At 53.2% G+C, this 450,731-nt stretch carries 457 protein-coding genes, 8 tRNA genes, 1 rRNA gene and 1 pseudogene (2 of these 467 running past the window's edge); 239 read left to right on the plus strand and 228 right to left on the minus strand.

Features of this window, described 5'->3' with window-relative positions:
* Positions 1-1,035, minus strand: partial view of an arginine--tRNA ligase gene (locus tag A3L09_RS07735; RefSeq protein ID WP_088858399.1) — the 5' portion only. Its footprint begins 894 nt before the window's first position; only the first 1,035 of its 1,929 coding nucleotides appear in the window; the start codon lies at positions 1,033-1,035; its stop codon lies beyond the left edge, outside the window.
* A 72-nt stretch (positions 1,036-1,107) separates the two neighbouring features.
* Between A3L09_RS07735 and A3L09_RS07740 the strand changes: the two genes are divergently transcribed.
* On the plus strand, positions 1,108-1,386 hold the full coding sequence (locus A3L09_RS07740; protein ID WP_088858400.1) for a lipoate protein ligase C-terminal domain-containing protein: 279 nt from the start codon (positions 1,108-1,110) through the stop codon (positions 1,384-1,386).
* 5 nt (positions 1,387-1,391) lie between these two features.
* The gene (locus A3L09_RS07745) at positions 1,392-1,958 is read left to right on the plus strand and encodes a stage II sporulation protein M (RefSeq protein ID WP_088858401.1); all 567 of its coding nucleotides are present in this window, start codon (positions 1,392-1,394) and stop codon (positions 1,956-1,958) included.
* An 8-nt stretch (positions 1,959-1,966) separates the two neighbouring features.
* On the opposite strand, the gene A3L09_RS07750 is transcribed toward A3L09_RS07745, so the two are convergent.
* The gene (locus A3L09_RS07750; RefSeq protein ID WP_088858402.1) at positions 1,967-3,226 is read right to left on the minus strand and encodes a radical SAM protein; all 1,260 of its coding nucleotides are present in this window, start codon (positions 3,224-3,226) and stop codon (positions 1,967-1,969) included.
* Positions 3,227-3,385: 159 nt separating this feature from the next.
* Here A3L09_RS07750 and A3L09_RS07755 point away from each other — a divergent pair, with 159 nt between their 5' ends.
* From A3L09_RS07755 to nuoI, 14 genes are all read left to right on the plus strand, one after another.
* Positions 3,386-3,886 carry an ACT domain-containing protein gene (locus A3L09_RS07755; RefSeq protein WP_088858403.1) on the plus strand — a complete coding sequence of 167 codons (501 nt, stop codon included), beginning with the start codon at positions 3,386-3,388 and terminating at the stop codon, positions 3,884-3,886.
* A 290-nt stretch (positions 3,887-4,176) separates the two neighbouring features.
* Complete coding sequence (locus A3L09_RS07760) at positions 4,177-4,707, plus strand: Na+/H+ antiporter subunit E (RefSeq protein ID WP_088858404.1); 531 nt, start codon at positions 4,177-4,179, stop codon at positions 4,705-4,707.
* The gene (locus A3L09_RS07765) at positions 4,704-4,958 is read left to right on the plus strand and encodes a monovalent cation/H+ antiporter complex subunit F (protein ID WP_088858405.1); all 255 of its coding nucleotides are present in this window, start codon (positions 4,704-4,706) and stop codon (positions 4,956-4,958) included. Before A3L09_RS07760 ends, A3L09_RS07765 begins: the two co-directional genes overlap by 4 nt.
* Positions 4,955-5,371: a monovalent cation/H(+) antiporter subunit G gene (gene mnhG, locus A3L09_RS07770; RefSeq protein ID WP_088858406.1), complete on the plus strand. Its 417-nt coding sequence runs from the start codon at positions 4,955-4,957 to the stop codon at positions 5,369-5,371. The genes A3L09_RS07765 and mnhG overlap by 4 nt, the downstream gene beginning before the upstream one ends.
* On the plus strand, positions 5,368-5,652 hold the full coding sequence (locus A3L09_RS07775) for a DUF4040 domain-containing protein (protein WP_088858407.1): 285 nt from the start codon (positions 5,368-5,370) through the stop codon (positions 5,650-5,652). Before mnhG ends, A3L09_RS07775 begins: the two co-directional genes overlap by 4 nt.
* 2 nt (positions 5,653-5,654) lie before the next feature.
* Positions 5,655-6,362, plus strand: a complete 708-nt coding sequence (locus A3L09_RS07780) for a Na(+)/H(+) antiporter subunit B (protein WP_088858408.1) — start codon at positions 5,655-5,657, stop codon at positions 6,360-6,362.
* Positions 6,359-6,715 carry an NADH-quinone oxidoreductase subunit K gene (locus A3L09_RS07785; RefSeq protein ID WP_088858409.1) on the plus strand — a complete coding sequence of 119 codons (357 nt, stop codon included), beginning with the start codon at positions 6,359-6,361 and terminating at the stop codon, positions 6,713-6,715. Before A3L09_RS07780 ends, A3L09_RS07785 begins: the two co-directional genes overlap by 4 nt.
* The gene (locus A3L09_RS07790; RefSeq protein ID WP_088858410.1) at positions 6,712-8,199 is read left to right on the plus strand and encodes a proton-conducting transporter transmembrane domain-containing protein; all 1,488 of its coding nucleotides are present in this window, start codon (positions 6,712-6,714) and stop codon (positions 8,197-8,199) included. Before A3L09_RS07785 ends, A3L09_RS07790 begins: the two co-directional genes overlap by 4 nt.
* Positions 8,196-10,058, plus strand: coding sequence for a proton-conducting transporter transmembrane domain-containing protein (locus A3L09_RS07795; protein WP_088858411.1), 1,863 nt, complete (start codon positions 8,196-8,198; stop codon positions 10,056-10,058). Before A3L09_RS07790 ends, A3L09_RS07795 begins: the two co-directional genes overlap by 4 nt.
* Positions 10,059-10,952: a respiratory chain complex I subunit 1 family protein gene (locus tag A3L09_RS07800; RefSeq protein ID WP_088858412.1), complete on the plus strand. Its 894-nt coding sequence runs from the start codon at positions 10,059-10,061 to the stop codon at positions 10,950-10,952.
* A 19-nt stretch (positions 10,953-10,971) separates the two neighbouring features.
* Entirely contained in the window at positions 10,972-11,553 is a 582-nt protein-coding gene (locus tag A3L09_RS07805; protein WP_394335193.1) for a NuoB/complex I 20 kDa subunit family protein, read from the plus strand.
* Positions 11,544-12,131 carry an NADH-quinone oxidoreductase subunit C gene (locus A3L09_RS07810; protein ID WP_198362265.1) on the plus strand — a complete coding sequence of 196 codons (588 nt, stop codon included), beginning with the start codon at positions 11,544-11,546 and terminating at the stop codon, positions 12,129-12,131. Before A3L09_RS07805 ends, A3L09_RS07810 begins: the two co-directional genes overlap by 10 nt.
* 10 nt (positions 12,132-12,141) lie before the next feature.
* Positions 12,142-13,326 carry an NADH-quinone oxidoreductase subunit D gene (locus A3L09_RS07815; protein WP_088858413.1) on the plus strand — a complete coding sequence of 395 codons (1,185 nt, stop codon included), beginning with the start codon at positions 12,142-12,144 and terminating at the stop codon, positions 13,324-13,326.
* Between the two features lie 5 nt (positions 13,327-13,331).
* The gene (gene nuoI, locus A3L09_RS07820; RefSeq protein ID WP_088858414.1) at positions 13,332-14,009 is read left to right on the plus strand and encodes an NADH-quinone oxidoreductase subunit NuoI; all 678 of its coding nucleotides are present in this window, start codon (positions 13,332-13,334) and stop codon (positions 14,007-14,009) included.
* A 115-nt stretch (positions 14,010-14,124) separates the two neighbouring features.
* On the opposite strand, the gene A3L09_RS07825 is transcribed toward nuoI, so the two are convergent.
* Both A3L09_RS07825 and A3L09_RS07830 read right to left on the minus strand, forming a co-directional pair.
* Entirely contained in the window at positions 14,125-15,426 is a 1,302-nt protein-coding gene (locus A3L09_RS07825; RefSeq protein ID WP_088858415.1) for a uracil-xanthine permease family protein, read from the minus strand.
* Positions 15,427-15,520: 94 nt separating this feature from the next.
* Positions 15,521-16,864, minus strand: a complete 1,344-nt coding sequence (locus A3L09_RS07830) for a leucine/methionine racemase (protein WP_088858416.1) — start codon at positions 16,862-16,864, stop codon at positions 15,521-15,523.
* A gap of 117 nt (positions 16,865-16,981) precedes the next feature.
* Here A3L09_RS07830 and A3L09_RS07835 point away from each other — a divergent pair, with 117 nt between their 5' ends.
* Positions 16,982-17,443, plus strand: coding sequence for an Lrp/AsnC family transcriptional regulator (locus A3L09_RS07835; protein WP_088858417.1), 462 nt, complete (start codon positions 16,982-16,984; stop codon positions 17,441-17,443).
* Between the two features lie 13 nt (positions 17,444-17,456).
* Here A3L09_RS07835 and A3L09_RS07840 read toward each other — a convergent pair whose 3' ends face one another.
* Together A3L09_RS07840 and hjc are read right to left on the minus strand one after the other, a co-directional pair.
* Positions 17,457-19,235, minus strand: coding sequence for an Ig-like domain-containing protein (locus tag A3L09_RS07840; protein ID WP_088858418.1), 1,779 nt, complete (start codon positions 19,233-19,235; stop codon positions 17,457-17,459).
* Positions 19,222-19,623, minus strand: a complete 402-nt coding sequence (hjc, locus tag A3L09_RS07845) for a Holliday junction resolvase Hjc (protein ID WP_088858419.1) — start codon at positions 19,621-19,623, stop codon at positions 19,222-19,224. Before hjc ends, A3L09_RS07840 begins: the two co-directional genes overlap by 14 nt.
* Positions 19,624-19,720: 97 nt before the next feature.
* On the opposite strand from hjc, the gene A3L09_RS07850 reads away from it, so the two are divergent.
* From A3L09_RS07850 to A3L09_RS07860, 3 genes are read left to right on the plus strand one after another with little or no spacing between them, the layout of a single operon-like run.
* Complete coding sequence (locus A3L09_RS07850) at positions 19,721-20,242, plus strand: gamma carbonic anhydrase family protein (protein ID WP_088858420.1); 522 nt, start codon at positions 19,721-19,723, stop codon at positions 20,240-20,242.
* Between the two features lie 10 nt (positions 20,243-20,252).
* Positions 20,253-21,047 carry a polyprenyl diphosphate synthase gene (gene uppS, locus A3L09_RS07855; RefSeq protein WP_088858421.1) on the plus strand — a complete coding sequence of 265 codons (795 nt, stop codon included), beginning with the start codon at positions 20,253-20,255 and terminating at the stop codon, positions 21,045-21,047.
* Between the two features lie 60 nt (positions 21,048-21,107).
* A complete protein-coding gene (locus tag A3L09_RS07860) occupies positions 21,108-21,839 on the plus strand; it encodes a hypothetical protein (protein WP_088858422.1) in 732 nt (243 codons plus the stop codon).
* On the opposite strand, the gene tgtA is transcribed toward A3L09_RS07860, so the two are convergent.
* Both tgtA and A3L09_RS07870 read right to left on the minus strand, forming a co-directional pair.
* Positions 21,840-23,582, minus strand: a complete 1,743-nt coding sequence (gene tgtA, locus A3L09_RS07865) for a tRNA guanosine(15) transglycosylase TgtA (RefSeq protein WP_088858423.1) — start codon at positions 23,580-23,582, stop codon at positions 21,840-21,842.
* 41 nt (positions 23,583-23,623) lie between these two features.
* Positions 23,624-24,538, minus strand: a complete 915-nt coding sequence (locus A3L09_RS07870; protein ID WP_232473624.1) for an inorganic phosphate transporter — start codon at positions 24,536-24,538, stop codon at positions 23,624-23,626.
* A 243-nt stretch (positions 24,539-24,781) separates the two neighbouring features.
* Here A3L09_RS07870 and A3L09_RS07875 point away from each other — a divergent pair, with 243 nt between their 5' ends.
* Together A3L09_RS07875 and A3L09_RS07880 are read left to right on the plus strand one after the other, a co-directional pair.
* A complete protein-coding gene (locus A3L09_RS07875) occupies positions 24,782-26,989 on the plus strand; it encodes a PQQ-binding-like beta-propeller repeat protein (protein ID WP_088858424.1) in 2,208 nt (735 codons plus the stop codon).
* A gap of 9 nt (positions 26,990-26,998) precedes the next feature.
* Positions 26,999-28,870, plus strand: a complete 1,872-nt coding sequence (locus tag A3L09_RS07880; RefSeq protein ID WP_088858425.1) for a hypothetical protein — start codon at positions 26,999-27,001, stop codon at positions 28,868-28,870.
* A 19-nt stretch (positions 28,871-28,889) separates the two neighbouring features.
* Here the strand turns inward: A3L09_RS07880 and hmgA are convergent, their stop codons facing one another.
* The 3 genes from hmgA to A3L09_RS07895 form a co-directional block, all read right to left on the minus strand.
* Positions 28,890-30,116, minus strand: a complete 1,227-nt coding sequence (hmgA, locus tag A3L09_RS07885) for a hydroxymethylglutaryl-CoA reductase (NADPH) (RefSeq protein WP_088859034.1) — start codon at positions 30,114-30,116, stop codon at positions 28,890-28,892.
* 22 nt (positions 30,117-30,138) lie between these two features.
* Positions 30,139-30,882, minus strand: a complete 744-nt coding sequence (locus A3L09_RS07890) for a MinD/ParA family ATP-binding protein (RefSeq protein ID WP_088858426.1) — start codon at positions 30,880-30,882, stop codon at positions 30,139-30,141.
* A 126-nt stretch (positions 30,883-31,008) separates the two neighbouring features.
* Positions 31,009-31,221: a TRAM domain-containing protein gene (locus A3L09_RS07895; protein WP_088858427.1), complete on the minus strand. Its 213-nt coding sequence runs from the start codon at positions 31,219-31,221 to the stop codon at positions 31,009-31,011.
* Positions 31,222-31,445: 224 nt separating this feature from the next.
* Here A3L09_RS07895 and tdh point away from each other — a divergent pair, with 224 nt between their 5' ends.
* The 9 genes from tdh to pheT all read left to right on the plus strand — a co-directional run bounded on the left by tdh (position 31,446) and on the right by pheT (position 38,755).
* The gene (tdh, locus tag A3L09_RS07900) at positions 31,446-32,498 is read left to right on the plus strand and encodes an L-threonine 3-dehydrogenase (RefSeq protein ID WP_088858428.1); all 1,053 of its coding nucleotides are present in this window, start codon (positions 31,446-31,448) and stop codon (positions 32,496-32,498) included.
* 89 nt (positions 32,499-32,587) lie between these two features.
* The gene (locus A3L09_RS07905; protein WP_088858429.1) at positions 32,588-32,839 is read left to right on the plus strand and encodes a UPF0175 family protein; all 252 of its coding nucleotides are present in this window, start codon (positions 32,588-32,590) and stop codon (positions 32,837-32,839) included.
* Positions 32,836-33,321 (plus strand): DUF3368 domain-containing protein, encoded by a 486-nt coding sequence (locus tag A3L09_RS07910; RefSeq protein WP_088858430.1) that lies wholly within the window; start codon positions 32,836-32,838, stop codon positions 33,319-33,321. The genes A3L09_RS07905 and A3L09_RS07910 overlap by 4 nt, the downstream gene beginning before the upstream one ends.
* A gap of 583 nt (positions 33,322-33,904) precedes the next feature.
* On the plus strand, positions 33,905-34,570 hold the full coding sequence (locus A3L09_RS07915; RefSeq protein ID WP_157727221.1) for a hypothetical protein: 666 nt from the start codon (positions 33,905-33,907) through the stop codon (positions 34,568-34,570).
* Between the two features lie 92 nt (positions 34,571-34,662).
* Complete coding sequence (gene pheS, locus A3L09_RS07920; protein ID WP_088858432.1) at positions 34,663-36,168, plus strand: phenylalanine--tRNA ligase subunit alpha; 1,506 nt, start codon at positions 34,663-34,665, stop codon at positions 36,166-36,168.
* Between the two features lie 13 nt (positions 36,169-36,181).
* The gene (locus A3L09_RS07925) at positions 36,182-36,418 is read left to right on the plus strand and encodes a DUF2283 domain-containing protein (RefSeq protein WP_088858433.1); all 237 of its coding nucleotides are present in this window, start codon (positions 36,182-36,184) and stop codon (positions 36,416-36,418) included.
* Entirely contained in the window at positions 36,418-36,636 is a 219-nt protein-coding gene (locus A3L09_RS07930) for a hypothetical protein (protein ID WP_088858434.1), read from the plus strand. Before A3L09_RS07925 ends, A3L09_RS07930 begins: the two co-directional genes overlap by 1 nt.
* Positions 36,633-37,043 (plus strand): PIN domain-containing protein, encoded by a 411-nt coding sequence (locus A3L09_RS07935; RefSeq protein WP_232473507.1) that lies wholly within the window; start codon positions 36,633-36,635, stop codon positions 37,041-37,043. The genes A3L09_RS07930 and A3L09_RS07935 overlap by 4 nt, the downstream gene beginning before the upstream one ends.
* Positions 37,044-37,048: 5 nt before the next feature.
* Positions 37,049-38,755 carry a phenylalanine--tRNA ligase subunit beta gene (gene pheT, locus A3L09_RS07940; protein ID WP_088858436.1) on the plus strand — a complete coding sequence of 569 codons (1,707 nt, stop codon included), beginning with the start codon at positions 37,049-37,051 and terminating at the stop codon, positions 38,753-38,755.
* Positions 38,756-39,123: 368 nt separating this feature from the next.
* On the opposite strand, the gene thyX is transcribed toward pheT, so the two are convergent.
* Together thyX and A3L09_RS07950 are read right to left on the minus strand one after the other, a co-directional pair.
* Positions 39,124-39,870 (minus strand): FAD-dependent thymidylate synthase, encoded by a 747-nt coding sequence (gene thyX, locus A3L09_RS07945; RefSeq protein ID WP_088858437.1) that lies wholly within the window; start codon positions 39,868-39,870, stop codon positions 39,124-39,126.
* 92 nt (positions 39,871-39,962) lie between these two features.
* Positions 39,963-40,463 carry a DUF996 domain-containing protein gene (locus A3L09_RS07950; protein WP_088858438.1) on the minus strand — a complete coding sequence of 167 codons (501 nt, stop codon included), beginning with the start codon at positions 40,461-40,463 and terminating at the stop codon, positions 39,963-39,965.
* 232 nt (positions 40,464-40,695) lie between these two features.
* Between A3L09_RS07950 and argF the strand changes: the two genes are divergently transcribed.
* Positions 40,696-41,643, plus strand: coding sequence for an ornithine carbamoyltransferase (gene argF / locus A3L09_RS07955; protein ID WP_088858439.1), 948 nt, complete (start codon positions 40,696-40,698; stop codon positions 41,641-41,643).
* A gap of 99 nt (positions 41,644-41,742) precedes the next feature.
* Here argF and A3L09_RS11150 read toward each other — a convergent pair whose 3' ends face one another.
* On the minus strand, positions 41,743-41,955 hold the full coding sequence (locus A3L09_RS11150) for a Kelch repeat-containing protein (protein WP_394335194.1): 213 nt from the start codon (positions 41,953-41,955) through the stop codon (positions 41,743-41,745).
* Positions 41,874-42,716 carry a Kelch repeat-containing protein gene (locus tag A3L09_RS07960; protein ID WP_232473508.1) on the minus strand — a complete coding sequence of 281 codons (843 nt, stop codon included), beginning with the start codon at positions 42,714-42,716 and terminating at the stop codon, positions 41,874-41,876. The genes A3L09_RS11150 and A3L09_RS07960 overlap by 82 nt, the downstream gene beginning before the upstream one ends.
* 147 nt (positions 42,717-42,863) lie before the next feature.
* On the opposite strand from A3L09_RS07960, the gene A3L09_RS07965 reads away from it, so the two are divergent.
* Entirely contained in the window at positions 42,864-43,793 is a 930-nt protein-coding gene (locus tag A3L09_RS07965; RefSeq protein ID WP_088858440.1) for an NOL1/NOP2/sun family putative RNA methylase, read from the plus strand.
* Here A3L09_RS07965 and A3L09_RS07970 read toward each other — a convergent pair.
* Positions 43,790-44,764 (minus strand): hypothetical protein, encoded by a 975-nt coding sequence (locus A3L09_RS07970; protein ID WP_088858441.1) that lies wholly within the window; start codon positions 44,762-44,764, stop codon positions 43,790-43,792. The genes A3L09_RS07965 and A3L09_RS07970 overlap by 4 nt on opposite strands.
* Positions 44,764-45,351, minus strand: a complete 588-nt coding sequence (locus tag A3L09_RS07975) for a metallophosphoesterase family protein (RefSeq protein ID WP_088858442.1) — start codon at positions 45,349-45,351, stop codon at positions 44,764-44,766. Before A3L09_RS07975 ends, A3L09_RS07970 begins: the two co-directional genes overlap by 1 nt.
* 93 nt (positions 45,352-45,444) lie before the next feature.
* Here A3L09_RS07975 and A3L09_RS07980 point away from each other — a divergent pair, with 93 nt between their 5' ends.
* From A3L09_RS07980 to A3L09_RS07990, 3 genes are read left to right on the plus strand one after another with little or no spacing between them, the layout of a single operon-like run.
* Positions 45,445-45,705 (plus strand): 50S ribosomal protein L35ae, encoded by a 261-nt coding sequence (locus tag A3L09_RS07980; protein WP_088858443.1) that lies wholly within the window; start codon positions 45,445-45,447, stop codon positions 45,703-45,705.
* A 34-nt stretch (positions 45,706-45,739) separates the two neighbouring features.
* A complete protein-coding gene (locus tag A3L09_RS07985; protein WP_088858444.1) occupies positions 45,740-46,882 on the plus strand; it encodes a tRNA (guanine(10)-N(2))-dimethyltransferase in 1,143 nt (380 codons plus the stop codon).
* 48 nt (positions 46,883-46,930) lie between these two features.
* A complete protein-coding gene (locus A3L09_RS07990) occupies positions 46,931-47,563 on the plus strand; it encodes a hypothetical protein (protein ID WP_088858445.1) in 633 nt (210 codons plus the stop codon).
* Here A3L09_RS07990 and A3L09_RS07995 read toward each other — a convergent pair.
* Entirely contained in the window at positions 47,558-48,157 is a 600-nt protein-coding gene (locus A3L09_RS07995; RefSeq protein WP_088858446.1) for a glycosyltransferase family protein, read from the minus strand. The genes A3L09_RS07990 and A3L09_RS07995 overlap by 6 nt on opposite strands.
* 65 nt (positions 48,158-48,222) lie before the next feature.
* On the minus strand, positions 48,223-51,165 hold the full coding sequence (locus tag A3L09_RS08000; RefSeq protein ID WP_232473509.1) for a PEGA domain-containing protein: 2,943 nt from the start codon (positions 51,163-51,165) through the stop codon (positions 48,223-48,225).
* Positions 51,166-51,443: 278 nt separating this feature from the next.
* On the opposite strand from A3L09_RS08000, the gene A3L09_RS08005 reads away from it, so the two are divergent.
* Positions 51,444-52,637, plus strand: a complete 1,194-nt coding sequence (locus tag A3L09_RS08005; RefSeq protein ID WP_088858448.1) for a redox-regulated ATPase YchF — start codon at positions 51,444-51,446, stop codon at positions 52,635-52,637.
* Between the two features lie 12 nt (positions 52,638-52,649).
* Here A3L09_RS08005 and cyaB (A3L09_RS08010) read toward each other — a convergent pair whose 3' ends face one another.
* The 3 genes from cyaB (A3L09_RS08010) to A3L09_RS08020 are packed head-to-tail and all read right to left on the minus strand — an operon-like array spanning position 52,650 to position 54,208.
* Positions 52,650-53,153 (minus strand): class IV adenylate cyclase, encoded by a 504-nt coding sequence (cyaB, locus tag A3L09_RS08010; RefSeq protein WP_088858449.1) that lies wholly within the window; start codon positions 53,151-53,153, stop codon positions 52,650-52,652.
* 40 nt (positions 53,154-53,193) lie between these two features.
* Positions 53,194-53,676 carry an Lrp/AsnC family transcriptional regulator gene (locus A3L09_RS08015; protein ID WP_088858450.1) on the minus strand — a complete coding sequence of 161 codons (483 nt, stop codon included), beginning with the start codon at positions 53,674-53,676 and terminating at the stop codon, positions 53,194-53,196.
* Position 53,677: 1 nt separating this feature from the next.
* Positions 53,678-54,208, minus strand: coding sequence for a UbiX family flavin prenyltransferase (locus A3L09_RS08020; RefSeq protein ID WP_088858451.1), 531 nt, complete (start codon positions 54,206-54,208; stop codon positions 53,678-53,680).
* 126 nt (positions 54,209-54,334) lie between these two features.
* Between A3L09_RS08020 and A3L09_RS08025 the strand changes: the two genes are divergently transcribed.
* Positions 54,335-55,144, plus strand: a complete 810-nt coding sequence (locus A3L09_RS08025; protein WP_088858452.1) for a DNA integrity scanning protein DisA nucleotide-binding domain protein — start codon at positions 54,335-54,337, stop codon at positions 55,142-55,144.
* 75 nt (positions 55,145-55,219) lie between these two features.
* Here A3L09_RS08025 and A3L09_RS08030 read toward each other — a convergent pair whose 3' ends face one another.
* The 4 genes from A3L09_RS08030 to A3L09_RS08045 all read right to left on the minus strand — a co-directional run bounded on the left by A3L09_RS08030 (position 55,220) and on the right by A3L09_RS08045 (position 59,118).
* Complete coding sequence (locus A3L09_RS08030) at positions 55,220-56,461, minus strand: sugar phosphate nucleotidyltransferase (protein WP_088858453.1); 1,242 nt, start codon at positions 56,459-56,461, stop codon at positions 55,220-55,222.
* A gap of 81 nt (positions 56,462-56,542) precedes the next feature.
* The gene (locus A3L09_RS08035) at positions 56,543-56,809 is read right to left on the minus strand and encodes a helix-turn-helix domain-containing protein (RefSeq protein ID WP_088858454.1); all 267 of its coding nucleotides are present in this window, start codon (positions 56,807-56,809) and stop codon (positions 56,543-56,545) included.
* Between the two features lie 71 nt (positions 56,810-56,880).
* A complete protein-coding gene (gene feoB / locus A3L09_RS08040) occupies positions 56,881-58,881 on the minus strand; it encodes a ferrous iron transport protein B (RefSeq protein WP_088858455.1) in 2,001 nt (666 codons plus the stop codon).
* A 9-nt stretch (positions 58,882-58,890) separates the two neighbouring features.
* Positions 58,891-59,118 carry a FeoA family protein gene (locus tag A3L09_RS08045; protein WP_088858456.1) on the minus strand — a complete coding sequence of 76 codons (228 nt, stop codon included), beginning with the start codon at positions 59,116-59,118 and terminating at the stop codon, positions 58,891-58,893.
* Between the two features lie 225 nt (positions 59,119-59,343).
* Between A3L09_RS08045 and A3L09_RS08050 the strand changes: the two genes are divergently transcribed.
* From A3L09_RS08050 to A3L09_RS08065, 4 genes are all read left to right on the plus strand, one after another.
* Positions 59,344-59,691, plus strand: coding sequence for a DUF4870 domain-containing protein (locus A3L09_RS08050; RefSeq protein WP_088858457.1), 348 nt, complete (start codon positions 59,344-59,346; stop codon positions 59,689-59,691).
* A gap of 36 nt (positions 59,692-59,727) precedes the next feature.
* The gene (locus A3L09_RS08055) at positions 59,728-60,552 is read left to right on the plus strand and encodes a 7-cyano-7-deazaguanine synthase (protein WP_088859035.1); all 825 of its coding nucleotides are present in this window, start codon (positions 59,728-59,730) and stop codon (positions 60,550-60,552) included.
* A complete protein-coding gene (locus A3L09_RS08060; RefSeq protein ID WP_088858458.1) occupies positions 60,524-61,519 on the plus strand; it encodes an AIR synthase family protein in 996 nt (331 codons plus the stop codon). The genes A3L09_RS08055 and A3L09_RS08060 overlap by 29 nt, the downstream gene beginning before the upstream one ends.
* Positions 61,520-61,658: 139 nt before the next feature.
* A complete protein-coding gene (locus tag A3L09_RS08065; protein WP_088858459.1) occupies positions 61,659-62,546 on the plus strand; it encodes a hypothetical protein in 888 nt (295 codons plus the stop codon).
* 59 nt (positions 62,547-62,605) lie between these two features.
* On the opposite strand, the gene A3L09_RS08070 is transcribed toward A3L09_RS08065, so the two are convergent.
* From A3L09_RS08070 to A3L09_RS08085, 4 genes are all read right to left on the minus strand, one after another.
* Positions 62,606-63,679 carry an mRNA surveillance protein pelota gene (locus tag A3L09_RS08070; RefSeq protein WP_088858460.1) on the minus strand — a complete coding sequence of 358 codons (1,074 nt, stop codon included), beginning with the start codon at positions 63,677-63,679 and terminating at the stop codon, positions 62,606-62,608.
* A gap of 49 nt (positions 63,680-63,728) precedes the next feature.
* Positions 63,729-64,136 (minus strand): hypothetical protein, encoded by a 408-nt coding sequence (locus tag A3L09_RS08075; protein WP_088858461.1) that lies wholly within the window; start codon positions 64,134-64,136, stop codon positions 63,729-63,731.
* Positions 64,137-64,146: 10 nt separating this feature from the next.
* A complete protein-coding gene (locus A3L09_RS08080) occupies positions 64,147-64,356 on the minus strand; it encodes a hypothetical protein (protein ID WP_088858462.1) in 210 nt (69 codons plus the stop codon).
* 86 nt (positions 64,357-64,442) lie between these two features.
* On the minus strand, positions 64,443-65,489 hold the full coding sequence (locus A3L09_RS08085; protein ID WP_088858463.1) for a M24 family metallopeptidase: 1,047 nt from the start codon (positions 65,487-65,489) through the stop codon (positions 64,443-64,445).
* Positions 65,490-65,591: 102 nt separating this feature from the next.
* Here A3L09_RS08085 and A3L09_RS08090 point away from each other — a divergent pair, with 102 nt between their 5' ends.
* Entirely contained in the window at positions 65,592-65,783 is a 192-nt protein-coding gene (locus A3L09_RS08090) for a PCNA-inhibitor (protein ID WP_088858464.1), read from the plus strand.
* Here the strand turns inward: A3L09_RS08090 and A3L09_RS08095 are convergent.
* Positions 65,778-66,935, minus strand: a complete 1,158-nt coding sequence (locus A3L09_RS08095; protein WP_088858465.1) for a methyltransferase domain-containing protein — start codon at positions 66,933-66,935, stop codon at positions 65,778-65,780. The genes A3L09_RS08090 and A3L09_RS08095 overlap by 6 nt on opposite strands.
* Positions 66,936-67,020: 85 nt before the next feature.
* Here A3L09_RS08095 and A3L09_RS08100 point away from each other — a divergent pair, with 85 nt between their 5' ends.
* Entirely contained in the window at positions 67,021-68,835 is a 1,815-nt protein-coding gene (locus A3L09_RS08100) for a dolichyl-phosphate-mannose--protein mannosyltransferase (RefSeq protein ID WP_088858466.1), read from the plus strand.
* Here the strand turns inward: A3L09_RS08100 and rnhB are convergent, their stop codons facing one another.
* The 5 genes from rnhB to A3L09_RS11095 all read right to left on the minus strand — a co-directional run bounded on the left by rnhB (position 68,836) and on the right by A3L09_RS11095 (position 75,218).
* The gene (gene rnhB / locus A3L09_RS08105) at positions 68,836-69,516 is read right to left on the minus strand and encodes a ribonuclease HII (RefSeq protein ID WP_088858467.1); all 681 of its coding nucleotides are present in this window, start codon (positions 69,514-69,516) and stop codon (positions 68,836-68,838) included.
* A 5-nt stretch (positions 69,517-69,521) separates the two neighbouring features.
* On the minus strand, positions 69,522-70,343 hold the full coding sequence (locus A3L09_RS08110; protein WP_088858468.1) for a metal ABC transporter permease: 822 nt from the start codon (positions 70,341-70,343) through the stop codon (positions 69,522-69,524).
* The gene (locus tag A3L09_RS08115) at positions 70,340-71,134 is read right to left on the minus strand and encodes a metal ABC transporter ATP-binding protein (protein WP_088858469.1); all 795 of its coding nucleotides are present in this window, start codon (positions 71,132-71,134) and stop codon (positions 70,340-70,342) included. Before A3L09_RS08115 ends, A3L09_RS08110 begins: the two co-directional genes overlap by 4 nt.
* A gap of 59 nt (positions 71,135-71,193) precedes the next feature.
* Positions 71,194-72,159, minus strand: coding sequence for a tetratricopeptide repeat protein (locus A3L09_RS08120; RefSeq protein ID WP_088858470.1), 966 nt, complete (start codon positions 72,157-72,159; stop codon positions 71,194-71,196).
* A 71-nt stretch (positions 72,160-72,230) separates the two neighbouring features.
* Positions 72,231-75,218 (minus strand): PKD domain-containing protein, encoded by a 2,988-nt coding sequence (locus A3L09_RS11095; protein WP_088858471.1) that lies wholly within the window; start codon positions 75,216-75,218, stop codon positions 72,231-72,233.
* 207 nt (positions 75,219-75,425) lie between these two features.
* On the opposite strand from A3L09_RS11095, the gene A3L09_RS08130 reads away from it, so the two are divergent.
* The 5 genes from A3L09_RS08130 (at position 75,426) to pgiA (ending at position 78,493) form a co-directional block, all read left to right on the plus strand.
* Positions 75,426-76,370, plus strand: a complete 945-nt coding sequence (locus A3L09_RS08130; RefSeq protein WP_088858472.1) for a ribonuclease Z — start codon at positions 75,426-75,428, stop codon at positions 76,368-76,370.
* Positions 76,367-77,095, plus strand: coding sequence for a TraB/GumN family protein (locus tag A3L09_RS08135; protein WP_088858473.1), 729 nt, complete (start codon positions 76,367-76,369; stop codon positions 77,093-77,095). The genes A3L09_RS08130 and A3L09_RS08135 overlap by 4 nt, the downstream gene beginning before the upstream one ends.
* Before the next feature lie 13 nt (positions 77,096-77,108).
* On the plus strand, positions 77,109-77,297 hold the full coding sequence (locus tag A3L09_RS08140) for a KH domain-containing protein (protein ID WP_088858474.1): 189 nt from the start codon (positions 77,109-77,111) through the stop codon (positions 77,295-77,297).
* The gene (locus A3L09_RS08145) at positions 77,294-77,857 is read left to right on the plus strand and encodes a site-2 protease family protein (RefSeq protein WP_088858475.1); all 564 of its coding nucleotides are present in this window, start codon (positions 77,294-77,296) and stop codon (positions 77,855-77,857) included. The genes A3L09_RS08140 and A3L09_RS08145 overlap by 4 nt, the downstream gene beginning before the upstream one ends.
* Before the next feature lie 66 nt (positions 77,858-77,923).
* The gene (gene pgiA, locus A3L09_RS08150; RefSeq protein ID WP_088858476.1) at positions 77,924-78,493 is read left to right on the plus strand and encodes a glucose-6-phosphate isomerase; all 570 of its coding nucleotides are present in this window, start codon (positions 77,924-77,926) and stop codon (positions 78,491-78,493) included.
* A gap of 41 nt (positions 78,494-78,534) precedes the next feature.
* On the opposite strand, the gene A3L09_RS08155 is transcribed toward pgiA, so the two are convergent.
* The gene (locus A3L09_RS08155; RefSeq protein ID WP_232473510.1) at positions 78,535-79,116 is read right to left on the minus strand and encodes a lysine exporter LysO family protein; all 582 of its coding nucleotides are present in this window, start codon (positions 79,114-79,116) and stop codon (positions 78,535-78,537) included.
* The gene (locus A3L09_RS08160; protein WP_088858478.1) at positions 79,113-79,376 is read right to left on the minus strand and encodes a hypothetical protein; all 264 of its coding nucleotides are present in this window, start codon (positions 79,374-79,376) and stop codon (positions 79,113-79,115) included. Before A3L09_RS08160 ends, A3L09_RS08155 begins: the two co-directional genes overlap by 4 nt.
* 88 nt (positions 79,377-79,464) lie before the next feature.
* Here A3L09_RS08160 and A3L09_RS08165 point away from each other — a divergent pair, with 88 nt between their 5' ends.
* Positions 79,465-80,664, plus strand: coding sequence for a pyridoxal phosphate-dependent aminotransferase (locus A3L09_RS08165; RefSeq protein ID WP_088858479.1), 1,200 nt, complete (start codon positions 79,465-79,467; stop codon positions 80,662-80,664).
* Between the two features lie 697 nt (positions 80,665-81,361).
* On the opposite strand, the gene A3L09_RS08170 is transcribed toward A3L09_RS08165, so the two are convergent.
* Positions 81,362-81,439: transfer RNA gene (locus tag A3L09_RS08170), tRNA-Val, on the minus strand.
* Between the two features lie 110 nt (positions 81,440-81,549).
* On the opposite strand from A3L09_RS08170, the gene A3L09_RS08175 reads away from it, so the two are divergent.
* Both A3L09_RS08175 and A3L09_RS08180 read left to right on the plus strand, forming a co-directional pair.
* Positions 81,550-84,171, plus strand: coding sequence for a hypothetical protein (locus tag A3L09_RS08175; RefSeq protein ID WP_157727222.1), 2,622 nt, complete (start codon positions 81,550-81,552; stop codon positions 84,169-84,171).
* A 48-nt stretch (positions 84,172-84,219) separates the two neighbouring features.
* Positions 84,220-84,714, plus strand: coding sequence for an HIT family protein (locus A3L09_RS08180; RefSeq protein ID WP_088858481.1), 495 nt, complete (start codon positions 84,220-84,222; stop codon positions 84,712-84,714).
* 40 nt (positions 84,715-84,754) lie between these two features.
* Here the strand turns inward: A3L09_RS08180 and A3L09_RS08185 are convergent, their stop codons facing one another.
* The 5 genes from A3L09_RS08185 to gatD all read right to left on the minus strand — a co-directional run bounded on the left by A3L09_RS08185 (position 84,755) and on the right by gatD (position 90,359).
* The gene (locus A3L09_RS08185) at positions 84,755-85,819 is read right to left on the minus strand and encodes a glycosyltransferase family 2 protein (RefSeq protein WP_088858482.1); all 1,065 of its coding nucleotides are present in this window, start codon (positions 85,817-85,819) and stop codon (positions 84,755-84,757) included.
* 32 nt (positions 85,820-85,851) lie between these two features.
* Positions 85,852-86,511, minus strand: coding sequence for a hypothetical protein (locus A3L09_RS08190; RefSeq protein ID WP_157727223.1), 660 nt, complete (start codon positions 86,509-86,511; stop codon positions 85,852-85,854).
* Positions 86,512-86,605: 94 nt separating this feature from the next.
* On the minus strand, positions 86,606-87,109 hold the full coding sequence (locus A3L09_RS08195) for a hypothetical protein (protein WP_157727224.1): 504 nt from the start codon (positions 87,107-87,109) through the stop codon (positions 86,606-86,608).
* A 38-nt stretch (positions 87,110-87,147) separates the two neighbouring features.
* The gene (gene gatE, locus A3L09_RS08200; RefSeq protein ID WP_088858485.1) at positions 87,148-89,037 is read right to left on the minus strand and encodes a Glu-tRNA(Gln) amidotransferase subunit GatE; all 1,890 of its coding nucleotides are present in this window, start codon (positions 89,035-89,037) and stop codon (positions 87,148-87,150) included.
* 5 nt (positions 89,038-89,042) lie between these two features.
* Complete coding sequence (gatD, locus tag A3L09_RS08205; protein ID WP_088858486.1) at positions 89,043-90,359, minus strand: Glu-tRNA(Gln) amidotransferase subunit GatD; 1,317 nt, start codon at positions 90,357-90,359, stop codon at positions 89,043-89,045.
* Between the two features lie 91 nt (positions 90,360-90,450).
* Here gatD and A3L09_RS08210 point away from each other — a divergent pair, with 91 nt between their 5' ends.
* The 5 genes from A3L09_RS08210 to A3L09_RS08230 are packed head-to-tail and all read left to right on the plus strand — an operon-like array spanning position 90,451 to position 93,056.
* Positions 90,451-91,083 carry a translin family protein gene (locus A3L09_RS08210; protein ID WP_088858487.1) on the plus strand — a complete coding sequence of 211 codons (633 nt, stop codon included), beginning with the start codon at positions 90,451-90,453 and terminating at the stop codon, positions 91,081-91,083.
* Complete coding sequence (locus A3L09_RS08215) at positions 91,064-91,666, plus strand: endonuclease V (protein WP_088858488.1); 603 nt, start codon at positions 91,064-91,066, stop codon at positions 91,664-91,666. The genes A3L09_RS08210 and A3L09_RS08215 overlap by 20 nt, the downstream gene beginning before the upstream one ends.
* A complete protein-coding gene (locus tag A3L09_RS08220) occupies positions 91,635-92,288 on the plus strand; it encodes a DUF120 domain-containing protein (protein ID WP_088858489.1) in 654 nt (217 codons plus the stop codon). Before A3L09_RS08215 ends, A3L09_RS08220 begins: the two co-directional genes overlap by 32 nt.
* The gene (locus A3L09_RS08225) at positions 92,285-92,812 is read left to right on the plus strand and encodes a hypothetical protein (protein WP_088858490.1); all 528 of its coding nucleotides are present in this window, start codon (positions 92,285-92,287) and stop codon (positions 92,810-92,812) included. Before A3L09_RS08220 ends, A3L09_RS08225 begins: the two co-directional genes overlap by 4 nt.
* A 34-nt stretch (positions 92,813-92,846) precedes the next feature.
* Positions 92,847-93,056 carry a PRC-barrel domain-containing protein gene (locus A3L09_RS08230; protein ID WP_088858491.1) on the plus strand — a complete coding sequence of 70 codons (210 nt, stop codon included), beginning with the start codon at positions 92,847-92,849 and terminating at the stop codon, positions 93,054-93,056.
* On the opposite strand, the gene A3L09_RS08235 is transcribed toward A3L09_RS08230, so the two are convergent.
* A complete protein-coding gene (locus A3L09_RS08235) occupies positions 93,053-93,349 on the minus strand; it encodes a transcriptional regulator (RefSeq protein ID WP_088858492.1) in 297 nt (98 codons plus the stop codon). The genes A3L09_RS08230 and A3L09_RS08235 overlap by 4 nt on opposite strands.
* A 46-nt stretch (positions 93,350-93,395) precedes the next feature.
* On the opposite strand from A3L09_RS08235, the gene A3L09_RS08240 reads away from it, so the two are divergent.
* The 7 genes from A3L09_RS08240 to A3L09_RS08270 all read left to right on the plus strand — a co-directional run bounded on the left by A3L09_RS08240 (position 93,396) and on the right by A3L09_RS08270 (position 97,808).
* Positions 93,396-94,553: a tRNA pseudouridine(54/55) synthase Pus10 gene (locus A3L09_RS08240; protein WP_088858493.1), complete on the plus strand. Its 1,158-nt coding sequence runs from the start codon at positions 93,396-93,398 to the stop codon at positions 94,551-94,553.
* A gap of 151 nt (positions 94,554-94,704) precedes the next feature.
* Complete coding sequence (locus A3L09_RS08245; protein ID WP_088858494.1) at positions 94,705-95,001, plus strand: 50S ribosomal protein L21e; 297 nt, start codon at positions 94,705-94,707, stop codon at positions 94,999-95,001.
* Positions 95,002-95,003: 2 nt separating this feature from the next.
* The gene (locus tag A3L09_RS08250; RefSeq protein ID WP_088858495.1) at positions 95,004-95,372 is read left to right on the plus strand and encodes an RNA polymerase Rpb4 family protein; all 369 of its coding nucleotides are present in this window, start codon (positions 95,004-95,006) and stop codon (positions 95,370-95,372) included.
* A gap of 70 nt (positions 95,373-95,442) precedes the next feature.
* The gene (locus A3L09_RS08255) at positions 95,443-96,063 is read left to right on the plus strand and encodes a DUF655 domain-containing protein (protein WP_088858496.1); all 621 of its coding nucleotides are present in this window, start codon (positions 95,443-95,445) and stop codon (positions 96,061-96,063) included.
* Complete coding sequence (gene rsmA / locus A3L09_RS08260; protein ID WP_088858497.1) at positions 96,060-96,890, plus strand: 16S rRNA (adenine(1518)-N(6)/adenine(1519)-N(6))-dimethyltransferase RsmA; 831 nt, start codon at positions 96,060-96,062, stop codon at positions 96,888-96,890. The genes A3L09_RS08255 and rsmA overlap by 4 nt, the downstream gene beginning before the upstream one ends.
* Before the next feature lie 104 nt (positions 96,891-96,994).
* Positions 96,995-97,399, plus strand: a complete 405-nt coding sequence (gene gcvH, locus A3L09_RS08265; RefSeq protein WP_088858498.1) for a glycine cleavage system protein GcvH — start codon at positions 96,995-96,997, stop codon at positions 97,397-97,399.
* A 70-nt stretch (positions 97,400-97,469) separates the two neighbouring features.
* Positions 97,470-97,808 (plus strand): DUF7132 family protein, encoded by a 339-nt coding sequence (locus A3L09_RS08270; protein WP_088858499.1) that lies wholly within the window; start codon positions 97,470-97,472, stop codon positions 97,806-97,808.
* 268 nt (positions 97,809-98,076) lie between these two features.
* Here A3L09_RS08270 and A3L09_RS08275 read toward each other — a convergent pair whose 3' ends face one another.
* From A3L09_RS08275 to A3L09_RS08285, 3 genes are read right to left on the minus strand one after another with little or no spacing between them, the layout of a single operon-like run.
* Positions 98,077-99,231, minus strand: a complete 1,155-nt coding sequence (locus A3L09_RS08275; RefSeq protein WP_088858500.1) for a glycosyltransferase family 4 protein — start codon at positions 99,229-99,231, stop codon at positions 98,077-98,079.
* Positions 99,228-100,154 (minus strand): lysylphosphatidylglycerol synthase transmembrane domain-containing protein, encoded by a 927-nt coding sequence (locus A3L09_RS08280; RefSeq protein WP_232473511.1) that lies wholly within the window; start codon positions 100,152-100,154, stop codon positions 99,228-99,230. The genes A3L09_RS08275 and A3L09_RS08280 overlap by 4 nt, the downstream gene beginning before the upstream one ends.
* On the minus strand, positions 100,147-100,941 hold the full coding sequence (locus tag A3L09_RS08285) for a UbiA prenyltransferase family protein (RefSeq protein ID WP_088858501.1): 795 nt from the start codon (positions 100,939-100,941) through the stop codon (positions 100,147-100,149). The genes A3L09_RS08280 and A3L09_RS08285 overlap by 8 nt, the downstream gene beginning before the upstream one ends.
* Positions 100,942-101,032: 91 nt before the next feature.
* Here A3L09_RS08285 and A3L09_RS08290 point away from each other — a divergent pair, with 91 nt between their 5' ends.
* Positions 101,033-101,362, plus strand: a complete 330-nt coding sequence (locus A3L09_RS08290) for a helix-turn-helix domain-containing protein (protein ID WP_088858502.1) — start codon at positions 101,033-101,035, stop codon at positions 101,360-101,362.
* A gap of 22 nt (positions 101,363-101,384) precedes the next feature.
* Here the strand turns inward: A3L09_RS08290 and gltA are convergent, their stop codons facing one another.
* Entirely contained in the window at positions 101,385-102,830 is a 1,446-nt protein-coding gene (gene gltA, locus A3L09_RS08295) for an NADPH-dependent glutamate synthase (protein WP_088858503.1), read from the minus strand.
* On the minus strand, positions 102,830-103,705 hold the full coding sequence (locus tag A3L09_RS08300) for a sulfide/dihydroorotate dehydrogenase-like FAD/NAD-binding protein (RefSeq protein ID WP_088858504.1): 876 nt from the start codon (positions 103,703-103,705) through the stop codon (positions 102,830-102,832). The genes gltA and A3L09_RS08300 overlap by 1 nt, the downstream gene beginning before the upstream one ends.
* A 166-nt stretch (positions 103,706-103,871) precedes the next feature.
* Here A3L09_RS08300 and A3L09_RS08305 point away from each other — a divergent pair, with 166 nt between their 5' ends.
* Positions 103,872-104,078: a hypothetical protein gene (locus A3L09_RS08305; protein ID WP_088859037.1), complete on the plus strand. Its 207-nt coding sequence runs from the start codon at positions 103,872-103,874 to the stop codon at positions 104,076-104,078.
* Here the strand turns inward: A3L09_RS08305 and A3L09_RS08310 are convergent.
* A complete protein-coding gene (locus A3L09_RS08310; protein WP_394335195.1) occupies positions 104,065-104,823 on the minus strand; it encodes a tRNA (adenine-N1)-methyltransferase in 759 nt (252 codons plus the stop codon). The two genes, A3L09_RS08305 and A3L09_RS08310, sit on opposite strands and share 14 nt — an antisense overlap.
* Positions 104,792-105,448, minus strand: a complete 657-nt coding sequence (locus tag A3L09_RS08315; protein WP_088858506.1) for a hypothetical protein — start codon at positions 105,446-105,448, stop codon at positions 104,792-104,794. The genes A3L09_RS08310 and A3L09_RS08315 overlap by 32 nt, the downstream gene beginning before the upstream one ends.
* Positions 105,449-105,504: 56 nt before the next feature.
* On the opposite strand from A3L09_RS08315, the gene A3L09_RS08320 reads away from it, so the two are divergent.
* A complete protein-coding gene (locus tag A3L09_RS08320) occupies positions 105,505-105,834 on the plus strand; it encodes a signal recognition particle protein Srp19 (RefSeq protein ID WP_088858507.1) in 330 nt (109 codons plus the stop codon).
* A 1-nt stretch (position 105,835) separates the two neighbouring features.
* Here A3L09_RS08320 and A3L09_RS08325 read toward each other — a convergent pair whose 3' ends face one another.
* A complete protein-coding gene (locus A3L09_RS08325; protein WP_088858508.1) occupies positions 105,836-106,078 on the minus strand; it encodes an Lrp/AsnC ligand binding domain-containing protein in 243 nt (80 codons plus the stop codon).
* A gap of 342 nt (positions 106,079-106,420) precedes the next feature.
* Between A3L09_RS08325 and A3L09_RS08330 the strand changes: the two genes are divergently transcribed.
* The 5 genes from A3L09_RS08330 (at position 106,421) to A3L09_RS08350 (ending at position 112,857) form a co-directional block, all read left to right on the plus strand.
* Positions 106,421-108,631, plus strand: a complete 2,211-nt coding sequence (locus A3L09_RS08330; protein WP_088858509.1) for an ABC transporter substrate-binding protein — start codon at positions 106,421-106,423, stop codon at positions 108,629-108,631.
* An 88-nt stretch (positions 108,632-108,719) separates the two neighbouring features.
* On the plus strand, positions 108,720-109,721 hold the full coding sequence (locus tag A3L09_RS08335) for an ABC transporter permease (RefSeq protein ID WP_088858510.1): 1,002 nt from the start codon (positions 108,720-108,722) through the stop codon (positions 109,719-109,721).
* 10 nt (positions 109,722-109,731) lie between these two features.
* On the plus strand, positions 109,732-110,895 hold the full coding sequence (locus A3L09_RS08340; protein ID WP_088858511.1) for an ABC transporter permease: 1,164 nt from the start codon (positions 109,732-109,734) through the stop codon (positions 110,893-110,895).
* A complete protein-coding gene (locus tag A3L09_RS08345; protein ID WP_088858512.1) occupies positions 110,888-111,868 on the plus strand; it encodes an ABC transporter ATP-binding protein in 981 nt (326 codons plus the stop codon). The genes A3L09_RS08340 and A3L09_RS08345 overlap by 8 nt, the downstream gene beginning before the upstream one ends.
* 11 nt (positions 111,869-111,879) lie before the next feature.
* A complete protein-coding gene (locus A3L09_RS08350; RefSeq protein WP_088858513.1) occupies positions 111,880-112,857 on the plus strand; it encodes an ABC transporter ATP-binding protein in 978 nt (325 codons plus the stop codon).
* A gap of 3 nt (positions 112,858-112,860) precedes the next feature.
* On the opposite strand, the gene A3L09_RS08355 is transcribed toward A3L09_RS08350, so the two are convergent.
* Positions 112,861-113,421 (minus strand): hypothetical protein, encoded by a 561-nt coding sequence (locus A3L09_RS08355; RefSeq protein WP_088858514.1) that lies wholly within the window; start codon positions 113,419-113,421, stop codon positions 112,861-112,863.
* A 73-nt stretch (positions 113,422-113,494) separates the two neighbouring features.
* Here A3L09_RS08355 and A3L09_RS08360 point away from each other — a divergent pair, with 73 nt between their 5' ends.
* Positions 113,495-115,678: an ATP-dependent DNA helicase gene (locus A3L09_RS08360; RefSeq protein ID WP_088859038.1), complete on the plus strand. Its 2,184-nt coding sequence runs from the start codon at positions 113,495-113,497 to the stop codon at positions 115,676-115,678.
* Here the strand turns inward: A3L09_RS08360 and A3L09_RS08365 are convergent, their stop codons facing one another.
* Complete coding sequence (locus A3L09_RS08365; protein WP_088858515.1) at positions 115,679-116,020, minus strand: hypothetical protein; 342 nt, start codon at positions 116,018-116,020, stop codon at positions 115,679-115,681.
* A 103-nt stretch (positions 116,021-116,123) separates the two neighbouring features.
* On the opposite strand from A3L09_RS08365, the gene A3L09_RS08370 reads away from it, so the two are divergent.
* The 11 genes from A3L09_RS08370 (at position 116,124) to A3L09_RS08420 (ending at position 123,582) form a co-directional block, all read left to right on the plus strand.
* Positions 116,124-116,681, plus strand: coding sequence for a dephospho-CoA kinase (locus A3L09_RS08370; protein WP_088858516.1), 558 nt, complete (start codon positions 116,124-116,126; stop codon positions 116,679-116,681).
* 44 nt (positions 116,682-116,725) lie between these two features.
* The gene (locus A3L09_RS08375; RefSeq protein WP_088858517.1) at positions 116,726-117,142 is read left to right on the plus strand and encodes an RNA-binding domain-containing protein; all 417 of its coding nucleotides are present in this window, start codon (positions 116,726-116,728) and stop codon (positions 117,140-117,142) included.
* A gap of 84 nt (positions 117,143-117,226) precedes the next feature.
* A complete protein-coding gene (locus tag A3L09_RS08380; RefSeq protein ID WP_088858518.1) occupies positions 117,227-117,682 on the plus strand; it encodes a 30S ribosomal protein S15 in 456 nt (151 codons plus the stop codon).
* A gap of 36 nt (positions 117,683-117,718) precedes the next feature.
* Entirely contained in the window at positions 117,719-119,146 is a 1,428-nt protein-coding gene (locus A3L09_RS08385) for a single-stranded-DNA-specific exonuclease RecJ (protein WP_088858519.1), read from the plus strand.
* A complete protein-coding gene (locus tag A3L09_RS08390; protein ID WP_088858520.1) occupies positions 119,136-119,396 on the plus strand; it encodes a KEOPS complex subunit Pcc1 in 261 nt (86 codons plus the stop codon). Before A3L09_RS08385 ends, A3L09_RS08390 begins: the two co-directional genes overlap by 11 nt.
* 15 nt (positions 119,397-119,411) lie before the next feature.
* A complete protein-coding gene (locus tag A3L09_RS08395) occupies positions 119,412-120,014 on the plus strand; it encodes a 30S ribosomal protein S3ae (protein WP_088858521.1) in 603 nt (200 codons plus the stop codon).
* A gap of 156 nt (positions 120,015-120,170) precedes the next feature.
* On the plus strand, positions 120,171-121,208 hold the full coding sequence (locus tag A3L09_RS08400; protein WP_088858522.1) for a lysyl aminopeptidase: 1,038 nt from the start codon (positions 120,171-120,173) through the stop codon (positions 121,206-121,208).
* Between the two features lie 59 nt (positions 121,209-121,267).
* Positions 121,268-121,657 (plus strand): DUF86 domain-containing protein, encoded by a 390-nt coding sequence (locus tag A3L09_RS08405; protein ID WP_088858523.1) that lies wholly within the window; start codon positions 121,268-121,270, stop codon positions 121,655-121,657.
* On the plus strand, positions 121,654-122,208 hold the full coding sequence (locus A3L09_RS08410; protein ID WP_088858524.1) for an archaemetzincin family Zn-dependent metalloprotease: 555 nt from the start codon (positions 121,654-121,656) through the stop codon (positions 122,206-122,208). The genes A3L09_RS08405 and A3L09_RS08410 overlap by 4 nt, the downstream gene beginning before the upstream one ends.
* Positions 122,205-122,774: a class IV adenylate cyclase gene (cyaB, locus tag A3L09_RS08415; protein ID WP_088858525.1), complete on the plus strand. Its 570-nt coding sequence runs from the start codon at positions 122,205-122,207 to the stop codon at positions 122,772-122,774. The genes A3L09_RS08410 and cyaB (A3L09_RS08415) overlap by 4 nt, the downstream gene beginning before the upstream one ends.
* Complete coding sequence (locus A3L09_RS08420; protein ID WP_088858526.1) at positions 122,740-123,582, plus strand: tetratricopeptide repeat protein; 843 nt, start codon at positions 122,740-122,742, stop codon at positions 123,580-123,582. Before cyaB (A3L09_RS08415) ends, A3L09_RS08420 begins: the two co-directional genes overlap by 35 nt.
* On the opposite strand, the gene A3L09_RS08425 is transcribed toward A3L09_RS08420, so the two are convergent.
* Positions 123,529-125,001 carry a TrkH family potassium uptake protein gene (locus tag A3L09_RS08425; RefSeq protein ID WP_088858527.1) on the minus strand — a complete coding sequence of 491 codons (1,473 nt, stop codon included), beginning with the start codon at positions 124,999-125,001 and terminating at the stop codon, positions 123,529-123,531. The genes A3L09_RS08420 and A3L09_RS08425 overlap by 54 nt on opposite strands.
* 136 nt (positions 125,002-125,137) lie before the next feature.
* Between A3L09_RS08425 and map the strand changes: the two genes are divergently transcribed.
* Positions 125,138-126,025, plus strand: a complete 888-nt coding sequence (gene map, locus A3L09_RS08430) for a type II methionyl aminopeptidase (RefSeq protein ID WP_088858528.1) — start codon at positions 125,138-125,140, stop codon at positions 126,023-126,025.
* A 118-nt stretch (positions 126,026-126,143) separates the two neighbouring features.
* Here the strand turns inward: map and A3L09_RS08435 are convergent.
* Positions 126,144-126,230, minus strand: a tRNA-Ser gene (locus A3L09_RS08435).
* A gap of 134 nt (positions 126,231-126,364) precedes the next feature.
* On the opposite strand from A3L09_RS08435, the gene A3L09_RS08440 reads away from it, so the two are divergent.
* Positions 126,365-127,537: a CBS domain-containing protein gene (locus A3L09_RS08440; RefSeq protein WP_088858529.1), complete on the plus strand. Its 1,173-nt coding sequence runs from the start codon at positions 126,365-126,367 to the stop codon at positions 127,535-127,537.
* A gap of 57 nt (positions 127,538-127,594) precedes the next feature.
* Here A3L09_RS08440 and A3L09_RS08445 read toward each other — a convergent pair whose 3' ends face one another.
* On the minus strand, positions 127,595-128,530 hold the full coding sequence (locus A3L09_RS08445) for a calcium/sodium antiporter (RefSeq protein WP_088858530.1): 936 nt from the start codon (positions 128,528-128,530) through the stop codon (positions 127,595-127,597).
* 95 nt (positions 128,531-128,625) lie between these two features.
* On the opposite strand from A3L09_RS08445, the gene A3L09_RS08450 reads away from it, so the two are divergent.
* From A3L09_RS08450 to A3L09_RS08460, 3 genes are all read left to right on the plus strand, one after another.
* Positions 128,626-129,861, plus strand: a complete 1,236-nt coding sequence (locus A3L09_RS08450) for a 2,3-bisphosphoglycerate-independent phosphoglycerate mutase (RefSeq protein WP_088858531.1) — start codon at positions 128,626-128,628, stop codon at positions 129,859-129,861.
* Positions 129,862-130,046: 185 nt separating this feature from the next.
* The gene (locus A3L09_RS08455) at positions 130,047-130,883 is read left to right on the plus strand and encodes an aldo/keto reductase (protein WP_088858532.1); all 837 of its coding nucleotides are present in this window, start codon (positions 130,047-130,049) and stop codon (positions 130,881-130,883) included.
* The gene (locus A3L09_RS08460) at positions 130,883-132,739 is read left to right on the plus strand and encodes an aldehyde ferredoxin oxidoreductase family protein (RefSeq protein ID WP_088858533.1); all 1,857 of its coding nucleotides are present in this window, start codon (positions 130,883-130,885) and stop codon (positions 132,737-132,739) included. Before A3L09_RS08455 ends, A3L09_RS08460 begins: the two co-directional genes overlap by 1 nt.
* A gap of 29 nt (positions 132,740-132,768) precedes the next feature.
* Here A3L09_RS08460 and A3L09_RS08465 read toward each other — a convergent pair whose 3' ends face one another.
* Together A3L09_RS08465 and A3L09_RS08470 are read right to left on the minus strand one after the other, a co-directional pair.
* On the minus strand, positions 132,769-133,344 hold the full coding sequence (locus A3L09_RS08465; RefSeq protein ID WP_088858534.1) for a potassium channel family protein: 576 nt from the start codon (positions 133,342-133,344) through the stop codon (positions 132,769-132,771).
* The gene (locus tag A3L09_RS08470; protein WP_088858535.1) at positions 133,337-133,942 is read right to left on the minus strand and encodes a potassium channel family protein; all 606 of its coding nucleotides are present in this window, start codon (positions 133,940-133,942) and stop codon (positions 133,337-133,339) included. Before A3L09_RS08470 ends, A3L09_RS08465 begins: the two co-directional genes overlap by 8 nt.
* A 108-nt stretch (positions 133,943-134,050) precedes the next feature.
* Here A3L09_RS08470 and A3L09_RS08475 point away from each other — a divergent pair, with 108 nt between their 5' ends.
* From A3L09_RS08475 to A3L09_RS08490, 4 genes are all read left to right on the plus strand, one after another.
* Positions 134,051-135,244 (plus strand): magnesium transporter, encoded by a 1,194-nt coding sequence (locus tag A3L09_RS08475; protein WP_088858536.1) that lies wholly within the window; start codon positions 134,051-134,053, stop codon positions 135,242-135,244.
* On the plus strand, positions 135,245-136,012 hold the full coding sequence (locus tag A3L09_RS08480; protein WP_088858537.1) for a sugar phosphate isomerase/epimerase family protein: 768 nt from the start codon (positions 135,245-135,247) through the stop codon (positions 136,010-136,012).
* A gap of 103 nt (positions 136,013-136,115) precedes the next feature.
* The gene (locus A3L09_RS08485; RefSeq protein WP_088858538.1) at positions 136,116-137,534 is read left to right on the plus strand and encodes an acetate--CoA ligase family protein; all 1,419 of its coding nucleotides are present in this window, start codon (positions 136,116-136,118) and stop codon (positions 137,532-137,534) included.
* 25 nt (positions 137,535-137,559) lie between these two features.
* Complete coding sequence (locus tag A3L09_RS08490) at positions 137,560-138,321, plus strand: acetate--CoA ligase family protein (RefSeq protein WP_088858539.1); 762 nt, start codon at positions 137,560-137,562, stop codon at positions 138,319-138,321.
* A gap of 79 nt (positions 138,322-138,400) precedes the next feature.
* Here the strand turns inward: A3L09_RS08490 and A3L09_RS08495 are convergent, their stop codons facing one another.
* The 7 genes from A3L09_RS08495 to A3L09_RS08525 form a co-directional block, all read right to left on the minus strand.
* Positions 138,401-139,402: an SPFH domain-containing protein gene (locus tag A3L09_RS08495; RefSeq protein ID WP_088858540.1), complete on the minus strand. Its 1,002-nt coding sequence runs from the start codon at positions 139,400-139,402 to the stop codon at positions 138,401-138,403.
* A 1-nt stretch (position 139,403) separates the two neighbouring features.
* The gene (locus A3L09_RS08500) at positions 139,404-139,898 is read right to left on the minus strand and encodes a hypothetical protein (RefSeq protein WP_088858541.1); all 495 of its coding nucleotides are present in this window, start codon (positions 139,896-139,898) and stop codon (positions 139,404-139,406) included.
* A 9-nt stretch (positions 139,899-139,907) separates the two neighbouring features.
* Entirely contained in the window at positions 139,908-140,804 is an 897-nt protein-coding gene (locus tag A3L09_RS08505) for a zinc ribbon domain-containing protein (RefSeq protein ID WP_088858542.1), read from the minus strand.
* A gap of 4 nt (positions 140,805-140,808) precedes the next feature.
* Positions 140,809-141,798, minus strand: a complete 990-nt coding sequence (locus A3L09_RS08510) for a hypothetical protein (protein ID WP_088858543.1) — start codon at positions 141,796-141,798, stop codon at positions 140,809-140,811.
* A 66-nt stretch (positions 141,799-141,864) separates the two neighbouring features.
* Positions 141,865-142,296: a 5-(carboxyamino)imidazole ribonucleotide mutase gene (gene purE / locus A3L09_RS08515; protein ID WP_088858544.1), complete on the minus strand. Its 432-nt coding sequence runs from the start codon at positions 142,294-142,296 to the stop codon at positions 141,865-141,867.
* A 67-nt stretch (positions 142,297-142,363) separates the two neighbouring features.
* Positions 142,364-143,119 carry a hypothetical protein gene (locus A3L09_RS08520; protein ID WP_088858545.1) on the minus strand — a complete coding sequence of 252 codons (756 nt, stop codon included), beginning with the start codon at positions 143,117-143,119 and terminating at the stop codon, positions 142,364-142,366.
* Positions 143,112-143,783 carry a hypothetical protein gene (locus A3L09_RS08525; protein ID WP_232473513.1) on the minus strand — a complete coding sequence of 224 codons (672 nt, stop codon included), beginning with the start codon at positions 143,781-143,783 and terminating at the stop codon, positions 143,112-143,114. The genes A3L09_RS08520 and A3L09_RS08525 overlap by 8 nt, the downstream gene beginning before the upstream one ends.
* Positions 143,784-143,890: 107 nt before the next feature.
* Between A3L09_RS08525 and purD the strand changes: the two genes are divergently transcribed.
* The 8 genes from purD (at position 143,891) to A3L09_RS08565 (ending at position 153,571) form a co-directional block, all read left to right on the plus strand.
* The gene (purD, locus tag A3L09_RS08530; RefSeq protein WP_088858547.1) at positions 143,891-145,207 is read left to right on the plus strand and encodes a phosphoribosylamine--glycine ligase; all 1,317 of its coding nucleotides are present in this window, start codon (positions 143,891-143,893) and stop codon (positions 145,205-145,207) included.
* Positions 145,208-145,217: 10 nt separating this feature from the next.
* Complete coding sequence (locus A3L09_RS08535; protein ID WP_088858548.1) at positions 145,218-146,360, plus strand: formate--phosphoribosylaminoimidazolecarboxamide ligase family protein; 1,143 nt, start codon at positions 145,218-145,220, stop codon at positions 146,358-146,360.
* Between the two features lie 181 nt (positions 146,361-146,541).
* Positions 146,542-147,747: an MFS transporter gene (locus A3L09_RS08540; protein ID WP_088858549.1), complete on the plus strand. Its 1,206-nt coding sequence runs from the start codon at positions 146,542-146,544 to the stop codon at positions 147,745-147,747.
* A gap of 125 nt (positions 147,748-147,872) precedes the next feature.
* Complete coding sequence (gene purS / locus A3L09_RS08545) at positions 147,873-148,115, plus strand: phosphoribosylformylglycinamidine synthase subunit PurS (RefSeq protein WP_088858550.1); 243 nt, start codon at positions 147,873-147,875, stop codon at positions 148,113-148,115.
* 1 nt (position 148,116) lies between these two features.
* Positions 148,117-148,788, plus strand: a complete 672-nt coding sequence (gene purQ / locus A3L09_RS08550) for a phosphoribosylformylglycinamidine synthase I (protein ID WP_088858551.1) — start codon at positions 148,117-148,119, stop codon at positions 148,786-148,788.
* Between the two features lie 75 nt (positions 148,789-148,863).
* Complete coding sequence (locus tag A3L09_RS08555) at positions 148,864-150,360, plus strand: PEP/pyruvate-binding domain-containing protein (protein ID WP_088858552.1); 1,497 nt, start codon at positions 148,864-148,866, stop codon at positions 150,358-150,360.
* A gap of 77 nt (positions 150,361-150,437) precedes the next feature.
* Positions 150,438-152,579, plus strand: coding sequence for a phosphoribosylformylglycinamidine synthase subunit PurL (gene purL / locus A3L09_RS08560; RefSeq protein WP_088858553.1), 2,142 nt, complete (start codon positions 150,438-150,440; stop codon positions 152,577-152,579).
* Positions 152,576-153,571 carry a formate--phosphoribosylaminoimidazolecarboxamide ligase gene (locus tag A3L09_RS08565; protein WP_088858554.1) on the plus strand — a complete coding sequence of 332 codons (996 nt, stop codon included), beginning with the start codon at positions 152,576-152,578 and terminating at the stop codon, positions 153,569-153,571. Before purL ends, A3L09_RS08565 begins: the two co-directional genes overlap by 4 nt.
* On the opposite strand, the gene A3L09_RS08570 is transcribed toward A3L09_RS08565, so the two are convergent.
* Positions 153,564-154,616, minus strand: a complete 1,053-nt coding sequence (locus tag A3L09_RS08570) for a DUF835 domain-containing protein (RefSeq protein ID WP_088858555.1) — start codon at positions 154,614-154,616, stop codon at positions 153,564-153,566. The genes A3L09_RS08565 and A3L09_RS08570 overlap by 8 nt on opposite strands.
* Before the next feature lie 106 nt (positions 154,617-154,722).
* Here A3L09_RS08570 and guaB point away from each other — a divergent pair, with 106 nt between their 5' ends.
* The 5 genes from guaB (at position 154,723) to A3L09_RS08595 (ending at position 158,457) form a co-directional block, all read left to right on the plus strand.
* Positions 154,723-156,183 (plus strand): IMP dehydrogenase, encoded by a 1,461-nt coding sequence (gene guaB, locus A3L09_RS08575; RefSeq protein ID WP_088858556.1) that lies wholly within the window; start codon positions 154,723-154,725, stop codon positions 156,181-156,183.
* Between the two features lie 81 nt (positions 156,184-156,264).
* Positions 156,265-157,188 (plus strand): glutamine-hydrolyzing GMP synthase, encoded by a 924-nt coding sequence (gene guaA / locus A3L09_RS08580; protein WP_088858557.1) that lies wholly within the window; start codon positions 156,265-156,267, stop codon positions 157,186-157,188.
* 42 nt (positions 157,189-157,230) lie between these two features.
* Complete coding sequence (locus A3L09_RS08585) at positions 157,231-157,464, plus strand: antitoxin AF2212-like protein (RefSeq protein WP_088858558.1); 234 nt, start codon at positions 157,231-157,233, stop codon at positions 157,462-157,464.
* Positions 157,448-157,894 carry a type II toxin-antitoxin system VapC family toxin gene (locus A3L09_RS08590; RefSeq protein ID WP_088858559.1) on the plus strand — a complete coding sequence of 149 codons (447 nt, stop codon included), beginning with the start codon at positions 157,448-157,450 and terminating at the stop codon, positions 157,892-157,894. Before A3L09_RS08585 ends, A3L09_RS08590 begins: the two co-directional genes overlap by 17 nt.
* On the plus strand, positions 157,891-158,457 hold the full coding sequence (locus A3L09_RS08595) for a GMP synthase subunit A (RefSeq protein ID WP_088858560.1): 567 nt from the start codon (positions 157,891-157,893) through the stop codon (positions 158,455-158,457). Before A3L09_RS08590 ends, A3L09_RS08595 begins: the two co-directional genes overlap by 4 nt.
* Before the next feature lie 129 nt (positions 158,458-158,586).
* On the opposite strand, the gene A3L09_RS10905 is transcribed toward A3L09_RS08595, so the two are convergent.
* The 12 genes from A3L09_RS10905 to twy1 all read right to left on the minus strand — a co-directional run bounded on the left by A3L09_RS10905 (position 158,587) and on the right by twy1 (position 172,338).
* Complete coding sequence (locus tag A3L09_RS10905; protein ID WP_157727225.1) at positions 158,587-158,811, minus strand: hypothetical protein; 225 nt, start codon at positions 158,809-158,811, stop codon at positions 158,587-158,589.
* Positions 158,812-158,831: 20 nt separating this feature from the next.
* Positions 158,832-159,590: a DUF2101 family protein gene (locus tag A3L09_RS08605; protein ID WP_088858562.1), complete on the minus strand. Its 759-nt coding sequence runs from the start codon at positions 159,588-159,590 to the stop codon at positions 158,832-158,834.
* A gap of 9 nt (positions 159,591-159,599) precedes the next feature.
* A complete protein-coding gene (locus tag A3L09_RS08610; protein WP_088858563.1) occupies positions 159,600-162,083 on the minus strand; it encodes a DUF2341 domain-containing protein in 2,484 nt (827 codons plus the stop codon).
* Positions 162,083-164,188, minus strand: a complete 2,106-nt coding sequence (locus tag A3L09_RS08615; protein WP_088858564.1) for a hydrolase — start codon at positions 164,186-164,188, stop codon at positions 162,083-162,085. Before A3L09_RS08615 ends, A3L09_RS08610 begins: the two co-directional genes overlap by 1 nt.
* Positions 164,185-165,627, minus strand: a complete 1,443-nt coding sequence (locus tag A3L09_RS08620) for a hypothetical protein (RefSeq protein WP_088858565.1) — start codon at positions 165,625-165,627, stop codon at positions 164,185-164,187. Before A3L09_RS08620 ends, A3L09_RS08615 begins: the two co-directional genes overlap by 4 nt.
* On the minus strand, positions 165,624-166,106 hold the full coding sequence (locus A3L09_RS08625; protein WP_088858566.1) for a hypothetical protein: 483 nt from the start codon (positions 166,104-166,106) through the stop codon (positions 165,624-165,626). The genes A3L09_RS08620 and A3L09_RS08625 overlap by 4 nt, the downstream gene beginning before the upstream one ends.
* Entirely contained in the window at positions 166,087-166,524 is a 438-nt protein-coding gene (locus A3L09_RS08630) for a hypothetical protein (RefSeq protein ID WP_088858567.1), read from the minus strand. Before A3L09_RS08630 ends, A3L09_RS08625 begins: the two co-directional genes overlap by 20 nt.
* A 1-nt stretch (position 166,525) precedes the next feature.
* Entirely contained in the window at positions 166,526-167,203 is a 678-nt protein-coding gene (locus tag A3L09_RS08635) for a class III signal peptide-containing protein (RefSeq protein WP_232473514.1), read from the minus strand.
* Between the two features lie 42 nt (positions 167,204-167,245).
* Positions 167,246-167,872 (minus strand): hypothetical protein, encoded by a 627-nt coding sequence (locus A3L09_RS08640; RefSeq protein WP_088858569.1) that lies wholly within the window; start codon positions 167,870-167,872, stop codon positions 167,246-167,248.
* Positions 167,865-168,959 (minus strand): FtsZ/tubulin family protein, encoded by a 1,095-nt coding sequence (locus A3L09_RS08645; protein WP_088858570.1) that lies wholly within the window; start codon positions 168,957-168,959, stop codon positions 167,865-167,867. Before A3L09_RS08645 ends, A3L09_RS08640 begins: the two co-directional genes overlap by 8 nt.
* A gap of 13 nt (positions 168,960-168,972) precedes the next feature.
* Positions 168,973-171,237 (minus strand): prenyltransferase/squalene oxidase repeat-containing protein, encoded by a 2,265-nt coding sequence (locus A3L09_RS08650; protein ID WP_088858571.1) that lies wholly within the window; start codon positions 171,235-171,237, stop codon positions 168,973-168,975.
* Between the two features lie 99 nt (positions 171,238-171,336).
* On the minus strand, positions 171,337-172,338 hold the full coding sequence (gene twy1, locus A3L09_RS08655) for a 4-demethylwyosine synthase TYW1 (protein WP_088858572.1): 1,002 nt from the start codon (positions 172,336-172,338) through the stop codon (positions 171,337-171,339).
* Between the two features lie 127 nt (positions 172,339-172,465).
* Between twy1 and A3L09_RS08660 the strand changes: the two genes are divergently transcribed.
* The 5 genes from A3L09_RS08660 (at position 172,466) to A3L09_RS08680 (ending at position 176,467) form a co-directional block, all read left to right on the plus strand.
* On the plus strand, positions 172,466-173,134 hold the full coding sequence (locus tag A3L09_RS08660; RefSeq protein ID WP_088858573.1) for a TIGR00703 family protein: 669 nt from the start codon (positions 172,466-172,468) through the stop codon (positions 173,132-173,134).
* A gap of 129 nt (positions 173,135-173,263) precedes the next feature.
* Positions 173,264-174,553 carry a glycerate kinase type-2 family protein gene (locus A3L09_RS08665; protein WP_088859039.1) on the plus strand — a complete coding sequence of 430 codons (1,290 nt, stop codon included), beginning with the start codon at positions 173,264-173,266 and terminating at the stop codon, positions 174,551-174,553.
* A gap of 31 nt (positions 174,554-174,584) precedes the next feature.
* Complete coding sequence (locus A3L09_RS08670; protein ID WP_088858574.1) at positions 174,585-175,217, plus strand: diacylglycerol/polyprenol kinase family protein; 633 nt, start codon at positions 174,585-174,587, stop codon at positions 175,215-175,217.
* Positions 175,218-175,433: 216 nt separating this feature from the next.
* Entirely contained in the window at positions 175,434-176,081 is a 648-nt protein-coding gene (locus A3L09_RS08675; RefSeq protein ID WP_088858575.1) for a M48 family metallopeptidase, read from the plus strand.
* On the plus strand, positions 176,078-176,467 hold the full coding sequence (locus A3L09_RS08680; protein ID WP_088858576.1) for an NfeD family protein: 390 nt from the start codon (positions 176,078-176,080) through the stop codon (positions 176,465-176,467). Before A3L09_RS08675 ends, A3L09_RS08680 begins: the two co-directional genes overlap by 4 nt.
* Here the strand turns inward: A3L09_RS08680 and A3L09_RS08685 are convergent.
* Positions 176,427-176,873, minus strand: coding sequence for a hypothetical protein (locus tag A3L09_RS08685; RefSeq protein ID WP_232473516.1), 447 nt, complete (start codon positions 176,871-176,873; stop codon positions 176,427-176,429). The two genes, A3L09_RS08680 and A3L09_RS08685, sit on opposite strands and share 41 nt — an antisense overlap.
* A gap of 59 nt (positions 176,874-176,932) precedes the next feature.
* Here A3L09_RS08685 and A3L09_RS08690 point away from each other — a divergent pair, with 59 nt between their 5' ends.
* Entirely contained in the window at positions 176,933-177,361 is a 429-nt protein-coding gene (locus tag A3L09_RS08690) for a CoA-binding protein (RefSeq protein WP_088858577.1), read from the plus strand.
* Here A3L09_RS08690 and A3L09_RS08695 read toward each other — a convergent pair.
* From A3L09_RS08695 to A3L09_RS08705, 3 genes are read right to left on the minus strand one after another with little or no spacing between them, the layout of a single operon-like run.
* Positions 177,351-177,776, minus strand: coding sequence for a PIN domain-containing protein (locus tag A3L09_RS08695; protein WP_088858578.1), 426 nt, complete (start codon positions 177,774-177,776; stop codon positions 177,351-177,353). The genes A3L09_RS08690 and A3L09_RS08695 overlap by 11 nt on opposite strands.
* A complete protein-coding gene (locus tag A3L09_RS08700; RefSeq protein ID WP_088858579.1) occupies positions 177,748-177,963 on the minus strand; it encodes a hypothetical protein in 216 nt (71 codons plus the stop codon). Before A3L09_RS08700 ends, A3L09_RS08695 begins: the two co-directional genes overlap by 29 nt.
* Positions 177,964-178,003: 40 nt before the next feature.
* The gene (locus tag A3L09_RS08705) at positions 178,004-179,104 is read right to left on the minus strand and encodes a TRM11 family SAM-dependent methyltransferase (protein WP_088858580.1); all 1,101 of its coding nucleotides are present in this window, start codon (positions 179,102-179,104) and stop codon (positions 178,004-178,006) included.
* Between the two features lie 80 nt (positions 179,105-179,184).
* Here A3L09_RS08705 and A3L09_RS08710 point away from each other — a divergent pair, with 80 nt between their 5' ends.
* Genes A3L09_RS08710 through A3L09_RS08725 form a run of 4 tightly spaced genes read left to right on the plus strand, consistent with a single transcriptional unit; the run spans position 179,185 to position 181,616 of the window.
* A complete protein-coding gene (locus A3L09_RS08710) occupies positions 179,185-180,480 on the plus strand; it encodes a prenyltransferase (protein ID WP_232473517.1) in 1,296 nt (431 codons plus the stop codon).
* Positions 180,455-180,748: a hypothetical protein gene (locus A3L09_RS08715; protein WP_088858582.1), complete on the plus strand. Its 294-nt coding sequence runs from the start codon at positions 180,455-180,457 to the stop codon at positions 180,746-180,748. The genes A3L09_RS08710 and A3L09_RS08715 overlap by 26 nt, the downstream gene beginning before the upstream one ends.
* 39 nt (positions 180,749-180,787) lie before the next feature.
* A complete protein-coding gene (locus A3L09_RS08720; RefSeq protein WP_088858583.1) occupies positions 180,788-181,213 on the plus strand; it encodes a secondary thiamine-phosphate synthase enzyme YjbQ in 426 nt (141 codons plus the stop codon).
* A gap of 40 nt (positions 181,214-181,253) precedes the next feature.
* The gene (locus A3L09_RS08725) at positions 181,254-181,616 is read left to right on the plus strand and encodes an immunoglobulin-like domain-containing protein (protein WP_088858584.1); all 363 of its coding nucleotides are present in this window, start codon (positions 181,254-181,256) and stop codon (positions 181,614-181,616) included.
* On the opposite strand, the gene A3L09_RS08730 is transcribed toward A3L09_RS08725, so the two are convergent.
* The gene (locus A3L09_RS08730) at positions 181,606-183,522 is read right to left on the minus strand and encodes a helicase C-terminal domain-containing protein (RefSeq protein ID WP_088858585.1); all 1,917 of its coding nucleotides are present in this window, start codon (positions 183,520-183,522) and stop codon (positions 181,606-181,608) included. The genes A3L09_RS08725 and A3L09_RS08730 overlap by 11 nt on opposite strands.
* 88 nt (positions 183,523-183,610) lie before the next feature.
* Here A3L09_RS08730 and A3L09_RS08735 point away from each other — a divergent pair, with 88 nt between their 5' ends.
* On the plus strand, positions 183,611-183,913 hold the full coding sequence (locus A3L09_RS08735; protein WP_088858586.1) for a hypothetical protein: 303 nt from the start codon (positions 183,611-183,613) through the stop codon (positions 183,911-183,913).
* A gap of 47 nt (positions 183,914-183,960) precedes the next feature.
* Here the strand turns inward: A3L09_RS08735 and A3L09_RS08740 are convergent, their stop codons facing one another.
* Together A3L09_RS08740 and A3L09_RS08745 are read right to left on the minus strand one after the other, a co-directional pair.
* Positions 183,961-185,007 carry a M42 family metallopeptidase gene (locus A3L09_RS08740; protein WP_088859041.1) on the minus strand — a complete coding sequence of 349 codons (1,047 nt, stop codon included), beginning with the start codon at positions 185,005-185,007 and terminating at the stop codon, positions 183,961-183,963.
* Between the two features lie 223 nt (positions 185,008-185,230).
* Positions 185,231-185,827, minus strand: coding sequence for a hypothetical protein (locus tag A3L09_RS08745; protein ID WP_088858587.1), 597 nt, complete (start codon positions 185,825-185,827; stop codon positions 185,231-185,233).
* 59 nt (positions 185,828-185,886) lie between these two features.
* On the opposite strand from A3L09_RS08745, the gene sfsA reads away from it, so the two are divergent.
* On the plus strand, positions 185,887-186,600 hold the full coding sequence (gene sfsA / locus A3L09_RS08750) for a DNA/RNA nuclease SfsA (protein ID WP_088858588.1): 714 nt from the start codon (positions 185,887-185,889) through the stop codon (positions 186,598-186,600).
* A 4-nt stretch (positions 186,601-186,604) separates the two neighbouring features.
* Here sfsA and A3L09_RS08755 read toward each other — a convergent pair whose 3' ends face one another.
* Together A3L09_RS08755 and A3L09_RS08760 are read right to left on the minus strand one after the other, a co-directional pair.
* On the minus strand, positions 186,605-186,754 hold the full coding sequence (locus A3L09_RS08755; RefSeq protein WP_014788082.1) for a DNA-directed RNA polymerase subunit P: 150 nt from the start codon (positions 186,752-186,754) through the stop codon (positions 186,605-186,607).
* Positions 186,755-186,779: 25 nt separating this feature from the next.
* A complete protein-coding gene (locus A3L09_RS08760) occupies positions 186,780-187,040 on the minus strand; it encodes a 50S ribosomal protein L37ae (protein WP_088858589.1) in 261 nt (86 codons plus the stop codon).
* A gap of 134 nt (positions 187,041-187,174) precedes the next feature.
* On the opposite strand from A3L09_RS08760, the gene A3L09_RS08765 reads away from it, so the two are divergent.
* From A3L09_RS08765 to A3L09_RS08785, 5 genes are all read left to right on the plus strand, one after another.
* Entirely contained in the window at positions 187,175-187,378 is a 204-nt protein-coding gene (locus A3L09_RS08765) for a MoaD/ThiS family protein (RefSeq protein ID WP_088858590.1), read from the plus strand.
* An 82-nt stretch (positions 187,379-187,460) separates the two neighbouring features.
* Entirely contained in the window at positions 187,461-187,676 is a 216-nt protein-coding gene (locus A3L09_RS08770) for a hypothetical protein (RefSeq protein ID WP_088858591.1), read from the plus strand.
* A gap of 94 nt (positions 187,677-187,770) precedes the next feature.
* A complete protein-coding gene (locus A3L09_RS08775; protein WP_088858592.1) occupies positions 187,771-188,598 on the plus strand; it encodes a translation initiation factor IF-2 subunit alpha in 828 nt (275 codons plus the stop codon).
* Entirely contained in the window at positions 188,598-188,777 is a 180-nt protein-coding gene (locus A3L09_RS08780; RefSeq protein ID WP_088858593.1) for an RNA-protein complex protein Nop10, read from the plus strand. Before A3L09_RS08775 ends, A3L09_RS08780 begins: the two co-directional genes overlap by 1 nt.
* Position 188,778: 1 nt before the next feature.
* Positions 188,779-189,582 carry a proteasome assembly chaperone family protein gene (locus A3L09_RS08785; RefSeq protein WP_088858594.1) on the plus strand — a complete coding sequence of 268 codons (804 nt, stop codon included), beginning with the start codon at positions 188,779-188,781 and terminating at the stop codon, positions 189,580-189,582.
* A 106-nt stretch (positions 189,583-189,688) separates the two neighbouring features.
* On the opposite strand, the gene glmM (A3L09_RS08790) is transcribed toward A3L09_RS08785, so the two are convergent.
* The 5 genes from glmM (A3L09_RS08790) to A3L09_RS08810 all read right to left on the minus strand — a co-directional run bounded on the left by glmM (A3L09_RS08790) (position 189,689) and on the right by A3L09_RS08810 (position 195,401).
* Positions 189,689-191,059 (minus strand): phosphoglucosamine mutase, encoded by a 1,371-nt coding sequence (gene glmM / locus A3L09_RS08790; protein WP_088858595.1) that lies wholly within the window; start codon positions 191,057-191,059, stop codon positions 189,689-189,691.
* A 1-nt stretch (position 191,060) separates the two neighbouring features.
* On the minus strand, positions 191,061-192,455 hold the full coding sequence (locus A3L09_RS08795) for a mannose-1-phosphate guanylyltransferase/mannose-6-phosphate isomerase (protein ID WP_088858596.1): 1,395 nt from the start codon (positions 192,453-192,455) through the stop codon (positions 191,061-191,063).
* Between the two features lie 77 nt (positions 192,456-192,532).
* Complete coding sequence (locus A3L09_RS08800) at positions 192,533-193,894, minus strand: ADP-specific glucokinase (protein WP_088858597.1); 1,362 nt, start codon at positions 193,892-193,894, stop codon at positions 192,533-192,535.
* Between the two features lie 32 nt (positions 193,895-193,926).
* On the minus strand, positions 193,927-195,096 hold the full coding sequence (locus tag A3L09_RS08805; protein ID WP_088858598.1) for a 60S ribosomal export protein NMD3: 1,170 nt from the start codon (positions 195,094-195,096) through the stop codon (positions 193,927-193,929).
* A gap of 5 nt (positions 195,097-195,101) precedes the next feature.
* Complete coding sequence (locus A3L09_RS08810; RefSeq protein ID WP_088858599.1) at positions 195,102-195,401, minus strand: DUF424 domain-containing protein; 300 nt, start codon at positions 195,399-195,401, stop codon at positions 195,102-195,104.
* A 114-nt stretch (positions 195,402-195,515) separates the two neighbouring features.
* Between A3L09_RS08810 and A3L09_RS08815 the strand changes: the two genes are divergently transcribed.
* Positions 195,516-196,106, plus strand: coding sequence for an ArsR/SmtB family transcription factor (locus A3L09_RS08815; protein WP_088858600.1), 591 nt, complete (start codon positions 195,516-195,518; stop codon positions 196,104-196,106).
* Positions 196,107-196,144: 38 nt separating this feature from the next.
* On the opposite strand, the gene A3L09_RS08820 is transcribed toward A3L09_RS08815, so the two are convergent.
* Together A3L09_RS08820 and A3L09_RS08825 are read right to left on the minus strand one after the other, a co-directional pair.
* Complete coding sequence (locus tag A3L09_RS08820; RefSeq protein ID WP_088858601.1) at positions 196,145-196,348, minus strand: 30S ribosomal protein S17e; 204 nt, start codon at positions 196,346-196,348, stop codon at positions 196,145-196,147.
* Between the two features lie 54 nt (positions 196,349-196,402).
* A complete protein-coding gene (locus A3L09_RS08825; protein ID WP_088858602.1) occupies positions 196,403-197,650 on the minus strand; it encodes an amidohydrolase family protein in 1,248 nt (415 codons plus the stop codon).
* A 234-nt stretch (positions 197,651-197,884) separates the two neighbouring features.
* Here A3L09_RS08825 and asnS point away from each other — a divergent pair, with 234 nt between their 5' ends.
* Positions 197,885-199,180, plus strand: coding sequence for an asparagine--tRNA ligase (gene asnS, locus A3L09_RS08830; RefSeq protein ID WP_088858603.1), 1,296 nt, complete (start codon positions 197,885-197,887; stop codon positions 199,178-199,180).
* 1,016 nt (positions 199,181-200,196) lie between these two features.
* Here the strand turns inward: asnS and A3L09_RS08835 are convergent.
* The 4 genes from A3L09_RS08835 to A3L09_RS08850 form a co-directional block, all read right to left on the minus strand.
* A tRNA-Arg gene (locus A3L09_RS08835) sits at positions 200,197-200,273 on the minus strand.
* A 631-nt stretch (positions 200,274-200,904) separates the two neighbouring features.
* A tRNA-Asp gene (locus tag A3L09_RS08840) sits at positions 200,905-200,982 on the minus strand.
* Positions 200,983-200,992: 10 nt separating this feature from the next.
* A 5S ribosomal RNA gene (gene rrf, locus A3L09_RS08845) occupies positions 200,993-201,114 on the minus strand.
* A gap of 52 nt (positions 201,115-201,166) precedes the next feature.
* Positions 201,167-201,832 (minus strand): DUF996 domain-containing protein, encoded by a 666-nt coding sequence (locus tag A3L09_RS08850; protein WP_088858604.1) that lies wholly within the window; start codon positions 201,830-201,832, stop codon positions 201,167-201,169.
* Between the two features lie 170 nt (positions 201,833-202,002).
* On the opposite strand from A3L09_RS08850, the gene A3L09_RS08855 reads away from it, so the two are divergent.
* The 8 genes from A3L09_RS08855 to A3L09_RS08890 all read left to right on the plus strand — a co-directional run bounded on the left by A3L09_RS08855 (position 202,003) and on the right by A3L09_RS08890 (position 213,340).
* Complete coding sequence (locus tag A3L09_RS08855; protein ID WP_088858605.1) at positions 202,003-202,791, plus strand: DUF63 family protein; 789 nt, start codon at positions 202,003-202,005, stop codon at positions 202,789-202,791.
* Between the two features lie 135 nt (positions 202,792-202,926).
* Positions 202,927-204,015 (plus strand): CGP-CTERM sorting domain-containing protein, encoded by a 1,089-nt coding sequence (locus tag A3L09_RS08860; protein ID WP_088858606.1) that lies wholly within the window; start codon positions 202,927-202,929, stop codon positions 204,013-204,015.
* A 73-nt stretch (positions 204,016-204,088) separates the two neighbouring features.
* Positions 204,089-205,537 (plus strand): ABC transporter substrate-binding protein, encoded by a 1,449-nt coding sequence (locus tag A3L09_RS08865; protein WP_088858607.1) that lies wholly within the window; start codon positions 204,089-204,091, stop codon positions 205,535-205,537.
* Between the two features lie 200 nt (positions 205,538-205,737).
* Positions 205,738-207,585, plus strand: coding sequence for an ABC transporter permease (locus tag A3L09_RS08870; RefSeq protein ID WP_088858608.1), 1,848 nt, complete (start codon positions 205,738-205,740; stop codon positions 207,583-207,585).
* 10 nt (positions 207,586-207,595) lie between these two features.
* Complete coding sequence (locus A3L09_RS08875) at positions 207,596-208,657, plus strand: ABC transporter ATP-binding protein (RefSeq protein ID WP_088858609.1); 1,062 nt, start codon at positions 207,596-207,598, stop codon at positions 208,655-208,657.
* Between the two features lie 36 nt (positions 208,658-208,693).
* Positions 208,694-209,257 carry a DUF447 domain-containing protein gene (locus A3L09_RS08880; RefSeq protein WP_232473518.1) on the plus strand — a complete coding sequence of 188 codons (564 nt, stop codon included), beginning with the start codon at positions 208,694-208,696 and terminating at the stop codon, positions 209,255-209,257.
* A gap of 111 nt (positions 209,258-209,368) precedes the next feature.
* The gene (locus tag A3L09_RS08885; RefSeq protein WP_088858611.1) at positions 209,369-211,372 is read left to right on the plus strand and encodes a CGP-CTERM sorting domain-containing protein; all 2,004 of its coding nucleotides are present in this window, start codon (positions 209,369-209,371) and stop codon (positions 211,370-211,372) included.
* Between the two features lie 201 nt (positions 211,373-211,573).
* Positions 211,574-213,340 (plus strand): methyl-accepting chemotaxis protein, encoded by a 1,767-nt coding sequence (locus tag A3L09_RS08890; protein WP_088858612.1) that lies wholly within the window; start codon positions 211,574-211,576, stop codon positions 213,338-213,340.
* Here the strand turns inward: A3L09_RS08890 and A3L09_RS08895 are convergent.
* On the minus strand, positions 213,321-215,867 hold the full coding sequence (locus A3L09_RS08895; RefSeq protein WP_088858613.1) for a DUF5814 domain-containing protein: 2,547 nt from the start codon (positions 215,865-215,867) through the stop codon (positions 213,321-213,323). The genes A3L09_RS08890 and A3L09_RS08895 overlap by 20 nt on opposite strands.
* A 101-nt stretch (positions 215,868-215,968) precedes the next feature.
* Between A3L09_RS08895 and A3L09_RS08900 the strand changes: the two genes are divergently transcribed.
* Positions 215,969-216,361 (plus strand): 30S ribosomal protein S8e, encoded by a 393-nt coding sequence (locus A3L09_RS08900; RefSeq protein WP_088858614.1) that lies wholly within the window; start codon positions 215,969-215,971, stop codon positions 216,359-216,361.
* A 122-nt stretch (positions 216,362-216,483) separates the two neighbouring features.
* Here the strand turns inward: A3L09_RS08900 and A3L09_RS08905 are convergent, their stop codons facing one another.
* From A3L09_RS08905 to A3L09_RS08915, 3 genes are all read right to left on the minus strand, one after another.
* Positions 216,484-217,776, minus strand: coding sequence for an AlbA family DNA-binding domain-containing protein (locus A3L09_RS08905; protein ID WP_088858615.1), 1,293 nt, complete (start codon positions 217,774-217,776; stop codon positions 216,484-216,486).
* A gap of 102 nt (positions 217,777-217,878) precedes the next feature.
* Complete coding sequence (locus A3L09_RS08910) at positions 217,879-218,958, minus strand: NOG1 family protein (protein WP_088858616.1); 1,080 nt, start codon at positions 218,956-218,958, stop codon at positions 217,879-217,881.
* An 82-nt stretch (positions 218,959-219,040) separates the two neighbouring features.
* Complete coding sequence (locus tag A3L09_RS08915; protein WP_088858617.1) at positions 219,041-219,253, minus strand: hypothetical protein; 213 nt, start codon at positions 219,251-219,253, stop codon at positions 219,041-219,043.
* 118 nt (positions 219,254-219,371) lie between these two features.
* On the opposite strand from A3L09_RS08915, the gene A3L09_RS08920 reads away from it, so the two are divergent.
* From A3L09_RS08920 to A3L09_RS08930, 3 genes are read left to right on the plus strand one after another with little or no spacing between them, the layout of a single operon-like run.
* A complete protein-coding gene (locus A3L09_RS08920) occupies positions 219,372-220,085 on the plus strand; it encodes an undecaprenyl-diphosphate phosphatase (protein ID WP_088858618.1) in 714 nt (237 codons plus the stop codon).
* 5 nt (positions 220,086-220,090) lie between these two features.
* On the plus strand, positions 220,091-221,359 hold the full coding sequence (gene glmU, locus A3L09_RS08925; RefSeq protein WP_088858619.1) for a bifunctional sugar-1-phosphate nucleotidylyltransferase/acetyltransferase: 1,269 nt from the start codon (positions 220,091-220,093) through the stop codon (positions 221,357-221,359).
* Positions 221,352-222,488, plus strand: coding sequence for a DUF835 domain-containing protein (locus A3L09_RS08930; RefSeq protein WP_088858620.1), 1,137 nt, complete (start codon positions 221,352-221,354; stop codon positions 222,486-222,488). The genes glmU and A3L09_RS08930 overlap by 8 nt, the downstream gene beginning before the upstream one ends.
* 12 nt (positions 222,489-222,500) lie before the next feature.
* On the opposite strand, the gene A3L09_RS08935 is transcribed toward A3L09_RS08930, so the two are convergent.
* A complete protein-coding gene (locus A3L09_RS08935; protein ID WP_088858621.1) occupies positions 222,501-223,178 on the minus strand; it encodes a TBP-interacting protein in 678 nt (225 codons plus the stop codon).
* A gap of 118 nt (positions 223,179-223,296) precedes the next feature.
* Here A3L09_RS08935 and A3L09_RS08940 point away from each other — a divergent pair, with 118 nt between their 5' ends.
* Positions 223,297-223,467, plus strand: a complete 171-nt coding sequence (locus A3L09_RS08940; RefSeq protein WP_088858622.1) for a preprotein translocase subunit Sec61beta — start codon at positions 223,297-223,299, stop codon at positions 223,465-223,467.
* A gap of 482 nt (positions 223,468-223,949) precedes the next feature.
* On the opposite strand, the gene purT is transcribed toward A3L09_RS08940, so the two are convergent.
* Complete coding sequence (gene purT, locus A3L09_RS08945; protein WP_088858623.1) at positions 223,950-225,245, minus strand: phosphoribosylglycinamide formyltransferase 2; 1,296 nt, start codon at positions 225,243-225,245, stop codon at positions 223,950-223,952.
* Positions 225,246-225,361: 116 nt separating this feature from the next.
* Between purT and purM the strand changes: the two genes are divergently transcribed.
* Complete coding sequence (purM, locus tag A3L09_RS08950; RefSeq protein ID WP_088858624.1) at positions 225,362-226,366, plus strand: phosphoribosylformylglycinamidine cyclo-ligase; 1,005 nt, start codon at positions 225,362-225,364, stop codon at positions 226,364-226,366.
* 30 nt (positions 226,367-226,396) lie between these two features.
* On the plus strand, positions 226,397-226,561 hold the full coding sequence (locus tag A3L09_RS10965) for a hypothetical protein (RefSeq protein WP_198362266.1): 165 nt from the start codon (positions 226,397-226,399) through the stop codon (positions 226,559-226,561).
* On the opposite strand, the gene purC is transcribed toward A3L09_RS10965, so the two are convergent.
* On the minus strand, positions 226,533-227,240 hold the full coding sequence (gene purC / locus A3L09_RS08955) for a phosphoribosylaminoimidazolesuccinocarboxamide synthase (protein WP_088858625.1): 708 nt from the start codon (positions 227,238-227,240) through the stop codon (positions 226,533-226,535). The genes A3L09_RS10965 and purC overlap by 29 nt on opposite strands.
* 162 nt (positions 227,241-227,402) lie before the next feature.
* Between purC and purF the strand changes: the two genes are divergently transcribed.
* Entirely contained in the window at positions 227,403-228,752 is a 1,350-nt protein-coding gene (gene purF, locus A3L09_RS08960; RefSeq protein WP_088858626.1) for an amidophosphoribosyltransferase, read from the plus strand.
* Here the strand turns inward: purF and A3L09_RS08965 are convergent.
* The 5 genes from A3L09_RS08965 to pdxS all read right to left on the minus strand — a co-directional run bounded on the left by A3L09_RS08965 (position 228,749) and on the right by pdxS (position 233,002).
* On the minus strand, positions 228,749-229,069 hold the full coding sequence (locus A3L09_RS08965) for a type II toxin-antitoxin system PemK/MazF family toxin (protein ID WP_232473519.1): 321 nt from the start codon (positions 229,067-229,069) through the stop codon (positions 228,749-228,751). The genes purF and A3L09_RS08965 overlap by 4 nt on opposite strands.
* Positions 229,070-229,082: 13 nt before the next feature.
* Complete coding sequence (locus A3L09_RS08970) at positions 229,083-229,274, minus strand: antitoxin family protein (protein ID WP_088858628.1); 192 nt, start codon at positions 229,272-229,274, stop codon at positions 229,083-229,085.
* Positions 229,275-229,284: 10 nt separating this feature from the next.
* Entirely contained in the window at positions 229,285-231,294 is a 2,010-nt protein-coding gene (gene fdhF, locus A3L09_RS08975) for a formate dehydrogenase subunit alpha (protein ID WP_088858629.1), read from the minus strand.
* Between the two features lie 72 nt (positions 231,295-231,366).
* Positions 231,367-231,960 (minus strand): pyridoxal 5'-phosphate synthase glutaminase subunit PdxT, encoded by a 594-nt coding sequence (gene pdxT, locus A3L09_RS08980; RefSeq protein ID WP_088858630.1) that lies wholly within the window; start codon positions 231,958-231,960, stop codon positions 231,367-231,369.
* 34 nt (positions 231,961-231,994) lie between these two features.
* Positions 231,995-233,002: a pyridoxal 5'-phosphate synthase lyase subunit PdxS gene (pdxS, locus tag A3L09_RS08985; RefSeq protein ID WP_088858631.1), complete on the minus strand. Its 1,008-nt coding sequence runs from the start codon at positions 233,000-233,002 to the stop codon at positions 231,995-231,997.
* Between the two features lie 230 nt (positions 233,003-233,232).
* Here pdxS and A3L09_RS08990 point away from each other — a divergent pair, with 230 nt between their 5' ends.
* The gene (locus A3L09_RS08990) at positions 233,233-233,610 is read left to right on the plus strand and encodes a hypothetical protein (RefSeq protein WP_088858632.1); all 378 of its coding nucleotides are present in this window, start codon (positions 233,233-233,235) and stop codon (positions 233,608-233,610) included.
* Between the two features lie 84 nt (positions 233,611-233,694).
* On the opposite strand, the gene yjjX is transcribed toward A3L09_RS08990, so the two are convergent.
* A complete protein-coding gene (yjjX, locus tag A3L09_RS08995) occupies positions 233,695-234,231 on the minus strand; it encodes an inosine/xanthosine triphosphatase (protein WP_088858633.1) in 537 nt (178 codons plus the stop codon).
* A 187-nt stretch (positions 234,232-234,418) separates the two neighbouring features.
* Here yjjX and ileS point away from each other — a divergent pair, with 187 nt between their 5' ends.
* Together ileS and A3L09_RS09005 are read left to right on the plus strand one after the other, a co-directional pair.
* Positions 234,419-237,616 (plus strand): isoleucine--tRNA ligase, encoded by a 3,198-nt coding sequence (gene ileS / locus A3L09_RS09000; RefSeq protein WP_088858634.1) that lies wholly within the window; start codon positions 234,419-234,421, stop codon positions 237,614-237,616.
* A gap of 470 nt (positions 237,617-238,086) precedes the next feature.
* Positions 238,087-238,836, plus strand: a complete 750-nt coding sequence (locus A3L09_RS09005; RefSeq protein ID WP_088858635.1) for a DUF835 domain-containing protein — start codon at positions 238,087-238,089, stop codon at positions 238,834-238,836.
* 30 nt (positions 238,837-238,866) lie between these two features.
* On the opposite strand, the gene glmA is transcribed toward A3L09_RS09005, so the two are convergent.
* From glmA to A3L09_RS09040, 7 genes are read right to left on the minus strand one after another with little or no spacing between them, the layout of a single operon-like run.
* A complete protein-coding gene (gene glmA, locus A3L09_RS09010; RefSeq protein ID WP_088858636.1) occupies positions 238,867-241,227 on the minus strand; it encodes an exo-beta-D-glucosaminidase in 2,361 nt (786 codons plus the stop codon).
* A gap of 5 nt (positions 241,228-241,232) precedes the next feature.
* Positions 241,233-242,213: a glucosamine-6-phosphate deaminase gene (gene glmD / locus A3L09_RS09015; protein WP_088858637.1), complete on the minus strand. Its 981-nt coding sequence runs from the start codon at positions 242,211-242,213 to the stop codon at positions 241,233-241,235.
* Positions 242,214-243,182, minus strand: a complete 969-nt coding sequence (locus A3L09_RS09020) for an ABC transporter ATP-binding protein (protein ID WP_088858638.1) — start codon at positions 243,180-243,182, stop codon at positions 242,214-242,216.
* Complete coding sequence (locus tag A3L09_RS09025; RefSeq protein WP_088858639.1) at positions 243,175-244,152, minus strand: ABC transporter ATP-binding protein; 978 nt, start codon at positions 244,150-244,152, stop codon at positions 243,175-243,177. Before A3L09_RS09025 ends, A3L09_RS09020 begins: the two co-directional genes overlap by 8 nt.
* Positions 244,149-245,093, minus strand: a complete 945-nt coding sequence (locus A3L09_RS09030) for an ABC transporter permease (RefSeq protein ID WP_088858640.1) — start codon at positions 245,091-245,093, stop codon at positions 244,149-244,151. The genes A3L09_RS09025 and A3L09_RS09030 overlap by 4 nt, the downstream gene beginning before the upstream one ends.
* Before the next feature lie 3 nt (positions 245,094-245,096).
* On the minus strand, positions 245,097-246,098 hold the full coding sequence (locus A3L09_RS09035) for an ABC transporter permease (RefSeq protein ID WP_088858641.1): 1,002 nt from the start codon (positions 246,096-246,098) through the stop codon (positions 245,097-245,099).
* 44 nt (positions 246,099-246,142) lie between these two features.
* Positions 246,143-248,017, minus strand: a complete 1,875-nt coding sequence (locus A3L09_RS09040; protein ID WP_088858642.1) for an ABC transporter substrate-binding protein — start codon at positions 248,015-248,017, stop codon at positions 246,143-246,145.
* 235 nt (positions 248,018-248,252) lie between these two features.
* Between A3L09_RS09040 and bgaS the strand changes: the two genes are divergently transcribed.
* From bgaS to A3L09_RS09055, 3 genes are read left to right on the plus strand one after another with little or no spacing between them, the layout of a single operon-like run.
* Positions 248,253-249,707, plus strand: a complete 1,455-nt coding sequence (gene bgaS, locus A3L09_RS09045) for a beta-galactosidase BgaS (RefSeq protein WP_088858643.1) — start codon at positions 248,253-248,255, stop codon at positions 249,705-249,707.
* Positions 249,704-249,913 (plus strand): hypothetical protein, encoded by a 210-nt coding sequence (locus A3L09_RS09050; protein WP_088858644.1) that lies wholly within the window; start codon positions 249,704-249,706, stop codon positions 249,911-249,913. Before bgaS ends, A3L09_RS09050 begins: the two co-directional genes overlap by 4 nt.
* A complete protein-coding gene (locus tag A3L09_RS09055) occupies positions 249,910-250,362 on the plus strand; it encodes a type II toxin-antitoxin system VapC family toxin (protein ID WP_088858645.1) in 453 nt (150 codons plus the stop codon). Before A3L09_RS09050 ends, A3L09_RS09055 begins: the two co-directional genes overlap by 4 nt.
* On the opposite strand, the gene A3L09_RS09060 is transcribed toward A3L09_RS09055, so the two are convergent.
* Together A3L09_RS09060 and A3L09_RS09065 are read right to left on the minus strand one after the other, a co-directional pair.
* A complete protein-coding gene (locus A3L09_RS09060) occupies positions 250,359-251,162 on the minus strand; it encodes a PIG-L deacetylase family protein (protein WP_088858646.1) in 804 nt (267 codons plus the stop codon). The two genes, A3L09_RS09055 and A3L09_RS09060, sit on opposite strands and share 4 nt — an antisense overlap.
* 75 nt (positions 251,163-251,237) lie before the next feature.
* On the minus strand, positions 251,238-252,323 hold the full coding sequence (locus A3L09_RS09065) for a radical SAM protein (protein ID WP_088858647.1): 1,086 nt from the start codon (positions 252,321-252,323) through the stop codon (positions 251,238-251,240).
* Between the two features lie 73 nt (positions 252,324-252,396).
* Here A3L09_RS09065 and A3L09_RS09070 point away from each other — a divergent pair, with 73 nt between their 5' ends.
* Positions 252,397-252,759, plus strand: a complete 363-nt coding sequence (locus tag A3L09_RS09070; RefSeq protein ID WP_088858648.1) for a ribonuclease P protein component 2 — start codon at positions 252,397-252,399, stop codon at positions 252,757-252,759.
* Here A3L09_RS09070 and A3L09_RS09075 read toward each other — a convergent pair.
* From A3L09_RS09075 to A3L09_RS09100, 6 genes are read right to left on the minus strand one after another with little or no spacing between them, the layout of a single operon-like run.
* Positions 252,756-254,108 carry a glycogen/starch synthase gene (locus A3L09_RS09075; RefSeq protein WP_088858649.1) on the minus strand — a complete coding sequence of 451 codons (1,353 nt, stop codon included), beginning with the start codon at positions 254,106-254,108 and terminating at the stop codon, positions 252,756-252,758. The two genes, A3L09_RS09070 and A3L09_RS09075, sit on opposite strands and share 4 nt — an antisense overlap.
* Before the next feature lie 53 nt (positions 254,109-254,161).
* A complete protein-coding gene (gene trmB / locus A3L09_RS09080) occupies positions 254,162-255,190 on the minus strand; it encodes an HTH-type sugar-sensing transcriptional regulator TrmB (protein WP_232473520.1) in 1,029 nt (342 codons plus the stop codon).
* Between the two features lie 22 nt (positions 255,191-255,212).
* Positions 255,213-256,451, minus strand: a complete 1,239-nt coding sequence (treT, locus tag A3L09_RS09085) for a trehalose synthase (protein WP_088859042.1) — start codon at positions 256,449-256,451, stop codon at positions 255,213-255,215.
* 10 nt (positions 256,452-256,461) lie between these two features.
* Positions 256,462-257,298 carry a trehalose/maltose ABC transporter permease MalG gene (malG, locus tag A3L09_RS09090; protein ID WP_088858651.1) on the minus strand — a complete coding sequence of 279 codons (837 nt, stop codon included), beginning with the start codon at positions 257,296-257,298 and terminating at the stop codon, positions 256,462-256,464.
* Positions 257,295-258,173 carry a carbohydrate ABC transporter permease gene (locus A3L09_RS09095; protein ID WP_088858652.1) on the minus strand — a complete coding sequence of 293 codons (879 nt, stop codon included), beginning with the start codon at positions 258,171-258,173 and terminating at the stop codon, positions 257,295-257,297. The genes malG and A3L09_RS09095 overlap by 4 nt, the downstream gene beginning before the upstream one ends.
* A 60-nt stretch (positions 258,174-258,233) precedes the next feature.
* Positions 258,234-259,631 (minus strand): ABC transporter substrate-binding protein, encoded by a 1,398-nt coding sequence (locus tag A3L09_RS09100; RefSeq protein ID WP_088858653.1) that lies wholly within the window; start codon positions 259,629-259,631, stop codon positions 258,234-258,236.
* 56 nt (positions 259,632-259,687) lie between these two features.
* On the opposite strand from A3L09_RS09100, the gene A3L09_RS10910 reads away from it, so the two are divergent.
* Entirely contained in the window at positions 259,688-259,831 is a 144-nt protein-coding gene (locus A3L09_RS10910; RefSeq protein WP_157727226.1) for a hypothetical protein, read from the plus strand.
* Here the strand turns inward: A3L09_RS10910 and A3L09_RS09105 are convergent.
* Positions 259,810-260,319, minus strand: a complete 510-nt coding sequence (locus A3L09_RS09105) for a hypothetical protein (protein WP_088858654.1) — start codon at positions 260,317-260,319, stop codon at positions 259,810-259,812. The genes A3L09_RS10910 and A3L09_RS09105 overlap by 22 nt on opposite strands.
* Positions 260,320-260,396: 77 nt before the next feature.
* Positions 260,397-261,419 (minus strand): HTH-type sugar sensing transcriptional regulator TrmBL1, encoded by a 1,023-nt coding sequence (trmBL1, locus tag A3L09_RS09110; protein WP_088858655.1) that lies wholly within the window; start codon positions 261,417-261,419, stop codon positions 260,397-260,399.
* 72 nt (positions 261,420-261,491) lie between these two features.
* Between trmBL1 and A3L09_RS11120 the strand changes: the two genes are divergently transcribed.
* From A3L09_RS11120 to glmM (A3L09_RS09150), 9 genes are all read left to right on the plus strand, one after another.
* Positions 261,492-261,809 carry a hypothetical protein gene (locus A3L09_RS11120; protein ID WP_335755331.1) on the plus strand — a complete coding sequence of 106 codons (318 nt, stop codon included), beginning with the start codon at positions 261,492-261,494 and terminating at the stop codon, positions 261,807-261,809.
* Entirely contained in the window at positions 261,790-263,424 is a 1,635-nt protein-coding gene (locus A3L09_RS09115; protein WP_335755332.1) for a glycoside hydrolase family 13 protein, read from the plus strand. Before A3L09_RS11120 ends, A3L09_RS09115 begins: the two co-directional genes overlap by 20 nt.
* 103 nt (positions 263,425-263,527) lie before the next feature.
* Positions 263,528-265,000, plus strand: a complete 1,473-nt coding sequence (locus A3L09_RS09120; RefSeq protein ID WP_088858656.1) for an extracellular solute-binding protein — start codon at positions 263,528-263,530, stop codon at positions 264,998-265,000.
* Positions 265,001-265,046: 46 nt separating this feature from the next.
* Complete coding sequence (locus tag A3L09_RS09125; RefSeq protein WP_088858657.1) at positions 265,047-265,946, plus strand: carbohydrate ABC transporter permease; 900 nt, start codon at positions 265,047-265,049, stop codon at positions 265,944-265,946.
* Entirely contained in the window at positions 265,946-267,292 is a 1,347-nt protein-coding gene (locus A3L09_RS09130; protein ID WP_088858658.1) for a sugar ABC transporter permease, read from the plus strand. Before A3L09_RS09125 ends, A3L09_RS09130 begins: the two co-directional genes overlap by 1 nt.
* A 48-nt stretch (positions 267,293-267,340) precedes the next feature.
* Complete coding sequence (locus A3L09_RS09135) at positions 267,341-271,528, plus strand: glucodextranase DOMON-like domain-containing protein (protein ID WP_088858659.1); 4,188 nt, start codon at positions 267,341-267,343, stop codon at positions 271,526-271,528.
* A 31-nt stretch (positions 271,529-271,559) separates the two neighbouring features.
* Positions 271,560-272,678 (plus strand): ABC transporter ATP-binding protein, encoded by a 1,119-nt coding sequence (locus A3L09_RS09140; protein WP_088858660.1) that lies wholly within the window; start codon positions 271,560-271,562, stop codon positions 272,676-272,678.
* Positions 272,679-272,710: 32 nt separating this feature from the next.
* On the plus strand, positions 272,711-273,112 hold the full coding sequence (locus tag A3L09_RS09145) for a UPF0146 family protein (protein WP_088858661.1): 402 nt from the start codon (positions 272,711-272,713) through the stop codon (positions 273,110-273,112).
* Between the two features lie 30 nt (positions 273,113-273,142).
* Positions 273,143-274,534, plus strand: coding sequence for a phosphoglucosamine mutase (glmM, locus tag A3L09_RS09150; protein ID WP_088858662.1), 1,392 nt, complete (start codon positions 273,143-273,145; stop codon positions 274,532-274,534).
* Here the strand turns inward: glmM (A3L09_RS09150) and A3L09_RS09155 are convergent.
* Positions 274,503-275,318: an MBL fold metallo-hydrolase gene (locus tag A3L09_RS09155; protein WP_088858663.1), complete on the minus strand. Its 816-nt coding sequence runs from the start codon at positions 275,316-275,318 to the stop codon at positions 274,503-274,505. The genes glmM (A3L09_RS09150) and A3L09_RS09155 overlap by 32 nt on opposite strands.
* A 108-nt stretch (positions 275,319-275,426) precedes the next feature.
* Here A3L09_RS09155 and A3L09_RS09160 point away from each other — a divergent pair, with 108 nt between their 5' ends.
* The 8 genes from A3L09_RS09160 to A3L09_RS09195 all read left to right on the plus strand — a co-directional run bounded on the left by A3L09_RS09160 (position 275,427) and on the right by A3L09_RS09195 (position 283,656).
* Positions 275,427-276,692 (plus strand): M20 family metallo-hydrolase, encoded by a 1,266-nt coding sequence (locus A3L09_RS09160; protein ID WP_088858664.1) that lies wholly within the window; start codon positions 275,427-275,429, stop codon positions 276,690-276,692.
* Positions 276,693-276,813: 121 nt separating this feature from the next.
* Positions 276,814-278,511, plus strand: a complete 1,698-nt coding sequence (locus A3L09_RS09165; RefSeq protein ID WP_088858665.1) for a serpin family protein — start codon at positions 276,814-276,816, stop codon at positions 278,509-278,511.
* A gap of 233 nt (positions 278,512-278,744) precedes the next feature.
* A complete protein-coding gene (locus tag A3L09_RS09170; protein ID WP_088858666.1) occupies positions 278,745-279,965 on the plus strand; it encodes a serpin family protein in 1,221 nt (406 codons plus the stop codon).
* A gap of 29 nt (positions 279,966-279,994) precedes the next feature.
* Complete coding sequence (locus tag A3L09_RS09175; protein WP_088858667.1) at positions 279,995-280,768, plus strand: methyltransferase domain-containing protein; 774 nt, start codon at positions 279,995-279,997, stop codon at positions 280,766-280,768.
* A 93-nt stretch (positions 280,769-280,861) separates the two neighbouring features.
* The gene (locus tag A3L09_RS09180; protein WP_157727227.1) at positions 280,862-281,725 is read left to right on the plus strand and encodes a hypothetical protein; all 864 of its coding nucleotides are present in this window, start codon (positions 280,862-280,864) and stop codon (positions 281,723-281,725) included.
* Positions 281,722-282,510, plus strand: a complete 789-nt coding sequence (locus A3L09_RS09185; RefSeq protein WP_088858669.1) for a hypothetical protein — start codon at positions 281,722-281,724, stop codon at positions 282,508-282,510. Before A3L09_RS09180 ends, A3L09_RS09185 begins: the two co-directional genes overlap by 4 nt.
* Complete coding sequence (locus A3L09_RS09190) at positions 282,507-282,911, plus strand: hypothetical protein (RefSeq protein WP_088858670.1); 405 nt, start codon at positions 282,507-282,509, stop codon at positions 282,909-282,911. The genes A3L09_RS09185 and A3L09_RS09190 overlap by 4 nt, the downstream gene beginning before the upstream one ends.
* Positions 282,883-283,656: an ABC transporter ATP-binding protein gene (locus A3L09_RS09195; protein ID WP_088858671.1), complete on the plus strand. Its 774-nt coding sequence runs from the start codon at positions 282,883-282,885 to the stop codon at positions 283,654-283,656. Before A3L09_RS09190 ends, A3L09_RS09195 begins: the two co-directional genes overlap by 29 nt.
* 188 nt (positions 283,657-283,844) lie before the next feature.
* Here A3L09_RS09195 and A3L09_RS09200 read toward each other — a convergent pair whose 3' ends face one another.
* Positions 283,845-285,035, minus strand: coding sequence for a class I SAM-dependent rRNA methyltransferase (locus tag A3L09_RS09200; RefSeq protein WP_088858672.1), 1,191 nt, complete (start codon positions 285,033-285,035; stop codon positions 283,845-283,847).
* A 149-nt stretch (positions 285,036-285,184) separates the two neighbouring features.
* On the opposite strand from A3L09_RS09200, the gene A3L09_RS09205 reads away from it, so the two are divergent.
* Positions 285,185-285,493: a DUF5748 family protein gene (locus tag A3L09_RS09205; RefSeq protein WP_088858673.1), complete on the plus strand. Its 309-nt coding sequence runs from the start codon at positions 285,185-285,187 to the stop codon at positions 285,491-285,493.
* A gap of 11 nt (positions 285,494-285,504) precedes the next feature.
* On the opposite strand, the gene A3L09_RS09210 is transcribed toward A3L09_RS09205, so the two are convergent.
* From A3L09_RS09210 to A3L09_RS11060, 6 genes are all read right to left on the minus strand, one after another.
* Positions 285,505-286,629: a tripartite tricarboxylate transporter permease gene (locus A3L09_RS09210; RefSeq protein WP_088858674.1), complete on the minus strand. Its 1,125-nt coding sequence runs from the start codon at positions 286,627-286,629 to the stop codon at positions 285,505-285,507.
* Positions 286,611-287,798, minus strand: a complete 1,188-nt coding sequence (locus A3L09_RS09215; RefSeq protein WP_088858675.1) for a hypothetical protein — start codon at positions 287,796-287,798, stop codon at positions 286,611-286,613. Before A3L09_RS09215 ends, A3L09_RS09210 begins: the two co-directional genes overlap by 19 nt.
* A gap of 66 nt (positions 287,799-287,864) precedes the next feature.
* Positions 287,865-288,593 (minus strand): RAD55 family ATPase, encoded by a 729-nt coding sequence (locus A3L09_RS09220; RefSeq protein WP_088858676.1) that lies wholly within the window; start codon positions 288,591-288,593, stop codon positions 287,865-287,867.
* 20 nt (positions 288,594-288,613) lie between these two features.
* On the minus strand, positions 288,614-289,360 hold the full coding sequence (locus A3L09_RS09225) for an ATPase domain-containing protein (RefSeq protein WP_088858677.1): 747 nt from the start codon (positions 289,358-289,360) through the stop codon (positions 288,614-288,616).
* Positions 289,361-289,813: 453 nt separating this feature from the next.
* A complete protein-coding gene (locus tag A3L09_RS09230; protein WP_088858678.1) occupies positions 289,814-291,778 on the minus strand; it encodes an IGHMBP2 family helicase in 1,965 nt (654 codons plus the stop codon).
* Between the two features lie 132 nt (positions 291,779-291,910).
* Positions 291,911-292,108 carry a hypothetical protein gene (locus A3L09_RS11060; protein WP_232473521.1) on the minus strand — a complete coding sequence of 66 codons (198 nt, stop codon included), beginning with the start codon at positions 292,106-292,108 and terminating at the stop codon, positions 291,911-291,913.
* A 508-nt stretch (positions 292,109-292,616) separates the two neighbouring features.
* On the opposite strand from A3L09_RS11060, the gene A3L09_RS09240 reads away from it, so the two are divergent.
* The 4 genes from A3L09_RS09240 to nadA all read left to right on the plus strand — a co-directional run bounded on the left by A3L09_RS09240 (position 292,617) and on the right by nadA (position 295,688).
* Positions 292,617-294,017: an L-aspartate oxidase gene (locus A3L09_RS09240; protein WP_088858680.1), complete on the plus strand. Its 1,401-nt coding sequence runs from the start codon at positions 292,617-292,619 to the stop codon at positions 294,015-294,017.
* Between the two features lie 42 nt (positions 294,018-294,059).
* On the plus strand, positions 294,060-294,263 hold the full coding sequence (locus A3L09_RS09245) for an antitoxin family protein (RefSeq protein ID WP_088858681.1): 204 nt from the start codon (positions 294,060-294,062) through the stop codon (positions 294,261-294,263).
* A complete protein-coding gene (locus A3L09_RS09250; protein WP_088858682.1) occupies positions 294,247-294,504 on the plus strand; it encodes a hypothetical protein in 258 nt (85 codons plus the stop codon). Before A3L09_RS09245 ends, A3L09_RS09250 begins: the two co-directional genes overlap by 17 nt.
* 275 nt (positions 294,505-294,779) lie before the next feature.
* Positions 294,780-295,688 carry a quinolinate synthase NadA gene (gene nadA, locus A3L09_RS09255; protein WP_088858683.1) on the plus strand — a complete coding sequence of 303 codons (909 nt, stop codon included), beginning with the start codon at positions 294,780-294,782 and terminating at the stop codon, positions 295,686-295,688.
* A gap of 23 nt (positions 295,689-295,711) precedes the next feature.
* Here nadA and A3L09_RS09260 read toward each other — a convergent pair whose 3' ends face one another.
* Positions 295,712-296,953, minus strand: coding sequence for a nucleotidyltransferase family protein (locus tag A3L09_RS09260; protein WP_088858684.1), 1,242 nt, complete (start codon positions 296,951-296,953; stop codon positions 295,712-295,714).
* A 130-nt stretch (positions 296,954-297,083) separates the two neighbouring features.
* On the opposite strand from A3L09_RS09260, the gene nadC reads away from it, so the two are divergent.
* Positions 297,084-297,917, plus strand: a complete 834-nt coding sequence (gene nadC / locus A3L09_RS09265; protein ID WP_088858685.1) for a carboxylating nicotinate-nucleotide diphosphorylase — start codon at positions 297,084-297,086, stop codon at positions 297,915-297,917.
* Between the two features lie 48 nt (positions 297,918-297,965).
* On the opposite strand, the gene A3L09_RS09270 is transcribed toward nadC, so the two are convergent.
* From A3L09_RS09270 to speE, 4 genes are all read right to left on the minus strand, one after another.
* The gene (locus tag A3L09_RS09270) at positions 297,966-298,622 is read right to left on the minus strand and encodes a hypothetical protein (protein ID WP_088858686.1); all 657 of its coding nucleotides are present in this window, start codon (positions 298,620-298,622) and stop codon (positions 297,966-297,968) included.
* Positions 298,622-299,338, minus strand: coding sequence for a creatininase family protein (locus A3L09_RS09275; protein ID WP_088858687.1), 717 nt, complete (start codon positions 299,336-299,338; stop codon positions 298,622-298,624). Before A3L09_RS09275 ends, A3L09_RS09270 begins: the two co-directional genes overlap by 1 nt.
* A 67-nt stretch (positions 299,339-299,405) precedes the next feature.
* A complete protein-coding gene (locus A3L09_RS09280; protein ID WP_088858688.1) occupies positions 299,406-300,266 on the minus strand; it encodes a lysylphosphatidylglycerol synthase domain-containing protein in 861 nt (286 codons plus the stop codon).
* Entirely contained in the window at positions 300,263-301,132 is an 870-nt protein-coding gene (gene speE / locus A3L09_RS09285) for a polyamine aminopropyltransferase (RefSeq protein ID WP_088858689.1), read from the minus strand. Before speE ends, A3L09_RS09280 begins: the two co-directional genes overlap by 4 nt.
* A gap of 105 nt (positions 301,133-301,237) precedes the next feature.
* Between speE and A3L09_RS09290 the strand changes: the two genes are divergently transcribed.
* Positions 301,238-301,735: a hypothetical protein gene (locus tag A3L09_RS09290; protein ID WP_088858690.1), complete on the plus strand. Its 498-nt coding sequence runs from the start codon at positions 301,238-301,240 to the stop codon at positions 301,733-301,735.
* Positions 301,736-301,755: 20 nt separating this feature from the next.
* Here A3L09_RS09290 and A3L09_RS09295 read toward each other — a convergent pair whose 3' ends face one another.
* From A3L09_RS09295 to A3L09_RS11130, 4 genes are all read right to left on the minus strand, one after another.
* On the minus strand, positions 301,756-302,229 hold the full coding sequence (locus A3L09_RS09295; RefSeq protein WP_088858691.1) for a pyruvoyl-dependent arginine decarboxylase: 474 nt from the start codon (positions 302,227-302,229) through the stop codon (positions 301,756-301,758).
* Between the two features lie 96 nt (positions 302,230-302,325).
* Complete coding sequence (locus A3L09_RS09300) at positions 302,326-303,462, minus strand: cation:proton antiporter (RefSeq protein ID WP_088858692.1); 1,137 nt, start codon at positions 303,460-303,462, stop codon at positions 302,326-302,328.
* Positions 303,463-303,507: 45 nt separating this feature from the next.
* Complete coding sequence (locus A3L09_RS11125) at positions 303,508-304,416, minus strand: hypothetical protein (RefSeq protein WP_335755333.1); 909 nt, start codon at positions 304,414-304,416, stop codon at positions 303,508-303,510.
* Positions 304,413-305,156: a DUF2226 domain-containing protein gene (locus A3L09_RS11130; protein ID WP_335755334.1), complete on the minus strand. Its 744-nt coding sequence runs from the start codon at positions 305,154-305,156 to the stop codon at positions 304,413-304,415. Before A3L09_RS11130 ends, A3L09_RS11125 begins: the two co-directional genes overlap by 4 nt.
* 133 nt (positions 305,157-305,289) lie before the next feature.
* Between A3L09_RS11130 and A3L09_RS09310 the strand changes: the two genes are divergently transcribed.
* Both A3L09_RS09310 and A3L09_RS09315 read left to right on the plus strand, forming a co-directional pair.
* Entirely contained in the window at positions 305,290-306,756 is a 1,467-nt protein-coding gene (locus A3L09_RS09310) for a DHH family phosphoesterase (RefSeq protein WP_088858693.1), read from the plus strand.
* A 311-nt stretch (positions 306,757-307,067) separates the two neighbouring features.
* Positions 307,068-308,285 carry a methionine adenosyltransferase gene (locus A3L09_RS09315; protein WP_088858694.1) on the plus strand — a complete coding sequence of 406 codons (1,218 nt, stop codon included), beginning with the start codon at positions 307,068-307,070 and terminating at the stop codon, positions 308,283-308,285.
* Between the two features lie 23 nt (positions 308,286-308,308).
* On the opposite strand, the gene A3L09_RS09320 is transcribed toward A3L09_RS09315, so the two are convergent.
* Positions 308,309-312,472: a DEAD/DEAH box helicase gene (locus A3L09_RS09320; protein ID WP_088858695.1), complete on the minus strand. Its 4,164-nt coding sequence runs from the start codon at positions 312,470-312,472 to the stop codon at positions 308,309-308,311.
* 46 nt (positions 312,473-312,518) lie between these two features.
* Positions 312,519-313,208 carry a metallophosphoesterase gene (locus A3L09_RS09325; protein ID WP_088858696.1) on the minus strand — a complete coding sequence of 230 codons (690 nt, stop codon included), beginning with the start codon at positions 313,206-313,208 and terminating at the stop codon, positions 312,519-312,521.
* A gap of 344 nt (positions 313,209-313,552) precedes the next feature.
* Here A3L09_RS09325 and A3L09_RS09330 point away from each other — a divergent pair, with 344 nt between their 5' ends.
* The 6 genes from A3L09_RS09330 to A3L09_RS09355 all read left to right on the plus strand — a co-directional run bounded on the left by A3L09_RS09330 (position 313,553) and on the right by A3L09_RS09355 (position 317,755).
* The gene (locus A3L09_RS09330; protein WP_157727228.1) at positions 313,553-314,689 is read left to right on the plus strand and encodes a PDDEXK family nuclease; all 1,137 of its coding nucleotides are present in this window, start codon (positions 313,553-313,555) and stop codon (positions 314,687-314,689) included.
* Positions 314,690-314,736: 47 nt separating this feature from the next.
* On the plus strand, positions 314,737-315,585 hold the full coding sequence (locus tag A3L09_RS09335; RefSeq protein ID WP_088858698.1) for a hypothetical protein: 849 nt from the start codon (positions 314,737-314,739) through the stop codon (positions 315,583-315,585).
* A 63-nt stretch (positions 315,586-315,648) separates the two neighbouring features.
* Complete coding sequence (locus A3L09_RS09340; RefSeq protein ID WP_088858699.1) at positions 315,649-316,200, plus strand: hypothetical protein; 552 nt, start codon at positions 315,649-315,651, stop codon at positions 316,198-316,200.
* A gap of 93 nt (positions 316,201-316,293) precedes the next feature.
* The gene (locus A3L09_RS09345) at positions 316,294-316,647 is read left to right on the plus strand and encodes a hypothetical protein (RefSeq protein ID WP_088858700.1); all 354 of its coding nucleotides are present in this window, start codon (positions 316,294-316,296) and stop codon (positions 316,645-316,647) included.
* A 63-nt stretch (positions 316,648-316,710) separates the two neighbouring features.
* Positions 316,711-317,328: a hypothetical protein gene (locus tag A3L09_RS09350; RefSeq protein WP_088858701.1), complete on the plus strand. Its 618-nt coding sequence runs from the start codon at positions 316,711-316,713 to the stop codon at positions 317,326-317,328.
* On the plus strand, positions 317,312-317,755 hold the full coding sequence (locus A3L09_RS09355; protein WP_088858702.1) for a hypothetical protein: 444 nt from the start codon (positions 317,312-317,314) through the stop codon (positions 317,753-317,755). Before A3L09_RS09350 ends, A3L09_RS09355 begins: the two co-directional genes overlap by 17 nt.
* A 215-nt stretch (positions 317,756-317,970) precedes the next feature.
* Here the strand turns inward: A3L09_RS09355 and A3L09_RS09360 are convergent, their stop codons facing one another.
* Together A3L09_RS09360 and A3L09_RS09365 are read right to left on the minus strand one after the other, a co-directional pair.
* On the minus strand, positions 317,971-319,050 hold the full coding sequence (locus A3L09_RS09360; protein WP_088858703.1) for a helix-turn-helix transcriptional regulator: 1,080 nt from the start codon (positions 319,048-319,050) through the stop codon (positions 317,971-317,973).
* A gap of 98 nt (positions 319,051-319,148) precedes the next feature.
* The gene (locus tag A3L09_RS09365; RefSeq protein WP_088858704.1) at positions 319,149-320,150 is read right to left on the minus strand and encodes a hypothetical protein; all 1,002 of its coding nucleotides are present in this window, start codon (positions 320,148-320,150) and stop codon (positions 319,149-319,151) included.
* 255 nt (positions 320,151-320,405) lie between these two features.
* Between A3L09_RS09365 and A3L09_RS09370 the strand changes: the two genes are divergently transcribed.
* On the plus strand, positions 320,406-320,747 hold the full coding sequence (locus tag A3L09_RS09370) for a DUF134 domain-containing protein (RefSeq protein WP_088858705.1): 342 nt from the start codon (positions 320,406-320,408) through the stop codon (positions 320,745-320,747).
* 1 nt (position 320,748) lies between these two features.
* Here A3L09_RS09370 and A3L09_RS09375 read toward each other — a convergent pair whose 3' ends face one another.
* From A3L09_RS09375 to A3L09_RS09385, 3 genes are all read right to left on the minus strand, one after another.
* Positions 320,749-321,639: a nucleotide-binding protein gene (locus A3L09_RS09375; RefSeq protein WP_088858706.1), complete on the minus strand. Its 891-nt coding sequence runs from the start codon at positions 321,637-321,639 to the stop codon at positions 320,749-320,751.
* Positions 321,639-322,511 carry a P-loop NTPase gene (locus A3L09_RS09380; RefSeq protein WP_088858707.1) on the minus strand — a complete coding sequence of 291 codons (873 nt, stop codon included), beginning with the start codon at positions 322,509-322,511 and terminating at the stop codon, positions 321,639-321,641. The genes A3L09_RS09375 and A3L09_RS09380 overlap by 1 nt, the downstream gene beginning before the upstream one ends.
* A 78-nt stretch (positions 322,512-322,589) precedes the next feature.
* Positions 322,590-323,537 (minus strand): radical SAM protein, encoded by a 948-nt coding sequence (locus A3L09_RS09385; RefSeq protein WP_088858708.1) that lies wholly within the window; start codon positions 323,535-323,537, stop codon positions 322,590-322,592.
* 91 nt (positions 323,538-323,628) lie between these two features.
* On the opposite strand from A3L09_RS09385, the gene A3L09_RS09390 reads away from it, so the two are divergent.
* Genes A3L09_RS09390 through A3L09_RS09400 form a run of 3 tightly spaced genes read left to right on the plus strand, consistent with a single transcriptional unit; the run spans position 323,629 to position 325,663 of the window.
* A complete protein-coding gene (locus tag A3L09_RS09390) occupies positions 323,629-324,264 on the plus strand; it encodes a class I SAM-dependent methyltransferase (RefSeq protein ID WP_232473522.1) in 636 nt (211 codons plus the stop codon).
* Positions 324,265-324,269: 5 nt separating this feature from the next.
* Positions 324,270-325,004, plus strand: coding sequence for a Rossmann-like domain-containing protein (locus tag A3L09_RS09395; protein WP_088859044.1), 735 nt, complete (start codon positions 324,270-324,272; stop codon positions 325,002-325,004).
* On the plus strand, positions 325,001-325,663 hold the full coding sequence (locus tag A3L09_RS09400) for an MBL fold metallo-hydrolase (protein WP_088858709.1): 663 nt from the start codon (positions 325,001-325,003) through the stop codon (positions 325,661-325,663). Before A3L09_RS09395 ends, A3L09_RS09400 begins: the two co-directional genes overlap by 4 nt.
* Here A3L09_RS09400 and A3L09_RS09405 read toward each other — a convergent pair.
* From A3L09_RS09405 to A3L09_RS09420, 4 genes are read right to left on the minus strand one after another with little or no spacing between them, the layout of a single operon-like run.
* The gene (locus A3L09_RS09405) at positions 325,650-326,159 is read right to left on the minus strand and encodes a methyltransferase family protein (protein ID WP_088858710.1); all 510 of its coding nucleotides are present in this window, start codon (positions 326,157-326,159) and stop codon (positions 325,650-325,652) included. The genes A3L09_RS09400 and A3L09_RS09405 overlap by 14 nt on opposite strands.
* A 30-nt stretch (positions 326,160-326,189) precedes the next feature.
* Positions 326,190-326,729, minus strand: coding sequence for a DUF2250 domain-containing protein (locus tag A3L09_RS09410; RefSeq protein ID WP_088858711.1), 540 nt, complete (start codon positions 326,727-326,729; stop codon positions 326,190-326,192).
* On the minus strand, positions 326,677-327,108 hold the full coding sequence (locus A3L09_RS09415) for a methyltransferase family protein (RefSeq protein ID WP_088858712.1): 432 nt from the start codon (positions 327,106-327,108) through the stop codon (positions 326,677-326,679). Before A3L09_RS09415 ends, A3L09_RS09410 begins: the two co-directional genes overlap by 53 nt.
* A 2-nt stretch (positions 327,109-327,110) precedes the next feature.
* Positions 327,111-327,530, minus strand: coding sequence for a NifB/NifX family molybdenum-iron cluster-binding protein (locus A3L09_RS09420; RefSeq protein WP_088858713.1), 420 nt, complete (start codon positions 327,528-327,530; stop codon positions 327,111-327,113).
* A gap of 113 nt (positions 327,531-327,643) precedes the next feature.
* Between A3L09_RS09420 and A3L09_RS09425 the strand changes: the two genes are divergently transcribed.
* Entirely contained in the window at positions 327,644-328,249 is a 606-nt protein-coding gene (locus A3L09_RS09425) for a NifB/NifX family molybdenum-iron cluster-binding protein (protein WP_088859045.1), read from the plus strand.
* Between the two features lie 34 nt (positions 328,250-328,283).
* Entirely contained in the window at positions 328,284-328,529 is a 246-nt protein-coding gene (locus A3L09_RS09430) for a hypothetical protein (RefSeq protein ID WP_088858714.1), read from the plus strand.
* A gap of 29 nt (positions 328,530-328,558) precedes the next feature.
* Here the strand turns inward: A3L09_RS09430 and A3L09_RS09435 are convergent, their stop codons facing one another.
* From A3L09_RS09435 to sufC, 6 genes are all read right to left on the minus strand, one after another.
* Entirely contained in the window at positions 328,559-329,278 is a 720-nt protein-coding gene (locus tag A3L09_RS09435; protein WP_088858715.1) for an ABC transporter permease, read from the minus strand.
* A complete protein-coding gene (locus A3L09_RS09440) occupies positions 329,266-330,210 on the minus strand; it encodes an ABC transporter ATP-binding protein (protein ID WP_088858716.1) in 945 nt (314 codons plus the stop codon). The genes A3L09_RS09435 and A3L09_RS09440 overlap by 13 nt, the downstream gene beginning before the upstream one ends.
* A complete protein-coding gene (locus tag A3L09_RS09445) occupies positions 330,189-331,349 on the minus strand; it encodes an outer membrane protein assembly factor BamB family protein (RefSeq protein ID WP_157727229.1) in 1,161 nt (386 codons plus the stop codon). Before A3L09_RS09445 ends, A3L09_RS09440 begins: the two co-directional genes overlap by 22 nt.
* A gap of 64 nt (positions 331,350-331,413) precedes the next feature.
* Entirely contained in the window at positions 331,414-332,016 is a 603-nt protein-coding gene (locus tag A3L09_RS09450; protein WP_088858718.1) for a class I SAM-dependent methyltransferase, read from the minus strand.
* A 20-nt stretch (positions 332,017-332,036) separates the two neighbouring features.
* Complete coding sequence (locus A3L09_RS09455) at positions 332,037-333,377, minus strand: SUF-like minimal system protein SmsB (protein ID WP_088858719.1); 1,341 nt, start codon at positions 333,375-333,377, stop codon at positions 332,037-332,039.
* Positions 333,374-334,114 carry a Fe-S cluster assembly ATPase SufC gene (sufC, locus tag A3L09_RS09460; RefSeq protein WP_088858720.1) on the minus strand — a complete coding sequence of 247 codons (741 nt, stop codon included), beginning with the start codon at positions 334,112-334,114 and terminating at the stop codon, positions 333,374-333,376. The genes A3L09_RS09455 and sufC overlap by 4 nt, the downstream gene beginning before the upstream one ends.
* Positions 334,115-334,238: 124 nt before the next feature.
* On the opposite strand from sufC, the gene A3L09_RS09465 reads away from it, so the two are divergent.
* Entirely contained in the window at positions 334,239-334,730 is a 492-nt protein-coding gene (locus tag A3L09_RS09465) for a NifB/NifX family molybdenum-iron cluster-binding protein (protein WP_088858721.1), read from the plus strand.
* Between the two features lie 135 nt (positions 334,731-334,865).
* Positions 334,866-335,678, plus strand: a complete 813-nt coding sequence (locus A3L09_RS09470) for an MBL fold metallo-hydrolase (RefSeq protein WP_088858722.1) — start codon at positions 334,866-334,868, stop codon at positions 335,676-335,678.
* A gap of 1 nt (position 335,679) precedes the next feature.
* Here the strand turns inward: A3L09_RS09470 and A3L09_RS09475 are convergent, their stop codons facing one another.
* The 6 genes from A3L09_RS09475 to A3L09_RS09500 form a co-directional block, all read right to left on the minus strand.
* Complete coding sequence (locus tag A3L09_RS09475) at positions 335,680-335,961, minus strand: hypothetical protein (protein WP_088858723.1); 282 nt, start codon at positions 335,959-335,961, stop codon at positions 335,680-335,682.
* Positions 335,962-336,004: 43 nt separating this feature from the next.
* Positions 336,005-336,739, minus strand: a complete 735-nt coding sequence (locus tag A3L09_RS09480) for a sulfite exporter TauE/SafE family protein (RefSeq protein WP_088858724.1) — start codon at positions 336,737-336,739, stop codon at positions 336,005-336,007.
* A gap of 84 nt (positions 336,740-336,823) precedes the next feature.
* A complete protein-coding gene (locus A3L09_RS09485; protein WP_088858725.1) occupies positions 336,824-337,594 on the minus strand; it encodes a sulfite exporter TauE/SafE family protein in 771 nt (256 codons plus the stop codon).
* Positions 337,595-337,598: 4 nt separating this feature from the next.
* Positions 337,599-338,057 carry a hypothetical protein gene (locus A3L09_RS09490; RefSeq protein WP_088858726.1) on the minus strand — a complete coding sequence of 153 codons (459 nt, stop codon included), beginning with the start codon at positions 338,055-338,057 and terminating at the stop codon, positions 337,599-337,601.
* 9 nt (positions 338,058-338,066) lie between these two features.
* Entirely contained in the window at positions 338,067-339,068 is a 1,002-nt protein-coding gene (locus tag A3L09_RS09495; RefSeq protein ID WP_088858727.1) for a 2-hydroxyacid dehydrogenase, read from the minus strand.
* Between the two features lie 49 nt (positions 339,069-339,117).
* Positions 339,118-339,825, minus strand: a complete 708-nt coding sequence (locus A3L09_RS09500; protein WP_232473631.1) for a TIGR02253 family HAD-type hydrolase — start codon at positions 339,823-339,825, stop codon at positions 339,118-339,120.
* Between the two features lie 146 nt (positions 339,826-339,971).
* Here A3L09_RS09500 and A3L09_RS09505 point away from each other — a divergent pair, with 146 nt between their 5' ends.
* Positions 339,972-340,244, plus strand: coding sequence for a hypothetical protein (locus A3L09_RS09505; RefSeq protein WP_088858728.1), 273 nt, complete (start codon positions 339,972-339,974; stop codon positions 340,242-340,244).
* 4 nt (positions 340,245-340,248) lie between these two features.
* Here the strand turns inward: A3L09_RS09505 and A3L09_RS09510 are convergent, their stop codons facing one another.
* The 3 genes from A3L09_RS09510 to A3L09_RS09520 are packed head-to-tail and all read right to left on the minus strand — an operon-like array spanning position 340,249 to position 342,814.
* A complete protein-coding gene (locus tag A3L09_RS09510; protein ID WP_088858729.1) occupies positions 340,249-341,211 on the minus strand; it encodes an aminotransferase class I/II-fold pyridoxal phosphate-dependent enzyme in 963 nt (320 codons plus the stop codon).
* Entirely contained in the window at positions 341,196-342,080 is an 885-nt protein-coding gene (cbiB, locus tag A3L09_RS09515; protein WP_088858730.1) for an adenosylcobinamide-phosphate synthase CbiB, read from the minus strand. The genes A3L09_RS09510 and cbiB overlap by 16 nt, the downstream gene beginning before the upstream one ends.
* Positions 342,068-342,814, minus strand: coding sequence for a uracil-DNA glycosylase family protein (locus A3L09_RS09520; RefSeq protein WP_088858731.1), 747 nt, complete (start codon positions 342,812-342,814; stop codon positions 342,068-342,070). The genes cbiB and A3L09_RS09520 overlap by 13 nt, the downstream gene beginning before the upstream one ends.
* 42 nt (positions 342,815-342,856) lie before the next feature.
* Between A3L09_RS09520 and A3L09_RS09525 the strand changes: the two genes are divergently transcribed.
* From A3L09_RS09525 to cobS, 6 genes are read left to right on the plus strand one after another with little or no spacing between them, the layout of a single operon-like run.
* Entirely contained in the window at positions 342,857-343,501 is a 645-nt protein-coding gene (locus A3L09_RS09525) for a PAB0415 family putative ATP pyrophosphatase (protein WP_088858732.1), read from the plus strand.
* 36 nt (positions 343,502-343,537) lie between these two features.
* On the plus strand, positions 343,538-343,771 hold the full coding sequence (locus A3L09_RS09530) for a hypothetical protein (protein ID WP_088858733.1): 234 nt from the start codon (positions 343,538-343,540) through the stop codon (positions 343,769-343,771).
* The gene (locus A3L09_RS09535) at positions 343,772-344,209 is read left to right on the plus strand and encodes a PIN domain-containing protein (RefSeq protein ID WP_088858734.1); all 438 of its coding nucleotides are present in this window, start codon (positions 343,772-343,774) and stop codon (positions 344,207-344,209) included. It begins immediately after the preceding gene.
* Positions 344,206-344,634 carry an alpha-ribazole phosphatase CobZ gene (cobZ, locus tag A3L09_RS09540; protein ID WP_088858735.1) on the plus strand — a complete coding sequence of 143 codons (429 nt, stop codon included), beginning with the start codon at positions 344,206-344,208 and terminating at the stop codon, positions 344,632-344,634. The genes A3L09_RS09535 and cobZ overlap by 4 nt, the downstream gene beginning before the upstream one ends.
* On the plus strand, positions 344,618-344,878 hold the full coding sequence (locus A3L09_RS09545; protein ID WP_088858736.1) for a hypothetical protein: 261 nt from the start codon (positions 344,618-344,620) through the stop codon (positions 344,876-344,878). The genes cobZ and A3L09_RS09545 overlap by 17 nt, the downstream gene beginning before the upstream one ends.
* Positions 344,875-345,567 carry an adenosylcobinamide-GDP ribazoletransferase gene (gene cobS / locus A3L09_RS09550; RefSeq protein ID WP_088858737.1) on the plus strand — a complete coding sequence of 231 codons (693 nt, stop codon included), beginning with the start codon at positions 344,875-344,877 and terminating at the stop codon, positions 345,565-345,567. The genes A3L09_RS09545 and cobS overlap by 4 nt, the downstream gene beginning before the upstream one ends.
* Before the next feature lies 1 nt (position 345,568).
* On the opposite strand, the gene A3L09_RS09555 is transcribed toward cobS, so the two are convergent.
* A complete protein-coding gene (locus A3L09_RS09555) occupies positions 345,569-346,591 on the minus strand; it encodes an MJ1477/TM1410 family putative glycoside hydrolase (protein WP_088858738.1) in 1,023 nt (340 codons plus the stop codon).
* Positions 346,592-346,642: 51 nt separating this feature from the next.
* Between A3L09_RS09555 and A3L09_RS09560 the strand changes: the two genes are divergently transcribed.
* Positions 346,643-347,230, plus strand: a complete 588-nt coding sequence (locus A3L09_RS09560; protein ID WP_088858739.1) for an NTP transferase domain-containing protein — start codon at positions 346,643-346,645, stop codon at positions 347,228-347,230.
* A gap of 41 nt (positions 347,231-347,271) precedes the next feature.
* Here the strand turns inward: A3L09_RS09560 and A3L09_RS09565 are convergent, their stop codons facing one another.
* The 3 genes and pseudogenes from A3L09_RS09565 to A3L09_RS09570 all read right to left on the minus strand — a co-directional run bounded on the left by A3L09_RS09565 (position 347,272) and on the right by A3L09_RS09570 (position 355,216).
* Complete coding sequence (locus tag A3L09_RS09565) at positions 347,272-352,494, minus strand: PEGA domain-containing protein (RefSeq protein ID WP_232473523.1); 5,223 nt, start codon at positions 352,492-352,494, stop codon at positions 347,272-347,274.
* 174 nt (positions 352,495-352,668) lie between these two features.
* Positions 352,669-353,499 (minus strand): annotated as a pseudogene (locus A3L09_RS11155) (right-handed parallel beta-helix repeat-containing protein); the annotation flags it as partial.
* 265 nt (positions 353,500-353,764) lie between these two features.
* Positions 353,765-355,216, minus strand: coding sequence for a cobyric acid synthase (locus A3L09_RS09570; RefSeq protein WP_088858741.1), 1,452 nt, complete (start codon positions 355,214-355,216; stop codon positions 353,765-353,767).
* 67 nt (positions 355,217-355,283) lie between these two features.
* Between A3L09_RS09570 and cobT the strand changes: the two genes are divergently transcribed.
* Positions 355,284-356,285: a nicotinate mononucleotide-dependent phosphoribosyltransferase CobT gene (cobT, locus tag A3L09_RS09575; RefSeq protein ID WP_088858742.1), complete on the plus strand. Its 1,002-nt coding sequence runs from the start codon at positions 355,284-355,286 to the stop codon at positions 356,283-356,285.
* 8 nt (positions 356,286-356,293) lie between these two features.
* On the opposite strand, the gene A3L09_RS09580 is transcribed toward cobT, so the two are convergent.
* The 4 genes from A3L09_RS09580 to A3L09_RS09590 are packed head-to-tail and all read right to left on the minus strand — an operon-like array spanning position 356,294 to position 359,661.
* Positions 356,294-356,842 carry an adenosylcobinamide amidohydrolase gene (locus tag A3L09_RS09580; protein WP_088859047.1) on the minus strand — a complete coding sequence of 183 codons (549 nt, stop codon included), beginning with the start codon at positions 356,840-356,842 and terminating at the stop codon, positions 356,294-356,296.
* 35 nt (positions 356,843-356,877) lie between these two features.
* Positions 356,878-357,054, minus strand: a complete 177-nt coding sequence (locus A3L09_RS10970) for a hypothetical protein (protein WP_198362268.1) — start codon at positions 357,052-357,054, stop codon at positions 356,878-356,880.
* 33 nt (positions 357,055-357,087) lie between these two features.
* Entirely contained in the window at positions 357,088-357,720 is a 633-nt protein-coding gene (locus A3L09_RS09585) for an HVO_0476 family zinc finger protein (protein ID WP_088858743.1), read from the minus strand.
* Positions 357,721-357,765: 45 nt separating this feature from the next.
* Positions 357,766-359,661 carry a phosphoadenosine phosphosulfate reductase domain-containing protein gene (locus A3L09_RS09590; protein ID WP_088858744.1) on the minus strand — a complete coding sequence of 632 codons (1,896 nt, stop codon included), beginning with the start codon at positions 359,659-359,661 and terminating at the stop codon, positions 357,766-357,768.
* A 389-nt stretch (positions 359,662-360,050) separates the two neighbouring features.
* Between A3L09_RS09590 and A3L09_RS09595 the strand changes: the two genes are divergently transcribed.
* From A3L09_RS09595 to A3L09_RS09685, 20 genes are all read left to right on the plus strand, one after another.
* Positions 360,051-360,566 (plus strand): hypothetical protein, encoded by a 516-nt coding sequence (locus A3L09_RS09595; RefSeq protein ID WP_088858745.1) that lies wholly within the window; start codon positions 360,051-360,053, stop codon positions 360,564-360,566.
* 1 nt (position 360,567) lies between these two features.
* The gene (locus tag A3L09_RS09600) at positions 360,568-362,415 is read left to right on the plus strand and encodes a hypothetical protein (RefSeq protein WP_088858746.1); all 1,848 of its coding nucleotides are present in this window, start codon (positions 360,568-360,570) and stop codon (positions 362,413-362,415) included.
* Between the two features lie 46 nt (positions 362,416-362,461).
* The gene (locus A3L09_RS09605) at positions 362,462-363,070 is read left to right on the plus strand and encodes a chromosome assembly protein (protein WP_198362269.1); all 609 of its coding nucleotides are present in this window, start codon (positions 362,462-362,464) and stop codon (positions 363,068-363,070) included.
* Complete coding sequence (locus A3L09_RS09610) at positions 363,067-363,684, plus strand: hypothetical protein (protein ID WP_088858747.1); 618 nt, start codon at positions 363,067-363,069, stop codon at positions 363,682-363,684. Before A3L09_RS09605 ends, A3L09_RS09610 begins: the two co-directional genes overlap by 4 nt.
* 75 nt (positions 363,685-363,759) lie before the next feature.
* The gene (locus tag A3L09_RS09615) at positions 363,760-364,005 is read left to right on the plus strand and encodes a hypothetical protein (protein WP_088858748.1); all 246 of its coding nucleotides are present in this window, start codon (positions 363,760-363,762) and stop codon (positions 364,003-364,005) included.
* Positions 364,005-366,470 (plus strand): protein kinase domain-containing protein, encoded by a 2,466-nt coding sequence (locus A3L09_RS11065; RefSeq protein WP_232473525.1) that lies wholly within the window; start codon positions 364,005-364,007, stop codon positions 366,468-366,470. Before A3L09_RS09615 ends, A3L09_RS11065 begins: the two co-directional genes overlap by 1 nt.
* Positions 366,471-366,474: 4 nt before the next feature.
* Positions 366,475-367,599: a pentapeptide repeat-containing protein gene (locus tag A3L09_RS09625; RefSeq protein ID WP_088858749.1), complete on the plus strand. Its 1,125-nt coding sequence runs from the start codon at positions 366,475-366,477 to the stop codon at positions 367,597-367,599.
* A gap of 46 nt (positions 367,600-367,645) precedes the next feature.
* Positions 367,646-368,851, plus strand: a complete 1,206-nt coding sequence (locus A3L09_RS09630) for an ATP-binding protein (RefSeq protein ID WP_088858750.1) — start codon at positions 367,646-367,648, stop codon at positions 368,849-368,851.
* Between the two features lie 63 nt (positions 368,852-368,914).
* The gene (locus A3L09_RS09635) at positions 368,915-373,666 is read left to right on the plus strand and encodes a DUF2341 domain-containing protein (protein WP_088858751.1); all 4,752 of its coding nucleotides are present in this window, start codon (positions 368,915-368,917) and stop codon (positions 373,664-373,666) included.
* A 206-nt stretch (positions 373,667-373,872) separates the two neighbouring features.
* On the plus strand, positions 373,873-375,717 hold the full coding sequence (locus A3L09_RS09640; RefSeq protein ID WP_232473526.1) for a serine/threonine protein kinase: 1,845 nt from the start codon (positions 373,873-373,875) through the stop codon (positions 375,715-375,717).
* Positions 375,718-375,726: 9 nt separating this feature from the next.
* Positions 375,727-378,438: a Stp1/IreP family PP2C-type Ser/Thr phosphatase gene (locus tag A3L09_RS09645; RefSeq protein ID WP_088858753.1), complete on the plus strand. Its 2,712-nt coding sequence runs from the start codon at positions 375,727-375,729 to the stop codon at positions 378,436-378,438.
* An 11-nt stretch (positions 378,439-378,449) separates the two neighbouring features.
* Positions 378,450-383,174, plus strand: coding sequence for a DUF5711 family protein (locus A3L09_RS09650; protein ID WP_088858754.1), 4,725 nt, complete (start codon positions 378,450-378,452; stop codon positions 383,172-383,174).
* A 4-nt stretch (positions 383,175-383,178) separates the two neighbouring features.
* Positions 383,179-383,745, plus strand: a complete 567-nt coding sequence (locus A3L09_RS09655; RefSeq protein ID WP_088858755.1) for a hypothetical protein — start codon at positions 383,179-383,181, stop codon at positions 383,743-383,745.
* 2 nt (positions 383,746-383,747) lie between these two features.
* The gene (locus A3L09_RS09660) at positions 383,748-384,905 is read left to right on the plus strand and encodes an ATP-binding protein (protein WP_088858756.1); all 1,158 of its coding nucleotides are present in this window, start codon (positions 383,748-383,750) and stop codon (positions 384,903-384,905) included.
* 52 nt (positions 384,906-384,957) lie between these two features.
* Positions 384,958-385,203, plus strand: coding sequence for a hypothetical protein (locus tag A3L09_RS10915; protein ID WP_157727230.1), 246 nt, complete (start codon positions 384,958-384,960; stop codon positions 385,201-385,203).
* Positions 385,169-389,281: a PEGA domain-containing protein gene (locus tag A3L09_RS09665; protein ID WP_198362270.1), complete on the plus strand. Its 4,113-nt coding sequence runs from the start codon at positions 385,169-385,171 to the stop codon at positions 389,279-389,281. Before A3L09_RS10915 ends, A3L09_RS09665 begins: the two co-directional genes overlap by 35 nt.
* Positions 389,282-389,413: 132 nt before the next feature.
* Positions 389,414-390,370, plus strand: coding sequence for an SPFH domain-containing protein (locus tag A3L09_RS09670; protein WP_088858758.1), 957 nt, complete (start codon positions 389,414-389,416; stop codon positions 390,368-390,370).
* A gap of 5 nt (positions 390,371-390,375) precedes the next feature.
* A complete protein-coding gene (locus A3L09_RS09675) occupies positions 390,376-390,801 on the plus strand; it encodes an NfeD family protein (protein WP_088859050.1) in 426 nt (141 codons plus the stop codon).
* A gap of 39 nt (positions 390,802-390,840) precedes the next feature.
* Positions 390,841-391,425, plus strand: a complete 585-nt coding sequence (locus tag A3L09_RS09680; RefSeq protein WP_088858759.1) for a thymidine kinase — start codon at positions 390,841-390,843, stop codon at positions 391,423-391,425.
* Positions 391,382-391,843 carry a DUF371 domain-containing protein gene (locus A3L09_RS09685; RefSeq protein WP_088858760.1) on the plus strand — a complete coding sequence of 154 codons (462 nt, stop codon included), beginning with the start codon at positions 391,382-391,384 and terminating at the stop codon, positions 391,841-391,843. Before A3L09_RS09680 ends, A3L09_RS09685 begins: the two co-directional genes overlap by 44 nt.
* Here A3L09_RS09685 and A3L09_RS09690 read toward each other — a convergent pair.
* Positions 391,840-392,709 (minus strand): DUF835 domain-containing protein, encoded by an 870-nt coding sequence (locus tag A3L09_RS09690; protein ID WP_232473527.1) that lies wholly within the window; start codon positions 392,707-392,709, stop codon positions 391,840-391,842. The genes A3L09_RS09685 and A3L09_RS09690 overlap by 4 nt on opposite strands.
* Positions 392,710-392,917: 208 nt before the next feature.
* On the opposite strand from A3L09_RS09690, the gene A3L09_RS09695 reads away from it, so the two are divergent.
* The gene (locus tag A3L09_RS09695) at positions 392,918-394,744 is read left to right on the plus strand and encodes a pyruvate/oxaloacetate carboxyltransferase (RefSeq protein ID WP_088858761.1); all 1,827 of its coding nucleotides are present in this window, start codon (positions 392,918-392,920) and stop codon (positions 394,742-394,744) included.
* A 16-nt stretch (positions 394,745-394,760) separates the two neighbouring features.
* Here A3L09_RS09695 and A3L09_RS09700 read toward each other — a convergent pair whose 3' ends face one another.
* The 16 genes from A3L09_RS09700 to A3L09_RS09775 form a co-directional block, all read right to left on the minus strand.
* Complete coding sequence (locus A3L09_RS09700) at positions 394,761-395,345, minus strand: HemK2/MTQ2 family protein methyltransferase (protein WP_088858762.1); 585 nt, start codon at positions 395,343-395,345, stop codon at positions 394,761-394,763.
* A gap of 87 nt (positions 395,346-395,432) precedes the next feature.
* Entirely contained in the window at positions 395,433-395,618 is a 186-nt protein-coding gene (locus A3L09_RS09705) for a 30S ribosomal protein S27ae (RefSeq protein WP_088858763.1), read from the minus strand.
* A gap of 10 nt (positions 395,619-395,628) precedes the next feature.
* Positions 395,629-395,925, minus strand: coding sequence for a 30S ribosomal protein S24e (locus tag A3L09_RS09710; protein WP_088858764.1), 297 nt, complete (start codon positions 395,923-395,925; stop codon positions 395,629-395,631).
* On the minus strand, positions 395,915-396,457 hold the full coding sequence (locus A3L09_RS09715; protein WP_088858765.1) for a GTP-dependent dephospho-CoA kinase: 543 nt from the start codon (positions 396,455-396,457) through the stop codon (positions 395,915-395,917). Before A3L09_RS09715 ends, A3L09_RS09710 begins: the two co-directional genes overlap by 11 nt.
* A 2-nt stretch (positions 396,458-396,459) precedes the next feature.
* A complete protein-coding gene (gene spt4, locus A3L09_RS09720; protein WP_088859052.1) occupies positions 396,460-396,645 on the minus strand; it encodes a transcription elongation factor subunit Spt4 in 186 nt (61 codons plus the stop codon).
* Between the two features lie 2 nt (positions 396,646-396,647).
* Positions 396,648-397,211 (minus strand): DNA-directed RNA polymerase, encoded by a 564-nt coding sequence (locus A3L09_RS09725; protein WP_088858766.1) that lies wholly within the window; start codon positions 397,209-397,211, stop codon positions 396,648-396,650.
* A gap of 36 nt (positions 397,212-397,247) precedes the next feature.
* The gene (locus A3L09_RS09730) at positions 397,248-397,784 is read right to left on the minus strand and encodes an inorganic diphosphatase (protein ID WP_088858767.1); all 537 of its coding nucleotides are present in this window, start codon (positions 397,782-397,784) and stop codon (positions 397,248-397,250) included.
* Positions 397,785-397,887: 103 nt separating this feature from the next.
* Positions 397,888-398,892: a DUF5305 family protein gene (locus tag A3L09_RS09735; protein ID WP_232473528.1), complete on the minus strand. Its 1,005-nt coding sequence runs from the start codon at positions 398,890-398,892 to the stop codon at positions 397,888-397,890.
* A 46-nt stretch (positions 398,893-398,938) separates the two neighbouring features.
* Positions 398,939-399,913: a hypothetical protein gene (locus A3L09_RS09740; RefSeq protein ID WP_088858768.1), complete on the minus strand. Its 975-nt coding sequence runs from the start codon at positions 399,911-399,913 to the stop codon at positions 398,939-398,941.
* Position 399,914: 1 nt separating this feature from the next.
* A complete protein-coding gene (locus tag A3L09_RS09745; protein ID WP_088858769.1) occupies positions 399,915-400,985 on the minus strand; it encodes a signal peptidase I in 1,071 nt (356 codons plus the stop codon).
* Between the two features lie 67 nt (positions 400,986-401,052).
* Complete coding sequence (locus A3L09_RS09750) at positions 401,053-401,589, minus strand: DUF1102 domain-containing protein (RefSeq protein WP_088858770.1); 537 nt, start codon at positions 401,587-401,589, stop codon at positions 401,053-401,055.
* Positions 401,590-401,603: 14 nt separating this feature from the next.
* Positions 401,604-402,197, minus strand: a complete 594-nt coding sequence (locus A3L09_RS09755) for a DUF1102 domain-containing protein (RefSeq protein ID WP_088858771.1) — start codon at positions 402,195-402,197, stop codon at positions 401,604-401,606.
* Between the two features lie 219 nt (positions 402,198-402,416).
* Positions 402,417-402,884 carry a DUF7344 domain-containing protein gene (locus A3L09_RS09760; protein ID WP_198362306.1) on the minus strand — a complete coding sequence of 156 codons (468 nt, stop codon included), beginning with the start codon at positions 402,882-402,884 and terminating at the stop codon, positions 402,417-402,419.
* A 32-nt stretch (positions 402,885-402,916) separates the two neighbouring features.
* The gene (locus tag A3L09_RS09765) at positions 402,917-403,138 is read right to left on the minus strand and encodes a hypothetical protein (RefSeq protein WP_088859055.1); all 222 of its coding nucleotides are present in this window, start codon (positions 403,136-403,138) and stop codon (positions 402,917-402,919) included.
* 407 nt (positions 403,139-403,545) lie between these two features.
* Positions 403,546-403,621: transfer RNA gene (locus A3L09_RS09770), tRNA-Gln, on the minus strand.
* Positions 403,622-404,405: 784 nt separating this feature from the next.
* Positions 404,406-404,481, minus strand: a tRNA-Arg gene (locus tag A3L09_RS09775).
* A 47-nt stretch (positions 404,482-404,528) separates the two neighbouring features.
* Between A3L09_RS09775 and dcd the strand changes: the two genes are divergently transcribed.
* The gene (gene dcd / locus A3L09_RS09780) at positions 404,529-405,005 is read left to right on the plus strand and encodes a dCTP deaminase (protein WP_232473633.1); all 477 of its coding nucleotides are present in this window, start codon (positions 404,529-404,531) and stop codon (positions 405,003-405,005) included.
* A 162-nt stretch (positions 405,006-405,167) separates the two neighbouring features.
* On the opposite strand, the gene rpl12p is transcribed toward dcd, so the two are convergent.
* The 11 genes from rpl12p to A3L09_RS09835 form a co-directional block, all read right to left on the minus strand.
* Entirely contained in the window at positions 405,168-405,488 is a 321-nt protein-coding gene (gene rpl12p / locus A3L09_RS09785; RefSeq protein WP_088858773.1) for a 50S ribosomal protein P1, read from the minus strand.
* A 65-nt stretch (positions 405,489-405,553) separates the two neighbouring features.
* Complete coding sequence (locus A3L09_RS09790; RefSeq protein ID WP_088858774.1) at positions 405,554-406,573, minus strand: 50S ribosomal protein L10; 1,020 nt, start codon at positions 406,571-406,573, stop codon at positions 405,554-405,556.
* A gap of 5 nt (positions 406,574-406,578) precedes the next feature.
* Positions 406,579-407,229, minus strand: coding sequence for a 50S ribosomal protein L1 (locus A3L09_RS09795; RefSeq protein WP_088858775.1), 651 nt, complete (start codon positions 407,227-407,229; stop codon positions 406,579-406,581).
* A 111-nt stretch (positions 407,230-407,340) separates the two neighbouring features.
* Positions 407,341-407,838: a 50S ribosomal protein L11 gene (locus A3L09_RS09800; RefSeq protein WP_088858776.1), complete on the minus strand. Its 498-nt coding sequence runs from the start codon at positions 407,836-407,838 to the stop codon at positions 407,341-407,343.
* A gap of 28 nt (positions 407,839-407,866) precedes the next feature.
* On the minus strand, positions 407,867-408,325 hold the full coding sequence (locus A3L09_RS09805) for a transcription elongation factor Spt5 (protein WP_088858777.1): 459 nt from the start codon (positions 408,323-408,325) through the stop codon (positions 407,867-407,869).
* Between the two features lie 16 nt (positions 408,326-408,341).
* Positions 408,342-408,539, minus strand: a complete 198-nt coding sequence (locus tag A3L09_RS09810; RefSeq protein WP_088858778.1) for a protein translocase SEC61 complex subunit gamma — start codon at positions 408,537-408,539, stop codon at positions 408,342-408,344.
* 66 nt (positions 408,540-408,605) lie between these two features.
* Positions 408,606-409,727, minus strand: a complete 1,122-nt coding sequence (ftsZ, locus tag A3L09_RS09815; RefSeq protein ID WP_088858779.1) for a cell division protein FtsZ — start codon at positions 409,725-409,727, stop codon at positions 408,606-408,608.
* A gap of 128 nt (positions 409,728-409,855) precedes the next feature.
* Positions 409,856-410,686: a D-aminoacyl-tRNA deacylase gene (locus tag A3L09_RS09820; RefSeq protein WP_088858780.1), complete on the minus strand. Its 831-nt coding sequence runs from the start codon at positions 410,684-410,686 to the stop codon at positions 409,856-409,858.
* A gap of 60 nt (positions 410,687-410,746) precedes the next feature.
* A complete protein-coding gene (locus A3L09_RS09825) occupies positions 410,747-411,661 on the minus strand; it encodes a phosphate signaling complex PhoU family protein (protein WP_088858781.1) in 915 nt (304 codons plus the stop codon).
* Between the two features lie 75 nt (positions 411,662-411,736).
* Complete coding sequence (locus tag A3L09_RS09830) at positions 411,737-413,611, minus strand: ABC transporter substrate-binding protein (RefSeq protein ID WP_088858782.1); 1,875 nt, start codon at positions 413,609-413,611, stop codon at positions 411,737-411,739.
* A gap of 176 nt (positions 413,612-413,787) precedes the next feature.
* Positions 413,788-413,865, minus strand: a tRNA-Pro gene (locus A3L09_RS09835).
* 354 nt (positions 413,866-414,219) lie between these two features.
* Here A3L09_RS09835 and A3L09_RS09840 point away from each other — a divergent pair.
* Positions 414,220-418,296, plus strand: coding sequence for a PEGA domain-containing protein (locus A3L09_RS09840; RefSeq protein WP_088858783.1), 4,077 nt, complete (start codon positions 414,220-414,222; stop codon positions 418,294-418,296).
* 74 nt (positions 418,297-418,370) lie between these two features.
* Here A3L09_RS09840 and A3L09_RS09845 read toward each other — a convergent pair whose 3' ends face one another.
* Positions 418,371-421,040: a PEGA domain-containing protein gene (locus tag A3L09_RS09845; protein ID WP_088858784.1), complete on the minus strand. Its 2,670-nt coding sequence runs from the start codon at positions 421,038-421,040 to the stop codon at positions 418,371-418,373.
* A gap of 472 nt (positions 421,041-421,512) precedes the next feature.
* Here A3L09_RS09845 and A3L09_RS09850 point away from each other — a divergent pair, with 472 nt between their 5' ends.
* A complete protein-coding gene (locus A3L09_RS09850; protein WP_088858785.1) occupies positions 421,513-422,958 on the plus strand; it encodes a CGP-CTERM sorting domain-containing protein in 1,446 nt (481 codons plus the stop codon).
* 102 nt (positions 422,959-423,060) lie between these two features.
* On the opposite strand, the gene A3L09_RS09855 is transcribed toward A3L09_RS09850, so the two are convergent.
* Both A3L09_RS09855 and A3L09_RS09860 read right to left on the minus strand, forming a co-directional pair.
* Positions 423,061-423,137 (minus strand) — tRNA-Thr (locus A3L09_RS09855).
* Positions 423,138-423,163: 26 nt separating this feature from the next.
* Positions 423,164-423,763, minus strand: a complete 600-nt coding sequence (locus A3L09_RS09860) for an RNA ligase partner protein (RefSeq protein WP_088858786.1) — start codon at positions 423,761-423,763, stop codon at positions 423,164-423,166.
* Between the two features lie 110 nt (positions 423,764-423,873).
* Here A3L09_RS09860 and A3L09_RS09865 point away from each other — a divergent pair, with 110 nt between their 5' ends.
* Together A3L09_RS09865 and hpkB are read left to right on the plus strand one after the other, a co-directional pair.
* Positions 423,874-424,056: a class III signal peptide-containing protein gene (locus A3L09_RS09865; RefSeq protein WP_088858787.1), complete on the plus strand. Its 183-nt coding sequence runs from the start codon at positions 423,874-423,876 to the stop codon at positions 424,054-424,056.
* Between the two features lie 202 nt (positions 424,057-424,258).
* The gene (hpkB, locus tag A3L09_RS09870; protein ID WP_088858788.1) at positions 424,259-424,462 is read left to right on the plus strand and encodes an archaeal histone HpkB; all 204 of its coding nucleotides are present in this window, start codon (positions 424,259-424,261) and stop codon (positions 424,460-424,462) included.
* 46 nt (positions 424,463-424,508) lie between these two features.
* Here the strand turns inward: hpkB and A3L09_RS09875 are convergent, their stop codons facing one another.
* Genes A3L09_RS09875 through A3L09_RS09885 form a run of 3 tightly spaced genes read right to left on the minus strand, consistent with a single transcriptional unit; the run spans position 424,509 to position 426,236 of the window.
* Positions 424,509-424,997 carry a metallophosphoesterase gene (locus tag A3L09_RS09875; RefSeq protein ID WP_335755360.1) on the minus strand — a complete coding sequence of 163 codons (489 nt, stop codon included), beginning with the start codon at positions 424,995-424,997 and terminating at the stop codon, positions 424,509-424,511.
* An 18-nt stretch (positions 424,998-425,015) separates the two neighbouring features.
* Positions 425,016-425,927: a transcription initiation factor IIB gene (locus A3L09_RS09880; protein WP_088858790.1), complete on the minus strand. Its 912-nt coding sequence runs from the start codon at positions 425,925-425,927 to the stop codon at positions 425,016-425,018.
* Positions 425,928-425,933: 6 nt separating this feature from the next.
* Positions 425,934-426,236 carry a Gar1/Naf1 family protein gene (locus A3L09_RS09885; protein WP_088858791.1) on the minus strand — a complete coding sequence of 101 codons (303 nt, stop codon included), beginning with the start codon at positions 426,234-426,236 and terminating at the stop codon, positions 425,934-425,936.
* A gap of 243 nt (positions 426,237-426,479) precedes the next feature.
* Between A3L09_RS09885 and A3L09_RS09890 the strand changes: the two genes are divergently transcribed.
* Complete coding sequence (locus A3L09_RS09890) at positions 426,480-427,814, plus strand: NCS2 family permease (RefSeq protein ID WP_088858792.1); 1,335 nt, start codon at positions 426,480-426,482, stop codon at positions 427,812-427,814.
* 33 nt (positions 427,815-427,847) lie between these two features.
* Here the strand turns inward: A3L09_RS09890 and A3L09_RS09895 are convergent, their stop codons facing one another.
* The 4 genes from A3L09_RS09895 to A3L09_RS09910 all read right to left on the minus strand — a co-directional run bounded on the left by A3L09_RS09895 (position 427,848) and on the right by A3L09_RS09910 (position 429,973).
* Positions 427,848-428,279 (minus strand): metal-dependent transcriptional regulator, encoded by a 432-nt coding sequence (locus A3L09_RS09895; protein ID WP_088858793.1) that lies wholly within the window; start codon positions 428,277-428,279, stop codon positions 427,848-427,850.
* Between the two features lie 51 nt (positions 428,280-428,330).
* Positions 428,331-428,705, minus strand: coding sequence for a Mov34/MPN/PAD-1 family protein (locus tag A3L09_RS09900; protein WP_088858794.1), 375 nt, complete (start codon positions 428,703-428,705; stop codon positions 428,331-428,333).
* A 25-nt stretch (positions 428,706-428,730) separates the two neighbouring features.
* The gene (locus tag A3L09_RS09905) at positions 428,731-429,114 is read right to left on the minus strand and encodes a Rid family detoxifying hydrolase (protein ID WP_088858795.1); all 384 of its coding nucleotides are present in this window, start codon (positions 429,112-429,114) and stop codon (positions 428,731-428,733) included.
* 61 nt (positions 429,115-429,175) lie between these two features.
* Positions 429,176-429,973 carry a DUF2666 domain-containing protein gene (locus A3L09_RS09910; protein ID WP_088858796.1) on the minus strand — a complete coding sequence of 266 codons (798 nt, stop codon included), beginning with the start codon at positions 429,971-429,973 and terminating at the stop codon, positions 429,176-429,178.
* 152 nt (positions 429,974-430,125) lie between these two features.
* Between A3L09_RS09910 and lonB the strand changes: the two genes are divergently transcribed.
* Positions 430,126-432,021: an ATP-dependent protease LonB gene (lonB, locus tag A3L09_RS09915; RefSeq protein WP_088858797.1), complete on the plus strand. Its 1,896-nt coding sequence runs from the start codon at positions 430,126-430,128 to the stop codon at positions 432,019-432,021.
* A gap of 7 nt (positions 432,022-432,028) precedes the next feature.
* Here the strand turns inward: lonB and A3L09_RS09920 are convergent, their stop codons facing one another.
* Complete coding sequence (locus A3L09_RS09920) at positions 432,029-433,066, minus strand: hypothetical protein (protein ID WP_088858798.1); 1,038 nt, start codon at positions 433,064-433,066, stop codon at positions 432,029-432,031.
* Between the two features lie 309 nt (positions 433,067-433,375).
* Between A3L09_RS09920 and A3L09_RS09925 the strand changes: the two genes are divergently transcribed.
* Complete coding sequence (locus A3L09_RS09925) at positions 433,376-433,831, plus strand: Lrp/AsnC family transcriptional regulator (RefSeq protein WP_088858799.1); 456 nt, start codon at positions 433,376-433,378, stop codon at positions 433,829-433,831.
* 156 nt (positions 433,832-433,987) lie between these two features.
* Positions 433,988-434,710, plus strand: a complete 723-nt coding sequence (locus tag A3L09_RS09930; protein ID WP_088858800.1) for a DUF92 domain-containing protein — start codon at positions 433,988-433,990, stop codon at positions 434,708-434,710.
* Between the two features lie 50 nt (positions 434,711-434,760).
* Here A3L09_RS09930 and A3L09_RS09935 read toward each other — a convergent pair whose 3' ends face one another.
* Positions 434,761-435,816: an SPOUT family RNA methylase gene (locus A3L09_RS09935; protein ID WP_088858801.1), complete on the minus strand. Its 1,056-nt coding sequence runs from the start codon at positions 435,814-435,816 to the stop codon at positions 434,761-434,763.
* 108 nt (positions 435,817-435,924) lie between these two features.
* Between A3L09_RS09935 and A3L09_RS09940 the strand changes: the two genes are divergently transcribed.
* From A3L09_RS09940 to A3L09_RS09960, 5 genes are all read left to right on the plus strand, one after another.
* On the plus strand, positions 435,925-437,214 hold the full coding sequence (locus tag A3L09_RS09940; protein ID WP_088858802.1) for a C/D box methylation guide ribonucleoprotein complex aNOP56 subunit: 1,290 nt from the start codon (positions 435,925-435,927) through the stop codon (positions 437,212-437,214).
* 5 nt (positions 437,215-437,219) lie between these two features.
* Complete coding sequence (locus A3L09_RS09945; RefSeq protein ID WP_088858803.1) at positions 437,220-437,900, plus strand: fibrillarin-like rRNA/tRNA 2'-O-methyltransferase; 681 nt, start codon at positions 437,220-437,222, stop codon at positions 437,898-437,900.
* A 145-nt stretch (positions 437,901-438,045) separates the two neighbouring features.
* Positions 438,046-439,098 (plus strand): hydroxymethylglutaryl-CoA synthase, encoded by a 1,053-nt coding sequence (locus A3L09_RS09950; protein ID WP_088858804.1) that lies wholly within the window; start codon positions 438,046-438,048, stop codon positions 439,096-439,098.
* 10 nt (positions 439,099-439,108) lie between these two features.
* A complete protein-coding gene (locus A3L09_RS09955) occupies positions 439,109-440,275 on the plus strand; it encodes a thiolase domain-containing protein (RefSeq protein ID WP_088858805.1) in 1,167 nt (388 codons plus the stop codon).
* Between the two features lies 1 nt (position 440,276).
* Positions 440,277-440,681, plus strand: a complete 405-nt coding sequence (locus tag A3L09_RS09960; RefSeq protein WP_088858806.1) for a Zn-ribbon domain-containing OB-fold protein — start codon at positions 440,277-440,279, stop codon at positions 440,679-440,681.
* Between the two features lie 92 nt (positions 440,682-440,773).
* Here A3L09_RS09960 and A3L09_RS09965 read toward each other — a convergent pair whose 3' ends face one another.
* Both A3L09_RS09965 and A3L09_RS09970 read right to left on the minus strand, forming a co-directional pair.
* Positions 440,774-441,067, minus strand: a complete 294-nt coding sequence (locus A3L09_RS09965; protein ID WP_088859056.1) for a hypothetical protein — start codon at positions 441,065-441,067, stop codon at positions 440,774-440,776.
* Between the two features lie 20 nt (positions 441,068-441,087).
* Positions 441,088-441,582, minus strand: coding sequence for a GNAT family N-acetyltransferase (locus A3L09_RS09970; RefSeq protein ID WP_088859057.1), 495 nt, complete (start codon positions 441,580-441,582; stop codon positions 441,088-441,090).
* 70 nt (positions 441,583-441,652) lie between these two features.
* Between A3L09_RS09970 and A3L09_RS09975 the strand changes: the two genes are divergently transcribed.
* Genes A3L09_RS09975 through A3L09_RS09980 form a run of 3 tightly spaced genes read left to right on the plus strand, consistent with a single transcriptional unit; the run spans position 441,653 to position 442,835 of the window.
* On the plus strand, positions 441,653-442,195 hold the full coding sequence (locus A3L09_RS09975) for a multiprotein bridging factor aMBF1 (RefSeq protein WP_088858807.1): 543 nt from the start codon (positions 441,653-441,655) through the stop codon (positions 442,193-442,195).
* 41 nt (positions 442,196-442,236) lie between these two features.
* The gene (locus tag A3L09_RS10980; RefSeq protein WP_198362271.1) at positions 442,237-442,407 is read left to right on the plus strand and encodes a hypothetical protein; all 171 of its coding nucleotides are present in this window, start codon (positions 442,237-442,239) and stop codon (positions 442,405-442,407) included.
* On the plus strand, positions 442,404-442,835 hold the full coding sequence (locus A3L09_RS09980; protein ID WP_088858808.1) for a type II toxin-antitoxin system VapC family toxin: 432 nt from the start codon (positions 442,404-442,406) through the stop codon (positions 442,833-442,835). The genes A3L09_RS10980 and A3L09_RS09980 overlap by 4 nt, the downstream gene beginning before the upstream one ends.
* Here the strand turns inward: A3L09_RS09980 and A3L09_RS09985 are convergent.
* Positions 442,821-443,240 carry a DUF356 domain-containing protein gene (locus tag A3L09_RS09985; protein ID WP_088858809.1) on the minus strand — a complete coding sequence of 140 codons (420 nt, stop codon included), beginning with the start codon at positions 443,238-443,240 and terminating at the stop codon, positions 442,821-442,823. The genes A3L09_RS09980 and A3L09_RS09985 overlap by 15 nt on opposite strands.
* 179 nt (positions 443,241-443,419) lie before the next feature.
* Between A3L09_RS09985 and A3L09_RS09990 the strand changes: the two genes are divergently transcribed.
* The 3 genes from A3L09_RS09990 to A3L09_RS10000 all read left to right on the plus strand — a co-directional run bounded on the left by A3L09_RS09990 (position 443,420) and on the right by A3L09_RS10000 (position 446,682).
* Complete coding sequence (locus A3L09_RS09990) at positions 443,420-445,126, plus strand: DUF505 family protein (protein ID WP_088858810.1); 1,707 nt, start codon at positions 443,420-443,422, stop codon at positions 445,124-445,126.
* Between the two features lie 4 nt (positions 445,127-445,130).
* On the plus strand, positions 445,131-445,973 hold the full coding sequence (locus A3L09_RS09995; RefSeq protein WP_088858811.1) for an SDH family Clp fold serine proteinase: 843 nt from the start codon (positions 445,131-445,133) through the stop codon (positions 445,971-445,973).
* A 133-nt stretch (positions 445,974-446,106) separates the two neighbouring features.
* On the plus strand, positions 446,107-446,682 hold the full coding sequence (locus tag A3L09_RS10000) for a TATA-box-binding protein (protein ID WP_088858812.1): 576 nt from the start codon (positions 446,107-446,109) through the stop codon (positions 446,680-446,682).
* A 20-nt stretch (positions 446,683-446,702) separates the two neighbouring features.
* Here A3L09_RS10000 and A3L09_RS10005 read toward each other — a convergent pair whose 3' ends face one another.
* The 4 genes from A3L09_RS10005 to amrS all read right to left on the minus strand — a co-directional run.
* Positions 446,703-447,365 (minus strand): hypothetical protein, encoded by a 663-nt coding sequence (locus tag A3L09_RS10005; RefSeq protein WP_088858813.1) that lies wholly within the window; start codon positions 447,363-447,365, stop codon positions 446,703-446,705.
* Between the two features lie 28 nt (positions 447,366-447,393).
* A complete protein-coding gene (locus tag A3L09_RS10010; protein WP_232473530.1) occupies positions 447,394-449,259 on the minus strand; it encodes an S-layer protein in 1,866 nt (621 codons plus the stop codon).
* A gap of 71 nt (positions 449,260-449,330) precedes the next feature.
* Entirely contained in the window at positions 449,331-450,134 is an 804-nt protein-coding gene (locus tag A3L09_RS10015) for a hypothetical protein (protein ID WP_232473531.1), read from the minus strand.
* On the minus strand, positions 450,134-450,731 hold the 3' portion of the coding sequence (amrS, locus tag A3L09_RS10020; RefSeq protein ID WP_088858816.1) for an AmmeMemoRadiSam system radical SAM enzyme. 452 nt of this gene lie beyond the right edge of the window; the window shows 598 of its 1,050 coding nt (coding positions 453-1,050); its start codon lies off the right edge, out of view; the stop codon is at positions 450,134-450,136. Before amrS ends, A3L09_RS10015 begins: the two co-directional genes overlap by 1 nt.

A 450,731-nucleotide genomic window follows, 5' to 3' on the forward strand; every position in this document is an offset into this window, starting at 1 on the left:
TATGTCCTTGCCCGTGTAGGTTGCCGTCCCGTCGCTCCTCTTGAGAACGAGGAAGGGGTTCTTCATGTCAGGGAAGAGCTTCCTGAGATCCATCACGAAGGCTCCCTTATACTTGCCCTCCGTAGCCCAGAAGAAGTTCTCGTTCTTCTCTATCAGCTCGTATGCTTCTCCGAAGATGCCGCTCTTCATTATGTCGCTCTCCCAGCTGAGGAGGTCGTAGGCTATGCCCATGCGGTAAGTAGTGAGCATCTGCGCCCTAACGACGCGCTCAGCGAGCTTCCTCCCGGTTTCCGCTATCTCGTTGTTGCCCTCTTCGAGCTTCTTCATCAGCTCGCGGACTTCCTTATCAACCTCTGGATCCTCCTCGAGCCTCTTGTTCACCTCGACGTAGAGCAGGCCCATCACGTGGTCTATGAAGTCCTCCTTCAGGCCCTTCCCCCAGAGCTCACTCTCTATCTTCTCGAACTCTTCCTTCAGGTTGAGGTAGCCCCAGAGAACCTGGGCGAACTGGACGCCGAGGTCGTCTATGTAGTTCTGGACTTCAACGGTGTAGCCGAGCTTCCCCATAATCCTCGCCATAGTGTCGCCGAGAACTGAGTTCCTAGCGTGTCCCATGTGGAGCGGCTTCGTCGGGTTCACAGAGGTGTGTTCAACTATGACCTTCTTTCCAGCCCCGATTTCGCTCTCGCCGTATTTCTCGCCCTTCTCGAGTATCTCACCAACGAGCTCCCTTCCAAACCTGCCGTAATCGAGGTAGAAGTTTATGTAGCCGTTCACGGCTTTGACGTCCGCTACTTCTTCCGGAAGCCTTCCCTTCAGCCTCTCGACTATTTCCTCTGCTATGAGCTTCGGGGCCCTCCTGAAGACCCTCGCCAGCTGAAATGAAACTGTGGTCGCGAAATCCCCAAGCTCGATGCTTGGCGTTTCATCGAAGATTATCTCACCGTTCCATTCCCTTCCAGCTTCGGTGAGCATCTCATCAAGCGTTTCTTGGAGGATGAGCTTTACACGTTCCTTAACTTCCACATAACCCATTTACACCACCGCTCCCACTTGGGCCCAACCTTTAAAAACTTCTCCCGCGGATTTACTATGGAGGTGAGTGGGATGAAACACCACGTCGGCGAGCACAAGGCTAGGAAGGGCCTCATAAGGATCGAATTTGATGAGGAGAACGGCGTTGCGGAGCACGTTAAGATCACCGGCGACTTCTTCATGCATCCCGAGGAGGCCGTCCACGATCTAGAGGAGAAGCTAGAGGGACACAGAATTGAAGAGCTTGAGGCCGTTATGGACGAGTTCTTTGCAATGAGGATGGACGTTGAAATGCCCTACGTGAACGTCGAGGACTTCAAGATAGCCCTCAAAAAGGCATTAGAAGGGTGAAAACAGTGATATTCACGTCACCCGACGCCAGGGAGAGGGCAAAGGAGCATTTCATACTTTTAACCGCCGGTTTTACCGCCGCCGCTATCCTCGGGGCGGTTGTGGCCCTGGCAATGCCCGAAATGTCCCTTAGAATCTTTAGGGACATAGGGAGGTCAATAGCGAACAAAGTGAGAGCAGACAGTCCGCTTCACACGTTCGCGTCAATCTACATAAACAACCTAAGCGTTGCAACCTCAGCCTACGCCCTGGGCATCATCTTTGGAATCGTGCCGTGGATCGTCATTTTGACGAACGGCTTCATCCTCGGGCTTGTGCTGGCAATTGTAATCTCAAACGACTTCCTGAGTCCGACACAGGCGGTCCTTGCCATCCTGCCCCACGGAATACTGGAGATACCAGCTATAATACTCTCCGCCACAGCCGGGATAATGCTCTACAGGGGGACCCTAAAGAAAGAGGGGAGGGACGTGGTTTACTCATCCCTCAGGGTGTACGCACTCTCGGCGGTGATGCTGCTCTTCGCGGCCTTCGTAGAGGCGTACGTAACGCCGGCGGTGGCGGGCGTCTGAACTCGAACTCACACTGGCGTTCCTATGTAGATCCCGTGCCTCGTCCTGACTATCTTTACTTTTACCCTATCTCCAACCTTAGCGTCGGTGTTTATGACCTCTATTAGCCTGTTCCTGGCCTTCGCTATCATCTCACCCTTTATCCTTCCGGGCAGAACGATCTCCGCCTTCACGACCTCCCCGGGCCTGAAGGCCAGGGGGATGAACTCGCGCTTCTCCATACCGAAGTGCTTGGGCTTCAAAACTAGGGGCCTCATACCGGTTTTCTCCTCCAGCGAGCGGAGCCAGGCATAGAACTCCTTGAACGGGATCACACGGGCTATAGTAGGATTCCTGCCGAACTTGTAAGGGACGTAGTTCTGGAAGCCGAGGGCAGGCCAGCGTTTTCCAGCGCCGATCTTCCTCGCGAACTCTATGAAAGCCTCCGCCTCGTCGTCGTTTACCCCGAAGATTATGACGGGAGCTATAAGGACGTCTATCCCAGCGTTTACCAGGGCTTCAGCCATCTCCAAGACGTGCTCCAAATCGTAGTCCTTTCTTCCCATCAGCATCTTCGCCTTGTCAGGATCAAGGGAGTGCACCGAGAGGTTCACCCTATCCAAACCAGCCTCGGCCAGCTCCTCTACCAGCCTGTCGGTCAACAGCGTTCCGTTGCTCTGCATGGAAATTACTGAGACGTTGGGATGCTCTTTCAAAGCCTGCACTAACTCGACTCGGAAAGGGTATATGAGAGGCTCGCCCTGACCGTCAAGATGAGCCTCAAGTCCCTTCCCCTTTATTCTGGCGACTTCGTCGAACCACTTCACCAGGTAGTCTATATCAACGACGTAGTCGAGCTTTCTCGTTCTGGAATACGGTCCCTCGTCGACGGAGCAGAACACGCAGCTTAAGTTGCAACCGCTCACTCCCCTGACCTGAATGAGGTTGGTGCCCCTGTCGATCAGGCCAAATGCGTTGTAGCCGAGGAGGGGAATATCAAGCCCCTCGTGGATGTAGAGAATTTTCCTGCCGGTGTAGCGGTTTCTGAGCCTAGCCCCAAGGTTGTTCTGTATGTAAATGGCGAGGAAGGGCTCGATCTTCTCGTAGTCGGTGTCCACCACGAGGGATCCGTCCCTAACTCCGATTTCGGGGCTCACCCTAAACTTCCGTCGGATGGCCCTCTCGATCTCGCCCTTCTCAAAGTCAGCGTAGAGGGTGTCGCGCCAGATCAGCCTTACTAAATCGCCGTGATCCTCGAACCGCGAATTGGGAAACCTGACCTCTATCATGCCCGTGGCTTGGAGCGACCTCTTAAAAACCGCACGATGGACAAAAAATCCATCCGAAACGCTTTTAAATATGGCCAGGACTGGACCCATGCGGACATGGAAACATTTTAATATCAGTGATGCAAAAAGGTTAGTGATGAACTACAATGGGTGATGAGGATGTGGGGAAAGATCGAGCATTACTTTGATGAGTATCCAGTGAGGAAGGTTATAGCGAAAACCCTGCTCAAGTACGGCCTCAGGGTCTCCGATGACCTGAAGATAAAGGCAGGCGACATCGAGGTCCCCTACACGAAGATCGCAAAGGCCCTGGACGTTGACAGAAGGGTGGTCAAGGAGACCGTCGGGATGATACTCAAGATACCCGAGCTCAAGGAGATATACACCAACCTCGAGCCGACGGTTCACATGAAGTACGTTGGAAGGCACGTTGGCTACGGCGTCATCGAGATTGAACCCGAGCCGAGGGCCGTTGGAATACTGGCAAAGATAGCTCAGAAGATCGCGGACAGGGGAATAAACATCGTCCAGGTTGTCGCAGAGGATCCGGAGCTCTATCCAGAGGCTACCCTCACGATAATCACCGAGAAGCCGATACCGGGGGATCTCATAAACGAGCTCTCAAAGCTTGAGGGAGTCAAGAGGATTTCAATCTACTGAGCCCTCTTCTCCGTTTACCCACTGTTTTTGCAGTCTGTTCTTTCCACGGAGTACAAGGGGTCGCCACCAACAGGCGTGAATGTCCGCAGGGAAATTTCTGGCTTCAATTATTCATTGCGCCATAAAGAACCCTTCCCAACATCAAAGAACAAATCTGATACCTCTATTTTAACCAAGGGTTTTAAACCTTAGTTCTTCGTAGGTAACGTTTATAAGCAATTGTTTTGAACCAGAGATTAGCTTCATTTAACCTGTTCAAATGTGTCCACCAACCGTTGGAGGTTGATGATATGGAAGAAGCAAGCAAAATAAGCAGGTATCTGTACACGGTGATCATACTGTTCTTGATATGGCTGTTCCTAACGGCCAGCACTGACGCTCAGGAACTCGAAATGGGGCTGGTGCTCTCCCTCATAATAGGGGCCCTCACATATCCGATATTCACCACAAGGGGACTAGCGAACCTTCATCCCAAGAGGGTTGCCTACGCAGTGGCATACGCGCCGTACTTCCTCTGGGCCATGATCATGGCGAACCTCGACGTTGCTTACAGGGTTCTCCACCCTGCAAGGCCGATAAGACCCGGCATCGTCCACTGCAAGACCGTTCTTAAGACCAACCCCGGCAAGCTCGCCCTTGCGAACTCAATAACCCTGACACCGGGAACCATAACCCTCGACGTTGACGATGACGACTACTTTATCCACTGGATATGGGTTCCGGACGAAGCTCTGACCGAGAACGAGGAGGAGCACGTTAAGGCTGCCTCCAGAAACATAACCGAACCCTTTGAAAAGTTTCTGAAGGTGATCTTCGGATGATAGGGGTAAACATCTACCTAGCTCTGATAGCGATAGCAACTTTCCTCAGCATGTACAGGGTATTCAGGGGGCCGACGACGGTTGACAGACTCGTCGCTGTTGATATCATGACCACCATCACGGCGGGGCTCATGGTGCTCTTTGCGCTCTACTACAAGCGCATGATATTCCTCGACGTGGCCCTCGTCTACGCGGTGCTCGCCTTCGGCGGAGTTATAGCCTTTGCAAGGTACCTGGAGGGAGGCCTATGAACGCGCTCGCCGCTCTCGGTGAAATCCTCGTCTTCATAGGGACGTTCTTCTACTTCCTCTCAGCACTCGGTCTCATCAGGATGCCCGACGTTTACAACAGGATGCAGACGTCCACAAAGAGCGCGACCCTGGGTTCTCTCGGCGTCATGATCGGCGTCGGGATCTGGGCCCTCGGTGAGGACTTCGGAAGCGTTGCCTGGCTCACAAAGACGATAGTAATCTCGGTCTTCCTCCTGCTCACCAACCCGATAAGCGCCCACACCCTCATAAGGGCAGCGTACAAGAGCGGCATTCCCCTCTGGGAGGGCAGCGTGATGGACAAGTACCGCGAGCACATAGAGGCTAAGGCCAAAGAGGCAGAGACCGTTGGAGCTCCCGAGAGTGAAACTCCGGAGGAGGGTGGTGAGGAATGAACTGTATAACCTGTATCGAGTACATAGTAGTGACCCTTATGGTAATCTCAGCAATACTAGCCGTCGAGTGGAGGGATCTGCTCGCGGCAGTCGTTGGAATGGCGGCAGTTAGCCTCTTCGCCTCACTGCTGTTCTTCATGCTCCAGGCCCCGGACGTCGCGATGACCGAGGCGGCGATAGGTGCGGCACTCAGCGGAGCGGTGTTCATCTTCGCCATCAAGAGAACCCAGCGCTTTGAGACCGAAGAGGAGGAGAAGCCCGGCTGGTGGGTGAGGTGGTGAAAATGCTCAAGCGTTCTCTTGCGATAATCACCATCCTGATAATAGGCTACTGGCTGGCCCAGAGCCTCGCTGGAGTCCCCTTCGGGGAGGACAAGATGCTCGTTGGACAGTATTACCTTGACCACGTCAAGGATCAGACTGGTGCAGTAAACGCCGTAACTGCAATAGTCGTCAACTACCGTGGTTTCGATACCCTCGGTGAGGTCACAGTCCTGTTCATCGCCTCAACCGGAGTTGGAGCGCTCCTCTGGAGAAAGAGAAAGAAGAGGACTGCAAAGACCGAGGGTTCAGTTGTCCTGACGACTGGAAGCGAACTCCTGTTCCCGTTCGTGGTTCTGTTCGGTTCATACATATTCATCCACGGACACCTGACACCGGGAGGAGGTTTCCCGGGTGGGGCAACGATAGCCACCGCGTTCCTCCTGCTCTACATGGCCTTCGTCTCCTACGAGATCCCGCACAAGGCCTTTGAGAAGACAGAGGGATTAGCGGGAATGGGCTACGTTCTCGTCGGCCTCACAGGCCTTGCCATAGGGGGATACTTCCTCTTCGACTGGATATGGCAGACCTGGCAGTGGGGCACCGGCAACATAGGCAGGCTCTTCAGCGGAGGGTTCATACCGATCATCTACACCCTGATCGGCATCAAGGTCGGCACGGAGCTCAGCGGAATCATCGACAACATGCTCAAGGAGGAGGTGAGAGAATGAACGTTCCCGACATAAGCGTCTACTACTTCGGAGCGATCTCCCTCATCCTCATCGGCCTCTACGCGGTGCTCGTGAAGAAGAACCTGCTGAAGATGCTCGTGGGGCTCAGCATAATGGAGACCGGTGTCAACCTCCTCCTGATCAGCGTTGGGTACGTCTCAGGAAAGAGCGCCCCGATACTGAGTGAGGGGATAGGCCCAAAGGGAGCCGTCGACCCGATTCCCCAGGCACTTGTCCTCACGGCAATAGTCATCGGTGTCGCCACGACCGCTATGGCCCTTAGTGCTGCTATAATCCTTTACGAGAGGTACGGTACGCTTAACGTTGAGGAGATAAGGAGGTTGAGAGGATGAACGGGCAGTACGCTTCACTCCTCATCGCGTTGCCCCTGATCAGTGCCTTCTTCGTCCCGCTGATCAAGGGACTTGGAAACAAGGCCGTAAAATACTACCTGATACTGATAACCGCCATTCAGGCTGGAATAGCGGGATGGGTATTCAGCGAGGTCTACAGAACTGGAGAGCCGATAATAGTCATGGCCGGCGGCTGGAGGCCACCGGTTGGAATCAACCTCTACATCGGCCACTTCGCGGCCCTCTTCGTGCTCATAGTTGCAATAGTCAGCTTCTTCATGGCAATCTTCAGCCTGAAGGCGGTTGAGACCGAGCCGATAGACAAGTACGCCATGCTCTTCCTGCTCCTCATGCTTGGAGCGACTGGTATGATAGCGACGGGCGATATCTTCAACCTCTTCGTCTTCATGGAGATAACATCCATAACCGCCTACGCCCTCACAGCCTACAACAAGACGGGAGAGGCTGCCGAGGCTTCACTCAAGTACATGATACTTGGGGGAATCGGCTCAAGCTTCTTCCTTATCGGCATAGCCCTCATCTACGGAGCGACCGGAACCCTCAACATGGCCCACCTGGCGATCCTCGCGGGCGGCATCGATGCCAAGGTCGCTGAGGCTGGACTTGCGCTCCTCATATTCGGCCTTGCGGTCGAGGCAGAGCTCTTCCCGCTCAATGCGTGGGCGCCGGATGCATACCAGGCCGCACCGCATCCGATAACCGCCATGTTCTCGGCCTTCGTCGTCAAAGCTGGTATCTACGCGGCCGCCAGGCTCCTCTACATAATGCAGGGCGCAAGCGGCTGGAGCTCCGTCCTCAAGTTGGTCGTAACGATGGCCGCCCTGACGGTGTTCGTTGCCGAGTTCGCGGCCCTGAGACAGAAGGACGTCAAGAGGATGATCGCTTACTCATCCATAAGCCAGATAGGCATGATAGCCTTCGCCCTGGCCCTTGGAACGCAGGCAGGCGTTGAGGCTGGAGTTTTCCACATGGTCAACCACGCCATAGTAAAAGCACTCCTGTTCCTCGCCGTCGGCTACGTTGGGATAGCCCTCGGGGGAACTAGGATTGAGAACTTCGCTGGTCTCGGCAAGAGGATGCCGCTGACTGCCTTAGCCGTGACGGTGGGTTCCCTATCAGCCATCGGACTGCCGATGTTCAACATCTTCTGGAGCAAGCTCAGGATCCTCCTGGCGGGTGTGGACGCGGGCTACACCTGGGGCGTGGCACTGATCCTCGGCGCCAGCGTCGTGGAGGCAGTCTATTACCTCAGGCTCATCCACACCATTTGGTTCACCGGGGAAGGCGAAAGGATCCGCGAAAACCTCGCCATAGGCACCATAGCGGTCTTCCTAGTACTGCTGATCATCTTCATAGGAATCTACCCGAACTACTTCTGGACAGTGTCCCAGAAGGCTGGTGAGGATATATTCAACGTCGTTCAGTACGTTAAGAACGTTCCTCTAATGGGGGTGGGACCATGAGCTTCATACCCGCTGACTACGTTATACCTCTCCTGCTACTCGTTCCGGCGGTAAGCGGAGTGCTGGCATGGATATTTGACACAAAGGGAATACGGGAGATACTGGGGCTTATAGGGGGCCTCACACCTCTGGTCATCATAGCGGCCACCTACGGCGACGTCACCGGTGAGCCCATAAACTACTCAATCAACGCTGGAGTCTTCACCCTCAACTTCCAGCTCAGCACAATGACCTGGTACTTCGCGGCGGTAGCGGCTGTCGTGGCCGCGGCAATGGTTTTCGGGCTGGTCTCAACTACTAAGAGCGGCTACGAGTGGATGTTCTCCCTCCTCAGCGTCACGGGCCTGCTGGGAGTATTCACCTCCCACGACTTTGCGGGCTTCTTCCTGTTCTGGGAGATAATGACCTTCGCCAGCTTCATGATGGTGCTCCGCTACAACAGGCACGCCTCCCTGAAGTACTTCGTGCTCAGCGTCATTGGAGCCTACTCGATGCTCCTCGCCATCGCAATAATCTACGCAAAGACCGGTGCCCTCGACTTCAGTGACGTTGCGAGGGCAATGGGACTCTCGGCGTACGGGATGGTGGACTTCGGAAGGACCGACACGATCCTCGTGTATGCACTGTTCCTCGTGGCCTTCGGCGTCAAGGCCGGAACCTGGCCCCTCCACGTCTGGGCTCCGGAGGCCTACAGCGAGACCAACCAGAGCTACACCAGCTTCTTCAGCGGCGCCCTGAGCAAGGCCGGAATCTTCGGTTTCGTACTGGTCTACGCACTGATGGCAGGGAAGCTCTACGTTGAGCTCGGATCCTTCCACGGGCACCCGACCTTCACCTACATCTTCGCGTGGCTCGGAGCGATAACCGTGGTGGTTGCCAGCTTCCTAGCCGTCCTTCAGGAAGATATAAGGAAGCTCCTCGCCTACTCATCCGTCGGTCAGGTCGGCTACATACTCCTGGCCATCGGAGTCGGCAGCGGACTCGGCTTCGCGGGTGCGTTCTTCCACGTCCTCAGCCACGCCCTATTCAAGGGTCTCTTCTGGCTAGTCACCGCGGCCTTGATACTCAGGACCGGCAAGACGAGGTTTGAGGACTTTGGAGGGCTGGCCGAGAAGATGCCCATCACCTTTGCCATGGGACTCATAGCCGTCCTCAGCCTCGCTGGAATACCGCCGATGGCGGGCTTCGCGAGCAAGTGGCTCATCTATGAGGCGGCGATACAGGAGCACATGCCCCTCGTTGCTGGAGCGATCTTCCTCGGAAGCGCCCTGGCATTCGCGTACGTCGTCAGGTTCCTCTACGCGATCTGGTTCGGCCAGAGGCCGAGCGACCTCGACGATGTCCAGGAGGCACCACTCCCGCTCCTCATTGGCATGGGCATCCTCGGGCTCCTCAACGTGGTCTTCGGCATAGCCCCAGGACTCGTGGTGGACTTCCTCAACAAGTTCGTTAACACGGGCGTCGTTGTCGAGAGCTACTACTCGATCAGCACTGCAACCGGAACCTACAACGCCCTGAGCGTCGCCCTGATCCTCGTCGTCGGCATCGCCATAGCCGGGCTGATCTACATTTACGGCGCAAACGCCCGGAAGATACCCGTCACGAACACCTACCAGTCCGGTAACCCGGTTACGGAGGAGTTCAATCTCAGCATAAGGAGGAACTTCTACAGGCCGCTGGCGGAGGCCCTTGAGTTCTGGCTCAGGTACAGCTTCGACAGGTTCTACGAGAGGCTCTCAGGCATCTTCGAGGACTTCGCGGACTGGCTGAGGGAAGGCTTCTACAATGGAAACATCCAGTCCTACTCATGGTACTTGGCAGTGGTGCTTCTCATACTCGCGCTGTGGGGGGTGTTGTGAATGATAGACTGGAAGCTTATCCTTGAGGCCATTGGGATACTCATCTACGCGACCTTCATGGGCTTCATCTTCATGGGCATAGAGAGGAAGGCCATGGCTAGGATACAGAGGAGAATCGGCCCGCCGATCTACCAGCCTATAATCGACACACTCAAACTCCTGGGCAAGAAGGAGAGCGTCAGCCACGGCTTCATCTACGACTTCGGACCGATCTTTGCCCTGGGGGCAACGATAACCGCCCTCCTCTTCCTTCCCGTCGCCAACTTTCAGCTCTTCAGCAGCAACGCGGACCTCATCGTAGTTGCCTACCTCCTGGAGGTTCCAATGCTGGGAATAATGCTCGGTGCGATGAGCTCAGGCAACCCGTACTCAGCCGTCGGTGTCCAGCGTGGGCTTTTGACCATGGTGGCCATGCAGCTTCCCTACGGCCTCGCGTTGATAGCAATAGTCCAGCACTTCGAAACATTCAAACTGAGTGAGATCGTCGCCCTCCAGAGCTTAAACGGGTGGAGCATACTGGTTCCGGCACTCCTGCTGGCCATGATAGTCTTCGACATAGTCTTCCAGGCGATGCTCGGTCTGGAGCCCTTCGACATAATCACCGCCCCGGCAGAAATTTCAATGGGTCCGATGGTCGAGTACGGAGGCAAGCACGCCGCGATACTTTTCACCCAGCACGCAGTACAGCTCTTCGCTGAAACGACGTTCTTTACCATACTGTTCCTGGGCGGTGCCAGCAACCTGCTAGAACTCCTCATCAAGCAGATAGCGGTGCTCTTCATAGCCATCTTCGTGGCCAGCATCTACCCGAGGTTCACAATTGACCAGGCGGCCAAGTTCTTCTGGAAGTGGCCGACGATAATCGGAATAATAGCCGTCCTCCTGACGATGTGAGGTGATGGTAATGAGCGAGATGCAGAACGGTGATGTGGTGCACTACGAACTGAAGGAGTTCCAGCTCTTCGAGCCCCTCTTCAGGTGGGCCAGGAAGAAGAGCCTCTGGATAGTGGCGTTCTGTACGGGATGCGGCGGTATAGAGATGCCGCCGCTCGCCACTGCCAGGTACGATTTCGAGCGCTTCGGAATAATGCCCAACCCCGCCCCAAGGATGGGCGACCTCTTCCTCATCACTGGATACGTTACTCCAAAGACGCTCAAGAGGATAATCATAACCTACGAGATGATGCAGGATCCCAAGTACGTCCTCGCCCACGGCTCCTGCCCGATAAACGGTGGGGTCTACTGGGACTCCTACAACGTCGTCAAACAGCTCGACAAGTACATACCGGTTGACGTGGCCATAGCCGGCTGCATGCCGAGGGCGGAGGCAGTCATGGACGGGATCATGACCATCATGAAGAAGATCGAAGATGGAACCGCCGACGGCTGGAAGCGCTATAGGGAGAACTACGAATACTACAGGAAGAACCAGGACGAACTCTTCGGGGAAGGCTGGCGCGAGAAGGACGCTAGGAGGTGGCTCGCATGGATATGAAAGAGAAGCCCAAGGTCGAGGAGAAAGTCCAGGGGGAGACAACCGTGGAGGAGAAGCCGACCCTGCCCGACACCAAAGAGGGAAAGCTCGTGAAGGCGCTCATTGAAAAAGCCCCATACGCGGAGGGGGAGGTTATACGCGAGAGACGCATCAAGTTCACAGTCCCAGTTGAGAGGATACACGAGTTCCTTGAGTTAGCGAGCGAGAAGTTCGAGATGCTCATGCAGATAAGCGTTGTCGACTGGCTCAAGGAGGGACAGTTCGAGGTAACCTATCAGCTCTGGAGCGTGAGCGAGAGCGTTCATGCCTTTGTAAAGGTGAGGATACCAAGGGATGACGCCAAGCTCCCAACGGTCATGGACATCTGGCCGGTGGCGGAGACCTACGAGAGGGAAGCGCACGAGTTCTTCGGAATAGTCTTCGAGGGCAACCCGAGGCTCGGACCCTTCATACTCGAGCCGAGGGAGTACGAGAAGCACCCACTCAGGAAGGACTTCAACACGCTCTCCTACGTCAAGACCATCTACGGTGAGGACTTCGACCGCTATGATGAGAGCAAGACGAACTACGTGATATGAGGTGATGATCATGACGAATCCTGAAGTTCCGAAGGAGTTGAGGGAAGAGGCGAAGCAGCACGATATGTACCTCCACCCCATAGACAAGGACACCTACGAGCTGTTCTTCGGCCCACAGCACATGGCCACCGAGAACTTCAGCATAATCCTGAAGATGGACGGCAACAGGATAGAAAAGGCGATAGTCAACCCTGGCTTCCTCCACAGGGGTTTCGAGAAGCTCGCCGAGCACAGGCCTTACTTCAGCAACATCGCGTTGATCCTGCGTATCTGTGTCCCTGAGAGCGACGTCCCCGAGAACATCTACTCCATGGCCGTCGACGAGATAGTTGGCTGGGAGGTTCCAGACAGGGCCCAGTGGATAAGGACGGTCGTCCTCGAGATGGCAAGGATGGCAGCGTGGATGTTCTGGATAATGGGCTTTGGGAACGAGATAGGCCTCTACACAGCCGGCCAGTGGGCGGCAGCTTACCGTGAGAGGTTCATGCGTCTCTACGAGGAGCTCACCGGGGGAAGGGTTTACCACATCTACACTGTGCCTGGAGGGGTCAGGAGAGACATACCTGGCGACAGATGGCTCCGTCAGCTCAGGGACACCGTCGAATACATCAAGGGCAAGATGAAGGACTTCGATGAGATACTCTTCGACAACTACATTATGTTCGAGAGGACTGAGGGAGTAGGTGTCATGGACAAGAAGTTCGCCCTTAAACACGCTGTAACCGGGCCAAACCTCAGGGCAACGGGCGTTCCCTACGACGTCAGGAAGGACGACCCGTACCTCTACTACCCGGAGCTCGAGTTCGAGGTTCCGATCCTCAAAGAGGGCGACAGCCTCGCGAGAACCCTCGTCAGAAGATACGAAATGGAGCAGGACCTTTACATACTCGAACAGCTCCTCGACATGGGGCCGCCGAGCGGGCCCTACATGGTTCAGGATCCAAGGCTCAAGGCACTTCCGAGGTTCAAACCGCCTAAAGGAGAGGCCTATGCCCACGTGGAAAGCACCAAGGGTGACTTCGGGGTTTTCGTCGTCAGCGATGGAACCCACAAGCCTTACAGAGCCCACTTCCGCGGTCCAAGCCAGAGCCACGGCGTAACAGTGCTTGAGAAGCTCCTTGAGGGAGCGCGCCTTGCCGACGTCCCTGTCATATTGAAGACCCTGGACAACTGCCCGCCGGACATAGACAGGTGATGAAGATGGAGAGCGTTGAGAAGCCGAGGGTTAGGGTTGTGGGCGAGGAGAAGGTCAAGCTCAAGAAGTCATTCGTCAAGCCCTGGATGGGCATCAAGTACCTCTTCAAGAAGCCCGTAACGATAAAGATACCCTATGAGAAGATAGAGCCGGCTCCGAAGTACAGGGGCTTCCACACCCTCGATTGGAAGAAGTGCATAGGTTGCAACTTCTGCGGCCAGATATGCCCGGCCAGGGCAATAGAGATGACGTGGATAGAGGTGGACGGCAAGGTCGAGAAGAGGCCGCACCCGAAGGTGGACTACGGCAGGTGTACATTCTGCCAGTTCTGCGTTGACGTCTGCCCGACGGGTGCGCTGGGACACGTTGAGAACTACTACCTAACAACGGCCGGTCTTGAAGAGGATCTCCAGCTCTACGACTGGGTTCCCATCGATCCGAAGAAGGTGCGGGAGCTCAATGAGAAGTTCAACGACTACCGCTTCCCTGTTGAGAGAATCAAGTTCAACAAGGAGACGAAGGAGGTTACCTACTACCTCAGGGACGGCACAGAGTTCAAATTCAAGATACTCGGCTACGGCCTCAAGCCCCCAGCGGCCGCCAAGCCAAAGCCCGCCGCCAAACCTGCGGAAAAGCCCGCAGAGAAAAAGGAAGAGCCCAAGTCCAAGGAAAAGAAGGAGTGAACTTTTCTTTTCCTTTAATTTAGCATCTCAAAGGGGACCCGTTCTCAGCAACCATGACGGTTTTGACCTTTTTGTGACCGCAGGGCGAAGTCCAAGAATTAAAAATGTGAGAAGTTCAGAGTATTCTCTCCAGAACCATCGCCGTTATGGCCCCTACCGCCATCCCTGACTCGAGGATGCTGGCTATCAGCTCGGGGAAGTGGGCCAGGAACTCCGGCGGGAGCTGGGGTGCGCCGAGGCCCGCTATGAGCGCCGCCGCAAGGATCAGTGTGTTCCTGTCGCTGAACTCCACCTTCTCCTTTATCAGCCTCAAACCTGTAACGCTTATCATGCCGTAGAGCGCTAGGGTGAGTCCGCCGAGAACCGGCGCAGGCATCGAGGCGAGTATTCCGGCGAACTTCGGGAGAAGGGAGAGGAACATCAGGATCACAGCACCAACCTGAACCACGTGCCTGCTGCCGACCTTTGTGAGAGCCACAACCCCTATGTTCTCGGAGTAGCTCGTCGTCCCGCAGGCTCCAAGAAGGCCAGCTATCGAGCACGCCAGCCCCTCGCTCCCTATGCCCCTGGTTATGTGCTTCCCAGTTATATCGGAGCCGGTTACCGTCGCTATAGCGTGGTAGTCGCCGACGCTCTCGATTATGCTCACCATGAACGCGAATAGGAGAATCACTATGGCGCTCGTGTCAAACACCGGCCGGCCCCAGGGAAAGAGGGTCGGGACGCTCAGAACGGGCAGGCTCTTCACGAGCCCGAAGTCTGTAAGCCCGAGTGGGATGCTAACGAGGTATCCAACCGCCGCGCCGACAACCACTGGCATCGCCTTCAGGCTCCCCTTGGCCTTTAGGGCAACGAAGACCGTCGTGAGGAACGTTACCAGGGCCACCAGGCTGGCTTTGACGAGGGTGGAACCGGAGGGGTCAGCGTAGAAGTTGAAGAAGTTCTTCACGGCGACGTTGGCCAGGCTGAAGCCTATAAGGGTTATCGTAACGCCCGTAACGAGCGGCGTGAAAAGCTTCCTGACCTTCCCTATTATCCCGAGCCAGCCTATCGCCGCCTCGATTAGGCCTCCAACTATCAGTGCACCCTGAACCGCGGCCATCCCTAGGGAAGAGCCTATCGCTATTAGTCCGGGTATGAAGGCGAAGCTCGACCCCTGGACTATCGGGTAGCGGGAACCTATCGTGGTCTGGAGCAGTGTCGCTATGCCCATCGCCAGCAGAACCGCCTGTATCATGAGCGCTATCTGGTCGCCGCTCATGCCGATGGCACCGCCGACGACGAGCGGCACCGTGACGGTCGCACCGAACATTGCAAGAACGTGCTGAAGGCCGAAAACCAAAGCCTTCGCGGGCTCAACTTTTTCCTCAACTCCAATCTTCAAAACCGGCTTCTCGATTGTCTCAACTTTTTCCATTAAAGCCCGCTCAACCTGTGTAGGAGTTTGTTTAAAAAGTTTTCGGGAGGCGCAGAAATAAACAAGGATTTGTCAAAAATTCAAAAACTCCCGACTACCAGCCCTGCACTTTCGTCAGAACGCTGTCCGGCACCTTCCCCTCTTCGACGTCGGCGATTGCCCGCTCGAGCCTGTTGAGGCCCTCGTCGAGGAGCTCCTCTTCTATCGTGAGCGGCGGCTGTATGCGGAGCACGTTTCCCTGGAGGAATGCGAGAATAAGACCCAGCTCGTAGGCGCGCCATACCACCTTCCTCGCCTCATCATAGGCCCTCTCCTTTGTTTCCCTGTCCTTCACGAGGTCGACGCCGAGCATTAAACCCAGGCCGCGGACGTCTCCTATGAGTTCGTGTTCCTCTTTCATCTTCTCCAGACGCTTCTTTGTGTATTTCCCAAGCTTCTCGGCCCTCGTTAATAAGCCTCTCTCCTCTATCTCCTCGATTACCTCCAGGGCGGCCCTGCTGGCGACGGGATTCCCACTGAGCGTGAACGCGTGGCCCAGAGGAGGGAGGGAATCCATTATCTCGGCCCTCCCGATTACCGCGCTTATCGGCAGTCCCCCGCCGAGGGGCTTTGCGAGGGTGATTATGTCCGGCTCAACGCCGAAGTGCTCTATAGCGAACCACTTCCCGGTCCGTCCCAAGCCGCTCTGGACTTCGTCGACTACGAGGAGGATCCCGTGTTCATCGAGGATCTTCTTGACCTTCCTGAAGTAATCCTCCGGCGGAACCACCATACCGGCATCGCCCTGTATGGGCTCAGCAAAGAGTGCGGCAACCCCCTCGGCATGGACCTCCCCCTCGAATTTTTCCTTCAAGTACTCCACGCACTCCATCCTGCATGTCTTCGGGGTTTTCCCGAAGGGGCAACGGTAGCAGTTCGGATAGGGGATGTAGTGGATTCCGCTGAGCTCCCCAACTTTCGAACGCACCTCAAAATCGAGACCCGTTACGCTCATGGCACCATAGGTGGAACCGTAGTAGCTCCTCAAATAGCTGAGGACTGTTCTCCTTCCAGTATAGGCTCTCGCGAACTTTATCGCACCGTCGTTTGCATCGCTACCACTCAGCCCAAAGGAGACCTTCGGCCCTCTCACCGGCACTATTTCCGCCAGCTTCTCCGCCAGGAGGAGCGGCTCCACGGGAAAGCCGTAGATGAAAGTGAAGTGCAGCAGCCGGTCGGTCTGCTCCTTAACGGCCCGGACGACCCTGGGGTTGTTGTGGCCGACGTTCTGGACGGCCGCATCGCTAAGGAAATCTATGTACTCCCTACCCTCAATGTCCCACACCTTGGCGTTCTCAGCCCTGACTCCCACGAGGGGGGTGTACGTAACCCGGGATGCCCTTGGGAAAACCCGGGAGTACCTCTCAACGACCTCCTCTTTGGTTCTGGGTATGCCCATGATCCCACCGTACTGCTATACGCGTTTGGAACTAATAGGTATTTCGCCAAAATTTTGCTGATTACGCAAAAATATTTAAATATAAAAGAACGAAACTGAAAAATTGAGGGGATAAAAATGCGCGAAAATGATGAACTTGACAACCTGGACAGACTCATACTCCGGATCCTTCAGGATGACGGAAGGGCCAGCTACTCGGAGATAGCAAGGAGACTCAAGGTGCCCGAATCGACGGTCAGACTGAGGGTAAAACGGCTGGTGGAAAGGGGAGTCATAAGGCGGTTCTCCGCGCTGATCAATCCATTTAAAGCTGGATATTCAATAGTAGCGTTCATAGCCGTGGATGCAGAGCCGAGCAGGGTGAAGAAAGTGGCGGAAGAGCTGAGCGAACTGCCAGAGGTGGACGTCCTGGGCATAGCCACCGGTGCCCACGACATCCTGATGCAGGTAACCGTGAGAGACCTCAAGGAACTTGAAAACTTCCTCATAGAGAAGCTGGGCCGGATCGAAGGCATAAGAAGTACCGAAACTTCGATCCTGACGAGCGTGAGGAAGTGGGGTTACGCCAGGGTTTTTTGAGAAAAAAGAAACTTCAGCCGAGGACAACCTGGAGAACCGCTTCCTCCCCCGGCTTCAGCTCCTCAACTTCCCACACGACCTTGGAGCCCTCAATCATGGCCTTCCCCTTCGTCGCCCTGACTTCAACGGCGTTCATTCCCCTCTCCCACCTGAAGCCCCTGAGGGAAACGAGGCGGGGTGCCCTGAGCTTGACGAAGTAGTACCTCCCGAGCTCCTCCTCAATGACGTGCGGCCTCATGAAGGCCAGATAGGAACTTCCTCCCCCTATCGCTATGGATAGAACGAGTACGAGTACCTCCCATGCTGAGGGGCCTTTCCTCGACTCCCCAACCGGACTTGCCTCGGCCGTTGATGTAGTGGAGGTCGTTTCCTCCGGAGCAGTGGTCGTCGTGGGGGATGTCGTGCTGTGGGCCTCTGGGAGGGTAAGCGTTCTGTTGTCTCCAATATATCCCCGAGCTTTCGCGCTTATTGAGACCGTCCCGTGGCCGAGTTTACTCAGAGGAATGAGGAGAGTGCCGTTCTCATCCGTCACAAAAGTAAGCTCCCCTGAAGCCGTTGCAATGCTGACGGTTGTGTTGGGAACCGGGTTCCCGTTGGAGTCCTTAACTACTATGGACAGCCTATCCCCCCGAATCTCGGGGATGACGAAGAGCTTCCCCACCTGGATGAAGGTTTTTTCAATTCCCTCCCCAAGGTGAAGCACGATCTCGTACACACCCGGCTGGTTTACTGGGAAGTGGATCACGCCGTTGTGATCCGTTGTGGCATTCTGACCGTTGATTTCGACGAGTATTCCAGATGCAGGGGTTCCGTTCTCATAGAGAACCCTGACGTTTATCCTTCCATCGCCGTACCAGAGCTCGTATTTGTAGTGCCACTCAACCTTCACGGTCTCTTCCTTCGTAATCCCGTCCAGGTTGAGCCGGACGGTGTAGAGTCCCTGCCTCTCCGGCACGAAGACGGCCTTTCCGTCTTCATCAGTAAACAGCGTCGTCCCGTTTATCTGAACCTCAACACCCTTCGCGGGAGTTCCGTTGGCAAAGTACACCCCTACGAGGATTTTTCCGTTCTTAAACTCCACAGAATAAGTGTAGTGCCTCGGCAGAACCTGGAAATCTCTGGTGAGGTTCCTCACGACTCCCGAGAGATTGGCAGAGACGAAAAGGGTGTAGTTCCCAATTTTAGCCTCGGGGATTATGAGCTTGTGGGTCCACGTTTCCTCCGGCTGAAGCCCAATTTCAGTCTGGTACTTCATGACAGCCTCTCCGTCCCTCATAATCATCGCCGTGATGGGCCCTGCGATCATATCGTTGGAGTAAGAGGTGGCCGAGACGTGTATGGAGATATCGGACCCATACGTGTAGGGGCCATTGGCATCGGTTGAGAGGGAGTACTGCACAAGCTTTTCAACCATTATCGTGATGTTCCGCCCCACTGAGAAGTTGCCCCACGTTCCAACGAGTTCTGCAGTGTAGTTCCCGGAAGGGAGAAACGGAACTTTAAGACTCAGATCAGCGACCGTGCTCTCAAAGGGACCGATGGAGAGAGTCCGGTTGACCACGTAACTGCCGGCGTGGGTTTCCCACACAACCGAGAGTGTGAGGTTGGTGAGGCTCTCGCCGCGGAGGTTGGCAACCCTCACGGGAATACTCACGAGGCTTCCCGGAAGGACGCTCACGACGTCCTTTACCGGGGCCATCTCAAAAGGCGGCGACTGTGCGGCCTCTCCGAAGGGTATAGGGAGAACCGAAGCCACGAGCAGGACGGCAAGGATGAGTCTAACTCCCCTCACTCTTCAGCACCCCCAGAAGGGTTTTCTGAATTCCGAGAGCCTCATCGAGGGTCATGCCCCCATCCGAGTAGCTCACTCTATAGGTCTTCCCGGCCTTCACGAGCCTATCTGGCTCAAAAAACCTCCACTCCCGGTTTACGAACTTTACAGCGAGAAAAGCCCTGCCTCCAAACTTCTTTGAGAAAGCGCTCAGCTTCTCGATATCCTCCTCACTCAGGTAGAGCCTGTCCGAATGCGTGCTCTTCACCTCTATGCAGAGGTAGAGCTTTCCGTTGCCCGCTACTATGTCCACCTTCTTACTCCCCGCTGAGCGGATCACCGCAAAGCCCCTCTCCTCAAGCCTGTGGATAAGCTCCCTCTCCGCGCTGGCACCCCTTCTGTATTTCATGGCCACAACCCGTTATACTCTGGGGCGGGAGCTTATATAGTTGTTCCCAGGTTATCTTTATAAACCACCCCTCAAACCCTCTCTGGAGGTGGTTTGGATGCCTATTTACGCGCTGGGTGAGAAGAAGCCCAAAATTCACGAGACGGCTTTCATCGACGAGAGTGCCTCGGTAATCGGCGACGTCGTCCTTGAGGAGAAGACGAGCGTCTGGCCCTCCGCCGTTCTCCGCGGGGATATAGAGCAGATCTACATCGGCTGCTGTTCCAACGTCCAGGACAACGTCAGCATACACACTTCCCACGGCCTCCCAACAAAGGTTGGGAAGTACGTGACCATCGGCCACAACGCCGTAGTCCACGGGGCCACCATAGACGACTACGTCATAATCGGAATGGGCGCGGTGATCCTCGACGGTGCCAAGATAGGGAAGCATGTGATAATCGGTGCAGGGGCTCTGGTTCCCCCCAACAAGGAGATTCCAGACTACAGCCTCGTTGTCGGCGTCCCCGGAAAGGTCGTTAGACAGCTCAGCGAGGAAGAGGTAGAGTGGACGAAGAAGAACGCGGAGATATACATGGAGCTGGCAAAACTCCATCTTGAGAAGAGGAAGAGACTGTAAGGGGTTGGAGATGTTCTACCGTCTGATCTCAAAGGTTCCCCCCCTTATTTTTAAACCGGTTTATGACCTCTACGAGTCGTACCTACTGGAGAAGGTCAAATCCGGAAACATACCGAGGCACGTGGCCATAATCATGGACGGAAACCGGCGGTGGGCAAAGAAGCTTGAGAAGCCTCCCTGGTACGGTCACCTCTTCGGGTCCAACAAGCTTGAAGAGATTCTCGAATGGTGCCGTGAACTGGGGATAAGAACGCTTACTGCCTACGCTTTCTCAACGGAGAACTTCAAGCGCTCTCCAGAGGAGGTAAACGCTCTCATGAACCTCTTCGAGAAAAAGTTCAGGGAGCTGGTCAGCGACGAGAGGGTTCACAAGTACGGCATCAGGGTAAACGTCATCGGGAGAAAGGAGCTCCTCCCTGAGAACGTTAGGGAGGCCGCTGAAGAGGCCGAGAGAGCCACCAAAAAGTACAGCAACTACACCCTGAACCTGGCCATAGCCTACGGCGGAAGGAGCGAGATAACCGATGCAGTCAGGGAGATAGTTCAGGATGCCCTTAGGGGACGGATAAAGCCGGAGGAGATAGATGAGGATCTGATAAAGCGCTACCTGTACCACCCGAACATGCCCGATCCTGACATAGTAATAAGAACCGGTGGCGAGATAAGGATAAGCAACTTCCTGCTGTACCAGATAGCCTACAGCGAGCTCTTCTTCGTCGACGTCTATTTCCCTGAATTCAGGAAGATAGACTTCCTGAGGATAATAAGGGAGTACCAGAAGAGGCAGAGAAGGTTTGGAAGGTAAGCGCAGGGCTAGGGGAGAGCTTGTAATCGTTAGGCTGTGGATTATAATCCGGTGGTCACCATGAAAGGCATAAAAACGGTAGCCCTTGTCTCCGCAGTCGTGATCTTCATCGCCACAGCGGCCACTTGGGCGTTTACCCACGACGTCAACAGCACACTCATTGTTCTGACCCTCGCCTCTACAATAGCGACGGTAATGATGGCGGTTACAATCTACGAGCTGGATATAGCGATAAAGGAGCTCAATTTCGAGGCAGTTTCCGCAACCTACGGCATGATGGACGAATCGCTAAAGGACAAGCTTCGCAAAATCCGCTCATGGTGGGACCAGGAGAACGGAAAGATGTGCCTTCCAGTGGAGGAGTTCATGAAGGACAATGAAAAAAGGAAAATCGTAGGCGAAGCAAGCAAAATCCTGAATCGCGTGGGATATTTTGTTTACAGAGAGTTCGTGGGGGATTGGTTCATCCAGGAGCAGTATGGGGGGTTAATATTGGATTCCTTCCTGGCAATGAGGCCCTACCTCAAGGCCCTCCGTGACGAAGCCGAGTGCAGGGAGGGCGAAGGAAGTGAAAATGAAAAGTGCACCAATGGGCCGTGGTTCATACGGCGCTTCTATCTGCTCCTGGTTGTGATAAGCTACGTCTATCTCTGCGAGAATTTCCCGGAGCAGTGCCGCGGAATCTTTGAAAAATACGGAATGAACGTAGAAAAGCCAGTCCCAAAAGGATGGCTGCATCGGGAAATACGGGAATGGCTCAGAAGAAAGGGATACTGGGAGTACCTTGCATGACTACTTCTCCACTCCCCTTCTAACCTTCACGGCAAGCCCCTGCTGAAATACCCTCAGCTCTTCGCCGTTCAGGAGCGTCTGGCCCGTCGCCAGGAGTTCATCGTTCTTGTTGACGACCAGAACCTCGTCGTAGGGCCTAATGTTTGGATCCGCATCAACGACGAACTTGGCGAAGACGTTCTTTCCCTTCCTGGCGAATGGCTCCGCGTCTTCATCGACCACAACGCGCATCCTCGGGAACGGGAGGACTTCATGGAGCCTCCTGGCCCCTTCAATGCCGAGCGTCAGCAGGCCGTCTTCTGCTCTAAACGTGGCGAGGTGCTTGCCTCTGGCTTTTATCTGCCGTGGCATCCCGGTCTTTCTGGAAAGTTCTACGAAGGCATCCTTGAACGCCTCACCTGCCCCCTCTCCAAACTGGTACTCGGCTATCGCCATTACGTAGTTCCTCGCCTCTTCCTTTGATGGCCTTTCTATGGTAAAGTCTTCCTCGCCCTCACTCTGGGCGAAGGGATAGCTCAAGCCTAGGTACTTAGGTATTTCCCCGAATATTGGGTGATTAATCGTTTCAGGGAACTTGACCTTAACTCGTCCGGCCCTCTCCCTCGCCCTCACTGCCGTTGGCCACTTCAAAGCCTCTTCGCTCACCTTGAAGAAGGCGCTAGCTTTGGTTACAGGCTCGTTCTTCTCAAGGTACTCCCTGTACTCCAGCAGCCTCTTGTATGCCGCGTAGAGCTTCGGATGACCCCTCGCGCGCTCGTCAACCAGCTCCCACAACGTTCCCTCCTTTATCGCCTGCTTCACCCTGTTGAGTTCTTCCTTAATCACCCAGAGGTTGTGCAGAGCTAGAAGCCTTGTTCGCTCTTCCTTCGGCATCTCGCGGAGCTCCTGCGGTGTGTAGCGGGAGCAGACGGGACAGGAGCACGGGAAGTACTCAAGCTCCTCCAGCCTCTTTGTCCCTTCTGGAGTTAGATAGCGGTCGTCCTTGGCGTAGAGGGCGTAGCTGGCCGAATCGAAGAGGTCTATACCCATCGCGACGGCCAAGGCGAAGATCATCGGATGGCCGGCGCCGAAGAGGTGAACCGGCCTGTCTGGCCTGAGGCCCTGCTTTGAAGCGATTACAACGTCCACCAAATCCTTGTAACGGTAGCCCTCCATAAGGGGGACCACAGCGCCGATCGGGTGTATCTCGAAGTTCATCTTGCTAAGTTCTCTCGCGGCGTACGTCCTGAGGTCTGGATAGGTCGACCCCTGAACCGCGGCGTTCATGGCTATCTCCTTGATCCCCTCCGCTTCCTTTGCCCTCTCCAGCGTTATCCTGAGGTCTTCCTCCGCCTTCTCCCTCGGAGTGTCCGGCGGCGTTGGGATGTCAAGGAAGGTGCCGATATCGACGCCGATATCGTGCTGGAACCTCACTATCTCGCCGTTGGTGACCTCGACACCCCCGTAGCGCATGAGCTGGAAGGAGCCGGAGTCGACCTCGATTATCCCGTCGTAGTCGAGTAGTTTATGAATCCCCTCTTCCAGCGCCCTCTCCCTGAGTTCGGGGGTTTTGTAGATGATGTAGGAGTTGGTTATGACCATCCCAAAGCCCATCTCTTTGAGCTCTTTCGGAGCTACGATGAGCTGTTTGGGGTTTATTACCGGCATTATGGCGGGGGTTTCTATGGTCTTCCCGTTTACGGTCAGCTTCCCAATCCTTCCCGCGGCGTCTCGCGCCTTAACCTCGAATCTGAAATCAGCCATTTTCTCACCCCCTCTAATTTGGTGGAGCCCTTTAAAAAGCTTCAAAGGATTGCGAACAGCTTGACGAGCAGAAAAGCTAAAAGCCCTGCCCCAAGGGGAGCCGTTATCCATCCTCTAAGAATCCCTTTCAGGGCCTTTTTGTTGACCGGACCACCCTTGTAGAGACTCACACCCGATATGGCGCCCACTATGGCCTGACCTGAGCTTACGGGAATCCCAAAGAGGTTGGCAATTGTAACTGCTAGGGCCGCTCCCATCTGGGCCGAGAAGCCGGATGTCGGACCGAGGGGAGCTAGATCCTTCCCAACGGTCATCATAACCTCGTAGCTGAACGTCAGCGCACCCAGCCCAAGGGCTAGAGCCAGAAGGATCCTCGCAGATGACCCGCCGTCCGCGAGGCCTATCACGTTGGCCAGCTCGTTGGTCCCGAGGTTGAATGAGGCATAGGCGGCCGCTATGAAAGCGAGCCACTTCTGTGTCAGCTCCAGAGTCCCGAGGTGTTTGATCCTGTTGAGAATCATCTTGTAGAGCGCATATATGGCTATGGAGAGGGCCCCCGCCAGAGCCGGCGAGATCACCCAAGTCAGGACGATTTTACCAACTACATACCAGTTAACGGGGAGATCCGATGCGAGTGAAGCTCCAACGAGAGCCCCTATTATCGCCTGAGTGGTAGAGATGGGGTTCCCCCAGAGGCTTGCGAGGGTGACCGCGGAGGCAGCGCTGAAGAGGACCAGTCCTAGGGATAACCAGCCCATACCCCCGGCTAACCCGCTCACCGTGTTGGAAACCCCGGAACCGCCCAGTATGGCGCCCATGGTTACGAACACGGCTATTATAAGCACAGCCCTTTTGAAGCCGATTATTCCGGAGCCCACGGCGGTTCCGACTGCCTTTGCACTGTCGTTTGCCCCTATCGCCCACGCCATAAAGAGGGCAGTCGCTGTCACCAGCATCGCTATCACTATATTCTACCTGCTGACCAATAGTCTATATAGTCTATGTAGCACTGCTGTGATCATTTAAAAGGGTTGCGGTGGACCCTTGGGGATGATAACCCAGCTTCAAAAGGGGAGTTCATTCGGGGAAAGCAAAAATACGCGCTCAATCGAGGGCGAATTAATACATGCACCCCTATCCGCACATATTTTCTTCGATAGTTTTAAATTCCCTACGTACGATTTCTTGCGGTGGTCAAAATGATCAGGAAGGAAAAAATCTACGGTCTAGTAATTTTTACGATCCTGATTTTAGAGCTATCAACGATTCCGTACTCCCTAGCCTACGGAGATAAACTCTGGGAAGGAACCCTCAGCGAGGTGAAGATTAATGTAGGCCAAGCCTCCATCCCCCAGAACTGGATAACCTACGCGGCGGGCAATGAATTCTTTGTGATAGGCGTCGATAACACTGTCTTCCTTTATTCGATCAACGGTACTCTTCTGTGGAAGAACAGCTTCGATTCCCTCAATTCAACGGGCGTTATAACCTCCATCGCCGTTCAAGGTAATACCATAGCACTGTCGGTGGACTCTGGTGCTTATGGCCGCGGAAGTCTGCTCTACCTTCTAAACGCCACTTCCGGTTCAGTTATCTGGGAGAGGAAAACGGCACCCGCAGGATCGTCATACTATTCTGACGTCAGGTACTTCCCCAACTTAATAACAGTGAGCGTGAGCGAGTGGGAAATGCTCCCCAATGGATTCAGAGAGTACGTTCTAGCGTACGATCCAAATGGAAACCTTCTCTGGAACTTCACAGTCCCAAAGGGGAACTTCCCGGTGGTTTCAGTGGCGGACGTAGAGGCAGATGACAAAAACGTTTTTCTGCTTGCCAGCTACGTATCTTCATTAGAACCCCCCGTTGAATTTAACAACCGCTCGTCAACACTGTTTGTGCTGGCTCGCGATTCTGGGGAATTGGTGAGGAGAATAGATTTCGACAATTGGCACGCCAGTGATTTAAGCCTCACCAAAAACGCTATCGTGGTGGCACTGTATCAACTCGTGAACGGAACAAGCATTAAGGGGATCTCCGATTTGGTGGGGCTCTCGTACACCGGAAACATGCTCTGGAACATTACTCTCCCAGGCTTGGTTGCGCTCGATTCCTCCCCGTACGATGACTACATTGCAGTTACCCTAAACAACGTTACCATTAACTTCTTCCCATACTCGAATATAACATCGAAAGGAAGCTATCTCCTACTGATAAAGGACAATGGAACGATAATCGGGTGCGATTTTCCCCATGAGGACTACAACGGAACCAGATACCCACATATCGAGAGTGCCCCTGTTCTGCTCCCAAATACGGGTATGATTTTTACAGCAGAATACCTCACGCGTGGTAAAAGTCTCATGCACCATAATGTTTGGACAAGGGATTGTCCCTCTGAATGTAAACAATTCTTAGACAAAAAATGTAGTGGATATGGTTTTGGATTTGGAGGAAGTGGTTCAATTTCAGGGGGACCATTCTTCGCCCCAGGAGAAAACATTCCAATGTTCAAACCCCTGCTAAGCCCAAACAAAGAGTACCTTCTCTATCTAACAAGAGACGGGGACAGGATTCACGCACTACTATTGAAGACACATGGAATAATTTCGCTAAACGTGCCCCAGTTCTCGGGTCTGAAGGTTAGAATACCTGGAAGTATAATATTTGATTGGGATCTTCATTCACCAGTCTCTTACTGGAGTCTGCCCTGGGGCAATTACACCCTCGAACTCCTCAATGGAACGGAAGTTGTGTATTCAACCACGTTTACACTGAAACCCGACTCTTACACTGAAATCTTCGTTCCATTTGGAAAGCCATTGAAGGAGATACCGCATAAAACTGAATCAGTATCACTGAACGAAACCAAGGTCACCTTCAACGCAACCACGGAGATATACCGGATTGAGGAAGGAGGAAAACCGGCTTACTACATCAACCACAGGGTAAATGTCCTGAAGGTGGAAGGAGACGTTGAGGCGCTCAGAATCATCTTCAACGTGAGCAAGGAGATAGCCCACGACGTCAGCAAGATGAGGCTTCCACCTTCGGCAATAATAATCCAGAGGGAGCCCGTTATAGCATTCGACATAAAGGATCCCAAGGAAGGGAAGGAGTACTCCAAGGGATTCGAGGTTCTCACCAACGCCACCCCCGAGGAAGTGGCCAAGGGGATCATAGTTGAGCACACGGTGATCACCGGAAGCGAGAAAAAAGCCGGACTTTCCCTCGAAGGGGTTAGTCCGCATTCAAACACCACTTCAACTACAACCACCACAACTACTGAAGAGAACAAGGGGGGCACCACTCAGAAAGCCAGTAACAGCAGAACTCCCTACATCCTCGTAGGGCTGGTAGGTCTCGGTGCCCTTGGAGTGTGGCTTTACAGAGGGAAGGGGAAAAAGTGAGGGAAGGCCATGGGCATACCCCTTCTTAACTTCGGCGAAAGGGAGGCGGTGGATGCATCACTCATCGCCCAGGCCATTGGCTTCGCCCTCTACATTCTTTCGTTTTTCGGGTTCCAGATCACCTCACTCTACGTGGATATAGCCCTGCGCATAACTGGACTCTTCCTCGTGTACTCCCTCCTTTCCGAGTTCCTCGGAGATGAAATGAAGATCAAAATAAACCTCCTCCCGCTCTACGTTATAATGCTCTTGACCCAGATAAACCCGATACTCCGCTCGTACTTTCCGCAGGAGGTTCTGATCAGATACGCCGGGATACTCAACGATACCGTCCTCGTGGCGGTCTTCGTTCTCCTTCCCCTGTACCTGTACCTCTCGGGCCTCTGCCTTAATGGAGGAGTGAAGGTGTTTCTCTTCACAGTCATAGTGGCCTACCCAGTTGCCCAACTCTACGACCTATTTGTGAGCAACATCGTTTCCTTCCTAGCAGTTGTATACTTGGCGTATGCTCTCCTTCTACACGTCCCCCGAGGGAAGAAGAGCCCCTGGACGGCCCTCAAACAGACAATCCAGTTCGATGACCTATTCGTGGATGTTTTTCTGGACGTTGCCTCAAGGATGGACAGGAAGTTCTTCCTGGTGTACTCACTCCTCCTCTTCTACCTAACAGCGGACATGATCCTCTACGTTTTTCCGGCAATAACTGGCTATGGAAGACAGGACTGGTACATGAGAATGCTCGATCTGAGCTATCCCCGGATTGAAAACGCTCCTTGGACCCTCTTCTCCACTGTCGCACTCCTCATCATCCTCGCATATCCCCTCCTCCCAGATAGAATCGGTAAAAGAACCGAAACGATGATACTGACATCACCCCTAGCGGTGCTTTTCCTCCTCTTCCCGCCCATAGACGTTAGAACCCTAATAAACCCGAACGCATACGGGGTAGTTCTTGAGATTAAAAGCCCAGCATTTCACCCTGCCCTTTTTACAGGAGCGGTGCTGTTTATGTGGGTGTTTCTGGCCCTCATAGGGCCCAAGGCCGGGGATGGAGTCCTCAAGCTGGTGGCTCTTTCATTCATGCTCCGCTACACCGCGGGCTACACCCTGTCAACCTTTTTGCACATTTGGACATGGTACATGCACAAACCCCTCTACGCACTGCTGGCAGGAATACTGGGAATTTCATACGCCGCCATTGGAGTCTACACCCTCGGGAGAACAGTCAGGGAGATCTTGCTGAACTCAAAGAGCACCAGGGTCATGCTCCTCCCGCTGGGGGTCATCTTCTTCGCAACATACCCAGGGAGCGTTTATTCCCGGATCTTTGCGTACCTTCTGATAGGCACACCCCTTCTCTCGGTTGTCTGGCAGGGAGAGGATTTCGACCTCAATGCATACATCGGAATGTGGACGGCCGCCCTATACGCCGTCTCGGTGATACTGCTTCAAAGCCCAGCGGTTCTCGCCCTTACAGTAGTGTCGTCGTTGATTTATTTCAGAACGGGCCCCCTGAGAGAGATCGCACTGTCAAACAGCAAGCCCCCTGTATCTGCGGTCCTCTTAATAGCTGGTATCCTGGGGGCCTACCCCCTCAGGCTCAACCCCGCAGACACCCTACCAATAATCATGATCGGAGGCGCCTTCGTGGAAAACATGGTCATAAAGCCCTCCCTGGTGCGGGAGTTGGAACCCCTGGAGCGGGTGGCGTGGGGAGCGTTGTTGGCTATCGCATACTCGGCGGCTTTAGGTTCCTCCGTAACCGCGGGGGCGGTGCTTTTCGTGTATTTCCTTCTGGAGTCATACTATATGTCCAGGAAAAGAGGATGGGAGCAGGCATTTGGAGCCCGGCTTCTCATGGGGATAGCGGCTCTAGCATGAGGATAAGAAGAGAGGGGAATCAGCGCCCAAGCTCCTTGTGGGCCTTCGCCAAATGCTTCGCCGCTATCGCCGCAAGGAGTGAGAGCTCGCCCGCCAAAACTGCCCCGGCAACTATCTCGGCGAACTTCTTGGCGTTAGTTCCCGGAGGATCCCCACCGCCGGCAACGCCCATAATCGAGAGCGCTTCCCTCTGTGTTGGAACCCTCGTTCCTCCTCCGACGGTTCCGATCTCAAGGCTCGGCATTGTTATGCTTATGTAGAGGTCTCCCTCAGGTGTGACTTCTGCTAAGGTTATGCCATGGGAGCCCTCGGTTATCTGCGCTTCGTCCTGGCCGGTTGCGAGGAATATAGCCCCAACTATGTTTCCAAAGTGGGCGTTAAAGCCGTAGGAACCGGCCTGCGCTGAACCGACGAGGTTCTTGCGGTAGTTCACCTCAGCTATGAGTTCAGGCGTTGTTTTCAACTTTTTCTCGACGATCTCCCTTGGAATCACTGCCTCAGCTATGACGGTTTTGCCCCTCCCCAAAAGGAAGTTTGCAGCGTTTGGCTTCTTGTCAACGCACAGGTTGCCGGAGAGGGCCAGATACTTCACATCGGGGAACTCCTCCTCGATTGCCTTCATGATCTCCTCGCTCGAGATGGTTACCATGTTCATTCCCATAGCGTCGCCGGTCTCGAATTCAAAGCGGAGGTAGAGGTTGTTGCCGACGATGAAGGGCTTAACCCCCCTAAGCTTTCCGTGCCTGGTGACCTTACTCACGGCCTTCTCCTGAAGGTAGTCGAGGTTGTTCTTCACCCACTCTGCAACCTCCCTTGCCCTTCTAGCGTCGGGACACTTGAGGAGTGGTGCCCTCGTCATCTTGTCGTCTATGAGCGTGGTTTTAACGCCCCCAGCGGCAGTTAGAGCGGAGCAACCGCGGTTGACGCTTGCAACCAGTGCACCCTCCGTTGTGGCGAGCGGAACGTAGAACTCTCCTTTGGCGTATTCTCCGTTTATCCTAAGCGGCCCGGCAACTCCCATCGGTATCTGGACGACGCCTATCATGTTTTCGATGTTCTTGCCAATGAGTTTGTTCGGGTCTACCGAGTAGTGCCCGATGTTCTCGAGGCTTATTCCGAACTTCTTCTCGAGGGCCTTTCTCCTTATTTCAGTGGCGAGCTTTTTGTCGCCGTCCGTGTACTTCTCGACCTGGTGGAGCTTTATCTCCCCATTCGCTACCTTCTCGACCAGTTCCTCGAAACTCATCTCCATGGAAACACCCCCAAAATCAGCCGAAGATCCAGCTCTCAAGCACCTCCCCGGCCTCAGCGAAGGCCAGAGCTGCATCACTCTTGGGCCTGTAAACGAGAACCGGAATACCAACGTTTATTGATTCAGGAACGGCCTCGTCAAAGGGCACCCACCCCAGAACTGGAACACCGACATCGTTTTCAATAACGTCGATTATCTTATCCACCACGTCGGCCGATTCCCTGACCTTGTTGAGAACAACGCCTATTTTAAGCCCGTATTCCTCTCCCAGGGCTTTGAGTTTGTTAACCTCGTTCTCAACCATCGTCTCAAAGGAGTATATAGGAGATCTCTCGATCTCGACTACTATAATCTGGTAATCTGCAACTTCGAAGGTGGGGAGGGTATCGAAGGGAACGCCCGTAGGGGAATCAACGAACACAACGCCGAACTTGTACTTAATCCTCTCAACGAGATCCCTAAGGCCCTGAGGGGAGATGCCGATAACATCGTGGAGATTCGAGCTTCCGGGCATCACATAGACCCCGGTCTCTTTGTGTTTGTAGATGGCCCACTCGGGATCCAGGCTGGGATCCCGCAGTATTGAGTGAACGGTGTACTTGACGTTGTCTATTCCAAAATGGAAGCCGAGGTTGGGGAGGTAGAGATCTCCATCGATCGCCAGAACTCGGTATTCCCCTCGGGCGAGATAGGCGCTCAAATTGGCGGTGGTCGTCGTCTTTCCTGCTCCGCCCCTGCCCGTCATTACTATTACTGCCATCTCTTTCCCTCCACCCTCTAAGTTCTCGAAATTCTGTTTTATTAACTTTTCCACCATTTGGGCGGAAGTTGGGGCCAGCGCGGGGATGTAAAAACAAAGAAAACCGAAGGAATACCAAGAACTGACTCATCCGACCACTTCGGCAAAGGCAAAGCGCTCTTTCACGTTCTTTATCTCGATCTCAACCTCATCCCCAACCTCTGTTCTGGGAACAAATACAACAAAGCCCCTGATCCTGGCAATCCCATCTCCGCCCCTTCCAAGGGACTCAATCCTTACCCTGTAGTGCTCCCCCCGCTTGACTGGGGGCTTCCTGCTCTGAAATCCGTTCCTCTCCAATTCAGACACCACCCAAGCGATGTCTATTCGACTGCGTTGGTACTGTATTTAACCTCTATGTCAGATCGTAGAAAGGCAAACCTTAATCTTAAGATAATTTCAAACCTAAATCAGGATTTAGGTTTGAATTTCGATAAAAATCCTGCCCCATGATCGTTGTAGTCCATCCGTAAAAAAGTTTATATCCGCGACATATATATGCACCAGTGTAGGAGATGAGAGCCATGACCGAAAAGATGCAGGCTATTATGAAGACCAAGCCGGCCTACGGGGCTGAGCTCGTTGAGGTGGACGTTCCAAAACCCGGCCCGGGTGAAGTTCTGATAAAAGTTCTCGCAACCAGCATCTGCGGAACGGATTTGCACATCTACGAGTGGAACGAGTGGGCTCAGTCAAGGATTAAGCCGCCCCAGATAATGGGCCATGAGGTGGCTGGAGAAGTCATCGAAGTCGGTCCCGGCGTTGAAGACCTCCAGGTTGGGGATTACATAAGCGCAGAGACTCACATCGTCTGCGGCAAGTGCTACGCGTGCAAGCACAACCGCTACCACGTCTGCCAGAACACCAAGATATTCGGCGTCGACATGGACGGTGTTTTTGCCCACTATGCAATAGTCCCGGCTAAAAACGCATGGAAGAACCCGAAGAATATGAAGCCCGAGCACGCGGCCCTTCAGGAGCCCCTTGGAAATGCGGTTGATACCGTTCTCGCAGGCCCGATTGCTGGAAGGAGCACGCTCATAACCGGAGCCGGTCCGCTTGGACTGCTCGGTATAGCCGTTGCCAAGGCGAGCGGCGCTTACCCCGTCATCGTCTCCGAGCCGAGCGATTTCAGGAGAGAACTTGCCAAGAAGGTCGGCGCTGACTACGTCGTCAATCCATTCGAGGAGGATCCAGTCAAGTTCGTCATGGACATAACCGACGGGGCTGGAGTTGAGGTCTTCCTCGAGTTCAGCGGCGCTCCCAAAGCTCTTGAACAGGGTCTCAGGGCGGTAACTCCAGGAGGACGCGTTTCGCTCCTCGGTCTCTTCCCGAGGGAAGTGACGATAGACTTCAACAACCTCATAATCTTCAAGGCCCTGGAAGTGCACGGCATAACCGGAAGGCACCTCTGGGAAACATGGTACACAGTTTCAAGCCTCATCCAGAGCGGCAAGCTCAACCTCGATGCTGTGATAACTCACAAATATAAAGGCTTCGACAAATATGAGGAAGCCTTCGAGCTTATGCGCGCAGGAAAAACCGGAAAGGTTGTTTTCTTCCCGCACAAGGGATGAAGCCCTTTTGTTTCTTCCAACATTTTAGAGCAGAACAACTTCAGGAAGCGTTAAATATCACTTCTTCAAAACTACCCCACGGTGGGAAAATGGGAAAGAAAGTTGTTGTCGAGCTTCCCGGAATAGTTAAGCTCCCCGATGAGGAAGTTGAGAGGAGGGTCAAGGTAGAGCTGGCCATAAGGCTCTACGAGAAAGGCATCCTCTCTTTTGGCCAGGCGAGAAGGTTAGCCGGGTTGAGCAAGTGGGAGTTCATAGAGCTCCTCGCTAATGAAGGTAGCGGAATACACTACGACAAGGAAGAGCTTGAGAACGACCTAAAGGTCATGGAGGAAATCGCATGAAGGTCACGGTCAACTCTTCTCCTCTGATATTCCTCGCCAAACTTGGACTGCTTGACTTATTGGATAGGCTGTTCGATGAGGTTTATATCACAGAAGCCGTTTATGAAGAAACTGTAATTGAAGGTTCAGACCATGACGAGTCATCCCTCATTGCTCGGGCTAAGTTCCTGAGAAAAGTCAAGGTAAACGACCAGAGGCTTGTGAGATTCCTCCTTGAGATGATAGACTATGGAGAAGCGGAGACCATAGCGCTTGCGCTTGAGAAAGACCTCGACCTCGTTGTTCTCGATGACAAGGACGCAAGGAAAGCCGCAAGGGGTTTCGGACTGAGGGTCACGGGGACTTTGGGAATTCTCCTCATTGCAAAGAGGAGGGGGCTAATTGAGAACATAAAACCACACATAGAGACCCTCAGAAAGAACGGCTTCAGGATTTCCGATGAGATAGTGGAAAGAATTTTAAAAGAGGCAGGGGAGATTTAGATTCACGTTTCTTTTGCTTTCTTCATTCCAATCTCCACACCCTTGGCGATGGCTTTCCTGGAGGAGTAGTTCCTTGTATCTTTCTCGGTATGCACGCCATTTGTAAAGGCCATAAACAGTGAATCCGAATGTGATTAGACTAAAGCATAATTGCGAGAGCTGGCCCGAAATTTGCACCGTTACTATTCTCTGAACTTGGGATTAGTAGAGGAGCAGTTAGGGAGAGTACAATAACCGAGAGGACTGCCAAGCCCAATCCATGATTCATACCATCCTTAGCACAGCTTTTAGTTCTGCACTCCTCGGGATCTGGATCTAATCTCATAAAATCCATAAGCACGAAGCATCCCATATATAGTGAGGTATCCTATAACGACCCCAAGAATGCCCATACACCCATTTCCCTCCTGCCGGAGGGTATAATACTGGGGGATAAACAAACTCTAGGGGCTAACATATCAAAGCTATTGATAATGGAATTCGTTGTTTCAACAAAAATGAGAAACATTATTAACCTCCCCACTAATAAGGGTTGTAAGCGCACCCAAATACTTGAGAGAACTAGACATGGAGGTGGCTTATGATGGGTAAAGAGCTCGTGTTAGGAATCTTTTTTATGGCAATCCTAATAACAGTCGCAGTTTTTCAGAGCGGTGCAGTAACATCGAATACCGAGGAAAAGCACGCCCTATGCTCCGAAGGAAGACTCCATCTTTTCCTCGATGTTTACTACCCTGGAGAGCTCAGGGCAGCCGGCTATGAACTCAAAGACGATAAGATAGTGTTGCGCTTTCATTCAATAACTTCTGGTGGTCTAAGGATGAACCCCACCAACTTCACAATCCCATGCATCCCTAAGAACCTGAGTCCAAACATCTTTGAGATAAACGTCGACGGAGATACCTTTTATCCATCGTGTCAGGGAGTCCTAACAACGCCTATTTCATCCAAAACGGCCAACTCGGAGAGGAGCGTTTACTACCTTACAAGTCCCTACAACCTGAGCGAAATAGCCTTAATTGAACTGCCAGAAAAGTATTCTCTCGAAAGCCTTAAGCTGGAAAACGAAACCCTCATGATCGAAGTTTCTCCCGATGGAGACACCGGCAGTATCATCGTTAAGTCAGAACTTCTGGGAAAAAGAAGCTGGATGAGAATAATCTACTCCGACGGAAGCAAAACCTGGACGGGGCGGAAGTCAACACTGGGCGACGGAGAGTGTCCGATCTGGATATCCCCAACGTCTTAAACCAGTTCCTGTTGTTTCCTTGATCACTTTAATTTTCTACCAACCGCAATTCTCTTAAGTTATCTCAACCACTTCCAGCGGGAGGTGGCACTATGGAACTGAGCTACCAAGAAAAACTCACTCTCATAAAACTCAGCGAGACCAAAAAGGTCAAATTCGAAGAACTCGTTGAAAAAACCGGCCTTGACCAGGTAGCGGTTATGCGCTCAGTCCTCGGCCTCCAGGCAAAGGGACTTGCGAAGCTCCACGAGAGGAGCGAAAAAGTCGTTAAGATAACCGAGACCGGAAAGGAATACGCTCAGATCAGCCTTCCGGAGTGGAGAGCGCTAAAGCTTCTCCGCGAGAGGGGAAAGGTTACCCTCGACGACCTCAAAGATGTCCTTGGCGAGGACGAGCTGAAGCCGATAGTTGGTCTCCTCAGGAAAGAAGGCTGGGCAACCGTCAGGAAGGAGGATGGAAAGCTCGTCCTCGAAATAACTGACAATGGAAGGGAAGCCGGCGAGAGGCCCATCGACAGGGCCCTCAAGATCCTCGCGGAGAAGGAAACCGTCTCGCTGAGCGAGATTGAGGGTCTCGTCTCCGTCAAGGAGCTCAAGAGGAGGAAAATAGCCGAGGAAGACACTGTCACCGAGAGGGAGGTTGAGATAACCCCCGCTGGAGAGGAGCTCGTTAGCAAAGGTCTCGAGCTTAAGAGGGAGGTCTCCCTCCTCACGCCGGAACTCATAAAGTCTGGAAAATGGAAGGAAGTCGAGTTCAGGAAGTTCGACATCAAGGCACCGGTAAAGAGGTTCTACCCGGGCAAGAAGCAACCCTACAGGGCTTTCCTCGACAAGATAAGGAGAAGGCTCATCGAGATGGGCTTCATTGAGATGGTCTCGGAGAGCATGATAGAGACCCAGTTCTGGAACTTCGATGCCCTCTTCCAGCCGCAAAACCATCCGGCGAGGGAGTGGACCGACACCTATCAGCTCAAGTATCCGAAGAGTGGGCACCTTCCGGCTGAGGAGCTCGTTGCCAGGGTGAAGGCGGCCCACGAGCACGGAGGCGATACAGGTTCGAGGGGCTGGGGCTATGTATGGTCGCCAGAGAGGGCGATGCTACTCATGCCAAGAGCCCACGGAACCGCTCTAGATGCCAGACAGCTAGCGAAGGGCGTTGAGATTCCGGGTAAATACTTCACGATACAGCGCGTTTTCAGGCCCGACGTCCTCGACAGGACTCACCTCATCGAGTTCAACCAGATAGACGGCTTCGTCGTTGGGGAAGAGCTCAACTTCAGGCACCTCCTCGGAATACTCAAGCGCTTCGCCGTCGAGATAGCCGGAGCGAAGAAGGTGAAGTTCCTGCCGGATTACTACCCGTTCACCGAGCCGAGCGTCCAGATGAGCGCCTACCACCCAGAGCTAGGCTGGGTCGAGTTCGGGGGAGCGGGAATATTCAGGGAGGAGATGACGAAGGCTCTTGGAATAGATGCACCCGTTATAGCCTGGGGAATAGGAATCGACAGGCTGGCGATGTTCAAGCTCGGGATCGATGATATCCGCTACCTCTTCAGCTACGACCTGAGGTGGCTGAGGGAAGCGAGGCTGGTGTGGTGAGGTGGGTTGAGCTATGAGCGAGGAGATGATTGTGAGGTATGACCCAAACGTTGACATCCTGTACATCCAGCTCTCGCCAAAGAAGCCCGTGGACGCGGACATGAAAGGAGACTTTGTTATAGACCTCGACGAAAACGGTGAGGTCATTGGCATTGAGATATGGCGCGCGAGAGAGCTTATCCTTCCAGAGTTCTTCAAGTTCATTGAAACTGTCAAAAAAGAAGGAAAACCCGTTGAAAGCCAGGGGTGATGACCGTGCCCAAAATCGTTGTTCAGATTCCGGAGGGTGTGAGAAAAGAATTTGTGGAGATCCAGGTTAAGCGAGCTATTGCGGCCGAGAGGGCGAGGATAGAGTTTATTGAAGACATCGCGCAGAGGCTTGGGATAAACGAGAAGGACATCGATGAGATAGAGAAAGCGAGGGATGAGGCTTGGCAGGAGTTCAAGAAAGAATTGGGGCTGGAGTGATCGTTGATACCAACGTCATAATATCAGCCCTCATTCCCAAAAACTCGAAGCTTAGGGAGTTCTTGCTCACGACCGAAATACCACTCCATGCCCCGGATTATATGCTAATGGAGCTTGAGAAGTACTGGGGTATCATCGAGAAAAAAGCAAAAAAGAGGGGGATAACTGAGCCCGAACTAGCCCACTTCAGGGAAGAGCTTCTGGGAAGGATTATTTTTCATCCGCTTTCCGAGTACCGTGGTTTTATAAACAAGGCCTACAGAATATGCAGGGAGTTTGACGAGAAGGATACCCCTTTCGTTGCACTCGCCCTCTCACTGAGGCTTCCGATAGTAACCGACGATAAAGGTTTGCTAGCCCACGCTGGCGAGTATGATGTAATTCCTTTGAATGACGTGTTGAGGTGATGCTCATGCCGAAGTTCGATGTTTCAAAGCGCGACCTCGAAGGGCTCGTCGGGAAGGAGTTCAGCGTCGAAGAGTGGGAAGACCTCTTCCTATACGCCAAATGCGAGCTCGATGACATGTGGGAGGAGAACGGTGAAATCTACTTCAAGGCGGACTCGAAGGACACGAACAGGCCCGACCTCTGGAGTGCTGAAGGAATAGCGAGGCAGATACGCTTTGCCCTCGGCTTCCAGAAGGGCCTGCCGAAGTACGAAGTCGAGAAGAGCGACGTTGTAGTTTACGTTGACGAGAAGCTGAAGGGCATCCGCCCCTACGGTGTCTACGCCATCGTCGAGGGCCTGAACATAGATGAGGAAGCTCTCAAACAGATGATAAACCTTCAGGAGAAGGTTGCCCTCACCTTCGGGAGGAGGAGAAGGGAGGTAGCGATAGGCATCTTCGACTTCGACAAGGTAAAGCCGCCGGTGTACTACAGAGCGGCCGAGAAGACGGAAAAGTTTGTCCCGCTCGGCTACGACGAGGAGATGACGCTCGAGGAGATCCTTGAAAAGCACGAGAAGGGGAAGGAGTACGGGCACCTGATAAAGGACAAGCCATTCTATCCTCTCCTCGTGGACAGCGAGGGGAAAGTCCTCTCCATGCCGCCGATAATCAACTCGGAGATAACAGGAAGGGTAACCACCGAGACCAAAAACGTCTTCGTTGACATAACAGGATGGGAGTTGAATAAAGTCATGCTCGCCCTTAACGTCGTAGTTACTGCTCTTGCGGAGCGCGGCGGGAAGATACGGAGCGTCAAGGTGATTTACCCGGACTTCGAAATAGAGACGCCAGACTTAACGCCGAAGGAGTTCGAGGTCGAGCTCGACTACATCAGGAAGCTGGCCGGCCTCGACCTGAGCGACGAAGAGATCAAGGACCTCCTAGAGAGGATGATGTACGAGGTCGAGCTTAAAGACGGAAGGGCTAAGCTCCGCTATCCAGCGTTCCGCGATGATATAATGCACGCAAGGGACGTCCTTGAGGATGTGCTCATAGCCTACGGCTACAACAAGATCGAACCGGAGGAGCCGAAGCTCGCTGTCCAAGGAAGGGGAGACAAGTTCGTTGAGTTCGAGGATGCCGTTAGGGAGCTCATGGTCGGCTTTGGTTTACAGGAGGTCATGACCTTCAACCTGACGAACAGGGAGGCTCAGTACAACAGGATGAACCTTGAATTCGGAAAGGACTACTTCAAAAACCCGCCCGCTGAATTGGTGGAGATAGAGAACCCGATAAGCCCCAAGTGGTCGGCTCTGAGGAACTGGCTCACACCCAGTTTACTCGACTTCCTGAGCCAGAACACCCACGAGGAGTATCCTCAAAAGTTGTTCGAAGTCGGGAAAGCCACACTCATAGACGAGAGCAGAGAAACCAAGACGGTCAGCGAGAGCAAGCTGGCCGTTGCCTTAGCTCATCCGCGCGTGACCTTTACAGAGGCTAAGGAAATCCTCGATTCGGTAATGCGCCACCTCGGCTTTGAGTACGAGCTTGAAGAAGTAGAACACCCGAGCTTCATTCCAGGTAGGGCCGGCAGAATCATCGTGAACGGAGAAACGATAGGGATCATAGGGGAGATACACCCAGAGGTGCTGGAAAAATGGGGAATAGAGATGCCAGTCGCAGTGTTTGAGACATTTTTGGCTCCCCTCTACAAGGAGCCGTACCTCTAAGGCTGTTCTTCTTCCTTTGCAATTTTATCTAAAAGCGTCTTCATAATCTCGAAGTTTGTCAAGTTTATCATGAGCTCAGTATCAAATACGATCCCCATTTTCACCACCATAATCGTTAACGCCAAGGTAGTTATCAAGTTTTTCCCAGGATACTTGGACAGATGTCAAATATTGTAGATAAACTCCGGGAAATCTGAATGATTGACAATTAATCTCAAGATCATTGAAGTTCTGTTCATGGCGAGTATCTCGTCGAAGGATGGAGATGCTCAACTAGATGGGAGAGGCAGGACAGCACAGTCTCACCTCATCTCCAAAAACAACACCCACTACGTCCAAACACAAATCCAAAAAAGTTGTTTGGATAATCACCGAGAAAAACTCCTGAAAAGTGCCTCCCATTTCTCCTTGGTCCTCTTCCAGCATCCGGGGGGCATAAGCTCGCCCTCGGGGCAGTAGCCGATCTGGATGCACCTCGGCCCGAGCTTCGCCCACTTTATTATCGGCCTCAGCTCATCGTTCTTCGCGATCTCTTCTAGCATTTTCCAGGCTACTTCCCTTATCTCCCACTGAGCCCTCTCGCATGCCCTCAGCCCCAAGAAGTGCTTCAGCTCGCGGAGGTTCATTGTAACGACTATCTTCGTCCTGACTGCCTGTGGGAGGATGAAGCGCGCGTCCTCCTGGTGCTGGCCGCGCTCAATGCTCTTTTTGTACAGCTCGATGGACTTTTTCATGAACTCCTTCCACTCCCCAAGTAGCTCTGGATCCTTTTTTATCTCCTCGGGGATAACAAAGGTCTCTTCAATGTCTTTCGGGTTTAAAATTATATACCTCTGTGACTGTTGGGTATAAGAAGCAAGTCTATGTCTAACAAGTTGATGCGAACAAACACGAGAACAGCCTTCTATGGCAAAAGTGAGCGTCGCATGCTCAAGAATTGACTCGTGCCCGTAGCCAAGAACCCTCGGAAGGTGCATTTCGACGTCGTTCTCGGTCATCCTCTCAAAGGCTTCCGTTTCCCATTCTTCCCAGTAGCTTATAAGGGCCGCCCATGTGACAGTCTCAAGTGGGTTCTTTGTATAATTGACAAGGGTCACCCTGATTCCATCGCCCATGGATGCCACCGAAAACAGAATGAACCTTCCCTTATTAGTTTTTTGAGGACAAAATTTTCATCAGAAAATCAAAGGACAAAAAGGGAAGAAGTTCAAAAGACGACCTCTTCCTCTGCTGGTGTCTGACCTTTCTTTCCAGGGAGTTCGTCCGGCAGGGAGAAGAATGCAACCGTCTCGAGAATCGCTGCTACAAATATCAACAGGATACCGATCACGATTATCATTAAGACGGCTCCTATTATGTAGAGCAGGGCAGCGGTCTTGAACATGGCCACGCCTGTTTCCTCCGCTATCATGTCGTAGCTCTGCTTCATGAAGTACACGGACACTATCATAAGGATCGCCGCGAGCACACCCATAAGCCCAAATCCTGCAATGCTTCCGGACAACAAGCCTGGCAGGGGCAGGAGGAGGCCAATCACTGCCAGAATAGCGGCCCACAGGTACTTGTTGTAGATCTCCTCGTTGCCGGTTGCTTCTGATATCTTCTTAATGCCTATCAGCTTCAGTATAAAGCCGATGAAGCCCAGGCCAAAGATTGTCAGTATAGACCCGATTCCGCCCCAGGTTTTTGCATCTTTCAACTCAGACATGGGATCACCCCACATTATTTGTAATCCTAATTTTAAAAAAGTTTCCTTTCTATGACATTAAAAATTAAATCTGCAAACTCCGGAAAATACATTAGAATGCAGGTGTATTCAGCATTGAACGTTGCATTTAGAAAGAAAAACAAGATGGAACTCAAAGACTTTTCACTTCCACCCAATTCTATCCGACGAAAGGGTTATTAGTGAGGGCATCGAGGATTTTTCGGTGATGCGCATGGTGGTTAGCCTTGCAGGAAGGGATGTTCTCTGCCTCCAGGACTTCACGAGGGAGGAGCTTGAGACGATTCTCAAAACAGCTGAGATGATGAAGATCTGGAACAAGATCGGAAAGCCGCACCGCGTTCTCGAGGGCAAGACTCTAGCTATGATATTCCAGAAGCCCTCAACTAGAACCAGGATCTCCTTCGAGGTCGGTATCTACCAGCTCGGCGGCTACGGCCTCTACCTCAACGCCCAGGACCTCCAGCTCCGCAGGGGAGAGACGATAGCCGACACCGCAAGGGTTCTCAGCAGGTACGTTGATGGGATCATGGCGAGGGTCTACGCCCACAAGGACGTTGAGGATCTGGCAAAATACGCAAGCGTTCCAGTGATAAACGGTCTCTCTGACTTCTCACACCCATGCCAGGCCCTAGCTGATTATCAGACCATCCTTGAGAAGAAGGGGAGAATAGCTGGCCTTAAGATCGTCTACGTTGGAGACGGCAACAACGTCGCCCACTCCCTCATGATAGCCGGAACCAAGCTCGGTGCCAACGTGGTCGTTGCCACCCCAGAAGGTTATGAGCCGGACAAGAAAGTTATCAAGTGGGCAGAGCAGAACGCCGCCGAGAGCGGTGGAAGCTTTGAGCTCCTCCACGATCCGATCAAGGCTGTTAAAGACGCCGACGTCATCTACACTGACGTCTGGGCGAGCATGGGGCAGGAAGCCGAGGCAGAGGAGAGGAGGAAGATATTCCAGCCCTTCCAGGTCAACAAAGACCTCGTCAAGCACGCGAAGCCTGACTACATCTTCATGCACTGCCTCCCGGCCCACAGAGGCGAGGAGGTTACGGACGACGTCGTTGACAGCCCGAACAGCGTCGTCTTCGATGAAGCGGAGAACAGGCTCCACGCCCAGAAGGCAGTCATGGCCCTCGTCATGGGCGGGATTAAGGTCTGAGGATTTTTCTTCATTTTTTGCCATCCCTGTGATAGATCCTAAATTTTTGGCCTCCTAAAACTTGTTGGTCATGGAATGATCACGAAGACCGATGAACATCTAATCCCTAGGCGTGAAGATTACGATGTACTTGTTGGGTCCAGGACCTCTCCCTCCAACTAGGTATATCTTCTCTCCGTCCCAGGCTCCAGGAGCCTGCCCAATGGGATACGGGAGGGTGCCGACTTTTGTTATGGAGTTATCCTCCGGGACGAAGAGGTAGATGGCACGGCTGAAGTTGGAGCTGTCGTAAAAGCCGCCGAAGATGTATATCCCCTGTCAGTTGCCACCGCCGTTCTGGCCCAGTATTTGTCGGGAAGCCTAACTGGAGCCCAGAGGAAGCTTTTTGAGGATGGATCGAAGACCGCTATCCTATCGCCGTGTACGAGGTATCCCTTCCCTTTGTACCACACAGCCGCATACATTGAGGTTCCCGGAAAGACGAACCCCTCCGGGAAATCGAGATCGAGGCGCTGGAATATCTTTGCATAGGGGTCAAACGAATAGACGGAGAGGTTTCCACCCAGGAATCTGACGAAGAGATACGCCTTTGAACCATCCCAGAGAAGGGAGAGCTGGTCGTAGTCCCTAAAGGGCATCTCAACGAATTTCCTCATGGTCCCGTTCTCAGGGTTGTACGCGTAAACGATGGGAATCTGAGTAATGTTGCCGGGATTGTATCCCCCAAAGAGTAACACCTCATTGTTTATCCACAAGGCGGGGACATCGGTCACGAAGGGAGCATCGAGCTTACCCAGCAGTTCGGCCTTTCCGTTCTTCACCCGATACACTCTATTCTCGGCTCGCTCCCCCTTAACCAAAACCTTAACGCTTGCTATGAAGGTTGAGTTGTCCACCTTCACGAAAAACCCGTTTCCAAGTCCTGCGAGAACTTCATGGTCGATTTCCACGAGCTCAATATCGCCGGCAATGCGGGTGCTCCCTGAATTGGATCCAAGGGCGCTCCATGTCCAATATCCAGCTATCCCCGCCACCACGAGAAAAAGGACGGCTAAGAGCAAGCTATGTCTCATGTCACTCACCGCCATGATGATGTACTAATTTTTGGTGACATACTATTTTAATTTTTCGATGTTAGGTTAATTTCCACACTCTCAAGTTGATTAAAAGACCGCATTTTATGCCCAAGAACCTTTTAAACCCCTTTCCCAACTTCCAACATGCTCGAAAGGTTGTTTTCCCTCGGCTACTCAAGGACATTCGCTGAAAGGTATTACCAGCTCTGGGGCGAGAGGGCCTTAGCGATAGCAGAGGCCATGGAAAAACCTCTGCCGAGATGCTTCCGCGTTAACACCCTCAGGATAGAGATTCCAAAACTCACGAAGCTCCTCAACAAGAAGGGCTTTCAGTTTAAACGAGTTACCTGGGCGAGGGAGGGCTTCTGCCTCACGAGGGAGCCGTTCTCGATAACCTCAACACCCGAATATCTTTCCGGCCTTCTCTACATCCAGGAGGCGAGCTCGATGTATCCCCCCGTTGCCCTAGAGCCTAAACCTGGAGAGACCGTCGCCGACATGGCCGCCGCCCCCGGGGGAAAGACCTCCTACATGGCACAGCTGATGGAGAACGAGGGGATAATCTACGCCTTCGACGTTGGAGAAGAAAGGCTTAAGGAGACGAGGCTCAACCTTTCGAGGCTGGGAATTACAAACACTATCCTCCTCCACAGCTCTTCCCTCCACATAGACGAGCTCGGCGTTGAGTTCGACAAAATCCTCCTCGATGCGCCCTGCACGGGCTCCGGAACGATACACAAGAACCCGGAGAGGAAATCCAACAGAACGATGGATGACGTTAAGTTCTGCCAGGGTCTTCAGATGAGGCTCCTCGAGAAGGGCCTGAGCGTCCTTAAAGAGGGGGGGATTCTAGTTTATTCAACCTGCTCCCTAGAGCCGGAGGAGAACGAGTTCGTTATCCAGTGGGTCTTAGACAACTTCGACGTTGAGCTTCTTCCGTTGAGATACGGCGAGCCAGCTTTGACGAACCCCTTCGGAGTTGAGCTGAGCGAAGAGATAAGAAAGGCGAGGAGATTTTATCCGGACAAACACGGGACGAGCGGCTTCTTTGTTGCAAAAATAAAGAAGCGTTAATCCTTTGACTTATCCACAAGCTTCTTATCAAGCTCTTTGAGCCTCTTTAATACGTCTTCGCTTAGATGCTTCTCCAGCTCCTCACGGGCAGCCTTGGCTAGGTCGAACTTTGAGTCGTACTTTCCAAGGGAAGTCCAGTGCATCTTCTTCCCTTCCAGGAAGACGTCTATGTCGCAGAGCCTCTTGTAACCGGCGTACTCGATGCCCTTAAGGAGGAACTTTACCCTTTCGGGCTTCTCCCATGTCAGGAGCTTGAGCTTGTAGACCGGAACGCGCATGAAGGGCCTTGGATAATCCCAGTCCCATCCTTCCCCAACGATGAAGCCCAAGTCGAGGTCTTCAATGACCATCATGAGCCGCTCTATGTTCTCCTCGTACCGTCTCTCCGTGTCGTATATCTTGATCGTCAGCTCGTTCCACTCCGGCATCAGCCTCAGCAGGAGAAGGGGGACGTCGATGCTCAACTCTCTGTAAACCCGAAGAAAGTTCCTCCTTATGAGGACGGCGCCCTCTATCTCCTCCGGGCCGATCGACGAGCTGAGCTTTTTGGTAGTGATCCCTATTATGGTGTCATTGGCCTCACCCTCGTCAAGGGCGGTTTTTATATCCATGACGTCACCGCCGTATTTCTCGGCTATGAGTTTCAGGGCTTCGTCCACCTTTTGAGGCACCCTGAGGAAGATCAGCGTACTCTCAACATGAACCTTTTCAATTGGAAGATTCCTGTTTATTATCTGGCTCAGAACGAGCGGGGCGTGGGATTTCACCAAAAACCCGGTCTTCGGCGGCAGGGTCTCCTTCTGCCATTCGTCGGTAACAAAGAGGACGGTCTCAAACTCGCTGCTTTTCCGTATGGCCTCCTCAGTGCTGATCTCCTCAACCCCAAAGGCCTCCTTCAAAGCTTCTTTAACGGCCTCCGCGTGTGCGGTTCTCAGGAACACTATCGACGGACCAAAACGGGCAACCTTCATCACAGACCCCTCCACATCTTGTATCCCCGGCAGGTATCGGTTCCTGGGGGGTATTTTATTCTGTACGTTCTCCCGCTTGGGAGAAGGACGAAATTAACCCCCAGAACGCCATTCAAACCTTTCTCAATGAGCTTGAAGTTGTGACCGTAGAGCCGAAAATCCACGGGGGAACCGAGGACTTCCTCGGGCCTGTGGCCCAGGGCAAACCTCACCCCCTCGATCTCCACTACGGTTCCAGGGTCAACAACGGCATCGCCGAAGAATTCCCTTATCACCTCAACGTCGTCCTCGTTGCCCGGCACAATGTAGAGCTCCGCCCCGCTCCCCTTGAGTATTGATGCAAGCTTTCTAATGGCACCCCTGTATCGAGGAAGCAACTCAGGCCTCCTCTCAAGCTTAAGGTTGTCGGCCAAATCTCCAGTGTGGATTATGTAGTCCGGACTGATCTTCTCTATCAGCCTTTGAACAAAGGGATAAACGGATTCGGGAGTGTCGCTTACGTGCATTACCGTTACCTCTCCCGAACTGGAAATTTCAGCGGGAACATCCCTCCTGAACTGGAGTTTCTTGAGGATGTTAAGTACCATATGGGGAGTTGGGCATTGGCCTATATTAGCCTACCGCAGGATAAGTTTTAAAAAATCGCTATCCCTCAAAAATCCTCGAAGGGGGTGAGGATCATGAGGAGGGCTATAGTCCTCTCCTACGCCGGTAGCCACGAGCACCAGCACAACCACCACATGATCCTCAAGCCCCTTGGAGTGGAGGACAGGGCAGGAGCGAGCGCCCTCATTGGGAGAAAAGTCGTCTGGAGGACCCCCACGGGGCGGAAGATGATAGGAAAGATACTCCGGGCTCACGGCAACAGGGGAGAAGTAAAGGCTTACTTTAACCCCGGTCTCCCGGGACAGGCCATCGGGGACTACGTCGAAATCCTTTAAACGCTTCCCACCTTTTCTTTCTCAGGTGAGAAAAGTGGAGTTTATCGAGATCAAAGAGGGCCTGGCTAGGATACTCGTTCCAAAGGCCGAGAGAATATACGATGCACCAGTGTTTTACAATCCCGTTATGGCCCTGAACCGGGACATAAGCGTTCTCGTCCTCAAGATTCTACAGCCTGAAAAGGTACTTGACGCCCTATCTGCGACGGGGATAAGGGGCATCAGGTACGCCCTTGAGACCCCAGCTCAGGAGATCTGGCTCAACGACATAAGCGACGAGGCCTACGGCTTGATAAAGGAGAACCTGAAAAAGAACCTCGAAGGGGAGCTCTATGAGGAGGGAGATAGAGCCTATTTCTGGGGCGAAAAGCTCGCCGTTGCAAACAAAGGCGACGCCAACAGGTTGATGGCAGAGAACTTCCGCTACTTCGACTTCCTGGATCTGGACCCCTTCGGCTCCCCCATAGAGTTTCTGGATGCCGCCCTCAGGTCGGTGAAGAGAAAGGGAGTCCTTGGGATAACCGCCACTGACACTGGAGTTCTCTGCGGGGCCTACAGGCAGGCATGCAGGAGGAAGTACCTGGCCGAGCCCATAAGGGGGGAGCTGTGCCACGAAGCGGGGTTAAGGATACTGATCGGGGCTGTGGTCAGATACGCCGCCAAATACGATCTGGGGGTTGAAGTTCTTCTCGCATACTACCGCGACCACTACTTCAGAGCATTCCTCCGGCTGAGAAGCGGAGCGAGAAAGGCCGATGGGAGCCTCAACCAGCTTGGATACCTGTGGCAGAGGGAGAACGGCGAGTTCTTCTATGAAACAGCTTTCCTCCCGCAAAACAGAGGTAAGGTCTACGGCCCCATGTGGCTGGGACCCCTAAAGGATCAGGGCTTTGTGGAGGATGTTTTAAAAGGGGCAGGAGAAAGCGAGCTTGCGCATAAAAAAACACTCAAGTTCCTAGAAGTTCTAAGAGAAGAGCTGGACGTTCCGTTCCACTACGATACGCATGCCATAGCCAGAAGAAACGGGCTTGAGCTAAGGAAGGTCAAGGCCGTCGTTGAAGAGCTTAAGAACAGGGGGTACGCGGCCACCAGAACCCACTTTTCGCCGACCGCGGTAAAAACCGATGCTCCGTTCAACGCAGTGTTGGAGGCGCTCAAAGGCTCATCCGGAGGATGACATTTCACAAACGCAACCTATAAATATTCCCAGGATGTTATTCCTCTGATGACACTGGTGTTCCACACTCCAGACCAATCAGAGGAGGTCAAACCGTTCGAAGGGTTCCCCCTTGGAATAAGGCAGGGTAGTTCGTCGGCCGTGCTGTTCTCCGATGAGCTTTCTGAGGTCTTTCTGGTGACATACCTTGAGGCGGCTCTCCTCGAAGGGGGGAGTGTCTACCACGTCCAGGTGGGTGGGGGCTTTACTCCAAGCACTCTCAGGAGGATAAAAGAGGACATCAGTGGATTCCACTTTGGAAAAACTTACAGGCTGTCTTCGGTAGTGGAAGCCCTGAAAACTATGGAACCTGGCTCTTCTCTTGTCGTCTCGGGTTTTCCCCTGCTGAGGGACAGGAGCACTGATGGACTCCTGGAACTACTCGAGATCGCGGGAGAAAAGGACGTAACCCTAATCCTTACCCACACCCCGATAGTCCTCAACGAGCTGGACCTCCCCGGGGAGTTCTCATCCCACTACCTTCTACCAGAGCTCTTTGACTACCTCTTCGTGGCTAGAATGAGCTCCTACCGCGGTCATTACCGGCTTAACGTGTCCCTCCTCCGTGCCCCAGCGGATTTTGTTGGGAACCTGGGGGAGCACTCAATACCCGTGGACAGCGAAATAAAAGCACTGCTATAACTGGCCGAGAGCCTTAAGCGTCTCCTCTGCAAACCGGGCATCGTTTCCGTTCTTGACCCTAAAGAAGCTCAGCGTTACCTTTGGGTTTCTCCTTGACAGTTCTTCTATAGACAGCGGCTGATAATCGAGGAACTCAACCACTTTGCTCAGACTCCGGTATCCTTCGCCCAGAGCCGCTTCAATGGCATCTAACAAGGCCTCAGAATCGTAGATGGCATGGGTAACCCCCGTGCTCCCATCCCTCCAGACGGGAATTAATGCGTCAGGCTCCATCTCATAAAACAGACCAACCATATAATCCACGAAGAACGGCATTACCAGGGGCATGTTGCCCTCAAGGAGAAAGAGCTCTTCAACCCCCCTCAGGGGATTTAAGAGGGCTTCCATTTTATTTCTTCCGGAAGCCGGGAGGGGTTTGGAGACATGAAGCGAATAGGTCTTGAGTTTGTCCTTCCGAACGAGCGTGACGATGTCATCTATTCTCTTCGTTAGAAGAAGCCTTCTCTCGGTTAACCTGATAACCGGCTCATCTCCAACGGGAATCGTGTAGTTCTCATTCGGCTTCTCAGGATAAGCTAAGATAAAGGCCTTCATGAACCGCAAACCGAAACGGGACTTAAAAAAGTTAACTCAAAAACGATAAAGAAAAGGGGAAGGGATCACTTCCTCCTCCTGAGGAGGAGCGGTATTATTGCCAGGCCGACGAGAGCGGCCGGACCGCAGATTCCTCCACCACCCTGCTTGCTGGTAGTGGTGGTCTTGCTCGGTGAGGACGTGGTCGTAGTTGTCGTAGTAGTTGTTGTGGTTGTGCTCGTCTGGATTTTCTCGAGCTTGACGTTCTTGGTGACTTCCTTGCCTGCCTCGATAGTCACGGTGAACTTCTGCTCCTTGTACCCATCCTTCTTGACGGTGACCTCGTGGTCTCCAACGGACAGGGTGTACTTCTCAAGTGGTGTGGTGCCGACTTCCTGGCCATCGATGATGACGGTGGCACCGCTCGGATCAGAGGTCAGGGTCAAGGTTCCGGTAAGCGGCACAAGCTCAACCGGCACTGAAAGCTCCTTGTTCTCAAGGATCGAGACGTTGAAGCTCTCCTCACGGTAGCCCTCCTTCTTGACTGTGACCTCGTGGGTTCCAACGGGCACCCTGTACTTCTCAAGCGGAGTGGTTCCAACCTCTTGGCCATCAATGTAAACCGTGGCACCGTCAGGTGTGCTTGTGATTGTGAGGAGGCCTGTCTTTGGAACGAGGTCAACGTGGAATGAGAGCTCCTTGTTCTCAAGGATCGAGACGTTGAGGGACTCCTCGTAGTAGCCTTTCTTGACTATCGTGACCTCGTGAAGCCCTATGGGCACCCTGTACTTCTCAAGCGGAGTGGTTCCAACCTCCTGACCGTCAACGAGAACTGTGGCCCCGCTCGGGTTCGAGGTGATTGTGAGCATTCCAGTCCTCGGAATGAGCTCAATCGGTACTGAGAGCTCCTGACCGACAACTATTGAAATGTTGAGAGCCTCGTCAAGGTATTTGTCCTTGCTGACCCTGAGTTCGTGGAGGCCCGCCGGAAGGACGTAGTGCTGGATCGGGGTGGTTCCGATCTCCTTACCGTCGATATAAACTGTGGCACCGTCCGGCTCTGAGGTCACGGTGAGGAAGCCGTAGTTGTCGCTCACGGGAACCATGTCAACGGTGGCTAGTGATACCGGCTCGAAGTCCTCGGTGTACTTGTAGGACGAAAGCTGCTTCTCCTGCGGGAGAACGGTGCTGAACCAGTCAGGGACTAGGAGGTCCATGACGCGTGGGGCGACACCGGCGGCAATGGCACCAGCGTCTCCACCGCCAATCCTCCACTCCTCAGCCTCAACGTTAACGTCCCTCCAAGTATCAACACCAAACCCATCCTGACTACCAACAAGCACAGCGTAGAAAGTGTCGGGGGTTATCCTGAGGTACTTCCTCGGCACTGTGACTATGACAGTGTTGGTTGAAAGGTCGGCGGTAGCCTTTATCGGGATGGTGGTCATGTTCGGGAGAACCAGGTCGCTGCCCCAACCGTGGACCCTGAGAGCGACGTCCCAAGGCCTGTTGAACTTGACGTTTGCTCCTGGGCCGTTGTCGGCGAGCTTGATGGCTGAAGTGTTCCCACCGTCCTTGAAGTCAAAGTAAGCCTCGATTATCTGCAGGCTGAATCCGTTCGGAGCACTCCACGGGTTACCGCCAAGGTTCTTGAAGTGGAAGTAGAGAACATAATCGCTGGACGTCTCGTAAACGGTGAAGCCCGTAAGGTCGAAGAGGCCGGTCTGGTTGAAGACCGGGTTGGTCGGGTAAGTGTAGGTGCCCGGACCGTGGTCATCACCCACCGGATCGGAAACGCTGAAGACCTTCTTCATCTCGGAGAGCTGGGTGAACTGGGCTGAGGTGTCAACGAACTCCGCAGAAGTATCGCTGACGGTAGCGTTGGTGTCGACCAGCTCAAGTGAGGTGTCAGTGACGGTGAGGTTTGCGTCCTCAACGGTGATGCTAACATCCTTGGCCATCGAGTCGAGGACTCCCGAGGTCGGGCCCTTAAATACGAACGCGTTGTCATTGAGCTCTCCCCCTGCGTAGACGACATTGCCCTTCACAATGACCGCGTTGAGGGCGTCGGCGGCATCCCCACCGTAGGTAACTGCCTTGACGACGTCACCGTCCTGGGTGAGCTTAATCACAACTGCATCGTCGCCCATGGTACCGACCGCGATTATGAAGCCGCGGGTGCTGTACATGTTCTTGATGAAGACGCCCCTGTAGAGCTTCTGCCACTTCAGGTTGCCGTAGTAGTCGAACTTCACGAGGACGGTTCCCTCGTCGGTAAGCACCGAAGTAACGGTTCCCTTGTAGACTGGGACTATAGCGGTGGCCTTCTCGTCTCCAGGCCCGCCGATTGCCTTCTGCCAGTAGGCCTTGCTTCCGTCTCCCTTGAACTTGACTATCCAAGCGTCGTTCTTCGAGATGCCGGCACCGTTAGCCCAGCCAACGGCGTAGTAGTACTTGTAGTCCTTGAGGACGTTGGTGAAGCCGTAGTTGCCCTCACCCTGGAGAACCTTCTGCCAGGAGATGTTACCGTCCCCGGTAAAGGCCCCTATCCACGGCTGGCCGTTGTAGCAGCCAACAAAGGCGTAACCTGAGACGGCAAAGGCCATCTGGTTTCCGTCGCCTCCTATGGCCTTCTGCCAGACGACGTTCCCGTCGCCGTCGAACTTAACTATCCAGGCGTCGTTCTCGGGAATTCCCGCACCGTTAGCCCAGCCAACGGCGATGTACCCGTCACCTGAGGCCCTGATATCATTGAAACCGTAGTTGCCGGTTGCGGCCTTCTGCCAAGCTATGCTGCCGTCATCGTTGAGCTTTACCAGCCATGCGTCAGAGTGGTCAACTCCTGCACCGTTGAGCCATCCAACAAAAACCAGCCCCGAATCACCGTAAGCGAGTGAAACAACGCTGCTCTTCTCTGCCTGGTACAAGCCTGCCCAGAAAATATTGTCGGACTCAGAAGCACTGGCGAACCCAACACTGGCACCGAGCCAGGGTATGCTCCCAAGCAACAGGAATATCAATGGAAGCACTTGCAGCTTCCGGTTCTTCACTTCTTTAAATCCGTTTTTGGATTTCACGAACCTTCACCTCCCGCGATGGGGTTCAATACTCTTACTGCGCTCATGTTTTTAACTTTATTGCCCATCGGCCGTTTATGGGCAGAGGTAATTTGGGATGGGTTCCTAATAAAACTAACGTCTAAAAGAGGTTTTAATCCCAGGTAAAAGGAAGTTTACAACCTCGGGACAACCTGAATCGGCCCACAACTTCTTAAAGCCATGCTTCCCAAATTGAGCGGGGGTCGATGATGGAGATTGGAGTCGTTGGAAAACCAAACGTGGGGAAGTCAACGTTCTTTTCAGCGGCCACCCTCGTGGACGTTGAGGTGGCGAACTATCCGTTCACGACGATAGAAGCCAACGTAGGAGTAACCTACGCAAGGGCGGAGCATCCCTGCAGGGAACTAAGCTGCACACCTAATCCACAGAACTACGAGTACAGAAACGGGATAGCGTTAATCCCCGTCAAAATGATAGACGTGGCAGGCCTAGTTCCCGGTGCCCACGAGGGCAGAGGACTTGGCAATAAGTTCCTCGATGACCTCAGAATGGCCTCTGCCCTGATCCACGTTATAGATGCCACAGGAAAAACGGACGCCGAAGGACAGCCCACGGATCACCACGATCCAGTTGAGGACATTGAGTTCCTCGAGAGGGAGATCGATTTCTGGATATATGGAATACTGAAGAAGAACTGGGAAAAATTCGCCAAGAGGATAAAACTTCAGCACATAAAGCTCGAAGAGGCGATAGCCAGCCACCTGTCGGGAATAGGAGTTAAAGAGGAGGACGTATGGGAGGCGGTACACAAACTCGGCCTCAACAGTGATCCTACCAAGTGGAGCGATGATGACCTTCTCGGCTTCGTTCACGAGCTCAGAAAGGTCAACAAACCGATAATAATCGCCGCCAACAAGGCAGACGCGGCAAGTGAAGAAGATCTAAAGCGGCTCATCAGCGAGGGAGAAAAGAGGGGGTACATGGTCATCCCCACCAGTGCCGCCGCGGAGCTGACCCTGAGGAAGGCGGCAAAGGCAGGTTTCATAGAGTACATACCTGGATCGAGCGACTTTAGGGTCGTCAAGGAAATGAACCCGAAGCAGGAGAGGGCACTTCAGATAATAAAGGAGAAGGTTCTGGATCGCTTCGGCTCCACCGGGGTGCAGAAGGTCATTGACACCGCCGTGTTTAAACTGCTCAACCTGATCCCCGTTTATCCAGTTGAAGACGAGCACAAGCTCACGGATCAGTTCGGGAACGTTCTGCCGCACGTGCATCTCCTTCCTCGGGGTTCAACACCTCGCGATCTGGCCTACAAAGTGCACACTGATCTCGGAAAGACTTTTCTCTACGCGGTCAACGCCAGAACCCACAGGCGCGTCGGAGACGACTACGAACTTCAGTTCAACGATATAATAAAGATAGTTGCAACGGCGAGGTGACCTCCAACCGTTTCATTTTTCCTTCAGGAGCTCCTGGTAGAGCCTCGGTTCGACGTCTTTCTCGGCTAAACCCAGTCTTTTGGCGACTTCCCATATCCTCTCCTTTGCGTAGACAACGTCATCGGACAGGATCTCTATGTCAAGGAAGCTTCCGAGCCCCTCAACGTCGCTCAGCTCAAAGGTCACATCCCCTAGTTTGTAGACCAGGCGGCGTTTTTTCACAAGGACGTCCTCTTTAAACCCGAGGCGCCTGAGGATCTCAACCGCGGTCTTGAAATCCGAGACCTCAACCTCAAGCTCATCGAACTCTTCGTTCTTCCCTGGATCCTGTATGTATTTGTAGGTTATGTAAGCCCTGCCAAGGTTCCGGATCCACCTAACCCTAAGGAGCTCCGGGTGGGGGAGGGAAAAGTAGAGATCCTCCTGAAGTTCTTCTCCTTTGAACTCGGCCCCAAGATCTTCTATCTTCCCTTTCATATCATCAAAGCTAACCCTAAACTTGACCTCGACCTCCATCTAAACCACCGAACTAAAAGGCGTTTAAAAGAGAGAAAACTCAGACATCGACGAGGAAGCCTATAAGCTCCTCACCTTTCTTTATGTCGTCAATGAAGTACACGTGGACACCCTTCAATGTCGGAAGGGTTTTGATGTTCTCATCTATGAAAGCCTCAAGGCTCTCCTCGTTTTCGCCCCCAATGAGGGCCATAACCGTGTCCTTCCCGCTTTTGGCAACGAAGAGGACGTTCGAGAGCATGGCCAGAGTCCTCATAATGTGGTTAACGTACCGCTCAAGGAAGTCCTCGATTATAGGGGTCTCAGCCTGGAGCACAACGAGGGCAACTTTCTTGGGCTGAAGGGCCTCACCGAGGAGTATAGTGTAGTGATCTATGGCACCCTTCTCAAGGAGCTTCTTGATTCTAAAGTGTATGGTTGACTCGGGACGGTTGAGCTTCTCGGCTATTTCCGAGATAGTCAGTCTAGCGTCTTTTTTCAGGAGTCGGAGGATTGATCTGTCAAGATCGTCAAGTTGCATCATTTCACTCCCCCCATCTCGGATAGTTTTCCTCTATCCCTAACTGGTCTAGTATCCTCCAGATTATAAAGTTTACGATATCTTCCAAAGTTTTGGGATGGTTATAAAATCCTGGAGAGGCTGGCATAACAACGGCCCCGGCCCTGGCCGCCCTCAGCATGTTCTCTAGGTGAATCACACTCAGGGGAGTTTCCCGTATCAAAAGGACGAGCTTCCTCCGTTCCTTCAGGGCGACGTCCGCTGCCCGCGTTATCAGGTTGTCGGTAATTCCATTGGCTATAGATGCTAAGGTCTTCATCGAGCAGGGCGCTACCACCATTGCATCGAACCTGTAAGATCCCGATGCCACTGGGGCAAACAGATCGTCCTCGGAGTAGTCCGGGGTTAAATCGACGCCGAGCTCGTGTTTTGTCACTGCGATGCCCGTTTTCGAGGCCAGCAAGATTACATCGTGACCCATGGACCGAAGCTTATCGGCTAGCCTAACACCGTAAACACTGCCGCTCGCACCGGTAATCGCGACTACAATGCGCATGCCCATCACTACCCCTACCGGTGATGCACGCCGACCCTTATTAAGTTTACCTAACTTTTGGAGGTAGCGCAACAGAAGGAAAAAGATTTTAATGGCCCCCTCACGATTAGTTAATGGTTTGGAAAAATGACAATGGTTGACGTGCTGAGTACCGCGGCAGTTGAAGTGGCGAGGAGGATAAGGGCCAGGGTGTTAGTTTTTCTCACGGAGCCACCAAAGGAGACGGAGGAAGAACTGCTGTCAGGGACTGACCTAACCCTCGTGGTCGTTGGCCCGGTTTTTGACGTAAAAAACCCCAGACTGATGCGCCTCTCAATCCCACCCAACCTTGATCTGGAGAGCACTTTGAACCTCGTATCCGCGTTTCTGATGGAACAGCAGTTGGTAAAGGAAGGGGAGTCCTTCGTATACGTGGCCTCAGATGCCCTTGGGGTGAAGACGGTTAAGAAAAATCTGTTCGCAATGAACGGATTTTTCTCCCAAGCCCAATCAGTGGTCCAGAGACTGCTTGAGATAGCCATAGAACTAAGCATCGAAGGACGTGAAGGGCACCCGATAGGAACTCTCTTCGTCGTGGGAGACGTCAAAAACGTCATAAAACACTCTCACAGTATGCTCCCCAACCCCTTCAGAGGCCACAAAATAAACGTGCTCGACAGGAACAGCAAGGAGATAATCAAAGAGTTCGCCCAGCTTGATGGGGCGTTTATAATCAGCTCAAGGGGCAGAATAGTATCCGCGGGAGTTTATCTGGAAGTGGATCCCCGCGGATTGAACCTAAGGCTCCCCCCCGGTCTGGGTACGAGGCACATAGCCGCGGCGGGGATAACAAAGCTCACGAAGGCCACCGCCATAAGCCTCTCCGAGAGCGGAACGATAAGGATATTCAAAAACGGGATGATGCTCCTCGAGTACAACCCGAGGATGAAGTACTGAATAACACCAGCGCGACAAGTGACTGCCAGACACCTCCAACTAAAACGGAAGAACAGTGGGAAAATAAAAAGATCTTCAGAACAGCCACTGGTTCTCTATGCACTCATCACACGGAGGCTTTTCTCCCGCTATCGACTTGAACTTCTTGTAGATGCACTCCGGCAGGCCCAGCGGACAGCGGTCCGGGTATTGACCGGGTCTGACCTTGGTAGGATCGAGCTTTATCTTAATGAACGCCTCGTACTCCTCGACCTTCTTCCAGGGGAGCACCTTCGCACCGTAGATCACGAGGTTGTCGTAGATCTTCGCATAGTCCCCCACGACTGCGTTCTCCTTGAGGATGACGTTCCTGCCGACGACGACACCTTCCCCAAGGATGCTGTCCTTTATCTCCGCCTCGGCCTTGACGATGTCGCTTCCGATAAGAATGGCCCTCTTGAAGTAGGCCTTGTCCTCGACTATCGTGTTGGGCCCGATGTAGGTGTAGGACTTTATCTTAACGCCGTGTCCGATCTTGGCACCCTCATCGATGTAGACCGGACCCTGAATTTCAACGTCTTCAGGAACCTCCGCAGTTTCCTTTATGACCATGTAGCCGTTTTCTTTGGCTATCTCGTCCATGGCTATCTGGTGGGCGTAGAATAGGTCATCGGGGGTCCCGAGATCGACCCAGTAGTTCTCACGGGGCATCTTGTAGGCGTAGACCTCTCCCCTGCCAACGAACTTTGGAAGGATCTCCCTCTCGAAGTAGACTTCCCTGTTCTTGGGTATCTCCTCTAGAACCTTCTTGTTGACCACATAGATTCCCGCATCTACAAGGTTGGTCTTCGGCCTGTGGGGCTTTTCTTCAAAGTGGATAACCTTTCCATCCCCGTCTGTCTCGACCACACCGTAGCGCTCCGGGTCGTAGACCTTCGTAACGGCGACGGTCACAAGGCCGTCGTTCTTCCTGTGGGCATCTATGAGCTCCTCAAAGTTAAAGTTCGTGAAAACGTCGCCGTAAATGACTAGAAAGTCCTCATCAACGTAGTTCTCAACGTTCTTGAGCGCCCCGCCAGTTTCGAGCGGCATCGGGTCGTTAACGAAGCGGATGTCCTTTGGATAGTCCGCCATTTTCTCCTCGATGAACTCCCTTATTTCGCCCCTCATGTAGTGAACGGAGAGGATGATCTCATCAACCTCATTGATCTTCCCGAGGCTTTCGAGAAGGTACTGAAGATTGGGTTTGCCAAGGACTGGGACCATCGGTTTGGGCCTGGTGGAAGAGATCGGCCTGAGCCTGGTACCAAAACCTCCCGCGAGAATGACGGCCTTCATGGTATCACCAATGCTATCTCTGAACGCGGGCTTATATATTTTACGGCCGTAAAATATATCCCCCTGAGTGAGTACAGCGGCTCACTTCTTGAGAGTGAACGCCTTCTCCGTTAAACTGAAAGCCCTGTTTCCCGTTGGCCTCAGACATGAGCCGTGACAGATCCTCTTCAGGGGACAGGTCTCGCAGGAACTTGAACCGAACTCGACCCTCTCAACGTATCCAAGGCTCTCAAGAATTCTGATTATGTCCTCAACTTCCTCACGCGAAATTCCCAGTCTCTCCGCGATCTCCCTCTCATCCCACACGCCGCTTTTTATCAGATCAAGAACCTCCTCCATCCTTCCCATACTACCACCCCATTATCCAGTTCAATCCAAAAATTCAAATTCAAGAGCAGGGATTAAATGAAAATCAAAAACTAAATACCCAGTGCCAGCCCCATGTGCCATATCAGTATCCCAGCTAGGGAAGCCACCGTTATCATGTACACTGTGGTGAACAGCGCCCACTTCCAGTTGCTCTCTGCCTTTATCGCACCTATCGTGGCTATGCACGGTATATAGAGGGTCGTAACGACGGCCAGCACGTAGGCCTGAAGGGGGGTCATCACGTGCCTCATCGCCTCCCTCAGCATGGCCTCTCCACCGCTTACCCCGTATATCACCGAATAGGTGGATATCACGTTCTCCTTCGCTATGATGCCGAAGAGCAGACTCACGGCCGCCTTCCAGTCAAGACCCATGAGCCTCATGTATGGTTCAAAGATCTGGCCAAGCCTCTCCGCGTAGCTCCTTCCCGTTCCGATCTCCACAGGGTAGTTGCTTAGGTACCAGATGACTATTGCACCGACCAGGATGACGGTTCCCGCCTTTTTCACAAACTCCTTGCTCCTCTCCCAGGAGTGGAGTATCACAGTCTTCCAGCTCGGGATGAGGTACTCGGGCAGTTCAATGACGAAGGGACTCTCCTCCCCTCTAACGACGAAATGGCTTATGAGCCACGCCGAAAGCAGGGCAACCGTTATGGCTATCAGATAAACACTTAAAGCCACGAGGGCGTGGTTGGAGCTGAAGAAAGTTCCAGCAAGGAAACTTATCACGCTCAAACGGGCCGAACATGGTATAAATGGGTTAACGAACATAGCAACCAGTCTGTCCCGCTCATCGTCTAGGGTTCTCGTCGCCATCACCGCGGGAACGTTGCATCCAAGTCCCAGTATAAGCGGGATCACCGCCTTTCCTGGAAGGCCGAACTTCCTCATTATACCCTCCATAAGCACCGCTACCCTAGCCATGTATCCTATGTCCTCAAGTATCGAGAGGGCAAAGAACAGGAGGAAGACGAGGGGGAAGAAGCTCAGGACAGCACCAACACCGCCGATTATACCGTCAACTAAGAGGCCTCTCAGAGTCTCGTTGGCTATCTGAGGTACCAGCCACTGGCCGAAGGAATCAAAGAGGTCACCCAGCCACCCCTGGAGGGGAAGGCCGAGGGCAAAGACGAACTTGAATACAGCATAAAACACCGCCGCAAGGACTACGAACCCGTAAACCGGATGGATCAGTACCCTGTCCAGCTGGTCCGTCAGGCTCTCCCCCTCTTTGGCGGTATAATGCATGAACTCATGGGTGAGTCCATCTATGAACTCGTACTTCTGGCTGGCTATGATGAGATCCATCGCCCGTCCATAGCGCTCCTCGGCCTCTCCTATGTGCGTCATTATCTCCTTCAGCTTTTCCTCGCCGATGTACCTCAGAACGAGCTTCATAACCTCGTCGTCGCGCTGGAGGAGCTTTATTGCCAGCCAGCGTAGAGGATAGCGGCTCTCAAGCTCGGTCCCCCTGAGGCACTGCGTTATGTGCTCTATCTCCCTCTCAACCTCGGGATCGTACTCCGGAAGTACCGGTTCCGTCTTTATGAGGCCGTGCGCCATCTCGTATATCCTCTTCTTCAGCTCGTCGACTCCAATGCCCTCCTTGGCGCTCATGGCCACAACCGGGACGCCGAGGGCCTTCGACATCTTCGCTGGGTCTATTCGTATCCCCTTCTTCTCGGCCAGATCTATCTTGTTCAGGGCGATGATCACGTTCTTCAGGCCCATTTCAAGAATCTCCATCGTCAGGAGGAGGTTTCTCAGAACTGAGGTAGCGTCGACAACGTTCACAACAACATCCGGATTTCCGTTGAGAAGGAAGTTCCTGGCAACGAGTTCATCTATCGAGTGGGCGGTGAGGGAGTACGTGCCCGGGAGATCCACGACGAGGAACTTCTCGCCGTTGTACTCAAAAACGCCCTCCTTCTTCTCAACCGTAACACCGGGCCAGTTGCCTACGTGCTGCCTCATTCCGGTTAGATCGTTGAAAACCGTGGTTTTGCCGACGTTGGGGTTACCAGCCAGGGCGACGACCTTCATTGCCATTTTACCACCTCAGAGCTTCCTCACAAGAATCTTTGACGCCATACCCTTTCCAAGGGCGAAACGGGTCCCGCTGACGTTGACGATTATAGGTCCCGTGTTGTATATCTCCAAAACATGCACAACGGCACCTGGAGTGATTCCCATTCCGAGGAGCCGGTTTCTAAATCCCGCCCCTCCCTGAAGGGTAACCACGATCCCCTTTTCCCCGGGCCGAAGTGAGTTTAAAGGTACAATCATGATCACCACCGTTAGGCTCTCCTAATTCCATATCCAAATCCATTGAGAGGCTTAAAAAGCTTTGGTGAGCCTAACAAAACTCAGGAGTTCGAAATTTGAAACTGAGGGGTTCTAAGGCGTTCCCAAGAAGCCGCTACACACGGACCCTAATTATTACAAAAATTGGAAAAGTATTTAAAGTTTTAAGACAAGTACAATAATCTGAAAGAGGAGGTGTGCACAGGAATGGAAGAGTCCAAAAAGACGTCCCTTAATATGGACGAAAACGTTGAGGGATTGATAGCGTACGTTCTTGGACCCATAACCGGGATACTCCTGCTGGTTCTTGAGAAGGAGAGCGACTTCGTCCGCTTCCACGCTATGCAGTCGACGATAACGTTTGTTGGCATCTGGATTATCCAAGCGTTCTTCTGGGTGATACCAGTGATAGGCGGGATAATTTCCTGGCTCCTCGGGCTACTGGCTTTTGCGGCTTGGATTGTGGGGATGGTTAAGGCGTATCAGGGAGAGCTCTACAAGTTCCCGGTTGTTGGAGACCTCGCGGAGCAGTGGGTCAAAAAGGTAAACTTCTGAGGGCATCTTTTTTAAGGCCCTCCCTGATTTTTCTCCATGAGGTTACTCAAGGGAGCTATAGAGGAAGTCCAGAGGTTCTCAGAAGAGGTGGGGCTCTACGGCAAAAGGATCCTCCTCATGTTCTCAGGGGGAAAGGACAGCTCCCTCGCCCTCTACCTCCTCAAGTCGGCTGGTCTGGACGTCTCAGCTCTGACCTTCTTCCACCGATGGAGCTGGAGGGAAACGCTCGTCTGGGCTATGAAATTCACGAAAGAGCTCGGCGTCGAGCACTACCTAGTTGACATAACCAACGGTCTCCTCCGTGAGGCGACGGGAAGGAAGGGACCAGTGTGCATAAACTGCAAGAAGGTAATGCTCTGGAACGCCAAGTGGTTCGCCCTAAACAACGGTTTCGATGTGCTGGCCAAGGGAGACAACGCCAACGACAAGATAATCGGCGCCCTGCTTGATCAGTGCGACGACGATATAAGGCTCTGCTCCCTTCCGCGGATTGGGATTCCCATCTTCCGTCCCCTCATAAAGTACACTGCAGAGGAGGTTGAAGCCCTGGCAGATGAAGCCGGAATAAAGCCCTACCGCATGTACGAGCACGCAAGGCGGAGACAGTGGAGGGAAGGCTGTCCGCTCCAGTACATAGACAGGGAGGAGATCGTAACCAAAGAACTCATGGATCTAGCGTATAAGGTGAACTACGAGGTCAGCAAGATAGCGAGGAAGAGGCGGGTTAGGGTGAGCGTCCGCGTCCCGAGTTTCGAGGTAATGTGCTGGGATTGCGATGGAGGGACGCTGGAAGAGGTGAGGTCAATAATAGGATGCTTTGGAGGGGAGAGAAATGCTCCCAGCGGGAAAGCTGAGGAATGAGATCTTACGCGAGATTGTCTTCCAAAATCTGGGCGTGGAAGATCCCAAAGTCGTGTACAGCCCAAAAGAGGGTTTTGATTCGGCGGTTCTGGAATACGACGGTGAGAACTATCTCGTAGTCGCCACTGACCCTACCCTTGGCGTTCCAGCTGAGACCTTCGGCTTCTTCACATATCACTTCGCGGCGAGTGACGTTGCCGTCTTCGGGGCAAAGCCGAGGTGGCTTGTAGTGGACCTCCTCTTCCCGGGGGGCACCTCTAAGGAGTTCCTGGAGAGGGTCATGAGCGACCTGAACGACGAGTGCAACAAGTACGGCTCAACCATAGTGGGCGGCCACACAGGGGTTTATCCCTCCATAACCGAACCAACTGCGACGACAACGGCCATGGGGCTAGTCAAGAAGGACGAACTCAAACTCCCGCTGGCAAAGCCCGGGGATAAAATAGTCGTTACTGCCAAGGTCGGCCTCGAGTTCGCTGTTTCCGCCGCATATCTCAGGGCAGAGGATCTGTCAAAGATCTTAAACAAGAAAGAGCTGATGAGGCTGAAGCGCTCGTTTTACTTTGAGACAGTAGTTCCAGACGCCCTCGTTGCTAAGCCTTTCGTAAGGGGAATGCACGACGCAACCGAGGGCGGTTTAACTGCCCTCCATGAGATAGCGGACAATTCAGGAGTTGGCTTTAGGGTTTATGCAGAGAAGCTCCACGTTGACCCGCTCGTGAGGAAGGTGCTTGAATTCTATGAACTAGAACCGTGGGACGTTTCCTCAACCGGGACGCTGATAGCCATAACTCCCCCGGAAGACATTGATCCATTAATTACAGAATTACTTAAAAATGGGATTCTGGCATTTGAGCTGGGCGAGTTCACGGAGGAGAATGACCGGGTTCTAGTTGAAGGGAACGAGGAAAGATCTTTTCCGGAGTTCACTGAGGATCCCTACGTGAGGCTCTATGAAAGAGCATAGATCCCAAGCTTGGCAGATTCCTTAGTTGAATACCACCACTCATCTCTCCCATTTGCCGGTGAACCATTCTAGTGAGGTTCCCTTCACAGAAACCCTAATAAGCGATGGGAACGGAGACTTTAAATTAGGAGGTCGTAAGATGGGTCTTCTGAAAAAACTGCTGGTACTGATTGTTGTTCTTTCCGTTTTGTATTCCGGCTTTGTGTTCTATGAGAAAAAGGGCACATCCAGAGGAGTGGTCGTCCTTGCAAGCGACGACCCCGCTTCGATAGCATCGGCCCTGGTTCTGGTTGCCAGGTACGACGGAAAGCTGGTGAAGTTCCAGGCCGGGAAGTTCGATGGAGAAATTGCCTCCGAGGTTCTCTCGCTTTCCCCGGAAGAGGTCTTCTTCGTGGGGGAAGAGCCGCTGGTTCCATCGGGGTACTCCGAGAGATTGGCAGGGAAGGGGATAAAGGTAACATCCCTGGTCGGAAGGGATCGCTTTGAAACCTCGAAAGCGGCGTTCGATCGTTTAGACGACCGCTCCATAGAGAAGAGAGACGTTTACATCGTTAACGGCTGGAACGAGGGGCTTATACTTGACACACTCAGCAGAGATCCCCAAGCCCTCGTGTTGCTGGTAGATCCCCACCACGAAGATCTGGTAAACGCGATACACGAGAGGACTACTCTGTCCAACAAGATTGCTGGGGCATCCTCCGGCGGCTACGGCAGATCCGTCTACGTCGATCCCACCCTCTTCAACGGGGGGAATCCTCCGTGCAACTGCACCCCCATCAGGATCGATGAGAAAAAAATCGCATCGCTCTCGATCGAGAGGCTTGAGAATCTTTCCAATACTATTTCGGATCAGGGCACTCTCGCTCAGGTTAAGGAGAAGATAGCCGCCGCCAAGGAAATGCTTTCAGAGGGGGATTTTGAGAACGCGGAGATAACCGCAGAGGAGGGCCTCCAGATAGCTTACCAGACCATCAGTGGAGAACAGATCGGGCCCGCCGAGAGCAAGGAAAAGGAGAACAAGGGATAGAGGGGTTTTATTCTACTCTCATGACCCCATTATTTTTGACCGTTAAAAAATTTGGAACATCACTTCACCCTGAACCTCAGCAGGGCCGCCAGTCCACCGAGGGCCTTCAGCTTTTCGCCGCCTTCATGCTCCGAACTGACCACAATCACCTCGCCGCGGGAGTACCTCGCCGCGTCCATCAGCCCCTCTATCTTCTCCCTATCCTCGCCCTTGAGCAGTTCGTCGAGGACCAAAAGCGTCTCGACGGCGCCATAGTTTATTGCCTCCTCGACCTCATTGAGACCATAGGCAACTAGCCCGTTGTTCCTGGCGATGTTCTCAAGGACTTTCTCAACCAGCTGAATCTCCTTTGCGACGCGGTTTTCATGGTAAACCCTGTCCACTATCCCCCGCTTTATGACCTCGTATATACCCGTCCTGCCGGTGACGCTCGTATCCTCGATGACGACCTTTTTGGCGAGCTCGGGATATTTATCCCTTAAGAACTTGTAGAAGTCCTCCTTGACGAAGCCAGGCCCAGCAACGATGGCTTTCTCAACGTTCTCGCGCTTCATCACGTCCTCTATGGTCCTCGCAACGTCGTGGAAGAACTTCATCTCCTCGCTCTCCCTATCCGTCCTGTACTGCTTCCCTCCAAGGTTGTGGCGGATGCTGTTGAGAATCTCGACGCCGTACTCCCTAACCAGAGCCATATCTGCCTCCCCGTCGTCGATGACCACTATCATCACGCGCGCCCTCTTCGATGCCTCAACCGCCTCCTTAAGCCGCTCTATGTGGTGCTCCTTCCAGCGGGGCTTCTGGATGGTTACAACTGTCCCCTGCTCTATCGCTATCGTGTGATACTTGCCTAGTGGTACGTCCTCCCTGCTGGCGTAGACTATGGGGCCAGTGACGCGAACCTGGTTGGCGAACTTGTGGAAGTTTATCTTCTCGGCTTTAACACCCAAGAAAACTGGAATGACCTCGACCTTTTCAGCCCTCAAGGAGTCGGCTCTCTGGGCCTGCTTCCTGAGGGTTTTGGCGTAAACGGTGTCTCCAGGGTCGATTATGTGGTAGAGGTGCCACAGGTCGTCGAGGGTCTCGGCCTTCACCTTGACCTTGCCTTCCTTGAGATCCTGGTGGATTATCTGCACTCTCTCACCTCCAGAGAATAGAGAAGAGCGGGTTTAAAAAACATTTTAGTCACATGAAATCCTTCATCATGCGAAGGGTGTCGAGCTTGTACTTGATCTCAATGTGCTTCATGCCGAAGGCGTTCATCAGGAGGGAACTTGCTTCGGCTCCCATTTTCACGACTTCATTGCCCTGGTACTTGATTACGACGGTCTTTCCCTGAGAGGCAAGGTCCTCGGCGTAGAGCTTCATCTCGTTCATCATTTCTTTTTTCTCCCCGATTCCTCCCTTATCCTTTCCTAGGATGGTAGAGAATGCATCCATAAGCTTCTTAATCTTTTTAGGATTGTTGATATCCAGTATAATCTCGTCGCGGGTTATCGTGATCGAGTCACCGCCCATGGACACCGTTACGGATCCGCAGCAGATTATCCTCTGAAGATTAAGCGCCATTCTGAAAATGGAATGAAGATCCATAGGACCACCATCAGCCCTTCTTTATGGGTTCGAGGCGGAACCTCACCTCACCGTCCATCTTGAAGTCCCTGAAGTTCATCCTTATTTCGTTCTCACTCAGAATCCCGATGATGGTCTCCATAAGTCCAATCCCCGACTTGGGAATACTGGGGATGTCGGAGAGGTTAATACCAGACTCAGTCATCTTCTCCATCTTCTCTTCAATGGCACTGGTGACCATTTTCTCACCTCCGCGTATAACATCGCTCCACATTATTTTACGCGCAGATGCTTTTAAGATTTACTAAGAAAAGGTTAGGAAAAGGTTCAGATGAGCTCCCTCTCCGTCTTGGTGAGCCTCTCGGCACCGTTCTCCGTGATGACTATTGTGTCCTCTATCCTTACGCCGCCGAACTTGGGGATGTAGATTCCAGGCTCTACCGTTATCACCATTCCAGGCTTGAGAACGGTCTCATCGTACTGGCTCACCCCAGGCCACTCGTGGATTTCAAGACCGACGCCGTGGCCCGTCGAATGGATGAAGTAGTCCCCGTATCCGTATTCCGCTATAACGTTTCTCGCGGCGGTGTCAACGTCCTTGGCAGTAACTCCGGGCTTGGCAGCTTTTATGCCCTCCTTCTGGGCCTCCAGGACGATTTCGTATATCTCCTTCTGTTTTTCGTTCGGTAAGCCGACCACAACGGTTCTCGTCATGTCGGAGTGGTAGTGGTTGAAGAGCGCGCCCTCATCGATGACGACGAGGTCTCCCTTCTCTATCACCTTGTCGCTCGCTATCCCGTGCGGAAGGGCCGAGCGCCACCCGCTCGCCACTATCGTGTCGAAGGCAACCTTCTCAGCCCCGTTCATCTTCATGACGTACTCCATCTTGGCTGCGACTTCCCTCTCCTTAACTCCCTCGCGCACCTCTTCGAGGGCAGTCTCCATGGCTAGATCGGCTATCCTGCAGGCCTGCTTTATAACCTCTATCTCCTCCGGCGTCTTAACCATTCTAAGCTCCTTGATGACGTCGTCCACAATCGTGAACTCCTCAGCTCCTATCTTCTCCCTGAGGTTCTGAACGCTTGAGTAGCTCGTCCTTCCCTCGATGCCGAGCTTTTTGAGGTTGAACCCCTTAAGCTTCTCATAGAGATCGGCACCCTTTTTGAAGTACTCAACCGGAACCCTTGAGCTCTCCTTGGCCTCCTCGTACTCGAGCTGGGGGACGAGGAAGAGCTCTTCGTCGGGGGTTACCACGAGGTAGCCGCCGAGAACGGGGGCGGAGCCGGTGAAGTAAAACAGGTTCGGCTTGTAGGTTATCAGAACGCCGTCGAGCTCCTTCTCGGCTATGAACTCCTTCAACTTTTCGATCCTCATCTGAACCACCTGAAGTGTGTTGAAGTGAGCGGATAAAACGTTTTCGATGGGGGAAGTCGGAAAAGTTTTATACTTCAGCTCCTATTTCCCCCGGTTGAAATCATGGACCGAAAGCTGGACGAGTTCCTGAACGCAGGGGCCCCAGCCAAAAAATCCGAGAGCGTGCGGAAGAAGAGAAAGCGGCTGAGGGAGACGAGCCTAGACAGGTTTCTGCCGGAAGAGCACGTCGACTACTTCAAAGCCCTCAGAATAGGCTCCAAGAAGATAAGGAACGCGAGGATAGAAGAGCTATAGCGCCTCCGCTATTATGGCCCTGTCCTTGAGCTGGAAGACGAAAGCCCTTCTCTCTCCCTTAAGGTTGGCCTCGATCCTTCTCCGCACCTTCCAGTAATCCCTCTCCGGAACGCTTATCCTCAAAGTTGCCCTTCCAAAGCCTTCTTTCCTGAGGAAGTCGTTTATCCTGACGGGATGGAAGGGCAGGACGGCAAGAACCGAATAGACCCTTTTGAAGTAGTCGCTCCTTATCTCATCATCACCCGTCGCCAGAACGCGCCTCTTCTCCCTCAGGAGCATCTTCATCTCCCCACCAACGGCGTGGAAGAGCTCGTTTATCAGATCCGCGTAGTCAATGGACTGCGGTATCTCATAGAGGTACTCGCCGGGCTCTTCAATCCACTCAACGATGTTCTCAAGATCAGGGTCGCTCTCCAGCCTTGCTCCTGTGGGTAGGGTCGCCGCGCTCCTCTCCGCTTTAGCAAGGGGTTCGGAGTAAAAGGCCAAGCGATTTATCGCGCCGAAAAGGTCCACGTACTCAAACTCGCCCTTCCAGGGGACTTTCTCGCGCCTTATCTGGGGCGGGAGATCGAAGATGAAGGCGTCCGTCTTACCCTTGTAAGCCTCGTAGATTTTAAGTGGACTCGGCAGAAGACCTTCAAGGTTCCTCTCTGGAGCCTCTGGGGGCCTTGCCGGGTCTGAGAAAATAACTTCTGCATCGATTTTTTCGACGGTTTCCGGCGAGAGTGAATCGGCGTTGAGGAACTCGATGTTCGAAACTCCGTACTTCTCTGCGTTCCGTTTGGCGAACTCGATTTTGACCGGATCAATATCGATGCCGTAGGCCCTCTCCACGTTCATCGCGTAGAAGATGAGCTGTATTCCAATTCCGCAGGATACGTCGGCGATGCTCTTTACCCCAAACTCCTTCAGCCTCTCAGCTCGGTACCTGGCAACGACCTCATGAGTGGCGTAGCGGAGGCCTTCCATATCCATCCACAGATCCGAGCGGGAGAACTTGTCTCTTGCCCTTATCCTGGCCTTGGCCACCTCGACGAGCTCCCTCCAGTAGGGACCGAGCTTTGCCCTCAGCTTCCTCTCGTCCAGGCCCCGCCTCACAAGCTCCACCGCGAGGCCCACTTCCTCCTCCGTTACCTCGTTCACCCACGTCATCGGGGGTTAGTTGGGAGGAGCGCTTAAAAAGTTGAGGTATGGAGAAACTTAAAAGGAGCAACTCCCAATATCGGCGGGTGGTAGAATGGTAACAATGAGGCAGGTAAAATTCGTTCTGTTCATCCTCGTTGCCATCGGAATTATGGGCGCTTCCCTCTGGTACGCCTTTGACACGGCTTCGAAGGCCAGCTTGAAGGACTACGTCGGGGATGAGGTATGGTACGTCCCGGCCGCTAGGAACACACTTCACAGGCTCGGCCTTCAGGCTCACTACGTTCACAACGGCTACGAGGGCGTCAACGTCATTTTCGCGAGCGATAAGGACAAGCTCAAGTACAGGCACTTCGTCGACGAGGCTCTAGTTATCTACAAGGGCAACATGTCGGCCACGATTAGCTACAAAGAGTTCCCGGGAATGTACGTTGAGATTCCAAGGGAAAAAATGGACAAGTTCCTGAAGCACCTGGAGGACAACATTCCGCCGGAAGCGTACTACGTCGTAACCGGCTACCAGTACCCTGACAAGGACAACATCCAGAATTACCTAAACACCGAGCACCCGTTCCTGGGGAAGGACTTCATAATGCTCTCAATGCTGCTTTTCGGGGATTACCCCTACGACTGGCGCGTTCCGGGGCTTGTTCTCTACGGACTCCTCCAGCTCCTAGTCCTTCTTACGGCTTACAGGATCACTAAGAGCTATCTAGCTTCATTAATAGCGCTCTTCTTTGCCGCCGTTGACCCGACGCTCCAGGCCACAGCCGTCACGGCCATGCTCGACATATACGTCGCCGCTTTCGTCATGATCTTCGTCTTCCTCCTGACCTATGGGTGGAGGAACCTCTCCGGCCTCGGGATAGGACTCGGAGCGGCGACCAAGCTGAGCGGCGCCTTTGGCTATCCGGTGCTATTCCTCAGGCTTCTAGCGGACCTCAAAGGAGAAACCGACTGGAAGAAGGGAGTCAGGATAGTTGTGGTACTGGCGCTCCTCGGAGGAGCTATAGTGGCGTACGCGGAACACAGGGCAGGTTTCTGGGATGCGAAATACTTCTACATCCTGACCCTACTAACTCTTCTTGCCCTGGCGGAGTTCTCCTACTCTAGCAGAGACGCAGTTAAAGAACTTGTCTACGTCCTAAACGCGGGCCTGATCCTTCCGCTGGTTGGCTTCATTATCCCAGAGCTTCCGATAATAAAGGCCTACGGCTTCGATCCCTGGCTCAGGGACTTCCTGGGTAGCTTCAAGTGGCACCTCAGCTACAAGGGGGAGAACCCGTGGACGGCGCCCTTCTGGGAGTGGTTCTACAACGGCAACTCCTTCCACTTCCACTTCAACCCTGATGTTGTAGCCAGCACAAACCCAACCCTGCTCCTCTTCATGATAGTGGCGATCTTCGCGATCCCCTACGTGTGGAAGAGGCGCGGGGAAGGGGCGCTCGTTCCCTTTGGCGTCTTCTGGAGCACGGTTCTGCTCTTCGCCCTCCAGTATGCTATGGGCGGAAAGACGCAGTTCAGCTTCTACGCCACTGCCCTCGTCCCAGAGGCGGCAGTAGTTATGGGAGTAGTTGTTTACGACATCGTCAACTGGGAGGCCTTCACGGATTCCCTCCTCGACTACCTCTACTGGCTCGGCAGGATCTGCAGAATAGGGAGGTTCGTTGATTACGTTGAGAATAAGAGGGCGGAGAAGGAAGAGAAAGCCGAAGAAACCACCGCTCCCACCATCTTGCCATCGATACCGCTCCCGCCGACGGTTTACGTCCAGTACCACGGCCTTCCGAAGAAGAGGGCAGTCGAGAGGGAAGCCAAGAGGAGGGAGCCAAAGCCGGGCGGGCTTCCAAGGAAGGGGGGAAAGAGCGAAAGTGAAAAGGCCAGCGAGGAAGACGAGGAAAACCTCTGATCATTTCTTTTTTAGAAACGGTTCAAGGCTCCTCTGCCCCGGCTTCTTTTTGAACTTCTCCTCGATCTTTTTCAGGGTCTTCCAGGTTCTCCTCACTATCGGGGGGAAGTCCCCGTGCTCCCGGTAGTATTCCTCAAGGAAAGCCCGTGTCCTAGGGTCGCTCGGGTAGCCAGAGCCTATCTCACCGTACTCCTCCTTGAGCTTTTCTATCTCCCGATCCCTCGTCACCTTGGCGAGTATAGAGGCGGCGGATACCGGGATGAAGCGGTCGTCGGCTTTGTGCTCCGCCACTATCTCGGCGCTGAAATCTAGCCTTTTGCCTATCTCCTCACCGAAGCGCTCCTCCTTAACGTCGGCGGCGTCGATGTAAACAACGTCCGGCTTCACCTTCAGGGAGTTTAAGGCCCTTACGAAGTTCTCAACCTCAAACTCGTTGAGGGTCACTTCCCTGGAGTCGATCTCCTCCGGCGAGAGCTTTATGATGACGTAGTCATCGAGAAGGGACGTTATCTCATCGAAGAGGGTCTCCCTCCTCTTCGGGCTCAGCTTTTTGGAGTCCTTAACTCCCAGCTTCTCAAGCTCCTCAACCTTATCCTCATCCACAATGGCGGCCGCTATGACCATCGGACCGATGACAGGCCCCCTTCCAGCCTCGTCTATCCCAGCGAGCTTCCTTCCCATTGACATCACTTCCTAACAAGCAGTGCACCGTAGATGGCCCCCAGGAGTATCGTGGCTATTCCGCTCGGTGGTATGGCGGTGAAATAGGCCACGACAACGGAGGAAAGCTGAACGGTTAGGGTGACGAGAAGACTCGTGAGGACTATCCTCCTGAGATCCTCGCTCAGCATCACACCAATCGCTCCCGGGAGAACGGCAACGACCTGGAGCGTGACCAGTCCAACGCTCTGGACTATCAGAGACCCCATGAGGCCAACTAGAACGTAGAGGAGAACAAGGTAGAACCTTGACCTCCCGCCATAGCTCTCAACGCCCTCGATGTCGAAGCTTATGTAGAGAAAGTCGCGGTAGAATAGGAGAAGGACGAGAAGTATCAGAAAGCCGAAGCCCGTGAGGGCGAGGAGGTTCTCCCTGGTTATAAGGAAGAGCTCGCCGGTGAGGTAGGAAACGACGTTCTCCGTGAGGGGGAAGTATGGTCTATTCGCCATCACCTTGTAGAGGATTCCAAAGCCCAGGACAGTTAACCCGGCCACGAAGCTTGCCACTATCCCAACGGCGGAGTCAGAGGAAAAGCCGAAGCGCTCAAGCTCCGCTATGGTCAAAACGATCACGAGGGTCACGAGGGTGGCGACTATCATCACAAGGGAAAGGTTGCCGAGAACCAGCCCGAGGATCATCCCAAGAACAGCCCCGAAGAGGAGGGAGTGGAAGAGGGCATGGGTGAGAAATGCAAGGCCCTTCATGTTTATGATGGGACTGAGGAGCCCGAGAAGAACGCTGATCGTCACGCTAGCCAGGAGGGCCCTCACCATGAACTCCGGGATCATCTCCTCCTCCCCCCGTGCAGGTGAAGGTGGAAGTCACCGGTTATGCAATAGAGTTTATCCTCGACCTTTATAGCCCTCGCCATGGGCCCATAAACGCTCTTTATAATCTCGTCGGTGAGGGCCTCGTCAGGTTTTCCGAAGGCTATCATCCTGCGGTTTATCAGCATGATCTCGTCCCCTATCTCGAGGAGCGGGTTGATGTCGTGGGTGGTGATCACCATGGCTATGCTCCTCTTAACCTTTATCTCCCTCAGAACTGAGGCAACCTCGGCCCTGGCCGATGGATCGAGGGCAGAGAGGGGCTCGTCCAGCAGGAGAAGCTTTGGATCACTTATCAGGGCTCTAGCGAGAAGAACCCTCTGCTTCTGCCCCCCGCTGAGGTTTCTGAAAAGCTTATCCGCCACATCCTCAAGGCCCACGAACTCAAGAGCCCTAAACGCGCTCTTCCTCACGTCCTCGGGTATTTTCCTGTGGAGGATGCCCCTCTTGTAGAGGGCCCCCATAGCCACTACCTCTAGGGCAGTTAAGGGAACGCTTTCATTTAGAGAATGGCTCTGCGGGACGTAGGAGACAAGATCCCTCGCCTCGTGTGGAGGCTTCTCAAACACAAGGAGTTCACCGGAGTATTCCCGATGAAACCCAGCGATGGTTCTTAGAAGGGTCGTCTTTCCAGCGCCGTTCGGGCCGAGGAGGAGAAGGGTCTCGGAATTCCCCAGCTCGAAGGTTACATCCCGGAGGGCAACCCGTCCATTGTAATACACCGAAAGATCCCTAGCCCGAACGGCGGCCATAACCTCACCGGAGGACTTTAGGCCGCCCTACTTTATAAACTTAAGCAAAAAGAAAGGGATCAAAGCTCGGCCTCGCCGAGGAACTCGAGGAGATCGAGCAGTCTCCTGTCCTTGATCTTTCCAAGGATCTCGGAAACCTTTTCCTCCTCGATCTTGCCATCCTTGAAGAGTGCCAGATACTTGACGCCCTCGAAGAACTCCCTGAGGTTCGGGAAGGCTCTTGAGAACATGTCGGCGTTGTTGTATACTGTGTCAAAGCTGTCCTCCAGGAACAGCTGCCAGAGGACGTCGACAAGAGCATCGAAGGCAACGTCGTAGTACTCCGTTTCCCTGGCCCAGAGCATAGCGTAGAGGCACTCCTGAAGGGCCGCCTCGTAGTCGTCGTCTTCCTCGAATATCTCCTCAAAGCTGAGGTGGATCTCAGCCAGCAGTCTTTTATCGCCCAGCTCAACGGCCCTCGGGAGTATCTCCGCCAGCATGGCCTTGGCCTCGTAGGTTTCGCCCATCTCGAACCGTACGTAGGCCTTGTACACCCTAACGTGGAGGAGCTTGTCCTCCGCTCCAAGCTCTTCATAGGTCTTCTCGGCCTTTTCCAGGAGCTCATAGGCCTTATCGTAGTCCTGGAGCTCCTCAACTATGAGCGCCATGTTGTAGTATATCTCGGCAACGTTCTCGACGTTGCCCTTCGTCGTCTCCTCTTCAAGGAGGGACTGGTACATGGCGAGGCTCTTCTCAAGCTCCCCTATGAGGAAGTAAAGGTCTGCGAGGTGGAACTTGACCTCAAAGGTGTCTTCCTTCTCGGCGAGCTCCTCAAACTCGCTGATCTTGTCCACCTCAAGGAACTCGTGGTAGTAGTAGACGACCAGCTTGTACAGTTCGTAGTCCTTTTTCTCCAGGGCTAGCTCCTCTGCCTTTTTGAGGACTCCCTCAAGCTCCTCATCGCTCAGCTCGTCCACTTTGTAGTAGAGCAGACTGGCCACCTTTTTCGTGTCCTTCTCTTCCAAAGCCTTCAGAAGCTCTTCCATTTTCTTCACCAAGATAAGTACGTTGCTGGGGTTTTAATCTTTTTTTCTCCCGGCAAAAATAAAGGAAAAAGTCAGTGCTTTTTCAGAAGCGAGACTAAGACAAGGAGAATCAATATCCCTGGTCCGCAGATTCCGCCTTTTCCGCCGGTACTCGAGGGCTGGGAGGCGGTGCTTTGAGGCGTAGTGGTTGTTTTAGATTGTGTCGGGGAAGGGCTACTTGAGGTCGTAGTGGTGTGTGTTGGGCGCGTCGTCTGACTCGTCTGGGTTTCAGTCGGAGTGGGGGACAGAACCGTTAACGTGATCCTCTTCACGTCCTCTCCCCCTTTATCGTCCTTCACAGTCAGCGTTACCGTGTAGTTGCCGACTTCTGTGAAAACATGAACCGGCTCTGCATCGTTCGATGTCGAGCCGTCCCCAAAGTCCCAGCTCCAGCTCGTTATTTCCCCGTCCCTGTCGGTGGATTTATCGGCGAAGCTCACCTCTTCTCCTGCCTTCGGCTCCTTGGGCAGGAACGTGAAGTCCGCTGTGGGGAGGTAGTTCTTCGGCTCGACCTTTATCTCCTTCGTGTAGCTCCCTCTCAGCCCGCTCTCGTCCTCGACGGTGAGCATTACCGTGTAGGTTCCAGGAGCGGCGTAGGAATGGTTGGGGTTCCTCTCGTCCGAGAAGGTTCCGTCGCCGAAGTTCCAGCTCCACTTGGCCACGCTCCCGTCCGGGTCGCTTGAGCTGTCCATGAAGCTGACCTCGTCTCCGGCCGTTATCTCCGACGGTGAGTAGCTGAAGAGGGCGTTGGGCTTTTCGTTGTGCTGGACGTTTATTTTGGCGGTGCATGTTGCGTTCGCGCTCCACGGGTCGTAAACAGTCAGCGTTACCGTATGGAGTCCCTCTTCCTGATAGGTGTGCAAGACCTGAGAGGCGTTCCCCTCTCCTGTTATGCCGTCTCCGAAGTCTATCTCCCATCTCAAACTGCCGTTCTCCGGGTCGTTGAGGTTCAGGTTTAGGGTCGTACTGAGGGGTCTCTTTCCAGAGCTTGGTGTCGCCACTATTGAGCACTCAGGCGGCTTGTTTAACATCCTCAGTACGTCGAGGTTCAGCTTGAGAAAGCCGATGTTTATGAAAATCGGGCTCTGGTTCCTCTGTTCGTAGTATTTCCCCTTGCTCGGCACGTAAAAGTCCAGAACGAGATGCCCGTCCTCGCTGTCCCTGTAGATGACCCCTGTGGCGTTGTACCACTTGTCCCTGTCGTCTATCCTCCCATCGTAGGCCACCAGGATGGAGGTCTCGTTTGAGAACTTCATTTCGTGGGTCGTCAGCTTCTCGTAGCCGTAGTCGCCCTGGATTGAGCCCTCGAACCCCGTGAGAACCTTGCTCCCCAGCGTGCCTTTGAAGGAGAGTGAGAGTCCAAGGGAGAACGTGTTGGCATCCTTTTCCCAGTGGAGTTGCTTCATGTACTGCTCGTAGGAGCTCTGGACGTTGCTCGCCTCTATGGTGAAGACTCCGAGGACTCTGCTTGCGTCGTAGTTCTTGAGTTCTGTTATCTTGCTTGGATATGTGTTGATGTCGCCTATTTCGTGGAGATCCGAGTCGTAGGATGTGAAGTGAGCATTGGGGGGTCCCTTGGGGACCGACACGAGGATATACTGCTGTTTGCCGTTTACGACTGCAAGCTCCGGCGGCCAGATTATGGGGAACTCGTAGACGTCGTAGTCCGTGCTCACGTAAATGGCCCCATCAGCCATGTCCGCGCGCATCTTGTATGTTACTGCGGTTTCGTAGCTCTTGCCGGTCTCGCTCTGACGTTTCTGGCCGATCATGCTCTTCAGGCCAAGCTCGTACTTGACGAGCCCAGGTATGTTCTGCACGAACGTGAGCTCCGCGGTCAGCTTCATGTCCGTGGTGGCTTTTATTGAAGCGCTGGTCATCTGGGTCTGCTTACTCGTGTACGCTGAGTAAAATGTCCCGCTCTCGTTTATGACGTCATAGTCAACGGGCGGGGCGTTTATTACCGCTATGACCTTGTTCACGACGTGGAGGACGGCTTTGTTGGGAGGGCCCACAACTATGGAGTCTCCGTTCACATCCGCAACTGCTATGCCCGCACCGTAGGTGAACTCCGTCTGAAGTCCATCGGGGCCGTTCAGCAGGTCTCCCACCATGTTGTAGACCTTGACCCTGCCATTGTACTGAGAGGCCCACACTATCTCGTCAACGCCGTCGGTGTTCACATCACCAACCGCTATTCTGTCGCCCTTGTAAAACAGTATTGTAAATACTCCTATCTCGTTCCCCTTGAACTGTGCACCGTCCTTCTCGAGCTTGAATATATGGATCCCCCTCTTCTTGGTGTCCTGTGTGGCTATGACTATCTCATCGAGGCCATCCATATCGACGTCGCCGATAGCCATCTCGTCCCTCTCATGAATGTCAAAGGAGTCCACCTCAATCGTTCCAAGGGAGTTTCCGTTGACGTCGTACACCGATAGGGTGTCCTCGCTTGCATCGGCGTGGACGATTTCGTCAATCCCATCTCCGTCGAAGTCTCCCGCGCCTATGGCATCGCCATCCTTAAAGTCATCAACCTTGAACTGGTTCACCAGGTTGAAGTTCTCGTCGAAGATGTGTATCCAGTTGTTCCTGTCGGCGTGGATTATCTCAGCCTTCCCATCCCCATCAAGATCTCCGCAGGCCAAATCGTCGCCGGCCTCGAAGTTAACATCGTGCTTTCCTAGTTCGTTCCCGTACATGTCGTAGATGTAGATCTTGTCGGTGCTCCTGTCGCCCTGGATTATCTCGGCCCTTCCGTCGTCGTTCACGTCACAAGCAACCATCTCGTCCCATTTCTCGTAGCCCGTGTGGAACTTCCCGATCACTCCCCCGCTCCCGTTCTCGTACATCCAGAAGTAGTCCCCGCGATCCCCTATGATGATGTCTCCGTCCTCGATGACCCTACCTCCAATCCCGTCGATGAGGTTTGCGTCCTGAGCCGTAACCACTCTGGAAGAAGCGGCAAGGGAAATCGCCACAATGAAAAGGAAAGACAGCGTTAAGAGCTTCTTCACCATACAACCAACCCCCTTCCAGTGAAGTTTACGGGTTGCAGAACAGAAAACCACGGCAAACCTACGTAAACTCAATAGTTGTTACACTTCAAAATATAAAACCCTTTTCCCGATTTTTATTTACTTTATTGGAACATAACACGAGAGATTTTCGAAAAAACCCAAGAGGGGGAGGGGAGCATTTTTAAGTCCAGGCTGAAACCCCCTAACATGCTTGAAGTCTTCTTCCTCGGCACCGGTGGAATAATGCCAACGCGCGAAAGGAACGTGCCAGCGATAGCCCTCCGCTATAAGGGGGAGATAATCCTCTTCGATGCAGGGGAGGGCACGATAAGGCAGATGAACACGGCAAAGCTCAGCCCGATGAAGGTGGAGAAGATCTTCATCACGCACTTTCACGGCGACCACTACCTCGGTTTGGGGGGGCTTATTCAAACAATGAACCTCTGGAACAGGGAAAAGCCGCTCCACATCTACGGGCCGAAGTACACCTTTGAATTCGTTCAGAACTTCCTGAACAGCGGCTTCTTCAGGCCGGGATTCGATATCCACGTCCATGAGCTTGGGGAGACGAGGCTGAAGTTTGGGGGCTATGAAGTGTGGTCATTCAAGGTTGAGCACGGGGTTCCAGCCCTTGGCTACGTCTTCAAGGAGAAGGACAGGAGGGGAGAGTTCCTGAAGGAAAAGCTGGAGGAGTACGGTCTTGAGGAAGGGCCGGTACTTGGGAAGCTTGAGAGAGAAGGTAAAATCGAGTGGAACGGCAAGATAATCCGGCTTGAGGACGTTACGGGCCCAAGGAGAAAGGGCTTAAAAATAGCCTACACCGGCGACACCGAGCCGTGCGAGAGGGTGAAGCTCTTCGCTGAGAGGGCCGATCTTCTCATTCACGAGGCGACTTACCTGAATCCTGAGGACAGGGGAGAGAGCTACCACTCGACGGTTGAGGAAGCCTGTGATACGGCGAGAAGGGCTAAGGTAAAGTTCCTGGCGCTCTTCCACAGGGCCTTCCGCTACGGCTACGACGAGTACGCGGCGGAGGCCTCAAAAATATGTGAGAGCCTTGGTGTGAACTTCGTGATCCCGAGGGACTTCGACGTTATAACATTTAAATCTGGCTCGTTGGCGATTAGAAACCTTCTGGAGGATGGAAAATGAGCTACCTGCGCTACGTTAAGGTCATTGGAACCATGCACGTCTCGCCGAGGAGCCGGGAGGAGGTAACCCGCGAGATAGAGAGGGAGAAGCCAGCGGCGGTGGCAGTTGAACTCGACATACCCAGGTTCCAGGGGCTCCAGATGGGAAAAAAGGCAGAACTGCGGGAGAGCCTGAGGCTTGGAAGGGCAGGACTGGTGAGCTACCTCCTGACGAAGCTCGAGGAAAAGCTCGGGGAGGAGTTCGGAATGGCCCCTGGCGGCGAGATGCTCGGGGCCATAGAGACCGCAGGAAGGCTGGGGATACCGGTACTGCTGATAGACGAAGACATAAGGGTTATCATGGGAAAGATACTCCAGGCTCCGCTCAGAGAAAAACTCTTCCTTATCCTGGAAGGCTCGCTGGTTTTTCTGCCCGGAATGGGGGAGGAAGTTGGGGAGAAGGACATGCTCTCAGCTTACAGGGACATGATGAGGGAGTTCAAGGTAAGGTACCCCTACCTCTTCCGCGTTCTCGTCGAGGAAAGGAACGAGATAATGGCCCTGAACCTGAAGAGGGCCGTTGATGATCTCCTCGCCAGGGGCGTAAAGAGGCCCAGGATAATAGCGGTAGTCGGAATGGGTCACAAGGAGGGGATCGAACGCATACTTAACTCGTGGAAGCCAGAAAGACGGTCTATTTATCCAGGAGGGTTGGGCAACCTTTATAACCCCAGAGCGGCTATTTGAAAGGGGAGCAGCCATGACAGAGGTTTTGGAAAGGCTCAGGAAGATGCTGAACGTGGAGATCCTCGAGGTTGAATACGAGGGCGACAAAATCATAGTTTACGTCCCGGAGGACCAGGTTAGAATCGCAGTGGGCACTGGAGGGGCGGCAGTGAGGGCGGCCGAGCTCGTGCTCGGCAAGAAGATTGAGGTGAGAGCTAGATGAATCCCCGCGAGGTCGAGGATCTTGCCGTATCTTTTTTCGTGCTTCTCCTCCTGTTCGCCGATTTCAACCTCAAAAACGTCCCCTACATATCCCTAGCGCTCATAACTGCCTTCATCTTCCATGAACTCGCCCACAGGTGGACAGCCGAGCGCTACGGATACAGGGCGTTCTATCGAAGGTGGGACACTGGCATCGTCCTTGCCTTGGCCATCGGGATCGCCAGCAAAGCCCTCACCGGAACCACGTGGATATTCGCCGCCGTCGGCGCTGTTCAAATATACGCCCCATACATGCTCGCAGATAGAGAAGCCTTCGGAAAGATAGCCCTGGCAGGCCCGGCATCGAACATGGTAATCGGAATTATTTCGCTGGTCCTGATCCAGATAACCTCTGGAGGCCTGCAAACTGCCCTGGCGATAACGGCCTTCCTCAACTTCTGGCTGGCGTTCTTCAACCTCTGGCCGGTACCTCCCCTCGACGGATGGAAGGTCCTGAGGTGGAACGCCGGCTACTGGGCAGTGGCCGTTGGGGTGGCGTACTCCCTGAACCTCCTTGTGTAACACTCTCGGTGATACAGAAGCGAAAGGTTAAATAGCCCTTCCCCCATTTCTAAAACGGTGATGCTGATGGAGTACAAGCTTCCGATTGGGGTTAACATAGACCTTGAGACCGGCGTTATTCCCGGCGCCAAAAAACTTGTGAGGAGGCTCAGCAACCTTAAGGGCTACTTCCAGGACGAAGACGCTTACAACGAGCTCCTCAAAGAGGATCCAGTTGTCTACGAGGTCTACGCGGTTGAGCAGGAGGAGAAGGACGGCGACCTCAACTTCGCCACGACCGTTCTCTACCCTGGAAAGGTTGGAAAGGAGTTCTTCTTCACCAAGGGACACTTCCACGCGAAGGCCGACAGGGCCGAAATCTACTATGGAATCAAAGGGAAGGGCGGAATGCTCCTCCAGACGCCCGAAGGAAAGGCCGAGTGGATACCGATGGGACCCGGAACCGTAGTCTACGTGCCGCCCTACTGGGCCCACAGAACCGTTAACACCAGCGACGAGCCCTTCATATTCCTGGCGATTTATCCCGCTGATGCAGGCCACGACTACGGCTCGATAGCCGAGAAGGGCTTCTCCAAGCTGGTCATCGAGGAAAACGGGGAAGTCAAGGTTATCGACAACCCGCGCTGGAAGGAGTGATTTTTTTACTTTCTTTCCTCCTTCGTGACTGTTCTTTTCCTTCAAAGTCCTAGAATTATTGGGAGAATAAACGGCACCAGCACGGTCAGGATGAATCCGTGGATGAAAGCCGTCAGCGCCACATCCCTACCGCCCGCTTTTGTGATGAGTCCCAGCGTAGTGTCCATCGTCGTTGCCCCGCCGATCGAAACGGCCGCCTCCTTTGGTATGTGCCGTATCAGGAGGGGATAGAGCACCACGGTGAGAAGCTCGCGCAGGATGTTGGCCAGGAATCCAAGTGCCCCGTAGAACGCGGAGTAGCGCGCTATTACCGGCCCCGTGAGAGAGTACCACCCGCAGCCTGCCCCAACGGCGATGGAATACTTCAGGGAGAGCCCCATAACGACAGCCCCCAGAGCCGCCCCGGCGATCGAACCGATGAGAGTGGAGAAAGGAAGCATCAGTGCTTTTTTCGGTATCCTCCCAGTTCCCTCACTAACGCTTCCTCCGATGTCAACGCCTATCAGGAATATTAGAAGGTAGAGAGCGATCTCGTAACCTCTTCCGATATTCGGGTGAAACAGAAAACCGACGGCAATACCCAGGAGAAGAGCCGAGAAAACCAGGATACTGAATTTGCTCACTTCTCCCACCCCCATAGGAGGATCGCGAGGATGAGGCTCCCAGCGGAGGTCAGTATGGCAAAGACCGTGGACACGATGGTCACGTCGCCCACATCTATCCCCGTCTCCGCGAAGTTCACCCCCATCAGGAATACAAGGAGGAGAACGCTGATGGAGATGGAAAGTTCGAGGGCTTTTCGGCCAGGTCTACCGATTAAATGGACCTTCTGAAGGAGATATCCCAGACCAAGCCCAACGATGAGGGGGATCAGAACGTTCATGGGAGGAGGTTCAAAGGCGCTTTAATAAGCCTTTTCCCGGACGGAAGGTTTTTAGGATGAAACTTTCAGCATTCGAACGGTGATTGATATGATAACTCCGTCGAAAAAAGCAATGGGAATCGAGTACGCCATCAGGGACGTTATTCTCCCCGCGAGGGAGCTTGAGAAGAAAGGTGTTGACGTCATCAGGCTCAACATCGGCGATCCCGGAAAGTACGATTTCCAGCCGCCGGAGCACATGCAGGAAGCCTACTGTCGTGCGATAAAGGAGGGACACAACTACTACGGGCCAAGCGAGGGTCTGCCCGAGCTTAGGGAGGCAATAGTGCAGCGCGAGAAGAGGAAGAACGGCGTGGACATCACTGCGGACGATGTGAGGGTTACCGCTGCCGTTACAGAGGCCCTACAGTTCGTCTTTGGGGGACTTCTCGATCCCGGCGACAACATACTGGTTCCCAGCCCGAGTTATCCGCCCTACGTAGGTTTGGTTAAGTTCTACGGTGCCGAGCCCAGGGAGTACATGACCGTCGAGGAGAACGGCTGGCAGCCGGACATAGACGATATGAGAAAGCTCATAGACGAGAGAACTAAGGGAATAGCCATTATAAATCCCAACAACCCGACGGGGGCGCTCTACGAGAAGAAGACGGTTAAAGCCGTCCTGGATCTGGCCGGTGAGTACGACCTTCCCGTGATCAGCGACGAGATTTATGACCTCATGACCTACGAGGGCAAGCACGTATCTCCCGGCTCGCTCACCAAGGACGTTCCGGTTATCGTCATGAACGGCCTCTCCAAGGTTTACTTCGCCACCGGCTGGCGTTTGGGATACCTCTACTACGTAGACCCTGAGGGCAAGCTCGCCGAAGTCAGGGAGGCAATAGACAAGCTCGCCAGGATAAGGGTCTGCCCGAACACCCCAGCTCAGTTCGCGGCGATAGCAGGCCTCAACGGTCCGATGGACTACCTTGAGAGGTACATGGCGAAGCTCAAGGAGAGGAGGGACTACATCTACAAGCGCGTGCAGGAGATACCGGGGATAAGTGCCCAGAAGCCGCAGGGAGCTTTCTATGTCTTCCCGCGCATAGATGAACGCTCCAAGTGGAAGAACGACTTCGACTTCGTCATGGACGTCCTCCACGAGGCCCACGTTCTCTTCGTCCACGGCTCCGGATTCGGCAGGGCGGGCGACTGGCACTTCCGCATTGTCTTCCTCCCGCCGGTGGAGATCCTTGAGAAGGCGATGGACAGGTTCGAAGCATTCATGAAGAAGAGGCTCGCGGAGTGAGCTTTTCTATTTTACTCATTTTGACCCTCTTAATCCCAGCAATTGTCCTTGGTTCTAACATTGATACAAAAGAACAACTTTCCGCCAGCGCTGAAACTTTGCAAGCAAAGTTTCATCAAAGTTCGCGGTTCTTGTCAAAAGTGTCGTTTTCAGAGGATTTTCTTCGAGAAACTTGCTACCGGATTGGAATTCCAGTTTTTAACGGGCTTGTTTTCTGTGAGTTTGCTTTTAATCGACGCCCGAAGGGCGTCAAAGTGAGAAAACTCCTTTTCAACAGTTCAAAACTCGAGGAATTCGCTAATGATAGCTCGTGTACTTGAAAATCCTCGTAGAAGGGCAACCTTAAAAGGAACCACGAACCTTGATCAAACTCAACGGGACTATCGTCCCGTGCGTTGAAGCTTTGCTTCAACGTCGCGCAGGAAGCTTTTAGGAAAAGCTTAACCAAAAGTGCTCCCTTCTCTTTGGACTTGCTCCTCCGTTAGTGTATGCCCGCTCAAAAGGCAACTTTGTGCGGGTTTAACCTCAAAATATCACACTACTTTTGATTTCAAACTTTCTTTTTAGCGCTCGAAGAGCGCTATACTGTGAAGAAATCCTGTAAATCTGGCAACTCGATAAGCAAACCCACTCAAGAGCTAGCTCGCTAAAAACGCATACTCTTTTCCGCCAGCGCTTGCGCAAGCAAGGGCTGTAATGGTGGGCCCGCGGGGATTCGAACCCCGGACCTCCGCCGTGTGAGGGCGGCGTCATAACCAGTCTAGACCACGGGCCCGTCCCGTCTAAGAAAACTGGGAGCGAGTTATAAATCTTTCGATTTGACTTTTTGAAGTTGTTATCTAAATCTTTATAAGTTGTGAATATGGAATAATCCCGGGTGATACCATGAACAAATGGAAAGTGTTGCTAATTATAACTCTAATCCTAAGTATAGTGGCGAACGCTCCAGGAACTCAAGCGGCAACATTTCCAAAATCCGCTTTGGTGTTCTCTCAGTATCACAGTATAGCATGGGCCGGCGAATTATATGGCCACCCTGCCTTCGCGGCGTGGGGAGATTACGGTACGGCAGTGGTTATCCTCAATGAAGATGGAAAGCTCTACAAAGCATTCTTCCTTCCAGGATTCAACGCTCAGAGTGGAAGCAAGCTCGGGGATAACTTGATCCTCTCCAGCGGGAAAAAACTGGTTGAGATAAATCCTGAAGGAAAAATTGTCAACTCCTTGGAAACAGGCGAGGGGGAGTTTTTATATGGCATAACCAGCTCCAAAAACTCACTGTACGTATGCCTCAACACGGACCCCTTAAAGATAGCAAAACTCGAGGAAAACCTGAAGGTCGAATGGGCAATTTCCATAAATGTATCCTTCGGTCCAATCGTTTCTCTCAGCAAGAGGGTACTCCTAAGCCCAACCTCAAACGGAGTTTACGTGGCTGGAACCCTAGCCGGAAAAGAGGGCAGTTGGATTGCCTTCATCTCAGAAAAGGGAGAAGTAAAGTGGGTCAAGATCATCCCGGGCTTCAGAGCAACCGCCGTCACCCCCACAGGTAAAGGGCTCCTGGTTGGAGGCATTGGACATTCCGAGGAGAAAATAAAATACACACCCCTCTTAACGCCCTTGTTTGGAACCACTCTACCCGATTACCAGCCAAAAATTCTGGAACTGTCGTACTCAGATGGAGAGCTAATATCGAGCAGGGAACTTACAATGATTTCAGCAATGGACTTGAGGGAAGAGATGGAGTCCAAAATGCTGGAGGAGCTAAGTATATGGGATAGAACCCAAGGAGAGAGGATCAAAGAACAGCAGGGAGAAGAAGAGTACAAAAGAGTCAAAGAACAAGTGATGGAGGAGTTAAAGAGAAAGTACGGACTGGACAGAAAGGGGCCCATACCAGGAACTTTTAATCCAGTTCTTATCCCCGTGGATATGATTCCAGAAGACGGGAAAACTTACATCCTCGGCAAGTCCCTAGTTGGAAACTTTGAGGGGCATGCGTTCTCAGACTACTTAATAAAGCTTGATGAAAAGAGCAGTGTGATCACGGGAACTGCTTTCTGGAGAAGTCTGGGTGTGGGAGGTCACGTAATAAAACAGGGGGATTCTCTGTTCGTGGTAGGAATCGATTCTGGCTTCCCGATCGTTTACAAACTCTCAAAGGACCTCCAGGTGGAATGGTCACACATGTATTTCCCAAGATGGATAACGGACGTAATAACTGGCAACAAGATACAGTGGGTCATTCTATCAAGCTATTATCCTCAGAGCGGCTACATCCTATCCTATTCCAACGGCACGCTCCGGGAGATCTTCCGTCTCCCCTCCTCAGCGGAACAAGTAGCATCTAACGGAAAAGAGCTTTATATCTCCAATTACAACGGCGACTCAGTGATCGTCCTCCCAAGTAACGAGTCCTACCAGTTGCCAAACGAGGACAATTCCCCTCCGAATCCCCTAATGAAACCAAAGAGTTTCCTCGTCCCCCTTGAAAACGGCGTTCTTGTGAAGCCACGGACGTCCCGCTACCTGTACTATGTATCCCCCGATGGATCTGGATACAGGATCAACTATCCTAAAGTGGAAGGGGGAGGCTACAACGCAGGAAAAACAGTAATCTGGGACGACTCCAGGGTGGTTTTCGTTTCTCCCGAAGGGGACAAAATCAAGGCCACAGAGAGCATAAAGCCCGTGAACGGGAAAATCCTTCAGGTTATCCCATACGAAGATGGCCTCTATGTTCTGCTGGGGAATTCTCCCTCGACCTGCCTGATCAACGTGGGTCCTGACGGCAAAACAAGGTGGGGCTGGAAAATTACGGGGGGGATCTTCCCAGTGGGAAATCTAAAAATGTACCCCCCAGTCGACGGAAAGTTGGTACTGAAGTATGAGTCAGAAGAGAACACGACCCTCATGGTGTTCTCTCCCGACGGAAGCTACCTAGGTAGCATCGAAGTTCCAAGGTGGAAGATGCACGATCCGAGGGTTATCTCAATAAACGGGAGCAGGATAACAGTTTTCTCACATGCCGCGCTCTCCGGGTTCAGAGAGCTAAAGCTGGAGATCCGCGCCAGAAACATGCCCTCAGGGAGCTGCAACAACGTGCCTTGGATCAAGGTAGCACCTCCGGCTGTTGACCAGGTGAAAATCACCTATCAGAGAACGGCAAGCAACGTCAGCAAAGTCGATTCAATTGAGAAACTCTACGTTTTCGATACCTCAGAGGTAGCGAAACTAGAGCAGGTTAAGAAGATTCAGGACATCAAAGGCATAGAATACGATAACGCCACTTACATCCTCATGAACGAGTGGAAGCCGGTGGTTACCAACGAGAAACCAGTAATCCAGAAGACTGAGGTAAAGCTACTCCCCACGGAAGCCGTCGAGATAACAACGGTCTATACAAGGCCAGAAGAGAAATCATCCAACAAAAGCAAAGGTGACATTTGCGGTCCAGGGGCGGTAGTGCTTCTTGCCACGGCAGTCCTCATTCTAAAGCGTCGCTGAGGCGAAACTTTTTAACCTTCTTTTTTACCCTTTCCTGGAGGTGAGAGATTGAAGACCCTATGGGCGCCCTGGAGGATAGAGTACATACGCTCACCGAAGCATGAAGGATGTATATTCTGCGACTTCCCGAAGGAAAACCGGGATAAGGAGAGGCTCATCCTCTACAGGGGAAAATATTCTTTCGTGATAATGAACAACTACCCATACAACCCAGGCCACGTCATGATAGCCCCGTACAGGCACGTTGGAAAGTGGGAGGATCTAACCGACGATGAGCTCCTCGAGATTATGAAGCTCTCACAGCTTATGATAAAGGCCATAAAGAAAGCTATGAACCCCGACGGCTTCAACCTTGGTGTGAACCTCGGCAGGGTTGCCGGGGCCGGAATAGACGATCACGTTCACCTCCACATAGTCCCCCGCTGGAACGGAGACACGAACTTTATGCCGGTGGTAGCCGACACCAAGGTCATCCCCGAGTCCCTCCAGGAGGCCTACGACGAGCTCAAAAAAGCTATAGAGACAGTTCTGAAGGAGGAATAGTCCTTCTGGATTTTTTCTGTCCCCTCCTATCCCCTCCGATTCACTCCCATTCCACCGGTTCATCCTTTGCGAGCGCAAACTTTAGATAACCGTAGACGTGAAGCGAGAGGTAGAAAGCCGCCCAGAACCACAGGACAAATGGAAAGAGCAGGATTTCTCTAAGAAGGCCCCTTTCTTTCCACACGGCAACCGCCATCGTAAAGATTTCAAAGGCCAGAAAGACTGCCAGGAGAACCCACCTTCCCAGGGCCATTGCAGTGAGGGGAAAGAGAACGTCGGCAAGGGCAACCCCATCGCTTATCACCAGAAACGCTCTCTCCTTGAGGGGTCCGCTACCAAGCTTGGGAAGGTCCCCCAGGAACCACCTCCTCCTCTGCCTCCACAGTCTTCTGAGGGAAGTCGGCATCCTGACCCAGACCCTTGCATCGGGCGCGTAAACGACTCTTCCAAGCTCTTTGAGGGCAATTGTCGTCGCGTAGTCCTCGACCGGATCCTCAACAAAGCCCCCAACCTTCTCCAGAGCATCCCTCCTGAAGGCCGAAACCGGACCGGGAGCAAGGCTCAGATTATTGACCTCATGAGCCCTCCTGAAGATCGCTATCCTGAGGTGCTCTATATCCTGCGCCAGCTCCAAAAAACTCCCCGGAAAGACCCTGACCTGCCCGCCAACGGCGACCACATCCTCTCCATAAAACCTCTCGATGAGCCTTCCAACGGCCTTCTCATCCAGCCATCCATCGGCGTCGGTCGTAACGATGACTTCACCGGAAGCTACGCTGAGCCCCTTGTTCAGGGCATTCGCCTTCCCCGAGTGGGGAACTCTGATGACCTTCAGACGGGGATCGTTTATCGACGAAGCGACTTTGTACGTGTTATCAGTCGAACCGTCGTCGACAACTATGACCTCAATGTTGGGATAATCCTGTTCCAGAGCGGCTTTTGCTGCCCTGCCTATGTTATCCTCCTCGTTGTGGGCGGGTATAATAATGCTGACCTCGGGCTTCCATCCACGGGTGGAGTATCCCTTCCCAAAGCTCAGCAGGTACCTGAGAAAGAAGTGGCCGTCCCAAAGCAGGATCATCACGAGCATAGCTTCCGCTATCATCGCCCCATTATCTCTCATGGAGTTTAAAAGGCCTACTCAGCCTTTTCCTTTTTCTTTCCCAACCGAACCATCCTAACGACCTTAACGGTCTCCTTCCCAATTGGATCATTCGAGAGAACCTCAACACCCTTCAGATGGAGGAGCGAGAAGGGGTAGTCGAGGACGGCGTATATCAGGAGAGTAAGGGCAATGAGAAGGATGTACTGAAGCCAGAAATTGCTGGAGCTGACGAGCACCGAGAGAAGAAAGCTCCCCAGAAAGCTCACAGCAAAGTTTATTCCGGAGCGGTGCCTGTATCTCCTCCCGCCAATCCTCTTCCCCACTATCACCTTGAGAAGGGCCTCAAGTCCTTCCCTGCTCTTCACGTTGAAGAAGAGCGTGAACTCGGGCTTGAGTTCCCCTTCCGGTTTAAGGAACACCTGGGGAAACGCCAGGTAGAACATCCTGCTTGTTTCATCGGTAAGTTCGACTATCTCAATGGACTTTCTTGAGTAGAGCCCGTCGACATAGGAGGCGAGAACATCCGGATCGGGTTCGAGCAGTCTGACGAACTCAACTCCAGCGGTCTTGAAAAGGGCTTCCAGCTTTGATGTGCAAGCCGAAAGAAGGCCACATTTAATCCGGCTGTACATGAGGTACTTCCGTACTCCCCAGCTCAGGATAGCCCCAAGGGTTCTCTGCTTTAACGACATCGGAGTTTATACTACTGAAATTCTTAAAAACGTTGCCCGAACAAACATTTAAATGCCCCACAGTTCAAAAGCGGGGGATGATGAGCTATTTCCCTCACTCCGACCGGTGACGAGGAGCCGATGCTCTGACCCTCTTCTTTTTATAGCCCCTTACGATACCTCCAAAAACGCTGAAGAAAACACCAATGAATAGGAGCAAATTGTTTATCTCCGAGAGCATACGGTAGCGGTAGCCAGCGTAGGATAAAACCGCTATTCCTGCCAGGATCAGGGCACCACTCAGAGCTGACTTCTCTGAACTCCCACTGGTTATCTCTTTCGCCACCTTTGACAGGCCATTTTCCTTCTGAACAAGGAACTCGTAGGCCTCTCTGCACTGAAGTCCCTCGATCTTTCCCGAGACAACGTACACAACGGAGTAATCTCCAGCGCTGACCTTGAGAATCGTTATAACCTCTGAAGTCTGGGCGATCTGGAGAAGGGCATCGGTGAGAGTCTGGGCATCAGGCTCTAAAAGTTTGAGGTAGCCCTTTATATTGAGGTCTTTTGGCTCATCTTCCATGATGCAGTAGAGAACGATGAATCTGGCTTTCATCATCGCTCACAAGGGAAATAAAAGAAAAGGCCTTAAAAACCTCAGCTCGCCATCTCCTGAATCTTCTTCCTGACGAGAGAGCTCACAAGCTTTCCGTCGGCCCTTCCGCGGAGCTTCGCCATGGCCCTTCCCATTATCATGCCCATCGCTCCCATGCCCTTGGCTTTGATGACGTCAATGTTGGCCTGTACCACTTCATCGATGATTCTCTCCACCTCTTCCTCGCTGAGGAGGGTTAAGCCTTTCTCCTCTGCTACTCCCTTAGCCGTCTTCTCCGGGTGAAGGGCGAGCTCCTTGAATATCTCCTCAAAGGCCTCCTTGGCTATCTTTCCTTCGAGATATAGCTCAAAGGCCTCCCTGATGTGCTCATCGGTGACGTTCTCTATCGGAACCTCTTTCTTGAGGCCCTTGAGAACAACCACGAGTATTGAAGCGGCGAGCGAGGGTTTGACGCCCCTCTGAATAAGCTCCTCGAAGAGCTCATCGCGCTCATCGTTCACCAGCGTCTCGGCTAAGCTTCTGTCTATCTTGTACTCCTTAACATAGCGCTCAACCCTCTCCTGCGGGAGCTCAGGCAGGTTTGCCTTTATCCTCTCCTTCTCCTCAGGCGGGAGGAATATCGAGGGTATGTCCGTCTCTGGATACATCCTCGCCTTACCAGGAAGAGGACGCATGTATTGGGTGTTGCCGTCTGGCAGGGCCCTCCTCGTCTCCTCTGGGACGCCTTCGATTGCTTCCCTTGCCCTATTGAGGACTTCGCGGAGCGCGTTCTTGGCAGTCTCTTCCTCGGCGGCAACCAGAACGAAGGCGTCTTCCTCTCCCAACTCAAGTTTTTCGATAACAGCGTTAACCTCTAATTCTGTAATTCCATAATTCGGCAGTTCATCGATGTGGAATATTCCTTTCACGTACTTCTTGGCCCTGTCTGCCATCTCAGTTCCGAGCCTTCTCCCCGGCTGTACCTCCTTTCCGATGAGGCCGCGGAACTTGGGGAGCTTCACCGCGAGAACCTTGCCGCCCTTCTTTATTGCCCTAGCGATTATCTTCGAGCCCGTGTTCTGGAAGACATCTGTCACATCGTAGAACTCCTCTTTGAGATCCTCAGGCTTAACGCACCTCTTCTTCAGCTCGTCCCTTATCTTGAGCAGGTTGAGCTGTCTTTCAACTTCCCTCTCTATGATGAGCGGGATCATGTCGAGCTCCTGGACGCCCTTTATCTCGACCCTCGCTCCTCCCCTGATCGAGACGTTGAGGTCCTGCCTGATGGTTCCAAGACCGCGCTTGACCTTTCTGGTGGCCCTCAAAGCGTCGCCTATGTACTTGGCAACGACTTTAGCCTGCTCCGGGTGGTGTATGTCTGGAGTGGTACTTATCTCAACCAGCGGTATTCCAAGGCGGTCAAGGCGGTAGATTACCTCTTTCTCCTTCCTTTCGACGATTCTGCATGCGTCCTCCTCAAGGCAGACCGTCGGGATCCCCACGCTTCCCCAAGGGGTGTCAACCTTCCCGTTCATGGCAACTATTGCCGTCCTCTGGAAGCCGGAGACGTTGGAACCGTCTATAACGATTTTGCGCATGAAGTGAACTTCATCGACGGGCTTGGCGTTGAGGAGGTAGCTTATCTGGAGTGCCACCTCAAGGGCCTCCCTGTCCGGTCCCCTCGGCGGCTCCTCATCCATATAAACGAGGTCTGTAAGCTTATAGTTGCCCTCGTAGATGAACTTCTTTCCCTTCTTGAATTCCTCAAGGGCCGCTGGATCAATCTCCCCAAGCTCGCTCATCGTCGGCCTCAAACGGCGCTCAAAGGTGAAATCAACCTCGTCGCTTAGCTCGCTCGGGACTGGTGAAAACAGCTTCTTGGTATCAAGCTGTCTGTGAATCTCGAGACCGACCTTAAGGCCAAGCTCCTCGTAGTTAAACTTATCTGTCATCGTCATCACCTCAGGAAGGTGTCAAACCTCGTGTAGGGCGTTATCTCGCCGGCGTAGTTGGTCAACATCATCTTTTTCACTTCTCCAAGGTCATCGGTGTGTCCGAGAACCCAGCCGAGCTTGACGTAGGCCGTCTCTGGAAGCATGTCCTCGCAGGGTATAACTCCAGCCTTTAGGAGCCTCCTTCCGGTTGAGTAGACGTTGAGGTTAACCCTTCCGTAGAGGCACTGACTCGTCATGCATACGGCAACGCCGCTCTCAACGGCCCTCTCAATGGCAGGAATCATATCGTTGGGAGTGTGGCCTAGTCCTGTTCCCTCGAGGACGATTCCCTTGTAGCCTTTATCAACAAGGAACTCAAGGAGCTCGCTTGTTATGCCAGGATAGATTTTGAGTATGGCCACTCTCTCCTCAAACCTGTCGTCAACCTCAACTTCGCCCTCACTCCTCTTCCTGTAGTCGTCCCTGAGGTACTCAATCTTGCCATCCGGCCAGACCTTTGCTATCGGAACGTCGTTGATGCTCCTGAACGTGTCCCTCCTGCTCGTGTGCATCTTCCTGACCTTTGTGCCGCGGTGGGCCAGGCAGTAGGTATCGCCCGTCTCTCCGTGCATGACCACCATTACTTCAGCGGCATCGGCCGTCGCCATCCTCGTGGCGCAGATGAGGTTCGTTGCTGCGTCGCTGCTCGGCCTGTCGGAACTCCTCTGGGAGCCAACCAAGACAACGGGTTTGGTGAGGTTCCCCAGCATGAAGCTGAGTGCGGCTGAGGTGTAGCCCATCGTGTCCGTTCCGTGGGCAATGACAACGCCGTCCTCACCTGAGTTGAGGGCTTTGGCGGCTTCCCTGGCTATTCTCTTCCAGTACTCCGGCTTCATGTCCTCGCTCATTATGTTGAAGAGGAGCTTGGGTGTTATGTTCGCGATGTCGAATATTTCTGGAACGGCCTTAGCAAGCTCCTCCGCAGTGAAGGCCGCGTGAACGGCTCCAGTTTTGTAGTCTATCCTGCTCGCTATCGTTCCACCGGTTCCGAGGATGGTGACGTCTGGTAGCCCTTCCTTCCTCGGCAGGACTTCTCTGAACTCCATCTTGGGAGCTTCCTTCGCCTTCTCAACGACCTCGATGCTCTCTATTGCGTCTATCAGAACTCCGATGTTGTAGCCGTTGTCGAGCTTGATAGTCAGCGTCTCTCCCGGGGAGAGTTCGTAGGGAGGCATGACTATGCCTTCGTAGACTGTCCCGTCCTTTTCAACGACTTTTATCAGATCCCCGATTTTCAGACCGTTCTTCTTCATGAAAACATCGACTTTGCGCTCTCTCATATCCAACCCCCTCTAAAGTTCGTCGAGTACTATAAAACGCTACCGGAGGATGCCTTATAAGCCCTTTTTTCCTAACCCCGCTGGTGGTTGAATGGATCTGGAAGACATAGTCGAGGCCATAAGGCGCGAGCTTGATGAGAAGGACGCCTTACGGGAAGAGGCGCTTAGAATAACGAGGGAAATAGTGAGGCTGAGTGGGGACACGGTCAAGGCTATTCACCGAGGCGACATCCCCACAGCCAGAGCCCGCTTTGCGGAGGCAGAGGAGAGGGTTAGGAAGCTGAAGGAGAAGCTCAGGAATCATCCAGACCTCTATCACACGGGCTACGTCCAGAGTGCCCATCAGGAGTACGTCGAAGCGGCGCTTCTGCTGAGCTACGTAACGGGGGAGAGCTACCCACATCCAGGGGAGCTGGACGTCCCCAAGGCGGATTACGCCCTGGGGCTTGGAGACTTCATAGGGGAACTCAGGAGGTACTTCCTCCTCAGGCTTCTTGAGAACGATATGGAAAGGGCAGAGAGAGCTTATCGGGAGATGGAGAGGGTGTACAACGCACTGATGACCCTTGAATACCCCAAAGGGCTCGTTAACGTGAGGACCAAACAGGATCAGGCCAGACACATACTCGAGAGAACGCTTGAGGATCTCACGAGGGCAAAGTTCAGCATGAGGCTCGAAGAGAAGCTGAGAGCGGCGGTGGGAAATGGAGAGGATCCCCAGTGAACTTCTTGAGAAAATAGCCGAACTTCAGAGAAAGCTCGCCGAAAGGGTAGTTGAAAGACCGCTGGAGGTCTCAAAGGTCAGAACCGTTGGAGCAGTTGACGTCTCATACAAAAACGAGATGGCCAGAGCTGCTTTTGTCCTCTGCTCCTTCCCAGACTGCAAACTGCTGAAAAAGAGGGTTGTTAAAGTTGGGGTGAGTTTCCCATATATCTCAACCTTCTTCTTCCTCAGGGAAACGCGGCCGGTTCTCGTTGCAGTTGGACGGGAAAGACCGGACGTTCTGCTCGTTGAAGGCCACGGACGGGCGCATCCAAGAGGCTACGGCCTGGCCTCCCACATCGGCCTCGTTCTCGGAATTCCAACGATAGGGGTTGCCAAGAGGCCCCTAAGGGGCGCACCCAAAGGTTCCTGCGTAAAAGTCGGCAAGGCCTACGTTAGCGTCGGGCATCTCATCGACCTGCCTTCGGCAGTTGAGATAGTTAAGGCTTTAAGCCGGGGCGGCTATCCACTACCGCTCAGACTGGCCGACAGGCTTTCAAAGGGTGCTCAGCATGAAGCTCGAAAAAACTCAGGTTCTCATTGAACTGGCCCTTTTGGGGGCCGTAGGGGAAAAGAGGGGGGTAACGCTCAGAGAGCTCGCGAAGAGGTTCGAAGTTTCCCCCCAAACCGTCATGAGGCTCCTGGAGGAGCTCGAGGAGGAGGGCCTCATAACCCGCGAGGTTTCGGGCAGAAAAACCTACGTCGAAATAAGTGATGAGGGACTGGGTTTTCTTGAAGGCCTCTGCGAAAAGCTTGAGAAAGCTCTGTATCGGGGCATAATCCTCGGAGAGGTCGTCTCTGGACTGGGTGAGGGATCATACTACGTTAAGCTCTACAGCGAGAGGATAAGGGAGTACCTCGGGTTTGAACCCTATCCCGGAACCCTCAACGTGAGGGTCGTCTTCCCAAAAACGGTCTTCGACGCCTTGGTAAACGTGAGGCCCATCCTCATTCCCGGTTTCATTAAAGAAGGAAGAACATTCGGCGACGTCAGGGCATACCCGGTCGAGATAGATGGGATCAAAGGGGCGATAGTGGTCCCCTCAAGGACCGTTCATCCACCCAGGATAGCCGAGATAATAGCCCCCGTGAACTTGAGGAAGGCCCTTGGCCTCGGAGACGGCGACAGGGTAAAGATCAGGGCAGTGAAGGAGGCAGGGAAATGAAAAAGGAAGGACTTCAGAGGGCCCTCACAGGGGCAGGGATAGGAGTACTCGTTACCTTCCTGATAAGCCTGCACACGATACCCGAGACAACACCGGTAAAGGAGGTTTTTGTGATCTACACCTCGGGACTGATCGTAGGCGCCCTGGCATTCTGGTTCCTGAATTGGGAGTTCAGGGCATCTCCAGCGGCGTACGTTGGAGGCCTCTTAGCGATCTTCGCAATAACGGCGGTCTCGAAGGTATCGGACGTCACAATGACCAAGGTTTTCATAGTCATACTGCTCTCAGTGGCCATGCTGGGCGTTTCTCCACCCACAGGAGTCCTGGATACGCTGCTCTCAGGCCCGGCATACTTCGGGGGCGCTCTAACGGCGCTGGCGGTTGAAGGAGTCCTTGATATGCTCAAGAGCCTCGATACCATGGTCGGCACAGTTTTCGTCGGAGTAACTGGAACCATCGCGGCGTTTTTCACGACGGCTATACTCCTGCTGATCTCAACGAGATCCCGGAAACCTAAACCTTAAATATCCTGAAGGGCAAGATCCCCTGGTGGTTTAAATGGTGATGAGGCTCTCAAGGATATACGGCAAGCAGATATACAACACGAAGGGAAACTACGTGGGGTACGTTGACGAGGTTTTAATCGAGATAGACAGCGGGCACGGCAAGGTTCTGGCACTGGCCCTGCCGGGGGAGAAGGTCGGAATCCCCTACGAGAGGGTTATGGCGATAGGCGACATAATCCTCGTGAAGGCCAGAGAGGGTTAATCCCTAACCACTATTTTGAACCTTGGCTCTTCTATCCATTCCGACTTACAGCGTGGGCACTTAGAGGGCACCTTGATCTCCGGCTTGAAAACGAAGCCGCAGTTCCGGCACTCAGCGGGCTTTATGAGGAGAACCTTCCCCTCCCTTTTGAGGGTTCTCTGTATCGCCTTGAGATCTTCGAGGATGATCTTGATGGAACCCCTCCCCCTCATATCCAGGGCCTTGGCCAGCTCGCTGGGTGAATAGTCCCCTTCCTCCAAAAGGCTTATTATCCTCTGCCTTCTCGTCATCATGGGAGGAGATTGGAAACCATGGATTTAAACCTAACCGGTGTCGCAGATGATAGCGGAAAAAGCCGAAAAAATCCTCGAAAAGCACAACCTCTGCAACCACTGCTTGGGAAGGCTCTTTGCCAGTCTCGGGAAGGGCACGAACGAGGATAGGGGGAGGGCTATACGTTTTGTGATCAACATGGAGAGATCGGCCAGGGGACTGCCTCCCATCCAGGAGCCAGAGAAGTGTGAGCTGTGTGATAACGTTTTCGAGAGAATCCCAGGAATTGTTGAGGACATGAAGAGAGCGGCGGAGGGAGTGGAATTTGAAACTTTCCTCGTGGGTTCAAGGTTTCCCGATGGGGTCAAAGATAAAGAGAAGGTCATCTGGGAAGAGTTCGGGGTAGACACTGCCGAGCCGATAAACCGCGAGTTCAACCGCGAGCTTGGAAAGGCCTTTGGAAGGGCAACGGGGAAGGACACTTCAAAAAGCCCAGATGTCGTTTTCATAGTCGAGCCGTATTCGGGCAGAATTGAGCTCCAGATAAACCCGCTGTATGTCTACGGACGCTACAGGAAGCTGGTGAGGGGCATTCCGCAGACGCCGCTTCCAGACTTCGAGGAGAGCGTTGCCTCAATAATCTGCCGCCCGTTTTCCAGGATAACAGGTGGGAAGTGCGTATTCAAAGGGGCAGGAAGGGAGGACGTTGACGTTAGAATGCTCGGCAACGGGAGGCCCTTCATCCTCGAGATAAAGCGTCCGAAGAGGAGAAAGTTTGACCTCAAAGAGATAGTGAGGGAGATCAACGAGAGCGGGAAAGTTGAGGTACTGGATTTGAGGTTCACGACTCCAGACGAAGCGGAGAATGTGCTCTCAACGCCGCACCGGAAGGAGTACCTCGCGTTCGTGCTCGTCGAGGAGGGCGTAACCCCCGAAGAAGCCGAAGAAGTGGCCAAAAAGCTCAGGGGACTCGAAGTCCACCAGAGGACACCATGGCGCGTGAGGAAGGTCAGGGCAGATAAGGTGAGGGTTAGGAAGGTCCACGACGCCGAAGCGAGGTGGATAGACGGGAAGCACTTCGAGCTGAGGCTCGTCACGGACGGGGGCCTTTACATCAAAGAACTGATCTCAGGTGATAACGGACGGACGAAGCCGAGCGTGAGCGACCTTCTAGGGAAGAGGGCGTGGTGCGAGAGGCTCGACGTTTTGAACATACTCGACTGAAAGATTTATAAATGCCTCACCTGAGGCTTTAGTGATTCCCGGGCAAGGTTAGTTGGTAAACTGGAGCTAAAAGGCCGAAAACCCCGGGAAAATCGTGAAAAGCCGCATATATGTGTTTGGAGTCTCTACAGAACTGTGAGAGGTGGTTGAAATGGTCAAGAAAGCGCACAGCTTCAGGAGGAAGACTCGCGGGAAGCTCAGCAAGAGCCCAAGGAGAAAGGGCCTTCCCCCACTCACCAGGTTCCTCCAGGAGTTTGAGGTCGGGCAGAAGGTTCACATAGTCATAGAGCCAAGCTACCACAAGGGCATGCCCGACCCGAGGTTCCACGGAAGGACCGGAACGGTCGTCGGCAAGCGCGGCGATGCCTACATCGTTCAGCTCACCGACGGGGGCAAGGTCAAGACCTTCTTCATCCACCCGGTTCACCTCAGGCCCCAGAAGGGATGATTATGATCGGGAGGAAGAAGATCGAGGAGCACTACCTTACCCTCTCCGAGACAAAGGAGATCCTCGAACGCAGAAGGGCCCAGGGGATTGAGGAAAACCCCGAGGAGCCGATGTTTTACGAGGCAAGGGTCAGCCTCGAGCACGCTGAAAGGTTCGCCAAACTGAAGCCCGAGCAGGCTAGGGAGCTGAAGGAAAAGCTCCTCGACCTCTTCGAGTGGATGGACGAGAGGATAGCGGCGAAGCTCGTTGACCTCCTCCCCGAGGACTACTTTGACATCCGCGTGATATTCGCCAAGGAGGAGTATATGCCCACGAGGGAAGAGGCCGAGGAGATAATCAAGCTCCTCGACGAATACAGGCCGGTTGAGTAAGGCCCTCTTCTAAATTTTTTCCTCACAAAGTATAAAAACTCCGGGGGTTAAACTTTTTGGGGGAGAGAAGATGGACTACACGAGACGCCATCCCTATAGGGAAAGCCTTCAGAAAAAGAGGCACAATAAGGAGTACGAGGAGTACGCGTACGTTCTGGATTACCTCCCTGAAGGCTACACGGATATAAGCACCGGAAGGCGAACCGGAAAACCCGTCGCCCAGGTTATCGGAGAGAAGGCGTTCACCCTGCTCGAAGTCACGCCAAAATCAGACCTGATGCTCTATGAGAGGGTCTTCATAGGCAAGGGAGACAGGGATAAAATCCTCATGATAAACAAGAAGATAGGCTACGACGAACTCACCGCCACTGCAAAGGCCGAGCTTCCCTATGTTGTCAAAGAGATCGTGAAGAACAACGAGGAGCGCTTCGTCAAGTTCTTCAACATCGCCCCACCAATAACCAACAGGCTCCACAGCCTTGAGCTCCTGCCAGGAATAGGCAAAAAGCTCATGTGGGAGATCCTGGACGAGAGAAAGAAGGAGCCGTTTAAGAGCTTCGAAGACCTCAAGAACAGGGTCAAGGGCCTGCATGATCCCTGCGAGATGATAGCAAAGAGAATCGTGGAAGAGATAGAAGGCAAAGATCGTTACAGGCTCTTTGTGGGATCAAGGAGGCTCTTTAGGGAATGAGGGATCGCCTCTTCTATTTAATTTCCAAGTACAACCTCAACCCGAGGAAAGACCTTGGCCAGAACTTTTTAGTGGTGCCCGATATAATCGAGAGGAACATAGAACGGGCAGGGGTTTCAGAGAAGGATACGGTTCTTGAGATCGGGCCGGGTCTGGGCGTTCTGACGGACCCCCTCAGCAAAAGAGCGGGTAAGGTGTACGCCATCGAGAAGGACGGGAGGATAATCGAGATCCTCCAAAGGGAGTACGACTGGCCCAACGTGGAGATAATCCACGGCGATGCCGTCAAAGTTCCCTTTCCCGAGTTCAGCAAGGTAGTCTCCAACCTGCCTTACCAAATATCATCACCGGTTACCTTCAAGCTCCTGAAACACGAGTTTGAGAAGGGAGTTCTGATATACCAGCTGGAGTTCGCAGAGAGGATGGTGGCCAAACCTGGAGAGAAAAACTACTCCCGCCTCTCCCTCATGGTCCGCGCCAAGGCCCACGCAGAACTCGTCGAGAGGATAGGCAGGGGCGCTTTCTGGCCAAGGCCGAAAGTTGATTCTGCAGTGGTGATCCTTGAACCAAAGCCGCGGAAAGAGCGGATCGAACTCAGCGAAAACCTTGTGAAGGCCCTCTTCCAGCACAGGAGGAGCACTGTGGCAGCGGCACTCAAGAAGTCATCCCACATGATAGGAGCGGACAAATCGACAGTGCGGAGGATAATAGAGGGGATGCCTCACGCATCCAAGCGCGTGTTCCAGTTATCTCCGGAAGACGTTCTCGAAATCGAAAATCACATTAAGAACGAGGGAATGCCTCTGAACGGGATTAGAGAATCGTGAAGGGGAGTGGTTAAAGAGTACTTCCCTGGTAGGGCGGATAGACCTCATGAGCGGCCTTAGAAAGGTTTAAATGCCCAAAGTTGCAACGATGATCGGTGATGTTCATGATCGAAGTTGGCGAATACAAGGTTAAGGAGGGCCTTTACTACACCAAGGACCACGAGTGGGCCCAGGTCCTTGAGGATGGAACGGTTCTCGTTGGGATAAGCGACTACGCCCAGAAGGAGCTCGGCGACCTGGCTTACGTCGAGCTTCCCGAGGTCGGGGCGGAGTTCAACAAGGGGGACGTCCTCTGCGAGCTGGAGAGCGTCAAGGCCGTTTCCGAGGTCTACGCCCCGGTCAGCGGAGAGGTCATCGAGGTCAACGGGGAACTCGAGGACAGCCCGGAGCTCCTCAACGAGGATCCCTACGGAAACTGGATAGCCAAGCTCAAACCGAGCAATCTCGATGAGGAGCTCAAGGAGCTCATGGATGCGGAAGCTTATGCCGAATACCTCAAGAGCCTCTGATGGGCTCTCTCCTCTTCTCCTTATTCAGAACGTTTAAGTGCCCCTGCGCATACTTTCCTCGGTGATTCTCGTGAAAGTTTTGAAGGAATGGGACGTTAAGGTGAAGCTCGTAAAGACGAAGAGGGGAGCGATCCTGCACATGATAGAGCTCGAGCCCGGCCACTTCTACATCGAGCAGAACCCGCTGAAGGATTCAAAGTACGGTGTCGCGTACAGGAGGATAAAGGAGAACTTCCCGGAGTTCTACATGTTTTGGGAGATAAAGAACAACCGCTACACGGGAAAGCTTTTGGCCGGAGCGTTCCTTGAGAAGAAGGAGATAGACGACTTCGTTACCCAGCTGGCGAAGAGCGAGGACTACAAGAACTTTGAAGACGTAAAAGAGAAGGTTGAAGAGCTAGAAGAGTGAGCTCCGCTCTCTTTTATCATCATTTCCCGTCGGTTCAGATACCCTAGAGCTCGTCATCGCTCGTTTTCATTTTTGCAGGAGAGTTAAAAGGGTAGTGGCTCGGCCAGTATGCCCTTCCTTACCCCCGGCCACTCCGAGGCTCGTCATCACCGGCTCGTTCTACCCAAATTAGCATTGATAAACCCCTCGAAACCCTTATAACTTCTGCCCCAGAAGTTAACTTCTGGGGTGGTAGTTGTAGCTAGACACGGCCAAGCCCGAGTCCAAGTTATAACCTGTTTAACGCATCCTCATACACATTTTCAATGTCCCCCGCAACGACTCTCCACGAATAGCGGTTCTCTACGGCTTTTCTTCCAGCCTCTCCAAACTTCCCAGCAAGCTCTTTATCATGGAGAAGCTTTAAGATCGCTTCAGCGAGCGCAAACTCGTCGCCGGGCGGCACAAGGATGCCGCTTCCGCTTTCTCCAACCACCTCGGGTATCCCGCCGACGGTTGTCGTGACAACAGGAACAGCCGAGGCCATCGCTTCAAGTATGACTATACCAAAGGCCTCCGCCGTTGTCGAGGGTAGAACAAAAACATCTGCAGAGGCGTAGAGCTTGGGGAGAAGTTCATTGGGAACGTAACCCATAAACCTCACGCGGTCTTCGATGTTCAGGAACTTGGCACGTGCCTTCAGGAATGGAAGCATCTCGCCGGAGCCAACCATTACCAGCGTGGCATCGTCCTCTTCTCGTGCTATGTTCTGGAAAGCATTGAGGAGCACGTGCGGCCCTTTTCTGGGGGACATCCTACTAACGTAGAGAACGACGTCTCCATTAATCCCGAGCTCTTCTTTTACCATCTCCTTCTCTTTCTCACTTATCGGCCTAAAGAACTCGTCATCGACACCGTTGGGGATTACCCTAACTGGAGAGTCAGTAAAGTGCTCTATGAACGCCTTTGCGGCCTTGCTCACAGCGATTATCTCATGAGGATATTTGAGGTAGTGGCTGAAGAGAGGGAAGGTCAATCCAAGGGCATCCCACAGAGAGGACTCGTGAGAAAACGATATGCTGTGAGTCGTGAGCAGTGTAGCCTTTCCGAGCGCCCTTCCCGCCTTGACGGCCTTCAGTGAGAGGGGCGTGAATGCATGATGAGCGTGGACAACCTCGAAATCCCCAAGGAACTCACCCAGCTCAAGGTTTGATTTCAGGCCGTATGTTATGTTTATTCCGAGCACCGGGCTGACAATACCCGGAATCTTCACAAGCCCGATTCCCAGCTCCTCAAGCTCCTCCTCCTTCCCTGTATTCAGGTCGTTGGTCACTATTGAAACATCGTGGCCACGCTTTTTCAGATAGATGGCAAGCTGATGCATGTGGGTGGCAACACCGCCGATTTTTGGATAATACCAGTCACTAACAAGAGCAATTTTCATTTTCCAGCACCTCCACCAACGCTACGATAAAAAGCCACTGCACCGACTATCGAGTAAACGTACTGAAAGATGAACTTGTAGGTGAAAGCGGTGAGAGTGGCTTTTGTTGATGCTCCTATTCCAACGACTATCCCCATCTCATTGGCCCCAAAGCCGCTAGGGATACCCGCTAGAGAAGCGAACAGGACGCTCATGATGAAACCGTAGAGCGCCCGGCCAAGTGAAACCTCCAATCCAAACGCCCTCCCAACTGCTACTATGCCGAAAACTTGGAGCAAAATTACAGCCAGGGAGAGGAGAAACGAGAGAAAAAATGCTTTTCTGTTCTCCTTTGCTCTCTTCCATCCAGTGTATCCCCTCTTAAGATAGCTTCTTAGCAGTGTTGTGAGCCCCTTTAGGCCAGAATTCCCCCAGAAAGCCAAGAGAGAGTCCAAGACTCTGTAAAGGCCTTCCTCCCAGATCAGAGAAAGGAGGACAAGCACAAGGACGACAAGACCCAGCTTCGTGAAGCCCACGAACACAAACGCCATTGAGAGCAGGACGACAACTTCCGTTGTGATGCCGATTGCCAGAGCTGAGAGAGCTTTGAAGTAGTCCCCTCCCACCAGCTTGACCTTCGTCGCGTGTCCAACGCTCGGAGGAAGAATAGTCATGAGGTAATATCCGCTGAGGAATGCCCTCAGCGTCTTTTTAAATGGGGTCTCCTGCACCTCGCGGAGGAAGATGTGCCACCTGAGAACGGAGAGCAGTACCGTCAAAAGGGAAAGACAGAACGCCAGGAGGAGGTACTCAGGAGAGGCCGTTTTCATGGCTAACTCAAGTTCTTCAAGGTCGGTATGCCTGTAGAGGTACCCAAGGGAAATTAGGAGGGCAAGAACGGAGAGGACCTTTCTTTTCCAGCCTGCCAAAGATACCTCACCCACCGAGCATCACCCTAGCTGTGTGTGCAACTAAGAGGGCCAGCATGAGGGCATCGAGAGCTCTGTAGTTCACCTTCAGGCGGAGTGCCAGGGTTCCAAATGCCCCGAGAGGAGTAAGAGCCACCATCAGCAGGATAATCGACGCCCATGAAAAGGTCACAACAAGCTTTTCCGAGACCTTTTTCCCGAGCACCACAGGTGTCGTTTTGAGACCCGCTTTCAGGTCGCTTTCGTAGTCACCGAGGTGGTTCCTGAGCTCCAGAGCAAAGGAGTACAGCGTGACGCTGAGAGCTATAAGTGCCTCGATGGATGAGATTCTCCCGTCTATTGAAGCCCCGTATAGGAAGGGAAGCCCTCCGAAAAAGAGACCGTGGGAGAGCACATCGATTATAGGTCTCGCCTTCAGCCTCGGTGGTGCAGAGTAGATGGTCGCGAGGGCCGTCATGAGAACGTAAATGGCGAACATAACCGGGTTAGTTTTGGACGCGATTAACACGCCGAGCAAGGAGAGAACGATGGAAAGGGTCAATCCCCCTGCAAAGCTAAGCTCCCCGCTGGCTATCGGATTTTTCTTAACCTTGTCGGGGTTTAGGGAGTCGGTGTCCACGTCGAAGCAGTTGTTTATTGAGAACGCATACCATACAAAGAGCACTCCAGCTGTAAACGCCAGTAATGCCTTATCAAGGCTAACCCACTTCGCGTTCATCAGTATCGCCAGACCGATGAGACCGATGTACGCCCTGCCCTCAAGCGGTCTAAGGTTCCTTACAATCGCTGAGACAGATGTCATAGACCTCACCAAAAGACCCTTGAAGAAAAGGTTATAAACCTTTCCACCAATTAGGTAACAGTTATGAAAAGAAATCTTCAGGGGTTGTATCATGGAGGACGTACTTCGTTCCCTCACCAAGGCCCTAAAATTGTTCGAGCTTGGTGAAACGGAGATAAGGATATACTCCCTTCTTCAGTCGGAAGAGCTAACGCCCAGACAGATAGCCAAAAGGCTTGACATCTCTGAAAGGGTAGTCCGCGAAAAGCTGAAACATCTCCTCCAGCTCGGCCTCATCGAGCGCCAACTCGTAGATCGCGGGTGGCTTGGATACATCTACTACGCAAAAAATCCAGGGGAAGCCATTAACGAACTCCTAAAGAGACTTGAGAATGTCCTTCAGAACATCGAAGAAACAACAGCCCGGAACTTAAAAGGATAAACACAAGAGGGATAAGGAAAAATCAGGCGTTCTGCTCTTCCCTCTTCTTCGTGAGGTACTCGTGGATGGCCTTGGCGGCCCTCCTTCCGTCACCCATGGCCAAGATGACGGTTGCCTCGCCCCTGATGGCGTCGCCACCGGCGAAAACTCCAGGAATGCTGGTCATCATGCTCTCGTCAACGACTATCCTTCCGCGCTCGACCTTGAGGCCTGGGGTGTTGATGATGAGCCTGTTCGGGTGCTTCCCTATGGCGATGATGACTGTGTCGGCTTCGAGCGTAACGTACTCGCCTGTTCCCACTATCTTCCTCTTGCCGCGAGCATCGCGCTCCTCGAGGGCCTTCATCTTCTCGAACTTGACTGCCTTGACCTTGCCGTTCTCGTCGCCTATGAACTCCACCGGGTTGATGAAGTACTCGAACTTTATGCCCTCCTCCTTGGCGTGGTGGACTTCCTCGATCCTAGCACTTACGTCCTCCTCTCCCCTGCGGTAGGCTATGGTCACCTCGGCACCGAAGCGCCTCGCCGAACGAGCGGCGTCCATTGCGGTGTTTCCGGCGCCGATGACGATAACCTTCTTTCCAACGTAGACAGGAGTGTCGTACTCGGGGAAGAGGTAGGCCTTCATGAGGTTGACCCTCGTGAGGAACTCGTTGGCGGTGTAGATTCCGTTGAGGTTGATTCCCGGGGCGTTGACGAGCCTCGGGGTTCCGGCACCAGAGCCAATGAAGACCGCGTCATACTCCTGGAGGAGCTCCTCTATGGTGACTGTCCTTCCGACAACGTGGTCGGTGAGGATTCTAACGCCGAGCTTCCTGAGCTTCTCAATTTCCTTTTCCACTATCTCCTTCGGGAGCCTGAACTCGGGGATGCCGTACATGAGAACTCCTCCGGGCTCGTGGAGGGCCTCGTAGATGGTGACGTCGTAGCCGAGCTTCGCCAGTTCGCCAGCGGCGGTGAGGCCAGCGGGCCCAGCGCCGATTATGGCAACCTTCTGACCCTTCTTCTCGATCTTCGGGATTATCTCGAAGAGAAGCTCCTCGTCAATGCCCTTCTCGCGTGCGTAGTCGGCGACGAAACGCTCAAGCTTGCCGATGTTTATCTTGTCGCCGACCTTGCCCATGACACAGTTCTTCTCACACTGATCCTCCTGCGGGCAGACACGGCCAGTTGTGGCCGGGAGAGAGTTGCAGGCCCAGATGACGTTGAGGGCTTCCTTAACTGCCTTGTCCGGGTTGTCGCGGTACTCAACGAGCTTGCTTATGAAGCCGGGGATGTTGATGTGAACGGGACAGCCCTTAATACATGGTGCGTAGTCGTAGGGACACTGAAGGCACCTCTCTGCCTCCTTTACGGCCAGCTCAAAGGTGTATCCAAGGTTAACCTCAACGAAGCTTTTGATTCTCTCCTCCGGAGGCCTCTCCGGAGTGGGAACGCGCTCCTTAATGAGTTTCCTTCTAACCGCCATCACTGCTCACCTCCCTGGGCCTGGAGCCCCTTGAGGTAGTGTTCCATGGCCAGCCTCTCCATCGGGGCATAGAAACCGGTCCTGTGTATCAGCTCGTCCCAGTCGACCTTGTAGGCATCGAACCCAGGCCCGTCGATACACGCGAACTTAACCTCCCCACCTACGGTAACACGGCAGGCACCGCACATTCCCGTTGCGTCGACCATTATCGGGTGAAGGTCGGAGTGCATCGGGATTCCATACTCCTTAACGACGTTGAATATGGCCTTCTGGCCACCGGCCGGGCCGACGGTGAGAACCATGTCGAAGTGCTCGTTCTCAAGGAGTCCCTTAACCCTAGCAACGGCCCTCTTAACGAGCTCCTGAGCTATCTCGCTCATTCCCCAACCTTCCTGAAGGTCGAACCCCTCAACAATGTGCCTTGAAACGGCGTTCTCAAAGTCTTCCTTGAGGATAACCATAGGGTTCGGGGTAACGTGGAGCGTTGTAACGTCGTTTCCGAGCTCCTGCCAGGCCTTAGCTATCGGGAAGACCTCAACCATTCCGGTTATGAGACCCACAGCAAGAACCTTACCGTACTTTTTCATCGGAGCGGGGTTTCCAAGCGGGCCTGCGACGTTGAGGATCTCATCACCGGGCTTGAGCTCGTTGGCCATCCTCATGGTCGTTTTTCCGCGGACGAAGGTGATGAGGGTTATCCAACCCTCTTCCCTGTCCCAGGTAACCGGGGTTAGGGGAATCCTCTCGCCGTTGGGAAATGCCCTGACTATGACGAACTGCCCAGGCTGCACTTTCTTCGCCACGTGGGGTGCCTGTATCTTGTACCAGACCTCGTTCATGGCGAGCTCCTTCTTGTCGAGTATCTTGTAAGGCATGATGAACACCTCCATACATGAGCCCAAAGCTGGACATCTAAAGGTTCACAACTTTAGGTACTTATAAACCTGTTGTTAACCAAAGGTTAAGAATTTGGAAGCATCCTCGGACAACGGGAGAAAGGATTAAAAAACATTCGTGAAGATTGCCGAAGGGGGAAACAAGATGGGAAGGTGGATATACCAAATCTCAGTGGTTCTGACGGCAATCTCGCTCTTTTGGCCGATCATCTACGGCAACGTCTCCGCGCTACGGAGGTTGCCCGGCAATCCAGTCCTCCAGGCGGTCGCTGGTGTTCTGCTCTTCGGGGCGATTGCATATATCACCTTTGAAGAGGGTGAGGAAATGGAGGAAGGAATCACAGCTTCCTGAGAAAGGTTATGTATCCCGTGTGGGCCAGCATAGTCGTTTTTGGCCTCATGCACTCCTTCTTAACTTCCTGTTCCCTGACGAGAACCTCGACGACCCGCGGTTTGTAAAACTCGTTCTTATACTCCTGGAACGCCTGAAAGAACCTGTGAACCTGGTTCATACAAGGTGTGTATGCAACGAAGTACCCACCGGGCCTGAGAACTTCAAGGGCGTGGGGAAGGACTTTTTCCGGCTGCGGGAGGTCGAGGACGATGTGGTCTGCGTATTCCTCGTCAATGCCCTCGTAGATGTCCTTGAGCTTTATCGTCACCCTGTCCGAGAAGCCCGCGAGCTGGATGTTCTTTCTGGCTATCTCGGCGTGGTCTTCCCTCACCTCGTAGCTGATGACCCTTCCACTCGGTCCAACGATGTTCGCAAGGAATATGGTGAGCGCACCGCTGCCAACGCCGGCCTCTATAACAGTATCCCCTGGGGAGATGCCCGCATAGGCTATGATTATGCCAGCATCTTTGGGGTGAACTATCTGGGGTCCCCGCCGCATCTTCGCTATGATGTCGTTGATGTCTGGTTTGATGACCCTGAACTCCGCTCCCTTGTGGCTGGTTATCGAGCTCCCATAGTCCTTCCCGATGAGCTCCCCGAGTTTGAGTATGCCCAGATCAGTGTGAAACTCCCTATCCGATACCGTCACGAGATAGCGTTTGCCCCTCGGATCAATCAGCAGAACCTTCTCCCCCTCCTTGATGGGCACTCTCCCTACCTCCCTTAATGACTTCAATACCATTCTTTCTAAAAGCCAGCACCCACGATGATATCTCCTCAAGGATGGCCCTCTCAGGATCACCAATTGCACCGACGTTCAGGAATATGAAGGTTACCCAATCCTCCAGAGGTATGGTGCTAGTGGCGTGGAGGAAGTTGTAGAGACCATCCTTCCCGGAGAAATACAGGTACTCGGCCAACCCCAATATAAAGGAGTATTTCGGCTTCCTGGGCAGGTTAAGAGCCCGTCTGATCGTGGAATAATAGCTTCTGAGGAAGCTCTCAGTATCGCTGTGGATCTTCTCCTCCCCCATTAGCTGGCCGTAGCTGGCTCCACCAGGGCCAAATTTGAACACGTATATGTTCTTCTTGGCCTCGATGAGATCTTTGTAGTCTTTCCATCCCAAAGATCGGATGTAGTTCCGGAACAGCAAATCACCAATACCGTAGAAATCAAAGGCCACAACGGTGCCATCCTTAACGAAGGCCCTCACCATCTCTTTCCACTCAAAATCACCCAACCCGATATCCGGAGTGTACTCTACAAGAACGCGATCTCCGGGCTGAAGCAGGGGGATGAGACGAAGGGCCTCTCTGTATTTTAGCATTGCCACCACCACAATGATTTTTAAAGGGGGAATTTTAAAAAGTTTGGGTGGGAAAGATGTCAAAGTTTGTGGTATGGCCAAACGAGCTGGATTCCAGACTGCCGAGGAAGTACGGACGGATTATCCCAAAGACCGTTGCCGTTAGAGCCCCCTCACTCCGCGAGATAGAAGATGCCTCCGAGGTTCTCGGATTCAGAATAATCGAGAAGGACCCAACAAAGCTCAACCCGCGCCTTGCTGGGATTGAAGAAGAGTACAGAACACTGGGACGTCTGGTGATAGAGTCGCAGTACGGAAAATCTAAGAGCCTCAGAATGATAGCGGAAAAGATCCGCGAACTAAGGAAACGTACAGAAGTAAGGAAATCCAAGCGGAAAAAGCGCTGAATCACTCTTCTTCCATTTCGACGACGATGGCCGTGGTCGTGTCGATCACGCCGTCGATGTTGTGTATGTCGTGGAGTATCTTTCTGGTGAGCTCGCCGAGGTCGTTCGCCTCGATGTACACAATGGCATCGTAGGGGCCGGTAACTGCGTCAGCCCTTATGACCCCCTGGAGGGATTTGAGGGATTCTATAACGCTCTCAACCTTTCCTATTTCGATAGTCAGCAAAACATAGGCCTTAACCATGGAAACCACCTTCGGAGTTTTTACAGTACTTTCTTGTGCGGGGTTTAATTTAAGCTTTTCGCAACCCCGAGCCAGTGACCACGGCAACCCAGATGCAAGCGTCAGGCTCATCCGGGTTTAACCCCCAGAGGAGATCATGGACTAAGCGTACTATTGTTTACATCCGACCAGAGGGTAGTTTTCCCAACATAATCATTTCAATGAAGGTACAATCTACACGTGAGAACATTTTCACGCACCCGGTTGTTCCGCAGGGTTCCATTATATCCAAATGTGCGCATCGAAAGATTTATTACGGACATCGAACACACTATCAGTGCCAATACCTAGAGGTGGTACACCATGGCGTCTAAAAGAATGGTGTTGTCCATTTTTATTGTGTTTTTAGTGGCTTTTTCAGTAGTGGCCAGCGGCTGTATCGGCGGCGGTGGAGGTGGAAGCACCACCAGCTCAAGCCCGAGTAAGACCACAACTACAACCCAGAGCAAGACTACAACCACAAGCCAGTCTCAGACCACAACCTCAAGTCAGGCCAGTTCAACGTCGACCCAGACTACAACCACAACACAGCCTCCAGCCCAGCTAACGCCGCAGATACTCGAGATGGATAAAGTCTACGTGATAGAGACCGACAAGAGCGTCATTGTCGTCGGACCCAAGGGTGAGAACCCGACCGCTCAGATCCCGAGCGGTGCCAAGGTCATAAAGGTCGAATACGAAGTTGATGAAGCCAACACCCCGAGCATAGAGAGCCTCATGGAGGCCGGACAGGGATTCGGTGCCATTGACCCGGCCTTCTTCCGTGACGAGCACGTTGATGCCCTCATCATAGCAGCCCGCAGGCAGACTGACCCGACGATCAGAACCGAGCTCTTCAAGGCCCTCTACCTCCTCGGAAACAAGTTAGTCCCCGAGGTCATCCTCGGTCAGAACAGGCAGCTCCGTGTCTACTGGGACTGGGTCAAGGGCAGGTACTACCACCCGACCCTCGCCGAGAGGTATGACCTCATCAGCGAAGATCCCAACGCCCCGTCAGTTGAGATCGGAATCAAGGACTACAAGAACAACCCCGAAACCTACACCATAGCTACTATCGGCTGGCCGGAGAGCTTTGACCCTGCAATGACCTACGAGACCTTCGGATGGGAGATCTGGCACGAGATCGGCGACACCCTCGTTACCTACTGGAAAGAGGAGACCGAGCAGGTCAGCCCTGACCTTGCGGTTGCCTGGGCCCACAACGAGAACGGTACCGAGTGGTACTTCCTCATCCGCGGTGGTGTTGAGGCCTACGACCCGTGGAACGACAAGACCTACCCGATTGACGCAACCGACGTTGCCTTCACCTTCCTCCGCGTTGAGAGGCTCGGACACTCCGTCAGCTGGATGGTTGACAGCTTCATGGACGTCAACCACTCCGCGGCCCTGACCGAGGACGAGTTCAACAACTACCTCAAGGAGCACCCGCTCATTGCTGAGTTCGGCGGAAAGAGCAAAGAGGTTAAGAGCCTCGACGAGCTCAAGCAGTTCTTCGGCTACAGCGGAGAGACTGCCGGCGTCTTCAAGCTCGTCCTCCCACAGCCCTACGCCCCGGTTCTCGGAGTGTTAGCAGACCCGTTCCTCAGCGTCGTCCCGATGGAATACCTCCTCGGAGACAAGTACCAGGAGGCCCTCCAGGCCAGCAACAACGGCCACGACCCGAGCGCCTGGTGGAACTACCTCCAGCAGGGTAAGGACGACCCCACCCACCAGCTCATGCACCAGAAGCCGGTTGGAACAGGTCCGTTCTACGTCAAGGACTACCAGGAGAACAGCTACATAGTCCTCGAGTACAACCCGCACTACTGGAACGCCACTAGCAATCCAGGCCACAAGTACGTCATCTACATAATCAACAACGACGCCCAGTCGAGAATCAACCTCTTCAAGACCGGAACCGCTGACGTCGTCGCCATACCTGCGGAGAAAATGGACACCGTCAAGAACCTCGAACTCAGCGGCTTCCACTCGGTCGTCAAGACCGACATCCTCCAGCCGATACTTACCTTCCTCGTCTTCAACACCCACAAGGAGCCCTTCAACAACCCGAAGGTCAGGGAGGCCCTCGCCTACGCTGTCCCGTACGACCAGATAGCCCAGCTCGTCTACAGGAACCTCCTCGAGCCCAACTACGGCCCGATACCCAAGCCGTGGCCGGGCTACCTTGAGGAAGGCGTTACCAAGTACACCTACAACATACCCAAGGCCAAGAAGCTCCTCCAGGAAGCTGGAGTCGACCCGAGCAAGTATAAGATAGAGCTCATCTACAACGAGGGCAACTCAGCGCGTGAGAAGATCATGACCCTCCTCCAGAACGTCTGGAGCCAGCTCGGCTTCCAGGTCACCGTCAACAGCTACAACTGGCCGACCTACCTCAGCAAGACCGAGCACGGAGACTACGACGTCTACGTTGTTGGATGGGTTCCGGACTACCTTGACTCAGACAACTGGGTTGGCCCGTTCCTCTACGGTGCCACCGAGTTCAAGAGCCTCGAAGTTACGGTTTCGAGCTGAGGCCCTTTCTTTCTTAATTTTCTTCCCAGGGTTTTGAAGCATTCAAAAGACACACAGGGGTTCCAATAAAAAGGAGGGGTGAGCAAAATTGGCGAACCTTAAGAAGTTTCTGGTAAGGAGATTGCTGACGTTTATCCCCACAATAATCGGCGTCACCCTTATAGTGTTTTTGATAGCTTACGTTATCCCCGCCGACCCTGCGAGGGCGTGGGCGGGCGGTGAAAAGGCCACACCCCAAGCCATTGAAAAGATAAGGCAGCAGTACCACATGAACGATCCGTGGTACTCACAGTACTGGTTCCTCATCAGCGGGCTGGCCGAGAACAAGATAGTTGACCCGAGGACCTCAAACTACGTCTTTGATGACGTCAGCAAGAGGTTCCCCGTCACCTTCGAGCTCACTCTGGTGGCGTTCTTTTTCATTCTGATAATAGGCCTTCCCCTGGGCATCCTGGCCGCCCTTAAGAGAAACACATGGGTTGATACCGTTGTAAGGATTTTTGCCCTCACCGGCGTTTCAATGCCAATATTCTGGCTGGGCTACCTCCTGATGTACATCTTCTTCGTTAAATGGCGTGTCATAACCCTGGCCGGGTTCCCAGCCCCACCCGCTCACACGATAACCCACGTTCCGATGATAGACGCCCTGATTACGGGCGATTTCAAGACCTTCAGCCAGCACATAAGCAGACTCTGGCTTCCAGGTTTGACGCTGGGGTTCACCGGCTCGGGGGTTCTCGCGAGGTTCGTCAGGAACTCTTTCCTCGAGGCCCTCAGTAGCGACTACGTTGCCTTCCTCAAGGCTAAGGGCGTTTCAAAGCTCAGGATATACAGACACGCCTTAAAGAACGCACTGGTGCCTATAGTCACTGTCCTAGGACTCCAGTTTGGCGGCCTCCTCGGCGGAACCCCGATCACCGAGAGGGTCTTCGGCCTTCCAGGAATGGGATCCTACGTCCTCGACGCCATAAGCAACCTGGACTTCCCGGCAGTGGTGGCGATAACCTTCATCTTCGCCCTGATATTCGTCACGACGAACCTGATCGTCGACCTGCTCTACGCTGTCATAGACCCGAGGGTGAGGTACTGAGGTGGTGGAAATGAGCCAAGAAGAGTACAAGAAGGGTATCCTCGACAGGATGGCAGATGGCTTTGTCGAGTTCCTCGGATCGTTCATAAGCCTGTTTAAAAAGGACTGGAAGAAGAAGAACCGCTCCAAGATGGAAGAATGGCGCCTCATGCTCTACGCCCTCAACCGCTCTCCACCGGGACTTATAGGACTCGTTCTCATACTCATGTTCGTATTCCTCGGCCTCTTCGGCCCGAGCCTCGCCTCGTGGAGCTACCGCGACTTCCCGGCCCTTGAGAACATGACGACTTACCTAGCCCCGCCAGGATCCCACGCTTACCTGCCGTTCTCAAACAAGACCATAAGCTATCCCCTGGGTGCCGATGACTACGGAAGGGATCTCTTCAGCCTGATACTCTACGGCGCCAGAACCTCCTTCGTCATCTCAATCATAGTCATAGCCCTCGGAGTTCCCCTCGGCATTATTCTAGGATTAGTGGCCGGATACTACGGAGGAAAAGTGGACGAGCTGATAATGCGTATCACTGACATGTTCCTGGCGTTCCCGGCGCTCATACTTGCAATAGCGTTCTCAGCCGTCCTCCCGGAGAGGCTGCAGTCATTCATATCAAGCCACGCAACGTTCGAGAAGATCTTCCTCTGGATATTCGCCCTGAAACCACAGGAAGCCGGCAACCTGGGTAAACTGCTCGCGGTCATACTGGCCATGGTTATAGTGTGGTGGCCGGCGTACGCGAGGATAACCAGGGGTTCAACCCTAACCGAGAGGGAGAGCCTCTACGTCGAGGCTGCTAGGGCCATAGGCCTCAGTTCAAGGACGATAATGTTCAAGCACATCCTCCCCAACATAGTGGGGCCGATACTGGTCTACATCACCCTCGACTTCGGCGGCGTCATCCTCATGGAGGCTGGACTGAGCTTCCTCGGCCTCGGTGCAACACCGCCAATAGCCGACTGGGGAAGAATAGTCTACGACGGCTCGCAGCACTTCCCCGAGAAGTGGTGGCTGGTAACATACCCAGGCCTGATGATCATGCTCGTCGCCCTCGGATGGAACCTCCTCGGTGACACCATGAGGGACATCCTCGATCCAAAGATGAGGAGGAGCATCGAGTTCAAGGTGAAGAAGCAGAAGAAGATGGAGAAGGCTGAGGAGGGTGAGGAGAATGCCTGAACCCATCCTTGAAGTCCGCGATCTCACGGTTCACTTCTACACCTACGCAGGCATAGTCAAGGCCATAGAGAAGGTATCCTTCGACATATACCGCGGTGAGACCTTCGCCCTCGTAGGGGAAACCGGCTGTGGAAAGAGCGTTACTTCAAGGGCCTTGACTCAACTCATAGAGAGCCCCGGAAGGATAGTGGATGGAAAGGTGATCTACCACAGGGACGACGGCTCAACGATTGACCTTCTCAAGCTCAGCGAGGAGGAGATACGGGAAATCAGGGGAAAGGAGATAGCCTACATATTCCAGGATCCCCACGCGTCGCTGGATCCCCTCTACACGGTCGGCTACCAGATAGCTGAAGCTATGGTGGTTCACAAAACAGTCAAGGACTGGAAAGAGGGCCTCAGACGGGCCGTCGATATATTAAGGCGCGTTCTCATTCCCGATCCAGAGAACAGGGTGAACAACTACCCCCACGAGATGAGCGGAGGAATGAAGCAGAGGGTCGTCATAGGAACGGGTATCTCCAACGATCCGAAGATTCTGATAGCCGACGAGCCGACAACCGCCCTCGACGTTACAGTCCAAGCCCAGATCCTCGACCTGATGAACAAGCTCAAGAAGGAGTACAACACCACCGTGATACTCATCACCCACAACATGGGCGTCGTGGCAGAGATGGCGGACAGGGTGGCCGTGATGTACGCGGGGAAGATAGTGGAGATAGGATCGGTAGATCAGATCTTCAAGAACCCGCTCCACCCCTACACCAAGGGACTCCTCAAGGCAGTTCCGAACCCGCTGGCGAAGATTGAGAGGCTGGAGGCCATTCCGGGAACCGTGCCCAATCTGATAACGCCGCCCGGAGGATGCCGCTTCCACCCAAGGTGCCCGTACGCGACCGAGATCTGCAGGAAGAAGGTACCAGAGCTTAAGGAAATGGAGCCGGGCCACTTCGTGGCCTGCCACCTGTACTGAGGTGATGGAAAATGTCAGAACCACTCCTCAAAGTTGAGAACCTCAAAAAGTACTTCCCGGTCAGGGGCCTTTTCAGGACAATAGGCTACGTTAAGGCAGTCGACGGCGTGAGCTTCGAGATAAACAAGGGGGAAACCTTCGGTCTCGTGGGTGAGAGCGGCTGTGGAAAGACGACGACGGGGAGGACCATACTCAGGCTGATAGAGCCCACGGGCGGAAGGATCATCTTCGACGGAAAGGACGTGACCACACTTAAAGGCAACGAAATGAAGGCGTTCCGCAGAAGGGCTCAGATAATGTTCCAGGATCCCTACTCCTCCCTCAATCCGAGGCAGACGGTCTTCGAGATCATAATGGAGCCCGTCCGCTTCCACGGTATTCCCGTTGACGATCCCGAGGAGTTCGTCATAGACCTGCTGGAGAGCGTGGGCTTAAACGAGATGCACCTCTACCGCTATCCCCATGAGTTCTCTGGAGGTCAAAGGCAGCGTATAGCCCTCGCCAGACTCCTAGCACTCAAACCAGAGTTCATAGTCCTCGACGAGCCGACCTCAGCCCTCGACGTTTCGGTCCAGGCCAACATACTCAACATGCTCAAAGACCTCCAGAAGAAGTACGGGTTCACGTACCTCTTCATCTCCCACGATCTCGGCGTCGTCAAGTACATGAGCCACAGGATGGGCGTGATGTACCTCGGAAAGCTGGTGGAGGTAGGTCCAGCCGACAGGATATTCGAGAACCCGCTGCATCCGTACACCCAGATGTTGCTCTCAGCAATACCAGTCCCGGACCCGGAGCTCTCGAAGGAGCTCAAGAAGAAGCGCATGAAGATAGAGGGCGAACCCCCGAGCCCGATAAACCCGCCGGTCGGCTGTCGCTTCCACCCGAGGTGCCCCTATGCCAAGGACGTCTGCAAAAAGGAGGAGCCACCTCTGGTGGAGGTCGAGAAAGATCACTACGTTGCCTGCTGGCTCTACGCCAAGTCCTGATTTTCATTTCTTTTCATTGTTCACAAGCCCCCAGAGTGCCCTCCTGAAACCCTCATCGGTTTTGTAAAGCTCTCGGTACACGCTGTCAAGCGGTTCATCATCCATTTCCAGCTCGAAGATGCCCCATCCGAGAGGTGTCACCTCGGCTTTCTCAAGGTCAGCGGGCTTTTTTATCCCAAGGACGTGCTCGACTATCGAAAGGGCCAGCAGGGCCTCCCGGTTCCGCTTCGCGAGCTCTTCGTCCTTCTGCAGATGCTTTAAATAGCCCGTAGGGATCCCCAGGAAGCGGAAAATGTTCCAGCGCCTCATGTGCTTCTTTCTCTCCTCAAATCTTCTCCCACTCATTTCGTAGAGGCTCAGTGCCAGCTCCTTCAGGAGGACGGAAACGTTCTCGGGAGCAACATCGAGGCCCCCTGAAAATTCAGGGGCGGAAGTCAATCCATCAGCTTTTCTTATCAGGACCGCCCTGTGCTCCACCCTCTCAAGTCTCGTGAAGAAGTAGGCGTCAAGGCCGTACCTCCCCGTTCGCGTCTCAAACAGAACGTACGGAATTCCCACCCTCATCGCAATCCCCAAGAGCATAAAAGCCAATAGGCATATAAAACCGCCGCCCCCAGTTTGGTGGGATGTGAAGGGTATGAAGGTTGAGGAGCTGCCGGTCGATGAGAGGATCAAGAGGGTAATAAGGGAGAGAGGGATAAAGGAGCTCTACCCGCCGCAGGCTGAAGCCTTGAAGAGCGGCGTACTCGAGGGCAAGAACCTCGTTCTGGCCATTCCAACGGCGAGCGGGAAGACGCTGGTGAGCGAGATAGTCATGGTCAACAAGCTCCTCCGTGAAGGGGGCAAAGCCGTCTACCTCGTCCCGCTGAAGGCCCTCGCCGAGGAGAAGTACAGGGAATTTAAAGAGTGGGAGAGCCTTGGGATAAGGGTCGCGGCAACAACCGGCGACTACGACTCAACGGACGAGTGGCTGGGAAGGTACGACATCATAGTTGCCACTGCGGAGAAGTTCGACTCTCTCCTAAGGCATTCCCCGAAGTGGGTTAGGGACGTCAAGCTCGTCGTTGCCGATGAGGTTCATCTCATAGGGTCGTACGACAGAGGTGCAACTCTTGAAATGATCCTGAGCCACATGCTAGGGAAGGCCCAGATTCTAGCTTTAAGCGCAACGGTTGGAAACGCAGAGGAGCTGGCTGAATGGCTCGACGCAGCTCTGGTCATGAGCGACTGGCGGCCTGTTGAGCTGAGGAAGGGGGTCTTTCACCTCGGCCAGCTCTTCTGGGAGGACGGCAAAATCGACCGCTATCCCGAGAACTGGGCGTTCCTCGTTATAGACGCCGTGAAGAGAGGAAAGGGAGCGCTCGTCTTCGTGAACACGCGGAGGAGTGCGGAGAAAGAAGCCCTATCGCTTTCATCCAAAGTTTCAAAGCTCCTCACGAAGCCAGAGGCGAGACAGCTTGAGGAGCTGATCTCCTCCATCGAGGACAACCCCACCACTGAAAAGCTCAAGAGGGCCTTGAAGGGTGGAGTGGCTTTCCATCACGCGGGCCTGAGCAGGGCCGAGAGGACGCTTATAGAGGACGCTTTCCGAGCGGGAGCGATTAAAGTCATCGCAGCTACCCCCACCTTAGCCGCCGGTGTGAATACCCCCGCCTTTCGGGTAATAATCCGCGACACCAAGAGATACGCCGGCTTCGGCTGGACAGACATCCCCGTTCTGGAGATTCAGCAGATGATGGGCCGTGCTGGAAGACCGAAGTACGACAGAGTTGGTGAGGCCATAATCGTCGCCAGAACAGAGGATCCAAAAAAGCTCATGGAGCGCTACATCCACGGGAAGCCCGAGAAGCTGTTCTCCATGCTCGCCAACGAGCAGGCCTTCAGGAGCCAGGTTCTTGCATTAATAACCAACTTCGGGATAGGCAACTTCCGTGAGCTGGTGGATTTCCTGGGGAAGACCTTCTACGCCCACCAGAAGGGAGACATAGCCGCCCTGGAGTACAAGGCGAGGAACGTCGTCTACTTCCTCATCGAGAACGAGTTCATCGACATGGACACGAGCGACCGCTTCATGGCCCTCCCCTTCGGAAAGAGAACGTCCCAGCTCTACATTGACCCCGTAACGGCCAAGAAGTTCAGGGACGCGTTTCCGCAGCTCGAAGAAAACCCCAATCCCTTCGGGATCTTCCAGCTGATAGCCTCAACACCAGACATGGCAACGCTCACAGCGAGAAAACGCGAGCTGGAGGACTACCTCGACTTGGCCTACGAGTTCGAGGAGAGGCTCTACACAAACATCCCCTACTACGAGGACTCCCGCTTCCAGGGCTTCCTCAGCCAGGTGAAGACAGCCAAAGTGCTCCTCGACTGGATAAACGAGGTTCCAGAGGCGAGGATATACGAGACGTACAACATAGATCCCGGCGACCTCTACAGAATTCTCGAACTCGCCGACTGGCTCATGTACGCCCTCATCGAGCTCTACAAGCTCTTCGAGCCGAAGGAGGAAGTTCTTCAGTACCTCCGCGACCTGCACCTTAGACTGAGGCACGGTGTAAGGGAGGAACTCCTGGAGCTGGTTAAGCTCCCCAACATAGGAAGGAAGAGGGCGAGGGCGCTCTACAACGCGGGCTTCACAACTCCAGATGCCATAATGCGTGCGAAGGTCAGGGACCTTCTTGAAGTGGAGGGGATAGGCATCAAGGTCGTGGAGGGGCTCTTCAAGCACTTCGGCGTTGAGATGCCCGGGAAGGTGAAGGAAGCCGGAAAAAAGGCCGAGAAAGCGAGGAAAAGGGGAACCCTCGATGAGTTCTTGAAGTGATCAAACGACCTCTCCCTCGATTTTTCCTCCCGCTCCCCAGAGGACCGCGATGTTCCTCCCGGGGTTGAGGCCGCGCTCATGGGCTTTGATGTAGAGCTTTCCGCCGGCTCTCTGGCCGAGGAAATAGGCAAGGACGAAGATGAGTATGAACGGAGCCCCCTCTCTGTTCCAGCTCAGACCGGCCAGATAGCGCACGAGCACGACGAGCGGAACCGGAAGGTGGACTGCCAAAGCCCACTCCAGTTTGTTGCCTGTTCTCTTGGCGTGTGCCCTCCAGAATCCAAACGGTATGTTGACAAGGAACGTAATGATGAGTCCAATCACGAACCAGGTTGCGTTCATGGTTCTCACCGATCAAGTTTAATTGGTGAACCTTAAAAAATTTTGCCCACCTAACACACGCCAAGATTTTTAAGCGTTCCCCGAGCTATTCGGGGTGGGCACTATGATAATCATCGTGACTGGAATGCCCGGTTCAGGAAAGAGCAAGATAGTCCACGAGTTTGAGAGAAGGGGCTTTCCCAGCGTTTCTATGGGCGATGTTGTGAGGGAGGAAACCTTAAAGCGGGGCCTTGAGCTGACGAAGGAGAACGTGGCCAAGGTCAGCATAAGGCTTCGCCAGGAGCTCGGACAGAACGCGGTCGCGAAGCTAACCGTAGAGAAGGTTCGGAATCTGCTGGAAGAGAGCGATGTTGTTGTCATCGACGGCGTCAGATCTCTCGACGAGGTAGGAACCTTCAGAGGAGCATTTCCAGGGGAGAAAATTATCATCATAGCCGTTCATACACCGCCAAAACAGCGCTTCGAGAGGCTGAAGGCAAGGGGAAGGCACGACGACCCAAAAACCTGGGAGGACTTCGAGGAGAGGGACTGGAAGGAGCTCCGCTTTGGAATCGGCAGCGTCATAGCGATGGCTGACTACATGCTCATCAACGACGGTTCGCGGGAAGAGTACGAGAGGGCCGTTGAAAGGCTTGTTGACGAGATACTCTCAAGGCCTTGAGAAGCTTTTTAATCCCTCATTTCTATCGCCCTCAGGTGAGCGAGATGGGCGAGCTGTTCGAGGAAGTTGAGGTTGAGGCTTACGTTTATCCGACGGAGGACATCGAGAAGGTAAAGAGGGCGATGCTGAACCTGGTTCCAGATTTGGAGTTTGAAGCGTTCGATAAGGGGGATCACATAATCCTCACCGGGAAGACCAGAGGCAGAAAGGCCCTAAGCAGACTCTACGAGCTCTTCCGGGGACAGGCAATACTGGACACAGCCAGGAGCTTTCTTGAGGAAGGCTACTTCGGTGAGGAGATCATCATAAAGGTGAACAAGCAGGCGGCCTACGCGGGAGTGGTGAACTTCAACGAGGAAAGCCCGCTCGGCCCGATAACGATAATCATCAGAACTAGGGACCCGCAGAAGCTGATGAAGTGGCTCGCGCCGAGGACGAAGGACGGGGTGCCTATAGAGTGAGAGGGATAACTTTTTAAATCCCATCCCGATCTCCGACCGAAGGGGCGGCTGGCGTTAGCTGGCCGTCACCGGGAGGTGTATGATATGGCAAGGATACACGCGAGAAAGAGGGGTAAGTCAGGTTCTAAGAAGCCGCCGAGGACCGCTCCGCCGGCATGGGTCGAGTACACGGCGGAGGAGGTCGAGGCCCTCGTCGTCAAGCTCAGGAAGGAAGGCTACACCGCGGCCATGATAGGGACCATTCTGAGGGACCAGTACGGAATTCCGAGCGTCAAGCTGATAACCGGAAAGAAGATCACCAAGATCCTGGAGGAGAACGGCCTCGCCCCGAACATTCCGGAGGATCTCATGGCCCTCATCAGGAAGGCCGTAAACCTCAGGAAGCACCTGGAGCAACACCCGAAGGACAAGCACTCTAGGAGGGGCCTCCAGCTCACGGAGAGCAAGATCAGGAGGCTCGTCAAGTACTACAGGAGAACTGGAAAGCTTCCAGCGAAGTGGCGCTACGATCCGGAGCAGGCCAAGCTCCTGGTCCGCTGATCCCTTTCCTTCTTCTCACTCCTTCGGTGATGCCTCGTGGATAAGGGGGCCTTTTTGGAGCGGGCCAGGGAAGGTGCCGAGCTAATAAAGATGCACATCGAGCTAGGCCACACCATACGCCTGATTTCCCACCGCGACGCGGACGGAATAACGGCCGGAGCGATCATGGCAAAGGCAGTCGCAAGGGAAGGCGGAAGCTTCCAGCTCAGCATCGTCAAGCAGGTGAGCGAGGATCTCCTAAAAGAGCTCGCCGAGGAGAGGAGAGAGATCTACGTCTTCAGCGACCTCGGGAGCGGCTCGATGGAGCTCATAAAGAACTATCTGGACTTTGCGACGGTTGTGGTTGCCGATCACCACCCGCCTGAGAAGGACTCGTTCTCCACAGATTCCCACGTTCTCGTCAACCCCGTGCCCTTCGGAGCCAACAGCGTCCGCGATCTGAGCGGCTCTGGAGTTGCCTACTTCGTGGCCAGGGAAATGAACCCTGACAACAGGGACATGGCTTACATAGCTATAGTCGGCTCCGTTGGGGATATGCAGGAGATAGACGGAACGTTCCACGGTATGAACCTCGACATCATAGAGGACGGCAGAAAACTGGGAATCCTCGAAGTCAGGAAGGAGCTGAGGCTCTTCGGAAGGGAGAGCCGGCCGCTGAGGCAGATGCTCGCCTTCGCCACCAATCCAGAACTGCCCGGAATAACCGGGGACGAGAGGAACGCGATAGAGTGGCTCCGCTCGAAGGGATTCGATCCGGACAGGCACTACTGGCAGCTCAGGGAGGAGGAAAAGAAAAAGCTCCACGATGCGCTGGTGCTCCATCTGATAAAGCACGGGGCCCCGAAGGAGGTAATCGACAGGCTCATCGGGGACGTTGTGATAAGTCCGCTCTATCCTGAAGGGGACCCAAGGCACGAGGCCAGGGAGTTCGCCACGCTGCTGAACGCCACGGGAAGGCTCAACGCGGGCACGATGGGCGTTGCGATATGCCTCGGTGACGATGGAGCGTACAAGAAGGCCCTCAAGATGCTCGAGGACTACAAGAGGGAGCAGATAGAGGCGAGAAAGTTCATAATCCAGAACTGGAGCATGGCGGAGGAGGGGGAGCACGCCTACGTGTTCTACGCCGGGAAGAACATCAGGGACACCCTCGTCGGGATAGCAGCTAACATCGCGATAAACGCTGGACTTGCAAACCCTGAGAAGCCGGTGGTCGTTCTAGCCGACAGCGACGAGGATGAGAACCTTGTGAAGGGCTCCGCTCGAACCACGGAGAAGGCCCTAAAGAAGGGCTACCATTTGGGAGAAGCCCTCAGGGAAGTGGCAGAAAAGCTCGGCGGAGAAGGCGGCGGACACGCGATAGCCGCTGGGATAAGGTTCCCCAAGGGCAGGATCGACGAGTTCATAAAGCTGTTCAACGAGGCCCTCAAGAGACAGGTGGAGAGTGAGAACAGTGGAGATTGAAGCCAGGGTTGAGATAACGTGGCACTATGGAGACGAGGAGAGGGCGAGGGCCATCGCAGAGGCTATACAGGTGGACAACGAGGGCATGCCCGAGGGCCTAAAGAAAAGTTTAAATTTGGAAACCCGATGGGTTGATGGAGCCGTCGGGACAAAGGTTAAATACCGGGGTGAGATTGATACACTCATCAAGGCGCTTGATGATCTGGTGTTTTCGATCAAGATCGCCGAGGAAATGACCGAAAAGGTGTGAAGTGGAGGTGTTAAGATGGCGAAAGCTAATCCGAGAAAGAGGGCCGCCGCGGCCAAGGACAAGTGGAAGATGAAGGAGTGGTTCGTCGTTTACGCTCCCGACTTCTTTGGGAGCAAGGAGATCGGTCTGACTCCAGCTGACGAACCTGAGAAGGTCATAGGAAGGGTCGTCGAGACTACTCTGAAGGATCTCACTGGGGACTTCACCAAGGGCCACGTGAAGCTCTACTTCCAGGTCTACGACGTCAAGGGCCAGAACGCCTACACCAAGTTCAAGGGCCACAACCTCGCCAGGAGCTACATAAGATCCCTCGTCAGGAGGAGAACCACCAGGGTCGACGGCATATTCAACGTCACCACCAAGGACGGCTACAAGCTCCGCGTCATGGGCATGGTCATAGCCTACAGGAGGATCCAGACCAGCCAGGAGAGGGCCATCAGGGAGATCATAAGGGAAATAATCTACAAGAAGGCCGAGGAGCTCAACTTCGCCGACTTCGTCCTCCAGTCGGTCAACGGCCAGATAGCCAGCGAGATCGCCAAGGAGGCCAGAAAGATCTACCCGATAAAGAGGGCGGAAGTCAGGAAGATAAAGGTTCTCGCCGAGCCCGAGGCCTGAAGGCCTCACCACAGTTCTTCTTTTCTACCGCGTTAGCGGGATCGTTCTGTTGGCGGCTTATTAGCCCCAGTTGTAAAAATGGACGGTCAACCCTTCCAAAACCCTTAAATACCGAGATGCCATCATTTAGATGGACATCTAAAGGAGGCGAAAGCCATGGTGGATATAGAGCTGCTCAAGAAAATCGTTGAAGCCCCGGGCGTTTCTGGATACGAGTTCCTAGGAATAAGGGACGTCGTCATCGAGGAGCTGAAGCCCGTCGTTGACGAGATATACGTCGACAAGCTCGGCAACGTCATAGCCCACAAGAAAGGGAACGGACCAAAGATAATGATAGCCGCCCACATGGACAAAATAGGGGTTATGGTCAACCACATAGACAAGCAGGGCTACCTCCACGTGGTTCCGATAGGAGGCGTTGATCCAAGAACCCTCGTCGCCCAGAGGATAAGGTTCTTCACGGAGAAGGGCGAGCGCTACGGCGTCGTCGGCCACATCCCGCCGCACATCCAGAAGCCAGAGGACAGGAAGAAGGCGGCCGACTGGGATACCATAGTTGTGGACGTTGGAGTTGACAGCCAGGAGGAGGCCGAGGAGCTCGGCTTCCGCGTTGGAACCGTCGGTGAGTTCGCTCCCGCGTTCGTTCAGCTCAACGAGAACCGCATAGCCACCCCGTACCTCGACGACCGCGTTTGCCTCTACACGATGATAGAGGCCGCCAAGAGGCTTGAGAGCCACGAAGCGGACATATACTTCGTTGCCAGCGTTCAGGAAGAGGTTGGCCTTAGGGGAGCGCGCGTTGCGAGCTACGCGATAGACCCGGAGATTGGAATAGCCATGGACGTCACGTTCGCCAAGCAGGTCGGCGACAAGGGCAAGATCGTTCCCAAGCTCGGTGGCGGCCCGGTCATGGACGTCGGCCCGAACATAAACCCCAAGGTTCGCGCCTTCGCCGACGAGGTGGCGAAGAAGTACGGCATAGAGCTCCAGGTCGAGGCCTCCCCGAGACCGACGGGAACCGACGCCAACATAATGCAGATCAACAGGGAGGGCGTCGCAACGGCGGTGTTAAGCGTCCCGATAAGGTACATGCACAGCCAGGTCGAGACGGCTGATCTGAGGGACATAGACAAGACCATCGAGTTCGCGAAGCACTTCCTCGAAGAGCTTAAGCCGATGGATCTTACACCCTGAACACTTGTTCCGCGAAAGGTTTATTTCTCTCTCCTTCCATTTTAGTATGGTGTTTGCGGGTGAGTATAGAATACGTCGAGGAGAGCCTAAATCTTGTGAGGAGCTCAATGCCTTCCACGGCCGAAGAATTTGAAAACCTAGGGCTTCTCAAGGACGGGATCTACAAGAGGCTTGAATTCTCCATTCAGCTCATTTTGGACACCCTCTCCGCCATTGGGCGTAAGAATGGAATAATAGCCGTTTCATATGCTGATATGATAGCGGGCCTGAAGGAGAGGGGAATCCTGCCGGAAGAGCTTGCGGAAAAGGCTTCCTTTCTGAAAGACCTCAGGGAGATCCTCATCTACGATTACGATCTGATGGACGATGGGATAGCGTTCAGGAACATGGACGAGTACCTGGAACACATAGAGTCGCTCCTGAATTTCATCAGGGGTGCAGTGGGATGATCTTGATAGTCCCGATAGGAGGCGTGGAGCGATACGTGGTCACTGAGACGGCCCGTTTCGTTGGGGAGTACTACTCCAGTTTCGGGATGAGGGTTGGGATATCCCAAGGGATCCCGGATACAACCTTTTTTGATGCATACAACCCCAGAAGAAGGCAGTTTCTGGGGAGATCCTTTCTTCCGAGGCTGGCCTCTTTGGGAGAAGAGCAAAGAGCAGATGCGGTTTTGGGCATCACGTCCCTTGATCTCTACGAGGAGGGCCTGAACTTCATCTTCGGTCTGGCCCATCCAGGGCTGAGGGCGGCGGTCGTTTCCCTTCACCGCCTCAGACCCGAGTTCTATGGGGAAACACCAAACGAGACACTTCTTGTGGAGAGAACCGTAAAAGAAGCCATGCACGAACTCGGGCACGTCTTCGGCCTGGCCCACTGCCCGAACGTCAGGTGCGTCATGCACTTCTCAAACTCAATCATAGACACCGATATGAAAAGTCCCTACTACTGCGATGCCTGCAGGTCAAAGCTGGAGAAAAATTTGGAGGGAATGGAATGATCGAGGTCGAGCTGAAAGGCTACGCGAACGACGAGATATTCGAAAGGGTCAGGAGGGAGTTCACCCTCGTTAGAAAGGAGTACCACGAGGACACCTACTACCAGCACCCGTGCAGGGACTTCTCCAAAACAGATGAAGCCCTGAGGATAAGGCTGAGGAGGTTCAACGGCCACTTCGAGGCATTCATGACGTACAAGGGTCCGAAGCTCAATGAGGAGTCCAAGACGAGGGAGGAGATCGAGGTTCCGCTCACCGATCCCGACGAGCACGCCAGGATCCTCGAAAAGCTCGGCTTTCTTGAGGTGCTCACTGTTCACAAGGTTAGAGAAAAGTACTACGTTGAGAAAGGTGTAGTCATAACCCTCGACGAGGTCGAAGACCTCGGGAAGTTCATCGAGATCGAGGCCCTGGTTGAGGAAGGGGAGGAAATTGAGGGAAAGGTGAAGTACCTGAAATCTATTCTGGAAAGGCTTGGAGTCAGAGAGTTCGAGAGGAGGTCGTATCTGGAGCTGATACTGGAGAGAGCGGGGCATGGGGAAGCTGGACGAACTCTTCGGGATAGTTGAAAGGGAGGACAAGAAGTCGGATCTGGAGAGGATCGAAACCATAGAGGAGCTGGTTAGCTCGGAGGAGTTTCAAAGGGCCATCTCAGAGCTGGAGAGGGTCAAGAAGGACGAGAACATATACGTGGGTGCAGAGATAATAATCAAGGGGCTGTCCAAACCGGATCTCCTTACAGACCGGGCTTCAATCTCAGCATACCTAAAGGAGCTCATACCAATAATCAACGGCGTAAACAGCTGGAGGTACAGGGCCATTCTCATGGCAGACGTGGCGATGGCCTTCTACGAGATCGGAGACGAGTTCAACGGGGATCTGGCTTTAAAAACCGCCATAAACCTAGCCTATGCGGCGGGGGAGGACGTCCTCGTTGAAATCCTGAGGGAGCTTATACGCAGGGGAATGCTGGATAAAGGCTCCTACGCGTTCTCCCTGGTGAGGGACAGGAAGAAGATTGACTTTCTCCTGAGCCAGCTTGTGGAGTTCTTCTACCTAGCAGGGGACTATGAAAAGGCCAGGGCGGCACTCCACCACATTCAAGACCCGTTTCACAGGTCGGTGGCCCTCTACCGGCTGGCACTGATAGAATCCTCTCGGGATAAAAATAAAGCATTGGTGCTTTTGGAGGAAGCAACGAAAAGCGCGGAGAAAATCCAAAACAAACACGCGAGGCTGGAGCTTCTTATAAAGCTGAGCGACCTCAAAGGCCAGCTGACAGGGGAAGGAGTGAGTCTGAAGGAGATCCTGAAAAAGAACTCATCACCTCCTTCTTCCCAGCATGGCGAGAACGCTCACGATGAAGACCAGTATTGAGAAGATCTCAAGCCTGCCCACCCACATGAGGATTATCAGGACGGTCTTGACGTCCGCGGGGAGGAATGGGGAGGTTATGCCAACGCTCAGACCAACGTTTCCCTGGGCTGAGGAGGCCTCAAAAAACGCATCAACTAAGGGAACTTTAACCCTCACCATGATGTAGAGCGTCCCAGCGAGGAGGAAAGCGAGATAGGTCATCGTGAACCCAGTGACCTCCTGGAGATCCTCGGATGTGAAGACGTAGCTCCCGACCTTGCGTTTTATCACCGCCCCCCTCGGAAGGAGGGACTGCTGTATGGTCCACTTAAGGCTCTCGTACATGAGGGTAAAGCGGATGAGCTTTATACCTCCTGCGGTGCTTCCAGCACCACCACCCACAACCATCAGGAGACCGATTATGAACTTTGAGAGTTCAGGATACTTGGAGAGATCGGCTATCCCAAAGCCCGTACATGTGATCGCCGAAACAGCGTGGAATACAGCCTGACGGAGGGAATCGGCGACGGTATCACCGTACTGTACCAGACCGTAGGCTATGAACGCTATGGCGGGTATGAGGAAGATGAACATGTACCTAACCTGGATATCATCAAAAAACGGACCGAGCCGCTTTTCTTTGAATATCTTGTAGTGAACCGTGAAGTTGACGGCACCCATTATCATGAGGAATATTGTCACCGCCTCAATGCTCATGCTGTGGAAGTAGCCGATGCTGGCGTCGTGGCTGCTCATACCGCCCGTGCCCAGTCCTGTCATGGAGTGGGTCAAGGCATCGAAGAGGTTCATCCCGTTTATGTAGTAGAGGTACGTCCCGAGGAGGGTCAGAACGAAGTAGATCTGAAAGATGACCTTAGCGGTGTTGGCGAGGTTGGGGAGGATCCTCTCGCTCCTGGCCTCGGCGCGGTAGAGCCTCGCGGCGGCAACACCGGGCCGGATGAGAACCGTCAAAGCGACGAGGACTATGCCTATCCCGCCGAGCCACTGCATCCAGGCGCGCCAGAAGAGGAGTATCCTGGGGTAACTCTCTAGGTGGCTCATCATGGTGAGGCCGGTTCCAGTCCACGCGCTCATGCTCTCAAAGTAGGAATCTATGAGGGTCATACCCGCTATCCTCATAAAGGGAACCACGCTCAGAAACGAAGCGAACAGCCATATAAAAGCGGCAGATATCATGGCCTGCCTCAGGTTAACGTCCTCTATTCTCTCCTGGTGTCTCGACAGCCACGCCCCGAAAAGGATGCTCAAGAAACCGGGAACAGCGAAGTAGTAAACGTACCTGACCTCCGAGGGGTAGAACCAGACGAGAAGAACCGGGACTAGGTAAGCCACTCCCACACCCACGAGGATGGCACCGATTAGATTCCTAACAACGAAGAGGTCATCGGCCAGGTTCACGTATCTCCGGAACTCTAGCATCGCTTCACCGCAATATGAAGGAGGGCTGAGAATAAAAGGTTTTCGAGCTGAGCCCTCCCGACCGAAGGACGGTTGCTTAAAAGGAAAGATCAAAAACTTTAAGGGTTAGGGAACCCTAAAGAAAACGGTGTTAGAGATGGACGAAAGGGAAGCGCTGATCAAGGCGGGGGAGATCTCAAGGCAGGTCAAAAAAGAAGTGATCGACATGATAAAGCCAGGGGCAAGGCTGTACGACATAGCCGAGTTCGTGGAGAAGAGGATAGAAGAACTCGGCGGAAAACCTGCCTTCCCCTGCAACCTGTCTCTAAACGAGCAGGCGGCCCACTACACACCTTACAAAGGCGATGAAACCGTCCTAAAGGAAGGGGACTACCTGAAAGTTGATCTCGGGGTTCACGTGGATGGGTACATAGCGGACACGGCGCTGACGGTCAGGGTGGGAATGGAAGAAGACGACCTTATGGATGCTGCAAAAGAGGCCCTTGAAAACGCTATAGCAACCGTGAGGGCAGGGGCAAAAGTTAGGGACATTGCCAGGGCCATCGAGGAGACGATAAGGGGGAAGGGCTTCAACCCCATAGTCAACCTCAGCGGGCATAAGATAGAGCGCTACAAGCTCCACGCTGGCATCAGCATTCCCAACGTTTACAGGCAGGCAGATACGTACGAGCTCAAGGAGGGAGATGTTTTCGCCATCGAGCCCTTCGCCACCACCGGAGCCGGCCAGGTGATAGAGGTTCCCCCAGCGCTCATCTTCATGTACGTCAAGGATAAGCCGGTGAGGATGCTCCAGGCGAGAAGGCTACTGATGCACATAAAGATGAACTACAAGACGCTCCCCTTCGCCTACCGCTGGCTTCAGGGCTTCATGCCGGAGGGACAGCTCAAGCTCGCCCTTGCCCAGCTCGACAAGGTGGGGGCAATATACAGCTACCCGATCCTGAGGGAAGTCCGCGGTGGAATGGTGGCGCAGTTCGAGCACACGGTAATAGTTGAGAAGGACGGGGCCTACGTAACGACCTGAGGTATTTTCTCCCTTTCATTGACATTTCTTTCCGAGGGATAGGAATTTGCAGGGCAAAATCTCCGAAGTGCTGGGATAATTCCCTGAAAGTCCACAGAACGGAAAAAGGCTCGGCAGTTGGCGCCGGGGCAGGGATTTGAACCCTGGTGGGCGGACGCCCACGGGATCTCGAGTCCCGCGCCTTCCCAGGCTAGGCTACCCCGGCGCGTTTCTGGGTTGGAGATCCGGTTTTATAAATCTTTCCGCGAAAGTTTTATTAACCCAAACTTACTAAAATGTTCCGGTTGCAAAGGTTTAAATTGATGGGCACCCTAGTAAATATTGAAAGGAGGTGGCAGCATGGTCGGAATTCTTGTGCAGGAGGTTATGACAGACAGGTTCCAGAAGATAGACATCGACGCCCCGCTTTCTGAGGCGATCGGAATATTCGAAAAGGAAGATCCAGATCTGATTCTCGTGTTCGACGGGAACCTGTACAAGGGAGTCCTGACACAGGATTTGATAATTAGATCCCACCTCAAGTGGGACCCGACGAAGGCCAAAGTTAGGGATGTTTACAAGCCCGCACCCGTTATAAAGCCCGATGAGGATCTCAGCAAGGCTGCAAAGCTCATGCTGGAGGTTGATCTACGCTCACTGCCCGTTGGGGAGTCAAAGAAAGAGATAATCGGAGTAATAAGCGATATAACCCTTCTAGAGCGTGTATCCCAGGAGGAATTTGGGAAGGAGAAGGTAGAGGCCCACATGACGAAGGACGTTATCACGCTCCTGCCCGACGACACGGTGGCAAAGGCCCTCGCCACCATGCGCGACAACGCCATATCAAGGATCCCGATAGTCAACGAAGAGGGAAAGATTGAAGGTTTAGTCACCCTCCACGACCTCATCATACGCTTCATCAAGCCCCGCTTCAAGGCCCAGGCGGGAGAGGTAGCCGGCGAGAAGATACCGCCATTCAGCATGCCGCTCCGCGACGTTATGATCAGGGGCGTTATAACCATCCACCCAGAAGCAAAGGTCAGAGAGGCCGTGGAGACTATGAAGGACAACAACATAGACGGCCTCGTCGTCACCAACGAAGACAACAAGGTCGTTGGAATCCTCACGGTTAAAGACCTTCTCCTGCCGATATCAAAGATGACGGAGAAAGAGGCGCGCTTCTACCTCCAGCTCGCTGGGGATGCGCACATACTAAGCGACTTCACAAGGGAGAGGATAATCAGCGACATCAGAAAGTTCGTTGACGGCTACGAGGACATCCTCGGCCAGGAGGGAATGATCTACCTCTACATCCGCAGGTTCAGGGAGAAGTTCAGGGGAGTCCACCTCTATCAGGCCAGGATGAGGATAGTGACCGACAAGGGCGTATTCGTGGCCACGGGGGAGACATGGGGAGCGATTCAGGCCGTCCACGACGCCCTTAGGGCGATAGAGAGGCAGCTTCTCCAGAAGGCTGAACTCGAAAAGGACCTCAGGTACGCAAAGCGCTTCCTTGAGAAGCTCGAATTTTGATCCTTCCTTTTCTTCCCTATCACGCTTTTTGACAAAATTTGAACAAAATTGGAAAGTTCAAAGTTCGGCCCCCGAAAAGAGGAGGACCAGATAAAGCGCGTAGAGGGCCAGGAAATAGGCCCCTATTTTCCTGCCGAGACTTCCAGATCTTTTGAGTTCCCCTATCATCGGCAGCATCGCCATGAGAACGAGGATTATCGTCAGGGTTGAGGCCCCTGTGGGAATCGGACGTATCAGCGATGCCAGCCCCAGAACAACCAGGGCATTCATGATGTTGGCGCCTATGATGTTGCCGACGCTTATGCTACCGCGCTCCCTTAAAGCCCCATAAATGGCGTTGGTCATCTCGGGGAGGGAGGTACCGATGGCAACTATAGTGGCACCTATAACGTACTCCGCCACACCGAGGGCCTCAGCTATGTTCCTACCCCCATAAACGACCAACCTTGCGCCGATCACCATCAGACCGCCGAAGATAAGAAGGAGGGCGTAATCGAGCGGTGTTGCCCTGACGTGGCGCTTTTCCTCCCCACCAACTCCCCTTACAAAATGCTTCCTGTAGAGCCACCGCAGATACAATGCATAGGCCGTGAGGAGCAGGGCCCCGTCGAGCCTTGAGAGGGTGCCGTCAACCGACAAAAGCATCAGGAAGCCGAGGGAACCAAGCATGACCAGGGAGTTCTCGTAGGCAGCGCTTCCGGCTTTCAGGGGTTTGATGAGCGACGCAAGACCGAGGATTAGGGCTATGTTGGCGAAGATGCTTCCAAGGGCGTTTCCGAGGGCTATCCCCTCGGCCTTCGTTAGGCTTGCCATAGTGCTCGTCGTTATCTCAGGCAGGGTCGTTGCCAGACTTATGACGACGAGGCTTATTATCAGCGGGGAGACACCGGCCTTTTCCGCAACTTCAACGATTTTATCCGACAGCCTGTCCCCGAAGATGACGAGGAGGATTATCCCAAGGACTATTGAAAGGCTCCACACCAGTATTCCCACTTCCTCTCACCGGAGGGAGTTTGAGGAGGGTTTCATAAACTTTCTGTCCGGCAAACCTTTAAACCCCAGTTTACTACTCACTACAGGTGATAGACATGAAGAAGAGAAAGGGACTTCTTATAATCCTCGACGGCCTCGGCGACAGGCCGATTAAGGAGTTCGGCGGAAAGACGCCGCTGGAGTACGCTGAAACGCCAAACATGGACAAGCTAGCAAAGATGGGAATCCTCGGCCAGCAGGATCCGATAAAGCCAGGCCAGCCGGCTGGAAGCGATACAGCGCATCTCAGCATCTTCGGCTACGACCCCTACAAGGTCTACCGCGGCAGGGGCTACCTTGAGGCCATGGGGATTGGTTTAGACCTGAGTGAGGACGACTTGGCTTTCCGCGTCAACTTCGCTACCATCGAGAACGGGGTTATAACCGATAGAAGGGCCGGGAGGATAAGTACCGAAGAGGCCCATGAACTCGCCAAAGCCATCCAGGAGAACGTTAAGCTCCCCGTGGAGTTCATCTTCGCTGGTGCAACCGGCCACAGGGCCGTTCTGGTTCTCAAGGGAATGGCCAAGGGCTACCGCGTCGGCGAGAACGACCCGCACGAGGCCGGAAAGCCGCCCCACGAGTTCACCTGGGAGGACGAGGAGAGCAAGAGAGTTGCTGAAATCCTCGAGGAGTTCGTCAGGCAAGCCCACGAAGTCCTTGAGAAGCACCCGATCAACGAGAAGAGGAGAAAGGAAGGGAAGCCCGTTGCCAACTACCTCCTCATCCGCGGTGCTGGAACCTACCCGGACATACCGATGAAGTTCACCGAGCAGTGGAAGGTCAAAGCCGGAGCCGTTATAGCGGTCTCGCTCGTCAAAGGCGTCGCGAGGGCTATAGGATTCGACGTCTACACTCCAGAGGGAGCAACCGGTGAGTACAACACCGACGTGATGGCCAAGGCCAAGAAGACCGTTGAACTGCTCAATGAATATGACTTCGTCTTCCTCCACTTCAAGCCGACGGATGCAGCGGGCCACGACAACAACCCGAAGCTCAAGGCGGAGATGATAGAGAAGGCCGACGAGATGATAGGATACATAATTGAGCACATCGACCTTGAGGACGTCGTCATTGCGATAACCGGCGACCACAGCACTCCTTGTGAAGTCATGAACCACAGCGGCGACCCTGTTCCGCTCCTCATAGCTGGCGGCGGCGTTAGACCTGACCAGACCGAGAGCTTCGGCGAAAGGGAGTGCATGCGCGGCGGAATCGGCAGGGTTAAGGGCCACGACATAGTGCCCATAATGATGGACCTCATGAACAGGAGCGTCAAGTTCGGAGCTTGAGATTCTTTTTCTCTTTACTGCATTTTCCTTTGGACGTTTCTCATTCTTGGAGCTACTTCCGGCCTATTAACTGATAATTTCTCTTGAGACTGCCTAAACTCTCCAATATTCCATTTCTTCCTCCGTTTTATCGTTCAGAGGAAACCTTAATTAAGCTTGACTTCCAAATCGTTTTGGTGTGAAAAATGAAGAGAGTTACGGTTTTTAGCGACCTTAGGAGAATAGGCGATGACATGGTTACAGCCATTGGTATGGGCACGTGGGGAATAGGTGGCTATGAGAGTCCGGATTATTCGAGAGATAAGGAGAGCGTTGAGGCCCTAAGATACGGCCTTGAGCTCGGAATTAACCTTATAGACACGGCTGAGTTCTACGGTGCCGGCCACTCGGAGGAGCTCGTTGGTGAGGCGGTAAAAGAGTTCGAGCGTGAGGAGGTCTTCATCATCAGCAAAGTGTGGCCGACTCACTTTGGATATGAGGAAGCAAAGAAGGCCGCTAGGGCGAGTGCAAAGAGGCTGGGCACCTACATCGATCTCTACCTCCTCCACTGGCCTGGAGACAGCTGGGAGAGAATAAAGAAAACGCTCCATGCCTTGGAGGAACTGGTTGATGAGGGGCTCATAAGGTACATTGGTGTCAGCAACTTCGATCTCGAGCTCCTTAAGAGGAGCCAGGAGGAGATGAGGAAGTATGAGATAGTCGCCAACGAGGTCAAGTACTCCCTCAGAGACCGTTGGCCTGAAACGTCAGGTCTTCTCGACTACATGAAACGTGAGGAAATTGCGCTGATAGCCTACACGCCCCTTGAGAAGGGAAGCCTCGCGAGAAACGAATGCTTAGCCGAGATTGGGAAGAAGTACGGAAAGACCGCCGCGCAGGTTGCGCTCAACTATCTCATCTGGGAGGAGAACGTCATAGCCATCCCGAAGGCGGGGAGCAAGGCCCACCTTGAGGAGAACTTTGGAGCGATGGGGTGGCGTCTTTCAGAAGAGGATAGAGGGAAAGCGAGGGGGTGCGTCTGATGTACGGCTACCAGAACAAAATCGCGCGTGTGAACCTGACCACAGGTAAGGTAACCTACGAGGAGCTTCCGGATGGTGTGATAAGGAAGTTCATAGGCGGGAAGGGGCTGGGTTATTACATCATCTACAAAGAGGTTCCACCGGGGACCGATCCACTAAGCCCGGCCAACAAGTTCGTCTTTGCGACGGGAGGGCTCACAGGCCTCGTTCCCGGTTCAAGCAAGGTCATAGCGGTGAGCAAAAGCCCAGAGACGAAGCTCATCAGCGACTCCAGCGGTGGAGACGCCTTTGGTCCAAAGCTTAAGGGCCACTTCGATGCACTCATAATCGAGGGAAAGAGCGAGGAGCCGGTCTATCTGTACATCCACGACGGAGAGGTTGAGATTAAGGACGCTAGCAATCTCTGGGGCAAGGGCAACTACGAGGTAGCGAAGAAGCTCTGGGAGGAATACCCGACGGCGAGCATGGCATTAGTCGGCTCCGCCGGCGAGAGGCTCAGCAGGATAGCGGACGTAATCTACGACACCGAGAGGGCCAGCGGAAGGGGCGGCCTGGGTGCTGTTCTCGGGAGCAAGAGGGTAAAGGCAGTTGTAGTCGAGCCGGGTGAGAAACCGAAGGTGGCTGATCCTGACGAGTTCCAGAGGCTCTGGGAAGAGTATTACAACGAGTTCGCTACCAATCCCAAGTACGAGCACACCAGAACCTACGGAACGAGCGACGCCCTGAGGAGTGCGGCTTCACTAGGCATGAGTCCAGCCTACAACTTCTCGAGGCCCTACATCCCGGACGAGCTGGCGAGCAAGCTCGGCGGCGACGAGGTGAAGAAGTACGAGATAGAGCCGGAGTGGTTCGTACACGGTAAGAGCTGCCCGATAAAGTGTGCCAGGTATGTAGAAGTGGAATACAAGGGCAGGAAATTCCGTGTCAAGCCCGAATATGAGAGCATAGCGATGCTAGGAGCTGCAACCGGTGTCTTTGACTTCCCAGCGGTGGCTTACTTCATCCACCTCGTAAACGACTACGGAATGGACAGCATAGCCACCGGAGCAACGATAGGCTGGCTCTTTGAGATGGTCGAGCGCGGTTTAATCGGCGAGGACGAGATAGGCTTCCAGGTAAAGGGATTCGGCGATGCAGAGGCGGAAGAGAAGCTCATAAAGCTAATGGCTGAGAGAAGGGGCATCGGTGCAATCCTTGCCGATGGAGTCAAGCGCGCCTGTGAAAGGTTGGGTAGAGGTTGCGAGTTTGCCGTCCACGTCAAGGGCATGGAGAGCCCGGCCTGGGACCCGCGTGGCAGGAGGACTTATGCTCTAAGCTACGCCACTGCTGATGTTGGTGCCTCTCACCTCCGCGGCTGGCCGAGGCCGCACCAGCTCCCCAACCAGGGGCCGGCTAAGGAACTCGTGCCTTCGATGATCGAAGGAAGGGACGAGAGCTACATCACCGACATGCTTGGAACCTGTAAGTTCGTGCCCTACAAGATGGAAGACCTTGCCAGACTTTATTCACTCGCCACAGGCGAGGAGTGGACGGTAGAGGAGCTGAGGAAGAGGGCATGGGCCGTTGAGAGCATAGCGAGGATACACGACGTCCTAGACTGGGTTACCCCTCCAATAGACGACATGATTCCGCCGCGCTGGTGGGAGCCTGAACAGGATGGGCCAGCAGAGGGCAACGCGGCCTTCATAGACTACAACGACTTCATCGAAGCTAAAAGGGAGTTCTACAGGCTTAGGGGATGGCATGAAGAACTCGGAGTTCCGCTTCCGGAGACGATGGAGATGCTTGACCTTCCGGAGTTCAGGGAAGATGCGGAGAGGGCGCTTGAGGTGGTGAAGAAGAGAACGGGGCTTTAAAACCCCGTATTTCGATTTTCCTGAAAGCTTCAATCCTCATCCACTTCTTCCCCGGCGAGCTTCCTCAGCTTGTCGAGGTCTGGACCCACGGCTATGAGAACGTCGCCCTCCTGTATCACATCGTCCTTTCCGGGGTTGTAGATGTAGCGGGAACCGCGCTTTATGGCCAGTATTCTCGTTCCTATCTTGCTCGGGAGCTTGAGCTGCTTGAGGCTCTTGCCCACAAGAACAGAGCTCGGCCTGACGGTCACCCTTCCAAGCTCCTCCTCCGTGTCCTCCATTATACTCCTGATTATCGGATGGGGCTCTATGTCGCGCAGGATTATGTCGGATACCCCGTAGGCAGCGTCGCTTATGCGCTCGTTTATGTCTGCGAGATCTATGATGCTCAGCAGGCTTTCGGGATCTTCCTCGTGCTTTGCCGCGCGGAGAACGAGCTTCTTGACCTTCAGGGTGAGGTCGTCCATCCTCTCCTCAAGGAGGTAGACCTCCTCAGCTATGTCCTCGCTGTTGTAGAGAACGGAGGAGAACGCTAAATCAACCATGAGGGCCGATAGATCCTTCATCTCTATAAGGCAGGAGCGGATTTCGTCGAGCTCACTCATTTCCCATCACCTTTAGAATTCCCCTGGCTATCTCCTTCAGGTAGTCGAGTGCCGTTCTCGTTCCCCTGCCGATGAGTATATCCCCGGGCATGACCTTCGTGTCCTCGTCGGGATCGAATATCCAGCGCTTGCCGCGCCTTATGGCGGCGACCCATACCCCGGTGTTCGTCGCCAGGTCGAGTTCCTCCAGGGTCTTTCCAACGAGAATGGACTCCGGGGAGACCTCAACCTTTCCTATCGTCTCCTCGCTCTCAAGGATCACTTCCCTGACGAGAGGGTGGAGCTTCTCCTCAAGGACCATCTTCGCCAGATCCGCCGCGGCGTTGGAGATCTCGTCTATCGCCCTCCCCATCTGGAGTATCGCGGTTATCTGTTCCGCCTCCTTTGGGCTCCTCGCGGCGAGAACGGCCCTTACGGTTAAGTGATAGTTGAGAAGATCAAGGTACTCCTCAAGCTCAAGAACCTCCTCCGCTATTTCCTTCTCCTGGAAGAGGACGGAGGAGTACGCGAGGTCGACCATAAGCTCCGCCGTGTTCTTCATCTCGACGAAGATCTCCTTAACGTTCCTCGGAACCTCGATTTCGTCCCACTCTTCCACCCGGCTCTCACCTGAATGGAGAAACGGAGCGAGTCTTATTTAGTTTTCGCCACGAAAAGTTTAATACCCCAAGGGGGTACGTTTCGGGGGTGAAGGGAATGGAGAGTGATGCCAGTGATCGACCGGGAAATCCTGGCAGAGCTGAAGGAGAAGACGAAGGATTCATACAGGGTTACGCTGCCGTCCCTGTTCACGTCCCAAGTGTTTGGCCTATTCGGCGGCACGTTTCTGGGCAAGTACTTTGATCTAATCAGAAAGCAGTTTCCGGGTCTGCTAGTGGTTCTCCCAGGCATAATGGGACTCCGTGGGAACGTCTTTGGATCGATGGCCTCACGCTTCTCTACGATGCTCTACCTCGGTGATCTCGAGCCCTCCCTCAGGGATAAGAAGGTTCTCAAGGAAATCGTTTTGAGGATGCTTATCTCTCTCATCCCGATATTCCTGCTCTGGGCCATTGGTGTCGCCACCGGGATAAAGAAGAACGCCTTTGACGTCCTTCTGATAGTCGTTACCTCAACCATACTCGTGTCCTTTATACTCGGTTACTTCACCTCGTTCGTCACGATATTCGCTTTTAAGCGTGGCACCGATCCTGACAGCGTCGCTGCACCGCTGGTGGCGTCGATGGGCGACTTCTTAACGGTCCCGTCCCTGGTTCTCTTCATACTCCTGATAGAGAGATCCCCGGAGGGCTTCAGGCTCTTCAACTACGCCACGATAGCCCTCTTCCTCATCGTGGCCGCGGTGAGCAGGGTGAGAAAAGCAGATTTTATGGAGCTCAAACAGGTCTTCATAACGATAACCGGCCTCGCCCTTCTCTCAACCATATCAGGTTCCCTGCTGGCAAAGTTCAGCGGGGAGATCCAGGCCTCGGTGATACTGAGCTTTATTTATCCCTCACTTCTCAGCTCCTTTGGCAACTACGGTTCCATAATAGCCGCAAAGACATCAACCAAGCTTCACCTGGGTGAAATCGAGAGCTTTCTCTGCCCGAAGGCATTCACGGACATAGTAGCGCTCTTCACGACGGCCCCAGTTATAGGCACCACTAAGATACTAATAGGGGGGGCTCTGATGATGCTAACTACCGGCACAAGCATTCCAGGATCCGTTTACTGGATCCTCATAACCTACCCCTTCATGGCGCTCTTCATAATGCTCTACGCATACACCCTCTCTTATTTCCTGTTCCAGAAGAACATCGACCCGGACCACGTGGCCATACCTCTCATCTCGAACAACAGCGATATATTCGGAACCCTCTACGTCGTCCTCATGGCCAAGCTGATGGTGGGTGGTTGAATGATAGGCCTCTCGATGACAGCCTACAACGGGAAGACCCTCGAGGGATTTGAAGATTGGGTTAAGGACGCAAAGGAGCTCGGCTTCGACTTCATCGAGATACTGAGCGAGTGGCCGCACTACCTAACGCGGGATAATCTGCCATTTTTCAGAAAGGTTCTCGACGCTTATGGACTAAAAGCCACTGTTCACGCCCCCTTCAGCGATTTGAACATAGCCTCATTCAACGAACGCATAAAGGAGGCCTCTCTGGGGATAATCCGCGAAACGATAGAACTGGCCGCGGAGCTGGAAGCGCTCGTCGTTACGATGCATCCCGGGCACTGTTCCCCAATCAGCGTGAAGAACCGAGGAAAATACCTTGAAATCCACCGTGAGGCCCTCAGAAGGATTTCCCACTGGAGCGAGGAGTACGGCGTTAAAGTTGGCGTCGAGAACATGCCGCGCTTCCCTATTCTCGATGCTCAGAACTGCGACAGACTGATGGAGATAATCGAAGGTGTTGAGATAGGCATAACCTTTGACGTCGGGCACCTCAACACGACCACCAGAAACTTCGACCGCTTTATGGAGCTCTTTGGACACAGGATCGTCCACGTCCACCTCCACGACAACTCCGGGGAGAGGGACGAGCACCTTTCCCTCGGTGATGGGACTGTTCCATGGAAACGAGTCCTTCCAAAGCTGCCCGACGTTACATGGGCCCTCGAGGTAAGCGATCTGGAATCAGCCCGGAGAAGCATCAAATTTTTAAGAGATCTGCATTGATGGACTCTTCAGTTCACTGGAGTGCGATTTTTACAAAACGCAACTCTTTTATACATTCGGATTGAAGTTTTCTCGAAAAGCAGTTTCTGATGGAGGGAGACCAATGGCGGAAAGAATAGTGGAGGAAATGAAGCCCTTCTTCGACCCGAAGGCGGTCGCTATCATCGGCGCAACCAACAAGAAGGGAAAGGTCGGAAACGTCATTTTTGAGAACTTCAAGATGAACAAGGAGCGCGGAATCTTCAAGGGGGAAATATACCCCGTGAACCCCAAGCTCGACGAAATCGACGGCTACAAGGTCTACAAGACCGTTAAGGAGCTCCCAGATGATACCGATCTCGCTGTTATATCGATTCCGGCCAAATTCGTTCCGGCCACGATGAGGGACATCGCAGAGAAGGGCATTAAAGCTGTTGTAATCATCACGGGCGGCTTCGGAGAGCTCGGAGAGGAGGGGAAGAAGCTCGAACGCGAAATATACGAGATAGCGAAGGCCAACGGCATAAGGGTCATCGGTCCCAACTGTGTCGGAGTTTACGTTCCAGACACAGGCGTTGACACGGTCTTCCTGCCCGAGAGCAAGATGGACAGGCCCAAGAGCGGCCCGATAGCCTTCGTCAGCCAGAGCGGTGCCTTCGCGGCTGCAATGCTCGACTGGGCGGCCATGGCCGGGATAGGAATAGGCAAGATGGTCAGCTACGGCAACAAGCTTGATGTTGACGATGCAGACCTAATGGACTACTTCATCCACGACGATGAGATAAACGTCGTTACATTCTACATCGAGGGCGTTAAAGACGGAAGGAAGTTCATTGAGGCCGCTAAGAGAATAACCAAGGTCAAGCCGGTAATCGCCCTGAAGAGCGGAAGGACGGAATACGGAGCGAAGGCCGCCTCTTCACATACCGGCTCGCTCGCTGGGGCGGACACGATCTACGACGCGGTCTTCAAGCAGACCGGCGTAATTCGCGCCGAGGACTTCGAGCACATGTTCGACCTGGCTAAAGCCTTTGCAGCCCTCAAGGATAAGCTCCCGAAGGGCGACAGGATAGGCATAATCACCGACGGCGGTGGAGCGGGCGTTATGGCCAGCGACGCCGTTGCCAAGTTCGGCCTCAAAATGGCCGACCTCAGCGAGGAGACGATAAAGTTCCTGAGGGAAAACTTCCCGCCGCACGCCGTTCCGGGCAACCCCACCGACGTCGTTGGAGACACGGACGCGGAGCGCTACAGGATAGCAATAGAGGGCTTCGTGAACGACCCGAACGTTGACGCGATAGTCGTCATCGTCCTCTTCCAGGTCCCGCTCCTCGAGGAGGAGAAGATAATCGACATTCTGGCGGAATACCAGAAGAAGAGCGACAAGCCGATAGTTGCAGTTGCAATGGGCGGCAAGAAGACCGACTACTATGCGAGGATGCTCGAAGAGAAAGGAGTTCCAGTTTACCCGACCCCGGAGCGCGGTGTCCGCGCCATGGCAGGTCTCGTTAAGTACGCTGAATACTTGAGAAGGGGGGCCTGACCCCCAAATTTTTGGTGGTGGTACCATGAAGGAGGAAGCCCTCAAAGTTATTAAGGAGGTTTTGGCATCCGGAAGAACCGCCCTCGTGGAGTACGAGGCCAAGCAGGTTCTAAAGGCCTACGGTCTCCCCGTCCCGGAGGAAAAGCTGGCTAAGACCCTCGATGAGGCACTCCGCTATGCGGAGGAGATAGGCTATCCCGTTGCCATGAAGCTCATGTCGCCCCAGATTCTTCACAAGAGCGACGCCAAGGTAGTTCTCCTCAACATAAAGACCCCGGAGGAGCTCAAGGAAAAGTGGGAGGTCATCCACGAGAACGCGCGCAAATACCGTCCGGATGCCGAGATACTTGGAGTTTTGATAGCCCCGATGCTCAAGGTCGGCAGGGAAGTAATCATAGGCGTCACCGAGGACCCGCAGTTCGGCCACGCTCTAATGTTCGGCCTTGGAGGAATCTTCGTCGAGGTTCTCAAGGACGTTACCTTCCGCATAATCCCGATAACCGAGCGCGACGCGAGAAAAATGATAACCGAGATCAAGAGCTATCCGATTCTGGCTGGAGCGCGCGGTGAGGAGCCGGCTGACATAGAGGCAATCGTCCAGCTTCTCCTGAAGGTCAGCGAGCTCGTTGACGACCTCAGGGACTACATAAAGGAGATGGACCTCAACCCGGTCTTCGTCTACAACGAGGGCGAAGGGGCAGTAGTGGTAGACGCGAGGATAATCGTCAAGGAGCCGGTCGAAAAGAAGGAGGAGATAGGCTCAGACTACAGGGAGAGGTGCGCCTGACCGCTTCTTTACCTTTGATTTTTTCTAGGTTGACCTTTTCCTCATCCTAAAATGAGAGGAAGATAAAGATAAAAGAATCTCATTCTATCTTCGCACCGCAAATCGGGCAGAACTTGGCCCCCTCCGGAACTATGTGGCCGTTGGGACAGCGCTTTATCTCGTGCCCGCAGTAGGGACAGAACTTGGCTCCCGGTGGAAGCGGTTTGCCGCAGTAGGGACAGATTTCCTGTGTTTGCTGCTGAGCCTGTGGTGTGGCCTGCTGAGCCCCACCGTAGCCAGCCGGAGGAACCCCTCCACCAGCGTAGGGTTGAGCCGGCTGGGCCGGGGCCTGCGGCTGCATCAGCTGCGGAATGAGGACCATTCCTGTGCCGACGGAGGCGCTCCCGCTCTTCCCCAACTCAGCTGCCACCTGCTTGGCAGTGTCCATCTGCATGACGGTTTGAGCGTTGCCCGTTTGCATTATCCAGAAGAGCCTCTGCCTCCACTCATCTGTCGTGTTCACGCCCTCAATCTTGACGTCAACCAGCTCGAGACCCAGCCTCCTGAAGTCTTCCATGAGCTTTACTTTTACCTGCGTGCTCACCATGTCGAGGTTCTGGAAGAGGTCAACTATCGAGTAAGCTGAGAGGTGCTTCATCATACCCTCGTTGAAATAAGCGCGGATGAACTTTGTAACATCGGCGGTATCGTAAAGGCTCTGACCGCCAACCACTTCGGTGAGGAACTGAACTGGATCAGCTACTTTAAACCAGTAGACGCCGTAGTACTTTATGGGAGCGAGCTCTCTCGTCTGGCTCTCACCGCCGTACCTTCCCTGGAACTCCTTCATGCTGACGAAAATCACGGTCGCCTTGAAGGGGCTGTTTCCCCCACCCACGAGCTTGTAGAGGAGGGGAAGATTTTGAGTCGTCAGCGTATGCCTTCCCGGCCCGAAGACATCGTAAACCTTCCCGTCGCGCATGAAGACGGCTACCTCGTACTCGTGGACTATCAGCTGGGCACCCCACTTTATTACCTCGTTGGGGTAGCGCCAGATTATCTCGTCCTCCCCTGGGTTGACCCACTCTATAACTTGAACCATATCACTCACCCCTCAGTATCGCGGCCCTTTCATCAAAAGTCCCCTCAAACTGAACCAGCCTGTCGTCCAGCTCAAGGACTGCCGCGCCTAGCCTGGCCGGATCCGCCACAGCACTACTTATTGAACCGGCCAGCTCTTTGATGCCCTCCGCCAGCTCGATCATCTTAGTATCGTGCTCGATGAGCTTCTCTATCTCCTTCTCCTTCACCTTCACTCTGTCGAAGTAGCCGGCGTAGCCTGCCTCGGCGTGCTTGACCTTCCCTTCCAGCATGACGAGCCTCTTCCTCAGGCTGTCTATAGAAGTTAGCTGGGAACAGTTCACCATGGCGCATCTCTGGAGGGCCCTTTCAAGCTCCCTCCTGGCTCCGGCGAGCATCTCAGCGACCTTGGCTCTGACGAGCCTGTCGTCTTCCCTCAACAGCTCCTTCTTCTTGTAGCCGTGGAAGCCCGGAATAAGGAGCTCAAGCTTTTCCCATACCGAAGTTTCCTTTCCCATAATACCACCTCACAGTGACCTGAAATAAACGTTGCCGCGGTTGGTCTTCACAACCTCGCTGACGACCCTCTTGCTCACGGAGCCTTTGGAGAATATGGCCCCTCCTCCCGCTATTCCCGAGGCAAGGCCGCCAACGAGGCCCCAGATGTTACTCATAACTCCGGAGGCTATCGCGCCCAGAAGGATTCCAACCCCTATAAGCGCGGATCCCAGAAGGGTAGCCTTCTTCCTGGCCTCACTCATGAGGGGGTACTCCCCGCGTATGACCCTTCCATCGGTTCCATCCACAAAGTTCACGAAGCCGTTTCCGCCGTATTCGTAGTGGACCTCCCAGACTGGGTAGTGCACGAGCCCCTGGAACTTGACGTTCAGCTCAAGCTCTCCAGTTCTGCTGCTTTCCTCGCTCGCCTCCTTTTTCAGCGCACTCTGGAGTCTGGAGCGGGCTATCTCCTCGGCCTCTTCCTTCTTCAGCTCAGGCTCGTAGTACTTTCCCTTCTTTACAATGTTTTCGTCGAAGAACCTTTTCCCCCTCATAGGGAATGGGTACTCCATCAGGAGGGTCTTGAACGGCGATCCAGCAGGGATCCCCAGGAACTCAACTTCCTCGACGGTCTCTTTGAGCCTGCTCTTTCCATGGAGGTAGAAGAAGTAAACCGGAATCCAGTGGAGTTCCTTCTTCACCACCCTCGCCCCAGTCAGATCGGCGGGGGCACCGTACTGCCTTGAGAGGAACTTGAGGAGCTTTCCAGCCGGGTCTTCCCTCATTGGCGGGAAGAAGAAGTGCTCGACTTCAGCCTCTTTTCCCGTGTGGACATGGAACGTCGTCCCGCAGTAGGGACATGTGACTACGCTTACAGTATCGGGAACCTTGAAGGTCGCGGAGCAGGTTGGACACGTTACCTCCATGGTATCACCCCAGTATCCCCTTCCTCTCGCGCTCAACGCGCTGGCCTTCGAGAACCTTGCTTCCGGCGAACCAGCTCAAAGCCGCTCCACCGACCAGGGCGATGACCGCAAAAACCGGCGACGCCCCAAATGCCGCCGCGCCGAAGGAGGCGATGAGTATCCCCGCCCCTGAGCCAGTTAGATACTCTGCCTGTCTGAAGACGTTCATGGGCTCCGTTGCCGCGACATCTTTGCCGTCCCAGCCCGCGAAAACGGCCTGGAATATGGAATTGCCGTAGCGGTAGTAGACCGTCCACATCGGGAGTAGGAGAAGCCTAACATCCTGAGGTTCCTCTGCATGGATATCAAAGCGCTCTATCCTGTCCGACTTCGCTAGGAAGCGGTTCCTCACTATGTCTATCGAGTCCTCACGCATTATCAACCGGGCATGCCTCTCGTCCATCTCCGTGTTGAGGATCTCAAGCTTTATCCTGCCCCACTCGTCCTCCCCAAGGCCGAGGAGCCTTTTACCCTTTGGCCACGTCTTGGAGAAGTGCGTTATAATGTCGTCAACGCCGAAGCTTTTAACCTGCCTCCTGGCAGACCCCAGGAGCCTCATGTTCTCGTCCACCCGTTCGGTGTAGTGCCTCTCAACCGTATGACAATGGGTGTTTCCCTTTGAGTCAGTGTGGCACTCCTCCTCCCTCTTCATGTAGCGGACGGTTCCGTAGACGTGAACCGTCCCGCTCCAGTAGGGGGCGTAGTGGCCCTCTATCCCAACGATGTCTATCTCGTCCTTTATGCGCTTGAGGTCGAAGTCCCTTTCTACCCTCTTCCAAAAGGCCCCGGCTATTGCGTTCTTATCCAGAGAGGGAACGATGTATATGTTCTCAGTCTTGAGGTTGCCGCTTATGTGGTTTGGAAAACCGCAGTACGGACAGACCGCCACTATTGTCTCGGGAGAAATCTCCAGCGGGGCCCCACAGCGTTCGCACTTAAAAGATGCCTCTTCCATACTATCACCCTTGATAATCCCCTCTGGGAGGTCGGTGTATATAAGGATATCGAGAAGAGCCGGGGCTCAGCCCCTCATCCTCTCGCGGTATTCCTCAAGCTTCTTCCTCAGCCCCTCGTCCTTCAGTGCCAGGATCTCAACGGCAAGCAAAGCCGCGTTCTTCCCGTTGTCTATGCCGACGGTCGCGACCGGAACACCGGGGGGAAGCTGGGCAATGCTGAGAAGGGCGTCAAGACCCCCGAGCTTGGCCGAAACTGGGACTCCTATGACCGGTTTGGTAGTGTGGGCCGCTATAACCCCAGGAAGGGCGGCGCTTAAGCCCGCTATGGCAATGAAAACGTCGTAGTCTTTCTCTGCAAGCTCTTCGACTTTCTTTGGATTTCTGTGTGCGGATGCAACCTCGACGTCGTAGGGAACTTCAAACTCATCGAGAACCGCTGTGACCTTCTCCGCTATATGGGAGTCGCTCCTACTACCCATCACCACCAGAACCTTCATGGGATCACCATTGACATTAAAACAGCCAAAATTTAAAAAATTTTTGAGAAGAATAAACATTTTCTTGTTAATCGATTCTCTCCAGCTCAATGCCTTTCCCTGTGAAAGCGTACTCGAAGGTTATAATCTCCGACACTCCCGGGGCCTTGAGTACGTGCAGATAGCGCTTCACCCCGTCCTCGGTGAGCTCACTTCTAGTTCTCATGACGTAATCAACCCGCCTGTAAAGGGACGAGAACACACGATCCTGCTTTCCTGAAAAGACCCATATGTTAGTGCCCGTGGGATACTCCCTGTATGCCCTGTGCCGCCTCCTGATCTCGGCCGAGACCTCGAAGTAGCTCAGCGCGTTGGTCTCTCCAAAGATGCTCGAATACTCTGAAACATCCATGGCGACTCCCCACAGTTCCCTTCCCTCGAACATGTTTTCGTTCTTCCAGAGTTCCTTGTGCGCCCTGACGGCTTCGGCGTATTTCCTGGACAAAAGCTCGTAAGAGAGCGAACCGGAGAGGTACCAGATACCGCGCCTCTCCAGCCTCGGGCCGTAAAAGCTTCCAAAAGTATCCACTATCGCTAGGTTGAGGGAGTCTAGGTATGCTCTAACCCTTATGCCCCTCCTTTCCAGCATGTCAATGAGAATTGAAAGGGGGTGGCTGATATTGAAGAATCCTATGAGGTTGTCTTCATCAAGCTTGCGTCTCATGAACTCAAAGACCAGCTCGCGGCCGAGAGAGCGGGGATCCTCCTCATGAAGCAGTATATACGAGTGCTCCTTAATCCCTCCAAGAGTCCTATCCAGGGCTTTTATCCCGAGTTCAACCATCTTCACCACCCGCAAATGGATCAAAAACCCTGGATTCAGGTCCCTTCGTTATATAAGCCCTTCTCCCAAGACCTTCTCTGAGCACCTCGATCACAACATCGGAGAACGTGTAGAGGAAACCCTCAATCTCCGGACAATCGGTGCTGTCGTAAACCAAAATTGCACGAACATCAGGGATACTACCCATCACCTCGATCTCAGCGCCCCAGCCCAGCTGATACGTCTTCTTGGGGTTCTTAAACAGCTTGCAAGCCCCGGAGCTGAGGTACGTAAAGATCCACAGCCGCTCTCCCGCAAACCTCTCCGCCAGGGATTTTATAAACTCCCGATATTTGGTCACAAAGACACCGTCATCGAGATACCCCTTTAGCTGATAAACGTACGGAAGGTCACGTTCTATACCCTTAAAGCTCCCAAAGACATCAAACACCATAAACCTCTCACTGAGGGCTTCCTCTAAGGAAATCCCCTCCCTCTCAAGGTTCGATCTGAAGACAAGCAACGGCTCGTACAGAATCACAAAGATCGGCTCTCCCCTTTTTAGGAGCTCCTTGAGGAGCATTATCCCAAAGACGTCGCCGTTGGAATCAGGGCCCCTTGCAATGATCGTAAGCGTGCCATTTTCCGGAACAGCATCAATGAACTTAGAAAGTTCCATGATCATCCCTCTTTTGATACTGTAGAGCTAACCCATATTAAACAGTTTTTGCCATATGTCAGTAAAAATAAAGCTTAAAAACTTCATATTTTAACAAATAAGTGGTGAAACTCATGAAGATCCTTCTCGTCGGTGGTGGTGGAAGGGAGCACGCGATTGGAGAGGCCCTCGTAAGGAGCGGTTCAGAGCTCTACCTCGTCAGCAAACACAAGAACCCCGGTCTCGCGAGGCTTTCCAAGGACTACGAGCTGGCGAAAGAAACGGATGTTGGAAAGGTTCTTGACTTCGCCCTCAAATGGGGCGTGGATATAGCCTTTATCGGCCCTGAGGCACCTCTGGAGAAAGGAGTGGTGAACGTCCTCGAGGAGAACGGGATTCCAGCGGTTGGCCCTTCAAAAGAAGCGGCCAGATTGGAGACCGACAAGGCCTTCGCGAGGGCCTTCATGGAACGCCATAAAATCCCGGGGAGGAAGACATTCCGCGTTTTTGACGACCCGGCCGAGATGCGCTCGTGGATAGACGACTTTGGAAAACCCGTCGTCGTCAAGCCCCTCGGCCTGACCGGTGGAAAAGGTGTCAAGGTAGTTGGCTACCAGCTGGGGAACAACGAGGAAGCCAAGGCCTACGCGGAGGAGCTGATAAGGAGGGACGGAAAGGTCCTCGTCGAGGAGCGCACCGACGGCGTGGAGTTTACCTTCCAGGTCTTCACGGATGGAAAGAAGGTCATCCCGATGCCCCTCGCCCAGGACTACCCACACGCCTACGAGGACGATAGAGGACCGATAACCGGTGGCATGGGGAGCTACTCCTGCCCCAATCATCTTTTGCCGTTCGTTACGAAGGAAGACTATGAGAAGGCCCTTGAGACGCTCAAAGCAACTGTCAAGGCTATGAGGAAGGAGGGGACGCCCTACAAAGGCATCCTCTACGGCCAGTTCATGCTCTCAAAGGACGGACCGGTTATAATCGAGTACAACGCCCGCTTCGGCGATCCCGAGGCCATGAACGTCCTGCCTCTTTTGAAGACGCCGCTGACAGATGTTGCGGAGGGGATAGCTGACGGGAACCTCAGAAAGGCGGAGTTTGAGAGCAAGGCGACCGTCGTGAAGTACCTCGCGCCCAAAGGTTATCCGACGAACCCCCTCAGGGGGGTGAAGGTCGAGGTTGATGAGGAAGGAATTAGGGAAGCCGGTGCAAGGCTCTACTACGCCTCCATAGACGAGAACCTCACGATGCTCGGCTCGAGGGCACTGGCAGTTGTGGGGATTGCTGATTCGCTGGAAGAGGCTGAGAGGATTTCCTCCACTGGGATAAAGGGCGTGAAGGGGGAGGTCTTCTACAGGGCTGACATTGGAACGAAGGAGAGCGTCGAGAAGAGGATCCGCATCATGCGGGAGTTCGGAAAGGAGCTTGAGCCAAACTCATGCTGAGGTGGTTGTTATGATAAACAGGGACGAGATTTTGGGAATCCTTGAGAAGTACGATCCGGAAAGGATAACCGTTGGAGTAATCGGGAGCCATTCTGCCCTTGACATAGCGGACGGTGCCAAGGAGGAGGGCCTGCCGGTTCTGGTCGTTGCCCAGAGGGGGAGGCACAGAACGTACGCCGAGTACTTCAAAGCCAGAAAGACGCGGGACGGCCTCACGAAGGGCTTTATTGACGAGGTCATGATCCTGGAGAAGTTTGCCCACATCGTAGATGTTCAGGAAGAGTTGATTAAGAGGAACGTGATCTTCGTTCCGAACAGGTCGTTCGTGGTCTACACGGGCATTGACAGAGTGGAGAACGAGTTTAAGGTTCCCCTCTTCGGGAGCAGGAACCTTCTCAGGAGCGAGGAGAGGAGCGAGGAGAAGAGCTACTACTGGCTCCTGGACAAGGCCGGCCTCCCCTATCCCGAGGAGGTCAAACCCGAGGAGATTGATGACGTCGGTTTGGTCATAGTCAAACTCCCGCACGCCAAGAAGAGGCTCGAGAGGGGCTTCTTCACGGCCGCTAGTTATAAAGAGTTCCAGGAGAAGGCGGAGAAGCTCATCAAGCTCGGCGTCATCACCGAGGAGGATCTCGCAAAGGCCCGGATAGAGCGCTACATAATCGGACCGGTCTTCAATTTTGACTTTTTCTACTCACCGCTCGACGGGGAAATTGAACTCTTAGGGATAGACTGGCGCTTCGAGACCAGCTTGGACGGCCACGTGAGGCTTCCGGCGAGCCAGCAGCTCACCCTTCCCGAGCACCAGTTCGAGCCGGAGTACACCGTTACGGGACACGCTTCCTCAACGCTCCGCGAGTCGCTTTTGGAGAAAGTCTTCGACATGGCTGAGAAGTATGTTGAGGCGACCCAGAAGTACTATCATCCCGGAATAATAGGACCGTTCACCCTTCAAACCGCGGTGGACAAAGACCTGAACTTCTACATCTACGACGTTGCCCCAAGAACCGGTGGAGGAACCAACATCCACATGGCGATGGGTCATCCATACGGCAACGCCCTTTGGAGGAAACCGATGAGCACCGGAAGGAGGGTGGCGCTTGAGATAAAGAGGGCGGTGGAGCTGGATGAGCTTGAGAAGGTCGTAACCTGATTTCTTATTCTTACCTTTTGAAATGCACCGAGGCATCCAGCAAATATTCTCAATTTCTCTCGATTCTCCGCACTTGCTTTTGGATTTCTTCAGAAGAACCGCACTTCCTTCGGGGAACTTTTTTAAGACCTTCCGTGAGCTATAACCGCCGAAACGATCACTCTCAACTGGAGGTGCCAACATGGGAGAAGGAAATCGCTGGAAGTTCGTGTTCCTTGATATGCTACTCGTCGCGGCGGGCTTTGGAACCATGCACATGCTCGAGAAGTTCAAAGATGCCGCCCTGAATCACTACGGTATAGCAGAAACGGCCATGAGCTATCAGCAGACGGCCTACGTCGTCGGTCTATTCGTCGCGTTCCTCCTAGGCGGAACGAGCCTGTTCAAGGGGTCTTTCAAAAGGAGCGTCGCTTTAATAATGAGCTTTGCCGCGATACCCCAGTTTATAATCCCCTTCGTCGGGAACTGGTGGATGGTTGTGATCCTCAGGTTCTTCCAGGGATTCATAGTGGCCCTTATAGCGGTTTTCAGCACCCACATAGCCAGGATGTTCGTCGCCGAAAGGCCCTTTGCCAAGGGTGTCGTTCTCTCCGGAATCTTCTGGGGGGGCCTCTACGGGATACTCCTCGTCAAGTGGGCTGGAGGAAAGTCTGCGGAGTGGGGTGCAGTGAAGGAGGTCTTCCTCATCTCGGCCCTCGTGATGTACGCGGCCCTGGCCCTCTGGTGGATCCTCGTCGATGATTTTGAGATACCCAAGACAAAGCACTCTTCAAAGGGTTCAAACGTCTGGAAGATGCCCTTCACCTGGGTTTTCGGCTTCACGTTTTTCCCGGCCCTCTGGATAATCTTCACCCTCGGCTCGTTCACGATCCACAACACCAGCTTTACTGATCCCCAGGTCTCGAACCTGGTGATAGCGCTCGAAGTTTCCCTCGGCCTCTGGTCGATAATAATGGGCTACCTAGGCTACCGTCTCTCAGTGAGCAACCCAAGCAACAGGGGTCTCTTTAAGGCCATCGTGAGCGTCATGACAATTTCATACATCGTGACCTTCCTCGGCCTCTTCGTTATCTGGAAGGCAATAGCGGCCAACGACTACACCCTGGCACTGGTGGGCTTTGCAATAACTGGTATAGTGCAGGGCACCGGTCCGGCGTTCTGGACAACGGCTCCAGCGACTTATCCCAAGGAGATCTACCCCGAGGCCAGCTTTGCGCTCGGTCTCATCTCCAACAGCGCCAACGCGGTGGCTCCAAACGTCATGTTCATGCTCGTTCATGGAGTCACCACGGGAATGCTCATCTACCTGGCCATGCCCATCCTGGGAATCCTGGCCCTCCTAGCGTCCGCAAGGATGAGGCTCCCAGTTGAAGAGCTCGGGGCCTGATCCAATTCCCTTCTCTTTTTCAGAATTCTTCCAAGTTGAACCCGTTCCGCATTTATTGACATTTTTTAGTTAAAACAAACCTTAAAAAACCAAACTTTTTACATTTTTCTGATAAGGTGATAAAGATGAGGTGGAAGGTTAAGGTCATCGTGCGGCTTAAGGAAGGCCTCAACGACCCCGAGGGAAGGGTCATCCAGAAAGCGCTTAGAAACCTCGGTTTCAACGTCGAGAATCTGCGCGTTCCCAAGTACTTCGAGTTCGAGCTCGAGAGCGAAAAGCCAGAGGAAGAGGCAGAGGAGATGTGCAGGAAGCTCCTCGCCAATCCGCTCATCCACGAGTGGGAGTACAGCGTGGAACCGGTGAGCTGAGATGGTGAAGTTTGCCGTCGTCGTCTTTCCCGGAACTAACTGCGACTTCGAGACGGAGAGGGCGATAAGGAAGGCTGGAGCGGAAGCGGAGAGAGTGTGGTACAAGACCTCGCTGAAGGACTTTGACGGCGTCGTTCTTCCGGGGGGCTTCAGCTACGCCGACTACCTAAGAGCAGGAGCGATAGCGGCAAGGCAGGAAATAATGGAGGAGGTTAAGGAGTTCGCGCGCGACGGGAGGCCGGTTCTGGGGATATGCAACGGCTTCCAGATTCTGACTGAATCAGGTCTTCTTCCCGGCGCACTGAGGCCCAACAAGGTTCCGAGGTTTATATGCAGGTGGGTTCATCTCAAGGTCGCCGATACCGAGACTCCTTTCACCCAGCTCTACGAGCCCGGAGAGACCATAAGGATGCCGATAGCCCACGCCGAGGGCAACTACTACGTTGACGAGCCATCGAAGGTCAGAGTCGTTTTCCAGTACAGCGATGAGAAGGGGAACATCACGGAAGAGGCAAACCCCAACGGCTCGCTCCTCAACATAGCGGCGGTGGCCAACGAGAAGGGCAACGTACTAGGGACGATGCCCCACCCGGAGAGGGCGAGCGACCGCTTTCTAGGAAGCGAGGACGGACTGAGGCTGTTCAGGAGCATGGTGGAGTGGGCGAGGAGGTAACCTCTCATCTTTTCTTTACCCTCTTTATCCAAAACCTTTTTAGTGTAGTGTTCTCTTCACTAAAGGGGATTATAAATGTTCGTCCGCTCGCTTTCCGCGGGAGGAAGTGTCGAGGAGATAGGGAACAAGGCTCACCGTCTTTCGATCCTCACAAGGTACTTCAACGTTCCTATCGGCTTCGTAGTAACAACAAGGGCCTACGATCTCTGGAAGGAGGAAGGAAAGCTCCCTCATGAAGTTGTGGAAGAGGTGGGGGAGTACTTCAACTCCCCCTACCTCCTCGAAGGAGAGTTCCCAGTCGTCGTGCGCAGTTCCGCAACGGCCGAAGACGGCTCTAAGGCAAGCTTTGCAGGGGTTTTCGAGAGCGTTACGGGGATAAAATCCTTCGATGACCTAATCAGGGGGATAGAGAGAGTTTTTGAGAGTACTGGTTCTGAGAGGGTCAGGACCTACATGGAGCGAATGGGCTTAAAAGAAGAGCCGAGGATGGCGGCGATAGTCCAGAAGGAGATAACGCCCAAGTTCGCGGGAGTGCTCTTCACCCGCTCGCCATCTGAACTGGAAAAAGCCTTAGTCGAGTTCGTAAGAGGAAGCGGTGAGGAACTTGTAGGTGGAAGAAAAAGCGGTGAGCGTGTCTTACTGCCGAGAAATCCCGACAAAGTTGAGAATGAGCTCATGAGGGAGTTACTCACAGTGGGCCTTGAGGTTGAGTCCCTCTTTGGAAGGCCACAGGATATAGAGTGGGCCTACGATGGAACGCTCTGGATACTCCAGTCAAGGGACATAACGGTTTTGAACCAAACCAGAGAAGTAGAAGACTTCAAAACCGAGAACTGGCACGCTTTGAAGGGCATCCCCGCGAACCCAGGAGTGGCGAGGGGCAGGGCACGGTTTGTGCTCGACGACCAGCCTCCAGAAGAGGCTGAGAGGGTGTTCAAGGAAAGTGAAGTTCTTGTCACCTACGTCCTCCACGTCGAGCACTACAACCTCTTCGCGAAAGCCGCCGGAATAGTGACGAAAGTGGACAGCATCCTCTCCCACCCAGCGATAATAGCGAGGGAGCTCGGGATTCCCTGCGTGGTCGGGGTTGACGTTGAGGCGATAAGGGAAGGAGATGAAGTAATCGTTGACGGAAATGAAGGTGCTGTTTACGTCAGGAACCCGAGGAGGGTGCTGAGGGGCGTTGAACTGTGGAAATCAAGCTACCGCGAGGACGAGACAGTGAGGGAGCTGAAAGAGGGGTACCTACGGGCCTTGGAAAAACTCTCGCCGAAGGAGATGGAGAACGTCATTGTGGAGGCGTTTTCGCTTGTCCAGGAGCTCTATCCCACCGAAAGGGAAAGGGCCCTCAACGTCTACTACTTCATAAACTGGCTGATGGAGGAGGAGACTCCGAGACTTTTAGCTAAGCGCTTCGATGTCCTCGACGCCTTTTCGCGTGCGGACAGGGGCGAAAGGCCAAGAACCGACGAGGAGGCGAGGCTTTTCAAGATCTACCGGCTCCTCAAGGCCTTCATAAACTACACGGACGAGAGGGTTAAAGACATCCCAGAGATGCTGTTCAGGATTTGATTCTACATTTTTTTGTTAAAATAAACCTTAAAAACTCCAAATTTTTACATTTTTCTGATAATCAAGGAGGTGTCACGATGTTCCCGCATGAGGAGAAGCTCACCCGCGAAAGGCTCGGAAGGAAGCCGAACGAAGTGGAGAAGGCCATGCTCGAGGTCATGTGGAGCGAGCACGCCTCATATAAATCGAGCAGGCCCCTTCTTAAGCTCCTGCCAACGGAGAACGAGCACGTTGTTCTGGGCCCGGGAGAGGATGCCGGAATAGTGAAGTTCGATGACGAGACCTGGATAGTCGTCGGGATAGAGAGCCACAACCACCCCTCGGCTGTTGAACCCTATGGCGGTGCCGCCACGGGTGTCGGCGGAATCGTTAGGGATATTCTGTGCATGGGTGCAAGGCCGATAGCTTTGCTTGATCCGATACGCTTCGGGCCGCTTGAGAAGGAGAGGAACCGCTACCTCCTCCATGGAGTCGTGAAGGGAATAGCGGACTACGGCAACAGGATAGGCGTTCCAACAGTCGGCGGTGAAACCGAGTTCGACGGGAGCCTCGATAACTACACGCTCGTTAACGTTGCATGCATCGGGACAATGAGACCGGAGCACCTCGTCCACAGCTACGTTGGGGAAGCGGGACTAAAGCTCGTCCTCGTTGGCAACAGAACCGGAAGGGACGGAATTCATGGCGTAACCTTCGCGAGCGAGGAGCTGAGCGAGAACGCTGAAGAGGAAGACCGCTCCGCGGTGCAGATTCCTGACCCCTTCACGGAAAAGCTCCTAATTGAAGCCACGCTTGAGGCAGTCTACACAGGGAAGGTTAGAGCGCTCAAAGACCTCGGGGGAGGGGGTTTAACCTGCGCCTCCTCGGAGATGGCGGGGAAGAAGGGCTTTGGCGCAATCATCTACGCCGACCGCGTCCCGCTTAGGGAGCCGAACATGACGCCGGCGGAGGTCATGATATCCGAGAGCCAGGAGAGGATGCTCCTTGCTGTAAAACCCGAGAACGTTGAAGAGATTGGGAGGATTTTCGATAAGTACGGCCTTGAATGGACAGTCATCGGAGAAACCATCGAGGAACCGCGCTACGTCGTCTACTGGAACGGCGAAAAAGTCGCGGACCTTCCAATAGAACTCCTCACGGACGTCCCGACAATAGAGTGGGAGATGAAGCCATACAGCCTTGAGAAGGACGTCGAAACTCCAGATGTAAGCTTCTCTGAGGCCTTTGATCTCGTCTGGAGCAGTCCGAACATCCTTAGTAAGCGCTGGGTATGGGAGCAGTATGATCACGAGGTTCAGGGAAGGACCGTCGTGAAGCCGGGCTTCGACGCGGCCGTGCTCAGAATAAACGAGCGCTACGGATTAGCGTTCGTCGCAGATGGAAACCCCAACCACAGCCACCTGAACCCGTACCACGGGGCTATGGGAGCCGTTGCAGAGGTCGTTAGGAACCTCGTGAGCGTGGGTGCTGAGCCTTTAGCGCTCGTTGACAACCTCAACTTCGCCTCTCCGGAGAGGCCGGAAGTATACTGGAGCTTTGCCGAGACGGTTAGAGGGCTGGCCGATGCCGCCAGAGCCTTTGGCTTAGCGTACGTGAGCGGAAACGTCAGCTTCTACAACGAAGTCGTTGACAGACCGATAAAGCCGACTCCCGTCGTTGCCGGCCTTGGAAAGGTGGAGCTTGAGAAGATACCGGGCTTCGGCCTCGAAGATGGACTTCTCATAGGGATCGTTGGAATCACTAGCAAGGAGCTCGGCGGCTCTGAGCTCTACGCGAGGCTCAGCATAACCGGGGGAATCGCTCCCAGAGTAAACCTCGAAGAGGAGAAGACGAACGCCGAGGGGATCCTTGAGGCGATCAAGAGGGGCCTCGTGAGGGCCGTCCACGACGTCAGCAAGGGAGGAATAGCAGTAGCTCTGGCTGAGATGGCCGTTGCTAGCAGAGTCGGCTTCACCGCCGACCTCTCGAAGGTTCCCGCTGAAACCTCGAACCCCATTGAGGTTGCCTTCAGCGAGAGCCACGGCCGCTACATCGTTGCCTTCCCAGAGGAAAGCCTTGAGAAGCTTAAGGCAATCTTCAGGCACTTCACAGTCATCGGCAGGGCTGGGGGAAGCGAGGCCGTCTTCCTCTGGGGCAAAGAAGAACTCCTGAGGAAGCCAGTTTCCAAGCTTAAGGAGGTTCACGAGTCCCTACCAAAGCTCCTGGGTGAGGAGGAATGAAGATAGCGACCTACGCTTCCCATTCAGCCCTTCAGATCTTGAAGGGAGCCAAGGAGGAAGGGTTCAAGACGGTAGCCTTTGGCCCTTCCAGAGTCAGGCCGCTCTACACGAAGTACTTCCCGGTGGCGGATCACTTCATAGAGGGGGAATACCCAGAGGAAGAACTGCTCGGGCTTGGGGCAGTCATCATTCCCACCGGCTCCTTCGTGGCCCACCTCGGCGTTGAGCTGGTTGAGGGGATGAGGGTTCCCTACTACGGCAACAAAGTCGTGCTTAGGTGGGAGAGCGACCGCTCCCTCGAAAGAAAGTGGCTGGAGAAAGCTGGACTGAGACTCCCGAGGGTTTACGAGGATCCGGACGATATAGACGGGCCGGTGATCGTCAAGCCCTTCGGCGCTGGCGGTGGAAGGGGCTATTTCCTGGCAAGCTCTCCCGAGGACTTCTGGAGGAAAGCTGAAAGGCTCGGAGTTTGGAACAAGGAAGATCTGAAAAACATCCAGATACAGGAGTACGTCATAGGAGTTCCAGTTTACCCCCACTACTTCTACTCAAAGCTCAATGGGGAGCTCGAACTAATGAGCATTGACAGACGCTACGAGTCCAACGCGGACGCGATAGGAAGGATTCCGGCAAGGGAGCAGGTTGAGCTGGAGATAAGCACGGAATACACCGTCGTCGGCAACATCCCGCTCGTCCTGAGGGAGAGCCTCCTTATGGACGTCATTGAGGCAGGAGAAAGGGTAGTGAAGACCGCCGAAAAGCTCATGGGGGGTCTTTGGGGTCCGTTCTGCCTTGAAGGAGTTTTCACGCCGGAGATGGAGTTCGTGGTCTTCGAGATATCGGCGAGGATTGTGGCCGGGACGAACCCCTTTGTCCACGGCTCCCCTTACACCTGGCTCCGATATGATTTTCCAGTCAGCACCGGCAGGAGGATAGCGATGGAGCTAAAGGAGGCCCTTGAAGAAAACAGGCTAGGGGAAATTCTCACTTGAGGAGTCTTTCCAGGGTCTTCAGCTCCCTTTCTTCCCACGCGTTTCTGTCGAGAACCACTACAAGGGTGCCATTGTTTACAGTTACGTAGTCCTTCAGAGAGGATAGGAAGCGGGCCAGCCCTTTAAAATCCGTGTACAGTCGGAGGTACTCAAGGCCCTCAAGCAGGATAACCGGCTTGGAGTTTGGATCCTTCGCTTTTAGGGAGCTCATGTAGCCAACTGATGTCTCGAGCATCTTGGGCAGGTTAGTTGGCGGCACCGTCCACATGCCGTCGACGTTTGTGATACGGAACGTTCTCCAGGCCCGTGGGGTTTGGAGCGTCCTAACAAAGGCCAGAACTGGATAATCATGAAACTGCCTCAGAAACCCCATGGCCTCGGAAGGGGATACTATAAAAACCCCCTCCTGAATGTCCTTTTTCACGGGCTCAGACGAGATCTCCACCGGAAAAACCGTTACGAACTCAACCATGAAGATCACGGAGATCAGAGTCAGTAGAAGGTCCACAGAGAAACCCACCGGAACGAACCAACCAACGGGGCGGAGGAAGGGGTAATCGGCCTGATGCAAGCCGTATATCCCAAGGGTAATCCCCAGGTTCCGGGATTTTGAACCGTACAGATCCTTCATGCCAACCAGAAGAATGCCTGAGAGAACCAGGAAAAAGCCTGAGATTCCGTATGCCATTCCCAGCATCGACACCCCGTAGTCTTCTGGATGGGAGGATATCACGGATACAGCGTAGACCACCAGCAACAGGGGGAGAAAGGATATCAGATCCGAGAGGCCCCTCATTGAGGATTCTGCTCCCGTCAGCTTAGTGGTGCCGTAGAAAAGCAGAGAAGCGAAGAGGGCAACCGATACCGCCCCAAGTATGTAATTACCAGCTACATCCCCGATTATGGCATACGCGTATATGAGCCACGCCAGGCCCCAGTAAAGGGCAGTCTTTCTATGCTGCCTCTCCGAGAAAAACAGCATCATCCCGCCGGCGGCCAGTTTAACACCTGCACTGAAGGCGGCGGCGATCAGGTAGGGATCCACAGTACCACCACTCAAAGTACCGCCAAGGGATATTTAACCCTTTTTCCGCAAGCCTTAAAAGCCCTAATCATTCTCAAGTCAAAAAGGGTGAGGAGGTCCGGAAAATATGGGTAAGTTTAAACAAAAACTTGTCAACGCAATTAAGGGATACACCTTCGACGACGTTCTCCTTGTGCCGCAGGCGACTGAGGTCGAGCCGAAGGATGTGGACGTTTCTACTAGGATAACGCCCAGCGTGAAGCTGAACATCCCTATTCTCAGCGCGGCCATGGATACGGTTACAGAGTGGGAGATGGCCGTTGCGATGGCCAGGGAAGGCGGCCTCGGTGTAATACACAGAAACATGAGCATCGAGGAACAGGTAGAGCAGGTAAAAAAGGTGAAGCGAGCAGAGCGCTTCATAGTGGAGGATGTGATAAGCATAGGGCCCGAGGAAAGCCTCGACTACGCGCTGTTTCTCATGGAGCGCAACGGTGTTGACGGTCTCCCAGTCGTTGACGATACGGGAAGAGTCATTGGAGTGATAACCAAGAAGGACATAGCGGCAAAGAGGGGAACGAATGTCAGAGAGGTCATGACCGGCGAGGTCATCACCGTCCCCGAGACGGTAACGGCAGAAGAGGCAGTCCAGATTATGTTCGACCACAGGATAGACAGGCTCCCAGTGGTGGATGAACAGGGAAGGCTAATCGGTCTGATAACTATGAGCGACCTGGCTAAGAGGAGGAAGTACAAGAAAGCGGTTCGCGATGAGAACGGCGACCTTCTCGTTGCCGCCGCAGTCGGTCCGTTCGACCTTGAGAGGGCAAAGGCCCTTGACAGGGCCGGAGCAGATGTTATAGTCGTTGATACCGCTCACGCTCACAACCTCAAGGCGATAAAGGCGATGAAGGAGATAAGGGGAGCAGTTGACGCTGACCTCATAGTGGGCAACATCGCCAATCCAAAGGCCATTGACGATCTCACGTTTGCCGATGCAGTCAAGGTCGGGATAGGCCCGGGGAGCATCTGCACCACGCGCGTCGTTGCAGGCGTGGGGGTTCCGCAGGTTACGGCCATAGCGTTGGTTGCGGATAAAGCCCAGGAATACGGCATCCACGTGATAGCCGACGGCGGGATACGCTATTCTGGGGATATAGTTAAGGCCATAGCCGCTGGAGCCGACTCTGTTATGCTCGGTTCCCTGCTGGCGGGAACCAAAGAGGCTCCCGGTAAGGAGGTCGTTATAAACGGCAGGAGGTACAAGCAGTACCGCGGGATGGGCTCCCTGGGGGCCATGATGAAGGGTGGGGCAGAGAGATACTACCAGAAGGGACACATGAAGACCAGAAAGTTTGTTCCCGAGGGAGTAGAGGGGGTAGTCCCGCATAAGGGAGCCGTAGGGGACGTTCTCTACCAGCTCATAGGCGGTCTTCGCTCGGGAATGGGCTACGTGGGAGCGAGGAGTATCGGGGATCTCAAGGAGAAGGGGGAGTTCGTTATCATAACACACGCCGGCTACATCGAGAGCCACCCGCACGACATACTGATAACGAACGAAGCCCCCAACTACCCGACTGGGAAATGACATTGTTTTTACATTTTTAAGTCAAAAACAACAAATTTTTAAGTCAAAATCAACAAGTTAATGGCGAAAGGTGGTGTGCTCATGTGGGATAACTTCATCGAGGAGAAGGTAAAAGAGATTAGGGAGACAGTTGGAGATGGGAAGGCAATCATAGCGCTCTCCGGTGGTGTTGACAGCTCAACCGCTGCGATTCTGGCCCACAAGGCGATAGGGGACAGATTACACGCGGTCTTCGTGAACACAGGCTTCATGCGCAAGAATGAACCTGAGTTCGTAGTCAAGACCTTCCGCGACGAGTTCGGGCTGAACCTCCGCTACGTTGATGCGAGCGAGCGCTTTTTCAAGGAGCTTAAAGGCATAACCGACCCCGAGGAGAAGAGGAAGGTCATAGGCAGGGTCTTCATAGAGGTCTTCGAGGAGGTTGCAAAGGAGATAAACGCGGACTTCCTCATCCAGGGGACCATTGCCCCAGACTGGATAGAGAGCAAGGGTAAGATAAAGAGCCACCACAACGTTGGCGGCCTTCCTGAAAGGCTCAACCTCAAGCTGATCGAACCGCTAAGAGACCTCTACAAGGACGAAGTCAGGGAACTGGCAAAGGAACTTGGTCTTCCGGAGAAGATATACAGCAGAATGCCATTCCCGGGGCCGGGGCTGGCCGTTAGGGTTCTCGGAGAAGTCACGCCTGAGAAGGTCGCCATCGTCAGGGAGGCAAACGCGATAGTTGAGGAGGAGATCGAGAAGGCCGGACTTAAGCCCTGGCAGGCCTTCGCGGTTCTGCTCGGAGTTAAGACGGTCGGCGTTCAGGGAGACATAAGGGCCTACAAGGAGACGGTAGCGGTTCGCGTTGTGGAAAGCCTCGACGGAATGACGGCAAACGCGATGAACGTTCCCTTCGAGGTTCTCCAGAGGATAGCCTTCAGGATAACGAGCGAGATTCCCGAAGTTGGTAGGGTGCTCTACGATATAACGAACAAGCCTCCAGCCACGATAGAGTTCGAGTGAAAGCCTTATCTACTTTGACGGCAAAGTTAGAGTGGTGGGAGTATGGGTGAGAACGTTGAGGTCGTTGAAGCGGTCTATGAGAACGGCGTGCTGAAGCCACTTAAGCCCCTGAAGCTGAAGGAGGGAGAGCGGGTACTGCTTAAGGTCAGAAGGGAATCCATCATAGGATTAGCCAGAGAACTGAGGAAAAAGATAACCCCAGAAACTGTGGATATGGATCCTACAGACTACCTGCTCAAGCTCCGTGAGGAGAGGGACTATGCGGGCCGTTATTGATACCTCAGTGGTGTTTCATCTCTTCTCCAGTTTTTACCCTGAGAGAACGCAGATCACGGAAAGAATCATTGAGATGATTCAGTCAGGGCAAATTGAAGGCTTCGCCCCCCGGATAGGAAGGGCCGAGTTTGTGGCTGTACTTTCAAGATATTTTGAGAAGAACGAAGTAATTGGGGCACTGTCCGGCTACGATGAAGTTATAACATGGGTTCCGGAGGAGCTTATTATGCAAGATGTCATTGAGCTGGCCTTTGAGTTGAAGCATCACGTTTCCGATCTCTACTTCGTAGCCACGGCCAAACTCCTAAACGCTGCTTTGCTGACCAACGATAGGAAAATGGCAGATATAGCCAAATCCGTTGGTTTGAAGTCCTTTTACCTGATTGAAGAAGCAGATGAGTTTTTCAAACTCGTGGGGGTGGATGGATGATCGTCATAATGGACAACGGGGGCCAGTACGTCCACAGGATTTGGAGAACCCTCCGCTACCTCGGCGTCGAGGCGAAGATAGTCCCGAACACGACGCCGCTTGATGAGATCAGGGCGATGAATCCGAAGGGAATAATATTCTCCGGCGGGCCGGACATCGAGAAGACCGGCAACTGCTCGGCTATTCTTGAGCACTACGACGAGTTCAACGTTCCAATCCTTGGAATATGTCTCGGCCACCAGCTCATAGCGAAGCACTTCGGCGGTAAGGTCGGAAGGGGAGACAAGGCAGAATACAGCCTCGTCGAGATTGAAATCATTGACGAGGATGATATCTTCAAGGAGCTTCCAAGGAAGCTAAAGGTTTGGGAGAGCCACATGGACGAAGTCAAGGAGCTTCCACCGGGCTTCAAGCTTCTCGCTAAGAGCGAGACCTGCCCAGTGGAGGCCATGAAGCACGAGAGCTTGCCAATCTACGGCGTTCAGTTCCACCCGGAGGTAGCCCACACCGAGCGCGGGGCAGATATCTACCGCAACTTCGCGGAGCTGTGCGGGGAGCTCTAGTCAGCTGGTCCATCTCTCATCATTTTCTCAGAGGGGTTCACTCATCATCGCTCCGGGTAGTCTGGGGATGCACCCACTTAAAATGTAACCCCTTTACATCCAAAAACTTTTTAAAGTTTTGTTTTTACTTTATTTGGTGATATTTTGGGCCACACGATATATTATAAAACCTCCATTGAACGGTGGGAGACATTCAGAGAGTTCATTGAGAGAATCTGCAAAGGACTTCATTACAACTTGGAAACATCGGAGAACAGCATGATTATCTTCCCTAACTGCCGGTTCGTTGAACCCCTCGAGATAGAAAAACGGGGAGAAAGCTTCGCCAAAACCAACAAAATCGAGCCCTTCCATTCAATCTACCTGCTGATACTTCATTCAGCCTGCACATTTGGCTCCGTTGAGATTTGGGAGGACTGATCACCCAGATACACCTCCAGAACGCGGGTTGGAACTGCGCCGCGAAGAACTCTGTCCTCTATCAAGAGCTTCACGACCCTGCCCGGCTCGGCGTCCGGAACAGCAGGAACCCAGTAATGGCCGGGTTTGATGTTGGCGGCTAGGTCATCGTGGACGAAGACTCTAATGACATCGTTTTTAACTTCCACAACGACGCCGTAGGTGTAGTCCCTTCCATAGAGGCGTCTGAAGTACCACCGAAAGAGCAGTACGCCTGCAAGGACAGCAACCAGGTATACGTAATAGTAGTAGAAGTTCAGCGCAAATTCTCTCAGGATTATGTACCCCATGAACGACAGAAAGGCCACCACGGAGATCCCGCAGTAGAAAAAGCGATACGGCTCCGGATCGATAAAAAAGCCCCAGTTTCTCTTTATTGTGTACCTTATGTAGAGGAATTCCACAACAAAGAGAGCAATGAGGTAAACCAATTCCCTCAGAAAGAGTGTGACAAGAAGGGAGAGAACTAGGTAAGTTATAAGAATCAGCTGAAGCTTTAGACTGAGAAGCTCGTGCAGCGTTACGTCTCTCTTAACCAGCTTCCTTAAGACTTTAAAACTGGGTGGTTCTTCGGAAGGTTTTGGAAATAACATGTTCCAAAGTGCCTTTCCAGTCCCAACAACCAGCCTTTCGGCTCCCTCGCCTATGCTGTACAGCACCTCTTCCAGCACCATGATTTCACCTCATCCACAGCTGTATCCATAGAGGAGCTGACACGCTCCCTGGGTTCCAAGGACTTCCTTGGCAGTAGTTGGATCAAGGAAGAAGGGGATGTTCTCAAGGTTTCCGAGGGATGGTGAGTTGCCGTAGGAGATTCCCCAGACGCGATATCCATCTGGGACAACAGCGTGTTTGAAATAGCCAGGAAGGAAGTAATAATCCGCACTGCTTATGTTCTTAAGGGAGAAGCCCAGGGTATTCATGAGGCTAAAGAGCTTGCTGTCATAAGTGGGGTAGGGTATCATAAAGCTCACAAGGCCGATGGGGTAATAGCCGTTCGGAGGTTTGTAGTTCATCTCGTCCTGCATCTCCCGAGCGGCGAGTACATACTTGTCATGGTTGCCATGGCTCCCCTCAAGGCGCTCGAAGAAGGACCAGCCGTCTTCAATAGCAAAGTAGCGATCGTCGCGAAGGCAGTTGAGGAGGGGCTGGAGGTCGTAAACAGCCCCTGCTACAGCTGGTTGGGAAGAGGAAGTTACGGGCTTCTCATCAACCTCTGATGAAGATATAGAAATGCCACTAAAATACGTTGTATCCTCCAGTTTCTCCCCGTTAACGTCCGGATATTTGCGGATAAAAACAAAATCATATACTCCCTCGTTGCCACTATTATCGTTATCGTTTACCAGGTACAAGTATCTTAAGGATGGGGGGTCTATTAATCTGTCATAACTATCATGATTAGCCCGCCCATCAGTGATGTCTACAAACTTTGCATCATATATTTTGGTATTGTAATCGTACCATGCGCCAGTATCCCTCATGTATGCTTCATACACATGGTAGTCCGTTGGCTTACCCCCCCTATCGACGTTAGCCGTTGTGTAATCACTGCCCCACCAGCTGTCCTCATCCACTACTAATGTGTTCTCCTGATCCTTCGTATCATCCACAAAGCGCACGACCCAATAGGCGTTGGGAGACGAATCCGTACTGTCCTCCACTTCAATACCACTGTCCCAATCTTTATTGTTAGAAGACGATGTACCTCTCATTCTGAACCTCACTGCATATGAGCCATCATAATTCAAGTCCCGCGTCCGGATGGCCTCTATACTGTTCCCTCCACTAATCGTCAGCTCTCCGTTGCTCTCCGTGGGAGCCTGCTCCACCTGCACCCACTTATCGTCCCACACTCCATCCTCAAAGTCATCAAAGAAAACGAAAACTTGATCCCCATCACCTTTTGTTGGTGTTCCATCTCCGAAGTATAGAGAGTAGATTTTCCGCCCCCTATTTGGTATGGTGTCCCTTATCCAGATCAGGGCCTTCTTGCTGGCCGGATCCCAGTACTCTATCCAGAAGGGAACCGGATTGCAGTTTGAATCGTAAATGGCAATAGCCGCCTCCTTCCTGAACACGTCCGACTCCGAGCTAGTCTGAGTATTAGAGAATAGAGAATCAAGTACCTGGGCCGTAAAGTCCTTGTCAGCAGATATTAAAAGGGGTATCTGGTAGTCATCTAAGTTGACACCAACTTGATTCTGGACCGTCAGGTTAATCCTGTAATCCAAAGAAGAACACCAATTCGAGCCCCCTGTCCCACCCCCTCCGGAACCTCCATTTTCAAATACCATAACGCCAATGTCACTGTTGTTTAAAACAACGGCGTCCGTCGTTATTCTCACACCGTTTACAGTAAGATTGGTGATGTAGTCATTATCGGAGTCCCAGATGTGGGTGGAGTTGTACTGCAGTTCCGTTCCGAACTCACCCACCACAACGCCGCTTCCGCTTCCGGTTCCATTGGCAACGGTTATCGGAGGGTTAAACTCGGGGAAAGCATATTCACAGGCCCTTATGGAGCGGTGATATCTTCCTCCGGTCATTGCAGAGTAGAAGGGATCCTCAAGCTCCCTTATGTCCACGGTGGAGTAGACGTAGTCCCCCGTTGAAGGGATGGAGCCCTTGTAAACAACCATGCCGGAGGTATCTTCTATAGTCACATTGGGTATCCTGGCTTTGATAACTATTGTGAATGCATCAAGGGGAGCCACAGTGATCTCGGTCTCGGAAGCAAGCTCGTCCACGGAGGGGGCAATTGTGTAACCCTGTTTTTTCAGGATTTTCGTTACGTTGGAGAGCCATACCCTAAGGGTCTGCTTTGCCATGACCCTTTCAGTATCGTACCCGCTAGTGGCACTGGAGTGCCCTTCGCGGATCAGATCTACTATAGTCTCGTTTGCCATCTTTTGTGTAATGAAATTTCCCGTCGTGGAGACGTAGTCGACGACGGCCACCACAGCCCTCTTTCCAGAAAGCTCCATTGCCTTCTGGAACTCAAGGTTCAGGAAGGTTACAACATCATACGTCCTCTCGACCTGAGCCCTCTCACTCTGGGACTGGACTATAAGGGATGAAACATCCTCGTAAGTCGCCAAGAGGAGCAGGAGCGGAACTATGAGAACTATAACAGAGGAGTTCAGGAGAAAGCCCCTACGCTTCATCAGTCCTCCCTCCATACGCGGAGTGTTATTTGGATAGGCTGGAAGAGGCCGGGAATGTTGCCCATTGAAGCGAAGTCAATGTTCACACTCTTCGGAAGCTCTATGAGGATGGGAGAAGTCAATGTACCATTCCCCCCAAGGTTGTTGAAAAGGCGGATTATAGCGTCATCCACCGCGTATTTGGTTCTGTTCTGGAGAAGCTCGTCTGTGGTAACATCACAGTAAGGCTCATCGCCAGCTAGTATATGATGCGGATTTGAATCTCCCTGCCAGTAGTAGGTTATGTTATACCCCTTACAACCTGGATGAATGAAGTAGGGGAAGACGTCGCCGTAGCCTGCGTAGGCCTGTATCGCGTAAGTAAGCTCACCGTTCCCGTTCCTGGGTTCTAAGTAATAACCATTCCCTAAGCTAACGCTGATGATATTAGTCCCTTCGGCAATCGCATTCTTGAGGGGCTGGTAGTACGCATCATAGGTATCCTTTGTATAACCAATCCTAGCAAGGGCGTAAATGAATGGACTGGGCCCTGTCCCATCTGATTCATAATCATGAATGTAAGTGGGGGATATAACGTCATTGTCTACTGTTATCCTTTGGTACGGATTGGATCCAGTGTAATACAACCACGGAAACTGGAATGTAACCCAAAGGGGAATAACTCCAGAGGGAACGTCAAACGAAACCGAAAAGCTTTGGGTAAATCCCTGATCTGGAAGTGCAATGGGCTCGGTGATATCAACCGTGTACTGTGAAAGAACTATCGGCACTGAATAATCGGCCTCAATGAATGACTGCTCCCCTATGAGATGGATTTTGGGGGAGTAGTCGGTATCCTCATCTCCAACAGTCGCAATAACGGTGGTATACCTGCTGGAAATCTGCTTGTAATTGTAACCATGAGCTGATAGGGTTGATGATATCGTGGAGTTGTCCCAATAGCAGGTTTTTATTGCCGTATCATGATCATAAGTGCATGACGTAGGGTCAACCGGGATGGACCTATCAAACAAAAAGCTCAGCTGAATAGGATCATCCTCACTTACGTTTCCGGCTGAAATCTGAATGTTGAGTGAATGGAGATCCCCAGGCACGAAGAAGTATTTCCATGCGGTTATCCCGTAGCTTGCGGATACATCCTCCCAGTAGAACCTGCGGGGGAACTTCAGTGTCGACGGTACGGAAGTAGTGTACCTTATCCTGATATACTGGGCGCCATCTTCTCCTCCATCGTATCCGCTTTTATACACCCTTACCTCGAAGACGTTTCTCTGGCCGGGAACAAAATACGTCTTTAATGCACTCTCAACACCTGACTGATCACTCACCATCAGATTGTTATGAACGTTCCCGCTCCATATCCAGTGCCCGTTTAGGTAAACATCATAATGAGAGTCTACCCAAGCTGGCTCCAAAAACCATTCTATTTCCTCTACGTTGGCATCTGAGGGGAGTGCATTGGCGGGCACTATATACCTAACCGTGACGGGATAATCGCTGTTGGGGGTGCTGGCATATACGTATCCCCCTCTGATTGTATAGGTATTTTCCTTGCTCCCAATCTTCGTCAGATACGCCCTTGCCATGTAGCCCCTCGGCGTCTGGTTATAGGCGTAGCCGCTCATCACGAGGGTGGCAGGGGAAACATCTGGGGCCTTCGAGTAGTTGCCGCCGACTCTCCTCAGATAGGGACTTGTGTAGTCGTTGATGAGCATCTCATAGTTGTAGCCGGAAAGAGTCTGATTGAGAATATAGCCGAGTATCACCTCCGCTTTGTGACGGAGATCCTTCTTCGGGTAGATGGGCTCCGTCGCCCAGTACGTCGCCACTATATCTAGAGGGTTCATGTTGGGATCAACGAGATCCAGATCGAGGGTTCCATCCTTCTCCCACTGTTCAACGACATCCCCAGGAACTATCTGGTTTAGGGGGACGGTTCTCAGCATCATTAAAGTATCCTGGGCAACGTACTTCGACTGCGACCTGAGGTAAGTGGAGTAAACTTGATTCTCAGAGGTTATGGCAGCTATGCTGGTCACAAACAATGTTACCAGCAGGAGGGCAAGCATCGCATCCAGTGTGAACACAAAGCCCCTCCTCTTCATGAGTCATCCCACACCCAGAGCTTTATTATGGCCGCGTCCAGCTTTGGTCCCAATGCCCATTTAAGATCGGGCACTAGTTCAATCCCCACAGAACTCCTGTCCCATCCGTTTAGGGAATAAAGCCACACTCCAACCGTATCGCCGATTTTAGGATCTCCTAGAATTTTATTAAGCGGAATAGAGACGGATGTAACGTTACCGGAGTAATAAGCGGTCTTGTTGTCGTATACGAGCACCGCTTTAACGTCCTCCCCGCTGGCCTCTTTGTAAACCATTAGCCCCCTCTCCGCCGCTCCAGATATCACAACGAATGACACGTTACCTGGGACGTCCGGAACTGAAACCTTCAGATAAGCACCCGCAGGAGGAGAATTCCTTAGGGCGCCATAGATCATGGGGATACTCTGTGATGGGGGGGCTGAAAGGTTGTACTCAAACCTTTCAACTGTGACTATCCTTCTTTCGACCTCTACCCAGGGGGAGCGGTTCATAGAAGCATTTATCACGCTTTGATCCGCTATCACGGTCCTATTTATGACGGCAAAAACATAAGTTGGTTCCCCAAGGGATTCAAACACCGGAGCAGAGGTGTAGTTTCCTGTCAGCTTGGGAACACCGCTATCTGCAGCAAAAACTGTTACGACAACGTTTCCTTTTCCAGAGAATTTGAATGTGTAGGGACAGCTTCCACCCCCAAAGTTGATCTGGAAGTTGCTAACCTCTGGACCGGTTATATAAATATCAACAAGAGCCCCGCTCGGAATTGTGTATGTCTCAGTATACTGGCCTCTAGTGGCTGTGAGAGTAACATCCTCCGCCAGAATAAACTTTACCCTATCCCCATCCTGGAGGACAATGTTGTTCCCAGTTTTTAGAGAACATATGTCTTCGTTGATGTATGAACTTCCCCCACGGATTATTTCAACGTAGCTTACTGTAAATGGATTGTTCCCGTTTCCGCTGGATATCTCAAAGTTTATCCCCGGAGGGTTTCCTTTGGGATTTGAAAATGTCACATTATCAATATACACCCTAGGGAACCTTCCCTCAATTCCCACGTTGTACCTTGAGACGAACGTTTCAACCATGAAATCCTTATCATTGGAAAGGTTGGCAAGTTTTCCCGCCAGTTCAGTTACCGAAGAATTGAGCGCCATAAGCTTCCTGTAGTTGAGAGCGTAGATTTTATCCGAGCTCCTTAACCCCACAGTCTCAACACTACCCGGATCGTTCTCCCAGTCCTCGGGCTCCCCCGGGCTCTTCGTTAAAACGTCAAGCATGTTCTCGGCTATGTTGGCACGCTCGTACCAGCCGAGCATCGAGGTTATCTCACCCTTGAGCGCCGCGGACGTGTTCAAGACCGCGGCAAAGACGAATATCATGACTATCAAAGAGAGCATCGCATCTAGCGACAAAAGCTGCCCGCGTCTCGCCTTCATCCTCTCACCGCCTCAACGGTTATGCTCACGCTCTTCTTTCCATAATGAAGATTCCCACCGGACTCGGAGAATCCTCCCCTCACCTTCAAGGTCTCGGTTATGAAGTTCTCGACAGCGTCCTTCACATCAGACGAGGAAACCGCATTGGAGTGATAAACAACGACGACCTTGAGGGATACCTGAGTGTCTGTGGACGACGTTATTCCCACCCCAGAAACCTGACACTGGAGACTGCTGTAGTTGGCGGCCTCGATAATGCCGTTCAGGGGGGCGTTGACGTTGTCCTCAATGACGACCCCTGTGTTGAGGTACGTGCAGGCATTGTCGGCGGCGTTCCTTACATGCATCAGGATTGCCGTGTCGGTGTCTCCGTTAAGGTATTCCGGGACAATGAGGACTAGGGCGGTGAAGATGACGCCCATCAGGAAGAGCACCTCAAGGGCAGTCTGACCCCGTCCTTTACTTCTTGAGTTCAACATTTATCCGCCCCCCGGATTCCCCGGCCGTCACGTTGAAGGTGGAATCACCCGGGCCGAGGGTTACCGAACTCGTTGAGTGAATAGGGACCGGAAGCCTCTGGTAGACCCTGAGGGTTTTACCCCCTACAGCCGCAACCACCTCAACCCTTCCAGAGGTGGAGTTTAGAGTCACGTTGATGCTCTCCCCACTCTCAAGCTTGAGGGGAACCCGTTTCACCACGGTGTAACCCGGCCCTATAGAGTAGACCTTGGCCACGGTGTCCCTCAGGTCAACTGCGAACACCTTAAGCTTCGCGGCAGTATCGAACGTCTCGGCGTTGGCCCTCTCACCGGAGGCAACTGAGATTATCCCAGTGACCGTTATGAGTATAAGGACGAACGCTATCATGAAATCAAAGGTTATCTGACCCCTTCTCATGTCACTCACCGGGGCTGATGTTTATCCTCAGCTCGCCCTTGGCAGAATTGAAGGTCCAGCTGTCGGGGCTGTCAGGGTTCCATTCAACTACTATCTTCAGTGTCACAGGGAGGTTTGTGGGATCTATCTCCAGACCGTAAACAGTGCTTGAACCAAGGGAGACGCTCCCTCTGGGCGACCATACTGACTGGTTGCCGTAAAGAATGGCCTGATACATCGATCTGCTCCACAGCACGTTCTTGTCTCCCCCACTGAGGACAAGGTTAAAACCTGTGCCTGTGACCGTTATATAAGTCCCGTTGCCAGAGGGCCCTCCCGGAAGCTGTCCATAGGTTATGAACACCTTCGGATTCTTAACGTTCCATACCTTCTCCAAGTACGCGGGATCTCTCAAATACGACAGCCTGATGTACGTGGTTGCCTTTGACCCAGGGCCCTGCGAGTAGACCTGATTTATTGTGTTTGAGATTGCATTGGCCAGGTTCTTCTCCTCCAGTGCGATTTGAACCCTTAGGGTATCAGCCGAGACTGTCCCCTGATCAAACGTTGTGTTTTTCACAGAGTAGACTAGCAGGACGAGCATTAACGCGAAGACGAACATGAATTCCAGGGAGACCTGACCCCTCTTTCCCATAAGCCTCACTCTATCTCTGGCTATATTCCCAGACCTATTTAACACTTACCTTTCCAGAGAACCCTCCGATCTCCATAGGCGTCCAGATCAGTTCTCGTTTTTTAGGGGCTCAGCTACAGCAAAAACCTCCCTACCGATCTGGAGCCTGCGAATTCCAAAGTAGTCGTCGTTGAACACCTTAAACCGATACCTATCAGGGTCTAGGGGGTATTTGGCCAGCAAAACCCTCATCTCATCAATGAAGAACTGGGTCAGCTGGTGGTATATCAGATCACTCCTCTCCCTGGCCCTGTCAAGTACCCATGCGATAAAAGGCAAAAGGGCAAGGCCCGGAAGGAGGAGGTACCAAGATACCAGCACCGCCGCAAGAAGGGAGATCCCCAAGATGACAGAGATCAACGAGACGAGGAAGTACTTGGCCTTCCTGATATCCTTTAGCTCCTCAACTTTAGCCTCCCAGATGTCGAGGAGTTGAGGGTTGTAGAAATCGAAGGCGGTGTGTCTCTTCCCCTTCCGTATCCTCTCGCGGATTAAGGCATCCCAATCGTCCTGGTAGTAGACCAGAAAGCCTTTCTTTCTGGCCCTCTCCGCGTCTATAGAGGAGATTATCCTCCTTATGTCCTCCGCGCTCTCGTGGGCTATGTGCGAGTAGACTTCTTTCTCATCCAGCTCGAGGGCCACTTCGACCGAGTCCCTGATAACGTCGTCACCCATCCACCTCACCCGGGTAGATGTCGTCGAAGTCTGGGAGACCCTCTAAAAGCTCCTTCTTCTTGCTCTCAGCTTCCGCTTTGGCCCTCATAAATGAGCTGGCGTATTCCTTCGCAGTCCTTATTATGCCCTCTATGCTCTCGCTGTCGTAGATGCCGCTGAGTAACGTAACCACCTCAACCTCCCTCGTTCTTGGATCCGGGTAAAATCCCCTGAATATCTGCTTGCCCTTTATCCTATCCGTCAGCTCATCCAGCGCCTCAAAGATGTCCTTGGCCTTAAGCACCTCAGGGGGACCGTGGATTGCAACGAGACCGTATAAGGCGGACTCAACGTTGGCCTCAAGGTAGAGGCCCTCGCTCTCGAAGGATTTAACTATGAGCTTTGAGAGGCTCTTGATCTGATCGGCGCGGGCCTTCGCGTATCCAACCGTGGCGAAGCTCCCAAAAGCTTTGAGCACGAACTTGAGGTCGCTGGCATCCAGGGTCTGCTCCCCGGGGATGTCTATCAGGGCCAGCAGGGAGGCGATGCGCTCGACTATCGTGTAGTTTATCCGCTCGTAGGCCTGGCTTATATCTAGGTCGCCCTCCTTGAGCTTGTTGTTGTCGATGGCTATTATCGAGTCAGCGACCTTTGATAGCTTGTCTATCGTTATCGCCGCGTTTATGGTGGGCCTTATCCCCTCCTCCTTCAGCGGGAGTGCCCCGATGGCCACGACGAGGGAATCGGGGTACTCCTCCTTGAGGGCCTCTGCCAGAAGGGGCGTTCCCCCGGCACCGGTTCCGCCGCCGAAGCCGAAGGTGAGGAAGAATATGTCAACGTCTTCGTAGCCGACCATCGAGTTTATCTTCCTCATAACCATGGGAAGGTCGCGCCTCATGGCTTCTCTTCCGAGGACGGGATTGGCGTTGACCCCTTTCCCCCCCGTCAGGCTCTCTCCGATGAGTATCCTCCTGTCCGAGGGAATATGTTTTAGGTACTCAAGATCCCCCCTGGAAGTGTTTATCGCGAGGGCTTCAAAATCGACGAGGGAGAAGAGGTCGGCTATCTTCGTTCCGCACTGGCCGACCCCTATGATTATAGCCCGCACCAACTATCACCTCTCATCCTACTGTCTCGGCAGTGACCTCGTTGAGCTGAACCTTCCCATCGCCATTCCTATCCTCGAAGTGAACGACAACCGCGTTCCCCTGCATGTACCTTACATATCCGATGTCAAAGATCAGCCTTGCTATGTCCGCCGCTGAGTCGTCGTAGACCACGAAGAGAACAACTCCCCTCGCCGTCCTGCCAGGGATTAGAAGAACAGTGTTCTCTCTCGGATAAGTGAAGTCGTTGATGATCACGTTATCACCGGCGACACTGAGGGATACGCGGCGGTTGTACCTAGAGACGTCGATATCGCCGTAGCCCACCAAGGCTATCGAGTTAACGGAATCGATAAGGGACAGGGGCCCGAGGCTGAATTTGGAACCGAAGTCCTCTTCAAGGTAGGCCATAACGGCCTTTGCATCGCCGATCCTCCTCTCGGGAACGGTAATGGCGAAGGAGGAAGTTTCAAGAGCGTTCCTGACGTCTGAAAGATCCACCATGGGGGCCCGCTCGTACTTGGAGAGGAAGATGATCGCCGAGGCAGTCTCGATGGTATCGTTGGCTATGGCTCCCGAATCCCTCATCCCCCTAACGAATTCCAGGGTCTCCTCAGTGTAATCCAAACCGTGTTTAGACAGGAAGAGAGTGGCCTCAACGGTCAGATCGACTCTGGGCTTCCCCTTCATCCCCGTGCCGTTGAAGTCGGAGTATTCCACCATGTAAGGCCATCCTCCACCTGACCTCTGGGAGACGAGCCAGTTTATATGCGGCCTAAGTTCGTCTTCGGAGGCTATGGGTTCCAGGGCCTTGAGAACCGTCAGGGTGTCGAGGACGTTGAGGTCGAACATGAAGGGATAGATCCCGACCTGGTAGTAAAGGCCCCATCCAGTCGAGCTTATTGAGATAAGCCACTCCTTGGCGGCCTTGATGTCCGGATCAGAGGGTTCAACTCCAAGGGCCAGGAGGGCGCTTATGGCCATGGCTGTCTCCGCGGGCTGGGGACCCAAGCCCTTTATCCCCCACTTTCCTTTCTCCATCTCAACGGACTTTATGACCTGAACCGCGTGCTTTTTCTCACCCTCGCTCAGGCGGTCGAAGTGGAGGAGAGTCATCAGGGAATAGTAGTAGCCGACCGTCAGTCTGCTCTCGTTGAGAACGAGGATCTCATCGTCCTTAAACCTCCCCTCAGTCCAGTTAAGCGCCTTTTCTACGACGTCTGGAGCTGGGTAGCAGGCCTCAACGGCAAGGAGAGCGTAGTAAGTGGCCTCTTCGTTTGAAGGCGAACCCGCGTAAACTCCCCATCCACCATCCGGGTTCTGGTACGAAATAAGCTCGTCGCACGGTATTTCCTCGGAACCTGTGGGGGCACTTTCTATAGAAGGAACAAGCTGTGAGACTGCAAGGAGAGCATATGCCGTGGGGGTTACCGTGTCGGTTATCGAGATTGGATACTCCGGCGTGTCGGCCCAGAAGACCATGTTTCCGCCGACGTGCTTTATCCTGTCGAGCTCCGCTATCTGAGCTACGACCTCAAAAGTGGGCTCAGAGTAGAGGGTGAGTGCGTAGGTGAGAATCGCCCTCTGGGTTGGAGAGAGCTCGTCATTCTCAAGGATTCCCATTAACTCCCCCACAGTGAAGTTCTCAACTGGAACACCCAGGAACTTGAAGGCTATCAGCTTGAGGCCGAGGGCGGTCTTATCATCGACGTATCTAGGCAGGTCATCGAGAACAGAAAGGGCACTTGAGACATCTGGATCGGTGGCGTTAAAACCGCTCTCCCCCAAAGCCCACAGGACCACAACCGTTGGATAGAACATCGGGGAAGTTCCGGAGACATAGCCCCACGCCTTGCCGGTGAGAGAGGAGCGAATAAAATCAACGGCCTTTTCTCTGGCATCTTTGACTTTAAAGAAGTCGTCTGTGTTCTCAAAATAGCGCTCAGACTCGGAGAGGGCGATAAGCGCGTAGGAGGTGTCGAGAACGTTGCTGACGCTTCCGGGGAAGTAACCCCATCCACCGTCAGGGTTCTGGTAGGAGATCAGATCCCTAGTTAGATCCCTTATTTTTGGGGTCAGATCGTCCCTGACCTTACCGTTTGCCTCAGAAAGAGCTACTATGGTCAGGCTTATATGCCTTATCTGCCCGCTGCTTTCCCCAAACCTCCTCAGAAAGCCCGCTGAGCCGTCCGTTATCGGAACGGCAACTGCAAGGGGGACGAGCATGATCATCCAGAGCAGGATTACAACGGTGATCCTTAACGCGGACGCTTTCCTCATAGCCCACACCTCTAAATCGCTAATCGGTGCCGGAATAAATAAAGTTTTCCACGGGGGTGTGAAGAGAGCAAGAAAAAGAGAGGGAGATCGTCGTGGGGATCAGAACTTCACAAAGCGGCCGTTCAGACCGCGTCCGTTGGGGTCAACGTCGTCCCTCATGAGGAGGACTACCCTGCTCGGCTCATACTCGTCCTCGAGGTGATATCCTGGCAGGTACTTCAGGAGCTCCTCGGCGAAGGCCTTGATCTCCTCATGCCTGGGCATGTTGTTGATGGTGAGCCTGTTCCTCGAGAAGCCCACGAACATGTAGGCTTTGGCCTCGACGAACATCGGGTTGGCGAGCTTTATCAGCTTCGCGTAGCCCTCGGGGTTGCTCATGTTCTCGCCCTTGACCAGCGTCATCCTGATAACGGTCCTCGTCTGGGCGTCGTTCATCAGCCTGAGCGTCTCCTTGATCCTCTCCCAGCCGTCGGGTATCATTGGGACATTTACCCTGTTGTAGGTCTCTATGTCTGGAGCCGTCAGCGAGACGTAGAGCTGGGTCGGGAGCTTGTCTTCCTTCTTCATCTCCTCGAGCCTCTCCGGGACGGTGCCGTTTGTGACTATGAAGGTGGTGAAACCCCTCTTGTGGAACTCCTCAACGAGATCGCCCATATACGGGTAGAGCATCGGTTCGCCGGACAGGCTTATTGCCGCATGCCTCGGATTCCACGCCTCCTCAAACTTCTTCATGTTTATATTGGGCATCCCCTTGTAGCCGACAAGGAGCTTCCTCTGGGCTTTTATGCTCTCCTCGACGATGAAGGCGGGGTCGTCCCAGGGCTGGGGCAGTTCCGTGCCTAGGAAGCCCTCCATGGGCCTCCAGCAGAAGATACAGTTGTGGGTGCACCATGCTGTAACCGGCGTCATCTGAAGGCAGCGGTGGGAGTGTATTCCATAGAACTTCTGCTTGTAGCAGAAGCGGTCGTGCTTTATGCTCTCCTTGAGCCAGTGACAGAGCTTGACGGAGCTGTGCCTGCCCACGAGGGCATAGTGCTGCTTCCTGAAGAGGTTAGCAATCTCCTCCGGCATGTTCGGGTTGGATACGAAGGTTATCGCCATTAGCCTCACCTAACGCGTCTCTCTATGGGTGGTCTAATCAACGCTTTAAAAACCTGATTGGACAATCGTGTTCTCCATTATGAAAACCTTTAAAAGCCTTAGATTTTATTAACCTATGGTGATGAAAATGCTCGAGGGATACTACATCGTCGAGAACACTGGTGTTGTTCCAGCCGAGAGGAGGTTTAAGTTCAAGGACCTCAAGGCCTGGGGCTACGACCTCCACCTCGGAACCATTGACGGAAAGGAGGCTTACTTCGTCTCTGAGACAGGAACCAGGGAAGAGGGAGAAACCTACACCGAAGGCGGGAAAGAGTATCACATCACGGAGACGCAGAAGGCCCTTCCAAAGAACTCAAAACTGCTCGCAAGGATAATAATTGAGAGGGGACAGCCATACCTGGAGTTCTGGCTGGAGACAGAGGAGGGAACGTATCCCTTGGCAAAAGAGGATCCAAGGCTGGTTCTCCACCGCTTCTGGACCGAGAAGAAGTTCAAGCAGCTTGACAAATACGTTGTGAGCGTGGGCCTAACAACTGACTTCTACAAGAGCAAAATCCTGGATGCGAGCGTTCCACTCCCATACGAGGAGTATCCGCCCAAAGTTAGACGCGTCCTCAGGGAGGTCAGGGACTTCCACAGGGACCTAACTGATTTCGGAAGGTTCATCTTCCAGTACTTTGGAGAGGTTAAGAAGGAGTCCAGCTACCGCCTCTGGTGGCTCCTGCCGACGATACACCTCTTCGACGTCGAGGTCTCCAACGAGGCCGACAAGATTCTGGCCATGCTAGACTGAGGGGTTACCCCCCATACTTTTTTGTTATGCCATCAGGCGCAGAAAGCATCGCAACACATTTATGAGAATCCCTTTCTTTCTGTATGGCGGGTGTGTGCGGTGAATCCCCGGGAAGTTGCAGTGGAACTGATGAACACCGCCCTGGAAGCGGCCGATCCCTACGAGGCAGTTAAACGCTCGCTCTCCTTCGATGGGAAAGACTTGGTTGTGAAAGGGCAACGTTTCGGGGCTAGAGGTAGGATTTACCTTCTAGCTTTCGGTAAGGCCGCCTGCGCTATGGCAAATGCCGTTGCCGACGTTCTCGTGGAGAGGATCGAGGAGGGAGTCGTAGTCACAAAGTATGGCTACGCTGAGAACTGCCCACCAAACCCACGAATCAAAGTTATTGAAGCCGGCCACCCAATCCCCGATGAAAACTCCCTCCTCGGTGGGAAGCTCGGTCTTGAGCTGGCCCGACGAGTCGGACCCAGTGATGTTCTTCTCGTTCTCATCTCCGGCGGCGGTTCAGCTCTCTTCCTCCTCCCGGAAGACGGAATAAGCCTTGAGGACAAGATCAAAACGAACGAGCTCCTTTTGAAGAGTGGGGCAAGGATCTACGAGATAAACACCGTCAGGAAGCACATCTCTGCAGTCAAAGGGGGTAAGCTGGCCAAGAAGGTAAAGGGAACGGTAATAAGCCTAATCCTTTCCGATGTTGTCGGCGACCCGCTCGAGGCAATCGCTTCCGGCCCGACCGTTAAAGACCCCACCACTTTCCAGGACGCCTACAGGATTTTGGAGCTCTACAACGTCTGGGAGAAGCTCCCTGAGAGCGTTAGGAGGCACATAGAACGTGGATTAAATGGAGAAGCAGAGGAGACGCTTAAGGAGGATTTACCGAACGTACGCAACTTCATAGTCGGGAGTGGGACGATAGCGTGTGAGGCGGCCAAGAAGAAAGCTGAGGAACTTGGATTCAATGCGGTGATATTGACCACCACCCTCGAGGGCGAGGCGAGAGAGGCTGCCCTGACCATAGGTTCCATAGTTCGGGAGGTGGCGGAGCACGACAGACCCCTGAGAAAGCCCGCCGTTCTGATAGCCGGCGGCGAGTGGACGGTTACGATAACGGGCAAAGCCGGTCTCGGCGGCCCGAACCAGGAGTTCGCTTTAAGCATAGCACGGAAGATAGCGGGTCTGAACGCGGTGGTTCTGGCGGTGGACACAGACGGAACCGACGGGCCCACGGACGCCGCCGGTGGAATCGTGGACGGGAAAACTCTTGAAAGACTGGAGAAAGCAGGGATAGACGTTGAAGAAGCCCTTAAGATACACGATGCGTATTATGCCCTCGAAAAGGTTGGGGCGCTTCTCAAGACGGGTCCAACCGGAACGAACGTCAACTCTCTGGTGATAGCCGTTATTCCGAAGGGACTATAAAACAGAGTGCCCAACTATCTTGGGTGGAATCATGAACCGGATTCCGCGGAAGGAGCTGATCAGAAAAGCCTGGCACGTCTCTCCCGGCATACTCGGGCCGCCCATAGTTCTTTTCACTCCCAGATGGGTTACCCTTATAGTCGTCTGGTCTCTGGCTTTTCTCTACACTCTCCAGCATTTGAAACTCAAGCGCGGCTGGTCTTTTACCGTCCCCGTTGCGGGGATGAGCTACGAGATGATGGTGAGGGAGAGTGAGGCTGACAACTACCTCGGCAGCTTCCTTTTCTGGGTGACCCTGGGAATAATCTGCACGGTTTTCCCGAAGCTCCCCATGCTGGCGGCCCTATGGGTCTCGACCCTCGGCGACTGCTGCAACGCCATAGCGGGGATGAGCATCGGCGGCCCAAAACTTCCCTGGAACCCGAAGAAGACCATCGTAGGGAGCACCACTATGTTCATAACTTCGCTCTTCGCTATATGGCTGGCCCACGCGGTTCTGGGCTCGAAAGTGGATTGGGTCATCGCAGTGCTTGTGGCACTCGTTGCTGCCCTCTTGGAGAGCCTGCCGGTAAATTCCGCCTACGACGAGTTTACGGTGCCCTTTGGAACCGCGTTGCTTCTCTGGCTGGCGTATAGGGGGCCATTGCTATCCCCAACCTGGTGATTACAGCCCTACGAATTCCCCGGTTTCTTTAGCCATTCCACCTCGTCAGAAACTTGGCGTAGCAGTAGGAGCAGGCGAAGGCGCAGCCGACGTATTAGTTCATACTCCAGTCAAACCCCCGGAATCCCCGACCGGGTGTACAGGCTCTTCGTCTTCCTCCTGATGACCCGAACCTTCATAAGGGCCTTTCGTCGATTCTCCTTAAAAGGTGGTACCATGAACCTGAGGGTTCGCAGGAGGCCCGTAAAGTACGCGCGCATCGAGGTTAAACCCACAGGTGAGGTTGTCATCACGGCCCCGGAGGGCTTCGACGTTGATGCTATGGTGGAGAGGCACAGGGGCTGGCTTGAGGCCAAGCTGGAGGAGATGGAAGGCCTGCGTGAGCTGGCTGAGTCCGGTTTTCCCATCAACGGCGAGTTCTACCAAGTTATTCAGGGCAGGAAGGCCAAGGTTCACGAGAGGTTTAAGACGGTGTTTCTGTCCCCCAGCAGGGGGGAGGTTCTCTCGTGCCTCAAGAGACTCCTCCGCAAGGAGCTCCTGTCCCTCGTGGATAAGTATGCCCCAGAAATGGGTGTTGAGCCCGGGACGATCTACATCCGCCACCAGAAGAGCAGATGGGGGAGCTGTTCGCCGAGGGGTAACCTGAACTTCAACGTTCGCCTTGTGTCAATCCCGCCCGACCTCAGGGAATACGTGGTCGTCCACGAGCTGGCGCATCTCAAACACATGAACCACTCGAAGGCCTTTTGGGAGCTGGTTGGTCGGTTCTACCCAGACTACAGAAGGGCTAGGAAGGAGCTCAAGAAGTGGTGGAGCATACTCGAACTCAACCCCTACTGGCGGTGGCTGAGGGAGCGGGGATGAAGCTTGGAAGAATAGCCAGGCTCCTCCTGCTATCGGCGGATGAAGCGGCCGTTGGTCTGTTCCTCCTCTTAATACTGCCCTCACTGGGAGTCAGGGTTCCTCCAGCAGTGACCATCTCCCTTCTGGCGTTTCTGGTCTTTAAGGACATCCTCATAGCACCATACGTCCTGAGGGGAGGGCTTGAGAAAAGGCCTGAGGTTGGGCCGGAGACCTTTCTCGGACGGGAGGCTGTAGCCATGGAGGATCTAACCCCTGAAGGCACCGTAAGGATAGGAAATGAACTCTGGAGAGGCCTCTGCTTGAACGGAAACGTTAGGAGGGGAGAAAAAGTCAGGGTTGCTGGCTTCAGGGGAAACCTCCTACTACTGGAACGCCCAGAGTCCTGAGAGTTTTGGCCAGCTCCCCTGGCCGGTTCGTCGTGAATGAGACGCTCCAGCCCCTGGTTCTTTCAACGAGGACGCAGGCCTTCCCAGGATAGGTGTAGTGTATCATGCCGCTGCAGCTCATCCAGCCCTTCGAAATCCTGACGAGCTTTATCTCGTCGAGCCGGATCGTCTTTCTGCCTAGAAGGCCGAGGGCGCTTCTGATTTTCAGCTTTTCCTCATCGATCTCAATCCTAAGCTGCATCATGTCAAGAACTATCACCATAACCGGAAGGAAGATAACGAGGAGGGGTGTCACGTCTTCGCCCGTTAGGTATGAGGCTCCTATTCCTAGGGCCATTGAAATGAACGCAGGGAGCATTATGAGGAGCATCTTCCAGCTCATAACGGTCTCGGAGTAGATGGGCATCACCTCAAAGTTTTCCGCTATCCATTTAAAGCCATTTTCCAAGTTAATCCGGTGGTAAAATGATACGAACAATGCCAGCGGACGGGCTGAGCGATGAAGAGGTTAAGGGAATCCTGACGAGGCACAGAAAGATTGCCCTTGTGGGTGCCTCTCCAAAGCCAGAGCGCGACGCCAACGAAGTCATGCGCTATCTCCTTGAGCACGGCTACGAGGTCTACCCCGTCAACCCGCGCTATGAGGAAGTCCTTGGGAGGAAGTGCTATCCGAGCGTACTTGATATCCCTGATGAGGTCGAAATCGTTGACCTCTTCGTTAGACCAGAGTTCACTATGGACTACGTTGAGCAGGCGATAAAGAAGGGCGCGAAGGTGGTCTGGTTTCAGTTTGGAACCTTCAACGAGGAGGCCTTCAGGAAGGCAAAGGATGCCGGTTTAACGGCGGTTGCTCACCGCTGTATAAAGCAGGAGCACGCAAGGCTTATCGGATGATTCCAAGGAGCCCTAGAACTTCTTTGGTGTTCAGCACCTCTATCTCTTCTATCTCATTTAATCTCTTGTCGTTGCTCCACAGGGGAGCCTTCACCTTGAGGGCCAGTGCCACAAAGTCGGCATCGTCTTTGTCGGGAGTTATTTTGAGTGCGAGGGGTATGAACTCGGCGTAGAAGCCTTCGTTTACGAATATAATATGCTCTCTGAGAACGGATAGTATCTCCTCGAACTCTTTCTCCCCTATCTTAGCCTTTTTCATGATTTCATCCCTATGCTCGCGAAGCTCTTCCAGCGCAAACTCTGGACTTATAAGTCTCCCAGATAGCAGGAACACCAGCTCTCTAGTTGTCGTTGATTTCCCAAAGAAAGAGAAGAGCACGTTTGTGTTAACCACGAGAAGAATATCTTCTCTCAAGGTACTCGCCCCGTCCCGTTTTTGCTTTCCGTCCGAGTTCTACTGCCTCCTCCTCTGAGAGCTCGGAGTTATTGAGCATCTCGTTGAGCCGCGCGAGGGTCTTCAACCTCTCCAAGATAGTCTCTGCTATCAGGCCCGCCAGCTTTTCGTCCACATTCGGGGGCACCTTGACCACTATGTCTCCCACGTTATCACCGCTCCAACTACGGCGTTCCGCTTATAACAGTTTATCCCCGGTACCCCAGCACGTGAATGTCTCTAACTAAGCGGTGCCTCTCCTCGTAGTCTAGGTATTTCCCAAGGACTTCGAAGCCGAGATTCCCGAGCCACTTCCTTTCCTTCCTGTATATCCCACCGCCGCTCAGCTTGTAGGCTGGAAAGACGAAGACAACTTTTCCGTTTCTTTTCAGCACATCCGCAAAGCTCTCGAAGACGGAGTAATAGAAGCGATCGAGCTCGTTGGCCAGCTTTATCGCCTCTCCCCTGCTCGGATGTCTCTTGAGCGGCTTTCCTAGGTATGGCTCTGTGACTATGGCATCAAAGCGTTTCCTGAAGCAGCGCTTCAGCTTCCTTGCATCGCAGACCTCAAGATGGGCCGAGTTTTTCAAGTGGAACTCCTTCCTGAGCCAGGCAAGGTTCTTCTTTGCCGCTTTGATCTGCCCTTTGTCGCGGTCGCTCCCGTAAGCCGAAAGCCCCTGCAGGACGAACTCCTGGACAACCGTGCCGATGCCGCAGAACGGGTCGAGAAAGGCCCCTTTTCTGACCTCCGTCAGGTTAACCATTATCCTCGCGAGCCTAGGGGGTATTGAGAGGATTGGCTTTTGAACCGGCCTCTCGACGTCGAGCTTCTTCAGCTCGAAGGGGTCAGTCACCTTAACCGTCTCGCCGACGAGGAAGCTCCCGTCTTCCCTAAAGAGGAAGACAAAGTCCTTAACATCCGGAAAACCCTTTAGAATAAGCTCCGCCGGCATCGCGTAGGTCTTTGCCGGCTTGAAGAACTTTGCTGGCCCTTCCTCCCTGAACTCCCTCTTTATCTCGCTCCCGAGCTTCCTCCACAGCTTCCAGTCGCTCCTCCCGTAGAGGCTGACTGTGAAGAGCCTGGAGTATTCCAGTTCTTTTATCGCTTCCTCTCCTTCGCCGATGATTTTGACGAGCTTCAGAGAACCTCCGAGCCAGTGGAAGTAGCGGTTCACATCAGCCTTCGACTCAAAGAGTAGCCAGTTTCGATATTCATCGGTTATCCTAACTTTAAGATCAAATCTGCGGGCGAAACTGTAAAACTCCGCCCTGCTGAGTGAAGGATTCTTTCCAAAGATTACTGCGTACATGGAAAAAGCTTTACTCGGCCTTTTAAAAGCATTTGGGCCGATAACGTTAAGAACCTTAGTTTCGGAAACTTATTACGGGGGTGCTTTCATTGCTAACCTCTGAAATAATCGACACCGTTGAAGTCATACGCGATCCTTACCTGCGGGCGACGACGTACGCTAAAATCGGGGAGCGGCTCGCAAGGGTGAAGGACGCGAAGTTCAAGCTCGTTTTTCTAAAGGCCATCGAGACGGCCAAGGAGATTGAAGACCCCGTTAAGATGTTCCGGGCTCTTCTATCAATAGGGTATTCGATGAAAAAGGCCAACCTCCGTTCGGCCAAAAAGATCTACCAGCGCGTTATGGAAGACTCCAGGGAGCTCCCCGGCCCCGTGAGGGATGATCTCATGGCCCTAGCGGCCCGCTACATGCTCGGACTCGGGGAGATAAGCGAGGCGGTAATCTACGCCATGGAGATCAAGAACCCCGAGCTCAGGGACACTGTCCTGCTCCAGATAATAAGGAGAAACACCTCACTGATAGGGACCGAGAGGGTCAGAGTGGCGTACAGGATAAGAAAGAGCAAGATGGCCCTTGAACACATCTCAACCGAGCCCTTCCGCTCAAAGGCCCTGATCGAGATAATGAAATCCTACTTCCTCATGGGCAGCTATGAGAACGGGATAGCAACAGTGAGCCAGATAGCCCAGATGGAATGGGCCAAGTACGCCTTCAAGGAGGCCCTGTTTTTCCTCAAGGAGCACGGGGTCATAGAAAAGTACGTTGCAAACCTCAAGTCACTCGCGAGAGAGCTGGTGGAGAAGTTCGGGGACGATTTCAAGATAGAGCTCGGCGTTGCCTTTGCCCTGGCTGGAGAGCCGGTGGAGGCCGCGGATTTGGTGAGAAAGCTCGGTGGAAAGGAAGCGCTGACTGAAGTGGCGCTTAAACTCCTGGAGATAGCCCCGAGGTACCTGCCCCCATTCATCCGCGCCCTGAACGAGATCGAAGCCACTGAAGTGGGCAAAGCCATCCTCAACAGGTTCCTTGAGAAGCCCTCGGAGGGGGACTGGGAGACAGTCAGGGCCATATGGGAGCGCTCAAGGAGCGAGGAGCTGAAGGTGAAGATAGCCCGCTACACCCTCGTGAAGGGAGACCTGGACGGGGCAATGAGGATCGCCGATACAATAACGGACGAGAAGTTGCGCTCCATAGTGCTAGCCGACATCTCCCACAGGCTCCTCAAGATGGGGGACGTCTCCAGGGCCATAGACGTTGCCATGGAGGTTAGGGATCCGAAGTTCTCATCCATACTGATAGCGGAGATCCTGATAGGGGCCCTAGACAGGGAGATAGAGGCCAAGGTGGTCGTCAATGGAAAGGCTAAGAACCATGCTTAAGCGGAAGAGGAAGGGTGATCCCCTCGACTACGTCCGCGACCTTTCTCTGGCCATCCTTCAAGGGAGGGTGATCGGGGACGAAGTGCTCTTCCACGACGCGGTAAACGAGATATACGGCACCCTGAAGGGGGCACTGTTCAGAGGGGATGAACACAGGGAAGAACTGATCCGGGCATACGAGCTGGCGGTAATACTCAAGTACCTCGTCCACGACGGCGTTAAAACATCGAGGGAGATACTCGAGGAGCTAGTCAAAACCCTAGAATGAGTTTTTAAGGGTTTCTTCCTAATTCTTTCGGTGGTGGTCGTGCTCTTCAGCTTTGAGGTTCCAACACGGGAGAGGTTTCAGGTCGTTGACATCACGGACGAGGTGCAGAGAGCGGTCTGGAAAGGGAAGCTCAAACACGGGATAGCGGTTGTCTTCACCCGACACACCACAACGGGTCTTATGATTAACGAACCAGAAAGCGGCCTTCTAGAGGACTTCAAAGAGAAAATGAAGGAGCTGATTCCAAAGGGGGTCGGCTACAAACACGACAGGATAGACCACAACGCCCACTCCCACCTCAGGGCGGGGCTGTTCCTGAACACGGAACTCGTCATTCCAGTGGACGAGGGGGAGCTCCTCCTCGGAACCTGGCAGAGGATACTCTTCGTTGAACTCGACGGCCCGAGGCACAGAAGGGTCTCAGTGATGCTCTGCCCCTGCAGGGAGTACCCAGAGGAAGAGTGAGGGCGAAAAGCTTATCATGTGAAACGCAGAGCACCTTCAGATGAGGGTAGTAAAGGTTCCCGGCAATGAAAGGATCGGGGTTGTCCCATACGGATCCGTTCCAGAGGTCGAGCTGGACATAGAGATCGTGCCCAAGAAGGGGGAGCTGATAGTTCGGGTTACCAACCCCAACACGGTGAAGGTCGAGACGACCAACGAGATCGAGCTCTACGAGAAGAGCACTGGGTTCTGGAGGAAGCTCGATCCGGGGATAGTCTTCATAGAGCGCAGGATAGTGCTGGTACCCGGGGAAACCTACGAGCAGAGGCTTCCCGTGGATCTGGAGCCCGGGAGGTACAGGCTGGTGAAGTTCGCCTACGTCGGGGGGGCGAAGGTAAAGGTTGAGAAGGAGTTCAGGGTTTAGTCCAGAACCTCCTCAGATAGAGCCTCATCCTGGCTAGATCCACTGGCTTCATCTCCTCTGTAATCCAGTCCGGGAGATCCTTTTTCACGTTCCTCCAGAGGACGCGGTAGTCAAGGATTATTATGCTTCCCCTCTCCTCCGCTGAACGGTGAACCCTTCCAGCCGCCTGGACGAGCTTCCTGTGGGCGGGGAGGTAGTAGCCGTAGTATCGTCCTTTTCCAGGGAACTTCTTCTCAAAGTACCTTATCTGAGCCTCAATTCTGGGTGTGGGCCTCGCGTAGGGCAGACCGACCAAAACAACCCCGTTCATCTCGTCCCCGGAGTAGTCCTGTCCCTCGCTGTTCCTGCCCCCCATCACGCCGAGTAAAACCGCCCCGTTGGCCCTCGCGTGGGCCTTGAACTGGGCAACGAGAAGGTCGTTCTCCTTAGAGGAAGATCCCTGCTTTTCGATGAAGACCGCCTTACCGGTCTCCTCAAGCCTCACCTGGAGGTTGGCGGAGAGCAATCCTTGGAGAACCTCATATGAGGCAGTAAAAACTCCAACGTTCCTGGGGATAAACTTAACGGCCTCGACTATGTAGTCCGACATCCTCCGATAGGTATCCATCGACCTCTCATCTCCCCTCGTGGAGACGTCCCTGGCAACGAGGACGAGGGCGTTTTCCCTCTTCACCATCCTGGGGAACTTCTTCAGGCGAGAGTTCTCGATCCCCATAACGTCCCTGAAGGCTTCGAGCGGAGTCAGGGTTCCGGACATGAAAACCGCGCTCTGGACGTCTTTAACAAAGCTCAAGGCCCTTGAGGGATCCAACGCCACAAGTTCAAGGCTTAAGCCGCCGCTCCTGCTCATGAGGAAGAGATAGTCGTCCCTCCCGATGAGCGAGAGCCAGAGGAGGAGGAACTCACCAACCCTGCCTATGTAGGAGCGCGGGGGCTTCCCCTTCTCTATCCTGTCCTCCCTTATCGAATCTCCAACAGAAACCATCTCGTTCAGGGTCTTTACAAGCCAGCGGGTATCGAAGCCGAGGACATCGATCACGTGCGCGAAGACGAGCTCCGGCTGAACCGGGGCCTCCTCCACGTTTCTCTCGGACAGCTTCTCCTGGAAGAGGATCTCCAGACCGCGGCCCAGGATGCTGAGGAAGTTGGCTATCTCGTGCTCCCTGTACTCGTCAGCTTCTTTTATCGCCCTGTTGATGGTGTGGATGCTCATCCTGTCGCTCAAAGCTGAGATGGCCTGGTCAGGGAGGTTGTGGGCCTCGTCGAAGATTACTATCAGATCCGAGTAGTCGAGGTCGAGGTAGGTCAGAAAGTTCTCCCTGATAGAGGGGTTGAGCATGTAGAGGTAGCTCGCCACGATCACGTCAGCCTTGTGGGCAACGAGCCTAGTGACGTCGTAGGGGCATATCTCAAGCGTCTCCGCGTAGCTGAGGATCTCAGCCGGGTGGCTGGGACTTTCAAGGAAAAAGTGCGTGAGCTCGTCGAGCTCGGCCTTTTTCTTCTTCTCGTTCTCGTAAAACTGGCACTTGCCCGCTTTCCTCAGGTTCTTGCAGACGACCATCGCGGTATAGGCGTCGCTCGTGTACTCGCGCAGGTAGTTGTGGAGGCAGAGCTCCTTCCTGCTCCTCATCTCAACGCCCGAAACCGGGGTTTTCTTCCTTATCTCCTTCAGCTCCTCGACAACCCTGTCCATCTGCCTGTGGGTTCTGGCTAGATAGAGAACCTTGTAGCCCATCTCCTTGGCATAGGGGAGAACGCCCGCGAGGACGCTTATCGTCTTTCCAAAGCCGGTCGGGGCTTCTATAATGACGTTCTCCCCGCTGGTGACGGCTTCCTGGACCAGCTCTATGAACTCAGCCTGGTGGGGTCTCGGTGATTTGTAGGGAAAGTATTCCAGATTCGCCATGGTCTCTCCAGATGGGTTGGGGGGCAGGCTTTTAATTTTTCCCCGCTAAAGTTTTTAAGAGGGAGACCCACTCACTACGGCGATAAAGATGGACGAGGACAGGGCGCTGAAGATCATCGAATACGGCATCGAGGCCCTTTTGATAGGCTGGTTCACGTACCTCTTCGCTTACCAGAACTACCTCCTCTACAGGTGGCACAGGGGGCTCCCGCTTCCCTCAAAGTTTCCGTCCCTCCTACTCGGGATAGCGGCGGGTGCGGGATTCCTGGCGTATGAACTGTGGAAGATGAAGAAAACCCCCTCACAATCGCAGGCACCCGTGGAAAAACCCTCTCCAGAGGCAGCAGGAGAAACCGATGAAACTCAAGACCACAACAATCCAGGAGAATGATAGAGTCAGGTGCTGTTCTGGACGTCATAAAGAAATGAAGGAAAGGTTCAGATCTCCAGCTCCCCAATGTGCTCGAGAACCTTTACAGTCAGCTCAACGCTCGCGTCAACGTCCCTCTCGTCAACGACCTCAGTGTTCGAGTGGATGTAGCGCGCCGGAATGCTTATACCTCCGCTCGGGACGCCGCTCTTGTTGAGGTGAATGGCTCCTGCATCGGTTCCTCCCCCTGTGAGGATGTCCCACTGGTAGGGAATCTCGTACTTCTTGGCAAGCTCCTCCATCCAGCGGACTATCTTTGGATGGCAGATGACCGAGCGGTCCATGATCTTGATGGCGGTACCCTTACCAAGCTGGGTTATCTGCTTGTGCTCCGGCGTTCCCGGAACGTCGGCAGCGATGGTAACGTCGAGGGCAAAGCCGTAGTCGGGATCAATGCCAAACGCGGAAACCCTTGCACCGCGGAGGCCAACCTCCTCCTGGACGGTGGCGACGAAGTAGACGTCGGCGTCGGTCTCGCCCAGCTTCCTAGCTGCTTCGGCGAGGATGTAAACCGCTATCCTGTCGTCGTGGGCTATGCTGAGGAGCCTGTGCTTCCCGAGCCTCTCGAGCCTTCCGTCCCAGGTAATAACGGTGCCGATCTTGACGCCCATTTCCTCAGCCTCTTCCTTGCTCTCGGCGCCGATGTCGATGAAGACCTGATCCCATGTTGGGGCCTTGGTCCTCTCCTCGGGCTTCTGGATGTGGGGGGGAACGCTTCCGCCGACACCGTAGATGTACTCATTCGGCCCGATCCAAACCTTGAAGCGCTGGGCTATCAGTGTTCTCGGGTCAACGCCGCCGACTGGGGCAACGCGGAGGAAGCCGTTCTTCTCTATGTGGGTGACCATGAGGCCGATCTGGTCCATATGGCCCGCGAGCATTACCTTTGGTCCAGACCCCTTCTTGTGGGCTATGACGTTGCCCAGCTTGTCAACCTTTATCTCGTCAACGTAGGGCTTGAAAGCTTCAATTACAACGTCCCTAACGCCAAGGAACTCATACCCGGAAACACCGGGGGCCTCAACGATCTTTTTGAGGAGTTCGTAGTCGACCATGGGGATCGCCTCCATTTAGATTTCCATCTGAATGTGGTGCGCGAGATATTTAAGGTTTTAGGTGGGAGAGCAGTCCCTCAAGGGTTAGGCAGTCATCGCAGTTTCTCTGAAGTTATTGCCACAAGGACAGACGTAGTCATGTTCCCCAGTTGTGGAATTTCATGATTATCCTCCAACTGGATTATCCAGTACTGGACAAAAATTCGATGCTAATGTCATGAAATTAGGGATAAATCCTCACCCCCATCGCCCTCTCGCCGTTGTCGTAAATCTCCTTGATTTTGAAGAGGTATGCGGGCGTTCTCTTCCAGTCTCTCGGCTTCTCCGGCCGGTGAAATGTGTCGTGGACGGCGTTGGTGTACTCCCAGACTTCATCTCCTTCATGAACCTCAACCTCACAGCGAACTTCGTATGAGGTGCTCGGAGGAGTGAAGAAGAGCACCGTCGCTTCTTTGCTTCCTCCAGTGACGTTCGTCCATGTGTGCTTTTTGGCCAGCTCAAGGGACACCAGCTTGGTGAAGTCAATCTTTTCCCTCACGTAGATCTCGTTGAGAAGAAAGTTGAGGGCTTCTCTGGGGTTGTAAGGTCTTCTCAGCTCCTCGCGGAGCTTCTGGAGGGTTTCTTCCAGGTATTCCTCCTTGTGAATAAAGCCTATCCCCTTGATCGACCCGTTCGGCCCTGCTTTGCCACAGGTTATTATCGCCGGGTTGTGCCTCGTGAAGCCGAGCAGTATCGAGGGGTCAAACCTCCCCTCCGCCAGCTTCCTTATTCCAGCCACCCTCTCCTCAAAGGCGTATTTAATGAACTCCTCCGGTATCATCGAACCACCGTTTAAGTTTGCCCCTAAAATTAAAAACGTCTTTCGGTGCAGTAACACCTATGAAGAAACCCGTCCTGATGAAACTCGATGTTGTTCCATGCAAATTCATCGAGAGGCTCAACCGCTTCGTTGCCCTCGTTGAGGTAAACGGCGAAATCAGAAAGGCCCTTGTAACGAATACTGGCCGCCTTGAGGAGTTCATGGTTGAAGGAAGAAAGGCCTTCTGCACGCCTAAGAGCGGGGGGAAGACGGACTTCGTTTTGGTGGCCTTCGAGGATTTGGGGGATAAGGGAGCGATAATAGACACCAGAACGCAGGCTAAGGCCTTTGAGAGGGCCGTTGAACTCGGTCTGGTCCCCTGGTTGAAGGACTGCTCCATAAAAAGGAAGGAGATAACCGTTGGAAAATCCCGCCTGGATTATCTCTTCGAGTGCCCCGGCGGTGAATTCTACGCCGAGATGAAGAGCGCGGTTTTGCGGGGCGGTGAAAGGGGAGAGTATGCGATGTACCCCGACTGCCCGAGCGTGAGGGGGCAGAAGCACATACGGGAGCTGATAGAGCTTTCCAGTTCTGGAAAGAGGGCGATGATTTTCTTCATAGGTGCGATGCCCAGCGTTGAGAAGTTCAAACCCTACGAGAAGGGCGACCCGGAGATAGCGAGGCTCCTGAAAGAGGCCAAGAAAGCAGGGGTAGAGGTCTACGCGCTGAGCATTGCGCTGTTGCCCAGCGGAGAAATAACCCTGGAGAGTCCAGAATTGGAAATTGAGGTTTAGGCAGTCAGATGGCCTTGACGCGCCTGGCCACGCGGGGCCTGGGCTTGTAGAGTATCTTGCTGCCGCAGTAGGGGCAGCGGACTTCCCTTGTGTTCTCGAGGTCGAGCTCGACCTCCCTTCCGCACTTTGCGCAGCGGTAAACGGCCATAACCATAGCTACCACCCGAAGATAAAAGGGATCAGGCCTTGGAGGCCGTAACGCGCTTGGCGACCTTTCCAGCAGGGGTGGTCGGCAGGTAGGCGCCTCCGGCGAAGGTAGCGCCGCACTTCTGGCACTGCCATATTCCAGTGCTTATCCTCCTAACGGCCTTCCTTCCGCAGACCGGGCAGACGTGCTTCTGCTTCATTTTGGCCTCAACGGCCGCGACCCTTCTCCTTATCTTGAGACCGTACCTGGGACCAAACCTTCCAGCTGAACCGACCTTGACAGTCCTTCCCATGATCATCACCTCTAACCATCAACCGCTTTTCACGACTGTTGGGTTTTTCAGGGGACGTTTTATAAACCTTTGCATGATCGGAAGAGCCCATTGGGTTTATAAGACCGGAACCCCAGATTGGGGCGGTGGTGGGAATGATAAGGGTGAAGGTTCTCGGAAGGGGCATTGAGAGGGAAATAGAGTGGAGAAAGGGGCTCCTAGTAAAGGATGTCCTGCGCGAGGTCGGCTTCAACACGGAGAGCGCGATAGCGAGGGTGAACGGAAGGGTCGCATTGGAAGATGAACCAGTAAAGGACGGGGATTCCGTGGAGGTAATTCCCGTGGTCTCGGGGGGATGATTTCGACTATCGCCGATTTCATTATTGGCATTAAGCGAAAACTTTTTAAGTTTCCAGCGCGCTATAACTTCCGGTGAACAGCATGGAGTCGGGAATAAAATTGTTAAAACGCAGGCTTGACGTTGTGAAGAAGCAGAAGGAGTACCTCATTCTCGAGGAAGCAAAACTCGTGAGGATGGCCCGTCAGAGGGAGAAGGTAGCCCACAAGCTTGAGAGGGTCAAGAAGGAGAAGTTCCGCGTTCTGGCGGAGGAGGCAAAGCTCCTGAGGGTCATCAAGCAGAGCGCAAGGCCGGCCTGATTCTTCCCAATTTTCGGATTTTCCGGTTACACTCCACAACTTTAAAAAGGCTTTTCTCGTAGGTTTAGCGGGATAAAGATAAGAGGTGATTCTCATGCCAAGGAAGGCCAGAGAGTATCCCGAAGAGGGGGAGTTCGTCGTTGCCACCGTTAAGAACATTCACCCTTACGGTGCTTTCCTCAAACTCGACGAGTACCCGGGTAAGGAGGGCTTCATGCACATAAGTGAGGTGGCCCCGACCTGGGTGAAGAACATCAGAGACTTCATCAAGGAAGGTCAGAAAATAGTCGCCAAGGTCATCCGCGTTGACCCCAGCAAGGGGCACATTGATTTGAGCCTCAAGAGGGTGAACCAGCAGCAGAGGAAGGCCAAGCTCCAGGAGTACAAGAGGGCGCAGAAGGCCGAGAACCTGCTCAAGATGGCGGCGGAGAAGCTTGGGAAGGACTTCGATACTGCCTGGAGAGAAGTTTGGGTTCCCCTTGAAGAGGAGTACGGGGAAGTGTATGCCGCCTTTGAGGACGCCGCCCAGAACGGGATTGAAGTCCTAAAGGACATAATAAGCGACGAGTGGATTGAAGCCCTCAGGCCGATAATAGAGGCGTACGTCGAGATCCCAACGGTTACGATAGATGCGGAGTTCGAGATAACCGTTCCGAAGCCGAACGGGATAGAGATAATCAGGGAGGCCCTGATAAGGGCCAGGGACAGGGCCAACGAAGACAAAGAAGTGAAGGTCAAGTTCTCATACCAGGGCGCCCCGAGGTACAGGATAGACATCACGGCGCCAGACTACTACAAGGCCGAGGAGGTTCTTGAGGACATAGCGGAGGAGATCCTCAGGGTCATCAAGGAAGCCGGGGGAGAGGCGACGCTGATAAGGAAGGAGAAGCGCATTAAGAAGGTCAAGAAGAGGGGTTCCTGATGCACTTCAGGATAAGGAAGTGCCCAAACTGCGGCAGGTACACACTCAAGGAGGTCTGCCCTGTCTGCGGGGCTAAAACCAAGGTAGCCCACCCGCCGCGCTTCTCACCGGAGGATCCCTACGGGGAGTACCGCAGAAGGCTGAAGCGCGAGCAGATGGGCATAGCGAGGGGGGAGTGAGATGAAGGAGTCGTTCGTGTACATGCTCGAGAGGCCAAAGCTTAGGGATCCCGTCTTCATCGAGGGGCTCCCTGGAATAGGTCTCGTCGGAAAGCTCGCCGCGGATCACCTTATACAGGAGCTCAACGCGGTCAAGTTCGCCGAGCTCTACTCACCGCACTTCATGCACCAGGTTCTCATCAAGAAGGGCTCGATAGTAGAGCTGATGAAGAACGAGTTCTACTACTGGAAGAATCCGGACGAAGAAGGAAGGGACGTCATCATAATCACCGGCGACCAGCAGGTTCCGCCAACCGACAGCCCCGGCCACTACGAGGTCGTTGGGAAGATGCTGGACTTCGTCAGCGAGCTGGGGGTCAGGGAGATAATCACCATGGGCGGCTATCAGGTGCCGGAGCTCCAGGGTGAGCCGAGGGTTCTCGCAGCCGTAACCCACGAGGAGCTCGTTGAGTACTACAGGAAGAAGCTTGAGGACTGCAAAGTCGAAGTTGTCTGGAGAGAGGATGAAGGAGGGGCAATAGTCGGCGCCGCCGGCCTGCTCCTCGGCATCGGCAAGCTCCGCTCAATGTACGGCATAAGCCTCCTGGGGGAGAGCCTCGGATACATAGTCGATCCGAAAGCCGCTAAGGCCGTCCTTTCTGCCGTAACGAAGATCCTCGGAATACAGGTGGACATGTCGGCCCTCGACGAGAGGGCCAAGGAGACCGAGGAGATCCTCAAGAAGGTCCAGGAGATGCAGAGGGCGATGCTGGAGCAGGGCATGCCCCAGTCAACGCAGGAGGAAGAGGACAGGGGCTACCTTTGAACCTCCTTTCATAACTTTCCTCGCAGTTTCAATACCCTGACTGAGAACTACAGCCCGAAAGTCCCTAGAACATAGAAAGGTTAAACAGCCAAAAAAAATGGAAAACTCAATCCTTAATTGCCTCCTCCAGAAGCCTAATCCCGATCTCAAGGTACTCCTCAGCTTTCTCCTCGCTCTTCGCCTCACTGAAGACCCTGATTATCGGCTCGGTCCCGCTAGCCCTCACGAGCACCCAGCCGTCCTCGAAGAGTATCTTCGCCCCGTCGGTGGTGTCTATCTTGTAGCCCCTATTCTCTGCTAGCTGAGCCACCTTGGCGACGATTGCTTTTCTGTCGCCTTCAACGTGCCTCTTCGTCTTGAACTGATAGTACTTCGGAAGTTCGTCTATAAGCTCGCTGAACTTCTTTCCGCTCTTCGCGAATATCTCAACTATCTTCGCCGTCGTCATCGCCCCATCCCTGCCGAGCACGAAGTCCGGGAAGATAACGCCGCCGTTCTCCTCGCCGCCGATGGTGCCGTTGTTCTCTAGGAGAGCCCTGGCAACTATGAGGTCTCCAACCTTAGTTCTCATGATCTTTGCACCGTTCCTCTTGGCTATATCGTCGAGCAGGTTCGAGGTCGCTATTGTCGTAACCAAAAGCCCTCCACCTTTCTCCCTCAGCACGGCATCCGCAACGAGGGCGAACGTCTTATCGCCCTGGATGAAGCGGCCGTTCTCGTCGATGAAGACGGCCCTATCGGCGTCTCCGTCCTGGGCAACGCCGAAGTCGGCTCCGAGGGCCTTAACTATCTCCTTGAACTCCCTCAGATTCTCCTCGTTTGGCTCCGGGTTTCTAGCTGGAAAGTGGCCGTCCGGGTGAGCGTTTACCGAAACGACCTTGCATCCAAGTTCCCTCAGGAGGTAGGGCAGAGTAAGAGAACCGGCACCGTTCGAGGTGTCCACGACAACGAATGGTTTCCTCTTCTTTATCGCCTCAACGTTAACCCTGTTTTTTATCGCCTCGATGTAGAGCTTCACTATGTCCTCATTCCTCAACTCACCTATCTCGTCCCACTTTGCCCTGTAGAAGTCCTCATTGAAAAACAGCTCCTCAACGATTGCTTCCCTCTCCTTCTTCAGCCCCATGCCGTTCGGTTCAAGGAGCTTTATGCCGTTGTATTCCGGTGGGTTGTGAGAGGCAGTTATAACGGCTCCACCATCAGCGTTGAAGTGGTCGGTCGCCCACTGGATCGCCGGGGTTGGGGCTATTCCAACGTCTATGACGTCGCAGCCAGTGCTCAAAAGCCCGCTTATGAGGGCATCCTTCAGCATCTCGCCGCTCACCCTCGTATCTCTGCCGACAACGACGAGCGGTCTCTCCCTGCCTTCCCTCTTTAGGAGCGTCCCAAAGGCCATGCCGATTTTAAGGGCGAACTCGGGCGTTATCCTCTCGTTCGCTATCCCCCTAACGCCGAAGGTTCCAAAGAGCTTTCCCATTTTACTCCCTCCCAAAATCATCTTCAAAACGGACTATGTCGTCTTCACCCAAATACTCACCTATCTGAGTCTCGATGACCTCAAGGACAACCTTCCCGGGGTTCTCAAGGCGGTGAATGACTCCAGCGGGGATGAAGGTGCTCTCCCCGGGGCGGAGGAGTATCTCCTCGTCTCCAACGACTACCTTCGCGGTTCCCCTCACAACGACCCAGTGCTCGCTCCTGTGGTAGTGCATCTGGAGCGAGAGCTTTTTACCCGGAAGGACGGTCAGGCGCTTTATCTTGTAGCGGTCGTTTTCTTCAAGCACTGTGTAGCTCCCCCAGGGCCGGTAGGCAGTCCTGTGAACTATCGCCCTCTCATCGTTCCTCTCCTTGAGCCTCTTATAAACCTCCTTAACCCTCTGCCCCTCCCCACGGTGGGCTATAAGGAGGGCATCGTCGGTGTCGATTACGATGAGGTCTTCAACGCCAACGGTGGCGGTAAGCCTCTCGGCCATGATGAGGTTGTTCCTCGAGTTTATGCCGATGTGGTATGCCCTCTTCCCGCCGATCCTTACCGCGTTCCCGTTCTCGTCCTTCTCGAGGACTTCGTAGATCGCGTCGAAGCTTCCGAGGTCGTTCCAGTAGACGTTGAGGGGAACGACCGCGGCCTTGTCGGTCTTCTCCATGACGCCGTAGTCGATGCTTATGTCAGGGGCCAGCTCGTAGGCCTTCTCTATGTTTTCCTCCTCGAAGGCCCGGAGAACATCTGGAGCATGTCTGGCCACTTCCTCAAGGAAAACCTCCGTATCGAGCATGAACATGCCGCTGTTCCAGTAGTAGCCTTCTTCAACGTAGCGTTTGGCCGTCTCCAGGTCGGGCTTCTCCTTGAACTCCGCGACGCGGTATCCCAGGAGGGCATCCCCTTCTCTGAGGGCTTCACCGGGCTTTATGTAGCCGTAGCCGGTGTGAGGCCTGGTCGGCTTTATTCCAAACGTTACGAGATGGTCTCTGGCGAGCCTCTCCGCATTTTTGAACGCCTTCTCGTAGGCTTCTCCAGCATCTATCAGATGGTCGCTCGGAAGGACGGCGACCACGGAATCTCCGAAGGCGTCCTCAATGCGCCTTATCCCCCAGTATATTGCCGGGAGGGTGTTCCTCCCCCTCGGTTCGAGAAGGATATTTCCCTCGGGGAGTTCCAGGCCGAGTTCGTGGAGGTCATCTAGAACCCTGAACTTGTACTTCTTATTCGTCACGACGAAGATTTCATCAGGCTTCGAGAACTTAAGAGCCCTCTCAACGGTCTTCTGGAACAGGCTTCTATCATCGAGGAAGCGGACGAACTGCTTGGGCATCAGCTCCCTGCTGAGCGGCCAGAGCCTCGTTCCCTTCCCACCGGCGAGAATGAGCGTCTTCATGGGGATCACCTTCGTATCCTCTGCCACTACTTTGCCATCTCTGTTTTTAACTTTGGCGAAAATTGTGTAAAAGGAAGTCAGCGGAGAGCAAACTCGCCCACAAAGGCTGAGCTCGATATGGTGTCACCGATTCCGACGGTGCTCTTGGGTTTTGCGACGATCTTCGTCGGAATGAAGGAAAGCTGGTAGCTGTTTACTTCCGCTATGCCATCCTTCATGCTGTACTCCTTCGTTAGGGCTCCCTCAACGCCCCTTGCCTTCTCGTTTATGGGTACGTCCATGGCCTTCACAACGTCGTCTATGTTCCTGACATCCCCGAGTTTTGCCTTTGCCGCCGCAGCTAAGGCAGCGAAGAGGAGCGCGTCCCTTACAAATTCGCCTCTGTAATCGGTCAGAGTCAGGTAATAGCCGTAGGTGTGGAAGTGTATCCTCCTGACTCCCGTCTTCTCGGCGAGCTTGAGCATGGCCTCTGTGACGGCTATGGGATCAACGGGATCGTGAGCGAGGAGTTTTTCAGCTATGGCCTTCTCACCCATCACCTCCATTATCGAGGCCAGCTCGACCTCGTTTAAGCCGACGCTCCAGAACTTTCCGAGGATTCCAAGGATCTCCTTCCTCACGGTCTCGTCGGGAGTGAAGGCGAACTCCAGGTGGGCGGGGATGCCTCTCTCCTCAAGGAGGTCAAGGTGTGCCTTTATCGTCTCGAAGGGCTCGCGGTAGTTCTCTTCCGTCAGTGATTGGAGTCCGCTTATTATTGCCAGCTCAGCCTTCTGGGCTATCTCCCCAAAATTCTCCTCAAACTCAGGCCTTATGACGAGGTTCGGGTTGTAGTCGTCTGCCGCTCCGATGAAGCGGTTCTCCCTCGGGGCCTCAAAGTCGAGAACGCTGAAGCCGCGAGGGAACTCGTAGATGTAGTGGATGCAGTTTTCCTCGCCGGCCTCGAATTCTTTTGGATGAACCAGCTTAATCCCCTCATTCCCGGCTTTGGGCACGTAGATGGGGCCATCCTTAAAAAGTCCTGCCTGAAGCCGCGACAGCTGAGGAACGTGGGCTATGACAGGAACGCCGTACACTCCACCTAGGAGGTTCGCCATTATCCCAACCTGGCCGCCCATCCTGAGCTCGTCCCAGCCCCAGCGCCTCATGTAGAAGCGAACCGAACAGCTCTCCACGAAGAGCTCGGCGGCTTTTCCCCTCCTGACGCTCCAGAGTATTGATCCTAAAAGCTGCGGAACGCTCTCTATTCTCTTAGGAAGCTCCTCGGAATAGGGGAGAACCTTATCCCTTCCGGCCGCTTCAATCCTCTCCTCAAGGTCTTCCCCCTTGAGGTACCTTATAGCATCGATGTTGGTGTTGTATGCGAGCAGAACCTTACCAACCCCACCGATGCTGTTACGAACCCCCTCGAAAGCAGAAGCGTAGAGCCCGTCCCATCCCATATGTATCACCGAGAGTGAAAAAGAGGTGAAAGTTAATAAGACTTGCGCTTCAGGAAGTACCTCCTGCCCTTCACCCCCACCATCTCGTATACCTCGCCTTCTCTGACCTCGAAATCCGGCTTTTCGAGCTCGTAGGTCTCGTAGGTTTTCATGTCCATCATTTGAACCTCGTCTTTTCCAATGCTGGTCACCATGGCCTCGCTCCTCTCGGCATCGACTACCTCAACGCCCTCCCTCTTCAGGCTCTTCCAGTTCCGGTGCTCCCCCTCACCCGTTTTCAGATCCCTGAGGGTCATGCCCCTGCCGTCGACGCGCTCCACCTCGTAGACGTTGCCGTTCCTGTCGGTCACGATGTCGCCCTTCCTGAATCTCGGTATCCTTACGCTGACGCTCGTGCGGTAGACCTCTCTGCTCGTCTGCCTGTCCACCCCAACGAGCTCGTAGGCCTCGCTGATAGTCCCCCCAAACCGCTCCTTTATGGCCTGGGCGAGCTTTCTCGCTGCCGAGGTGGACCCCATGTAGAAGTCCAAACCTTCCTCCTTCTCTATCGTGTCCTGTATGAAGCCCATCCTGTCCTTCCGCATTATTTCGTCGACCTTCTCACCGACGAGGTTCTCGATCCTCTTCCTCTCGCCCTCATCGAGGGGTCTGCCGTCGGCGCGAACCTGGAGTATGGCCTCAAAGTAGCCGCCAAGGAACTTCTGACAGCGGGGGCAGACGGTCTGGCGGACGTAGACCGTAACGTACTTCCTCTCGTCGTGTAGTTCGACCTGGAGTTCGTGGATCCTGGCCTTAACGCGGACCTCGTAGGTGATTATCGCCGGGAAGTACTCTATGTGCCAGTCAACGGGCTGAAAAGCCACCAGAGCCTTACCCACCGGCAGTTCTTCCACTTCCTCCAGCTCATCCATTGGAACCACTTCAAAGATCTTCACCCTCTCGTCAAGGGACTTGGAGAGGGCCTCCAGCAGTGCGTTGTCGGCAACTTCGAATATCAGCTCCTCAAGCTCGTAGCTTTTCGGATCCACCCAGACGCCGTTCCGTTTGTAGCTCCCGCAGTTCTGGCAGAGTTCGGTGTTTACCTCATCATCAATCAGGAGAACTGGATTCTCTTTTCTGAAGCAGACCTGACACAGGCCGTCTATCAGTGGTCCGCCTTCCTCCTCGCTTATTCCACAGCGGTAGCAGAACCTCTCGCCCATACCCATCACCACATTATCCTCGCCATCTGGGCGTGGGGAACGCCCTCAACCCGCAAAATCCGTTTCTCATCCACGTAGCCCAGCTCAACGGCCTTGGAGACGCACCTCTCTCCGGTGAGGTTGGCTATCGTGGCCTCGCTCAGCAACCCCTCCAGGGCATCTTCCTCAACGAGGTCGCCTTTGTAAAAGCGCTCCTTCACCTCCAGCTTGAGCTCTCCCTCCCGGAAGGTCTTACCCAACAGCTCCTCGTCACAGGCGGCAACGACGACCTCCCCCTGAACCCGGTAGACCTTGACGTAGATCATGATCCTCACTCCCCTGAGAGGAGTGGGTGGAACGTTTATAAACCTGAGTCCAGACCAAAAAACTTAAAGGCATTTTTTCTTACATTAGGTTAGTAAGGTGGGGGAGGTGAGATCATGGAATCAGACATGGGAAGGCTCCTCGACATACTCGGCAACGAGACGCGGAGGAGGATACTCATCCTTCTCACCAGGAGGCCGTACTACGTGAGCGAACTGAGCCAGGAGCTAGGGGTAGGGCAGAAGGCCGTCCTCGAACACCTGAAAATCCTGAAGAGCGCGGGTCTCGTGGAGGAGAGAACCGAGAAGATACCCCGCGGCAGGCCCAGGAAGTACTACACCATAAGGCGGGGCTTCAGGCTGGAGGTAATGCTCACGCCCTACGTCTTCGGAACGGAACTTTACGAGCCCAGGAAAATAAGGGCGGGGGAAGTTTACTCCGAGGCGAGGGAGCTTATAAAGTCCACCGAGCCAGCGGAGGAAAAGGTTAGAGAGCTCGTTGAGTTCCTTGGGCAGATCGAGGAGAGGCTGAGGGAGATGCTCGAAGCCAAGAGGGAGCTTGAGGAGGTCAGGCTGATGGTGGAGACCTACATAGAGAACCTCCTCCGGAGGGTGGCACAGGAAAACGAGGAGCTCTTCGACGAGATAATGCGTGAGGTAAGCCCGAAACTCCCGAGGAGGATGATCAAAAGCCTCAACGACTTTTAGGAACCAAAAAGAGGCAAAAATTGAAGGGAAGGGCTAATTCAGAGGATCTTGCCCTCTTCCTTCATCCTGACGAGCCTCGTTATGTAGCCGGCGATCCTGTTCCTGATGGTCTTGCTGGTGACGTTGGTGAGCTCCTCGACCTTCTTCTTGTTGTGCTCGAAGTCCCTGGTGAACTGGTCAGGGTACCTGTCAAACAGCTCGCGTGCGGTTCTCTTGATGAAAGTCTGCTTAATGTTCCCCATATCGATCCCTCCAGTTAGCCTGAACCAAGCCATAGCCAAATCTCAAGGGGCATTTTAAAACTTTTCCATGAGGCCCGACCAGTCCAGGCCGAGCTTCACGAAGATGCCATTCCTGTAAACGATCTCACCCCCAACGACGACCATCTCAACGTCGCTCCCCCTGGCGGAGTGAACCAGGTGAGAGTAAGGATCCTTCCCCGGAAGGAACTGGGGCTTCTTAGCATTTATCAGGACCAGGTCGGCGAGATAACCCGATTTTATCAGTCCGGCCTTTATTCCCAGTGCCTTAGCCCCTCCGACGGTGGCCCACCTGAAGATGTCCCTCGAACCGATAGGCTCCGCCCCACCTTTCAGAAAGCTCCCCACCAAGGAGGCGGCCCTCATCTCAAGGAACATGTCCATTATACCAACGGGGTTGGGGGAATCGTTGGCTAGGGCCACGTTTCCGCCGGCGGAGACAAACGGCTCAAGATCCACAGTTCTTCCCTCAAGCCGTACGTTGCTGGTCGGGCAGTGAACCAGAGTGGCCCCGCTCATTCCGTACTCCCTCAGCTCTTCCCCTTGAAGGTAGACGCCGTGAACTCCGACCAACCTTCCGCCGAGGGCGCCGCTCCTTTTGAGATACTCAACGGGACCAAAGCCGTAGCGCTTCCTCAGACTTCTCACTTCTTCCCTGCTCTGGGCAACGTGAATATGGATCAGCGCGTTCTTATCCCTCGAAAACTCGGCTATTTCCTCCATCAGCTCAAAAGAAACCGTGTTCGTTGCGTGTGGGGCGAGGGTAGGAGTCACCAGTTCGCTCCTGCCATCCCACCGCTCGAAGAACCTAAATCCCTCCCCAGGCTCGGCCAGCGGGAAATCGACCAGATCCATTACCGTCTGCCCCACGAAGGCCCTTATCCCAACCCTTTCAGCGGCCTTAGCTATCCCGTCAGCGAAGAAATAGTGGTCGTTTATAACGGTGGAGCCGTTTGATAGGGCCTCCGCAGTTCCCAGAAGGGCCCATCTGCCAACCTCTTCGGCGGTCCATTCCCTTTCCATCGGCCATATTATCTCCTCCAGCCACTTCTCCGTTGGGAGGTCGTCGCCAAGCCCCCTAAACTTTGCCATTGCCACGTGAGTGTGAGCGTTCACGAGCCCGGGGATGACGAGGTATCCATCTCCCCCGTAGATCCTATCAACTCCGAGAGATCGAAGTTCGTCCGCGGACAGAACGGCAGAGATCGTCTTCCCATCGACCAGAACCGCATGGTTTCTAAGAACCTTCTCAGCGTCTACAACGGTACCCACTAGGGCGAACATTCCAATCCCCTTTGAACATCTGTCGGAACCATACTTAAATTTTCTGCCGAAATGACATGAGAGCGCCCAAAGGGTTTAAATTGGAGAAATTCAAGGGAGGAGTATGCCGCCGATACTCAGGGTATCAAAGGGAGTAATGGCCCTAGAGATCTGGATGAATTGACGCTTTTCTGTCCAGTTTGGATAATCGCTACCGTTATAAACTCCCCCTCAAAGCCTCTGGAGGTGGTAAAGGTGATTGATAAGGTTTATTGCGCTGACGTTAAGCCCGATATGGAAGGAAAGAGGGTTAAGCTGGCTGGATGGGTTTACAGGAAGAGGGAAGTCGGAAAGAAGGTCTTCATCGTCCTCCGCGATTCAAGCGGAATCGTCCAGACGATATTCAAGAAGGAGCTGAGTGAAAAAGCATACGAAGAGGCGAAGAAGGTCGGGATAGAATCCAGCGTCATAATCGAGGGAACGGTCAGGGCAGATCCACGTGCGCCGACTGGGGTCGAGGTTCAGGCCGATAAGATTCAGATAATCCAGAACGTAGACTTCTTCCCGATAACAAAGGACGCCAGTGAGGAGTTCCTCCTCGATGTGAGGCACCTCCACCTGCACTCCCCAAAGGTCGCGGCGATAATGAAGGTAAAAGGTACGCTCATGCAGGCAGCAAGGGAATGGCTCCTCCAGGATGGCTGGTACGAGGTCTTCCCGCCGATCCTCGTCACAGGAGCCGTTGAGGGAGGAGCGACGCTCTTCAAGCTCAAGTACTTTGACAAGACTGCCTACCTCAGCCAGTCGGCCCAGCTCTACCTTGAGGCGGCTATCTTCGGCCTTGAGAAGGTCTGGTCGCTTACGCCAAGCTTCAGGGCCGAGAAGAGCAGGACGAGGAGACACCTCACCGAGTTCTGGCACCTCGAGCTCGAGGCCGCGTGGATGGACCTCTGGGACATCATGAAGGTCGAAGAGGAGCTTGTGAGCTACATGGTGCAGAGGGCGCTTGAGCTGAGGAAGAACGAGATTGAACTCTACCGCAAGGATGATATCAAGACGCTAAAGAACGCGGTTCCGCCCTTCCCAAGGATAAGCTACGACGAGGCTATAGACATACTCCAGAGCAAGGGCGTAGATATCGAGTGGGGCGAGGACATGGGGGCAGACGAGGAGAGAATCCTCACCCAGGAGTTTGAGGCCCCGTTCTTCGTCTACGGCTATCCGAAGGGCATCAAGGCCTTCTACATGAAGGAAGACCCAGAGGACCCGAGGAAGGTCTTAGCGGCCGACATGCTCGCACCGGAAGGATACGGCGAGGTTATAGGCGGCTCCCAGCGTGAGGACAACTACGACAAGCTCGTGGAAAGGATAATCGAGGAAGGGATGGATCCGAAGAACTACGAGTGGTACCTCGACCTCAGGAAGTACGGCAGCGTTCCGCACAGCGGCTTCGGTCTCGGCCTTGAAAGGCTCGTCGCCTGGGTGCTCAAGCTCGACCACGTCCGCTGGGCCACCCTCTTCCCGAGGACGCCGAGCAGGCTCTATCCGTAGCAACCTTTGCCTGCGCAAAGGTTGATCAAAGTTCGTGGCTCTCCACGTATTTTTCATTCTTAAAATCGTGATTCTATGCGGAGAGCTAATTATATGCCTGGAGCTCCTTGTGACTATTGCATGGGTGGTTTTTCTTTTGACGCCCTTCGGGCGTCAGACATGATGTAAACCCTCTAATAATGCAAGTTAGCAAAGATCCAGACGCTATATACGCTAAGCTTGTTATCAATCACTTTACACGGCAAATTAAAGAAGAGAGCCACAACTTTAACAATCACATTGTAGGGATTTCATTGGATAAAATCTTCACTAAAGAAACTTTGTCCGTGAAGTTTAATTAGAAGATACCTTCTCGTAAGAGTGCTGGATACATAGTGTGCACTTTTTGGTTATTAACAGGAGGTTTAACTCTAAAAGCAGGCTTTGGGGAGGTTTTCTTTTTTGTTCTGGCATCCGTAGGACGCCTCGTTGGGAGCAAGCACTCATGAAACTGACTTTTTAAGAGTAAACCTCATGAGAATTAGTATTTTCAAAAAAGCATACTGTTTTCCGCCAGCGCTTGCGCAAGCAAGCTGTTCGGGGTGTGAGGACGTTAGCCCCCCTGTAGTTTAAGAAAAGACGGGGTTGTGGGGCGAAGCCCCACTCCGGGGGTTTGAGAGTACAGGAAGCTTTTGGAAAAAGCTTCACCAAAAGTTTGTGGTTCTTGAAGTGTTCTGCCTCTCTTGGTGGATTTTCAGTATAAAGGCGCTCTTTTAGAGGGGAATTCATTATTCATATCTGGTTCTTATTTGCGAGTTTAATTTTTAGATAGACGCCCAAAGGGCGTCAAGATGTGAGAAACTCCTTTTAAAAAAGCTGGCACTCGTGGGATTCCATCTTAGGAGAGCTTTTTAGAATAAAAATCAATGTAAAAGGGCAATTTTAGAAGGAACCACGAACCTTGATCAAACTCAACGGGACTATCGTCCCGTGCGTTGAAGCTTCGCTTCAACGTCGCGCAGGCGAAGTTTGTTTTCTGGCGGGCCCGGCGGGATTCGAACCCGCGACCTCCGGCTTAGAAGGCCGGCGCCCTATCCTGCTAGGCTACGGGCCCATGCAGTTCTGGATATGGGGGCGGTTTTATAAGCTTTATCCTAAGTGTCCCCCACGGGGATAATGTGGTAATCCTTTGGGATACTTAAGTAAGGTTTGTGGCTCCCGCTAAAAGTACCCTTTTCAAAGGATTTTCTTTAGAAACTTGTCTTCTTGCCGTGAATTCCAAATTTTAACGGGTTTTCTTTTTGTGAGTTTGCTTTGTAATCGGCGCCCTTTGGGCGTCAAAGCGAGAGAAACTCTTTTTAAGTAAGCAAGAATTACAAGAATTCACTGCTTAATCGCCCCTTGTACAAGTGAAAATCCCTGTAGAATGGCAATTTTAGAAGGAACCACGAGCTTTGATCAAACTTTTGCTTGGCAAACAAACTTTGCATTGCAAAGTTCGATCAAAAAAATGCCCTCCCCGCAAAATGCTAATCATTACACTGTGCACTCTTTTTGTGCCCTTAGCAAAGGTTTAACTTTAAGAGCAGGTTTTTAAGACGTTTGCTTCTTGTTCTGGCGTCCTTTGGACGCCTTGTGAAGAGCAAACGCTCCTAAAATAGCCTTTTAAGAGTAACTCCCTTGAAAATCCGCGTTTTCAGAAAAATACGCTATTTCCGCCAGCTCTTTCGTCAGAAAGGGCTGTATGGCGCCCGGGCCGGGATTTGAACCCGGGTCACGGGAGTGACAGTCCCGTATGATGGGCCGGGCTACACCACCCGGGCGCGTGATAGTGGCCGGCGGCGTCCCCGGTTTCCCGCCCCCTCCCGGAGGGCAGTACACCCGGGATCGCTGGCGGGCTTAACTTCCGGGGTCGAAACGAGACCGGGTGTAACCCCGCCGCCCTGACCGCCGTACCGGTACTGACCTCCCGAGATGACTTTATAAACTTTACGGTGGGGGAGGAGTTCACCAGACGAAGTCATCCACCGGGACATCTGGCTGAGGGGACTTCTTGGCGATCCTCTTGGGGAGGTTTGAGAAAGCTATTATCTGGTAGATGTCCGATACGAGGAGCAGTATGACGCCGACCAGTATTATGATGGTCAGAACGCCCCACCACAGGAACTTTGCAGTCTCTTTAAACTCCTTGACCCCAGTTATCTCGTACATCGCTTCCCAAGCCTTCTTCTGGTAGTACGCCCCCAGTATTATTCCCGCTATCACGGCGATTCCACCGAGGACGATGGCGGCGATCGCAGATGCGGATGGGCCCTCGTCGTTCCCCTCAATGATATCAACGGTGGAACCCGGTTCAAACGTGAACTCGCTGGAAGTGTGCGATTCGGTACCGTTGACCATTACGACCGCTATTATGAGTATCACCGCTATTATTGCCGCCGCCAGCACTACGATAAAGCCTTTGAGGTAGTTCTTGAAGGGCCTCTCGTCCCCCATTTTGCTACCTATGCCGTGGAGCGCTATCAGAACCAGGACGAGACCCAGGAGCGCTATAATGCTCCCCACATAGGGAATGGCCCCCATAAGACCCAGTATTGATCCTACCAATCCAAGGGTTCTCTCACTGCTTATGTCGATGGACTCCTCCGGTGATGAGACAGAGTACGGCTCCATTGGATACCACCGTAGGAGATAAGAACTTCAACCTTAAAAGTATTGCTAAAACTGCCGTCAGTTTTGTGGTATCGGGAGGACTGACCAACTGAGTTCAGGAGGACATCAGAAAAACCTCAAGCCGGCTCAAAGTTTATTAATCTGGGAGATTAATCTGGGCGGGTGATAAAATGCTGGAGTCAGTATGGCACTTCCTCAACGAATACTTCATCGAACCGATGTACACGAGGAGCGGCTACAACGCGATAAACACTTTCGTCTACGCCCTCCTCTTTGGACTTGGAGTCATATATTCATACAGGTATATAATCAAACCCCTGAGGATCAAAGTTGATGAGAGGCTCTTCTGGGCGGTAACCCCAATGGTGGTCTTCGGGTCAACCGTAAGGGCGCTGGTCGATGGGGGAGTTCTGGAGCCCAACCCCTGGATTCTAACCCCCGGGATATTCTTCACGGCCTTCATCCTCATAGTCCCGGCCCTGATAGCAGACGCCAAGCTGAAGACCTACCCCAAGATCACGATAGCCTGGGGCACGGTACTGGCCCTCTGGGCGAACTACCTCCTCTTCGCCAACGCAAAGGACTGGAGGGCATACGAGCTGACGATGCTTCACACCCTTGCGTCTTGGGCCGTGGTTCTGGCATACTACAAGTGGAGGCCCTTCGACAAGCTCTACCTCTACGCGGTTCTCGCCCACATGTACGACATGGGCTCAACCGTCGTCGGAATACACTACTACGGCTACAGAGAGGTCCACTGGATCGAACACCACCTAGTCCAGTGGTTCGGCCCCTACTTCTACTATCCCTGGATAACCGTGATCCTCATAGCGGTTTACTACGGCCTCAAATACCTCGTCCCAGACGAGGAGGAGAGACGCTTCTGGTACCTGGCGATCTACATACTCGGCCTCGGCCCCGCCGTGAGGGACCCTGCCCAAATGGTGCTCCAGCTCTGATTTTTTTCATTTTTATCCACCGTTTCTGGAGTTTTACAGGGCATTAAAGGAACGACCGACTTGTAGGGGTTCAAAAGACCTGCAGGACACAGTTAAAGTTATAACCCCCTTTTCCATAAATGCGCTGGTGATACCATGAGGAAGGCTGCAATAATATTGGCGGCTGTTGTCCTGTTGTCTGTTTTTGGTGTTTTTGCGGCACCTGGAGTCAGCGCGGCTGAGAATTCAGAGAAGGTCGTTATAGCAGTTGACCTCGCCCACGGAGAGAACCCGAAGGGCCTGAATGACGTGACCTACAAGAACCAGACCCTAACAGAGGGAATGCTCAAGACCCTGACGGACTACACGTTCGTCTACTTCGGCGACGCCAAGTACGAAGACGAGCTCGGCATTAAGAAGATCGGCGACAAGATAACCTACGACGCCCTCGCAAACAACAACGTCAAGATACTCATCATAGGCCAGCCATCAAGCCCGCTCTACCCGGAGGAGGCCGAGGCCGTCAAGAAGTGGCTTGAGGAGGGTGGCCACATCCTTTGGATAGCCGGTGACTCCGACTATGGAAACGGTGCGAAGACCCAGCAGTTCGTTAACAGCTTCCTCGACCAGCTCGGACTCACCAACCTCAGGCTCGACCTTGCCTCAGTTGAGGACGCCATGAGCAACGCTGGAGGCAAGCCCTACCGTGTTGTGGCTTATGCCGACCCGGATAAGGACACTCCGAAGAGGGACACTCTCGTTCAGGGCTTCGAGCACGGCGGTGCCGTTCTCGTCCACGGCCCGGGCGTTGTCGCATGGATCGACAACCCAGACGGAAGCGGCGACTGGCACGCTCTCAGCGGTGACTCAAAGCCGAAGAAGGCCTACATCCTCATCCACAGCAACAGCAGCTCGGACATAGTTGAGAACAACGACCCGGCCGCGAACGCTTACACCGCTGGTGACAAGGGTGAGTTCCCGATCGCCGCCGCTCAGATCATCGAGCTTAAGGACAAGGACCCGAGCGTTGTTATTGTCAGCGGTGAGACCCCAATAGGCGGCTACGAGCCAATGTGGAGCAGTGTTTATTACAAGAAGCCGCTCGACGGCCCCAAGGTTGTATCAAACATCTTCAAGTGGAGCACCGAAGTTGCCAAGAAGAGCAGCTCCGGATCAGGCATCTGCGGTCCAGCGGCCATCATAGGCCTGGCGGTAGTACCGCTCCTCCTCAGGAGAAGGAAGTGAACCTTCTTTACTTCTTTTTTATCCACCGACAGCCTTTTATTTGGTCCGTTAAAATTCCAAGGGGGATGGTACCATGAAACGCTCTATTGGCGCCCTGTTGATAATCCTCCTAGGTTTAAGCGTAGTTGCCAGCGGGTGCATAAGCGGAGGCGGAAGCTCAGGAAGTTCTGGAGGCGGGATAACCCTCACAATAGTGACCAGACACGACGCAACTATACAGTACAAGGTCAAGCAACTCTTCCTCAAGAGCGATATAGCGAAGCAGTACAACATTAAAGACCTCAAGTTCATAGGCGTTCCGGAATCCCTCTGGCCGAACTTCGTAAAGAAAGGCGCCGATGTCGGCTGGGGTGGGGGTCCGACCCTCTTCGACGACATGTACAGGATGGGCTACCTCTCACCGATAACCGACCAGAGGATACTCGACCTCATCGGCAAGCAGATCCCCGAGGATCTCGCAGGGATGCCTATGGTAAGAAAGAACGGAAGCCAGGTCTACTGGGTAGCGGCGGCGCTCTCGTCCTTTGGTTTCACCGTGAACAAGCAGGTTCTTCAGAAGCAGGGTCTCCCGTTCCCGGAGAAGTGGGAGGACATAGCCTCACCCGACTGGGCCAGGGATCCGCAGATGTACGGTATAGCGGACCCGACCAGGAGCACCTCCAACACGAGGATATACCAGATCATCCTCCAGGCCTTCGGATGGGATGAAGGATGGAGGATGATGACGCTCATCGCGGCGAACTCCAAGATCTACGAAGCCAGCGACGCCGTCAGGGACTCCGTAATCAACGGAGAGATAGCGGCCGGAAACACCATCGACTTCTACGGCTACACGGCCATGAAGCAGAACCCCAACTGCGTCTACGTCATCCCGGCTGGAGAGAGCATCATAAACGGCGACCCGATAGCCCTCCTCAAGAACGCCAAGCACCCTGAGGCGGCGCAGGCGTTTATCTACTGGGTCCTAACCGAAGGACAGGCCGTCTGGATGAGCCCAGACATCAACAGGCTTCCAATCAACGCCGAGGTCTTCAACAGGACCATCACCAACGACGAGGCCAGCGTTCTCTTCAATGGCCAGCACGCTGGAGAGACCTACGCCCAGGCCGCTCCCGCCCTCTACAAGGCTTACCAGCTCTCAATATCAAGCAAGGGCATACCGTTTGACGACGCCAGAGCCCTCAAGACTGTCAACTCACTCCAGTACTACTTCAAGGCGACCCTCGTCGACGATAGTGGTCCTCTCCACCAGGCCTGGATGGCGATAGTCAAGGCTTACAGGGACGGGAAGATCACGGAGGAGCAGTTCAACCAGCTCAAGGACGAGCTCACCGCCCCGATAGAGTTCAAGGATCCAGAAACCGGGCAGACGGTCACCTTCACCGAGGAGTACGCGGCTAAGATCAACGACAAGATCGCCAACGATGCCGGCTTCCAGAGCCAGATAATGGACGAATGGCGCAGTGCCGCTCAGGAGAAGTACAACAAAGTGCTCGATGATCTCCACAAGATAACCGGTTGATCTCCCTTTCCCTTTTCATTTCAGGGACTATTTTGGAGCTCATTTTTGTCCATTCAACTGAACTAAATTGACATGAATTTGACTAAGCGCGGCCCCTTGGCCGATGGGTATTTTAGAGCCCATACCCAGAAACATTTAAAACATGCTTATAGACCCCGATTTTGTTGGAGAACATGGCGTCAGAATGAGGTGATCGTCCGATGAAAGTCAACAAATGGAGCGAGAGACTGTTTGGAACCCCCCTGCCCGATGGTGTTGTCATAACGTCGTTTCTCTTCCCACTGCTGTACATCGTGGGATTCCTCATAATCCCGGTCTTTGTAATGCTAGCGACGGCGTTCGAGTACAACGGTCATATCTCCGCCCACTGGTTCACAAGCATCTTTAGTTCAGCATACTACTTCAACCCCCTCCATCCCGACGGATACCTTGTAAAGACGATAACCTACGGCGGAAGGGAAGTATACTACCTCTACGGCTGGGACTTCGGTGTCGTCATCAACTCAGTGCTGGTTTCCATAGCCGTTATGATTCTGACCACGATCCTCGGAACTGTCTTCGCGTTCATCATGGCCCGCTACGACTTCCCTGGCAAGAACATCATGAGGATACTGCTCTTCATTCCCCTCCTCGTCACGCCCTTCGTTAACGTCGTTGTCGTTAAGAAGATGTTCCTCCCCGATGGGATCATAAACTGGATACTCCACGAGCACCTCCACCTCCTCCCGAAGCCCATCTGGATCGATGGTCTCATCGGTGTCATCGTTGCCCAGACGATAACCTACTATCCAATCGTCTACCTCAACGCCTACGCGAGCTTTATCAACATCGATCCCTCCCTCGAGGAGCAGGCGGAGAACCTCGGGAGCAAGGGCGTCCACCTCTTCAGGACTGTCACCTTCCCGCTCGCCCTCCCCGGAATAATGAGCGGCGCGATACTCGTTGGAATATTCAGCCTCGAAGACCTCGCGGCTCCGATAGTCTTTCAGGGAAGCCCAATAGCCAAGAAGCTCATGTCCTACCAGATCTACAGCTCGTTTGTTTCAGGATTCGCCGTGGGCAACCCGCAGATGGCAGCTCTGGCCCTAGTCATGCTGACGCTGGCCATAATAATGTTCCTCGCCGTCAGGTGGTACGTTGGCCTAAGGCAGTACGCCATGCTCAGCAAGGGCGGAAGGTGGAACCCAAGGGTGGCGAAGCCCAAGTGGTGGCAGGCGCTCCTCATAGCCTTCGTTGCCGTTCCAGTGCTCCTCATAACGGTGTTCCCCCAGATAGGTGTCCTCCTACTGGCGTTCTCCAAGAGCTGGTACGGAACCTGGCCAACAGGGTTCACACTCGACAACATGAAGGCAATAATCACACAGCCGGACATAGAGAGGGTCATCATAAACAGCCTCACGTATTCGACCGTTGCTGTCCTCATCATAATCCTCCTCTCCCTAACCTCAGCCTACGCATCCAACAGGTTCAAGAAGGCCAAGCTTGCCCCGGTTATTGACAGCCTTGCCACCATACCCATAGCGGTTCCTGGTATCGTCATAGCCATGAGCTATTTCTTCTTCTTCTCGACGGTGCCGCCGTTCAAGGGAAGCACACTCGACCCAACCAACCTGCTGGAGTTCTTCCCGGGAGCGGCGCTGATACTGGCATACTCGATCAGGCGTCTGCCCTTCGCGGCGCGTTCGATCTCAGCGGGACTTCAGCAGGTCCACGTCTCCCTTGAGGAGGCCTCCATGAACCTCGGCGCCGGAAGGTGGAAGGCCCTCACGAGCGTCATAATCCCAATGATATATCTCAACCTCTTCGGCGGCGCAATGCTGAGCTTCGTCTACTGTATGAGCGAGACCAGCGTCGGCATCACCCTCGGTTCGATAAACTCGACCTGGTACCCGATAACGGCGAAGATGAAGGAGCTCATCATAGGCGCCGTTGGAAGCGCGAACCTTGCCGCCGCCCTCGGTGTCTTCCTGATGGCCGTCCAGATAACGGCCATAGTCGTAGCCAACCTGATAACCAAGCAGAGGTACTCCTTCATAGGTCTCACCTGAGGTGATGATAATGGTCGATGTCAAGCTTGAAAACGTAGTTAAGGAGTTCGATGGCGTTCAGGCCGTTAAGGGGATAAACCTCCACATAAAGCACGGCGAGCTGTTCACCCTCCTCGGGCCGAGCGGCTGTGGAAAGACCACGACGCTTAGAATGATAGCTGGCCTGGACTACCCCACGAGCGGAAAGATCTACTTCGACGACCAGGAGGTAACCTATCTCCCCTCCTACGAGCGCGGCGCCGTTCTCGTTTTCCAGAACTACGCCCTCTGGCCCCACATGACGGTCTTTGACAACGTCGCCTACGGCCTAAAGCTCAAAAAGCTCCCCAAGGAGGAGATAAGGAAGAAGGTAGAGTGGGCCCTCGAACTGGTCAAGCTCAAGGGCTTCGAAGACCGCTATCCCACACAGCTCTCAGGTGGGCAGCAGCAGCGTGTCGCGATAGCGAGGGCTTTGGTGGTAGAGCCGAAGGTTCTCCTCCTCGATGAGCCCCTAAGCAACCTCGACGCAAAGCTGAGACTTGAGATGCGTTCCGAGATAAGGAGGATTCAGCGCGAGCTGGGAATAACCGTCATCTACGTTACCCACGATCAGGAGGAGGCCATGGCAATAAGCGACAGGATAGCTGTCATGAACGTCGGAACCGTCGAGCAGGTGGGAACGCCGAGGGACATCTACGAGAGGCCAAAGAGCGAGTTCGTTGCCAGCTTCATGGGTAAGACCAACGTCATCCGCGCAAAAGTCGTAGAGAGGGATGGGAACAAGGTAACAGCCGAATTCGAAGGGCTCCGCCTCGATGGCCTCCACTACGAGGGCGATAAAGATGACGTCGTGCTCGTCATAAGGCCCGAGAGGATAAAGCTCCACCCCGTTGAGAACGCCGTTTCCATCGAGGGCACCGTTGACCTCGTTGAGTACTACGGCTTCTTCACCGAGGTCGTGGGACTCTTTGGGGATACCAGGATAATCGCGAGGACGATAAGCGACAGGGAAGTCCAGGGGCTCCGCCCGACCCAGCCGGTCACGTTCTACATCGACCGCGAGGACATAATAGTCCTGCCCAAGCAACTCTGAACTTTGCCCCTTCTATTTTTGATTTGGGTGGTTCCAATGCTGGAATTGCTTAAGGAGGGCCAGGTTTACGAGCTTCTGCTGGTCTCAAAGTCCAATGTCACCCCCGTTGGAGTCGTGAGGAAGGGGGAAACACTTCACTTCAAGCTCTTCCCAGGTAAGAGTTTCAAAGACCTCCTCGAAAACAACAGAACAGCCATCCAAATTACTTGGGACGCCGAACTTCTTGTGAGAACTGCCCTCAACCTCAGCGTCAGCATCTCCTTTGAATCCAGCGGAGGGCATCGGTGGATATCCAGTCTTCCAGGCTGGCTTGGAAAAGTCGAGTGCAGAAGAGAGGTCTGGAAGGATGAGATAGGGACTGCAGAAGTCCTCAGATGCGAGTTCTTCCCAGAAAGGAGGCTTCCTGGGGAATTAACACGGGTGCCCTTCAGCAGGGCGGACTGCGTTCTCGTGGAGATGGCAGTTCTATTCACGAGGTACATAGTTAGACCTTCACCCGAGCAGAGGAATAAAATCCTCGACCTGTACAGCCTATACCGGCACCTAGGCGGAACCTCCGACACCGCAGAATACATTGTCGGACACCTTAAAGGAGCTTGAATTGCGAGGGGCCAAAAAAGGAAGGCAGCATTTTATCTCCTTCCGGTTCGAAAATAGCATGCAGAGGAAACGTTTTAAGCCCCGCCGGTTTCCTTATTACCTGGTGATACCATGCTAAGGAAAGTCCTCTCCCTGCTGCTTGTCTTGACTGCCGTTTTCGCCACCGTTGGCTACGTTTCAGCAGAGGAGTACTCCCACACCTACAGCGACTACCTCCACCAGCCAGCACCCGTCGTTCCGGCGTTTACGATCCCTGGAGGCAGTTTTGAGCTCTACCTGAAGGGCAGCGACATAACCGTCAGCTCGATAGAGGCAGTTTCAGTACTTCACGGCCCGTACCAGCTGAACATCCTCGGAACCTCCCCAGGGGAGAATGGAATGAGCGTCGTTAAAGTGGGCACTCCGAAGGACATAACCCCAGACACCTACTTCCTCCTCATAAAAACCAACAAGGGCACCCTGGTTCTGCCGAACGGCCTGAAGGTCTTCAAGGAGTGGCCGAAGGAGCTCAAGCTCGCCTGGACGAGCGACACGCACGTTACCACGGGCGCAAAGGTCGGCTACGTCTGCGGCGACTACTTCCAGAGCAATATCTACAAGCTTGAGAAGATGTGTTCAAACCCGATCCCGCTCCACAGCGTTGTCGCCACGTACAGCGCATACCTCTACTGGGGAATGAAGGGAGCAACCCTCATGATAAACACCGGCGACGAGGTTGACACCAGCGGCGACATGGTGGGCTACAAGGTCATGTTCGACATAACCAAGGACACTTCGGCCGCTGACATTCCAGTTGTTGGAATCAAGGGCAACCACGATGACCCGCCGACCGTTTACACCCAGATCCTCGGCCCGAAGTACTTCTACGTGACCGTAGGAAAGTTCCTGATAATAGGCCTCGATACCGGCGGTGACCAGGGATACCCAACGATGGATCAGATAGAGTGGATGGAGAAAGTTCTCGACGAGCACAAGAACTACACTCCAATTATCCTCTACCACCACCCATACTTCTTCGACCCCGGATGGAACTACCTCGGCGGCGTGCTGAAGGGCCTTGACCCACAGAGCGACTGGGATCAGATAAAGGGCCACCTCCGCAGGAGCTGGCTCACCGATGAAAACATCGCCAAGCGCTTCCTCGAGGACATAGTCAAGTACAACGTCCCGCTCACCATGAGCGGCCACATCCACCACGACATGTACTGGCTCTACATCGATAAAGAGGGCAACAAGCACTACTTCCTCACCCTGACCTCAACCGGCGCCCCGGACAAGGAGACCAACCCGGCTACTCACCCAGGATACAGCCCGACTTGGTACGGAAGCAACCTTGTGATCATAACAGAGAACGGGAGCGTCCAGATGCCCTATGTCAACGTGGACATACAGAACGACAAGGTCAGGAGCGACTTCATGAGCGTCCCGGTTCCGCAGAGGTTCCTGGCCTTCAGGCAGGTTTCCCAGGAGGGCACAGTTGTTAAGTTCGTCAACGAGCTCAACGAAAGCGTTTCGGGCCCAATAGTCCTTCCAATACCCCAGGGCGCCAACGTCGACCCCGACGCCACAAACATAACCTACACTGTCGTTGGAGAGAGGCAGATAGGTGATCAGTACTACGTTATGCTGAACGCCACAGTACCCCAGGGAGTTTCCCAGCTCGTTATCGACACCGAAAAAGACACCGCAAAGCCATCCCTCCAGATAGCCTACCTCCAGCCCAGCCACCCGAAGCCGAACTCCAACTTCATCGTCTACTTCATGGCCCAGGACAACCTCGGCATAAGGGATCTGTATGCAGTCGTGTACGATGAGAAGGGCAATCCTGTTAAGTACGGCAAGGTCGAAAAGTTCCCAGGGGAACCATCAAGCGGAAAGCCTGGGGATACCTTCTACATCGTCCAACTTCCGGGCCTTAATGAAGGCAAGTACAAGATAGAGATAGTCGCAGAGGATTTCTATGGGAACAAGGCAACGACCACAAAGGAGATTACGATAGGCGGCACCAAGAAGAGCACAACGACAACCACCAGCGAGGGAGGAAAGGGAATCTGCGGACCGGCCGCTATAGTGGCCCTAGCCGCGGTTCCCGCCTTGCTCCGTAGGAGGAAGTGAACCCTTCTCCTTTTCTTTTCTCCAGCATCCTTTCATTCTCAATCTCCCTCCTGATTGTCTCTGCCCCTTCCTCAGTGCTCTCCATCTCGGTCAAGTACTTACACCCAAAGACTTGAGAAAGGATAATTCCTTTTTACCTACATTCCCACCTACACAAAAGCGTGTTAAACTTTGAAAACGTTATTTTTACGGTGGGTAAGGATGGACATACGAAAGACGGTTAGGGTAGGGATAGTCATAATGCTAATCCTCAACCTAGTCGCAGTCAGTGGAGTGTTCATCTACGCCAGCAAAGCGAAGGCGGACGGGGCAGTGATAGACATAGCCGGCAGGCAGAGGATGCTCACCCAGAAGATGTCGAAGGAGGCACTTGCGATAGCAGTGGGCAATGATAGCTATCGAAAGGACCTTCTAGCAACGGCCGAGCTTTTTGATAAAAGCCTGAGGGCCCTGCTCTACGGTGGAACCGCCCCAATACACAGCAAGGAACAACCAGTTCCTCCGGCGCCACCTGAAGTCAGGACTCAACTCGAAAAGGTGGAGGCACTCTGGCAACCGTTCTACAAAAACGTTCAGATAGTGGCCACTAAAGACCCGAGTGACCCGCAGTTCAAGGCTGCCCTTGATTACATCCTGGCCCACAACGTTGAGCTCCTTACCGAGATGAATAAAGCGGTTGGACTCTACAGCAACACGTACGGCAGGAAGCTTACGTACCTTAAGATTTACCTTCTGATAATGCTGGCCCTCAGCATCTCAGTTGGAGTTTATCTTCTTAAATTCCTTGAAAGGGTAATCGATGATTTTATGTCCCTACATGAAAAGAGTGTAAAGCATGGGAAGACACTCGAGAAGGAGCCGAAACATCTCGTTGATTACATCACTGCCCTCTCAAGAGGCGATCTCACAGCGGAACCTAAGGGAGGGAGCGGAGAGTTTGAGAAGGTTCATAGAGCCCTCAACGAGTTCAGGGAGAGACTGATTAAAACGGTGAGTACTTTAAACGAAATAACATCGGAGCTGAAGTCAAACTCGGAGCGGCTTCTCAAGATGTCAAAGGATGGTGTTAGCTTAGTTGAACAGGGCACTGAAGCCGTCCGACAGATAGCAATCGAGGCCCAGAGACAGCAGGAGAACATCAACGAGATTACTGAGGGAATGCGCTACGTGGGGGAGATAAGCGACCAGAGCGTTCGTTCCATGGAGGAATTTGAAGAGTCCATGAAAGAAGTTGTGAGCATGGCCAACGAGGGAAGGGAGAGAAGCCGCGTCTCCGCCGAGAAGATAAAGAGAATTCAGAGTATCATAGGAGACGTAAAAGATGCCGTTGACTCCATAAGGAATATGGGCAAGAACATTGAGAACATCACCAACGTGATAACTGGTATAGCAGAGCAGACAAATCTCCTTGCCTTAAACGCCGCTATTGAGGCTGCCAGGGCTGGTGAGGCAGGCAAAGGCTTCGCAGTCGTTGCGGAGGAGATACAGGAGCTTGCTGAAGAAAGCAAAAAGGCAGCTGAGGACATAAGGGCCATAATAACACAGATGTCAGACAGGATAGAGAACACGGTAGAACTGACGGAGCACAGCGTCAGCACGGTTGAAGAGAGCTCATCAAGCCTAGAGGAGACGGTTCAGTACCTCGAAAACATCGCCGAGATGATTGAGGAAGTGGCTCCCAAGATGGAAGAGGTTAAAGACGGCATCATACGCACGAAGGAGGAAGTTGAAAAGGCATTGAGGGCAATGGAAAACCTGGCTGCCTCTGCAGAGGAAACCACCGCCTCAACTGAAGAAGTGACTTCCACGATGGAGGAGCAGGAACGCATTGTCCGCTCACTCGAGGGCATGGCCGCCACAATAAACAGCGCGGTTGGCAGGGTGGTTCCAATAGTGGAGTCGTTCAAGTTGCCCAAGAGGGGACTCGCCAAACGGGTTGTTGAGGGGGTTAGGAGCCACCTCCCGTGATGGGCCTATGCCCTCGCCCCCCGTTTTTAAATTGAATCCTCCTGCCCTCCTCGATCTCCCTTCTAAGGAGCTTCGCCTCTTCTTCAGCCTTCCTCACGCGGAAGACCCTCGCTATCCTCTCGATGGCCTCAAGCTTCCTAACGATGCCGTCGAGCCATGTGAAGACGTCTCCCGGATAGACTATCAGTCCGTAAACCTTCCTGAAGTGCTCCGCTATCTGAGTGGGGTGCTTTCCGCTCCGCCTCAGCTCGATTATCATGTTGCTGACGCGCTCCATGGCATATTCCGCGCAGTCCTCCTCGGGGCACATGAAGAACTCCTGGTACATCGTGAAGAGCCTCTCGGCGGCGTTGGGACTGAGCTCCGGAATCACCCTGTCGAGTTCATCGAGGATTGATGCGAAGCTCGGCGAGAAGACGTTGGCGCTTAGTCTTCCCCTCACAGCTCCCTCAAGCTCCCTCTGGAGTGTTCCGCTTAGGTAGAGGTTCTCAAAGGGGAGGAGCTTAACGGCTATCCACCTTGCTTCCTTCTTTCCAAGGTTCTCCCTGATGAACGCGGCCTCCTTGGGGAGGAGGAAGCTCATGCTAACTGCCCTTCCGTAGGGAGTGACCTCAACGATAGGCCGCTTCACTCTCACAAAACCGAACTCGGCCAGTTTCTCAAGGACCTTCTCGGCGTTCTGGTTGGCGCCGATACACTTGGATTGAACGTCTTCAATGACGTCAAGCCTGTTGAAGACACAGGAGTGTGCCAGAACGTTGTCCTGCTCGAGTTCGTCGCTCCACTCGACGATAACAGGTTCAATCGGAGCGGTGAGGAGCTTGAAGGCAACCTCGTCCTCGCTGCCCTCCATTTGGGCCGAGTACTTCCTTCCAGGCTCAACTATGAGGTAGACCTTCCCCTTCTCGTGGTAGAGCGGTCTCCCTGCCCTTCCGAGCATCTGGTGGAATTCCCTCACGCTCAGCCACTTGTTGCCCATCGCGAGGCTCTCGAAGATGACCTGGGAAGCGGGAAAGTCCACGCCAGCTCCGAGTGCCGCTGTTGTTACAACAACATCGAGCATCTGGGCCTGGAACTCGATCTCTGTGAGCTTCCTCTGTTTGTAGGGCAGGCCTGAGTGGTAGGGCTTCGCCTTCAGCCCCTTGCTCGTGAGGTAGGCGGCCAATTCGTGGGTTCTCTTCCTTGAGAAGGTGAACACTATGCTCTGGCCTTTATAGCCCTGCTGGGACTTCCTGCTCGCCTCGGCGCGGCAGAGGGCCGCTATATGCCTCCACTTCTCGCTCTCGTTCCTTGCGATTATAATGTGCCTCTCCAGGTCAACCGGCCTCTCGTCGTAAAGCACCAGTTTTAACCCAAGCTCCTTCGCCAGCTCCTCCGGATTGCCGACAGTTGCCGAGAGGCCTATGAACTGGGCCCTTGGGTAGAGCTTTCTAAGGCGCGCGATGAGGCCGTCTAGGCGGGGCCCGCGCTCCTCATCATCCAAAGTGTGAATCTCGTCGATGACTATCGTCCCAACGTTCCCTATCTTTCTGCCAGCGCGGAGGAGGTAGTCAATTCCCTCGTAGGTTCCGACGATTATGTCGGCGTCTATGCCCGTATCAACGACAACAAGCTCATCTCTGGTCTTTATCCTGCTCATTCCGACCCTTATCGCCACTCGGAGGCCGAGCTTGGAATACCTACGCTTAAAGTCCTCGTATTTCTGATTTGCCAGAGCCACCAGCGGGACAAGGAAGAGCATCTTCCGGCCTTTCATCCCCTTCGGAACGCCGGCGAGTTCCCCAATCAGAGTTTTCCCGCTTGCGGTTGCGGAAACCACAAGGAGGCTCTCACCATCGAGCAGGCCGTTCTTTACCGCCAAACTCTGAACGGGAAGGAGCTCGTTAACTCCTTCTCCTTTTAGAACCTCCTTAAACTTCTCCGGAACCGGAAGCTCGTCCACTTTGACTTTCTCAACCTTAACGTGCTTCGCCTTCAGCTCGTCCCACTTGGTTATCTCGGGGTGTTTGGTCGGGTCGAAGCGCGGGTCGAAGGCGTAGAGAACTTTATCCAAATCCCTGAACCTCTCCAGGAGCTTCTTAGCCTGGTCGAACATGGCGATGCTCTTGAAGCGGAAGCGGAGCTCCCTTTTAAGCTCATCCTCGGCACATCTCTCGCAGATGTACTCGTCGTGGTACTTTATGCGGTTTCCTGAGGTTAGAACGGTTATTTTACCTTCAAGAAGGCAGAGGCGGCAGAGTTCGGCCTTCTCAACGCGCTTGTTCTGCAGTCTCCTCTTGAAGTAGTCCTCCCACTCGTCGGCATTCACAAGGACGATTCGGGCCTGACGGAGGAGCTTTTCAATCTCCTTCGGATTCCTGTACTGGCTCCCCTCAAGGACCTTGAAGAGCCGCCCCTCGCGCATTATAAATCGGTATATCGCGTCAGCTTTGAGGTTCTGCATCTGAGAGAGTTTTTCAGGCTCGTTTTCAATGAAGAATGCCTCAAGCTCGTTCTTCTTCCTTCCGGGTCTCACGACGAAGAGCATTCACTCACCCTCCACCGGTTGAAGGTAAGAAAAGCTTATAAACGCACCTCCCAAAGTGGCGTTAGGTCGAACGAGACTCAGGATCATATGAGGTGAGAAGAATGGCCATCTGGCAGGGAAGATCACTCAAAAAGCCTTCAGGTGGAAGGATCGTTCTCGCTAGGAAGAAGAGGAAAAGGGAGCTCGGAAGAGAGCCGGCCAACACGAAAGTTGGAGAGGACAGGGAGAAGAGGAAGATCATAAGAACCTACGGCGGCAACAGGAAGGTTCGCCTAATCGAGGCCCTCTACGCCAACGTCTTCGAGGGCGGAAAGGGAAGGAAGGTCAAGATACTCAACGTTATTGAGAACCCCTCAAACAGGCAGTACGCGAGGAGGAACATCATCACCAAAGGGGCCATCATCGAGACCGAGGCCGGCAAGGCCATCGTCACCAGCAGGCCCGGCCAGGACGGGGTTGTCAACGCCATTCTTATCAAGGAAGAGAACGCCTGAGCTCTTTTCTCCTTTAAACCACTTTGGCTTTTCTTAACAGTTAAGCGTCACCGTAAAGCACTGTAAATGGAAAAAGTTTACAGTAAACGACCCCCAGCGTAAAATTTTGGGGTTTACGTGAGTTAACGGTTCAGGAGGTAACGCCTCTGAGAGCCCCTCCCTTCGCTCCTCACGAGGCCCCATCCCTCAAGTTTCTTGAGCCTCTTAAGAAGGGTGGGCTTTGATATTCCAAGCTCTTCCGCAAGTTCCCCGCTTCTCCTGGGAGTTTCCAGAGCCGATAGGATTTTTCTGTCAAGTTCATCGAGCAGTCTGCCTGCCCATTTGTGGAAGATGACCTCGAATCTGTTTGCCCTGGTTTTAAACTCAACACCGACGAGGCCGTGTTTCTTGCACTCTTCCCTTATCATCCTCAGGCCATAACCGTACTTCTCGATGTAGCCGGCATCGTAGAGGAGAGAGCACAGGTTGGGATTCCTCGGAACGTGTTCGGGGTCGTTTAGATCAACTCCCGGCATTAAGCCCCCAGGGTTTCTTATCACAAGCCTGTCCGGGTAAACAAAAACCCTGACGTCCGCTGGGATGGCATAGTTCCTGTGGGCAAAAGCGTTTATCAAAGCTTCTCTAACCGCCCTTGGGGGATATTCCGGGAGCTTAACCCTCTTCGTCCCAACGACAACTTCGTACGTCCTGAACTCCCGTGTGAGGGTGTAGAACATGTCATCAACCACGCGCCAGACCGGGCCTGAGAACTCGACGCTCTTTACCGCCTCGTCCCCCTGCATCCACACTATCCTACCCCCTGAGTGGGGTATAAAGTCGGTGGCATCCGTGAAGAAGAGAACCCCCGCGTTCGTCAGGCGTTCTCCCTTCACCGCCTTCGAACTCCTAAGGTATCTCATCCAATCCTCTCTAGGTATCTTCCTGCCCCTGGCCCTCTCAAGGGCGGAGAAGAACCACTCCACGTATTCATTTTTCATCTCTGAAAGGTCAACCAGTGGGAACTCGTCCCACGTTACAGTCCCCATCTCAGCGGAGAGCATCAGGATTTCCTGGACTGAGAGGGGTCTGATGCTGGAGCCAATTCGTATGTAAGCGACCCCCCCGATGGAGCACAGCGTCTTTGACCTTGGAACCTCCACGACGAGAACGTCCTTATCTCCGACGCGGACCACGTTAGTTTTCACGCTTATCGGTGGAGTTATGTTCTGAAGCGCCGAGGACAGGACTTCCTTCGCCTTCTTGGTGTCCACTCCAACGATTCGGCCCTCGTCCGAGACCCCAATAAGCAGGTAGCCGCCCTCAGCGTTTGCCATGGCGCAGATTTCTCTCGCTATGTTGGAGGTTGCCTTGGCTTTGAACTCAACCCTCTCGTTCTCCCCCTCCCTGAGGAGTTCTATAAGGGATTCCACATTCATGTTTATCGTTAAATACCATAAACCTAAAAAGTTTATGGTAAACAACTTCTAGCGTAAAATTTTGGGGTTTACAGAATTTAACGACAAAGAGAGCAAAAGAGGTCAGAGCTCCAGCTCTTCCCGGTACTTCCTCAGCTCCTTCTCCATGATCCTTCTCGCCTGCTCCTCGACCATCGGCTTGACGAGTCCTATAACCCGCTCCTTAAGCTCATCCAGGCCCTCGCCGTTGAGCGCCGAAATCCTTATCGGCTCGAGTCCCTTGGAGCGGACAAACTCCTCGATGGCCTTGATCTTCTCCTCCTCGGCTATGTCCACCTTGTTGAGCACCACTATGAACGGGAACTCGCCGAACTCACGGTGGATCTCCTCAAAGAGGTGGGTCTGCTCTTCTATCGGATAGCCACAGTATTCGCTTGGATCGAAGATGTAGACGATAACCTTTCCAAGGTGCTTCAAGGCCAGTATAGCCTGCCTCTCCACCTCGTTCCTCTCGCTAAGCGGTCTGTCGAGGAGGCCCGGCGTATCGATCACCTGGTACTTGAGGTAGTGCTCCTCGAACTGGCCGACGTTTATGCCCTTTGTTGTGAAGGGATAACTGGCAACTTCGGGCTTCGCGTTGGTTAGAGCCCTCAGCAGGGTGCTCTTACCAACGTTGGGATGGCCTGCTATGACTACAGTTGGAAGCTCAAGATCGACGACTGGAAGGTCCTTCAGCACGTTCCTGGCCTGGTTGAGGTACTCAAGGTCGTCTTTAATGTCCTTGAGAACGTCGGCAACACGGCCGTAGAAAGCCCTCCTGAGCCTCGCCATCTCAACTGGGTCCCGTGAATAGCGGATTTTCTCAACGTATCTCTGCTCGAGGTTTCTGATGGTCTTTATTGCCCAGTTCACCCTTCCGAGGGAGCGGTGGAACTGGTCTCTATCGACGAGCGTATCAACGAGCTCCCTGTAGAAAGCCGGAAGCTCCGAGACTCCGGGGGTTCTGTCGAGGAGTTTGCGGAGGTTGTCCCTTATCACGTTGGAAACCGTCCTCACTCTGAGCTCTTCCCTTCCCCTAGCCTTGGCTCTGGGGCCGCCCTGGGGAGTGAAAGCCGAAGCCGCCTTCTCGGCCCTCCTGAAGGCCTTGTCGATGAGCTCATCAGCGGTAAGAACCGTGGGCATCTTCTCAAACGGATTCTTCATAATCTCACCTCAACTGCTTTTTTTCTCGCGGAATAAGAGTTTTTTAAGGGGTTTAAAAAGATGCCTGAGGGGAAGAAAAGAGTCACTCATTCAAGTCTTTATTGACCTCATAGGCAAAGTATATTACCAGAAGCGCTAGAAACAGCAGTATCGTGGTCATTACCTTACCGACAGTCAGTCCACTGGTGAAACCTGCCACAACAAGCAGCAGAAACACCAGGACGGTCAGAAGGCCGAGCTTACCGAAGAGTCCCTCATACTTATTGAGGCTGTCAATTATCGCACCCAATCCCATGAATTCCACCCCCTAAGAGATCTTTCTCTAAACCAATTGGGTGCGGAAATATAAAAAGTTATCGCGCCTCCCTCGAAAGGTTTATTTTTGTCCGTACCAAGGATAATCAGGTGGTATCTTGGACTACGCCGTAATGTTACTGAGGGCCCTTTTGGGGACGATTTTGGCATGGCTTCCGGTTAGTCCGGAGATCGTCCCCAATCTTTCGGGATATCTGTGCCCCATATACGTGGGGGCCGCCTTCGCCGGGGTGTTTTACTTCAGGAGAGAAATAGGCCTGATCCCCCGGGACTTCATAACCCAGAGCACCGACGAGTGGCCGCGGGTATTCCTGTACTCACTCCTCTTCACGTTCGTCATCGGTTATCCCATAGGGAAAAGAGTCGGAACCCTCACGGCCTCCCAGCTCATCATCGTGGACATTGTTTTGGGGATAGGCCTCTTGATCCCAGCGGCTCTGACTAATGTTTCATTAAGACTTCCAGAGGACACAAAGGCCTTCGTGCTCTCAACATCGATGGGGATTGCCCAGGGACTCTCTTCCCCGGGTATAGCACGGGGGGCGCCATCACTCCTTGCCGCCCTGGTAGTCGAGAAAAACGTCGAACGTGCGGTTAGGGCAAGCCTCCTAGCTTCTTCCGGCTACTTTGCCCTTCGGGCCATTCTAATGGGTGGCCCCGGTGTAGGCAGCATAGATGCCATCCTAACTTCCACCGTCTCTTTCCTGCTTTCCCTCTTGGTGCTCGAAGTTATCTTAAGATCCTCCCGCTATGGCAGGAAGTTTGTGATAGCATATGCCCTACTATCATTTATTGCACTGCTCTGGAGGTGAAGAAAGTGAAGGGTGTTATACTCGCGGCTGGAAAAGGCGAAAGATTGAGGCCCCTCACCGACGACAGACCTAAGGTTATCCTCAAAGTGGCCAATAAGCCTATAATAGAGTACGTTCTTGAGAACCTGGATCCTTTCGTTGACGAGTTCGTCGTTATAGTCCGGTACAAGAAGGAAAAGCTGATCGAAGTTCTCGGCGACGAGTTCAACGGGAAGCCGATAACCTACGTCGACCAGTTACCGGGGGAGGGGACGGCGAAGGCCATAGAATCGGCGAAAGAACACGTGGGTGAAGAGGAGTTCATAGTGGTCAACGGCGACATATACTTTGATGTTGAAGCAATTAAGGAGCTCATATCTGTTTTTCGACGCGAAAACGCGGATGCTGCCCTCGTAGTTAAGGAGTTCGACGATCTAAGCCACTTCGGAATGGTAGAGACTGAGGGAAGCCTCGTCAAAGCCGTAAGGGAGAAACCGGGAAAGGTTAGGGGATACGCCAACCTCGGAATTTACGCTTTCAAACCGATAGTCTTCGACTTCATAGAAAAGACCAACCTCAGCGAGCGCGGGGAGTACGAGATAACCGACACGCTGAACCTGATGATAGAAGGCGGGAAAAAGGTCGCCTGCGCGGTTTACGACGGCTACTGGAACGACATAGGAAGGCCCTGGAACCTGCTGGAGCTCAACGAATATATCCTAAAGAACAAGCTCAAACACGACGTCAGGGGAACGGTTGAAGAGGGAGCAGTGCTCATCCCCCCTGTGGAGGTCGGTGAGGGAACGGTGATAAGGAGCGGGGCCTACATCATCGGGCCAGTCAAGATAGGCAGGAACTCCCGCATCGGTCCGAACTGCTTCATAAGGCCCTATACGAGCATTGGAGACAACTGCCACGTCGGAAACGCAGTCGAGGTGAAGAACTCCATCATAATGGACAACTCAAACGCCCCCCACCTCAACTACGTCGGTGACTCAATAATCGGCGAGAACAGCAACCTCGGGGCCGGTACGATAACCGCCAACCTGAGGCACGACAGGGGCAACATAAAGGTGGAGATAAAGGGCAAGCTCGAAGACAGTGGAAGGCACAAGCTTGGGGCTATAATCGGTCACGGCGTCAAAACGGGAATAAACGTCAGCATCTACCCCGGAAGGAAGATAGGAAGCGGTTCCCTTATCGGGCCGGGGGTCGTGGTGGATAAGAACGTGCCGGCCGGGACCCTGGTAATCCTCAAGCAGGAAAAGGTCTCGCGGGTGAGGGGGGATGGCTGACAGCATCGCCCTCCTAAACTTCCTATCAAGGTGGATCCTCTTCGCGGCCGTTGCGTACAAAACGTACAGGACACAGGACAAAGGCTGGGCCCTCATATCCGCCGCGGCTTTCATAAACGCCCTGGACGTTGAAGCGTACATTCTCACCCCATTGGGGATAACAATCCCCAAGCCTGTCTACACAGTGTCGTCAAAGATCCCCAACTTCTACGTTTCAATACTCGCCCTCTGGGGCAGCTTCCACCTCAAGTACAAAAAGACGTCCTTCCGTCACGTGCTCTGCCTATCGGCTATCCTCGTCATTTCATACGTCTGGATATTCCTTCTTGCCGTAGATGCGTTCCACGGCAACTTTGCCCTCAACTCCAGCTTCCCATCCCTGTTGCTTGGAGGGAGCATCGTTTACCTCAGCGTTGTTCTGTGGAACTACGTTATCCCCAGACGTCTCTGGGACAGGCTCTTTCCCATTGGGCTGTTTATAGTTGGCGTACTCAATCTAACCTATCCCGTGACAAGGAATATCGAGTGGTATTCACATGTGGCCTTTTTCACTGCCGCCCTGGGAAGACTTCTGGCCGCCCTTGGGGCGTTTACCTTCGTGTTCTACCCAATTTCGGAGCCATCAGGCCCCCAGAGGATCGAGCTGAAGTCTGGAGCGTATTTCGCCAAAGACGTCAAAGAAGTAACAAGAACTATTCCGGACTTCTTCCAGAACGATCTGGTGGCAGTAACCAGAACTTCACCGCACGAGGCCAGGAGAAGGTTCACCCCCGCATCAATGGTGTTCTGGGTAACAAAAGCCAGGGAGGGGCAGGTTGAGGAGGCCCCGACTGTAGTGGCAATATCCCCAACGAAGCTCGGCATCCTTCAGGATCTCGTCGTGAGGGAGGTTGAGCAGGGCTTTAGAGTTGTTTATATCGACGCGTTCGAATACCTGTCGGTTGAAGTCGGCTTTCAGAACGCCATGAAGTTCCTGCTGTCGGTGAGGGACTTCGTGCTCTCCCACGGCGGCCTTCTGATTCTGATAGCTAGTCCAGAGGCATTCAAAGAGCAGGAGTTCAAGATAATCCAGCGCGAGTTCAGGGATATAAATGAGTTACTAGGGACAGAAGAGAAGAAAAAGGCATAGGCCTCGATTTCATTATCTTTCCCCTGCGGAGGCCATGGATTCCTTCAGGAAGTCCCTTGTCTCCTCGCTGAACTCTCCAAATGGAACTTCCTCCCCGAACTTGTCGTATACCTTTCCGTCGCGGAAGTTTATCTCGAAGACCTCGTACCTCTCCCCGTTCTTCTCGTGGAGCTTGATCCCGTGACCCTTTAGGTGAGCCTCAAGGCTGTCTATATCAACGTACTTCCCGCACTTCTCACACTTGTAGAACTGCCAGAAAACGTAGTCCTGTCCAATGACGGCATTCTCCTTTATGTGGGCTATAAGCCTGCCGCCGAGGTACTCATAAAAGTCCTCCTGGGACAGTTGCCCGTCCTTTTCCGTTACCTCAAAGCCGCTCCAGACGATATGGTCGTGCACATCGCTGAGCGTCGCTCTAGCGTACTTATAGGTCATCACAAAAGCCCCGTTGTGGACGGTGAAGACGCCCTTGTCTGGAACAGCTATGATAACTATTCCCTCTTCGTTTAGTTCATCGGCTATTTTGAGTGCGTGCTCCCTGTTGTCCGCGGCAAGGATCTTCACCCTGATCCCGCTTTTTTTGTGGATCCCCCCTATTACGTCGTTCCTTATGCTCCAGTGGTAATCGTCAAGATAGCGAACCTGAGTGTAAACCCTCTTCATCCTGGGGCTGAGGTTTTCGTAGCCCACCTTCACCACCGGCTGAAAGTGGGTATTTGAGCTTAATAAACCTTAGTGAAAAAGCTTAAAAATGGGGTAGAGGGCAAAGCTTTTATTGGATTCCGGGTAGAAGTGGTAGGTGATAAAAATGGCAAAGGAAAAGACGACCCTTCCCCCAACCGGCGCCGGTCTCATGAGGTTCTTTGATGAAGATACGAGGGCAATCAAGGTCAGCCCCAAGGGCGTCATAGCGGTCACGCTCGTCCTCATAGCGTTTGAGGTCTTCCTGCACCTCTTCGGATCGAGCATCTTCGGATGACTTTTCTTTCCACAAACTCTTGCTAACTTTGAGAAAGGCCGTTCATCATTAACTCGACATTCAATACACCATTTTCCCGGATGGAACCCAAAAGAACCTCGGAATCATCGGATCCATCTTGAGAACCTCTGGGCAGGCAAAAATGTTAAAACAAACGGGGAACCCCATCCCCCACTTCTTATTCCATCCCAATCCCTATTTGATCCACACTCACTTACTCAACCACGCTGATTTGAGTACACTAAAGATCCCAGCCTGCGCTTTATGCTGCGATTCAGGCTATTTAAACTTTTCGGATATTGCCCAATTCATTGGAGAAATACCACATATGTCCATCCTTCTAGTGCACAAAAATGTTACGTTGCCCCAGCTCAGAGGGTCTGATTGAGGTTATTTGTACCCATTTGGAAACAACACAGGGGGAGCATAAGCAAGGCCAACATCCTTCTGCCCTAAAGGGAAAGTTTGCTTAAAAGAAAAGATCAGCCCCCAAGCACGTGCTTCCGCCTCTCGTAGTCCTGGGAGTGCCAGTTAGCGGACCTCGTCCTGAGCTCTATCGAGTGGGCAACCATCTCGGCCTTTCTCTTTGCCTTACTCACATCTTTATCCCACGCTATCGCAACACCGAGCCTTCTTCCAGGATACGCTTCAGGCTTGCCGAAGAACCTCACCGTTGCGTTGGGAACGCTCAGTGCCTTCACTAGACCCCTGAAGCGCGGTGAATAACCGAGGGAGTTGGCCTTGATGACGTGGGTTGCCGCAGGAGTTAAAAGCGGGAAGAGGCGGTAGCCGTTCACCCACTCACCCGGAATCGGCAGGCCAAGGACTGCCCTAAGGTGAAGCCCAAACTCCGAAAAGCCCGTTGGATGGGATGCCAGAGTCACCATGCCGGTATCGTGGGGCCTCGGCGAGACTTCGTTTGCCCACACCTTATCACCTTTAACGAACATCTCAACGCCGAAGAGGCCGAGGCCGCCGAGAACGTCCGTTATTCGTTTAGCTATCCTGTAAACTTCCCTCTCAGCCTTTTCGCTTATCTCAGCCGGCTGCCAGCTTGAGTGGTAGTCGCCGTCTATCTGGTAGTGGCCGACTGGCTTTGGAAAGGTGGTAACTATTTCGCCGTTCTCGTCATAGTGCCTCACTGCCAGCTCGGTAATCTCCACATCGAAGTCTATGTGCTCCTCGACGATGAGCTTCTCAGCGCTTCCCCTGGCCTTCTTTTTGGCCTCCTCCCAGGCCTCGGGGATGTCCTCGGGACTTTTAACGAAGTAGGAGCCCTTTCCGGAGGAGCTCATTATGGCCTTGGTGTGGCATGGGTAGCCTATTCTCTCGCAGGCATCATACAGCTCATCGAGAGTCGATGCGTAGGCATAGCGGGAAGTAGGAACCTCAGCTTCTTTTGCAAGGGTTTCTCTCGTCCTCTCGCGGTGCATCGCTATCCACGTTGCTTTGGCGTTCGGAACAACGAAGTAGCCGTCCTTCTCGAGCTCGAAGAGGGCATCCAGGTTTATAGCCTCTATCTCGGGGATTATCGCGTCTGGTTTCTCCCTCTCGACGACCGAGAACAGAAAGTCAGCACTCCTCATGTCTCCAACGTAAGAGCGATGGGCGACCTGCATGGCCGGGGCGTTGGCGTAGCGGTCAACGGCGATGACCTCAACACTGAGCCTCTGGGCCTCGATAGCTATCTCCCTTCCGAGCTCCCCGCTCCCGAGGAGGAGTATCTTCTGTGCCGAGTCGGTCGTTGCGGTTCCGAGTTCGTCACGAAGCTTTATCATGAACACCACCCCTTTATTGACGATAAAATGTTAAAAATTCGAAATATTTAAGCCTTTTTAGCCATAAAAATGATAAAGCTTTTAAGCCCCAAACTCAACTTTCACCGGTGGTGCTCATGCTTACCTACGCTCAGGCTGGAGTTGACGATGAAAAGACATCAAGGGCATTGAAGAGCGTTATCTCGCTTGCCAAGGAGACTTTCAAGTTCAGGAGAGGCAAAATTGGAGAACCGGCCGAGAACCTAGGCCACTACGCGGCATTAATGGACTTCGGGAGCTTTTACTTGGCCATGACAACAGACGGCGTTGGGACAAAGGTTCTCGTGGCTGAGTCAGTCGGGAAGTTTGACACGATTGGGATAGACATGATAGCGATGAACGTGAACGACCTGCTCTGCGTTGGCGCCGAGCCGGTGGCCTTGGTTGACTACCTGGCCGTTAGAGAGCCTGATGAAAAAGTGTTTGAGGAGATAGCAAAGGGCCTTCACGAGGGGGCGAGGCAGGCGGGGATAGCGATCGTCGGTGGAGAGACCGCGGTCATGCCCGACCTCATAAACGGCTTTGACCTGGCCGGGACGGCCATAGGCGTCGTTGAAAAAGGAAAGGTGATAACGGGTGAGAGGATTAAACCCGGTGATTCAGTAATAGGAATAGCTAGCTCTGGAATCCACTCCAACGGCCTAACTCTCGCGAGAAAACTTCTGATCCCTAAGTACGGACTTGAGTACGAGTACGAGGGGAAAAAGCTCTGGGAATGGCTCCTCGAACCGACGAGGATTTATGTCAAAGCGATCCTCGAGCTGATCGAGAACGTCGAGGTGCACGGTTTAGCCCACATAACCGGCGGCGGCCTGCTCAACCTCAAGCGCATTACTCCCTACGGCTTCTCCCTTGAGATGCCACCGATAGAGGGAATCTTCAGGCTAATTTACGAGAACGGCGTCCCTCTGGGTGAGATGTTCCGCGTTTTCAACATGGGCGTCGGAATGATCTCCATTGTTACGGCAGAGGAGAAAGATGACGCCCTGCAGGTTTTGAACAGATACTTCGAAAGCTTCGAGCTGGGGACTGTAACGGAGGAGCCGGGAATAAGGATCGAGAACTATGGGATAAAGCTTTAACCCTCTCTTCTCTCTTTCTTCGGTGGTCTCATGGAGCTGACGGTTAAGAAGAAGGCTTTCCTCGAGGAGCTTCCAGATGTTGTGAGAGAAGCCGTAGAAGAGTACGGCACTGCCCTAAAGGGCATAGAGATAAAAGAGGACGAGAAGGGATGCTACACCGTCATGATTACCTACGAGCGGGAACCTCACCGGTGATCCTCTCATAGAGCTTCTCGTAGGCAGAGATAAGATCGCCTTTGTCAAAGCGGAAAACGTCCTTGTCAAGGCTCTCCTTGGTTTCCGCGTCCCAAAAGCGGCAGGTGTCGGGGCTTATCTCGTCCCCCAGGACGATCTCTCCCCTCGGGTTCTTCCCGAACTCCAGCTTGAAGTCCACGAGGATTATACCCCTCTCCTTGAAGTACTCCCTGAGAATCTCGTTCACCCTGAGCGCGATGCGCTCCATCTCCTCAAGCTCCACTTCGCCTATCCCAAGAACCCTCGCGTGGTGGTGGTTTATCATCGGGTCGTGAAGGCTGTCGTCCTTGTAGTAGAGCTCAACTATCGGCTCCGGCAGTTCGGTTCCCTCCTCGAGGGGGAGCCTTTTCTTCAGGCTCCCAGCAACGACGTTCCTGACAACGACCTCAAGGGGGTACATCTTCAGCCTCTCGACTATCAGCCTGTTGTCCCCCGCTATCCCTATGAAGTGAGTCTTTACACCGTTCTCCTCGAGAACCCTGAAGAGGTGCGCGCTGATCTGGGCATTGAGCCAGCCCTTGCCTCTGAACTGAGCCTTCTTATCCCCATCAAAGGCCGTGGCATCGTCCTTAAACTCCATTATAACCTTTCCATCGTCTAGGGGAATGATTTTCTTGGCCTTGCCCTCGTAAACATCCATAGGCTTCACCATTTTTATGTAAATTTTTGGAAGTATTTAAGGATTTTTTGCCATAAATAACGCAAATAATGGGCAAAGCTTTTAAACATAAAAACGCTAAGATTTCACCGTTAGGATGCAACAAATCAACATCCTTAGGTCAACAAAGTGGCGGGGTTGGCAATGAGGGAGAAGTGTGGGGTCTTTGCAGCAGCGACGGAAAACGCGCCCAAGAAGGCCTATTACGCCCTCCTAGCCTTACAGCACAGGGGGCAGGAGAGCGCGGGGATAAGTGTCTGGAGGCACAGAATAAGGACCGTCTCAGGAAAAGGCCTCGTTTCGGATGTCTTCAAGGGACAGAAGCTCTCAAAGCTCAAATCGAACGTTGCGATAGCCCACGTTCGCTACTCCACCTCGGGCTCCCTGAACGAAACCCAGCCCCTTGAGACGGAATGTTGTGGAAAGAGGATAGCGGTAGCTCACAACGGCACCCTGACGAACTTCCTGCCGCTGAGAAGGGAGTACGAGAAATCCGGTGTTAAGTTTCAGCATTCTGTCGATTCAGAACTCCTGGGAATCTCCTTTCTGCGATACCTTAAGGAGACCGGTGACGAGTTCGAAGCCATGGGGGAGGTCTTCCGCGAGGTAAAGGGTGCCTACTCCGTTGCGTTTCTCTTCGATGGAAAGATACTCGTCGCGAGGGATCCGGTCGGATTCAGACCCCTAAGTTATGGAACAGGAGACGGCCACTATTTCGCGAGCGAGGATTCCGCCCTAAGGCTCTTCGTGGACGAGGTAGAGGGCGGGAAGATCAGGGACGTGGAGCCAGGGGAAGTCTTCCTTCTCGATGGTGAATCTTTAGAGAGCCGGGTGCTGGTGAGGGAAAAGCACCACGGTTGCGTTTTTGAGTACATATACTTCGCGAGACCCGACAGCACCATAGATGGCGTTAACGTTTATCAGGCTAGGGTCAGGATGGGCCGAGAATTAGCGAGGGAAAGTCCCACCGATGCAGATGTCGTAATAGCCGTTCCCGACTCGGGGAGGGCAGCCGCCCTTGGATTTTCAATGGAGAGCGGGATCCCCTATTCAGAGGGCCTCATAAAGAACCGCTATATAGGAAGGACGTTCATAACTCCCGGTCAGTTCAACCGTGAGCTCAAGGTGAAGCTAAAGCTCTCGCCGGTAAAGGAGGTAATAGATGGAAAGAGGGTGGTTCTCGTCGATGACTCGATCGTCCGCGGAACTACCATGAGGAGGATAGTCTCGCTCCTCAGAAAGGCCGGGGCCAGAGAGGTGCACGTCAGGATAGCGTCTCCCCCGATAAGGCATCCCTGCTACATGGGCATAGACATTCCAACGCGGCACGAGCTCATAGCTGCCTTCGGAAGCGTTGAAAAGGTGAGGGAAGCGATAGGCGCCGACAGCCTCGCCTACCTGAGCGTCGAGGGTCTCATCAGGGCCGTTGGAAAAAAGGACCTCTGCCTGGCATGCCTCACAGGGGAGTATCCAGAGTGGGCGTTCAGGTTTTAATCTATGTCAAAAGTTCTCTTGAGAGTCCTTTTGACTTCTTCGAGCTTTTCACTCCTCAGCCCGGCTATTTCTTTGATAATCAAAGACTTTTCAACTGTAAAAACGGAAGAACAGTCGATAAAGCTCTTCTTTTTGATCTTTCCTAAGCTCAGATCGCTCTGGGTCAGTTCAACCTGAAATTCCCTGAAATGGGGCCTGCTCGTTATCTTCAGGACTATCAGGTCGTCGCTTATGGAGTTCAGTTCGTTGGAACTTACAACCAAGACAGGTCTAAGTTTACTCCCCATGTAGTCTGTGAACGGGAGCTCGAGGAGCACTATATCTCCCTGTTTAAATTTCAAAGAGGCTCTCGGCATCCTCTCCCTCCTGGAGAAGCTTCAGGTATCCGAGCTCCTTGAGAGCATCCCTGCCCTCGATCTTCTCTATCCTTATCCGAAGTTTCACCCCTGGAGGAATATCGAGCTTCTCAAGGGGGATTATCACGTCCCCCCGGTATACCGCGACTATCTCTTTTGAAGCCATATTTGAAAGTTTACCTTTGCACTTTTAAACCATTTGGGTTGCCAAGTTTCCTAACCCTTGCCGCCGCGAACTTGAACTCCGGCGTTCCGGCCTTGTTGAGCGCTGGACTTGTCAGCCTGTTGGCCTTGAAGTGGAAGGGAACAACGATGAGCCGCTGGGGCACGTTTCCAATCTCCGCCCTCATCCTGATTCTTCCGCGCCTCGTCTCTATCTCAACCCAGTCCCCGCTCTTTATCCCCAGTTTTTCCGCGTCCTCTTCGTTTATCAGTGCCCTCGGCTCCCCCATGAGCCTGACGAGTGAGGGGCTTCTCAGCGTCATCTCCCCCGTGTTGTAGTGGCCGATGAGCCTTACCGTCGTGAGGACGAGGGGATAATCCTCGTCCGGGGCTTCCCATGGTGTTATCATTTCAACCGCCATGAACCTTGCCTTTCCGTCCGGCGTTGCAAACTCCCAGGTGTGGAGCCTCTTCTTTGGCAGAAAGATTCCATCCGAGTTCTTCAGCTTCTCAACGCTTTTCTCTTCAAGCTCTGGGAAGAGCCTGAAGTATTCGGCGGTAACTTCTTCAACGGAAGTGTAGTTGAAGCCCGGGAGTCCAAGCGCCCTCCCCAGCATCGTTAAAATCTCCCAGTCCGGCTTGGAATCACCCACCGGCTCGCAGACCCTCTCGCTCCACTGGATCCTCCGCTCACTGTTCATGTAAGAGCCCTCCTTCTCGCAGAAGGCTGAAGCTGGCAGGAGGTAGTGGGCGTACCTGGCAGTCCTCGTGGGGAATATATCCTGAACCACGAGAAGGTCAAGCTTTCTCAAACTCTTCCGAACCTTCATGAAGTCCGCTTCACTAACGGCTGGGTTCTCCCCCACAATGTAGAGGGCCTTTAGGTCGCCCCCCTCTATTGCATCCCAGAGTTCAGTGAGGTAAAGGCCCCTCTCGGTCGGCAGATCTTCAACGCCCCAGAGCGATGCGACCCTCTTTCTGAACTTCTCATCCGTGAGCGGGACGTAACCGGGCAGGAATTCACTCAAAGCACCCATGTACGCGGCCCCCTGCACGTTGTTCTGGCCGCGCATGGGGTAGAGACCGCCTTTCTCGCCGATGTACCCGAGGAGGAGGGCAATGTCTATAACCGCCAGGACGTTCTCAACTCCCGAAACGTGCTGGGTGAGTCCCATACCCCACATTACCGCCCCGCTTCCGGCAAGGGCGAGGGCTCTGGCCACCTCGACAATGGTTTCTGCGGGAACACCCGTCACCCTCTCCGCGTACTCGGGGGTGTACTTCCGCACTGCCATCCTGACCTCAGAAAAGCCCACGGTCCTGGAACGGATGAACTCCTCGTCGTAGAGCTCTTCCTCGATTATTACGTGGACAATCGCGTTTGCAAGTGCTATGTCCGTCCCGGGTTTGATTATCAGCTTGTAGTCGGCAAAGGCCATTGTCGTGGTTTCCCTGACGTCCACCACGATCACCCTTGCCCCGCCCTTTCTAGCTCTCCGAATGTAGTCCATGACGACCGGGTGCGTCTCGGCGGGGTTGTAGCCCCAGATGAGCACCGACTTAAAGCGTTCTATGTCCTCATAGGGGTTTGTCTGCGCACCCGTCCCAAGGGTAAGCTTGAGGGCGTGGACGGAGGCTTCATGACACAGACGGGCGCAGTTGTCTATGTTGTTCGTGCCGAAGAGGCGCGCTATCTTCTGAAGGAGGTAGTTTTCCTCGTTGGAGACCTTGGATGAAGCCAAAAACGCCACAGCGTCCGGGCCATAGAGTTCCCGTATCTCAAGGAGTTTGCCTGCTATTTCATCCATCGCCTCCCCCCAGCCCACAGGAACCATGGAAGAACCAGCCCGCTTAAGGGGGCGCTTCAACCTGTCCTTTGCATTAACTATCTCAACGGAGTGAAGACCCTTAGGGCAGAGCTTTCCCCTGTTCGGCTCTCCCCTGTAAGGTTTCACCCTGAGGGTCTCAGGATCGATAAGGAGTTTGCATCCGAACCCACAGTAGGGGCAGACCACCGTTTTCATGGAACCACCGTTAGACAATTAAAAGGCAAAAATAAAAGTTTTACCGAATAATTTCAACAAAATAATGTAAAATCACAGGGCCTTCTTCAGGAAGTACTCGTGAACCCTCGTGTCATCTGTGAGCTCTGGGTGGAACTCAAGGCCGATGATGTTGTCCTGCTCCACTCCAACGACCCTGTCCCCGAGCCAAGCTATCGGCTTGACCCCCTCGCTGAGGAGTTCCACTATCCTGGGAGCGCGGATAAAGACGCCGGTGAAGGGCTCGTCGCTGAAGGCGAGCTTTATAGGTGCCTCAAAGCTGTCAACCTGCCTGCCGTAGGCGTTCCTGTTGGTCTTAACGTCAAGGAGTCCGAGGAACTTCTGCTCCGGGGTCGCGCCGATTACCTCCCTTGAGAGCATTATAAGGCCGGCGCAGGTGCCCATGATTGGAAGCCCTTCCTCACCGAGCTTTTTGACCGGTTCAAAGAGGCCGTTCTTCACCATGAGCCTTGAGATTGTAGTGCTCTCGCCGCCAGGGATGATGATGGCGGAGATGCCCTCAAGCTGTCCAGGCTTCTTGAGCCAGATGACTTCCCCAGAAACGCCGAGGTTCTCAAGGGCCTTCTTGGCCGCCCAGATGTGCTCTTCGACGTCGCCCTGGAGGCCAATGACACCTACCTTGACCATTCTATCACCTCCAAAAGGGGGAGAAAAGGGAAAATCAGACTCCCCTCTCTTCGAGGCGGACTTCGAGCTCCTCAATCTCCTGGCCGTGCATCGGCTCGCCTATCTCCTTGCTGATCTCGACGAGAACATCGGGCTCGTCCCAGTGGTTGACTGCCTCAACGATAGCCCTCGCCATCTTCGGCGGGTTGGAGCTCTTGAAGATGCCCGAACCTACGAAGACACCATCCATTCCCATCTGCATCATCAGAGCGGCATCCGCTGGAGTGGCAACGCCTCCGGCGGCAAAGTTGACAACTGGAAGCCTTCCGAGCTTCTTTATCTCGAGGAGTATCTTGTAGAGGCCCTCGACGATGTCGCGGTAGGTGTAGTGGCCGTAGATCGGCTCGTTCTCAAGGACGCTCTTCGGAAGGCCGCTTATTTCCCTCACCTCGAAGGCAAGCCGGAGGTAAGGTTCAGCGAACTTCTCGGCAACTCCGTAGACCTGCTCGTCCGTCATGCGCTGGAGGAGGGCTATGTTGTCCTTGAGGAGGCGGACGTGCCTCACTGCCTCGACTATGTTTCCGGTTCCGGCCTCGCCCTTCGTCCTCATCATGGCTGCCCCTTCCCAGATCCTTCTGACGGCCTCGCCGAGGTTCCTGTTGCCGCAGACGAATGGAACGTTGAACTCACGCTTGTCGATGTGGAAGTACGGATCTGAGGGAGTTAGGACCTCGCTCTCGTCTATCATGTCAACGCCCAAAGCCTCGAGTATCTTTGCCTCGGCAACGTGGCCGATCCTGACCTTCGCCATCACCGGAATGGTTACAGCGTCCATGATCTCCTGAATCTTCTCTATCGGCGCCATCCTGGCGACGCCGCCGGCTTTTCTGATGTCGGCCGGGACGCGGTGGAGGGCCATGACGGAAACGGCTCCAGCTTCTTCGGCTATTCTCGCCTGCTCGGCGTTGGTGACGTCCATTATGACGCCGCCCTTCACCATCTTGGCGAATCCTCTCTTCAGCCTCTCGGTGCCCTTAGCCTGAATAATATCGAGCTTTCCCATACTTATCACCTCATCGTCCTTCCTTCAGATGGGGATTTGAAGAAGGGGATATAAGCCTTTCCACGTGTCAGTAGAGAACTGATGAGTAGTGTTGGCACTAAGATACTCCAAAAAATTCAGGTTCCCAATGGATAAAGCTTCTTTGATAAGACAAGAAAAGAGCCGGTGTCAAATTTAAAAACAAAAAGTTAATAAATTCTTAAACGTAAGTAACCGCGGAGGTGATGCCCATGGTCAGGACGTACATCAAGGAGAAAACCAAGGAGTTCACAAAGGAGGAGAAGGAGAAGCGCTATAAGTACCTCGGAAAGGAGGTCATCGATGTTGGCGATCCCGGCCTCGACAGCATTCCGGAGTTCTACGGCATAGCCAACGCCATCTGGAGGGACTGGAAGAACGGAGAGATAAGCACGAGAACCGCCCTCGGAAGGCTCGCGCTCCTCAAGCTTCTGACGTACAAGAGCAGGAACAAGAAAATAGCCGACATCCCGGAGGAGGACCTTGAAGAGGTCAGGAAGTTTATCGACTACATCATCCAGGTCATCAAGAACGAGAGCAGGAGAAAGGGCGAACCCGAGGAGGAGAGGACGGTAGAGGAGAAGGCTTAAATTCCCTACCGCTCAACCTTTACTGCCCTCCCCACTCACACTCCCGGGAGCGGTGACCGGGGGGCGGTCGGGGAGGGCACACCCTCACAGGTTGTACCACTCGGGGTTCAGCCTCGGGACCAGCGCCATCAATACAGCCAGCTTGTTAAGCTCTTTTCTCACAAGCCTTCCATGGGTTAGAACGCCGATTGCACCTATCTTCCGCTTGAGCTCCGGATCGTTCACGAGTTCGCCCATCGCTATCCCAACCTCCACGCCCTCCCCAAACACCCGCCCGACTACGCCAGGCGGATACTCAAAGCCGGGCCCGTGGCCGAGGGTTATTCTGCCCTCGCTATCAACCACAGCGCAGAACTGGACGTCCATGTAGCCGGTTATGGTTTCTGGAACAGGGTATAGACCCGCCTCAATGCCCACTCCAAAGTCTGCCTCGGTCTTCGCAATGGCCCGTGTAGCCCTGTTGATGGCCCCCTTAACCGTCTCCTCAAGCCCAACCGGCTGGTCTGGGACTCCGCTGTCAACTTCAACCGGAACAACCTCTACTTCACCGTAGATCTCTCGAAATACCTCCCTAACTGCCTCAACTTTGGCAGGATTCGTTGAGCCAACGGCGACTTTCATTCAACCACCGACTTTCCGTTTGTTCTCCCGGTTAAAGTCATTTTCCAGGGAAAACCTTATAAGCTCACTTCCCAACTCTGCCCCGATACCCATGAGGGGGGAGTGTTTTATCCTTCGCTTCGCCCGTTTCGAGGCGTGAGCCCCCTGTTCTGGGTAGCTGTAACTATCATTTCTGGAGGGTTCAGCAATGATTAGAGAGCCCGAGTTTAGAGAATACGTCCCAGGAAAGCTTGAAGAAAAGATAGAGCGCTTTTGGCAGGAGAACGACACCTACAGAAAGGTAAAGGAGCTCAGGGAAAACGGCCCGAAGTACTACTTCCTCGACGGGCCTCCATATGTGAGCGGCGCCATACACCTCGGTACCGCCTGGAACAAGATCATCAAGGACATGGTGATAAGGTTCAGGAGCATGCAGGGCTACAACGTGAGAAGGCAACCTGGCTTCGACATGCACGGCCTTCCGATAGAGGTAAAGGTCGAGCAGGCCCTTGGACTCAAGATAAAGAAGGACATAGAGACCAAGGTGGGTGTTGACAACTTCATCAAGAAGTGCAAGGAGTTCGCCCTCAACAACCTCAAGGTCATGACCGAGCAGTTCAAGCAGCTCGGCGTCTGGATGGACTGGGACAGCCCGTACATGACGATAAAGAACGAGTACATCGAATCGGGCTGGTTTACCCTAAAGCGGGCCTGGGAGAAGGGTCTCCTCGAGAAGGACAAGAGGGTTCTACACTGGTGCCCGCGCTGTGAAACGGCCCTGGCGGAGCATGAGGTTCGCGGTGAGTACAAGATAAGGAAGGACCCGAGCATCTACGTCAAGTTCCCGGTCGAGGGCAAGGACAACGAATACCTGCTCATCTGGACAACAACACCATGGACTCTGCCTGCCAACCTTGCAGTTGCCGCTCATCCCGAATACGAGTACGCGAAGGTTAAGGTGGAGACCGAGAAAGGTGAGGAGTACTGGATAATGGCAAAGGCCCTTGTGGAGAGGGTTCTCAACGAGGCCGGCGTCAAGGGCGAAATCGTCGAGGAGTTCAAGGGAGAGGAGCTGGAGGGAATACGCTACATCCACGTTCTCATGGACGAGTATCCGGTGCAGAGGGAGTTCCACGAGAAGTACGAGTGGGCTCACCGCGTAATCCTCAGCGAGCACGTAACGCTTGAGGACGGTACTGGATTAGTTCACACAGCTCCTGGCCACGGTGAGGAAGACTTTGAGGTCGGCAAGAAGTACGGCCTGCCCATCTACAGCCCCGTCGACGACGAGGGCAGGTACACCGAGGGCAAGTGGAAGGGAGTATATGTTAAGGAGGCTGACCCGGAGATAATCGAGTACCTCAAGGAAAAGGGCTACCTCGTTAAAGCAGGCGAGATAGAGCACAAGTATCCGCACTGCTGGCGCTGCAAGACCCCGCTCATATTCCGCGCCACCGACCAGTGGTTCCTCAAGGTGAGCAAGGTCAAGGACAAAATCATAGCCGAGAACGACGAGAAGGTCACCTGGTATCCGGACTGGGTAAAAGTTAGGTACGACAACGGCGTCATGAACAGCGGAGACTGGGTCATAAGCAGGCAGCGCTACTGGGGAATCCCGCTCCCGATATGGCAGGCCGAGGACGGCGAGATATACGTCGTTGGCTCCTTTAAAGAGCTCGTCGAGAAGAGCGTTGCCCTCGAGATAAACGGCGAGAGAATTGAGCTCCCTGAGAGCTATGAAGAGAAGCTGAAGGTGATAGAGGACAAGCTCGGGCCGGAAGACCTCCACAGGCCCTACGTCGATGCATTTATCATAAAGGTCAACGGCAAGGAGATGCGCCGTGTTAAGGACGTCGTGGATGTGTGGTTCGACAGCGGAATAGCGAGCTGGGCCTCCCTCGACTACCCGAGGGAGGAGGAGCTGTTTGAGAAGCTCTGGCCGGCGGACTTCATAGTTGAGGGCGAAGACCAGGTTACCAAGTGGTTCTACTCTCAGCAGGCCGCGAGCGTTATCGCCTTCGACACCGTTCCCTACAGGAAAGTTGCCATGCACGGCTACGTTCTGGACGAGAAGGGCGACAAGATGAGTAAGAGTCTCGGCAACATTATAAGGCCCGAGGAGGTCGTCCAGAAGGAAGGCAGGGATCCCTTCAGGTTCTACATGCTTTGGGCGACGAACCCATGGGAGAACCTGCGCTTCAGCTGGAAGGGTCTGGCGCAGGTCAAGAGGATGCTCAATATCCTGTGGAACGTCTATGTATTGAGCGCCACCTACATGAGCCTGGACAGCTTCGACCCGACGAAGCTCAATCCGGAAGAGCTTCCATTCAGGGAAGAGGACAGGTGGATACTCAGCAGGGTAAACAGCCTCATAGGAGAGGTTACGGAAGGCATAGAGACCTTCAGGCTCACTAGGGCAACGAGGGCCATATACAACTTCGTGGTCGAGGATTTGAGCAGGTGGTACATAAGGCTCATCAGGAAGAGGATGTGGGTCGAGGGAGACGACCCGGACAAGCTCGCCGCATACTACACCGTCTGGAAGGTCTTCGATGTCCTGCTTCGCTTGATGGCACCGTTCACACCCTACATCGCCGAGGAGATATACCAGAACCTCTTAAGGCCCTTTGTTGGAGCCGAGAGCGTCCACATGCTCGACTGGCCGAAGGCGGACGAGAATGCCATCGACGAGGAGCTTGAAAGGGAGATGGAGTACGTCAGGAGGATAGTCGAGGCAGGCTCCTCAGCGAGGCAGAGGGCCAAGATAAAGCTCCGCTATCCGGTGAGGAGGATAGTCGTTGAGACCGAGGACGAGACAGTCAAGAAGGCCGTCGAGAGGCTCAACAGGCTCCTCAAAGACCAGCTCAACGCCAAGGAGGTTGTCGTCGGAAAGGTAGAGCGCGAGCTCATCATAAAGCCGAACTTCGCCAAGGTCGGACCGGAGTTCAAGGGCGACGCAAGGCTCGTAACCCAGTGGATAAGTGAGCACGGCAAAGAGCTATACGAGAAGGGCGAGATGGACGTTGAGATCGAAGGAAAGACCTTCCACCTCACGAGGGAGCACCTGACAATCGAGGAGAAGCTGCCGGACTTCCTCGTCGCTGAGGACTTTGAGGGCGGAAGGGTCTTCGTGGACAAGACGCTCACAAGGAAGCTACTCGCTGAAGGCCTCGCTAGGGAGTTCGTCAGGAGGATACAGGAGATGCGCAAGAGGCTCGACCTCGATGTGAACGACAGGATAGTTGTCACCATAGAGACCACCGACGAGAACCGCGAGCTCTTGCAGGAAAACCTTGACTACATAATGCGCGAGACGAGGGCAGTGGAGGTTCGCTTTGAGGAAGCTAAAGGATACGTCGTCGAGTGGCCAGAGGTGCAGGCGAAGATAGGGATTGAGAGGGTTTAACCCTTCCCTCACTTTTCCAAAATTTTCACCTTCAGCCCGTGCTCCTTAAAACGCTCGAAACCAAATATTTGGATATCTCCCAGCAACTTCTGAGTTCGCTCCCCCAAAGTCCACAGCAGACAGCTTTTCGAGGGTTAACCATTGCCGGAGTTTGAGCCCTCACATAAGACCTCAAAGGGGGCTGTCGAAGGGAGCGCATACTCCTTCCCGGCGAAGTTGAGCTGAAACCTGGGTGTTCCCTTAGAACACTTCAATCACGATTCTGAGTTCGCAGGACATCGGCTTGCTTCTTTACAAAATTCGCATACTCACTTTATTTTTTTAAGTCATGTTTTAGTTTCTCATTAAAAAAGTATATCATAACTCTCAAAAATTCTATTTTACTAATTACACTAGCTAATTGTGCAAGGATACTGAAAGAAAATGGAAAAGCTTTTTAAGAGTCCCTCCAGAGTGGCAACCGTGGTATCATGGAGAGCTTCACCTTAAAGCTCGACATCGAAATAATAAAGCTCCTCCTCGTCACGTTAGCCCTCCTCATCCTGTACAAATACCGCCGTATTTTTGAGACCTCCCTCTCCCCAAGCTTAGTCAAGAAAGGTGCGTACGTTACGATGGTTTTCTGGCTCGGTTTCCTTGCCGACGTCATGAACGATGTGCACCCCACAGGGTTAACCAAGATCCTCGACGATATCATAATCTCATTCGCCCTCGTTCTTGGGACATATTACCTAATCGACCACATGAGAAGGGCGAAGATGGAGATAGAACCCTCCAAGGTTCTCAACGGAGAACCTGTTCTTGAGAGCGGTGCGTACATCCTCCCCAATGGCAGTGTGGAAAAAGCCCTAAAACTCGCATCGGGCAAAAAGGTCATTGCATTAACGAGGAATCCAGAGCCGTTTAAAAAGTTAGGAATCCCGTATCTCTGGCTCAGCAAAGTCGAGGGAGAAAACGCGATTGATCCGCTCAGACTGCCCGCAATACTCCATCATTTGATACAAAATGCTGACAGAGATACAGTCATGATAATTGATGGGCTGGAGTACCTCATCCTTGAGAACGGCTTTGATCCAGTTGTCAGGTTCCTCACCACCCTAAAGGACAACATCCTGCTAAAAGGGGCGACCCTTATTGTAGTGGTAGACCCAAAGACCCTAGACCCATCACAACTGGCATTGTTAAAGAGGGAATTCAAAGAAGTCAGCGGAAAACGCTGAAAAGAAAAACAACAAAAACCAAACGAAAGCTCAGAGGAGTTCAATCTCAAAGTACTCCCCGGGATGTTCCACCGCTATTCTGAGGATCTCCCCAATGCTTTCATCGACTATCTCTCCCCCGCTAACTTTAACTCGTCCAACCCCCCTTAAGGCCACTTCACTGGAATTGGAGAGGTGGTTTCTGAAGGTCAGCACATCACCATCCCACGAAACCAAAGTGGCAGTGGCATAGACAATTTCAGTATCCTCCTTTCTGAGGCCAAATGGAAGGTAAAGAGTGCCCCTCTTCCTCATCTCAACGCTTTCAAGGAGGAGGGGTACCTCAATGCCGCTGTATTTTATCCTGCCTTTTACTGGGTGGCCCCTTGGATTGGTGACCGCAAGGTAGGCATAGCCGTTACCCTCAATGGGAAGAACTATCATGTCGGGATTGGTGACCTCGAAGTCCTCCTTTACACCCTGGAGCTCCTTGAGCTTCAAGACGAACTTTCTGTGAAGGTCGTGGTGGCTGGTATAGTACTGCAACCTGAATCCGAGAACTACTGCACTTCCCCTGCCCTTCCTGACGAGCGCGCCAACGGGTTTTTCACCCAGGAAGGCTATGGGTTCACCGCCCTTTACGCCGCGCACGGTGTTCCTGACAAGCATCCTGTCTATTCCCTCCGCTGAAACGCTGAGGAACTGGATGAGGCGTGGATTCTTCCTCGCCTTCGCCCTCTCAACTTCAACGCCGAGGAAATCTGCCAGGGCGCTGTAGGGTTCCATATCCTCATCGTAGCGCGGAAGCATCGGGAGTATGACCAGGTTCCCTCCCCTGGCAACGAACTCAACGAGCTTGTCCTGAACTTCCCTGGACATGAAGTCGAGGCTGTAGACCCAGAGCTGTTCGTAGCTCAAGAGCTCGTCGAGGGTTGCATCTTCAAGGTCAACGGCATCAAAGGGAGTGTTGCTCATGGCAAGGAGGGTGAAAAGGCCCCTCTCTCCCAGTAGGTACTCGTTCAGGTCGGTGCTCTCCTCAAGGCCGTCGTAGCCCCAGAGGTTCAAGGCCTCGTAGGGCTCGTAGAGGCCGACCGCAACTTTGGGCCTAAGCTCGGCATCGGCAAGTCCTTCGGCAGAGGTCATGGTCTCGGAAAGGGCTTTTATGACATTGAAGTGAGGCCTCTCGGATCCATCGAGTCCCACAGGTGAGTAAACGTCCCAGGTTACACCATTGTGCGATTCATATCCCGTTGGATTCTCCCCGCCGACGAAGAGATAGTAGTTGATGTTAGGTATGCCCAGTGGTGGAAGAATGGAGTACAGGAGCTCGGCCTCGGTCGGGTCTATGGTGTGTGCGAGCGAGCTCTGGGTCTCGATGCTTAGCGGCGGCGTTCCGGCTTTCTTAACGTGGTAGCGGTAGATGCCAGTCTTGTAGTAGATGTGGCCGAGCTTGTCCTCCTTGAAGTCGGAGGAGCGGTAGAAGGAGTACCAGAACTCAGTCCAGACGTGGATCTTAAGGTTGTGCTCCCTCATGTAGCTGAAGAAGTGCCTCCAGGCAACCTGAAGGAGGTACGGATCGAGGATGCTGATGGGAACGTCGAACTCTCTCTGCATCTTCTCGTAAATCCAGTGAACATATTCGTTGATCATCCAGAGCTTGAAGTGGTGCCAGTCAAAGAGCTTTGGGAGGGGCTCGGAAAAGCTGGTCGGAACCTTTATCTCGGAGTAGTCCTTAAAATCGCCCTTGTAGCGCCTCCTGAGGTCTTCAATGGTGTAGTTCTCCCGGAGCCACCTCTCCCACAGTCCCCCCGGTTTCGTTATTATCTCGTTGTAGTCCGTTAGGAAGGGCTGAAAGATGGTCTCCCAGTAAGAAGGCTCGTCGTCTATTGCGACGCTTATTATCGGCCCACCCCTCGTGTGGAGGTACCTCTTCATAACCGGGAAGACGGCGTTGTACCACTCCTCCACGGCTTTAAGATAGGTCGGGTGAAGGTACGTTATGGGAGGATAGTAGATGTCCCTCGGAAGCGGCCCGTTAGGGCCCTTGGCCAGTATCTCTGGGTGCCCGTCTATCAGCCAGTCGGGAATTCCTCCGTTCCGCCACTCGCCGCAGATGTAGGGGCCGGGGCGGATTATGACGTAAAACCCAAGTTCGCTAGCAAGTTCCAGGAAGCCGACTAGGTCCCTCTGGGGGTGCGTCTCGCCCGTGAAGTCAAAGCTCCCCTTCTCTGGCTCGTGCCAGTTCCAGGCGACGTAGGTGTCAACGGTGTTGAGGCCAGCTTCTCTCATTTTCAAGAGCCTGTCTTTCCATGCATCGGCAGGAACCCTGAAGAACTGGAGGGTGCCCCCAGCTATCGTAACAGGTTCACCGTCAATTATGTACCGCTTACCGCGAAACTCAACTCTTCCCATTCTTATCACCACTTGACGACCTTGCTGAGGAAGCGCGGGCTGTCCGGGTTCAGACCCCTCTTTACGGCCTTGTAGTAGGAGAGAAGCTGGATCAAGGGCAAGTGAAGGATCGGGCTGAGGAGCTCATCGACCTCGGGGAAGCCAATGAAGTAGTCCGCTCCAGTATCCCCGTTGCCTATCGTCAGAACCCTAGCTCCCTGCCCCTGGAACTCCTCAGTCAACTTTTCGTGCCAGTCGAAGGGTTCATTCACTAGGAGAACAACGAGGGTTCCGTCGTCGGCAACCGATTTGAAGCCGTGCCTGACCTCGAAGGTCGGGTAGGCCTCACTCCAGAAGAGGGCCATCTCCTTCATCTTCAGCATCGCCTCGAGGGCAACTGGATAAAGGATTCCTGAGCCGAGGAATATGACGTTCCTGAAGTCAAACTCCTCCGTTATCTCCCGTACGTACCCTTCGTTCTTCAGGATTTCTTTTGTTAGCTCTGAAGCCATTTCAGCATCGTAGGTTTCCTGACCAAATGAAGTGTTGAGGAGCTGAAGGAAAGCGAAGTAGAACGCTGGGAAGGAATGGGTCATGACAACGCTCTCCTCGTGGGCGGGAACTACGAGAGCATAATCGGCTTCCCTCGACAGCGTGCTCTCGTAGGCAGTCAGAGCAAATTTTGGAACGTCCAAAGACTGAAGGGCATTTATGGCCTCGGTTGTCTCTCCGGAGCGGGATATTGAAACCAAGAGCTCCGGTTCTCTCACAGGATAGTACTCCCGCGAATACAGAAGTTCGGAGCAGGGGAGGGCCACTCCCCTGCCCCCGCGGTGGGTGGTTGCCATGGCCAGCGGCTGCGACAGGAAGTAAGAACTGCCGCAACCAGTATACACCACTTCTCTCGGTAACAGGAAGTCGTTATTGGTTACGAACTCTTCAAAGGCCCTTTGGGCTATCTTTATACCTTCAGGAGTTCTCCTAATTTCTCTAAGTGTCGCGTGCATTCACTCACCCCCGTAAAGATGGCAGGCAACCCAGTGGTTCTTCTCAAACTCAATGACCTTGGGTCTAACCTTCCAGCATTTCTCGGTTGCAAAAGGACAGCGGGGAGCGTAGTTGCATCCCGCTATCTCATAAACAGCGCGCTCCTCTTCTTCGGGCCGTATTTCGCCTTTGAACTCCCATTTTACATTTAGATCGGGCACGCTCTCCAAGAGCATCTTGGTGTACGGGTGGAGGGGATTCTTGAAGATCTTCTCAGTATCCCCAAACTCCACCAGGCGTCCCCTGTACATTATGAGCGTCGTATCGCTGATGTAGTACCCAAGGGCAAGGTCGTGAGTAACAAAAAGCACTGAAGTTCCCAGTCTGTCTCTGACTTCCCCGAGGAGGTTCAAGATGTCTATTCTCGTGCTCGCGTCGAGCATTGAAACCGCCTCGTCCGCAACCAGGAGAGAAGGTTCGACGAGCAGGGCACGGGCTATCAGAATGCGCTGGAGCTGTCCACCGCTGAACTGATGGGGGTACTTCCCCAGAACTTCATCGGGATTTAAACCCACATCCTCCAGGGATTTGGCGATCAGCTCGTCCCTCTCGCCCCTGCCGGTCTCTGGGAAGAAGGAATCAAAGACCATGTCGAAGACCCTATCAATTGGATAGACCGGGTTGAAGCTCGCAAAGGGATCCTGGAATACGGCCTGAACCTGCTTGTAATAGGACTTGAGGCGTTTCTTGTCGAACTTCATTATGTCCTCCCCTTTGAAGAGTATCCTGCCCGAAGTTGGGGGAAGCAGGCGGAGGATTATCCGCCCAATTGTCGTTTTTCCGCTTCCGCTTTCGCCAACTAAAGATATGATCTCGCCCTCTCGGATGTTAAAGCTCACGTCATCGACCGCCTTAATCTGAAAGCCCCCAATGAGACCGGATTTAAAGATCCGGGTCAAGTGCTCGACCTTGACGAGGGGATCACTCATTCGATTCACCTCCGTGCAGATGACAGGCCACAAGATGACCGTCATCAACGGCGGATAGCTTTGGCTCAACATGCTGGCAGATCTCCATTCCATATGGGCACCTCGGATAGAAACGACAGCCGGATGGGGGGTTAAGAAGGCTTATTGGATAGCCCGGGATTCCCCTCAGCTTTGTTTGCTTGTAATGCACGCCGATCTTTGGAAGGGACTCAAGGAGAAGGGAGGTGTACGGATGCCCCGGAGAGTTGATGATCTCCTCTGTGGGGCCAATTTCAGCCACCTTGCCCGCGTACAGTATCATGACCCTGTCGGCTATCTTGTCAAGCAGGGCTAGATCATGGGTTACGAATATTATTGACTTGACTATCCCCTCAGCCATGAAGTAGTGAAGGAGCTCAAGAACAACCCTCTGAGTCGTGACGTCGAGCGCCGAGGTGACCTCGTCCGCGATGAGAAGGTCGGGGTTCATAAGGGTCGAGACGACCATCGTGGCCCTCTGCCTCATTCCCCCAGAGAGTTCCACCGGGTACATGTCGGCGACCTTCTCACTGAGCTTCACCATTCTCAGTCTCTCTCTCAGTAGCTTTTCGACTTCCCGCCTGTCCTCAGCGCCGTGCTCCCTCGCGAGATCCCAGACGATATCTTTGATCTTCTTAGTGGGGTTGAGTGCGTTCATAGCGTACTGGGGGATGATTGAAAGTTCCGTGTACTTTATCCTGCGCTCCTCCTCCTTGCTCAGCTTCATGAGGTCTCTACCCTTGAAAAGGGCCTCACCGCCCATGTGCACCATCGGGGGCTTTCTCAGGATGAGGGAGTGAACGAGGGTCGATTTTCCGCACCCGCTCTCCCCGGCTATCCCGAAGACCTCTCCCTCTTTAACGTCAAAGGACACGCCGTCGACGGCTTTAACGTAACCAACGGGAGTTTTGTAGTAGATTTTAAGGTCTCTCACGTCCAGAATTGCCGTCATTCACCACCCCTCCTGAGCCTCGGGTTGAACACTTCCTCCATCCCAAGGTTGACGAAGAACAGTGCCGTGATGATCAGGGTGATAATCAGCCCGGGCGGTATGAACCACCACCAGTTCCCAAACTGGAGGGCGTTGTAGGCTATCGCCTTCTGCAGTATCGTTCCCAGAGATACCGTTGTAGTGGGTCCTAGGCCGATGAAGTCAAGGGTCGCGCTGGCCAGTATGGCGCCGCTGAACTGGAGTATTCCTGCCATGAAGACGTAGGATATCATGTTGGGCATTATCTCCCCGAAGATTATCTTTAGATCACCCTGGGCGCTCAGCTTTGCGAGGCTTACAAACTCCCTCTCTTTGAGCGAAAGGGTCTGCGCCCTAACGGCCCTCGCAACCCATGGCCACCCTGTTATCCCTATTATTACCGCCTGAACCTCAGGGCTTCTGGCCGAGAGATAAGCGGCGATTAGAATCAGCAGAATTATCGAGGGTATGACGAGCATTATGTTTGTGAACATCATGAGCGTCTCGTCCACCCAGCCGCCTTTGTACCCCGCTATGAACCCTATGGTTATTCCGAAGGCCGTACCTATGAGCGCCGCCAGGAAAGCCACCCAGAGGCTCGTCCTTAAACCAGTGACGAGCTGCGCGTAAACGTCCTTTCCAAAGGCATCGGTGCCCAAAATGTGAGTAACCCGGACTTTGTTGCCGAGGTAAGTGGTCAGCGTCTCGTTGCTCATGGGCGGGAGGACTTTGTGGGAGTACGTCGCTATTTTAACCGTGGTGTTTGGGATTCTCTCATAGTAGAGACCATCCCCGCTGAACGGGGTGAACAGGCCTCCAACCAGGGAGAAAACGATAAAGAACATCAGTACACTGAACCCCAAAACAAACTTCCCGTTTCTGAACGCTATTTTAACCGTGTCGAGCTTGCTCCTTCTCGCCATACTTCAACCCTCCGTGTAGCTGGCCCTAACGCGCGGGTCTATGAAGGCGTAGATTATGTCTATCATGAAGTTCGCCAGGAGAACCGCTACTACGACCATCAAGAAGGCCCCCTGGAGGAGGAAGTAGTCCTGGCTCAGAGCCGCGTTCATTATGAGAACGCCTATTCCCGGGTAGTTGAAGACTATCTCCGTAGCTATCGCCCCAGCCACCATGAGGCCCAGCTGGAGTGCCAATCCCGTTACCTGGGGAAGGATGGCGTTCCTGTATGCGTGCTTCGTGAGGAGTTTCTCACTGCCGCCGAGGGCTTCTAGGTAGCGGACGTAGTCCGCCTCAAGTTCGTAGATTATCATATTCCTCATTCCTATGGCCCAGCTCCCTATCATAACCGTAAAGAGGCCCAAAAACGGCAGTATCCAATGCTTCAGAAAGTCCACGATGAAGTCGAGTGAAAGCTCCGGAATCATGCTGGGGCTGTAAGCTCCCTGATAGGGGAGCCAACCCAAACTAACTCCAACCGTGTAAACCAGAATCATGGCAAACCAGAAGTAGGGCATACTCGCGAGGAAGTAGAAGGCGGGCATGGCGTACCTGTCGTACTTCTTGTTCTTACCCGCAAGCGCCCCAAGCCAGTTCCCAACCAGCCAGCTCAAGAGGATTGCTGGCAACAGGATCACGATATCATAAGGAAGGGCATGCTTTATTATATCCCAAACAGGGGCGCGGTAGAGTATACTATACCCCAGATCCCCGTGAAAGAGACTGGACCAGAAGTTCAGGAACTGCTTCCAGAGAGGCTGATCGAGCCCGTAAAGCCTCTCGTAAAACCTCATCAGGGCATCATTGACGCCGCCCCCGCTACCGGCCTGGGCCATCATGCCCTCTATCGGATTGCCGGGCATTAACCTGGGGAGCAGCCAGTTAAGAGTGACCGCGAACAGGAAGGTTATCAGGTACACAAAGGTTTTGCGCATCAGATACTTCTTGAATCCTTCATTGAACCCCATAGAACTTCCCTCCGTCAACAACAAACTATAAAATGGAAAAAGAGTCAACGGCGCCTTCTCAGCAGCAGGGGAACCACTGCAAGGCCAACGATTGCCGCCGGGCCGCAGAGGCTTCCACCCTTCTCCGAAGAGCTTGTGGAGCTGGAAGCGGGGGGCTTAGTGGTGGTAGTGCTCTTGCTGGGCGTGGTCGTAGTTGGAGCTGTGGTTGTCTCGGTAGCTGGGGCTTTAGCGGGCTTGACGCCGAGGAGCGCCAGGGCAGTACCCCAGGTGCCGTAGTTCGTCCAGAAGATAGGGACTCCGTAGGGATCCTTCTCGTTTGGCCAGTTGGTCCAGTATTCAGTGTTGGCCTCATAGAAGAGCGTTGCCATGTAAACCGGAACCGCCGGAACGTCCTGAAGCCATATCTGGCAGAGCTGCTTTATGTACTGGGCCTCCTTGTTCTCATCGGTGGTCTTTCCGAACTCCTGAAGGATCTGGTCGACATTAGAGTTCTCGTACTTACCGTAGTTGGCGCCGCCGTTCTTTGAAAGAAGCATGTTGAACACGGCGTAGGCGCTCGGCTGGAAGGTTCCGGACCAGTGGAGTGCGAGATCAAAGTCCCCGCTCTGGAGGCTCTTGACGAAGAAGTTGGTCCAGTCACCCTTCTCTATGTCCACCTCTATTCCGAGGGCCTTGAGCTGGTTCGCTATTATCTCACCGGCCTGGAGCCAGTCGTTACAGCCGGCACAGGTGACGAACTTGAGCTTGAGAGGCTTGCCGTTGTACTCCCTGATGCCATCGCCGTTGGTGTCCTTTATTCCGGCCTCGTCGAGGAGCTTTATGGCATCCTGGATGTCGCCGTACTTCCAGCCGTACTGGTTGATGAGATCATCTATGCCAACTTTGTTGCCCCACTTGGTAAGGAGACCTGGCCCAAAGGGAACCTGCTTGGGAACGTCGCTTATCGGGCCCTGGTTAACGATCTGGTACGGGTTGATCGCCATTGCTATCGCCCTTCTGACCTTCGGGTTGTCGAGGGGAGCGTGCTTGGTGTTGAAGTAGAGGAGAACGGGGGCAACGGGCGGGAAGTAGGGGTACTTATCAAGCCAGCTCGCCAGGTTGGGGTTCTTCTGCTTGGCCGAGACTATATCAATGTAATAAGTGCCAACGTCGAGGTCGCCCTTTATGAACATGTTAGCTGCCTGGTTGTTGTCGGTAACGTAGAGCTGGACTATGTACTTCGGTCCCGGCTTTCCAAAAACTTTAGCACCCCACCAGTCGTCGTTCCTCTCCAGAATGGCCTTCTCCTGTCCAACTATCTCCTTGAGCTTGTAGGCGCCAGAACCAACGAGGTACTTCATCTCATCGCCCGTGAAGGTCATCTTGGGTATCTTCTGGGGGTCTATCTTCTCGAAGATGTGCTTCGGGACTATGAGCGCACCCTGGCCCCAGCCGAAGAACATCTGAAGCTGCCAGAGCTGGTAGTTGGGAGTCCCATCGAAGATGAACTGAACGGTCCTGTCGTCAACGGCCTTTATCTCCTTCACTCCCAGTTTGGTCCAGTTCCTCAGACCGATCTTCTGATAGTATTCGTAGGAGAACTTAACGTCCTCTGCGGTAAGCGGTTTGCCGTCCTGCCACTTCAGGCCGGATCTGAGTTTTACCTCAAAAACTGTGTCGCTAACCCACTTGCCGCTTTCCGCAAGCCATGGTTTTAGCTCTCCCGTCATGAAGTTGAACATGAAGAGGGGTTCAAAAACCAGACCGTCCATTCCAAGCACCGAACCTCCGGTGAAAGGATTGGCGTTTGTTGGGGGGGCACTATTGGCAGTGTACAGAGTCTCGTTCCTTGGCAGACTCTCTGCCGCCAAACCGTATCCAGCCCCTAAGAGGCTGGTAAGGAAAATTGCCAGGAGACCCATCGCAACGGCTTTCCTCATAGACACCACCACTTATAAAGTCGGTCAATTTTATATTTTATGCCCTATCTATATAAACTTTTCTACATGGGTTTAAGAGGATAATTGCAAAAAGGCCCACATTTCCACACTCAAGTGTTGTCGGCAATCATCATTGGAAGCCAAAAATTCCCAGTAAGATGGAATACCAATGTTGCGAAAATTATAAAAGAAGTCGAAGTTATAAAATACAGAGCCAATTAAAAGAGGTGGAAATATGAAGGAGTTCATGTGGGGCGTTGTGCAGTCAGCTTTTCAGTTTGAGATGGGGGACCCCCTCAGGAGGTTCATGGACACGAGGACCGACTGGTGGTACTGGGTTCGGGATCCGTTTAACATAAAAAACGACCTCGTGAGCGGTCATCTTCCGGAGAACGGCATTAACAACTACGGCCTCTACGAGATCGACCATCAGCTCGCGAAGGACATGGGGTTAAACGCGTACCAGATAACCGTGGAGTGGAGCAGGATTTTTCCATGCCCTACCTACGGCGTTGAGGTCGACTTTGAGAGGGATTCGTACGGGTTGATAAAGAGAATAAAGATAACCGAGGAAACCCTCCGCGAGCTCGAAGGGCTTGCGAACCTGAGGGAAGTGAAACACTACCGGGAAGTTCTTGGAAACCTCAAGAAACTCGGATTTTCTACCTTCGTTACCCTCAACCACCAAACCCAGCCAATATGGCTCCACGATCCAATAGAGGTTAGACAGAACTTTGAGAAAGCAAGGGCAAGGGGATGGGTCGATGAGAAGGCCATAATCGAGTTCGCAAAGTTCGCGGCTTTTGCCGCTTGGAAGTTCGGTGACCTGGTGGACTTCTGGGCAACTTTCGATGAGCCCATGGTGACGGTTGAGCTCGGCTATCTTGCACCCTACGTGGGGTGGCCACCCGGGATACTGAACCCGAAAGCCGCCAAGTCAGTGATCATCAACCAGCTCGTTGGGCATGCCAGGGCCTACGACGCCGTCAAGGCGTTCTCGGATAAACCCGTTGGGATAATCCTCAACATAATACCCGCGTACCCGCGCGATCCAAACGATCCGAAGGACGTGAAGGCAACCGAAAACTACGACCTGTTCCACAACAGAATATTCCTCGACGGCGTCAACGAAGGCAAGGTTGACCTTGAATTCAGCAGGGACTACGTAAAAATCGACCACCTGAAGAGAAACGACTGGATAGGCGATAACTACTACACCAGGGAGGTCATCAGGTACACCGAGCCCAAATACGATGAGCTCCCAATAATAAACTTCGTTGGAACGGAAGGGTACGGATACTCCTCCGATCCCAACAGCGTCTCAAAGGACAACAACCCAACGAGCGACTTCGGATGGGAGTGCTTCCCGAAGGGAATGTACGACTCAATCATGATTGGAAACGAGTACGGAAAGCCAATTTACATAACCGAGAACGGCATAGCCGATTCAAGGGACCTTTTAAGGCCGAGATACATTCAGGAGCATGTGAAAAAGATGTTTGAGGCGGTTCAAGCCGGAGCCGATGTAAGGGGCTATTTCCACTGGGCTCTGACAGATAACTACGAGTGGGCGATGGGTTTTAAAATAAAGTTCGGGCTCTATGAGGTGGATCCAATAAGCAAACAGAGAATACCAAGACCCAGGAGCATAGAGGCCTACAAGAAAACTGTGCAGGAGGGATTACCTTGAAGACAATAGCCGTTGATGAGAACACCTGGAAGAAGATAAAGCTCCTCAAGGACAAGCTTGACGCCAGATCCTACGATGAGGTGCTCCAGAAGCTCATAGAAACATGGCATCTGGTCGAGCTGGACAAAAAGGTGGAGGACGTAATCGTCGAGGACGATGAAGCCGAGATGCTCCTCAGAGTTATCAAGGAGAGGGATAAACAATGACCCTCCCGGACAGCATCCTCTTTGACGCAACGTCGATGATAAAGATGCACACGGCGAGCAGGAGAAGGCTCCTTGAAGTAACCCTGGCCAAGTTCAACGTCTTCGTCCCCGTAATTTCAATTTACAAGTACCTGGTCTCAAAAGCTTACATAAACAGGAAGATAGAGAACGAATTCAAAGTCCTCAAAGAGATCTACTCCGTCCTGCCTCTCACCGATGACATCGTGATCCACGGCGCAAAGATAGAGGCCAAACTCCTCAAGAAGGGCCTGAGACTCGAAGTCGATGACATTCTCACCGGTACGTTCGCCATAAAGCATAGAATGCTCCTAGTGACAGCCGATCCCGAAAGGTACAAAGCCCTCACGGAGTTCGGACTCGATCTGATGGATCTCGACAGATTCCTGAAGGAAGTTGAAAGAATGGTTGAAGAGGAGCTAAAAGCTTAGATAAGCTCGGCAAATGGGCAGATATGCAGAAACAGCCCCGGAATAAACCTTATGCCCTCGGCATATTTATGCCCGCTCATTTTTCCATAGTACAAAGCTATCGTCCTCAGGTAAGGCTCCCACAGCTCCCAAACGTCCTCAGTGAACTGACTCCTGTGCACCCTCACTGCCTCCAGCTTGGTTTCCATAACGTCCGTTATATCAACGAAATAATTGGGTTTGTGTGTGTAGTAAAAACCAACCGCCGGGAGGCTGTGGGGCTCCAGTCCCGCTATTGAATCCGATCTGCTGAAGTTCGGAAGACCGGAGAAGCTGACCGCCTCAAGTCCAAGAAGTCCTGCGTGCCTGTGATCCAGATGGCCTTCGTAGGGCAGCCAGGGGTCGGGCATCAAAACCATCTCAGGCTTCTCCTTCCTTATCACAGTAACGATCTCCTTTCTGACCTCCCGGGTGTAGGGCAGTTCTGTGTCCCCAAAGTCGAGGGAGTGTATTTTTTTAACCCCGAGGATCTCGGCGCTCTTCCTCTCCTCCTCAAGCCTGGTCAGGGCGAGTTCGTGCCTCGAAACGGTTTCATCGGTGGTTCCCATGGAGCCGTCTGTGAGGAGGAGGTAGACAACCTCTATTCCTGAGTCCGTGAGCCTCTTAATCGTGCCCCCTAATCCGATGGCGCAGTCATCGGGGTGAGGTTCTATGCAGAGGACTTTTTGCACATCCTTGAACGGCTCGTTGATCTTGAAATCGAGCTTGTCCAGCAGAGCTGAAAAAGCCTCGTCAAAGGTCTCAAACTCCTCGAACGCCACTCCAGTCACCCATATTTATAACCAAGCCAGATTTTATAACGATTGTGGTTTATATGAAAGGCAAAAGTTTGATAATTATGGAAGGGGAACCCTCTCGACCTCGAGCCGGTCCCACGTCGGGTACTCCTCCACTATGAAGAACTTCACATTCCCCTCGATCGCGTCAGCAAGCTCAACAGCTACCTCCTCCGGCATCTCTATCCTGCCCTTCTCGCGGTTGATGTGAAGCCACTCCCCCGGAACTTCCGCTTCCTCAACGAGGAACTCGTAGAGCTCGTCAAGGTCATCGTACTCAGCTATGCCGAAGCGGAGCGTCCCCTCCTCGGTTATCTCCATGTAGGGCTTAGCAACGTTCCTCGCCATTCTCCTGAGGCGGTTTTTGAGCTGGACTGCATCTTTCAGCTTGGCGGTGCACAGGTGGTAGCTCAGAGAGGTGTTTTCCTCGCCCCACTCAAGGAACTCAAGGCCCAGTTCGAGGGAGCCCTTTATCGCCGAGCTCTCGTCGCTGACCGGCTGAAAGCCCATGTCTAGGAGCGTTTTAAGCGTCATCTCGCTGAACTCCAGCTCGTTCACGTTGAGGAATCTCGCTCCATGTTTGTCGAGGAACTCCGCGTACCACTTCATTCTCTCCATCTGGCCGGGGATTGAAGGGATTTCTCCCCCAACGTCCCAGTCGAAGTCAAAGGCATTCTTTATGTTCTCTATTTCAACTTTGAAGAGCTTGGAGTTTGGATTGAAGAGATCCGGATGGAAGCGTATCTCATCGAGTCCGGCGTCGTAGAGCTTCGAGAGGGCCTTTTCGGTTGCTAAAGCCCCAGTGGTGTAGAGGTGGATGTGGAAGTCCTCCCCAAAGTTCTCCTTGAGGGCTTTTATGTACCCCACGGTTCTTTCCAATCTCGCTAAAGGATCCCCTCCCGTAACCCCAGCACCTTTGGCTTCCTGTATCATGGCCTCTTCAATGACCTCATCAACGCTTTTAACCGGTCTCTCGTTGGCGTAAACGACGTCTTCTCTCCTCCAGGGGCTGAGGGGGCAGTAGAAGCAGTCCCTTGGGCACTTTCCTGTAGTGAAAAGAACGAGCTTCTCACCCCTAACGCAGAGCTGACAGCCTTTAGGAAGTTCTCTCACGGCGTATGAAAAGTACGGCGTCTCCCAGACCAACAGTCCCACCTCGCTAGCTCAGGTCGGGGCATGGCTTAAAAAGGTTGGTGGCCAAATCCGTGGAGGTGTGAAAATGAGGGAGAAGCCGAAGTACCTGCCGCCAACCCTTAGGGACAAGAACAGATACATTGCCTTTCAGGTAATCGGAGAGCGCCCCTTCAAGAAGGAGGAGATAAAAAGGGTCATCTGGGATGCCAGCCTCTCAGCCCTCGGCTTTCTAGGCTCCGCCCGGGCCAAGCCCTGGTTCATAAAGTTCGACGAAAAGAGCCAGACCGGGATAGCAAGGGTCGACAGGAAGTACGTGGAGGAGCTCCGCTTTGCCCTGACAATGATCACGGAGATAAATGGCTCAAAAGTCATCTTCAGAACCCTTGGAGTCTCTGGAACAATAAAAAGGCTGAAAAAGAAGTTTTTGAAGGAATTCGGCTGGAGCTAGCGGAGGAAGGACATCGCCTTGTCCACACCGTTTTCATAGACCTTCACGTATCTCCTGCAGGCTCTTTCCCAGGTGAAGTCCTCCCTGGCGTGCCTCTTTCCGTTCTCCCTGAGCCCATTTAGGGTTTCCTCGTCGAGTTCCATGGCGCGTACTATGGCCTTTGCGAGAGAAAAAGCATCTCTGGGTGGAACGAGAAAACCCGTAGCCCTCTCAGGATCCGCTTCGAGATCTACTACCGTGTCCTTAATCCCCCCAACGGCGCTGCCTATCGGAACCGCCCCGAGACACATGGCCTCAAGCTGTACCAATCCAAAAGGTTCGAAGTAGGAAGGGATTATCACGAAGTCCACGGAGCCGTAGAGCTCACGGACGAACTCCCTGGGCAGGAGTTCGGTTATCACCTTGACGTTCTCCGGGAACTGGCTTTCCATCCGTCTCGCCATGGCTTCAAGCTCGGGATCTCCCTTACCTATGATGATGAAGCGCATCTCCCTGAAGGCAGGGTCTTTAGAGAGGAGTTCTACAGCTTTGAGGAGAGTATCCACCCCCTTCTGTGCCCTGTCGAAGCGTCCTATGAACATGAAGGCCCTGCCGTCGGGGAGGCCGAGCTTTTCCAGAATCCTCTTTCTCCGCTCTTCCCTGGGGAGATCCTTCATCTCCATCAGCTCCTCGTTCCAGAAGGAGCACTCTATCCCGTTGAAAACGTGAGTAACCTTGCCCTCGAAGAGGCCGAAGAAGCTCCACTCCTCCCAGAGGTAGCTCCTGCTGACGGTGGTTACGGCATCGGCTATGTACGCGGCGGTGTGCTCGGGGTCGAGGTCAGGATAAGGCGCGAGTTCGGCGAGGTTTGCCTCGTGGAAGTAGAGAGCCGGGACCTTGGCCCTGTTGAGCCTGTGTACCGTGAAGACGCTCCTTATCCCAAAGTACTTCTTCAAAAGGCCTAGAGCGAAGACCGTATGCCAGTCGTGGGCGTGAACCACATCGGGCTTGAAGTCATTGATTATCCTGTTGAGGAGACCAGCGCTGGCCTTTCCAAAGAGAACCGCTTTCCTAAGCATTCCGTCCCAGCCAGGACCGTAAACATCGGGGTCGCTCAAAACCCCGCCGGAGAGGGAGTAGAGGGTGACACCGTTTTGAGTTCTCTTCCTCACGGTCACCTCAACCCTCTCTCCGAAGGAAGTTATCTCAAAGGTCTCCGCCGGCTCACCGAGGTTCCGTCCGTGGTCGGGTGTGAAGACAACGACCTCGTGGCCAAGTCTGGCCAGGCCCTCGGCTATGCTTGTTAGAGCCTCGGCCAGGCCCCCAACTTTGACCGGCAGGTACTCAAAGCCAAGCATCAGAATCCTCATTACGCATCACCGATGGGAACTCTCAGGTGGAGGTCTTAACCCTTTTGAACCGCTCAATCAGAAGCCAGTCCAAACCTCACGTCGGTGCTCTCGTAGTCCTCAACAACCGCGAACATTCCCCCGACTTTAACGACTCCCCCCTCAGTCTCAATGTGGATGTTGTTCACCGCCTCCTTGAGGGAAAGGGTGTAGCCAACCACCAGTCCCTGCAGTGTCTCGTACTTTCCGGTCTTCAGATGCCTCCCCTGAACCACCGCGGTTATCTGACTCTCCTGAAGGTGGCGTCTCACGAAGTCCGCAGCATGAAACATCGCGAAGAACCTGATATCGCTGGGGTTGTTGAGAACCTCCGCCTCAAGTTCAGACTCCTTGAAGATCTCTATTATAAGGCTGTACTGGGAGAAGATTATCTCCGGATACGTGGATTTGAACGCGGGAGGGTTCTTGGAGTTGAACGCGACGTTCTGGACGGTTATCACTTCCCTCCCATCGACCATGCCAACTATGTGGTTGAGCTTGTAAAAGCGCCTCAGAAAGAGGTTGCCCTTTCCCGAGAACATCGAGAGATCGGGGACCCTGTCAGTATAGATAGAGACGGTTACACCCCTCTCGAAAGTGGCCACGAGATCGTCCCTGATGCAGTCAAAGAACTCGCTCGGAATGACCACCACCACCTCGTTTCTAGCCGACGAGAGGGACTCCCGAAACATCTCGAGGGCCTCTTTGAAATCCCTGCTCCTCCATATCGCGGGCCTCTCTTCTTCGGGCTTTACCTCCCTGAGGGCCCGTTCAAACTGCTCCATTATCTCCTCAAGCTCCTTTTTGAACCTCAGAAAGGCTATCCTGGGTGAGTAGGCGGCATACACTTTCGGGTTCCCCTCAACCTCTGTGACGAACCCCCTCTTCCTCAGGGAGGAGATGGTGTCGTAAACCCTGTTGTAAGGCACCCCGCTCTTGGAGGAGACCTCCTTCGCTGTGCTGGGGCCGTAGACGAGGAGGGTCCAGTAGGTAAGCGTTTCATACTTCGTGAAGCCTATCTCACTGAGGGCCTGCGCGAGGTTGGGGGGAATTTCCATCGTCATCACCGGCTATAAGGTAAAAGGCTTAAAAAGAGTTTAGGAGGTCGAGGTACCTTTCGAGGTGCCGCGTTATTATGAAGTTCTCCCTGACCCTCTCCTTGGCCTGCCTTCCCATCTCCTCCGCCACTTCGGGATGCCTGAGGAGATACAGGACCTTTTCAACGGCTTCCTCCACGCCGTCCACCAGAAAGCCAGTCTTCCCGTCGACTATCTGAAGCTTTATGCCCCCAACGGCCCTCCCTATCACAGGTTTCTCCTTCCACATGGCCTCGGTGACGGTCAGCCCAAAGCCTTCCCTTATCGACATCTGAAGCACCACGTCGCTGGCCCTCTGGAAGGCGTTGACTTCCCTGGCGTGAACCCCGTTGAGGTTTGTCAGGACTTTCACGTCGTAGTCCTCTCCTATCTTCCTCAGGGTCTTCTCGAAGTACACCCAGCCCTCGGGGTCGTCGTGGGCCATCACGCCAACTAGGAGCAGCTGAACCTCGGGAACTCTCTCCTTGACCTTTCTGTACACGTCTATAACTTCAAAGACGCCCTTCCATGGGTCAAAGCGGGCGACCTGGGTCAGTATTGGCCTGTCAGGGTCAACATCGAACCTTTCGAGTGTTTTGAGTATCTCTGTTTCACCCAGCTCCCTGTTCTTCTCGCTCAGCGGGTCTATAGAGGGAGGCATTATCACAACTTTTTCCATATCAAGGTCTTCCCTGACGTAGTCCTCCATGTGGAATATGTACCGGTCGTACTTAGCGACGAACTCCCTGAGGAAGCTCCAGAAATCCCCGTTGGGGTCGCTCAGGTCAATGTGGCACCTCCATATCCAGGGCCCTCTCTTCTCGTAGAACTCTATCAGCGGAGCCGGCTGGGGGTCGTGGACGAGGACGTAGTCGAAGGAGCCGAGGTCAACGTCTTCGGCGTTCTTCCTGTTGGTCTCCAGGTACAGCCTCTTCATCTCCTCCGTGAGCTTCAGCTCCCTGTTCCCTTGGAGGGCGTTGTGGAAGCTCTTGGTGACGTTGAAGAACTCGTCGCTGCCTTCTATGACGAACCACCGCGCGTCCAGGCCAGTGTCCCTCATGAGGGGGATGAGGTTGTGGAGTATCTCCGCCACGCCACCGCCAAATGAGGTGGAGTTCACGTTGGCGAAGCTCCTCCCTCTAAGCCCTTCTGCCTTCTCCCTGATCCGCTCCAGGCTCTCCTCCCCGATTATTTCCCTGTAATCCTCCAGCCTCTTTCCTTCTCCACCGAACTTCTCAACCTCAAACATTTCTGTCACCTCATTCACCTTTCAGGGCTCCAGCGGTGAGTCCGCTGACTATGTACTTCTGGAACACGAGGGCTAGAACAACCAACGGTATGGTGGATATTGCCGATGCGGCCATTATGTTGCCCCACGGAACCTCTCCGTGAACCCCCTGGAAGAGGGCGATGCCGACGGGCACGGTTCTGGCCCTGTGATCCGTGGTGAACAGGAGGGCGAACATGAACTCGTTGAAAGCCGCTATGAAGACCAAGAGGGCCGTTGAAAATAAAGCCGGTGCTGAGAGTGGAAGCACAACCTTGTAAAGGGCCTGGAACCTTGAAGCCCCGTCTATGAGCGCTGCCTCATCGAGATCCTTAGGAAGCTGGGTGAAGTAGCTCAGCAGGATCCAGAGGGCCAGGGGCATTGTCCAGGCGACGTAGGGGAAGAACAGGGCCTTGTACGTGTTTATCCACCCGAGCCGCTCTATGAACTTGAAGAGGTAGCCGACCAGGCTTATCTGGGGGAACATTGAAAGTCCCAGGACGAAGATGGGAACTGCGAGCCTTCCCCTGAACCTTATTCTGGAAACTGCGTAGGCTCCAAGAGCCGACACGCTGACGGTGACTATAGTTACTAGCGTCGCTATTACCATGCTGTTCCTGAAGTAGTCGAGGAAGTGCAGTGTTGGATCGCCGAGAACCGTCCGATAGTTGTTCACCGTGAACTCGAAATGGACGTAGGGGGAACCGAGGAATGTGGCGTCCTTCGTAAAGGAGATGACCAGCATCCATATGAACGGAAACAGGCAGAGAAGGACCATGAGGACGGCCCCTACGACCGTCAGCGTTTTCTTCAGCTCCTTCTCGTTCACTTCAATCCCTCCTGGAACTTCCCTATTTTGAGGTAAACTATTGTGAAGCTCAGAACCGTCAAGAAGGTCAGGATCGAAATCGCTGAACCAACCCCGTAGTCGCCGAGGTTGTAGTAGTTAAAGGCCAGGAGGGAAACAGAAGTCGTGGCTCCTCCGGGACCGCCTCCGGTGAGGACGTAGATTATGTCAAAGACCCTCAGGGCGTCGATAGTTCTCAGCGTCACGGCCACTATCAAAACCGGCCTCAGGAGGGGAAGCGTTATGTGCCAGAACCTCTGGAACATCGTTGCCCCGTCTATTATGGCCGCCTCGTACGCGTCCTTCGGAATGGCCTGAAGGCCGGCCAGCAGGAGAAGGGTCATGAAAGGCGTCGTCTTCCAAACATCTGCGAAGACCACCGCGAAGAACGCGCTTATGGGGGTTCCAAACCAGTTAACGGTTCCAAGGCCCAGATGGGAAAAGATCCAGTTGAAGAGGCCGTAGCTGTAGTTGTACATTAGCTGCCAAGTCCTCGCGGAGATTATAGTCGGAACCGCCCAGGGAATCAGAACAACGGCCCTCAGGATTCCCCGACCCTTGATCTCCTCGTTCAGGATGAGCGCGAAGACGAGACCCAGAATCGTCTCCAAACTTACACTCACAACCGAGAACGCAACGGTGACAAAGAAGGAGTGCCAGAACTCCGGCTTCTCAAGCACCGTCACGTAGTTCCTAAGGCCCACGAACTTGAAGCCGGGTATGAAGGTAACGTCCCTGTGGAGACTTATCCAGAAGGTCCCAAGAACCGGGATTATGATGAAGAGCACGACGAAGGCCAGCATGGGAGAGAGCATTCCGTAGGCCAGCTTCTCCTCCCTGTACTCTATTCTGCCCATCCGCACCACCCTTACGACCAGTGATTCTTAAAGGCCAGACGAAGGAAGAAAAGAAAAGGATCAGCTGTACTGCTTCACGAGATCCCCCGCCTCTTTCTGGGCCTGGTCAAGGGCATCCTGCGGGCTCATGCTTCCAGCTAAGGCCGCGTTCACGTACTTCTGTATGATCTGGCTGAGCTGCGGGTAGTATGGAACTATCGGCCTCGGTACCGCGTTCTCAAAGACGCTCCTCAGGTTCTTCAGGTGCGGGGCCGCCTTGAGGACATCCTGATCGTTGTAGACGTCGGTTCTTCCCGGGTTCCAGCCGAGGTGTATCGCAAAGCCCTTCTGCTGTTCATAGCTCTCGACGAACTTAACGAAGGCCCAAGCGAGCTCCTTGTTGTCCGAGTACCTGCTTATTCCAATGTGCCAGCCACCAAGGGTGGCCGCGCTCTTGTGCCCTGGGAAGTGCGGGAGCGGCGAGATTCCAACCTTACCCCTAACAGGAGAGTCGTTGGCGTTGTGGAGGCCCCAGGCGTAGGGCCAGTTCCTCTCAAAGGCGGCGTTGCCCTGCTGGAAGGTGAGCCTGACGGGTTCCTCTGTCATCTCGGTGTAGGTGTTGGGCGGGGAGATCTTGTACTTGTGGATCAGATCAACCATGAACTGGAGCGCCTGGACGTTCTCGGGCTTGTTCAGGGTCGGAACCCACTTTCCGTTCTCAAAGTGTCCAAGCTCACCGCCGTTGCTGTAAACGTACTCAACGAAGTCGCAGACGAGGCCCTCGTACTGCTTGCCCTGCCAGACGAAGCCCCAGAAGTTGGAGTTGCTTCCCCTCTCCCCCTGCTGGATCTTCTGGGCCATGTCAACGAGCTGGTCCCAGGTCTCAGGCGGGTTGTCATAGCCGTACTTCTGGAGGAGATCCTTCCTATAGTACAGAAGGCCGGCGTCAACGTAGACAGGGAGGGCCCAGAGCTTGCCGTTCTGCTTGTCGGCAAGGTTGACGACGCTCTGGAAGAAGACGCTCAGGTCGTAGTTGTCCTTCTGGACGTAGGAATCGAGGGGTTCAAGCCAGCCGGAGGAGATGAACTGTCCAAGCCAGGCAACGTCCATCAGGAAAACGTCGGGGTCGCTTGACTTTGCCCTGAGGGCGTTCACGAGGTCGAGCCTCCTCTGGTCGGTGTCCGTGGCCTGCCTCTTGAGCTCGACCTTAACACCTGGATACTTCTTCTCAAAGGCCGCTATAACTCCCTTCCAGTACTCTATCTCGTTGGGAGCGCCTCCAACGGCGAAGACTATCTTACCGCTGAGCTTGGGGGACTGGGTGGTAGTCTTACCCGAACTCGAACTAGTGGTTTTGCTTGGGCTTGAGGTGGTGTTTCCACCTCCTCCACCGCCAATACAGCCGCTAGCCACTACTGAAAAAACAACCAAAGCCACCAAAAGCAGACTCAATATACCGCTTTTCGGGAGTGCCCTCATTTGAAGCACCTCAAAACTTGTGTATACTAAAAGTATATATACATTGCGGTGCCGCGATGAAGCCTCCTGAATCTAAAAACTCCCCCGACGAAAAGAGAAACAACGAGGAAATTCAAACCAACCCATTGAATTTTTACTTTGAGTACAAAACAAGCCAAGAAAAGGGAAAGAATTTTAGTCACTGGGAAGAAGCTTTTTGAGGCTCTTTTTTCACATAACCAAAGGCCGCACCCAGTATGAAAGCCAGCCAAGCGAGGATATAGCCTGCATGGGGGGTTAAGGACGCGTTCTCAGAGCTGAGGCTAGGAATGCTGTACATTACCAGGGTCAGAATCGTCATCCCGATTATACCCATCACGTGGCCCCATCTGCTCCACAGGCCGATGATCGCACCGAGGAGCACCAGGAATGGCATGAGGGCCAGCGCCTCGGATATGAGGATGTAGGTTCTGGCCAGGGGGGTGTAGTTCCCGTCCTCGTCAATCAAGTCCTCGGACTCCGTTCCCTTGGAGAGTTCACTGGCCACGTGTTCCTGTATGTAGTCCTCGGACATGGCCGCCAGCTCGGGGTACCCAAGCTGCCGGGTTCCTGAGCTGAAGTAGGAGTGGTAGGAGGTTTGAACCCAGGGAACCGCTATGAAGGTTATGAGAACCATAACCGCGGCTATCGTACTCACGGCCCTGCTCATGGTACCACCCCAAAAAGAAACATTGAGGTATTTTTATCTTTTTTGATGCATCGGTGAAAGAAAGTTCAAAAATATACTCAGTCGAGGAGGATGAACTTCTCCCCCTCAACGTCCTCGAAGTAGCTTCCTATACCGCCGACCTTCAGTTCTTTTCCGTTGTACTTGAAGGTAACGTTGGCGGTGAGCGGCGTGTACTCGTAGTCAACTATATCCCCATCGAGCGTCACGGGCTCCTTGGTGTCGATCATCCTGCCGGCTATCTCGGCCTTCCTCGGCAGGCCCGCAAACTTGAGCACCGTGATCAGGGTTCTTATGTTGACTAGGGACAGAGGTTTGGGGAGCTCTTCATAGCCGAGGGGTTTTATGACCTCGCTGTTGTCAAAGTATATCGTGTAGAACCAGTGCATATAGTTCTGGATTATCCTGGGGCTCTTGGCCCAGAATGAATAGAACTTCTCCCTCCTTTTGTCCTGTGGGAGTGCACCGAAGAAGAGCGCGTAGTCTATGTCCCCGATTATCCAGCTGGCCATGAGCCAGGGGGCGCCCCCGCTCCTAGCGAGTATTATGTTGTCACCGTTGAGCCATTCTGGAACGTCATCGAAGTTGCTCACTATGACGAAGACAACATCCTTCCTGCCCTTTATCTCCTTCTTCAGGAGATTGAGGAATTCAAACGGCGTGTTTATTAAAACCTCATGCTTGGCGCTCCTTATGACGTACTCCGCCCTCTCGAGGGTGTTGTCAAAGCCCTGAATCGTCCATATCTCCGGAAGCTCCTCCCCGTGAACCTCACGGTAGAGGTCAAGGAAAGCCGCTTTGAGGCTCTCTATGTCCTGAACTATCTCATCCTTCATCTTCTCCAGAACAACCTCGGGGTTGACGGGTTTGTACAGCCTCGGGGAGCCCTGCATAACATCGACGAAGCCCTTCCTGTGGAGGGAGCTCAGAACGTCGTAAACCCTGGTGTGGGGAATGCCGCTCTCCTTGGTTATATCCGTGGCCTTGCTCGGCCCGAGCTTGAGAAGCGTTATGTATGCCAAGCTCTCGTACTTCGTGAGCCCGAGCTTTTGAAGTTTTTCTATGATCTCCTCTTCCCTCATCCTTAGACCCCCAACAAATTTAAGTTCACTGCCGGCAGTTTATTCATCACCAGTGATACAAGGGTGGTTGAAGTGTATAAAACTTTCGGGTTCATTGAGGACGAGACCTTCGGAAGGCTCGCCGAAGTCGAATTCTCAGTTCCAGCTGGAGACGAAGAATACGCCTACCTCCTCGGCAACTTCAACGCTTTCAACGAGGGAAGCTTCAGGATGAAAAGGACCGGTGAGCGCTGGACTATCAGAGTTTTCCTCCCGGAAGGACGCTGGAGGTACGCCTTTTCCCTTGGGGGGGGAGTTCACACTCGATCCGGAAAACCCCAGCACCGAGCTTTACCGGAGGCCCTCCTACAAGTTCGAGAGAGAAGTGAGCGTGGCGGAAATAGCGGGTGAGGAAGATGTTTTCCACAGGTCATCACTTCTCTACCTCTACCGCTTCGGCGGGAGGATCCATGCCATTCTGCGGGCAAAGGCAGGTTTTATAAAATCCGCCTCTTTCGTGCTTGAAAAACCGAAACGTCTCAAGATACCAATGGTGCGTAAGGCAGAGGGGGTTCCCTTCGACTACTTTGAAGCGGTGGTTCACGGTATCGAGGGCGAACTTGAATACAGGTTCATCATAGACAAGGCCTCGGGGAGTGAGGAACTAGGCCCATTCACTTCATATGCTAGGGAGCTTGAAGCGCCGAACTGGCCCCTTGAGAGCGTCTTCTACCAGATAATGCCGGACCGCTTTGCCGGAGGCTTTGAAAAGTCCAACCTCACCCCTGGAGAGAGGTTTCACGGTGGCGACCTGGTAGGGCTGAGAAACCGCATCGACCACCTTCGGGATCTAGGGATCAACGCCCTCTACCTCACGCCCATCTTCGAATCGATGACATACCACGGCTACGACATCATCGACTACCACAGCGTAGCCGAGAGATTGGGGGGAGATAAGGCCTTCGGGGAGCTTCTCGCGTCACTGAATGGGGCAGGCATCCGGCTCGTTCTGGACGGTGTTTTTCACCACACGAGCTTCTTTCACCCCTGGTTCCAGGACCTAATCAAAAACGGGGAAAAAAGCAGGTACAAGGACTTTTACCGGGTTACGGGCTTCCCTGTCGTTTCTGATGAGTTCATGGAGACCCTCCTCTCGGACGAACCGTGGGTCGAGAAGTACACCAAGCTGAAGAAGCTGGGGTGGAACTACGAGAGCTTCTTCTCGGTCTGGCTGATGCCTAGGTTGAACCACGAGAATCCCGAAGTGAAGAAGTTCGTCACCGAGGTCATGAACTACTGGATTGAAAGGGGTGCAGACGGCTGGAGGCTCGACGTCGCCCACGGTGTTCCTCCGGATTTCTGGGGGGAAATCCGGAAGGGCCTTCCAAGAGAAGCCTATCTGTTCGGCGAGGTCATGGACGATTCAAGGCTCTATCTCTTCGACAAATTCCACGGGGTTATGAACTACGCCCTCTACGATGCCGTGCTGAGGTTCTTCGTTTTTGAGGAGATAACTGCTGAGGAGTTCCTGAACGAACTCGAACTCATCAGCGCCCACTACGGCCCGGCGGAGCACTACGCCTACAACTTCCTGGACAACCACGATACGGAGAGGTTCATCGATCTAGTTGGGGGAGATAAGAGGAGATACCTGTGCGCCCTCACGTTTCTCCTGACGTATAAGGGGATTCCTTCCATATTCTATGGAGACGAGATTGGGCTCGGGGGATCCGGAGAGGGGATGGGCGCCGGAAGAACTCCAATGCCCTGGGATAGGAGTAGGTGGGATGAAGAGATCCTAAGGGCCACCAAGGAACTGATCCGGCTCAGGAGATCGAGCAGGGCCCTTCAGATTGGAGAGTTTCTGCCGATTCATTTCAGAGGCAGGAGCCTAATCTACACCAGGGTTCATCGTGACGAGAAGATCGTTGTCGGAATAAACTGCTCGTCTAAGGCACTGAAGATCGACCTACCAGGTATAGGAAGGCTAGAGATCGGGCCCTTCTCGTCCAGGGTTATACAGTGATGCAAATCCAGGGGGCCGGTGGCTGAAGCTTGCCAGGAAAGCGCAAGATATATATATCACCGTCGATGATACTCTACTGCCAAAACGCGGTGGGTGATGAAGAATGAAAAAAGGACTGTTTACACTGCTTTTGATTGGAATTTTGGTCTTTGGAGTAGTGGCCAGCGGCTGTATTGGCGGTGGAGGAGGCGGAAACACCACCTCAAGCCCAAGCAAAACCACCACCACAAGCCAGTCCCAGACCACAACCACAAGCCAGAGCAAGACCACTACCACTACAACCACCATCACCAAGACAACCACAACGACCGCACCTGAGACCACCACAACCACGACCACGGCCCCCGCCACGACAACCACTACCACCACAACCACTACAACGACCACGACCACAACCCAGCCCGCGACCACCACAACCACGACCACTAGCACTCAGGGTCAGGAGGTTACAATAGTCCTCTGGCATGCTATGGGTGAGGCTGAGGCTCAAACCTTCAAGGATCTCATTGCAGAATTCGAGATCGAACACCCGAACATAAAGATCCAGATGGAGTACAAGGCCAGCCTCGAAACAGCACTCAAAGCCGCCATCCCAGCAGGAAAAGGCCCCGACCTCTTCATCTGGGCCCACGACTGGATCGGCAAATTCGCCGACGGCGGACTCCTCAAACCAATAGACGATTACATCCCAGCCGACTTCAAGGACAACTTCGTCCCACTCGCCCAAGACGCTTTCGAGTACAAGGGGCACTACTACGGCGTCCCCTTCGCGGCCGAGACCGTCGCCCTCATCTACAACAAGGACCTCGTTAAGAACCCGCCCAAGAACTTTGATGAAATGAAGCAAATCATGGAGCAGTACAACGATCCAGACAACGGCAAGTACGGAATAGCCACTCCCGTCGACCCATACTTCATCTCAGGATGGGTCCACGCCTTCGGCGGCTACTACTTCGACGACGCCACCGAAACCCCCGGCCTCGACAAGCCCGAAACCCTCGAAGGCTTCCAGTTCTTCTTCAACGAAATCTGGCCATACATGGCCCACAGCAGGGACTACAACACCCAATTCAGCATCTTCACCGACGGAAACGCGCCGTTCATGATCAACGGCCCGTGGAGCATTTCAGGAGTCAAGGAAGCAGGCATTGACTTCGGCGTCGAACCGCTCCCGCCGATAGAGAAGGACGGTAAGACTTACTACCCGAGGCCCTACGGTGGCGTTAAGCTGATCTACGTTACTGCCAACGCTAAAGACGAGAAGATGCAAGCCATCTGGGAGTTCCTCAAGTGGTTCTCGACGAGCGAGGACGTTGCCCTGACTCTCGCCTTCCAGAACGGTTACGTGCCGGTTCTTCAGAGCGTCTCTGACAATCCGGACATTCAGAGTGATCCAGTGATAAGCGGTTACATGAAGGCTCTCGAGCACGCTTACCTGATGCCGAAGAGCACCAAGATGGGTTCTGTCTGGGGTCCGGTTGACCAGGCCATCACAGACTACATCGGCGGCAAGAAAACCCTCGAACAAGCCCTCCAAGACGCCCAACAACAAATACTCAAAGCCATCGGTGGATGATCCCCTTTTTCCTTTTCTATAAACCTGAGAAAAAGAGGTGGATAAAATGAAGAAGAGCACCACCGCCGCTCTGATGCTCATAACTCCAGGTATCGTGGCATTCCTGTTTTTCAACATCTACCCCATAGTTTACTCCATCTACATCGCCTTTACAAACGCCCAGCTGGGCAACTTCCCGGTACAGACACCCAACGCACCCCATCTAAAGTTTGTGGGGCTTGAGAACTTCAGATGGGCCCTCAACGACCCGGGCTTCCGCTCGGCGTTCCTCTGGACATGGGTCTTCGTGGCAACGAGCGTTACCCTCAAGGTTCTCGCAGGAATACTGCTGTCCGTCCTATACAACAGCAAGTACGTCATCGGCAAGTCCCTCTACAGGGCCCTCCTTATAATCCCCTGGGCGCTCCCGCTTCTGTTCTCGATAACCGTCTGGCGCTTCATGTTTGACCCCGTTCTGGGGCCCGTCAACATAATCCTGCGCGATATAGGGGTCTCAAATCCTCCCGACTGGATGAACAACGCCTTCTACGGCTTTATAGCCCTAAACATAATCGAAGTCTGGCTGGCGTACCCGTTTATGATGACGGTGATAACGTCGGCCCTCCAGAGCGTTCCGGACATACTGGTGGAGGCCGCCATAATAGACGGTGCCAACTACTGGCAGAGGCTCACCAAGGTTGTCATCCCCATAGTCAGCAAGCCCATAGCCTTCTCCACGATACTCACGAGCGCGGCCAGCTTCCAGTACTTCATGGTGCCGTTCCTCTACAACGGTTCCCTGTTCCAGGACAGGTTCCTGCTCCTGTACGGCTACCAGAAGGCCTTCGGTGCCTCAATACCGCACTACGGTAAGGCAGCCGCGGTTCTGTTCATAGCCACCATAATCCTCGCCATCTACATGTACGTCAGCATGAAGATAACCAAGCTCCAGGAGGGTGCCAGCTGATGAAGATCGGAGTTGATTTTAACTTCAAAAACAGGAGGGAAGTCCTTAAGGCCGCAGGAATTACCCTGCTGGCCATACTGGTGATGGCGGTAATACTCTTCCCGGTCTACTACATGTTCACAATCTCCCTAAAACCGCAGGGAACCATAGCATCCACTTCAATAGACCTGATACCAGACAAGGTGACCCTCGAAAACTACAGGGAGATAGTCGTCGGACACAAAGAGGTCACCGTCAAGGGAAAGATCTTCAACATAACGAGTGAGGGGGGAAAACTCATAGGCACGGACTACACGATAGAGTACACTGGCGGTACCCTCTGGGGCAAGTCCTACATCAACTCCCAGTTCAATCTCAAATACGTGAGCGACATGAAGATCGAGGGGGCCAACAAGACAGTCCAGAACGGCCAGGAAAGATACGTAAAAGGCAAGTTCGCTTCGATGAACGCCAAAGAGATCGATTCCAGTGTGGGTGTCATCGGCAAAGTGTACCTGAAGGCCAAGGAGGTCAAGATAACCGTTGAGAATCCCGAGAAGAGCAGGATATCCCTGAAGGGCCTCACAAAGGTAGGAAACAACACCTACATCGGCAGGGACGTCACCCTCAAGCTCCCAGGAAGGGTCAGGATAGACTCCAAATCCGGGAAGCTCGAAGTCAAGGACTTCTACTTCGTCCTGGTGAACAAAGTCGGCGGACAGTTCCTCGGCTACCTCAAAAGGAGCCTCATCATAGCCACCCTGACGGTCATACTGACGCTGATCTTCGTCATACCAGCGGCCTACGCGTTCTCAAGGCTCAAGTTCTTCGGAAGGGAGCACGTGCTGTACTTCTACCTGATGTTCACCCAGGTCTCGGGAGGTCTTGGAATAGCGGGGCTTGTCGCGTTGTACGGAATGCTCGTCAAGCTCGGCCTCACGGACAATCTCTACGTCCTGCCCTTTATCTACGCCGCCGGAAGCGTTCCCTTCAACACCTGGCTCCTCAAGAGCTACCTCGACTCGATAAGCACGGACTTCGACGAGGCGGCCTTAGTAGACGGCGCCAGCTACCTCCAGATCATAAGGCACGTCCTCCTCCCGATGGCCCTGCCGGGTATAGCCACAGTATCGATCTTCGCCTTCATCGGCGGCTGGACGGAGCTTATCATAGCGAACCTCCTGCTCTCAGAGAAGAACTACCCGCTCACAGTTTGGCTCTTCAGCATGCTCAACGACCTGAGAAACGTTTCATGGAACCAGTTCTCAGCGGCGGCGCTTCTCTTCGCACTGCCGGTATTCATAATGTTCCTCCTGGCCCAGAACTACATAAAGAGCGGTCTGACGGTTGGAGGTCTGAAGGAGTGATTTCGTTGTTTGAATTTCCTACCTTTACATTATCGGAGGTGTAGTGTGATGTTGAGAGGAAGGATGAAATTCGGCCTTTCCCTGCTCCTGATAGGGTTCATGGCCCTGAGCGTGTTCAGCATGGGCTTCGGCAGGGCCGACGAGAGCGGTCAGCCGAAGCCACTTAACGTCATAATAGTGTGGCACCAGCACCAGCCATACTACTACGACCCCGTCCTCGGTGTTTACACGAGGCCGTGGGTCAGGCTCCACGCGGCCAACAACTACTGGAAGATGGCCCACTACCTAAGCGAGTACCCAGAGGTGCACGCCACGATAGACCTCTCGGGCTCCCTCATAGCCCAGCTCGCTGACTACATGCACGGCAAGGAGGACATCCTTCAGATAATAAGCTACAAACTCGCAAACGGGGCACCGCTCACCCTCGATGACAAGTGGCAGATGCTCCAGGTTCCGGGTGGCTTCTTCGACCACACGATCCCCTGGAACGGCGAGCCAGTAACAGATAAGAACGGGAACCCCGCGAGGGACTTCTGGGATCACTACACCGAGCTCAAAGACAAGCTCATGAACGCAAAGCAGAAGTACGCGAACCTTCCCCTTGACGAGCAGAAGGTTGCGATAACCAACGAGTTCACGGAACAGGACTACATAGACCTCGCGGTTTATTTCAACCTCGCCTGGATCGACTACGAGTACATAATGGAACACCCCGAACTCAAGGCCATCTACGACAAAGTTGACGAGGGCGGCTACACGAGGGACGACCTCAAGACCGTTCTCGATGCCCAGACCTGGCTTCTCAACCACACCTTCGAGGAGCACGAGAAGATAAACTACCTCCTCGGCAACGGGAACGTTGAGGTTACCGTCGTCCCCTACGCACACCCGATAGGGCCGATACTCAACGACTTCGGCTGGGAGAGCGACTTCGACGCCCACGTCAAGAAGGCCCATGAGCTCTACAAGGAGTACCTCGGCAACGGAACCGTCACACCCAGGGGCGGCTGGGCGGCCGAGAGCGCCCTCAACGACAAGACCCTTGAGATACTCGCCAACAACGGCTGGCAGTGGGTCATGACCGACCAGATGGTTCTCCAAAAGATGGGCATTCCGAACACAATTGACAACTACTACCACCCGTGGGTGGCCCAGTTCGGGGACAAGAAGATCTACCTCTTCCCGAGGAATCACGACCTCAGCGACCGCGTCGGCTTCCGCTACTCTGGAATGAACCAGGAGCAGGCGGTTGAGGACTTTGTCGGCGAGCTCCTAAAGATCCAGAAGCAGAACTACGACGGTTCCCTCGTCTACGTGGTCACGCTCGACGGTGAGAACCCATGGGAGCACTACCCCTACGATGGAAAGCTCTTCCTAACCAAGCTCTACGAAAAGCTTACCGAGCTCCAGAAAGAGGGGCTCATAAGGACGGTTACCCCAAGCGAGTATATCCAGCTCTACGGCGACAAGGCCAACCAGCTCACCCCGAAGAACATGAGGTACCTCGACCTTGCGAGCAACCCTGAAGCCCTCACAAAGGCGCAGAGCCTCAACGAGCTCTACGACATGATCGGGGTTGATGGAGAGCACCAGTGGCCCGAATCCAGCTGGATCGACGGAACGCTCTCGACTTGGATAGGCGAGCCCCAGGAGAGCTACGCCTGGTACTGGCTTTACAAAGCCAGAAAGACCCTGATGGAAAAGAAAGACGCCATGGACATCTCCAGCTGGGAGAACGCCAATGAGTACCTCCTCCGTGCGGAGGCCAGCGACTGGTTCTGGTGGTACGGCCAGGATCAGGACAGCGGGCAGGACTTCGCCTTCGACCGCTACTTCAAGACATACCTCTACGAGATCTACCGCCTCTCCAACGCCACAATTCCGGACTACCTCTACGGCAACTACTTCCCAGACGGCGAGCCCTACGTAAAGCGCGCCCTTGACGGCCTTAAAGAGGACCAGGTGAACACGTACTCAAGTCTCTCACCAATGGCAAAGAGCGTCAGCGTCTACTTTGACTCAGAGGGACTTCACTTCGTAGTCACCGGAAACCTGAGCGAGTTCGAGGTCAGCATCTGGGAACCCAACAGACACGTTGGAAACACCTTCACCCTGCTCCAGAACAGGCCCGAGGGGCTCAGGTATACCACCTGGCCGTACTCAGCGGACAGCGTTGGACTCATGATAACGAAGCACGTTGTCTACGTGAACGGAACCGCAATTCTCTACAACGCCACGGACTACGAGAACAGCGAGACCCTCGGAAACCTCACCGTTAACGCGGAGAACGGAAGCATCGATGTCGTTGTTCCCTTCGACTACATAGAGAGCCCAAGCGACTTCTACTTCGCGGTCTCAACCGTCAAGGATGGGAACCTCGAGGTCATAAGCACCCCCGTCGAGCTGAAGCTCCCGGTTCAGGTTAAGGGAGCGGTAATAGCCGACATCAAGGATCCCGAAGGGGACGACCACGGGCCGGGAACCTACACTTACCCGACTGACGGAGTATTCAAGCCCGGAGCCTTCGACCTCCTCCGCTTCAGGATGCTCGAGCAGACCGACGGATACGTGATGGAGTTCTACTTCAAGAACCTCGGCGACAACCCGTGGAACGGACCGAACGGCTTCAGCCTCCAGATCATTGAAGTCTACCTCGACTTCAAAGAGGGAGGGAACTCCTCAGCAATCAAGATGTTCCCGGACGGGCCAGGAGCGAATGTGAACCTCGATCCCGATCACCCATGGGACGTGGCTCTGAGAATCGCCGGCTGGGACTACGGGAACATCATTGTCCTGCCAAACGGCACCGCGATACAGGGTGAAATGAAGATCTCAGCTGATCCCACGAAGAACGCAATAATCGTTAAGGTGCCCAAGAAGTACATCCAGATAAACGAGGACTACGGCCTCTGGGGAGACGTCCTAGTCGGCTCTCAGGATGGTTACGGGCCTGACAAGTGGAGGCCCGTGGCAGTCCAGGCCGAGCAGTGGAAACTCGGAGGCGGAGACGTCGATGCTATCATAAACGGCGTCCAGCCGAGGGTCGTTGACGAACTCGTTCCGGCAGGCTTCACGCCCACTCAGGAAGAGCAGCTGAGCAGCTACGATGCAGAAAACGCGGAGAGGGCCACCGTAAAGGCAATCCCCATACTCAAGACCGGAATAGTGGTCAGGGATCCCGAAGGGGACGACCACGGCCCTGGAACCTACACCTACCCGACCGATCCAGTGTTTGTACCCGGGGCCTTCGACCTTCTCAAGTTCAAGCTGGTGGACGAAGATGACCACTGGCATATGGAGTTCTATTTCAAGAACCTCGGCGACAATCCATGGAACGGACCCAACGGCTTCAGCCTCCAGATAATCGAGGCCTACTTTGACTTCAGGGACGGAGGAAACTCTTCAGCGATCAAGATGTTCCCGGACGGGCCGGGAGCGAACGTGAACCTCGATCCCGACCACCCGTGGGATATCGCCCTCAGAATCGCCGGCTGGGACTACGGAAACCTCATAGTCCTCCCGAACGGCACATCATACCAGGGTGAAATGAAGATCTCAGCGGACCCGACGAAGAACGCAATCATGGTGGACCTTCCGAAGAGGTACATGCCGGAACCGGGCAAGTATGGACTCTACGCAGCGGTCCTCACAGGATCTCAGGACGGTTACGGGCCGGACAAGTGGAGGCCCGTGGCAGTCCAGGCCGAGCAGTGGAAAGTCGGCGGTGGGGACGTCGATGCCATTATAGCGGGAGTCGAACCAAGGGTAATGGACCTCCTCGCTCCGGAAGGGTTCACCCCGACCCAGGAGGATCAGCTCCAGAGCTACGACGCAGAAAACGGGCACAGGGCGACGGTTCTCATGATACCCCTCATCGAGGGAACGGGAGCCGGAGGAACTACCACCACTACAACCACCCAGACGACTACAACGACAACTACCACCCAGACAACCACTACAACCACCACAACTACAACGACCACCACAACAGCCCCAGCCACTACCACTACAACCACCTTCCCCGGAAGCGGAAGCGGGTCGACCACCACAACCGTATCCACCACAACAACCATCCAGCCCACAACGACGACAACTACAACCACCACAACTACGACGACAACCAGCCCACAGGGCACCACAACGACTTCGAGCAGCAAGGGCGGCGGAAGAATCTGCGGTCCAGCTGCACTCGTTGGACTGGCGATAATACCCCTCCTCATCAGGAGGAGAGAGTGACCCCTTTCCTTTTTATTTGGGAGGTGAGAAAATGGCGGATGTCATACTCAAGAACGTGTGGAAGAAGTTTGGCGACTTCACGGCGGTCAGGGACATGAACCTCCACATAAAGGACGGCGAGTTCATGATCCTCCTCGGGCCGAGCGGCTGTGGAAAGACCACGACGCTTAGAATGATAGCCGGCCTTGAGGAGCCGACTGAGGGCACAATTCAAATCGGGGACAAGCTCGTCGCAGATCCCAAGAACGGCGTCTTCGTTCCCCCGAAGGACAGAGACATCGCTATGGTCTTTCAGAGCTACGCACTCTACCCTCACATGACAGTTTACGACAACATAGCCTTCCCGCTCAAGCTCAGGAAGGTTCCGAAGGACGAGATCGACAGAAGGGTTAGGGAAGTCGCTGAGATGCTCGGCCTCAGCGAGCTCCTCAACAGGAAGCCGAGGGAACTTTCCGGCGGCCAGAGACAGCGTGTTGCCCTCGGCAGGGCTATAGTCAGGAAGCCGCAGGTCTTCCTCATGGACGAGCCGCTTTCAAATCTCGACGCAAAGCTCAGGGTCAAGATGCGCGCCGAGCTTAAGAAGCTCCAGAGACAGCTTGGGGTTACAACCATCTACGTCACCCACGACCAGGTCGAGGCCATGACGATGGGCGACAGGATAGCGGTGATCAACCAGGGTCAGCTCCAGCAGGTCGGAACACCTGACGAGGTCTACGACAACCCGGCCAACACCTTCGTCGGCGGTTTCATAGGCTCGCCGCCAATGAACTTCATGGACGCGACCGTTACCCACGACGGATTCGTCGACTTTGGATCCTTCAGGCTCAAGCTCCTCCCGGACCAGGTGGAGGTTCTCGAGGAAAAGGGCTACCTCGGAAAGGAGGTCATCTTCGGGATAAGGCCAGAGGACGTTTACGACGCGTTCTTTGCCCAAGTGAAGATTCCGGGGGAGAACATGGCCAGAGCGCTTGTGGAGATCATCGAGAACCTCGGTGGGGAGAAGATAGTTCACCTGAGCGTGGAGGACGTGCTCTTCACCGGCAAGTTCCCGGCTGAGTCGAAGGTAGAGGAGGGTCAGGAGGTAGACGTCGTCTTCGACATGAGGAAGGCCCACGTCTTCGACAAGGGGAGCGGAAAGGCCGTCTTCTGAATGTTTTTAAACTCCCTTCCCCACTTTTTCCCATGGCGATTGAAGACTTCGCGGAGTTTATAGCTTCCCGAGTTCCGAAGGGAAAAATCGTTGAGCTTGGAATAGGCTTCCAGTTCAAGGTGGCCCTCAGGTTGAAAGAGCTCGGCTACGACGTTCTGGCAGTGGATTGGAACGAGGAAGCAGTTCACGCCGCCGAAGAGGCCGGGATAAAGGCCGTAAAGGACGACCTCTTCAATCCTAGGGTGGAGCTTTATAGGGGCGCCGTTGCGCTCTACTCCATCCGGCCAACCCCGGAGATAGTTAAGCCAATACTCGAGCTCGGCGGGAAGCTCGGCCTTCCAGTCTTCATCCTCCCCCTTACGGGAGACGTTATGCCGGGGGGAATGAAGCTCCTGAACTTTAAGGGACTGGCAGTATACGCCAAAGGTATTTAAGCGCCCGCCGAATTGGTATCGGTGGTGATCATGAAGCTCTTTGGAACCGCTGGGATCCGCGGGACTCTGTGGAAAAAGGTTACCCCTGACTTGGCCCTCAAGGTCGGAATGGCCGTCGCGACGTATAAGGGCGGAAAAACAGCCGTGGCTAGGGACGGAAGAACCTCGAGCGTGATGCTCCAGAGCGCCCTCGTCTCGGGACTCCTCGCTTCAGGATCCTCTGTTCTAGATCTCGGCCTCATCCCAACTCCCACACTCGCGTGGGCCACGAGCAGGAAGGCCAATGCTGGGGTCATGATAACCGCTTCCCACAACCCCCCCACGGACAACGGAATAAAGGTCTTCAACGGCGACGGAACCGAGTTCTACATTGAACAGGAGCGCGAGCTGGAGGAGATAATCTTCTCCGGGAGCTTCAAAAAAGCCAGGTGGGATGAAATAGGCATGGTCGAGAGTGAAGATGTCAGGGGCGAGTACATCTCAGCCGTGCTCGACTTCGTGAACCACGAGACCGACCTTAAGGTTCTTTACGACGGCGCCAACGGTGCAGGGAGCGTTGTGGCGCCTTACCTCCTCAGGGAGATGGGAGCCAAAGTTTTCAGCGTTAACTCACACGTGGACGGCCACTTCCCGGGAAGGAAGCCCGAGCCTCGCTATGAGAACATAGCCTATCTCGGGAAGCTGGTGAGAAAACTCAATGCTGATTTAGCGATAGCGCAGGACGGGGACGCCGACAGAATAGCGGTCTTTGACGAGAAGGGAAACTACGTGGACGAGGACACGTTAATAGCGCTCTTCGCCAAGCTCTACGTTGAGGAACACGGTGGAGGCGTCGTCGTCACCTCGATAAACACGGGGTCGAGGATAGACGAGGTCGTCGAGAGAGCCGGTGGAAAGGTCTACCGCGTTCCCCTCGGCCAGCCCCACGATGGAATAAAGCGCTATGGGGCCATCTTTGCCGCCGAGCCCTGGAAGCTCGTTCACCCAAAGTTCGGACCCTGGATAGACAGCTTCGTGACGATGGGGCTCCTGATAAAGCTCATCGACGAGGAGGGAAAGCCCCTCTCGGAGATCATCCGGGAGAACATCCCCACCTATTACCTAGTTAAAAAGAACGTGAAGTGCCCGGACGAATTCAAGGGAGAGGTCGTTAAAAAGGCAGGGAGAGCGCTGGAAGAAGCCCTCGGAAGCGAGATTGCGGAGGTGCTGACGATCTCCGGCTACCGCTTCAACTTAAGGGATCGTTCGTGGGTTCTCGTGAGACCGAGCGGTACAGAACCGAAGATAAGGGTCGTTGTGGAGGCCCCGAACGAGAGGAGGCGCGACGAGCTCTTCGAGCTTGCCTTCAGAACGGTCTCAAAAATTGTAGAAGACCTGATAAAAAGAAAGGCTAAACGAACCTGGCAGGCCTCAGAGTCCTGACCGCTATCTCATTTTTATCGATCATCACACGGAAGCCTTCCTTGGCGATGTAGGTCTTGACTCCGGTGACGTTCTCGAGGTACTTGGCCTCCTTGTAGGGGTTGGCGAAGTGCATCTTCATGCCTATGTGGTTCATTATCAGGATCTCCGGCTTCTCCTCCATGCTCTTGAGCATTTCAACCGCGTCGTCGGTGCTCATGTGATAGGGAATGCCCATGTCCCTCGGCCGAGTTATAGCGGCTATGAGAACCCTTGTTCCATCGTGCCACTGCACCAGTTCGTCGAAGTAGGCTGTGTCCGGGATGTAGGAGATATCTCCGAAGGCGGTCTTCATCCTGAAGCCTATCGTTGTCGGATCCGAGTGCCTTGCCGGCGTTATCAGGAGCTCCTCATCTCCTAGGCCTATCTTGTTGCCGGGTTCGGGAGTGTGGACGCTCTCGAGGACGTCAATGTGGTACTTGCTTATGGCCGGTGTGTGATCCTCGTCCCCGTAGACGACGCTCTTCGACGCTATTAAAACTCCCCTCTTCTTGAGAGCGCCCCCCGTCATAGCCTCAACCATGATCTCAAGGTCGTTGCAGTGATCGACGTGCCTGTGGGAGACGAAGATAGCGTCGAGCTTCCTTGGATCGAGCTTGTAGCGCCAGCTCCTGACGAGCGCCCCGGGCCCTGGATCGACGTAGAGGTTCCTGCTGGCCCTGATGTGGAATCCCCCCGTGGAGCGGAACTGAGTTATTGTGATGAACCGCCCACCCCCGCTCCCGAGGAAGGTTATCTCTATCAATTCAACACCTCCTTTCCTTCTGCGGACGGGATAAGTATGAGGTGGGGTATATAAAAGGTTGCCCGCAAAGGGTTTAAGCTTCAACGCCAAGTTTGTTCGGTGGTCCTAATGGTGGAACTTGAGACTGTTGTGAGAGAAGTTGGGAAGCTCAGGGACGAGATGGTGAACACCCTCGTCGAACTCATCAAAATCCCCGCGATAAGCCCGGACTACGGCTACGAGGGGGAGTACGACAAGGCGCAGAAGCTGCTCGAGATAATAAAGGACTGGCCCTTCGACAAGGTCGAGGTCTACGAGGCCCCGGACGAGAGGGCGAAGAACGGCGTGAGGCCGAGCATTCTGGCCTACTACTACGGCCAGGAGGGGGACAAGAGCCCGCGCCTCTGGATTTTAACCCATATCGACGTCGTCCCGCCCGGAGACCTGAGCAAGTGGACGGTAACCGAGCCGTTCAAACCCCTTGTCAAGGACGGGAAGGTCTACGGCAGGGGAAGCGAGGACAATGGACAGAGCCTCGTCGCTTCCCTGTACGCTGTTAAGGCCATGATGAACCTCGGAATCAGGCCGAAGAGGACAGTGATTTTGGCCTTCGTCAGCGATGAGGAGACGGGAAGCCACTACGGCGTTGAGTGGCTGGTGAAGAACCACCCGGAGCTCTTCAGGAAGGACGACCTCGTTCTGGTTCCGGACGGTGGAAACGAGGACGGAACCTTCATCGAGGTCGCCGAGAAGAGCATCCTCTGGTTCAAGCTGAAGGTGAAGGGCAAGCAGGTTCACGCGAGCATGCCGGACAAGGGGCTCAACGCCCACCGCGTTGCCCTTGATTTAGCTTACAACCTGGATAAACTCCTCCACGAGAAGTACGACAAAAGGGACGAGCTCTTCGATCCGCCGGAGAGCACCTTCGAGCCTACGATGGTCAAGAACCCCGCGGATTCTCCGAACATAGCGCCGGGAGAGCACGAGGTTGTGTTCGACTGCAGGATTCTACCCGATTACAGCCTCGATGATGTGTTAAACGACGTGAAAGCTCTAGCCGAGGAGGTCAAAGAGAGGCATAAGAAGGAAATCAACGGTAAGGTCCTGCCGGAAGTAGACATCGAAATTCTCCAGCGCGGTGACGCCGCTCCACCGACCGACCCCAACAGCGAGATAGTGGTTCTCCTGAGGGAGGCGCTGAAGAAGCTGAGGGGCAAAGAGGCGGTAGTTGGAGGAATAGGCGGTGGAACCTTCGCGGCCTTCTTCAGGAGGCTTGGGATTCCAGCCGTCGTGTGGGCTACCCTTGATGAGATGGCACATCAGCCCAACGAGTACGCCAAGATAGACAACATGGTCGAGGACGCGAAGGTCATGGCGGCCCTTGCTCTCCTCTGACTTTCTCTTCTTGCTTTTGTATCCTCCCCATCTAAGCGATGCAACTTCCGACACTTCAACTTATTTTGAAGCTGTGGCAAGCTACTTAAGGAATGGTTGAGATATTTACTTGGTGGCTGTGATGCTGAGGAAGAAGGCAATCCTCGTACTCCTTCTCCTGATCCTTATTTTGAGCAGCGGTTGCGTCTCATCCCCGAGCAATTCTGGGGCATCCTCCACTTCAAGCTCCCCTAACGGGGAAAACTCAAGCTATGCATCTTCCACCACGAACTCTACGGCCTGGGAGAACACGAGCACGACTTCGACACCCATCGCAAATTCTAGTTACGAGAACGTGAATGACTCTTCGGGATCATCTGAAGCCACGATAGCCGTGATAGGGTCCAAACCGAACGAGAAGTCGGAGGATTTGATGTTCTTGGTAGAGGGCTCCACTCGGTCTTTTGGGATGGCCTTAGAGCCTCTCCAGTCGGAGGTACTTGTGTTTCTCTGGCTGTTGGATCCCAATGGTCCCGTCAATCGGAGTGCCACTTTCAGGCTGATAAACGCCAAAACGGGGAAAACGCTCACGGCTAAAAATATCACCTTATTCAAAAATGGAGATTCTAAAGAGGTTTTCGTTAAAATAACGGTTCCCCAACATGGTTACTACACAATTGAAGCAACCGTGGGAAACTTGACTCTGAGTGCAAAAACCTCGATTCCACCGACTTCCATAAACAGTTCAATCAACGCCTTCGCCCTCGACCTCTACCGCGAGCTGGCAAAAAAGGATGGAAACGTCTTCTTCTCACCCTTCAGCGTTGAAACCGCATTGGCCATGCTCTACGAGGGGGCGAGGGGAAGGACTGCCGAAGAGATCGCGAACGTTCTTCACCTACCGGAGGACAGGAAGGAAAGGCTGAACAGTTTTAGCTTCTTGATGCATTCGCTGAACTCAAACGACACACCTTATATCCTCTCCGCAGCCAACGCCCTCTGGGTTCAGGAGGGTTACCCAATCAAAAAAGATTACGTGGAGACAATAGGGACTTATTATCTCGGCGAGCTCCACATCCTCAACTTCATGGGCAACCCCAAAGAGGCGGGGGAGAGGATAAACCGCTGGGCCGAGGAGAAGACCAACGGCAGGATCAAGAACCTCGTGGAGGGACTAAGCCCAAACACCAGACTCGTTTTGACGAACGCGGTTTACTTCAAGGCAAACTGGAGCCACCGTTTTGACCCCGCTAAAACTTACAACGACACCTTCTTCCTCTCCGAGATGAGAGGGATCGTGGTTTCCTTCATGGAGCAGGTTGGCATCTTCAACTATGATGAGGGGGACTCCTTCCAGGCCCTTGAGATGCCGTACGAAGGGGATAGGCTCTCCATGGTGCTCATCCTACCAAAGAAGATTAACGGGCTTGAAGAACTGGAAGCGAACCTGACACCCCAGTTCTTGGAAGGGGTTATTAAAAGCCTCAATCCGGAGAAAGTTGAGGTGACGGTTCCAAAGTTCAGGTTTGGGGCTTCTTACAAGCTCAGGGACGTTCTCATGGAAATGGGAATGAAGAGCGCCTTCACCAACGCCGATTTCTCCGGAATCTCCGATGAGCCTCTGGCTGTTAGCCAGGCAGTTCACAAGAGCTTCATCAGCGTCGCCGAGAACGGAACCGAGGCAGCGGCAGCAACGGCCGTTACGCTAACGTTGGCGGCCCCAGTGGAGAGCGAGAAGCCCAAGGTATTCGACGCTAACCATCCGTTCATCTTCCTCATCTACGATAGGGAAACTGAAACGGTCCTCTTCATGGGAAGGCTCGTGAACCCGAAGGGCTGAACTTTTAAACCTCTCCCCAATTTTCCACATTTACTTGGAGAGATCCCTGCGCCTTTTCAACTCAGCACACGGCAATGGTGATGCTCCGGCGCTTCTTTGATCGCCTCTTTCAATTTACCTCCGCCAGTTTTCTTCATCTTTAAGTTAACACTTCAAACGGGATTGAAGCTGTCGAATGGTATTTATACCAACTGCAATCTATTCCTACCGAGGTCAAAACCTAGGTGGTGCCTATGAGAAAGATGCTCTCCATCGTTCTTCTGGCTTTGATAGTACTAGCAGCGGGCTGCACGGAGAAGGCCACGACCAACGTGCAGCTTAGTGGAAACGGCGAACTCAAGGTAGCCGCAGGGGAGGACACGTTTGCGGTCGAGTTCTACAAGGAGATCGCGAAAGGAGAAGGGAACGTGCTCTTCTCCCCTTACAGCATCCACACAGCCCTAGCCATGACATACGAAGGGGTCAGAGGGAGAACTGCCGGGGAAATGAGGAGCATCCTCCACCTACCGGAGGACAGGAGCGAGAGGCTCTCCGGGTTCAGGAAGCTCATAACCGACCTCAACCCCCAGAACGGCCCCTACTCCCTGGAGACGGCCAACGCCCTATGGATCCAGAAGGACCACCCGCTGAAGAAATCCTATGTTAGCATCATCAAGAAGTACTACCTCGGAACCGCGGAGGAGCTGGACTTCTCGGGTGATCCAGAGAAAGCCGCTGACACCATAAACAGGTGGACGGAGGAACATACCCATGGAAAGATAAAAGATCTCGTCTCGCCCGACTCAGTCAGGAACTCAAGGTTCGTTCTAACGAACGCAGTATACATGTCCGGACGGTGGGTTCACCCCTTCGAGCCGGAGCTCACGGCGAACGAAACGTTCCACACTCCAAGCGGTGACATAACAGTAGAGATGATGCACACCGCGGGGGTTTTCAACTACACCGAGGTTGGAGGGGTTCAGGTTCTCGAGCTCCCCTACAGGGGAGGAAGGGTGAGCATGGTGGTGTTCCTGCCCAGGGGAGTAGACGGCTACCGGAAGCTGGACGGCAACATGAGCGTTGATTACATCCTCGATGCCCTCGGCTCCATGAAGCCGGAGAACGTCAGCGTCTCCATCCCCAAGTTCGAGATGAGTACGGAATACAAGCTTAAGGAGACCCTCAGAAGAATGGGAATGGTTGATGCGTTCACGGAAGGGGCCGACTTCTCGGGAATGAGCGATGAGAGGCTTTTCATATCGGACGTTATCCACAAGGCCTACATCAAAGTGGCCGAGAACGGAACAGAGGCGGCAGCGGCAACTGCGGTTATAGGCTACGCCTCCGCACCCGTCATTACAAGGGAACCGAAGTTCATCGAGTTCAGGGCGGATCATCCGTTCGCCTTCATAATAGTCGATAAGGAGACCAAGGAGATACTCTTCATGGGAAGGCTCGTGAATCCCGGGGAGTGAGCTTTTAAACGCTTTCTCCAATTTTTTCCATGCCCACCTGGAAGGACGGAAAGCTAGGACTGCCGGTTAAAGAGGCCGTCAAACTCTTTCCCGAGCTGGAGAAATACATTGACGAGCGCGGAAGGCTCGACTTCTCGAACAGGGAAGCCAGGATACTATACAACATGGCTATAGCGAAGGCCGTCTTTGGGTTGGATATAGAGTATCACCCAAAAGGCCTCGTCACAACCCCCGTTTCGCGCTACCTATTTCTCAAAACGTTCCTTCGCGGCGGTGAGAGAGTTCTCGAAATAGGAACAGGACACACGGCGATGATGGCCCTGATGGCGGAGAAGCTCTTCAACTGCGACGTTACCGCTACGGAGCTTGATGAAGAGTTCTTCGAGTATGCGAGGAGGAACATAGAGCGAAACGGTGCTAAGGTTAGGCTCATCAAGAGCAACGGCGGGATTATTAAAGATGTCGTGCCCGAGGGGGAGAGGTTTGATGTGATCTTTTCCGCTCCTCCCTACTATGAGACTCCAACGAAGGGTGTTTTAACGGAGAGGGAAGGTGTTGGCGGCGGGAAATACGGCGAGAGGTTTTCGGTAAGGATCATTGAAGAGGCACTCGATTACTTGAATCCAGAAGGTAAAGTTGCCCTTTTTCTTCCCGATAAGGAGCAACTGATAATGGCCGTAGCAGAAAAAGGTAAAGAGCTCGGCTACTCAGCCAGGGACGTTAAGTTCAAAGTCGGAACGAGGTGGAGGCACAGCCTGATTTTAAAAATCAAAAGCCGGTATAACCGGATAATACCGACATGAAGTACGAACACTAAAATGACCAAAAGTCTTTTATATTTTTGAAGCCCCAATTACGACTAGAAAGAGTGTTCGACATCCGCGGGTGAGAGCAGTATGAAAACGAGGCTCTTCTTCGTTTTTATTTTGGTGATTTCAATCACATCGGGAACAGTTATGGGCTCCACAAACTTCGATCACCCTCAAATCGAGGGCAGGGTTACCGTGGTGGCCTTAAATCAGAACGGAAGTGAAGCTTATACCACAGTCCCATTCCTTACGAACTCCTCCGGGGGGAACGTTGTTTACCAGGGCTGGGTTGAGCTTGTAAGCCTTGAGGATCTGGGGAAAAACGTGAGGATAACAGTACGGTTTGAATTTAACGATTCCCCCTCATACCTCAAAAACCTGACGGAGCTGGGCCTCCTCACCGATAGGGCCCTTAACAGGACTTTTACCGTAAGCTTTCTTGTGGACAAGCAGAGCAACACCTTCGAAACGGAAGAGACGAGGGTTTTCTTCCCCTTCCTAATTCTTCAGCGGGACGGTGGAAAGCCCTTCCACAACTTCGAGTTCCTGAGGAGGGAAAAGCAGAACACCGTGAGGGCGGAACTTGCCAACGGCACCATCGCCACGATCTCCAATGCCGTGGAGCTCTACTCCACAAGAGCGTTCAAGTACGTCTTCTGCTCCGCCAGTATAGCCACGAAAAACGTTACGTGCGAGAACCCCATCGACCTCAGGTACGCCGAGGTGATGACAAAGTCCCCCTACGTAGTCGGAGCTGACCTTCTTTTCCCCTCTGATCCCTTCGGCGTCTACCCCGGACCGGTTATGCTGAGCTTTCAGCTGGCCCCTTCCGAGGACGCGCTCAAGGTTTTCGGGGAGAAAGGCGGTGACGATCAGAGGCTCTACCTGATGATACCTGCACTGCTCGGCCTTTTAGTTTTGGGGGCGGTTTTGAGGAGGGGGAGGGAATGAGGTACACGACCCTCGAGATCGGATCCAGCTGGGGGATCATACTCCTGATGATCCTGGCCCCTTCGATAGTGCTCTACGCCTCCTGGCATGCCTTCCTTGGGCTGGACGTGGGGAACCTCGGCGGTGCCGAGTTCATGAAAACCGTCCAGAAGAGCGAGGTAAGCGATACAGTTTCTAACTTTGAGAAGATTCTCGAGCCCTTCCTGACCGAAACCCTGAAGGCCCAGGTCAAGGCATTTGGAAACGGAATCAAAACGATCCTCCTGGGATCGTTCCTCACCCTCTCCACCCTGACATCGATAACGTTCTGCAGGGTGATTGCAGAGGGCTCGATAATAAACGAAATCGGGCTCCTCAGGAACAAAAGGAGGGTGTTTTTTGAAAGAACGCTCCCGCTGTTCCTCTACGCTGGCCTGGTGTCCTCACTCCTGAGCCTTGGAGTCTGGATTCTCCTGCCCTTTGCGGGGGTTGAGGCGACTCCAAAACTTTTGGCGTCTCTCTTCCTCTCGACGCTCATGGCTTCCCTCTGGGGCATATTCCTCACAGCCTTCATAGGAGCCACCCTGAAGGACAACCTCTACCCACTCCTCTCCTCCTTCCTAGTGGCCGGGATCTTCCTCTTCGCCAGTAACTACGGAGAGATCCTCTTCCCGTTCATCAGGACCTTCGAACTGGTTCTTTCGGGGGGTTACGGTATGAATCTCACCACCATGGTCGGCCTTTCGATGTTCGCGGTCTCCCCGCTGGCGGCCCTTAAAGCCTTCGAGCGGGGGGAGTACTATTGAGGCTCTCCACGGTGTTTGCCCTCTCGGCCATTGCGTTCATACTCACAACGTCGTTCATTCTTTTAGCCATCTCTCAGAGCGGATCGGAGGTTCGATTTACCTCCTTTGGAAACCCAAAGGAAGGGAGGTATTCCGTTTTCATGAAGGAGCTGATACTGCCCTTCGCAGGAGCCTACGATGTCCATGGTTCCAACACGACGATTCTGGCCTTCGAAGGAAGCTTCAACGGGACTTTCAAAACAAGGGGCAGGGGGATAGGAATCGTCTCCGTGCTGAAGGCCGGAAAAGAGGAGGTTGTGCGGATCGTCCCCCGGGTTGAGGTCTCTCCGCTTGGTTTTGCAGTGCTGGTGCTCGTCGGAGCGGGGTGGATGTATGCTGTTAGAGTGCTCAAACTTGAGTAAATCCTACGGCAACGTGAAGGCCCTCGACAAGGTCAGTTTTACACTGGAGGAGGGGATCTCCTTCATACTGGGACCGAACGGAAGCGGGAAGACGACGTTCATCAAGATAGTCAGCAACATCATCAAACCGGATTCCGGTGAGATAAGGATACTCGGGAGGGACTACCTCGACCTGTCACCAGGGGAGGTAGGCTTTGCCTTCGAGAAAACCGTTTTCCCGGGCTTTGTGAGGGTTGAGGACTACCTCCACACGGTTGGGGAGGTAAGGGGAACCGACAACTCCGATGAGATCATCTCGCTCTTCCAGCTCGAGAAGGTAAGAAAGAAGCGGTTTTCAGAGCTGTCCCAGGGATACAAGAGAAGGTTTCTCGTGGCGAGTGCCTTCGTCGGACTTCCGAAGGTAGTTTTCCTGGACGAGCCCTTCAGCAACGTGGACATAACTGCCAGGAAGATAATGATGAAGGTATTTGTGGAACTTAGCCATAGGATTAACGTGATCGTTGTATCCCACGTCTTCACAAATGTTGAAAGGATGGACAGCCTCGTCCTCCTGAGAAACGGGAAGGTAATCGGAAACCTGCGGGGGAAAGATCTTAAGAGGATGAACGGGTTCAGAGCGAGCTTTGATGACGGGAGAGTTGTTGTCAACGACGTGGAGGCAATCAACGAGAAGATACTGAGTGGAAGAAGGCTCGTTTCAATAGAGCCCCTTTCCATCGAGTCCTGGCTGATGGAGAGGTTTTAAGCGTTGTTTTACCATATCCCCAGCTCGGGGAGGAGAAGTCCGCCATCGGGCCATTTGGATGACCGAATACAAAAGAATCCTGGCCATCTAAATGACCACAATAAAAAAGGACAGGGACTCAGACCGTGGGCGTCTCAGCACTCACGCCGGTCTCAGAGGAGGTGCTTTCTCCTCATCGTCCCTCAACTTCACTTCATATCCTCAACGTAGAGGAAGAGGGCCTTTAAATATTCGGTGTCCTTTGAGGCCATGAGTATTGGATGGTCTGGAGCCTGCGTCCTGTATGGTTCGAGGAGCTTGAGGAACTTTCCGGCTTTAGCGGCGGCCGCTATTACCATGTCCTTGAAGGCCTGCATGTCGACGTGCTGGGAACAGGAGGCAGTAACCAGTATTCCGCCCTCCTTGACCAGCTGAAGGCCAGCGTAGTTCACGTTGAAGTAAGCTCTAAGTCCGCGCTTGAGGTCCTTCTCGTGCTGGACGAAGGCAGGAGGATCGAGTATAACGATGTCGAACTTCTCACCCTTCTTTATCATCTCCTCCATGACAGGAAAGGCGCTTCCAACGACGTACTTCATCCTATCCTCGACGCCGTTAAGCTTCGCGTTCTCCTCCACCATGTTGATTGCCCACGGGGATTTGTCAACGGCAACGACCTCCTCTGCTCCAGCGACCGCGGCGTGGATTGCGAAACCGCCGGTGTATGTGAAGACATCCAAAACCCTCATGCCAGGTTTTACGTACTTCTCCAGTGCTATCCTGTTCTCCCTCTGGTCGAGGAAGAAGCCCGTCTTCTGGCCGCGCATGTCAACTATGAACTTCGCCCTGCCCTCCTCGATTATCGTCCGATATTTCTCCTTCCCGAGGAGAACGCGCTCGACCTCTGGGAGGCCCTCCCTTCTTCTGCTCCTGCCAGTGTTCTTCTCAAAGACGGTCTCGATTTCAGGTTCGGCCTCCATTATGGCCTCGGCGAGGTCGAGCTTGAATCTCTCCATCCCCACACTGGAAATCTGAACGGAGGCTATCTCGTTGAAGCGGTCCACTATGAGACCCGGAAGGTAATCAGCTTCGCCGTAGACCATACGGTAAGCTTTGTCGTAGCCGAGAACCTTCTTCCTGTATTCGTTGGCCTTCCTTATCCTCTCACTGAAGAGCTCCTTGTTCACTTGGGTCTCGCGGTCCTTCGTGATCAGCCTGACCATTATGTTGGAATTGGGGTTGACGAAGCCCTTCCCGAGGAACTTGCCTCCCCTAGTGTAGACCTCGACTATATCCCCCGGCGAAAACTCCCCCTCCGTTCTCACCACGCCCTTCTTGAACACGATCATCGCGCCCTTACCTATGGCTCTCGCGGCCTGCGCGTCAACGACTACCCTCGCCATCTCTCACCACCGCCCCCACTACTCATGGGGGTTTAAAAGGTTGTCCGGCTTGGAAGTTCGGCAAGATAAGGGAAGGCTTTCAACTATTTCAAGACCGCCCAGCGATAGGTATTTAACTTTCAAGAGCGTATATTGTGAAGGGTGATTCTATGCACTTTGAGGTAGTCAAGGAGTTTCTGGAGGACATAGGGGCTGACTGGATAGAACTCGAGGGGGAGATACACCTCGACCCCGAGGTCTTCTATGAGGTCTGGAAGTATGTAGGACAGCCCGATCTCAAGACCTATGTTGTTGAGGATGAGGTCGTTCAGCCCGGATCCTACGATCCACCCCAGATGAAGTACACCGACGTTAAGAAGGTCAAGATCAAGAAGGTATATTTTGAAACCCTGGACAACAGGAAGATAGTTACGGACTATTCCGAGTTCCAGAGGATTCAAAAGGAGAAAAGCTCCTGATTTTTCTTCTCTCACATTATCAGGATTGGAACCATCAAAACCCCCATGCAGTTCGTTCTCCTGACCCTCCACGCCCCGGCCAAATAACCGATGCCCGCGGAAGTTAGAAGGACCCACAGGCCGAGCACCCCATCAAAGTATCCAGAGAGGAGAACGAGAAACGCCAAAACCAGAGAGTTTGCAAGCCCGTAGTTTATCCTATTCAGGAGGGAGAGATATGGACCCATCAAACGGAGACCAAAGAGAACAGCCAAAGAGCCCACAAAGAGAGCAGAGATAAGAATGAAGCCAACACTCGGAACTGCAAGACCCTCCCTTTCCATTGCAACAACCACTCCATTTCTGGTCCTCCCGGTTAAAGTGTAGTTCAGAACACCAAAGAGGAAGTTGGCGGTGTTTATGGAATAAACAGCAGTCAAAAACTTCTTCTCCCCCCTGGAGAAGAGGGTTGCAATAGTGGCCCCCATCGAAGCAGTGAAGGCTGGCAAAAGGGAGGAGATCATGCCAAGGAAGGTTCCTATGAAGGAGAAGACCACCAGTTCAGCGACCTCGTTTCTACCGAGATTCCCTGGTTTCCCCTGCTCTGGCAGACTGATAGAACGTATTCCCATTAGAATAACCGGAATGCCAAACAGGCCCGTGAAGAGGTGGTAAAAAGGCTCGTGAAGTCGGGATTCCCTCAGAACTTCAACCCCCAGAATTCCGGAGAGCACTATGACGAGGGATGCCTGGACCTTCCTACCCTTTTTCTCGGTCGCGATCAAAAAGAGGAGGAGAAAGGCCACAGCCGCCTTTCCTAAGGAAGGGGAGTAGTAAGCAGCGAGAAAACGGTAGAGAGGGAACAGGAGGGGAGTAAAGAGAACGGCCAGAAAACTCGACCAGAGGGCCAGAATTATAACTTCCTTTCCCCTTCCCGCAAGAACCAACTTATGGGCCGGTAGAATCGAGAGGGCAGTTCCCTCGTCGGGTACCCCAAGAAAGGTCGATGGAAAGGTGTCGAGGAAGGTGTGGGTCAGCCCCATTGCAAAGAGGAGGCAAAAGGAACCGCCCATACCCGCCAGTGTGTTCACGTGAATGCCGGGTGTCAGGCCGGTAAAAGTCCCCATCAGAAGGCCTTTCAGCAGTTCCCAGAGCATAAGTCATCCCCGCTTGAAACTTCAAAGGCGGGCTTCCCGCGGTAGGTTGTGAAGAAGCCGTAGGCGCTTACGTGCTCCCCTTCGCTGACGGTGATCCCGAGGGACTTCGGGAGCTTGAGGAGAACCCAACAGCTTCCTCTAGTGACGTTGGCCAGCCCAAAGCCGTTTCTGTATACCTTAACCCACTCCACATCCCCGCTTATCCGGGAGAACTTCCCTTCCACGGGATTGCATATCTCGTTAGGGAGGTTCTCCCTGGGTTCCTCCACCCGACAGTCGAGGCATCTCAGATACGAGCCCGCGTTCAATGCCTTTATATTCAAAAGGTCTCCAGTTCTCGCCGAGATCCCCCTGAGAACAAGTTCGGTACAGTCAAGCCTCAGACCGCCCTTTGTGATTTTGACAACCCGACATTTTCCCTCCCCAACTTCGCCTATGGTTGATCCGTTTATCGGGACAGGATCGGGAGTACCTAAGACTTCAAAGTCCTCCACGGAATCAACGTAGATGTTTATCCGTGATGTCAGCCGAACCCTTCCCAGGATCCTGACTCTGAGGCCGGGATCGATGCTAGCCCCATATGGTAGATAGGCGTAGATCCTCTTACCTTCACTCCAGACCACCGCAAGGTTGTCGGCCCCAAAGTGCCCTAGAACGACACCCTCAATTTGGGCTGGCTTTCCGTCCTTTAATTCCCCGTTGGGTTCTCCAATCACATCGTACTCAAGAGGATAGAGCTTTGAACCATACAACACTCCAACAACCCTTATCTTTGATCCCTTTGGGGCGTCTAATGGAGCCGAGAGTTCTGTCCACCGAGGGGAAAGGACGTAGGCCCTGTCTCCCTTAACCCAGTAGAAGCCCCTCACTGTCTCAGCCCAGGAAGGTGTTGTGTTCACCGGCTCCACTCGATACCCACCGGAGACCCTTGACAGGCCACCCTCGCCTACTATCCTTCCCATTATTCGGTAGATCCTCCCGCTCTCAAGTCCTTCCGGAACGAGAACGGTGTCGGTACCGTTGTAGAGGATAGAATAGCCAGCATTCGACTTCACGCAGATGCCAAGGAACGTGCCGGTTTCTGGGCTTCCTGGAACAGCGAAGTGCATTGCCACCAGGGAAGCCAGCACCATCAGAAGTACCAGCGTAGGGAGTTCTGCCCTAACCATCAGCAGAAGTTATGAAGGACATCCTTAAAAAGCTTACTATGGATGATAATGAAAAAACATCCTCCGTTAACCCCTTAGTATTATCCCACTTGGCGTTATTTCGTAGGGGAACCATGAGAGGGAGTGGGCGGTCTTCCTCATACCATAAACGCGTATGTACCGCCTGAGCGTTCTCCCCTCCTCGAACATCTTCAGTTCGATTATCCCATCGACTATCGCCCTCACCATGGCCTCTACCTCGGGCTTTTCGACGCCGGTGTTTATCTCTATCATCCAAACCTGCCGGTAGCGGTGGGCTATGTCCTTGAGCTCCTCCAAGAACTTGTAGATATCAACCAGCTCACTCTCGAAGAAGAGAGGGGTTATGGATGTTATCACTCCAACCATCTGGCCAGTATGGCCGCTAGCAACGAGGCTAGAGGTAGTATCTTTAACAAACTTAGCTATCTGCGTGGGGTTCGAGGGGTCTATTATAACGTCCTCGGAGAAGGAGAACTTGGGAGCGCTCTTTATCCTGTGGGAGTACGCGTCGACAAGGTAGAGGTACTCATCCAGTATCGGGGAGAAGTCCCATCCGAAACCCTTTGAGATGTCCAGAAACTCCCTCTTGGGGAGATCCACGAGTATGGCAAGACCGGGCATTCCCCTAAGTACAACTTGGTTATAAAGAAACTGCATCTGGAAGGTGGTTTTCCCTGACTTGGCGTCACCGATTACGAGTACAACGCTCCCCTCTGGTATTCCCCCCTGTATGAGGGAATCGATTATCCCGGTCTCAATGCGGTTGACTGCCAATTCGTATCACCACTCCCACATCAGTATATCTCCCCGCTTGGATAAACCACTATTCCATCCTCGGTTATCTCAAATGGGTACTTCTTCATCGAATGTCTCGTTTCTCTCATCTTCCTCACGAGGAGATAGCGCTTGAGCTCTACATCCTTCTCAACGAGATCCAGGAGGACGACGCCCCTCGAAACGTACTCCTCAACACCGTACTTGCTTATCCTCCCCCTCTTGGGATCCTCAGCCTCCGTTGTCAGAACGGAAGTGACGCCCATCTCCAAGAGGATCGTGTTAAGCCGGAGAAGGACCTCCCTGATATCCTTCTCTTCCCGAAGTCTGATTGCTATCGAAGGTATCGAGTCAACCACAAGTCGTTTGGCGTTTATGTTCTTGACGACACGATAAACGTACCTGAGAAAGCCCTCCACGTTGAGCCCGTCTTCAAGGGCGAACTTTTCTTCGGAGGGAAGCCCCACGACCGAGCTGACACCGTCGATTATAGCTATCTTCCCCTCCTCCTCGTACTTCCTAAGATCCCATCCAAAGCTCAGCATCTCACGCCTAAGATCCTGGGCCCGCTCCTCCAGAGTGACTATAACTCCTGGTTCACCGTAAAGTTCCGCACCCTTGTAGACAAACTGCACTGCAAAAGTAGTTTTTCCAGTTCCCGTTGGGCCTGTGACCAGTACTGTGGTGCCCCTAGGGAACCCGCCGCCTAAAAGGTCATCGAAACCGGGAATGCCGGTCTTTACACGCTCAACTACATACCTGTCCATATGGATCACCTTCACAGCCCGCAGATTGAAGCCGGCAATAATCCTTTAATTAAACCCTATCACTCTTTCCAGCGGAAGGTCATATAAACTTTTCGAGTGGGTACAATCTGCAACGGCTTAATCTTTGATCCCCAAGGCACATTTTTGATGGTTTTCCAGCTTTATACCACTAAAGACCGATTTTTTTCTGACTTTTAAACCCACCGGGGAATGTGGTGGTGGGATGGGAGCTCAGCGGCTTTATACGATCTTCTAAGCATAAAGGCAATAATCTAACCCCGACGGAATACTTTTGAATCTGAACTAACACTTCTTCTTTTACTGCGCCGGGTTACTATCATCACCTTTCAATTGGTTGCATTCTCCCCAAAGTGGGTATATCCAAATTCAACAACCAAATCCTAGTTCAGTCCAATAGGAAACCTCCCAGCAGTGGGAGAAGTTTTGAAGTCCTTACAACACCAACGACACTCCATCTTTCCTCATGAACTCCACAAACCGCCTGTAAGTGGAATGATCCGAAAGCGTCGATGAGTCTCCAACGACTATAAGCTTTCTTTTAGCCCTTGTTAAGGAGACGTTGAGCCTTCTAAGGTCGGTCAGAAAGCCGAGCTCGCCCCTCTCGTTGGAGCGGACGAAGGACAGGATGATAACTTCCTTCTCCCTTCCCTGGTAGCCGTCGACCGTTTTGACCTCGACCTCTTCGCCAACCATCGAGCTTATCAAATCCCTCTGGTCGTCGTAGGGAGTTATGACTCCAACCCACTCGGGCTTTACGCCCATTTCCATTAATTTCCCAACGGCCTCTGCGACGAGCTTCGCCTCAAGCGGGTTCTCCCTGCTGTCGCTTCCGCGCCTCTGCCTCTCGAAGCGGTCTTCCCTCTTTGAAGTGTCAATGAAGACCAGCACGTTTTCGGGCTTGAGGATAGTATCCCAAAAATCCCCGAACTCGGGTTCTCTAACTCCCAAATCCTCCAGCGTGATGTTTCTAACGCTCTCGTGGGCCTCTATTTTGCCATCGTAGAACTCCCTGCTCGGGAACTCCATCAGCCTCTCGTTCATCCTGTACTGAATCCTGAGCATCTCGCTCTTCTCCGGATAGCGCTCTATTAGGCCCTCAAAGAGAGTCTTTGAAAGCTCCCTCGCCTTCTCGCTCAGTATCGTCGGCGGGAGCTGTTTGTGGTCTCCGGCAAGCACAAACCTTTTCGCCCTGTTTATCGGGATGAGGACACTTGGGATGGTTGCCTGGGTCGCCTCGTCTATCACCGCTATGTCGTATTCGCCGTAGTCAATAACCTCTAAACCTGCGGATGCATTCGTCGTAAGAACCACGTCCGCTTCTCGAATTATCTCCCTTGCTATCCTCTCCTCAAGCTTCCTGGCATCGTCAAAGGTCTTCTTGACCTGCTGATTGAGCTTTATCCACTCCGCCATCTCCCTGATTACTCTCGCTGAAATCCCCCTCGTTCCAATTCCTTTGTCAGCCAGCCTCAAAATCTCCCTGTCACCCAGACCCCTCCTGTATTTTGGGGCCGGCTTGGTGAAGGTGTCCCTCTTCTCCTTGAGGTTTTCGCCGATTACTCTAAGCTCTCTCAGCTCTCCGTAGAGGTTGTGCTGGGTGATCAGATAGGCGAGCGTCGTCTCGTGGAGCGCCTTGGAGACCCTGCTGGGGTGGCCAACTCTGACAACCTTAAGCCCCGAATCAACGAGCCTCTCAACTATGTTGTCAACTGCCACGTTGCTCTCGGCCGTTGCGAGGACCTTGTGTCCCCTCTCAACTTCCTGCCTTATCAGCTCCACCAGAGTTCTCGTCTTTCCAGTCCCAAAGGGGCCGTGTACGAGGAAGAAGTCCTCACTCCCAAGGGCCTCGGCTATGGCCCGCCTCTGACTCGCGTTCAGGCTCTTGTCGAAGGGAGTAAAATTGAGGGGTTCGCCCTTCTCAGGTTCTCTCAACCCGAGATACAGCTCAAGGGCCCGCCTTCCGCTCTCCCTCAGGTTGTTCAAGTTCTCCAGCCAGCGCTTGAAGGTTATATCGTTTGCATAGAGATCCAATCTAACGCCTTTAAGTGCCCACTCCGGGACGGTTTCGAGGGCCACAGTTAGAAAGCGCTTCCCCTTCTCCACGACGGTTCCAACAAGATCGCTCTTGAGCGGGTCGCGTTTGCTGATTACAACGAGGTCGCCAACGCTTATCTCGGTCTTAATCTCCCTATCCCGTCCATATCTCACCAGAAAATAGCCGAGCTCCTCGCCGACTACCTTCCCGTTGAGGCCGAGAACCGCTCTCCCAACTTTTTCCCTCTCCCTACCGCTGAGGCGCCTCATCTCTAAGCGCATGGCCTCAATCTCGGCCTTCCGCTCCATCTCAATCAAAACCCTCAGGTGAGAGATGAACTTTGCAAGTTTCTCCGCTTCCATTTTTCTCTCCCGGTTTCAAAAAGAGATGTGCCTTAAAAGAGTTGAGGGTGGTCAGCCCATGCGAGTTTCCTCACCGCTCGGACGAAACTTCCCTCATCATCCCGGGGAGAATAGAATGGAGAGGTTAAAAAGCTAAGCCCTCTCCATTGAGAGAACAACGACTATGTCGCGGTAGAAAGACTTCACTGCCCTTAAGTGCCTCTCCTCAACGATCCCTGCCCTGGAGACGTGCTCGTAGTACCTCTCAAGCTGGTCAAGCAACCACTGAAGCTCCTCTCTGGCCCTAGGGCTGAAGCCATTGCCCAAAAGCTTGCCCCTCAAAAACGGCATGACCTCAGACGGACGGCCGAGCGCGGCCCAGAAAAGACCCTCTTTTAACACATCGAACAAGAGCTCCTCTGAGTTTTCCCTAACGAACGGTTTCTCCCTCCCCCCTTTCAAGCTTTCCAGGGGCTTTTCTTACAACCTCGACTTCACCCATCATGGACATCACCGCACCGAAATGAGCTTTGTAGTATTTGGCTTTTTCGGGCAGAAAGCTGAAGATGTGGCGAAGGACATTAAAGAAACAAGGAAAATTTTGAACATACATCAATCTAAATCGAGATTTTTGACGTTTCATCAGGCAATCAGCAGGACGCTGATGGCCGCGAGTATCGGTGCAGCGTATGAGAGCGCTATCAGGAGTTTTTTCTTCATGGGATCACCATGTACGAATGTATGCATCTGCTTAAAAGCTTTACGTTTGTAAACCTTCCCCGAAAGACCCAGGGGGTTTGAGTTCCATCCCCCCAAGAGGTTTTTAAGCTACCGCGGGTACTCCAACCAGGTGAGATCGATGACATCCATTGGAATCATCGGCGGCGGCATTGCTGGACTGACTGCCGCGCTGTCACTGGCGGGGCGCGGCTACGAGGTTACGCTCATCCACACCGGGATAAAGAGTACGAACTCATATCTGGCCCAGGCGGGTGTTGCCATTCCAGTTCTAGAGGGAGACTCTCCGAGGGCTCACGTCATCGACACGGTAAAAGCCGGCAAGTACCTCAACGACGAGGAAGTTGTCTGGAGCGTGATATCAAAGGCCAGTGAGGCCTACGGCTTCCTCCTCTCTCTAGGCCTGAAGTTCGAGACCAACGAAACCGAGGGGGGCCATTCCTTTCCAAGGGTCTTCACGATAAAGAACGAGACGGGAAAGCACCTGACCAAGATACTCTATCTCCACGCGAGGGAAAAAGGGGTCAACTTCATTAGGGGAAGGGCCGAAGAGCTTGCCGTTAAGCACGGGAAGGCCTACGGTGTTTTCGTGGACGGCGAGTTCCTGAAGTTCGACGCAACGGTAATAGCCTCAGGGGGCTTTACTGGGCTCTTCAAGTACACCGCGGGTTCTCCAACGAACATTGGAACCCTAATCGGGGATGCGGTGATGAAAGGGGCTTTTGCAAGGGATCTTGAGTTCGTCCAGTTCCATCCGACAGGTTTCATCGGAAAAGATGGGGTCAAGCTCATCAGCGAGGCCGTGAGAGGAGCCGGTGCGAAGCTCGTAACCGAGGATGGGGAGCGCTTCGTAAACGAGCTCTCAACGAGGGACATAGTGGCGAGGGCAATATACCTCCAGATGAAGGGAGGGAAGGGGGTCTTCCTCGACGCCACGGGGATTGAGGGCTTCAAGAAGAGGTTTCCGCAGATCTACGCCTTCCTGGCCAAGGAGGGAATTGATCCAGCGAAGGACTGGATACCAGTGACGCCAATAGCCCACTACACCATCGGGGGAATATCAGTTGACCTATGGTACAGGACTGGAATTAAAAACCTCTACGCGATAGGAGAGACCGCGAGCAACGGCTTCCATGGGGCAAACAGACTCGCGAGCAACTCCCTCCTTGAGTGCGTCGTCTCCGGCCTTGAAGTGGCAAGGACGATAGAGAGGGACAGACCGAGGGTCAGGGAGGTAAAGGAGCCCCATTATCACGGCTACGAGAATGGGGACGTTGAGTCCATCAGGAGAATCCTGTGGGAGCATGCCGGAATAGTTCGGAACGCGAGAACGCTCAGGGAGGGCCTGAAGAAGCTGGATGGTGTTGAAGCAGACCCAAGGATGAAGCTCCTCGCGAGGGGGGTCCTGGAGTGCGCGCTGGCAAGGGAGGAGAGCAGAGGGGCACACTACCGCGAGGATTTTCCGGCGATGAGAAAGGAGTTTGAGAGGCCGAGCTTTTTTGACGGGAAGTGCAGGCTATAACGTTAAATAGGCTCTCATTTAATAATGCTGTGGGTGGAGCCAATGCCCAAGATCATAGAAGCAATTTATGAAGAAGGAGTTATAAAACCTCTAAAACCCCTCTCGCTGCCCTCAAAAAAGCTCGTGCTCTACATAGAGGAGAGGAGATTTTCAGACCTTGTGGACGAGCTTGAGCTGGAAGCGCGTGAAGATGTTGAGGAGGGCATCAAAGCCATCCGGAGAGGGGATCATGAGAGTGGTTCTTGATACGAGCGTTATAGCAAAGGCTCTGCTGAGACCGCGAAAAAGCCTTCCAAAGGAGATTTTTGAAAGGGAGAGCGAGACCCATAGAAAATCGAAGCTGATAATACACCTATGCGATTCTCATAACGTAGCTTTACCCAAAGCTGGTCTCGTCGAAGTTGCCAGCGTCTTGAAGAGAAACGGCCACGAGAGGGTGATTCCGCAGGTTCTTGAGTCCCTTTCCATCTCCTATGAAGTTCTCTAAGAAGAAGAGTTTTTTGAAGATGCAATTGAAGTCGCATCCAAAACCGGTGCAGCCGGCTTTGACTGTTATTTTATGGCCCTGGCTATGGTGAGAGACGCCCTGTTGATAACGGACGACGAGAAAATGGCCCACCACACAAGATCACTTGGGATACGAAGCCTCCTCGTTAGAGAACTTAGTGAAGAGGAAATCACCAACTTGCTGTCCCCTTAACCAAAGGTGTCCAAAAACCCTTTTAACGTTCTCTCCCATGCCCCAAACATAGGGGTGAGAAAATGGAGAGGGAGAAGCTCATCGAGGAGATAAACCGCCTGAAAGAGGAGAGAAAAGCCATAATCATGGCCCACAACTACCAGCTGCCCGAAGTGCAGGACATAGCCGACTTCCTCGGCGACAGCCTTGAGCTCGCGAGAAAAGCTGTCAACGTCGATGCAGATGTGATAGTCTTTGCCGGCGTTGACTTCATGGCCGAGACCGCGAAGATTCTCAATCCAGGTAAAACCGTCCTCCTTCCAACCAGGAGAGCCACCTGCGCGATGGCCAACATGCTCACAGTTAGGCACATCCTTGAGGCGAAGGAGAAGTATCCCGACGCTCCCGTTGTTCTCTACGTCAACAGCACCGCGGAGGCCAAGGCTCTTGCTGATGTAACCGTTACCTCAGCCAACGCCGCTAAAATCGTTTCAAAGCTCGATTCAGACGTTGTGATATTCGGCCCGGACAAGAACCTCGGCCATTACGTCGCCAAAATGACCGGCAAGAAGATAATCCCAGTTCCGCCGAACGGCCACTGCTACGTCCACAGAAAGTTCACGCTGGAGGACGTTGAGAGGGCTAGGCAACTCTACCCGAACGCCAAGCTCATGGTTCACCCGGAGTGCGAGCCAGAAGTGCAGGAGCGGGCAGACGTGATAGTTTCAACCGGCGGCATGATCAAGAGGGCCCCAGAGTGGGACGAGTGGGTAGTCTTCACGGAGAGGGAGATGGTGTACCGCCTCCAGAGGCTCTATCCGAACATAAAGTTCCACCCAGCCAGAGAAGATGCAACCTGCATCGGGATGAAGGCGATAACACTCCAGCACGTCTACGAGTCGCTCAGGGACATGAAATACGAGGTGGAAGTGCCGAAAGAAATAGCGGAGAAGGCGAGAAAAGCCATCGAGCGGATGCTGGAGATGAGCTGACATCTTTTCATAACCTCTTTTCCCTACCTCTTCGGCACGCCCGTCCTCACAGTGTAATGCTCCAGCGTAGCCCCCTTCTCAACGAACTCATGGGGCCAGATCTTGACGTTGTACATTCTCACATTGTCTTCGATGACTGCGTTGTCCCCTATGACGGAGTTCACTATCCTGACGTTGTCCCCGATCTCGACGTGGCGGCCGATTACTGAGTTCATTATTCTAACGTTGTCCCCGAGCTTCACCCTGTCCATGACAACGGAGTGGAGCACCTCGCAACGTTTGCCCAGCATCGAGTAGTTGTCTATCACGGCATCCTCAAGGGCCGTGCCCCTTCCAATGGAGATGTGCCTCCCAAGGAGCACTTTCCCCTCCACAAGGAGCTCACCACGCTTTATGCGCTCCTTTATCTTTCGCCTCAGGCTTTCGGACATCTCAGACTTACCCTGCATGTAGACGTCGCGCGTTATCTCCACTGCCTCCATCTCCCCCGGTGAAAGACGGTGGAGGAGGTACATGGCGGCGTTGAGATAGCGCTCCGGCGTACCTACGTCAAACCAGTAGCCCTCCATGGGATAGCCGTAAACCGCATAGCCGTGCTCTATGAGGGCTGGAATTACGTCCCCACCAAAGTCCAGTTTCCTGGCTTCCCTCATCTCCCCGGCCCACTCTTCGTTGAGGAACTCCCAGAAGTTCTCGGAGAGGATGTAGATTCCGGTGTTGGCGAGGTTGCTGGGAGCTTCCTCCGGTTTTGGCTTTTCCACGAAGTACTCGATTCGATAGTCGTCGTCAATCTTGGCAACACCAAAGCCCGTGACATCGCTGACCGGCTGAAGGGCAATCGTCATAAAGGCGTTCTTTTTCCTGTGCCACCCGTACATGTCCTGAATGTTGAGCTGGTAGATGTTATCGCCTTGAATAACCACAACCGGCTCATTAATCCCGTAGTAGTTCATCGTGTACCAGACTGCGTCCCCGTTGGTAGTGCTCTCGTAGCGCGGCATGTAGCGGATCCTCACTTCCTTCTCCAGCCCGTACTTCTTTTTGAGCCAGTAGCCCTCGCGGAAGTAGTCGAAGAGCGTCGTGTAGTTCACGTACCCCTTAACGCCCAGGTAGACCTCCTCTATTCCATCCTTGGCCAGGCTGAGAATAGAATGCTCCAGAATGGGTTTGTTCAGGAGCCTAACGAGCCCCTTAGAAGTCTCTATCGTGAGCGGACGGAGCCTCGTGGCTTCTCCACCAATGGGGATAACGGCCTTTTTTATCATGGTGGCCACCGTTTAACTTTGCCATAAGTGAATAAAAAATTATCCCCTGAGGGCAGAGGAATAGCAGTACAGAAAGCAAAATCAGAAAACAAAATAAAGGGAAAACCAGAATGGGGGAGAGGTGAAAGCAATGGTTCCGCTCAGCTATCTGCTCCGCTTCATTGAGGAGGATGCACCCTTCGGCGACGTCACGAGCGAGGCAGTGATCCCGGAGGGGATGGACGCCAAGGCGCTCATCATAGCAAAGCAGGACGGAATCATAGCGGGCGTTGAAGAGGCAAGGGCCCTCTTTGAGCACTTCGGCGTTAAGGTTGAGGTCCGGAAGAGGGACGGTGAGGAAGTCAAGAAAGGTGAGATCATCCTAGAACTCGAAGGAAACGCCCGCTCCATCCTCCTAGTGGAGAGGACTGCACTGAACGTCATGGGGAGGATGAGCGGGATTGCAACAGAGGTTAGAAGGCTCACCGAGAAAGTTAGGACCGTCAACCCAAAAGTCCGTGTGGCTGGAACGAGGAAGACCCTGCTGAAGCCCATTGACAAGCGCGCTCTCCTCATCGGAGGTGGGGAGACCCACCGCTTCTCCCTAAGCGACGCGATACTCATAAAGGACAACCACCTCGCCCTTGTTTCGCTTGAGGAGGCCGTAAAACGCGCGAAGGCCTTCAGCGTCTATAAGGTCGTGGAGGTGGAAGTGGAGAGTCTGGAGGATGCCCTAAAGGCCGCCAGAGCCGGCGCCGATGTGATCATGCTCGACAACATGACGCCGGAAGAAATCGGAGAAGTCCTAGAAGCCCTAGAGAAGGAAGGCCTCCGGGACAGGGTCAAAATCGAGGTCTCGGGCGGGATAACCCCAGAGAACATAACGGAGTACGCCAAACTTGATGTGGACGTCATCAGCCTCGGCTACCTAACCCACTCCGTTAAGAACTTCGACGTCAGCCTCGAGGTGATCGGGAGGGTCTAGAACGGCGCCCGACAGATCTCTTCTTTCTCCCAATGCCCCAAACGGGACTCAGCCGGCATCACCCGCGCTCTTACCCTCCCCGAGAAGGGACTGGAGAAGGATCGCCATCACCCTGTTGCCGACTGTTTGAGCGGCTTCGGCTATCTCCTCTTCGTCGGCCGCTCCGGGAGAGGTGTAGAGGTAGAGGGCATAGGCGACCACCCTCGGATCACCCTCCTTCGAAACCTCCATGGCTCTGTTCAACATGGGATCGTCCATCAGCCTGTCCGCCAGTCTGCGGAGGGCGCTTTCATCGTTGTTCTCAAGGGCCTCTCTGAGGGGGATGTAAAAATCCCTAACAACCCTCCTGGCGGCCCTGGCCCGTTCGTCGAGGTCAAAGGTTTCTTCTTCGCTGCCCCTCCTAGAGAGGTAGTAGAAAATGATGAGGAGCAGGATCCCCACGGTCAGGACTCCGTAGATCATAAGGGAAGCCCCTGATGCAGAGCCAAGAACGCTTCCATAGCGGGATCTCAAGAGGTAGAGGATGAGGAGGCCCCCAATCACCCACGCCGCGCTCACCCACAGATAGGCACTTACGGGAGAGGACGGCTTTGGAACTGGCCTTTTCTCTTCTGAGAGAGCCCTCTCCTCGGCTATCTCAATGAGTGCGTTCAGCCTCTTCACGCGCTTGTCTATTTCGTTAAAAACTTCCTTTGGAACCTCCATCATTCCCCACCGAGGATTATTTCAGCTATCCTGATGGAGACGGTCTCAAGGATGGCCTCCCCCTTCTCTGCCGTTGCGCCGCTGGGATCATCGTTCACGCCGTCCGGGAAGAGCTCCCTTCCGATGTCCTTTCTGATGATCCTGACCTTTTTCTTCACCCTTCTCCCCCTCGCCTCCGCCATCTTCACCAGATCCTCCCTGATGGCCAGCACAACCGAGGTCTCGTCCTCTCCCGCGTGCCCCTGGCTTGAGCACACGGACAGGATCTCCTCGCGGAAATCCATCCACCAGTTTATCAGGAAAACTTCGAGATCCGGGTAGAGCTCGGCAACATCCTCCGCAGCTTCGATGAGTGGGTAGATGTTTCCACCGTGCCCGTTGAGCAGTACTATCCTCTCAAAACCCTCCGCCGCCAGCTCGGAGAGGATGTCCCCCACGTACATTCGGAGGGACTCGGGACGGACGTTGATGGTGCCTGGGTAGGTGTTGAGAACGAAGCTGTGGCCGTACCACACTGGGGGGAGAACCAGAACCTCAGAACCTTTCTCCTTCACCTTCTCCTCAACCCGCCTGGCCAGTTCCAACGGCGCGAAAACGTCGGTGCCCAGGGGCAGGTGTCTGCCGTGGGCCTCAACACTTCCAACGGGCAGAATAACGGCCTTTACCTTTCCCTTTATTCTATCGAACTCCGGCCAGGTTAAATCCTCCATCCTCATGATATCACCGGAGGAATTAGGCGGAACTTCCTATAAGAGTTTTCTCCGGTGGACACCAGAGGGAAGATCATTCCCCAGAGCTCAGCATGTAGAAGGGCACGACGCCCACCAAGGCAAAGACGTACTGGGTGAGGAACTTATAGGCAAAAGCCACCGTCGCCCCGGCCGGAACGTTTCCAATTGCGAGCATAATCCCGAGTTCGTTGCCCCCCACTCCCCCAGGAGTGCCCGAGATCCCCCCAATAACCGTGGAATAGGTTACGCCCACAAAGCCCTTCCACAGCGGAATGCTGATCCCAAAGGCCCTGCCAGTCATTACAAGGGCCAGAGCGAGGAAGAAGGACTGGAAAGGCGCCACCAGAAGGGCCTCCAGGAAGCGGCCTTTCTTAGCCTCCTTCCATCCAAGGTAGAAGTCGTGAATCCACTCCTCTTTTCCGAGGAGTTTGAAGGGAAGGGCAACGAGAGGGTATAGGGAGTCCTCATGGACGAGGGCCCAAATGAGCACAAGGAGGCCGGCCAAAAGGGAGTAATCGCCAAACGCGACGGCAACAACGGCCCCGGGCAGTATCTCGAGGGTTGTCACGAGCCCCACGACGCCTATTGACTTCCACCACTCGGACATAGCGTACTTGGCCTTCACTATACCCCCCAATGTCGAATTTAAGGCCATGGAAACGTAGCTCGACATGAGGTTCAGCAAAACCAGCCTTCTGAAGCCCACCTCGGAGATGCCCGAGAGCAGGAGGTACCAAACAAAAGTGTAGACCAGAAAGGCCATCACCCCGAAGAAAAGGGAGAGGAGGAGGTAGGGGAAGCTGACCTCCGACCACTCGATACCCCTGACTTCCCCGGAGATCCTGTAGGCGAGGAACAGACCCAGTGCGAGGGTCACAAAAACGGAGAGGAACCTCCGGCGGTTGCGGTTCACTCTTTCTCCTCCAGAAGCTTCCTAACGTAGCGCGGCATCTGGAACAGGGTTTCGTGCCTCTCGGGGTCGTAGTACTGAAGGTCGAGCCCCTTGGCCCTCTCAAGATCCACTTTAGTGAAGTCGATGTCGCCCTTAACGCCCACAAGGAAGCTCCAGGGGGACGCGTAGCCGATGACCGGGAAGCTGAAGTAGTAGACCCTGTCGAAGACCTTCTTCATGTTCCTGTAGGCGTCAAGGAGCTCGTTCGTGAAGAGGTAGACGCTACCGGCCTGGGTTATGTAGAGACCCCTCTCGTTGAGCCTCTCGTAGGCGTCGCGGTAGAATTCTTCGGAGAAGAGGAGCTTCGCAGGGCCGACGGGGTCGGTGGAGTCGACTATGATGACGTCGAACTTCTCCTCGCTCCCGCGGAGGTACTTGACCCCGTCGCCTATTATCAGCTCAGCCCTCGGTTCCTCCTTCTTGATGAGCCTGTCCAGGAGGTCTTTGGCAACATCGAGGTAGAGGTAAGATGCCTCAACGACGCCCTCGTCTATCTCAACCATAACTGCCTTCTCAACGGTGTTGTGCCTCAGAACCTCCCTCAGGGTACCGCCGTCTCCACCGCCGATGACGAGAACCCTCCTAGGGTTCGGGTGGGCGAGCATAACGGGGTGAACGAGCGGCTCATGATAGCTCGCCTCGCCAACCTCAACCAGCTGAACCGTGCCGTCGAGAACCAGGAGCTTCCCAAAGCCCTCCGTTTCATATATCTCAAGCCTCTGGTAGTCCGTCTGGGTCTCAAAGAGCCTCCTCTTTACCTTAAAGCCAACGCCGTAGCCCAGGGGGTACCACTCGATAAACGCGTTCTCCTCGCGACTGAAGCCCATGATCATCACCTTAGGGATAGCTTCGTCGTGGGGTTTTAAACCTAGTGCCCGATCGATGTACATTTGGTAACAAAACTTATAAACGCGGAAAAGTAACCGGTGGCGATGAGCGAGGCCAGGCTGAGGAAGGAACTCTTTCAGAGGGTCAAAGAGCTTTCGGAGGAGATAAGGGAGGGGCTGAACTACGGGATCCCGCACCTTGTAGGGGAGATCTCAGCCGGCTCAAACGGGAGCCTTCAGCTGGAGGTAAACGTTGCCCTGTTTTCGAAATCCGCCCACCGGTTCCTCCTCAAAGAGGAGGATTCCCTGCTGTTCATGCTCCCCCTCGACGATTACAATCCAAGAAGGGTTTTCCTCGAGCTATGGAGCTTCCTGAATGGTAGATCTAAGGGAAACGCTCTCGAACCCGGGACGAGCATTAAAGGGGTTCTGAAAACTTCCCTTCAGAGGAGGGGCTTCGAGGTCGTGTGGATGAACGTCTCCGGTGATGAATCAGGAGGATACGTGGAGGCAATAGCATCAAAGGCGGGGCAGAGGTACAGGATGCTCTTTGAGAGAAAGTCGCCGGACGAGTTCATCCTCGTGGACATGGAGAAGATCTGAGTGAAGTGGAAAGAGAAAAGTCAGTACGGAAACATCACGACAACGGCAAGAGCAGCAGCAGGCTTGTCCTTCACGGTTATGCTCGCGCTGGCAACTCGGAACTCGGCCAGCTTCCAGCCGCGCTGGGCGAAGCCTTCCTCGACCATCTTCCTGACCATCTCCTCTGCCTCTTCCTTCGTGCAGTAGCCGGAGTACTCGTATATCAGCCCACCCTCGTTGTTCTCGCTGATGCCAACTCCCAAAGCGGCGCTTATGGTCATTCCAGGTTCGTCGCTCTCTATGTGCGCGTAGACCGTTGGGAGGAGCATTCCTATGGGGACATCGTGGACTTTCTCCATCCACTCTATATGTGCGGGGATGACGCTGCTCAGCTTGACCAGGTTAACGTTGCCTATGCCCAGCTTGAGGAGAGCGTTATCGAAAGCGTTGAGCTTAGTTCCTCCTTCTGCGGCCGCAGCGCCGATAAAAGCCCTTTTAGGAGTCATCCAGCTCATCTCAACCACCCATCTCACTTCTTAATCAGCCGTTCCTCAACACCCGACTTATAAAGGTTTCGTAAAAGGGAAGGGGCCATCTGAGAGTTTCCCACATCACGTCTTTCTGAAAGAGGCCGTGTGAACGGCCCTCCCCAAGCTGGCCGATACGAATATACCCAGTATGCTTGCCAGTGAGGCCAGTGCGTACATATGCTCAGACAGCACACCGTACGAGTAGCCGACTTCCCCAACGAGCAGGCCCAGCACACCGAAGCTCGCTATCCCCGCGGCCCTCGCGAGTGAGGTCTTAACATCACTCTCCCACACCAGGATCAGGGTAAGGAAGAGCCTGATGACATAGATAACCGCGAAGAAGTAAAGAACCTCCTGGGAAAACTCAGTTTCAAAGTTTATGCCCCTCCACGCAAAGAATATTGGTGCGAATATGCCGTAGGTGATCCCAGAGATTATCGTGTGGACTCTCTCATACTGTTTGGTCCCCATCAGGTCGCTGTGGAGCATCAAACCCACGAGGAAAGCCCCTATGCTGAAGTGAAGTCCGATCTCCTCGCTTATAAGGCCGAGGGACGTGGCGACTATCATAACGACCCCAAAGACCGCCTCGTCGCTTCTCAGCCTCCTGAGTCGGGTGATTATCCAGAGCTTGTGCTTTATCCCGATCCAGTAGTTGACGCCGAGGACGAGGCCGAGGAAGACGGCGTCCTTAACAACCTCCAGGGCCAGCTCAAAGTAGCTGAGGTGATGAAGCTCGAAGTTTATCAGGAGGTAGAGGATCACCAGGGCCCCGACCTCACTTATGACGGCGTAGGAGAGGGCTATGTGGAGGAAATCCGAACCGAAAAACCTCTCCAGTCTTAACACTATGGGGGCCGAGGCGACGGCCAGTATCGACGCCACAATTATGTTGTCCGGCCCCACATTGTAGTCCGTGAAGGGAAGGGTGAGGAGGAACATAACCACCAGGGTCACGGCATAGATGGGGGCGCTCTTCCTTCCCCCGAGCCTGACCTCCTCAGGAGTGAGTTCCAGGCCCGCGTAGAGCATGAGGAAGAACACCCCAAGCTCAGCGAGCAGGCTCATATCTTCCTTCGGGAGGTCGTGAAGAACAATGCCTAGGAAAAGACCTGCGGTGATCTCACCCAGGAATCCGGGATAGTTAAACCTCTCGAAGATCTCGGCGAGAACCCTCGCCACTGCGATTATCACGAATATGTAGCCTATAACGTCCATAGCTCCGCACTCCTCGCGTGCAAAATGTTGGAAACCAAAAAAGGTTTACCTCACGATCACGTTGAGCTTCCTTAGGCTTATCTTGATGCTGTATTCACGTGAGATGTCCCTAATAACCCTTAGGATGGTGTCCCTGGCGTCCGCCTTCAGTTTGTTCTCGTCAACGCCGGAGAAGGAACCGAAGAGTCCCCCAACCTCCTCCTTCAGGAAAGAGGCCTCTATCTCCACGTAGACGGTAGTATCCTTCACGTCCCAGTTCATCTTCAGCCACTTGAAGGTAACGCGTGGGATCAGCTTGAGCTCCGTGTGGAGCCTGCTCTTCAGGGCTTCCATTGCGGGCTCTATCCTGCTCCGCAGCAGAGTCTCCTCGCTTTCCCGCTTCTTCTCCTCGGTCAGGAAGGAGAGATCCTCAATGCCCGCCTGCTTGAGGAGCCTCTCAACTTCCTTCTCAATCTCCTCCCTCTTCTCAAGTATCTGAGCCGCTTTACCGCTGGTTACCACTGGCCTGGATGGAGCCGCCGCGGCCGTAGGCTTCCTTATGAATTCGACGTCGATCGTGTGAACCGTTATGTATCGGTTAATAGTCCTTCCAAGTTCTTTCGCGTGCCTCGTTATTATGCTCCTGACGAGCCTCTCGACCTGTTCCTCCGGGAGCGAAGTCTCTACCGCGAGCTTTGCGTTGATCTCGAACTCCCTCCTGCCCTTCACGTCAAAGCTCGCCGCCCTCACTATTATCCCTGCCTCCTGAGTCTCACCGACTATGGTTTTGGCCATGGCGCTGAAGTAGGGCCAGACGTCCTCAAGTACCGCCAGCGTGATCCTGCCCTCCCGGTCAACCTTCCCGACTTTCTTCTTTTCCTTCTCAACGATCTCCTGGGGTGCTACCTCCTTCCCATCGAGGATGACCCTTATGTCCCTCAGTATCGGCTTGATATCGGCCACCCTGAGTATCACGGGGCATGCTTGCTTATAGCATGGAGCATTCTCTTCTCCGCGATCTCCCTCATCTGACCCTCGCTGTGGCCGTAGAGATGGACATCCAGGTAAACAACGCCCTCCGAGAGCTCGCCGGAGAAAACTATTCTGTTGACCTGAAGGGTGCGTATTCTCTTGGCCTCCGAGAGGAGGTGTTTGGAGTATTCCCTCAGGGCGTTCTCAAGTGCATCCCCACCTGGTATTCTGATCTCAATTTCCACTCCACCTTCCCCTGCTGCCTTCTTGGGTCCTGGCTTCTGAACAGGTTTTGGAGAAGGCTTCTGTTCAGGTTCAGGTTTGGGAACGGGTTTTGTAGCGGAAACGGGTTTAACTGGTTTTCCGCTCAGGAGTTCATCGATCGCTATCTTGGGGGTCTGTCCGTACACCTCAAGGTTATCTGCTATGGACAGCTTGACGCCGATCTCGTCGAGGGGATAGACGTCCACAACAACCGGGCCCTTCAGAAGTTCGTTGAGCAGGGCAACGGCCTCATCACCGACCACTGGGGTGTTCGAGTCAACATCCTGCCCCTCGGCGGCGAGAAGCTTTGTCCTGTCAAAGAGCACCGTGAGGTAGTAGCGGGCGCTTCCTTTCTTACCCAAGAGTTTTATGAAAACACCGCCGGATTCGGAGGCCGTCTCTTTAATCTCCTGGATGAGCTCCTGGGGGGAGGTGACCACCAAGTTCTCCTTAACCGGCTTAATATCAGGCAGCTTCATGTTCTCACCGTCTGATTCCTTATTATGATTTGATCGACACCTATATATATCCGGAGCCCTCAAAGTGGGTAGAGTATCCTTTAGGATTATGTGAACGTATCTATTTAAACGTTGTTGCTCAAAGGTGGTGATCATGAGAATCCTGATCCTCGGCGGGGGGAGCGTAGGAAGACAGATAGCAGAAGCCCTCAAGGGCGAGTTCGAGATCGTTATAGTCGAAAAGGACGAAATCCGCGCGAGATCCCTGGAGGAAAGCGGATTCAGCGTTGTCCAGGGGGATTTCTCATACACAGCAACCCTTCTGAAGGCGGGAATTGAAAGGGCGGACGCCGTCGTTGTAACCACCCACAACCTTGAGACCGTTAAGAAGACCGCGTACATAATCAGAACAAACAACAAGGACGTCCCGATAATAGCACTCCTTCCGGATGACATGCCCAAGGAAACCCTCGAGGACATAATCCTGGAGGAGTTCGAAAAGGAGGTGAGGATAGACTACGGCATCTACCCGCAGAGAGCTGTAACGGACGCATTCTTAAGGACGCTGCTTCAGCTTGGTGAAAAAAAGAACGCCACCCTTCTTATTAAAAAGCTCCAGGCGATTAAGGAGAAAACAGAAAACCTGCTCATCCTCACCCACGACAACCCCGATCCCGACGCAATCTCCGCCGCGGTTGCCCTCTCTGCGATAGCCCAGAGCGTTGGTTTAAAGCCCACAATAGCCTACGGCGGCGAGATAACCCACCATGAGAACCAGGCCTTTGTCAACCTCCTCGGGGTGACCCTCCGAAAGGTTTCAAGGGGCTCTTACGAGATAAGGAAGCACAGCACCATAGCCCTGGTCGACACCCAGCCCAACGGAAACCTCACGGTTTTGGAGCCGGAGGACTACTCGAAAGTGCAGGTTCTCATAGACCATCACCAGATATTCCAGCACCTCCACGACCTCCTTCCAGATGACGCCTTCGTGGACATAAGGGAGGACGTTAAGGCCTCTGCTTCCATACTGACCGAGTACCTGAAGGCCACGAACATCGCCCCCTCAGAACGGCTCGCCACCGCGCTGTTCTACGGGATATACACCGACACAAAGAAGTTCTCCAAGCTCAGCCCCACGGATCTCAAGGCCATTGAGTTCCTGGCAGGGAAGGTCAATCACGAGCTCTTGGATAGAATAGAACACCCTGACATCTCAACCGAAACCGCGGAGATACTGGCGAGGGCCATACTCAACAGGAAGGCGTACAAAAACGTCGTCGTCTCCAACGTGGGGTTCATAAGGAACAGGGACGCCCTGGCCGAATCCGCCGACTTCCTCCTGAGGCTTGAGGGGATAAGCACGGTACTCGTATTCGGGATCGTCGAAGACTACATCGAGATGTCGGCAAGGACGAGGGACGTGCGCGTGAACATAGGGGCGGTTATGAAGGACGCCTTCGGGGACATAGGGAGCGGCGGAGGCCACGCAACTATGGGTGGGGCCAGGATCCCGCTAGGCCTGTTCAAGCTCGCCAGGGACAAGAACTCCCTCCTAAAGCTGGCCGAGGAAGCGATAACCGAGAAGTTCCTTGAGGCCCTCAAGATAAAGGAACAGGGATGAGTCTTTGTCCTTCTGGGAAAAGCCTTGTGGGCCCGGCCCATCCCCCGCTTTCATAGAACGCTGGAACACGTACTCCAGCGGGCCGGAGGGGGCGGGCCCTGTGCGCCCGGCATCGTCTAACCCGTTCATTGCTCCCGGGCACGGGCCACCGGGCGCGACCGTCTCCGAAAAATTATCGAGATAGAATTTAAGGTTTTCGAGTTTAATAACCATCAGGAATATTCTTGGGAGTACTTCATGCCGAAAAGTATATAAGGTGATGAACAGACCCGGGCAGTGCACGGGTTAATCTAACGGAGAAGGTGATGATCATGGTAGAAAAAGTTAGGAACATAGTGGTTGAGGAGATCGTGAGGACCCCCGTGGAGATGCAGCAGGTTGAGCTCGTTGAGAGGAAGGGTATAGGCCATCCTGACAGCATAGCAGATGGAATCGCCGAAGCCGTGAGCAGGGCCCTCTCAAGGGAGTACATCAGGAGGTACGGGATAATCCTCCACCACAACACCGACCAAGTTGAGGTCGTCGGTGGAAGGGCCTACCCCCGCTTCGGCGGCGGTGAGGTCATCAAGCCGATCTACATCCTCCTCTCCGGAAGGGCCGTAGAGATGGTGGACAAGGAGTTCTTCCCTGTTCACGAGATCGCCATAAAGGCCGCAAAAGAATACCTCAGGAAGGCCGTCAGGCACCTCGATCTTGACTATCACGTTGTCATCGACTCCCGCATCGGCCAGGGAAGCGTTGACCTTGTCGGAGTCTTCAACAAGGCCAAGGAGAACCCGATTCCGCTCGCCAACGACACCAGCTTTGGCGTCGGCTACGCCCCGCTCAGCGAGACCGAGAGGATAGTTCTGGAGACCGAGAGGCTCCTCAACAGCGACGAATTCAAGAAGAAGTGGCCAGCGGTTGGAGAGGACATCAAGGTCATGGGCCTCAGGAAGGGCGACGAGATAGACCTCACCATCGCTGCCGCCATCGTTGACAGCGAGGTTGACAACCCCGACGACTACATGGCCGTTAAGGAGGCCATCTACGAGGCCGCCAAGGGGGTTGTGGAGGAGCACACCCAGAGACCGACGAAGATATACGTCAACACCGCCGACGACCCGAAGAAGGGCATCTACTACATCACCGTCACCGGAACTAGCGCTGAAGCTGGAGACGACGGTAGCGTTGGAAGGGGCAACCGCGTTAACGGTCTCATCCCGCCCAACAGGCACATGAGCATGGAGGCTGCAGCTGGAAAGAACCCAGTCAGCCACGTCGGAAAGATCTACAACATCCTTGCTATGCTAATAGCCAACGACATAGCGGAGCAGGTCGAGGGCGTGGAGGAGGTCTACGTCAGGATACTCAGCCAGATAGGCAAGCCCATCGATGAACCACTCGTTGCAAGCGTCCAGATCATTCCAAAGAGGGGCTACTCCCTCGACGTCATAGAGAAGCCAGCCTACGAGATAGCAGACGCCTGGCTCACAGACATAAACAAGATTCAGAAGATGATCCTGGAGGACAAGATAACAGTCTTCTGAAGTCTTTTCTCCTTTCCATTCATTCAGCTGGATTCTCCTATCATTGCCATTATCTTCCGGTGGAGGGCCTTTATCATCTCACGCCTGTCTTCCATTAGGACGACATCACTCGAGCCTATCGCCTCGAGGTTGAAGGCGAAGGGACTCGGAAGCTCGTTCCTCTCGAAGACCACCTTGATCTTCCCCTTCCTCACCCAGCTGAGGAACAGCTCCGCATTTTCAACGTCCATCTTGTCCTCCATGATCTCCCTGTAAACTTCCTTCAGGAGCGGGAAGTCCGGATAGTGCTCCTCGAGAACCTTGAGAAGCGAAACCGCTATGACCTGCTGTCTGCCGAGCCTCTTCTTCCTCCCCACGTACCTCCGAAGGATGAGGAAACCCCTGTTTGCCACGTGCCTGAAGCGCCTCTTCAAAAGCTCCGTGTTGTCAAGGGCCCTCTTTAGTACCTCCCTAAGGTCTTCAAGCTGGAAGAGGTCTCTGATCTCAGTTTCGCTCAGCCTCGCCTCCTTCGGAACCCTCAGGAGGAAGCCGTTGTCGTTGAGGGCTATGCCGACGTTTACCCCTTTCCACCGGCTTACAGCGTAGGCAAAGGCCCTGCTGAGGGCGTCGTTGGCCCTTCTCCCTATTAACGTGTGGAAGAAGTACTCGTAGGTATTCTCCTTCTCGACCTCCTCAACGAGAACCGTCTCGTCATCTGGGATCGTCGAATACCTTTCCTGCTCGCGGAAGTAGGCTATTATAGCTTTAGCGGCCCTCCTGTCTATGCCATACTTTCTTATCAGTCTCCTGACGGCGTCCTTTCTGTTGAGGAGGCTCTTCACCTCCCTCCTGAAGCGCTGGACATCTAAGGCAAGATCGAAGCTCAAAGGCAACATCTCCGAGAACCAGGCGGGGATCGTAGGCTTCGCCCCCTCACGGGGAACCACGTATATCTTGTTTCCCCTGCTCTTCACGAACTCGTAAGTCCTTCCAGCTAAGACGAAGATGTCCCCTGGCATCAGCCTCTCGGCGAACTCCTCCTCAACCGTTCCGATCATCTGCTTGTCCATTGTGTAGACCTTAATCTTCGCCTCGTCTGGAATTGTTCCGACGTTCATGTAGTAGATCGCCCTCGTCATCTTGCCCCTTCTTCCGAACTTCCCATCTTCCATCCAGATTTTGGCGTAAACTTTCCTGTCCTCTAGTCCCTCGTAGCCGCCGGAGAGATACTTAAGGACGCTCATGAAGTCCTCAAAGGGAAGCTCGTGGAAGGGATAAGCCCTCCTAACAAGACGGTAGGCCTCCTCGACCTCCCAGACCTTGTAGAGGGCCATTCCAACGATGTGCTGGACGAGAACATCTAGCGGGTTCTTCGGAATCCTAACTCTATCAAGCCTTCTGTTCCTCGCGTTGTGCGCTAAAACAGTCACCTCAACGAGGTCGTCTCTGTCGAGGGCGAGGATAACACCCTCGCTGATGTCATGTAACCTGTGGCCTGCCCTGCCTATCCTCTGGAGTGCCCTGTTGACGCTCTTCGGCGATCCGATAAGGACGACGAGGTCAATTGTACCAATGTCAATCCCAAGCTCAAGGCTTGTTGAGCTGTTTTTCGAGAGAAAGCCTTCAACGATGTAGTTTCCGGTTTCAGAGTTTATGATGCCGTAAGCAACATCAATATAGGTGGGTTCAATCGAAGTTATCCTATCGAAGAATATGCCCCCTTCAGCCAGTTCTCTCAAATAAGATAATTCCTCGAGAACATCCTCAACTCTCTTCTCTTTCGCCACTTTTTCGTAGAATTCTACAAGGACCCTTAAGTTTCTCCTGCTTATCTCCCTCTCTCCCAACTCAACCTTGACCGGATTATAGAAGCCCATTTTGGTCATGCGGTATGCGCTTATTCCAAGCCTCTCGCGTATGCTCCTCAAGCGCTTCCCGAGGTTGGGTATGACATCGGAGTTTGAGTACCCCTTATTGTACATACCTTCCCATCCATCATAATTTGACCTCCACGGACGAACAGCATCGAAGAATCTCTTCAGGTATTCTCCACCCAGAACGGAGACAGTGTAAGAGGCTCCCTTCTTGGGGATTAACCTTCCCCTAAAAGTTTGAAATTCATCGTATTCCATAGTTCTTATTGATGACACTATTCCCAACTGAAGCAGAATGTCTCGTATGCCCTCGGCGAATCTCTTATTGAACGTCGAAAATCCAGCAGAATAAACCCTCCCCCCCTTTACCTCAAGAAAGCCATCTCCATCAAAGTAGCCGGCCAGGAACTCCCTCTTATGCTCTTCAGGTAGCGAATAGATAATACTAGGAAAAGTTCCAAGTTTCGACTTCCGCCCTGTGTCCCCTGTGAGGTTTTTAAAGATGGCCGGAAGGAGGTTGAAAGAAATTTCCAGGGAATAGGTGCTCTCATTCTGCATCCTTATTGCTCCTTCCACTCCGAATTCTTTTTTGCACAGTTCTTTATACTTCCCAAGCATTTTCCTGTCAGACGAGAAGAGAGTTAGCGTGCCCCATTTCCACGAGCCGTCCGCCATCCAGAAACCGAGTAGCCTTGCCATGCCTGGTGTAAACTCAAGGGGAAGCGAGTACTTGCCTTTATCGGAAGTTATCCGCTCGACATCATTTTCTGTTATTGTAAGGCCGAGGTCTTTTAAAACAACACTTAGCCGCTCCCATCGGAATGGATAGACACCGTTAAGCTGTTTTGTGACGTAAGATGCATTCCATCCCTTCTTTTCAGAGTATGCTTTTATTGAGCCAAATTTTGCTTGTATTGAAAGCTTTAACTCTCTCAAAAATCCCGGCTTGAGTTTTAGATACGCGTTCTGGGGCAGTAAGTCCAAGGTAGAGACCCTTAAGTTTGGACTTGGAAGTCTTCTAGCAACTCCAACCCAGCTTCCCTCCTTGAGTTTCCAAGCCTCAACCCATCTCAGCTCTCCATTTTCATCAACGGTTAGGAACTTGTGCTCCTTTGTTGCTTTTATCTCGAATCCCAACCGCGTTCTTATCTTGAGGCCTTTCTTCCTGTATTCTACCCTTTGAGGCTCTTTGAACCTGACAAGCTCAGTGCGGAATCCCCGAACACCTGCAATCATGTTTGAGTTCAAACGCCCTATTTCGACGGGCCCCTTCTCAGTCAGGATTTTTGAATCCCCGGAGACGCATACAACTGCCCTCAGCTCTCCCCTCTTCAGCTTCTCCTCGACGTCCAAGCGGACTTCCCTCGAAAGGCTCGAGTGATGGGCCTCTATTAGGCCTTCAAACTCTGGAAAACGCTTCTTCAGGTTAAAGGCAACCCTTTCCGCACCGCTCCTCGTGTTGGTGAAAATTAATGTCGTCCTGTGCTCCCTTATCAACTCCGCCAGGCGGTTGTAGAGGGCGTCGCTGAGAGCATTGGCGGGGGTGTAGATTAAATCCTCCACAACGCTCTCAACCCGTATCTCCGTCTGCTTGGCGAAGGAGACGTCAACTATTAAGCCAGATCTCGGGGTTCCGTCGTCGTTGAAGCCGAAGACGAACTTGGCAACCTCCTCAAGGGGGTGAATCGTCGCACTCAGGCCGATCCTCACGAACTCGTTCTCGGCCATCTCTTGAAGTCTCTCAATGCTCAGCGCGAGGTGAGAGCCGCGCTTGTTTTCAGCGAGCGCGTGAACCTCATCTATGATGACGTACCTAACCGTCTTCAGCCTCTCACCGAACTTGGGGGCGTTTAAAGCTATGGCAAGGCTTTCTGGTGTGGTTATCAAGATATGGGGCGGCTTCTTCACCATCTTGCTCTTCTCGTAGCTCGACGTGTCGCTCGTCCTTATACCAACGCGTATCTCAGGCAGTTCGTAGCCGAGCTCTTTAGCAACTTCATTTATCTCCGCCAAAGGGCCTTCAAGGTTCCTCTTGATGTCGTTGTTTAGGGCGCGGAGGGGTGAGACGTAGAGGACGTAGATTTTATCCTCAAGCTTGCCTTCCTTTCCGAGAAGGATAAGTTCGTTTATAGCGGAGAGGAAAGCGGAGAGAGTTTTTCCAGAACCCGTGGGGGAAGAGATGAGGACGTTCTCCCCCCTGTGGATTTCAAGGACCGCGTAGCGCTGGGGCGGGGTGAAAGTTCCAAACTTCCACTTAAACCACTCCCTAACCGGCTCACTCAGAACGGAGTATATCTCCTCGTCACTGTACTCCCTCTCGGCCCAGCGTATCATGGTCGGTACTTCTTAGGTTCGATTAAAAACTTTTTGGTTTCCAAAATCAAACCATACTGAGCCTCCTCAGGGCTTCCATGAGCTTCCCCAGCTCTCCAAAGTCAAGTACTTCACCCTCTAAGGGGACCATAACCCTGAGCTTTGATGTCTCGAACTTTTGAAGGAACGGAGAAACTATCTCCCTCGTCACGTCGTTCCCGTAGGCCCAAGGGCTGAAGGCCGGAAGGACTATCAGCTCCTCCCCAGCCAGAAATGCCGGAACCTTTACCGCGGCACCAACCTCGTCCCTCAGCCTTATAGCCGGATGCTCGTGGCCGATTATGAAGCGCTCCCCTTCCTCAAGCCTGTGGCCGTGGACAACTTTCCAGCCCGAGAGCTCGAGCTCATCAACTATCTCAACCCCAAGCTCCCTCAGCCATAGGATCCCGACGTCGTGATTGCCCCGCACGAGGATTATCTCATCCACAAGTCTGCTAATTCTCTCGAAGAACGCTCTGAGCTCCCGCATCTCCCTCTTCAGCGGGACGAAGGAGTGTTTGAGGTCGCCGTCTATGATGAGCCTTTTCGGCTTCTCCCTCTCAAGAAGGCTTTGAAGGGAGGAGATCATCTCGTCCAGGAGTTTGGGAATGTAGTGGCCCTCACTGACCATGGCTTCCTCAAAGCCTATGTGGAGATCCGCAACGACGAGGGCGTTCCCGGCTTTTAGGGCCTTCTCGGGGAGGAAAGTGAACTTCATGGGGGAAGAATGAAAATGCAGTTAAAAAAGATTACCTGCCCTATTTTGAGTACTCAGATTAACGTGTGGTTCAATTGGTGTTTTCCCGTATCTTTCTTCCAACTCCCAAGACGTTTATGTACTAACTTCAAAAGGCTGATAAATAGGAGTTTGAAGGTTTGAATTCTGCAAGTTAAATTATGGAATTATACCAGTTGAATTTATACATGTTTATGTAAAATATTTGTGGGATTTTGTACTCAGCTCACGCGAGAAATCCCTTTGTAGATCAACACACTAGAATGAGCTTTGAAATATCAATATTTACATTTTTGTATAGTAACTTTTTTAAAGCTACGGATTTATTGTCCGACGAAGTCTTCCTGAGGTGCACGAGAACGTGGAAGAAAACAATCGCCCTGCTCTTAGGGCTCTTGATCCTAGGTCTGACGGTCAGTAGCGCGAGCGCAGCAGCGAGCGTTGTCCATCCGATCGGATCCCAGGCCAACGGCAACATTAATGTTCCACCGGGAGTTAATCCAGGGATAAAGCCAGGGGACGGGATTCGACCTCAGGTCTGGTGGTTTTTCCTTGGCTTGATAGTTCTCGATTTTGCTGCCCATTGGCTCCTGGAACACTACGTCTCCCCAGACGTTGCTGCAGTCTACGATGCCGTGAGCACGCTTATTGAGCCAGAGAAAGTTGCAGAAAAACTGGGGGTTAAAGGGGCAAAACTGGGAATCAAAGTGATCAGCCACGATAAAGTGTTGATTGGTCTTTTCAAGGACAATAAGGTTGTCAAAAAGTTCACGTACGCGTCGAAGGGTATTGCAGAATGGGTTAAAGAGAAACTTGGAGAGGAGTACAGATTAAAGATCGTTGAGAAGTACGTTGTTAAAGATGGAGGGCTAAAAGATGGGAAAGACTTTGACGAGATAGCGGGAACCTTGAAGAAACTAAAAGAAGAGGAAAAGATGATAACTAACATTAATGCCATAAGGCTCATCGTTGATAGAGGATGGGACGTCAAAAAGCTTGAAAGGGTGCTTAGTGATGCAAAAAGCGTTAATAATGGAGGAAAAGACTTGGTAAGTAGCATCAACCGGGAACTAAAGGAATATGCAACCGGCAAGCGGAAAGACTTAGGAGGTCATTTATATGAGGCTGAAATCGTGAGCCATCTTAAACGAAGCGGGTGGGAAGTTGAAGAAGTTGGGAGACAAGTTATGACATCAAGTGGGAAAACGGAAATTGATATCATCGCGAACCAGGGGTCAGAAACCGTGTTAATAGAATGTAAAAGAGGCTTTGATGGAATAGATACAAGACAAATAACAAGACAGGCTGAATACGCCAAAAGTCACGGCATAAAAAAGATAAAGATATACTACGCTAGGGGACCATCATATCCACCGTTTTACACCCTCCAAGAACTCCGGGAGATTGAGTCCAAATATAACATCGAGATAAGCTTGGTTTATCGTACTTCAAACTTTAACTGAGCACCTTTTTAATATTTTTATAAAACTACTGACAGGGGGATGATCTTATGGGCGTTGATCACTACATGTACTTTGTCTTTGATGACGCTCCAGAGGAGGTAATCGAGTTTCTCGAAGAGACTTTTAGAGTAATGATGGATTCTCCTAAGACGGATTATTCAAACCGTGTGGTGAATTACCTGAAGAGGAAGGGGGTTCTCAAAAAGAACGTTCAATTAACCCATGAGGGGGTTGTGTTTCTTCAAGAACCGCTGAGGGTCGGCGATGGCGGAACCATCGAGGATGCGGATTTCAGACTCTATGAGGTATCTGGATATTCCGTTCTCGAACTCCACCCCAACCCGAGAAACTGGTGGCCAAACGTTAGAGATGTTGATTTGTTTAAATTCCTTGGAAAGTTCCTTAAGGAGGGAGCAGTCCTCGTAAGTGGGTACAGGGACGATATAAACCTGGAAGAGATCGGTTTTGGTGTCAACAGCAGGTACCTCCTGATTCAATGGCTGGTTGATATCGCACGAGAAGGCATTGTCCGCAAGATTCCTTCGGGGCTGACGATGGTTCGTAAAGGCTACGTGAAACTTGGTGAAGGCCTGTACGAGGTCTCGATACCCTGGCGTTCAAACAAGAGGGGATTCCTATTCGTAACAGAGTTGATAGACTACACCGTCCTATGGTTCCTTGGTAGCGTTGACTTTAACGATCCGGAGAACGTTTACGAGTCCCTCTGCGATCCTTGGCAACTATCCAACGACGTGACGATGCCAGTCATGCTGCCCCTGGAAACTGCTAGGAGGATAAGGCGAGAAGAGTTGGAGAAACTCGTAAAACGAATATTCAACGCTCACGTATCTGGGGACTACGAGTCCTCCCCGTGCGGAGAAATATGGAGGAATTAAAAGAAGCTGTCAGAAAGTGAAACATGAATGTTAGATTGGACTTCAATTGACGGGATGATATTGATGAGGGGGGAGTATTTTCTGGTTCCGAGCAGGCTCTTGCTTCTTTCCTTTACCCCGTTTAAAGACTACGAGGGGGTTATCCACTCCGGGGAGGGAGTGTTCCTCGTGGAGCCCCTTGGAGTTAAGGTTAGCGTCTTCGTCCCATATGGAAAGCACGCTGAAGAACTCTCAAAACTCGAAGGCAAGTACGTTGAAGTGATCATCGATCCACCGTACTTTGAAGCCTCAGGCCCCGTGAACGCTGAAGCGCCATCAATAACCCCGGAAACCCCCGCCTCACGGTATCTCCTAGTAGGCCTTTTCAATATCATCGAGCCCGAATGGGGACTCTTCGAGTGCGGGAACCTGAGGTTCCCAATTCGGGGACTGGTGGAAACTCAAAATGGGAAAAATTTCTTCGTGGGACATGACCTCAGGATAGAAGTTCCAGGGTGGGACGAATGGCCAGGGAGCTCAAAACCGGTGAAAATTGCTTGGATAAAGCTGAGAAAAGTAAGGCTCTATGGATACCTCCCAAAGAAATCCAAGGGGGTCAGAATATGGAGGTCATAACCAGCAGGCTCAGGTTGGTGTCTCTCTATCCGTTCAAGGACTTCCAGGGGGGGTTCCGTCCACTCCGGAAAAGCACTGTTCCTTGTAGAGCCGATGGGGAAAGTAATAGAGGTCTTCCTTCCCGAGCTGGAGGACGTTCTCAACCTCGTGGGGAGGGAGAACGGTTATGTGGATGTTGTGATCGATCCACCCTACTTTGAGGTCGTTGGGCCGGCACGCATTGAGGAACCCCTGATCCAAGAGGAGCCGAAGGTTAAGGAGTTTGGGCCCTCAACCTACCGCCTGATAGGACGTCTCAGGAGAACCCAGGGGGACTGTGGGGTCTTTGAGTGCGGGAACCTGGGGTTTGAAGTGTGCTTTCGTGGGGAGGGGGAGTGGGTAGAGCTGAAGAACGTGAGGTTCTACGGGTACATTGCGGAAACTTCCAAAAATGACCGGAGAAGATAAAGACCCGTGATCTAACTCAGCCAAGCCCTTCCAAAGTCCAGACAAAACAAATGAGGTGGTCTTATGAAGGAGATAACGCCCGTGCCCGTCCGAGGAATAGTCCTTTCCATTAGAATCAAGGATCTTCCGGAGTATCATGGCCTGCTCTCGGAGGAGTTCAGTGCCTTCATCCCCGATAAGGGGATCGTTCTCCCCTCGATAGAGAACACGGAGGAACCCCTCCACCCAGAGATCCTCGAATCCTACGAAAACCGCAAACCAGTTGAGTTCGTCCTCGAGCTGGTGCCAGAGGCCTTCAAAATAACCGAAGGCGAGGAGACGATCGAGTACGTTCATTATCATCCGACGAAGAGGTACTACGGCAGAAGGATAAGGGTCAACTGGAACATGATGAGGGGGTTCATAAGGTCGGAGATAAAACTTAGGGGAAAGATAACCCGGATCGGAAGGGAGTACTCAACTTCATTAAATCAGTATGGTGATTATGTGCTGGAAGTATTCCCTTTAGGGGTTCCGGTTTACGTGAAGCTACCTCCAAGAGAGTTCCGCAGGCTAAAACCCGGAGTTGGGGACGTTATAGAGGCCTCCGCCTTCTGGTTCTACAGCAGAGTGCCGGGTGATGAAAGCGTGAGGATTTGGGCGGTGAATGAGGGGGAGGGGTACTATGAGGGCAGTTGGTAAGGTCGCCTTCTTCGATGGAGAGCGGGCGTTGATACTCGTGAGGAGGTACCGCAGGCGGGGCATAAAGCGGGAAATGGCGGGCCGAAACCCATGGATTCCCATTCCCAGAGTTTATATTCCGGAGGAACTCAGGGAGAAGGTAGAGCTCCTCCACCGCACTGGAGAAGTCTTTGAGGTCGAGTTTGCTCTTAAAGGAGAGGTGACGGGGGCCGGTATGAAGGGGTATTACGGGTTGGGAGTGAGGTTTACCCGGGATGGTGTTGAGTACTGGGTGAATGGTTACTCGGTGAAGAATGGAGTGGTTGATGTTCTAGGTATACCATTTAGAGTCGAGGAAGTGCCGGAAATCGAGTGGGTGTACGCGAGGGGAAAGAAACTGGAACTTAGCGACATCCCCCAGGATCTGAAAAATGGAGAGGACACTTAGGGGTGAGCTGATGCTACGGAGTCTCCCCACTGGTTTATTTTCGATGAAAGTCCAAATATTCGAGAGGTTCGTTAGTCCGAAGTTCAAGATCGTGGAAAAACCATAATTTGAAGGAACCTCTCAGCAGACCAAGGGCCAGAATTTAATGTGCCGTTAATTTTCCATTTATTTTCTATGCGGTTCACAAAGAATGGTTAAGAAAAAGAAATGGCCGTTTAATCCAGCACCAGCTCAACCCAGTTCTCCCTTCCGAGCTTGTAGACGCGGACGAGGCCGCGCTCTTCGAGCCTCTTGAACATCCTCCATGCTGTCGTCTTCGGAAGGCCGAGTGCATCCCTGACCTTGGATTGCGGGGCCTTTCCTCCGTTCTCCATGAGGTATATCAGCGCTCCCCTCTCGTCGTCGTTGAGATCCGGGAGGGAGTCTATTTTCTCCCTGAATCTCTGAAGCGCGTCCGAGTTCGAACCGCTCTCGGCTTTTTCAGGAGCGCTTCGACGGCGCAGGTATAGGTAGGCAACCCCCACAATTACCAAGATGCCCACCAGGACACCTGCCAGCTTACCGGCCGAGGAACCGCCGGCTCCGCCACCGGGGGTCGTTGTGGTAGTTCCAGTGGATGAGGCGGGAGTTGTTGTGGACGTCGTGGTGGTGCTTGGGGATGTAGATGAGGACGATGAAGTGGAGGATCCGTTATCCCCACCTGGTAAGGCTGTTGAGGTAGTAGACGATGTTGATGACGTTGAGGAGCTCGAAGTTCTCGTTGAACCCTGACCTTCCGAGGAGGATGTTGTCGTGGTCGTCACCTGGATCGGGATTACGTAGGAGACGCTGACGTTCCCGGCGGGCATTAGGATCGTACTTCCGCGTATCTCCAGGGGAATATCGCTGAGGTCGACGATGACGGCATCGGAGGGGAGGGTTATCTCAACGGGGATTGGGCTGTCGAGTGAAACAGTCCACACGGCACCTTCCTTGGATGTAAGATCAGGGGTGTAGTAGGAGAGCTGGACTGTGCTAGCGTTTCCAAAATAGACGGTTACGTTGCCGCTGTTCACCTCAATGGGAAGGAGGTTGCCCTCTCCGTCCGTCGCCACTAGGCCCTCAACGTTCCGGCCCAGGAGGGGGATATCCACCGCAACGCTGTAGTTGGCCGTTGATAGGGTCTCGTTGACCAGGACATAGCCGTCCTCGTACACGGTGAGTGCAATTGAATCAACCGACCGCGCACTTACAGGGATTCCCGTGAACAGCATGAAGGACACCAGTATTATGGTGAGGGCCATTGCCCTGCTCATTCTCACACCTCCTGTTTACATAACATTCGAGGTCGTTAAAAATCTAACCAGAAAATCCAAGAAAAGTCATGGAAAGAACAAAATCGCGGAAACTGAGTTCAAGGCCTGTGGCCCCTTCCCCTACCGCGGTGAACCGGCCAGTAGATCGTGTCCTTTTTCTTGATCCACCTCAGGTGCACGGCACTTATGATCAGCCTCGGCGTGGAGGCCCTTATCAGGTGGAGCGCCTCCAGGTATTTGCCCTCGCTGACGAGTCTGTTCACCTCAATCCTGAGCTGGATCAACTGCTGAGTTACGTTTTCAACGGCGCTCTCGTTTATCCACGGCAGGTGCTTGAGCTTCTGAAGGGCATTTATCTGAATCTGCAGCCTCCTGTCCAGAACCTTTGCTATCCTGTCGGCGTTCTTAATGGCGAATTTGAGTTCAAGGTCCCTCAGCTCCTGATCGAGCTCCATCTTCAGCTCCCTAGCCCTCGGGAGATCCTCCTTCAGAGCCGTTATGTTGTTTGACATTACGTCTATCAAGACCTTCTTGTAGGCCTCCCTAGTTTCGTTGTAGAGCTCGGTGAGGTTCGTGACGTTGATCCCGTGGGCCCGGGCGGCGGTTATAAGCATTTCAACGTGCCTGAAGTAGCCGTTCATCCTTAGTACCTCGACCTTCGCCGCGACAAGCTCCCTCACGAACTCCGGGGCCTCCCCGGTCTTTAGAGCTCTTATCACGTCCTTGTAAACCCTCATGGCTATGATCGAGGTCTTGAGGGACTCGCGGTAGCTTCCGTTCTCATAGAGGGCCCTCGCTTCCGCGGTCAGGTTGAGGGCCTTTTCGTAGAGAGCAAGAACCTCCTCGCTGACGTTCTGGGTGCCGTTTATCAAGCTCGCCGTGTAGTTCTGGAGCCTCTCAAGGTTCAGAAGCATGACTTCCGCAGCTATCTTGGTAGCGTTTACTCTGACGTTTTCGCTCTCGTTGGTAGTGTTAACCGTGGCGTTCATCTGGCTTGGGTTGGTGATTGTGGTGCCTCCCCCAGCGGCCGTTACAGTGTAAGCCGGTACGAGTGAGAGCATCAGTAAGGCCATCACAAATATCGCCTTAATCCCCTTCATATCCTCCACCCCACTGAACCTTACGGGCCCCAGATATATGAGGGATGCGGCGGAACCGAGGATAGTAAAACGTTTCAGATCGTTCCACATCGGAATTCAAGACATTCAATTTTTTCATTCAAGGACAACACCCACACAAGACCATGAAAGGACCTGCAGAACTAGCAGCGGGGTTTTGATTTTCGACAATGATAGGCACATCACAAAAAGTTCATAAGGAAGCCCACGAAAGGAACCCAAAGGACGGTGGATGCCATGCCTGGAGGAATGGGCTGGGGAAGAGGCAGAGGCAGGAGGAGAAAGATGCGGATGATCGGCTTCATCCCCAAGGTCAAACACTTCTATCCGGCCCTCCCACCAATGGTACCGCCAAAACCCCCCATCTTCATGACCTACGAGGAGTTCGAAGCCCTGAGGCTGGTTGATTACGAGGGTCTGACGCAGGAAGAAGCTGGAAGGAGAATGGGCGTCTCCCGCGGAACAGTCTGGAGGGCCCTCAGTTCTGCAAGAAAGAAAGTGGCACAGATGATCGTGGAGGGAAGGGAGCTGGTGATCCTCCCACAGGGAAACGAGACTCCAAAAGATGAGAGGATGTAGCTCAGCCCAATATCTCTTCTGCTATCCTTTCCGCGATCTTCCTTATTGCCTCCGACGCCCGTGAGTTGGGAAAAGCCTCCACAACTGGCCTAAGCATCACCATGCTCTCTGGAATTGTCCTGTCGTAGGGAATCTCCCCCAGGATGGGGATCCCTTCCCTCTCGGCCCATTCATGGAGTCCCCTGAAGCCCGGGTTGATGTCGGCCTTGTTGATGATAAGGTAGGCCGGCTCCCTGAAGTGCTGGACGACCTTGTAGGCCCTCTGGACGTCGCTGAGCGAAGCTGGGGTAGGCTCGGCTATGAGTATTGCAACGTCCGCTCCCCCAAGGCTCGCTATGACCTGGCAGCCTATTCCAGCGGCGGAATCAACTATCATGTGCTCGAGGTTTAGCTCCTTCATGAGCTTTGAAGCCCACTCCTTCTCCTCAGTGACGAGCTTTCCGCTCTCAGGCTTTCCAACGTCGAGCTGGGCCGAGATGAGTGGGAAGCCGTACTTGGTGGTCGTCTTTCTTATGATCCCTGAGCGAACCTCCTCAAGGTTTATGGTTCCGGCAACCGGGCAGACCAGACCGCAGACGTTGCAGCCCTCACATGTGAGCTCGTTGACCACGTAGTTTCCGTCATCGTCTATGTAGATGCACCCGTAGGGACAGCGCTCGTAGCAGATGCCGCACCTTACACAGCTCTCGGTGTTTATGCGCGCGACCTTAGCCCCAATGTGCTCCCTCTCCTCCTCCCACTCCGTCACGCCGAGGAGGAGGCCGAGGTTTGGCGCCTCGGCGTCGGCATCAACCGCCACGAATGAGTACCTGTCTTTGAGCAGATAAAGGAGCGAAGCCGTTATCGTGCTCTTCCCAACGCCGCCCTTTCCGCTCGCTATCGCTATCTGCATCACTCACCACCCCCGAGGGACTCAAGAACCTTCTTCGCAAGGCCGGTGAATATCTCCGCTTCAGGGTAGCCGGTCAGGACTATCGGCTTCCCCTCAACGTAGCTCCTCACGATGTTCTCGCTGTAGGGTATCTCCGCAACCACATCGGCCCCGTACTTCCGGGCGAGCCCGTGGACCTTCTCCTTCTCTCCGAGGTCGGCCCTGTTTATAACGACCCAAGTGGGAATCCCCATGAGCTTCCCAAGTTCAAGGATGAGTTCAGTGTCGTGGATCCCGAGCGGAGTGGGTTCCGTGACCGCTATGAGAAGGTCTGAGAACTCGATGGCCTTTGAGACTGTGTTCCCCGTTCCCGCCGCGGTATCGATGAAGAGAAGTCCCTCCCGAATGGCCTGGGCCTTCTTCTTTGCCGCAACTACAAGGGGCATCGAACGCTCCTCCCCTTCCATCAGCTTGCCGGTGACGAGGGTGAAGCCGTAGGGCGTTTTCGTAACGTAGGTGTGCCCGATGAGCCTCTGGCCCTCCAGTATAGCCCCCGAAACTGGGCAGACTATCTCGCAGGCTCTACATCCAGAACAGAGGTTCGGCATGAGGAAGGGCGTTCCGTCGCGCATCGTTATGATGGCGTGCTCCTCGCAGACTTCAGCGCACTTCCTGCACTTGATACACTTCGAATAGTCGAAGCGAGGCATGAACTGCATTACAGGCTCCTCGTTGGCCAGCTCAACCCCAAGGAGAAGGTGATCGTTCGGGGCCTCAACGTCAAGATCAGCGAAAGTAAGCTCCGTTCCAAGCTTTTTGAGTGCAACGGCAAGGTTTACGGCCACCGTTGACTTTCCGGTACCTCCTTTCCCACCGCTCACGGCTATCTGCAAGCTCTCACCCCCGGAATTAGGGAAGCCGAATTAGTTATAAGCTTTGTGCATATGCTGAGAAAAGTAGAAAGGGGAAGATTACTCCCTGCTCTTCAGCTTCCTCATGTAGAACCTCTTCCCGTTGTATTCGAGCTCTATGAGCTTTCCTTCGTTCAATAGTTTCTCAACAACGCTCCAGTCGGCTTTCGCCTTTTTCAGGAACTCTCTGACGGCGTCCTCGCGCATTGGATGGACGGAGGTTATGCTCAGCAAATCTTCTTCGACGTTCCCGGTGAAGGCGAAGGCGTTCCCCTCGTAGCCGATCAAATACTCCACGCGCTCTTCTCCAAGAATCTCGCTGAAGACCTGGTATGCGCGGTTGATTACCCTCTCCTTTGCCGGTTTGACCCACAGTTCTGCCGGAGGCCTCGTTGGAATCGCTATATACGCTTTATCAGGTTTCAGCTCCTTTAGGAACTCGGCTATCTTCTTAAATTCGTCGCCGTAGTCTACTCCGTCTACCAGCATGGTCTCGGTGACTACCTTTCCCTTAAACTTCTTCCTGAACTCCAGCATGCCGTCAAGGATCTCCTCAAGGCTCAGGCTCTTGTGAGGCCGATCAACTTTTCTCCAGAGCGGCTCGCTTACCGCGTCAACCTTCAGAGAGACGAAGTCGAGCTTCAGGAGGTCTTCCCTCACATCTTCCCTCCAGATGAGCGAGGCGTTTGTGAGCGCGGCGAGCTTTATCCCGAGTTCGCGGAGGAGGTCTATTTCCTTTCCAAGGTTGATGTCGAGGGTTGGCTCCCCATCTGGAACGAACGTGATGTAGTCTATCCGCTCGTTCCTCGCGAGCGCTTCTTCTACCTTCTCCTTGACCTCCCTGAAAATGAGCTCCGGCTCGTAGAAGGGCCTCCTTTCAAGCTCCATCCGCAGGGTCTTTCCAATCTGACAGTAAACGCAGGCGAACGAGCACACTTTATCGGGAATGTTGTTAACCCCGAGGCTCCTTCCAAGCCTCCTCGAAGGAACCGGTCCGAAAGCTATCATACCACCACCGGAGTTAGGTTATCCTAAAGGTGTATAAAGCTTGTGCAGTAGGGCAAAAGGCATAAACAGGAAAAACGAACCTTGGAGCGGGATGGCCATGCCCAAGATAGAGCCCTTTGAGAAGCACCGCGACAGGTACGAAAACTGGTTCGAGAGGAACCGCTACGCATACCTTTCGGAGCTTGAGGCCGTTAAGATGCTCCTGCCGAAAGAGGGAAAGGGAGCGGAGATAGGCGTCGGAACGGGGAGGTTCGCGGCGCCGCTCGGGATAAAGCTCGGCGTTGAGCCTTCCAAAGCGATGGCCGAGATAGCGAGGACGAGGGGAATAAAGGTAATCGAGGGGACGGCCGAAAACCTCCCCTTCGAAGACGAGAGCCTGGACTATCTTCTGATGGTCACAACCATATGCTTCGTTGACGACCCAGAGAAGGCTTTGAGGGAAGCGCACCGCGTTCTGAGGCCAGGGGGAGCACTGATAATCGGCTTTGTCGATAGGAACAGCCCGATAGGGAGGTTCTACGAGGAGCACAAGAACGAGAGCACTTTCTATAAGGAGGCAAGATTCTTCTCGACGGAAGAACTTCTAGAGCTTCTCAAAAAGGTCGGCTTCAGGGGGTTTGAGATAGTTCAGACGCTCTTCCACAGGCTCGATGAGATCAAATCAGTTGAACCCGTGAAGTCCGGCTACGGCGAGGGAAGCTTCGTCGTGATAAAAGCGGTGAAGTGATGCCTATGCTGCTCTCAGAGATCAAGAAAAAGACCCTAAAGCTCGCAGAAGGTCTTGAGATGGTAGATTTCGGCTTTGCCATACCCTACACATGGGTCTTAATTGAGGGGCCGAAAGGAAGAGCCCTGGGCGTTGCAATGACCCTTCCCGAGGAAGTCCAGAGATACACCAACTCAATAAGCGAGCCCTCCCTCGAAGCTTTCATCAAAAAGGCCGACAGCTTGAACGTTATTGAGCGAACCCTAGGAATAGCGGCGGTAAACGCGGTTTCCCAGTATCATCTCGACGTTTCGAGCTTCCCCGAGGTAGACGTCGTTGAGCTTGTCGGGGGATTTAGTGAAGTGGCGGTGATAGGCAACATGCCCCCCGTGGTGAAAACCCTCCGCCAGAGGGGAATCAACACCCTCGTCTTTGAGCGGAATCCAAAGCTCTGGGACAGGGAAACGCTAAGCGACGCTTTGGAATACATCCTCCTTCCGGAGGCTGAAGCGGTCATCGCCAGCGGCTCCGTTCTGGTGAACGGGACGCTGGAGATGATCCTCAACCGGGCGAAAAGAGCGGAGCTGATAGTTTTAACCGGCCCCACCGCCCAGATACACCCGGAGCTCGTCAAAGGAACGGGAATAACCCATCTCGCGGCGATGAAAGTTACGAACATCAAAAAAGCAGTCCTCGGCCTCAAACTCGGCTCCTTCAAGGGTTTTGAGAGGGGAAACAGGAAGTACGTGGTGGAACTATGAGGCTCGTCGTTTTGAACGACAACGTTCCCGCTGAGGGTCTGATAAACGACTGGGGCTGGAGCGTTCTCGTTGAGGGAAAGGAACGATTCATCTTTGACGCCGACACGAACCCGCTCGTCTTAGCCCACAACTCGAAGGCCCTCGGTGTTTCCCTCAAAGGCCTCGACTTCACATTCCTGAGCCACTGGCACTACGACCACTACGGCGGACTTCCGTACATAGCCGAGCTGAACCCGGGGATTAAGCTATACGCCCCACCAGGAAACAGGGCAATGGCCCTCAGGCGGGGCTTCGACTCCATTGGGGTCTTCAAGGCCGGAGAAATCGCCGATGGAGTCTGGACTTCCGGACCTTTAGAGGACTTCGAGCAGGCCCTCGGGATGGAGACAGCGTCGGGCCTCATCGTCATCGTCGGCTGTTCGCATCCGGGCGTGGACAGGCTCACAAGGGCCATCCTGGATGTTTCCGGCTACGACAGGGCCTACCTCGTCATCGGAGGCTTCCACGGACCATCCAAGCGGACACTGGACAGGCTGGCAGAGATGGCAGACTTCATAGCACCGGCCCACTGCTCGGGAGATTTCGCCAAAGAATACGTGAGGAGAACTTATCCGGAAAAGTTCGTAGGAGTGAAAACTGGAACTATCATCGAGCTTTAGATCTTAACGCCCTGATCCCCTCTATGATGCACCCCGGAGAGAAGCTGAAAGGCGGTCTGTCCTTCAGGAACCTGCAGTACTCATCCCCAAACTCCCTCAGCGTTTCCCTCTCCTCCACCGCCAGGATGAAGTAGAGGGCGGAGAAGGAATACCACCCAGCCAGGAGAAGCGCCGGGACGCTCGCCGTGAGGAGCGCCAGTCCCCAGCCGAAGAATATCGAGCCGAACTGTGCGGGATGCCTCATGCAGGAGTATACTCCTACCGTCACGAGCCTCTCCGGCTTCCTGATGCCCCTCCTAATGTCAAAGTGCCCGTACTCCTTCAGCGTCCTTCCAGCTAGGGCGTTTAGAAGAAGACCGTAGGTCATAAGAAGAAGCCCAAGAGCTCTGAAGGTCAAAACCTCCCATCCCGAGAGTCTTGACGGGAACTCAAGGCCTGTGGCGACAATGACCGCCCACCAAGAGAACCAGAAGGCGAACTTGGAAGCGAACCCCATGGAAACCCCTCAATCACTATGGTTCAGGTGTTAAATCCCTTTCGCATCGAGGAAGGCTATCAGAAGGTTGAAGAACTGAGTAGTTCTTCCGGAGGGCGTTATGAAGCGATAGACCCGCAATTCCCCATGGATTTCTTCCCTTTTGATATCCTTGGAGAGATTTTCGAACTTCCCGCTCCTTGAGAGCTCCCTCACGATCCTCCAGCCCTCTGGAAAGAGCGAGTTAAAGTACTCCTTCAGCCACCTCCCGTCGATACGCCTTACAAAAAGCTCGCCCTCTCTGGATAGACGGTAGTATGTGTGGTGCTTGTGAACCTCGAAGGCCTTCTTAAATCTCGCCTTACTCCTCTTTATCGCGCTTCCAGAATCCCGCTCCACCAGTCCTGCTTCCGTGAGGTCTCTTATGGCGTCTTCGATGAGGGAAAGCGGTAGCTCGCTCATCTTCGCCATCATCTTAGCGTAGTCCACTCCGGCCTTCTTGAGGTGCGCTAAGACGTAGAGATGAACTGGGAGGAGCTCAAGGCCCCGGTAGGAACCTGGGCGTTTTCCCCGCGTATTTTCTCCATTCATCGCCGAACCTCTCCTCCAAAGCCCTCTCCTCCTCGTTTATGAACCCTAACACGCCCGCCCAGTAAACGAAAGGAAGAAGTAGCATGAAACCGCCGAAGAGCAGGGAAAAGCCGGGAATGACTAGGAAACCCCAGATGGAGTATATCGGATGCCTCACCTTTGAGTAGCACCCCTTTGTGAGCAGATTTCCCTCCGAGTAAGCCTTTGAGACCTGAAGGTAGCAGAGGAACCAGAGGGCGAGGCCGAGGAATACCATCGCGAGTCCCAGAGTCGGAAAGACAGAAAAGCTAGCCCCAAGCCCCTCGTCGAGATAAAACGCCAGAATCACATAGGTGAAAGAAAGGAGGGCGACCTTCGGAAAGATGCCCCAGAACTTCATCTTCACTCCGCTATGGGCGGTTTTTGGGCCTTCTTCGCCTGCACCTGCTCCCAGAGATCGTCGAAGTTCTCCACGACCCTCTGAAGGGCCAGCTTTAGATCCCTCGTCCTCGTGAAGAAGGCCACCTTGTTGGTCTTGTCCCTTATCCTGAGGAAGTTCGGCCCCATCCTGAACGCGGCCAGCACGTCTAGGTCGAGGAGCTGGCTAACGACCGCCTTGAACTTCCTTGGGTCGCCGTGTCCCTCGTCGTGTTCTTCTTCCATGTCTTTGGCCCTGTTGTGCCTTTTTTCAAGGAGCTTTACGCTCCCGTCCTCGCAGATTTCGTAGACCGCGAAGAACTCCGAATCCCCGTAGTGGGCATCGATGAGGTGTTCATCGTCCTCCATTCCAAACGCGACCTTGAGGCATCTCCTCTCAGTCATTCTCATCACCCCTAGAGTTACTCAACGGAACTGGTTTATAAGAGTTAGGTCTACCGAAAACTTTAAATGGTGTGCATATGCACAAAATAATGAAGGAAATGGAGGTGGTTGGTATGAGGATAGCGGTTCCAACCAATGGAGGAGGGCTCAACGACACTGTAGCTTCCGTCTTCGCCCGTGCTCCTGCCTTTTACATAGCGGACGTTGATGAGAGCGGAAACATCGTCAGCGAGAAGGTCATCCAGAACAGCGGGGCAATGGCCGGTGGAGGTGCCGGGCCGATGGCAGTGCAGACCCTCATCAACGAGGGCGTTGAGGCAATCATAGCCCCCCAGGTCGGCCCAAACGCGCTCGGCGCCATCCAGGCCGCGGGAATAAGGCTCTACCAGGTCGCCCCTGGAACCCCCGTTGAGGAGGCCATAAAGAGCGTCGTGAGCGGCGGAGCAAGCCAGTTCACAACACCAGTTCCACAGATCCCGGCAACGCCGACTGCACCAGCAGCAGTAAACCCCGCATACGGTCCGGCCTACCCGACATACCCGGCCTACGGCTATGGTTTCGGCCCCGGATACGGGTGGGGCAGAGGCCGGGGCCGCGGATGGGGAAGAGGACGCGGCTTTGGCAGAGGAAGAGGCTGGGGAGCAAGGCTCGGCTACTGCCCATGGACGGGACAGCCAAGCAGGAGGGCCTGGCTTTCAAGATTCTTCGGATGGTGGTGAGGCCTTACCCTTTAGCCTTTTGAGGTGCTGAGAAATGCCGCGAGGTTTCGGAAGGGGCATGGGCCGGGGCGGAAGGTTTGGTGCGTATCCCCCCTATTACGGCGGCTTCTTCGGCCGCTCTGGCCTCTACGGGATAATAGACCTCATCTTCCTGCTCCTGATACTCTACCTGCTCTTCAAGCTCTTCCTCGTTGCCTCGACCTACGTTATCGCCCTCGTCTTGCTCTACATCCTCTGGAGCTTCATAAGTCCCTGGAGAGGACGGCGCTGGTTCTTCTAGTCATTTTTGATTTCTTTCCCCCACTGCAGTTAATACAGCTCTCTAAGCTTTTCCACGGACAGATAGACAAAGAGCAGTGTCAGGAACACAAGGGCAAGGACTGAATACAGCGGATGGACAATCTCGACGTATTTCAGCATCGAGAAGCGGAGCCCCTCGACGAGGTACGTCATCGGCGTCAGGTAGCCGACTATCAGGAACCAGCGCGGAAAGAGAAGGAGTGAAGCTATAGCGCCGCTCGTGAACATCATAGGGAGCCTCAGGAGGTTCAGCCAGGTCATCGCGCTTATCGGATTCTCAACGACGAGGGATACGTATAGCGCCAATCCCGAGAAGGCAAGCCCTCCGAGGAAGGCGTAGCCGATCACCAGGGGAACGTTCCAGATTGGATAGACCATGAAGTTGGAGACCAGGGCGAGGCTTATCAGCGCCACGAAGAGGCCGAAGAGGGAGCCAACCAAAAGCTTGGCGGTTATTATCTCAATGTAACTCACCGGCGCAACCAGGAGGCGCTCAAAGGTTCTGAGCCTTCTTTCGAAGATTATGGAAGATGCCACAAACGAGGTCGTCCCGAACACTATCGAGATGGAGACTAGACCCGGGGCCAAGTGATCTATGTCACCGAAGCGGACGATGAACGCCAGAGTAAAGACTATGGGGAACACGACGCCCCAGCTTATCGAGCCGGGCTTTAGAACGTACTCCTTGAGTTCTTTCCTGGCTATAGTAAGAACCTTCAAAGGGGACACCCCCCACAGCCGCAGGCCTTCCCCTCGGAGCCCCCCACAGTCAGCTCGATGAAGACGTCCTCGATGCTCGGCGCCTCCGTCGAAACCTTCAGGATCCTGAAGCCGAGCTGGTTTTTGAGTCTGCACAGCTCAGCCATGAAGGCATCCGCATCCTGAACTGTGAAAACCAGATCCCCCTCATCGAAAGTGGGACCATAGTTGGAGAGGGCATCTAGGAGCTTGTTGGAGAGAGGTTCTATCTGGAGCCTAACCCTCGCTCCCTTCCCTATGAGCTTTGGAAGCTCTGTCCTATTTCCTTCGGCTATTATCCTGCCCCCCTTCATTATGGCTACCCTCTGGGGTATCGTCTCGGCCTCGACCATGTTGTGGGTGGTCAGGAAAATCGTCATGCCCCTCTTGTTCAGCTCCCTTATGAGCGCCCTCAGGGCTTTGGCCGAGTGAACATCCAGACCGTTTGTCGGCTCGTCCAGGAAGAGTACATCCGGCTCGTGAACCAGCGCTGCCGCTATCGTTACCCTTCTCTTGAAGCCCGAGCTGAGCTTTCCGAACTTCTTCTTTGCCGGGAGGTTGAACTCCTTGATCAGTTTGCTCACGTTCTCCCTCGGGGCGTCGTAGAGATCAGCCGTGAACCTCAGGTTCTCCTCAACCGTCAGCTCCTCGTAGAGGTTTGAAATGTCAGGAACGAGGCCTATCGAGCGCCTCACCATCAGGCCTTCCCTCTTCACATCGTAGCCGTTCACGTAGGCCTCTCCAGAGGTTATGCTTGTGAGTGTGGTGAGCATTCTCACTGTCGTCGTTTTTCCAGCCCCGTTTGGGCCAAGCAGTGCAAAGGCCTCTCCCCGCTTAACCTTGAAGCTTATCCCCCTCACCGCTTCAAAGTCCCCGTACCTCTTCACGAGGTTTTTCGCCATCACCGCTTCCTCTGCGACCATATCAGCACCCCGAGAAGGGCTATCCCAAAGAGGATTCCACCGGCGACAAGAGGATTGTAGCCGGGCTCTGTTAAGCTTTCCCCCTTGGAATCCTCGACCCGACCATTGGTGGGAGCAGTTGAGTAGGCAGCTATGACACTGTAGCAGTTGTCTATTTCGTGGGAACCGTAATCAACGACGAAGTAGCCAGTCGGGGAAAATCCGACGTGGTAAGCGGTCCCGTTGAAGCTTTCGAACCACTCTACAGTGCCGTTTGGAGCTATAAGCTCGGCGTTCTTCCCGTAGGCAACAACAGTGTAGCCGTTAAACGTCGCAACGTCGTTGGCGTAGCTCAGGAGGGGCGTTGAGTAAACCAGCTTTCCAGCTGAGTCCAAGAGCGTGACGTTTCCAGTAGTTCCGGCGGCCGCTATGTACATTCCATCGGTAGAAATCGAGCGGATGTAACCGTTGAAGTGCCTCTTCCAGACGAGCGAACCGTTGCCGGACAGAAGAACCAGCTCGCTCCAGGACTCATCCTGCGGGACCACAAGAACTGCTATACCCTTTTTGAGGAGTGCAACCTTTCTAACGGCTCCGTCAAAGCTTTTCTTCCAAAGGAGGGTGCCGTCGAGCTTGAAGGCGTAGATACCTGTGTCGCTACCCGCGAGAACCCCCCCATCATAGAGAACGGCGCTCCAGACGTATTTGCCAATGTTCTTTTCCCACCTCAGCTCACCGTTCCGGAAGAGATAGACGTAGCCAGAGGCGTCTCCAGCCACCGCTGTACCCCCATCAGGGGAGATTGAGACGCTCACTACAGCTTCCCTGAGCTTTTTCTCCCACAGGAGTTTCTTAGGCTCGGAAAACGCCTGAACCCAGCTTCCCTCCGTGCCTATTAGAAGAACGTTGCTGTCGGAGAGGGCGGAGGAATATGCTATGCCCCTGGTGGGGGCCTTAAAAATAAGCTTCCCATCCGGGGAAAGGAGCTCGGCATCGTAGCCAAAGGCGATGCCAACGTAGCCATCCGAGTTGAAAGAAACCGAGAACGCCGCACACTGGTCGGTGTAGCTCCATATTTGAACGGGTTCGGCGAGTGCCAGCGGGAGCATGAGGGTCAGCATTAACACGAGGACTGCAGGAAACATCTTCATCATCCACACCAGCTTCGGATTTCAGAACTCAGAAAATAAACCTTCCGCATGGAATCCGAACTCCGAGATGGGTTTAGCTTTTCCTATTCCTGGCCACTATGAGCCTGACCACACCGCCGTAGTGGCCTTCCTCTTTTTCCACCTCGAAGTACTCTCCCACAAGCCCGTGGGTTTCTCTCAGAGGATCATCGTCGAGCAGAGGCTTAAGGATGAGCTTCATGGGGAGGAGAAAGAGGTAATCCACCAGCTTACTATCGCTCTTTGTGTGCTCCAGAAAAATTGCCACTCCGCCCGGTTTTAGGAGGCGCTTTATCTCCGCCATAGCCCTTTCGGGATTGGGAACCGTGCAGAATACGAAAGACGAGACCACCGTGTCAAAGTAGTTGTCTGGAAAAGGCAAACTCTCTGCCTCCGCAACTCTGAAGTTCACATTAATTCCGAGCTCCTTCGCCCTCTTTTTTGCCATCTCAAGCATCTTTTCCGAGCCGTCAACTGCATAGAGCTCAACGCCAGAAGGGTAGTACGGAAGGGTCTTCCCTGTTCCAACACCAATTTCGAGCGTTCTTCCCCTCGCAAAGGAAACCGCCCTCTTCCTGAGGGGGTTGAAAAACCCGTTCAAAGGCCTCTCCAGAAGATCGTAAAATCCCGCTACCCTGTCGTACTTCCAGCGGTACATAAAAGACACCGGAAGGGGGCTCACATGCCCCCGCTTACCGCCAACTCGATTATCTTCCTTATCTCCACCAGGAATTCCATTGGGATGTCCTTGAGCATAGGCTCGAGGAAGCCCTTGACTATGAGCTGGGTCGCCTTCTCCTCGTCCAGTCCGCGGCTCATCAGGTAGAAGAGCTCCTCCTCCCTTATCTTGCCTATGGCCGCTTCGTGGCTCAGCTCTGCGTCGTCAACCCTGCTGATAAGCCCCGGATAGGTTTCCATCACCGCCTTGTCGCTCATCAGAAGAGCGTCGCAGCTTATGTGGCCCTTCGTCTTCGGCGCCTGGGCCTCGATTATGCCGCGCGTTATCACCCTGCTCTCGTCCATTATGACGCTCTTGCTCGCGTTGATTCCGCTGGCTCCAGGTCCCTGAAGGAACATTCTGCCGCCGAGGTCAACGTAGAAGTCCTTCTGGCCGAGGATTATGCCGTTCAGCTCAACGTGGCCGCCCTCATCAACCCAGTAGTGGGGATCGCCTATGTTGCTCTTTCCGGAGCCGAGGGTAACGGTGGTGTTGATGAAGCGGGCGTTCTTCCCTATCTTTGCCCTCGTCATTGGCCTCGTGTGGACGTACTCAGGCCAGTTCTGGAGGACCGTGAGCTGTCCTTTGGCCCCCTCGCCGAAGTACGCCTCCGTCATGTCAAGGTGAAGGGAGTGCTTCAGGAGGACAGGTGAGGTGCAGCCCTCGATGAGGTGGAACTCGGTGTTCTTCTCGGCTATGATGATTATGTGCGGCGCCTGTGCCAGCGCGCTCTCCTGTATTAGGAAGAACAGGTGCAGCGGGAAGGGAACTTTAAGGCCTTCCTTGACGTAGAGGAAGATTCCGCCGTTCCATATTGCCGTGTGATAAGCTGCAAGCTTACTCTCATCAGCACGGAAAAGCCTGAGGAAGTGCTGCTTCACCACATCGGGATACTTCCTAACGGCCTCCTCGGTCGGGAGGACTATGAGGCCCTTCTTCTCCCACTCCTTGAGGAACTGGTTGTAGATAACGCCCGTGTCTGTCTGGACAGCCAGACCGGCTATGTACTTCTGCTCCACCTCGCTTATGCCCAGCCTGTCGAGGAGGGCCTTCATCTCCGGCGGAAGGTCGTCGAGGCTCTCAATCTTGTCCGGAATGCCCTCGACGTGGGGCTTGGCTATGAAGTGGAGCAGCTGCTCCTCGCTTATCACGGGGTCGTTGTGAGGGGCCCTCTCGAAGGCTTCCAAAGCCTTGTACCTTATCCTCGTCATCCACTCGGGTTCCCTGTTCCTCTTCGCAAGCTCCTCTATCTGGTTCTCAATGATGGCCTTCGCATCGGCGATTGTTATCGTTTCACTCATGCTCCCACCTCCTCGAATATCCTGGTGAAACCTTCGCGGTCTATCTGATCCACCAGCTCTCCGGAGCCTGTCTTGACGATCCTGCCGTCCTTCATGACGTGCACTGTAAGCTTCTCCCTGTCGAGGTGGCCGAGGATCCTTCCGTAGTGGGTGATCAGGAGTATTGCCGTTCCGCGCTGGTGGAGCTCCTCTATCTTCCTGCTGATTATGCTCAGCGAATCAACGTCAACGCCGCTGTCCGGCTCGTCGAGGATGAGGAGCTTCGGCTCTATCAATAGCGCCTGAAGGAGCTCGAGCCTCTTTCTCTCCCCTCCCGAGAAGCCGACGTTCACGTAGCGGTGTAAGTCCTCCTCCTTGAACCAAAGTTCTTTTGCCTTCTCGACTATGAGGTCGTAAGCTTCCGCTGGATCCATTCCCTTCAGCTCCACGAGAACCTGCTGGAGGAACTCAATTATTTTGACCCCTTCGACCTCATGGGGATGCTGAAAGGCCAGCATTATTCCCCTCTTTGCCCGCTCGTCGGGGTCAAGTCCGGTTATGTCCTCACCCTCAAAGGTTATCCTGCCGCCGGTGACCCGGTACTTGGGATGGCCCGCAATGGTCAGGGCCAGCGTCGATTTTCCGGAGCCGTTCGGACCCATGACGACGTGGAACTCGCCGGGGTTGACGGTTAGCTCGATGCCCCGGAGTATCTCCCTCCCATCGACCGAAACGTGAAGGTTATCAATTTTGAGCATTATCCCACCTCCATGGGTAGCGTTCATGGGACGTTTTTTAAGCATTTTGGAACAGACTTGTGTAGTGAGCATATGCACAACCCTTTTAACTTAGGCCGGCCTAATTCCCACGGAGGTGATTCGAGTGAGGGTTTTGGTTCCAACCACGAGGGGAGGACTTGACGACTTCATAGCCGGTGCCTTTGCGAGGGCCCCAACCTTCACGATAGTCGAGGTAGGACCGAGCGGGGAGATAACCGACGTTAAGGTCGTCCAGAACGCCGCGGCCCAGGCGGCCAGGGGTGCCGGTGTTCAGGCCGTCCAGTTCATCATCGATAGTGGTGTGGACACCGTTATAGCACCCCAGTTCGGCCCCAACTCACTCGGCGGCCTTCAGGCCGCTGGAATTCGGACCTTCACAGCTCCCGGCCCGATGACCGTCAGAGAAGCCATAAACGCCCTCCTGCGCGGTGAGCTTTCTCCTGCCACCGGAGCCGCTGGTGGTATGGGTCCGGGTATGGGCGGCGGATACGGCCGCGGCATGGGCAGAGGAATGGGCCGTGGCAGAGGCGCCGGCGGCGGAATGGGCAGAGGACGCGGTATGGGTCGTGGAAGAGGTGGTGGATGGGGCTGGTAAAGCTTTTCTATTTTCTATCCTTGCCAAAACCTTAAATCTCCTCGCAGATTAAACAAAATGGTGGGCAATATGGAAAGGACAGTCTCTTTTCCAACCTCCGGAACGGATGGGAATAAAACTGTCTGGTGATCAGCTATGAAGATCACAATCCTCTTCGAAAACCACGCCGGCTGGAAGAAGGGCCTAATCGGCTACCACGGCTTCTCCGCCCTCGTTGAGCACAACGGTTACAGAGTTCTCGTGGACACCGGGACGGACGGGAAAGTTCTCATCAACAACATGAGGGAACTTGGGGTTGAACCGGACTCAATAGACGCGCTGTTTCTCACCCACGGCCACTACGACCACACCGGTGGAATGGCGGAACTCCTCAAAGTCAGGAGAGAGCCGCTCGACGTCTACGCTCACCCCGGAATCTTCGCAAGGAGGATAGCACTAAAACCAAAGCGGATGGAGATAGGGATCCCCTTCACAAGGGAGGAGCTTGAAAGCCTCGGAGCGGTCTTCCACCTGAGCGAAAAGCCCCACGAGTTCCTCCCAGGCTTCATCTCGCCAGGGGAAATAGAGCGGAGAACCTGGGACAGAACTGTGGGATACCTCGTTGAGGACGGGAAAGAGATAAGAGACCCGATCCGGGACGACGTAGCCCTCATCATAGACCTCGGGGAGAGCATAGCCGTTATAACCGGCTGTGGACACAGCGGGATCCTAAACATTGCCAGGTATACAATTGAAACTGCCAGAAAGCCTATAAAGACCCTCATAGGTGGCTTCCACCTGAGGGGAGCGCCGGAGCTTCTTCTGGATGAAGTCGTTAAAGGCATAAAAGAACTCGGAGTGGAAACCCTCCACGCCGGCCACTGCACTGGGATCGACGAGTACGCCTACTTGAAGGCCCACTTTGGAAGCGCCGAGCCCCTCCACGTCGGGAAGGTCATCGAGATCTGAGCTACAGTACACCTTTCTTTTCGAGTTCCCTGACAAGAAGTGCCACGTTGCAGATCCCCTCCAGAACGCTTCCGAAGTTAGGGCTCTCACCGAACTGAGCAAAGAGGGAGCCGAAGTCGGGATGCCAGGCATCAACCTGCTCTCTGCCCTTTGCCGTGATTATGTAGACAACCCAGCCCTTCTCCTTGAGGATCTCTATAAGCTTCCAGGCGTTTCCCATATCCTCCGGACCCTCGATCCGGACGCCGTATTCCCGTTCAACTCTCTCGAACAGCCCCTCCATTTTTCACCCATAGGAGATTCAGGAAGATGGTTAAAAAGCTACCTCAAAGGAGGAGCTTGAGGGCAACTGCGATCAGGATAACCGCAAAGCCCAGCCTTATCCTCGCCGGGTTGATTGAGTGGGCAGTCCTAGCACCAACGTGGGCTCCAGCTATGAGGCCAGGGGCAAGGAGGAGGGCGGTGCTCAGACTGACCTGGCCGAGGCGGTAGTGGCCCACAGTTCCGGCCAGGGCCGTGAAGAAGAGCGAGAGGCTGGAGGTACCCACGGAATAGCGCATGGGGAGACCTATGTAGGTGTGGAAGAGAGGGACGTTCAGAACTCCCCCGCTTATGCCGAGCAGACCCGATGTCAGGCCCGCAAGGATACCTACGACGGGAACGCGGCGGTAGTTAACCTCAAAAGCATCCTCCCCACAGGTTCTTTTCCTCTCCATCACAAGCCGGTAAGACAGGTAGATGAGGAGAAAGGTGAAAATTGCCCTGAGGATGTTCTCGGGTAGGAAAGATGAAATGTAGGCCCCAACGACGGCAAACGGAACCGAGAATGCCTCCTTCACGAGAACGACCTTGTAGATAACAGCACCTCGCCTTATGTGAGTGTAGGCCGAGGAGAGGGAGCTTATGGTTATACAGGCCAGGCTCGTCCCGATTGCCGTGTGAACCGGGAGACCCATCACAATGAGCGTCGGGACTATCAGGAAACCCCCACCTACCCCGAAGAGGCCCGCGAGGATTCCAATGGCGAACCCCACTGCGAAATCGACGAGGTACTGGAACATGAAAAATCTTCTGAGGGAGGCATTAAAAAAACATGCGGTTCCGCAGGCATAGACTATGCTGGACTTCCCTAAAAAATGGGGGGATCAAGGCACAGCGTAGCCAAGACCTTTGAGTACCATCCTCACCGCCAGAAGTGCCATCACGACGGCAAAGGCCTTCGTTAAGTGGGCAGCCTTCGTTTTCTTCGCTATCTTCGCCCCAAGCTGTGCGCCGATTATCAGGCCAGGAACGAGGAGGAGCAGCCATCCGACCTCAACGTTGCCCATGGTGTAGTGCTTTATCGCACCTGAGGTGGCGGTGAAGACTATGGCAAAGCTCGAAGTTGCGACCGCGTAGTGTATGGGGAGGCCCATGTAGGTCAGAAAGGGCACGTTTATCGCCCCACCGCCGATGCCGAGAAGCCCGCTGGCCACTCCAGCTATGAAACCCCCTATGGGGACGACTCGATAGTCAAGCTCCACCCCACTCAGGTCGACTTCATATGGCTCCCTGCTCCTCTTTCTGTAAAGCCTTACAGCAACGAGGAAGAGCACGGCACCGAAGATAACCTTGAGCTGTGAGGAGCTTATGTAACTAGTCGCCCATGCGCCGATGTAGGCGCCGATGACGGCCGTTGAGGCAAGGAGAAGCCCTGCCTTGTAGTGTATCCTCCCCTGCCTGTGGTAGGCTACCGCCGCGCTCAGGGAGGTGAAAACGATCGCCGCGCTGGAAGTGCCTACCGCGTGGTGTATTTCAACGCCTAGGAAGTTCAGGGTGGGGACTATCAGGAAGCCTCCTCCGAGGCCGAACATTGCCGCAAGGACGCCTATAAAGACGCCGACGAGGAAATAAGCACTCCAAACAAGAGCCCTCATGGTTTCACCACTCGAAGGTTACCGCCTCCACGAGTTTGACTAGCACCTCAAAGTCTTCATCGGTGTATTCTTTAGGCAGGCCGATGCCCTCTCCCTCGCCCCATATCAGCGGAAGCTCGTTCTTCTCGGCTATCTCCACGAGCCCCTCAGGAACCTCGGCGATGACAGCTCCTTTACCAGGCTCGGCGTCGAAGAAGGACAGCTTGATCACCGTCCCCTCAAAGTCCGGTCTGAATCCGAAGGCGAAGACATTCCTTCCGGGAATGTCGTGGTCAGTCAAGTCCTTTATCGCCTCGACGAGCGCTCTCACCAGCGCTCCCTCTTCTTCCGGGTTCTCAACGTAGAAGGCCAGCCTGTCGTAGACTTCTCCCTCCTCATCGACCAGTTCCGTGTAGATTCCCCCTTCCGCCTCAATCGGGGGGCTGTACGGCTTAAGGAGTTCTCTAAGCTCTTCCATCCACATGCTCCCACCTCAAAGCATCCTCACCTTCTCAGGCGGACGGACCTTCACAACCTCCCTGTTCACGAGGGTATCCGGCACTTCGCCCCTCAGAACCGTGAGGAGGTTCCTAACGGCCTGGAAGCCCATATCCTCCATCGCTTCCCTGCTCAGGCCGGCGTGGTGGGGGGTTAGGACCGTCTCCCACTCGTACTCGAAGAGCGGGTGTTCAGTCACCGGCTCCTTCTCGAAGACGTCGGTAGCGTAGCCCTTCAGTTTGCCCTCTTCGATGGCCTTAACGACGGCCTTCTCATCCACGAGGGTCCCCCTACCGATGTTGACGAGGTACTTGCCTTCAAGGAGCTTTAATCTCTCCTCGTTGATGATGTGATATGTCTCTGGCGTGGCTGGGAGGGCCAGGATGACGATGTCGCTCTCCCTCAGAACCTCGTCGAGCGGGAGGTGCTTCGCCCCGACCTCTGCCTCAATATTAGCTTTCCTTGATCGCGACCAGTAGAATATCTCAGTTCCCATAGCCTTCATTCTCCTCGCTATGGCCTTCCCTATTGCCCCCATGCCGAGGATCCCGACCTTTTTCCCGTAGACTGTCTCGATGTCCTTGAAGCTGCTCCAGATTTTGGCGTGGCTCTCCCATTCTCCCTTCCTGATGAGCTTGTCGGTGTAGGGAATCTTTCTGAGAAGGGCTATCGTTAATCCGACGGCGAACTCAGCAACGGCCTCGCTGAGCCAGCCGGAAACCTTGGTGACGTAGATTCCCTTCTCGGTCGCGGCTTCCACATCAACGTGATCGTAGCCAGCAGAGTGACAGCTTATCACTTTCAGCCTCTCGGCTCGCTCTATCACTTCCTTTGGAACCCGGTTTAAGGGGGAAACTATTAACCCATCGTAGTCCCCGATCTTCTCGGCCAGCTCCTCAACGCTCGGATAGAGCAGAAAATCGACGTCAGCGTATTTCTTCAGCTCCTCAACGGGCTTGCTCTTCATCTTGAAGAGCACCAAAACCCTTGGTCTCATCATATCACCGTTAAGATATGCGTCGAAAAAGTTAATAAACCTGTCGGGCTCAATCGTTGAGCCCACGGACGATATCGAGGAGCTCGCCCAGCCTGGAAACCACGAAGTCGCAGTTGTTCCAGAGCTCACGCTTCTTTCCTTCAGGATCGAGAAGTACCGAGGTCATTCCAATGTTTTTAGCCCCAACGCAGTCTTTTGAAGGGTTGTCGCCGACGTAAAGAGCCTCCTCGGGTTTCACACCTGCACGCTCAAGTGCCAGCTGGAAGGGCCTTGGATGTGGCTTGTAAAAGCCCGCGTCCTCGCTCGTAGTTATCGTGTCGAACAGGTCGAGTATTCCGAGGGCATCTAAGTGGGCCCTTATGTAGTCGTTGTCGGAGTCAGTTACGATCCCAACGTGGAACCCCATCTTCTTTAAAGCTTCGATGGTCCTTTTTGCATCAGAGAAGAGCTGGCCGTACCTCCTGTGCATCTCGATGCTGATGTCCCAAAAGTCAGCTGGAACCTCGAAGCCATACCTCTCGGCAACCTTCTTCATGGCATCGGTGTCAACGTCTCTGATTTTAATGTAGGGCTTTCCTGCGAGCTCTTTGAAGAGGGCAGAGCTCTCGGCCTCGTACTCCTCCCAGAGCTTTATTGGGTCGAGGTCTTCCCTTCCGGCCCTTTTGAGGACTTCTCTCACAATGTTCTGGTGGGTGACGTTTTCTCCGGCTTTGGTTATCAGGGTGCCCACAAAGTCAAAGAACACCGCCCTTATCACGGCCACCACCGGGTAAAGTTCTCCAGGCGCTTTAAACCCCTTTCCGTCAGTTCGCCAAGATCTCCATTGCCTCTTTTTGACAAATTGGCGAAAAGACGACAAATTTTTAGAAAAACTTTTATCAGAGAAGCGAGGTCTTAGAATAGGTGATAAAAACGGAGGCGATACTCCTCGTCTGGGGTGTCCGGGACGAGATACTAAAACTGCTACCCGTTGAAGGCCACTGGCTTTACGGGGAGTACGATTTCATAGCGAAGGTTGAGTTTGAAGGCTGGGCTGAGATGGAGGAATTCGAGAAAACAATAAGGGCCCTCATCAACGGCAACACCTACAAGCTCCTACCGGTAATAAGCTCGGGAACAAAGATAAAAGGAGCGGTGGAGGTGTCCGAGCCAGCTCTCTCGGTGTCAGCAGGATAAGAAGCTAGAGCCCCTCCAAAGCATCCAGCAGGATTTCGTTTTCTTCAGGCTTCCTGACCGAGAAGCGAATGTACTGCGGAAGGCCAAAGCTCGTGCAGTCCCTTACAAGTATTCCCCTTTCCTTCAGTCCCTCAACGGCCTTTTTGGCATCTCCAACATGCTTTACGAAAAAGTTAGCATCACTTCTAACCCCGAGGGCCTTTTCAATCCGCCTCTTCTCCCGCCAGATTAAAGGCATCGTCCTCTTCAAATGCCCGAATCTGTCATCCAGCAGGAACTCCAGAAAAGCGACCCCTGTTGAGCCTATCGCCCATGGCATCCTCACGCTCTTGAAGGCATCATCAAAACCAACAACGTAACCGACCCTTATTCCAGGCAAGCCGTAGCTCTTTGTGAACGTCCTCAGCTTTACGACATTCTTCCCCTCTGGACTTTCGGGCCTTTCAACAAAGTTCATGAAGGCCTCATCGAGGATGAGCAGGGCGTTCTTGTCCTCTACAGCATCAAGGAGGGGCTTTAGCTCTTTTTCTCTGTAGAACCTTCCATCCGGGTTGTTCGGATTGCAGAAAAAGACGATGGAATCCTTTTCAACGAGCCGGGAAAGTCCCTCTGGGTCGTTTGGCCCCCTGATAACATCCGCCCCGAAGATTCTGGCAACCCTCTCGTACTCTCCGTAGGTGTGAGCTGGGATTAGCACCCTCCTGCCCCTCAGCGCGAGGATTCCCAAGAGGTAGAGGGCCTCGGTTATACCAGCTGTCACTGTAACAAGCTCGCCCACAAGCTCCGAGAGACCTTCCTCAAGCTCCTCGTAGTAGGGATAGCGGTCGCTTATTTCCCTTGCCCTTTCGAACATCTCACCCAGCCACTCCGGAGGGTAGGGATTAATGGAAGCAGAGAAGTCTATCAGCCCCTCATCTCTTCTCCTTGCCCCGCCGTGATAAGCTGAGAACTTCACAGGCTCAAGCATGGACACACCCTCGTTGCGAGCAGTATTAGCACAATTATAATCAACTCTGCAACAACCAGCCAGTAAACCCTTAAAGCTCGTTTTATGTCCTCATTTTTCGGCTCCCTCCCAGGGAAACTGTAAACACCCGGCTTTTCGAGCCAGACTCCAAGAACCGCGCTCATCGCGGCCATCGGCTTGTCGGAGTTTATCTTGAACCTTGCCAGCCCGTAGTATTCCAGAACCTTCCTTCCACTGAGGGGGAGGTACAGGAGGACCGTCAGACGGGCAGGAATGAAGTTAAGAACGTCGTCGAGCCTCGCCGAAAACTTGCCGAAGAACTCGTAGCGCTCGTTTCGGTAACCGAGCATCGCATCGAGCGTGTTCCCGGCTCTATAAACTACCGCCCCAGGAAGTCCAAAGAGGAGGAAGTAGAAGAGCGGGGCCACAACGGAATCGTTCAGGTTCTCCGCCAGGCTCTCTATAGCGGCAGAATTCAGATGGGCCTCGTCGAGGGCTTCCGTGTTCCTGCTCACTATCATCGAGACTGCCCTTCTCTTTTCCTCTATATCCCCGGTTACCGTCCTCGAAACGTGTTCGTGGAGGCTTTTTATGGCGAATGAGCTTTTGAGGAGGTAAACCGCGAGAACGTAGTTGAGTGGGAAAGACGAATAAAGCGGCACAACTGAAAGCACAAGGGCGAAGGTAATAACTATAAACGCCGTTAGGAGGCCGATGACGAAATCAGAGGGAGGAGAACGTCTCCTATAACTAGAATCGAGAAGGCCCGTTATTCTACCGAACCACACTACCGGGTGGAACATCGCGGGAGGCTCGCCGAGGGTTAAGTCCCATGCTAAAGCGAGGAGGAAGAGGGCTAAAGCGTCCATTCTCCAAGGGCCCCCCTTATCCTGCCGTACTCTTCTAGGATTTCTCCGGATGGTTCCCTTACTCCCCTTCTCACGTACCACGCCGGATGGTGGAGGTAAACCGCATCAAAGCCAAGCTCCGTTAAGGCCCTCTCCGCAGTTCTGCCAATTGCAAAGAGGGCCTTTGGTCTCAAAATCTCCAGCTCTTCAGCAAGAAGCTCCAGTGCACCCTCGGGGATATTTTTAAGCCTGTTCCCTGGTGGATTGCACTTGACGGCGTTGGTTATGTAAACGAAGTCCGGGTTTATCCCGAGCGTGAATAAAACCTTCCTGAGAAGCATTCCCGAGGCATCGCGGTAGAAGCATATCCCCGTCTTCCCACAGCCCCTTCTTCCTGGGGCTTCACCCACGAGCATAACACCCGAACCGGGCCAGCCGTTGGCAAAGGGCAGGCCCTCAAACTCCCCGACCTGGAGCTGATAGCAGTAGTTATCTTCGCCGCAGAAGTTGATTGGATTTTCCAAAAGCTTCTGGTAGAGTTCCGCGAGGTTATTCCCCATCTTAATGTCCCGCTCTCCAACTACAAGAAACCTATCCGAAGGGTTGTAAATCGTCTTCGCATAAACACCATAGTCCTTCTCATCGAGCGAGAGGAGGTCCCTCCAGTCCCTGATGAACAGGGGGACTGTTTGTAAGTTCCGAGGGTTGATATAGACCTCTCCCATCCTGCGAAGTCTTTTGAGTTCCAGGAGCATAATGGATAAAAACTCCATTGGGTTTATAGCTTTGGTGGTCGAATGGATAAAGGGGTTGCCTTCTTCTCGGGCGGCAAGGACGGACTTTACGCACTTTATCTCGCTGAGAGAAAAGGAATAGAAGTGCCGTATCTCCTAACTCTCAAAACGAGCATAGGCCTCTCACCCCACTGGGAGAACTTCGGAGCGTTAAAAGTGCTGGCGGATGCGATGGGGAAGGAGTTACTGACCTTTGACATGAAGGAGGGGAGCGATGCACTGGCGAACTTCATAGGCTCGCTCTGCGTGGATTACCTCATAGCCGGGGATGTTTTCCTCGAAGACCACCTGAAGTGGGTGGAATCCTTAGCTGAGAAAGGTGGAGTAAAACCTCTCGAACCCCTCTGGGGAAGGGACACAAGGGATCTCGCCGAGGAGATGCTGAAAGCCGGCTTTAAATGGGCTATAATAGCGGTGAACAAAGAAAAGCTCGGAAAGGATTGGCTCGGCTACACCTTCCGCTCCTTGAAAGACCTAAGGAAGTTCCTCAATGAAAATCCTCACGTGGATCCAATCGGCGAAGCCGGTGAGTTCCATACGGTCGTTTTGGAGTCCCCGCTCTTTGGAGAGAGGTTTAACATCGAGATAAACTCCGTTGAGGAGAGCGAGAGGTACTGGTGGGTGAGGTTCGGGCTTAGAAAGGCATAATAACGTTGATGCGTTAGAGCCATCGAGGTGAAGGTTATGGGAACGTCCGAGATCGTCATACGGCTCAAGGTGCCCCCCGAGTGGGAAGGAATGTCCAAGGCACTAAGAGAAAAGATCATCGTTGAGGTCTCCCAGGAAATACAGCGGAGAATTGAAGAGGCAAGAAAGTTTGAGGAGATCCTGAAAAAAGCTCGGCCCGATGAGGAAGGTCTCAAAAAGCTTGAAGAGGAGATAAAGGAGTCAATAGCCCGGAGATATGGGGCGGTGTGAATGGAGCTTGTGCTCGACTTCAACGTCATCTTCTCGGCGCTCTACGGCAGAGGCGTTGCTTACAGAATTTTTATGGAGAACCACGTCCTTGAGAAGTTTCGATTTTTGGTTCCGGCGTATCTATGGGAAGAACTTGACTCCAAGCGTGAGAGAATATCGAGGCTCACGCATTTGAATGAGGAAGAAGTTGAATACGTGCTTTCAATTATAAAGAGTCAGACAGTTGTGATTCCAGAGAATATAATCCTCCAGGCGCTAGAAAAAGCTAAGGAAATCTGTCTCGATCCGAAGGACATCCCATACGTGGCCCTCGCTCTCGCGCTCAACGTTCCACTCCTCACCGGCGATAGGAAACTTGCAGAATCCATTAGGGGTTATATCAAGGTTTACACTCCGAGAGAAGTTTTGGATTTACTTGAGGGTAGGGCTGAGCTATGAACGCTCAAGAACTCCTCCAAAAGCTCGAATCTAGGGGAATAACACTCGATAGAATGCTCGACACTGCGATGGAGCTCTACATCGGGGAGGATGAGGAAGCAGTAAGAGAAAAACTGCGAAGGCTCATGTTCAGATATCTGAACGACATCAACGTCCAGGCCCTTTTGATGGCCGCCCTATTGCTCGAGGATGCTTTTGAAGTCGAGGGCGACCCCGTGAACCTCGTTGCTGACGAACTCATCGGAATCAACATAGCAGAGTACATCGGGGGAAAGATGGCTCTCTTCAACTTCTTCTACTACGACACGAGGAAGCCCGGGATTCTGGCTGAACTTCCGCCCTTTCTGGATGACGCTATCGGAGGGTTTATAGCGGGCTGTATGACAAAGCTGTTTGAGGGTGGCGCCCATGACGGAGAAGGTTGAAACTCGAAAATGCCCGATCTGCGGGGGAACAATGGTAAAGAGCAAGACGAAGAGGGGTGGATACGCCCGCTTTTTCTGGCAGCCGCCCTGGAAGAGCAAAACAACCGGAGTCTTAAAGCCCTTTATCGAGGCCACTCCCTGGCTGTGCCTCGACTGCGGGGTTGTTTTGGCCTTTGTCGATGAGAGCACACTGGCAACTCTTAGAGAGGAGTTCGAAGAAAAGAGGTTAGAGGTGGGCCTGTGAGGAACGTTCTGCCCTTCCTGACAAGGATACCCATTAAGGGTGACTTTGAAAGGATTCCAAACGAACTGTGGGCGTTTCCCCTTGTGGCGCTGGTTAGCTCGGCCCTTCCAACAGTCCTTCTATACCTAAAACTCCCCCTGGCAAACGTGCTCGCGGTTCTCGCGCTCTACTGGACGATAGGCCTCCTCCATCTGGACGGCCTGGCCGACTGGGCCGATGGAATTATGGTCAAAGGAGACCGGGAAAAGAAGATAAGGGTTATGAAGGACGTGAACACGGGGATAGCCGGGCTTTTTGCTGTCGTGATGGTTCTCCTCATTCAGGTTTACTCCCTCCAGCTTCTCCCGTTCTACGCGCTCTTTCTGGCTGAGTTGAACTCCAAGTACGCCATACTCCTAGCGTTGGCGACAAAAAAGCCCCTTGGAAATGGATTGGGGGCGTATTTCATGGGAGGAATGAACCGGGAACAGCTGGCAATTGGGACGCTCCTCTATGCGCTCCTCTACCTTCCCACGGCCCTCTTTGAGCCGGAAGCATTAGTTGGAATCCTCGGGCTCGTCCTCGGAGTCTACGTCGTCAGGCTTTCTCTGGAGAACTTCGGCGGTTTGAACGGGGACTGCCTCGGGGCTATAGCCGAGATAACCCGTGCTGGGACGCTTCTGACTCTGGCTTTTCTGTGGGCTCTCTGAGCTAGGGCTGAATTCCCCGAATAACGACTAACTCGTCGAGCTCTCTGTCCTCCCTCGCCGCGTAGGGGATGTATCTCCTCTCTCGGGCCTTTGATATGAAGTCCTTAACCAGAGAAAGCTCCTCCGAAGAGTTGTTTCCGGTGTAGACGTAGTCCACAACAAGGACTAACTTTCCGGCTTTAACGACTCTATCGAGGTGTGGAAGCTTTTCATCCGTCCAGGGACTTGGTTCAAGACCGTCGTAGAAAACGTCCTCGCTCGCCCACCCAGATATAACCTTCAGAAGCCTCTCATCGTCATATTCGAGAAGCCTCTCTCCGTTCTGGGGGATTATGAGAAAGCCCTTCCCGGCCTTTGAGCGTGTGTAGTTTGCTATCTCAAGGATGAAGTCTATCATCTGCTCCGCCGTCCAATTCTCGTCGTAGCCGTTCTTCCCCCAGTACTCGAACTCGTCAACCTTGTCCAGATAAACCCCGGAGAAGCCCTGCGAGATGATTCTGTCGAGGTAGTTAAAGACGATTCTCTTCCACCGCTCATCCCAGTACTTTACCGCGTAGTTCCCCTCCCAGTCGGGGTTCTCCGGCCCTAGCCAGTCTGGTGGGTTCTCAAACCAGCTTTCATTCCAATAGAAGCGGTAATCCTCGGCCTCACCGATGCTGATGTAGCCTATCGGAACCTTCCCGGCACGTTTTATGGACTCTATTTCCTCCCTTGAGTAGGCCCCTTCATCGCTCCCATCGCGCGAATAATCAATGACGACGAGCTTGAAGCCGCTCTTCGCTATCTCCTCAGGACTGGCGTTCTGGAGCCAGTAGGCCCAGCTCGTTATGTTCAATGGGCTGTATAACTTTCCATTGTGGCTGGCGGAGATGTTTATCGTTGCCTTGGGAGTAGTTGAGGTAACCAAGTGACTGAGGGATAAGCTATCGTTGTTCTTTGGATTCTGGGAAGTGCCCTCCTCTCCGATACATCCTGATGCGATAACAAGGACTAGGAGGAGAGCAACATACCAGTGCTTGAACATAGATGTACTCCTTCCAAAGTCCTTTTAACGGTTTTGAGCGAAACCAGAACCATGAGCTTCCCAATCGTCATCCTTGCCGGCGGAAAGTCCACGCGCATGGGTCGGGAAAAGCCCGTTCTGAAGATAGCTGGCAGAGAAATGCTCCTCTGGGTTTACGGAGCAGCTTCACGAATTGGGGAAACTACTGTGGCCCTCTCAAAAAACACCCCGAAGACAAGGGAGCTGTGCATCCGCGAAGGGATCCCCTTCATAGAGACGCCCAGGAAAGGCTACGTTGAGGACGTTCAGTGGCTTTTGAAGGAGTTCGGGCCTTTTGTCAGTTCCTCCGCAGATATTCCCTTTGTAACACCGAGCGATTTCTACGCTATTGAAAAAGCGTTCGACGGCAAAACGAGCCTGACTGGGGTTTTACCCCTTGAAAAGGTTCCAAAGGACTTCAATCCCCTCGTTTACAAAGGTTATGCAATAGTGGGTCTCAACGCGGTGGGCTTTGAGGGTGAGAGGTTTTTCGAGCTTGAGAACCCGCTTTTGGCCTTGAACGTGAACACGCCGGAGGATTTAAAGCTCGCGGGGAGGATAGCTGGGCTGATGAAGCCTAAAAACACTCGGAAATCTAGAAGGAGTTTGGAGAAAAATTAAACATCTAAAGAGGCCCAAAAAAAGAAATTGGTGGGGAAAGTTCACTTTCTTCTCCTTAGAATCGCTGGCAACAGCGCTAATACCAGAAGTCCTGCGGGGCCACAGATACCCCCACTCCCAGTATTTGAGGTACTGGACGACGAAGAAGGAGTAGTGGTGGTTGTGGTTGTCGTTGTAGTAGATGTAGCGGTAGTCGTTGTCGTGGTTGTTGTCGTTTCCACAGGGCTTAATGTCGGGTTTAGAGATACAGTTTCATCGGCAGATATGATAATTACTGTCCTGTAATCCTTGTACTCATCTTTGACGAGTTTAACCTCGTAAGTTCCTGGCTGAAGAGTCAAATTCAACGGCGTCAAGCCCTCATAAGTCCCGTTAATGTAAACCTCAGCACCAGCCGGAATGGAGATAATCGTTAGGGTGGCAGGTTTTGGAGTCAGGGTCGCATTTATAACAGTGCTCTTTCCAGGCTCAATCGTTACGTTCATGAAGTACTCTTCATAATCCTCCTTCACAATCCTAACCTCATGCCGACCAGTTGAGAGCCGGCATTCAACAACCGGAGTCTTGCCAACCAGTGATCCATCAACGTACACTTCAGCATCAGAGGGAATCGAATAAACAGTCAAGTAGCCAAACCTTGGGGTTAACGAGACGTTCAAAGTCCGCTCTTCACCAGGTTCGAGAGTTACTGTAAAAGTGTAGTTCTCGTAATCCTCCTTGACGAGTCTAACCTCATAAGTTCCCGGCTGAAGGGTTAAATTCAACGGCGTCACGCCCTCATAAGTCCCGTTGATGTAGACTTTTGCTCCACTCGGATCAGAGTTTATAGCCAAAACTGCGGGTTTAGGCGTTAACGTAACATTCACCACAGTGGTCTCTCCAGGCTCAATCGTTACGTTCTTGAAGTACTCCTCATAATCCTCCTTCACAATCCTAACCTCATGCCGACCAGTTAAGAGCTTGTAGTCCCTAATTGGAGTCCTGTCAACCAACGATCCATCAACGTACACTTCAGCACCGGAGGGTGTAGAGTAAACCGTCAAGTAACCAAACCTTGGGGTCAATGAGACGTTCAAAGTCCTCTCTTCACCAGGTTCAAGAGTTACTGTGATACTGTAATCCTCGTAATCCTCTTTGAGGAGCCTAACCTCGTAAGTTCCTGGCTGAAGGGTTAAATTCAACGGTGTCAAGCCCTCATAAGTCCCGTTGATGTAGGCTTTCGCTCCGCTTGGATCAGAGTTTATAGTCAAAACTGCAGGCTTAGGCGTTAACGTAACATTCACCACAGTGGTCTCCCCAGGCTCGATCGTTACGTTCTTGGAGTACTCCTCATAATTCTCCTTCATAATCCTGACCTCATGCCGACCAGTTAAGAGCCGGTATTCAACAACCGGAGTCTTGCCAATCAATGATCCATCAACGTACACTTCAGCATCAGAGGGAACTGAATAAACCGTCAAGTAACCAAACCTCGGAGTCAATGAGACATTCAAAGTCTTCTCCTCTCCAGGCTCGAGAGTCACCACACTAGTGTAATCCTCGTAATCCTTTTTGACGAGTTTAACTTCATAAGTCCCCGGCTGAAGAGTCAAATTCAACGGTGTCACGCCCTCATAAGTCCCGTTGATGTAAACTTTTGCCCCACTCGGGTCAGAATTTATTACCAGAACCGCGGGTTTAGGCGTTAACGTAACATTCACCACAGTGGTCTCTCCAGGCTCGATCGTCACATTCACGAAGTACTCCTCATAATCCTCCTTCACAATCCTGACCTCATGCCGACCCGTCGAGAGCTTGTATCCCACAACAGGGGTCCTGCCAATCAATGATCCGTCAACATACACTTCAGCATCAGAGGGAACTGAATAAACAGTCAAGTAACCAAACCTTGGGGTCAATGAGACGTTCAAAGTCCTCTCTTCACCAGGTTCAAGAGTCACCACACTAGTGTAGTTCTCGTAATCCTCCTTGACGAGTTTAACTTCATAAGTTCCTGGCTGAAGAGTCAAATTCAACGGTGTCACACCCTCATAGCTCCCATTGATGTAGACTTTTGCTCCACTCGGATCAGAGTTTATAGCCAAAACTGCGGGTTTAGGCGTTAACGTAACATTCACCACAGTGGTCTCTCCAGGCTCAATCGTTACGTTCTTGAAGTACTCCTCATAATCCTCCTTCACAATCCTAACCTCATGCCGACCCGTTGAAAGTTTGTATCCTACAACAGGGCTCCTGCCAACCAACGATCCGTCAACATACACTCCAGCGCCGGCTGGTGTAGAGTAAACCGTCAAGTAACCAAACCTTGGGGTTAACGAGACGCTTAAAGTCCGCTCTTCACCAGGTTCGAGAGTTACTGTAAAAGTGTAGTTCTCGTAATCCTTTTTGACGAGTTTAACTTCGTAAGTCCCCGGCTGAAGAGTCAAATTCAACGGTGTAACACCCTTGTAGGTTCCATTAATGTAGACTTTCGCTCCGCTTGGATCAGAATTTATTGCCAAGAGTGCAGGCTTAGGAGTTAACGTAACATTCACCACAGTGATTTCTCCAGGCTCAATCGTTACGTTCATGAAGTACTCTTCATAATCCTCCTTCACAATCCTAACCTCATGCCGACCAGTTAAGAGCTTGTAGTCCCTAATTGGAGTCTTGCCAATCAATGATCCATCAACGTACACTTCAGCGCCGGAGGGTGTAGAGTAAACCGTCAAGTACCCAAACCTCGGAGTCAATGAGACGCTTAAAGTTCGCTCTTCACCAGGTTCAAGAGTTACTGTGATACTGTAATCCTCGTAATCCTCTTTGACGAGTTTAACTTCATAAGTTCCCGGCCGGAGAGTCAAATTCAACGGTGTTACACCCTCATAAGTCCCGTTGATGTAGGCTTTCGCTCCGCTTGGATCAGAGTTTATAGTCAAAACTGCAGGCTTAGGAGTTAACGTAACATTCACCACAGTGGTCTCCCCAGGCTCAATCGTCACATTCACGAAGTACTCTTCATAATCCTCCTTCACAATCCTAACCTCATGCCGACCAGTTGAGAGCCGGTATTCAACAACCGGAGTCCTGCCAACCAACGATCCATCAACGTACACTTCAGCGCCGGAGGGTGTAGAATAAACCGTCAAGTAGCCAAACCTCGGAGTCAATGAGACGTTCAAAGTCTTCTCCTCCCCAGGCTCGAGAGTCACCACACTAGTGTAGTTCTCGTAATCCTTTTTGACGAGTTTAACTTCATAAGTCCCCGGCCGGAGAGTCAAGTCCAACGGTGTCAAGCCCTCATAAGTCCCGTTAATGTAGACTTTCGCCCCGCTTGGATCAGAATTTATTGCCAAGACTGCAGGCTTAGGCGTTAACGTAACATTCACCACAGTGATTTCCCCAGGCTCGATCGTCACGTTCTTGAAGTACTCCTCATAATCCTCCTTCACAATCCTGACCCCATGCCGACCCGTCGAGAGCTTGTATCCCACAACAGGGGTCCTGCCAACCAACGATCCATCAACATACACTTCAGCGCCGGCTGGTGTAGAGTAAACCGTCAAGTAACCAAACCTTGGAGTTAATGAGACGTTCAAAGTCCTCTCTTCACCAGGTTCAAGAGTCACCACACTAGTGTAATCCTCGTAATCCTCTTTGAGGAGCCTAACCTCGTAAGTTCCTGGCTGAAGAGTCAAGTCCAACGGTGTCACGCCCTCATAGCTCCCATTGATGTAGACTTTCGCCCCACTCGGGTCAGAGTTTATAGTCAAAACTGCAGGCTCAGGTGTTAGTCTAACCATTACTATAGTCGTCAGGCCTGGCCCTATTTCTATTGTCGTGACGTACTCTTTGTAACCTTCCTTAACGAGCTTTAACTGGTGCCTGCCGGTGGGAAGTTTGTAGTTCTGCAGTGGTGTCGTGCCGATCAGCGACCCGTTAATGTAAACTTTAGCCCCCGTGGGATTCGTGTCGACCTTGAGATAACCAACCGCCAAGACTAAGTCAGCGGAGATAACCCTGTCCTCCCCAGGGTTGAGGGTGACGGTTGTAGTGTAGTTCCGGTAGTCCTCCTTCACCAGCAGGACTTCGTAAGTTCCAGGAGCTAGAACCAGCGTTGTGGGCGTCACTCCTCTGTATGTCCCGTTAATGTAAATCTCAGCTCTGGTTGGGTCTGACGTGATGGTGAGTCTTGCGGGCTTTTCGTATTCTGATGGACTGGAAACGAGCGGGTATTTGTCAGTGTTGTTGGCGTTGATACTGTAAGGAGATTCTCCAATTCCGTCCCCATTAGAATCGGATCCAGTGTAATCGCTCCAGTAGTTGCCGAGATAGCTGATGAAGACTTTCCCATGGTAGGCGTACTCTATCTGCTCCTCGGAGTACCAGCGATTGACGCTTGAACCATCAGAGTAAACGTTCTGAGAACCGTTGAGATAGTTGAGGTATATGACGTTGTCGTTTGAAAGGTCTAGATAAATCCCGTACTTGGAGCTTTTGCTTATTATATTGCCAGTTACAGTGTTGTTGCTGGAATACCGAAGGACTATTCCGTATCCGTTGTTGCGTATAGTGTTGTCGGTTATAGTGTTGTTATTTGAGGCGGAGATGTAAACTGCATTATTGTTGCCCTTAAAAATATCCTGGGAGATGGTGTTATTATCTGAGAAGTCGAGTTCAATTCCCACGTAGTTGTTGGTCAGGTTGCTGTTTGTGATTACCGTGTTGTCGGTATCGACAAGCAATATGCCCGGATTGGTCCCGGTGATGGTTACCCCCACAATTTGGATGTCGGTTGAATTTACGATGACCAGCTGACCCAGCTCACCTTCTATGACTTCCTCAGAAGCCCCCTCTATATAAACTAAGGGTTTGCCATTAACGATATTGTTCACCACGGTGCTGTGATATGAACTCCATACAGACACACCGCCACCCGTTAGTATGTTGTCCCGGATGATGGTGTTTAAGGATTGGTTGATCATGATTCCATTGCCACTTTTGTTGGTATTTATAACGCTGTTAATGATGGCATTATCGTGTGAGGAGGTTACGTAAACTCCAGATGAGAAATTGCTTATCTTCAAGTCTCTAACGGTAACGTTGCTAACATTGCTCACATAGACACCATACCCGCTTCCAGTCCCATTCACCCAGCGCCATGAGCCGTAAAAGGTCACGTTATCGGCCTGAATTTCTATCGCGTTTCCGCTAACACCGACAAAATCAGAGCCGAGAACGTAGCAACCAGACACAGTTATGGTTACCGGGATACTATCGACCACCTGGCACGACAAGATTCTGTAAGAAGCGGGTGAATCCACCAGCGGGTATCCATCGACGTTGCTGCTGTCAATGGTATAAGGTGAGTCCCAAACGCCATCGCCGTTGCTATCGGAGCCTGTGTAATCGCTCCAGTAGTTCCCAAGGTAGCTGGCAAAGACTCTCCCCTTATACTGATAGGGAATCTTCTCCAGAGAATACCACCTGTTGACACCAGAACCGTCAGAGTAAACATTACGAGTGTTGTCTAGGTAATTCAAGTAGAGAACATTGCCCTGGGACGAGTATATAACTCTAATTCCATAGTAATTGCCGACCAGCATGTTGTTAAACACTTTGTTGTCATTGCTTGAGTCATAAAGATCAACTCCATAATTGCCGTTGGTTATTACATTGTTGGCGATAGTATTGTCGTCGCTTGAATCCCACACTGCAACGCCCCACACGTTACCATCCATGGTATTACCGGTTATTGTGTTGTTGTTGCTGTCGTCATTGAGCCAAACCCCGGAATCACCGTTGTTGTTCAGTGTATTGTTAATAATAAAGGTATGATCGGAGTGTCCCAAGTAGACACCATCCCAGGAATTACCACTCAGATTGTTGCCAGTGATCGTGGTGTTGCTCGAGTAGTACAGATATACTGAGGAACCCCCATTGTTTAGTATTGTGCTGTTAGTGATCGTGGTGTTAGAAGCATAGGATAGATAAACACCCTTAGAAAACGAGCTTATTTTCAGATTTCTCAGCGTTACGTTCCGAACGTTTTGAACGTAAACACCGTACCCGTTTCCGGTTCCGTTTATCCAATGTCCTCCACCGTCAAGAACCACGTTATCAGCCTGGATTGTCAATGCGGTGTCGCTAATGCCCGTAAAATCCGAGCCGAGAACGTAGCAACCAGACACAGTTATGGTGTACGGGAGACTGTCAATCGTGGTGCACCCATCTACAGGAACCGAGCTGACAAATCCTTTCGGGACTGTACTTCCAAGCAGTACTAACACCAGAATTACCAGCGGGACACCTTTCCTCAAATGAACACCACCATATGCTAAAGAGGTAGAGATATATTTAAAGATTGTTACCTAGAAATATCTAATTAAAAATGAACAAAATTAGAACATAATTATGACAAAAACCTATGAATGGGTGATAAGACCAAGAAATTCCAGGATAACGGATATATTCACAAATGGACCAAACTCGTTGCAGATTATCCAAGAAGATTATAATGGAGAGTGAATTTTCCAAAATCACGTCTGTGGGCAACTAAAACCCCAGCCTCTCCACTATGTACTCAACATCAACGCTCTCCTCCACAACCCTGGAAAACCCCTCTATCTCCTTCTCAATGCTCCACTCTTTGACCCTCATGGGCTCAAGGCCCTTCTCTGTCCTCAGCATGTTGAGAAAGCGCTCAGTGAAGATGAAGTTGTGGAAGATGCCGTGGAGGTAAGTGCCGAAGGTCCTCTCGCCTATTGCCCCCTCTGGCTCGAAGGCTTTGGCCCCGTTTACCGATGTTATCACTGAGAAAGGTTTATCGCTTGTGGAGCGGCCCATCCTTATCTCGTAGCCCTCAACCATCATTCCCCTTGCCGGCTCCCACAGCAACTCAGCCTTCAGGTGGTTGGTTCTCTTTTCCCTGGTAAAGACGGTTTTAGCTGGGAGAATACCAATGCCCCTGACTCTGCCCCTCCCAGATTCAACCTCGTCAATAATCTCCTTTCCTAGCATCTGGAAGCCGCCGCAGATTCCAACAACGAAAGAGCCCTCGCGGTGGGCCTCGATTATCGCATCCTCAATGCCGTTCTCCCTCATCCAGAGCAGGTCCTCAACAGTATTCTTGCTTCCTGGGACTATTATGAGGTCGCCCTCTATTTCCTCCGCCCTCGTTACGTAGTCCACGCCGTTCGCCCACTGGAGAGGCTCAAAGTCCGTGAAGTTGCTTATGTGGGGAAGCTTGATTATCTGGATGTGGAGATCACCCTTAACCTTCGGGAACTCGGTGAGGGAATCTTCCTCAGGCAGGCGGTGGTCAACGTAGGAAACTACACCCAACACGGGCTTTCCGTAGCGCTTTTCAAGGAACTCAAAGCCGGGCTTCAGCAGGGAAGGATCGCCGCGGAACTTGTTGAAGACGAAGCCCATGACAAGGTTCCGCTCCTCCTCGCTCAGAAGTTCCATAGTTCCGACTATTTGAGCAAAGCTCCCGCCCCTGTCTATGTCGGCCACCAGAATTACCGGAGCGTTAACAGCTTTTGCCACGCGCATGTTGGCTATGTCGTAGTCCTTGAGGTTTATCTCTACTGGAGAACCTGCCCCTTCGATTATAACAAGGTCGTGCTCCCTTATCAGCTCCTTCAAAACTCCAATGGCCTTCTCAAAAAGCTCCTCCTTCTTTGAGAGCATGTAATCTCTAGCCGAGACGCTCCCAATCGGCTTTCCCATGAAGACGACCTGGCTTCTCATATTGCCCTCTGGCTTGAGGAGGATGGGGTTGAACTTCACGCTCGGCTTTTTCTTACAGGCGAGAGCCTGAAGGTACTGCGCTCTGCTTATCTCGCCCCCTTCGATGCTTGGAGCCGAGTTGAGGCTCATGTTCTGGCTCTTGAAGGGAACGACGTCATATCCCAAGTTCGTGAATATCCTGCAGAGGGCCGCAACGAGGAGGGACTTCCCGGCACCGGACATAGTCCCCTGAACCATCAAGGCTTTCCCCATGTTCCCACCGTTCCCAATCCGCCGAAGGACATATAAAGTCTTGGATAAAAAGTCCATGGTGGTTGAAGTGAAGAGCCTCTTCGCTCTAGTGTTAGGAAACACTGAGATAAGTCTGATCCCCGGAATAAGTGCCGCCGGAGCAACTCCAGAGCTTACGAAGCTTACTCCGCCGGCTGACGCCGAATACCTCTTCTATGAGAAGCCAAGGATAATAGATGCCATTCCAGTAACCCCCGAAGGTCATCCAACGCCGGCCATAATTACCAAGGCCGCGAGGGAGCTTGCGAACTTTCCGATACTCGTGGTCAGGGGCGGAACTTATCTCGCTCCCCTAGTCCCTCACGTCCACATAAGCTCCGCGGTGGGGAGGGACTTCAGGAAAGGGCCTGCCCTTCCGGAGTTCGGGGAGATCATCAGGATGGCAAAGATCCTCGGTGAGGAGCTGAACAAGACGGAGGTAGAGGAGCTGGTTATAGGAGAATCGACCCCCGGCGGAACAACAACAGCTCAGGCCGTCCTCTGGGCTATAGGCTATGAAGCGAGAACAAGCTCGGCATCACCCGAAAACCCACAGAGCCTCAAGGAGGAGGCAATTAACGAAGGCTTTAGGAGGGTGGGGATTGAGAAGGGCCAGCTAAGGGGCAACCCTCTGGAAGCTCTAAGGCAGTTTGGCGATCCGATGATGGCGGCCGTTGTGGGCTTGGCACTCGGTTTCAGGAAAAACATCGTCTTGGCTGGAGGAACGCAGATGCTCGCTGTATCGGCCCTCCTCAAAGCCCTCGGTGAAGATCTGAGCCGGTTCATGATAGCCACTACAAAGTGGGTGGTCAAAGATAAGAGCGCCACCTTCCTCGATACTGCTAAGGAAATCGGTATAATCACCTACGCGGCCGACCTCGACTTCTCGAAGAGCGAGTTTAAAGGATTGAGGGACTACGAGAACGGCTACGTCAAGGAAGGCGTTGGAGCAGGGGGAGCCACCTGGCTCGCCGTTAAGGCCGGCTTCTCGCCCGAGGAGGTCTCGGCGAAGGTTGAGGAGCTTTACAGGAGGCTCATGGGGATGAAGTGAACGCCTTCTTATTCTCTGCTCTTTTCCCACTTCTTAAGGCTCTCCTCAAGGGCTTTCCTAACGGCCCTGCCGATGTCTATCCCGAGTTCCGTTGCAGTCCCTGCCCACTCCTTCTCCCCTTCGAAGGCGAAAACTCCGATCCCGTCGCTCGTCGTTCCGGTCGCGTTGTAGCCGAGCTTTAGGAGAGTGTAGGTCTTAGCCTCAGTTGCCGTCATTATCGCGTTGGCCATTGCCCCTATCGTTAGGCCGTCTTCGATTACAACCGCGATGTTTATCGTCCCGGGCTTCCAAGGTGGTGGAACTTCGCCGGCTATCGCAGGGTTTGTTATTCCGGCGGTTATGTAAGCTGTAACGTTTCCGCTCCTTGAAACTGCGAGGACTTTCTCAACGTCCGCCGCGGTCATGAAGCCGACGAAGTTTTCCAGACCGTTCTCTCGCTCGAACTTCAGGCAATCAGCCCTGTAGTCACCGGAGTAGTTCTTGGGGACCCTCATGAAGAAGAAACCGTTGGCGGTTGTTAGCCCTCCCCTGTGGGGGGCGTTGCTCAGTGCCTTCATAGGGCTCTCGAAGGCGAGTATGAAGTGGCTGAACCTCACCGCCTCCTCCCCCGGTGATAGTCCATGCGGAGGGCTACGAAGAGGAAAAGGAACAGTATCGTGATGTAGTAGCTCACACGGAAAGGAATAGCCCCAACGATGCCGAGGGTGTAGAAGAAGACCAAGATGAGAACAAAAACGAGGAGGGCCCGATAAGCGGTCTTTCTCTCCATGGGACCACCTCAGGAAAGAGGCATCATCACCGCTCAGGAGCGGCCAAGCTCATCATTGGACTCCCTGCGGTAGCCCCTGTAAACTTCAAGTTTCCTCCGGGCCCTCGCGCGTGGGATGTGGTGGCCCATCAGGGCTATGATCTCGTCCCCCCTGGCCTTCCCGTGGTGAAGCATCTTCCTCTCGGTCTTTATCTTTTCTACCCTGAAGGTGTAGCCCTCAACCTCCAGGACTTCTCCGACAACGAATTCATCATCGCGCGAGACCTTCACCTTGAAGGCCTGGGTAACGCCCTTAGGAAGGTAGATCGAGACCTTTACAACCTTCGGATAGGTGAGGCTCTCTCCCCAGAGCGTCTTGACCTCCTCAACCCTGGCCCTCTCTACCCTCTTGTCGCCTTCAAGCTCTATTCCGGTTATCCTGACCTCGTCGTCCTCAGTCTCAACTATGTCGCCTATCCTTATCTCCTCCCCCTCAGGAAGCTCTGCCTCGCTCTTGAAGCTCCTCTCGTGCTTGCTGACGATGAGCGGGACCTTCCTGAACTTCGGAAGGGTGATGTGCCAGACGTTACCGCAGTCGTTACAGCGAAGGGTCAGCTCTCTCCCCCTCTCCCTAATGACCTCAACGTTCTCGCTACCGCATTCAGGACATACGAACAGCTCTTCCATTTCTCTCACCGGAAGTGAAGAGGGGAAAACGGTTTATAAACCTGCCTAAAGCTGGCTCCCCTCCTCTGGGTTCTTGATCTTCAAGAGCGGGCAGACCTCCATGCACTCGCGGCAGTGGGTACAAGAATCCCAGTCAACGACTATCTTCTTGCTCCTCTCGTCTATGCTTAACGCGTTCTCCGGACATTTGCCGACGCAGACACCACAGCCGACGCACTCGTAGGCCCTCTTGACCAAGTAGTAGGCGCTCCAGGCTTCCTCCTCGTTCGGGGCTCTGGCAGTTCTCGTGCCAGTAAGAAAGTCAACCTCGCCTGCCCTGATAACGTCCCCCTCGACCTCAACCTCCCCGAGAATTGGAGCGACCTCAAGGAGCCTCTTCTTGTTTAGGACTGTGTTGAAGGTCAGCTCATAGCCCTTGTCGGTCTTCTCGATCTGGACTTTCACCGGCTCCCAGGAACGCTCCTCGGGAATACCAACACCCAGCTTCCGCGCTATGGCCTTCTCACCTTTACTCAGCTTCTTCCAGCGCCAGAAGCCGTAGGTGATCCATTCCTCCGGCAGGTTAAAGCGCCTCCTCCAGTAGTCAAGCGCTTTCCTCCACTTCTCCCATAGCTCGGGCTTCTCCCTCTTCAGCCTCTCGAACTCAGCTAGGGACGCACTCGGGCAGAGGAAACAGCCGATCCTGTCAAAGCCCCTCGCGTAGAGCGGGTTGTACTTCAGCTTCCTGCTGAATATGTAGAGCCAGACCTCTATTGCCCTCCAGTGGAAGATCGGCGATGCCCCAATCTCGTTCGGCACCCACTCGTTCCTCCACACCCTCGGCTGCTTGAAGCGCTTTATGCTCTCGTACTTCCTCTGACCAACGAACATGAGGACGCCCTTCGGGTAGTTCTCTTTTATCGCCATCGTTATCGGCCCGAGCTTCGTCACCTTACAGCACCAGCGGTAGTCCCTTCCGGGAGGTGAAAACACATAAAGAGCTCTCCAGAAGGCATCGCCTGCATCGGCCACTATGAACCTCACTCCCTTCGGCTCAAACTCTTTCCTCAGCTCTTCGACGTACTGAACGGTTTCAGGGAACTCTATTCCCGTGTTGTTGAAGAAGACCGTGAAATCGCCCCCGAACTCTTCCAGTGCCAAACCGAGAACCGCCAAACTGTCCTTTCCACCTGAAAAAGCGACCGCCTTCGGAAGGTTGGAATATTTGTTGGCAACCCTCCTCATGAACTCCCTGCTCTTCACGACCTTCTCCTCCAGCGCTACCCTGTTCGCCCTCAGAACGTCCTCCATGGTGGCTTTCTTTCCCTCGCGGTAGTTGATCGCTTTCTGCCTCTTCGGCTTTACTCCAGTTCCCCTCTCACCCCTGATCAGGGCGTCGTAGTCCTTCTTGGCTATCCCCGTAGCAAAGACATCTCCGTCTTCGGTGACGAGTACAACTTCATCCCCAACCCTTATGCTCGGATCGGCTTCGACCACGCCGACGGCCATCAGGTTTGCTCCCTTCTTTATTGGCTCCACCGCTCCTTTATCCACTACCACCCACTTCTTCATCCTCTTTCCGAAGCGCTTCCAGAGGGCGATAGCTCCCTCTACCTTCAGCCCGGCGTGCCACTTCAGCTCGAGCGGGTCGAACTTGACGTAGCCAAAAACGTATCCATCTAGGATTATCTCGTAGGCGTCGTCCTCGCTCGGGAGCTTGTTTAAGAGAACCACTTTCCTGTCTAGGATTTCAACTATGTCAACGCCGTAGTGCTCCATAAAGACAGAGCGGATGAACTCGATGTCCTTCTCAAAGGCAAAGCGCAGATCCCCCGGCGGCGTAACGTTGAGCCTGAAAACGCCTTCCTTTCCGTGAACTGCGCAGGAGTCTCCGATGAGCGGAACGTTGCACTTCTCGCACCAGTTTATGTAAGCCTTTCCAAGGAAGACAGGTCTCCCCATTTTTCCCACCTGGAGATGGAATGGGATGGGGGTTTATAAGGGGGACGGTCTTTTTCCTGAATTTCCAGGAGAGAGGGGTACCAACAACGAACATTCTCAAAGAGTAGAAAAGAAAAACCGGGTCCTATTAAAGCCCAAACAGATAGGGTGATGGTATACAAAATAAAGATCAGCCAGATTAAATATGAAACCGGACGATATACGAAAACCATTTATTCCTCTTGCGCCATAACATTTTGTAAATGCCTCCCATCATATCACCTACAGCCAGATACATCGTGATACATGGAGGATGTCGTAGCAACGTGAAACTCGGAGATAATCTCTAGTTTCCAAAATGGAGAAAAGTTTAAATAGGATGAAATCACCAATAGGAATGAGTGGTGCATATGGGATACATAATATTTGTCGGCTATGAGACGGACGCGGAGAGGAAGCGCATCGACTATCTCCTCGACAAGTGGTCCGGAAAAGCCGTAATAAAGAAGCCGAGGGGCACGGTGATATACATAGAGACAAAGAATCCAACCGAATTCCTCGAGGAGCTCTTCTCCAAGCTTGAGGGCAACGTGGACGAGAAAGTTGAGGTCTACAAGGCGGAGCCCCTTAGGGAGGGTGTGGAAGCCCGAAAAAAGAGGCTGGACTACACCCTGCCCGAGGAAAAGAGGATCGTCGAGCGCTTTGTGGGGTACCTTCTCTCAAAGCTGAACGCCAGCCTGACGTCCTCCGACGCTGTAGCGAGGATTTACAACGTCTACACCAGGAAGGGAAGGGCCACGATAAAGGTCATCATCAGCGGCAACGGAAAGTCCCACGTGACCTTTGAGATCGAGGGTTTTGGTGAGGCCGTTGATTTTCTGGCCGATAGGATTGATGAGGAGCTGAAAATCTTCGCGGGTGATTGAGATGGGAATATTCGAGGAGGGAAGGACCGACTGCGTTAAGGAGCTGCTGAAGCCGGCCGAGAGGGTCTTGAAGGACGGCCTCGACATCTCCAGGGAGAAGTTCGAGAAGAGGGCAAAGCTTTGGGAGCAGATAGACGAGAACTACGACCGCTACAAGGACGGCGAGTGCGGGGAGTTCCTCAAGGATCTAGACGACCACTTCAGGAGCAAATTCGAGGGGGCCAGGGCGATACTGGCCTGGAGTTTCCGGAAGAACGGCGAGGACTACCCACCGGCCAAAAACGCTTACACCCAGGAGGAACTCGAGGCCCTCGAGAGGGTTCTCCGCTACAACGTCTTCGAGATATACACCAAGGAAGACGTGATGAAGAAGATCATGCACAGGGACACCAACGTTATGGCCCTCCTGAGGGACTACTACCACGGCCTCGACAGGTGGATGGACGGCGTTCTTAACGATCCTGAGATAGCGCTGGCCCTAAGGCACTTCCTTAAGTCGAAGTGGGAGCTATACAAGGGGAAGGTGAACGAGGCCATAGCGGAGGCAACCCTGCGCTTTGACTGGTTCAGGGATGCACTCACCCACGTGGAAGAAGAAGAGAGAGCGATCGAGAGAACCTACCAGAGAAAAATCGAGCGCAAGGAAGAGGAGATAGAAGAGCTACGCAGGACCATGGAGGAGATGCTCCGCCAGTTCGAGCGGGAGCGCGAAGAGATAGTCAAGCGCGTTTCATCGGCCAAGGAAGAGGAGATAGAGAGGCTCAGGCGCGAGAAGGAGGAGCTCCAGAAGAGGTTCGAGGAAGAGAAGCAGAGGCTCATAGAGGAGATAAGCAGAATGAAGGACGAGGAGGCGCAGAGGAAGCTCCAGGAAGAGCTCAAAAGAGTAGAGGAGGAAATGAAGGCCCAGATAGACGAGATGGAGGAGTCACTGAGGAGGAAGGAGCTCGAACTCAGGCAGAAGGAGCTTGAACTGAAGAAGAAGGAGATGGAGCTCAAGCGGAAGGAGGACGAGGTGTCCGAGAGGATAAAGAAGGTCATGGAGCTGGCTGGAAAGGTCGAGAAGGGCTCCCGCTTCGTCAAACGCGATGAGGCAAGGATACTCGAGATGAACTTCGTCGGCAGGATGAAGAGCAAGTTCAAGGGCGATGTAAAGCTTCTCGGAAGGACCTTCAAGGTCGATGGAATCGAAGAAAAGCCCACCGCAGATAAGAGCGCCTACGCTGGGAAGCTCAGTGAGAGGGATCTCAAAAACGTGCCCGACAACAGGGTCGTTGAGGTTCACCTGAAGGAGAAGAAGCTCATCGGGAAGAAGGAGGAGCTCAAGGTCAAGGCCCTCTTCTACGGAAGGCCCGACCGCTACGCTGAGGTTGGCTTTGACACCGATCCCCTGGAGCTGGCGGACATAAACGCCCTCCTCGTGGATGCCAGGGAGGAGGCGAAGAACGGCCGCGTCGTTCTCCTCGTCGCCTCACCTACCGGCTTCGAGAGGAGGATAGCCAACTACGTGAACTCCCAGGACTTCCACAGAAACTTCACGTCCGAGAACGTTTCTTTAGCGCTCCTCGATCTTGAGAGCGGAGAGCTGATCTACAACCCCCACGACGAGTACGCAAAGGCCTTCGAACCTATGCTCCGCCTCGAACGCGATGAGGAGCTGATGGCAAGGGTGAAGGACTTCCTTGAGGACAAGATAAAGGTCAGGGGCTACGTCCGCCTTGAGGATGCCCTCGAGAACTTCGCGGAGGACGTTGTAAAGAGGGCCTTCCACGAGCTCGTGAGGGAGAAGGGCTACATAACCAAGTTCATCGAAGGGGTCGGCTACGTCCTCGTGAAGGAGGGACTACTGTGAGTTTTTCGTTGTTTAACCCTAACTCTAACCTCTGGAGGTGTCACGAATGGGACTGATGGATAAGGTCGGCGGAATGTTCGGAAGGAAGAACACCCTTGAAAAGCTCTCCATTAGGGAGCTCCAGGCCGAACAGATAAGACTGAAGAACAGGCTGGACAGGCTGAAGAAAGAGCTTAACCAGATCGAGAAGAAGAAAAAGCAGCTCTTCCAGGAGGGAATTGGAGCTGACAAGCTCAAGAAGAAGATGCTCGCGCAGGAGATCAAGAGCCTCGACCTGGAGCAGAAGCTCAAGCTCAAGGACTTCACGACGGCCCAGAGGCAGTACACCCTCGTCACCAACATGATAATCATCAAGAAGTACGAGAAGGAGCTGAGGAAGACCGGAATCTGGGAGAAGCTCTCCAGCGTCGAGCCTGAACAGCTCGAACAGGCGCTGATAAAGATAAACCTCGACGGCAAGGAGTTCGACGAGATGGTCGAGGGCCTCAACAAGGTCTTCGAGATGGAGGTTGCCGAGTTCGAGGAGAGCGAGGACGAGACCGAGAGGGAGCTTATGCAGGCCTGGAGCCAGGTGGAGGCTGGCGAAGCCGACGTCGAGGAGGTTGCCGAAAAGGTCGTCTCTATTGACAAGAAGCTGGAGGACGAGGAGTTATGAGCCTCTTCTCCAAATTTTTCGGAAAGAAGAACCCCCTCGACATCCCCCTCTCCAAACTGAAGGAGAGTCAGATAAAACTCGATTATCAGATCCAGAAGATTGAGAACGAGATGGCCAGCATAGACGCCGAGATAGCGGCCCTCTTTGAGAGGGCGAAGAAAGCCAGGAGCAAGAGCGAAGAGCTAACCATAGCCACCAAGATAAAGACCCTCAACCAGAGGAAGAAGAACCTGCAGAAGACCCACGCCCAGCTCAACAAGCAGCTCATGCTCATAAGCAACCTCACGATAATCAAGGAGAACGAGGCCATTCTGAAGGGAACGCCCACATGGGAACTTCTCCGGAACATGTCGCCCGAGGAGCTCGAGAAGCACCTCACCGAGATGCAGCTCGACGCTCAAACCTTCAACGAGAACCTGAACCAGATGCTCGGCATAACCGACCAGACAATAGGGGCTGGAGTCGAGTTTGAGGAGGATGAGGAGTTAGCCGAAATAATGCAGGCAATTCACGCCGTCAAGGAAGGCGAGCTTGAGCCGGATGAAGCCGCCGGAAAGGTTACCGGCGAGGAGAGAGAGAAGAAGGAAGAGAAGGAGATTGTGGAGGAGCTTTGATTTTTCTGATTTTTCTGGTTAAATCAGCATTGTGAGAATCAGTTGGCTGGTATGGCGTGATTGGGGGTAAGGGGAATGAGGAAAGTTGTAACTCTCATACCGGTAATCCCTAGTCATGAGACAAAAATTGGCGATGATGTAATGGTGCATAAAACTATGATGCACAAAACTGTAATGCAGAGCTATGGAGTGTTCGTAGCCGATGTGGGAGAGCCCATAATGGTGATGTTCTCAAAGTCCGGCTTCACCGAGAAGGCCAGGGAGGTAGCGAAGAAGTTGGGAGTCCTCCTGGTTGATGGGGGTGAACCGGGGGTGTTGTGATGTCCTATTGGGCTAAGACGTATGGAAAAGGAGCAGCTCATGGAGTGGCTGTGGATAGGAACGGGGATGTTATAGTAGTTGGACAAACCAACGAGGAGAACGCGTTCGTTGCTCGCATTGACAAAGAAGGAAATGTAAAGTGGTTCAGGACTTACGGGGGAAGCAACATAGACTGCTTTAACGACGTGAAAATAGCCCCCAATGGGGATATCATCGTAGCAGGCTGGACTGAAAGTTTCGGTGCTGGTGGTTACGATGCGTGGGTTCTCAGACTTGATAAGAATGGGAACGTGAAGTGGCAAAAAACCTACGGAGGAGGCAAAGATGATTATGCCTCCGCCATTGCCCTAGCTCCTAACGGCGACATTATTGTGGCCGGTTGGACCTACAGTTTTGGTGCTGGTGGTTCTGATGCGTGGGTTCTCAGGCTTGACGAGAACGGCAACGTGAAATGGCAGAAAACCTATGGCGGCAGTGGTATTGATAAAGCCCGCGCGATTGCTTTGGTATTAAACGATGAAATCATTATCGCCGGACTAACTAATAGTTTCGGTGCCAGTAACGGAAATGTATGGGTTTTAAGGCTCGACGAGTATGGAAATGTGAAGTGGCAAAAAACCTACGGAGGAGAATGGGGTGATGAGGCTTACGCGGTCGCTCTAACTAACGAGGGAGATATCATCATTGTCGGAGAAACAGGTAGCTACGGTATGGGAGAAGGAGATGTCTGGGTCCTCAGGCTCGACGAGTATGGAAATGTGAAGTGGCAAAAAACCTACGGAGAGAACAGTCATGAGACGGCTTACGCGGTCGCTTTAGCACCAAATGGTGATATTGTCTTAGCTGGCCACACATACAGCTTCAGCTCTAACGCTGGGAAATTTCCAGATGCCTGGGTTCTCAGACTTGACGGGAATGGAAAAGTGAAGTGGCAGAAAACATGTGGGGGAGATGGGTGGAACAGCTTCAATGACGTTAAGATCTCCCCAAACGGAGATATTATTGTTGCGGGAGAGATTTATGATTTCAGCAGGAGTATAGGAGTTCTTCGTATTTCACCAAACGGAGAGATACCGGGCTGTGACATCCTCCAGAAGTCCAAGGCTGTAGTGATAGAGACTAACACAAAGGTAACCAATACGAAGTGTGACGTAACGATTCCAGCTCCGGAGGACGTGAAGATATTAACATCAAAAGCGACCGTATCAACTCCAACCGTCAAAATTAAGACCCAGTGCGAGTGGAGCAATCCCAAGACTGAAAAGCTCCAGAGTCAAGACTTATCCTCTGAGGTGAGGATCCAGGAGGAATTCCCCTCAAAGTTTCAAGGCTTCCCCCAAGCCCTCCTCTCTCGCTATGAACCCCTTGAGTCCCTCGGCAAGGGGGGCTTCGCCAAGGTCTTCAAAGCCAAAAGGAAATCTGACGGTAAAATCGTTGCCCTTAAAATCCCTCGCATAGACGAGAGAACAAGTAGTCTCTTCATCAAGGAAGTGGCGGCATGGTACAACCTCAACCACGAGAACATCGTGCGGCTTTACAGAGCGGACATTCTGCCCGTTCCATACCTTGAGATGGAGTTCGTTGAGGGCGTTGAGCTTAATGGAAAGGTCATCAGAGACCTCGAAAAGTATCCGAAGCCCGTTGATGAGGAGACTGCACTCAAAATCATTACCGGCATCGCCGAGGGTTTAAAGCATGCACACTCGAAGGGCATCTACCACCTTGACCTCAAGCCCCTCAACATCCTTCTCAAGAGCGATTTAACCCCAAAAATAACCGACTGGGGATTAGCAAAGATAAGCGCGAGGAGCTCGCTCTCAACTCACAGCGGCTACTCGCCGCTCTACGCGGCCCCGGAACAGCTCGACGAGGAGACCTTTGGAGTCCCGGATAATAAGACCGACATCTACCAGCTCGGCCTCATCTTCTACGAGCTTCTAACCGGAGAGCTTCCCTATTCTGCCACGACACCGGGCGCGCTAATCGGGAAGATACTCCACGCAAAGCCGAAGAGATCATCAGAGGTTGACCCTGCTCTGGCGAAGTACGATGGCCTCTTTGAGAAGCTTTTGGCAAAGAAGAAGGAAGAGCGCTTCTCCAGCGTCGAGGAATTCCTTGAGGCTTTGAACTCTCTAAGGGAGCTTGAGAGAGAAAAGGGAGAGCTGAAGAGAACAACGATGGCCATGAGGAAGAGCCGCTCGCGGGAGGAGTTCGAGAAGCTGAAGGTCGAGAGCGTGAGAAAAACCGTCAAGATAGCCCTCCTGAGCGCGAGGCTCAACGACAAGGCCGAGCTTCTGAGGGCACTCGACGATCTGAGGTTCGAGACGCGGGAGAACTTCGACGACCTCGTGAGGGCCATCGAGCAGGTCGAACTCCTCCTAAGGGAGGGAATACCGATTGGCAACGAGACCTTCGAGATGCTCAGGGCGCTCCTCCTGCGGATAGAGGGGGAGGTGGTGAGGTGATTTCATGAGGTGCACCTACGAGTACCGCCACTCCATAAAGGAGTGCCCACGGGAAGCCCTCGAAGGCCTACCCTACTGCATATTCCACCTGCCGGAGGGCGGAAAGGACCTTAGCGGGGAGAACCTGAGCGGCGAAGACCTTGAGGAGGCCTACTTGAGCGAAGCCAACCTGAGCGGGGCGAACCTAAGCGAGGCCAACCTCCGCTACGCCGATTTAAGCGACTCCAACCTTGACGGGGCTGATTTGAGCTGGGCAATCCTTACGGGCGCCGACCTCAGCGGCGCGAGCGCCAAGAGGGCAGACTTCACGAGGGCTAATCTGGAGGAGGCAGACCTGAGCGGGGCCTCGCTGATAGGGACAAACCTCTCCCTCGCCAGCTTAAGGGGTGCGAACCTCACGAGGGCTGATTTGAGGGGGACAGAACTCTACGGGGCGGAGCTTGAAAGCTCAAACCTGCTCGGTGCAGACCTCAGAGGAGCGAGGCTCCACGGAGTTTCGTTCAAGGGAGTCAGGAACATCGAGCACGCGCGCCTCGACGCTAAGGTTATCGAAGAGGTTGAAGGGGACCAGCTGAGAAAGGAAAATCCTCAGAGGGCCATCGAGTCCTACCTCAAGGCCCTCTCGGTCTACCTTGAATTAAAGGAAACCTTCCGCTCACGGGGCCTCTATGACAGGGCGAGTGCCTATACAGTAGGAGAGTGGAGGGTAAGGGGGAAGGTACAGAGCATCGCCCACAGGGCTGAAAGTCCCGCCGAACTAGAGGAGTTCGTGCCCTTAACAGCCAGGAGCGGAAAGCGGTGGCTCATTGCATTGGAAGGAAAGACGAGATGGCTTTTGAACGTCATCTACCGCTTAACGTCAAGCTACGGGGAGAGCGCCTCAAGGGTGCTCATAACAACGATAGCAATTGTGTTCGTCTACGCAGTTATTTACTGGCTCGCCGGCGCCCTAGGGAATTCTTCCTTCGCCGAGAGCCTCTACTTCAGCCTCGTTACCTTCACGACGGTCGGCTACGGCGACATAGTGCCCAAAGAAAGCTACCGCCTGCTCGCTGCCAGCGAAGCCTTCGTCGGCGCGTTCCTGATGGCGTTTTTCGTTGTTGTGATAAGCAGAAAGCTTATTAGGTAGAATGAGAATTTAGTTCATCCTGAAACGGTGTAAGGAGGTATAAAAGATGCCGGTTGACCTTTCCGGACCCCTGCTGTCCGCATTCAAGAAGGCGAAGAGAGAATACGAAGAAGCCATGAAGAAAGGCGACATGGAGACCGCTAAGAAGAAGGCCCTTGAGTGCTCCAGGATTCTGAAGCAGCTATCGAAATACGACGAGTTCAACCGCGAGAGCTACCTCAAAAAGGCCAAGAAGTGGGAGAGCCTGGCCAAAGACATTGAGAGTGGCAAGATAGCCCGCAAAACGCAACCAAAGCCTATGCGCGAGGGATCTTCGAGGCCAGACAGGGGGGAGAGCGAAGTAGAGAGCGAGGAGGAGAAGTTCAAGGCCTACGTCAGGAACAATCTCATAGCCAAGTCAAAGGTCAAGTGGGATGATATAGGCGGTCTGGATGAAGTCAAGAGGCTCATGATGGAGACAGTCGTAATAGCGGCCCTCCAGAGGCCGGAGTCGATCCAGCCATGGAAAGGCATCCTCCTCTTCGGGCCACCGGGGACGGGTAAAACTTTACTTGCTTCAGCCGCCGCCGGGAGCTTAAACGCCACCTTCTTCAGCGTCAAGGCCTCGAACGTTCTCAGCAAGTATTTCGGCGAGTCGGCGAAGATAATAACCGCCCTCTATGAAGTAGCGAGGGAGGAGGCGCCGAGCATAGTCTTCCTCGACGAGATTGATTCGCTGACGACGAAGAGGAGCGGGGAGCAGAGCGAGGCGAGCAGGAGAATGCTGGCGACGCTTCTGACGGAGTTGGATGGCTTCCAGGACAAAAAGAGCGACAAGCTCATTCTAACGCTCGCGGCCACGAATACACCCTGGGACTTGGACGAAGCAGTTCTCTCAAGGTTCCCACGCAGGATTTACGTGCCTTTACCAGATGAGAAAGCCACGAAGGAGATTATCAAGATCAACACGCGCGGGCTGGACATATCAAGGCTTGATCTCGACGCAATAGCGGAGGAGAGCGTGAGGAGGCTTTATTCAGGTAGAGACCTGAGGAACCTCTGCCAGGAGGCAATCTGGAACATGATACGGGAGGAAAACAGGGATCTGCACAAGCTTGCTTCCCTGCCCTTCGAGGAACTGAGGAAGCGCTCTTTGAGGACGAGACCGCTTGAGATGAGGGATTTTGAGGAGGCGTTCAAGAAGATCAAGAGCCCGCTGACGAGGAAGGATATTGAGCGCTATGAGAAGTGGGCCGAGGAGTTCGGGGGATGATGAGGATGAAGTGGTGGAGAATAAGGCTGATCTACCTCTCAAAGGGAAGAGGAGGGATATGATATGAACAAGATTGGAGCCGAATTGGCTCTCTTGATTGTGGCGTTGTTCCTCGTGCTACCAGTAGTAAACGCAGGTTTACAGACCCCCACGAACAATGATGAGAACGATACATTATCCACTGCAACGCCCCATGTGAAAATAACTATCAGCAAAAAAGAAGCCATAAACATTGGGACTCAACCTCACCCCGTTACAGAAGGAGGTGGGACATACTACAAGTACGTCTTTCCCTTGGCGTATCTCAAGCTATACTGGGGAACTGATTGGTACGGAAGCGGAGTTGAGATAACTGCTGTGGAACCCGAAACTCAGGTGATAGTGGACGAGGCTTTTAATGGCCCCGATGATGACCAGCATTACTCTTTATCTCCTGGAGAAAGACTATACGTGGGGGATTTCCCAGATCTCTCTTCGGAGTACAAAAAAGTCGAATGGAAAAAGAATCCCTTAGTAATATACTCCAACAAGCCACTATTAATCACTTACCGTTATAACACAGATGACTGGGGAGACTATGACGATTCTAGCTTTAGGTACAGCGCTCCCCAGCCAGGAACCAAACTGCTTGGAGCAAACGTTAGGTGGCTCTACATTGCCCCGTACAAAAATGAGGCGGACGTTTACATCAACGGGGAATACGCTGGTCACGTTAATTATGGGGAAGTTTTGGTCAAGCAGTATTCAAGTCCAGAAAACGTTGTAGTAACCGCAGATTCGCCCATAGTGGCCGTTGCAGCATACGTTGATCCAAACGTAAGGAGTAGGACTTACGCATTCCCACTAATGCCTCCGATGAGCGGAGAATTCCTAATTCCAAACTCTGTGGAGAGCTTTGCAAGAGATAAAAACGCCCTCGATGTTAATGAGTATTATGTTATCATGAACTCAAATGGAAACATTATCCAAAACGAGACCTTACCATCAGAACCACGGGTTTTATCATTAACAGACTCAGCAGTTTTTGTGTTCAGAACTTTTTACTATCTTGATCCCTGGGGAAACGACGCTCCAAGATACGCTATGAGTGCCTATGCAGTTAAGCCTGCAGAGAACTCCACATTAGCAGGATGGATATATCCTGTTAACACGCACACTGTAACCCACCAGCTTAGGTTCTATGCTACGGGTAAGGCCACAATTTACTTTGACTATGGGGATGATGGAACTATAGACAAAACTGAGGAGGTGAAAGCAGGCCAGATTTATGAGTTCTCAGATCAAGAAACAAACCCAGATGAAAGAACTGGGATATACGTTAGGGGTAATATAACCGGATACTACATTGGTGTTGGTGGATGGAGTGGGCATATAGAGGGATCTGCAGAGTGGGGAATGTCCGCAATCACTTCACAGGAACAGACATCACAAACGCCTCAACCTAAGACCGTCCAGTACCTCCCCCCCGAAGACCTCTCCAAGTGGAAGTACTACCGCGAAGTCACGGTTAAGGAACAATCCGGCCAGACCCTCGAGAACTTCCAAGTTCTCATCAAGCTCGACTCTTCAAACTTCGACTTTTCTAAAGCCCAGCCGGATGGGAGCGACGTTAGAATAGTTGACGAGAACGGGAACTTCCTCCCATACTGGATTGAGGAATGGAACGTGAGCGCCAAAAAGGCCAAGATATGGACGATACTCCCAGAGATTCCTGCAAATGGTGAGGTTAAGGTTAGGCTCTATTACGGCAATCCAAACGCGGTAAGTAGGAGTGACGGAGACAAAGTCTTCGAGTTCTTTGACGACTTCAATGACGACTCGTATACAGACAAATGGATCCTCGATAATGCGAATGGAAGCTATAATTTTCAAGCGACTCAAGAAAATGGTGTATTACACTTAAATTCCACCGACCGAGGAGCTCTTTTCGCGAAAGGTTTCTACACTTCCAACAGCTTTCCAGTTGTTATAGAGTACAGCTGGGAACCAGTATCAGAAGGTGAACACCATTTACACGGATTGGTGTGGCACAGTTCTCCTGTCTCCGATTGGTACAACAGCGGATACTACAGGACATACGAGTATGGAGGGACGTGGAGAATATGGTACAAAGACACAACTCTCAACAACACAAATATTGCCGTTGAAACAGGAATATGGCACAGAGTTGTCGTCAAAATTGAAGGGGATGGGGTGTTTGAGTCAAGCATAGACGGACACAGCATCAGGGCCGTGGATAACAACAAATCAGAGGGCTTTGTTGGGTTTGGTGGTTGTTGTTGGGACAGCGAGGCAGAGCACTCCCTATTCGACAACTTTTTAATCCGCAAATATGCCCCGACTGATCCAGTGACGATAGTTGGAGGAGAAAAGATAGCTTCTCCAGCAACACTCTCCATTAGCTCTGACCCCTCCGGAGCCGAAGTTTATATCAACGAAACTTACGAGGGGGTAACACCGCTAACATTAACCCTTGACCCAGGAACGTATCAAGTTAAGCTCTCCAAAGAAGGATACGAGGATTACACAACCACAATAACCCTCAGTCCGGGAGAAAACAAGACCCTATCCGTAACGTTAAACCCCGCCTACGGATACTTAACGGTCATATCCGATCCAACGGGGGCAAGGGTTTATATAGACGGCCTGTATGTGGGTACAACCCCCATATGGGATTACGAGCTCCCAGCCGGCCAGCACACTGTAAAAGTGTCCAAAGCAGGGTACCACGATTATACCACGACGGTGAATATAAAGCCGGGAGAAACCACCGTGGTCAGAGCCACCCTGTCCCTGCTACCGGCGGAGCTCACAATAAACTCGGATCCCAGCGGGGCGGCGGTATACATAGACGATGAGTACAAAGGAGTCACCCCCATAACCTTAAACGTAACCCCCGGGACGCACAAGGTAAGGCTCACAAAGGTGGGGTATCAGACCTACACCACGACGGTGACGTTAAATCCTGGAGAAAGCAAAACGCTTGATATCAAGCTAAACCCGCTCTTTGGATATCTAACGGTTTACTCAGATCCCCCTGGAGCTAAAGTGTACGTGGATGACTCTTACGTTGGGGACACTCCCCTGGAGAACCATCAAATCTCACTGGGAACCCACACCATCAAGGTTACCAAGGAAGGATACCACGATTACATAACAACTGTAACAATAGGCCCCGGAGACTCCAAGGTGCTCAACGTAAAGTTAACACCAGATGTCGGCTACTTAACGGTATATTCAGACCCATCAGGAGCCAAAGTCTACGTTAACGGAAGCTACATACAAAAAACCCCAGTTGTGGGGTATGAGCTCTCGCCGGGTAAATATCATGTAACTGTAGTGATGGAGAACTATCAGAGCTACACCACAACGGTGACCATAAGCCCGGGGAAGACCACGGTAATCAACGCCGAACTCACACCACTACCCGTAAAACTCAGCATTAATTCAAACCCTCCAGGGGCTAGTGTCTACATCAACGGAACATACAAAGGGAAAACCCCCATTACCCTCAGCCTGAATCCGGGGGTTTACCAGATCAATCTCGTTAAGTCGGAATACGACAATTACACCACGATGGTGACGCTCAATCCTGGAGAAGACAGGACACTAAACGTTAATCTAACACCCACCTTTGGATACCTGACGGTCAGCTCCGATCCCTCTGGAGCTATGGTATACGTTGACGGATCATACATCGGAAACACGCCCCTAGAGACCTACAAACTCCCCACTGGCCAGCACTCCATAAAACTCTCAAAGGAAGGCTACCATGATTACACTACAACGGTAACCATAGAGCCCGGGAAAACCGAGAACGTATACGCCCCATTAACCCCCTCCGTAGGATACCTAACAGTCCACTCAGATCCCAGTGGCGCTACTGTTCTAGTGGATGGGAAAGAAATAGGAACAACCCCCATCGAAAAGTATGAACTAACCCCCGGAACCCACGAGATAACCATCGCAAAAAGTGGGTACAGGACGGAGACGTTCAACGTTTCAATCAAAGAGGGCAAGGAGCTTTCGGTGCCGGTTGAGCTTCAGCCGCTTACTGGCACTCTAACCCTGACTTCGGATCCTAGTTGGGCAACCGTCATCATAGACGGAAAGGAAGTTGGAACCACTCCTCTTGAGAAGTACATCCTGACCGTTGGAACCCACAGAGTCATCGTCAGGAAGGAGGGCTACAAGGAGCAGAGGTTCACCGTAACTATCGAGGCCGGCAAGGAGACTGCCAAGAACGTCAAGCTCGAGAAAATCCAGATAGCCACGACCACAACTACAACAACCACAACTACCACTACCACAACCACCACAACAGAGAACAGGGTATCAACGACAGATACTCCCAGCAAAGAATCTCCTTCCCAAACGAAAGAGTCAGATAGTCCCTCCTACACTCCGAGTAGCAACAGCCTTGGAGGATCCAGGAACCCGATCGTCCCTTACATCCCGTATGCGCTTGGAGGAGTGCTTCTCTTTGCGGGCCTTTTCGTTGGGGTTAGGGGATACAGGGAGAGGAAGGCAATAAAATCACTGAGAATGGAACTTGAAAGCATAGACGAGAGGGAAGTACCAGACGAAGGCAGAAGTTTGTACAATGAGATACGGGAAATACTTGAAAAGATTTCAGCAACGAAGGATAGAAGGGAGAGGGGAGAACTCATTAAGACCGGCGCCTTCAAACTAAACAGCCTGAAAGACATCGTTTCGGAATACAACAAGCTGAAGGAAGCGGTTACAGGAGAGATACGGGATCTAGTATCCCCCCCAACAAAGAGGAGCGGAACGGGTGGTAGAGATGAGGAATGAAAACTCCACCGGGGTAAGATTTTGGAGAAGAACGTTAATAAGACCCTGGGAGAAAGAGGGGATGTTCCCCATCGGGGGTGTTTGAGTTGGGAAAAATCTCAGATTTAAAGCAGATCCAGACTTATCTCCCCAAAATTTCAACGTATCTTCCCCAAGGACTTCCTGGGTCCGATGCGGAGAGAGCCCGGTCCCTTCTGCAGGAGGCGTTGAGGGACATTGAGAGGGGGGACACCACAACCGCCCTGGAGAAAGTTAAAAACGCACTTCTTGCCGCGGTCCCAGAAACCGACTTCATTCTAAGCAACGCCCTCCGGCTGAGGCACGATGGAGAGAAGCTCCTTAAGGCGAAGAAGTTTAACGAGGCAATATCCAAGTTCGGGGAGGCACTTGAAAAGTACAGACAGGCCATATCAGTTCTGGAGATAATGCAGAGCGACGATGAGACCATGAAAAAGGTCAGAAACACAATAGACACCACAGAGAACCTCAAGAAAATAGCCAACTTCCGCAGAATATACCAGAAGATAAAAGATGCACAGACCGAAAAGGAACTGTGGGATGCAATAAGGGAGCTGGAGCACGCTGAGGTTCCCATGGAAGACGACAGGTTCGATGCAATGGTAACAGCCCACAGGAAGATAATATACATGCAACTTCAGACGATAGCCGACATGATGACGAACGCCGCCGAGATGTACAAAAAGGAGGACTGGTTCTCAGCAAAGAAGACCCTGGAGAGCGCAAAGAGGGGACTTGAGAACCTCCTCACCACGGCGAAGAAATACGATCTGGTAGAAGAAGTGGGCATTATAAGTGAGCTCATAAAGGCGTGTGACAACAACATCTACGGAATAACCGAACTGCTGTACACAGGAGAGGTTCCAAAGGGCTGGAAGTTACAGATACCCGACAAGAGCAACCTCGTCCTCCAGGAGGAGAGCCTTGAGGAGGAAACCCTCGACCTCTCGGTTAACTTTGAGACGAGGATGGAACAGATAAAGGAGAAGTACCGGATAGTCAAGATCATAGGGGAAGGGGCCTTCTCCTATGTTTACGAGGCCAAGAACCCACAGGGACACAGGATAGCCTTAAAAGTCCTAAAGTACCTGGACAAAGAGTCAACCTCTTCATTCATGCGCGAGTTCGCTGCATCCCAGAAGCTTGACCACGAAAACATAGTAAAGGTGTACCGCGCGGATCCCAGATTGGGGTTCCTTGAGATGGAGCTCGCAAGCGGCAACTTAGAGGAGGTCAAAAAGCCCATAGCCCCCGCGATCGCTGGGAAAATAATATTCGAAGTCGGGCGTGCACTGCACCACGCCCACGTCCAGAAGATCTACCACAGGGACATAAAACCGAGCAACATACTGATTTTTGGAAGCCTTGAAAAAGTAAAGCTCGGTGACTGGGGCCTTGCAAGACTGGCGGCAAAAGCGACCAGGAAGTCATCGCTGGTGAGACACAAAACGATACTGTACTCATCCCCGGAGCAGATAAAGGATCCTGAACACCTGGACGAGCGCAGCGATATATTCCAGCTGGGCATCGTCTTCTACGAGATACTAACCGGGAAACACCCCTTCATGGCCGAATACGAAGGTACGATAATCAACAATATCCTCACAAAGAACCCGGATCCCCCATCAACCCTTAACCCCGAGGCGAAACCCTTCGATGATATAGTCCTGAAAATGCTGGAGAAAGACCCCAGTAAGAGGTACCAGACAGTCAGAGAGCTCCAAAACGATATTAAAGACGTCCTGATTCAGATGGGAATACACGTAAAGGACAGCGTCAGCTCGAGGGACAGGGTAAAGATCCTTGCAGAGAACGCCTACCTGCACCTGAAAAGCGTGGTGGATGGAATCGCAAGGAACATCTCATCAGAGCTCTCGTATCTGGCCAAAGACCTTGAGTCACTTTATCTGGAAACCGGACACACGGATCTCAGGGGGCTGGCAAAACAAATAGAGATGATGGCCGCCGAAAACGTAAAACCCACGGAGGACACGGCAAGAAAGATTGAGAGCATACTTAAGAAATGGATGTGAGGGATCGAAATGACAAGGCTTCGGTATGTTGGTGCAATCTTTGTCCTCTTCCTGTTGACGTTTAGTCTGGCAGGTGTGCTTGCAGATGAAGGCATCCCCCAGGACTCGCACGGAACAGGAACCAATGCAACTCTAATCATAATTTCCGCTCCCCCAAACGCAACGGTTTACATCAACGGAACCCCCTACGGAAACACTCCGCTTAACATAACACTCCAACCCGGCATCTACCAGATCAACGTCACAAAAGAAGGCTACCAGGCCAACGGAACGGTGGTATCACTGGGACAAAACGAGACCAGGGTATTGAATATAACCCTCACACCCACATGGGGGTACCTGACCATAAACTCCACACCGAGCAACGCTACCGTTTACATAGATGGAAAAGAGGCCGGAAGGACTCCCTTAATAAACTACACCCTCGTCCCTGGAAACCACAGCATCACACTGGTCAAACCCGGATACGAAGAATATAGAGAAAACGTGACTATAACACCCGGAGAGACGATTTCAATCGTTGCCAGCTTATCCCCCCAACCGGCGGAGCTCGGGGTAAACTCAAACCCAAGCGGGGCGGCTGTTTACATAAACGACGAATACAAAGGAGCCACCCCAATCAGCCTCACGCTCAAACCGGGCAGCTACACTGTAAAACTATCGCTTGAAGGATATGCCAACATAACAAAAAACCTAACCCTCGGCCCAGGGGAAAACAAAACATTGAACTTCAATCTAACCCCATTGCCCTCTCTGGGGTATCTCACCATAAATTCCACTCCGGCCAATGCAACGGTCTACCTGGACGGAGATTACATTGGAACAACACCCCTCGAAAACTACCCCCTCCCCCCCGGAAACCACACCATCACAATAGTCAAGCGGGGATATGAAAACTACACAGAGACAATACAAGTTGAAGGGAATACCCCGCTCTTCGTAAACGTGACCCTAAAGCCGCTCACAGCCACAGTTAAAGTTCTCTCGACCCCCATTGGAGCGGAGGTCTACCTAGACGGAGAATCCATCGGAAAAACCCCCGGCAACTTCACCATCCCTTCGGGTAGCCACACCATAACACTCCACCTGGACGGGTACTTGAACTACACCACCGCGGTAACTGTAAGTCCCGGAGAGACTAAGGTTGTCAACGCCACACTCATCCCGATTCCAGCGAAGCTCAGCATTAACTCAACTCCCTCCGGAGCTAGTGTTTACATTAATGGAAGTTACAAAGGGGAAACTCCGCTCACCCTCAACCTAACTCCAGGAGTTTACAACGTAACGATCAGCAAACAAGGCTATGACAATTATACAACCACAATAACCCTAAATCCTGGAGAAAACAGAAGGATAAAGGCCAAACTAACCCACCTCACCGGATACATAACGGTTTACACTACACCCGGCAACGCAACCGTTTACATAGACGGCAAAGAAGTCGGAAAAACCCCGCTGATAAAGTACAACATCACCCCCGGAAAACACAGGCTGACGATCAAGCTCAATGGGTACAAAGAGTACGACAAAAACATAACGATAAATCCGGGGGAAAATCCTCCCCTCAACGTCACCCTAACAAAGGTCAGCGGCAAGGGAGGCATACTCGACACCCTGAAGGGCCTGCTCAAGATCATTGGGCTGATAATCATCGCAATAATAATCCTTATTTTCGTCATCCGCGCGGGCAGTACTGGATATGCAAAGCTCTCAGAAGCCAAGAAGAGAAGTGAAGCGGAGAACGCTGTAAAACTGATGAGAGAGATCCTCCGTGACCTGGAAATTGAGCTCGAACGTCTCAATTTGGCAGACGACGAGAGCGTGCAAGATTCCCTCATCAGGATAAGAAACGCACTCAGGGACGCGGAGGCCGCCCTCAGAAGAAACGACTATAGGACACCCCTAACCCTCAAGAAGAGGTTCATAACCGAAGTAGAATCGCTCAACTCCAGGATAAAGCCGTACAAGAAGAGCATGGAAAAGGATCTGACAAAGCACGCAGTCGGGAGGACGTACCTCGGCCGCAGGGAGAACAACGAGGATGCCTACACCGTGGAGAAGATAGGCGGCAACATCCTTCTGGCAGTAGCCGACGGTATGGGCGGTCATCTGGCAGGTGAAGTCGCCAGTAAAACGGCCATAGACACCCTAAGAGAGATCCTGCAGAGGAAAAAGCTCGCCGATCCAGCGGAAGTGCTGAGGGATGCTATCATAGAGGCAAACAGAAAGATCTATGAGATGGGACACGACCCGGCCCACCCGGAGAGGTACAACATGGGCACCACCCTAACGGCGGCGGTAGTGAGGGGAGACACCGCCACGGTCGCCAACATAGGGGACAGCAGGACCTACCTCATAAAGCCGGGCGGGACAATACAGCGGCTCACAAAAGACCACTCCCTCGTCCAGGAGCTCGTGGACAAGGGTGAGATAACAGAGGAAGAGGCCAGGAGACACCCCCAGAAGAACGTCATAACCAAGGCCCTTGGAATAGAACCCGAGATAAAGATCGACGAGGGGGACATAAAGAAAGTGAACCTCCAGGAAGGGGACTACCTGCTCCTCTGCTCGGACGGTCTGACGGACGCCCTCAGAGACGAAGAGATAGCCAGCACCCTGCTTGCGGCGCCGTCGCTTGAAGAGGCCGCCAAAATGCTGATAGAGAAAGCATACGCCTACGGAAGCAACGACAACATAACGGTGGTCATATACAGACATTGAGGCGGTCCGGAATGGCCCATCTCAAAACGAACACATCGATAGAAGCCAGCGACATTCCATTTCCCCACTATCTCTCGACCCCTCTCAGAGAGACGAATAAAAGGCTAGGATGCAGAGCGATGATTTTAGTAGCAACTTCTTTATTATTTTTACTAGTTCTTGTTTCTGCTCCAAAAGTAACAGCCCCTAACTCAGAATATATCCCCGGGAATTACCTTCTATGGGAGTACAACACGACAGAAAAAATATTCTCAACAGAGATAAGTAACGATGGAAGTTATATTGCAATTGGAACTTGGGCTGATAAAAACGGAGATAACCTACTACAATCAAATGATGGCGGCTCACTGTTTTTATTAAGTAAAAATGGTAGCCTTCTGTGGAAAAAAACATTCAACAGCCCAGTAACCTCCACAGCAATGACTCCCAGCGGAGATTACATAGCAATAGCATGCTACGGAGCAGGAGTAATGTTATTCAACAAAGAAGGGGACCTAATATGGCAAGATCACACATCACTGTTTCCACGGACGGTCAAAATATCCCCCGATGGACGCTATGTGGTAGCAGGGAGTACTGATAATCTATTATACGCTATCAATAAGAATGGGGATTTAATATGGAAAACTAATATAGCAATGAAAACTAGAGCAATTGATCTATCATCTAATGGATACATTACGGTAGCTCACGGGAACTGGTTCTACAAAGGGGAAGAAGACTATAATTACCTCTATCTTTTCGACAAGGATGGGAACAAGATATGGACAAAGAGCTTCAATGATACAACCAACACAGTATCTATAAATGAAGACGGAGAGTACATAGCAGTTGGCACTGGGACTCACTGGACTTCAGATGACAAGTGGACCGGGAGTGGAAATTACTATGTTTACTATTATTCCAAGAATGGAAGCTTGTTATGGAAGTATGAAATCAATGGGGAGATAACACATGTCTTAGTTTCCCCAACAGGGACTTATGTCATAGCAGGAGACGGGGTAGGATATACATACCTGTTTTCAAAAGACGGAAAGATTCAATGGTCCAGATACAGCGGCTGTTACATTGACTCGCTAAGTGCTACTGAAAACTTCTCCTTGATAATTACTGGGGATTCCTGTGGGAATGTTAATGTTCTTAGCAGGAACGGAGAAGTACTAGCATCTTTCAACATCCAAGGGAGGGTTTATGGAAACTCCATTTCACAGGAATACACAGCTGTCATAGGAAGCACTGAAGGAAGCGCATATTTGGTAGCACTCGACAAATTTATCAAGGCGACCCTTCAGATATCCTCCATCCCATCCGAAGCAAAAGTCTACATCAATGGAACTTACAGAGGATTGACCCCATTAACCTTAACTCTCCAACCAGGGACATACCTACTCAAAATCTCCAAGGATGGGTACAGAGACTATTTCTCCACAATAACCCTTGGGCCAGGAGATAGTAAAAACCTATTGGTGAGGTTAACTCCAATGTTTGGGTACTTGACAGTTTATTCTACTCCTTCTGCGGCCGATGTGTATATTGATGACTCACTGATTGGAACCACACCACTAAAAAACTATAAACTCTCTGCCGGGCAACACAAATTAAAAGTCAGTAAGGAGGGATACATCAACTACACAACAAACATAACAATAAGTCCCGGACAAAATAGGACTATCGATGTTAAATTAAAGCCCAAACAGGCAATACTCATAATAAATTCAAAGCCTTCTGGGGCTAAAGTTTACATTAATGGGACTTACAAAGGATTAACGGCCTTAAATGTGACACTTGACCCTGGAACTTATCAAGTTAAACTTTCCAAAGAGGAGTACAAAGACTACACTACCATCATAATCCTAGGCCCTGGAGAGAATAAAACGCTCTCAGTAAATTTAACACCAGCTTTCGGATACTTGGCAGTTTACTCCACGCCCGCAGGTGCCAATGTGTACATTGATGGTTCACTCATCGGAACAACCCCTCTGGAAAGTTACAAGCTCTCGACTGGACAGCATGAGTTAAAACTAACTAAAGAAGGATATGACGATTACACAACAACCTTGACAATAGATCCTGGGAAAACAACAGCAATAAACATTGAATTAGTTCCAAAGGCATCAATGCTATCAATTAACTCTGATCCAGGTGAGACCAAAGTTTACATTAATGGCACATACAAAGGGATAACACCATTAACTCTAACTCTCGCGCCTGGAACTTACGAACTCAAGCTCACAAAGGAAGATTACGAAGATTACACAACCACAATAACCCTAGAACCCGGGGAGAACAAGACAATAAAAATCCAGCTAACACCAAAACCCGCGAGAATTTCAATAACCTCTAATCCATCCGGAGCTAAGGTTTACGTTAACGGGAATTACAGAGGAACAACACCATTAAATTTCACCCTCAACCCTGCAACTTATCAGATTAAACTCTCAGAGCAAGATTATGAAGATTACACGACAACAATAACTCTCGGCCCAGGAGAGAGTAAAACCCTCTCAGTGACCCTGATCCCAGCCTTCGGCTACCTTACCATCACTTCAACTCCTTCAAACGCTGAAGTTTACGTCGATGGTTTTTACATGGGAAAAACTCCTCTGGAGAACTACAAACTGTCAACAGGAAAACACAAGCTCAAAATCAAGAAAAACAACTATCAGGAGTACGTAACCACAATAACAATAAAACCAAACAAAACAACCACCGTGAAAGTCACCCTAACTCCAAAACCAGTAACCATTTCAATAAACTCCGATCCTTCTGGAGCGAAAGTTTACGTCAACAGTTCTTACAGGGGGACAACACCGTTAAACCTCACGCTCAATCCTGGAACGTACCAAATAAAACTCTCAAAGGAGGATTATGAAGAGTACACCACAATAATAACACTCAACCCAGGAGAAAACAAGACACTCTCCCCAGCACTGTCCCCGACTTTTGGTTACTTATCAATAACTTCCCCGGAGGGAGCCAAAGTTTACATGGATGGTTCCCTCATTGGCACGACTCCGATCATGAATTACAAGCTCTCGAAGGGCAAGCACGAGTTAAGGCTCGTCAAGGAGGGCTACGAGGATTATTCCGCGAACATTACAATAACGGCTGGAAGAACTCTCTCGCTTACTCCACAATTGAAGCCTATAATCACGACAACCAGCACGCCAAGCAGTACAACGGCCACTACAACATCTTCTCTGCCCATTACGACAACTACTGGCACAACAACGACCCCGACTACGACAACGTCAAACTCCCAGTTATCATCCACCTCTCCCACATCAACAACTCCCATGAATTCATCTCCAACAGGCTCCTCAAAACTCCCCTACGCCCTCGGAGCCCTCATCCTCCTAGCAATCTTCGGAGGAGTAGCGGCAAAAGCCCACAAAGGGCAGAAGAACTCACCGACTGAAACAGGATACAAACCACCCGAAGAGAAACCCAGACTAAAGCCCCCAGAAACTCCGAAACCTACCAAAAAAGAGGAAACACACCTTCCAAAACCAACTCCACAACAGACTCCTGCTTCAGCTCCTTCGAAAGAAACCCCCCCAGGATTCCCACCAGAGTTACTTGAGAAGTATGAACCATTGGAATTTCTCGGCGAGGGTGGTTTCGCCAAGGTCTTCAAGGTTAAACGCAAGTCCGATGGCAAAATCGTCGCTGTGAAAATCCCGCGCATTGATAAGAAGACCAGCAAGACCTTCATAAGAGAGGTCTCAATCTGGCTCCAGCTTAATCACCCCAACATCGTGAAGCTCTATGACGTCGATATTCTCCCGATTCCCCATCTTGAGATGGAGTACGTGGAGGGAGTTAAAATAGATGAAGAGACTGTGAGGGATCTTGAAGGCTATCCAAAGCCCGTTAATGAAAAGACTGCCTTAAATCTCATTAAATGCATTGCCGAAGGACTGAAGCACGCCCACTCAAAGGGCATTTACCACCGTGATCTTAAACCCCTCAACGTCCTCTTGAAGAGCGATTTAACCCCAAAAATAACTGATTGGGGTCTCGCAAAGATAGGAACCATGAGTTCAAGCAGGAGTGTTATGGGTTACACTCCCCTCTACGCGGCTCCCGAACACTTATTGCCCGGAAAGTATGGGCACACTGACGCGAGAACCGACATTTGGCAGCTGGGAGTAATCTTCTACGAGCTGCTAACCGGCAGGCTTCCCTTCGAGGGCTACACCTATGAAGAGGTCTTCGGAAAGATAGTTGACGAGACCTATAAGTTTACCCCACCCTCAGAACTTAACCCTGAACTAGCAAAGTACGACGGAATCTTTGAGAAGCTCCTCGCAAAGAGGAAGGAAAACCGCTATGGAAGCGTTGAAGAGTTCTTAAGAGATCTTGAAAAGCTGAAAGAGTCAGAGAAAAGGAAAGCAGAACTGGAAAAAGAGGTTGAGGAGCTTAAAAAGTCCTTATCCAGGAGCGTTGAGGCGTTAAAGCAAAGCAAAAGCGCCGAAGAGGCCATCAAGAACAGAAGGATGGTCGTAGAGACTCTTGGCAAGCTAGCCTTAGCCTACACCGAACTCAACAGGAAGACCGAGCTCCTCAACACGCTCAACGACCTCAAGTTCTACACGGTGCAGAATCTAAGCGATCTCCTTAACGCTATAAACACAGTTGAAGTCCTCTTAAAGGAAAACCTGCCTGTAAAGGAGGAGTTCATCGAAAGGTTAAAGGTTCTGATCCACAACATAGAGAGGGAAAACGGGGTGTGATTATATGGTCAAGTTCTGGAAATCCAAAGAGGATAAGGAGATAGAGCGGAAAATACGAATGAGAAAGGCCAAGATGGCCCTGAAGCAGTACATAAACAACCTCGAGAACCTAAAGAGGAAGATATTCTTCCAGGGGAAGGAGGCTGCGAAGCTCGGGGACGAAGCATTATTGAAGAGAAGCGCCGTGAAATACCTCGCCCTTGAGGAGAGGATAAAGCAGGCCAAAAGGCTGCTCCTTCTGATGGAGGAAGCCGAAGTCCAGAGGGAGCTCGTGAAGGTCTCGGCGAACTTTATACAGTTCAGCCAGGACATCGTCGAAAGCATAGCTGAAGGGCCGGGGGCGCAGGACATTGCCAAGATGCAGGTGGAGTTCGAAAAGGCTATGGGAAGGGTGGAAGAGCTCGACGACGCCCTCGCTTCGATGCTCGATCTGACAAGCGAGAGCATCTTAACCGGGGACTTCGACGCCGAGACGATAGAGGAAGCGGCCTCGATTTTCGAGGAGTCGGCATCATCAGACTTGGCCCCGAAGGACAGGCTCAAGGCGATTGAAGACGCCATGAGGGGCTGAGCATGAAGACTGCGGAGCTCTACATGAGTCTCTTTGAAGAATGCAGGGGAGAGTACGAGAAGGCCGTAAGGGCGGGGAGGAGGAACGAGGCTCATGCCCTCGCCCTTCGCTGCGCCTCGATACTCCTCAATCTGGCCGGGAAGAACCCGAGGATGGCGGAGCTCTACATGGCGAGGGCAGAAGAATGGGAGAGGAAAGCGGAGGAGCTAGAAAAGAAGCCAGAGGTTGAAAAGAGGGAAACACTGCCAGCAGGAAAAGGAAGCACTCCCACATCGACCAACCCATATCTGGAGTACGTCGAGGGGCTGATAGCGCGCTCAACGGTGACCTGGAAGGATATAGGTGGGCTTGAGGAGGTAAAGAAGCTGATAGCGAGGAATGTGGCGCTGGCCTTAGCTGAAAAACCGGCGCCCATAAAGCCGTGGAAGGGCATCCTCCTCTTCGGGCCGCCGGGAACGGGCAAGACTTTACTCGCCTCTGCCGCCGCCGGGAGCTTAAACGCCACCTTCTTCAGCGTCAAGGCCTCGGACGTTCTTAGCAAGTACTACGGCGAGAGCTCCAAGATAGTCTCGGCATTATACGCGCTGGCGAGGGAGAAAGCTCCAAGCATCGTTTTCATAGACGAGATAGACGCCCTGACCGTTAAGAGGGAAGGTGCACACGAGGCCACGCGGAGGACTCTGGCGACCCTGTTGAGTGAGCTTGATGGCTTCAAGGGACAGGGGGACGTTCCAGTCCTGACGCTGGCCTCCACCAACACCCCCTGGGATTTGGACGAGGCCGTTCTCTCAAGATTCCCGCTCCGGGTTTACGTTCCACTTCCCGATAAAGAGGCCACTAAGGAAATTATCAAGACAAACACTCGTGGGCTTGACATCTCAAGGCTTGACTTGGACGCGATAGCGGAGGAGAGCGTAAGGAGGCTCTACTCCGGAAGGGAAATAGCGAGCCTGTGCAATTTAGCCATTCACAACATGCTCGACGAGATGAACCCCGAGCTTTCCGACCTCGATGCGATCTCAAAGAGCGAGAGGCTGAAGCTGAAGGTGAGGCCGCTTGAGATGGGGGACTTTGAGGAGGCGTTCAAGAAGATCAAGAGCCCGCTCACGAGGAAGGACATTGAGCGCTATGAGAAATGGGCAGAGGAGTTTGGGGCATGACCTCTGCGCTTTTATACCTGGGAGGCATAACACACAGTCGAGTGTAACAAGGATGGTCATGGGTTCCACACCGAGAAGATGGTTGAACTCCCAGGAAGGCCTTGAGGGAATCTACGACCTCCAGAATATGGAGTCACTTTTGGGGAGGAAAAGGGAGATGGTGGGCAAAAACTCCCATATTGAAAAGAACGAACGTCGGGAGGGTATGAAACGTGGGTGGGAGAACCCAAAACATGCTTCTAATTACGGTGTTTATGATAGGTATGATGCTGGTCTCTATGGTATCACCTCCCGTTAACGGATATACGGTTTCAAAAACTGTTAATGTACCCGACCCCGTTAAGCCGATACTGCACGGATCAGAGGGTGGAAATCTGTTCGCTCTGGCATCCAACCAGAGCGTAATAGTCTACACTTTCAGTGGAGAGGTTCTATGGGAGCTAAGCGAAACTTCCACGATTACCGCAATCTCCATCTCTCCCGATGGTACTCTGCTCGCGGTTGGGACTAAGAGCAAAGTCAAGGTATACAACTTGACCTCAAAGAGCCTTTCTAGAATACTCTACACTCCTTCCCAGTACGTCAGGGGCATATCCATCACCAACGACTTTATTGCCGTTGGAAGTGGCGATTATCTGGTAGTGTACACGTTGGGAGGAGACGTTTTATGGTCACGAAACGGTTTTGGATACATCTACACAGTGGTCTCCACAAACGATAAAATTGTGGTCGGGTCGCAGTACTCCCCTCATGGCAACCTGTACTGCTACTCGATAAACGGCAGCCTAATCTGGAGGAAAACCCTCAGCAAAGGAAACGTTGAACTCCTTGCGATATCATCTTCTGAGAAAATTGGGGCTTTTGTTGACTATAAAAACTCCTCTGGAGAGTTGGTGGGAGAAGCGTACCTGCTTGACTCCAATGGAAACGTCATAACCGGCGTCAAATGGCCAGAACCCATCTACTACGGACACATTCAGTTCATAAACTCCAGCGAACTTGCAGTGCCAGACTACAACGGCTTCATTGGGGTTCTGTCACCCACGGGCATCAATACCCTCTACGTTCCGTCAACATTCGGAGTGTTTTACAATGGCAGCTCTCTAGTGTCGGTGGCATCTGAGATATATTTCCTGAACCTTCGGGATGAAACCCCTAACAAGGAAAGCCCCTCTAACTGGACGCTCCGCTTAAACATCACTCCAAGATCCGTATTGGTGACCGGACGTGGAGAGGTGATGGTAGGTACCGACTATCCACAATCCTGGGTCTACATCCTGAAGGACGGGGCCGTTACTAAGCGTGTCCCCACGGTTTCGACGGTCTACGCCCTTGCCCCCGCCAAGGACGGCGTGTATGTGAGTGATGACGATCTCGTTAAGCTAGATTTCTCCGGGAATCGTCTGTGGACTGTACAGGTGCCTTCAACTATAACTGACTTGGACAGCAAAGGAGATAACGTGGCTGTGGTAACTTCAAGAGGCCAGATATCGCTGGTAACCCCCACAGGGAGCATTTTGTGGAGTGTCTACCTACCAGAGAGCAACGTATACCCGGTCGTCGCATTAAGCAATGATTCGATCGTATACACAGCGTTTACCGATCACTACGGGAGTTGGATGTGGGCTGTAGAAAATGGAGAAGTCCTCTGGAAAGTCCGCCTTCCCGACGGTAGTATGGTGCGCTCTATAGCCTCTACCAGGGAGGGAGACTACATTGCTGTAGGGCTCGAGGATGGAATGGTTTACTTACTCTCATCCAATGGGAGCATTGTAAACCAGAAGAGGATTGGAAACAATGTTATGGACGTGGTTCTGATACAGCGCGGTATGAGAACATACCTCCTCATCAGAAACGAGGAGGGCCTGGAAATCCGTACTGTCCCCGATTTCACAGAACTCCACTCTATCCCTCTGGGAGAGCCCCCATCAAAACCGGGCACGTCATTATCCGCCTCTTCGGATGGGGCGTACATAGCCACCATTGACATGGACGGAACGGTAAGATACATGGAAATCAATGGGGTATTCCGTCAAGGTATACTTTTAATTAATTCAAACCCAACGGGGGCAAGCGTGTACATAGATGGGGAATACAAAGGAAAAACTCCGCTGAACGTGACTTTAATTCCCGGTGACTACATTCTGAAGGTAACATTGGAAAACTACGCGACAGTTACCAGACAGATAACGCTCCTCCCAGGCCAAAATCTGACGATAACAATAAGCCTAACTCCAAAATTTGGTTACCTCAATGTGTACTCAACACCAAACGAGGCCGAAGTCTACGTGGACGGACATATTGTTGGAACAACCCCACTAGCAGGATATATCATCTCTACTGGGGAGCACACGATAAAACTGAGCAAGGAAGGATACGAGGATTACACTGAGACAGTCTTTATCACTCCAGGAGAAACGAAGGAAGTGCACGCAATCCTCACAGAAAAGAAAGGAACCCTTCAGATATCCTCGACTCCAGAGGGTGCAAGCATTTACATAGACGGAAACTACATGGGCAAAACTCCCCAGACCCTTCAAGTCCTCCCCGGAACCCACACCGTAACGATCGCGATGCAGGATTACCAGAATTACACGACAACAATCACAGTGAGAGCAGGAGAATCAGAGAGGATCACCGCCATCCTCCAGCCGGTTTTTGGCTATCTCAGCGTTACAACCGAACCCTCGGGTGCAAAGGTTTACATCGACGGTTCCTACGCTGGAGAGACCCCATTGAACGAGTATAAACTCCACACTGGTTCCCACACAGTCAGCATAATAAAAGAAGGATACCAGAATTACACAGAGACCGTAATCATAACCTCAGGAAAGACCACAATGCTTAACTTGAACCTAACTAAGGCCAGCCCTACCTCCAGTTCAGAGATAGCTGAGCAAACAACCACCACGACTCTACCAACCAGGACAACCTCAAACCCTCCAACCACATCACCAACGACTACAACGACGTATAATCATGCTCAGTCTTCGATTCCTACCTCTTCATCCCCTACAACATCACAATCCCTAACTCCACCATCGAACTCCGCTCCCCCGACAAGTTCATCAAAACTTCCCTACGCTCTCGGAGCGCTCATCCTCCTCATGCTCGTTGGTGGAGTTGCGACAAAAGTCCGTGGAGGAAAACACTCTCCTGCATCTACGCCTGCCTCTTCCTCCATTAACCCTCACCTCGCGGGTTTTCCATCAGAGCTTCTCTCCCGTTATGAACCGTTGGAATTCCTCGGCAAGGGCGGCTTCGCCAAAGTATTCAAGGTTAAACGCAAGTCCGACGGAAAAATTGTCGCCGTGAAAATCCCGCGCATAGACGAGAAGACGAGCAAGACCTTCCTCAGAGAGGTATCCACGTGGTTACAGCTCGATCATCCTAACATTGTAAAGCTATACGATGCTGACATCCTCCCAGTCCCGCATCTTGAAATGGAGTACGTTGAAGGCTTCAAACTGAACGGAAAGACTATCAGAGACCTGGAAAATTACCCGAAGCCCGCCGATGAAAGCACTGCACTGAGACTCGTCAGGGAAATTGCAGAAGGATTAAAACACGCCCACTCAAAGGGAATCTACCACCGCGACCTAAAGCCTCAAAACGTCCTCCTCAAGAGCGACCTAACCCCTAAAATAACCGACTGGGGCCTGGCAAAAATTGGAACAATGAGTTCAAGCAGGAGCGTAATGGGTTACACTCCCCTCTACGCTGCTCCAGAGCATCTAATGCCAAGCAGGTACGGGCACACAGACTCTAGAACTGATATCTTCCAGCTCGGCATCATGTTCTATGAGCTCCTAACCGGAAGGCTTCCCTTCGAGGGCTATACTTACGAGGAAGTCTTCGGAAAGATAACGGATGAGAACTACCGTCCAAAGAAGCCATCGGAGATCAATCCAGAGTTGGTAAAGTACAATGGGATTTTCGAGAAGCTCTTGGCCAAGAAAAAGGAAGACCGCTATCAGAGCGTTGATGAATTCCTGAGAGACCTTGAAAAACTTGAAGAGGCTGAGAAGAGGAAAGAAGAGCTAGAAACCGAAGTCCAGGAGCTCAAAAAGACCCTCAGCCAAAGCATTTCAGCCATGAAGAAGAGCACGACAGCGGAGGAAATTCGGAGGAATAGACTCATGGTCGTCGATACTCTCGGGAAGCTGGCCCTCGCGTACGCGCAACTCAACAACAAAGCCGAACTCCTCAACACCCTCAACGACCTCAAGTTCTACACATCCCAAAACATTGAAGACCTCGGAAGGGCCATAGAAACCGTCGAGACACTCATCAAGGAGAATCTATCCATAGGCGAGGACTTCATAGAGAGGCTGAGGGTTCTGATCCACAACATCAAACGGGAAAACGGTGCTTAGTCAGAGATACCTCCTTAGTTTTTGTTTACCCATTTTTAAAGTCCCATCCAGCCCTCTTATTAAGCAACCCTAACAAAAATCTTATAAGAAGAAAAACCAAAGCGAGTTTGACAATTCCCGGTGGTGATAGTAATGGGCTTCGCGGCCGTGGCTCTCGTCGTGCTGGGGCTTTTTCTCCTGCTACTCCTGCTCCTGGGAGTGAAGGTGATAAGGCCCTACCAGCGCGGACTCGTTGAGAGGTTGGGAAAGTTCAACAGGATCCTCGATCCAGGAATACACTTCATAATCCCCTTCATGGAGCGCGTTAAGAAGGTGGACATGCGCGAGCACGTCATCGACGTGCCGCCACAGGAGGTCATCTGTAAGGACAACGTCGTCGTCACCGTTGATGCGGTCGTCTACTACCAGATACTCGACCCAGTTAAGGTGGTCTACAACGTCAGCAACTTCCTCATGGCGATAATCAAGCTCGCCCAGACGAACCTCCGTGCCATAATCGGCGAGATGGAGCTAGACGAGACCCTCTCCGGGAGGGACATAATCAACGCCCGCCTGAGGGAGGAGCTCGACAAGATAACCGACCGCTGGGGAGTCAAGATAACCCGCGTCGAGATCCAGAGGATAGACCCACCGAAGGACATCCAGGAGGCAATGGCCAAGCAGATGACGGCCGAGAGGGAGAAGAGGGCTATGATACTCCTCGCGGAGGGCAAAAAGGAGGCGGCCGTGAGGGAGGCCGAGGGACAGAAGCAGGCGGCTATTTTAAAGGCCGAGGGTGAAAAGCAGAGGCAGATACTCATCGCCGAGGGCCAAGCGCAGGCCATTAGGAAGGTACTCGAAGCCCTCAGGATGGCGGACGAGAAGTACCTCACACTCCAGTACATTGAGAAGCTTCCTGACCTCGCCAAGTACGGCAACCTCATAGTCCCGTACGACACCGAGTCGCTGATAGGCCTCCTGAGAATCCTTCAGAAGGTCCGGGAAAAGCCCGTCCCCCCCGCCCCTCCAAGTGAGGCGGAGGAGCCAGAGGGGACCTCGGGAAACGTAAACCCCGAGGATCTTGAAAAACTCAAAAAGATGATGGAGTGAGGGAGATGGAAACCCTCGCCCTTTCCCTCTTAATTTTGGGACTCCTCATAATACTCCTGGATATGATGGTCACAGCGTTCATAACACCTATAGGCGTGGCTTTTGCAACGCTGGGTCTGCTCCTCGGTTTTGGGCTCAACTTCACCGAGAGTTTTGTGCTTTCGCTCATCGCCGCGGTCGTGGCTTACATACTCATCGGGAGGTACATCAGGAAGGACGTCGAAGACCTAGGGGAGAAGGAGAAGAAGTACACCTTCGATCCAGTGGGGAAGATGGGAAGGGTAGTCAAGGCGGGCGAGGATCACTACCTAGTGGAGCTCGAAGGTGACAGGTGGATAGCCATAAGCGACGAGAAGCTGGAAGTTGGGGACACAGTTGAGGTCGTTAATGTTGACGGTGTTAAGCTCATCGTGAGAAAGGTCCAACGGTAAAGTTTTAACCCCCTGCCTCAGAGATCCCCCGGTGATAGAATGCATCCTGGGGGATTTCTTGAGGTCATAACGGGTCCCATGTTCGCCGGAAAGACGACGGAGCTCATCAAGAGGGTTGAGAGACAGATTTTCGCCAAGAAAAAGGCGGCGCTCTTTAAACCCGCCATAGACAACCGCTATTCGGAGAGAGACGTTGTTGCCCACAATGGACTTAGATACGAGGCCTTCGTTGTCCCAACTACCGAGGAAGGTGTTGAAAGGATAGCGGAGATAACGCTCAGCGAGGGGTATGAGGTTATAGGGATAGATGAAGTCCAGTTCTTCCCGCTTTCGATTGTTAAAACCCTAAACGAGCTGGCCGATCAAGGGATCTACGTCATAGCAAGCGGACTGAACCTCGACTTTAAAGCCGATCCATTCCCGGTTACAAAGGAGCTTCTCGTTAGAGCAGACAACATAGTTTATCTAACGGCAGTTTGCACCGTCTGCGGGAAGCCTGCAACGAGGAGTCAGAGGTTAATAGATGGAAAACCAGCACCCAGGAACTCGCCGGTCATACAGGTTGGGGGGAGGGAGAGCTATGAGGCGAGGTGCAGGGAGCACCACATCGTCCCTGAGGGGTGAGCTGGTGGAGGTAATCCACTGCCGAGGACACCCGAACGTGAAGGCCACCCACCGCTCGACGCTGGAGTTCACGAAGGAGGACTATTTAACCCCAAGGGGTGACTGTATCATATGCATTGAAGCTGACAGGGGCATCAACGACCTGAGCGAGGAATTCAAAAAAGCCCTAAGGGAAGGAAAAAGGCTCCAGATAAGAATAAGGGTCGGCGATCTAACAGACGAAGTTATCGCAGAGGGGAGCGAAGATCTGATACTTGACCACCCGTACTCCATGGTGATCAGAAAGAGCGACTACATCGATGCCAGAACCCTAGCGGTCCGGGCCAACAAGGCCGCCAGGGACATAGACAGGAGGATAGTCGAGATGCTGAAAAAACCTGAAACAGAGGCAGAGGTGGAGCTGAGGATCCTGGACTAGGAATCCCCTTCAGGCTTCTCTTCTTCCTCCGCTTCCAGAGTCTCCTTGCTGAGAGCGCCGAATAGGGCCCTCTCCTCCGCCCTGCTTAAAAGACCCTCAACTTCAAGCTCGGGAAACTCCCGTCTAAGGACTGAAAACTCCCTTCTGCCCAGAGTCTCTTCGTCGATAACGACCACAAGGAGTGAGTTTGAGAGAAGCACGTAATCCTTGAGGGAGGCGAGGAACTTCATGACGCCCTTGAAGTCGTTGTGAAGGAGGAGGTACTCGAGTCCGTCCAAGATTATGAGGCAGTTGCCACCTTTCTCGGAGACAAAGCGCATGATATGCTCCATGATCACGTGAAGTTTGGCTGGATCAGTTGCGTTAGGCGCGTCCACCCGGCTGAGCCAGATCGTCTTATCCGCTTTACTGCATCCCACTGGTTTTTGTTTTCTGCCCACATAGACAACACCGTTTACAAGCTTACATAGGGGGGCTATTTTGGATAAATCGTCTGAGCTTATGCTGAAACCACCCACAACGGCCCCCTTTCCAGGTTTTTTCTCGAAGGGAGATTGAGACGCTTCCCTTCCGAACAGCTGAACCGAAAGTTTGAGATAGTGGAGGGCGGCAGTCATTATAATGAGATAAGACGTGAGGAACATGGAGGCCATTATCCACCAGAGCGGCTTTGGGGACAGCGAGTCTATGATCACGCCCAAGCTCCCGGCCACGGAGAAAAGACTGGAGAGCAGTATCCTGAAAGCCAACCCCTTGGAGGCAGGGGTGGTTAGACGCTGGTAGTATAAATATGCAGAGATGGTAAATACAAGCGAGATCAAAAGTGCAATCACACCAGCAACAGCGCCAAGGATATCAGCAGGCACGGCTCTTCCCCAAAGCCATTAGAATTAGAACGTACTTAAGCTTTTTCTAAGGTGGATCGACGTTCTAAGAAAGCGGGGGATCACAAGGGGACATGGCTCGCTCTCAGTCCACTGCTGTACCATTGTGTTCGTTTTTTGCCTTAATTAGACTCGTCACAAGACGATAAACCTAAAAAGGAGTGTGAGAACAATCAACTAGGTGAGAGAAATGGCAAGGGTTGACATCATAGACACGACCTTTAGGGACGCTCATCAGTCCCTTATAGCGACTCGCCTTCAAACGGAGGACATGCTCGCGATAGCGGAGAAGATGGACAGGATAGGCTTCTATTCCATGGAGGTCTGGGGAGGGGCCACCTTCGACGTGGCTATACGATACCTCAACGAAGATCCCTGGGAGAGGCTTCGCCTCCTTAGAGAGCACATAAGCAATACCAAGCTCCAAATGCTCCTCCGCGGCCAGAACATCGTCGGATACAAGCACTATCCAGATGACGTCGTCGAGAAGTTCGTCGAGCTGGCCCACAAGAACGGGGTAGACATCTTCCGCGTCTTCGATGCCCTAAACGACGTCAGGAACATGGAGGTTGCCATAAGGAAGGCCAAGGAAGTCGGGGCTGAGGTTCAGGGGGCGATAGCATACACGACCGGGAAGGTGTTCACACTCGAATACTACATGAAAAAAGTAGAGGAGCTTCTCAAGCTGGACGTCGACGTCATAACCATTAAGGACATGGCAGGCCTCTTAACACCATGGAAGGCCTACGAACTGGTCAGCGAGATAAAGGAGACCTACGGCGTTCCCGTCGATGTTCACACCCACTCCACGACGGGAATGGCGGTTGCGACGTACATGAAGGCCGTGGAAGCCGGGGCCGACTTCATAGACACTGCCATAAGTCCGCTCGCCTTCGGAACGGCCCAGCCGGGCATACAGACCATATGGCACGCCCTTCCGGAGGCCGTTGGAAGTCACCTAGACCGCGAGCTGATTCACGGGGTATCACGCTATCTTAGGAAACTGCTTGAGGAGAAATACTGGGGATTGCTCCACAAGGAGGCCCTTATGGTAAACCCCTATGTCCTCAAGTACCAGGTTCCCGGAGGAATGTACTCCAACCTCATAAGCCAGCTTAAGGAGATGAAGGCTCTGGACAGGCTCCAGGAGGTTCTCGAGGAGATACCGCGCGTTAGGGAAGACCTCGGCTGGCCACCGCTGGTAACGCCAACGAGCCAAATAGTAGGGACACAGGCTGTCCTCAACGTCCTGTTCGGAAGGTACGAGAGGATAACGCAGGAGGTCAAGAACTACATCAAGGGGCTCTACGGCAGGCCGCCGGCGGAGATAAACCCGGAACTCAAGAAGAAGGTTCTGGGAGACGATGAGCCGATAACGGTAAGGCCGGGAGAGCTCCTCGAACCGATGCTGGAGAAATGCAGGGAGGAGCTTGAGAAGCTGGGAATTGAGAAGGAAGAGGACATCCTAACCTACTGCCTCTTCCCACAGGTGGCGAAAGAGTTCTTCGAGGCGAGAAAGGCAGGAAGGAAAGGACCGAAGATGCCGCCGGGTGCTCAAAAATTCAAGCTCTACGTGAACGGCGTTGAATTCGAGGTCGGACTTGAAGGAGTTGACCTGAGCGCGCTGAATTACCTGCCCCAGATAGCGAGCGCTGGAGCAGCAGCCCCGACAGCACAAGTGGTTTCTACCCCAAGTGCCCCAGCGGCCCCGGTTTCGGTTCCGAGTGCTCCAACTGCACCCACTCTGACTCCTGTTGCTTCTGCTGCACCGGCTACTCCTTCACCAGCTCCAGCCACCACTGGCGAGGGAGTTGTTACTGCTCCAATGCCCGGAAAAATCCTCAGAATACTAGTCAAAGAAGGCGAGCAGGTCAAAACAGGCCAAGGACTACTCATTCTCGAAGCAATGAAAATGGAAAACGAAATCCCAGCACCAAAAGACGGCACAATAAAGAAAATCCTAGTAAAAGAAGGCGACACCGTAAACACCGGCGACCCACTAATAGAAATCGGGTAGTGACATTGTACGTCCTTTATTCCATTTTCTTTGCGTTTATAATCACGATATCCTCGAAGAATACGTGCCTTCTGGCGACGACTTTCCCCAAAAGATCAACCTCTTCGAGCCGTTTGAGGGTCTCCTCAATCCCAGTTATCGAGCTCTGAACTATCTGGACGACTCCGCTTGGTTTTAGATAGTTGGGAACCTCTTCTATGAACCTGTCGAGTACTTCCCTACCAGTTTTCCCACCCACAAGGGCGAGGTCTATCGGCTCTTCTGGTTCGCCGGGGAGGTAAGGGGCGTTGAAGGTTATAACGTCAAATTTACCAGAGATATTCTCAAAGAGGTCGCTGAGTCTAAATTCGACGTTGGTTACGCTGTTCAGCTCTGCGTTTTCCCTTGCCAGCTCAACGGCCATGGGGTTTATGTCAACACCGAGAACGTAGCGGGCCTTTCTGGCCATCAAAAGGGCTATTATTCCAGTCCCAGTGCCCACATCCAGGGCGATGTCACCTTCCTTGATCTCAAGGTTCTCGGCGAGGAGAAAGGTGTCCTCTGCAGGTTCGTAGACCTGGGGATGGAGCTTTATTCTGAGGCCTTGATATTCGAGGAACATAGAGAGAGATCGGGAAAGGAAGTTAAAGCCTTTCCTATGTACCGGCCAAAAGTTCCAAGTCAAGAAAGGCACGGAAAAGAAAGGAAATCACTTCTTCTTCCACTCGGTGTAGCCGCACCTTCCGCAGCTCCAGCGGTCGCCGTGGTCGGCCATGAAGACACCCGGACCACAGCGCGGGCAGAACCTGTTCTTCCTCTTGACCTTGCCACCCTGAACCTCGTAGAGCTTCCACTTCTGGCTGGTCTTCTTCTTTCCACCCTTACCCTTGGCCATCTAAACCACCTCACTCCTCCTCTTTCTGAATGAGCCCGTCGCGAAGGAGGATGTACTCCGGCTCTATGTAGAGCATCCTCTCTCTGGTCTCGTAGGCCTTTGCGTAGCCCTTCGAAACGCTGCTTCCGAAGTAGCTCCTGATGTACTGAACTACCATCGTGTTCGGGTCTAGGTCGAGCATGGCCGCGAGCTTACCCTTCACCGCTTCCCTGCTCGGGGTAGGCTCACCCTCATGGAGGACGTCGAAGTGTATCTCCTTCCTCCCGAGGAGCTTGTTCTCCTTAATCTCGGTAACCTTAATCTCCATCACGAACCACCTCCATTCTTGAGAGCAACTTCGCACACCTGCGCTTGCATTCGGGTGTTACCTTTATAAGCACTACCCCCTCGTCCGGCTGGCCGTAGAGCACCACCGAGCCCAGGGGGGCGTACAGCACGGCGGGGATCGCCGCGAGATCCTCCTCACCGTTGACTTTGATATAAACTCTCCTGCCCCTGAGGGCGATCTCAACCCCCTTTCTGATGGCGTTTAATAAAGCTTTCGTTATCGTTCCGGGGGGATTTTTAACCGTTAAAAAAACTGCGTTTGAATCAACGGATGGGGTGTACTCTCGTCTCTTGGTTCTGAGGTCGTATATAGCCACGTCCGGAAAAAGTCCCACGTTGAGGACGTTTTCTGTTACAACATCCCCTACGGTGATCACGAAGTCAGAGGACTTGAGAAGTGGGGCAAGCTTCACGTACGGCTCTGGAATCTCCCCCCTAACCAAGTCGCCGAGGGGTTCCTTCAGCTCACCCCGCAGTTCTGGAGTTAAAAGGAAGTAGAAGTCCGGACACATGGTCATCTCACGCGGATCGCGTACTTACCCGGGACCTTCACCCCGAGCTTCTGGGCTATCATGCTCTTCTCAGGGTCGGTGATTATCACCAGGTCAAACCACTCGTCGCTGAGGTCTCTGCTACCGCAGATTGGACAGCGGTCCTCGGTGGTTATGTAGTGGCAGTGCCTGCAGGCGCGCTCCTTCACCATTACTCCTCAGCCCCCTCCTTGCGCTTCTCCTTCTCTATCCAGTCCCTCTTTCCAAGGCCCGGCTGGCGCATGGTGAGACCTATCTTGTTCTCACGGATGACCCTGCTCTTGACGCTGATGGCTATTACTCTTGCCCTTGCCTCGTCGCCGAGTTTTAGTATCCTCTTGGTCTCCTTTCCAAGGAACTGCTTGTTCTTCTCATCGAAGACAACGTAGTCGTCCATGAGCTGGCTGATGTGAACGAGACCGTCCATTGGGCCTATCCTGATGAAGGCACCGTAGGGAGCAACATCGATTACCTCGCCCTCGACTACCTCGTGCATGTACGGCTGCCAGACGAGAACGCTGAAGACTACCTCGTGATAGGTCGCACCATCTCCCGGGACTATGACGCCCTCGCTGATATCTTCCACATCGAGGACGGCGAGAACAACACCCTCATCCCTGTCGTAGATTCCCTCGTACGTCTCGCGGAGGACTATCTTTGCCGCTTCCTTTGGATCCATCGTGAACATTCTTGGGGGGATCCTCACGACATCCTTAACCTTCAGGAGCTTGTACATGCCTCAACCTCCTTGGGAATGAGAGAGAAAAAGAAATCACTCCTTCTTCCCGAACTTTTCCTTGTAGAGCTCGATTGCCCTGAGGATTTCCTTCTTGGCCTCCTCGGCGTTGCCCCAGCCCTCTATCTTGGTGACCTTGCCCTGGAGCTCCTTGTACCTCTGGAAGAAGTGGGCTATCTCGTCGAGGAAGGCCTTTGGAACGTCGTCGATGTCCTTCCAGTCCTTGAAGTACGGGTCCTCGACCGGAACGGCCAGAACCTTCCAGTCCTTGTCTCCGCTGTCTTCCATCTTCATTATGCCTATCGGTCTGGCCTCGATGAGGGTGAGCGGGTAGACCGGCTCGCGCATTATCACCATTATGTCGAAGGGGTCGCCGTCGTCGTACCAGGTCTGCGGGATGATACCGTAGTCAACCGGGTAGAAGAACGGGCTGTAGAGGACGCGGTCGAGCTTTATAAGTCCGGTCTTCTTGTCAAGCTCGTACTTGTTCCTGCTCCCCTTCGGTATCTCTATAAGTGCGTAAACGACCTCCGGAACCTCCGGTCCTGGCTCAAGCTCGTGGAACGGGTTCATCTCTAACCACCTCTAACCTTTTTGCAGAACTTCTAGCTTAGGCTTTCGGATAGTGCTTTTAAAGTTGTTGGTTAAGGAAACCTAAAAACCCGAGAAGAGAGGGCTAGTTAGCCTTCTTCTTTCCCCGGCGGGACACTTCCCTGTACTCGTAGATAACCCCACCGTCGACTATTGCGTAGACGTCCTGATCCCCCTCAACGTAGTGAACTATGGGCTTGTCCACCAGGTCAAATACCTTCCCAAGATCCCCGGCCGATTCAAGGGTCACGGGATCGATTGACCCTACCTCGCTTGGGACACCGTCCACGATGAACTTCCTCAGGCCCTTCATCTCATCCCCGGGCTTTTTCTCCCTGCGGGTGTAGGCAAATCCCAGAGGGGGCACTAAGAAGAGGAGCGCCATCGCCGGAAAAAGCGTCCTGCCCTCTGACACGGTCATCTCCCTACCGGCAAAGTCCATTTTGTTGATGGTGGTGTTGGTGTGCCTTTCCACCTTCTTATAATCCTTCGCGGGGTTGGAAAACCTCAGCATGCCCGAAGTGTCCGTGGTCAGGGAGACTTTCTGCGTGAACGGCTCCCTTCCAGGCACATTCACTTCAACCATCAGGTAAGTGTCTCCGCTGGCGCGGTAGAGGCCCGTTCCCCCCTGAACCTCTTTAAGGTCGTTCTCCAGCTCCCCGACATCGAAAGTCACCGGGATGGAAAAGGAACCCGAGAACTCCCCGCTCCATGATTCCCGCGTCGTGTTCGTTATATAGATGCGCTTCTTGTTGGAGGTAACGTAGTAGTCGGTCCTAAGAACCGCCTTATACTTACCCTCCGCTCCTGGGGTCGTAGCGTACATGTAGTTGCCGGTTATAATCCGGGTTATCTTGCCGGGGTAATAGCTTAAGCTCGTCCCGTTCTGATAGACCGATTCGTTGGAGAAGAACCCCATATGAGTCAGCTCTCCCCGCTCAACGTAGCTAGTTTTGTATTCCACACGGGTTGTACTCGGGCTGGTCCGATAAGCCGCCACAGAGTACGTCCCAAAAAGGGCTGCGATCCCAATGAAAACTGCCAACATGACCTTGATAGCCTTGCCCTTATCTACAGAAATCTTTCTCATAAATCAACACCTTCCTCCGCGTGTAAAAATAATAAAAACTCCATGATCAATCTCCATCTCCCCCGCATCCGCAGTTACCACAGCATCCTCCGCACGCCACTGACACCCAGAGACCGTTGCTGACAATGCCGTACCCTTTGATTTCTGCCCCGTCGTTCAGGGAGTGGGGTCCGCACGATGTGAACTCCTGCTGGCCGCCCCTGTTTACCCTCGTAAATATCGTCACGTTCATGTGCTCGCTTCCGCCCGCTGGAACCGTCACGTTCCACTCCATCTTGGTTGCTGGTGTTCCGTGACCTCCGCCGCAGCCGTGGTGACAGCCTCCCGCGCTGGCCGGCCAGAACCTGTAGGTGCCCGCGCTCGCGCCCGTTCCCGGCAGGCTCACGTTGAACTCCGCTGGAATGGTGTCGGTTATCGTCAGGTCAAGGTTTTCGTCGGTCGGGTTCGTCACCACTATCTGGAAGACCCACTCCTGGTACGTCTTCATGGGGATGCCCGTAGTGTTCCCAGAGAGCAGTATCTTTCTTATCGTGGGGGTTCCCCTCACGATCAGCCTTACTGGACACGTGGATATCGATGCTCCTCCCCCTTCCCAGGTCGCGTACATCGTCATTGGAATTACGTACTCCCCGGGGGCCACACATCCAGCTATGTAGTACCCCATGAACTCGTGGCTCTCGCCGGGAGAAAGCGTTACCGGTATTCCCGTGTCGCTCTCGATGAGAACCCCGAGCTGGGCCGGAAGGCCCGAGTAGTCCGGGTAAAGGGCCACCTGAACCTCTGAATCCGTGGGCAGGTTGTTGGTCACGTTTATCGCGCTGAAGTATCCAGCCGAGAACCTATCCACCACAACGGTTGCCGCGTATCCGTCCTCGCAGCCAAAACCCATGTACTCATCATCGTGGGGCACGATGCTGACCGTTATCTCCCTTGTAGACTCGTACTTCCTAAAGTTCCCACTTGAACCGACAATGAGGAGGGCCCCCAGAACCAGTGCGGCGAGAATGAAAGTCATTTTCATATCAACCATCTCCCATTAGTTTGGTGAGGAGGCTTCTCCTCCCAAGTCTGATTCTTAGGACGTCCCCCCTGCCGATCTCGGCCAGATAGTAAAACGCTATCAGTACTGCCGTCAGCTCCAGGGCATACGCGGAGAGCGGAAGGTAGGGGTTAAGATCGTAAAGCGGCATGATAACCTTCACGGGGAGCAGAGCCGGATAGGCACGAACCTGGATTTCCTCCCGGTAAACCCTCGTATCTTTCGGGACGGAGACCCTCATGTCAACTCTATGTTTGCCCCCACCATTCACGGTGAACTCACGCGCTTCCAGAAGAATCAACCTGCCTCCCTTCGGCTCGATGAAGTAGTGGAACGGGTAAACAGCATGGTTCTCAACGCTGAGGTTTTTCTCAAAGGTCGTCCCGGGCAGATACCATCCCTCCCTCTGTCCCCCTGCAAGAGTGGAGGAGTACGAGAAGGTCAGCGTTCCCCACGAGGCGACCGTCACGAACAGAAAGCCTGCCACTATGAGCACCGAGATGGCCGCGTAGACTGTCCTTGCCCTGATCCTCAGGAATCTCTTCCTATGCCCACGGTGTTTTCGCTCCTTTCCTCCACTGGAGAAAGTTATGAGAACCCCGAGGAGAAGCATGATCCCGATGGCATACAAGTTGGTTAGCTTGCTTCTCACGGACTCTATGAAGGTTCCCCCTCCACGGATAACCAAGGGATGCCCCATAAAGGTTACAACCTTCCCCACTACGTCCTCTTTCCGAACCAAAGGATAAGCCCCGTCCTGCTGGTCCGTCGCCACGTTATTGTCCCCCTTTGTGACGTATCCTCCGTCGACTACCGTGAATATTCTGTGAACCGTCCAGCCGTCCCTCCTGTGGAAGACTATGATATCGCCAACTTCACCGCCCTTTGAGAGAGGGTTCATGAAGAAGAGATCCCCCTTGTTAATCGTGGGGGTCATGCTCTCGGAATAAGCGTAAGATACGAGAATCGGCCTGTCAAGGATGAAGCCCACTACCGAGGCCACGAGAACAATTAAGACTAGGGCTGTGATTGTGCCTTCAAGCAGTTTTTTCATCCTCAACATCCCGCATTCTTACGGATAAACAAAGACACGAAATTGGGGCAAAGGCCCCGAAAGGAAATCACTGAGTGCAGGCTCCGGCAACGGCCTCAAAGCTGAGCTGGAACTGGTCGAGTCCGAGGGTTGCATTGGTGTTGTCGAAGATCATGCCAACCGGTACCGGGTTGTTGTGGTAGACGGTGAACTCGAGGTTCTGTGAGGGTCCGGCTATCGGGTTCGTGTAGTTACCTGCAAAGAGCAGGACGTTGTCGTGGTTGCTCTTTATGTCAACACAGATCGGGTAGTCGGTCCCGTTGTTCTCCCACAGCTCGTTGCTTACGTGGAACATCTCCTCAAAGACGTAGGTTGTGTTCGGGCTCATACCGTTCCCGCCCCAGTCTGGGTGGTTTGGGTTAAGGTCACTAATGTCAACGTAGAGCTTTCCAGCGTCGTAGGTCACGTAGGGCTGAAGGGCGGTAAGGTCAATCAGCTCGTTGTCGTCGGCGACGACGTTGAAGGAGGCGCTCCTGTCAGCGGAGTAGTACCGGAAGTTGGCACCCGCCCCAACCGCTAGGAGCATTCCAACCATTAACAATGCCAGTCCAAATAGTTTGTTCATCTTTCATTCCTCCTTCACTGACCGCACTTGCCGCTTAGATCAGCCGGCTCTGTGCCTAGCCTGTAGGCTTCAATGTGTATCGGAGTGTCCTGAACGGTTCCAGGTGCGTCGTTGCCAACGGTGAAGTCCATGCCAACACTAACTGCGTCCCCGTTGTTCACAACGAAGCAGACGTCGTTCTTTGCCATGTCGCTGGCGTAAACTGTCTGGCCGGTTGCACTGTCATGTATATTCTCATCTGCGCCGTAGAACTGGATCGCGGTGTTGTCGCTGGTTATCCTGACGACTATGGCCATCCCATCTTCCCAGAGGTCGTTGCTCACGTTGAACACTTCGTCAAAGTTGTACTCCGAGTTCGGGCTTAGACCCATTCCGTAGCCGGGGTAGTTCGGGTTGTTCGGGCTGATATCCACAACCAGGACGCCGCCACTGTTTATGTACGCGTAGGGCTGCACCGGGGTCAGATCGATGAGCTCGTTGTCATCGGTCACGATCTTCCAATGCACACTCCTGTCCGCGTTGTAGTCCCTGAAGTTAGCTCCAGCCCCTAAAACAAGGCCAAATGCCACCAACAGGCCAAAAATGCCTAAAGCAAGATTCTTTCTCAATTTTTTCGCCTCCTTTTGGAGGCACTGTGGAAACAGGCTCAAACCATTCGTGAGTGCAGGATCTTTAGAAAGATCCGCTGCCTTTCCACAAACACTCAGGATGCAATCCTCTGCAACCATCGCAGTGCCCCTTGGCGGGCAACCATTACGGTCGCTCCACACTCTCATAGTTCCCCGGGATATATATGAAGTTGGGAGTTACTGAGGAGTAACTTGCCATTACCGGCCATTATCCCGAAGTTTTTCCGGCTTTTTCCCGTCCTGAGGCTGTACTATGCGGTAAGTTCTCTTATGCTGGATCCCTGCGATCAGAAGATACGTCAGCGAGGCTATGAGAAGGAGGAGATTCCCAAACCAGAGGGCGGTTACGGCAAAGATGAATGAGATGCCAGCGTAGAAGGCGCTCCAGCTTATGTCGTTCCTCTGAACTACTTCCATATAGAGGGTGACGTTGTCCGGAACCCGAAGCAGGGTTATGACGCCGCGTTCGAAGGTAAGGATGCCCTCCCTTTCCAATTTGGGGATGTGGGTCTGCATGAGACTGACGTAAACGCTCTTCCTGTGCTTTCTGTCGGTGTTGCCCTCCCTCTCCGCGATGTAGTCAACTATGTCCCTGAGCTCCGCTTTTCCGTTCCGCATCTGGAGGAACTCAATCAGGAGCATCCTCCTTTCGTTTCCAAGGATCATATTGGAAGAGGCGTTATTGTTGATCAACAGGCTCACCTCAACCGATAATGCTTTCTGCGGTTGTACCTGCCCCCGTTGTAAAAGGCCTCGACGATACCCCTAAGAACCATGTTCCGGAGAATCCTCTCAACCTTCTGCCGGTTGCAGTCAACACCCATTTCGTTCAGAAACCTTGTGATAAAAGCAACGCTCAGCGGCCCCCTTTTCCGGAGGAGGGCTTTTATCTCACACTCTAGATTTACGGTTCCGTTCATTTTCTCACACTCCATTATGACCATTAACTGCTGATTAAAACCGGCAAAAACACCAAACAAGTTACGCGAATCTTACCTAACTCTACTTGGCCACACTCCTTAAAAGGGTTCCTGAAAAGTTCGATTCTCCAGCCTTCTGTAGCGAAAAACAAATCTCTCAAAGGATTATTTAAAGAAAAATCCAACTTAAAACCGGCCAATGGGGCCCTTTAAACCATCCTCAAAAAACCGAGCTGAAGGGTTTAAATCTGATTTCCACATCGCACAAATCCCCCAGCAAACTCCACAAATCAACAAGGCATAGGATATTACCCAAAGAGGGCTTGAATAACCAAGCCATTACCAAAAGAGCAGTTATGATGAAAAGTAGAATATGGGGTTCGAAGTTCGTCTGGAGCCCAGTTGAATGGTAGCCCCGCGGGGATTCGAACCCCGGTCGCGGGATCCAGAGTCCCGCATGCTTGGCCGCTACACCACGGGGCTGTGCCCGTTGATAGCTGTTTTGCAGGATTTATAAATTTTACTCTCCTTCCCCAATAAAAGTATGGCTCAAAAAAAAACATAGGGCTAAAAAGGGAGAGGACGATCAATCATCACTTAAGGAGCATCCATTTTGGGGGTGCAGGGGCGTAGCCCCACTCCAGGGGTTTGAGAGTACAGGAAACTTTGCTTGCAAAGTTTCATCAAAGTTCGTGGTTCTTTGTTAAAGAGCTGATTTTAACAGGGATTTTCTTTAGAAGCCTCATCTCTCATTGGGAATTCCAGTTTTAGCGAGCTTGTTCTCTACGAGTTTGTTTTATAATCGACGCCCGAAGGGCGTCAAGGAGAGATAAACTCTTTTTAGTAGGCCGAATTTTGGAATTCATGCCTTTTTAGCCTGTGTATTACGAAAATCATTGTAGAAGGGCAATTTTAGAAAGAACCACAAACCTTGATCAAACTCAAAGGGACTACCGTCCCGTGCGTTGAAGCAGAGCTTCAACGTCGCGCAGGCGAATAAAGTTTGCGGGATAAAGTTTAATCAAAAATGCCCTTCTCACAAGAATGCCCAAAACATCAAGCGTGCATTTTTCATATCTCTAAACTAAGAGGGTTTAACATTTAAAAGTAGCCTTTCAAGAGGTTTGCTTTTTGTTCTGGCGTCCGAAGGACGCCTTGTGAGGAGCAAACGCTCAAAAACAAAAATTGGTGAGTAAACCCCTTGAGAACTCGTATTTCCAAAAGAGCACATTTTCTTCCGCCAGCGCTTGCGCAAGCAAGGGCTGAATGGCGGGCCCGGCGGGATTCGAACCCGCGACTACCGGCTCCGAAGGCCGGCGCCATGTCCCCTAGGCCACGGGCCCTCAAAACCGTTTTAAGCTGGCCAAAAATAAACCTTGCGGTGGTCTTAATGATGCTACCCGACTGGAAGATCGAGAAGGAGATTCTAATAGAACCGTTCAACGAAAAGTCCCTCCAGCCTGCTGGCTATGATCTCAGGGTTGGAAAGGAAGCGTACATCAACGGCGAACTGATAGACGTGGAGAGGGAGGGAGGCATTGTAATTCCCCCGAAGACTCATGCCCTTATCCTAACCCTAGAAAGGGTTAAGCTCCCCGACGATGTGATGGGAGACATGAAGATAAGGAGCAGTCTAGCTAGGGAAGGTCTCCTCGGCTCCTTTGCCTGGGTTGATCCCGGGTGGGACGGAAACCTAACGTTGATGGTGTTCAACGCCTCGAATAAACCAGCTGAGCTTGAATACGGGGAGAGGTTTGTTCAAATAGCCTTCATAAGACTTGAGGGGCCCGCGAGAAATCCGTACCGCGGAAACTACCAGGGGAGCACGAGGATAGCGCTCTCTAAGAGAAAGAAGAAATCTCAGTGAAAAACGTTCGAATGAGAATCCTCTTTCTCTTTTCATGACCACCGTTTTAACAGGGAAGGTAAATTTTGGTACATTTGTCTGGATCATAAACCACACAAGAAGACGGACAACCGAACGAATGAACCCAAAAGAAAAGTTGGTGAAAATAAAGGGAAGAGGAGTTCAGCCGAAGAGGGCGCCGAGACCGGCGAGGGCCTCCTCCTCGCTGGCCTCCTCTTCCTCTTCCTCCTCTTCCTCCTGAGCGGCCTCAGCGGCGCCGCCCTCAGCGACCGGAGCGGCGGCAACGGCAACCGGAGCGGCAACCGGCATGGCGGCCTTCTCGATGACCTCGTCGATGTTGACGCCCTCGAGAGCGGCAACGAGGGCCTTTATCCTGGCATCGTCGGCGCTAACACCGGCGGCCTCAAGGACCTTCTTGAGGTTCTCCTCGTTTATCTCCTTACCAGCGGCGTGGAGCAGCAGAGCGGCATACACGTACTCCATTTTTCACACCTCCAATCATCTTCATCTTTTTTGTTTCACACAGATAGGGGAAAGTTGAAACGAGATCAGCCGAAGAGAGCACCCAGTCCTGCAAGGGCCTCCTCTTCGGACGCCTCCTCTTCTTCCTCTTCCTCCTCAGCCTCTTCCACCTTCTCCTCCTGGGACGGCTGGGAGGCTACAACCATCTGCGCCTGAGCGTTTAAAAGCTCTTTGGTCTTCTCGTCAAGCAGCTCCTCCGGAAGGTTCTGGGCTATGAGCAGGACTGCACGAAGGGCCCTGCCAAAGACGTCCTCGACGGTCTCCTTGGTGATGTAGCCAGCCTCGACAGCGACGTTCTTCGCTCCGAGGAACGCCTTCTGGATGATCGCCTCGATGGTCTGGCTGGTCGGGTAGGCCGTGTTAACTGACAGGTTGAACGCGTGCATGTAAGCCTGCTGGAGCATGTTGATGTACTCGCTCTCGTCGATTGCAAGGACTTCCGGAGTGTAGACGAGCCCGTCCTCGTAGGCCGCGAGCAGATTGAGACCGACCTCGAGCGGCTCGATGCCGAGCGCGTTGAGGATCCTCGCGAGCTGGTCGGTTATGACCTCACCGGCCTTGAGGACGGTGTAGTCCTTCTGGATGCTGACCTTACCCTTCTCGATCCTAGCGGGGATTCCGAGGGCCTGCATCTCACCGACGAGCGGGCCCGGAGCGAGTGAGGTAGGTCCGGCTGGGATGACGACATCGTGCGGAACCGGCACACCGGGCTTGGCCGGGGCCGGAGTTTTGCTCTCCTCAAGGAGCTTGTAGAGCTTGAATGGATTCATCTCGGTGGCGAGTATTGCCGCACCGCCCTCTATGTGGTCGATGAGCTTCTCAAGCTCCGGCTTTCCGAGCTCCTGGGCGGCCCTCTTTATGGCGAGCTCTATGAGGGTGTTCCTGCTCACACGGAGGAGTGCCTTTCCACGGAGCTTGTCACGCATCTTCGAGAGTGGGTACGCTGGGACGCCGGCCACGTCGACGAGGGCTATCACTGGGTAGCTCTTGAGAACGTTGGTGAGCTCTTCCACTTCCTTCTTCTTCCACTCAGCTACGTGGGCCATCTTCCTCACCTCTCAACCTTAACGGCCGGGCCCATTGTCGTCTTGACGTACACTGACCTCACCTGGTTCTCGCCGCGCTCAAGCTTGTTGATAATGGCGTTCAGTACTGCCTCGGCGTTTTCAGCGAGCTTCTCGTCGTCCATGTTCTCGGTTCCCACCCTGGCATGGACAACGGGGTTGTTCTTCAGCTGTATCCTGACGGTTCTCTTGAGCTTCTCTACGATCGGCTCGAGGTTGGTCATTGTCGGCGGAACGACCTGCGGCATCTTGTTCCTCGGACCGAGGTACCTACCGAGGTACCTACCGATCTTCGGCATCAGCGGAGCCGCGGCAATGAAGAAGTCGTACTTCTTGGCTATCTTCCTGGCTTCCCTTGGACTTTTAGCAAGCTCTTCGAGCTGCTCTCCACTAATCACATCAAGCCCGAGCTTCTTAGCCGCCTCGGCAACGGCACCATCAGCGATGACCGCGATCTTCGGTTCCTTCCCACGACCGTGGGGCAGCACAACCTCAAGCTTGAACCTGTTCTCGGGTTTCTTCAGGTCTATGTCCTTGAGGTTGACTGCCAGCTCGACGGTCTGTGTGAAGTTGCGCGGCTTAGCCCGGGCCTTCGCCTCCTTCACCGCTTCCACGATTTTCTGTCTATCGAAGGCCACTTTACAGCCCTCCTTTTCTTTTTTGATTTTAGCAACTACGAAGAATCAAAGATGCGTAAAGGGAGGTATTTTTAAACTTTTCCCCGACGATTAAATGCGGAAAAAGAGGCCTCACTCGGCCTCCTCAGCCTTGGCAAAGACCTCGTCATAAACCCCTTCGTCGATCTCCCTCTGGACTTCCCTGGGATCCTTGCCCTCAACGGTAACGCCCATGCTGAGGGCGGTTCCAATGACCTCCTTGGCGGCGGCCTTGATGTTCGGTGCAAGCATCTGGTCGATCTTGGCCTTGGCGATCCTGATAACGGCGTCCATGCTGAGGTCCCCGACTGGGCTGTGGCCGGGCTCGCTTGAGCCTTTGGGAGCGCCGATCTCTTTCTTGATGAGCTGGCTGACCGGCGGGACACCGACTTCGATCTCAAAGGTCTTCTTCTTGGGGTCCGTAACGATGATCTTGACCGGAACCTGCATTCCCTCGAAGTCCTTCGTGGCCTTGTTTATCTCATCGACGACCTGTTTAACGTTAAGTCCGAGCGGACCGATGGCCGGACCGAGCGGTGGTCCAGGTGAAGCCTTTCCTCCCTCAACGAGAACTTCAACGACCTGTGGCATCTTTCTCACCTCTCAACCTGTAAACCGTTCACTCCTTTTGGTGTTTGCTTATAAGTCTAACGTATTCTCCCCTCACTGTGACGGGGATCGGGACTATCGCACCTATGAGCTCAACGACGATCTCGTCCTTCGACTCGTCCACCCTGACGACCTTAGCCTTCTCGCCCTTGAACGGGCCGGATATCAGCTCAACGATGTCTCCAGGTTCGAAGCCGCTAACCGCTGGCTTCTCTTCAAGGAAGTGCTCTATCTCCTCGAATCTGACCTCGCCGGGGAGAGTACCCTTGGCGTGCCTTATGCCCTTTATGGCCTCGTCCACGGCGCTCTTGTTGGGCGCCTCAACGAAGATGTAGCCCTTGACCTTGGATGGTGCCAGTATGGCGTAAACAGGAAGATTGTAGGTCTTTACTTTGCTGTAGATCAGCTTTGCGGTGGTCTCCTCCTGCCCCACCGTGACCCTCACTGTGAATATCTTGCTCCCGTCCATGGAGATCACCCGGACTTCAGAGGCCAGAATTTCCCATAATCAGATAGCCGATCATGGTTATCAGCAGGCCGATGGTTCCGATGATAATCATTCCTATACCGGTGATCTTGGCTGCCATCTTATACTCCTTCCAGCTCGGCTTCCTCGTGACCAGCAGTACCCTCCTGGATTCTGAGAGGAAGTTCTTGATCTTATCACTAAAGCTCTCGGCCATCATGAACACCCCTTTCTGCACTTAGTTAAGCCCAGATTAAAAGCAAATAAAAAGGTAACGGTTGGATCAGAACTCCTCAAGGTCGAGTCTAACTACTCTCCGCTCCTCCTCGTAGGACGGGGTCTCCTCCTCAGCAACCGCGTAGGGAGAGCTGACCCCAGTAACAACGAGGAGAATCCTTATCATCTTTCCAAGCTCCTCATCGAGCTGGATACCCCAGATGACCTGGGCCTCGGGGTCGAGCTTGCTCGTGACGAGCTCGATTATCTGCTGGGCCTCTTCGAGCTTGACGTCGCTTCCGCTGATGCTTATCAAAGCGCCCTTGGCGCCGCTTATGTCAACGTCGAGGAGCGGGCTGTTCAAAGCCTGCTGGGCGGCCTCCAAGGCTCTCTTCTCGCTGTCGCTCTCGCCGATACCAATCATTGCAACGCCGCCGTCCTTCATGACCGCCCTTACGTCGTTGAAGTCGAGGTTGACGAGACCCGGCTTGGTAATGAGTTCGGTTATGCCCTTGACTGCCTGGACGAGTATCTCGTCGGCTACCTTAAAGGCCATGTGAATCGGCAGGTTCGGGGCAACCTCCATTAGCTTGTCGTTCGGGATGACTATGACCGTGTCGCTGGCCTTCCTTAGCCTCTCAAGACCGTATTCGGCGTTCTTGATTCTCCTTATTCCCTCAACGGTGAAGGGAAGCGTAACCACCGAAACGGTGAGGGCCCCCATCTTCTTGGCCATCTCCGCTATTACCGGGGCGGCTCCAGTACCGGTTCCACCGCCGAGACCGCAGGTAACGAAGATCATGTCGGCACCTTCGAGGGATTCCCTTATGTCCCTCTCGCTCTCCTTGGCGGCCTCTTCACCAACCTTCGGGTTGTTTCCAGCGCCAAGGCCCCTTGTGAGCTCCTTGCCTATGAGGATCTTTTTGTGGGCCCTTATCTTCAGGAGATCCTGGGCATCGGTGTTAACGGCTATTATCTTCGCCCCCTGGATGCCGACCTGCATCATCCGGTTTATGGTGTTACATCCGGCCCCACCAACGCCAACAACGTATATCTTGGCCTGAATCTGCTCAAGAAGCTTCTTAAGCTCCTCGTCAACATCGCTCTGGGGAACTGAAACATCGGGCACTGCCTTTGATCCAGCGGCGGCCGTCGTTTTATCAATAGCATCCTCAATCAGTTTCAACATCTTCCGACCCTCCGGGTGCAATTTAACACCTGCAACCAATTGCAGGTGGAAAGTATATAAAGTTAGCTACATAGTCCTCCAATGCTGGGTTATGTTGATTTTGAAGTCTTTAAACCTTTCGTCACGTTTCAATCCCTGATGAACTCAAGGCCGAGCTTCGATGCCAGTTCTCTTGCCATCTGCCGGGTTTCTCCCCTCGTGCCCTTCCAGTCCACGTATACAGCCTCGATTCCACCGTGGGTCCTTTCTATAGCCTTCAAGAGCATGGCCTCATCAACGGGCTGGGCGTACTTCGGGAGGATGTGACCGAACGCAAGATCCCCTTCGATGGCCCTTTTGGTCTGCTTCGGGGCGTAGTGGCCGCCGCCGATCCCGAGGGCCGGCACAAATTTTCTCTCGGAACTTCCCCTGTCCAGCTCGCGGAGGATATAAACTATGGTCTCGGCCAGTATCTCGCCGGCACGGTCGTTTACCCACTCCTCCTCGCTCGATCCTATCTCGATAAACAGACTGGGAACATCCAGCTCGCTCGGACCGTGGTGGGTCGCCTCGTAGCAGACCGTCCAGCCCAAATCGTTGAGCTCGTTAAGCTTCAGCAAAGCTAGCTTCATGGCATATGGATGGGCAACTGCAAGGCTCTCGTCCTTTCCCCCGTACATGGCTTTCCCCCAGTTTCCTGTAACGTGGGTGGTAAGAGCCGGCATCTTGGCCTTGCTGGAGTGCCTCGATGCGAAAATTATGAGCTTTGGCTGGGTTCCAAGCTGCTCCTCGATGGCCAGGTCAAGGTTGTCGTAGTAGATCATCTCCTCGTTGGTTGTCAGTATGACGTCACCACCCCTTCCAAAAACGGGGTTTCCGTCAAAAGCCTCCCCCAGTTCTTCAAAACCGAAGTGCTCGATGAGCTTCTCTTTAATGTTCATCGAAGCAAGATCAACCTTAGTCGTCATTATTACCCTCATTTTCCATCCCAAAGCAGGGATAAGAAGAGAACTTATAACGTTTATTGAAAAAAGGAAAACTCAGCTGAGGGCCATGTTGATTATGGTCTCCCCTATGTTCTCAAGGTACTCCATAATCCTGCGGTAGCTCTCCTTAGCGCTCGATTCCTTTGAATCCGTGGCCCTTATGAGATCCTTGAGCTCAAGCATCAGTTTGTCAATCATCTTCAGATCCCTGTCCGAGATCCTGTCTAAAACTGATGTGAAAAGTTCCTTAAGCCTGGAAAAGTCGAGGGGCTCCGGATTTTCGGAGATGCGGATTATATGATCCCCGATCCTCTCGATGTTCCTGACTATGAAGAGGATCCCGATGAGATCGAAGTGCCTCTTTATGATGCCGCTCTCCTCGGAAACTGCCCTCTGGGAGAGCAACCTGTTGACCGTTCTTATCGTGAGGAAGTAGAACCTGTCAAGCTCGTTTTCGAGGTCGTTCAGGTCTCTGAGCACCTCCACCTCTCCCGGGCTCTCGGCCAGGAGCTCAAGGTCCCCGATCATCGAGAGCACTATGGAGCGTATTCTCATGAGTATCTCCGAGAGGTTTACCTCCCTCTCGTCCAGGAGGCTCTTCGCTATTATCCTCTGGGGCTCGTCGAGTATTATCTCCACACCAGGAAGACCCTGGAGGATCTTTCGTATCTTGACCTTGTAAAAAGGCATCTCGTCTGAGAAAGTTATCTCCAGCGCATCGTATCCTTGGATGTAGGCTGAGATAACAAGTCTGGCGGCCATGTCGGGAGAGTACTCCTTCGAGATTTCAAGCTTCTTTTGCTCCCCGATGTCCTTCGGCTCCTTTGGAAATATCGTGATGCTCCCATCGGGATTGATGATCAGCGGAACAACATCACCCTGCCGCAGGTTGTTCTCAAGAACCCACTTCTTCGGAAGAGACACTATGTATGAGCTCCTGCCGGTAAATTGTATCTTGCGGAATTCCATACCCAGCTCACCACTATATAGAAAAGCCGCCGAGTTAAATAGATTTCGGAGAAGGATAAAATCAAAAAATAAGACTCAAGGGGCAGAGACAGCTTGGCATGCCTGCGTGCTGGGGCTGACTCCAAAAGCCTCGGGGTGAAGGAACTCGGCCATCTCCTTTATGGCAACGACTATCCTTGGGCTGGGCCTCTGGTAGGCGTTTGAATCGGTGGCGGTGTAGACCCTTCCTGATTTCACGGCCTCCGTGGATGCAAAGGGCCCACTGCAGAGCTCGGTGGCATTGATGCCAGCGGTTGGGAGGACGACGATCACATCCGGATCCCTGGCGATCACCTGCTCTTCGCTCACCTTCACCCAGCCGTTCGTGTCGTTGAAGACGTTAACTCCTCCGGCGAGGGTTATGACGCTGTCCATGAAAGTACCCTTACCCGCTGTCCAGTAGCCCTGGTAGTAGCTGAGGATGAAGAAGACCTTGGGCTTGGTGAGGTTGGAAACCTTCGATGAAACGTACTCTATCTCACCCTTCATGTCCCCGATGACGAGCCTGGCTCCCTCCTCCCTGTTGGTGATCTTCCCGAGAAGTTCTATCTGCCTGTATATCCCGTCAACGCTTTTAGGTGCAACGATAACGACGGGGGCGATTTCCTCAAGCTTGTCCAGGATCGAGAGGGAGTAATCGTCCGCGATTATGAGGTCCGGCTTGAGGCTCGCTATGATCTCAAGGTTGGCGTACTTGCCGTATCCACCAACCTTCGTTATGTTCTTCACGGGAGCCGGCCAGTCGGCCCACTGGGTAACACCGACGAGCTTGTCCCCAGCACCTATGTAGAACAGCGTCTCCGTTATGCTTGGCGCCAGCGAGACTATTCTCTGGGGTTCCTTCTCTATAGTGACCGTCCTGTTTTCAAAGTCCGTAATGGTCATAGGATACTTCTCGGCAAAGGCATCGGGGTGGAGAAGTCTGGCCAGTATCTCAAGGCCGTTGACCAGCCTGGGGCTCGGATGAATGAGGTCGTTCTCGTTCTCTATCATGTATATCCTGCCGTCCCTAGCCGCTGTCGTTCCCGAGAACTCGTGGTAGGCGTCCTCTACGTCCATACCGCAGTGGGGCGTGAGGATGATAACCTGGGGATCCCTAACAAGGACCTGTTCCCTGCTGACGGTCGGCCAGCCGTTCGTGTCGTTGAAGATGTTAACGCCCCCGGCAAGGTGTATGAGCGTGCTTATGAAAGAGTCCCCACCAGCGGTCTGCAGGGGGTTGTTCCAGACCACGTAGAAAACCTTAACCCTCTGTTCGGAGGCAACGGCAGAGCTTATCTCATCCAGCTGGGACTGGAAAGTCGAGACAGCTTCCTCCGCCTTATTCTGGGCATTGAAGACCTTGCCGAGGAGGATAAGATTGCCCTTTATGTCATCAACGGTATGGGCCCTGAGGACAACGACTGGGGCGATCTCCTCAAGCTTATCAAGGATGGCCTGCGAGTAGGTGTCCGCGATTATGAGGTCCGGCTTGAGACTCGCTATGATCTCAAGGTTGGCGTACTTACCGTAGCCGCCTATCCGAGTCACGTTGTTCACAGCCCGGGGGAAGTCGTCGTAGTCTGTAACGCCAACGACCCTGTCAAACAGACCCAGATAGTAGAGATCCCCAGTTATGAAAGGTGCTAGGGTGACGACCCTCCGGGGTTCTTTCTTGATTTCAACTGTCCGGTTGAGATAGTCGGTAACGTTCAGCGGATAATAAGGCCTTTCTGTGGCAGTGGTCGTTGTTGTAGTTACTGCAGTCGTGGTAGAGCTTGAAGAGGTAGTGGTGGTAGTTTCGGAGTTTGGTGTTGCGGTTTTAGCCGGGGTGGGGCTTGAAGTGGCCGAGCCGCCCCCACCGATACAGCCGGCGGCAAAGACCGCGCCCAGGAGAAGGAAAACCAGCAGGAATATGGACGCTCTCCTCATTTTCACCACCTGGATTATTTGTCCACTGGGAGAACAGTGTACCAGTATATAAACGTTTGGATAAACTATCCAATAAAACCCGAAGAAGGAATCCACCGGAGTTCAGAGTATCCACGTGCCTAATACCGGACAACCAAGCAACCCAGAAGAGCTGTAGGACAAACAGAATACCAGGTTGGTGGGGCCGCCGAGATTTGAACTCGGGTCCCCGGCTCCCGAAGCCGGAAGGATAGGCCAAGCTACCCCACGGCCCCATGCAAAGCAGAGCTAATGCTCAAATCGCCCAAGAGAGGGCGCTTAAGACTTCCACAGCGCTCAGCGCTGTGCAATACTCCCCTACTGCATTTCCCGCGTGATCACGCCCAACGGCATATGACCATCACCAACCCAACTTTAAAAACCTTATGGTTAAACAAAATAGTTCAACAGACACAAGAAGAGAAACTTCCCAGGTTGGGCCCATTGTTAAATGAAGTTACCCATTGATTAAATCCGCACGTTTGCTTTTTAGCAAGTCCTTCAAGATAAGAGTGTGTATTATCAGATTCAAAAAACTTAATATTTTCAAATCCCAATACAAAATAATTGGTTTCCCTGGAGGGTAAGTCATGAGCCGGAGAATATTCATCCTGCTGTTCCTTGTTACAATTCTATTTGGAAGCAATATCCCGCGTTTAGGGGTAGCTTCATCGGAAGAGGGCGTACGCTACGTTATTACAATTGACAACACCAGTGAAGTCATTACAGTCGAAGCGTACTTCTCAGGTGTTGATGACCCACAGCTAACCTTCACACTTCGAGCGGCAGACTACTTTGAAAGGAAAGGAGTGCCCTTAACCGTCACATTGCTGGAGACCGACGGTAATGTTTTGGAGGGCGAGAAGTATGGATGGACGGTACAACCAAACGGAAATTCTGTGTACTTGAAATACAAAATCGAGGGGTATACCTTGGAGAGAATAGCCGGGGTTCCAGGGGATATCAAACATAGCGGAGTCAGTACCACAATGGCCATAATTAACATGGAGGCGATACTCGCCGTCCCGTACGACAAAAGGAGCTACCAGCCCATAGATGAATACTTAAGAAAACCTGCCACTGTGGAGTTCAATATACCCGATAACTGGGAGATTTTTGCTCCCTTCCACGTGAGCAGTTCGAACGTGATCAGAGTGAACATGGTTTATGACATCCTGAGGTCCTTCATTGAAATGGGAGAAGTTTCGATTGAGTACACCGGAGAATTTTATGGAGTTAAAACAAATTATGTGCTCTTCAAACGCCCCAACCTCCCGAGAAACGCCCCCAATAGACCCGCTCAAATGCCGTATCTCTTTAGCGATATGGACAGGAGAAAAGAAGCGGAGAGGTTAATGCGGGATACTGCACACCACTTTCACGTGCTCTCTCAACTCCTTGATTACGTCCCCGCCGAAGAGATAACAATTACGCCAGCGGCCAGCGGTTGGATCTATGGAGGAGGTTGGTGGCAGATAGATGACGGATTTAGGCAGGATCAAATTGCCCATCATGTTGTTCACGAGTGGTGTCCCCCAGTAATTACAATATCACAGTCCCTCAATGGCGTGACATGGGTTTTCTGTGAGGGACCTGCCGTGTATTATGGGTTCAAACTAGCATACAATTATACCCACGATAAGCGATTTTTGGGAAAATACTATGCGTTGTACCTTATGTACAAAAGAGGGATTCAAGAGAGGCTTAGTAGTGGGAATGATCCCCTCTACCAGCCTACGTTAAGTTATGGGTATACCCCACTACTGCTCTGGTATTTTGATGAGGAGATTAGGAAGCAAACCAACAACCAGAGCAGTCTGGATACAGTATTTCGGTATCTAGTCCGCACTCCTTACAAGGACATAAACGTTGACGAGTTCATTACGGCCATCAAAGAGTCAACGGGAGTTGATTTTTTAGAATTCTATCACAACCATGCAATAGTTGATTTTAGCCTTCCGCTGGACGCCTACGCCGAGAAATACAGGGACGATTTCTCCTACCTACTGGACTTCCAGAGAAAAAACAATGAGGCCCCAGATATCCTGTATTATGCGCTCCTCGAAATGGAAGCAAAGTATGGAAACCCAGACTTGACGCCAATTCTGCCTCACTCTTATCTAAAAGGGGACTACCTGGTAACGGGCCCACGGTATCTCAGCTTCATAAGGGAGCTAGCAAACAATTACCCTTTAACTGAGTCCAAGTTCGTTGAGATATTGAACAAGTACACGGAGGACAGATCCTCTGATTTCTTCGAGTTCTACACCAAATACGGCCCACGGCCGCCCAGTATAGAGTCGCTCAATCTGTGGATTACCGGTGACTACAGCAGACTCGTCCGGAAAAGCGTGTACATTGACACTCTGATCAACAGGCTGGCCCAAGTAGTGCCAAAAGACTCCGAGTACTACAATCTCCTCTCAACTGCAAATTCAAGTTATCTGAAGGGAATAGCGTTCCTCGACACCAATAAGTTCAACGAGGCGGAGGAAGAGTTTAACGAGAGTATCCGAGCCCTCGACGAGTTATACACCTTAGATTTGGACAACGATGGTGCCAGGGACGTTTCAGAGTTGTTCCTCGGGCTCAGCACAACCTCCCATGACTCTGATAGAGACGGAACTCCCGATAAGGACGAGGTTGCGGGGAAGTTCTCGGTGGATGGTGTTGGGGACGAGTGGGACAGTCATGGGGTAGCGAAAAGGCTTAGCGTAACGTGGGGTTCCCGGGAGTACGTTGAGGACGCGAGGCTCTACAGGGACGGCGCTTACATCTACGGAAAAATTGAGCTTTCAAAACCCGTTTACGATATCGAACGGTATGCCATCGTATTCCGTCTGGACTTTGACGGTGACTGGGGCACGTTTGATGATACGGTGTTCTTTCCATTGTTTACGGAGTTCTCCTTCTGGGGGACTGAATTCAATTATGGGGGGCCATACTACACTTGGGGGTGCATGAACGAGTACGAGGTTATCCACAATAACACGATCGAGTTCAAGATCCCAGTAAAAACCGTCGAGGAGTACTACGACTATTTCTCATCATACATCCCCAACGTATCCTCTAGCATCCCTGCATCTATTGTGTTTGTCAAATTGGACGCCTATCTGAATACCGATTGGGGCAAAACCGCTGGTATGGATTTCAATTTAGAACTGCATCCAGCAACTCTTTCAATAAATTCTGACCCATCCGGAGCCGAAGTTTACGTTGATGGAGCTTACGGAGGAGCAACACCGTTAACCCTAACCCTGGATCCGGGAACTTATCAGATAAAACTCTCCAAAGAGGATTACGAAGACTACACGACCACAGTAACACTTGAGCCGGGCGAGAACAGGACTCTCTCGGTGAATTTAACACCGGCATTTGGCTACCTAACGGTTTACTCCAGCCCACCCGGAGCCGATGTTTATGTTGACGGGGCATTCGTTGGAGCAACACCGTTAGAGGATTATAAACTCTCAACAGGGCAACACGAGTTAAAGCTCGTTAAGCAGGGTTATGCTGATTACATTAAAACAATAACAATCAATCCCGGCCAGACTACGGTAATAAACGCGGAACTGAGTGCAAACCCTGCAACACTAACAATAACTTCAAACCCTCCTGGAGCTAAAGTTTACATTAACGGAACCTACCTGGGGGTAACACCGCTAACTCTAACTCTTGACCCTGGGACTTATCAGATAAAACTCTCCAAAGAGGATTACAGGGAGTACACGATCACAGTAACACTTGGCCCGGGGAAGAATAGGACTATTAACACTGACCTCCAGCCCCTGTTTGGTTATCTTACCATTACTTCATCCCCACCAAACGCGGGAGTTTACGTTAATGGTTCCTACGTAGGCAAAACCCCCTTAACGGGCTACAAGCTTCCGACGGGGGAACACACAATCAACGTCAGAAAAGACGGCTATTATGACTACTTAACCACTGTAACCATTGAAGCGGGCAGTACGACAGCCATCAACGTGACTCTGACGCCCAGACCAGTGACATTTGCAATTAATTCTGACCCATCTGGAGCTAAAGTTTACGTTAACGGAACTTACAAAGGCGCAACACCCTTAAACATTACCCTCAATCCCGGAACTTACAGGGTTGAACTCTCCACGGAAGACTATGAAGATTATATCATCACAATAACCCTTAACCCAGGAGAAAATAAGACAATCTCTCCAAAGCTATCCCCTCTTTTCGGTTACCTGTCAATACCTTCGCCTGAAGGGGCGAAAGTTTACGTGGATGGTTCTCCCATTGGCACGACTCCGATTACGGGCTACAAGATCTCGAAGGGTGAACACGAGTTAAAAATCGTCAAGGAGGGTTATGAAGAATACTCTGCGAACATTACGATAACCGCCGGAAAAACACTCTCTTTGACCCCCAGGCTGAAATCAATATCCACAACAACCACAACATCCAAACCGAGCTCTACAACCACTAGAACTACTAAAACTCCAGCCCACACTTCAACTGCTACTGGACGAACCACTACTACTCCTCAAACAGCCCCATCTGAGACAAGTAGCGTGCCCATGACCAGCTCTAGCTCAGAATCAGCGGGTACTAAGTCCAGTGGCTCCATCTGCGGCCCAGGACTCTTCTTAGGTGGGGCAATACTGGCCTCAATGCTAAGAAAAAGGGAGAAGTAATTTTCTTCCTTATTTTCATTCCACCAGTCGGGCTTTTCCAACCGAGTCATTGAAAAAAAAGAAAAACAAACGGTTCACTTTCTTAGCTTCCTCATAAGGAGCGGGGGAAGCGATAAGAGTATGAGCACTCCAGGGCCACAGACGCCTCTCCTTTCCGAACTCGAAGTCGTTTGAACCGATTCTAGAGTCACATTTACCGTTTGAGTCTCGCCCGGCTTAATAGCTACTGCCTGCATGAAATCCCGATGCCCAGCTTTCTTCACCTTAACCGTGTGCTCCCCGGCTGGCAGTTTGTAGCCTTCCAAAGGAGTTTCCCCAACCTTCACGTTATCAACGTACACTTCAGCCCCCTCCACGTTGCAATAAACTCTCAAGAAGCCAAAGAGCGGAGTAAGAGTGACGTTGAGGGTTGTACTCTCCCCGGGGTTAAGTGCCACCGTTTGAGTCAGGGCCTCATACTCGTCCTTTGCAATCTTGACTTCATACGTACCCGGGAACAAACTCAACTTCAACGGAGTTACCCCCTGGTATTCATTGTTAACGTATACTACTGCCATCTCTGGAGTGGCTGTTATTGAGAGAGTTACGGGAAGCGGCTCGAGCTTGAGGTCAAGGCTCCTTGATTCCCCCGGGTTTAGAGTTAGTGCCTCCTGAACTCCCTTGTACCCGTCTTTTTCAAGCCTCAACTCGTGGATTCCGTGAGTCAAGTTCAGTGTTAGTGGGGTTGCCCCTTTGTAAGAACCATCAATATACACCGAGGTTCCCGAGGGTTCTGAGAGTATTGTCAACGTGGCCGGTTTGGGTGTCAGGGTCACATTAATGGTTGGTGCACTTCCAGGTGTAATGGTGATCGTGGTTGAGTAGCTCCAGTAGCCTTCTTTGGAGAGGTCTATCCGATAAGTCCCAGGGTTGAGAGACAGAGATAACGGGGTTGTTCCCCTGTGAGTCCCGTTAACGTAAACTTTAGCTTCAGATGGGTCAGAATTAATTGCAAATGTCACTGGTTTGGCTCTTAGTTCTGCCTTTATCACTGCAGTTTGAAGGGGCTTGATTGTCACTATTTTAATGTAGTCAGCGTAACCTTGCTTAGAGAGCTTTATATGATAAGTCCCAGGGTAAATGGTCAGGTTTAGAGGTGTTGTTCCAATATAAGTTCCATTAATATGAACCTTAGCCCCTGATAGGTCAGAGGTTATTGAAAGAGTTGCAGGTTTTGGTGTTAGCTGAGCTATTATTGTCGCTGTCTTCAATGGGGCAAGAGTTACTGTTCTTGTGTAGTTCTCATACTTTTCCTCAGAGAGCATTATCTGATAAGTTCCCGGTGTCAACGTGAGATTCAATGGAGTTACTCCTTGATAGGTTTCATTAACGTAAACTTCAGCTCCCTGGGGAAAAGATGTAACCTGAAGATAACTCTCGTCCCAGTATTGTACCTGGACTTGCGCGTTTGAATCGACGATTTGCGCGTTTGAGTCTGTAATTTGTGCGTCTGTTGTTTCAACGTTAGGCGTCGGTGTCGTTATTTGGGCAGTGGTTGTCCGGGGTTCAGCGTTTGTATCCCTGCAAAAGTCACAACCGGGCAACTCCCCACTGAGAGGCAACCGGAGAACCCAGACATCATGGTTGCTACCGTAGCTATGAGTAGAGCCAGATGTAATAATGTCCCCATTCGGGGCTAAAGAAACCCCATAAGCCTCCTCCCAGTCCCATCCCCCATAGTTTTTTTGCCATTTTATATTGCCCATCTCATCAAGATCGAGAACCCAAACATCCATACTACTGGCCTCGAAGCTTCCAGTTCCACCCGCGATCACGATATCCCCATTGTCAGCTAAGGCAACCGCACGAGCCTCTTCGCCACCCCAAGCTCCATAGGATTTTTGCCACTTTATATTTCCGTCCTCATCAAGCCTAAGAACCCAAACATCTGAGTAACCAGCGCTAAAACTTTCAGTGTAGCCTGCAACGATAATGTCTTCGTTGGGAGCTAAAGCAACTGCATAAGCTCTCTCCCAGCCGTCTCCACCTAAAGTCTTTTCCCATTTTACATTACCATTTTCGTCAAGCCTTAAAACCCAGATATCACCCTTGTAGGAACCTGCAACAATAATATCTCCGTTTAATGCAACAACAATTGCATTAGCAACACAGCTTTCTCTTTCGTTATAAGCCCTCTGCCATTTTATGTTACCACTCCCATCGAGCCTAAGAACCCAAGAATCGACTTTGCCCGTGCTAAAGCTGTAAGTGTATCCAGCAACAATAATGTCACCATTGTCAGCGATAGCAACCGCGTAAGCACCATCTCTTTCGTTTCCCCCATAAGTTTTTTGCCACTTAACATTACCCTTCTCGTCAAGCCTGAGAACCCAAACATCAACATCACCAGCGCCAAAGCTTATAGTGTGCCCTATTATGACAATGTCCCCATTAGGGGCTATAGCAACCATATAAGCCTCATCTCTTTCATTCCCTCCGTAAGTTTTCTGCCACTTTATATTTCCATCTTCATCAAGCCTAAGAACCCAAGCATCAACGTTGCTTATACCAAAGCTGTAAGTCCAACCAGCAAGAACAATATCCCCATTGTCAGCCAAAGCAACCGCGCGAGCTCCATCTTGATTGCTTCCCCCGTAGCTCTTCACCCAGTGGTGGGTGCTTTCAGCGGCAACTTCTGTTTGGGATGATACAAGAGAACCCATCAAAAACGTAGCCAATATCAAGATAATAACTTTCTTGCGCATTTTCTCTCCCCCTTCACACAGCAAAATCCACGAAGAAGCTTTTTCAGCTCCTCTCCGCTTTTTTCCATCTGCCCCTTCCTAAGAAACGTTAGGGTGACCATTGCCAAAAGCAAATTCCGCTGGATCAATAAGAGGCCTGCTCTCACCCTAAACGCCCTACTAGCTCAATCTGTAACTATCACCACTTCATTCCTTTTATAGATTCCTATTCAAGGGATCTATCGCCGATTCGAGACTAACAACTTTCGAAGGCCACCTATGAACTGGATACCACCATGACCATAATTCAGGATCATAGCAACCATTTTGCTCTCCATGAGCCGCACAAAGATGCACTATAATTAATGCATTCATAACCGGCCATTTTTAAAATTACAAAATCCTTATAACAACCTATGTACTATAACTTTAGGAATCCAACAAGAACTTCAAATAATAAATAGTGGACTCCAAAAAGTTAGGAGGTAGCGCCATGAGGAGAGCCGGTATCCTGGGGCTTGTTCTCGTCCTGGCTTTGGCCACTTACCCCACTGTTGGGGCCGTGATGGAGCACTACTGGGCAAAGACCTTTGGGTGGCAGGGAACGGACTACCTTGTAGATTCAAAGATACTTGAAAACGGGGACATAATTCTGGTGGGGAGTACACGGCCTTCAAAAATTGACTATTACGACATCTGGGTAATGAGGCTAGACAAGAACGGAAGCGTCAAATGGGCAAATAAATATGTTGGATATGAGGATTCCAGGACTTATTCAGTCGCAACAGATGGAAGAGATATAATAGTGGCTGGAGGCGTCGGAACCTCCGGTTTGAGGGGCGTAGACGGAAGTATCCTCAGGCTGGACGAGCAGGGAAATATAAAGTGGCAGAGAACTTACGGAGGAAGGGGCGACGACTGGATACTCCGTATCACTCTAGCACCCAACGGGGACATAATAGCGGTGGGAAAGACGTCCAGTTTTGATGCAAAAAAGTGGGACGCGTGGGTTATGAGACTGGACGGCAACGGGAACGTGAAGTGGCAGAAGACCTTCGGGAGCGAGTACGATGATCAGTTCAACGATGTTACGGTGGCTGATAATGGAGATATAATTATAGTCGGAGACTACAGAGCCACAGGCGCGGACGGAGGCGGCGCCTCAGTGTGGGTGGTCAGGCTCGATGGCAACGGGAACGTGAGATGGCAGAAGACCTACGGGGGAAACCGTACGGATTCTGCCACGGCAGTTTCCACGACACCAGACGGGGAAATTTTAGTTGCAGGGATTACCCTGAACTTCGGCGCGGGGGGATACGACTTCTGGGTGCTCCGCCTGGACAAAAACGGAAAGATCAAATGGCAGAAGACTTACGGGGACATCCATGACGATAGCGCATATTCCATTGTTCCAGTAGAAAACGGCGACATCCTCGTAGGGGGAACCTACGGATCCATAGGTGACCGTTCAGACGCAGATATCTGGATCCTCAGACTGGACAGGGATGGAAACGTGAAATGGCAGAAAGCTCTTGGAGGCAGCATGAGGGAAGAGGCCCGGCTCATCGCAGGCAACATGGGTATAGTGGCGGTCGGGTACACGAAAAGCTTTGGAGCCGGAGGTTACGATGGACTGGCTCTCCGCCTTCCCCCAACGGGGGAACTCAGAGATTGTAGCTTCTGTAGGGAAGCCAACTTCACCTCAACGGTCTCAAAGGCCAAAGTGAAAACACCCGAGGTCACCATAAAAGACGTGAAGGCGGTCGTTGACAGGACATACGCATATTCCAAAAGCGTCACCCCGGAGAGCAAACTTCTCTGGTCAGAGACCATGAACGTTACAAGCTCACCAGAAAAGAACCAGAGGGAGGACAAGATATGTGGGCCAGGGGCGTTTGTTGGGGTAGCGATGCTGGCTTTACTGATGAAAAAACGCTGATTCATTATCAATTTTTTATTTTGAATGAGCAAGCCTTTCAGAAGCTCCAAAATTGATCTTAACGTGCGCTCGGGATTCATGAATTTCCAGAAAAGTTTCTTGTGGAGCCCCGGGCGGGGTTTGAACCCGCGACCTGCCGCTTACCAAGCGGCCGCTCCACCAGGCTGAGCCACCGGGGCGTCGATGATACGATGAAGACGACCATTTATAAATTTTTCTCTTGCTTGAACTTCTCGACCAAGCCCTCAAGGACGTCCTTGAACTTGGCCGCGTCGATCCACTTTATACCCATCTTCTGGGCCCACGTCAGTATACCCACGTCAGCCGAAACGATGGTGGCATCAAGCTCCTTGGCAAGCAGAATGAGCTCAAAGTCCTCCTTGCTGTCGACGATGCCCTCCCTGAGGGCCTTTCTGTAGTTTCTCCTGAGCTTTTGGATAATCTTATCCACGTTGTCAGTCTCAATCACGCTCTCCCTCACTGCCTTCTCGGCCACGCGGAGCCCCTTGTCTATCCTCCTGCGCACGTCATCTATCAGCTCGTAGACCACAAAAGCAGGGATTTTAATGTCATGAACGTCGGGGGGCTTTCTCACAACGTACAGCTCGAACTCAGGGGAAACCTCATCCTCCTCAACGAAGTTCATGATTTCCCTGTAGATTCCGGGGGGCATGTAGAACTCAACCTTACCGAAAAGCTTCGCAGCGTAGGTCAGAAACGACTTAAGGGCCTCTGTGGGTGTGTCCCCGAAGGAAGAGCGTATCTCCGGATTGACGAAAATGCTGGTGTCAAGGACGAACCTCATCGCCATCACGTTAATACTACAGTTCCAAGGTTTAAAACGGTTGGCAGGTTTCACGAAACATTCCAAAATCTTAAGTATGGGAATGTCCAAGATGTTACGGAGGTGAGGGAATGAGAAGGGGACAGGCGGCTATAGAATATCTCCTGATGATAGCGGTCGCTCTTACAATGGTACTAATTGTGATACGATTCATAAGACAGGCCGCTGAGCAGGCAGGAAAAACCATAAACGATACAGCCAAGACCATATCCGAGTACCTGAACGAAGGGGTAAGCAACGCTGGGGAGGGTTAGCGTTTCAATCCATAGGATATGCCAGAAGCTTTTCCCAAACATAGCCAATGGACAAGACCCAATTTCGGCAATTCCAACACTGGGGATAGGATATCCCGAATTTAAGGATGGGAAAGGGGCCGTTTCCGAAAACTTTATATATCTCCGCATGCTTAAAATAAAGTGCAGTGACAATTCAAACCAATGGATGGAGGTGTAAGAAATGGCTGAGTTGCCGATTGCCCCGGTTGACAGGCTTATAAGGAAGGCCGGTGCCCCGCGCGTTAGCGAGGAGGCCGCCAAGGTTCTCGCCGAGCACCTTGAGGAGAAGGCCATCGAGATAGCCAAGAAGGCCGTTGAGCTCGCTCACCACGCGGGCAGGAAGACAGTCAAGGCCGAGGACATCAAGCTCGCTATAAGGAGCTGATGTCTCTTCTTTCCTTTCTCTTGACTTAAATTAAAAATTTAAAAATTCAATAAAGGACGATCCTTTTGACATCAATCCCTTCTCCGCTCACACCTAGAACCGCAAAAGATGGATCATCGTACCTCGGAAAAGTCGGGGATCCCGGGTTAACAAGCCATACTCTTCTCCCGTGAAGGGAAACGATGTCGCTGTAGAACCTGTGAGTGTGTCCAAAGACGAGGACGTCTGCACCTGCCTCAAGGGCTTTCAGGGCAAGGAAATGAGCGTTGAGAGTGAAGAACTGATGCCCGTGAAGGAGGAGCACCCTAATTCCTTCGACTTCAACGACCTTCTCCTCCGGAAGGGTAAGCTTGTCCACGTTCCCCCTCACCGCCAGGGTTGGCGCCATTTTTTCAAGCTCCTCAAGAACGGCAGGATCCGTAACGTCTCCTGCATGGAGTATTAAATCCGGCTTTTCCGCTGAAATCCGTTCCAAAAGAAGTGGTGGAAGGACCCTGGCTTTATCTCCCACGTGGGTATCGCTCAGGAGAACCACCCTCAAAACGAAACCTCCTCAGAGCGGAACCTTTATGTTGAGCTTCTCGACGAGCTCCTTGTACCGGTTCCTAACGGTGACCTCAGTGACGTGGGCCACCTCCGCGACTTCTCTTTGGGTCTTCTTCTCCCCCTCGAGGAGAGACGCCACGTAGAGCGCCGCCGCCGCAAGACCAGTGGGGCCCTTTCCGCTGGTTATCCCCCTTCTTATGGCCTCCTGAAGGATTTCCTTGGCCCGCTTTTTAGTTTTAGAGCTCACCGCAAGGGCATCGCCAAAGCGGTCAACGTAGTCTATGGGACTTGTTGGACGGAGGTTGAGGCCAAGACCCCTGGCCATGAAGCGATAGCTCCTGCCTATCTCCTTCTTCGTCACTTTGGAGACCCTCGCTATCTCATCGAGCGTTCTCGGTATGCCCTCCATCCTGCAGGCGGCGTAGAGTGCCGCAGAAACCATACCCTCTATCGACCGCCCCCTTATGAGCTTCTTCATAACCGCCTTCCTGTAGAGTGCTGCCGCGGCCTCCTTCACCCTCCTCGGAAGGCGCATCTGTGCCGCCATCCTGTCGAGCTCGCTTAAAGCGAAGGCGAGGTTACGCTCAGCGGCATCGTTTATGCGCATCCTCCTCTGCCACATGCGGAGCCTTCTCAGCTTGTTCCGGTACATGCCGGTTATCTGGTTCCCGTGTATGTCCCTATCGCGCCAGTCGATATCGGTGGAGAGACCCTTGTCGTGTATCATAAGTGTCATCGGCGCGCCGGTTCTGGCGCGTCTTGCGCGCTGGTCGGGATCGAACGCACGCCACTCAGGCCCATCGTCGACAATATTCTCCTCAAGAACATAGCCGCAGACCCTACAGACGAGTTCTCCCCTCGTTCGGTCATAGAAAAACTCGGTTGAACCACAAACGGGACAAACCCTCTTATCAGCCAAAGGTTCTCACCCCCTCTTCTTGGGGGCGGGGCGCCTGCCGCGTTTTCCCCTGCGGGAACGCGTTCCACTCTTCGCTTTCTTCTTTCTTGTATCAACGTATAGAGGGGCACCAACGTAGCTCTCCGGGCTTCTGACCCGGGGCTTCACGGCAACATAGGGAGCCTTAACCGGACCAAAAACATCCTTAACAACGCCCACAAAGTTGAGATCCTTGTCAACAACACGATCGTTAAGGTTGGGTACCCACTGGGTTCTCAGTATGAGAAACCCCTGCTTTGCATAGTGAGAAACTTTCCCAAGCTTCTTCATAGCCCCACCCCAAAAGGACATATCCTTTTAAAGTTTTCGCCCATACCGTTTATAAGCTTTTCGGTCATTTCCGAAAGGCTTTTATGGAGAAGCACTCTATATGTTAAATTTTGTAGTGCATTTCCCCGAAAGGAAAAGAAGCCATTCTCTCAGAGATCAACCGTTGTTAAACTAATTTGTGTCAAAAAAAGATTTAAAAATCACATATTTCACCAGGAATCAGTCAATACCGGAGGTGTCACGATGAGCTGGTTTGAAAACTACTTCGAGTTCGAGAAATACGGGACGAATATGAGAACTGAAATCCTGGCAGGAATCACGACCTTCATGACGATGGCCTACATCCTCTTCGTGAACCCTCTGATACTCAGCGATGCCATGGGTCAAAATGCATTCAACTCGCTCGTTGCCGTGACGGCCCTCTCCGCAGGCATAACAACAATAATAATGGGCCTCTACGCCAAGAAACCCTTCGCCCTCGCGCCGGGAATGGGTCTCAACGGTTACTTCACCTACAGCGTCGTCATCGGAATGGGCTACAGCTGGCAGGTGGCGCTCGCGGCGGTGTTCGTCGAGGGGCTCATCTTCATAGTCCTCAGCGTTACAAAGGTGAGGAGCGCCGTTATACACGCAATTCCAATAAGCCAGAAGTACGCTGTCGGAGCTGGAATAGGCCTCTTCTTGACGTTCATCGGTCTCAACGATGTCGGCTTTATAAAAGCCACTACCACAAACGGTGTTCTCCAGTTCACGGAGCTCAACTACTCCGCAATGGTCAGCAAACCCGGACTTCTCTTCCTCTTCGGACTGCTCTTCACGGCCATACTCATATCGTACCGCGTAAAGGGTGCACTGCTTATATCCATCCTGACGACATCCATCCTGGGCTGGATAACCGGGGCGGCCCCATGGCCCCACCACCTATTCTCCACCCCTGACATAAGCTACACCTTCCTCAAGCTCGACCTCAAAGGGCTCCTCAACGTCGGGGCCCTCGGGGTAATATTCGCCTTCTTCATGGTCGACTTCTTCGACACCCTGGGCACGGTGACCGGGCTGAGCGCCAAGGCCGGCTACCTAACCAAGGAAGGGAAGGTTCCCGATGCAGAAAAGGTCCTCCTCACCGACGCTATAGGAACCACCCTCGGGGCACTCCTAGGAACATCCACAGTAACCACCTACATCGAGAGCGCAGCCGGAATAGAGGAAGGAGGAAGGACTGGAATGACCGCCCTGGTCGTAGGGCTCCTCTTCCTCGCAATAGGACTCTTCATAGCCCCATTGGCACAGTCGATTCCGGCCTTCGCAACGGCCCCGGCGCTCGTGATAGTGGGCTACTACATGATGAGCACGATAAGGGAAGTGGACTTCGGCGACCCAGCCGAGGCGATCCCGGCTTTCCTTGTCGTGATGTCAATACCCTTCACATATTCCATATCGGCTGGAATAGGCCTCGGCTTCATAAGCTACACTGTGATAAAAGCATTCAAGGGAGAATGGATGGAGGTGCACCCGCTTATGTGGGTGCTGGCGGGGATCTTCGCGGCGTACTTTGCCTACCTCGGAGGAGCGTTTTGATTTAGAATCAGGGATCAAATTGAGGGGGTTAAATCATTCCCCCCGTTCCTCCAGTTTCCCTTTTACGAACTGTTTTATGACGTAGGGACACTGGCTCTGAACGAACTCGGCGAACTCCTTCATGCGCTTTACGGTTATCTCGTGAACGTAGTGCTCGAACTGACACGCGTCCTGCTCGGCAACCTCGGGTGGTATCCCGAGTATTTCAACGAAGAACTTAGTGAGGAGCTGGTGCTTTGCGTAGGTCTTTTCCGCTATCTCCCTTCCTTTCTCGGTCAAAAGAATTCTGTCGTACTTCTCGTACTCCACAAGACCCTTTTCGCTGAGCTTCTTAAGGGCGTCCACAACGCTGGGAGGCTTTACCTTCATCATCTTGGCTATGTCTTTGACCCTTATGACGCCTTTGTTCTTGTGGAGCAGGTACATGGTCTCAAGGTACTCCTCCTCGCGCTTGCTTACCTCCAACGGCCTCACCTGTGTTAGGATAGCCAAAAATGTTTAAGTAGTTTTCGGAGATCACGGAACAACGTCGATCTCCAGCGGGTTGCCCTCACTGTCGTAGGCCACTACATCCGCAGCGGAATAGGGGTAGCATATTATCAGATGAACGCCACCGAATTTTGAGAAGAACCAAAGATCCTGGGGGGAAGGAGAGCATACATGGTCAGGATGGGAGTGAACGGTTCCCTTTATCTCCTCATCGAGGGGGAGCATCCAGGTATTAAAAAAAGCAGAAGTCCGTCCGAAGTGTCCCCCAGGGGCTATTAAGACCTCCTCAAAAACTCCGCCCTTCTCACGGAGGAAACCCGCGAATTCGTTTGGGTAGAAGTCCCTCGCCAGTTCGAGGAGGTACTCCAGAAGCTCCTCCCGTATTCTAACTCTCTCGATCACGAAGTTCACCTCAAAAATTAAATGGTCAGAGGACCGCTATGCACTCCACCTCCAAGTCGACTCCCTTGGGAAGGTTTGAGACCTCCACAACGGCCCTGGCGGGCTTGGATTCAGTGAAGAACTCGGAGTAGACCCTGTTGAACTCCCCATACTTCCCAATGTCCCTGAGATAAACCGTCACCTTGACAACGTTCTCGGCACTCCCTCCAGCACCTTCAACGACCGAGAGGAGATTTTCAAGGGTTCTCCTGACTTTCTCCTCAAAGGTCCCCTCGATGAGCTCCCCCGTTTCAGGGTCAACGGGTATCTGGCCAGAGACGAAGAGGAACCTGCCGGAGGCCAGTATGCCGGGACTGTACGGTCCAATCGGGGCGGGGGCCCCTTTAGGGGTTACGGTTTTCTTCTCCATTTTCATCACCTCAGCGAAGCGAAGACTCCTCATCGGTTGCCCTCAGGTGTCCTCGGCCTCATCATTTCTTTTCCAGGTATTTCTCAAGGCTCTTCGCAGGGACATCAAGGGGCAAGCCTAGCACTTCAAGGGCCTTTCTGAGGGCGTAGATTCTGGCGTGCCCCTCGAACTCACCGGGGGCAAACGAAGACGGCTGGAAATGGAGGTACTTTTCAACAACCGCTGGAATCTCGGACTTCTTCACTTTCTTAAAACCAGCGAACCATTCGTTTATTCCATCGATGTCTATGCCAGCGTAGGCGGGTATCTTGAGCGTCGTGGTTTCGTTGATGCTAGCTAGCAGTCTGGCCACATCGACCATGGGCGTTGCGTCGTCTATTATGAGTCTCTTTACAACTATCCACTTCGCGTGCTTGGCCGTGAAGTTCACGTGATCGTCCGCGAAGGGAAAGACGATCTTAACCTCCCCCAGCGAACCCTCGGGATAGGAGACAGTTTCGAATTTAGACACCGTCATCCTAACCAGAAGGGCCTTGGCAGCATCTACCAGGAGCTTCTTGAGCTTCTTATCCTCCTCAAACACAAGCCCACCAAGCTTTCTAGCTGTCCCAGGGGACTTGAGCGCAACTACTGCCTTCGCAAGGTCGTCCCCCGCGAGCTCCTCGGCGAGGCTCATTATCCCCGCCACGTTCATGACGCCCGTAAGGTATTCCGGGATCTTCGAGTTAACCGTGTTCGAGATCTGGGCAAGGAAGTGAGCCACCTTTAGGGGATCGTCCATATCAAGGAGCTTGTCAGCGACCTTCCAGTTCCCGTGCTTTGCCGTGAACATTATGTGATCTTCCACACCCCTCGGCATGATCTCCACCGAATTAACATAGATTCCGAGGTATTTTAGCTTTTCCTCGGAAGTCTCAACGGTCCAGCGGAACGTTAGAAGAGGAAGATAAAGTTATAAGCCGGCCGGGATATCCACCATCAGAGGGAGAAACAGGAACAAGAGGGATGAGCATGGAGGATGAGAAACCCTTCACCTCCAGCCAAAACGGCGAGACGATCGATCTGGGGATCGATTTTTCGACGACGGAGGAGATAAAGGTACCTGAGAAGCTCATAGACCAAGTCATCGGTCAGGAGCACGCGGTCGAGGTCATAAAAACCGCGGCCGGCCAGAGAAGGCACGTCCTCTTAATAGGCGAGCCCGGAACCGGAAAGTCAATGCTCGGACAGGCGATGGCTGAGCTCCTGCCGACGGAAAACCTTGAGGACATCCTGGTGTTTCCCAATCCGGAAGACGAGAACATGCCGAAAATAAAGACCGTCCCCGCGTGTCAGGGCAAGAGGATCGTCGAGAAGTACAGGGAGAAGGCCAAGAGCCAGGAGAGCATCAAATCGTACCTTCTCCTCGCAGTGGTCTTCATGGTAATGATGGCCGTCATGATAGACTACAACACCACCAACTTTCTCATGGGACTTTTCGTGATAATCCTCACCATGATGGTCCTCTCCAACATGAGGATGAGGACGAGCGTTCTAGTACCCAAACTCCTCATCGACAACTGCGGAAGGAGAAAGGCACCCTTCGTCGATGCAACGGGCGCACACGCGGGTGCCTTACTGGGCGACGTGAGGCACGACCCGTTCCAGAGCGGCGGCCTCGGAACACCGGCCCACGAGCGCGTTGAGCCCGGCATGATCCACCGCGCAAACAAGGGAGTTCTCTTCATAGATGAGATAGCAACTCTGAGTCTCAAGATGCAGCAGAGCCTCCTCACAGCTATGCAGGAGAAGAAGTTCCCGATAACCGGCCAGAGTGAGCTCTCCAGTGGAGCTATGGTGAGAACGGAACCCGTTCCCTGTGACTTCATCCTCGTCGCGGCCGGAAACCTCGACACAGTTGACAAGATGCACCCGGCTTTGCGCTCCCGTATAAGGGGCTACGGTTACGAGGTCTACATGAGGACGACGATGCCCGACACGCTGGAGAACAGAAGGAAGCTCGTCCAGTTCGTTGCCCAGGAGGTTAAGAGGGACGGCAAGATACCGCACTTCACGAGGGAAGCTGTGGAGGAGATAGTCAGAGAAGCCCAGAGGAGGGGCGGGAGGAAGGGGCACCTCACACTCCGCCTCCGTGACCTCGGAGGTATCGTCAGGGCCGCAGGAGACATAGCCGTCAAGAAGGGCAAGAAGTACGTCGAGAGGGAAGATGTACTTGAGGCCATGAGGATGGCGAAGCCGCTCGAAAAACAGCTCGCAGACTGGTACATAGAGAACAAGAAGGAGTACCAAGTCATAAAGACAGAAGGCGGGGAGATAGGCAGGGTCAACGGACTAGCTGTTATAGGGGAGCAGAGCGGCATAGTCCTCCCCATAGAGGCCGTTGTCGCTCCGGCGGCGAGCAAGGAGGAGGGCAAGATCATAGTCACCGGAAAGCTCGGGGAGATAGCGAAAGAAGCAGTCCAGAACGTCTCGGCCATAATCAAGCGCTACAAGGGTGAGGACATCAGCCGCTACGACATCCACGTCCAGTTCCTCCAGACCTATGAGGGAGTCGAGGGTGATTCGGCCAGCATAAGCGTTGCCACAGCAGTCATATCGGCTCTCGAAGAGGTACCAATAAGACAGGACGTCGCTATGACCGGTTCCTTGAGCGTCCGCGGTGAGGTTCTGCCCATAGGAGGAGCAACGCCCAAGATAGAGGCGGCTATAGAAGCGGGCATCAAAACGGTCATAATACCCAAATCAAACGAGAAGGACGTCTTCCTGGGTCCAGACAAAGCTGAGAAGATAAACATCATCCCAGTTGAGACCATTGATCAGGTACTTGAGATAGCACTGGAAGACTCAAAGAAGAAGGAGGAGCTACTCAGGAAGATAAGGGAGAGCCTGCCGCTAAGGAAGGCTTAACCCCCCTTCACTCTTCTATTATCAAATAAGCCTTTTCCAGCTCAATCGGGAGACCAAGGGCCCTAAGTCTGCCCTGGGAGGACTTTAGAGCCTCCGAGACCATCGAGGTAATGGCTGAGGTCGAGTCTTTTCCTTCTTTCTTAACACGCACGACGACCTTGTGGCCGTTCAGCCCAGGCATGAGGCCCACATCGAGAAGAGCAAGGCCCTTCAATGACCTCAGTGAATCACGAATCACAGACGCGGCCTTTCTGAGGGAAATCCCCTCAGAACTCTTCGTGCTCTTAATGTTCTCTGCTATCTTGTCTATCCCCGCCTCCTTGAGCATTCTTTCGACTTCCATTTCCAGGGCACTGCGGTTCACTTTGAGCCTCTCAGACCCCTGAGAGCCCCCCCGAAGGGATATCTCCACGATCTCTCCTCCCCTGAACGTAAACCCGGAGACATCGACTTTAACAGAGGGCAACTTAGTTACCCGTTTGAACTCTCCCCTAACCAGAACCCGGGTCTCAAAGCCCGTCTCCCGTGAGAGGATCTCCGAGGCAATCCTGCGCAGTTCGTCCCCGGGGGATTCCAGGACTGTGTAAGCACTTACCTTCGCGGTGATCCTCAGGATGTCCCTTCCAGTAACCCCCTGCCTGAGGGAACCTGAGAGTTCAAGGGATTCAATGGCTATCCCTCTGGAGTAGGCCCTCTTAACTATCCTCTGAACTGTGCTTTCAATTTTAAGGGCCGCTGAAGGGGGAAGATCCGAGAACCCCGTGGAGTAGGAGAAGGTTACGGAGTTCGGGGATGAGGGAGGCACTGGTTCGGGCGAAGGGCTGTTCAGGAGATCCAGAAACTCAAACTTATCAAGCTCGTAGAGCTCGACTTTGGAAAGAACCCTTGGAAGAGTGTTCACCAGGGGAAACCTCTTCCCGACACCATCTATAAGCATGATGCGCGTCCCATCTGCCTTCAGCAGGTACAGCTTTGATGGAAGACCCTTGATTCTAGAGTCCAACTCCTCAAGGGTGATTTCAGGGAGTTCCAAAACTTTACGCATGGTATCACCGCCAGGGATACTCCATTCCCCCGTATTGTAAAACTCTAAGAATTTAAAGATTTCGCAGATCGCTGGATTACTAGGTATAGAAGTGATATGCAACTAAATAAAGTTTTTTTGACCTAATTACCTTGTAATTTTGATTCATAATGGTGTGAATATCTGCTAGAAAATTAGGAATTTCTTCAATTTTTCATAACTTTATGGAACATAGCGAGTAAGATGAAACCAACATGTTGAAAATTTTCCGAAAATCTTATAACTGAGACCCGAGTAAGTATCTCGATGGCAACTCACGGGGGTAGCGACATGAGAGGAAAGGTTAAAATTGATCCGATAGACGTCAAGATAATCAAACTCCTGTCAAAAAATGCACGGATGACCTACAAAGAGCTGGCCGAAAAGCTCGGAACCACAAGACAGAGGATATCCCGCAGGATGGAGAAGCTGGAACGCACGGGGGTCGTTCAGAAGTACACGGTGGTTCCCAACTTTGACCTCTTAGGATACTCACACCTTATCCTTGGAATAACCGTGAGGGCAGGAACTCCCATCGACGAGATCGTGGAAAAGCTGAAGACCAACGAGCACGTAATGATAATCCAAAAAGCCCTGGGAACCCACAACCTAGTATTGCATGTGATAGCCCCCAAAGACATGAAGGAGATCCAGGATATAATCGAGTCCATATCCAAGGATATCCCCGGCATAGAGCACATGGACGTGACGTTCATCACCGAAACCTGCAAGTACGAGCTCTTCTGACTTTTCATTTCACTTTCTACCCCGGAATTTATAGCCAGAATCATACAAAACGTTCGTTAATAGTCGAGGGAAAGAGTAATAAGGAATTACTCAGCATCAACCAAACAAAAGAGGTCTCAATCAGACTGCTTTATTCAGGCCCCAGAGGTGACAACAATGCAAGGGACGATTCCCCCACTCATCGGTGGAACCATGATGGCACTGATGGGGTTCGGGGCGTATAAAACAAAGGCCCTCGACGGAAAGGGCAGCCTCTTCTCAGTCGTTTTTGGTCTTGCCGTGCTCTATTTGGGTGGACTCTACCCGTTTCTGGCGATGTTAGCGTTCCTCATTATGGGTGTTCTCGCCACAAAGCACAGGTTCGAGGACAAAGTCCGCCTCGGCTTCTCATCGAAGAACGAAAAGGTCAGGGGCATCGGAAACGTCCTCGGAAACGGATTCGCCGTCCTGATTTTCCTCGTAGTCGAGATGATAACCCGGCAGGATACCTTCTGGGCCGCCACCTTCTCCGCGATAGCCACGGTAAACGGGGACACCCTCGCGAGCGAGCTTGGAAAGATCTACGGCAAAAGACCAAGGTTGATCACGAACCTCAGGCCCGTAAAACCCGGCACCAACGGGGGGATCTCCCTGGAGGGGGAGATCTTCGGCCTGCTCGGAGTCCTGGCTATAATCCCCTTCGCCCTTCCTCTCACCGCGTACAAGCTTCCAATGACGCTGGCAATAATCATCGGAGGCCTCGCTGGGGTTAACCTCGACAGTTTGATAGGGGCCACCCTCGAAAACAGGGGAATAACCGACAACAACTCCACGAACTTTCTCGCCTCCCTCCTGGGCGGCCTCGCTGGGGCCTTAATTTTCACCCTCATCGGCGGATGATGACTACGGCGGATTCCCGAGGGGTGAGGAGGACCTTAGGGTCTGACGCCTCAATCCTTATTCTTCAGGTATTCCTCATAAACCTCCCACAGCGAGACCAGAGCGGCCGGAATGCCGTGCTCCGTTGCGAAAGTCATGTAGGGGGCGAGATCTACAACGTAGTCTGCAAAGCGGAAGAGACCCCTGGGAATTCCTTCTCTTGAACCCACGAAGACAACGACCTCTTTGGCCTTGTACATGTCCCTCGCCAGTTCCTCCTTCACCTGAGCGAGGGTTGGCCCCTTGGGATCAGTGATTATGAGCAGTCTTTTACCCCTGCGCTTATCCCTAATCACCTGGTACAGGTCCCAGACGCTCACCGGGACCTTCTCGACCTTCCAGGGATACGCGTCCTTCTGTATTCTGTACCTGCTCTCCTGCCCAACCCTAACGCCCTTTATGAATTCGGCGAGCTCAAAGGCGTCCATCTTCTCCTTGGGGGCTATGATGAGTTCTTTGACCTCAAAGGCCTGGGCGGCCCGGCCGATCTTTTCACCGAACGTGCGGCAGGCCTTGTAGTCACCCCAATAGGGCATCTGAACAATGGTGAGCCTGTGGAAGAGCTTTCTAGCATCTACCTTGTCGGGCGTGAACTTCCTGAACTCCTCACCGGGGATTACCGAAATGTAGGCCTTGTCCCCGATGATCTCGACCTGAACAACCTTGTCGGGCCAGCTCAGATTCACGTCAGCATTCGTTAGCTCCTGAATCCGCGCACCGAGAGCCCTGTTGACGTCAAGGCTCGAAAAGCCGTGTTTGCCGCGCCTCTTGGTCTTAACCGCGAAAGTCTCGTCTTCACCGATCAGGGGAGCTATCTTCTCGGCGGTGGTTACTATAGCTTCAAGATCCGCGGGAACCTCCGCGAGAACTGGCAGAACGCGCTCCACCTCTGGAATATCAAGGATCTTCTTTTCAGCGTCTTCATCTCCACTCTCAACTATCACAAGGCCGTAGTATCCAAAGGGAGACGCCAACACCTCGGCATCGGAGAGGGATTCCCTTATGTAGTTGGCAGCGACGCCCTCCATGCCCCTCTGTGTCTTCACAAGAAACTTCCTCGACCCCATTTCACACCACCGGCTCCACTTATGCGGAGGGTTTATAGACCTTTGGAGGCTCAGAAGAGATATAAGCTTTTTATACAAGCAGGACAAAAGATCGCAGGGGTGATGATGATGAAAGCTTACATAGCGGAGAACGTCAGGGGCGTCTACGCCTTTGACGGGGACGGCAACCTCATCGCGAGCAGGCCCTTCACCGGGAAGCCGGAGGTTAGCCTTGACAGACTTCTGAAGGGCGAGCCGACCGATGAGCTTCTCGAGCTGATTGAGGAGCTGAACGAGAAGGGCTACACCGAGTTCGTGGTTGAGGACACGGAACTCGCGAGGGGCCTCAAGGAGCTCGGATATAGCACGACTGCCGAGTTCCCGAGCGTGGCCGGGGAGAGGCTCCGCTCGAACCCGGAGGAGTTTTTGGGAGAGAAGTGGTTCGACGAGTACTTCAGCGTTGGTGTTTCTCTTACGAGGCTCCGCATACAGGAGCAGAGCGGCGCTCGCGATAAGATGATAATCCAGGCCATAGAGGCGCTGGATGATATAGACAAGGTTACCAACCTCCTAGTTTCAAGGTTGAGGGAGTGGTACGGCCTCCACTTCCCGGAGCTTGACGAGATACTCCCGAAGCACGAGCAGTACGTTGTCTTCGTTGCCAGCATCGGCGCGAAGGAGAACGCCACCGAGGAGAAGCTCAAGTCCCTCGGTCTGCCGGATGCCAAGGTCGAGAAGATACTCAACGCGGCCGAAAAGTCGATGGGTGCCCCCCTAGGAAAATTCGACGAGGACATCATCAGGAAGCTTGCGAGAGAGATAAACGACCTCTACAAGCTCAGGAAGCAGATAGAGGACTACCTCGAGACGGCGATGGACGAAGTGGCGCCGAACCTCAAGGCCCTCGTTGGTGCTAAGCTGGCCGCGAGACTCATGAGCCTTGCAGGTGGGTTAAGGGAGCTGGCCATAATGCCCGCCTCGACCATACAGGTCCTCGGAGCGGAGAAGGCCCTCTTCAGGCACCTCAGGAGCGGGGCAAAGCCGCCCAAGCACGGCGTCATCTTCCAGTATCCGGCAATAAACCGCTCGCCCTGGTGGCAGAGGGGTAAGATAGCGAGGGCTTTAGCTGGAAAGCTGGCCATCGCCGCGAGAGTGGACTACTTCTCCGGAGAATACATAGCTGAAGAGCTGAAGCAGGAACTCGAGGCCAGGATTCAGGAGATAAAGCAGAAGTATCCGAACCCGCCCAAGAGAAAGGCCAAACCTGAGAAGAAAAAGAAGGAAAAGAAGAGGTTCAAGGAGAAGAAGGGCAAGGGCAAATCAGAGAAGGGCAGGAAGTTCGAGAAGAAGGAGAAGTCCAGGGGCAAGAAGGACAAGGGCGGCAAGAAAAAGAAGAAGGGGAAGAAGTCCAAGAGGTGATGTAGATGAGGGTTAAAGCTCACAAGTTCCCGGGTGTTTACGTCTTCATCGATGAGGACGGGAGCGAGAAGATCGCAACTAAAAACCTCGTTCCGGGCCAGAAGGTCTACGGCGAGAGGCTGATAAAGGCCGAGGGCGAGGAGTACAGGATTTGGAACCCGAGCAGGTCGAAGCTCGGCGCCGCCATCCTCAACGGCCTCAAGAACTTTCCGATAAAGCCCGGATCAACAGTTCTCTACCTTGGTATTGCAAGCGGAACGACCGCTTCCCACGTCAGTGACATAGTCGACTGGGAAGGCAAGGTCTTCGGCGTCGAGTTCTCGCCGAGGGTCCTGAGGGAGCTCGTTCCCCTCGTCGAGGAGAGGAGGAACATCGTGCCGATACTGGGCGATGCCACGAAGCCCGAAGGCTACCGCGCGCTCGTTCCGAAGGTGGACGTCATCTTCGAGGACGTCGCCCAGCCAACGCAGGCGAAGATACTCATAGACAACGCGAAGGTCTACCTCAAGAGCGGCGGCTATGGTATGATCTCCGTCAAGAGCAGGAGCATAGACGTCACCAAGGAGCCGGAGCAGGTCTTCAAGGAGGTCGAGAAGGAGCTTTCTACCTACTTCGAGGTCGTGGAGAGGCTTTCGCTTGAGCCCTACGAGAAGGACCACGCGCTCTTCGTCGTCAGGAAGCCTTGATTCTCCCCTTCCACCATTTTGTTTCTCAAGCTGGATGATGGCTATCGTCAATTGCCTAAAATCTCTTTTACTTTTACCGAAAGACTTTTATAACTGCCCCATGAACCTTAGGCGAAGTTATATTCAACTTTTGTAGGTGATGCCCATGGGAAAACTCCTGAAGCCCAAGAGGGATGTCGGCATTATCGGCTACGGTGCCTACGTGCCGATGTATAGAATCAAGGCCGAGGAAATAGGAAGGATCTGGGGGGTTAGCAGCTTCCCAATCCAGGAGAAGTCCGTCCCAGGTCTCGACGAGGACACGATAACCATTGGTATTGAAGCGGCAAGAAACGCCCTCAAGAGGGCCGGAATCGACCCCAAGCTGATCAGGGCCATCTGGCTCGGAACCGAGAGCAAGCCCTACGCGGTTAAGCCGAGCGGAACCGTTATAGCCGAAGCCATCGGAGCAACTCCCGACTTAGACGCGGCCGACTTTGAGTTCGCCTGCAAGGCCGGAACCGAGGCCATACAAGCTGCCATCGGCTTCGTCGGTTCTGGAATGGCCGACTATGCCATGGCCATAGGTGCCGACACCTCACAGGGGAGACCCGGCGACCACCTCGAGTTCACCACGGGAGCCGGCGGCGCCGCCTACATCCTTGCCCCGAAGAGCTCTGAAACGCTGGCCTACTTCGAGGCGAGCTATTCCTACGTCACCGACACCCCTGACTTCTGGAGGAGGCAGCACGAGCACTACCCGAGGCACGGTAACAGGTTCACCGGCGAGCCCGCCTACTTCCACCAGATAATAAGCGCCGCCAAGACCCTTATGGAGGAGATGGGCTACACCCCGAACGACTTTGACTACGCCGTCTTCCACCAGCCGAACGTTAAGTTCCCGCTCACAGCCGCTAAAATCCTCGGAATCCCCAAGGAGAAGGTCCTTCCGGGCCTGCTGAGCAACATCATAGGCAACACCTACAGCGGTTCGACGCTAGTGGGAACGTCGGCGGTTCTCGACGTGGCCAAGCCCGGTGACAGGATTCTCTGGGTGAGCTTCGGAAGCGGTGCGGGAAGCGACGCCTTCAGCCTCGTCGTCCAGGACGCGATAGAGGAGAAGAGGGACCTGGCTCCAAAGACGATGGACTATGTGAACAGGAAGAAGTACATCGACTACGCCTTCTACGCGAAGCACAGGGGTAAGTACATAATATGAGGTGGTTGAAATGGAGAAGCCCGTCATAATTGGAGTTGGTATGGTTCCCGTTGGCGAGCACTGGAGGATTTCACTCAGGGACATGGCCACTGAGGCCCTTCTCAACGCTATGGATGACGCTGGAATTGACAAGGTCGATTCCCTCTACGTTGGAAACATGGCCTCTGGCTCGTTCATCGAGCAGGAGAACCTCGGCGCGCTCATAGCCGACTGGGCTGGCCTCGGAAACATCCCCGCCGTCAAGATCGAGGCCGCGTGCGGAAGCGGCGGTGCGGCAGTCCAGGAGGGAGCCAAGGCCGTGATGTCGGGCCTTGAGGACGTGGTTGCGGTTGTCGGCGTTGAGAAAATGACCGACGCCTGGCCGACCGACGCCACCCGCTACCTCGGCTACGCAGCAGATGCGGAGTACGAGCTCTTCCACGGGGCGAGCTTCGTCGCCCTGAACGCCCTCGTCATGAGGCTCTACATGAAGACCTATGGCTACACCGAGGAGGATTTGGCCCACTTCTCGGTCAACGCCCACAGAAACGGCGCCAGGAATCCCTACGCAATGTTCAAGAGGGAGATAACGGTTGACACCGTCCTTAAGAGCCCGTACGTTGCAGACCCGATAAAGCTCTTCGATGCCGCGCCCATGTGCGACGGAGCGGCAGCAGTAATAATCACCTCGAAGGAGAAGGCGAAGGAACTCGGCGTTCCAAAGGACAAGATGGTCGAGCTTGCCGGCTTCTGGAGGGCGATTGACACTGTTAACCTCGCCAACAGGGAGGACTTCCTGACGCTCAAAGCCGCCAAGGTCGCGGCAGAGAAGGCCTACAAGATGGCGGGAGTAACTCCAAAGGACATAGACTTCTTTGAGGTTCACGACGCTTTCACGGTTATGGCCGCGCTCAGCCTTGAAGCTCTTGGCGTTGCGGAGAAGGGTAAGGGTGCCATTCTAGCAAAGGAAGGCCAGATAGCGATAGATGGCGACTATCCGATACAAACGATGGGCGGCCTGAAGAGCCGCGGACACCCGGTCGGAGCTACCGGTGTCTACCAGACGGTTGAGGCAGCTCTTCAGCTCCGCGGAGAGGCTCCCGAGGGGATACAGGTTCCCGATGCCGAGGTTGGCCTGACCCAGAACATAGGTGGAACCGGTTCAAACATCACCGTCAACATCCTGAGGAGGGTCTGAAATGGGGAGGCCGATGCAGGTTGCTAGGCACTGGAGACACTTCCGTGAGAAGTACGCCCTCATAGGGGGCAAGTGCGAGAACGGTCATGTCTTCTTCCCGAAGAGGCCCGTCTGCCCTGTTTGTGGCTCAAGGAACGTTGAGGAGTACCAGTTCAGCGGGAAGGGAAAGGTCGTCAGCTGGACCATCGTTAGGAACCCGCCCAGTGGCTTCGAGTACTACAAGCCCTATCCCCTAGCCCTCGTCGAGCTTGAGGAAGGACCAGTTGTTCTGGCCCAGCTGACAGACGTTGACCCGGAGGAGATCCACGAAGGCATGGAAGTGGAGATGGTCACCAGGAAGGTCAGGGAGTTCGGCGAGGACGGAATAATCCTCTACTCCTACAAGTTCCGGCCGGTGCTTAAGTGAACGCACCCCTTCCCCCTTTCTTTTGATACCTCGAATTCCAAAAGAACAGCCCACAAGGGGAGAAAGATCCAAAACAGAATGGCCAGAGGCCCTCAGACCTTCTCTATCCTCATCCTGTCCCCGTTCTCGAACTCCATCTCGAGCTTTCCGCGCTGCATAATGACCTTCACACCATCGACGGTGGCCTCTATCTTCCCCTCGTTAGCTTCGACGCCAAGCATCTCCGCTACCTCTTCCACGCTCTTCAGCGAGCCACTCATCGTCGTCTCAAGCGTCTCCCCCTCGCTTTCTATAGTGATCTTCAGCTTTCCCTTTCCTTCCCTTATGAAGCTCTCCTCTTTCATGTCCTTCACACTCTCCGGCTGGGGCGGCTTTATGCACGGCATTTTTACCACAACCGTTGTTCTCATGGGCCTTTATCACTCTTTCCAACGTCCTTTATCATGCGAACCCATATCCCGCTCTGACCAACGCGCCTGAAGCCGTAGCTTTCATAGAACCTGATTGCCCCCTCATTCTTCTCGCCGACCCAGAGCTCTATCCTGTCATTGAAGCGGCTCAGGTACTCCAGGCACGTTTCCATCAGTTTGTGGCCTATTCCATGCCCTTGAAACTTCTTGTCAATCACGAACTCGTGAACAGCCCCAACTGTCCTGCCCTCGTACTTGCTGTACCAGTCCTTGTCGCAGACTATAAAACCCGCTATCTCACCGCCAACCTTGGCAACGAAGAAGCCGTCCTTTGCCTTCCCCCAGCACCAGCGGAGGTACCTCTTAGCGTAGCTCTCCCCCTCGCCGCCGTACTCGCGCATTCCCTCGTAGCCGCGCATGTAGATTCCAACGAGCTGTTCTAGGATCTCCTGGTTGAACTCCTTGAGCCGCTCCACCTTTACCTCCGTCATCAACATAAACTCATCGTGGGGTTTAAAAAGGCTCTCTCGAACCTATCCACGAGGAAAGAAGGTGATCCCAATGGGTAAGGCCAAGCCCAAGTACTGCGAGATATGCGGGGCACCCATAAGGGGGCCAGGTCACAGGATAAAGATCGAGGGGGCCGAAGTTCTAGTCTGCGATAGGTGTTACGAGAAGTACGGGGGCAAAAAGCCCGGTACCTTCAGCATCATGCCAACCGGAAGGCAACCCGCGAGAAGGACTTACTCACGGCCACCCAGGCCCAAACCTGTTCAGAAGCCCAGGACTGAGAGGCCCCTCTACACGGAGGAGATAGTCGAGGATTACGCCGAGCGCGTTTACCATGCAATACAGCGCTCAAAGAAGAGCTACCAGGAGCTCTCGCATGAAATAGGGCTCTCCATGAACGACCTCCGCGCGATAGCCCACGGTCACCGCGAGCCCACCATTAAGGAAGCGAGGAAGCTGGAGAAGTACTTCGGGATAAAGCTCATCGAGAGCTCCGAGGAGGAGCCCCTTGAAAGGAAGAGGACCATTCCCAGAGAATACGAGCCCACCCTGGGGGATATAGCCAACATAAGGATCAAGAAACGGAAGAAGTGAAAGTTTAAATTTTCTTTTAACCAAAATTTTCCGGTGGTGGTATGGGAGAGATCATTGTAACCGTCCCTAACGGTCTCGAAAAGATTCTGCGAAGGAAGATCTCGGCGATTCTTGAGAAAGAGGAAAAGAAGAGCATCAAAAAGTCAGTCCTGCAAAAATACCTCGGAAAATTCTCAGGGAAGATCATTGAGGAGGAGTGGTATCTCCAATGATGGAAGTTTTCGTAGACTCTTCAGTTTTGATAGAAGGGCTAAAAGGAAATCCCGACGCTGTTAGGGTTCTTTACATACTAGCAGACGAAAAAGCAGTTGCTATAATAAATGACATAGTGGTGAGTGAATTTCTGTTTCATTACATTCGTCTAAAATCCGGTGCTTCTCCTTTTACAATTAAACAATCTGGCAGGATATCAGAATACATTTTAGATGACGAGCCGTTGGACTTTCTGAATCAGTTTCACATCATACCTACTGACGAGGACACTATTATGAAGGCTTACAGTTTAATGAGATCTCACAATCTTCTTCCGAACGATGCTATAATCTTAACTACGTGTAAAATCAATGGGATCACAAACTTGGCCACATTAGACAGCGATCTGAGAAAAGCGGCCGAAAAAGAGGGTTTAAAACTCCTTTAAGCCAAAATCTCCCCTCTTTCTCTTCTTCCCCCTGGATTCCTCTGCCTTTGTCTTCTTAGGAGGGTGAAATCCCCTGAGCTTTTCAAAACTCCCCCAGAGACGCATCAGCTCGCCCCATGCCTCAGTGTCCGGAGGAACAACAAGAACGTGGGCTGGGGGATGGATGTCCATCAGCCTGCCAATGGCCTTGGCCGGGGGAAGGTCTATCTGGGCAACGACGTGGGCTCTAAAATGTTTCCGCGGTTTCTCACCGCTGATCTTTTCAAAAACCCACTCAGAAAGAGCGGGGGGAATTATCCTCGGGTCTCCCCTGATCTTCATCCCGCCGTAGCGGACGAGGTCGGCCAGCGCTATGCTCGCCTTCTCAAAACTGTCGGTTCTCACCAGAACGATCGTGTTTCTCATGCTCTCACCGGCGTAAGTTGTGAGGGTGGCTTTATAAAGAATTGGGACAAAACGGTACCGGGGGTTTGTTCTAATCCGGCTTGACAGCACGAAAGATCAAGAGCAACAGATTTTTCTTACCAAAACTTTTAAAAACTAAGTGTTAATAAAAATTTGGATAAAAACTGGAGGGATGTGAGATGTACCTGAAGAGGAGACACCTCGAGATACTCAGGGAGATGAAGAAAACTGAGAGCCAGGCGGAGATAGAGGCAAAGCTCCCGGAGGAGTTCCAGATAAGGGCGATAGAGCTCTACATACTAAGATTTGTCGAGCTTGAGGGCGGGAAGATAAAGCTGACCGATGCCGGCAGGAAGCTTCTCCAGATAACCGACGAACTCAACATTGAGGAGCTCCCGGATGTTATAGCGGATAGCGAGACCATCAAGATGATGGAGCTCCTGGATGAGACGGGTAAAATCCCCGAAAGCTGGATGGAGAAGCTCAGGGAGAGGAAGCTCGCAGACGAGAACGGCCTTACCGCCTTTGGAAAAGCCCTGCTTGAGATTTACCGTGAGATCCATCCGGTAGTTTACCTTACGCCCGAGATAGCTTCATTCCTGAGGGGAATGCCCAAGATAGGTACGCTCGACGAGCTTGTAACCTACAAGAACTCAAAGCTCTATGGAGATAACATAGTTAACGCACTCCAGGCCATGAGGCTCCTCCTTATCTCGCCGCCGACCGACAAGGGAAGGGCATTCGCAACAACTCCGGCGGCAAAGCTTGCTCTCAAGGCCCTCAGCATGATCCCCGTGTTCGCGAGGGCTATCGTCCTCAGGAAAGAGGACTTTGAGATGCTGAAAGCTGGCAAGAGGAACGCAGAGCTTGAGAGCATGGGTCTAGCCAACGAGAAGGGCACCACAGAGTTCGGAAAGGCCGTAATGGAGACCTACGAGGCAATGGGCAAAGTTGAGGAGAAAGTCCTGCCGATGTACCTGCTTGACGATGAGCTTTCAGTGCTAAAGGCTATTCAGGAGATTGAGAAGAAGTACGAGACCAACCCTGACATACTCCCAACCGAGAAGGAGATAGGAAAGCGCGTTGAGGTCGAAGACCTCGGGGCAATCCTACACCTCCTCGAGAGCAAGGGGCTGATCGAGAGGAAGCTCGTGAAGGATAAGGACACCTACTGGCTTACCGAGTGGGGCAAGGAGGCCATCAACTTTGGAACCGTCAGCCCGGACGCCATGAAGGCGGTAACCTACGCTGAGAGCGGTGACGTTCCGATAGCCGAGTGGGTGCTCAAGGCCCAGGAGGAGGGCGTTGTAAAGGCCGGCGTCACCGACAAGGGCAGGTTCTACCTCAGGCTCAGCAAGGAGGTAAGGAGGAGGCCCTTCATAACCCGCTACGACGCGGCAATACTGGCGAAGACCCCAAGGAAGAAGTACATCCAGGGGGACGAGCTGGTGTCTCTAGTTCAAGACTACATCGGAGGCAATGAAACGGAGATTATTAGGGCGATCGGTGAGGCAGAAGCAAAGGGCTTCATTATCGAACTCCAGAACGGCATGGTCAAGCTCACAGAACTCGGAGAGAAAGTTAAGAGCGCCCTAGAGAGCGCCAAGCTCCAGGAAATAGTCAAGGTCAAGTTCAGCGTAACGCCAACCCTCTACAACGTCCTTAAGGTTATCTACGACAACATCGAGACCTTCAACAGGATATGGAAGGAGAAGGGCGAAGCGAAGGGTTATAAGATGGAAGAGGTAGACGTTATCAGGAAGCACCTCAGCCTCAGTGACGACGAGATAAAGAAGGCTCTGGTAATGCTCAGGGAGCTCGGGTTCCTTGGAACGAAGAACCTAACGGAGGGAGGCAGGACGCTGGTTGAAGCGTATACGAGGTGATAGTATGGATCCTCTCAGCGGATTTTTAGGCTCCCTGCTGTGGATGTTCTTTTTCCTTTACTTACTTATGTGGCCCCAGCTCCAGTACAGGCAGCTCCAGATAGTCAGGGGAAGGCTTCTGGAGAGGATAGCTAGGAAGAGGAACTCCACCGTCATAACCATGATCCACAGGCAGGAGAGCATCGGGTTCTTCGGAATCCCGGTTTACAGGTTCATAAGCGTCGAGGACAGCGAGGAAGTCCTGAGGGCAATAAGGGCGGCACCGAAGGACAAGCCGATAGACCTGATAATACACACACCGGGCGGCCTGGTTTTAGCTGCCACCCAGATTGCTAGGGCGCTCAAGGAGCACCCCGCCGAAACTCGCGTTATAGTTCCCCACTACGCGATGAGCGGTGGGACCCTGATAGCTTTGGCGGCCGATAAGATAATCATGGATCCAAACGCGGTTCTCGGGCCGGTTGACCCACAGCTCGGGCAGTATCCAGCCCCGAGCATACTCAGGGCGGTTGAGAAGAAAGGCCCTGAGAAGGTCGACGACCAGACCCTCATCCTGGCAGATGTGGCTGAGAAGGCCATAAAGCAGGTTCAGGACTTCGTCTTCTACCTCCTGAAAGACAGATACGGTGAGGAGAAGGCTAGGGAGCTCGCCCAGATACTCACCGAGGGCAGGTGGACCCACGACTACCCGATAACGGTCGACCACGCCAGGGAGCTGGGCCTGCCTGTGGAGACCGACGTTCCAGAGGAAGTCTACGCCCTCATGGAGCTCTACAAGCAGCCGGTCAGACAGAGGGGAACCGTTGAGTTCATGCCCTACCCCGTGAAGCAGGAAAACCGGAAGTGATCCTATTTTCATTTTTAGATGATCAAAAGGACACATTGGTATGTTTTTCTATGCACCGCTGACCTAAACCTTTAAAAACCAAGGTGCCTCATTTATAAAGGGTTTTTAAACCCACCACCCGGAGGTGTAAGCCTTGGTAGACATGAGCAATGTTAAGCTCAGGATTGAAAATATAGTCGCTTCTGTTGACCTCTTTGCACAGCTCAACCTGGAGAAGGTTATAGAAATCTGCCCGAACTCCAAGTACAATCCAGAGGAGTTCCCGGGGATCATCTGCCGCTTTGAGGTACCGAAGGTTGCCCTCCTTATATTCAGCTCAGGAAAGCTCGTAGTTACCGGCGCAAAGAGCGTCGACGACATAAAGAATGCGGTTAACAAACTCACAGAGATGCTCAGAACAAAGGTCGGCACCCAGTTCACCAAGCCGCCCCAGATAGACATTCAGAATATGGTCTTCAGCGGGGACATTGGGGTGGAGTTCAACCTCGATGCAGTTGCATTAAGCCTTCCAAACTGTGAGTACGAGCCCGAGCAGTTCCCGGGCGTCATCTACCGTGTTAAGGATCCAAAGGCAGTGATACTGCTGTTCTCCTCGGGTAAGATAGTCTGCTCGGGAGCTAAGAGCGAGAACGATGCATGGGAGGCCGTGAAGAAGCTCCTCCGCGAGCTGGAGAAGTACGGCCTCGTGGAAGAAGAGGAAGAGTGGTGATTCCCTCATTCTTTTTCAAATTAACCCGAACAGCTCACACCGAGCATTCCCTCCAGCAGGAGGGCTTCCTGGTAGAGGGTTTCATCGCTTAGGGCCTCGAGTACCAGCACCCCTTCCCTCGGGGTATAAATTCTGTTCCGCTCGGCCCCGTCGAGGGGGCCCCTGAGGATCACGAGCAGGTGCTTCCGATTCCCAACGCTCCTCCTGCCGATTTCGATCTTCTCCCTGAACGAAAGCCAGCCGCCGGAACTCACCCTTTTGGAAACCTGCTCGAAGGCGTACCTCCTGGCCCCAGTATCGTTGTAGCCTATTTCCCTCGCGGCCTCATAGTACTCGGCACCGAAGATCTTGCCCACCAGGCAGGATACCTCGACGGCCGCCATAGTTCTCAGCTGACATCCCCCGCTCCTATCGCAGTAGTCCCGGGTCTCCCCAGTTCCCACGATTATCGTGGCGCGGTCGTAGTGGTGGTAGAGAGTGACATTGATGTCCAGAATGGGATCCCCCGTCAGGTGGCTTTCTACTAGCACGTGCTCTCCGTTCCCAATTGCCACCTCCATCGAACGGATGGGCTTTCCGCCGAAAAGACCGTAATAGGAGGAATACCACGAGTTCAAAACCCAGGCGAAGGCGAGTGCAAGAACCAAAAAGAGGGCTAAAGAACCGATTAGCTTCCTCTTCATGACCACCACCAAAGGAAAAGAAAAGAGGTTATGAGAGACCAGCTATGTACTGCATTAGTATGGTGGCGGCCTTCCTAGTCGCCTCCGGAGTTGCTCCCGCGACTATTATGACTCCCTTACCACCCAGGAGATCGCACTTCGGGATGTACCCGAGAACAGGGTATTCTCCAAACCAGACCCTGAAGTCGGTCGGAAGGTGGTAGCGGCCGAAGATCATGGAGGTCAACAGGTTGGCTCTGTTTGAACCAACGAGGATGTAGTTGGAGCCGGAGCTGGCAAAGTTGACCTCGGTGTCTAGGAGGGTAAGAGGCTGGGTGGGGGTGCGGATCACCAGGTTCTTAACACCATCGAATCCGGCCACAACGTAGTCGGTTCCCGGCACTTTATCGCCCACCGAAAGCACGAGCTCGTTCACCTTCGGGTTGTTCTCCAGTATCGTGATGGTGGCCTTTGCAACCACGTAGCTGGTGTCCGTTATGGAGCCGTCCCTGTTTATGTCGAACTCAACGTCCTTCTCGTTGAGGGACTTCATCTCGAAGGAGTACTCGATTGTGTAGATGTTGAGAATATTCAGCGGGTTCCCAACCAGCTCGTCCTCGTTTGTGAGGGCTATTCCCTTTATGTACTGGCCATCAGAGTCAACGCTCATAAGCCATCTCTGTCCGCCGTAGTCAACCTCCGTCCCGCTGGAGTACGTCTTTATGTCCCCATAACCGCTTATCTGGGCGATCTTTCCAAGGATTAGGTTCTCTGAGAGGGCTTCAAGCTTCAGCTGAAGCTCGATGGTGTCGCCGCTGACAACGACGTTTGTGGGCTCTCCGAGCTTGAGAACCGCCGGGCCGTAGATCTCCCCCGTCTTGGTGTCGACAACGGTTACGATGGCAGATTCCTCAAGCGGATTGGCTCCTATGAGGGTTATCTTCCACCTGCTGTTGCCCAGCATCTTGCTCTCGTTCTGGGCGAACCAGCCGGTCCCTAGAACTTCACCCGCGGTGAAGCTGTTGGCACCAACGGAAAAGACGTGGTACTTGATTCCGAGGAGGGTGAACTCGTCTCCTGCCGCAACTCCGGGACTTATAACGCCGACGATGGTTCCGTTGTCCTTTTCAACGGCGGCGGAGTTCCCTATTCTGCTCTCAGTTGTTACGTTCCTCTCCTCGGGCACACCCCACTCAGGGTAGGCCTCCCTCACGATCTCGTCCTTAACGACTGTGTAGTTGTACAGGGTGTAGTCAACGGAAACCGATATCCCCCTCGAGGGTATCTTTATGTCTGCCTGCTTTGGGGGGGCCGTACCATCCCAGTCCGCCGGATCAATGGGGCTGAGGGAGAGGCCTTTTATATCTATGTCCCAGCCGTAGAGGTAGTTCCCGTTGACAGAATCCCCCACCTTAACCTTGAACTGGGCCGAGAACGAGCTCGCCCAAGTGGTGTAATTGGTTGTGTAGCCGGCACCGTTGTACCAGTAATCCGCGGGAAGCTCATCGTAGGACTTGGACCAGTTAATCAGGCCGCTGTTGTATGGGAGGTTGTGGTCGATGGTCATGGTGTCGTAGTCGTAGCGGTATACAACCTGCTGGAGCACGACGTCGGTTTCACTGGCCTTCCTGAGCTTGACGGCTATGTCTTTGGCCTCTTCCTCCTTGTAGAGGATACTGCCGAGGGCGGCCGCTATGTCCGCGGCGCTGGCGACGTCCTCAGCCCTAGCATAGCTCCCGACGACTATCTTCACGTTTGGGGTCCCATCTGGATTAACGAAAAAGCTCCGGGGAACCGTGCTTATGTCCTTGAGCCCGGTTGGAACCATGTAGTTTGAACCTGCGGAAGCTCCGGCAGTTGAGAGCAAAAAGACAACGCCCATGAGGAGGGCGAGCGCTTTCATGAAGCCCTTCATCATCATACCCCCTTATTATCCTGAGTCATGTTTTTCTTTTCTTCCATCCTCATATACTTTTCGACTTTCATTCAGGCCAGTTTAAAGGAAAAGGTGTCCCTCTCGTAGGCCTTTTCAAAATCTTCTCCCATGAGGAGGGAGTTGAGGAAAGCACCCAGGTCGCTCAGGGAGTTCTGGAGCTCGGCGGCGGTTACGTCGATCACCTCCGGCTCCATGATCTCCAGCCGTCTAGGAAGGTACCTCGCAACCAGGGAGACCATGGATTCGAAGGAGGACACCGCCTCGATATCGACGTTGAAGAGACCATTCCCGGCCTCCATCACGTTAAGGGAGTTTATGCCGCAACCCTCAACAAGGAGCAACCTTGAAACAAGATCCCCCGCCGTCTTCTTGTCAGGGGCCTTCATTGATATGGAAACACCGTAGAGAATGCCCCTTCCCTGGTAGATGATCTCCCAGAGCTCCTCCTCGTCAAATCCTATTGGAGGGGAGGGGACTTCGCGGACATCGGGAACCACTGGGGAAGCGCCCAGCTCCTTCATCCTCAGCAACACCTCGTCCCGGATCCCGAGGAGGAGGCTTTCAAGGGCACTCCTATCGATCTCCAGCCGGCCGGGACTCAGGATCTCAACGAGGGTTGGGGCATAGGCCACAACGGCAGTGAATACCTCCTCCAGTGTCCCCTCAACCCCCGCCTCAAGAAGGGCCGAGAACCTGAGGGGATCCATGGCCTCGTCCTCTATGACCTCCCCAACGTCAACGTACTTTACCCGGAGTCCAGATCCTTCAAGGCCCTCCTTAGTCTTCTTCACCCTCTCCTCAACGGCCAGCCGGGTCCTTCCAAGGGCCTCAACGTATAAAACCGCCCCAACCATCACCACCACATCCCTGGGTAGGACTTTCTCCGGTACGTTCCCACCACTGGAAGTTTTTCGCCGCAGTACTCGCACTTCCCCTCAGGCGTGATATGGTAATCGGTTATCTCGAAGGCCCACCTCTTTATCACTGGCTTTCCACAGCTGGGACAGTACGTGTTTTCACCCTCGTGACCGGGCACGTTGCCAACGTAGACGAACTTCAGGCCCTCCTCCCTGGCTACCCTGTATGCCATCTCAACGGTCTCAATCGGCGTCGGCGGCAGGTTGCCAAGCTTGTAGTGGGGGAAGAAGCGCGAGAAGTGAACGGGGGTGTCGTCGCCGAGGTTCTCAACGACCCATCTGGCGAAGGCGCGGATCTCATCCTCCTTATCGTTGAGGGTTGGGATTATCAAATAAGTGAGCTCGACGTGGATTCCAAATTCTTTCTTAGCTATCACCGCGGTTCTCCTGCTCGGCTCTCCACTCGGGACGCTCGCTATCGTCATGTAGAACCTGTCATCGAAGGCCTTGATGTCGATGTTCATTGCATCGATGTAAGGTGCGAGCTCCCTGAAAGGCTCCTCGTTTATGTAGCCGTTGGTTATCATGAGGTTG

The organism is Thermococcus profundus (genome assembly GCF_002214585.1).
GTDB lineage: Archaea > Methanobacteriota_B > Thermococci > Thermococcales > Thermococcaceae > Thermococcus > Thermococcus profundus.

Coding starts and splice junctions, on each gene's coding strand:
- A3L09_RS09700 (WP_088858762.1), bottom strand. CDS start 395,345: ATGTTCCTCGAATATCAAGGCCTCAGAATAAAGCTCCATCCCCAGGTC.
- A3L09_RS09605 (WP_198362269.1), top strand. CDS start 362,462: ATGGGACTGATGGATAAGGTCGGCGGAATGTTCGGAAGGAAGAACACC.
- purT (WP_088858623.1), bottom strand. CDS start 225,245: ATGATAAAGCTTCGTGACGAACTCGGAACCGCAACGACCGACTCGGCA.
- A3L09_RS08225 (WP_088858490.1), top strand. CDS start 92,285: ATGAAAAAGGAAGGACTTCAGAGGGCCCTCACAGGGGCAGGGATAGGA.
- A3L09_RS07960 (WP_232473508.1), bottom strand. CDS start 42,716: ATGAGACATAGCTTGCTCTTAGCCGTCCTTTTTCTCGTGGTGGCGGGG.
- A3L09_RS09210 (WP_088858674.1), bottom strand. CDS start 286,629: ATGCTCTGGGAACTGCTGAAAGGCCTTCTGATGGGGACTTTTACCGGC.
- A3L09_RS09345 (WP_088858700.1), top strand. CDS start 316,294: ATGGGGAAAGTAATAGAGGTCTTCCTTCCCGAGCTGGAGGACGTTCTC.
- A3L09_RS09750 (WP_088858770.1), bottom strand. CDS start 401,589: ATGAACAAACTATTTGGACTGGCATTGTTAATGGTTGGAATGCTCCTA.
- A3L09_RS08050 (WP_088858457.1), top strand. CDS start 59,344: ATGGAAGAGTCCAAAAAGACGTCCCTTAATATGGACGAAAACGTTGAG.
- A3L09_RS09995 (WP_088858811.1), top strand. CDS start 445,131: ATGGATCCTCTCAGCGGATTTTTAGGCTCCCTGCTGTGGATGTTCTTT.
- A3L09_RS08915 (WP_088858617.1), bottom strand. CDS start 219,253: ATGGGATTGGGTGCGATAATTGACAGCCTCAATAAGTATGAGGGACTC.
- A3L09_RS08110 (WP_088858468.1), bottom strand. CDS start 70,343: ATGATCCCGGAGTTCATGGTGAGGGCCCTCCTGGCTAGCGTGACGATC.
- A3L09_RS07795 (WP_088858411.1), top strand. CDS start 8,196: ATGAGCTTCATACCCGCTGACTACGTTATACCTCTCCTGCTACTCGTT.
- A3L09_RS08165 (WP_088858479.1), top strand. CDS start 79,465: ATGATAACTCCGTCGAAAAAAGCAATGGGAATCGAGTACGCCATCAGG.
- A3L09_RS09420 (WP_088858713.1), bottom strand. CDS start 327,530: ATGACTGAGAGGAGATGCCTCAAGGTCGCGTTTGGAATGGAGGACGAT.
- A3L09_RS09165 (WP_088858665.1), top strand. CDS start 276,814: ATGCTGAGGAAGAAGGCAATCCTCGTACTCCTTCTCCTGATCCTTATT.
- pheS (WP_088858432.1), top strand. CDS start 34,663: ATGGAACTGAGCTACCAAGAAAAACTCACTCTCATAAAACTCAGCGAG.
- A3L09_RS09370 (WP_088858705.1), top strand. CDS start 320,406: ATGCCTGGAGGAATGGGCTGGGGAAGAGGCAGAGGCAGGAGGAGAAAG.
- A3L09_RS08595 (WP_088858560.1), top strand. CDS start 157,891: ATGATCGTCATAATGGACAACGGGGGCCAGTACGTCCACAGGATTTGG.
- A3L09_RS07800 (WP_088858412.1), top strand. CDS start 10,059: ATGATAGACTGGAAGCTTATCCTTGAGGCCATTGGGATACTCATCTAC.
- A3L09_RS09560 (WP_088858739.1), top strand. CDS start 346,643: ATGAGCTTCCCAATCGTCATCCTTGCCGGCGGAAAGTCCACGCGCATG.
- A3L09_RS09830 (WP_088858782.1), bottom strand. CDS start 413,611: ATGAGGAGAGCGTCCATATTCCTGCTGGTTTTCCTTCTCCTGGGCGCG.
- A3L09_RS09610 (WP_088858747.1), top strand. CDS start 363,067: ATGAGCCTCTTCTCCAAATTTTTCGGAAAGAAGAACCCCCTCGACATC.
- A3L09_RS08665 (WP_088859039.1), top strand. CDS start 173,264: ATGAACACCGCCCTGGAAGCGGCCGATCCCTACGAGGCAGTTAAACGC.
- A3L09_RS09680 (WP_088858759.1), top strand. CDS start 390,841: ATGCATCCTGGGGGATTTCTTGAGGTCATAACGGGTCCCATGTTCGCC.
- A3L09_RS09970 (WP_088859057.1), bottom strand. CDS start 441,582: ATGACGGAGGTAAAGGTGGAGCGGCTCAAGGAGTTCAACCAGGAGATC.
- A3L09_RS09660 (WP_088858756.1), top strand. CDS start 383,748: ATGAAGACTGCGGAGCTCTACATGAGTCTCTTTGAAGAATGCAGGGGA.
- tgtA (WP_088858423.1), bottom strand. CDS start 23,582: ATGGCTGATTTCAGATTCGAGGTTAAGGCGCGAGACGCCGCGGGAAGG.
- A3L09_RS08305 (WP_088859037.1), top strand. CDS start 103,872: ATGGGAAGGTGGATATACCAAATCTCAGTGGTTCTGACGGCAATCTCG.
- A3L09_RS11095 (WP_088858471.1), bottom strand. CDS start 75,218: ATGGTGAAGAAGCTCTTAACGCTGTCTTTCCTTTTCATTGTGGCGATT.
- A3L09_RS08715 (WP_088858582.1), top strand. CDS start 180,455: ATGGAAAGGCTAAGAACCATGCTTAAGCGGAAGAGGAAGGGTGATCCC.
- A3L09_RS09020 (WP_088858638.1), bottom strand. CDS start 243,182: ATGAGTGATCCCCTCGTCAAGGTCGAGCACTTGACCCGGATCTTTAAA.
- A3L09_RS09470 (WP_088858722.1), top strand. CDS start 334,866: ATGAAGATCACAATCCTCTTCGAAAACCACGCCGGCTGGAAGAAGGGC.
- A3L09_RS09225 (WP_088858677.1), bottom strand. CDS start 289,360: ATGGACAGGTATGTAGTTGAGCGTGTAAAGACCGGCATTCCCGGTTTC.
- speE (WP_088858689.1), bottom strand. CDS start 301,132: ATGGGCTTCAGTCGCGAGGAGAACGCGTTTATCGAGTGGTACCCCCTG.
- A3L09_RS09180 (WP_157727227.1), top strand. CDS start 280,862: ATGAAAACGAGGCTCTTCTTCGTTTTTATTTTGGTGATTTCAATCACA.
- A3L09_RS08625 (WP_088858566.1), bottom strand. CDS start 166,106: ATGTTGAACTCAAGAAGTAAAGGACGGGGTCAGACTGCCCTTGAGGTG.
- A3L09_RS07785 (WP_088858409.1), top strand. CDS start 6,359: ATGAACGTTCCCGACATAAGCGTCTACTACTTCGGAGCGATCTCCCTC.
- A3L09_RS08340 (WP_088858511.1), top strand. CDS start 109,732: ATGAGCCAAGAAGAGTACAAGAAGGGTATCCTCGACAGGATGGCAGAT.
- purF (WP_088858626.1), top strand. CDS start 227,403: ATGAGGGAGAAGTGTGGGGTCTTTGCAGCAGCGACGGAAAACGCGCCC.
- A3L09_RS08120 (WP_088858470.1), bottom strand. CDS start 72,159: ATGGAAGAGCTTCTGAAGGCTTTGGAAGAGAAGGACACGAAAAAGGTG.
- A3L09_RS08005 (WP_088858448.1), top strand. CDS start 51,444: ATGGAGATTGGAGTCGTTGGAAAACCAAACGTGGGGAAGTCAACGTTC.
- A3L09_RS09890 (WP_088858792.1), top strand. CDS start 426,480: ATGAGCTGGTTTGAAAACTACTTCGAGTTCGAGAAATACGGGACGAAT.
- A3L09_RS07835 (WP_088858417.1), top strand. CDS start 16,982: ATGCGCGAAAATGATGAACTTGACAACCTGGACAGACTCATACTCCGG.
- A3L09_RS09450 (WP_088858718.1), bottom strand. CDS start 332,016: ATGTACCGCTGGAAGTACGACAGGGTAGCGGGATTTTACGATCTTCTG.
- A3L09_RS09425 (WP_088859045.1), top strand. CDS start 327,644: ATGAGGATAGCGGTTCCAACCAATGGAGGAGGGCTCAACGACACTGTA.
- A3L09_RS07775 (WP_088858407.1), top strand. CDS start 5,368: ATGAACTGTATAACCTGTATCGAGTACATAGTAGTGACCCTTATGGTA.
- A3L09_RS08365 (WP_088858515.1), bottom strand. CDS start 116,020: ATGAACGCAACCTGGTTCGTGATTGGACTCATCATTACGTTCCTTGTC.
- A3L09_RS10005 (WP_088858813.1), bottom strand. CDS start 447,365: ATGAAGAGGAAGCTAATCGGTTCTTTAGCCCTCTTTTTGGTTCTTGCA.
- A3L09_RS07810 (WP_198362265.1), top strand. CDS start 11,544: ATGGATATGAAAGAGAAGCCCAAGGTCGAGGAGAAAGTCCAGGGGGAG.
- hmgA (WP_088859034.1), bottom strand. CDS start 30,116: ATGAGTTTCGAGGAACTGGTCGAGAAGGTAGCGAATGGGGAGATAAAG.
- A3L09_RS08275 (WP_088858500.1), bottom strand. CDS start 99,231: ATGAAAATTGCTCTTGTTAGTGACTGGTATTATCCAAAAATCGGCGGT.
- nadA (WP_088858683.1), top strand. CDS start 294,780: ATGGAGAGGGAGAAGCTCATCGAGGAGATAAACCGCCTGAAAGAGGAG.
- yjjX (WP_088858633.1), bottom strand. CDS start 234,231: ATGAAAGTCGCCGTTGGCTCAACGAATCCTGCCAAAGTTGAGGCAGTT.
- A3L09_RS08535 (WP_088858548.1), top strand. CDS start 145,218: ATGATAAACAGGGACGAGATTTTGGGAATCCTTGAGAAGTACGATCCG.
- A3L09_RS08785 (WP_088858594.1), top strand. CDS start 188,779: ATGAAGGAGTCGTTCGTGTACATGCTCGAGAGGCCAAAGCTTAGGGAT.
- A3L09_RS09935 (WP_088858801.1), bottom strand. CDS start 435,816: ATGGGGTCGAGGAAGTTTCTTGTGAAGACACAGAGGGGCATGGAGGGC.
- A3L09_RS09375 (WP_088858706.1), bottom strand. CDS start 321,639: ATGCAGATAGCGATAGCGAGCGGAAAGGGCGGCGTTGGGAAGAGCACG.
- A3L09_RS09245 (WP_088858681.1), top strand. CDS start 294,060: ATGCCCAAGATCATAGAAGCAATTTATGAAGAAGGAGTTATAAAACCT.
- A3L09_RS09480 (WP_088858724.1), bottom strand. CDS start 336,739: ATGTTCCAGTACCTCGTCGATTTCGCAGTGGGGTTCGCCATTGGAATC.
- A3L09_RS10970 (WP_198362268.1), bottom strand. CDS start 357,054: ATGGAGAGAAAGACCGCTTATCGGGCCCTCCTCGTTTTTGTTCTCATC.
- A3L09_RS07970 (WP_088858441.1), bottom strand. CDS start 44,764: ATGAAGGTTGCCCGTTTTGGTCCGTCGATAGTGTTCCTGAGAACCGCA.
- gatE (WP_088858485.1), bottom strand. CDS start 89,037: ATGACAGATAAGTTTAACTACGAGGAGCTTGGCCTTAAGGTCGGTCTC.
- pdxT (WP_088858630.1), bottom strand. CDS start 231,960: ATGGTCAAGGTAGGTGTCATTGGCCTCCAGGGCGACGTCGAAGAGCAC.
- A3L09_RS08355 (WP_088858514.1), bottom strand. CDS start 113,421: ATGAGGGTGGGAATTCCGTACGTTCTGTTTGAGACGCGAACGGGGAGG.
- A3L09_RS09530 (WP_088858733.1), top strand. CDS start 343,538: ATGGGAACGTCCGAGATCGTCATACGGCTCAAGGTGCCCCCCGAGTGG.
- A3L09_RS10915 (WP_157727230.1), top strand. CDS start 384,958: ATGGTCATGGGTTCCACACCGAGAAGATGGTTGAACTCCCAGGAAGGC.
- A3L09_RS09555 (WP_088858738.1), bottom strand. CDS start 346,591: ATGTTCAAGCACTGGTATGTTGCTCTCCTCCTAGTCCTTGTTATCGCA.
- gcvH (WP_088858498.1), top strand. CDS start 96,995: ATGATCGAAGTTGGCGAATACAAGGTTAAGGAGGGCCTTTACTACACC.
- A3L09_RS08480 (WP_088858537.1), top strand. CDS start 135,245: ATGATAGGCCTCTCGATGACAGCCTACAACGGGAAGACCCTCGAGGGA.
- gltA (WP_088858503.1), bottom strand. CDS start 102,830: ATGGCGGTTAGAAGGAAACTCATTAAGGAGCGCGTTCCCACTCCGGAG.
- A3L09_RS09955 (WP_088858805.1), top strand. CDS start 439,109: ATGGAGAAGCCCGTCATAATTGGAGTTGGTATGGTTCCCGTTGGCGAG.
- A3L09_RS09820 (WP_088858780.1), bottom strand. CDS start 410,686: ATGAGGGTAATAATGACGACTAAGGTTGATCTTGCTTCGATGAACATT.
- uppS (WP_088858421.1), top strand. CDS start 20,253: ATGTTCTACCGTCTGATCTCAAAGGTTCCCCCCCTTATTTTTAAACCG.
- A3L09_RS09595 (WP_088858745.1), top strand. CDS start 360,051: ATGGGATACATAATATTTGTCGGCTATGAGACGGACGCGGAGAGGAAG.
- A3L09_RS08490 (WP_088858539.1), top strand. CDS start 137,560: ATGAAGGAGGAAGCCCTCAAAGTTATTAAGGAGGTTTTGGCATCCGGA.
- A3L09_RS08810 (WP_088858599.1), bottom strand. CDS start 195,401: ATGATCTACGTCAAGGTCTACCGGGTTCAGGGGGAGGTCGTCGTTGCC.
- A3L09_RS09825 (WP_088858781.1), bottom strand. CDS start 411,661: ATGGAATTCCGCAAGATACAATTTACCGGCAGGAGCTCATACATAGTG.
- purD (WP_088858547.1), top strand. CDS start 143,891: ATGAAGATCCTTCTCGTCGGTGGTGGTGGAAGGGAGCACGCGATTGGA.
- glmA (WP_088858636.1), bottom strand. CDS start 241,227: ATGGGAAGAGTTGAGTTTCGCGGTAAGCGGTACATAATTGACGGTGAA.
- argF (WP_088858439.1), top strand. CDS start 40,696: ATGGTGGTTAGCCTTGCAGGAAGGGATGTTCTCTGCCTCCAGGACTTC.
- A3L09_RS10905 (WP_157727225.1), bottom strand. CDS start 158,811: ATGGAAGGGCTCGATTTTGTTGGTTTTGGCGAAGCTTTCTCCCCGTTT.
- A3L09_RS09990 (WP_088858810.1), top strand. CDS start 443,420: ATGTACCTGAAGAGGAGACACCTCGAGATACTCAGGGAGATGAAGAAA.
- A3L09_RS07995 (WP_088858446.1), bottom strand. CDS start 48,157: ATGAAGGCCTTTATCTTAGCTTATCCTGAGAAGCCGAATGAGAACTAC.
- A3L09_RS09395 (WP_088859044.1), top strand. CDS start 324,270: ATGCTGCTCTCAGAGATCAAGAAAAAGACCCTAAAGCTCGCAGAAGGT.
- purS (WP_088858550.1), top strand. CDS start 147,873: ATGAGGTGGAAGGTTAAGGTCATCGTGCGGCTTAAGGAAGGCCTCAAC.
- A3L09_RS07790 (WP_088858410.1), top strand. CDS start 6,712: ATGAACGGGCAGTACGCTTCACTCCTCATCGCGTTGCCCCTGATCAGT.
- A3L09_RS09105 (WP_088858654.1), bottom strand. CDS start 260,319: ATGAGCAGGGCCGTGAGTACGATAGCCGCGGTTATGGTTCTCATAACC.
- A3L09_RS08455 (WP_088858532.1), top strand. CDS start 130,047: ATGAAGAGAGTTACGGTTTTTAGCGACCTTAGGAGAATAGGCGATGAC.
- A3L09_RS09665 (WP_198362270.1), top strand. CDS start 385,169: ATGATGCTGGTCTCTATGGTATCACCTCCCGTTAACGGATATACGGTT.
- A3L09_RS09885 (WP_088858791.1), bottom strand. CDS start 426,236: ATGAAGAAGCTTGGGAAAGTTTCTCACTATGCAAAGCAGGGGTTTCTC.
- A3L09_RS08940 (WP_088858622.1), top strand. CDS start 223,297: ATGGCAAAGGAAAAGACGACCCTTCCCCCAACCGGCGCCGGTCTCATG.
- A3L09_RS07870 (WP_232473624.1), bottom strand. CDS start 24,538: ATGCTGGTGACAGCGACTGCCCTCTTTATGGCGTGGGCGATAGGGGCA.
- A3L09_RS08115 (WP_088858469.1), bottom strand. CDS start 71,134: ATGGCCGCCGTTCGGGCTAGGGATCTTTCGGTGTATTACAATGGACGG.
- A3L09_RS09185 (WP_088858669.1), top strand. CDS start 281,722: ATGAGGTACACGACCCTCGAGATCGGATCCAGCTGGGGGATCATACTC.
- A3L09_RS07750 (WP_088858402.1), bottom strand. CDS start 3,226: ATGATAGAGGTCAGGTTTCCCAATTCGCGGTTCGAGGATCACGGCGAT.
- A3L09_RS09135 (WP_088858659.1), top strand. CDS start 267,341: ATGTTGAGAGGAAGGATGAAATTCGGCCTTTCCCTGCTCCTGATAGGG.
- A3L09_RS08820 (WP_088858601.1), bottom strand. CDS start 196,348: ATGGGGAACATTAAGCAGACTTTCATCAAGAGAACCGCACGCGAGCTG.
- purM (WP_088858624.1), top strand. CDS start 225,362: ATGCTTACCTACGCTCAGGCTGGAGTTGACGATGAAAAGACATCAAGG.
- A3L09_RS09130 (WP_088858658.1), top strand. CDS start 265,946: ATGAAGATCGGAGTTGATTTTAACTTCAAAAACAGGAGGGAAGTCCTT.
- A3L09_RS09600 (WP_088858746.1), top strand. CDS start 360,568: ATGGGAATATTCGAGGAGGGAAGGACCGACTGCGTTAAGGAGCTGCTG.
- A3L09_RS08860 (WP_088858606.1), top strand. CDS start 202,927: ATGAGGAAGGCTGCAATAATATTGGCGGCTGTTGTCCTGTTGTCTGTT.
- A3L09_RS09055 (WP_088858645.1), top strand. CDS start 249,910: ATGACCCTCCCGGACAGCATCCTCTTTGACGCAACGTCGATGATAAAG.
- A3L09_RS08525 (WP_232473513.1), bottom strand. CDS start 143,783: ATGATCATGGAACTTTCTAAGTTCATTGATGCTGTTCCGGAAAATGGC.
- gatD (WP_088858486.1), bottom strand. CDS start 90,359: ATGAGAGAGCGCAAAGTCGATGTTTTCATGAAGAAGAACGGTCTGAAA.
- A3L09_RS08215 (WP_088858488.1), top strand. CDS start 91,064: ATGGAGAGGATCCCCAGTGAACTTCTTGAGAAAATAGCCGAACTTCAG.
- A3L09_RS08135 (WP_088858473.1), top strand. CDS start 76,367: ATGAGCTACCTGCGCTACGTTAAGGTCATTGGAACCATGCACGTCTCG.
- A3L09_RS08705 (WP_088858580.1), bottom strand. CDS start 179,104: ATGTACGCAGTAATCTTTGGAAAGAATCCTTCACTCAGCAGGGCGGAG.
- A3L09_RS08055 (WP_088859035.1), top strand. CDS start 59,728: ATGAGGTTACTCAAGGGAGCTATAGAGGAAGTCCAGAGGTTCTCAGAA.
- A3L09_RS07830 (WP_088858416.1), bottom strand. CDS start 16,864: ATGGGCATACCCAGAACCAAAGAGGAGGTCGTTGAGAGGTACTCCCGG.
- A3L09_RS09410 (WP_088858711.1), bottom strand. CDS start 326,729: ATGAATGGAGAAAATACGCGGGGAAAACGCCCAGGTTCCTACCGGGGC.
- A3L09_RS09230 (WP_088858678.1), bottom strand. CDS start 291,778: ATGGAAGCGGAGAAACTTGCAAAGTTCATCTCTCACCTGAGGGTTTTG.
- A3L09_RS10980 (WP_198362271.1), top strand. CDS start 442,237: ATGGGAGAGATCATTGTAACCGTCCCTAACGGTCTCGAAAAGATTCTG.
- A3L09_RS08735 (WP_088858586.1), top strand. CDS start 183,611: ATGGACGAGGACAGGGCGCTGAAGATCATCGAATACGGCATCGAGGCC.
- A3L09_RS09495 (WP_088858727.1), bottom strand. CDS start 339,068: ATGAGACCAAGGGTTTTGGTGCTCTTCAAGATGAAGAGCAAGCCCGTT.
- A3L09_RS09270 (WP_088858686.1), bottom strand. CDS start 298,622: ATGGAGGTTCCAAAGGAAGTTTTTAACGAAATAGACAAGCGCGTGAAG.
- A3L09_RS08035 (WP_088858454.1), bottom strand. CDS start 56,809: ATGGGAAGGATGGAGGAGGTTCTTGATCTGATAAAAAGCGGCGTGTGG.
- A3L09_RS08725 (WP_088858584.1), top strand. CDS start 181,254: ATGAGGGTAGTAAAGGTTCCCGGCAATGAAAGGATCGGGGTTGTCCCA.
- A3L09_RS07755 (WP_088858403.1), top strand. CDS start 3,386: ATGTGGGGAAAGATCGAGCATTACTTTGATGAGTATCCAGTGAGGAAG.
- A3L09_RS08290 (WP_088858502.1), top strand. CDS start 101,033: ATGGAGGACGTACTTCGTTCCCTCACCAAGGCCCTAAAATTGTTCGAG.
- trmB (WP_232473520.1), bottom strand. CDS start 255,190: ATGACGATGGAAATTCCCCCCAACCTCGCGCAGGCCCTCAGTGAGATA.
- A3L09_RS07910 (WP_088858430.1), top strand. CDS start 32,836: ATGAAGGTCACGGTCAACTCTTCTCCTCTGATATTCCTCGCCAAACTT.
- A3L09_RS09415 (WP_088858712.1), bottom strand. CDS start 327,108: ATGAAGTTCTGGGGCATCTTTCCGAAGGTCGCCCTCCTTTCTTTCACC.
- A3L09_RS08330 (WP_088858509.1), top strand. CDS start 106,421: ATGGCGTCTAAAAGAATGGTGTTGTCCATTTTTATTGTGTTTTTAGTG.
- lonB (WP_088858797.1), top strand. CDS start 430,126: ATGGAGGATGAGAAACCCTTCACCTCCAGCCAAAACGGCGAGACGATC.
- A3L09_RS09525 (WP_088858732.1), top strand. CDS start 342,857: ATGGATAAAGGGGTTGCCTTCTTCTCGGGCGGCAAGGACGGACTTTAC.
- A3L09_RS09535 (WP_088858734.1), top strand. CDS start 343,772: ATGGAGCTTGTGCTCGACTTCAACGTCATCTTCTCGGCGCTCTACGGC.
- A3L09_RS11065 (WP_232473525.1), top strand. CDS start 364,005: ATGTCCTATTGGGCTAAGACGTATGGAAAAGGAGCAGCTCATGGAGTG.
- map (WP_088858528.1), top strand. CDS start 125,138: ATGGACGAAAGGGAAGCGCTGATCAAGGCGGGGGAGATCTCAAGGCAG.
- A3L09_RS09455 (WP_088858719.1), bottom strand. CDS start 333,377: ATGAGTGAAACGATAACAATCGCCGATGCGAAGGCCATCATTGAGAAC.
- A3L09_RS09335 (WP_088858698.1), top strand. CDS start 314,737: ATGGGCGTTGATCACTACATGTACTTTGTCTTTGATGACGCTCCAGAG.
- A3L09_RS08195 (WP_157727224.1), bottom strand. CDS start 87,109: ATGATGAAAGCCAGATTCATCGTTCTCTACTGCATCATGGAAGATGAG.
- A3L09_RS08425 (WP_088858527.1), bottom strand. CDS start 125,001: ATGCTAGAGTTCCGGAGATACGTGAACCTGGCCGATGACCTCTTCGTT.
- A3L09_RS08500 (WP_088858541.1), bottom strand. CDS start 139,898: ATGGGAAAGGAAACTTCGGTATGGGAAAAGCTTGAGCTCCTTATTCCG.
- A3L09_RS08675 (WP_088858575.1), top strand. CDS start 175,434: ATGAACCTGAGGGTTCGCAGGAGGCCCGTAAAGTACGCGCGCATCGAG.
- ftsZ (WP_088858779.1), bottom strand. CDS start 409,727: ATGTTGAAACTGATTGAGGATGCTATTGATAAAACGACGGCCGCCGCT.
- purC (WP_088858625.1), bottom strand. CDS start 227,240: ATGGATGTTTACGAGGGCAAGGCCAAGAAAATCATTCCCCTAGACGAT.
- A3L09_RS09725 (WP_088858766.1), bottom strand. CDS start 397,211: ATGTACAAGCTCCTGAAGGTTAAGGATGTCGTGAGGATCCCCCCAAGA.
- A3L09_RS09160 (WP_088858664.1), top strand. CDS start 275,427: ATGGTGGAACTTGAGACTGTTGTGAGAGAAGTTGGGAAGCTCAGGGAC.
- A3L09_RS09260 (WP_088858684.1), bottom strand. CDS start 296,953: ATGATAAAAAAGGCCGTTATCCCCATTGGTGGAGAAGCCACGAGGCTC.
- A3L09_RS08025 (WP_088858452.1), top strand. CDS start 54,335: ATGACAATGGTTGACGTGCTGAGTACCGCGGCAGTTGAAGTGGCGAGG.
- A3L09_RS08855 (WP_088858605.1), top strand. CDS start 202,003: ATGCTGGAGTCAGTATGGCACTTCCTCAACGAATACTTCATCGAACCG.
- A3L09_RS07765 (WP_088858405.1), top strand. CDS start 4,704: ATGATAGGGGTAAACATCTACCTAGCTCTGATAGCGATAGCAACTTTC.
- A3L09_RS09510 (WP_088858729.1), bottom strand. CDS start 341,211: ATGCTTGAGCCTGTGAAGTTCTCAGCTTATCACGGCGGGGCAAGGAGA.
- A3L09_RS11130 (WP_335755334.1), bottom strand. CDS start 305,156: ATGAAGCTGCCTGATATTAAGCCGGTTAAGGAGAACTTGGTGGTCACC.
- A3L09_RS08875 (WP_088858609.1), top strand. CDS start 207,596: ATGGTCGATGTCAAGCTTGAAAACGTAGTTAAGGAGTTCGATGGCGTT.
- A3L09_RS09120 (WP_088858656.1), top strand. CDS start 263,528: ATGAAAAAAGGACTGTTTACACTGCTTTTGATTGGAATTTTGGTCTTT.
- A3L09_RS08400 (WP_088858522.1), top strand. CDS start 120,171: ATGGTGGATATAGAGCTGCTCAAGAAAATCGTTGAAGCCCCGGGCGTT.
- A3L09_RS08825 (WP_088858602.1), bottom strand. CDS start 197,650: ATGTTCGCCCTAGTGGGTACCGTTGTAGACGCTGAGAAGGTTCTTAGA.
- purL (WP_088858553.1), top strand. CDS start 150,438: ATGTTCCCGCATGAGGAGAAGCTCACCCGCGAAAGGCTCGGAAGGAAG.
- A3L09_RS08870 (WP_088858608.1), top strand. CDS start 205,738: ATGAAAGTCAACAAATGGAGCGAGAGACTGTTTGGAACCCCCCTGCCC.
- A3L09_RS07740 (WP_088858400.1), top strand. CDS start 1,108: ATGAAACACCACGTCGGCGAGCACAAGGCTAGGAAGGGCCTCATAAGG.
- A3L09_RS08235 (WP_088858492.1), bottom strand. CDS start 93,349: ATGATGACGAGAAGGCAGAGGATAATAAGCCTTTTGGAGGAAGGGGAC.
- A3L09_RS08475 (WP_088858536.1), top strand. CDS start 134,051: ATGCCAGTGATCGACCGGGAAATCCTGGCAGAGCTGAAGGAGAAGACG.
- guaA (WP_088858557.1), top strand. CDS start 156,265: ATGTGGGATAACTTCATCGAGGAGAAGGTAAAAGAGATTAGGGAGACA.
- A3L09_RS09100 (WP_088858653.1), bottom strand. CDS start 259,631: ATGAGGGCACTCCCGAAAAGCGGTATATTGAGTCTGCTTTTGGTGGCT.
- A3L09_RS08240 (WP_088858493.1), top strand. CDS start 93,396: ATGATAGCGGAAAAAGCCGAAAAAATCCTCGAAAAGCACAACCTCTGC.
- A3L09_RS08130 (WP_088858472.1), top strand. CDS start 75,426: ATGCTTGAAGTCTTCTTCCTCGGCACCGGTGGAATAATGCCAACGCGC.
- A3L09_RS08880 (WP_232473518.1), top strand. CDS start 208,694: ATGCTGGAATTGCTTAAGGAGGGCCAGGTTTACGAGCTTCTGCTGGTC.
- A3L09_RS08395 (WP_088858521.1), top strand. CDS start 119,412: ATGGCGAAAGCTAATCCGAGAAAGAGGGCCGCCGCGGCCAAGGACAAG.
- A3L09_RS09440 (WP_088858716.1), bottom strand. CDS start 330,210: ATGGTCGCAGAGGAAGCGGTGATGGCGAAAAACCTCGTGAAGAGGTAC.
- A3L09_RS09905 (WP_088858795.1), bottom strand. CDS start 429,114: ATGGAGAAGAAAACCGTAACCCCTAAAGGGGCCCCCGCCCCGATTGGA.
- A3L09_RS09965 (WP_088859056.1), bottom strand. CDS start 441,067: ATGCCGTGCATAAAGCCGCCCCAGCCGGAGAGTGTGAAGGACATGAAA.
- A3L09_RS08850 (WP_088858604.1), bottom strand. CDS start 201,832: ATGGAGCCGTACTCTGTCTCATCACCGGAGGAGTCCATCGACATAAGC.
- A3L09_RS09940 (WP_088858802.1), top strand. CDS start 435,925: ATGAAAGCTTACATAGCGGAGAACGTCAGGGGCGTCTACGCCTTTGAC.
- A3L09_RS08210 (WP_088858487.1), top strand. CDS start 90,451: ATGGATCTGGAAGACATAGTCGAGGCCATAAGGCGCGAGCTTGATGAG.
- A3L09_RS11060 (WP_232473521.1), bottom strand. CDS start 292,108: ATGCCGTTTTTGAGGGGCAAGCTTTTGGGCAATGGCTTCAGCCCTAGG.
- A3L09_RS09125 (WP_088858657.1), top strand. CDS start 265,047: ATGAAGAAGAGCACCACCGCCGCTCTGATGCTCATAACTCCAGGTATC.
- A3L09_RS07860 (WP_088858422.1), top strand. CDS start 21,108: ATGAAAGGCATAAAAACGGTAGCCCTTGTCTCCGCAGTCGTGATCTTC.
- rpl12p (WP_088858773.1), bottom strand. CDS start 405,488: ATGGAGTACGTGTATGCCGCTCTGCTGCTCCACGCCGCTGGTAAGGAG.
- dcd (WP_232473633.1), top strand. CDS start 404,529: ATGATGCTACCCGACTGGAAGATCGAGAAGGAGATTCTAATAGAACCG.
- A3L09_RS09025 (WP_088858639.1), bottom strand. CDS start 244,152: ATGACGGCAATTCTGGACGTGAGAGACCTTAAAATCTACTACAAAACT.
- purQ (WP_088858551.1), top strand. CDS start 148,117: ATGGTGAAGTTTGCCGTCGTCGTCTTTCCCGGAACTAACTGCGACTTC.
- A3L09_RS08100 (WP_088858466.1), top strand. CDS start 67,021: ATGGTAACAATGAGGCAGGTAAAATTCGTTCTGTTCATCCTCGTTGCC.
- A3L09_RS09630 (WP_088858750.1), top strand. CDS start 367,646: ATGCCGGTTGACCTTTCCGGACCCCTGCTGTCCGCATTCAAGAAGGCG.
- A3L09_RS08315 (WP_088858506.1), bottom strand. CDS start 105,448: ATGCTAAAATACAGAGAGGCCCTTCGTCTCATCCCCCTGCTTCAGCCC.
- A3L09_RS09485 (WP_088858725.1), bottom strand. CDS start 337,594: ATGAGGGCTCTTGTTTGGAGTGCTTATTTCCTCGTCGGCGTCTTTATA.
- A3L09_RS08610 (WP_088858563.1), bottom strand. CDS start 162,083: ATGAAGCGTAGGGGCTTTCTCCTGAACTCCTCTGTTATAGTTCTCATA.
- A3L09_RS07805 (WP_394335193.1), top strand. CDS start 10,972: ATGCAGAACGGTGATGTGGTGCACTACGAACTGAAGGAGTTCCAGCTC.
- guaB (WP_088858556.1), top strand. CDS start 154,723: ATGGGTAAGTTTAAACAAAAACTTGTCAACGCAATTAAGGGATACACC.
- A3L09_RS09400 (WP_088858709.1), top strand. CDS start 325,001: ATGAGGCTCGTCGTTTTGAACGACAACGTTCCCGCTGAGGGTCTGATA.
- pgiA (WP_088858476.1), top strand. CDS start 77,924: ATGGAGTACAAGCTTCCGATTGGGGTTAACATAGACCTTGAGACCGGC.
- rsmA (WP_088858497.1), top strand. CDS start 96,060: ATGAGGGATCGCCTCTTCTATTTAATTTCCAAGTACAACCTCAACCCG.
- A3L09_RS09035 (WP_088858641.1), bottom strand. CDS start 246,098: ATGGGGTTCAATGAAGGATTCAAGAAGTATCTGATGCGCAAAACCTTT.
- A3L09_RS09760 (WP_198362306.1), bottom strand. CDS start 402,884: ATGATCCTTGGAAACGAAAGGAGGATGCTCCTGATTGAGTTCCTCCAG.
- A3L09_RS09030 (WP_088858640.1), bottom strand. CDS start 245,093: ATGGCGAGAAGGAGCAAGCTCGACACGGTTAAAATAGCGTTCAGAAAC.
- A3L09_RS08780 (WP_088858593.1), top strand. CDS start 188,598: ATGCACTTCAGGATAAGGAAGTGCCCAAACTGCGGCAGGTACACACTC.
- A3L09_RS09675 (WP_088859050.1), top strand. CDS start 390,376: ATGGAAACCCTCGCCCTTTCCCTCTTAATTTTGGGACTCCTCATAATA.
- A3L09_RS08420 (WP_088858526.1), top strand. CDS start 122,740: ATGGGGAAGCTGGACGAACTCTTCGGGATAGTTGAAAGGGAGGACAAG.
- A3L09_RS09325 (WP_088858696.1), bottom strand. CDS start 313,208: ATGAAGTTCACTTTCCTCCCCGAGAAGGCCCTAAAAGCCGGGAACGCC.
- thyX (WP_088858437.1), bottom strand. CDS start 39,870: ATGGGCGATGGAATCAGGGTGACCCTTGTCAATTATACAAAGAACCCA.
- A3L09_RS09275 (WP_088858687.1), bottom strand. CDS start 299,338: ATGAGGATGGAGGATTTAACCTGGCCGGAGTTCGATAGAATAAAGGGA.
- A3L09_RS09315 (WP_088858694.1), top strand. CDS start 307,068: ATGGTAGAAAAAGTTAGGAACATAGTGGTTGAGGAGATCGTGAGGACC.
- A3L09_RS08015 (WP_088858450.1), bottom strand. CDS start 53,676: ATGATGCAACTTGACGATCTTGACAGATCAATCCTCCGACTCCTGAAA.
- A3L09_RS07965 (WP_088858440.1), top strand. CDS start 42,864: ATGCTCGAAAGGTTGTTTTCCCTCGGCTACTCAAGGACATTCGCTGAA.
- A3L09_RS09745 (WP_088858769.1), bottom strand. CDS start 400,985: ATGAAAAAACTGCTTGAAGGCACAATCACAGCCCTAGTCTTAATTGTT.
- A3L09_RS09810 (WP_088858778.1), bottom strand. CDS start 408,539: ATGGCCGAGAGCTTTAGTGATAAGATCAAGAACTTCCTCTCAGAATCC.
- A3L09_RS08380 (WP_088858518.1), top strand. CDS start 117,227: ATGGCAAGGATACACGCGAGAAAGAGGGGTAAGTCAGGTTCTAAGAAG.
- cyaB (WP_088858449.1), bottom strand. CDS start 53,153: ATGGAGGTCGAGGTCAAGTTTAGGGTTAGCTTTGATGATATGAAAGGG.
- A3L09_RS08495 (WP_088858540.1), bottom strand. CDS start 139,402: ATGGTTCAAGTTATAGAGTGGGTCAACCCAGGGGAGGACGAGATAATC.
- A3L09_RS09405 (WP_088858710.1), bottom strand. CDS start 326,159: ATGGGGTTCGCTTCCAAGTTCGCCTTCTGGTTCTCTTGGTGGGCGGTC.
- A3L09_RS08620 (WP_088858565.1), bottom strand. CDS start 165,627: ATGAAGGCGAGACGCGGGCAGCTTTTGTCGCTAGATGCGATGCTCTCT.
- A3L09_RS08360 (WP_088859038.1), top strand. CDS start 113,495: ATGAAGGTTGAGGAGCTGCCGGTCGATGAGAGGATCAAGAGGGTAATA.
- A3L09_RS08795 (WP_088858596.1), bottom strand. CDS start 192,455: ATGAAGACGCTCATTCTCGCCGGTGGGAAGGGAACGAGGCTCTGGCCG.
- A3L09_RS09300 (WP_088858692.1), bottom strand. CDS start 303,462: ATGGACGTTATAGGCTACATATTCGTGATAATCGCAGTGGCGAGGGTT.
- ileS (WP_088858634.1), top strand. CDS start 234,419: ATGATTAGAGAGCCCGAGTTTAGAGAATACGTCCCAGGAAAGCTTGAA.
- A3L09_RS09545 (WP_088858736.1), top strand. CDS start 344,618: ATGACGGAGAAGGTTGAAACTCGAAAATGCCCGATCTGCGGGGGAACA.
- A3L09_RS08375 (WP_088858517.1), top strand. CDS start 116,726: ATGGGCGAGCTGTTCGAGGAAGTTGAGGTTGAGGCTTACGTTTATCCG.
- A3L09_RS08030 (WP_088858453.1), bottom strand. CDS start 56,461: ATGAAGGCCGTCATTCTCGCGGGAGGTTTTGGTACCAGGCTCAGGCCG.
- A3L09_RS08885 (WP_088858611.1), top strand. CDS start 209,369: ATGCTAAGGAAAGTCCTCTCCCTGCTGCTTGTCTTGACTGCCGTTTTC.
- A3L09_RS09075 (WP_088858649.1), bottom strand. CDS start 254,108: ATGAGGATTCTGATGCTTGGCTTTGAGTACCTGCCGGTCAAAGTTGGG.
- A3L09_RS08900 (WP_088858614.1), top strand. CDS start 215,969: ATGGCCATCTGGCAGGGAAGATCACTCAAAAAGCCTTCAGGTGGAAGG.
- A3L09_RS09340 (WP_088858699.1), top strand. CDS start 315,649: ATGAGGGGGGAGTATTTTCTGGTTCCGAGCAGGCTCTTGCTTCTTTCC.
- A3L09_RS08800 (WP_088858597.1), bottom strand. CDS start 193,894: ATGGGATGGGACGGGCTCTACGCTTCTGCTTTCGAGGGGGTTCGTAAC.
- A3L09_RS09040 (WP_088858642.1), bottom strand. CDS start 248,017: ATGAGGAAAGCCGTTGCGATGGGTCTCCTGGCAATTTTCCTTACCAGC.
- A3L09_RS08080 (WP_088858462.1), bottom strand. CDS start 64,356: ATGGTCACCAGTGCCATTGAAGAGAAGATGGAGAAGATGACTGAGTCT.
- A3L09_RS09310 (WP_088858693.1), top strand. CDS start 305,290: ATGAGAATCCTGATCCTCGGCGGGGGGAGCGTAGGAAGACAGATAGCA.
- feoB (WP_088858455.1), bottom strand. CDS start 58,881: ATGGCAATGAAGGTCGTCGCCCTGGCTGGTAACCCCAACGTCGGCAAA.
- A3L09_RS09170 (WP_088858666.1), top strand. CDS start 278,745: ATGAGAAAGATGCTCTCCATCGTTCTTCTGGCTTTGATAGTACTAGCA.
- A3L09_RS08970 (WP_088858628.1), bottom strand. CDS start 229,274: ATGGCTTCAAAAGAGATAGTCGCGGTATACCGGGGGGACGTGATAATC.
- A3L09_RS08865 (WP_088858607.1), top strand. CDS start 204,089: ATGAAACGCTCTATTGGCGCCCTGTTGATAATCCTCCTAGGTTTAAGC.
- A3L09_RS08540 (WP_088858549.1), top strand. CDS start 146,542: ATGGGAGAAGGAAATCGCTGGAAGTTCGTGTTCCTTGATATGCTACTC.
- A3L09_RS09865 (WP_088858787.1), top strand. CDS start 423,874: ATGAGAAGGGGACAGGCGGCTATAGAATATCTCCTGATGATAGCGGTC.
- A3L09_RS07760 (WP_088858404.1), top strand. CDS start 4,177: ATGGAAGAAGCAAGCAAAATAAGCAGGTATCTGTACACGGTGATCATA.
- mnhG (WP_088858406.1), top strand. CDS start 4,955: ATGAACGCGCTCGCCGCTCTCGGTGAAATCCTCGTCTTCATAGGGACG.
- A3L09_RS08485 (WP_088858538.1), top strand. CDS start 136,116: ATGGCGGAAAGAATAGTGGAGGAAATGAAGCCCTTCTTCGACCCGAAG.
- A3L09_RS08760 (WP_088858589.1), bottom strand. CDS start 187,040: ATGGGAAGGACTGTCAAGGTCGGTTCAGCTGGAAGGTTTGGTCCCAGG.
- A3L09_RS09710 (WP_088858764.1), bottom strand. CDS start 395,925: ATGGAGATTAAGGTTACCGAGATTAAGGAGAACAAGCTCCTCGGGAGG.
- A3L09_RS08510 (WP_088858543.1), bottom strand. CDS start 141,798: ATGGAAGAGGCATCTTTTAAGTGCGAACGCTGTGGGGCCCCGCTGGAG.
- A3L09_RS09385 (WP_088858708.1), bottom strand. CDS start 323,537: ATGATAGCTTTCGGACCGGTTCCTTCGAGGAGGCTTGGAAGGAGCCTC.
- A3L09_RS08605 (WP_088858562.1), bottom strand. CDS start 159,590: ATGGTGCTGGAAGAGGTGCTGTACAGCATAGGCGAGGGAGCCGAAAGG.
- cyaB (WP_088858525.1), top strand. CDS start 122,205: ATGATCGAGGTCGAGCTGAAAGGCTACGCGAACGACGAGATATTCGAA.
- A3L09_RS08890 (WP_088858612.1), top strand. CDS start 211,574: ATGGACATACGAAAGACGGTTAGGGTAGGGATAGTCATAATGCTAATC.
- A3L09_RS08630 (WP_088858567.1), bottom strand. CDS start 166,524: ATGAGAAGGGGTCAGATAACCTTTGATTTCATGATAGCGTTCGTCCTT.
- A3L09_RS08090 (WP_088858464.1), top strand. CDS start 65,592: ATGGACCGAAAGCTGGACGAGTTCCTGAACGCAGGGGCCCCAGCCAAA.
- A3L09_RS09985 (WP_088858809.1), bottom strand. CDS start 443,240: ATGAGAAACACGATCGTTCTGGTGAGAACCGACAGTTTTGAGAAGGCG.
- A3L09_RS08520 (WP_088858545.1), bottom strand. CDS start 143,119: ATGGTTGAACTCGGGATAAAAGCCCTGGATAGGACTCTTGGAGGGATT.
- A3L09_RS08745 (WP_088858587.1), bottom strand. CDS start 185,827: ATGATACCGGAGGAGTTCATTAAATACGCCTTTGAGGAGAGGGTGGCT.
- A3L09_RS09925 (WP_088858799.1), top strand. CDS start 433,376: ATGAGAGGAAAGGTTAAAATTGATCCGATAGACGTCAAGATAATCAAA.
- A3L09_RS09945 (WP_088858803.1), top strand. CDS start 437,220: ATGAGGGTTAAAGCTCACAAGTTCCCGGGTGTTTACGTCTTCATCGAT.
- A3L09_RS08640 (WP_088858569.1), bottom strand. CDS start 167,872: ATGGGTGACGACGTTATCAGGGACTCGGTCGAAGTGGCCCTCGAGCTG.
- A3L09_RS09615 (WP_088858748.1), top strand. CDS start 363,760: ATGAGGAAAGTTGTAACTCTCATACCGGTAATCCCTAGTCATGAGACA.
- A3L09_RS10965 (WP_198362266.1), top strand. CDS start 226,397: ATGGAGCTGACGGTTAAGAAGAAGGCTTTCCTCGAGGAGCTTCCAGAT.
- A3L09_RS08060 (WP_088858458.1), top strand. CDS start 60,524: ATGCTCCCAGCGGGAAAGCTGAGGAATGAGATCTTACGCGAGATTGTC.
- cbiB (WP_088858730.1), bottom strand. CDS start 342,080: ATGGACGCTTTAGCCCTCTTCCTCCTCGCTTTAGCATGGGACTTAACC.
- A3L09_RS09740 (WP_088858768.1), bottom strand. CDS start 399,913: ATGAAAATGACTTTCATTCTCGCCGCACTGGTTCTGGGGGCCCTCCTC.
- tdh (WP_088858428.1), top strand. CDS start 31,446: ATGACCGAAAAGATGCAGGCTATTATGAAGACCAAGCCGGCCTACGGG.
- A3L09_RS10010 (WP_232473530.1), bottom strand. CDS start 449,259: ATGAAGGGCTTCATGAAAGCGCTCGCCCTCCTCATGGGCGTTGTCTTT.
- A3L09_RS09475 (WP_088858723.1), bottom strand. CDS start 335,961: ATGGAGGGGCTGTTCGAGAGAGTTGAACGGGAATACGGCGTCCGGATC.
- A3L09_RS07975 (WP_088858442.1), bottom strand. CDS start 45,351: ATGGTACTTAACATCCTCAAGAAACTCCAGTTCAGGAGGGATGTTCCC.
- A3L09_RS08660 (WP_088858573.1), top strand. CDS start 172,466: ATGCTCGAGGGATACTACATCGTCGAGAACACTGGTGTTGTTCCAGCC.
- A3L09_RS08590 (WP_088858559.1), top strand. CDS start 157,448: ATGCGGGCCGTTATTGATACCTCAGTGGTGTTTCATCTCTTCTCCAGT.
- A3L09_RS08075 (WP_088858461.1), bottom strand. CDS start 64,136: ATGGATCTTCATTCCATTTTCAGAATGGCGCTTAATCTTCAGAGGATA.
- A3L09_RS08650 (WP_088858571.1), bottom strand. CDS start 171,237: ATGAGGAAAGCGTCCGCGTTAAGGATCACCGTTGTAATCCTGCTCTGG.
- fdhF (WP_088858629.1), bottom strand. CDS start 231,294: ATGAAAACGGTGGTCTGCCCCTACTGTGGGTTCGGATGCAAACTCCTT.
- A3L09_RS08190 (WP_157727223.1), bottom strand. CDS start 86,511: ATGTCGTTAAAGCAGAGAACCCTTGGGGCTATCCTGAGCTGGGGAGTA.
- A3L09_RS09095 (WP_088858652.1), bottom strand. CDS start 258,173: ATGGGCAGAATAGAGTACAGGGAGGAGAAGCTGGCCTACGGAATGCTC.
- A3L09_RS09980 (WP_088858808.1), top strand. CDS start 442,404: ATGATGGAAGTTTTCGTAGACTCTTCAGTTTTGATAGAAGGGCTAAAA.
- A3L09_RS09840 (WP_088858783.1), top strand. CDS start 414,220: ATGAGCCGGAGAATATTCATCCTGCTGTTCCTTGTTACAATTCTATTT.
- bgaS (WP_088858643.1), top strand. CDS start 248,253: ATGAAGGAGTTCATGTGGGGCGTTGTGCAGTCAGCTTTTCAGTTTGAG.
- A3L09_RS09365 (WP_088858704.1), bottom strand. CDS start 320,150: ATGAAGGGGATTAAGGCGATATTTGTGATGGCCTTACTGATGCTCTCA.
- A3L09_RS09250 (WP_088858682.1), top strand. CDS start 294,247: ATGAGAGTGGTTCTTGATACGAGCGTTATAGCAAAGGCTCTGCTGAGA.
- A3L09_RS08585 (WP_088858558.1), top strand. CDS start 157,231: ATGGGTGAGAACGTTGAGGTCGTTGAAGCGGTCTATGAGAACGGCGTG.
- A3L09_RS09715 (WP_088858765.1), bottom strand. CDS start 396,457: ATGTGTCCGGACTTCTACTTCCTTTTAACTCCAGAACTGCGGGGTGAG.
- A3L09_RS09590 (WP_088858744.1), bottom strand. CDS start 359,661: ATGGGGAGACCTGTCTTCCTTGGAAAGGCTTACATAAACTGGTGCGAG.
- A3L09_RS08220 (WP_088858489.1), top strand. CDS start 91,635: ATGAAGCTCGAAAAAACTCAGGTTCTCATTGAACTGGCCCTTTTGGGG.
- A3L09_RS09635 (WP_088858751.1), top strand. CDS start 368,915: ATGAACAAGATTGGAGCCGAATTGGCTCTCTTGATTGTGGCGTTGTTC.
- A3L09_RS09850 (WP_088858785.1), top strand. CDS start 421,513: ATGAGGAGAGCCGGTATCCTGGGGCTTGTTCTCGTCCTGGCTTTGGCC.
- A3L09_RS09320 (WP_088858695.1), bottom strand. CDS start 312,472: ATGATACGCTGGGCCGAGAGGGAGTACAGTGACGAGGAGATATACTCC.
- A3L09_RS09145 (WP_088858661.1), top strand. CDS start 272,711: ATGGCGATTGAAGACTTCGCGGAGTTTATAGCTTCCCGAGTTCCGAAG.
- A3L09_RS09625 (WP_088858749.1), top strand. CDS start 366,475: ATGAGGTGCACCTACGAGTACCGCCACTCCATAAAGGAGTGCCCACGG.
- A3L09_RS07930 (WP_088858434.1), top strand. CDS start 36,418: ATGACCGTGCCCAAAATCGTTGTTCAGATTCCGGAGGGTGTGAGAAAA.
- A3L09_RS09845 (WP_088858784.1), bottom strand. CDS start 421,040: ATGCGCAAGAAAGTTATTATCTTGATATTGGCTACGTTTTTGATGGGT.
- A3L09_RS09490 (WP_088858726.1), bottom strand. CDS start 338,057: ATGTGGATGGAAGAGCTTAGAGAACTCCTTAAGCCGTACAGCCCCCCG.
- rnhB (WP_088858467.1), bottom strand. CDS start 69,516: ATGGGAAGGAAGCTCGCTGGGATAGACGAGGCTGGAAGGGGGCCTGTC.
- A3L09_RS10910 (WP_157727226.1), top strand. CDS start 259,688: ATGAAGCCTCCTGAATCTAAAAACTCCCCCGACGAAAAGAGAAACAAC.
- A3L09_RS09195 (WP_088858671.1), top strand. CDS start 282,883: ATGCTGTTAGAGTGCTCAAACTTGAGTAAATCCTACGGCAACGTGAAG.
- A3L09_RS09685 (WP_088858760.1), top strand. CDS start 391,382: ATGAGGCGAGGTGCAGGGAGCACCACATCGTCCCTGAGGGGTGAGCTG.
- pdxS (WP_088858631.1), bottom strand. CDS start 233,002: ATGGGAAAGCTCGATATTATTCAGGCTAAGGGCACCGAGAGGCTGAAG.
- A3L09_RS08320 (WP_088858507.1), top strand. CDS start 105,505: ATGTCAAAGTTTGTGGTATGGCCAAACGAGCTGGATTCCAGACTGCCG.
- A3L09_RS07950 (WP_088858438.1), bottom strand. CDS start 40,463: ATGTCTGAGTTGAAAGATGCAAAAACCTGGGGCGGAATCGGGTCTATA.
- pheT (WP_088858436.1), top strand. CDS start 37,049: ATGCCGAAGTTCGATGTTTCAAAGCGCGACCTCGAAGGGCTCGTCGGG.
- A3L09_RS07915 (WP_157727221.1), top strand. CDS start 33,905: ATGGGTAAAGAGCTCGTGTTAGGAATCTTTTTTATGGCAATCCTAATA.
- A3L09_RS07925 (WP_088858433.1), top strand. CDS start 36,182: ATGAGCGAGGAGATGATTGTGAGGTATGACCCAAACGTTGACATCCTG.
- A3L09_RS07880 (WP_088858425.1), top strand. CDS start 26,999: ATGGGCATACCCCTTCTTAACTTCGGCGAAAGGGAGGCGGTGGATGCA.
- A3L09_RS08670 (WP_088858574.1), top strand. CDS start 174,585: ATGAACCGGATTCCGCGGAAGGAGCTGATCAGAAAAGCCTGGCACGTC.
- A3L09_RS08370 (WP_088858516.1), top strand. CDS start 116,124: ATGATAATCATCGTGACTGGAATGCCCGGTTCAGGAAAGAGCAAGATA.
- A3L09_RS09205 (WP_088858673.1), top strand. CDS start 285,185: ATGCACTTTGAGGTAGTCAAGGAGTTTCTGGAGGACATAGGGGCTGAC.
- A3L09_RS09070 (WP_088858648.1), top strand. CDS start 252,397: ATGAGGGAGAAGCCGAAGTACCTGCCGCCAACCCTTAGGGACAAGAAC.
- A3L09_RS08765 (WP_088858590.1), top strand. CDS start 187,175: ATGATAAGGGTGAAGGTTCTCGGAAGGGGCATTGAGAGGGAAATAGAG.
- A3L09_RS09735 (WP_232473528.1), bottom strand. CDS start 398,892: ATGAGAAAGATTTCTGTAGATAAGGGCAAGGCTATCAAGGTCATGTTG.
- A3L09_RS09290 (WP_088858690.1), top strand. CDS start 301,238: ATGAGCGAGGCCAGGCTGAGGAAGGAACTCTTTCAGAGGGTCAAAGAG.
- sfsA (WP_088858588.1), top strand. CDS start 185,887: ATGAAGAAACCCGTCCTGATGAAACTCGATGTTGTTCCATGCAAATTC.
- A3L09_RS08185 (WP_088858482.1), bottom strand. CDS start 85,819: ATGATAGCGGAAGCTATGCTCGTGATGATCCTGCTTTGGGACGGCCAC.
- nuoI (WP_088858414.1), top strand. CDS start 13,332: ATGGAGAGCGTTGAGAAGCCGAGGGTTAGGGTTGTGGGCGAGGAGAAG.
- A3L09_RS09805 (WP_088858777.1), bottom strand. CDS start 408,325: ATGGACGGGAGCAAGATATTCACAGTGAGGGTCACGGTGGGGCAGGAG.
- A3L09_RS08895 (WP_088858613.1), bottom strand. CDS start 215,867: ATGCTCTTCGTCGTGAGACCCGGAAGGAAGAAGAACGAGCTTGAGGCA.
- A3L09_RS09910 (WP_088858796.1), bottom strand. CDS start 429,973: ATGCCGAGGGGTGTGGAAGATCACATAATGTTCACGGCAAAGCACGGG.
- A3L09_RS08285 (WP_088858501.1), bottom strand. CDS start 100,941: ATGACATCTGTCTCAGCGATTGTAAGGAACCTTAGACCGCTTGAGGGC.
- A3L09_RS09585 (WP_088858743.1), bottom strand. CDS start 357,720: ATGGAAGAGCTGTTCGTATGTCCTGAATGCGGTAGCGAGAACGTTGAG.
- A3L09_RS08505 (WP_088858542.1), bottom strand. CDS start 140,804: ATGGAGGTAACGTGTCCAACCTGCTCCGCGACCTTCAAGGTTCCCGAT.
- glmM (WP_088858595.1), bottom strand. CDS start 191,059: ATGGGAAAGCTCTTTGGAACCTTCGGCGTTAGGGGGATAGCGAACGAG.
- A3L09_RS10015 (WP_232473531.1), bottom strand. CDS start 450,134: ATGGTTGGGGCGGTTTTATACGTTGAGGCCCTTGGAAGGACCCGGCTG.
- A3L09_RS09800 (WP_088858776.1), bottom strand. CDS start 407,838: ATGCCACAGGTCGTTGAAGTTCTCGTTGAGGGAGGAAAGGCTTCACCT.
- A3L09_RS09005 (WP_088858635.1), top strand. CDS start 238,087: ATGGAGAGCTTCACCTTAAAGCTCGACATCGAAATAATAAAGCTCCTC.
- A3L09_RS08730 (WP_088858585.1), bottom strand. CDS start 183,522: ATGGCGAATCTGGAATACTTTCCCTACAAATCACCGAGACCCCACCAG.
- A3L09_RS08345 (WP_088858512.1), top strand. CDS start 110,888: ATGCCTGAACCCATCCTTGAAGTCCGCGATCTCACGGTTCACTTCTAC.
- treT (WP_088859042.1), bottom strand. CDS start 256,451: ATGTTTGAGGTTGAGAAGTTCGGTGGAGAAGGAAAGAGGCTGGAGGAT.
- A3L09_RS07825 (WP_088858415.1), bottom strand. CDS start 15,426: ATGGAAAAAGTTGAGACAATCGAGAAGCCGGTTTTGAAGATTGGAGTT.
- A3L09_RS07890 (WP_088858426.1), bottom strand. CDS start 30,882: ATGGCAGTAATAGTAATGACGGGCAGGGGCGGAGCAGGAAAGACGACG.
- A3L09_RS09920 (WP_088858798.1), bottom strand. CDS start 433,066: ATGCGTAAAGTTTTGGAACTCCCTGAAATCACCCTTGAGGAGTTGGAC.
- A3L09_RS09975 (WP_088858807.1), top strand. CDS start 441,653: ATGGGTAAGGCCAAGCCCAAGTACTGCGAGATATGCGGGGCACCCATA.
- A3L09_RS09695 (WP_088858761.1), top strand. CDS start 392,918: ATGGCAAGGGTTGACATCATAGACACGACCTTTAGGGACGCTCATCAG.
- A3L09_RS08440 (WP_088858529.1), top strand. CDS start 126,365: ATGGTCGGAATTCTTGTGCAGGAGGTTATGACAGACAGGTTCCAGAAG.
- A3L09_RS09175 (WP_088858667.1), top strand. CDS start 279,995: ATGCCCACCTGGAAGGACGGAAAGCTAGGACTGCCGGTTAAAGAGGCC.
- nadC (WP_088858685.1), top strand. CDS start 297,084: ATGGTTCCGCTCAGCTATCTGCTCCGCTTCATTGAGGAGGATGCACCC.
- trmBL1 (WP_088858655.1), bottom strand. CDS start 261,419: ATGAGGGAAGAGGAGATCATAGAAAAACTTCAAAAGCTCGGGCTCACG.
- A3L09_RS08565 (WP_088858554.1), top strand. CDS start 152,576: ATGAAGATAGCGACCTACGCTTCCCATTCAGCCCTTCAGATCTTGAAG.
- A3L09_RS08140 (WP_088858474.1), top strand. CDS start 77,109: ATGACAGAGGTTTTGGAAAGGCTCAGGAAGATGCTGAACGTGGAGATC.
- A3L09_RS09645 (WP_088858753.1), top strand. CDS start 375,727: ATGACAAGGCTTCGGTATGTTGGTGCAATCTTTGTCCTCTTCCTGTTG.
- A3L09_RS09355 (WP_088858702.1), top strand. CDS start 317,312: ATGAGGGCAGTTGGTAAGGTCGCCTTCTTCGATGGAGAGCGGGCGTTG.
- A3L09_RS09240 (WP_088858680.1), top strand. CDS start 292,617: ATGACATCCATTGGAATCATCGGCGGCGGCATTGCTGGACTGACTGCC.
- A3L09_RS08410 (WP_088858524.1), top strand. CDS start 121,654: ATGATCTTGATAGTCCCGATAGGAGGCGTGGAGCGATACGTGGTCACT.
- A3L09_RS08690 (WP_088858577.1), top strand. CDS start 176,933: ATGATACGAACAATGCCAGCGGACGGGCTGAGCGATGAAGAGGTTAAG.
- A3L09_RS08160 (WP_088858478.1), bottom strand. CDS start 79,376: ATGAACGTTCTGATCCCCCTCATCGTTGGGCTTGGTCTGGGATATCTC.
- A3L09_RS08350 (WP_088858513.1), top strand. CDS start 111,880: ATGTCAGAACCACTCCTCAAAGTTGAGAACCTCAAAAAGTACTTCCCG.
- A3L09_RS08685 (WP_232473516.1), bottom strand. CDS start 176,873: ATGCCCATCTACTCCGAGACCGTTATGAGCTGGAAGATGCTCCTCATA.
- A3L09_RS09960 (WP_088858806.1), top strand. CDS start 440,277: ATGGGGAGGCCGATGCAGGTTGCTAGGCACTGGAGACACTTCCGTGAG.
- twy1 (WP_088858572.1), bottom strand. CDS start 172,338: ATGGCGATAACCTTCGTATCCAACCCGAACATGCCGGAGGAGATTGCT.
- A3L09_RS08615 (WP_088858564.1), bottom strand. CDS start 164,188: ATGAAGAGGAGGGGCTTTGTGTTCACACTGGATGCGATGCTTGCCCTC.
- A3L09_RS08805 (WP_088858598.1), bottom strand. CDS start 195,096: ATGGGCGAGAGGTTCTGCTACCGCTGTGGAATAAGCGAGGAGGAAGGC.
- A3L09_RS08145 (WP_088858475.1), top strand. CDS start 77,294: ATGAATCCCCGCGAGGTCGAGGATCTTGCCGTATCTTTTTTCGTGCTT.
- A3L09_RS09730 (WP_088858767.1), bottom strand. CDS start 397,784: ATGAACCCGTTCCACGAGCTTGAGCCAGGACCGGAGGTTCCGGAGGTC.
- A3L09_RS09140 (WP_088858660.1), top strand. CDS start 271,560: ATGGCGGATGTCATACTCAAGAACGTGTGGAAGAAGTTTGGCGACTTC.
- hjc (WP_088858419.1), bottom strand. CDS start 19,623: ATGAAATACAGAAGGGGTGCCAGCGCGGAGAGGGAGCTTATCCACAGG.
- A3L09_RS08905 (WP_088858615.1), bottom strand. CDS start 217,776: ATGAATGTGGAATCCCTTATAGAACTCCTCAGGGAGGGGGAGAACGAG.
- A3L09_RS09520 (WP_088858731.1), bottom strand. CDS start 342,814: ATGCTCCTGGAACTCAAAAGACTTCGCAGGATGGGAGAGGTCTATATC.
- purE (WP_088858544.1), bottom strand. CDS start 142,296: ATGAAGGTTCTGGTGGTGATGGGTAGTAGGAGCGACTCCCATATAGCG.
- sufC (WP_088858720.1), bottom strand. CDS start 334,114: ATGCTCAAAATTGATAACCTTCACGTTTCGGTCGATGGGAGGGAGATA.
- A3L09_RS09295 (WP_088858691.1), bottom strand. CDS start 302,229: ATGAGCTGGATGACTCCTAAAAGGGCTTTTATCGGCGCTGCGGCCGCA.
- A3L09_RS08990 (WP_088858632.1), top strand. CDS start 233,233: ATGGTCAGGACGTACATCAAGGAGAAAACCAAGGAGTTCACAAAGGAG.
- A3L09_RS09655 (WP_088858755.1), top strand. CDS start 383,179: ATGGTCAAGTTCTGGAAATCCAAAGAGGATAAGGAGATAGAGCGGAAA.
- A3L09_RS08775 (WP_088858592.1), top strand. CDS start 187,771: ATGCCAAGGAAGGCCAGAGAGTATCCCGAAGAGGGGGAGTTCGTCGTT.
- A3L09_RS08910 (WP_088858616.1), bottom strand. CDS start 218,958: ATGAAGAATCCGTTTGAGAAGATGCCCACGGTTCTTACCGCTGATGAG.
- cobZ (WP_088858735.1), top strand. CDS start 344,206: ATGAACGCTCAAGAACTCCTCCAAAAGCTCGAATCTAGGGGAATAACA.
- A3L09_RS08230 (WP_088858491.1), top strand. CDS start 92,847: ATGGTGATGAGGCTCTCAAGGATATACGGCAAGCAGATATACAACACG.
- A3L09_RS08065 (WP_088858459.1), top strand. CDS start 61,659: ATGGGTCTTCTGAAAAAACTGCTGGTACTGATTGTTGTTCTTTCCGTT.
- A3L09_RS09350 (WP_088858701.1), top strand. CDS start 316,711: ATGAAGGAGATAACGCCCGTGCCCGTCCGAGGAATAGTCCTTTCCATT.
- A3L09_RS08250 (WP_088858495.1), top strand. CDS start 95,004: ATGATCGGGAGGAAGAAGATCGAGGAGCACTACCTTACCCTCTCCGAG.
- A3L09_RS07875 (WP_088858424.1), top strand. CDS start 24,782: ATGATCAGGAAGGAAAAAATCTACGGTCTAGTAATTTTTACGATCCTG.
- A3L09_RS08815 (WP_088858600.1), top strand. CDS start 195,516: ATGGAATCAGACATGGGAAGGCTCCTCGACATACTCGGCAACGAGACG.
- A3L09_RS07815 (WP_088858413.1), top strand. CDS start 12,142: ATGACGAATCCTGAAGTTCCGAAGGAGTTGAGGGAAGAGGCGAAGCAG.
- A3L09_RS08740 (WP_088859041.1), bottom strand. CDS start 185,007: ATGGTCGACTACGAACTCCTCAAAAAGATCGTTGAGGCCCCCGGTGTT.
- A3L09_RS09360 (WP_088858703.1), bottom strand. CDS start 319,050: ATGAGCAGGGCAATGGCCCTCACCATAATACTGGTGTCCTTCATGCTG.
- A3L09_RS08450 (WP_088858531.1), top strand. CDS start 128,626: ATGAAGAAGAGAAAGGGACTTCTTATAATCCTCGACGGCCTCGGCGAC.
- A3L09_RS09650 (WP_088858754.1), top strand. CDS start 378,450: ATGGCCCATCTCAAAACGAACACATCGATAGAAGCCAGCGACATTCCA.
- hpkB (WP_088858788.1), top strand. CDS start 424,259: ATGGCTGAGTTGCCGATTGCCCCGGTTGACAGGCTTATAAGGAAGGCC.
- A3L09_RS09790 (WP_088858774.1), bottom strand. CDS start 406,573: ATGGCCCACGTAGCTGAGTGGAAGAAGAAGGAAGTGGAAGAGCTCACC.
- A3L09_RS08300 (WP_088858504.1), bottom strand. CDS start 103,705: ATGCCTTACAAGATACTCGACAAGAAGGAGCTCGCCATGAACGAGGTC.
- A3L09_RS07980 (WP_088858443.1), top strand. CDS start 45,445: ATGAGGAGGGCTATAGTCCTCTCCTACGCCGGTAGCCACGAGCACCAG.
- A3L09_RS09860 (WP_088858786.1), bottom strand. CDS start 423,763: ATGAGGTTCGTCCTTGACACCAGCATTTTCGTCAATCCGGAGATACGC.
- A3L09_RS08555 (WP_088858552.1), top strand. CDS start 148,864: ATGTTCGTCCGCTCGCTTTCCGCGGGAGGAAGTGTCGAGGAGATAGGG.
- A3L09_RS08770 (WP_088858591.1), top strand. CDS start 187,461: ATGGAGTCGGGAATAAAATTGTTAAAACGCAGGCTTGACGTTGTGAAG.
- A3L09_RS08465 (WP_088858534.1), bottom strand. CDS start 133,344: ATGAGTGAGCTCGACGAAATCCGCTCCTGCCTTATAGAGATGAAGGAT.
- A3L09_RS09705 (WP_088858763.1), bottom strand. CDS start 395,618: ATGGCCAAGGGTAAGGGTGGAAAGAAGAAGACCAGCCAGAAGTGGAAG.
- A3L09_RS08245 (WP_088858494.1), top strand. CDS start 94,705: ATGGTCAAGAAAGCGCACAGCTTCAGGAGGAAGACTCGCGGGAAGCTC.
- A3L09_RS08020 (WP_088858451.1), bottom strand. CDS start 54,208: ATGCGCATTGTAGTCGCGATTACCGGTGCGAGCGGCAGTGTTTACGGT.
- glmM (WP_088858662.1), top strand. CDS start 273,143: ATGAAGCTCTTTGGAACCGCTGGGATCCGCGGGACTCTGTGGAAAAAG.
- A3L09_RS08095 (WP_088858465.1), bottom strand. CDS start 66,935: ATGACGTGGGTGAACGAGGTAACGGAGGAGGAAGTGGGCCTCGCGGTG.
- A3L09_RS08680 (WP_088858576.1), top strand. CDS start 176,078: ATGAAGCTTGGAAGAATAGCCAGGCTCCTCCTGCTATCGGCGGATGAA.
- A3L09_RS09930 (WP_088858800.1), top strand. CDS start 433,988: ATGCAAGGGACGATTCCCCCACTCATCGGTGGAACCATGATGGCACTG.
- A3L09_RS09390 (WP_232473522.1), top strand. CDS start 323,629: ATGGCCATGCCCAAGATAGAGCCCTTTGAGAAGCACCGCGACAGGTAC.
- A3L09_RS08325 (WP_088858508.1), bottom strand. CDS start 106,078: ATGGTTAAGGCCTATGTTTTGCTGACTATCGAAATAGGAAAGGTTGAG.
- A3L09_RS09670 (WP_088858758.1), top strand. CDS start 389,414: ATGGGCTTCGCGGCCGTGGCTCTCGTCGTGCTGGGGCTTTTTCTCCTG.
- A3L09_RS09200 (WP_088858672.1), bottom strand. CDS start 285,035: ATGGCGAGGGTAGTCGTTGACGCGCAGGCCGCGAGAGCCATAGGTAAG.
- A3L09_RS09950 (WP_088858804.1), top strand. CDS start 438,046: ATGGGAAAACTCCTGAAGCCCAAGAGGGATGTCGGCATTATCGGCTAC.
- A3L09_RS08930 (WP_088858620.1), top strand. CDS start 221,352: ATGGCTGACAGCATCGCCCTCCTAAACTTCCTATCAAGGTGGATCCTC.
- A3L09_RS08085 (WP_088858463.1), bottom strand. CDS start 65,489: ATGAGGATCGAAAAGTTGAAGGAGTTCATAGCCGAGAAGGAGCTCGAC.
- A3L09_RS09580 (WP_088859047.1), bottom strand. CDS start 356,842: ATGAAGGCACTGAGCAACGCCCCCCACAGGGGAGGGCTAACAACCGCC.
- A3L09_RS09570 (WP_088858741.1), bottom strand. CDS start 355,216: ATGGGGAAAGCCTTGATGGTTCAGGGGACTATGTCCGGTGCCGGGAAG.
- A3L09_RS09215 (WP_088858675.1), bottom strand. CDS start 287,798: ATGGTTAGGGCAGAACTCCCTACGCTGGTACTTCTGATGGTGCTGGCT.
- A3L09_RS07850 (WP_088858420.1), top strand. CDS start 19,721: ATGCCTATTTACGCGCTGGGTGAGAAGAAGCCCAAAATTCACGAGACG.
- A3L09_RS08175 (WP_157727222.1), top strand. CDS start 81,550: ATGAACAAATGGAAAGTGTTGCTAATTATAACTCTAATCCTAAGTATA.
- A3L09_RS08755 (WP_014788082.1), bottom strand. CDS start 186,754: ATGGTTATGGCCGTTTACCGCTGCGCAAAGTGCGGAAGGGAGGTCGAG.
- A3L09_RS07990 (WP_088858445.1), top strand. CDS start 46,931: ATGACACTGGTGTTCCACACTCCAGACCAATCAGAGGAGGTCAAACCG.
- A3L09_RS08255 (WP_088858496.1), top strand. CDS start 95,443: ATGGACTACACGAGACGCCATCCCTATAGGGAAAGCCTTCAGAAAAAG.
- A3L09_RS07780 (WP_088858408.1), top strand. CDS start 5,655: ATGCTCAAGCGTTCTCTTGCGATAATCACCATCCTGATAATAGGCTAC.
- A3L09_RS08045 (WP_088858456.1), bottom strand. CDS start 59,118: ATGATTGTACCTTTAAACTCACTTCGGCCCGGGGAAAAGGGGATCGTG.
- A3L09_RS07905 (WP_088858429.1), top strand. CDS start 32,588: ATGGGAAAGAAAGTTGTTGTCGAGCTTCCCGGAATAGTTAAGCTCCCC.
- glmD (WP_088858637.1), bottom strand. CDS start 242,213: ATGCACGCGACACTTAGAGAAATTAGGAGAACTCCTGAAGGTATAAAG.
- A3L09_RS08460 (WP_088858533.1), top strand. CDS start 130,883: ATGTACGGCTACCAGAACAAAATCGCGCGTGTGAACCTGACCACAGGT.
- A3L09_RS09765 (WP_088859055.1), bottom strand. CDS start 403,138: ATGAACGGAACCGTAAATCTAGAGTGTGAGATAAAAGCCCTCCTCCGG.
- A3L09_RS09430 (WP_088858714.1), top strand. CDS start 328,284: ATGCCGCGAGGTTTCGGAAGGGGCATGGGCCGGGGCGGAAGGTTTGGT.